This window comes from Candidimonas sp. SYP-B2681 (assembly GCF_003971065.1).
GTDB lineage: Bacteria > Pseudomonadota > Gammaproteobacteria > Burkholderiales > Burkholderiaceae_B > Pollutimonas.
This window is the reverse complement of the sequence record NZ_RYDV01000002.1, coordinates 228,428-585,769: the sequence shown is the minus strand read 5'-3', so window position 1 is coordinate 585,769 and position 357,342 is coordinate 228,428. Positions and strand designations below refer to the sequence as shown.

Here is a 357,342-nt window from a genome sequence, read left to right as displayed (position 1 = left end):
GGGCGCTCGCGGGCAGCTTGCCCTTAGGGACCCCTATCGGTTCTTTCTTCTGGTCTCGTGCCATGGCTTGTCTCCTTTAAGACAATCATAGACCCGAACACAAAATTTCCGACACTCTCGGTCACGCTGGCCCGCCCCCCGGCACCAGCACCCCCGAGACGGTTTAGCAACGACAACCCGATGCGTCATAAGCCGCCTCCCATTACTAGCAACTGTTATGCTAATGCCTGCCCTCCCATTTACCCCAGCAGTGAGTCTTAACATCATGTCTCGCAATACAGAATTATTCGAACGCGCCCTTCAGACCATACCAGGCGGTGTCAACTCCCCCGTCAGGGCATTTCGTTCAGTAGGTGGCTCTCCACGATTCATCACGCGTGCGCAGGGGCCCTATATGTGGGACGCCGACGATGTCCGCTACATAGACTATGTTGGATCCTGGGGCCCCGCCATTCTGGGGCATGCGCACCCCGACGTCATCCGGGCAGTGCAGGAAGCGGCAGTTGACGGTTTGTCGTTTGGCGCGCCGACAGAAGGCGAAATCGAGATTGCCGAAGCCATCGTCGCCCGCCTGCCTTCGATCGAGAAAGTCAGGCTTGTCAGTTCCGGCACCGAAGCCACCATGACCGCCATTCGTCTGGCGCGTGGCGCAACCGGCCGCTCGAAGATCATCAAATTCGAAGGCTGCTATCACGGCCATGCCGATAGCTTGCTGGTCAAGGCCGGCTCGGGCATGCTTACGTTTGGCAACCCTACATCGGCAGGCGTTCCCCCCGAGTTCATCAAGCACACCCTCGTGCTCGATTACAACAAGCTCGATGCCGTCGAAGCAGCATTCAAAGAATTCGGCTCTGAAATTGCCTGCATCATCGTCGAACCGATTGCCGGGAACATGAACCTTATCAAGCCTCTTCCCGGCTTCCTGGAAGGCCTGCGATCACTGTGTACGCAGTATGGCGCGCTGCTGATTTTTGACGAAGTCATGACGGGCTTCCGGGCGGGCCCGCAAGGTGTGCAAGGGCTGACAGGCGTTACACCTGACCTGACCACGCTGGCAAAAGTCATCGGCGGCGGAATGCCGGTCGGCGCATTTGGTGGGCGCGCCGACATCATGGAACATATCGCACCTATCGGCAATGTGTACCAGGCAGGCACCTTGTCAGGCAATCCGGTGGCTGTCGCCGCAGGTCTTGCGACCCTGAAACTGCTTGCTGAACCAGGCTTCTATGAGCGCTTATCAGCACAATCAGGGAAGCTTGCCAATGGGCTGGCCGAACGCGCGAAAGCCGCGGGCGTTCCGTTCTGCAGCGATCATGTTGGCGGCATGTTCGGCCTTTACTTCAGGGAATCGATTCCGACCACATTCGAAGAAGTGTCCACCTGCGACACCGAGCTTTTCAAGAAGTTCTTCCACGGCATGCTGATCAAGGGCGTGTACTTTGCGCCGTCGGCATTCGAAGCCGGATTCATTTCTTCTGCCCACACCGACGACGTGGTCCAGACGACACTGGACATCGCCGAAGGCGTCTTTGCCAAGCTTTAATGCGCTCGCTGTGTAGCGTTTGCAAGAAAACCCATCTTAATTCCCGCAACGTTCAAGATGTTGCGGGAACGACCGCGGTGACCTCGATTTCTACGCGCGCCCGTTGCTCGATCAAACCAGCCACTTCCACAGCCGTCATGGCGGGAAAGTGACGTCCCACGATTTCGCGATAATGGCGTCCCACGTCATGCAAGGCCGCGACATACTCTTGCTTGTCACATACATACCATGTCATGCGAGTAATATGTTGAGGTCCGGCGCCGCCTTCCTTCAGGATCGCGACAATGTTCTTTAAGGTCTGGCCCACTTGCTCGGCGAAGTCATCAGTTTCGAATTCCTGCTGTTCATTCCAGCCTACCTGACCTCCGACGAACAACAGGCGGCTGCCTACCGTCATTTCGATCATGGTGCCGTTGGCATAACCCCGCGGCGCCAGCCAAGCTGGCGGTTGCAATATATTCATTCCCACTTCCCCTGTTCGGCCCTTTGGCGCAATACGAACCGTTGCAGCTTGCCGGTTTCCGTGCGTGGCAAGCTATCGACAAACTCAATGCTTCGCGGATATTTATAAGGAGCGATGGCAGCCTTTACATGGTCTTGCAACGACTTGATCATGGCGGCATCAGATCGGTATCCGGATTTGATCACGATAAAGGCCTTGACTATGCTTCCGCGCATCTCATCCGGCTGACCTACTACACCACATTCAGCCACCGCTTCGTGCAATAGCAGTGCACCTTCTACTTCGGGGCCAGCGATGTTGTAGCCGGCCGATACAATCATGTCGTCGTTACGCGCCTGATAAAAAAGGTATCCATCGGCATCCATAGAGAATGTATCGCCGGGAAGATTCCAGCCGCGCTGCACAAATGCAAGCTGACGTTCGTCATCAAGATAACGACAGCCGGTTGGTCCCTTGACGGCCAACCTGCCCACAATGCCGGCCTCGACGGCTTGCAGATTCTCATCGACCACCTGCGCCACATACCCCGGAACGACCTTGCCAATCGCGCCGCGACGCACGCCGTCGCCTGCACTGGACACATACACATGGATCATTTCAGTACCGCCTATGCCATCGACCATTTCGATGCCTGTCGCCTTCTTCCATAATTGCCGGGTAGCGTCCGGCAAAGCCTCGCCGGCCGAAACCGAAGTTTTTAGCGACGCAAGCCGATAGTTATCGACCAGACCGGACATCTGCCGGTAAAACGTAGGCGCCGTGAAACTCATGGTCACGCCGAAGTCTTGAATGGTTTCGAGAAGTCCATCGGGCGTGAGTTTTTCAGCGAGCACCGCCGAAGCTCCCACACGTAGAGGAAAGCACAACAGGCCGCCCAATCCGAAAGTGAATGCCAAGGGCGGCGTACCGCACACGATATCATCGGCTTTCATTTGCAATATGTGCCGTGAAAACGTGTCGCACATGGCGAGCACATCGCGATGAAAATGCATGCAGCCCTTGGGCTTGCCGGTGGTGCCACTGGTGAATGCGATCAGACAGACATCGTCGGCAGACGTATTGCATGCCATAAAGTCGACGGGTTTAGTGGCGGCAAGGGCCTCGAGGCCTTCGGGAGCCTGGTCATGATAAAAGCGCACTTGCTTCAGTTGCGGACAATAACTGGCATGCCGGGGATCCCTGCAATACTCAATCTCGGCGGCTAAACGCTTGTCGCATAGAACCGCTTCGACTTCGGCCTTGTCGATTATCTGCTTTAGCTCGCTCGCACGCATTAAAGGCATTGTGGGCACGGTCACGAGTCCGGCCTTCACGGCCGCCAGCCACGAAGCCGCCATCATCATATTATTGGGCCCTCGTAACAGAATTCTGTTACCGGGCTGCAAACGCATATCTTCAACGAGGACGTGGGCAATGCGATTGACCTGTTCCATCAGGGCAAGGTAGGTCATGCTGCGCTTGCCCGAGCCGTCGCGCCAGTGCAATGCTGGACGTTTCGCCAGCCCGCCGTGCACCTGCGTATCGAGCAATACCACGGCGCAGTTCAACCGCGCCGGATACGCCACATCAGGGTTGCTATCGAGCAGCAAGTCGGGCCATTGGTCTGGCGGTGGAAGATGATCACGCGCGAACGTGTCGGTATGGGCAGATCGTTCCATGTTGTCTCCTTGTGCACGGCCAGGGAAAATCGTTAAGTGCTGCAACGTCAAGGGCTCTCGCCCTGCTTCAGCAGTTCCCTGCCGATAATGAGCTTCTGCACCTCGGTTGCGCCCTCATAGATGCGCAGGGCGCGAATCTCGCGGTAGAGCGTTTCGATGGGCGCCCCCGAGACCACCCCCGCCCCGCCAAACATTTGCAAAGCCCGGTCTATGATTCTTTGGGCTGATTCCGTTGCTGCCATCTTGGCCATGGCGGCAACACTGGTTGTGCGCATGCCCTTTACATCGCGCAGCCATGCCGCCCGATAGGTAAGGAGGGCGGCGGCGTCGATTTCGCATGCCATGTCACCCAGTGCAGCTTGCGTCAATTGAAGGTCAGCCAGGGTCTGGCCGAACATGCGCCGCGATTTGGCGCGCCCGAGTGCAAGTTCCAACGCATGACGGGCGAAGCCCAATGCTGCCGCAGCAACGGAAGCGCGAAAGATATCCAGCGTCATCATGGCGAGCTTAAATCCCTGGCCGGGCTGACCCAGTCGATGGGATGCAGCGACGCGGCAGTTATGAAAGCGCAGCGTCGCCAAGGGGTGCGGCGCGATGACATTGATACGCTCGGATATCGTCAGCCCGGGCGTATCGGAGTCGATGACAAATGCGCTGATGCCGCGGGCGCCCGGGGCCTCTCCGGTACGTGCGAAAACGCAGTAGAAGTCCGCGATACCACCGTTGGATATCCATGTCTTTTCGCCGTTCAGGACATAACCATCGCCATCGGCGCGGGCTTCACAGGACATCGCAGCCACATCGGAGCCCGCGTCCGCTTCAGAAAGAGCGAAAGCGGCGATGGCCTCACCGCTTGCTACACGAGGCAGATAGTTTTCGCGCAGTGCCTGGCTGCCGGCAAGCGAAATGGCGCCGCTGCCCAGGCCTTGCATGGCAAAAGCAAAATCGGCCAGTCCGTTATGCCGCGCCAGCGTCTCGCGAAGGATGCACACGCTGCGTGAGTCAATGTCAGCCCACCGCCCACCCCAGTTGCCGTTCGGTCCTTCGGGGACCGCGACGCTCAGCAGGCCGGCCTTTCCTAGCTCGATCACCAGGCGGCGGCACGCCGCATCGGTGTCGGAATGATCCATTGTCCCGATCATTTGGGTACACCAGATTTGCACTTGCGCAGCCAAATCGCGGTGGCGATCATCAAAGAAAGGCCAGTCAAGCCAGTCGGGAGCATTCATTCAGTCGCCCTCGAAGACCGGCTTCTGCCGGGCAACAAATGCATCGTAGGCCCTGCGAAAATCCTGCGTCTGCATGCAAATCGCCTGAGCCTGCGCTTCGGCTTCGATGGCTTCGTCAACGCCCATATTCCATTCCTGATGCAGCAGCTTCTTGGTAATGCCGTGCGCAAAAGTGGGACCGTTGGCCAATTGCCGCGCCAGTGTCTGCGCCGCCTGCAATACCAGGTCGGAAGCGTGCAAATTATTGAAGAACCCCCAGGCGAAGCCCTCTTGGGCCGTCATGGCGCGCCCGGTATAGAGCAGCTCCGACGCTCGCCCCTGCCCTATCATGCGCGGCAACAGCGTGCAGGCCCCCATATCGGCCCCGGCCAAGCCGACGCGCGTGAACAAAAAGGCAGTACGTGCCTGTTCGGTACCCAGGCGCATATCCGAGGCAAGAGCCATCATGGCGCCGGCTCCAGCACAAATGCCATGGACCGCCGCCACAATCGGCTGCGGACAGGCCCGCATGGACTTGACCAGATCGCCCGTCATACGAGTGAAGTCGAGCAGTTCCGGCATCGTCATTCGTGTGAGCGGTCCGATGATTTCATGGACGTCACCGCCCGAGCAAAAATTTGCCCCTGCTCCTGTCAGGACAATGCTTTTTATGTCAGTCGCGTACACCAACCCGCGGAACAGGTCTCGCAGTTCAGCATACGAATCGAAGGTCAAAGGATTCTTGCGCTCGGGACGGTTCAGGGTAATCGTTGCCACCTTGCTGTCGCCCGATACTTCCCAAAGAAAGTTGCTGGCCGTGTAGTTGGCATAAGAACGCTTGTGCTGCGCCATGCCCCGCACATCTTCTTTCATAGTTGTCTCCTGGTTAGTTGCGTTTTTAGCCCGCCATGACTTCCCCGCCGTCTACCGCAATAGCCTGTCCATTGATGGCTGACGCGCCGGGCGAGCACAGCCATGCCACGGTTTGAGCGACTTCGTCGGGCTGGACGAGTCTGCCTTGCGGATTGCGCCCGGCCAGTTGTGCACGAGCCTGTTCGGCAGGCTGGCCAGTTTTATTTACGATATTGGCGACGGCTTCATGAACGATATCGGTTTCAGTAAAGCCGGGGCATACCGCATTGATGGTCACCCCTTTCTTCGCGTTTTCAAGCGCCACGGCACGAGTCAAACCAATCACGCCATGCTTAGCGGCGCAATAGGCGCTGACGTAGGAATATCCGGTCAAGCCTGCAGTGCTTGCGACGTTGACCACACGTCCCCACTGGCGTTCCAGCATGTCCGGCAAGGCCGCCTGCATGCAATGAAATGTGCCACCGAGGTTCACCGCTAGCATTTGCTGCCAGCCAGCCTCATCGAGCTTGTCGAAGCGCTGGCTTACCGCCTGCCCGGCATTGTTCACCAAGACGTCGATAACACCAAAATGGGTACGGGCCTGCAAGAAGGCATGTTGCACATCGGCCTGAAGCGAAATATCGCCGGTGACAAAAGCGGCTTCGCCCTGGCCTGCCAGACTGGACAAGGCTTGCTGCAGAGATTCAGCACTACGCCCCAGCAATGTGACGCGCGCCCCCATGCCTAGCAGGCGGCGGGCAATCGCCAGACCAATTCCTCGGGAACCGCCGGTGACCAGTGCATGACGGCCGGCAAGGATGTGGTTCGCATTCATTTGGCTATCGGCTGCGCATACGCCGCCGCCCGTTCAAAGTTAGTTTCCAGCTGGCGCTTGGCAGGAAAGTATTGGCGTGGCCAATCGACTTCGGTAACGCCAATGCGGGCCGCTTCCCTGAGAGTCCAGGCTGCATCGGCCAGATGCGGCCGCGCCAAAGCGCAGAGGTCGGCCCTGCCCGACGCAATAATGCTGTTTACATGATCGGCTTCGAAGATGGCGCCGACCGCTATGGTCGGAATGTGTGCCTCGTTACGAATACGGTCCGAAAATGGCGTTTGATACATACGCCCATAGACGGGCTGTTCTGCTTTGCTGACCTGTCCGGAAGAGCAGTCAACCATATCGGCCCCTGCCGTCTTGAAACGCCGTGCGATTTCGACGGCATCGTCAGCGGTAATTCCGCCTTCGACCCAATCATGCGCCGAAATACGTACCGACATGGGGAGGTGGCTGGGCCATGCCTTTCGTACGGCACCGAAGACCTCAAGCGGATAACGCAGACGGTTCTGCAACGAACCACCAAACTCGTCGCGGCGCTGATTGGTTAATGGGGAGATAAAACTCGAAAGAAGATAACCATGAGCGCAATGCAGTTCCAGCCAGTCGAATCCGGCGCGCGCGGCTCGCTTGGCGGCTTCCGCGAATTCATCGCGCACGGTAATCATTTGCTCGCGGGTGATTGCTTGCGGCACTTGGGATACACCTTCGATATACGGCAATCCGGATGCCGACACAAGAGACCAGTTGCCGCCAGGCAATGGCATATCAGTACCCTCCCAACTGACGCGGGTTGAGCCTTTGCGGCCAGCGTGCCCCAACTGAACACCAATCTTGGCATCACTGTTCGAGTGGACAAAGTCGACGATACGTTTGAAGGCGCGCATCTGATCTTCGTTCCATAGCCCGGGACAACCCGGCGTAATCCGTGCCTCGGGGGAAACACACGTCATTTCCACCATAACGAGGCCGGCTCCGCCCATGGCTCGACCGCCAAGGTGCACTAAATGAAAATCCCCCACAAGCCCGTCGACGCAGGAGTACATAGCCATGGGCGACACCACAATGCGATTCTTCAGAGCTATGCTGCGCGCCTTGAACGGAGTCAGCATAGGTGGTGGCGGGGACTGATCATTGGCGTCGATGCCGGTTCGGCCGGCCATCCATCGCTCGTAGCCCTGAAGCCAGGCGGCGTCGCGCAGGCGCAGATTTTCGTGCGAGATGCGTTGTGAACGCGTCAATAAGGAATAAGCGAACTGTTCGGGCTCGAAGTGGGCGTACCGCGCAACATTCTCGAACCATTCAGTCGAGTTTCGGGCTGCGTTCTGAATCTTTAGGACCTCGACGCTACGAACGTCTTGATACTGGCGCAGCGCCAAAGTCAGGTCATTGCTGCAAGCCTCGATAGACCGATTCAGCTCGATCGCGTCTTCAAGAGCCAGCTTGGTACCCGAGCCTATGGAAAAATGCGCCGTATGAGCCGCATCGCCCATCAACACCACCGGCACCTTGCGGCTGCCATCGGCCGAAGACTGCTCGTGCACCCATGTTTCGCAAATCACCCTTGGGAAGCGGATCCAGATGGCTGAGCCGCGTAGATGCCCGGCGTTGGAAATCAAGGCATTACCGTTCAACCAAGGGGCAAACAATTTCTCGCAGAAGGCTATTCCTTCTTGCTGGCCCATGACATCGAGCCCAGCCGCTTTCCAAGTTTCGTCGCGCGTCTCGACAATGAAAGTCGACATGCCCGCTTCGTACTGATAAGCATGCGCCTGAAACCAGCCGTGTTCAGTCTGGACAAAGGCAAACGTAAAAGCACGGAAGGTTTGCCTGGTACCCAGCCAGACAAAACGGCATTGGCGGGTATCGATGTCGGGTTTATAGCTATCCGCATAGCGGCTTCGAATCCGGCTATTCAAACCGTCGGAGGCGATCACCAGGTCAGCCTGGTATTTTTCCGCAACAACCCGGTCATCTGTCACGTCGGTCTCGAAGACAAGGTCGACGCCCACTTGTTCACACCGCGCTTGCAAGATGTTCAGCAATTTCTTGCGACCGATTCCAATGAAGCCGTGTCCGCTACTGCGCACACTTCGACCGCTGTAGTGAATATCGATGTCATCCCAGTGATTGAAGGCAGCGATGATTTGGGCTGCTGAGACGGGGTCGGCCTGTTTTAGGTTTTCGAGGGTCGCGTCAGAAAATACCACGCCCCAGCCGAAGGTGTTGTAGGGCTGATTGCGTTCGACGACCGTTACGTTGTGCCGCGGATCGGCGAGCTTGATAAGCAAACCAAAATACAAGCCGGCCGGCCCTCCCCCTATGCACACGATCTTCATGGCTTGCCTCCGGATAGCTATTCTGGGACGCTACTTTTATTTGCTTTAAGCTTCAACTATATCGGCAAAGTAAACCACGAGCAAGAAAATTTTATCGGCATGCGCGCTGCTGCCGTTGATCGACGCAACCAGGGCCAATGGCTTAGCGCCAGGACGTGGATAGGCCGTAGATTGCCTGCAACACGCAAGTTCGAGACTGCCCTAACACTGCCCCTCGCCAATCGTCGTGGTCAGGGTAGAAGGCTGCTTTGTGTGCAGCTTTCATGGCCGCTACCTGCCCTGGTGCAGCAGCGGCATGGCGCGCAAGCCACCGGTCGCTGCGCAAAGCCAGGAAGACCTCGTCCATAGGCACGGTGCCATGCTCGAGAGCAAGGAAGGTAAGTTCCGGCACTTGTGCACATTCTTCCAGCAGGGCGCGCAACGCCGTCCCTTCGATGTCGACTGTGCTGGAATCGGGATCCACAACGGACACCACATCGGCACCCCACCACGCCCGCGCCCGTTGATAGTCAACGTCGCCCTTTTGGACGAAAATCTTTTCGGCGTGTCCGTATGGGCCTAAGCCGGTGTGATAGTCGATCCAGACAAGTCGATTGCGACTATTGCCGTACCGGGCCAGGATATCGCGCAAGGTCCGGTTGCTCCAGGATGGCTGACGCCCCCCATAGAAAAGCCCATCTGGGTGACTGTACTGCCCCAGCATCATGCCTTCCCTGTACGCCTGCCCACCCTCGGCTTCTATGAACGCGTCGATGGCGGCGACATTGTCAGGTCCTGGCGGCCAACTGTCGGGAATGAGCAAGGGGTGCAGCGTGCGATAGTGACGATTGTCAGGCAAAGGCCTGTCGAAATCGCGGAAATTCCGGTTTAGATCGACATTGTCTTCGTTTGTACGATGCCCCCAGGCGAAGCCGTATGGGTTCAACGCATGAATCAACAACACTCCTATTCCCGAAGCATGCGCCTTTTCGAGCAAGGCCCTATCATTCAGCAAGGCCACTTGGCATCCAGAGCCACAATACCCCTCCGCACCATGCGTGCCCGATGTGAGCACCAGCACGGAATGTGCATCTGAAAGGCCACAATAGGCAAGGTCGGTAGACAGAACGTCTCCGTCTGGCCCTAGGGCGACAGGATTCACATGTGCCTCAGTAACGCACTGATTCTGATTGGCGGCCGCAATGAAATTCGCCCGGGCCTCGGCATATGTGTCTGCGAAAAACGCCTTGAACATGCTGTGTCTCCGTTTCTATTTTTTATTTGTGCCTTTCCTGCATAACATCAAAGACGTCAGCAGACAGGGTCTTTACACTCCGGTCGATCTTGGCTGCAATGCGAATTTACCATCGCTATGTAATTGAAGATTAAAATATCTCCGTCGTTACTCTGGGTCTTACGATAACAAGCCATGAGCGAAACTCTCATTACTGCAACACTGCAAAATAATCCCGATCTGGAAAGCCGCGCTGTGCCGGAGGATCACCAAGACCTTCGGTTGTGGCTGCGCCTGCTGACATGCTGCAATCTGATAGAAAGTCAGATCCGCAGCCACCTTCGCACAGACTTCGAAAGCACTCTGCCCCGTTTCGACCTCATGGCTCAGTTGCAGAGAACTCCGGGCGGAATGAAGATGAGCGAGCTCTCGCGCCATATGATGGTGACTAACGGAAACATTACCGGCATTACCGACCAGCTCGAAAAGGAAGGTCTGGTCGAACGAATAAAGGTCGCCACCGACCGGCGCAGTTCGATAATACGGCTTACCGCCAAGGGTAAGCGCAGTTTCAGGAAAATGGCCAAGTCACACGAAGAATGGATACGTTCGATGTTTGCGGGGCTCTCCGAAAAAAATCGGGCTTCCCTGTTTGAAGCGCTGGGCGAGCTCAAGCAAATGACTCAGGTAAACCTGTCTGGCCGCGCATGACCATACCCGCTGCCCCACCCTGATAAAATTAGCAGCCGCGCCCTATCTGCATGTAGGTCGCGGCGCTTTGTTTTTTTCACCCTTACTGCTGAGAACCCGTTATGGCCGTCAATTTGTACATTCCACCGGAATCCAATATCTTTGCCGTAGCAGGCGTCGAGATCGGCACGGCCGAAGCCGGCATCCGCAAAGCGAACAGACGCGATCTGACGGTGTTCCGGCTCGCCGAAGGCAGCAGTGTGGCCGGTGTCTTTACTCTTAACCGCTTCAGGGCAGCGCCCGTTCAGGTATGTGAGGCCCATCTGACCGCTGCGCAAGGCATACGCGCATTGGTCATCAATACCGGCAACGCGAACGCCGGCACCGGGGAATCGGGACTACAGGCAGCCAATGACACGTGTGTGGCCTTGGCATCGCTGCTGGGCATCAAGCCAGTTCAGGTATTGCCTTTTTCCACTGGCGTAATCCTTGAGCCATTGCCGTTGCAGCGCCTGATCTCCGGACTGCCGCTGGCAATCGATAATCTGCAGGAAAATAACTGGTTCGCTGCTGCGCATAGCATCATGACGACCGACACGCAGCCAAAAATCGTGTCTCAACATGTGGCGCTGGGCGACAAAACCATTACGATCACCGGCATTAGCAAAGGCGCCGGCATGATACGCCCCAATATGGCGACAATGCTGGGCTATCTGGCCACCGATGCCGGCGTGGCCCCTTCGCTTCTTAAAGAAATGGCGCGCGACATCGCCAATCGGTCTTTTAATCGCATCACTGTTGACGGCGACACATCCACCAACGATTCCTTCATTGTCATTGCCACCGGGAAAAGCGGCCTCCACGTCGATTCAACCTCCGACCCGCTGTATGCACCTCTGTACGAAGCACTTGCCTGCGCCGCAACAGAATTGGCGCAGAAAATCGTGCGCGATGCCGAGGGTGCAACGAAGTTCATTACCGTTCAGGTCGAAGGGGCAAAAACCGGCGAGGAAGCACTGAAGGTTGCGTATGCTGTAGCGCACTCGCCCCTGGTCAAGACAGCTTTTTTTGCCTCCGACCCGAACTTGGGGCGCATCCTTTGCGCCGTCGGCTATGCGGGCATCGCCGACCTGGACGTAACGCGGACAAAACTATGGCTGGGCGACGTCTTGGTGGCCAGCCAAGGCGAACGGGATCCGAACTACCAAGAAGCTGACGGCCAGCGCGTCATGAAGGAAGCGGAAATTGTCGTTCGTATCGAGTTGGGGCGCGGTGACATCTCCGATACCGTGTACACCTGCGATTTTTCCCACGAGTACGTCAGCATCAATGCCGACTACCGGTCATAAAGAACAGCAGTCGCACGCGGGACCAGCCCGCAGCGCCACCGCGCGCGCGGCCTGCTTATCGCGGTAACTGGTTGACTTAACATGCTATTTCTGGGGTTCAAAGTTGACTTTTACGACCTCTTTACGCTAGAATCGTGTGCTTGGCATTTTGGCCAAGGCTTTTATTTAGGAATTCCCACATGTACGCGGTCATAAAAACCGGCGGCAAACAGTATCGTGTTGCTGCTGGTCAAAAACTAAAGATAGAACAGATACCGGCTGACATTGGGCAAGAAATTTCGCTAGACCAGGTTTTATCGGTTGGCGAAGGCGAACAATTAAAGATTGGTACGCCTTTAGTCGCTGGTGCCGTGGTTACAGCAACCGTTCTTGCGCAAGGCCGCCACGACAAGGTAAAGATTTTCAAGATGCGCCGTCGCAAGCACTACCAAAAGCGTCAAGGCCATCGTCAAAATTACACCGAACTTCGCATCGTAGCCATTACGGCCTAACGATAGCCTTAACGGATTTGTATAGCAGGAGCTAAACATGGCACAGAAAAAAGGCGGCGGCTCTACGCGTAACGGCCGCGACTCAGAATCGAAACGACTAGGTGTAAAAACCTACGGTGGCCAATTGATTTCGGCTGGTTCGATCATTATTCGTCAGCGCGGCACACAGTTTCACCCCGGAACAAACGTTGGTATCGGCAAAGACCACACCTTGTTCTCGCTGGTTGACGGCACGGTTAAATTCGCCATCAAGGGCGCACTTAACAAGCGTACCGTTTCGGTAATTGCGGCCGAATAATTTTCGGCACACAGACCCGCAAAAGCCCTGCCGTTAAGGTAGGGCTTTTTGTTTTAGAATACCCAGGCAGGCTCTGCTTGCCAGTGCTGCATCGGCACGCTACTTTCCCGCTATTTTTAAAAGTCACTCCAACATGAAATTCGTAGACGAAGCAACCATCGAAGTCATCGCCGGCAAAGGCGGCAATGGCGCCGCGAGCTTTCGCCGCGAAAAATTCATTCCCAGGGGTGGCCCGGATGGTGGTGATGGCGGGCGCGGTGGCAGCGTATACGCCATAGCCGACCGCAATATCAACACCCTCATCGATTATCGCTACGCTCGATTGCACCGCGGAAAAAATGGCGAAAACGGCCGCGGCTCTGATCAATACGGCGCAGCCGCTCCTGACATAATCCTTCGTGTACCCGTTGGCACCACCGTGTTCGACGCGGAAACCGGCGAACAGCTTTTTGATCTTGACCGTCACAACGAGCAGGTCACGCTTGCCGCCGGAGGCCATGGCGGACTGGGAAATCTGCATTTCAAGTCCAGTACCAACCGAGCGCCCAAGCAATCCACGCCTGGCCAAGAAGGCGAACAGCGCAAGTTACGGCTGGAACTCAAGGTCCTCGCCGACGTCGGGCTGCTGGGCATGCCCAATGCGGGCAAGTCCACCTTGATCAGCAAGGTATCCAACGCCCGTCCCAAAATCGCCGATTATCCCTTTACTACGCTGCATCCGAATCTTGGCGTGGTGCGCACCTCGCCCTCGCGCAGCTTTGTCATTGCCGATATTCCGGGCCTGATCGAAGGGGCCTCTGAAGGCGCCGGACTAGGGCACCTTTTCCTGCGTCATTTGACCCGTACCCGCGTCTTGCTACATCTGGTCGACGTCTCGTCACCCGACCCTGATACCGACGCCATAGAACAAGCCGCCGCCAACGCCCGCGCCATCGTCGAAGAACTGCGTCTTTACGACCAAGATCTTTACGAGAAGCCACGCTGGCTGATATTGAACAAGCTCGACATGATCGAGAATCCCGAAGAAGCCCAAGCGCGCTTATGCAAGCTGCTTGACTGGAATGGACCTGTATTCAGCATATCGGCCCTTAACGGCGAAGGCACGCAACAACTTATTTGGCGTCTGCAAGACTGGCTCGACGAAGAAAACCGCAAGACGCACGTAGAGCAAGACAAGGCAGACGGCAGCTACGTGGCTGAAGACCCCCGCTTCGATGCATCGCGCTCCGACGCAATACGTCCTGAAAATTCCTGATATCGCTTTACATGGCCGCCCTCAATCTTCCTTCGTCTGCTGTCGCGCAGGCTAAACGCCTGGTTGTCAAAGTAGGTTCTTCACTCGTCACCAATGAAGGCAAAGGCATCGACCTGTATGCCGTTGCACAATGGGCCGAGCAAATTGCCAGCCTCCACGCTCAAGGCAAGCAAATGGTTCTGGTGTCCAGTGGAGCGATTGCCGAAGGCATGGCGCGGTTGGGTTGGCCCAGGCGTCCTAATGCCATGCATGAACTGCAAGCGGCCGCGGCGGTGGGTCAAATGGGCTTGATCCAGGCTTACGAAGTGGCCTTCGCCAAACATGGCATTCGTACCGCACAGATACTGCTCACGCATGAGGATTTGGCGGACCGCCGGCGTTACCTGAACGCTCGCAGCACTCTGTATACGTTGCTTGGTCTGGGCGTAGTCCCGATCGTGAATGAAAATGACACCGTCGTCACGGATGAAATCAGGCTCGGCGATAACGACACCCTCGGTGCGCTGGTCACCAACCTGATCGAAGCCGAAGCCCTGATCATCCTGACCGATCAGCCCGGCTTGTACAGTGCCGATCCGCGCAAAAACCCGGATGCCCGGTTCATTGCCGTCGGGCAAGCGGGCGATCCGGCACTGGAAGCCATGGCAGGCGGCTCGGGCAGCAATATAGGCACCGGCGGTATGCTGACCAAAGTGCTGGCCGCGAAAAGGGCTGCCAATAGCGGCGGCCATACCATCATCGCTTCCGGACGTGAAAGCAACGTGCTGCTGCGCCTTTCAAGCGGCGAATCGATTGGCACCGAGCTTCGCGCCATTCTGCCCGTGCGATCGGCGCGGCAACGGTGGCTGGCAAATCATCTACGCTTGCGCGGTCGGGTCACGCTGGACAACGGCGCAGTACGGGCCATCACCCACGATCATAAAAGCCTGCTTGCCATTGGAGTCAGTGCTGTCGAGGGCGATTTTGAACGCGGCGATGTCGTCGCTTGTGTGGATCAGCACGGCGTCGAATGCGGCCGTGGACTCATTAATTACTCTGCTGCCGACACCCGACGGATCATGGGTGAACCCAGCAATAGAATTGGCCATATCCTGGGCAGCATGTCGGATGCCGAACTGATGCATCGGGATAATATGGTTTTTGTCCGCAGCGCCAGCGTGAATCCGACGGCAGGGTGACCAGACGTCGCCTCGTACGTCGGGGTCTACTTTTGTGCCGTGATGAACAATGTCTCTTTAACCTCTTCCATTACCACGCAGCTCTTGGTTTGCGTAACCCCGGGTAAACGCAAAAGAATGTCACCCAGCAAACTTCGGTACTGGCTGATCTCTTTTATTCTTGCCTTGACCAGGTAGTCGAAATCGCCCGACACCAGGTGGCATTCCTGTACCTGCGGTATGCAAAGAATCTCGCGTCGAAAATCATCGAATGTGCGATCTGATTTGCTGGACATAGAGATTTCGACAAAGACTAGCAGCCCGGCGTCCAGCGCAAGAGGCGACACCCTTGCATAGTAGCCGGTGATAACGCCATCGCGTTCCAGGCGTTTCACGCGTTCAATGCATGGCGTAACGGTAAGCCCTACCTTTTCCGCCAGGTCGGTCATGGACATTCGGCCGTCACGCTGCAGAAGGTCGAGAATATTCCTGTCAAGTTTATCCAAGGCGTATACAGGATTACGCTGAATTCTCACTGTGGATTCTCCCTAAATTCATCACGAATCGCCTTCTAAAAGTGGTCGAAAAGGCATGGTTCGGAGTTGCCAGCAATTATTGCTGAAAAACAGCTGAAACGCGCTCCAAACAGGAAAAATAACTGGAAACGTGGATTCTTTGAAGGAAAAGACTAAGGATAGTGGCCTAAGATCCTAAAGATCAACAAGGATCGCTGAAAAAAATGAAAATTGTAATTCTGGGCGCTGGGGTTATCGGCGTAAGCACGGCTTATTATTTAGCCAGGCATGGGCACGAAGTTCATGTCTTGGAGCGTCAGTCCGCTTCCGCCTTGGAAACCAGTTTCGGCAATGCCGGACAAATATCATACGGATATTCATCTCCGTGGGCCGCCCCCGGTGTCCCGCTGAAAGCCATCAAGTGGATGTTTGCCAAGCACCCGCCTTTATCCATGCGGCCGGACGGCACCTTATTTCAGCTGCAATGGATGTACCAGATGTGGCGAAACTGCACAGCCAGCCGGTATGCCACCAATAAGGAACGCCTGGTCCGATTATCAAGTTACAGCGGCGAGTGTTTGGCGCAGCTGCGCGAGAGCGTTGGCATTCAGTACGAAGGCCGCCAACAGGGCACCTTGCAAGTCTTTCGCGAGCAGCAACAACTCGACGCCGTAGCCCAGGACATTTCAGTTCTAAAAGAAGCGGGGATGAAATATGAACTGCTCGGCCGGCACGAGCTGTACAAGGCGGAGCCCGCCTTAATTCATAGCAAAGACAAGCTAGTTGGTGGCCTGCGCTTGCCCGACGACGAGACTGGCGATTGCCATATCTTTACAAGCCGCCTTACAGAAGAAGCCGTCAAGCTGGGGGTCCAGTTTCATTACGGCACGAACATACAGCAACTTCATATACGAGGCGGAGCGATTTCCGGCGTTCAGTGTGACAATCAGCTGATTCAGGGCGACGCCTATGTGGTGGCGTTGGGCTCGTACTCGACTAACCTGCTGAAGAATGTGGTGTCACTTCCGGTTTATCCCATGAAGGGCTATTCGATTACGGTGCCTATCGCTGACGAAAGCCGCGCCCCCGTATCAACACTGCTGGATGAAACGTACAAAATTGCCATTACCCGTTTCGAAAATCGGATCCGGGTCGGAGGCATGGCGGAAATTGCAGGCTTTGACTTAAGCCTGAACCCGAAGCGGCAAAGAACACTGGAAATGGTTGTCGATGACCTGTTTCCGGGTAGTCGCGCCAGCGGCGACGTGTCGTTCTGGACCGGCTTGCGTCCTAAAACCCCTGACAGCACGCCTATCATCGGTGGGACTCCGTACCGCAATTTATTCCTGAATACAGGACATGGGACGTTGGGCTGGACCATGGCCTGCGGTAGTGGCCAGCTTCTTGCCGACATCGTATCGGGCAAGCCGACCGCGATACGCAGTGACGACTTGTCGATAAGCCGTTATCAGGCGTAAGCATAAAGTAAATCAGAGCCTGGCCGCTACGGCGCGACTGGGCCGGTGAACATATAGCCCCAGTTGTGTACCGACCTAAGCGGCATGGAGAGCCCGTATTCCCGAAACTTGCGCCGCAAACGACTAACCATTACGCCCAGGCGGGCCTGATGGGTGACCGGTGAAGGGCGGTCATAGGATGCGTTAACCGCACTGATGAGCTTGCAATGCGAGGCACGCAAGTCGGGCTCGGCTAAAAGGGTCATAAGGAACGATCGCTCGCCGGTGGTGAGCGGGATACGCAAGCCTTGCGGGCCGCCCAGTATCCATCCATTATCGAGCAGGGCCCAGTTAGCATCAGTTGTCGATTGAACTGGCACAGTATGGACGTCGCCCGCATGGGCCTGCCTGCTGGAACGCCCCAGTAAACGGAAAACCGTCGCCAGCAATAACTCTGTAGAAGCATTACGCGGGCAGAAGGCGTCGGCGCCGCTTTCCAAGCTTTGAACAAGAACGGAATCGTCAAGGCAGCTGACCAAAGCAAGAATACGCGACGCCGGATAGAGCGCACGCAAGTATTTTGCAGCAAGGCAATTTTCGGCCAACGAACCAGAAAGCATTACAAACATCGTCGCGCCAGTTTGCCGGGAGCTCTTTCTAGCCAAGCTATAAAGCTTAAGCAGGTCGCCACAAGACAAGACGTCAAAGCCGTGAGACCGTAAACGCGTCGCGGTATCCTGCAGCCGGGCGCCGACATACGACGTTGCAAACAACAATATCAACGGGTTCGGCTTCATAACGCCACCATAAGGAAGAAACGTTACACCAGAGTCTACCGCCAGAACATCACGAACGTAATTACGGCAATTACCAACGTGATCGAATAAAGTCGTTCAATCACAAACGTGAACTCCTTTGCTGAACGCCTTCGTCAAACCAGAATATTACGCGGCCTGACCCAGAAAGCTCTGGGCGCCGCCTGCGGACTTTCGCAGAGCGCAATTGCGAATTATGAACTCGGAACACGCAAGGCGGCGAAGGACATCTTTGCATTGGCCCATGCCTTGGATGTCAATCCGATATGGCTGGCTAACGGCACCGGCCCACAAGAATCTATGGCTGCTCCGGTGCCAGCTCCAAGCACCAATGTATTGACCGAGGGCGGCCGACCCCGCACGATGATCCCGTGGCCGTTCCCTAATATTCCCCCCGAAGACTTTCTGTCGCTCTCAGATGCATCGCTTCAGCTGATCGAGAATGCGGTAAGAAGTCTGATGGCTTCCTTACGAAGCCGATAAACATTCGTTTTTTTTCTTGCCGTAAGACTTTATACTTATGGCATGCAGGGGTACTCGTTGAATCAACGGGTTGAGAAAAACCCTTCGTACCAGTACGGATAATGCCGATGCTGGGAGCATGCTCGTTGGATTATTGCACTGGATCATTCCCCATCCACGGGCTTATTCCCTATCGGCTCCATTTTTTATCTTGGAGCAAGTCTTGAACGCGAATCCCAAATTTACTGCCATTAGCGCAGAAGTCGACGCGGCGGCCATCGCCCCCCTTCCTCAATCTCGAAAAATCTATCACACCGGATCTCGACAGGATCTCCGTGTGCCATTTCGCGAAATCGCGCAAAGCGATACACCCACGATGTTTGGCGGCGAACACAACCCGCCCCTGGTGATATACGACACCAGCGGCCCATACACCGATCCTTCTATAAAAATCGACATTCGCAAGGGACTGCCGGCATTGCGCAGTGCCTGGATCCAGGAGCGCTGCGATACTGATGAGCTGTCAGGCCCAAGCAGCGACTATGGCCGGGCTCGGTTACACGATGCACGGCTTACTGCGATGCGCTTCGAATTACAGCGACCGCCGCGCCGCGCCAAGCCCGGCTTGAATGTCTCGCAAATGCATTACGCGCGGCGAGGCATCATCACGCCCGAAATGGAATTTGTGGCTATCCGCGAGAACCTCAGACGCGAACATTACGTAGAAATGCTGCGCGCCAGCGGGCCTGACGGCGAAATGCTGGCACAGCGCCTGTTACGCCAGCATCCTGGCCAATCGTTTGGTGCCTCGATACCGGATTCAATCACCCCAGAATTTGTACGCGACGAAATCGCGCGGGGTCGAGCCATACTCCCGGCCAATATAAATCACCCGGAAAGTGAACCCATGGTGATTGGCCGCAATTTCCTGGTAAAAATCAATGCCAATATCGGTAACTCTGCCTTAAGTTCCAGCATCAGCGAAGAAGTCGAGAAAATGACCTGGGCAATTCGCTGGGGCGGCGATACGGTCATGGATTTATCCACTGGCAAGAACATACACGAAACCCGAGAATGGATCCTACGCAACTCGCCTGTGCCGATTGGTACGGTTCCCATATATCAAGCGCTTGAAAAGGTAGACGGCAAGGCAGAAGACATGACATGGGAAATCTTCCGTGACACGTTAATCGAGCAAGCCGAGCAAGGCGTGGATTATTTCACCATCCATGCCGGCGTACGGTTGCCCTTCATACCGATGACAGCCAATCGAATGACAGGAATTGTGTCGCGTGGCGGCTCGATCCTGGCCAAGTGGTGCCTAGCTCACCATAAGGAAAGTTTTGTGTACGAGCACTTCGAAGACATCTGCGAAATCATGAAAGCCTACGATGTCAGCTTTTCGTTAGGCGACGGTTTACGTCCCGGATCTGGTTACGATGCCAATGATGAAGCCCAGTTTGCAGAATTGAAGACGTTGGGCGAACTGACACAAGTTGCATGGCAGCATGACGTACAGGTGATGGTCGAAGGCCCCGGGCACGTTCCCATGCATCTCATTAAAGAAAACATGGACATGCAGCTCAAACATTGTCACGAAGCACCTTTCTACACGTTGGGACCGCTGACCACCGATATCGCTCCTGGATACGATCACATCACCTCGGGGATAGGCGCTGCGCTGATCGGATGGTACGGGACGGCCATGCTGTGCTATGTGACCCCGAAAGAACACTTGGGGCTGCCCAATAAGAAAGACGTGAAGGACGGTATCATTACCTACAAGATTGCCGCCCATGCCGCCGATTTGGCCAAGGGCCATCCTGGCGCAGCCATACGCGACAATGCCCTGTCCAAGGCCAGGTTTGAGTTCCGATGGGATGATCAGTTCAATCTTGGCCTAGACCCGGACACTGCCAAGGATTTTCACGACGAGACGCTGCCCAAGGATTCCATGAAGGTAGCCCACTTCTGTTCGATGTGCGGGCCTCACTTCTGCAGTATGAAAATCACCCAGGACGTACGCGAGTATGCCCAACAGAAAGGCCTGGACACTCAGCATGCCCTGCAAACCGGCATGCAGGAAAAAGCCAATGAATTCAGGGAGAAAGGGGCCGATATTTATCAGAAACTCTGAAGATTCGCGACCGGAAACAGGCACGTAAATATTGAAGCCCGACATACCGCCCAAAAAAAACGCCCCGCAAGGGGCGCTTTACTACGGAGTGCGTGACACAGCTAGTCGAAACGTTACTTTTGAACTGCGTACAAATACAGTTCAACACGACGGTTCATGGAACGTCCTTCGGCCGTTGAGTTGTCGGCCACAGGGTTGCTAGGCCCGCGACCTTCAGCGCTCAGGTTGCCCGTCGGAACACCCTGCTGCGTCAGGTAGTTGGCAACAGCCCGGGCGCGATTGACGGATAGCGTCTGGTTAGTGGTTGCAGAACCGGTGCTATCGGTATAGCCGATTGATTTTGCGCGCAGTTCAGGGTGCTGTACCAAAGCGCGTGACACGCTGTCCAGTACCGGCAACAGAGCAGGCTTCAAGGCGTACTTGGAAGTGTCAAAGGAGACATTGCTAGGAATATTCACGCGCAGCGTACCGTCGGGCATTTCGGTGACGTCTACACCCAAATCGCGGGCGCCAGATTTTTCTACATCATTCTTAACGCCAGCCCAGTTATAACCCGCGATACCGCCAGCCACAGCACCTATGCCAGCGCCTATAGCGGCCGCCTTGCTGCTGTCGCCAATCAGTGCGCCAAGCCCTGCCCCGACAGCCGCTCCGGCACCAGCACCCACTGCTGTCTTGCCGCCCGTACCCATTTCATTAAGGTTCGCGCAGCCTGCCATCAAAGCAACAATCCCAACGCAAGACGCAATTCGACTCGCACGCATAGATATATTCATGTACTTCTCCTTATCCCAATGTTTAGCAATGTTATCTGCCGGTCACTATGCTAGCAGCGGTTACGGACCCGAGTGTTACATTTTGGTTCCGTAAGCCGCATACTTACATTCACTGACATTACTGCAAACAAAAAGACGGCGAGAGAAGCAACTTCGGACGTTTAGAAGAGTTTGGCGCCGGAAACCTTGACAATTTCCTTGTATTTGGCGAGGTCGTGTTTGACCAGTTCGCTAAACTGTTCGGACGTTGTGGGTTTGGCATCGGAGCCCATTGTCAGCAAATTCTTTCGAACCGCAGGATCCTGAAGTGCTTTTACATAAGCGGCATTCAGTTTGTCGACGACTGCCTTAGGCGTTCCGCCGGTAGTGAACACACCGAACCATGTACCAAGATCGAAGTCGGCTATGCCTTCTTGCTGCATGGTCGGAACGGCCGGCAATGCCGAAGATCGCTCGACTGTCGTCACGGCTATTGCCTTGACTTTACCGTCTGAAATTAACGGGGCTGCCGATGCAAGATTATCGAACATGAAATTAACCTGCCCTGCCAGCAAGGCAAGCTTGGCAGGGGACGCGCCAGCGTAAGGGACATGCACTGTCTTGATATCTGAGCGGACGTTCAGAAGTTCGCCTGCTAAATGACCGGCGCTACCATTGCCGCCTGAAGCGAAATTCAGCTGCTCAGGATGTGCCTTGGCATAGGCAACAAGATCGGGGACCGATTTAATGTTGTTTACCTTTGCAAACTCGTTATTAAGGATAAGAACGTTCGGCACAGAGGCCACCAAGGTTACTGGTTCAAAGCTTTTTACAGGGTCAAAGGGCAACTTTTCGTACAGCCAGGGATTGATGGCATTGATTGCCACCGCACCCATAACCAGCGTGTAGCCGTCGGGTTTTGCTTTTGCCGCAATGCTGGCGCCTATGTTGCCGCCGGCGCCGGGACGATTTTCCACAATGACCGTGCCAAGGTCTGGCTGCACTTTTTCAGCCAACAAACGGGCCATGCCATCGAGCGGTCCGCCGGGTGCGTAAGGTACGATAAACGTAAGCGGTTTCGACGGAAAATCGTCGGCAGCAGCAACGGGAGACGCCATGGCCATGGTCAGACAGGCGGCCAGAGCAACGCCCGGCAATGATTTAAATACAGACAACATAATCGGTAATGCCTCGTTATATATTATAAAAACTCATAACCGTACACTATTTTAAGGAGCATGTCAGCGCCGGTACGGTTTAGGGAACTACGCCCGGCTTAATGCAGGATCTGGCTTAGGAATAGCTTGGTGCGCTCGTTCTGAGGACTATCGAAGAAAGCATCTGGAGTATTTTCCTCGATGATTTCGCCTTGGTCCATGAATATTACGCGATCCGCCACTTTTCGGGCAAAGCCCATTTCGTGCGTTACGCATATCATGGTCATTCCGCTTTCTTCGGCAAGACCAACCATGACGTCGAGCACTTCTTTGACCATCTCGGGATCAAGCGCTGACGTAGGCTCGTCAAATAGCATGATCTTGGGGCTCATGCATAACGACCGCGCAATGGCGACGCGTTGCTGTTGGCCGCCGGACAGCTGGCCGGGATACTTGGCTGCCTGATCGGGTATACGCACGCGTGCGAGGTATTTCATGGCGGCGGCCTCGGCCTCGGCCTTGGACTTCTTCAGTACCCAGATCGGCCCGATTGTCAGGTTTTCCAGCACGGTCAGGTGCGGAAAAAGATTGAAGTGCTGGAACACCATACCCACATCGCGCCGAATGGCTTCGATTTGCTTCAGATTATTGGTGAGCTCTATACCGTCGACAGAAATCGTGCCTTTCTGATGCTCTTCCAGACGGTTAATACAGCGTATCAGGGTGGACTTGCCGGAACCCGAGGGCCCGCATACGACAATTCGCTCTCCCCGCCCCACATCGAGATTGATGTTGCGCAAGACATGGAACTGCCCAAACCACTTATTGACATTTTCTAGGCGAATAATGGCCTCAGACATGTCTGTACTCCCTTGTTTTAATCTGCGCCTGCATTTTTGCGCACTTCGTGTTGGTCAACGTTGATACCCCGTTCGCAAGTGTCGTTCAAGCGACTGGCTATAGCGGGAAATGGAAAAGCAGAAAATAAAATAGATGAACGCAATAAACAGGTAAGCTTCGGCGCTGAAGCCGCGCCAAGCGGCATCGGCGACAGCCGTCTTGGCCGCCTGAGTAAGGTCGAAAATACCAATAATTACCACCAGCGAAGTATCCTTGAACAGAGCGATGAATATCCCCACCAACGGGGGGATGACCACCTTCAGCGCCTGAGGCAATATGATCTTGCGCATCTGTTGCCAGTAACTAAGGCCCAGTGAATCGGCGCCTTCGTATTGACCCTTAGGTATCGCCTGCAAGCCACCGCGCACCGTCTCGGCGATATACGCTGCGGCAAACAGAATGATGGCGATCTGCGCGCGCAATAGCTTGTCGATACTGAAGCCTTCCGGTAGAAACAACGGAAGCATGACCGACGACATGAAGAGCAGGCTGATCAAGGGAACGCCTCGGATGAGCTCAATATAGACCACGCATAGGGCCTTTACCGCAGGCATGTTCGAGCGTCGACCGAGAGCAAGCAGCAATCCTAAGGGGAAAGCGAAAGCAATACCGAAAGTCGCCAGAATTAAGGTCAGCGGCAAGCCGCCCCATCTGTCGTTCTCGACGTAGCTAAGGCCGAACACACCGCCCCACATAAGGATTGCGACCAAAGTAAGCGAGGCCATCCAGAACAGTGGCAGGAAAGGCTTCCAGAACCAGCGCACGCAGCTGCAGACAATGACAGCGATCAGGACAATACTGGCCAGTAGGGGCCGCCACTGTTCGTCGAAGGGATAAATGCCGAAAAGGATCAGACGATGCTTTTCTACGATGAAAGCCCAGCATGCACCTCCGGAAGCGCGGCATTCCTGGGCGTTAGTGGCGTCGAAGTCGGCGCGGATAAACAGCCATTCGACCAGGGCTGGCACGACCATCAGCAATAGCCACGCCACCAGCACCGTTAACAAGGTATTTAACGGCGATGAAAAGAGGCTAGCCCGGAGCCAGGCAATGACACCGGCATGGACGGCGGGTGGCGGCAGAACCGCCGCCGTAGAGTGATTAGCGTCCATTTAGCGCTCCACCAGCGCAATGCGCGTGTTGTACCAGTTCATGAACACCGAGATCGACAAGCTGACCGTTAGGTAAGCCGCCATGATGATCAAAATGCCTTCAATAGCTTGCCCAGTCTGGTTCAAAGTAGTATTGACCACGGAAACGATGTCGGGGTAGCCGATAGCCACAGCGAGGGAACTATTTTTGGTTAAATTCAGGTACTGGCTTGTCATGGGGGGAATGATTACGCGCAACGCCTGAGGCAAAATCACGAGGCGCAAAGTACGCGCGCGAGACAAGCCTATAGCGCCTGCCGCTTCCCATTGCCCCTGATTCACCGACTGTATGCCCGACCGCACGACTTCAGCGACGAAGGCTGAGGTATACATGACGAGGCCCACGAGCAACGCAGTGAATTCCGGAGACATCGACACGCCGCCGATAAAGTTAAACCCTTTGAGTTCGGGAAGCTCTATCGTCAAAGCCGCGCCGCTTAGCCACCAGCCTGCCAAAGGCAGCACAATCAACAAGGCAAGTCCGACCCGGCCCAGCGGAAAAATGATCCCCGTTGCCTCTTGGCGTTTTTTAGCCCAGTGAGCGAGAAGCAGGATGCCAACAATCGCTAATGCCAGCCCGCCGGCTATCCAGTCGAGAGCGTCGCCATGTAGCGATGGCAGCTTAAGGCCTCGGTTTGAAATAAAGACACCAGCCACAGGATTCAAAGCATTCCGCGGCCCGGGCATACTTTCTGTGATGATGGCGTACCAGAAGAACAATTGCAGCAATAAGGGGATATTGCGCATGACTTCTATATAGGTACTGGCAACCCGGGACAGCAGCCAATTCTTGGAAAGACGCGCAATACCCAAAACGGTGCCGAACAGGGTGGCAAGAATAATACCGACAACCGACACGCGCAGGGTGTTGAGCAGACCCACCCAGATAGCACGGCCATAGGTATCGGCCGGCGTATACGGCACGGCGGATTCGCCAATGGCAAAGCCCGCTTCGCGGTGGAGAAAGTCGAAACCCGTGGAAATATTACGGACGGCGAGATTGTGAAGCGTATTGGAAACCAAATACCAGACTGCAAACCCCACGATGCCGAGTATCAGTACTTGATAAATCAGTCCTCGTACCGAGGGATCATGCCACGATAGGCGTCGCTTTGGCGACTGAGGCAAAGATGAATTTTTCGTCATAGAGATTAAATCGTTTGGGGACCCTGACGCAGCACTCCCCCTTTTCTGAAAAGCCGGGCCACGGCGGCCCGGCCTTCATGCAAAATACGACCAGACTTTCCTAGCGAACCGGCCAGCCGTACATCAAGCCGCCATCGCGCCATTGTGCATTGAGGCCACGTTGCAGTTTCATGGGCGACTCAGGACCGATATTACGCGCAAAAGACTCGCCGTAGTTTCCGACCTGCTTGATGATGTTATACGCCCATTTGCTGTCCAGTCCGAGCCCTTTGCCCATCTCGCCGGTCACGCCAAGAATGCGTTGGATGTTTGGATTCGGGCTTTTGAGCATTTCGTCGACATTCTTGGACGTGATGCCATACTCTTCGGCTTCGATCATGGTGTTAAGCGTCCAGCGCACAACCATGAACCAAGGGTCGTCACCCTGACGCACCATGGGACCCAGAGGTTCTTTGGAGAAATCCTCGGGCAGGATGACGTGTTCGTCGGGCTTGGACAATGTGGAACGCGTTGTGGCCAAGCCAGACTTATCGGTGGTGTAGGCATCGCAGCGGCCAGCCTCGTAAGAGCGCATGGCTTCGTCTGGATTGTTAATGACCACCGGCTTGAACTCGAGCTTGTTGGCGCGGAACCAGTCAGCCAGGTTTAGCTCGGTTGTGGTGCCGGGCTGAACACAAACAGCTGCTCCGCCGAGTTCCTTGGCGCTTTTGACGCCAAGACTGGCCTTGACCATGATGCCCTGGCTGTCGTAGTAATTGATACCAGGGGTCATCAGGCCCAAGGTGGTATCGCGAGTCATGGTGGCCGTTGTGTTACGTGTCAGCACATCGATTTCGCCGGACTGTAATGCAGTAAAACGCTGCTGCGTGGTTTGGGCAACGGCTTTATATTTTTTTGCATCGCCGAACATCATGGCGGCCACTGCTTTACAAAGATCAACGTCCAGACCGGTCCACTCGCCCTTGCTGTTGGCAATGGAAAAGCCCGGCAATCCGGTATGCATGCCGCATTGAACGAAGCCTTTTTTCTTGACGGCGTCAAGGGTTTCGCCGGCTTGCGCTGTGGCGGCAATAAAAAACAGCGATGCGCCAAGCGCGGCCGCTTTAAATAGTTTCATAGTGGGTCTCTTCTATAGATTGCAATGGATGAACACGGCATACAATCAGAGTTTATGCCGCCAGCGTTCGAATCGTAGCTGTTGGTATCCATTAAAAACATGAGGGATATCCCTTGCGAACCCAATGTATATTGGCCATACGCCCGTTTTATGACCTATCGGCTGCTGCCCCGAAATCCCGCTAAGCCTTTATTATTAGGGCCTTAAATCTTATGTCACTATGATCGAATTTCAGCACGTATTTAAATCGTACGGACGTGGGCGGAATATCCTGGCGGATATCAACTTTCGCGTCGAACCCGGCGAATTCATCTTTGTGTCCGGTCCTTCGGGCGCCGGCAAGTCCACCCTACTTAAGTTAATAGGCGGACTTGAACCACCCAGCCGCGGTACGGTGCATGTCAATGGGCATCGAATCGACAAGATGCCATCGCGGGCGCGCCCTTACCTGCGTCGTGCCGTGGGGGTCATTTTGCAAGATACCCATTTGCTGTATGACCGAAATGCCATTAATAATGTATTGCTGCCATTGGCAGTCGCAGGCCTGGAGACCCGGCTCGCGGGCACCCGGGCACGCGCAGCAATGGAGAAGGTCGGCCTCTCGGGCAAGGAAGACCTCAACCCCATTGAAATGTCGGGTGGCGAACAGCAACGGCTTGCCATCGCGCGCGCCATCGTCAACCGGCCCGCCATTTTGATTGCAGACGAGCCTACCGCCAACTTGGATCAGGTCAGTGCCCGACGCATCATGGAAGTGTTCCGAGACTTCAACCGGGTCGGGGTAACAACCTTGATTGCCTCCCACGATCAGGCATTGATGGCCTCGTACACCTCACGTACCTTGCATATCGACGCGGGGCGCTTTACTGACTTGCCCGGGGGAAAACAATGAGCCGCTGGTTGCGACAACACCGTTATGCCTGCCTGGTTGCCCTGCGCCGGCTTTGGTCACAGCCATTCTCTTCCTTGTCGAACATTCTGGTCATAAGCCTGAGCCTGGCGATCCCGATTATTGCCGCTTCGGTGCTGGTATCGGCGCAGCCGGTGGTCAGACAGATACCCGTGTCGCCGGAAGTCACCCTTTTCCTGGCCCCTGGGTCGGCACCTGAGAAGGCCACGCAGTTGGCCAAGACTGTGCAGGAAGATTACCGGAGCGATGTCCTGCGCGTACGCATCGTAGCCCGAGACCAAGCGATGAAAACACTGAAGGCAAATCCCGCTTGGGCAGATGCGCTATCGGTACTGTCCACTAACCCCTTGCCCGACGCGGTCGTTGTCACGTTGCCCGAAAGCCCCGAACTCTCCAGACAGGCCAGCTCTCTCGCCCAAGAATGGCGCCAACTGGAAAATGTTGACTCTGTGCAGCTGGACAGCGAATGGGTACGGCGGCTGGAGGCAATCCTGGGCTTTGTGCGTATCGGTCTTTGGCTATTGGCGGTAGGCGTCGCGCTGGTGGTTTTGGCGACGGTTTTCAACACCGTTCGCATGCAAGCGCTGACCCAACGCGAAGAAATCGGCGTAGCGCGATTGGTCGGTGCGACAGAATCGTTTGTACGACGCCCTTTCTTATATTTGGGTGCCCTGACCGGTATCATCGCCAGCTTGGTGGCAATTGCCTTTTCTGCCCTCGCTTTGAATCCATTGAATGCGGCGTTGGCGCGTCTGGCCAACAGCTACGGCACACAGGTGGTATTGCACCTTCCTGAAAGCCTCAGCCTATTGCTGGCGGTCGTGGTGGTTGCGATCTTGGCCGCCCTATCGGCCCGCTGGTCTGTTACCCGTAATACCCGCTTCTGATGGTCCTGAATTCCGCAGCGCAGTTGCCCTTTTTTGCCAGCCGGATTGTCAACTGGCAAAAGGACCACGGGCGTCACCATCTGCCGTGGCAAGGCACGCATGACCCCTATAAGATTTGGCTTTCAGAGATCATGCTGCAACAGACTCAGGTCGCCACAGTCATGGGCTATTACGAGCGGTTTTTATCGCGATTTCCCGATATCGCGTCGTTGGCGGCGGCAGAACAGGACGAAGTCATGCCCTATTGGGCTGGCCTGGGATACTACGCGCGTGCTCGCAACCTGCACCGCTGCGCGCGGCAGCTCGTCGCCGAATGGGAAGGAGCATTCCCGACATCGAGCGAACAAATAGCCACCTTGCCAGGCATCGGGCGCTCTACTGCTGCAGCTATCGCGGCGTTCTCCTATGGTGAACGTAGTCCCATCATGGACGGCAACGTCAAACGAGTCTTTACGCGTTACTTTGGAATTTACGGTATCAGCAGTCAACGGCTGACCGAACAAGTGTTATGGCAGACGGCTGGTGACGCCTTAGCGGCGGCAGATTCGTCGCTCGACATGGCTGCCTATACGCAAGGTTTAATGGATCTGGGGTCTGACTGCTGCACGCGCACAAGGCCCGATTGCGCCAGGTGCCCCTTGCAGGAATCATGTTATGCGCACGAACATTCCGTGCAGCATGAGCTTCCCACACCAAAACCCAAAAAGACGCCTCCGGAACGTGAGTGCACGATGTTGATTCTTCAGCAACACGAAAGCATCCTGCTTGAGCGGCAAGTATCGCCCGGCATATGGGGGGGCTTGTGGAGCCTGCCAAAATACGACGACGCCAGCGCACTGCATACTGCATGTAGTAATTGGGGTCAAAGCTACAAACGGTCGCAGAAGATGGCGGGCTTATTGCATGTGTTCAGCCACTTCAAACTACATATAGAGCCATGGTATGTGCAATGCGACGCCAGCTCTGTCGCGGAACCCGGGCCGCGACAGGCTTGGGTACCAATCGAACACCTTCCATCAACGGCTCTTCCTGCCCCCGTCAAGAAGATTCTTAGCGGCCTGTTTGATCTTTAGAAACGGCATGTCCGGCCGTACTCGAGCGGCTTATTGCCGGACGGGACGGTAGCGGCTGATGCTCATCAGTATGCCGCAAGCCGCGCCCAAGGTAAGTAAAGCCGTTCCACCATAGCTCATGAACGGCAAAGGAACACCTACTACGGGAAGAATGCCGGTCACCATGCCCACGTTCACGAAAACATAAATAAAGAACATCATGGACATGGAGCCGGCCAGTAAGCGGCCGAACTGCGTATGGGCGCGGGCAGCGATCGCCAAGCCTCGAACGACGAGCAAGGCATACAGAACCAGAAGCATGATGCCGCCATACAAGCCGAATTCTTCGGCGAATACCGCGAAAATGAAGTCGGTTGTGCGCTCTGGTATAAAGTCGAGATGTGATTGCGTGCCTAGCATATAGCCCTTGCCGTATACCCCGCCCGAACCTACTGCAATCATCGACTGTATCGTATGGAAGCCCTTCCCCAGAGGGTCTGAGCTGGGGTCAAGCAATGTGCAGACTCTGTACTTTTGATATTCATGCAGCACGACCCAATCGACATCTGGCCGGCAAATATGGCCCTCGAAGTAGACCAGAGTGCACACTCCTGCGACCACCAGCACCGCGATCGGAACCAGTAGCTTGAACGACAGGCCGCCGAAATAGATGACACAGAATCCGGACACGAAAACCAGCAGCGCAGTACCCAGATCGGGCTGCATCACAATAAGAGTAAAAGGAACCGCAAGCAATACACCAGCTACGAAGAAGTCCAGGATACGCAGACTGCCCTGGTTTCGATGAAAATACCAAGCCAACATCAGCGGTACCGAAATTTTCAACATTTCCGATGGCTGGATCCGGGCCACACCCAGGTTGAGCCATCGTGTAGCGCCTTTACTGGTTTCGCCAAAAAATTCCACGCCCAGCAGTAACACCACGCCGATTACGTAGAAATAGGGTGCTAGCCGCATCAGCGTAGGGGGTGGAATCATGGCCGCGATCCACATAAAAACAAATGCGATCATGAAGTTCCGCAATTGGTCGGCAAAACGCCAATCGGTTCCTCCGACAGCAGAATGCATGACCACGAGACCCAGGACCGCCATCAGGATCAACAATGCGAATAAGGGCCAGTCAAAGGCTGTCAGAGCCTTGATCGTCCACTGCACGACGCGCTTCATTGATCGCTCCGTGAGTTCACCCGCAGCCCGGATGACGACGGGAGCGGTACCGTGTCCGGTTCGGGCATGTCCTCTTCTTCAGTGGGTTCAGGAAGGTCTTCGGGCTGTGCGATGGCGTCCATGGATTCGCCACTGGCGCCCTCTTCTTCGCCTTCGATGGGAACAGGTTCGGGTCCGGCTACGGGAACAAGTTTTGCATACTGATCGCTTGCAAGCCGTTCTGCCGAGAGCCAGTAATCAAAGACCTTACGCGCCAGGGGAGCGGCAACGGTGGCTCCCCAGCCGCCATTTTCGACGATCAGGGCCACAGCAATCTGAGGATTTTCCATTGGTGCGTAAGCCATGAACAAGGCATGGTCCCGCAATCGTTCATCCACTGTCCCGGCATTATACTTTGCACCCTTCAAGCTATATACCTGCGCGGTCCCCGTCTTTCCGGCCGCTTGATATGGCGCTCCAACGAATGCCCGACGCGCAGTTCCTTTGCGCATTACATCAACCATAGCGTTGCGTATTACGTTGAGGTTTTCCGGTTTCAATGGGATGGTGTATGACGGCTTGGTCACGGTCCGAGTTGCGAGCCCGCTTTGGGGATTCTGAACCAGGCTGACCAAATGCGGTTTCATGTATACGCCATCGTTAGCCAGCACGGACGTCGCTTGTGCCAATTGAAGCAAGGTGAAGGAGTTATATCCCTGACCCACCGCCACAGAGACCGTTTCTCCTGCGTACCACCGCTGTTGTGCAGGTTTTTTATAGGCGAGGCGCTTCCATTCGGTCGAAGGCAAGACACCACGGCGCTCACCTTCGAGGTCGATGCCGGTAATTTGTCCGAAACCGAATTGCTTGCTAAAGTCATGCAAGGCGTTCACTCCAATTTCCGGCCCCAGCGAGAAAAAGTAGGTGTCCGACGACACCACAATCGCCCGGTGCAGATCCGTGGGCCCATACACCGCACCGCCGGCATTGCGAAAACGCTGGCCGCCAAACTCAAAGTAACCCGGGTCGGCGATTCGTTGTGTCGCGGTGCGTTTGCCCAGTTCCAAGGCGGCTAGGCCAACAAACGGCTTGTAAGTCGAGCCAATAGGATAGGTACCGTAAAGCGGCCGATTGATCAAAGGGTGATTAGGCGATTCGTTAAGCTTGCGCCAATTTTCAACATCAATGCCGTCGATAAAAAGATTAGGATCAAAGGATGGAGCTGACACAAACGCGAGCACATCGCCGGTTTTAGGCTCTATCGCCACCAGGGCTCCGCGCCGGCCGTCGAACTGCTTTTCCGCTTCTTTTTGCAAGCCGATATCGATGGAGAGTACCAGGTTGGCGCCAGGCACGGGATCAATTCGGCTCAGAGTCCGTACAGGGCGCCCCGAAGCGGTTACTTCGACCTCCTCTACCCCGGTTCGCCCGTGCAAGGCTTCTTCCCAGGTTTTCTCAATGCCTTTCTTCCCGATAGTGCTGCTGCCGCGGTAATTTCCCAGCTGGCCCTTTTCTTCCAGCATGGCAAGATCGCCTTCCGAAATTCTGCCCACATAGCCAAGTACGTGTGCGGCCGATTCGCCTTGAGGGTATTCGCGCACCCAGCGCGCGCTGAGTTCAACACCGGGAAATTTAAACGAATGGGCAGCGAACCAGCTTGCTTCAGTCTCGTTCAGATTGTTGCGCAACAACACCGGGGTGTACCGGCCATTCTGGTTAATGTGCTGGAAAAAGCGGCGTCGATCGTTGGGACTCAGGTAGACCAGTTGCCCGAGCGAGTCCAGCATTTTTTTCATGTCGGTGCCAATATTGGCCGGCACGACCGAAAGTGTGTAATCGCGATAGTTCCGGGCAAGCACCACACCATTACGATCGACGATTTCGCCCCGCCGCGGAGGTATCGGAACCACCGCGATGCGGTTCTGGTCAGCCCGCGCCGCCAGGCCTTCATATCGAACCACCTGCAGATACCAGAGCCGTCCGACCAGACCTCCAAAGAATAGTAAAGCCAAAACACCAGCAACCCACACGCGGATGAGGATGCGGCGCTTTTGATTATGGGTAGTTTTCTTGAACTCGAACATAGGAAACCAGTTGCGACGTAGCCTGCGCTACGCCGATCCGGACTCCGTTTCGTCCAGACGCCGCTGCGGCATATGCAGCAACACGTCGGCCAGCGGCCACAGCGCGGCCGTGAACAAGCCGGACCATAGCCAATGCCAGCCGGTCCATTCGCCGGCGAGCCAGGCGTGGCTTAGTCCCGCCACCCCCTCGGCGAGGATAATGATCGGCAGCATATGGATCGCCTGAACGATGGAATTAAATCGCTGTAACCTGCGACTCAGTTGGAGTGCACCGTAAGCCACCAGCGTATAAGTCAGCGCCTGTTCGCCGAGCAAACCGCCGTCATGAACATCCATCAAAAGTCCGAAACAAAACGCGACCAGCATGTTGATTCGGAGCGGCTCGTTCATACACCAGAACGCAATCACCAAAAGCAGCAGATCGGGTCCCGGTTGCCATAAGCGCCAAGGCAAAAGGGAAATAAGCCATACAAGCAAGAGCGTCACCCAAATGAATATAGGGCTGGACGGCCGCTTGAACGGCGAACTGTCGATAGGTTGGAGCGAACTCAGCGAGGAGCGTCCAGCCGTCGCTATTGGGCTGCTATTTTCCGGCTTGCGAACCATTCGGCAGCCCCTCTGTGTTGGTTTCCGGATCGGAGACATCGACGCGCAACACCAGGAAATGGCGGTGCCTCTCCGGGTGCGATAGCGGAGTAGCCACGGCCAGCGCGAAGCCTGAAGTCGGGTCCCGTTCAACGCGATCGACTTTCGCCACCGACAAACCAGCCGGAAACAAGCCACCGATGCCGCTGGTGACCAGAGTATCGCCAGGCTCAAGATCGACATCGGCCGTCAGATAGCGAACTTCGACCTTGCCCGATACGTTGCCACCGAAAGCGATAAGGCGCAGCCCGTTACGCAGCACCTGTACGGGTATCGACACCTTGTCATCCGTCAATAACGCCGCCTCGGAAGTAAACGGGGTAACACGGACGATCTGCCCAACGATCCCACCTTCGTCAATAATGGGCATGCCGGGGCGAATTCCGCTGGATGAGCCTTTATTAAACACAAGGTGATGGGAGAATGCATTGGGGGGCTCGTAAAACACTTCGACGGCCACCGACGGCTGGGTAACCAGGTCCGCCACATTAAGAAGGCGACGCAATTGCTCGTTTTCAGCGGCCAGCTGTGCTGCGTGCGTAGAAATCTGGGCCAGTTCAATGCGTTGCCGCTGCAGTGCTTCTTTTTCTGTTCGTGCCAACGCCGCCGCGTCAGTCCAACTGTTGAAATGTTCCACGGCGTCCCGGGGTGCAAGCATCAAGCGCTGGAAAGGATAGAGCACTACCGAGATGGCTTGCCTTGCGGGATCGAGGATGCGCCAGCGCGAGTCGACAATAAGCAGGCTCAATGCCAACACGACCAGCACGAACAGGCGAAACTCAGCGGTCGGACCGCGTTTGAATAGCCTGATCGTGCCATTGTCTTGCATGGAATTGTCGCGCTTGCGCCTTGAGCTGCCGAGCGCACACGAATGTGCATTTACCCGGCCTTTACGGAACCGAACTTAATCGTAAATGAAGACCGTCCCAAGACGCTCGAGGTGTTCGAGTGCCTCGCCGCAGCCGCGTACAACACATGTCAAAGGGTCATCTGCAACGACGACCGGAAGACCGGTCTCTTCCTGGAGTAGCCGGTCAAGGTCGCGTAGCAGCGCGCCCCCGCCTGTCAGGGCAATGCCCTTGTCGGTGATATCGGCCCCGAGTTCGGGCGGCGTCTGTTCGAGCGCGGTTTTAACCGCGGACACAATTTGATTGAGTGGGTCGGTAAGCGATTCAAGGATTTCGTTGGACGATACCGTAAAACTGCGTGGCACGCCTTCGGAGAGATTCCGCCCCTTGACCTCGATTTCGCGAATTTCAGAGCCCGGAAATGCAGAACCGATTTCTTTCTTGATAAGTTCGGCAGTCGGTTCGCCGATTAGCATGCCGTAATTTCGACGGATGTAATTAATAATGGACTCATCGAATTTGTCGCCGCCAACACGTACTGAGCCTTTGTAGACCATACCGCCTAGCGAAATGATGGCTACTTCGGTAGTACCGCCGCCGATGTCGACCACCATCGACCCGCTGGCGTCGGATACCGCAAGCCCAGCGCCGATAGCGGCCGCCATGGGCTCTTCGATAAGGTACACCTGGCTTGCACCGGCGCCCAGAGCAGATTCACGAATCGCACGGCGCTCGACCTGGGTGGAACCGCAGGGAACGCACACGATAATACGCGGACTGGGAGCGAACATGCTGCGCGGATGCACCATGCGGATGAATTGCTTGAGCATTTGCTCGGTAACAGTGAAATCGGCAATTACGCCGTCTTTCATGGGGCGGATGGCTTCGATGTTTCCGGGCACACGTCCCAGCATTTGCTTGGCTTCACGGCCTACCGCCTGGATAATTTTTTTGCCGTTTGGCCCGCCTTCATGGCGAATGGCCACGACCGAAGGTTCGTCAAGCACAATGCCCTTACCGCGAACGTAGATCAATGTGTTGGCCGTACCGAGATCGATCGCCATATCGGTGGAGAAATAACTACGCAGGAATCCGAACATGGGCGCTCAGTGAAATCAGAATTGAAAAAGTTTTAATTCAGAAAAGCTCTACCGCTAAAGCGGGAGCAATAAGTTGGCTGATGAATTAAACCAACAATGATAACTTATAATTCAATCTTGATAAGGTCAAATAACAGCATATTATGTTCTGTAACTTACCGCTCTCCGTAACCGTTGCAAGCGGAAACATTTCGGCCCGTATCCTTTACTACTTAAGACACTAATGGCAATTTCCCCGCAAGATGTGGCCCGTATCGCACGGCTCGCACGCATTGAACTCTCGTCTGAAGAAACGTTGCACGCCCAGAAAGATCTGGACGGAATGCTGAGCCTGATTCAGCAATTGCAAGCCGTCGACACTAGCGGTGTCGAGCCCATGGCTCATCCGCTTTCAGCGCATCAGGATATCATGTTGCGACTGCGTCCCGACGTCGCCACAACGACCAATACGGCCGTCCAACGCCAGGCATTGATGGCCAACTCCCCTGCCGAGGTTGATGGATTGTTCCTTGTGCCCACGGTTATCGAGTAATACATGTCACGTAATCTACTACACACCGAATTCGACAGCATTGCAGCGTTACGGAACGCCCTGCAAGGGCGCAAGGTTAGCGCCCGTGAAGTCGCCGTCAGCGCTCTCGACGCTGCACACGCGCATGCCGGCCTGAATGCCTTCCTGCAGATCGATCCTGAACTGACACTGGCCCAAGCCCAAGCCGCCGACAAACTCCTGGACGCCGGACAGGCCACGCCACTTACCGGCATACCCATCGCACACAAAGATGTATTCGTCACGCAGGGCTGGCGCACCACTGCTGCCAGCAAAATGCTTGGAAGCTACGTCAGTCCGTTCGACGCAACGGTGGTCGGGAAGCTATTGCAAGCGGGCACAGTCTCAATAGGCAAGCTCAATTGCGATGAATTTGCCATGGGCTCAGGGAACGAGAATTCCGCTTTCGGTCCTACTAAAAATCCCTGGGATCACTCAGCGGTGCCAGGCGGTTCTTCGGGTGGGTCAGCTGCCGCGGTCGCGGCGGGGCTGGTTTTGGCCGCCACAGGAACCGACACAGGGGGGTCTGTGCGCCAGCCAGCTGCATTGTGCGGCGTAAGCGGCATCAAGCCTACGTATGGCACGGTTTCCCGCTACGGCATGATCGCCTATGGTTCCAGCCTGGACCAGGCCGGCCCCATAGCTCGCCATGCCAGAGACCTGCTCGATCTGCTGGACACCATGAGCGGCTTTGATCCGCGCGACTCGACCAGCCTTGAAACGTGCGATGGCGCCCAGAATATTCCCGGTCGCATGCGGGCCGATTTCGAAGGCGCCATCAAGGTACAAAATGCATCCGGCGCCTTGCCGCTACAAGGTCTGCGCATAGGCGTTCCCACCGAATTTTTTAATGCTGGCCTGGCCAGCGACGTCGCCGATGCTGTAGAAGCTGCCCTGAAAATCTTTGAGTCGCTCGGCGCGGTCCGGGTCAGTATTTCGCTACCTCGCACGGAATTGTCCATACCGACCTATTACGTCATCGCTCCAGCCGAAGCCTCGAGCAATCTGTCGCGTTACGATGGCGTGCGCTATGGTCACCGGGCTGCCCAGTATCACGACTTGGCTGAAATGACCAGCCGCTCGCGCACTGAAGGCTTTGGCCCGGAAGTACTCAGGCGCATCATGGTGGGTACCTATGTGTTGTCCCACGGTTATTACGACGCCTATTATTTGCAGGCGCAACGCGTCAGGCGCATGATAGTCAATGACTTCCAGCAGGCGTTCACCAATCAGTGCGACGTCATCATGGGACCGGTCACGCCTACCGTGGCCAAGCACATTGGCGATAATCGCGAAGACCCGACCGCCGACTGGCTGGCCGACGTCTATACGCTGGGCGTGAGTCTGGCCGGCCTGCCTGCCATGTCAATCCCCTGCGGTTTTGGTAGTCCCGCACGCCCTTTGCCTATCGGCCTGCAAATTATCGGCAACTACTTCAATGAAGGGCAACTGTTGGCTATCGCCGACCGTTTCCAGCAAGTTACCGACTGGCACCAACGTAAACCAGGACAGCAATAATGGAATGGGAAATCGTCATCGGACTGGAAACGCATACACAGCTTTCCACCGAATCCAAGATCTTTTCTAACAGCAGTACGTGCTTCGGCGCTGCGCCCAACACTCAGGCCAATGAAGTCGACATGGCTCTCCCCGGAAGCCTGCCGGTCATGAACAAAGGCGCTGTCGAACGCGCCATCCAGTTCGGCCTTGCTGTGGGCGCCCATATCGCGCCGCGGTCAATTTTTGCCCGCAAAAATTACTTTTATCCCGACCTGCCAAAAAATTACCAAATCAGTCAGTTCGAGATTCCGGTGGTGCAAGGCGGCACGATTAGCTTTTTTGTCGGTGATGAAGAAAAAACGATCAACCTCACCCGCGCCCATCTTGAAGAAGATGCGGGCAAATCGCTGCACGAAAATTTCGTCGGCCCGCATGGTGAATCATCAACAGGCATTGACCTGAACCGGGCCGGAACTCCACTGCTCGAGATCGTCTCTGAACCCGAAATGCGCTCGGCCGCCGAGGCAGTTGCCTATGCGCGTGCCTTGCATGGGCTGGTTGTCTGGTTGGGCATTTGCGACGGCAACATGCAAGAGGGATCGTTCCGGATCGACGCCAACGTTTCAGTTCGCCCTAAAGGCCAAAAAGAACTTGGCACCCGCAGTGAAGTCAAGAATGTGAATTCATTCCGGTTTCTTGAACGCGCGATTCAGTATGAAGTTCGTCGTCAGATCGAACTGATCGAAGACGGGGGCAAAGTAGTCCAGGAAACACGCCTGTACGATTCCGAACGTGACGAAACCCGCAGCATGCGTAGCAAAGAAGACGCGCACGATTACCGTTATTTTCCCGATCCCGACCTTCCGCCTCTGGTAATTGCACCTGAATGGATAAGCCGCATACAAGACGCCATGCCCGAACTTCCTGCCCAGAAACGCCAGCGTTTCGAACAGGACCTAGGGCTCAGCGGCTACGATGCCGCGCAGCTGACGACCAGCCGAGCGATTTCTGTCTTTTTCGAAGAAGTGGCAAGCAAGCTGCCCCAGGGCCAGGCCAAACTAGCGGCTAACTGGGTGCTGGGCGAACTTTCGGCAGCACTTAATCGGGACGAAATCGAAATCGAGCAGAGCCCCATTCAGCCGCCTGCGCTTGCTGGCTTGGTCGCTCGAATCATCGACGGCACGATCTCCAACAAAATGGCGCGCGATGTCTTCACCGCGATGTGGGAGGGTGAACACGGCGGCGATCCCGATGCAATCATCGACGGGCGGGGCTTGAAGCAGATCAGCGATAGCGGCGCCATCGGCGCCATGATCGACGACGTTCTGGCTGCCCATCCTGCCATCGTCGAGGAGTTCCGAGCGGGTAAGCAGAAAGCCTTCAACTCTCTGGTTGGCCAAGTAATGAAGGCGGCCAAAGGCAAGGCGAATCCGCAACAGGTCAATGATTTGCTGAAGGAAAAGCTGGGTTAGGATTTATGAACGGGTCGTTTTAACGGCCCGTTTTTTCTTAGGCCCGATCGAAGATTGCGGTCGATAAACCTTGGTCCTAAAAGCCATTCGCCGCTCCGGGACTCGAATACGAAAAGATCGTCGCTTGCGCTCCTCAAACTTTTCTCCTTCGATCCCTGCGCGGCAAATGGCAATAGGATCCGAGTGAGCATCGACGTGGCCCAGCCTTACTACCTTATGTTCCGAGTACCATCGTAATTGCGCCGCGCCACGCCCACCGCCTACACGCCGTATTTAGCCCGATAAGCCGCGACGGCGTCCTTGTGTTCGGCCAGTTGTGGATCGTTTTCGAGCAGGCCCATGATATCTGCCAGCGAAGCGATACTGACTACCGGGATTCCGTAGGTATTGGCGACGTCTTGTACTGCGGAGTGGGCCGACAAGGCGTCATCGGCGCCCGCACGCTCCATGCGGTCCAGCGCAATCAGCACCGCGACAGGTTCGGCACCAGCGGCACGAATGATATCGACCGATTCCCTTACCGACGTGCCGGCTGTGATCACGTCGTCGATAATCACGACCTTGCCACGTAGCGGTGCGCCCACTAATACGCCGCCTTCGCCATGATCTTTTGCTTCCTTGCGGTTATAAGCAAACGGGACATCAAGACCATTCAGGCCGGGATGGTTAGCCAACGCGATGGATGTCGCCGTGGAAAGCGGAATTCCTTTATAAGCCGGGCCAAAGAGCATGTCGAAAGACACTCCGGAATCAACCAGGGCCTGCGCATAAAACTGCGCCAGGCGGCCCACCGACAAACCAGAATTGAACAAGCCAGCGTTGAAAAAATAAGGGCTTAACCGCCCCGACTTGACCTTGAACTGACCAAAACGCAATACGCCCTGGTCCAACGAAAAGCGCACGAAATCGGTGCGATAAGAAGATTCAACCATGATTCAGACACAGAAATGGGAAAAGCGACATTATCCGTCATTACGGTGATTCGCCTAAATTAACCGTTAGAAAATCGATAAAGCTTCTCACTTTCGGCGTTAGATATTTCCGGCTGATGTAAGTCGCGTAGAGTTCGTGTGGTGGCTGCTCATATTGGGGTAAGACCTGCAGCAGGCTTCCCGAGGCCAAATCCTCATCCACCAGCCACGCCGGCAAGAACCCGATACCGACTCCGGCCTTGACGGCATGGTACGAATAGGTGGAATCGTCAGATTTCATCAGCGGGTTCAACCGTATGGTGACTTTGCCTTTCGGCCCCTCGAATTCAAAGCCTTCGGTATTAAGGTAGCTGGGCAGAATAGCCCCGTAGTTATCCAGGTCGGCAAGTGATTTAGGAATGCCATAGCGGCTGAAATACTCGGGCGCGGCCACTAAATAAAACTGAATCCGGCAAATTCGACGCACGATGAGGTGAGGTGAAGGGTCGTGCGTCACGCGCAACGCCAAATCGTAGCCTTCCGCAGCCAGATCCACCTTCCGGTTGGAAAACCGCAGATCCAGCATCACGTCGGGATAGCGTTTCTGATAGGCCGCGAGCACCTTGACCACGCTCGGATTCGCGAACCATACCGGCGCAGTGACCTTCAGCGCTCCGCGTGGCGCTTCGACGCTACGCCCGATTGCGGCCGCTGCCAACTCCAGGGTTTCCAGTGCGGCGCGGCACTGCTCGAAATACAAGCCCCCGGCTTCGGTCAGGCTGACGCGCCGGCTTGTGCGGTTTAGCAAGCGGACGCCAAGTTCGCGTTCCAGGTGGGCCATGTGTTTACTGACCATTGGGGCCGACAGCGATAAGCGTTGAGCCGCGCCGACAAAGCTGCCCGCGGCGGCAATTTCGCAAAATACACGTAAGCTAAGAAGTGTGTCCATCGTTTCCTATTAGGAAATGAACTGATGATAATCCGATAGTATATTTCTTAAGGCTTATCTATTAAACTTTCTTGCGTTAGATCAAAGACTTTCAACACCACATTCAAACAGGAATCACCATGACCCCTTCGAGCGCAATCTGGACTCCACGCATACTTAGCATTTTGCGTATTGTCAGCGGATATTTGCTGATAGCACACGGCACCACGAAAATCCTCAGTATTCCGGCCACACAAATGTCCGGTGTACCTATCGCCTCCATGTACGGTGCATCGGGCCTCATCGAATTGATCTTCGGTGCCTTACTGGTAATCGGGCTGTTCACCCAGTTTGCCGCTTTTATCGCTTCAGGCTTTACCGCAGCCGCGTATTTTATTGGCCACGTTGCTCCTAAGGGCCACCTGCTGTCGCCCCTGTTGAATGGCGGCGAATTAGCAGTGCTGTTCTGCTTCGTATTCCTTTTCATTGCGTTCGCAGGCGGGGGTCCCTGGAGCGTTGACGCTTTGCGCAAGAAATCCGTCTAAGTCTGCCTGAATAAGTCCTTGATAACCCCGGCGCCTAACGCCGGGGGCTTTAGAAAGAAATCATGAAACTGCCTGTTTATTTTGTTTCCCACGGTGGCGGTCCCTGGCCGTATATTCCGCAGATGGAAGCCAGTAATGCAACGTTAGCCGCGTCCCTGGCCGACATTCCCAAACAAATAGGGAACAAACCCAAAGCCATTCTCATGGTGTCCGCACACTGGGAGACTCGTGGTTCGTTCACGGTAATGGCGAACCCCGCACCGGGCATGCTTTACGATTATTACGGCTTTCCCGAAAACACATACAACATCCAGTACCCAGCGCCGGGCTCCCCCGAGCTTGCCGCGCGCGTGCAACAGCTGCTGACTGAAGCAGGCTTGCCTGTCGGATCAGACGCGCAACGCGGGTTTGATCATGGCGCCTTTGTGCCTGCTTTTGTCATGTACCCGGCGGCCGACGTGCCTATGGTCCAGTTATCGATTGACGCGAACTACGACCCAAAGCTGCATCTCGCGCTGGGCCGGGCTCTTGCTCCCTTGCGCGACGAAGGCGTACTGATTGTCGGCAGTGGTCTTAGTTACCACAACCTGCGGCAAATCTACGGCGGCGGCGCCGCAGCGTCAGCACAGTTCGACGCCTGGCTTCAACAAGTCTTGCTGAACTCGCCCATTCACCAGCGCGACCAATTGCTTGAACAATGGGAGAGCGCACCCGCTGCGAGGCTGGCGCACCCCCGCGAAGATCATCTAATTCCGCTTATGGTTGCGGCAGGTGCCGCCGAAGGTGACTCCGCAAGCTGCGTTTATCATGAAAGTCAGGCATTTGCGGGAATTACGGCATCCAGCTTCCGGTTCGGGTAAAGTCTACGCTTTACCCGATTCAAGAGTCACACGATGCTACGCGTAATATCAGCCAATTTAAACGGCATTCGTTCGGCCGTCAGTAAAGGTTTCCTGGACTGGATGCCTACCCAGAATGCCGATTTTGTGTGCATGCAGGAACTGAAGGCCCAAGTCGACAACATGACGCTCGACATGTTGAACCCCGTGGGGTATTACGGCTACTTCCACTATGCCGAAAAGAAGGGCTATAGCGGCGTCGGAGTCTACGCTCGCACCCAGCCGCTTCAAGTTATCGAAGGCCTGGGCGTTCCCGAAATCGATGCTGAGGGCCGCTACCTGGAACTGGTATACGAGAACCTTTCGGTAATCTCGTTGTACTTGCCCTCTGGCTCCAGCGGTGAGCACCGTCAATCGGCCAAGTTCACCTTCATGGAGTGCTTTTTCCGCCATCTAATCGAACTTGCGAAATGCGGAAGGCAAGTCATCTTGTGTGGCGATTGGAATATCGCCCACAAGGAGATCGACCTGAAAAATTGGAAAGGAAATCTGAAAAACAGCGGCTTCCTTCCCGAAGAAAGGGCATGGCTCACGCGCGTTTTCGATGAACTCGGCTGGAGCGACGTCTATCGCAGACTATTTCCTGACGCCACCGGCGAAGCTTACACCTGGTGGAGCAACCGCGGGCAAGCTTGGGCAAAGAATGTGGGGTGGCGCATCGACTACCAGATCGCCACACCCGAAATCGCGGCTACGGCCAAAGAAGCTTCCGTTTATAAAGAGCAGCGCTTCAGCGATCACGCGCCACTGATCATCGATTACGACACCACGCTTTAGGCGATTGAAACGCCGACATCAATAAGCATAGGCTGATGTTCGGTCGCAGATTCGTTGAAAGCTTGAAACCATTTCTTGATCGCTGCGACCTGCTTTCGCTATTTTGTTGATGTCGGCCCTGGGTCGACTACTGATGCAGGCAAAGACATGCGGTCAAGCGCCTCGATAGCGGCGCCATGCATGGGGACGGATACGCCCTGCCGGCTCGTCGCAAGCGATATCTGTGCTGCCTGAGCACTACCCAAGACCGAATAGTCGTGGCCCTGTTCGAAAATATCGCGCGTCAGCGCGCCGACTTCGGCGTCGGAAAGCGTTGCGTCTGTCAGCAGAAGCGCGGCAGTCCCAATCGTTTGTATGTCGTGCTCCTGTCCGGGATACGTCCCTTTGGTGATTACGTACGGAAAATAGCCCCGTTTCTCGTCGGCAAGCTTAGATACCGCTTCTGTAGATAAGGGCAGCAAGCGCAAGGGCATGGACGTCAACGAAGCGCGAATACTGTCTGCCGGGGTGCCAATGACCTGAAATACCGCGTCGACCTCGTTGCGTTGCAGCGCAAGCAAGGCGGCGCCAAGGCCCAGTTCCTGCGCGGAGATATCGTCAAGCGTCAATCCGTGCGCCTCGAGCACACGCAGCGCAGTCGTACGCGAGGCCGAGCCGATTTCGCCGATGGCCACGCGGCTGGATCGCAAGTCGGCTATCGAGGCCCGCGTATCGTCGCCCCTGACCAATACATGCACAGGTTCGGGATATAGACTGGCAATGGCGCGCAACACGCTGTGCGGCCCCTGGCCTTCGAACGCTCCTGTGCCTTCGTAGGCGTCTAGTGCGGCGTCTCCTTGAGCCAGAGCCAGGGAAACTTTGCCCGAGCGCAGAAGCTGCAAGTTCTCTTCGCCGCCACGCGTAATCAAAGGCACACCCCGCGAATTTCGCTCAGTGAACAAGGCTTTTGCTACGCGCAGGTATTGCCCGTGCTCGGCCCCGGCCGCAATCGCGTACCCGTTCGCGAGCCTGACCAACCGGGCCTGTATGTTGTCCTGTGCAGTCGCCAATTCCTCTTGAATTGCGGCATGCTGTGCCGGAGACGAATCACGCGGGAAGGCGTCAACTACTTTGCGCAAGGCAGCCAAAATAGCCCCGATGCCTTCTGCGGAACCGGTGGCGAACCCTGGCGCCACCGGCGGCTGATAGCCGGCCGGCGCAACCGTCACCCAGCGCTGACCATCACGCCGATAGAGCGCCGTGCCGTGAGCGGTGATTACATCGCCGGCCTTGTTTCCTCCGGAGGTGATGCCAGACATGCCTTTCGGCCCCGCACCCAGACTGGAAACCAAGCCGGCCACGCCGGGAGCATTCCACGCGCTAAAGTCAATGTCCCGCTTGAGTTTGAGCGCGGCATCGAAGTAAATAATGCGCTGGTCTTCCGCTGCGGGAGCCCTGGTGTCTTTTTGTGATCCGCGCCGTTCAAGACTGACCAATTCGACGACATCTTTGGACAGTGCAAATTCAAGACGCTGTTCGATATCGGTACGCAGCGCATCTGTGTCGGGGCCCAAGCTGCAAGCTGACAGGAAAATCAGGAAGAGACAGGCAAATATAGAGCGCATGTTCAGCCTCCGACAAAGGGTATGGCCAGCATGCCCGTAAGAATAAAGGCGTTCATGATGTCTACAAAAAATGCACCTGCCAGCGGAGCGATGAGATAGCTGGTGGGCGCGGGGCCATGCTTGGCGGTAACTGCCTGCATATTGGCCATGGCGGTCGCCGTCGAGCCCATATTGAATCCGACAAAGGCTGCCGACGTAACCGCCGCTTCGTAATCACGGCCCATGAACCGGAAACATACCAGAACCACATACAGGAAGATGAACACGATCTGTACAAGAATGATCAGCACGAATGGACCGGCAGAAAGCGCAACATCGACCAGATTCAGAACCATCATGGTCATGACCAGGAACAATGAGAGGCATACGTTCGAAATGAGCTCCCCAGCGCGGTCATCGAAGCGTATTCCGATAAAGGGCAGAAGATTCCGGATGCTAATCCCGATCAGCATGCACCACAAGAATGCAGGAATAGTGATGGACCCACCTGAAAACTTGCTGGCAAGCCATTGGCCGGCGACTACTGCCGTGAAGATTCCGGCGAGCGCACCTACGGCTGCGACAGTGCTGATCGGAGCCACAGGCTGCGTCAACTCGCGCGTGACGGCGCTGTCTTCTGCCGCTGAACGCAATTTATAGCGGTTGATCAAGTATTGCGCGATGGGCCCTCCGATGACCCCTCCGACGACCAGCCCAATCGTAGCAACAGTCATGGTCAGGTCCATGACCATCTGAAGATTGTTCACTTCGGCGAAGCGGGCGGCGTAAGCGGCACCAGTTCCGTGGCCGCCGACAAGAGTTATCGACCCAGCTACAAGGCCGAAAATGGGATGCAGGTCGAGCACCTTGGCCAGACTGACTCCGATAAGGTTCTGGAGCACGATGTAAGGCAACAGCACAACCAGGAAGATCAGCAGGGCTTTACCGCCGCGCTTCAGCATACGTAAATCAGCGCAGAGGCCCACACCACTGAAGAACATCAGCAAGAAGATGGGTTTGATGGTGTGGTCGAAGGTGACTTCGAAGTCGATGGTGGCCGCCGCCACCGATGCGACTACGGCGAAGATCAGCCCGCCGGTAATGGGGTCTGGAATGTTATAGCGCGATAACACCCCGACCTTACGGTTGACCAGCGTCCCAACTAACAGCACTGCTATGGCTGCCAATAGCGAGCCCAGGGCGCTAAAACTCATGGTCATTCCATATTCAGAAGGTTGCGCTATTGTACGATGCTCGCCCCGGAGCGGAAAGTAAAGAGATCGCCCCACGCACCGACCATGCGCTGATTGAGATAAACTAGGGCTGACATATTCCGACACAATTATCAAGAAACCATGTCGCCCTCTCGTTTGCCGCTTATCGATGCCATGAAAGGTCTGGGATGCCTCGCCATCGTGTTCCACCATTTGGCGTTTTATGGGCCCATGTCGGATGTCGTGCATACCGCCGCACCAATTCTGATTGACTGGCTGTTTAACCATGCCCGTCTAGCCGTGCAAATATTCCTGGTTTTAGCGGGGTATCTCGTTGCGGCCCAAATAGCGCCTCAGGGACAAATCATCGATATTCCGTGGAGCTCTTTACTCTGGAAGCGCTACAAACGTCTGATCACGCCCTTTCTGTTTGCTGTGGCGATCACTATGCTCGTTACCGCTTTGGTACGTCCATGGTTTGAGCATGCATCCCTTTCTGCAGCTCCCAGCCTGCTGCAGCTATTGGCGCATGCACTCTTGCTGCACGACCTGCTGGGCATGGAAGCGTTGTCGGCGGGGGTTTGGTATGTCGCCGTCGATATGCAGTTATTTGCCGCAACGATGTTGCTGACGGCCCTGGCTACTTATGCCCCGGCGTCCTGGCGGCCCGGATTTCCCATTTTGATTATGGCGCTTGTGGCCGCATCGCTATGGGTAATCAACCGCGATACTTCCTTTGACGACTATGCCCCTTATTTTTTTGGCGCGTACGGCCTGGGCATGCTGTCTTACTGGGCCAGCCATAGTTCGTCGCGCAAGTCGCTGTTGATGAGCATAGTGCTATTAAGCGCGGTAGCGCTCTGGCTCCAATACCGCGACTCCGTTGCGGTGGTTTTCGCGATGGCGCTGTTGCTTAGCCTCGCTGGGCAGAAACAGTCACTGAAAGGCTGGCCGTGCTCGGGGTCGCTGATATGGCTTGGGCGCAGATCCTATTCTATCTTTCTAATTCACTTCGGTGTCTGCGTCGCTTTCAATGCTATCTGGCATGTGCTGTTTCCCTCTGGCATCCTGGAGAACACCCTGGGCATACTCGCGGCCGCAGGAGCATCCATTGCAGCAGGCGCGGTGCTGTTCAATTACGTAGAAAACAAGCGAGATGTATTAGCCCATAACGTAGCAACGATGAGCCTTGTGTTGATCATTACCGCAACCATGATATTTGAAGCCATGGCTGGTTAAGGGTCATCACGACGTGTGTCCGTCAGAGGTCGAGCACACCGCGATAACCTCGCCCGTGCCGTCGGACATTGGGATCCGCACTTCGTCTAGCGCCATGGCGCTGCTTACCACAATGAAGTCATGAAAATTCAGTGAGCTCGCACGGATGCGGACACTGATTTCACCAGCGCCGAGTCGATTGCCGATTTATCGCGCGCAGCAATTTCGAAAGCCGCTGACTGGACTTGAGCCCTAGGCGAAAGTAAAGTCTAACAATGGAAAGCAGTAATATGTGCAAACATCCATTCTAAATACCGGCGCCTTGCCCCAAGAGGCAATCGTTATGCTCTTGAATGCAGACCTCACTATTCGAACCGCGATTCATGCTGGACGTCAGAACTGGGTGGCGAGCCCTGCAAAAGGCGTCGAGCGCCGCATGCTTTTTCGTATCGGTGAAGAAAAAGCTCGGGCCACCTCAATCGTGCGATATGCGGCGCAAAGTCGCTTTCCCTGGCACATGCATCCTGGTGGCGAAGAGTTCATGGTGCTTGAAGGAGTCTTCCAAGACGAAGGTGGGGATTACCCCGCCGGATCTTATGTAAGAAATCCGCCCGGGACTCGTCACACACCGGCATCCGAGGCCGGCTGCGTCATCTTCGTCAAACTGTGGCAATTCCGACAGGACGATCTCGAACGGGTCATATATTTGCCTGGCAAGGATGATGCGCAGCAAAAAGGCGTTAACAAGGCGACTTCTATTGGCTTATTCAACAATACGCACGAGCATGTTGCTCTTAAATATTGGCCACCCGAAAGTCCTTTCCAAATTGAGAACCCCGAAGGCCTGGAGCTTCTGATTGTCTCCGGTTCGTTTACAGACGGCCAGGAGACCTTCGAACCGTTATCGTGGTTGAGGCTGCCACCAGGGATGAATTTAAACGCCCATGCGGAGTCCGGCGGATGCCAAGTATGGATGAAAGCCGGACCTTCGCTGCCCGATAATATTTGCGAATTCTGATGACGGCGCGGCCGCCACCGGGAAGACCCGGTGTAAAGCCGCTTAGAAGGACAACGTTCTTGCCGGAAAAGAGATCGAAATACCTAGGCTGTTACGTGCAAACGCGTTCCGACCGGCCCGGACACTGAGAGCTTCGGGATGGAATCCATGACGCTGGAAATGGCCTGAGCCTGGGAGTCAAGGACTTTGCGCAAAAGCACGTTTTGTTGTTCTCGGGCGGCATGAATCCCTTTCAGGCTTAACGCTGCGCCGACAGTGCTTTCAACGGACATATGCATAATCGATCCCAGAGACGTGGAGAAGGTTGATAGCATAGCGGGGGGCATGGGCCGCGTCAAACAAGTATGACGTATGATGCATTTGTACGGGCCAGAAAAGAGCCTTGGGCAACTGTAGAGCCACTCTTCAAAACCAAACTGGAGAGCTTGAATGCGCCATCGACTGCACTTTCAATTTGCTGCCCTGCCCCGGCTGCTTCTCGCGGCATGTGGCGACATTGCGAAGCTTCCAGAGCAGGCCGGTGTCGGTCCGCATCCCATCTTGCCGCCGCCCAACCCCAGGCGCTTGCCTACGGTGAACATTGCGCCCGCTATAGGATGGCCGCCAGGTGCGTCGCCAACGCCCGCCGAGGGCCTTGCCGTAGCAAGCTTTGCTTCGGAACTTGATCATCCACGTTGGCTCTATGTATTGCCTAACGGCGATGTCCTGGTCGCAGAGACCAATGCACCTCCTAAGCCGAACGACAATAAAGGCATCAAAAACTGGATAACCACACAAGTTATGAAGCAGGCCGGTGCAGGTGGCAAGAGTGCGAATCGCATCACCTTGCTGCGTGACGCCGATGGCGACGGCGTCGCAGAGGTCCGCAGCGCCTTCTTGCAAGACCTAAACTCGCCCTTTGGCATGGCACTGATCAGTGACGCTTTATACGTGGCCAATACCGATGTGCTTCTCCGCTTTCCGTATCGAACCGGAGACACCACCATAACGTCAGCGGGCGTGAAGGTGGTAGACCTGCCAGCCGGTACGATCAATCATCATTGGACCAAAAATGTGATAGCCAGCCGTGATGGCACACGCCTGTATGTAACCGTTGGGTCCAACAGCAACGTCGCCGAAAACGGCATGGAAAACGAGATTGATCGGGCGGCCATTCTGGAAGTCGATCCCGTCACCGGCCACACCCGTGTTTTTGCGACAGGCCTGCGCAACCCCAACGGTCTGGCCTGGCAGCCGCAAAGCGGCGCGCTATGGACGACGGTCAACGAACGCGACGAAATTGGCAGTGATTTGGTGCCGGACTATATGACTTCCGTCGAAGACGGCGGATTTTATGGCTGGCCTTTCAGCTACTATGGCCGGCATGTGGACACCAGGGTACAGCCGCAACGGCTCGATTTGGTAGATAAAGCACGAGTCCCCGATTATGCCTTGGGCGCGCATACCGCCTCGCTGGGATTGGCCTTCTATGAAGGAGACCTGCTGCCTAAACGATTCTGGAACGGGGCATTCATTGGCCAGCACGGCTCCTGGAACCGACGTCCTCACAGCGGGTACAAAGTCATGTTCGTGCCGTTCGAAAATGGCCGCCCAGCAGGTTCCCCCGTTGACATCCTGACAGGCTTTCTTAATGAATACGGTGAGGCGCTGGGGCGGCCAGTAGGCGTGGCCATTGACAGGACCGGCGCCTTGCTGGTCGCTGACGACGTTGGGAACATCATTTGGCGTGTCGTACCCGCCAAATAATCAGCGCGCTGTTTCTAGCCCATCTATCTCGGCACGCCGCATACGAAGCAAAATTAAGCCCGGGACAGCAATGAGTACAGTGATGACAAAAAAGCCCGGCCATCCTATGGATTCGACCAAAGGCGGCGTGAGCGGTCCAGCCAGATAAGTGCGCCCAACTGCCGACAGGGCGGACAACAAGGCAAACTGCGTGGCAGAGAACTCGTGCTTGCATAAAGCCATAAGCAACGCTACAAAAGCCGCCGTACCCAGGCCGCCGCAGAGGTTCTCGACGCCCACAACCAAGGCCATGGAATACACATGGGGCGGCGTCACGGCAAGCACCCAATATCCGAAGTTCGACACGGCTTGCAGCAAGCCAAACAACATTAAAGATCGGTACAGACCAAGGCGAGACATGAAGGCGCCGCCTGCCAGGGCTCCGATAATCGTCGCAGCCAAACCGAACACCTTATTGACTGCACCGACCTCGGTACCAGTGAATCCAGCACCGCGCAGCAAGAACGTCGTTGACAGCGCTCCGGCAAAGGCATCGCCGAGCTTGTACAAGACGATAAGCAACAATATGCTCAGCGCGCCAGGCCTCTTGAAGAACTCCAGTAGTGGTTCGACCACTGCGATCGCAAGCGATCTGGGCGCCCGTGCGACGACCTCGGGTTCAGGCGCAAGTACGGTGGCGACCGCGCACAGCGCCATCAAAGCGCCCATGACAAAATAGGTATTGCCCCACCCCAGCCACCGATCCGCCAGGACCAGCGCTAATCCTCCCGACACAATCATCGCGACACGATAACCCAGCACTTTTACCGCCGCGCCTGCGGCGCGCTCTTCTTTGCGTAGCACGTCGGTGCTGTAGGCGTCAAAAGCGATATCCTGCGTTGCTGATAAAAAGGCCACTATCACGGCGAGCAGGGCCAATATCATCAGATTATCGGATGGGGAATACAGACCCATGGCCGCGATGACGGCACCAAGAAGCAATTGCGTGAAAAATATCCAGCTACGGCGGCGCCCGAGGACCGGCGGGGCGTAGCGATCAACCAGCGGCGCCCATAGGAACTTGAGCGTGTACGCGGTGCCGATTAGCGTCAGAAAACCAATATTCTGGAGGGAAACACCCGACAGGGTTGCCCAAGCCTGTAATGTTCCGCCTGTCAACGCCAGCGGCAACCCGCTTGCAAAGCCCAGCACCAATAAGGGGATAACACGCGGGCTGGCATAAACACGGGTCAACGAAGCGATGATCGGGCCTCTTTCTTTTTAGTACGGTGATTCAAAGCGGTAAACGGCCAAAGTACTACGCCAACCGGGCAACATTTTAATTTCTTTATTACCATTGAATGTCGCCAGGTGCGTGATGCGCAAACTCAATGCCAGAGCAAGGTCCTCAAAATCCTTAAGCGTGCATAAGTGGATATTGGGAGTATCAAACCACTGATATGGCATCTCACCCGTCACCGGCATGCGTCCTGAAAGAATCGACCATCCATGAGGCCAATAGCCAAAGTTCGGAAACGACACAATACCAAATCGCGCCACCCGCGCCATTTCACGCAAGATATGCTCTGTGTGATGCATGGATTGGAGAGTCCGCGACAGCACAACCGTGTCGAACTGCTGGTCGTCAAATAAAGCCAGCCCTTCTTCCAGGTTCTGCTGTATGACCTGGACGCCCCGGCGAACCGAAGCGATGACGAGCTCATCGCTAAGTTCTACCCCCGCCCCAGTAACGTTCTTACTATTCTGCAAATAGGCAAGTAACGTTCCGTCGCCGCAGCCCAAATCCAGAACCCGGCTTTCGGGTTCGATCCAGCTTGCAATGCGTTTGAGGTCCGCGCGGACATGTTTGGGTGCTACGGTGGATCGGCTCACGCTAACACCCCCCTGATCTGACCGCGCTCCGGCAAGCCGAGCTTGGCGGCAATTCGGTCGTAATAGCCCTGCACCACCGCGTGATATCGAACATCGTCTAGCAGGAAAGCGTCATGACCATGAGGTGCGTCGATCTCTGCGTAAGTGACAGGACGCTTGTTCTTAAGCAAGGAGCGCACGATTTCACGTGACCTGGCTGGCGGAAAACGCCAGTCAGTGCTGAATGAAATCAACAAAAAATCAGCACTAACGTCGCGCAGGGCGCGGTCCAGGTCGCCGCCATGATTGCGGGCCGGATCGAAATAATCGAGTGCCCGCGTTATTAACAAATAGGTGTTCGCATCGAAGTAAGTGGAGAACTTCTCACCTTGATAGCGCAGGTAAGACTCCACTTCGAACTCTACGTCATAGCCGTAATGGAATTCGCCATTATCGGCCGGTGAGCGCTGCGTGCGGCCAAACTTCTCGGCCATGTCGTCGTCGGACAGATAGGTTATATGCCCCACCATGCGCGCCACCGACAAGCCGTGTCGGGGTACAACATTGTGGCAATAGTAATCGCCACCATGGAAGTCCGGATCACTGATAATGGAACGCCGCGCGACCTCGTTGAATCCGATATTTTGTGCCGACAGTCGAGGTGTGCTGGCAATAACAATGCAATGGCCGATACGATCGGGGCATGTAATGGCCCAGCTCAAGGCCTGCATGCCGCCAAGTGAACCACCCATCACAGCAGCCAGCTTCTGAATTCCGAAATGGTCGGCAAGACGAGCCTGGGCTTGCACCCAGTCTTCCACCGTAAGCATCGGAAAAGCGGCAGCCCAGCGATCATTGGTTTCTGGATTTATGCTGGCTGGCCCCGTCGACCCAAAACACGAGCCAATATTATTAACGCCAATCACGAAAAATCTATCGGTATCCACGGCCTTGCCAGGCCCAACCATATTGTCCCACCACCCAATGTCTTTCGGATTAGTGGCCGAAATGCCGGCCACATGATGGGAGGCATTCAGCGCATGGCAGATCAGCACGGCATTGCTGCGTTCAGCGTTCAGGCTGCCATAGGTTTCCACCGCCAACTCATAACAAGGCAGCACCTGGCCGCTGGTCAGGTGAAGGGGTTCGTTGAACGATATAAATTGGGGACTGACAATTCCGACAGATCCGGGCGGCACCGCGACGGTGGGGGCGGGCGATGAAGCTGTAGCGGCAATTGAAGAAGTATCAGGTACGGAAGTATCGGCCATAAGGACCTCTTTAGCTGGATTTATGAGGCGCCCGCAAGCAGATCAAGCAAATCGGCGCTATTACGAATATTGATTTTATCACCTGATGTCGACCTGTATCCAGACAGTGCCCGCGGGCGCTTTTATCCGGCCCCATTTACCTTCCAGACAATACTTGATACATTTGATGAAAAAATGTAATTAATATATGAATCAAATAGGAGGGGCGGCGCATGAAACCGCTAACAAGCCGCGAGCTGGCATGTCTACGCTGGGCGGCATTTGGTAAGACAAGTTGGGAGATGGGTGTAATTCTTGGGCTTACCGAAAGAACAATCAATTTCCATATTCACAATGCGTGCCGCAAGCTAGGCGTGCATGGACGCCAGGCAGCAATTACTGCGGCGCTGCAATCGGGTTTGCTGCCAGCCCTTACCGAGCCACCTGTATTCCGCTCAAAAACTCATCAGCTTCGGCCTGCGGAAATGTTGCCTGATCCGCGGTCACAATCGCCTCTACCAGCGCATGACTCGTGAGCCATACCCTGGCGCGCATGCGTATATCGCTCTGCCCAGACCGACCGTCAATCGCAAAAGCCTCACCTGATTCTGGAAGCTTCGCTGGAACCGTGGCACCGACATTACGATAAAGCGACGTCACTACAGCCGAAACAAACTCTTGCGCTTTTGCCGGATCTGACCGCAGAGCTTCGGGCAACGGAGCATAGGCTACCGCGAATACAACGTCGTCGACGCTGGCCGTAGTAAGCCCAAATCGTATCTCATGACCAGAAAAATTCAGGGGCCGCTCCTGCGTTATAGGCCTATCCGGGAAAAAGGCATGCACTGCGCCACCAGCCACCGAGATCTCCCTCCAGTTATAGCTGGGCGTGCAGGCCAGCAGCAGGCCCGATAACAATACTATTAGCGCAATACGTGTCAACTCCAACCCCTCAGGTAAAATCAGCTGCGATAAAGACTTCTAAAGATGCCCTGTAATGACTTCAACTAACCAACGCCTTGCTACGCTCGGTCAAAACCTGCCCGAGCTGAAAGGAATTTTGCGCGGTATCGAAAAAGAAGGGCTGCGCGTCGATGAACAGGGCACCTTGGCTAAAACGCCGCATCCGCCGGCGTTGGGCTCCGCTTTGACGAACTCCAGGATCACCACCGACTATTCCGAGTCGCTGCTCGAGCTTATTACAGGCACGCACGATTCTATAGAAAGCCTGCACGAAGAACTGGAAGTAACACACCGATTCGTCGCTCAACAGTTGCAGCATGAATTAGTATGGAACCAGTCCATGCCAGCCCTGTTGCCTTCGGAAGCCGATATCCCCGTAGCCTGGTATGGCACGTCTAATTCCGGCATGTTAAAGCATGTGTATCGGCGCGGGCTAGCCGAACGATATGGAAAAGCCATGCAGTGCATTGCCGGCGTTCATTATAATTTTTCATTGCCTGACACGTTCTGGGATCTTACCGGCATCACGGGAAATTCGCCCGAAGACCAGCGTTCTAAAGGCTATTTGGCCCTGATCCGCAACTTTACCCGGCATTCGTGGCTCCTGATGTACCTGTTTGGTGCATCGCCGGCTGTGTCGAAAAGCTTTATGCAACGCATTGATGAGCATTCTTTGCATGAATTCGACGCCGATACGCTGTACTTGCCTTACGCCACCAGCCTGCGCATGAGCGACCTGGGGTACCAGAACAAGGCGCAATCCGACTTGCAGCTTTGCTACAACGACCTGGAAACGTTCCTGACCCGCCTTTACGGCGCTGTCACCACCCCGTGGCCAGAATACGAAAAGATTGGCACTCACCGCAATGGCGAATGGATACAACTCAACACGAACATCCTGCAAATAGAGAACGAGTTTTATTCCAACATCCGTCCTAAACGCACTACGGGGCGAGGCGAACGGCCCGCAACGGCGCTTGCGGAACGAGGTGTGCAATATATTGAAGTGCGCTGCCTGGACATCGATCCCACTTCCCCCGTAGGTATTTCCACAGATACCAGTCGGTTCATGGATGCTTTCCTGCTGTTCTGTGCCGTTGAAGAAAGCGCTATGTTTCCTAATAACGGATATTGCCGCGATAGCCACGACAACTTTGGCTTAGTCGTCAAGGAAGGGCGCAAACCGGGTCTTGTGCTGGTGAAGCAGAACAAACCGATATCGTTGGCCGAATGGGGCAAAGAATTACTTCAGCGCCTGATACCCTATGCAGACCTGCTGGATACCGTGCATGGGGGCGACCATTACGCCCGGGCGATATCAGCACAAAACATCAAACTTCACGACAGCGACCAAACCCCTTCAGCGCAACTTCTACAACAGATGCGCGACGAAGGCTTAAGCCTGCACGACTACTCGCTGAAACAGAGCTCGCAGCATCGCGACGCTTTGCGTGCACAAAGCTTAAGCGCAAGCACCTTGGAACAGTACAAACAAATTGTCCATAGGTCGGTCACCGACCAGAAGCGACTGGAAGATAGTGATTCGGAAGACTTTTCCAGCTATGTAGCGCGCTTTCATGCGGCCCTTCGCCGCCCCTGATTGGCCCCAATAAATTCATAGAAGTGCAATGTAGCGCCCACCCCGGCCTTCCCATGGCCGGGGGTATATCCCTATAAAAATCTTCTTGTCCCGGCCTTGCCGAAACTGTTAGAATTTTTTGTGACCATACGGTCACATTTTTTATAACTCCGATTGCGTTGAGCAGAAAACCGGACTAAGGATATGACCACCGCCAAGAAAGTGTCGCGTCGCGAACAAACAGAGCGTCTGATACTCGACGCACTGGAATTGCAAATTCGCGAGAATGGCATGGCTGCGGTAGGAATCAATGCCATCGCAAAACGCGCAGGTGTCAGCAAGGAACTCATCTATCGTTATTTCGGCGGCATGTCCGGACTCATGCTTGCCTGGATGCAAGAACAGGATTTCTGGACCGGCCGCTCTGGTTTACTCAAGGACAACGAGTCAAGCCAACGCCCCCCTTCAGAATTAGTCATGTCCATGCTCAAGGCGCAAATCGAAGCGCTGGGAAGTAACGATACCCTTCGGGAAATTCGCCTGTGGGAACTTGTCGAGCGGAACGACTTGACGGCTCAGCTAGCCGATCGTAGAGAACGGGCAGCTCGTTCCTTCATAGACCGTATAGACGGCCTGACAGAAGAAGCCGATATTCCGGCGATAGTCAGCATTATGTTGGCGGGAGTGCTGTATATGAAGCTGCGCGCTAAAACTGAAAGCCACTTTCTGGGGGTTCCATTGCGAACCGATGAGGGATGGGCACGCTTATATGGTGCTTTGGAACATATTGGCCACGGATTTCCTCAAGCTCTACAGAATGTGCCACTAGCCGATTTAGAGAAACAACGAAAACCAAAAGGCTCCAGCACGAAAGCATAACAACGTATGACCTGAAAACCGATGACTGGATCGCTCGATTAAAACCGCTTTTACACCTTTACCACTCACTAGGGTCTATGACTCTCAAAGGATAAGCAATGCTACTCAAAAGCTCAAAGTTTGTTGTTGCAGCCATCGGAGCCGGTGTTCTGGCGACATCGGTCCAGGCATCCGATCTGGCCGGTACTCTCAAAAAGATCAACGAGTCTGGCAGTATTTCTTTAGGAGTGCGGGAAACATCTGTCCCGTTTAACTATCAAGACGATAAACAGGACTTTCACGGTTATTCGCTGGATCTATGCATGAAGGTCGTAGAACAAGTGCGCAAATCTTTGGCGCGCCCCGATATCAAGGTGATTCTTACTCCTACGACTGCAGCCACTCGGATCCCATTATTGGCAAATGGCACGACAGATATGCAATGCGATGGGGCTTCCAATACTGCTGAACGGCAAAAACAAGTCGCTTTTTCGCCTACCGTCTTCATTACCGGGAATCGGCTGCTGGCTAAAAAAACATCCAACATCAACAAGCTCGATGACATGCAAGGCAAGCCCATTGTTTCCATGTCGGGGACGACAAATATCAGACAAATTTCACAATTGAATGTGGAAAGAAAATTGGGTATGACAGTCGCCACGGCGACGGAACACAGCGAGGCCTTCTTGTTGGTCGAGACGGGACGCGCGGTTGCCTACGCGCAAGATGACATTCACTCCGCCGCCCTCATTGCCAGTTCAAAAAATCCTGAAGCGTATGCCATCTCACAAGAATCATTGTCGGTGGATCCATACGGACTCATGTTGCGCCGTGACGACCCACAATTCAAAGCAGCGGTAGATACGGCGATTACCGATGTATTTCGATCAGGAGAGATCGAAAAAATCTATTCGAAATGGTTTCTATCGCCGATCCCTCCCAAGGGTATCAACTTGAATTGGCCTATTTCGGATTACCTCCGGGCGGCAATAGCCAACCCCACCGACTCCCCAGACCCAGCGCACTACTTCGCCTTGGTAAATAAAGCCGGTTCACCGTCGAAATAGGTCGTACGCAGCAGTGCGCCTATCTCTCCTTTGTCGTCTATAGAGCGGAGGCATCCGTATATCCGCATGCTTCCGCTCGACCTCCGTCCAAAAAAGGACCAATGCGCGAAGCATTGGCTTCCAGGAATCACTAGTTGGATGAACAAACCATGAATTACAACTGGAACTGGGGAATATTCTGGGAACAGTCTCCGTACGGTCACGGCTCGGGAAACTATATAGACATGCTCTTACATGGGCTATATCTGACACTATTGACTTCAGCCATCGCCGCGATCATTGCTGTATCGATCGGCATAATCGTTGGAACCGCCCGTACTTTGCCCAGCCGCTGGCTAAGACGCGCAACGAATGCCTACATCGAGGTGTTCCGGAATATCCCTCTTCTGGTTCAATTTTTCTTGTGGTTTTTTGTTGTGCCCGAACTCCTGCCCGAAACAGTGGGCACATGGCTTAAAACGCTGCCGGATTCGCCCTTCCTGACGGCGATCGTGTGCCTGGGTTTCTTTCACTCGGTCCGAATTGCCATCATGCTTTCGTCGGGCATCAATTCGTTGCCGCCAGGCCAGAAGTTAGCGGGGAATGCGCTGGGTTTTACATTGCCACAGACTTATCGCTACGTACTGCTGCCGATGGCGTTCCGTATAGCGTTGCCGCCTTTAGGAAGCGAGTGTCTAAACATCATAAAAAACAGCGCGGTGGGCCTGACAATAGGGCTGCTCGAGCTTACCGCCAGCACGCGTGCAATGAGCGAATTTTCGTTCCAAACCTTTGAGGCGTTTACGGCAGCCACACTGATCTATCTGCTCATCAACGTGACGATTCTTATGTTCATGCGTTTGCTGGAAAAGCGCGTAGCCATACCCGGATTTAGCGGCAGCAAATCTGTTTCGCAAAGGAAAAACTGACATGCTGGGCGACCTGGATTTCAACGTCATTGAGCGGTCGTGGGTCTACCTATTCTCGACCGGGATGTCATTCACCCTTAAGCTGACCATCCTTGCCATGTCGGGCGGCATACTCCTGGGTACCTTACTGGCCATGATGCGACTATCGAGCAACTGGCTGATATCGGGAACGGCTTCCACCTATGTCAATACGATACGAGCCGTGCCACTCGTCCTGGTCATTTTCTGGTTCTATTTCCTCGTGCCATACATCGGCGCGTGGCTTATAGGATCCGATCAACCCGTCAGAGTCGGCGCATTCTCGTCCTCGCTAATCACTTTCGTTCTCTTCGAAGCGGCCTATTACTGCGAAATCATACGCGCCGGTATCCAGTCGATTCCTCAGGGGCAACACATGGCCGCAAAAGCCTTGGGAATGAATTCATTTCAATCCATGACGACTATTATTTTGCCCCAAGCCTTTAGGAACATGATGCCTGTTCTGTTAACCCAGACCATCATCCTTTTCCAGGATGTATCGTTGGTCTATGTCTTGTCGATCACTGACTTCGTCGGCGCGGCCAGCAAAATTGCACAAAGGGACGGGCGCATGGTTGAAATGTACTTGTTCGTTGCTCTGGTCTATTTTTCAATCAGCTTTGGCTTGTCCCTGATGGTGAAGCGGATGGAAAGACAAGCAGCGATTGCAACCTGAATGCCCACACTACATGAATTGAACCGCCATCGAGGACCCAATGATTGAAATGAAAAACGTTAGTAAGAGCTATGGAAATTTTCAGGTTCTGAGCGATTGTTCGACTCGCATCGAGAAAGGCGAAGTCGTGGTTGTGTGCGGCCCATCGGGATCGGGCAAATCGACCCTGATCAAAACCATCAATGGTCTCGAGCCCATTCAAAGCGGAGAAATCATTGTCGATGGAATTTCCGTAGCAGACCCCAAGACAAATCTGCCCGCGCTACGGTCTCGCATAGGAATGGTATTTCAAAGTTTTGAGCTCTTTCCCCATATGTCGGTCATAAAAAATATCACCCTGCCCCAAGTAAAAGTCTTGAAGCGAAGCTCGCTAGAGGCACAAGAGAGAGCGCTTAAGTATCTGGAACGTGTCGGCCTGCTTGCCCATAAGGATAAGTTTCCCAGCCAGCTATCAGGGGGACAGCAACAACGAGTGGCTATCGCCAGAGCGCTGTCGATGGATCCGCTTGCCATGCTATTTGACGAGCCCACTTCAGCTCTTGACCCCGAGATGATTACCGAAGTACTGGACGTTATGGTCGACCTGGCTCAGGAAGGAATGACGATGATCGTTGTCACGCACGAGATGGGCTTCGCCAGAAAGGTTGCAGACCGCGTGATCTTTATGGATATGGGCCACATTATCGAGGACTGCAGCAAGGACGAATTCTTTACTACTCAACGGTCGCAGCGCGCACAGAGCTTTTTGCAAAAAATCATTCACTAATAAATTACTTAACTGTTGACAGGAAAACCCCATGAGCCCGTGGAAGGCCGCTAACGTAGGCGATCACGTAAATACCATAGACACTCCCGCCCTGCTGCTAGACATGGATGCGTTCGAGCACAATCTGAACCGGATGATGAGCGCGCTCGATCGCCATGGGGTGCGGCTTAGACCACACGCAAAGAGCCATAAGTGCCCCCAGATCGCATTGCGGCAGATCGCACTGGGCGCTGTCGGAATATGCTGTCAGAAAGTCAGCGAAGCAGCGGTATTTGTCGAGGCAGGCGTCAATAACGTCTTAATAACCAACGAAATTGTCGGGCAAACAAAGCTAAAACACTTAATGGATCTGGCGGCGAAGGCACAAATTGGCGTGCTGGTAGACCACGCATCGCAAATTGATGCGCTAGCAAAGGCAGCGCATTTGCGTGGCGTAACGCTTGACGTATATGTAGAAGTAAACGTGGGTGCCAACCGCTGCGGAGTCTCTCCCGGTCTCGCGGCATATGAACTTGCCGAGCAGATTTCATCAACTGAAAACCTCAGGTTTGCCGGACTGCACTGCTATCAGGGTACGGCACAGCACATGCGCTTGCCTACGCAGCGCGCGCAAGCCATCGCCGCAGCGGCACAGGCGGCGCTAGACACCAGAACGCTTATCGAGGCGCGGGGAATACCAGTACAGACTATCACCGGCGCTGGCACCGGCACCTTCATGCTTGAACGCGATTCAGGCATCTACACGGAACTACAGGCCGGGTCGTACATTTTCATGGACAGCGATTACGGTCGCAATGAACTCTCGGAAAACGAGGTGAGCTTTCAGAACTCACTATTCGTTCTCACCACCGTAATGAGCCGTCCAAGCGAAGAACAGGCGATTGTGGACGCAGGCCTGAAAGCTTCGAGCGTCGACTCCGGCATGCCTATTGTCTGGCAGCGCGACGACCTCCAATACGTAAAAGCATCCGATGAGCACGGGGTGATCGCTACGCCCGACGGCGACTCTTTATCACTAGAGTCCCGCCTTATGTTGATTCCAGGCCACTGCGACCCCACCGTGAACCTGTACGACGACATTATTTGCGTCCGCGGCGAAGTCGTTGAAGCGGTCTGGCCGATTTCCGCACGTGGGGCATTGCTATAAGCAATGCCGCGACACCTCATCATCAAAAGTTTGCTTACCGATAAGACAAAATAACGTTAACTGGAGAGATCACATGATGGACCAGGTAGTTTATTTAAATGGGCAGTTCCTTCCATTATCCCAAGCCACCGTGCCTGTACTCGATCGCGGCTTCATTTTTGGCGATGGGGTCTACGATGTCATCCCCGTCTACCAGCGACAAATGTTCCGCGCCGAAGAACACATTGCTCGACTCGCCCGAAGCCTGTCATCGATCGGTATAGAAAACCCCTATTCGAACGACGAGTGGTTCCAGATAATAGAGCGGCTTATCGACGAATACGAAGCAGAAGATCAAATGGTTTATCTGCATGTCACCCGCGGCGTAGCGAATCGAGCTCATGCATTTCCGCTAAGCGTTAAGCCCACCGTATTCATTATGGTGAATCCCCTACCAACGCCCTCCAAAGAAGCCCGTGAACACGGAGTGGCTTGTGTGACGATGCAAGACGGCCGTTGGCTGCACTGCGATATTAAATCCATTTCGTTGCTGGGCAATGTTCTCGCCGCCCAAAATGCAGCGCAAAACGGCGCCGTCGAAACAATTCAGTTTCGCAATGGCGTGCTGACCGAGGCGTCGGCGGCGAACGTATGGATAATAAAGAATGGCGCTCTGCTCGGACCAAGAAAGGACAACCGCGTTCTTGAAGGTATCCGGTATGGTTTGTTTGAAGAACTATGCGAACGGCATCGCATCCCATTTCAGACACGAGATATTTTGAAAGACGAAGTTCTGAATGCGGACGAGGTGTTCCTTTCCTCCGCGGCCAAAGAAGTCCTGCCCGTTACCTCAATAGACGGAATGCCGGTAGCCAATGGGCGCCCGGGCCCGTTGTCAATGACGCTATATGGACTGTATCAAACCGAAAAGCAATTGGGCCGTCGCACAGAAAGTGTCCAACAGCCCAACATTGGGATCACGCATACGTAAATATCCGGAAGCATAGGTCGGCGCCTGCCTTGGTTTCACTGACCAGGGGCTCACAAAAAAAAAAACCCGCAAAGCGTTCAGCTATGCGGGTTTGGGGGTGTCATTCTGTTTTACAACGTCGCCATGCGACGCTCGAAACGTTGATCTGTGGCGCGCCCGACAGGAATCGAACCTGTATCTAAAGCTTCGGAGGCTCTTATTCTATCCATTGAAATACGGGCGCCGGGTCGACATTGTAGCGTGTTTAGGCAAGCTCTTTCTATTCCGCAAATTCATTTCTTTTTTCCAGCAGAAAAGTGAAGCAAATTTGAGAATCATCAACTTTCATGCACTTAAACGGCAGTCTCGTTATAATCCTTGCTTCAAGTGCCCGGGGCCTTACGCATACATGTGTACTTAGGCAATTTACAAAGCACATCCATACAGAATTCAGGCCTTCGCGCCTTCTGACCAGGAACACGCAGGATTCGATTATGAACAACACAGAAGAACACGTTGAAGCGACCATCGAGGATCACGAAGGCCTTATCAAGACGCCCAAGCAGCTGATCGTAACCGTAATCCTGGCCTTCATCGTGCCGATTCTGGTTATTCTCCTGCTGATCAAGCTGGTCATGACAACCTCCTTCATGGGCTCAGGTTCCGATGCTCAATCGGCCGAAGCAATTGCCACTCGCATCAAGCCAGTGGCCGGCTTTGCTCTTGTTGATGCCAATGCACCCAAAGTATTCAAGACGGGTCAGCAAGTGTTCGATACGACCTGTACCGCCTGCCATACTGCCGGCGTAGCAGGGGCTCACAAAATCGGCGATTCAGCGGCATGGGCCCCGTTTATCAAGAAGGGCTACGAGACGCTCGTCAAAAATGCAATTCATGGCCTGAACGCAATGCCTCCTAAAGGCGGCAACCCCGCTTTAAGCGACTTCGAAGTCGCACGTGCTGTCGTGTATATGGCGAACAAATCGGGCGCATCGTTCGAAGAACCTACCGAACCCGCTGGCGATAAAGCCGAAGCAGCTGCCAAGCCCGCTGCAACCGCTGCTGCTGCTCCAGCCCCTGCTCCTGCTGCCGCCCCTGCTGCCGCTCCAAAAGCTGAAGCGCCGAAGGCAGCAGCTGCAGCGCCTGCTGCCGCAGCACCGGCGGCAGCCCCCGCCGCGGACACGGCCTCTATTGATCCGGCTGGCGAGAAGCTCTATAAAGCGGTTTGCTTCGCCTGCCATGCCAGCGGCGTTGCGAACGCTCCCAAGTTCGGCGATAAGGCTGCATGGGCCAAATACGTCGCTACCGGTATGGACACCATGGTTCAGAATGCAATCCACGGCGTAGGTGCCATGCCACCACGTGGCGGCTCACAAGCCAGCGATGCTGAAATGAAAGCGGCTGTTCAATATATGGTGCAATCCGTTCAGTAAGAACTACGTTAGCCACAGAAAAACCGCCGAAATTGAACTGCACCCCAAAAGTTGGACACCCATCCAACCTTTGGGGTGTTTTTCATGACGAAGTATGACGAAAGCTTTAAACGATCTGTGGTTCAGGAGTATTTATCAGGCGTAGTGGGCTACAACAAGGTTGGGATCAAGCATGGCGTGAATAATGCGACCGTTCGCCAGTGGGTCGAGAGCTACCTCCAGCACGGTGGGGCCGGGCTACGCAAGAAGTTCAGTCACTATAGCGCTGAGTTCAAACGCTCAGTCTTGGAGCGTATGCAGCGAGAGCAGCTGTCCTATCGGCAGGTGGCAATCCTATTCGATTTGCGCGGTGGTGTCGGAGTCGTTTCGGCTTGGAAACGGCAGTATGATGAAGGCGGTCTGGCTGCTTTAAAACCCAAACCCCGAGGACGCGCCAAGAAGATGACAAGCCCTGAATCACCTAAGCCTGTGCCCACGCAAGCAACCGACACGCGGACATTGGAAGATCTACGAAAAGAGAACGAATACCTGCGCGCGGAGGTGGCGTACCTAAAAAAATTGGATGCCTTGGTTCGGGCCAAGCAGCAGGCGGCGCAGAAAAAACACAAGCCGTAACCGAATTGAGGCCTACCTACCCATTGGCGTGCTTGCTGAAGGCGGCAGGACTGTCGCGCAGCACGTTTTACTACCAAGCCAAAACGCAGCTGACCAGCGACAAGTATGCCGGACTCAAGGCCAGCATCCGTGCGGTCTACGAGCATCATAAGGGTCGCTATGGCTATCGGCGCGTCACTGCCCAGTTACGCAATGAAGGCATAACGATCAACCACAAGGCGGTCCAACGTCTGATGCAGGTGCTGGGACTCAAATCCCTCGCGCGGCCCAAGAAATACCGTTCCTATCGGGGCAACATCGATGCCTATGTGCCTAACGTGTTGCAGCGCCAGTTCCAGGCAGCGAAGCCACATCAGAAGTGGGTGACGGATGTGACCGAATTTAATGTTCAAGGCACCAAGCTCTATCTGTCACCCGTCATGGATCTGTACAACGGCGAGATCGTGGCCTATGAGATGCAGAGACGGCCACACTTTGCGCTGGTCAGTCAAATGCTCAAAAAGGCGCTATCCAAGCTCGGCCCTCAGGATAGGCCAACGCTGCATTCCGACCAAGGCTGGCAATACAAGATGCGGACATATCGAGGCCAGCTGGCTGCCCGTGGAGTGACACAAAGTATGTCGCGTAAGGGCAATTGCCTGGACAACGCCGCCATGGAAAGCTTCTTCGGTACCCTAAAATCTGAGTTCTTCTATCTGAATCGGTTCGAGAGCGTTGAGCAGCTACAGGCCGGCATCCGACACTACATCCATTACTATAATCACCAGCGCATCAAGCTTAAATTAAAAGGCCTGAGTCCGGTGCAATACCGAACTCAGGCCTTGAGCCCTTAGCTTCTAACTGTCCAACTTCATGGGGTCAGTTCAAATCCGGCGGTTTTTTTTGTCTCAAGCTAAACGCCATGGCCCGTACAAGGGGCCATGGCGCCCCGCGGGCTATCGTGCCACGCAAGCCGCTTCGGCGCGAAGCGACAACCCCAGTTGAACCCGCCGCTGCAGCCATGGACTAGGCCGATAACGCATGTCGCCGGTAGTCCGGTACAAGCAGCGCAGAATCTCTAGCACGTGCGCTCCTCCCAGCGAATCGCCCATCGATAACGGACCGCCCTTCGGGTACCCCAGGCCCAGAGATACGGCAAGATCGATGTCAGTCGGCGTAGCGATTGCCTGTTGGGCGATATCGCTTGCCACATTGACAATGGTGGCGACGACACGCTGCCCAACAAAACCGGCTGAATCGTCGATAATGGAAACAGGCGTGTTGTCGCTAGCGAACAAAGCGTGGGCGGCATCGCGCCATTTCGGCAGTGTCGCAACCGAACACATCAATACACGCCGTTTTCCTTGCTCGAGACCGAAGAAAGTATCCAGTGCCACGGTACGTTCACCATCCAGCAGATGCTCGCTTACAACGGTGGCTGTGTCCTCGCCATACGGCGTCACAACGATGAGCGCGTCCGCAGGCGGCGCTTCGGCCGCAATAATGGCTACGCCTAGGTCTTTTAACAGTGCGGCAGCCCGCTTGTGACCTACCGAATGGTAAGGCGCAAGCCAAACTTTTAGCCCCTGAGTGGGCTTAGGCACTTCAGGTTCCACGGGCACTTGCTTCTGACCTTCAGGGTAGGCATAGAAGCCTTGCCCAGTCTTGCGACCCAGCAGCTTGCCTGCACTGCGCACCGCAGTAATGGGCGAGGGTCGGAAGCGCGGTTCATCATAGAACTGTTGATAAATCGACTCCATCACTGCATGCGAGACATCCAAGCCAGTAAGATCCAGGAGTTCGAATGGCCCCATGCGGAAGCCAGCCTGTTCGCGCATGATGGCGTCGATCTGGTAAAAAGGCGCGACAGATTCCTGAGCCGTCTTCAACCCCTCGATATTCATACCCCGGCCTGCATGGTTCACGATAAATCCAGGCATGTCCTTGGCGCGTACGGGAGTGTGCCCCATGGCGCGGGCGAGAGCCATCAGCGCATCACCTGTAAGGGGATCGCTGCGCAGGCCATCTATTATTTCTACCACCTTCATCAATGGAACGGGGTTAAAGAAATGGAAACCAGCAACGCGCGAGGGATGTGTGCAGGCTTGTGCGATTGCGGTGATGGGCAGCGACGATGTGTTGGACGCCAGGATGCAGTCGGCCGACACAATACCTTCAAGTTGCCGAAACAGCTCGCATTTCACGTCCAGGCGTTCGACGACGGCCTCGATCACGAGATCGGCTTTGCTCAATGCCTGCACCTCAGTGCACGACTGCACTCGCTGAAGCGACTGTTTCGCCACGTCCTGAGGTATCTTGCCTTTAGCGGCAAGCTTGTCCCACATCTCGCTCAAGCTTGTCCGTGCTGCGGCAACCGCGTCCGCGTTCAGATCGAACAGCAAGACGTCAAATCCCGCCTGCGCTGCTATCTGGGCAATACCGCGCCCCATGGCTCCTGCGCCAACTATTCCTATTGTCTTGATGTCTTTCATTGTGTTAGCTCCTGGATTTCTTCGACTGACAGGCCCAGACGTTCTCGCAGAACCTGTTCGGTATGTTCGCCCAGCAAGGGCGCGGCATGATGATAGTTCACTGGACTATCGGAAAAACGCAAAGGGCTCGCCCCTACCGGAGCCCGGCCGGCGGAGCTGTGCGGCAAGTTCTGCAGCATGCCACGCGCTTTGACTTGCGGATTATCGTAGACCTGATCGATAGTATTGATGGGGCCCGCGGGGACCCCTGCCCGCTCCAGCGCCTCGAGCCAATAATCGCGCGCCTGGGTTTTCATGGCCGCTACCAACAAGGGGATTAAGGTCTCGCGGTTGATGACTCGATTCGAATTCGTCTTGAAGCGCACATCATCGGGTAGCGCCGGCCGGCCAATTACCTGGCAGTATGCCTTGAACTGGGTGTCGTTGCCGACCGCCACAATTAAATGCCCATCCGCCGCCGCAAACACTTGGTACGGCACCAGATTTTGATGCGCGTTTCCCGCGCGCTGAGGGGCAACACCTGTCGTCAGGTAATTCAGGTTCTGATTGGCCAGCATCGCAACCTGGCAGTCCAGCAGCGCCATGTCTATATGCTGGCCCAGCCCGCTGCGGGTGCGCTCGTGTAGCGCGGCAAGTATGCCCACCGTCGAATACATGCCCGTCATCAGGTCGGCCACCGCAACCCCCGCCTTCTGGGGGCCGCCGCCGTTCAAATCATCTCGCTCGCCTGTGATGCTCATAAGGCCGCCCATGCCCTGTATCATGAAATCGTAGCCCGGACGGCTCGCATAAGGTCCGGTCTGGCCGAAGCCCGTAATCGAGCAATAGATAAGCGCTGGGTTGATAGCTTTGATGCTTTCGTAGTCCAAGCCATACTTGAGTAAGCCGCCGACCTTGAAGTTCTCTACGAGAATGTCGCATTGCTTCGCTAATTCGCGTACCAGACCCGCACCGCGTTCCGTCGCAATATCGATGGCGACCGACTGCTTGTTGCGGTTGGCCGAGGCGTAATAAGCCGCTTCGGTCGTGTCCTTGCCATGGGAATCTTTTAAGTACGGAGGACCCCAGCCGCGCGTGTCGTCGCCTGCGCCGGGGCGTTCAATTTTAATGACCTCTGCCCCAAGGTCAGCCAAATTCTGGGTGCACCACGGACCCGCCAGTACGCGGGTAAGATCTAAAACACGTATTCCTGTGAGAGGAGCGGGACGTAGGGACATTTGACAGCCTGTTCGGCAAGTAAAAGCGCTATTTTGCCCCATCTTGCGCCGAAGTGCCGCTGCGCGACAAATGCATTTCATCTGGGGACCGCTCTCGTGCCGGATTAGGCAAAGAATTTGGGTTGCCGGCTGAACCAATAGCCGATAAGCTTAAAAAATATCCTCAAGCCCTCCCAATGATCAACGATGCGTTCACCGGAGCCCTGCTAATGATAGAAACGAAAGTCGAGGCCCACTGCACGACACTCACCATCAACCGGCCCGAACGCCGCAACGCCCTGACCACACTGATGTACCAGACGCTGGAAAAAGGCTTGCAGAAAGCACAGGCAGATCCTCATTGTCATGCCGTCATCCTGACCGGCACTCACGATTGCTTTACTGCCGGCAACGACCTGAGCGAGTTTCAAGGACACCGCAGCATGGTCGACAGCCCGGCCTTGTCTTTCTTGCGTACGTTGGCTAGCGTCGATGTACCGGTCATCGCTGCCGTTGAGGGCCACGCAATAGGTATAGGTGTCACGCTACTTCAGCATTGTGATTTCATATATGCCGGCGCCACCGCGCGGTTCAGCATGCCCTTCGTTTCGTTGGGACTTTGCCCAGAAGGCGGTTCAAGCACCATGCTCGCCAAAGCGGTCGGTCCACGGCGAGCCGCCGAATGGCTTTTGTTGGGCAAACCGTTTAGCGCGACCGAGGCTTGCGATAGTGGCTTCATTACGGCGGTCGCACCCGCGGGCCAGGCCCTCCAGCAAGCGCAGGCCACAGCCGATGCCTTGGGCAGACTACCGGCCGAGGCACTACGGATATCCAAAAAGATGCTGCGCGAACCGGCGCATGCCGAACTGATGGCCACTTTCGATTACGAGCGTTTAGTGTTTACCGAAAGGCTCAAATCCGATGAAGCACAAGCCGCATTTCAACGTTTCTTTGAAAGAAAGCCGCTTTGACAGGATTGTGTGGTTAATAAACGCCACTTCCATACCCCTATTGGGCCAAAAAGAATATATCAGGGTTTACCCTAGCTATATCTTAGGGTAAACCCTATAATTACTCATGTCAGCACACAGCTCTTTTATAGGTGAGTAATTATGTCGAATCTTTCTTACAACCAGTACAGCGGCCTCAGCGATTCCCTCGAGCGCGACCTGATGCGTGACGAGTTGAACAAGGGCGATACATTCTCGATCACCACCCTGGGCAAAACTATTTTCGCTGGCTTGCTACGCGGCGCAAGGTTTTTTTCCAGCTATATGGTTGACTTGACGCGTGCACTTGATGAAGCCCGCGCACAAGACGCAAGATTTTCGCGTTCGCAGTGGTAAGCAGCGCTTAATCGCATAAGCCGCTATAGTAAAAGCCTGCCGAGAAGGTAGGCTTTTTTATGCCCCCAATTTCTACCGTACGCTGGCAGGGCGTATGATCAGGATTTATTGAGCAGAGCCCGCAGCATGCCCAGTCGGTCTTTAGGCGTCAGCGCACGCGTGGCGGGGTCTTCTTCCATTTTGACGTCAGCCAGCCCCATTTCCTCGATGAATCGCGAGCACTCGCGCACGACATCTTCGCGAGCCCGGCGACGCTTCTTGCACCAGGTAAGGTGTAGGCTGCGCTGGGCACGAGTAATACCCACATACATCAGCCGACGCTCTTCCTGGATGCGCAGGGCCATCGCCTCGGCCGCCGTGGCAGGATCGGCATCGTCTTCGTCGCGTCCTAGATGGGGCAGCAGACCTTCTTCTACGCCAGCTAAATAAACATGCGGATATTCCAGCCCTTTGGATGCATGTAAGGTGGAAAGCTTGACCGCGTCAGGATCCTCGTCCTCGGAACGTTCGAGCATCGTGACCAAGGCCACGTGTTGCACTAATTGAACCAAGGTCAGATCATCCTCCGACGCCTTGCGCTTCAGCCACGATACCAGTTCCATTACATTGTTCCAACGAGTCTGGGCGGGCCGCTCTTCCAGTGTGTCATATAAAAAACGTTCGTACTGGATGACGTTCAGTAGGTCGTCCATTATCGTACCGGCCGAATCATCTCGCGCCCCATCCGCGCCGATATCATGCGGTGTTTCATCGCCAGCAAAAAGATTTCCGCTGCCGGGCATAACGCGTAGCACAGCCTCTTTGCGTCCGGCCCGCATCTGAATGCGCTGAATGAACGCCCCGAACACCTGCAACGGTTCGAGCTGCTTAGCGGCCAACCTTTCCGTGGTCCCTATCTCGAAGATCGCTTCAAACAAGGACAATTGCCGTTCCGCGGCAAACTGCCCCAACGACTGCAACGTCGCCTGGCCAATTCCGCGCCGCGGTGTCGTTACTGCCCTGATAAATGCGGGATCATCGTTATCGTTGGCGATAAGGCGCAGGTAAGCCAGAATGTCACGAATTTCAGGCTTTTCAAAAAAGCTCTGTCCGCCTGATATGGTGTAAGGAATTCTAAGATTGCGCAGCGCCTGTTCGAGCGCGCGGGCTTGATGATTGCTTCGGTAGAGCACAGCAAAATCCCGCCATTCGGCCTGACGTTCGAAGCGTGCCGCAGAAACGCGCACAGCAATCGACTCGGCCTCGGCCTCTTCGCTGTCCATCGGTGTAACCTGTATAGGTTCCCCCATCCCCAGGTCTGACCACAGTTTTTTGCCGAAAAGGTTCGGATTCTTGCTGATCACCTGGTTAGCGGCGGACAATATACGCTGCACCGAGCGATAGTTTTGCTCGAGCTTGATAATCTTCAAAGAGGGATAATCAGTCGTGAGCTTGGCGAGATTTTCGACTGTGGCGCCGCGCCAGGCATAAATGGCTTGATCATCATCGCCCACAGCCGTCAGCATTGCCCGGTCGCCGGTCAACCATTGCACAAGACGGTACTGGCAAACGTTCGTATCCTGGTATTCATCCACCAGCAGATAATGCACACGTGCCTGCCAGCGCTGTCTTACTTCGGCGTTATTTTCCATAAGCAAGGCAGGCAGTCGAATCAGGTCATCAAAGTCGACAGACTGGTAGGCGACCAGCGTAGCGCTATAGCTGCGGTAAATCTTTGCGGCTTCGACTTCACTGGGGCTGGATGCACTGCGATCGGCCGCATCGGGATCCATCAAGGCGTTTTTCCATAACGAGATATTTTGCTGTACCGCCCGCAAGCGAGCCTTGTCTGTGGTCGCTAAAAGTTCCTGGATAATTCCCAGCGCGTCATTGGAATCAAGTATCGAAAATTGGGGCTTCAGGCCGGCATGGGTAGCCTCTTCCCGAAGGAAACGCAATCCGAGCGAGTGAAACGTACTTACTGTAAGGCCTTTGGCGAGCTTGGGATCTACCAACAACTTAACCCGATCGTTCATTTCGCGCGCGGCTTTGTTGGTGAAGGTAAGGGCGACCACCTGCTTCGCCGAATAACCGCATTCTCTTAAGAGATACGCTATTTTCTGCGTGATGACCCGTGTTTTACCACTACCTGCCCCGGCCAAGACAAGGCACGGTCCGTCCAGGTACAGCACCGCTTGACGCTGCATGGCGTTCAGGTCGGATGCTACGGTATGACCGCGGGAAGAATTCAATACAAACCTTCTTAAATTTCCAGGGGATCGACTTCAAGGTTGTAACGCACGCGAAAACGCCGTGCGAGGTCTCCCAAAGCATATGACCAGACGGTTAAAAACGCCTGGAGCGCGGGCCGATTTGTACTTTCCACCAGTAACTGCGCACGTTCGATATTGGCGACCCGAACGACGCGCAGAGGTACAGGGTCGTATACGGTAATGGCAGACGCGGTAGTATAGTCATCGGGGTATTCTGCCGGAAGCCCGCGCGCGTGTTTCAAGAAATCAATCGCAATAGGCAGTTGCTTGGCCTCGGCCGTTAGAAGCGCCTGAAAAGCGTACGGTGGCAAACCTACTGCATCCCGCTCTGCCAGGCCATATTTCGCAAAGCCCGGATAATCATGCTTGATTAGCGCCTGGTATACCGCCTGTTCGGGGTAATCGGTCTGAATAATGACCTCGCCACCTCGCACGTGACGCCCGGCCCTTCCGGCCACCTGCATCAGCTGCGCGAATAGGCGTTCCGGAGCGCGAAAATCCTGTGCAAATAACATGGCATCGGCATTTAATACCCCTACCAGCCCCAGATTGGCGAAATCGTGCCCTTTGGCAACCATTTGGGTGCCCACGAGCAGGTCGACTTCACCCGCATGCACTTTGGCAAACAAAGCGGCGGCGCTGCCCTTCAAACGCGTACTATCGGCGTCTATCCGTGCAATGCGTGCCGTGGGGAAAAGTTCGGCTAAATGTTCTTCAACCCGTTGCGTCCCTCGCCCCATTGGTTTCAGGTCTTGGTCACCACAGTCAGGACAGGCATGCGGCACTCGGGCTTGGTACCCACAGTGATGGCATTGCAATTGGTTGCGCCTTGACCCGGCTCGATGCAACACCGTGTACGCCGTGCACCGGGGGCAACTGCTGACCCAAGCGCAAGAAGCACAATTAAGAACCGGTGAATAACCGCGGCGATTAAGAAAAATGAGGGATTGCTCACCGCGTTCCAGTCGCTCGCCCAGTGCTTTGACTAAATGGGGAGAGAACCCTTCTTGCATGGCGAGCCGCCGCGTATCGACCAGGCGGACCTTTGGCAACTCTACCTCGCGCGCGCGGCGTGCCAGCGTATAGCGCTGATAATGGCCGCGTTCGGCATGATTCCAGCTCTCGAGAGAAGGTGTTGCCGACCCAAGAACAACTGGGACATCGCGATCGCGCCCTCGCCAAACGGCGAGGTCCCGCGCTGAGTAACGCAAACCGTCTTGCTGCTTGTACGAGGAATCGTGTTCTTCGTCGACGATGATGAGACCAAGGTCCGGCATAGGAGCGAAAATGGCCAAGCGTGTTCCCAGCAAAATTCGCGCTTCACCCCGTTGAACCCGTAGCCAGGCCTGGAGACGTTCGCCATCCGCCAAGCCGCTGTGCATTACCGCCAGCGTGCCAGGGTCCCCGGTGCCAGCCAGCCGGGCACGCAGAGATTGCTCGAGCTGCGGTGTCAGGTTGATCTCGGGCACCATGAACAACACCTGACGGCCACGCGCCAAGGCGGCCTGCGCAGCGTGCAGGTAAACCTCGGTCTTGCCGCTGCCGGTAACGCCATACAAGAGCACTGTCTTATGCCCCTGTAAGGCAGCAATGCCTTTGGCTGCGCCGGACTGCTCGTCGTTCAGCATAGGAACGGAATCGGACTGGCAAGAAGCCGTTACTGGCGTTTTCCGCCGGTCTATGCGTTTTACTGGTCCGCCTGCAGAACGCTTCCCTTGGTACGCCAAGACTTTGCGCAAACCATGAGGCAATGCCGGCAACATGACTTCGCCGATGGGCCGCTGATAATAATTCGCGGCAAAAGAAGCCAGCCTTATCCAATCTGCTGGCATAGGCGGCGTATCATCCAGAAACTGATCAATGTCCTTGATCTGTTCAGGAGCCAGCGCAGGCCGTTGCGGAGTCGCCACCACAATACCAACCAGTTTGCGGCGACCAAAAGGAACGATTACACGGGAACCAATAGGCACTGGGCTTGTGGATCGATAATCGAACACATCTAGCAGCGGAACGTCGAGCGCCACTCGCAGCCAATAAGCAAGCAGCTCGTTCGTGCCTGGACCCGATGTGGGCGAGTGGTCGGCTACAGTGAGTTCTGACATTAATACTTCAAGTGAATTCTCGCTTAACGGCGTAAACGCAAGCGGCAAGCGGTTTTTGAGGGGTGGAGAGCAAGCCTGTGGATAACTTTGGGGAAAACTGCGACACAAGTCTTCAAAAGTCAACTGCGTGACAGGTAAAATTTATGAAAAAACGGTTCATAATTTAGTAAAGTCGATACGAAACAATGGCTTACGCCCCGAACTTCAAATGCAACTAAACTGTATGAACTGATTGCGCGTAGCACGTCGAATTGTGTACAACCCGAGTGCTACCTTAAAAATCAAGGGGTAATGCCCCTTGATTTCGTTCAGTTTTGATGCATTGCCCGGCTGTACGTATGAACTTCGTCGACCAGCACGGAGACCGCTTCGGGCGGCGTGAACCGCGATATTCCATGACCAAGGTTAAAAACATGCCCACCATTCTTCACTGGACCAAAGTCATCGATAACGCGCCTAGCCTCAGCCCGTATAGCGGCTTCACCGCCGAACAACGCCATAGGATCGAGGTTACCCTGCAACGCAACAGAATCCGCCGTGCGCTGACGAACATGCGCCAAATTGGCCGTCCAGTCTAGACCGACAGCGTCGCAGCCGATGCTGGCGATCTGTTCGATCCACTGAGCGCCGCCTTTGGTGAAGACGATGGCTGGGACTTTGCGGCCTTCGTGTTCGCGTATAAGACCCCGCATGACCTTATGCGTGTATGCCAGCGAGAACTCGTGGAAAAGCCCATCGGCTAGCACGCCACCCCAGCTGTCGAAAATCATGACCGCCTGGGCGCCGGCCTGGATCTGAGCATTCAGGTATTCAGTGGTTGCCTGTGCATTGATTTCGAGTATGCGGTGCAGAAGATCGGGGCGGCTGTAGAGCATCGTTTTGATTAGACGATAATCGCTGGATCCTTGGCCTTCAACCATATAGCATCCGACCGTCCAGGGGCTGCCCGCAAAGCCAATCAGGGGCACTTTGCCGTCGAGCTCTTTTCGGATCAGTGAAACGGCATCAAACACGTACTGCAATTTGGCCATATCAGGCACGACCAGTTTTTTAACATCGTCTTCGTGGCGAACGGGATGCGCAAATTTTGGGCCCTCGCCCGTCAGGAAATCCAGGCCCAGACCCATGGCGTGCGGAATGGTCAGGATGTCGGAAAACAAAATCGCCGCGTCAAGCTTGAAACGCAAAAGTGGCTGAAGCGTAACTTCACAGGCGTATTCACGATTTTGTGCCAAGGCGAGGAACGATCCCGCACGGGCCCTAGTTTCGTTGTACTCGGGCAAATAGCGCCCCGCTTGGCGCATAAGCCAAAGCGGGGTGTAAGGCACGGGCTCGCGCATCAATGAACGCAGGAAGATATCGTTTTTCAAAATAGGTGCAGTCACGGCAATCCTTAATCTAAGACCCCCGATTTTAACCGTCTCGGGGATGAGTGGGGGCGGGCTCGCAACGAAACGGCGCCGCATCGATTTCATGCTTGCGCATAAGAGCCCAAAACGCACGGCGGTGCTTCTGGGCGGCACGCGCTGCCATGGCAATATTGCCGGAATGACGGCCCAGTGCGGCAGTGATGTAGGCACGTTCGAACCGTTCTATTACCTTGCTTTTGGCAGTGCGAAATGATTCTTTGGAGGTGGCGCATCGCGACGCCGATGCGGCGGCGAAGGCATCCAGTTCAATTCCACTACGATCAAGAATAGTAGCGCATATGGTGTCCTGGTTGGCAGACCCGTGCTGGCCCTGATATTGTGCCACCGATTCGCCCAGCGCAGCGGATGCCATATCCAAGCCGCCATGATAACGCCTGTTGCCAAGCATTCGCTGAATACGCACGCGTAATTCTTCTGGACATACCGGGTCGCGAATGAAATCTGATAGCCCCAGGGCGTAGAGATCATTCAGCGCGGCCGCCTTCAGGTTGCGCACCAAAGCAAGAACCGGCGTTTGCAAGACGCCCTGAGCGGCGGAGAGCGCCGTGCGGGCCCATGCGAGGTTATGCTCTGCAACCGGAAGAAGACAGGCGTCAAAGCGTTTCAGACGCATCGAAGCGACTGCCAGCGTTGCCACAGAGTCGGGGTTGCGGGTGTCGGCAGCTTCCAGCCTGTGTAACTGCAGCCGGGTCGCACCGTGCGATTGCAACCACCGGTCGACCCAGTCTTCATTACACGTGGTACTTAGAACAGCACAATCCAGAAATTCTCTCATAGTGTCCTCCGAAAGCGTACGGCCTACAGGCAATCAGGCCATTCAGGTACGGCAAAATGCCACGAATCTATTGCATATCGAAACACTGAACGTGCGCCCACATGGCATTCAGCTCCGATAGTGCAAGAGTAAAGACTGGGCAGGGCGCCAGCAATTCGGAAAACTAAGAACTCGGGAAGTACTTAACTACTGTTCCACTTGGGAAAATCATTGACGATTGCTAACCTCGCCAAACGCAAGAAAGGCACCTTGACGGTGCCCTTCTTGCATTGAACACGCAGCCTAAGCCGCCTGTTTCTTTAGTGCGAACGTCGACCTTGGCTAAGCTTGCGTGCGGCAGCTGCTTGCGCAGCAAGCATGGCAAGTTCGGCTTCGACCACAGCGATATCAGCCTTGTCCTTGGTGTTGCGCAGGGCTTCTTCAGCGCGTTTGCGCGCTTCTATTGCCTTGGCTTCATCAAGATCTTCGGCTCGAATCGCGGTATCTGACAATACCGTAACCGTGCCCGGCTGGATCTCGAGGATACCGCCGGCGACGAAAATGTTTACCTCGGTGCCGTCGACCAGAACAACTTTGACCGTTCCGGGGCGAATGCGCGAAATAAGCGGTGTGTGGCCGGGCAAAATTCCCAGTTCACCCGACTCGCCAGGCAGTGTCACGAACTTCGCCTCACCGGTGAAGATCGATTCTTCTGCACTGACCACGTCAACATTCAAGTAGGCCATGTGTAATCCTTATTGGAGTTTCTTGGCTTTTTCGAAGGCTTCGTCGATAGAACCAACCATGTAGAAAGCCTGTTCGGGCAAGGCATCGCACTCGCCGTCAACAATCATTTTAAAGCCGCGCAGCGTTTCTGTCAGGGGAACGTACTTGCCTGGCGAGCCCGTGAAAACTTCAGCCACGTGGAAAGGCTGCGACAGGAAGCGCTGAATCTTACGAGCACGCGCGACCGCTTGTTTGTCTTCAGGAGACAGTTCGTCCATACCCAGAATAGCGATAATGTCGCGCAATTCTTTGTACCGTTGCAAGATTTGCTGCACATTTCGAGCGATCGCATAGTGCTCTTCACCCACGACTTGCGGATCAAGCTGACGGCTGCCGGAGTCGAGCGGGTCGACTGCGGGATAAATACCCAGGGCAGCGATATCACGCGACAACACGATAGTGGAATCCAAATGCTGGAAGGTTGTGGCAGGTGAAGGATCAGTCAAGTCATCGGCTGGAACATATACGGCTTGAATAGACGTAATGGAACCGGTCTTGGTGGAAGTGATGCGTTCCTGGAGCTTACCCATTTCTTCAGCCAGTGTAGGCTGATAACCCACGGCCGACGGCATACGACCCAGCAGAGCCGATACTTCGGTTCCCGCCAGAGTGTAACGGTAGATGTTATCAACGAAGAATAGGATGTCTCGGCCTTCGTCACGAAATTTCTCGGCCATGGTCAGGCCGGAAAGCGCAACACGCAGACGGTTACCGGGAGGCTCATTCATTTGACCGAAGACCATCGCCACTTTGGACTCGGACAGGTTATCAAGTTTGATAACGCCGGCTTCAGCCATTTCGTGATAGAAGTCATTACCTTCGCGAGTACGTTCGCCCACACCCGCAAACACCGACAAGCCACTATGTGCCTTAGCGATGTTATTGATGAGTTCGAGCATGTTCACTGTCTTGCCCACGCCGGCGCCGCCGAAGAGGCCAACCTTACCGCCTTTGGCAAATGGGCAGACCAGATCGATAACCTTGATGCCGGTTTCGAGCAATTCAACTGACGGGGAGAGCTCGTCGAATCTCGGAGCGTCCTGGTGGATGGCGCGCACTTCGTCGGCCAGGATAGGGCCGCGTTCGTCGATGGGCCGACCCAGTACGTCCATGATGCGACCCAGCGTACCCATACCAACCGGCACTGAAATAGGGGCACCCGAGTTGGCCACAGCCATACCACGACGCAAACCGTCGCTGGAACCCATGGCAATCGTACGCACCACGCCGTCGCCCAGTTGCTGCTGCACTTCGAATGTCAGACCGGCTTCGGCAAATGCCGAGCTTTCGTCGACAAGCTTTAGGGCGTCGTAAATTTTTGGAATGCTGTCGCGGGGGAACTGAATATCCACCACGGCGCCGATGCACTGAACGATGGTACCGTTGCTCATGTTTAGTCCTTGCTAAATATCTTTGACGGGATGCCTTTCTGTTTAATCTTAAACAGCGGCAGCGCCCCCCACGATTTCTGAAATTTCTTTGGTAATGGCAGCCTGGCGGGTCTTGTTATAGACCAGTTCCAGATCGCCAATGACTTTTTTGGCATTGTCGGATGCCGACTTCATGGCCACCATGCGAGCCGATTGCTCGGAGGCCATGTTTTCTGCGACAGCTTGATATACAAGGCCTTCTACGTAACGCATCAACAAGTCGTCAATCACGCTCTTTGAATCAGGTTCGTAGATGTAATCCCAGCCGTAAGTCGTCTTTGCGACACTTTTGCCGGGGACGGCAAATTCGCCTATCGCTTGGAAAGGATCTTCAAGACCACTAGGCAAAGGCAGAAGGCGGATGAAAACCGGATCTTGCTTCATGGTGTTAACGAAACGATTCGTTGCCATATAAATGGCGTCGATCTTGCCGTCGACGAAATCGTTGATCTGTACTTTGATTGCACCGATAAGGCGTGAAAGATTCGGGGTATCGCCCAGCTGAACCTCTTGGGAAACCAGATTTGAGCCAATACGTGTCAACACACCGGCACCCTTGCTACCCAATGCCGTCACCTGCACATTGATGCCCTGCTTGTCGAACTCTTTCAGACGAGCCAGCACCAGACGCATGATGTTTGTATTCAGACCACCGCACAAACCTTTGTCGGTACTGATCACCACTACACCCACTCCGCGCACGTTAGTGCGTTCATCCATATAGGGATGCGAGTAATCGGGATGTGCCTGCATTAAGTTGGCGGCAATATCCCGTACCCTGTTTGCATAGGGACGGCCTGCACGCATCCGCTCTTGCGCCTTGCGCATTTTGGACGCCGCAACCATCTCCATGGCTTTGGTGATCTTGCGCGTGTTTTGCACGCTCTTGATCTTGGTTCGAATTTCCTTAATTCCGGCCATCGCTTTTTCCTGAAAGGGCGTTATAGCAGGGCCGCTTGCGCAAGCCCCGCATTACGTATGGATACTGAAGACTATGCTTCATCACCCTCGCCAGTAAAACTTAAAAAGCACCGTGCTTTTTGAACTCTAGTATGGCTGCAACCAGTTCGGCTTCGTCGTCTTTGGACAGCTCTTTAGTGTCTTCGATACGCTGAATCATCCCTTCATTTTTTGACTTGAGGGACTCTTTGAGCGCTTTTTCAAAAGACAGAATCTGACCGACTTCTAGATCGTCGAGGTAACCGTTATTGACTGAGAACAGCGTAACGGCCAGTTCCCAGACCTGCAGTGGCTGATACTGAGGCTGCTTGAGCAGTTCAACCACGCGCTTGCCGCGTTCGAGCTGGCGGCGGGTGGCGTCGTCCAGGTCAGAGGCGAACTGAGCAAATGCGGCCAATTCGCGATACTGAGCCAAGTCGGTACGAATACCGCCGGACATTTTCTTGACCACTTTTGTTTGCGCCGCGCCACCAACTCGCGAAACCGAAATACCGGCGTTGATTGCGGGACGCACACCGGCGTTGAACAAGTCGGTTTCTAGGAAGATCTGGCCGTCAGTAATCGAAATCACGTTGGTTGGAACGAAGGCCGAAACGTCACCGGCCTGCGTTTCAATGATAGGCAGAGCTGTCAATGAACCTGTCTTGCCCTTAACCGCACCATTGGTGAACTTTTCAACATACTCTTCGTTGACACGCGCTGCACGCTCGAGCAAACGGGAGTGCAGATAGAACACGTCGCCTGGGTAGGCTTCACGGCCTGGAGGACGGCGCAACAGCAAAGATACCTGGCGATAAGCCCAAGCTTGTTTAGTCAGATCGTCGTATATGATCAGGGCATCTTCGCCACGATCACGGAAATACTCGCCCATGGTGCAGCCGGCATAGGCTGAAAGGTACTGCATCGCAGCCGATTCAGACGCTGCAGCGGAAACGATAATTGTATATTCGAGCGCGCCATGCTCTTCGAGCTTGCGCACCACGTTGTTGATCGTCGATGCTTTCTGGCCAATAGCAACGTACACGCAAGTAACGTTTTTGCCTTTTTGGCTGATGATGGTGTCGACGGCAACAGCGGTTTTACCGGTTTGACGGTCGCCAATGATCAGTTCGCGCTGACCACGGCCAATTGGCACCATGGCGTCAATTGCCTTAATACCGGTTTGCAGAGGCTGCGAAACCGACTTACGGGCAATAACGCCAGGGGCGACTTTTTCGATAATATCGGTGGCCTTGGCATTAACGGGGCCTTTGCCATCGATCGGGTTACCCAGCGCATCGACCACACGGCCGCGCAGCTCGGGGCCTACGGGCACTTCAAGAATACGGCCTGTAGTTTTAACCGGGTCGCCTTCTGACACACCGGTGTAATCGCCCAAAATAACAGCGCCAACAGAATCACGCTCTAGATTGAGCGCAAGACCGAACACATTATTTGGGAATTCAAGCATTTCGCCTTGCATCACGTCGGATAAACCGTGGATGCGGGTAATACCGTCGGTCACGGAAACAACCGTGCCTTGCGTACGTACATCGGTCGACGCGCCCAAGCCTTCGATGCGGCTCTTGAGCAGTTCGCTGATCTCTGACGGATTAAGTTGCATGTTCAGACTCCTGGAATCCTGTTATCTGGCTCGCTTCAGGCGGCCAGAGTATCGCGCATACGGGCCAACTGGGCCTGCACAGAAGTATCTAGTACTTGGTCGCCAACGATCACGCGCACACCACCGATGAGGCTAGTATCTACCGTGATGGCCGGCTTGAGTTTGAGGCCAAACTTCTTTTCCAGACCCGACACGAGCTTCTGTACCTGCTCGTCGCTTAGCGCAAAAGCACTGCTGATTTGAGCCAGCGCCGTACCTTCGTGTTGGTTTTTCAATATTTCAAACTGCTCGGCAATTTCCGGCAACACCAGTATACGGCGGTTGCTTACCAGCAGTTCGATGAAGTTTCGTGCCTGTTGCGAAAGCGGTGTTTTTATCAAACCCGCAAACAGCTCGATACGCTGAGCTGTATCAAGACGCGGGTCTGTCAGCGCATCGCGCACGTCTCCGAGGCTGGCCACATGAGCCAGCTCGGATACCAGACTTGACCATGACGCCAGGCCTGCCTGGTCGTCGCGGGCCGTTGCAAACAGCGCTTCGGCGTAGGGTCTAGCGATAGTCGAAAGTTCAGCCATGGCCTGCCTGCGTTTAGAGTTGAGCCTGGAGCTGATTTAACAGCTCGGCATGTGCCTGTGCGTCGACTTCTCGTTTGAGAATCTGTTCTGCACCCTTGACGGCAAGAATAGCGACATCGGCGCGCAAGCTTTCGCGAACACGCTGAACCTCTTGGGCAGCGTCTTGTTGAGCCTGGGCGATGATGCGTGCCTTCTCGGCCTCACCTTCACGACGAGCGTGGTCGATTAACACCGCAGCCTGTTTCTCGGCCTCGACCATACGAGCATGGTTTTCTGTTTTTGCAGAAGCCTCGATTAGGCTGATACGCGCCTGAGCCTGGGCCAAATCGGCCTTGCCCTTGTCGGCGGCCGCAAGGCCATCGGCAATTTTCTGACGGCGATCATCCATTGCTTTCGTGAGCGGAGGCCATACGAATTTCATCGTAAACCAGCCAAGCACGAAAAACACGATCATCTGAAAAAAGAGAGTCGCGTTTAAATTCACGGTCGTTTCCCTTTAATACCCATAATGCCACGTAGCGGCGCTACCTGACACTTGATGTCCATGCCGCAGACGGCCTATTTGGCGCCTGCGGCTGCTTAACCCGTCGAGACGGGCGGCAATGCTTACCCGACGAACGGGTTGGCGAATGCAAACAACATGGCGATACCAACACCGATCAGGAACGCAGCATCGATAAGACCGGCCAACAAGAACATTTTGGTCTGTAGAGCGTTCATCAGTTCAGGCTGACGAGCAGAAGCTTCCAAATATTTGCCCCCCATCAAAGCGATACCAATGCAGGCACCGAATGCGCCGAGACCAATAATAAGACCGCAAGCTAGAGCAACGAAAGCAACGTTGGTCATAACAACTCCTTGGTTAATAACCGTGTAATCAAAAAGTCAAAAGAAACTGCTTTTGCAAGAACACCTTGCACCCCGGCTGGGCGAAACTGCCCAAACCGAAAAATATTAATGGCCTTCGTGAGCCTGACCCACATACACGAGAGTCAACATCATGAAAATAAACGCCTGCAACAGCACGATAAGGATGTGGAAAATAGCCCACAACGATCCTGCCAGAACATGCCCAATACCCAAGCCTATGCTTGCACCATTAAATCCGGTCCATGCGCCACCCAACAAGGCGATCAACATGAAAATAAGCTCGCCGGCAAACATATTGCCGAACAACCGCATACCCAGGGAGACCGATTTGGCAGCGTATTCAATGCAGTTCAACAAGAAATTGAACGGCGCAAGGAACAAGGCACCAATGCCAGGGGCGTGAAAGGGAGCAGTAAATAATTCTTTGATGAAACCGCCAGGCTGCTTGATTTTCATGCCGTAATAGAACATCAAAAGCAGCACACCCAACGCCATGCCCATAGGCACGTTCAGGTCGGCCGTAGGCAGAATACGGTGGTAATAAAGGACGTCGTCATGTTCGGCACCCAAACCCGTCATGCGGAATATGGAAGCCAGAAAGTCGACCGGGATCAGATCGAGCGCGTTCATGAGGATGATCCACAAGAACACCGTCAGGGCCAATGGCGATACGAAACGACGCGATGCCGCATTAGGAACAATGCTTTTGGCCTGCTCTTCTACCATATCGACCAGCATTTCGATCGAAGCTTGAAAACGGCCCGGCACACCCGTAGTCACCATTTTTGCCGCACGCCACAACAGGAACACGACAACGAGACCCGTTAGAATGGCCCAAAATAGGGAATCGTAGTTAACGATACCGAAATCAGCTATGACGGACTGTTTTTCACCGGAACTATTCAGGTGCACCAAGTGGTGTTGAATGTACTCAGACTGAGGCGAAATATCTTGAGCGGCTGCCATCTGAAACCTTATCCTGTAAGCATATAACCGGAGCACAAGGCCCGTGAATTAATCTGTATTGCTACGGCAGCTTGCGAAACACGAGCAGCAGCACATAGCCCTTCAAAACGCACAACAACCCAAACAGCAAAGCGGGCCATACTACCCATTCGCGACCCAGCCATGCCACAAGAACCAGCACAGCCACTGCGGAACCAAGCTTCAATGCCTCACCGATAAAAAAGGTGAAGGGATTCGATTTTACCGGACCAAGCAGGCCAAGCAATAAACGCAGCGCGAATAGCGCGTTGGGTAAAAAATATGCAAGGGCGCCAATCAAGGCCGAAACGGCGGCTGCGCCTCCTGATACCAACCCTGAAACCAGCACTGCCACGCAAGCCATAATCGCCTGAGCCACAAGGGTACGAAGGATACCACTAGTAGCACGTCGATTTATTGCTGCACGTTCCTGCTCGGTAAGCACAAGGGGTGTCTCTGTTTCCATACCGACCTAGCCATCCGGTTGATTACAAGTCCCGCAAATGGCGGAGCGTGTAAGGGTTTTACCGAATGCGGCAAACTGCGAGAGTATAACTTTATTTTTTACCTGCGCGCAAATCAGTAGACAGAGGGTTTTATGTCCCCAGTACCGTCGACAACCTGCTTGAAGCATCGCGGCCAGAAAAAAATTCGGTCGCGATGCGGATGCTGCACGCTATTGATGCTTGAATTCGGGCTTTCGTTTTTCGACGAACGCTGCCATGCCCTCTTTTTGGTCGTCTGTTGCGAAAAGGGCATGGAAATTCCGGCGCTCGAACATAAGCGTCTCGTTAAGGGAACCCTCATATGCCATATTCACGCACTCTTTTGCCATGATGACCGAGGGCAAGGACATCGACGCGATGATTGTGGCGGCTTCAATGGCCTCGTCCAGTAAACGCTCGACCGGTACGACGCGCGACACCAGACCCGCCCGCTCGGCTTCTGCGGCATCCATCATGCGGGCCGTCAAAACAAGATCCATCGCTTTAGCTTTGCTTATCGCCCGCGGCAGGCGCTGTGTTCCGCCATAACCGGGAATGACACCCAATTTGATTTCCGGTTGGCCGAAACGGGCATTTTCAGCGGCGATAATAAAATCGCAAAGCATCGCGAGCTCACAGCCGCCGCCCAATGCATAGCCAGCCACAGCAGCGATAATGGGCTTGCGTATCCGCTTGAGCGCCTCCCAATTGCCGCCAAGATAATCTTGCTTGTAGACGTCCATGTATGACCAGCCTTGCATGGCCGCAATATCGGCTCCTGCGGCAAACGCCTTCTCATTTCCTGTGAGCACTATGGCGCCAATGTTTTCGTCAGCATCGAAGTCGGTCAAGGCCTTAAAAAGTTCATCAATAACTTCATTGCTGAGCGCGTTCAATGCCTTGGGCCTGTCTAACGTAAGCAAACCCACGCGACCACGTACCTCTATTTTTACCAATGGCGCATTCATGCCGTCTCCTTATTGCAAAGTAATATATAGGAATGAAAAAAGAACCGATACTTTATAGCGTAACGCCCTTCGATCCCGCCGGTCATCGGCTTAAGGTGCGCCTGACCATCCAGAATCCCGACCCCGATGGGCAGGAGCTATCCTTGCCCGCATGGATACCAGGCAGTTATCTTATTCGAGATTTCTCGCGGCAAGTGGAAACCATACAGGCCGAGAGTAACGGCAAACCGATTACCGTCGAGAAGCGCGGCAACCATTCCTGGTTTTGTGCGCCCTGTTCCGGTCCCCTCATTTTGGAATATTGCGTTTATGCGTGGGACCTTTCCGTGCGCGGCGCTCATGTCGACGAATCACACGCATTTTTCAACGGAACCAGCGTATTTTTAAGCGTTATCGGCCAAACAGACGAAACATGCCATGTAGAGTTCTGCCCACCGCCACATGCCAGCAACTGGAAGGTCTACACCAGCCTGCCGGAAGCACATCAGCACCCCGCTGCCGCTGCGCGCCATGGATTCGGGATGTATATCGCGCCCAATTACGACGCGCTTATTGACCACCCGGTCGAAATGGGTACCCCGCAAGTGGTTCAGTTCGAAGCCCACGGTGCCGTGCATGAAATGGTGTTTACGGGAGTCATTCCCCATCTGGATCTGGAGCGGATTGCATTCGACACCCAGCAAATCTGCGCCGCCCAGATCAAGTTCTTCGAGCCCGAAACCAAGAAGGTGCCGTTTCTGGATTCTTCCGACCGCTATGTCTTCATGACCATGGTGACGGGCGATGGCTATGGTGGGCTGGAACATCGTGCGTCGACCGCCTTGATGGCGTCGCGCCACGATCTTCCAGTCCTGAGCCAGGCCAATGCAGGCGAGGGTTATCAAACCTTTCTGGGATTGGTAAGCCATGAATATTTTCACACGTGGAACGTCAAGCGCATCAAACCAGAGCGCTTCGCTCCCTATAACCTTAGCCGGGAAAGCCATACTGAGTTGCTCTGGGTCTTTGAGGGCTTTACGTCGTATTACGACGACCTGATGTTGCTGCGTTCGGGCGTCATTGCCGAGAAAGATTACTTTCGCCTTATCGGCAAGGTGATCAGCAATGTGCACCGCACTCCTGGACGCTTCAAGCAAAGCATTGCGGAAAGCTCCCACGATGCATGGACACGGTACTACAAGCAGGACGAGAACTCGCCTAACGCCCTGGTGAGCTACTACACCAAAGGTTCATTGGTTGCGATGGGGATGGACATCACCATCCGGACAAAATCTGGCGGCGCTCGATCGCTCGACGATGTAATGCGGCTATTGTGGCAACGCTATGGCCGCGACTTCTATCGTGGCGCACCCAATGGGATACCTGAAGATGCCCTCCCCGCGCTGATTCAGGAAGCGACAGGCGTAGACGTCTCGGAATTCATTGAACGATATGTCCACGGCCGAGATGACGTACCGCTGGAAGCACTGCTTCGTTCGCAAGGAGTCTCCCTTTCATGGGCGCCCGCACCTGGCGTCACGTCGTTGGATGTCCGCCTGCGATCTGCTCACGGCGAAACTGCCCTGGCCACTGTATATGAAGGCGGCGCGGCCCATGCCGCGGGCCTGTCGGCGGGCGACATCCTGGTCGCTGTCAATGGATTGCGGGTCACTGACACAGCTTCCCTGGAGCGTTTACTGCGACCCTACCAACCGGGCGACGTGGTTATTGTGGGCGTATTCCGGCGCGATGAATTACGGGCCTACGATGTCACCCTTAGCGCCCCTGCGTTGACTGAGTGCGTGCTTGACTATCGTCAATAGCTGTCGGTAGGCCTGCACCATAGGCCGCCGCAGCCCGACATCCGCGAGCCATCAATAGCCCGCTTCGATTCTGGCTTGTATCGCCTTGGCTGCCGTAACGCCGTCGGCCAAGGCGGTGACCACGCAGGGATGTTGGCGTTGAGCCACTTCTCCTATGGCATAAACGCCCGGACAGCTGGTCTGAGCAGTTTGCATGTCGGTTGCGATAAAGCCCCGTGTACTGCGATGCAAGCCTAGCCCATCGGCGAAGCCAACACATGGCTCCCAACCATAGAACACCAATATCAGGTCGTATGGCTCGCCGTTGATGTTACGTTGGGCGGCAATGACCTCATAGCTGCCAGTAACGACACTGTCAGGTGGAACCTTGCGTACGAACTGCTGCTGTGCCTTGATGCTTCGAGCAAAAATACGCACGCTTTTCGCGCCATGCTCGAGAGCATAGATCGCATTTTCGAACGCATTATCGCCACCGCCCAAAACGGCGACACGCTTGCCGTGAAACTCCTGCGCGACGATATGAGCACCCGGCCCGACCAGTATTCCGGGCGGTAAAGTGGCAGCAGATGCATCGAGCTGTTGATTCGCATCGGCGTTTGCCTGGGCATCGGGCAACGATCGCGCCCGCACTCCGGTGGCCAGAACAATATGTCGGGTCCGCAAGGGGCCGTCCAAGCCGGACGCCGCCACGTCGAAGCCATACTCGGCAAGCTCGAGGCGATAAACCGGGCAGGAAAGCCTGACCGGCACCACCGCTTGGTGCAAGCTGACAGCCAGATTTTCGGCGACTTGGGGCCCGGTCATTCCGGGTAACGATGCATTCCACTCGTCCAGAAAGGGATGATCGAGACACAGCCCCCCCACTTGTCCACGGGCCTCCAGCAGCATGGCTGAAAAGCCCAGGCGAGCCAACCAGACTGCGCATGACACGCCGGCCGGACCACCACCGATAATCAGCGCATCGAACACGCGACCTTCTACATTCATGACTTCTCCGAAATAATGCCGTCTCCCAAAATCGCGGAGGCACTACAATTCCACCAATTCTACAAGGCCGACTTTATGCACACACGACGAATCTTCTTTAGCCAGCTTGCACTCGACGCACGGATTGGCATCCTGGAACACGAGTTGCGCGCGACTCAGCCGCTGCACATCGATGCCGAGTTCGACGTTGACATCGCTCAGGAAGTCCATGACCAGAACATCCAGACCGTTTTGGATTATCGGCTGCTGCGAAATTCCATTGTTGATGAATGTACGCATGCCCATGTCAACCTTCTTGAAACGCTGAGCGAGCGCGTCGTCGCCCGCATACTGAACGAATTTCCCGACGTGCACCGGGTTAAAATCCGTATTAGCAAACCGCTTGCCTTTTCCGACTGCAACGCCGTCGGCATCGAACTGCAACGCAGTCGCTGAACTTTTTTTTCAATTGCCATGCAAGCCGATACCCTAGCCCCCGATACCAGCGAACCCGATCTTAACGAGGTCGGGCGCCGCGCCCAAAAACAGCGCCTTAACGAAAATAAACTTACCAAACGCTTGATACGGGAAACAGGCCGTGCCATTAGCGACTTCAACATGATTGAAGATGGCGATAAAGTCATGGTGTGCCTGTCGGGCGGCAAGGATTCCTACAGCATGCTGGATATCCTTCTGACCTTAAAGCAGCGCGCGCCGATCAAGTTCGATATTATCGCAGTCAATCTCGATCAGAAACAGCCTGGCTTCCCTGACCACGTATTGCCTGAATACCTGAAATCGATAAACGTTCCTTTCCATATCGCAACACAAGACACCTATTCAATCGTCACCCGCGTGATCCCCGAAGGGAAAACCATGTGCTCACTTTGTTCGAGGCTGCGCCGGGGCATTCTGTATCGAGTGGCCAGCGAACTGGGTGCGACGAAAATTGCGCTCGGACACCATCGCGACGACATTCTGGGCACCTTTTTTCTGAACCTGTTTTACGGCGGTCGCATGAAAGCCATGCCGCCAAAGCTCATGTCGGATAACGGCGAGCACATTGTCATTCGGCCGTTGGCATATGTACCCGAAAAAGACTTAGTTGCGTACTCTCAGCTTAAGCAATTCCCGATCATCCCCTGCAACTTGTGCGGGTCGCAAGAGAATCTGAAACGCAAGGAAGTCGGGCGCATGATCGCCGAATGGGACAAAAAATTCCCGGGCCGTTCGTGGAACGTATTCGGCGCACTGTCGCGCGTCGTACCCACACATTTAATGGACACAACGCTATTCGACTTTGCCGGGCTGAAAATTACTGGAGAGCCCGATGAACAAGGCGACATCGCGTTCGACAGCGAAGACTACGAGACATCGGATCTGCCAGGTGATTTCAATATTGATAGCAGCGACAACGAAAGTAATGCCGAGACCACAGAGCCAGCTCGAAAAGTCGTCTTCATGACTGATTTACGAAAAATCTAGCCCTGCATGCCTTCCCAGTGGGGCCCCGGCACATGGATATCGAATAGTTCGAGCACGCGTGCAACGGTATGATCTACCATTTCGTCGAGGGATTGGGGTCGTAGATAAAACGCCGGCAGGGGCGGGAAAATGATCCCGCCCATTTCGGTTACCGCTGTCATGTTGCGCAAATGCGCCAAATTAAGCGGCGTTTCTCGAACCATCAGGACCAAGCGGCGCCGCTCTTTAAGGGTAACGTCGGCCGCACGAGTGATAAGGTTGTCAGACAGACCATGCGCCACGGCGGCCAAGGTCCGCATGGAACACGGCACTACCACCATACCTAGCGTTGAAAAACCGCCGCTGGCCAGCGTAGCGCCGACATCGCGAAAGCTGTACACCTTATCGGCAAGTGCATGGACATCCTGGCGTGAGATATCAAGTTCGTACTTGATATTCAGGACACCTGAAGGCGATATCACCAGATGCGATTCGACGTCGGGTACACCGCGCAAAGCCTGCAGCAGGCGTACCGCGTAAACAGCGCCTGTAGCGCCCGTAACCCCGACTACGAATCGCCGTTTGGCGATCACGCAAGTGCCCCGGCCTCTTTCAGTACCGTGGCAAGCTCGCCGTTTTCGTGCATTTCCGCAATGATGTCTGATCCGCCAATGAACTCGCCGGCGACATACAGTTGCGGAATCGTCGGCCAGTTTGAGTATTCTTTAATGCCTTGACGCACTAATTCATCATCAAGGACATTGACAGTGACCAGCTTGGTTACGCCCGACGCCTTCAGAATCTGAATAGCGCGACCGGAAAAGCCGCATTGTGGGAACTGGGCCGTGCCCTTCATGAACAGTACAACGGGGTTGGCCGTGACCGTTTCACGAATAAAATCTTGAACTTCGCTCATGATGCTCTCTTTTCCAGGAAAAAATTAATTATAAATACCGCCAGTCACGCGGTCGATACCTGCCAAATCCGGCAAACTGGCAATCTGTGTGAAACCCGACGACCGCAAAAGATCCTGGACTACCTGAGCCTGATCCCAGCCGTGCTCCATATAAAGCTCACCTTGTGGTGTAAGCCATTGGCCTGCCCCTTGAGCAATGGTTCGCAACGCCGATAGCCCGTCGGCACCATCGGTCAGAGCAGTTACGGGCTCGAAGCGCAGATCGCCCTCTTGCAAGTGGGAATCGCAAGCTGAAATATACGGCGGATTCGACACAATCAAATCAAAAAACTTATGACCAGATAGAGCATCGTACCAACTCCCCGAGAAAAACTCGACCCGGGCGCCTAAGCGAGCTGCATTTTGCCGTGCGACCGCCAAGGCATCGGGGCTCAGATCGGTAGCGACCACGGTAGCATGGGGGCATTCCAAGGCCAGTGATATGGCGATTGCGCCGCTTCCCGTACCCAAATCCAGCACACGCGGGGCCTTATGCGCTTTCAAGCTGGCCAGAGCCGTCTCGACCAGCAGTTCAGTCTCGGGTCGCGGAATCAACACAGCAGGCGACACATCGAAGTCGTGGCCCATAAATTCGCGGCGCCCTAGAATATAGGCCATTGGCGCACCCGCCAGGCGCTGCGCCTCGAGCGCACGGAATCGTGCGACCGTTTCAGACGATAAAGGATCCGTATCATGCGCGATGAGCCACGATCGCGGCACCTGCAGCACATGCTGCCATAGCATTTGCCTTTCGAGCCGCGGCAACTTGCTTGCCAGCGACACGCCGCGCAGTGTCTCCATAGCGCTAGTCTTGCCCCAGGGCAGCCAGTTGTTCGGCCTGATGCTCGGCGCGCAGCGCCCCCGTCAACTCGTCCAGATCGCCTTCCATAATCTGACCCAACTTATATAGCGTGAGATTGATGCGGTGGTCGGTGACCCGTCCTTGCGGATAATTGTAGGTGCGTATGCGTTCTGAACGATCGCCGGTGCCGACCAGGCTTTTACGCTGGGCGGCTTCTTTATTGTGCTGTTCTTGCTGTTGCTTGTCTTTCAAGCGCGCAGCCAGAACCTGCATGGCTTTGTCTTTATTCCGATGCTGTGACCGATCGTCCTGGCATTCCACTACCAGGCCGGTCGGCAAGTGGGTGATACGCACGGCGGAATCGGTCTTGTTGATGTGCTGGCCACCTGCGCCACTGGCGCGGTAAGTATCAATGCGCAGATCGGACGAATTGATCACAATATCGCTTTGCTCATCCGCCTCGGGCAAAACAGCCACGGTGCAGGCCGAGGTATGAATGCGCCCCTGCGTCTCCGTTTCGGGTACGCGTTGCACCCTATGCGCGCCGGATTCAAACTTCAGCTGGCCATAGACCCCATCGCCGTCCACCCGGGCAATGACTTCTTTATAGCCGCCTATTTCGGCAGGGCTCTCAGACATGAACTCGACCTTCCAGCCCTTATTTTCGGCGTAGCGGGTGTACATCCGCAACAAGTCGCCGGCGAACAGCGCGCTCTCATCGCCGCCGGTGCCGGCACGGATCTCTAGAAAGACGCTACGCGTATCGTCCGGGTCGCGCGGCAGCAGCAGTATTTGCAGGTCGACGGCAAGCTGTTCCAGCCTTTCTTTGCCGAGCTTGTATTCCTCTTCTGCCATGTCACGCATCTCGGGATCGCTCATCATCTCCTGAGCTGCCTGGATGTCGCCTTCAGTACCGCTATAAGCGGCAAATGCCGTCACAACGGGCTCGAGTTCGGCGCGCTCGCGAGTCATTTTGTGATAACTGTTCATATCGCTGGCAATTTCGGGCTCGGCCAGTAAAGCATCGACTTCAAACAAGCGGCGAGCAAGCTGCTCCAGCCGATTGCGTATGGAACTTTTCATAGGGGATAAAAAAACAGGGGAATGGACAGTTATAGAAAGCGGGCGCGGCAGTACGAACAGAGCGTCGCTAACGGCGACGTTCGGTACTGGGAAGCAACCGTGGCAGCAAGCTTAGTAACTGCTGGCGCTCGTCGCTTTCACTGCGATTCAATGCAGCCATGGGGCCGTGCAGATATTTCTGCGTAAGACCGTAAGCCAACTGTTCGAGGACAATTTCCGGATTATCACCCCGTGCCAGCATGCGGCGGGCACGGTCGAGTTCGATTTGGCGAACCTGATCGGCTGCCTGCTGAAAATCGATGATGGCAGGAACGATTTCCCGGTTGCCCATCCAGTGCATGAAGTTCTGCACCCGAGTTTCAATAATTGCCTCGGCCTGCACGACTGCGGCACGCCGAGCGTCAGTGCCAGACTGCACCATGCGCCCCAGATCGTCGACCGTATACAGATAAACATCGGCCAGTCGACCGATTTCGGTTTCGATATCGCGCGGCACCGCCAGGTCGACCATAACCATAGGGCGATGACGCCGCAAACGGGTAGCCCTTTCAACCATCCCTAATCCAAGGATGGGCAAGGAGCTTGCCGTACAGGAAACAATTACGTCGAATTCCGCCAGTTTGTCGGGAATTTCGGAAAGCTTCATGGTTTTGGCGACAAACCGAGAGGCGAGCAAATCGGCCCGTTCGAGTGTGCGATTCGCAACCACCATATGATGCGGATTCAATGCCGCAAAGTGCGTGGCACAGAGCTCGATCATTTCGCCCGCGCCGATGAATAGAACGCTGGCCTGAGAAAGGTCGCCAAAAACCCGTTCGGCAAGCCGCACGGCAGCAGCGGCCATGGACACCGAATGCGCCCCGATTGCCGTTTGCGAGCGGACTTCTTTGGCCACCGAAAACGTGCGCTGGAACAACTGATGCAATAGAGTGCCCAAGGCCCCTGCTTCGTTGGCGGCGCGTACCGCGTCTTTCATTTGCCCTAGAATTTGCGGCTCGCCCAACACCATGGAGTCCAGGCCGCTGGCTACACGGAATGCATGCCGGACTGCATCGTTTTGCTGATATTGATACAAGTGTGGCTGCAGGCTGCCCGCTTCGAGCCGATTGAAATCGGCAAGCCACGATGGCAAGTGCTCTGAAACCTGAGGGTCGGCCGCACAGTAGATCTCAGTGCGATTACAGGTGGACAGAATGGCGGCTTCTTTCACCGACTGACCAAATGTCGAACGCAGGCCGTCGAGCGCGGGCTTGAGTACGTCGAGCGGAAAGGACACGCGTTCCCTCACCGAAACGGGAGCAGAAACGTGATTCAGACCGAAAGTTAAAACATCGACAGACATGAGGAAAGAGCGCGCGCCAAGTACTTGAACCGACTCATTATAATCGCCCCCGCCGGTTTACTGAAATCTCGATTTGTTCCAGCGCAAAGATCAGGCAGAAATAGAAATAAGCGTGGTGCAAAGCACACATTCAAAATATGGTGTACTATTTCGCCTTCTCGACGTTGGCCTGGTAGCTCAGTCGGTAGAGCAGAGGATTGAAAATCCTTGTGTCGGCGGTTCGATTCCGTCCCAGGCCACCAACAGATTGTCAGTAGGATCAAACACTTAGCCCAGCCTAGACGCTGGGCTTTTTGTTTGGCCTGACACTTTTCTGTCAGTTCTATTGGTGGGCAGGGTGCGCTTAATTGCGTTGCAGGAGCCTATTTGTAACGGCTTCGTCGCTTTTCTGCGCTTTTTCCTACGATCGACTTGTGAGGTGCGCGAGCTCCGACGACGACTGAAAAACGATCTGCTCGCGCTCCCAATGTGGACCTCGCTGCCAAATTTTTCAACCAGAGAGTAACGCTACACGATATGATTGACCGCGTGGCCTGACGCTCGACGCCAAGACTTCTAATATTTGCTCTGATGGGGGTTGTTAAATGTCTCTCGTCTACAGGCATGCCCGAGCGCAGGATTTGGCGACGGCGGACGGCCTAGTCGTTGCCAGCATCAACGATCTTACCGCGCGCCATGGTTTTGGCCCGATGGCGGCCCCAAGTCCTCCCAACTTTCAGCTGTTCTCGCTTAAGGACGACCCTGACGGCCTCTGGATCGCGGAGGATGGCGACAACCTCTATGGTTTTTCCTGGAGTTGGGTGTGCGGGGATTTGTGGTTTCTCGCCCAATTATTCGTCGACCCGGCCCAACAGGGTCGTGGCATGGGAAACGAATTATTGAGACTGGGCTTTGAGCATGCCCGGAAATCTGGAGCGAATTACAAGGCGCTGATCACTTTCAGCTTCAACTGTGTCTCGCAGGGGCTCTACATACGGCATGGGCTTTTCCCCAAGATGCCGATTTATTTTTTCGACGCGACGCGGGAGCGGGTAACGGAAGGATTGCCGGAACCTCCGTTGCGTAGCGTCCCTCTTGACGACGATGCTGCGTCCATGGAGAGACTCGCTGAGATCGATTCGCGCGCAATCGGCATCCCGCGAAAGAAGCATCACCGCTACTTGCTCAATGACCCGGCGACCACAGGAGTTCTGCTCTACGCCGGCAGCGAATGTGTCGGCTACAGCTATATCGGTTCTAAAGGGCATATCGGACCCCTTGCAGTCAAGGAGGCTAACGTCCTTGGTGATGCCTTCATGACGGCTGTGACGATAGCGGCTGGCGGGTCCTCCGAGAAAATATCGGCGTTCCTACCTGGCAACTGCGAAAACGCACTGAGCCTGGCGGTCGACCACGGCATGCGCATCACCTTCCCGATGCTGCTGATGGCCTCGCCCGGATATGGAACTTGGACGCGATACCTGCCGCGCAATCCGGGCTTTATGTAATCGCAAGTCTCAGCTCCTGGGAAAAAACGGCCGTTTGCCAACTACTCACACCGACCCAAAGCGGAAATAACTGCGATAAGGGGTCTTGTATTGGCCGCGCCACGGAACATCTCTAATTAATCACCGAGCGTTCCCCTGCGAAGCAAAACTAAAAGCCCATATGGCGGTACGGTGACGACTGACATCGTGATATCGCCTGACAAAAAAAGCCAGCACCTTGCTCGCCGCGGTCAAAGAGCCGTGCTCGGTGTCATGCCGCGGGTACTGCAGCCTTTCTCGCGCGAGGCGTTTGGCGACTACATCTAGATGGATTTGTCCTGGAAGATCAGGACCTCTGCTCCGCCGTCTGCAAAGTTCGAAATATCCGCGGTAGCAGCCACGCCTGCCGGCCATGCCATACTGTGCGCAGAGCCTCCAGTGAGCCGAACGTCAAGTTCGCAACCAGATGGAACGCAGACTCCGTTTATTCGCGATCTTAAACATACGCCATCTTTTTCTATGGCGCTAACTCCACGTTGAGCTGCAGACTTTTATAGAGCCGCGATCCGTTAGCACTCGTCAGTCCCAAGCCAGACTAGGGTTTCCACCTATTTCCTCGCTTTTTTGCATATCACACTGATAAACTGGTCATATATGCGTGACGTGCCAGGTTACACGCGACCGCTACGCAGCTGCATTCCCATTGGGGTAGTGCCGCCGCTTAAACGGAGTCCAGACGGCCTCCCCTTCTTCCAGATAGGAGGCAGGCCATGTCGGATCGCAAGCTCCATCCCAATCATCACGTCACTTCTCCTTCCCTCCCCCTTAATTCCCCCTCACGGCGTCGCCTGCTGCAACTCGGCGGTACGGCCGGCTTGGCAGCCATTGGCGCGCCCTGGTTTCGCCTACGTGCGGCTCTTGCCGCCGACAAGACCCTGAAAATCTTGCAATGGAGCCACTTCGTCCCCGCCTATGACAAGTGGTTCGACGGTTTCGCACAGGCTTGGGGCCAGGCAAATGGCGTCCAGGTCATCGTTGACCACATCAACATTGGCGATCTGGTCACGACGACAACCTCTGAGTTGTCCGCGGGTTCCGGTCACGACATCATCGAGCTGGGCCCAGAGGCTGCACAGTTCACCCCCAACGTCATGGACATGGCCGACATTAATGAGCAGGCCGCCAAGCAGTTTGGCGAGGTCTTCGGAGTCATCCCACGCGTTTCGTACAACCCGGTCGTGAAGTCCTGGTATGCGTTCGCCCACGGCTGGACCATCGACTGCGGGGACTACCGTCGCTCAATGTGGCAAAAGGCGGGCATGGAGAATGGCCCCGATACCTGGCAACAATTGCTGGAGGTGGGTGAAAAAATCCGCAAGGAACAAGGTATTCAGGTCGGCATCGGCATGTCGCAAGAGCTCGACTCAAACATGGTTTCCCGCTCGATCCTGTGGTCTTGGGGAGCATCCGTGCAAGATGAAAACGACAACGTGATTCTGGGGCGCGGAGAAAACCGCAAGCGCGCTATCGACGCTGTGAAATATATGACCGACTTATACCATCGCACCATGACGCCAGCCGTCTTTGCCTGGAATGCCGCCTCGAACAACCAAGACTTGATCGCTGGCAAGGCCTCGTACATCGTAAACTCGATTTCGGCTTACCGCTCGGCGCAGCAGAGCAAGCCCGATATTGCCAGGGACGTGTTCTTTACCGGCCCTCTGGCGGGCCCGCGAGGAGATCGCTGGGCCAACGTACACGTCCTCTACAACTACATTATTCCGAAATTCGCCAAGGGCCGCGAAGATCTCGCCAAGCAGTTCATTCTGCACCTGACCGAAAACTACGACCAGGCCATGTACCACAGCCAGCTGTACAACTCGCCCAGCTATTTCGCTACCAAGATCCCCACGGGTGACCGGGGCTACCGAGCCGTCAAGGACGCGACCACCCTGAAGAACTTGAACGATGCCTGGTTTGCCCACGACCCATTCGTTCTCGAAGGCGAGGCCGAGGGCAAGCTGGCCGGCCTGACCACGGCGACGAGTTGGACGACAAATCTCGGACATCCAGGTTATTCCAACCCAGCTGTGGGCGAGATGTTCAACACCTTCATCCTGCCCAATATGATGGCCAAGGCAGCTCGCGGCGACCTGAGCGCCGAACAGGCGGTCGACCAGGCCGCCAAGCAGGCGGAACAGATTTACGCCCAATGGCGCGGCCGTGGTCTGATCGGCGGCACGAAGTCCTGAACTGAGGGATTCATGGCAAGCCTGAGTATCGAACATCTGAGTACGACTTTCGATCATGGTCGGGTGAAGGCCGTTGATGACGTCAGCCTGGACGTGCCTGATGGCGAATTCCTGGTGTTGCTCGGTGCCTCGGGTTCTGGCAAATCCACCTTGATGCGCACCATCGCCGGGCTCGAGCAGCCGAGCGGTGGCACCATCCATATCGATGGCAGGCTGGCCAATGAGGACCCGCCACGTAGACGCAATATCGCCATGGTCTTCCAGAGCTATGCGCTTTACCCTCACAAGACCGTGGCAAAGAACATCGCCTTCCCGCTTGAAGCCATTCGTCTGCCGACCAACCAGATCCATGAAAAAGTCATGTGGGCTGCTCAATTATTCGGTATCGATCGCCTGCTCCATCGCAGGCCGCGCGAACTGTCGGGCGGCGAGCGCCAACGCGTGGCCCTGGCCCGGGCGTTGGTACGAACGCCTAGCCTTTTCCTAATGGACGAACCCCTGTCCAACCTGGACGCGAAGCTGCGCTATTCGGCTCGCCGGGAGCTCAAGCGCCTGCACCAACAGATTGGCATCACCACCCTCTATGTCACTCACGACCAGGTCGAGGCCATGGGTCTGGGCCAGCGCGTCGCTGTCATGAATCACGGCAAGATCGAGCAATTGGGCACCCCGCACGAAATTTATCATGAACCCGCCAATACTTTCGTGGCGCAGTTCATGGGGTCACCGCCCATGAATCTGATCCCGGACGGTGACTGGCTGCTGGGCTTTCATGCCGAGGACGCTTGGCTGCCCGAGGGCGATATGCCTGCGCAGCACTACTCCCTGCCCCTCGAAATCCAGCAGATCGACTATCTGGGCGCCGACGCCCTGATCTACGGTGTGCTTGCTGCAAACCGCTCGGATGTGATTTTGAAGCTTCCCGAGCGCCGGGCGCATGGAATGGCCGTTGGTCAGTCCCGCAACTTCTGCGTACCCGATGCGCTGATGCGCCGCTTTGATTCGCGCACTGGCCTGCGTGCAAGGACCTAAGCGATGACCGACCACACTTTCAGCCTGAAGCAGCGCGACACGCTGCTGGCCATGGTCATGGTATTGCCCGCCGTTCTTTATATCGTATTTCTGCTGGGCATTCCCATCGTGCTGGCGCTCGTCTACAGCCTAAACGACGTCACAACGGGCAGCCCCGTGATGCGCTTTATCGGCATCGAGAACTTCACTGCATTGCTGGACACCCCGGACTTCCTGCGCGCCATACGCAATACTTTTGTCATTACCCTCTGCACCCTAATCGGGGTGTTAATTCTGGGCACCATTCAAGCCGAACTTCTGGCCCGCCCAACCCGGGCCAAATGGTTGATCCGATTTCTGATCCTGCTGCCGTGGACGGCGCCGGCCTCTTTGAGTGCGCTTGCCTGGCTCTGGATGCTGGACTCCACCTTTAGCCCGGTTGACTGGATTCTGCGCGGCATGGGGCTGCTTGGCCATCCCGGGGCCTTGTTCGGGGATTTCGACAACACCTTCTGGCTGGGCCGCAGCGGCTATGCCCTGTTTTCCATTATCCTGGTTAACGTCTGGCGACTACTTCCCCTGGGCACGGTAATTATCCTGGCTGGCCTGAACGGCGTCCCGCGCGATATTCTGGAACAAACCGAAATCGATGGCGCCGGCTATTTCAGACGCATGTTCGACGTCATTCTGCCCATGCTGATTCCCGTATTCGGCGTCACGATCCTGTTCACCTTCGTGTTCGTCTTTACAGACATTGTGACCGTTTTTATTCTGACGCGTGGAGGCCCTGCGAATGCGACTCAGGTCCTGCCGACATTGGCCTTTTTCACGGGCGTACAGGGCGGATCGCTGGGTCGCGGTGCAGCTACCGCGCTATTCCTTCTGCCGGTGTTGGCCGCTGTGTCGATTCTTATTTTGGCGCTCATCCGCCGCCGGGAGATTTGACCATGTGCGCGAAGGCTGCCACACATCCCGGCCGCAGGGCCGGCCTGTATCTGGCCACCGCTTTGTTCGTGGTGTTCTCGGCGCTGCCTTTTTACGTGATGCTCATCACGAGCTTCAAAACCCAGGGCGATATTTTTTCGCCTGCCACCAACCCCTTCTGGTTTTCCCGAGCGCCGACCATGGCGAACATCGAGCTGCTGTTTGGCCAGACTCAGTTCGTGCAATGGATGCTGAACACAGTGTGGGTTGGCCTGGCCGTCGTCGTCATCACTTTGGCGCTATCGGTGCCGGCAGCTTACGGCCTGGCACGCATTGCGGGCGGTTGGGGCGAGACCCTGGGAATCGTCATATTCCTTAGCTATCTGGTGCCGCCCACCCTGCTGTTCATCCCGTTCTCCAAGGTTATCGCCTTTCTGGGCCTGCAGAACTCGATGTGGGCGTTGATTGTCGCCTATCCGAGTTTCACCGTGCCGTTTTGCACTTGGCTGATGATGGGCTTCTTCAAGGGCATTCCGCGCGACATCGAAGAGCAGGCGATGATCGATGGCCACGGCCGCTTCGGTGCCTTCGTGCATGTCGTACTGCCGCTGGCCGTCCCCGGCCTGATGACGGTAGTCGTATTCGCCTTCACCTTGTCGACCAGCGAGTTCATCTATGCCCTGGCCTTCATCACGAACTCGGCCGACAAGACCATCAGCATTGCCGTACCGACCGAGCTGATTCGGGGCGACGTCTATCACTGGGGGCCACTGCTGGCGGGCGCATTGATCGCCAGCATACCGATCGCCGTACTGTATACGTTTTTCATCGATCATCTAGTCGCTGGCCTGACCGCCGTGGCGCGCGATTGATGCAACCGGTGAACACGCATGTCGCCCTTGCCACAGCACACCGCCTTCTCGCTTGCTCCACGACCGGTCCCGGCCGCTGTCGCAGCGGTGATCCGTGGTGGTGACATTCTATTGGTGCGCCGCGCTCATCAGCCCAATGCCGGCAAGTGGGCATTGCCAGGCGGCAAGATTAAGTTTGGCGAATCGATCGAAACCGCCGTCCTGCGGGAACTGTTTGAGGAAACGCTCGTTGTGGCTGAAGTGCGCCAGGTCTTCAACGCAGTCGATATCTTCGACAAGAACGAGGATGGAGCGCTGCGCCAGCACTTTATTTTGATCGCGGTGCTATGTCGGTGGGTTTCAGGAGAGCCGCAAGCGAGAGACGACGCGCTGGAAGCGCGCTGGTTTCCGGTAGCCGGCCTGGCATCGAGCAATCTGGTCTTGAGCGTCGGCGTGGCGCAGGTCGTACAGCAAGCGGTAGTGCTTGCTGTATGACCTGAGGTTTTGCCTGGAGCGTTTCCAGTTGGTTCAGCCGCATTAGCTGTTGGCCATGGCCACGGCGCTTTTCTCTTTGATCTCGTCCAGCGCCTTTACCAGAGTCGTCACCGTGCGGTCGATGTGGTGCAGTTTATCCAGGCCAAATAAGCCAATACGGAAGGTCTTGAAGTCTTGTGGCTCATCGCACTGAAGCGGCACGCCGGCCGCCGCTTGCAGGCCGACCTGCGCAAATTTTTTGGCCGACTGAATACCATCGTCGTCGGTGTAGCTCACCACGACGCTAGGTGACTCGAATCCGGTTGCCGCCACACTCTTGAAACCCTTCTCGCGCAACACCGCGCGCACTTTCTGGCCTAGCGCCTGCTGCTCCGTACGGACTTTCTCGAACCCATAGGCTTCTGTCTCTGCCATCACGTCGCGCAGGACAAGCAGAGAATCTGTGGGCATCGTGGCGTGGTAAGCGAAGCCGCCCTGCTCGTAGGTTTCCATGATTTGCAGCCACTTGCGCAGATCGCAGGCAAAAGAGGTGCTGGTGGTGGTTTCGATCGCCTTGCGAGCCGAGGCGCCAAGCATCACCAGGGCACAACAGGCCGATGAGGTCCAGCCCTTTTGCGGCGCGCTGATCAGGATATCGACGCCTATTGCCTGCATATCGACCCAGATTGTGCCGGACGCAATGCAATCCAATACGAAAAGCCCGCCTTCGGCATGCACCGCGTCGGCAACCTGGCGCATGTAGTCATCGGGCAACATGATGCCGGACGCCGTTTCCACATGAGCACCCAATACCAGATCCGGCTTGTGTTCCCGGATGGCCGCCACGACCTCGTCGATAGGCGCCGGCGCGAAAGGCGCTTGCTTACCTTCTTCCACGGGACGGGCCTTGAGGACGATGGTCTCGGCCGGAATGCTGCCCATGTCGAAAATCTGGCTCCAGCGGAAGCTGAACCAGCCGTTGCGAATCACGAGACATTTCTTTTTTGTCGCAAATTGCCGCGCGACGGCCTCCATGCCGAAGGTGCCGCTACCCGGAACCACAATCGCCGACTCGGCGTTATAGACCTGTTTCAGTGTTCTGGAGATATCTTTCATCGCGCCTTGAAAAACGCCAGACATATGGTTGACGGCACGATCGGTATACACGACCGAATACTCAAGCAGTCCATCAGGGTCGACCTCAGGCAGCAAGCCAGGCATAGTGTTCTCCAGAGAAAAAAGGAAGCCGGCCGCGGCATGGCCGGGTGAATATCAGAGTCCCCAAATGCGTTCCAATATTCTGGGCATTGCCAATCCAGCAGTTATCAATTGATTTTAGACAATTGCCGGCGCCATTGTAGTTTTGGATCTAATTGAAAACCCTTGTGTCGGCGGTTCGTCTCCGTGGCAGGCCGCCAAAATATCAGTCAATCAGCCCGTCTTCACAACCGGCTTCCTTGGTTTTTCAGACCCATCGAATTTATCGCCATTCGGGTTTAGGGGGCGTCCCAAGACGGGCTGTGCCGCCAGCACACGTTCGATAAAGTTTTGGACCGCCAGGGAAAGCTTGCCCTGCTTGCGGGTGATCAAACTCAGGTGCGTTTCGATTGCCGAATCTTTCAACGGCACCAGAACAGGTAGGCCGCTCAGCCCCATGCGCGTGAAACTGTGTGGCGCAAAGGCTATCCCCAGTCCAATGCGGAAGAGCTGATCATATAGAAAGAACAGAATGGGGGCGACTTCACCTATAGTCACACATCACAGCAGATATTGCTGAGCTGCTGTATTGACGACCCTCTCGATGTCGCCCCTCGCTTCCCATATCGGTGGCCCGGAACCTGCAGGGCGGGGTACGAAGGGATCTCCCCGAACTTCATGAATTAGGTGTTTTGATGGACATGAGTCCGTGGATCCTTCTTGCTTTGCTCGGCATCATGGCCTTTGCGACGTACTTTCAGACCGTCACCGGGTTCGGACTTTCGATTATCGTAATCGGGGTGACCAGCGGCTTGGACCTGGTCCCGTTATCGATGTCGGCGTCAGTAGTCAGCTTGGTGTCGCTGATGAACTGTGCACTTGCCTTGCCGCCCAAAAAGCTGTCGGAAGTGAATTGGCGAGTCACGTATGCAGTGTTGGTGGGCGCCATTCCGGCTAGCATAGCCGGCGTTGTGCTGCTGGATTACATGAGCAGCGGAGCGACGACGACGCTGCAACTGCTGCTCGGCGCGGTGATCATATTCAGCGGCGTGCAATGTGTATTGAAACCCGCCCCGCAGACGAAACAGTCCTCGCCAGGGCGATTTACCGTAAGTGGCGCCGTAGCCGGCGTATGTGGCGGAATATTCGGCATGCCGGGTCCGCCCATTATTTTTCTAATGTATCGCCAACCGTTTCAGATCACCACGATCCGCACCGTACTGCTCGTTGTGTTCTTGTTCATTTCGCTGACCCGAACGGTATACCTCGCAATTGACCAAGGCGTCGACCGCGAGGCATATCTGGCTGCTGGTCTGTCCTTGCCGTTGATCTCGGTCATGACCTGGCTTGGCCATCGTTTTCCGCCCCCCCTCAGCGCGAAGGCGATGCGTCGAGCGACCTTTGCGATGCTGGTGAGTATTGGAGTCAGCCTCGTGGTACCGGTATTGGTGTCAGATCAGGCGCCGGTACATCGCACATCGCATTGACTGATTTCATGCCCGCGGTGACTTGGCCAATGCGTTTGGCGGGTTTTCCGTTGGAATGTCTGCCCTGGTATCTGGCTCAACATGGTTGCGCTGATAAACGTCACCACCCATCGCCGCTATCTGCTGATCAATGAGCGCATCAAACGGCCTTAATATCGGGCTGAAGTCCTGGGCGGGCTCAAGGGCGGCCAAGGTACGGGCAATGGCTTCGATGGTCGAAACAGCAGCGGGCTCACGGGTTTTACGTACCCTATACCTGGATGGATCGCCCGCTGGCAGGCTTAGACGCGGCAATGTACTTAATAAGGGGTTGGCATACAAGATTTTCCGCGCCTTGCGCCATGTGCCATCGGGCACGATCAACAGCACTGACTCGCCGGGCGGATAGCAATCCAGCGGTTGGGGCGTCTGCGCCGAGTCACCGGGGAATAGTAAAAAAGCGGAAGATGATGCAGCCAAAATCGACGCTAACTGGGGGAAATGCTCTCCAACCAGCAAGTCGGCCCGCTGCAGACCCAGCACTGCCAGGCGCCCCGTATTAAGTGGATGACGATGTTCCTCTGGGTGTTGAAGAATCAGCACGCGCGTGCGATGCGCCACCATCGTGACGTAGGAACATACGCAATAGGATTCTGGCCGTAAGCATTGCTTACAGCGTAGCCGTGCTACGGTCTTTCGTTCGGGCATGGCGTCGAATAATGCAGTCAATAAACAAAGACAGTGAAGTTTACCGCGCTGTTAACCGCGATAAACCTGACCGTCGCGATCATCGATAGACCTGCCGTTTGCCCGCCATATAGTGTTGATCGGCATGATTCTCGAAGGCGGTGTTTTAGCAGGCTAGGCGTTTAACTCGCGACTATTGTGGAAACGTCGATTTCGTACATCTGCCGCTGATTCTCATGGACCGAATCAATACAAACCTTGGTGCCTTTACGATTCCAGCGCGGATGCAGGTCGCAGCGGTTTTCCTTCTTCAAATCGGGATCAGCGTAGAAACTGCCCAAATCGATTTTCCTGTTATCGACGATGTTGAATAGAAAAAGGATGCGCTCATTCGTGCCAGAGTCAGGATAGGTATCACTGAGCAGCCACTGCTTGTTCGTCGGCGAAAAGCTCATGTGACCATTCTCTGTCAACATGCCCTCGCCTACCACTGCTACCTCGCCCGCATCCCGGTCTTGGTATAGATGATAGTGAATAGATCCATCATTCGGTCCCCAAACGATGATCCGCTCGTCGTCGCACCAAAGCGGGTGGGAAATCTGGTATTCCGACTTTTCGTAGTCGAAGGTGCCAACGGCATCTGGATCAAAATCGTCTGCCAATTGAGGCAAGGGATGGTCCGAACACTCAAGCAAGCGCATGTCAGAACCATCCGGATTGATGGTGATCAGACGATGCAAGAAGCAGGTTTCATCCTCGACTCGTTCCGTCCAGCGGTGCAGGAACAGAATCCGCGACGATCCTGGATTGATCTCGATATGACTAACCCAATGTATTGCCTTATCCATCGACGCGCGATGATGATATTGCTTAAGCGCGTCATAGCTCACCAGTATTCGGTGAGCGCCGGTGTCTAAGTCCATGACTCGGATACCATCGCCGGCAGGACACGCGTCAAGCGTGAACGGCCCGCCATGCTCGCTGTATCCGATAGTCTCGTGCGTAATGTAAAGACGACGATAATCGACGCTCAGCGCAAATTTGCCGTTAGGCGCCACCACATAAATCGGCAAGGGCAGATCGCTAACTGCCCCGCTATGAATGTCGCGGATACGACTACCAAACCCGGGGTAGACCGCGTCGGCATCATTCGTGCGGACGTTGTAGATAATTTTCGAATCGGAGATGCCGTCCAGCCACTGGAGTTGCGCTCCCATCTGCCAGTTCCAGGCGCAAGTCGTGTCCACCACATGAAAAGCGTCGCTGTCTACCGTATCGAAGTAGCCAACCTCGGCCTCGAGTCCTGGGTGCAGCCGCGCATCCATCATGGGCACTTGAAGCGCCAGGACCCGCCGGTCGCCGCGGTCCCAAGTCGACTTATTGTAATAACCGAAAAAATGATGCTTGTCGCCGTCGCCAAAGCGACGGCTCGAAAGGTAAGGAGTCATACTAATTTCCATCACGATCCTACAGTGATCTTGGCGACACTGATAACGTTATCCCAGCGGGCTTTCTCTTTGTCGATATAAGCCTTGGCTTCGGCGGGCGAATTGCCCACGGGCGTCATCCCGAGCTTTTCCAAGCCCTTGCGAAAATCTGGATTGGCATAGATTTTCTGCAAGTCTTTATTGATTTTTTCCACCAACGCGTCCGGTACGTCTTTGCTTGCTACCAGCGTGGTGAAGGACATCACTTCCAACCCGGGCAAGCCCCCTTCTTTCGCCGTCGGCACATTGGGCAGCTGTGACTCGCGCGCGTCCCCGGTGATGGCCAGCGCTTTAAGCCTACCAGTCTGCACGTATGAAATGACGGTCGGAACGTTTTCGAACAATAGCTGGATCTGCTCACCCATGAGGTCGTTCAGTGCTGCCGAACTGCCTTTGTAGGGAACATGAACGATGGGCGCACCTGATTCCATTTTGTACAGCTCGCCAATCATGTGCACCGAAGAACCGACGCCGGCGGAACCGAAATGGATAGTACCGGGCTTGTCCTTAGCAAGTTTCGTCAGCTCGCTTAGCGAATTGGCGGGCAGATTGGGCGGCGCAACCACTACGTGCGGCATCTGGGCAACGATAGTGATGGGCTTGAGGTCTGTGCCGGGTTTATAACTAAGCGTGGGATACACACCGTAAGTGGCATGCAGTCCGATTGATCCAAGCAGCAATGTGTAGCCATTGGGGCCAGAGTCTGCGACGTATCGGCCGCCAATGTGCCCGCCGGCGCCGGGCTTGTTCTCCACCACGACCGATTGGTTGTAGAGCTTGCCCAGGTAATCGGCGATAAGCCGGCCCTGGATGTCGGAACTGCCGCCCGCCGTGAAGGGAACCACGATACGGATTGGCTTGGAGGGATAGTTCTCCTGCGCCATGGCGTGCGGCGCAACAGCGCAAAGAGAGACAGTGAGCGCTGCCAAATGGCTTGTCTTGAACCAGTTCGATGATAATTTCATGGGCTACCTTTCACGAGAGCATGAGGGAATATGTGATCCGGCCAAGACGCCACCGGATTCATCAAAGTGTAAGGAGGCTAGCCAATTCATGAAAATGCTATTTTTTATGCAGACTATGCAGAACTGATATACCCTTTACGCCTGACTCCTTGTTACCTACACAAATACGTATGAGCCGCCCTCTTAACTTTAAACAGGTCGAAGCGTTCCGGGCGGTCATGCTTACGGGCACAACTACCAGTGCGGCGCGCATGTTGCACACCACACAGCCATCCGTGAGCCGCCTGATCGGCCAAGTTCAATCTGCAACCGGCATCAGGCTATTCGATATAAAAAATGGCAGATTGAGGCCCACGGCGGAAGCGCATGAGCTTTTCGATACCGTCCAGCGACATTTCCTTGGACTGGAAAGCATCGAGACCAAAGTGGATGCGTTACGCCGGTCAGGCAACGGCACGCTGCGAATAGGGTGCACGCCGTCGCTGGGCCTGGGCGTCGTACCGGCGGCCATCAGCGAGTTTGCCTTGAAACATCCCGATATCAGGGTCAACATACAAACGCTGGGAAGCCATTATCTACGCGATGGCCTGCTACATGGCACATTCGATCTGGCGCTTAGCACGGTGGCTTTGGCTGACAGGTCATTTCATGAAGAGCGTGTTCATCAAAGCGGCGCCGTGTGCGTCACCAATCAAAACCACGTTTTGGCGAAAAAGAAAGAGATTCATGTGCAAGACCTGCATGGGACCTTGCTACTCACCCTGGACTCGGACGATGAGCTCGCAATCTCATTGCATAACCTGATGTCGCAGCATGGCGTCGAGGCGTCGGGTCAGATCGAAACCACCTATGCATCGACAATCTGCTCTATGGCGGCACGCACGAACGGCGTGGGCATCGTGAACGAATACGTTGCCGATGTCTTCGCAAGTCAATTAAACATACTTACTTTTCATCCACGGATCCCGGTGGATATGTATCTTGTCTTTCCACCCCAACGGGCTCCGTCCCGGCTGGCCGAAGTGTTTGCCGGGATGGTGCGCAAAATATTGGCAACGCCCTGATGAAAACAGAGCGCTTTTGCCGGATCGAACCTTCCCGGCCATACTGACTGCGGCCCGGCTCGCCGCTCTGCGACTTTAATTCGTACGAAAGGGATGCGCTTGCCGAAGGCATATAACAACAGAACAAGCGCAGCGGTGAGCGGCGCTCAGGCCGCCGTATTTTCACGCGGCTGGCTTTGTCCCTGTACTATTGAGTGCGAGCCGCGCCATGATTTGCGAAATGTGCGTCAAGCCTTGCGGAAAATTACCCAGCATCTGACAAGTTGCTGGGTCCGACTCCTCTGAAAATAGCCCAAGGTCATTGGCGCATTCGAGGGCGCGCCGATAGTAATCCCATGCCTGCTGTATGCGACCCTGGCGGGCCAGGCAGCTAACCAGCCAAAAAGTGCAAGGAATGAATACGCCCTCAGGCCCGCGCAAACCATCGGATGCTTCGTAACGCAACAACATACCGTTCTGATCGAGGCCCTGACAAATTGCCTGGGCGGTCCGAACCATGCGGGGGTCGTCGTAGGCGACAAAGCCCATACGTGGCAGCAGCAGTAAAGACGAGTCCAAAACGGGGCAGTCGTAAGCTTGAATAAACACGCCGTGCGTTTCGTCGTAGCCATGGTGCTCTATCGAGTTGCGAATCGCCGAGGCCTCTTGCCGCCATCGGTCGAGCGGCGCGTCAAATGCGCCGGCTTCGGCAAGCGTGATGCCATCCTGAAGCGCCAGCCAACACATCGCCTTGGAATGGACGTGATGGCGCGGGCCGCTACGAAGTTCCCAGATCCCGTGATCGGCATCCTTCCATTTTTCGCAAGCGGTGTTGACGACATCGATCAGAAAATCGCAATAATCCGCGTCAATTTCGTGACCACTTGCGTGCCACATAACGGCCAGTTCCATGATGTCGCCATAGGTGTCAAGCTGCTTCTGATCCGAGGCGGAATTGCCAATGCGAACCGGCCGCGACTGCCGGTAGCCGTCGAGCCAATGGAGCTCAACTTCGGTAAGCCGGCGTTTGCCGTCGACGCCGTACATGATCTGGAGTTGTTGGGCACTGCCTGCAGATGCCCGCAAGATGAAGGCGAGAAAGCGCTCCGCCTCGTCGCCGTACCCGACAGCGGATAGCGCTCGTACAGTAAAGACCGAGTCGCGCACCCAGCTGTAACGATAGTCCCAGTTGCGGGACTCCCCGATCCACTCAGGCAGCGACGTGGTGCACGCCGCGACGATTGCGCCGGTGCGTTCGAATGTCAATGCTTTCAATACTATCGCTGATCGCAAGCTGTGCGGGTCCAGGCAATGCGGCTCATTCATGCGCCCCGACCATCGCCGCCACCAATCTTGTGTGCATTGAAAACTCTTGTCCACTTCGGCTGCCAGGTTCGGTCGCGCATCCGCGCGCTCCACCCGTTCAGGCTCTTCGAAATTAATCGACAACCGGCGCCGTTCTCCCTCTTGGATCGTAAAGGCTGCCACCAGATCGTGTCGCTCGCACATGTCGAGGTCAAAGTCGGCGCGAATGATTAGCGCCTTATTACTGCCTATCGCGGTATAAAAACCCTGCCCTTTCTGCTGGATCATCGGCAGGATTTCACCAAAGTCAAAGCGTGGACAGACCGTCAGACGAATGGGTATGTGTCCCGATATCCCTTCCACGATTCGAATCATTTCGTACCGTGCCTGCTCTGCAGCCTGCGGATCCATCGCGAAATAGTCGATCAGCCGTGCCTCGCCGGTTTGGCACTGAAAAGTGGTCTCCAAAATCATCGTTTCAGGAAGATATCGCCGAGACGTCGTAAAAGTGACCTCGGCAGGCGCAATCGAACAAAAGCCCCCACGCTCCCAATCGAGCAGACGACCGAAACAGCTGTCCGAGTCGACCCGCGGCATACAACTCCAATCCACCGAGCCGCCGCGCGAGACCAGGGCCGTGCAATGACAATCGCTAATAAAGCCATAGTCGTCAATCGGGGGGTAAGGCGCGTCAGCTTGAGCCATCACATAGTCCCAAATAGACACTGCAAATAGTGGAAACTTACTGCGGCCCGGAATTTCTAACGATTCATACTATACAAGGTCAACTGATCAACGGCGTAGCGAAACAGCTCATTCCTTCAGGAAAAAATCTCATCCCGAGCGAAACAATATAAAAAACGCAAGACGCCTCCGAACGGATAGCACTTTATGTTCCCTGCATTAATACCGACGCAACTAGGCAAACATTCACTCAGCATGGTAAACACCTGAACCGCCTATCGAACTATATTCAGGAGCCTACATGTCGCTTTCCAGCCCTCGTGTTGACCATGTTCTTATCAATGTTGACGCAAGTCTAGATCAGGCAGCTGAACAGTACCGTCGCTTGGGCTTTACTCTTACGCCTCGCGGCCATCACTCCTTGGGATCAAGTAACCATCTAGCCGTACTCGATAACGATTATCTTGAGCTGTTGGGCTATGAACTTCAGAACGCCTCGCGCGCAGCCGGCTTATGGGGTAAGCACCAAGGCTTAGCCGGATTGGTCTTTAAAACCCAAGATGCCGACGCGCTATTTACTGAACTAAGCCAGCGTGGCGTAGCATTGCTGGGCGCGCCACAGGCTTTCCACCGACCCGTCGAATTGCCTGACGGCTCCTTGAAAGACGCTCGTTTTCGTATCTTGCATCTGGATCCAGTGACAGTGCCCAGTGGACGCATATTCTTTTGCCAGCACCTGGATCCAGACCTGGTCTGGCGCGCATCATGGCAGCAACATGCCAATGGCGCGCACAAAATAATTCGGGCAGTGATTGCTTCAAGCGATCCTGAGTCGGCTATTGATCTACTAGCACGCGTTTTTGGAGACGCTGCAGTGCAACGTATCGAAGGTGGAAGGCGCTTGAGGGCGGGGCAAGCCTCTATCGACTATCTGACGCTTGAGGCAGCGCGCGCGCAGTTCGGCAACGAGATAACACTGGGCGAAGACGGTTCAGATCGCAAGGTGGCACTGTCTTTGAAGACACGGTCAATTGCATCAGCAAAGCACGCTATGCTGGAAGGCGAAGTTCCTTTTGTCCAGCACGGAACCAAGGCAATATTGGTCTCCGCCAGCCAGACGTATGGCGTTTCCCTACTGTTTAGCGAGTAGATCGCGCGCATTTTAAGAGCGAGCGGGGTATCATGAAGCGACTATGCAGGACATCAGAATACCCCCATGCCTACCAAAGAAAACAACCCGCCCCAGCAGTCTTCCGCTTCCGCTTCCGCAAACGGCAGCAAGCATATTAATAGGCACATTAAAGCGACCCGTGGCAGGTCAGCCAGGCATCTTCTGACTGTCAAGCAATTGCAAGAAAGCATGGTGGTCGCACCACCGCCATCGATCAAGAATGCCACGATCGCGGGCGTGCAGGCTGCGCTGAGCATACTGATTGCGCTTGTCGTCACTCACCTGTCGCCATGGCCACATCTCGTGGCCTTTCCCGCTTTAGGCGCGTTGGCTGCCCTATTCGGGCGCTACGCATCCGTTCCGCGCCGTCGCCAAGTGGTGTTCATTTGCGGCATCTTATTGACGGCAGGCGTGCTTATCCCCTCATTAATATCCCTCGGCGGTGCAACGGCAGGCATGATGGTTCTGGTGCTGGCTTTATTCGCGGGGATCTACACAATTGCGGTATCGCACTGGCGCCTCGGTGGCCCCGGCGCAGTGATATTTGTTTTCGCTGTTGGTGCGGTGCTTGGCCCCGTCGATTCATGGAGCACGGTCCTTGAACGAACACTGGCCACCGGATGTGGAGCACTCGTGGCCTGGCTGGTTTGCATGCTTACCGATCGATGGCGCAGTCAGGCCGTGGTCATCGCCGGCCAATCGGGCAATAGGCCGCCGTTCAAGCATCAGTTAATCGCTGCCGGCCGCATCACAATTGGCGCGGCCCTTGCCGCACTGGTCGCCTATTGGGCCGGATGGCATTACCCGGCGTGGGCCGCCATCGGTGCAACGGCTGTCATGCAAGGAGGACATCTGCATATAACCATGAACCGTTCCTTGCAGCGTATGGCAGGGACGGTAGTGGGAGCCTGCATAGTTTGGGCCATCCTGGTGCAAGACCCGCCCTTCTGGGTACTGGTCGCCGCCATAGTGATATTCCAGTTCATTACCGAAATAATCATCGGCTACAACTATGCCCTGGGCCAGATTACGATAACCCCGATGGCGCTTCTTATGACTCATCTTGCAGCACCCGTGTCGGGTGGCAATATGCCGGTAGAACGCGTAGTGGACACGGTGGTCGGCGCGGCATTGGGTATCGGTCTAGCCGTCATTTTTTCGACCATGGACGATCGCGAATATTTGGCGAGGCGCCGCAAAAAAATTGAGGCCAGGCACTAAACGGCCAGCCAACGCCGTACGCCCTCGCCCGCCGCTCGCCCACTTGCGAAACTGGCAGTCAGCAGATAGCCGCCGGTCGGGGCTTCCCAGTCGAGCATTTCACCGGCGCAGAACACGCCCGGTAGACCGCGTAACATTAGATTTTCGTCCAAGTTGTCGAAGTGCACGCCACCGGCCGTACTGATAGCTTCGTCTAGCGGCCGCATACCGCGAAGGCGTATCGGCAGGCGTTTGATTGACTCGGCCAATACCTGCGGATTATCGAAGACCGACTTGGGCAGACATTCGCGCAACAGTGCCGCCTTGACGCCATTCAGGCCCAGCCGGCCATTCAGATGACTGGACCATGAGCGCGATCCGCGTGGCCACGTCACCTGAACCGAAACCTGTGCAAGGTCGCGCCCAGGCAGCAAATCGACAAATGCAGTCGCCTCGCCTTTTGCCAGCAAGGTGGTGCGCAAGTTTGCCGACCACGCGTAAACGAGCCCGCCCTCCAGACCATCAGACGTCACCATGCATTCACCCAAACGCATAGTCGATTCGCCTTGTGGCGCCATAGCGATCGATTTGAGCGGCTGACCGGCAAATCGATCTGCAAAATAAGAACTCCACTCGGCCACAAAACCGCAATTGGCGGGCAGCAAAGGGGATACCGACACGCCTTTCTCCTTGAGCAAGCGTTGCCAGGCGCCGTCTGAACCAAGCCGCGCCCAGCTTCCTCCACCCATGGCCAGCACGACCGCGTCAGCATTGCGGCTTACAGGTCCTTGCGGAGAGTCGAACCGCAACGCGCCGTCTTCGGTCCAGCCGCGCCAGATATGGCGAGCATGTAGCGTTATACCGCGGGCGCGCAGCCTTTGCAGCCAGGCCCTGAGTAACGGTGCCGCTTTCATTTCTTTAGGAAAAACACGGCCGGATGAACCCACAAATGTTTCTGCGCCGAGTTCGTCGGCCCACCGGCGCAGAGCCGCGGCATCGAAATGATCAAGCCACGAGGAGACCTGTGGCGCCGTTGAGCCGTACCGGGACTTGAACATGGCGTCCGGTTCGCTATGCGTCAAATTCAGGCCACCGCGCCCTGCCAGCAAGAATTTTCGGCCTACGGAAGGCATCGCGTCGTAGACATCGACGCGCATGCCTGCTGCGACGAGCGTCTCGGCGGCCATGAGCCCGGCCGGACCGCCGCCTATTACTGCTACGAAACTGGAAGACATTGATTGACAGGAAGAAGGGTCATAATGACCGAAAAAACGACGGTAGCATATTAACGTCCACTTTCGGCCAGGGCTTCGCTATCGCTTTGTGCAGCATCTGTATCAGATTGATACTGGTACGTAAGTAATTATCCCATTGCCACCCTACTGACTTCAACGTATTGCAAAGCGAGGTTGGGCGCTTGCACGCGACTATTGGACCCGGTACGCTGCATCAACATTACTCGCAGCAGTGGAGCACCACTATGAATTTTCGTCGCAACATTTCCCGTTTGGCTGTTATCGGCATCTTAGCCATTGCTGTATCGGGGCCTGCTATGGCAACTGACAGAAAGACAACCAACACGCTTCTGGGAGCTGGTTTAGGCGCCGCGGCCGGGGCCGTATTGTCACAAGGAGATCCGCTGCTAACGATAGGCGGCGCGGCGGCGGGCGGTATTCTAGGTAATGTGCTGACTGAAGATCGTCGGCAGCAGAAATGGAATCGTAGCGGCAATTATCAGCGTTCCGACCGTCGTTATGTCCAGCAACGTCACTACCGCGAACGAGATAATCGCCGACACCATCGTCACCGCTGACTGTGCGGCTTGTAATCAGCGGCACCGCCACAAACCATCAAGGCGCGAAATTCGCGCCTTGATGGTTTGTATGAGCAGCAGCGCTGTTGGCTGCAAACTACTGCATACTGATCTTTGCTGCCTTCACAACCTTTTCCCAACGAGCTAGTTCTTGCTTCGTATAGTCGCCCAGTTCAGCAGGTCCCATGAATTGCGCTTCTGCGCCCAAGGTTTGCGCTTTCTCACGGAAGGCCGGCGTTTTCATGATCTTCTCTACTTCGCTGGCGAGCTTGTTAACGATGTCGGTAGGAACGCCAGCTGGCCCGTAAATAGCGAACCACGATGAAACCAGCAGATCGGGATAGCCCGCTTCAGCCGCGGTTGGCACGTCAGGCAGGGTCGGAAGACGATTTTTTCCGGTTACCACCAAGGGCGTCAATTTGCCGGCGGCGATGTGCGGCAATAACGGTGGCGGAGTCGTCATGGTCATGTCCACCGATCCGCCCAGCAGGTCATTCATTGCCGGACCGGTCCCGTTATAGGGAATATGCATGAGCCGTGTCCCCGCCATTTGATTGAGGAGTTCGGTCGACACCTGCTGCAACGATCCCACCCCGGACGACGCATAATTCAACTTGCCGGGATCCTTCTTGTCGGCGTCGACAAGTTGCTTAAGCGTCTTGAAGGGCAAACTGGAGCGCACGACCAGCACTTGGGGCGCGGACAGGACATTAGCAATCGGTGTGAAATCTTTAACCGGATCCCAGTTCAGATTGGGAGTGATCAGCGGCGTAATGACCTGGTAGCCAGAATACTGCAAAAGCAGCGTGTAACCGTCTGGCTTCGAGCGGGTGACCATTTGCGCTGCGATGCTGCCTGCTCCGCCCGGCCGGTTTTCGACCACCACGCTCTGGCCCAATGCCTTTCCAAGCGGGTCGGCGATCATGCGGGCGGTAATATCAGTGGTTCCGCCCGGGGCAGCTGAAACAATCAGCTTGATGGGTCGGTTTGGGTACGCTCCTTCTTGTGCCGAAGCCGGTCCAGCATATACGGCAAGGCCAAGTACACAGGCCATTGCAGCCAGGGGTTGTTTTAATTTCTTGGTATGTATCAAAGCAGTCTCCTCGGGTTAAACAAATAAACGTCTTGGCGGGCGCGAACGCCCGCCAGTCAGAAAGCGATTTCCGCGGGCGCGGGGTGCAATTTCAAGCGGGGGCCCGCGGCAAGAAGTACCGGCGTGAAGTCGCGCTGTACCAATTGCGGCAATGTCGAAACAATCGCTAGCAGCCGATCCAGCGAGACGCCGGTTGCGACACCCATGCACTCAAACATGTGTACCAACTCTTCCGTATTGACATTTCCACTGGCCCCGGGCGCGTACGGACAGCCGCCCAGGCCTCCGGCAGCGGCATCGAATCTTGTGACACCGCTTTGCCAGGCTGCGACGGCATTTGCCAGCGCCATGCCACGCGTGTTGTGCAGATGTATGGTCAAGCCGGCTTGGGGTAGCGCATGCAATACTTCTTCGCATAACGACGCGACTTGGTTGGGATACGCCATGCCGGTGGTATCGCATAATGTAATTCCACGAGCCCCTGCATCGACAAACGTCGACGCCAGACGCATGACCTCGTCGACCGCGATGTCGCCTTCAAAGGGACAGCCAAACACCGTCGACAGCGACACGTTACACGGCACCCCTACTTTATTGGCCTGCTCGATGATTGCCAGCAATTGCGCCTGTGACGCTTCCCGGCTCATGCGCAGATTCGCGCGGTTGTGAGTTTCGCTGACCGACATCACCAAGTTCAATTCGTCCACACCCGATTCCAGAGCACGCTGCAATCCGCGCAAATTAGGCACGAGTGCGGTATAGATCACACCGGGCACCCGTACGATGCGCTGCATGACCGCTTCGGCATCGGCCAATGCCGGGATGGCCTTGGGCGAAGTAAAACTGCTGACTTCTATGCGGGCAAAACCACAGGCCGACAAGGCGTCGACGAAATCGACTTTGGCGTCGGTAGTTACCTGCGCGGCCTCGATCTGCAGTCCGTCGCGAGGGGCAACTTCATTGATTTCAATCTGCTCTGCGCCACGTTTCATGATATGACTCCTTTCTTGCCCAATATTTCCAGATGAGATGGATCCACTCCGGCCTCTTCGAGCACGGACGCGGTATGTTCGCCAAGCTGCGGCGCACGGTGCTGGATGGCACCCGGGTTCTCCGACAGCAACGGAACCACTCCAGGCATATCAACGTCGATTCCGCTTGCGCTACGGACCCGGGAGATGGCGTTACGCGCTTTATAGTGCGGGTCTTCCGCGATATCGCGCACGTTATAAATCCGCCCTGACGGCACATCGGCTTCTTTCATGGCCGCCAGCACGCTTTCGATATCACGGCTGGACGTCCATTCACCGATGGCGTTGTCTATCATTTGAACCTGAGCGACGCGGCCATCGTTATGCGCAAGGTCGGGATTGTCGGCAAGGTCGTCGCGACCGATGCGGCGCATGAATCGCTGGAAGATTCCATCGCCGTTGCCGGCTATCAATACGTACACGCCGCCGGCACACTGGTAGGCACTGGACGGCGCAATACCCGGCAACGATGCGCCTGCCGGTTCACGCACGGCGCCAAACACCGAGTACTCCGGCAGCAGGCTTTCCGTGAGGTTGAAAATACTCTCGTAAAGCGATGTATCGATGACTTGCCCCTGACCCCCGCGAGCGTCTCGCTGATACAGGGCTAAAAGCACACCAATGGCTCCGTGCAGTCCGGCGATCGTATCGCCCAAGGAAAGCCCGGCGCGTACGGGCGCGCGGCCCGGCTCGCCGTTAAGATAACGCAGCCCACCCATGGCCTCGGCTATCGCGGCAAAGCCGGGTTCCAGGCGTTTCGGTCCCGTTTGCCCATAGCCCGATACGCGCAGCATAATGAGACGGGGATTAAGTTCGTGCAGGGTCTCCCACGACAGTCCCCACTTTTCCATTGTGCCAGGCCGGAAGTTTTCGATCAGTACATCGGCTTGCGCGGCCAGCGTGCGTACCAGTTCCTGACCTTCTGGCTGTCGCATATCGATGCAAACCGATTCTTTACTGCGCGACTGTGCCTCCCACCAGACCGAGGTGCCTTCATGCAGCATCCTCCACTTGCGTAGCGGATCGCCCTGACCGGGTGGCTCGACCTTGATGACGCGGGCTCCGAAATCAGCCAGGGTCTTGGCAGCGAAGGGTCCCGCGATTAATTGGCCAAGTTCCAGGACCCGGATCCCGGCAAGAATTTGATGCGACATAAGCTATCCTTCAGCATGACTTAATTCACTCTGAGTATGCCACTCGATGGTATCCGACCGCCATGACTATTGCGGCAAGCCAGGTATCACGGAACACGAAGGGTCTTGCCTAAAACGTAAGCCTCAGCTGTCAGATGGCTGGCGCTGCAGATGGCCAAGCAACAGCCGGGCTGCCGCATTGAGAGCGTCTGGATCCCTTATGCCGATCAGGAGCTTGCGACGCGCCCAGGCGTCGGTCAGAGGAATCAGCGTAAATTGCATTGAACGCGCATGGGGCGCCGCTGCCAGCCTGGGCAAAATTCCAATACACTGCGTGGCGACGGCCATGCGGCAAATAGAGTCGAAACCTCGGACCTGGATGCGTAGTTTCAATGGCTTGCCCAGGCGCTCGCTCTCATCTTTAAGACGCATGGCAAGCGAGGTTTTTTCTGACAGGCCGATGTAATCATAGGACAGCGTCTCGGCGAAACTAATTTGCTGATAAATCGCAAGCGGATGATTGGGAGGCACCATCAGCACCAGATCGTCGTAGCGGTAAAGAGAGGTGATCAGCCCACCGCAATGCGTGCGGTCAGCAAAAATCCCCAAGTCAGCTTCGTTATCGATAACAGCCTTGACGATCCGCATGCTGTTCTCTTCCCTCATGCTGATTCGGATCGCTGGGTGAGCACGCATGAATGCGGCCAGGTCGTCGGCCAGAAACTGAGTGATCGCGGAAGTGTTGGCCGCCAAACGAACATGTCCTTTCACGCCGAAGGCATAATCGGATAAGGCGCTCGCCATCTGCTCCATTTCTTGAGCAACTCGAAGGGAATGATGCAAAAAAGCTTGACCTGCTTCGGTCAGCTCGACGCCAGTGGCATGGCGATACAGCAAAGATGTGCCCAGCGCCGCCTCGACATCTGAGATACGTTTGCTGGCAGCCCCCACCGCCATATGAGATTGCCTGGCTCCTGCCGAGATGCTGCCTTGACGAGCTACGGATATGAACAGCAAGAGCGTAACAAGATCGAATCGGGCAATGTTCATAGGGAAAAGGCGGTAGGCGCCAGCCAGGCTCGTAGCACTAATTTAAGGCGTCGAGTTTTTTCTTCAGGTCGGCCAATGGTAATGCACCATTGACGCGACTGCTGTCGGCGAACACAATTGCCGGAGTTCCCTGCACCATCATTTTCTTGCCAAGAGCCAGCACGGTTTCCACCGGAGTCTCGCATTGCGCTTCGGGCGGCGTCTTGCCCTCGAGCATCCACGCGCGCCATGTTGCGGCCTGGTCTTTTGCGCACCAGATATTGCGCGCCTTCACTTCCGAATCGGGCGACAGAATGGGCAACAGAAAGGTGTACACCGTGGTGTTATCAACCTGGCTCAACGTTTGATGCAGACGTTTGCAGTATCCGCAATTGGGATCCTCGAACACCGCCATCTTGCGTTTGCCATCGCCCTTTACCTGCTTGATGGCAAGTTCCAGCGGTAACGCATCAAACGACACTTGCGAAAGTTTCTCGAGGCGCTGCGCCGTCAGATCTTCGCGTGTCTTGGCATTTACCAAAGAGCCCTGCAATATATAGTCCACCTTGGCGTCGGTATACAACAGGTCCATACCGACCTGGATTTCAAAAAGATCCGGGAATGGAGTGGGACGAACATCAGCAATATCAATTCCGGGAAAGCGTTCAGCAAAACCTTTGCGTACGCTCTCGGTAGACACTACTTGCTTCGAAGCCGCAGCATCGCTTCCACGCGTCGACAACACTTGTGCCTGCCCCGCGCCGTTAATAAAAGGCAAACTGGCAAGCACGACAGTGGCTAGCAAACCCTGTAGAAAAAAACGCATAACTGCTCCTGATTAAGATTTGATCCCGAATGGAACGCTGGCTGTCGGTGCACAGCCGCTACCTTATTGGCCCGAAGCGCCCCCGATAAGTAAACGCTTGATAAACGGTAGATGGTCAGCGCACTGCATTCCGATATTACGTGCCCAGACAACGGGTGCCGCATGGGTTGAAAACAAGCGATGCAAACCATCGGTAGCCATGCGCATGGCCATGATGGGCTCGACTCTGGCGCGCCGATAACGATGCAGCACTCGCAGATCTCCCGCCTTTCGGTAGGGCTCTTTAGCAGACAGAACGCGCACCAGCTCTTCCACATCGGCCAAACCGAGATTAAGTCCCTGACCGGCGAGCGGATGGACTCGATGTGCGGCGTCGCTGACAAGTGCCACACCCGGAGCAACCATGTCGCTATGCTCGAGAAACAAGGGGAAAGCAAAAGCCGGACTACGTACCTTAAGCCGTCCAAGCCGTCCGCCGGTAGCCGCTTCCAACCGGACCTCGAGCGCGGTGTTGCGCTGAAGCTCGGGCATGGCCATGAGCTCGTTTGCCATGGGTTCTGACATGGACCACACCATAGAGACCTGGTGGCCGGCAGCCGTATCCGGCAAAGGCAACAGTGCCAGAATTGAGTCTCCGGTGAACCACTGCAGCGCGACGTTCTGATGGGGCAATTCAGCATCAAGATGCACTACCAAGCCCATATCGCCATAGGGTTTAGAGCCGTGACGAATGCCCGCAGCCCCCCGCACTTGCGACTGCGCCCCGTCGGCACCTACCAGCAAATCGGCTTTTAGTGCACGGCCACTATCGGTAAATACCATATTGGACTCGAGGCTCTGAAACCTTTCAGGGTGCCACGTAACGCCATAAATTTGGACCGCCTGTTGCAGCGCACGTTCAATTTCGCTGGATTCGACGATCCAGGCCAAGGCTGTCTGGGCGGCTTGCCAAGCGTGCAAGGTAAGCGTCCCGCTGGCATCGCCATAGATTTCCATGGTTTCTACCGGCGTGAGGCGACGCGAATCCATCATTTTCCATACCCCCAGCCGGCTTAAAAAGGCCTGACTGGCGGTCGAAATGGCATATACGCGTGGACAATAGAGATCGGGTTCGCCGCCGGTCGGGGCCACATGGGGGCCAATAAGCGCCACGTCAAAACCTGCCTTGACCAAACCCAGCGTAGCGGCCAAACCCGCAATCCCGCTGCCACAAACCAATATGGAATCTTTATTCATCTTGCAGAAGGAGCTCCCGCCTGTTTAGGCCACAACACCCACATCTCGCCGCCTTGCTTCATGCGTCCGGCAAGGGCGCCCGCCTCGTCGCCGAAGCCCCAGTAGAAGTCGGTCCGGGCAGCCCCCTTGATGGCCGCACCTGTATCTTGTGCAAAAACAAGGCGGTCAAGCGGTGTGCTGGAAGCCGGATAGTCGGTCGACAAGAATACCGGCGTACCCAAAGGCACGAAACTGGTATCGACGGCGATGGACCGTTGACCGATCAAAGGGATGCCATAAGCGCCCTTGGGGCCCAATTCTGGATCCTTCACCGGCTCTTCGTTGAAGAACACCATTGCAGGATTGGCATTGAGCATTTCCTGGATGCGACCAGGATTACGCTGCGCCCATGCCTTGATATTCTGCATCGAGGTCTGGGCCAGAGGCAGTTCGCCTTGTTTAGCCAGCCACTGCCCTATCGAGGCATACGGACGCCCATTATGGTCGGCATACGCCAGTCGTATGGTTTCCCCGTTATCGAGCAATGCACGGCCCGATCCCTGGATTTGCAAGAAGAAAGCCTCGACGGGATCGTTCACCCAGACAATAGCCGGCGGCTGGCGCTGTGCTGAGGCAGCGATTTCGGCACGGGTATCGTAAGGTATGACTCGCTTACCCGCTAATTTGCCGCGCACGCGCTTGCCGGCGAGCTCGGGATAAATGGCGCCTAAGTCTATGGTAAGCAGATCACTGGGGGCTGCGTATAAAGGCCACTGATAATCGCCTTGGCGTTTACGCGAGGCGCGAACCAAAGGCTCGTAGTAGCCGGTGACGGTGTCCTGTGCGGGTTTACCGGCCCCATCGAGCAGGCGCCAAGGCTGGAGCTGGCCTTCAAGAAATTGGCGAACGGCTGGCTGGCCGGCGGTATCCGCAGTAAGCCCGGACTGGACTGCTGCCGCACACACCGGCTGCCATGCCAAGGGGGTCGCGCGGGCTTGCATGGCAAGGGAGCCCGACACCGGCCGCATGAGTCCTTTGCAGTTATTGATAAAAGCTTTCCAGACGTGGTTCAGATCGTCGCTACGCCAGCCCGGTAGCGCCGTCCAGGACGACTTTTGGAATTTGCCCGCCAAAGCACGCGGAGTCGTGTCACGCAGAGATTCTAAGGGTGGTACAAGTAGTGGTTGTTCTGCAATATTTACGGGAGCTGTCGTTTCTGTTTCGGGAGAAGGTGGAACGGTACCGCAGGCTGCCAAAAGCGAAAGCAGCAGAGAGGACAGCAGGATTCTTTTCATAGAGTGACCAGGCTACGGATTAATGCAGTGTACGGGGCATCGCAAGGACAAACTCCTGGATTGGCACTTCGAACGGAATACCGTTTTCACCCACACAGTGATAGACCCCTCGCATGGTACCAACAGGTGTGGGCAAAGGACAGCCGCTGGTGTATTCGAACGTTTCGCCCGGGCTAAGCAAGGGTTGCTGCCCCACTACGCCCAGACCGCGGACTTCTTGAGTATGCTGCTCACCGTCAGTGATGATCCAGTGCCGGCTGATTACCTGTGCGGCGTGCTCGCCCTTATTGGTGATGCGCACGGTATAGGCGAACACAAACTGCTGTTCGTTAGGTTCGGACTGCTCGGGCAAATATTGCGGTGTAACGGTAACTGCTAGATCGTAAGGCTTCATGTTCAGGTTCCAAATTAAATAGTAGTTGCAGTATTTAAGTCAGCATTAACCTGCAATAATGGCATATTTGCTGCTTTGGTCTTCGCTAACAACTGATCTATTTCAATGCCATTTTCTCAACCTGTTCGTATTGCCCCCAGCCTCCTGGCTGCTGACTTCGCCCGCCTGGGCGAAGAAGTCAAAGATGTCGTCGCCGGGGGGGCCGACTGGATCCATTTCGACGTAATGGACAACCATTATGTGCCCAATCTGACAATGGGCCCCATGGTTTGTGCAGCCCTGAGGCCGCACACCAACGCCCCCATTGACGTACACCTTATGGTCGAACCCGTCGATGCCATTATCCCGCAATTTGCCAAGGCAGGCGCCAATATTATTACTTTCCACCCGGAAGCGTCACGGCATCCGGACCGTACACTTTCCTTGATCAGGGACCACGGCTGCAAGGCTGGCCTGGTTTTCAATCCCGCTACCTCGCTGGACTGGATGGATTACGTCATGGATAAACTGGACATCATCCTGCTCATGTCTGTCAACCCGGGGTTTGGCGGTCAAAGTTTCATACCCGGTACCTTGCCGAAGTTAAGGCAGGCGCGCCGCAAAATCGATGCGTGGATCCAGGCCGGAGGTCAGCCCATTGCGATAGAGGTCGATGGCGGAATTAACGTCAATAACATCGCCGAAGTACGGGCGGCCGGCGCCGACACATTTGTAGCGGGGTCCGCTATATTTAGTAAGCCCGATTATAAAACCGTCATCGATTCCTTACGTTCTGAAATAGTGCGGGGTGAATCAATTTCAGTGTAGCGAAGTGCCTTCACAAGGTCCGGCTATCGTTTTATTGCAGTCCGGGCCTTGTCTGCGCAAGTGGTACACCCAAAAGCGAACGCCGCTCGACAAAAAGCGAATTGCCTGGAATTTTTTTGGCTTCAGTCTTGGCTAAAGCGGCAAATTCGGCAATCTGGTGACTGGAATACGGCAACGCCATATTAACTTCCACGACGCCCAGGGAGATGCTGATCAGGCTATGAAAAACCTCGACTCCCTGGCGATTTTCGGTGATGTAGCCACCTTCGGCTAAATGGTCCGATTTGTACAGATGCGCCATTGACGCATTGAATTGATCCAGAATCTTTTGGCAGCGCTCGCGCCAATTCTCGCTTTTAAACACCACAATGAAATCGTCACCACCAATATGGCCGACAAAATCAATGCTGGAATCAATGTACTGGCGTAGCAGGCTTGCCGTTATCTGTATGGCTTCGTCTCCTTTGCGGTAGCTATACAGGTCGTTGAACGGCTTGAAGTGGTCAAGATCGCAATAGCACACAGCAAACGGTTCTTCGCTCAGCAACAGAGCTTCGATGTGTTCGTTAATGGGCACATTGCCCGGCAACTGGGTAAGCGGATTGGCATACCGGGCGGCATGGATCTGCATCTGCGTTATTTCGCGTATTAGATCGAAACCGGTTCCTACGCCTATGAACCGGCCTTGTTCGGTGATAATGAAACCGTCGGACAAATGGTGCGGATTAGCCTCGGTAAACAAATGTCCTAAATCTTGCAGGCTGGTCTTGTGGTCGACAATAAGTGGCAGATTCTCAATAAATTGATCGCAAGGCTTATTGCCATAAAGTTCACGGTGATAAGGGCGCGCCAAACGATCCAGCATTCGTAGCTTGTGAATCAGGCCCACGGGTGTACCCTCGCGCAGCACCGCCAGCACCTGCAGTTCGGGCTGCCTCTTGAAAATATCGTAGACATCATTGGTAAGGGTGTAATCAGCCACAGCAGGTACTGTTCGCAGAATCTTGCGCGCCGTGCCCATACCCTTATAAGACTCTGCAAACGGGCGCTTGGCAGAACGCTCTGGCGTCAGCAAGCGCTGAGTCTCCGAAGGTAATGCCGCTCCGGGCGTCAGGGACGGCCGTCCTAATAAATAACCCTGACCATATTGAATTCCCAGGCTGCGCACCGCATCGAGTTCGGCTTCAGTCTCGATTCCTTCGGCGATCACCGTCGATTTCGATTGTTGCGCGATTTCGCAAATGGAGCGAACGAACTGACGCTTGACCGCGTCATTGTCGATGCCTTGCACAAAATACTTATCTACCTTCACGTATTCGGGGCGAAGTTCGGACCAAAGACGCAGACTGGAGAACCCTTCACCAAGGTCGTCAATGGCGATTTGCAAGCCCAGTCCTCGGTAATCCGAAGCCGCCTGACGTAGCGATGAATAATCCGATGTTGCTTCGGATTCGGTAAGCTCAATAACTATGCCGTCCGGTGCGACCCCCACAATCTGGGGAGGCAACAACGACGAAACACTCATGTCGTCTGAATGCATCATCAGCGCGTCCGGACTCATATTCAAAAAAAGTTTTCCGGCCAGCCCCAACGAGACAAACTTATCGATATGTATTTTGCGACAGAGGCGTTCAAGCTCTATTGTGTGCCCGTGCGAACGGGCAACGCTGAACAGCCTGGTGGGGGCATGCAAGGGGGAATCGGACGGTCCCCGAATAAGACCTTCATAGCCGATGAACTTTCCGGAATGCAAATCTACTATAGGTTGATATAACGGAGTTAAGGTCTGGTCTTGCAAAACCTTGCGGAAACTTGCCAGCATTTGCACGCTCTCATTATGTTGCATCTCGTCAGACGAGCCTGCGACTCTACACTGTATCAGTGTTGCCATCATTTGCGTTGTATCAACCATTTTGGTGAACCGGAGGACCCCCTTGCCTTAATCGCTTTACCTTCATCTGACAGCGCCTTCGCCAAAACGATGCATCAGCAGCGATGAAGCTTGACAGCAGGAACACAGGCAAAGCTCACCACGAATCCAGAAATGAAAGACTTCGGCCCGGGACGATGTTACAGATTAACAGGGCGATGTTACAAAAAGGTGTCGACGACGCATGGACCTTGAAGTCCGGCATACAATCGATTCGCACCTTCACCTTCGTTTTTCGAGACCAATAATGGCTTTTGACGCTGTACTTCTGGACCTGGATGGCACCCTGCTCGATACCATACCTGACTTGGCCAATGCGGCCAATGCCATGCGGGACGAATTGGGCATGCCGCCCTTGGCGACTGAAGTGATTGCCACTTATGTTGGCAAGGGCACCGAAAACCTGGTGCACCGCAGTCTTTCCAATAATCCGAATGGCAATATTCCTGACGCCAATGAGCTTGCCGCTGGCCTGGAAATCTTTAACCGTCATTATCACGTGCTTAACGGCGACCTGGCGCAGCTGTACCCCGGAGCCCTCGATGGCCTGCAAGCGTTCCAAAAGGCCGGCCTTAAAATGGCGATTGTGACAAACAAACCGACTGAGTTCACGCTTCCCCTACTGAAGCGTACCGGTATTGACCGCTATTTCGACCATGTCGTTTGCGGCGACACGTGCATCGAAAAAAAACCTCATCCCATGCCAATGCTGCACGCCTGTCAATTGCTGCAAGTTAACCCAGAAAACGCGTTGGCCATCGGCGATTCGGTCAATGATGCGCTTGCCGCACGAGCTGCCAACATCGCCGTTCTGGCAGTTCCCTATGGCTATAACGAAGGAATGGACGTGCGGACTCTGGAAGTAGATGATATAGTGATGTCTATCAATGAAGCAGCCCAGTGGGCGCTACGAATCTAATCAAATAACAGAACCATGATCGCTACCACCTATTATTACGCTACGCCCTGCGCCAACTGGCGCTGGTGGCGTTTGTGTTCTGGGTAGCGGTAATCCACTCCCGGCATCAAAGACCTTATGGTCACGTGCCGTCAGCATTACTAAAAAGCGAAGCCCGGAACCGAATAATGGCCGGGCTTTCTTGATTTTTGTCCCGGCCTCTATGTAACCCCTCACAGAGACCACTATGACGGAAATCGAATTCAATGCTCTGGCAGCACAAGGCTATAACCGCATCCCCCTGATAGCGGAAACCTATGCAGACCTGGACACCCCTCTGGCGATCTATCTGAAGCTCGCACACAACGGCCCAGAAGGCGGCCGCTACAGTTGCCTGCTTGAATCGGTAGTGGGCGGGGAACGTTTCGGGCGATATTCCTTCATCGGCCTGCCTGCCAAAACCGTCATACGTTCCAGCGGCGCGACGACAGAAGTTCTGCGACTCGGCAAAGTGATTGAAACGCACGAAGGTGATCCTTTAGCGTTCATTGAGTCCTTCCAACAGCGCTTCAAGGTGGCCATACCGCCGGGAATGCCGCGCTTTGCAGGCGGCCTGGCCGGATACTTTGGTTACGACGCCGTGCGCAATATCGAACCTCGTCTTGGCCCCGCGGTAAAGCCTTTTCCAGCGGGACAAGACGAAGGCACGCCAGACATCATGCTGCTGCAAATCGACGAACTAGTCATTGTGGATAACCTCGCGGGCCGCACCTATCTGATGGTATACGCGGATCCGGAACAAGCCGAAAGCTATGCGTTGGCTAAACGTCGCCTGAAAGAATTGCGCGAGAAGCTGCGCGCTCCCGTGGTCATTCCCTACGCCTATGCCAGCATGCAAACCACTGCCCGACGTGATTTTGCCAAGAAAGACTATATCGAAGCGGTGCTAAAGGCAAAAGAATACATAGCCGCGGGCGACTTGATGCAAGTACAAATCGGGCAGGTCATCACCAAGCCTTATCGCGATTCCCCGCTTTCGCTCTACCGCTCTCTGCGCTCCTTGAATCCCTCTCCCTATATGTACTTCTGGAATTTCGATAACTTCCAGGTAGTAGGTTCTTCACCCGAAATTCTGGTTCGCCAGGAAATCGTCAATGAAGCCGGAAAGCAGAAAACCATGGTGACGATTCGCCCGCTGGCCGGAACGCGTAAACGCGGGGCCACGCCCGAAGAAGATGCTCAGTTAGCCGAAGAGCTTACCGCCGACCCTAAAGAGCGTGCCGAACATGTCATGCTTATCGACTTGGCGCGTAACGATGTCGGCCGCGTCGCCAAGACGGGGTCGGTGAAGGTAACCGACACCATGACCATCGAAAAATATTCCCACGTCATGCATCTGGTTTCGAACGTGTGCGGCGAACTGCACGACGGGATGAGCAATATGGATGTATTGCGCGCCGCCTTCCCCGCCGGGACCCTGACCGGCGCGCCCAAGGTGCGTGCGATGGAAATCATTGACGAACTCGAACCTGTACGTCGCGGCATCTATGGAGGTGCAGCTGGCTACCTCAGCTACGGTGGTGAAATGGACGTCGCCATTGCAATACGCACAGGCATCATCAAGGACGGCATGCTTTATGTTCAGGCTGCCGCTGGCATTGTGGCCGATTCCGACCCCGAAAAAGAATGGCAGGAAACCGAAGCCAAAGCGCGCGCCGTACTGCGGGCCGCCGAGCAGGTCCAGTTTGGCCTGGACGAACCCATTTAACGCTAAGCATCAACACAAGGAGAAAATCATGCTATTGATGCTTGATAATTACGACTCGTTTACTTATAACCTGGTCCAGTATTTTGGCGAACTCGGCGAACACGTGGAGGTCCGCCGCAACGACCAGATCAGCGTGGCTGATATCGTTGCGATGAAGCCAGAACGCATATGTGTGTCGCCAGGACCCTGCTCGCCAGCCGAAGCCGGCATTTCAGTCGAGTTGATCCAGCACTTTGCAGGTAAGGTCCCGCTGCTAGGCGTATGCCTGGGCCATCAGGCCATAGGCGCGGCCTACGGAGGCGATATTGTTCGCGCCCGCCAGATCATGCATGGCAAGGTGTCGGATATTACGCACACCGGCACAGACGTTTTCACCGGCCTGCCCTCTCCGTTTACCGTAACGCGCTACCACTCCCTGGCGGTAAAAAGAGATACGTTGCCCGATTGCCTGGAAGTCACCGCTGAAACCTCGGACGGCGAAATCATGGGCTTGCGTCACAAAACCTTGCCAGTGTATGGCGTTCAGTTCCATCCGGAATCCGTACTGAGCGAGCACGGCCATGCATTATTGAAGAATTTCCTGAATATTTAACGTAAAGGGATAGTAATGACCATTACACCTACTGAAGCGCTGTCACGTTGCATCGAGCACCGTGAAATCTTCCATGACGAGATGCTTCACCTGATGCGCATGCTGATGCGCGGCGAAGTATCACCGCAATTGGCCAGCGCTCTGATCATGGGCCTGCGAGTAAAAAAAGAAACCGTAGGTGAAATCACCGCAGCGGCCCAAGTGATGCGCGAATTCGCACTGCCCGTTCACACGACCGATCCGGACGATTTGCTCGACATGTGCGGCACGGGCGGCGATGGCTCCAACACCTTCAATATCTCGACCGCGGCAATGTTTGTAGCAGCATCCGCCGGTGTAAAAATTGCCAAACATGGCGGTCGCAGCGCCTCGTCATCGTCGGGCAGCGCCGACGTTCTGGAAGCGCTCGGGGTCAATATCACGCTACGCCCCGAGCAAGTCGCCGAAAGCATTTCACGTACCGGCATAGGATTCATGTTTGCACCGTCACACCACGGCGCCATGAAAAACGTAGCTGCCGTTCGCAAGGAATTGGGCGTCCGTACTATTTTCAATATTCTCGGCCCGCTGACCAACCCCGCCAATGCCGCCAACCAGCTGATGGGCGTGTTTCACTCCGATCTGGTTGGAATCCAGGTTCGCGTACTGCAACGCCTTGGCTCCAAACACGTACTGATCGTGCATGGTAAAGACGGTATGGACGAGGCATCGCTTGGGGCGTCGACGTTGGTGGGCGAGCTAAAAGACGGAGAGGTCCGTGAATACGAAATACACCCGGAAGACTTTGGCATGGCAATGGTGTCTAATCGGTCAATCAAGGTCAACAATCGGGAAGAATCAGCCAAACTGGTATTGGAAGCCCTTGATAATGTAGAGGGTCCCGCTCGCGATATTGTTGGGTTCAACGCAGGTTTGGCCATTTATGCCGGTAACAAGGCCAACAGTATCGAAGAAGGCCTGAAACTGGCGTTTGAGTCCTTGGCCAGCGGCGCGGCACGTGCCAAGCTTGACGAATTCACCACCTATACCCGGACGCTAACCGCATGAACGACATCCTTGCAAAAATACTGGCAACCAAAAAAGTCGAGATCGCCACAGCACGACAAATGCGGAGCGAATCCGATGTGCTGCGCGAAGCGAAAAGCCGCAAGGATCTCCGCGGTTTCGCGCGCGCCATTGAAGAAAAAATAGCCCAGGGCAAACCCGGGGTTATTGCAGAAATCAAGAAAGCGTCGCCGTCCCGGGGCATTATCCGGGAAAACTTCAATCCGGTCGAAATCGCTGCCTCGTATGCCGCTCACGGCGCAGCCTGCCTGTCAGTACTCACCGATGTCACGTTTTTCCAGGGCTCATACGATTATCTTCGCCAAGCCCGGGCCGCTTGCACGCTACCCGTTCTGCGCAAGGACTTCATGATCGATCCTTACCAAATCGTTCATGCCCGCGCGCTGGGTGCAGACTGCATCCTGCTGATTGTGGCGGCCCTTACGCCGCAGCAGCTACGCGAATTCGAGGGTGTAGCCACCGAACTAGGGATGGACGTACTGGTCGAGGTTCACGATCGCGCAGAGCTTGATATTGCGCTCGAACTGAACACACCGCTTTTGGGCATCAATAATCGCAACTTACGTAGCTTTGAAACGTCATTACAGACCACGCTCGATTTGCTGCCCGCCATTCCCGAAGGCAAACGCATCATCACTGAAAGCGGCATCTTGACTCCTGACGACGTCAAGCTCATGCGCGATCACCAGGTTGATGCATTCCTGGTGGGTGAAGCTTTCATGCGCGCGCCTGAACCGGGCGTCGCACTTCAGGAACTTTTCTTTAGCGCCTGATGGCGCGCCGTGACGTCCGTTTATGGCAAGCGGACATCACGGCATCCCGTCACTATCATTTGCGACCACGCCTATGTTTGATGCAGCCGAATCCGATCCCAGGCTTACAGCAGAACAAGCAAAGCCCCTCGAAGCCAAGCTGCGCACGGCACTTCTCAAAGCGCAGTACGCAAGACTGAAGAAGGCGGATCAGTCCTTGCTGATCGTCATTGCGGGAATAGACGGTGCGGGTAAGGGCGCCTCGATCAGCTTGCTGAACGAATGGATGGATGCGCGCCATATCCGCACGAGCGCCTTTGGCGAGCCCACGCTCGAGGAAAGGAAATTTCCTTTTTTTTGGCGCTACTGGCAGAAACTGCCCGCCGAAGGCAAGATCGGCATCGTCTTCGGGTCGTGGTACGAGCCCTTATTCAAGGAAGCGGGAAAAAAGAAACCTGACCCGGCCGCCATTCAAGAACATGCGCAGGTGGCACGTCAGTTCGAAACCATGCTTTCGCACGATGGCGTACAAATCATCAAGCTGTGGTATCACTTATCGCAAGAGGCGCAGGTACAGCGGACAGACAAGCTACTTTCCAACCCGGAAACGGCATGGCGAGTCCGCCCTGAAGATATCAAGGTAAGAAAAAAGTTCGCACGCCTGCGCGACGCCGGGGCTTTGGGAATCTCGCTTACTCATAGCGAACACGCTCCGTGGCAAGTCATACCCAGCGCCGACGAAGAAATGCGTTCGATATCGACCGGCCAGGCGGTTCTGGCGGCCTTGCGGCGCCCTGTGCGCGAACATATCGCCAAAGAACGCGGAACAGAGACCACCGAGGCGGCCGAAGCAGTAAGTGTCAACGCGTTGGCAATTTCGGGCCGCCTTCACTTAGCAGAGCCCCCGGCACCGCGGCTGCAGGAACTTGATTACCATGTGGCGCTGAACGACCATGATTACGACCAGCAGCTCGCCATGTGGCAAAGCCGCCTTGCCAAACTCACCCAAAGCAAGAAATTTGAAAAACTACCTTTAATACTGGTATTCGAGGGTCAGGACGCGGCGGGAAAAGGCGGCACCATTCGGCGCATTACCCATGCACTGGACGCCCGGCAGTTCCATGCCATTCCCATCTCTGCGCCGAGTCCGGAAGAATTGGCGCACCCTTATTTGTGGCGTTTCTGGCGCGACCTGCCCGGTCCCGGGAAAGTCACTATTTTCGACCGCTCATGGTATGGGCGCGTTTTGGTCGAGCGTGTGGAAAAACTGATCCAGCCTGCGCAATGGCAACGGGCCTACGCTGAAATTAACCACTTCGAGAGCCAGCTCCGCGACGGCGGTGCCCTGGTACTTAAGTTCTGGCTGGCGATCACCAAAGACGAACAACTGAAGCGGTTCCATGAACGGCAGTCCTCTACCTTCAAATCGTTCAAGATCACCCCCGACGACTGGCGCAACCGGAAGAAATGGGATGACTATACCCATGCGGCCAACGACATGTTCGCCCGCACCGATACTCCTCATTGCCCGTGGCATGTATTGTCGGCCAACGACAAACAGCATGCCCGCGTCGCCGTACTTGAAACCATTGTCAGTGCCTTGGATAAATCCCTATGACGTTGATTGCCGCTTGCCCGTTATGCGAGCACCCGGGTGGAGCCGTGCTGTGGCATAACGCCCACCTCAGAGTCATTGACGTTAATGATTCGTCGCACCCTGGCTTCACGCGCGTTGTATGGCGGGATCACGTCAGCGAAATGACGCAGCTGCAAGCCCGTCAGCGGAACGAACTCATGGAGGTAGTCTGGCAGGTTGAACAGGTACAACGCGACATATTGCTTCCGTCCAAAGTAAATATCGCGCAGCTGGGCAATATGGTGCCGCATTTGCATTGGCACCTGATTCCCAGATGGTCTAACGACAGCCATTTCCCGGAACCCATCTGGGCCGCCGCGCCGGTTCGGTCAGCGGACGAGCTTCATGCATGGCAGGCCCGGAAAGCTGAAATCGAATTCTTGTTGCCTCGCTACCGGTCAGAATTGACAGCGGCCCTGGCGCAGCTGCCTATAAGCGCGCCCCATGCCCGATAATCGGAGCGCCCAACGCACGCTGTTTGAGCGAGCCGACAATACCCTTATAGAGTTGCCAGAGGCGCAACTAGCGCGCCTGTCGCCGGCATGGCAACAAACACTGCAAACGTCGGGTAGCCTCGAAGCGCTACACGGCGTATCGGCTTTTCTGGCAAACAGGATTGCATGCGGCGCAGAAATTTATCCCAGATTTATCTTTCGGGCCCTTGAGTATGTGGAAGTGGACGCTGTCCGCGTCGTGATCCTTGGCCAGGATCCCTACCATGGACCTGGCCAAGCACAAGGCCTGGCGTTCTCGGTACCGAACACCTGCCCTTGCCCCCCGAGTCTGCGCAATATATTCAAGGAGCTCGCGCTCGAGTACCCCGACGCCCCACCGCGAAAAGAGCACTATCTGGGCGACTGGGCTAGCCAAGGGGTGCTGCTGTTGAATACCGCCCTGACGGTTGAGGCAAGCAGTCCCGGGTCCCATGCGAAGAAAGGTTGGGAGCTCATCACGAACGCCATCATCCGGCGCGTGGCTCAAACCCCTCAGCCCAAAGTATTCATGCTGTGGGGAGCCCATGCACAAAGCAAACAAGCCTTGCTGGCAGACAGTAAGGGAGGTCCGCTGAAGGTATTAAGCGCTAACCACCCATCGCCCTTATCGGCGCTACGCCCGCCCGTGCCATTCATTGGCTGCGGGCATTTTTCCCTAGCCAATGAATGGCTTGACCGACATCATCAAGCTCCGGTCGAATGGCTAAGAGCGGGGGCTTAGTCAATTCGCAGCTGTTTTGCAAAGATCACCATTGCTGCAGCACGTCGTGAAAACCAAAAAATATCGAATAATTTACGATCTGTTGCAAAGCAACAACGCTAGGGGTTTCCCCGGATAAGGAAATAGGGCTATACTTCTGGCACTGCATTAATCAATGCGTCGACATTTTCATACAGCATACGCTGTGTCATAGCAGTTGACTGACTTCTCAGCACCCATGTCGAACGCCATCGCTCCCTGACCCCCGAGCCTTTCGCTGCGTCTTCCAAGACACTACGCTGCACTTTAGGTTGATTCGGTCGGCACGATGCTCCAATCAACCAGCGCTTCGGGCTCACTTATCTGCCCGCGCTAGTGTATGCCGTTTTCACGGCAAAGGAACACGCATGTCTTTTGATACTTTAGGTCTTAATCCTTCCCTGTTGTCTGCCGTTCTGAAGGCTGGCTTTAACGAGCCAACTCCTGTTCAGGCAGCCGCCATTCCCAAGGCGCTGGCAGGTAGCGACCTGATGGTTTCCGCACAAACGGGTAGTGGTAAAACCGCCGCCTTCATGCTGCCGGCCCTGAACCGCATTTCTGAAATGGCGGCCACTAACAAGGGCACCGGCGTACAAGTGCTGGTGTTGACTCCAACCCGCGAACTCGCAATGCAAGTCGCCGAAGCGACTAAGCTTTACGGCGCACACCTTAAAGATCTGCGTATCGCCGTCGTCGTGGGCGGTATGCCTTACGGCGCGCAGCTCAAGCAGCTCTCCCGCCGCGTCGACGTGCTGGTTGCTACCCCCGGCCGCCTCATCGATCACCTGCAAGCCAAACGCGTCAATTTGTCGACCGTGCATACACTGGTGCTGGACGAAGCTGACCGCATGCTGGACATGGGCTTTATCGAAGACATCGAAACGATTGTAGGCAGCACACCGAAAGATCGCCAGACGCTATTATTCTCGGCCACTCTCGACGGCACGATCGCTCGCCTGGCCGCGAAGATGATGCACAATCCCGAGCAGATCCAACTGTCGAGCCAGAAAGAAAAGCATTCAAACATTACGCAAAGCTTGTTGTACGCCGACGATAACGGTCACAAAATGCGTTTGCTCGATCACGTGTTGCGCGATGCGAACATGGATCAGGCCATTGTTTTCACTTCGACCAAACGCGGTGCAGACGATCTGGCAGAACGCCTGTCCGATCAAGGCTTTGCAGCAGGCGCCTTGCATGGCGACATGAACCAGCGCCAACGCACCCGCACATTGGGTATGTTGCAAAAAGGCCAACTGCGCGTTCTAGTAGCCACCGATGTAGCGGCTCGCGGTATCGACGTACAAGGTATCAGCCATGCAGTGAACTACGACCTGCCTATGCAAGCCGAAGATTACGTTCACCGTATCGGTCGTACCGGCCGTGCCGGCCGTAGCGGTCTGGCCTTTACCCTGGCTACCCATTCAGAACGTCATAAAGTGCGTCGCATCGAACACTTCATTGGCCAGCCTATTCCTCCGCAAGAGATCGAAGGTCTTGAGCCCAAGAAAACAGCACGTCCTACTTACACCGACCGCAAGGGCAGTGGCAAAAGCTTCGCTCCTCGTGCCGGCTTCGGCGGCGGAAAGCCCAGCTATGCTCGCAAGCCCGGCGCCGATCGCGGCGGATTCGGCGACAAGCCAGCGTACGAAGGCAAGCCACGCTTTGGCGACAAGCCTGCTTACGAAGGTCGTCCTGCACGCCCATCGTCGTACGAAGGCCGTCCGTCCACCGACCGTGGCGCTGATAGCCGCAAGAGCTTTGGCGGCGAAGAACGCAGTGGTGGCTACAAGGGCCGCAGCGATTTCGCGAGCGCTGACGCACGTCCTGCACGTACCGAACGTCCTCGTACCGATCGGCCAGGTTTGAGCGATCGTCCTGCATTCAGCGATCGGCCTGCATTCAGCGATCGCCCTTCATTCGGCGACCGTCCTACACGCAGCGCGCGTCCCGACTTCGCTCATAAGGCTCCTGGCGCAAAGCCTGCCGCCCGTCCGGCAACACGCCCGGGCTTTGCTGGCAAGCCAACCTCGACCCGTGGCAAAAGCGCCGCTCGTCGTGACTTCGCTGCATAAGTAGTCACTGAAACACCGGGACTGTAGGGCTCAACCTCCTGCCCCACGAACCCCGCCTCGCGCGGGGTTTTTTTTGGCCATCACTCGCTACAATAGAAGATTGTCCTTGTATCGGTATCCAACAGGCGCCTCGTCAATCACATGAAACAACTTGTGCGCAAGCCCTTTTTCCTTGCCATGCTGCTCACCATCCCATTGTGGATAGTCTTCAGCAACTTTGTCGTTGCCATTATGGTGGCATTGTTTTCCGCATTTCTGGTGTCCATGTGCCATTCCCTGTACGTCGTGAACCGCGCGAATAAAAAACAACCGCCAACAGACTTGCCGCCGACCGACGAAACCTTATGACCATGCATCCCTCGTCCATTATTCCATCCGGACTCCCTGCTCTGGACGCCGACTCGTCGGCCCACGCGCAAGCGGTTTCCCATTACCTGATGCAGCAAATCCGGGCTTCTGATATTGATTTCATACCCTTCGACACGTGGATGGACATGGCGCTGTATGCCCCCGGCCTCGGTTATTATTCGGCTGGAAATACCAAGTTCGGATCGCACCTGCCTACGGGCGACTTCACCACGGCGCCCGAGCTCACACCCCTCTATGGCCGAACCCTTGCCCGGCAGGTTGCGCAGGTCCTGACTGAAAGCGAGTCTGTGACCGTGCTGGAATTTGGCGCTGGCTCGGGGGCTCTCGCCGCGGCCATTATTCCCGCCTTGCGCCAGATGGGTATTGAACCGGTTTATCAAATTCTTGAAGTGTCGGCCGATCTTCGGGCCAGGCAACAACAAGGGCTGGCCTCCCTGGGTGCCAATATAAGCTGGCTTACCGAATTTCCTGTCGAATTCTCCGGCTGTGTAGTCGCCAACGAAGTGCTCGACGCCATGCCGGTAACGTTGTTTCGCTGGAATGACGACGGCGAGCTTATGGAGCTAGGCGTACGGCTTGCCCAGGCATCGCAAAACCACGCCGTGGCGGTCGAGGCAGCAGACGGTACTAACGCCCCCTTGCCTTCATTCGAATTCGCTGAGCGTCGCGCCGACCCCGCTTTGCAGGGCCTGGTCTCCCAACGCATGCCCCCGCTACCCGGCTATCAGTCCGAAATCAATCGGCAGGCCGAAGCATGGATGACGCAAATGGGTTCGTGGCTGAAACGTGGCGCGGCCTTATTGATGGATTACGGTTTCCCGCAGCGTGAGTACTATCATCCTCAACGCCACGAGGGCACGCTGATGTGTCATTTTCGTCATCACGCCCATAGCCAGCCCCTGATTTACGCAGGGCTTCAGGACATCACCAGCCATGTCGACTTTACGGCAATGGCCGATGCCGCGCTAAGCGGGGGATTGCAAGTCCTGGGATATACATCGCAAGCACGTTTCCTGATAAATGCTGGCTTGCCCGATTTATTGACACAAACCGATGCCGTCACCAACCCGCAGACGATGTCCGCCGTACAGAAGCTGCTTTCCGAAGCTGAAATGGGTGAATTATTTAAGGTCCTCGCCGTGGGCCGCGGCGTCGACCAAGCACTTATGGGTTTTAACCGAGGTGATCGGCGCGACCGCTTATAATTCCGTCTTTAAATGGAACGTGCACGTTGTCGACTTCGCGTGCATTACAACCGTAATGTCTGCCCTTCGCCTTCGCGTTTACGTCTGATCTAGAAACGGAACAACGAAGCGCTGGCCAGGCTTTCCAATGCCTGCAAACGGGCATGGCGCAGTTCTTCCTTGATGCGGCCGGGTTCGCCTTGCAATGATTTTGCAATGGCGCCGGCATCGATCGAACGGATAGCGGCTACTCGCGCACGCCAGGCATTTTGATCCACCTTATGCACGCATTCTGCCGCGGCCAACAAAGCAAGAAAGCGTTCTGGCTTTCGCAGTGCATCGCAACGTTCCATCAGGCTCAAAGCCTTACTGGCTGCATCGCTGAGGTCGTCGGGCTCGAGTGCAGCATTCTCCAACACAACCGGCAAAAGCTTCGCATAGTCTTGGCAATCACCCGGCGCACGCACGTGCTGGCCTATGCTTTGCGGCTGCGCTGACAGCCGGCACAGAAGCGCAAAACGGCAAGCCAAACTTAAACCCGCCTGCGCGGCACAGGCCAATTCCTGGTTCTGCTGAGGGCTGAATTGCAAACCCGGCAGCACCCGGGGCAGAGCCCCGGTGGCTGCGAGTACCTCGAACATACGTCCCGGGGTATCCGTCATTAAACCTTTGGCCATTTCGCGCCAGACCCGCTCGGGAACCAAGGTATCCACCTCACCATCGTCGACCAGGCGACGCGCTAGCTGTTGCGTTTCCGGAGCGATCGAAAAGTCGGCAAACCGGGCAGCAAAGCGGGCCAGCCTGAGCAAGCGCACCGGATCTTCGACGAATGCCTGCCCAACATGCCGTAGCACCTTGTTGGCAATATCAGCACTGCCGTTCAACGGATCGATCAGGCGCCCATCTGGGGCCTGCGCGATCGCGTTGACGGTGAGATCGCGCCGCTGCAGATCGTCTTCGAGGCTGACATCGCTGCCCGTATAAAACGTGAAGCCTTTGTAGCCCCGCCCCGATTTACGCTCCGTACGAGCCAGGGCGTATTCCTCTTTGGTCTTTGGGTGCAGGAACACCGGGAAGTCGCCCCCGACAGGAATGAAGCCTCGCCTGGACATCTCTTCGGGTGTCGAGCCAACGACAACCCAATCGCGGTCGCCCGCGGGAAGACCGAGCAGAGTATCGCGGACAGCACCGCCGACGATATAGGCGTCAAGTCCGCGAACAGGGTCACTCATGGCAGTGTGATGCGCTTGACGGGTTCCGGCGACACCGTACCCAGACGTTCCTTGAGTGAATGCGGTCTACCTGTGAACATCATGGCGTAGTACGTTGCGTTGGACATCACGTTCTTGACGTATAAGCGGGTCTCCGTAAACGGGATGGTTTCGGCGAAGATAGCGCCTTCCACTGGAGCACCAAGTTTGGAGCGCCACTGAACAGGCCGCCCCGGGCCAGCGTTATAGCCTGCAGTGGCCAGCATTTGCGAGCCGTTCAAGTCGCTTAACACCATATTCAGATAATTGGTGCCCAATACGGTATTCGTGTCGAAATCATTGACCGATGACGGAGTGAAATCTTTCATGCCTATCTTCTTGGCTACCCATCGGGCCGTGGCTGGCATGAGCTGCATCAGCCCTGACGCACCCACGCGGGAACGCGCATCGGTAATGAAACGCGATTCCTGCCGGATCAGGCCATATACCCAGGCTGGGTCCAAATTGATCAGTCGCGCCTTTGCCGTGACCCTGCCTTCGAATGGTGCAATGAAACGCTGCGTAAAGTCGATTTCCTTTTCGGTGCGCAGCGACGTATTCACCACGCGATCATAAATACGTTCCTGGCGCGCCAGTTCGGCTGCCGCAAGCAATTGGCGATCGCTCATGCCTTGCAATGCAAAGTTCCATTCGGGCACTGCCTCGGGACGCCAACCCAGATCGAACAATTGAATGGCGCGTTGTAAACCGGCATTGGATTTAGCCTGTTGGAGCTCGGCCGCGGTTACCGGCGCAGGCGCCGGTGGCAAGGTTGGCGTCTTGCCAAGTTCCTCACTGGCCAGTTGGCCATAAAAGCTCAGTTCATTAGCGATAGACTCATAATGCTGCGTGGCCGCCTTTTTATTACCTTGGGCTTCAAGCGCCCGGGCATACCAATATACCCACACCGGCTCAGCGGCCTGGCTCGCCGACATTCTGCGGATAGATTTAGCTACCAACTCCCAGTCAATGACGGCTTGCCGCAATTCGGCCCGGACCTGCCAGGCATGGTTGTAATCGGTAAGGCGCGCATTGCCGGAACGTCGGTACCAGACCGCCGCATCTTGTTCAACATTCAATGCGGCTACCAGGCCAAACTGGCTCCAGACCCATTCAATATGCGACTTGGGCATAGCCTTGGCCCAATTGCTGTCTACATAGGCAGCGTTCTCGGAACGGCTCTTGCCATAGGCCAGCCGCGACAAGGCGATAGTGACGAGCTCGGTGTCGACACGATTCTTGGGCGCTGCGCGGTTGGTTAGCCATTTGCGCGGATCTTTCATGATGGCGGCATAGTGCACCATATCGGCCGCATCGAACATGACCGCGGCCAGGCGCTGGGCGTCGCCGGCCTTATTGGTTTCTAGCGTGGCGCGCAGTAGCGGTTCCAGTTCTTTCCAGCCAATGATCTTGCTGTTTTCAAGCTCATCCAGCATGCCCCAGCACGCGCGGTTAGGCTTGAATACCGCCATGGCATCAGCACTTTTCACACGCTGCCCAGTCATGTGCTGGGACATTACACGCGAGCAATCGACATTGGCGTTACTGTTTACCACCGGACCGAGCTTATTCACCAAGGCATAGTTCCCCGAGCGCGCGGCGGCAACAATCCAGTCAGCCTTGATTTTGTCAGCCAGATAGGCGTCTTGATTCACCTTCATGAACTGCTGCAACTGCGCATCGGGCACTGGGCTGGTGCTGTCTTGCAATTGCTGACGCAATAGCCAATAGTTGGCGTACGAACCCAGGACTGTATCGGTTTGCGCAAGCGGAACAAGGCTCTCAAGCCGAGTCCATTGCTTTTTCTGCATGGCATCACGGGCATCGAGCACAGCTTGGCGCGCCATAGGGGGAGTGTATAAAATGACGGTCGGGGCAACAGGGGCGACAGCCGGTTCGATTGAAAGCTCCAGGGCGCCTACGTACGGCGTATTTAACGCTACTGCTGGCGTTGCCGAGAGAACCGGTTGATCAGCACCCGCACAACCGGCCACGCCTATCGAAAGCGCGACCCAAAGACTGCAGCGCGAAGGCCGGCCAGTGGCCACAGCAGAAAAGTTCCGGATTTTCTGATACCGTTGCCTATTAGATGCCATCTTGTCTTGATCCCACATAATACCGCCCATGAATAACAACACACAGAATAACGCAGTCCCACTTCGCGTGCGACTAAAACAACTGCGAGCCGCACAAAGCCCAGCGGACCGCAGCCGCGGTGGGCTTTTGATTCGCGGCCGCCTATTCACTTGGCTGGCCACGAATCGCAGCAAACTACTGGACGCTGGCAAGCCCGTTCCGCGCAATATTGCCGCGTTCTGGTCCATGGAAGACGAACCGCAACTGCAACCCTTATTGCGCCAATGGGTGGAACAAGAGGGCTACCAGGTATCGCTACCCATCGTGGTTGGCCCAGATTCTCCGCTTGAGTTCAAGCTTTGGAAACCTGATGCACCCATGCAGGAAGGCGTCTACGGCATACAAGAACCCCTAGGCGATTCCGCCCCCCTGCCCGATATCATCCTTGTGCCTACCCTCGGCTACACCCGCCAAGGCGACCGCGTAGGTTACGGAAAAGGGTATTACGACCGTACCCTGGCGGCGTTTAAGGCACAGAAACACCCGTATACCAGCATAGGAATAGCCTGGGCTACGGGCGATTTATCAAATGAAAAGCATATCCCGGCTCCTCATGACGTAAAGCTCGACGCCATCCTGACCGACAAAGGATGGGCCGTTCCTGCTCCCTCTCTGGTATGAAACCACCACTACGGGCGTTATCAATCCAGACGTAACTGACGCCATATTGCCATCGTGACTTCGGCATTATTAAGGGTATAAAAATGCAGGCCTGGAGCGCCATTGTCCAGCAGATCTTGCGAGAGCCTGGAAATAACGTCCACGCCGAACGCCTTGATTGATGCCTTGTCGTCCCCGAAGTCTGCCAGGCGCAAACGTATCCATCGGGGAATTTCAGCACCGCACATATTGGAAAAGCGTGCCAGCTGGGCGTAGTTCGTGATCGGCATGATGCCCGGCACGATCGGGATATCGATTCCTTTCGCGCGGCTGCGTTCCACAAAATCGAAATACGCATCGGCGTTGAAGAAATATTGCGTAATAGCGCTATTGGCCCCAGCCCGCACCTTATTGACGAAGTGATCAAGATCGGCGGCCGCACTGGAAGCTTGCGGGTGCATTTCGGGATATCCAGCGACCTCGATGTGGAACCAGTCTCCGCTATGTTCCCGAATGAAGGCCACCAGATCGCTTGCATAATGCAGTTCGCCCTGATCGCCACCCATGCCGGAGGGCATATCACCACGCAGAGCCACTATGCGCTTGATACCCTGTTCGCGATAGGCATCCAGTATATCGGCCAGAATTGCTCGCGTCGCTCCGATGCACGACAAATGGGGCGCTGCGTCACACCCCAGGTTTTTCAACAACCGTACCGTGTCCGCCGTACCCGTGCGCGTAGAACCGCCCGCACCAAACGTTACGCTAACGTATGACGGATACAGGGCCAGCAGCTGCTTGGCCGACCGCAGGAGCTTTTCCTGCGCGGCGGTATCACGGGGAGGGAAGAATTCGAGGCTTATTGCTTTTTTGGGGCTCATCGGACCAACAGCCTGGATAGTAGCCCCGACACGATGCTGTAGATGAAGGCGCCCAACAGAGCCCACCAAAAACCGCTGACCTGAAAGCCCTTCAGCACTGAACCGGCAAACCAGAAGACCAGCGCATTGAGCACCAACAGGAAAAGCCCCAGCGTGACGATGGTAATGGGCAGCGTCAGCAAGACCAGCAGTGGCTTGACCAGCGTATTAAGCAGCCCCAACACCAGCGCGGCGATCAGTGCGGATCCGAATGAAGCCACGGTGATACCGGGCAGGATATAAGCGACCACCAACAAGGCGACGGCGTTCAATATCCAGACGAAAATAAGTTCCATAGTGTGACCTTTTTTATTCAGCCGTACTTAATAGCGGTAATGTTCAGGTTTGTACGGACCGGCAACGGGAACGTTGATGTAATCGGCCTGATCCTGACGCAGTTCGGTCAGGTGCACACCCAACTTTTTAAGGTGCAACCGAGCAACCTTCTCGTCCAGATGTTTGGGCAGCACATAAACCTGACCTTTTTCGTAGGCGTCGCCGCGCGTAAAGAGCTCAATCTGGGCGATGGTCTGATTGGTGAACGAAGCCGACATCACAAACGAAGGATGGCCCGTGGCGCAGCCCAGATTCACCAAGCGGCCCTTCGCCAAAAGAATAATACGCTTGCCGTCCGGGAAAATGACATGATCGACCTGGGGCTTGACCTCTTCCCATGTCAGGTCTTCGATAGAAGCGACATCGATTTCATTATCGAAGTGGCCAATGTTGCAAACGATGGCCTGGTCCTTCATGACATCCATGTGGGCACGCGTAATAACGTGATAATTGCCGGTGGCGGTTACGAAGATATCGGCTTTATCGGCGGCTTCATCGATGGTGACGACTTTGTACCCTTCCATTGAGGCTTGCAGGGCACAAATCGGGTCGACCTCGGTGACCCAGACTTGAGCGCGCAAAGCGGACAAGGCTTGTGCGCAACCTTTACCGACGTCGCCGAAACCGCAAACCACCGCGATCTTGCCCGCGATCATTACGTCGGTGGCTCGCTTGATACCGTCGACCAGCGATTCGCGGCAACCGTACAGATTATCGAATTTGGACTTGGTCACCGAGTCATTGACGTTGATGCCGGGAAATGCCAGCTCACCCTTTTTGGACATTTGGTATAGGCGGTGAACCCCCGTAGTGGTTTCTTCGGTCACGCCCTTGATCTCGGCCAGCCGTGTGGAATACCACTTGGGATCACGCGCCAGCTGAGCCTTTATCGAGGCAAACAACACCCTTTCTTCTTCGCTGGTGGGTTTATCCAGTACCGATAGATTTGTTTCAGCCTTGGCGCCAAGATGCAGCAGGACAGTCGCGTCGCCGCCGTCGTCGAGGATCATGTTGGCGTGCTGCCCATCTGGCCACTGGAAAATCTGATGGGTATATTGCCAGTAGTCTTCAAGGGTTTCACCCTTGATTGCGAATACGGGCGTACCGCTCGCGGCGATAGCGGCGGCGGCGTGGTCTTGCGTCGAAAAAATATTGCATGATGCCCAGCGAACTTCGGCACCCAATGCTTTGAGGGTTTCGATCAGGACGGCGGTCTGGATCGTCATGTGCAGACTGCCTGCAATACGCGCGCCTTTTAAAGGTTGCGAAGCAGAGAACTCTTCACGCGTGGACATCAGACCAGGCATTTCGGTTTCGGCGATCGCGATTTCTCTGCGACCCCAGCCGGCCAGGGCGATGTCGGCAACTTTGTAATCGGAGAATGTGATGTCAGTGACAGTGTTCATGGTTCTATTCCAATAAACCTGCACCAGCGTAAGCATCGCAACAACAGCTCATCTTCGCCTGTGCAAGGGATGATGAGCGCCGTTGGAACAAAAGACAGTCCTGAGCCTAGCGGGCGGAACTGTAAAGCCATTGGCTCCAGTCACGACCCCGTCGCAGCGCTCCTCAGGAAGCCAGGATTTTAACGTAAATAACTAAGCTTTGCGGCGCGGATACCCTTGCGCCTTGATACGCGTCCAAACCCGCAGTCTTTCACCTTCATCAAGAAACACCCAATTAGCCACTTCCATGGCAGTACGCCCACAGCCCCGGCATATGTCGTCGTACAGGGTCGAACAGATGGCCACACACGGGGAATCGGTGGGTGCAAGGCTGCGCATATTCAGGTCGTCGGTATGGGCGGCATTGTTACCCAGACTTTCACGATGCGCCTCGACAACCTCAAGGCGGCGCCTGGCCGTCTGGAAAGAAGTATCAGAATCGGAAGATGAATACGAATCAGGCATAAAGGTAATTCCTGCCGTCACGGGCCACACCGACCCGTTTCGGACTAGCAGCGATCAGGCCGCCTTCTTAAGGATTTGCACCTTGTCGGAGGCTTCCCAGGTGAACTCGGGCTCGGTACGACCGAAGTGCCCGTAAGCGGCGGTTTTTGCGTATATGGGGCGTAAAAGGTCCAGCATGTTGATGATCCCTTTTGGGCGCAGATCAAAGTTCTCACGTACGAGACGGGCGATTTGATCATCAGGTATTACGCCAGTGCCTTCAGTGTAAACCGTGATATTGATGGGCTCGGCCACCCCGATCGCGTAACTGACCTGTACCTGGCACTGACGCGCCAGCCCTGCTGCAACAATATTCTTGGCGACGTACCGCGCTGCGTATGCTGCGGAACGGTCCACCTTGGAGGGGTCTTTTCCAGAAAAAGCACCGCCGCCGTGGGGGCAGGCGCCACCGTACGTATCAACAATAATCTTGCGTCCCGTCAGCCCGCAGTCGCCTTGTGGCCCACCAATAATGAAGACCCCTGTGGGATTGATCATGAATTTGGTGGCCGGGGTAAGTAAGCCATCCGGGAAGCTCGGCTTGATAATATGTTCGATGACCGCTTCGCGGATATCGCTTTGCGAAACATCCGGAGCATGCTGGGTCGACAATACAACGGTATCGACCTCGACCGGCTTGCCGTTGACATAGCGGAACGTAACTTGCGATTTCGCGTCAGGACGCAACCAAGGCAAACGGCCATCTTTACGCAATTCGCTTTGCCGTTGCACCAGGCGGTGCGCGTACCAGATCGGAGCGGGCATGAGATCGGGTGTTTCGTCGCAGGCATAACCGAACATCAGGCCCTGGTCGCCAGCGCCCTGATTCAGAATTTCGTCTTCGGTTCGGTCGACACCCTTGGCGATATCGGGTGACTGTTTATCGTACGCCACTAGTACCGCACACCCCTTGTGATCGATACCGTATTCGGTATTGTCGTAGCCGATACGTTTGATGGTGTCACGCGCTATCTGGATATAGTCAACGTTGGCCGTGGTGGTGATTTCGCCAGCAAGAATCACCAGCCCTGTATTGCACAGCGTCTCGGCGGCAACGCGGGCGTTCGGGTCCTGGGTAAGGATGGCGTCGAGAATAGAATCGGAAATCTGGTCCGCGACTTTATCGGGATGGCCCTCGGAAACAGATTCGGATGTAAATAGAAAGTCGTTGTTTGCCACAGCGATGCGTCCTGTAAAGACACTGGTTGCCCAGCGGGAGGTTGAACGAAACGCGTTGCACCTCGGATGCCTGCGTAGCAGTAATGATCAGGGCGCGACGCTTTAGCGGTTTTTTTACACTTCGTTTTTGAAAACGGGGTGCGATCGCTCCGCAAGTTGTCGGTTAACTCAGCGATAAAAGGTATTTTAAGCGAAAATACTCCTGCGCACTTCTTCCCACTTTCACCGTAAGGGTTATAGCCAACTCATGCTCGTGGTTTTATTTCGATTTTTGGCTAAGCTGCCACTACCGGCTCTGCACGGCATTGGCAAGCTGGCCGGGTGCACTGTGTATGCCTGGCCGGGCCGGTATCGCAAGCGCTTGCAGACCAACGCCAGACAGGCGGGATACACCGACGCCGCCTTTGCACGGGCATCGGCCGGCCAGGCCGGTGCAATGATCCTCGAGACGCCTAAAGTCTGGCTGCAAAACGAAGAATGCCTGAAAATGGTGCGAAGCGATGACGACGCCGTCGTGCACGAGGCACTGGCCGAAAACCGCGGCATTCTGTATCTCACGCCGCATTTGGGATGCTTCGAGATCACGGCGCGCTATTTAATACAGCACGGCCCCATTACGGTCATGTTCCGGCCGCCCCGCCTGACCGGCCTTGGTCCGATCATGGAACAGGCGCGCAACACTTCCGGCTTGAATGCCGTACCCGCCAATATGCAAGGCGTGCGCGAATTCGTGCGCGCCCTTAAACGCGGCGAAGCGGTAGGCATGCTGCCCGACCAGGTGCCCGGCAGCGGCGACGGCGTTTGGGCGCCGTTTTTCAACAAGCCGGCCTACACCATGACCCTGGCCGGCAAACTGGCGCTCCAGACCGGCGTCGCGGTTATCCTTACCGCCGGCGAACGATTGTCGGCCGGAAAAGGGTGGCGCATTCACTATGTAAGGCTGGCCGAACCTCTTCCACGCGACCCACAAGCGCTGGCAACACACATTAACAGCGCCATGGAAACGTTGATCCGCCGGTTTCCCGAACAATATCTATGGAGCTATAACCGCTATAAAGTCCCGGCCGGCGCACCGCCTCGGCCGGCAGATACACCGTAATGAAGCTTAATAAATTATCCTTTCTTCGATCCCTTTTTTCTCACTTTGGCCGAAGCCCGGTGCGCAGCCGGCAGCGCTGGGCTCGTAGTCTCGCTTGGCTGGGCGTGCGCCTGATGCGCTCCCGTGCTCATATTGTGCGCACTAACCTGGCCCTTTGTTTCCCGGAACGCTCGCCCCAAGATAGGGAACGCTGGCTGCATCAGCACTTTTATCTATTGGCACAGTCAGTTGTCGATCGCGGACTATTCTGGTTCGGCCAGCCTTCGACCATACTTAACACCATACCGATCTCGGGACTCGAGCATCTTGAGCGCTTGCTCACTGCCAAACGCAAGATTATCTTGTTGGCACCGCACTTTATTGGGCTGGATGCCGCCGCCACGCGACTGACCATGTTCCTGCATGAATCAGCGACCATGTACACCCGGCAAAGCGATTCGGACGTCGATCAACTGGTACGCGAAGGCCGAGGCCGATTCAACCAAGTGCACCTTGTCAGCCGACACGACGGGGTCCGTGGGTTGATCAGGCATCTGCGCAACGGTATACCCGTTTACTACCTTCCCGACATGGATTTTGGTGTTACGGGCGCCGCCTTCTTGCCCTTCTTCAACATCCCCGCCGCCACGCTTTTGACTACAGCGCAAATCGCCAAGGCATGGGACGCCGCTGTCGTGCCCATTATCAGCCGCCTGGATCCCGAATCAGGCCAGTACAAGGTAAGCGTCCTTCCACCTTTGGAAGACTTTCCCGGCGAGCAAAGCCCTGAAAACGCCACAAAGCGCTTGAACCAGCTTATCGAGACATGGGTACGCATCGATCCACCGCAATACTATTGGGTGCACCGGCGCTTCAAAACCCGACCGCAGGGCCAAGAACGGTTCTATTAGCGCCTGCACCCTCATTCCGGCCTGAAAATACAGTGGACTTTGCGGACAAACGCAGTGTAATCCGCGATAATCTCACCATGATTTGGAACTTCGCAAAGATGCATGGCGCCGGCAACGATTTTGTTGTGCTCGATGGCGTGCGGCAATCCATCGCCATGACGCCTGAACGCGCTCGCGCCCTCGCAGACCGCCACTTTGGTGTCGGCGCCGATCAGTTGCTGCTGGTCGAAACGCCCTCCCATCCCGAAGCCGACTTTCGCTACCGGATATTTAATGCCGATGGCAGCGAAGTCGAGCACTGTGGCAACGGCGCGCGCTGCTTTGTTCGCTTCGTGCACGAGCAAGGCTTATCGGGGCGCAACCCCTTGCTTGCCGAAATCAGTACTGGCCTTATCTCCTTGACCCGCTCCGATTCCGGAGACGTATCGGTTGAAATGGGTCAGACCCGATTCGAACCTGACGCGGTAGCCTTCGACACTAATGGGCTGCAGTCGGCGCGCCTTGGCGACGATACTCTCTGGACCTTGCCGCTGCCAGGTCACGACGATGTCCAGCTTTCTCTCGTCGCGATTTCGAACCCCCATGCGGTTCAAGTGGTCGACGACATCCTGACCGCGCCGGTGCGCGAGGTCGGGCCATTGATTGAATCGCACCCGCGTTTCGCACAACGCGTCAACGCCGGATTCATGCAAGTCATCGATCGGCGCACCATCAAGCTGCGAGTTTACGAGCGTGGCGCAGGCGAGACCCTGGCCTGTGGCACTGGCGCCTGCGCCGCCGTCGTCGCCGGTATTCGCCGCGGGCTCCTGGATAGCCCTGTGCTGGTTCATACCCGAGGCGGCCCGCTTACCGTCTCATGGAACAACAATACCCTGCGCATGAGCGGCCCGGCCATCACGGTTTTCACCGGCCAGGTCGATATTGACGCACTTACCGACCAGTTCAATACCAAGGAAACACAACACCCATGACCGCAAGCAGCTTCTCCGCCGACGATATCGCAGCATTCCTGAAAGAGCGCCCCGAGTTTTTCCAGCAACATGCCGAATTGTTTGCAAATTTGCGTGTCCCTCATCCCAACGAAACCCGCGCCATTTCGCTAGGAGAGCGTCAGATCCTGACTCTGCGCGCCCGCAGCAAAGACCTGGAATGGAAGCTTTCGGGGCTGGTGCACAACGCCAGCGGAAACGAAAAAATCAGCAATACCCTGACCCGCTGGTGCTGTCGCATGCTGGCCGAGGACGACGCGCTGCAAATACCTGCACACATTGTGCGCAGCCTGGGCGACCTATTCGACCTTCCTACGATTGCATTGCGAGTCTGGGATCTGGCCAGGCTTGACGATAGCGAGTTCGCGCAAGACGTAAACGACTCGATACGAACCTATGCCCGCAACCTTACCAAACCTTACTGCGGCCCGCTACAAGATCAGGAAGCGGCGGCATGGTTGGGTACCTCGCCAGCTTCGCTTGCCATAATCGCCCTTCGCCCAACCGGCCATACTGAACCATTGGGGCTACTGGTACTCGGGTCCGACGACGCCGAGCGCTTCTCAAGCGATATGGGCACCGCCTTCCTGGACACCATCAACGAGCTCGCAAGTGCAAGCTTGCTGCGTTTGCAAAACCCCGTTCCACAAGAGCGGGCGTAGGCCATTTTATGCACGCCTTGCCTGCCGCGATGGAGCAATGGCTGCTTCACCTGCAAGCCAATCGCCGTTACTCCCCCCATACTTTGGCAGGATACCGGCAAGACCTTTGGCATTTGATTCAATGTCATCCCGAGACCACTCCGGACGACCTTACTGAGAGTCATATACGGCATGCCATTGCGCGTTTGCATAGCCAAGGCCTCCAACCACGCAGCTTGGCCCGTGCGCTGGCCGCCTGGCGCGGCTTCTACCAGTGGCGCGCGACGACAGGCGCGCTGGAATGCAATCCTGTTGCAGGCGTACGCGGCCCCAAGGCGGCTCGGGGTCTGCCCAAAGCACTATCGGTAGAACAAGCCCAAGTGTTGCTTGACCGCCCAAACCTGCCCGAACCCAATACTCCGATCGAATGCCGAGATCAAGCCATGTTCGAGATACTGTATTCCAGCGGCCTACGGCTGGCTGAGTTGGTGACGCTCGATTGGCGCTATAGCCGTCACGATCAATATCAATCGCAAAGCTGGATCCAGCTCGCAGAGCGCGAGGCCATCGTTAAAGGCAAAGGCAGCAAAACGCGAAGCGTGGCATTGGGCAGCAAAGCCATTGCCGCCACCGAGCGATGGCTTGCCATGCGAGACCAGTTGCTGCCAGCGCGCGCCGCGGATGACCCCGACACGACCGCGGCGCTCTTCTTGGGTGCACGCGGCAAACGCATCAGCCCCAGGGTGGTACAGCTTCAACTGAACAAACTGGCCACACTGGTGGGACTGCCGGTTCATGTCCACCCGCATAGTCTGCGCCATAGCTTTGCCACGCATATGTTGCAGTCCTCGCAAGACTTGCGCGCCGTACAAGAAATGCTGGGGCACGCCAATATATCGACGACCCAGATATATACAAGGCTGGATTTCCAGCATCTGGCGGCCGTCTACGATCAGGCCCATCCCCGCGCCAACCGTAAACGCTAAGGGAGTTTTCCGCCGCGTTTAGTCTGCGGGCGTCAACACATAAATCAGTTGACCGGCGTTCCAACTGAACATGCCCAAATAGGTGGAAGCCGGTTGATCGGGTGGTGCCAGCGCATCGGAATACAGGCTACCCCCTACTTTCGATCCGGTTTCACGGGCGATTTGGGTCACTAACCTGGAGTTTGTGGTGTTTTCCATAAACACTCCGGAAACCTTCTCTTTGCGCGCCCGGTCGATAATGTTTGCCACTTCGCTGGCCGAGGGCTCGGCTTGACTGGAAAGGCCAACAACCGAAATGAACCGTATGCCATAGGCCTCTGCAAAATAGCCGAACGCATCATGCGAGGTCAAGACCTTGCGCCGGTCCTGAGGAATACTTTCGAACGCCTGCTTTATTTCGGCATCCAGCTTTTCCATCCGGCCGATATAAATTTCGGCACGACTTTGGTAATAACCGCTACGGCGAGGATCAGCCAACGACAAGCCATCGGCTATGTTTTTCGCGTATTTCATGCCATTGCTCAGGCTTTGCCAAGCGTGAGGATCGATATCGCCGTGCCCGTGCTTATCATGAACATGATCGTGCTTGGCACTAGTCGTGTCAGGCTTGCCGGCGCTGCCCACCGCGATCTCGTCTTTTGTCTTGCCATCCCCCAAGCTGCGGAGCACCACCCCATCGGAGGCGAGGACCTGAGCTCCCTTGAATCCGGCGGCGTTGATCAAACGAGGCAGCCAGCCCTCGAAATCCAGACCGTTAATCACCAGGACCTGCGCCTGAGACAATGCTTTGACGTCCCGCGGAGTGGGCTCGAACGAATGCGCATCGCCGTTGGGCCCCACAATGGTGGTCAGAGAAACGTGCTCGCCGCCGATTTCCTTGACCATATCGCCGATGATCGAGAAACTGGCCACCACCCTCAGGGGTGGTTCTTCGGCAGCGGAAACCGTAGGCGACAACACCGCCAGAAAAGCCCCGCTCAGTAAAGCCAACACACTACGCCGTGACAATTTCACCGCCATTGCGGCGTTACGAACCTTTGACATTAAACGCGCTCCGAGATGTGGGATAAACCACGATGCCGGGCATGGGCCTGTTTTGCTGCTTGCAGAAGCCCGCCCAGAGGACCAAAGAACACAGAAAAGAAATACACCGCTCCGGCCGATAAAATGATCGAAGGCGAAGCCGGCACGTTGGCATAGTAAGAAAGCAGCAGGCCTGCATATGACGAAACACTACCTATAGCGGCCGCCAAAACCATTTGACTTCCGACCGAGCGGGCCCAGAATCGGGCAGCGGTCGCCGGCAGCATCATGATGCCCACCACCATAAGGGTCCCCAGCACCTGGAACCCCGCCACTAACGTCATGACCAGCAACACTAAGAAAGCGACATGAATCAATGAACCGGCCCTGCCTTCACCTCGCAGGAACAACGGATCAAGACATTCCACAACCAGCGGCCGCAGGATTATCGCGAGAATCAGCAGGGTCACCGTGGAGGTCGAGGTAACGAGCAATAACGAGGCGTCGTCCAGCCCTAATACCGTGCCAAATAACACATGAATCAAATCCATGTTTGAACCCCGCAAAGACACCAGCAGTACTCCCAGCCCAAGGGATACCAGGTAAAACGCCGCGAAACTGGCGTCTTCGCGTTGTGGGGTAAGACGCGCAACGGCGCCCGCCAGAAGCGCTACGACCAGACCTGTGATCATGCCCCCGATGGTCATTGCGCTAAGGGACAATCCCGCCGTCAAGAAACCTACCGCGACGCCGGGAAGAATGGCGTGCGCCATTGCGTCGCCCATGAGGCTCATGCGACGCAGAACCAGGAACACACCCAAAGGACCCGCGGCGAATGCCAATGCCAGAGCACCCGCCAGCGCGCGCCGCATGAAGCCGTAGTCTATAAATGGTCCCAATAGAAAATCAAAAAGCCACATCACAGATAGTCTCCTGCGCATAAGTGGCGAGCCAGATGCAGGTTTTCCGGCGTCAGGACTTCGCTGGTTGGACCCCACGCCACGGCCTGTCCGGCCATCAACAACGCTTCAGGAAAGCAGGCACGCACCATGTCAAGGTCATGCAGCACTGCTATGACAGTACGCCCCTCGCGATGCCACTCCTGTAATAGAGCCATCAAGTCTTCAGTCGTGTGGCGGTCTACTGCTGCAAAAGGTTCATCAAGCAAAAGCGTGGTCGCATCATGCAAAAGCAACCGTGCAAAAAGCGCTCGCTGCATTTGCCCACCCGACAAGGTACCAATAATACGGGGCCCGAAATCGGCAAGCCCGACCGTCGTTAGGGCCGCCTGCACGCGCTCGTGTTCCGATTTATCAAAACCCTTCCAGGCCCCCACTCGGCGCCATGCGCCCATGGCAACGAGGTCATAGGTGCTGATGGGAAAACTGCGGTCCAGCTCGCCAAGCTGCGGCAGACAGGCTATTTGGTGTCGGGAATTACCGGCGAGCCGGATCCGGCCCCGTAGAGGACTGACCAGACCCATTATTCCTTTGACAAGGGTAGACTTGCCAGCGCCGTTCGGTCCGACAATAGCGGTAAGCGAGCCTTGCGCAAAAGCACCGCTTACGTCGCGAACGGCCACACGGTCACGCCAACCTAACGAGACTTGGTCCAGTTCGATAACAGCGTGATTCATGGTCTGCGCCTTACCACCATGCCAGGGCCCAGCCAGTAAGCAACCACAGAAAAGCCACCGCAACCAATATGTGGGCCGCCCGGCGAATACATGACGCCAGCAAGGCGGAGCCACGGTAGGCGTTTGTTTGACGGGACGAAGCGAAAAGGGTTCGGCGCATGAATCCGCAAAATGAGTGAGTAAGGATGAAAGGCTGGTGTTATGTTATAACATACTGAAGACGCGTGCATAGTGCCGCCCGTAGATCTGTAAGATACGTCCCCAATGTGTTCCTCAAATCAGAGCGTCATGGTTGCCAAATATTCGACTTCACCGCCTGCCATTGCGGCAAAGCTACGTACCGCCGACTCGCTGTGCGCCGAGCGCGGCAAGCGGCTCACGCCCATACGGCGCAAGGTGCTCGAAATACTACTTGCCGAGCAACGCAGCGTGAAGGCATACGAGTTGCTGGAACTGATTCGTTCGGTTCAGCCTGGAGCCGCGCCACCGACCGTTTACCGCGCCCTGGATTTTTTAGTGGACGAAGGCTTGGTTCACCGCCTTGACGCCATTAATGCGTGGACCGCGTGCCTGGATGCAGCGGGTGAACCACACGACCTGCTGGTCGTTTGTACCCAATGCGGCGCGGTTGCCGAATTAAGCGATCCAGAGCTCAGCCGCCAGCTGGCGGGCAAGGTTGCTGCAGCCGGATTCGTGCTTTCCAGTCACGAGACTGAACTCAGGGCGCTATGCAATAAATGCCGGGGGCATAGCGCTAGCCATGGTCACGTACACGCACACAACGCCTGACCATCTCGCGGGTAGGCTTGCTTTTTTAGCGACTTATTTCAAGGGGATGCAAGTTTTCCACTCGGTGTTTGCTCTAAAGCGTATGCTGTGATGTAATCGCACGTTATGTTTTTTTTGCGCGGATTGAAATTTATGATATAGCCGCCATCTTATACGGCGTCATATAAATCAGACCCGCGCCATGCGAGGCCTACAATGAAACCCGCTATTAGCCCAGACAAAATGGTGCCGGTGACTATCCTTACCGGTTTCCTTGGGGCAGGCAAAACCACCCTGCTCAAACGAATCCTTTCCGAATACCACGGACGCCGGATTGCCGTCATCGAGAACGAGTTCGGGCCAGAAAGCATCGACAACGAGTTGCTCGTCCAGGACAGCGAAGAAGAGATCATCGAACTTAGCAACGGCTGCATCTGTTGCACGGTCCGAGGCGACCTGATGCGCACGCTTAACGACCTTCGCGTACGTCGCCAAGAGGGTCAGCTGTCGTTCGAACGGATCATTATCGAAACGACTGGCATGGCAAACCCCGGTCCTGTGTGCCAAACCTTCTTCATGGATGACGAGATCGCGGACTATTACCGTCTGGATGCCGTCATCACAGTGGTAGACGCCAAACACGGCATGGAAACGCTCGACAAGCAAGAGGAAGCGCAAAAGCAAGTGGGCTTTGCCGACCGTATCTTGATATCGAAAAAAGACTTGGTCAACGATGTCGACTATCAGTCCCTGCGCGCCCGCCTTGTACGAATTAATCCGCGTGCCTCGATTACTCCCGTCAATTTTGGCGAAACCGATCTGAAAGTACTGCTGGATATCAGCGGATTCAATCTGAATACCATACTGGACATCGATCCGGACTTTCTCGCAAACGAACACCCCGATGCAGCCCATGATCATGACCACGATCACAGTCACGATCACGACCATGACCACGAAGGCGACTGCAATGATCATTGCAGCCACCAACACCATGATCACCACGCTCCTCATAACGACGAGATCGGGGCTTTCGTATTTCGGTCCAAGAAAGCGTTCGATCCTGAACGGCTCGAAGAATTCTTGGGCGGCATAGTGCAGGTATACGGTCCCGATCTGCTGCGCTATAAGGGAATTCTGTACCTGAAGGGAATAAACCGCCGAATGCTTTTCCAGGGAGTGCACATGATGATGGGTGCAGAACCTGGCAAGCCTTGGCTATCCAGTGAAAAGCCTAATACCAAAATGGTGTTCATTGGCCGTAAACTTCCCCAAGAAATTTTTACTCGGGGCCTGGAACAATGTTTGGTTTGATAGTGAACCGGGTTGCGTAACAAGGACGCATCCACGGTTCCAAGCACCAACACGACAATAAAAGGACACACCATGGCAAGCAAATCAGCCGCCGCAAAGAGTCAGATCCACTTGCCAACAGAAGACGAACTTCTGGCAATGCCAGAGTCTGACTACATGAATGAAGCTCAATTGGCCTTTTTCCGGAATCGCCTGAAAGAGCTGGAACAAGAAATTCTTACCAACGCAGGAACGACAACTGAAAACCTGCGGGAAACTCAGTTTGTGCCGGATCCGGCCGATCGTGCAACGATCGAAGAAGAGCATGCGCTCGAACTGCGCACGCGCGACCGCGAACGCAAGTTACTCAAGAAGGTGCAGCAATCCATAACACGCATCGATGCAGGCGATTATGGCTGGTGCGAAGAAACCGGTGAACCCATCGGCATCCCACGCCTGCTGGCGCGTCCGACGGCAACATTATCCCTCGAAGCACAAGAACGGCGGGAAATGCGTCAGAAATTGTACGGCGATTAACTCGCCTGAAAAGCCTGGGCTTGTCGCCGTGGCGACGGCCCTGGCGTTGCCATGGACTTCCTCTTGAACTTTGGGTCATTGCCCCCAAGTAAACAGTTCAAAGGAAGGATCCATGGAACAATTTCACGCCACTACTATTATTTGTGTCCGCCGCGGCGATCAGGTCGCCTTGGGCGGCGATGGTCAGGTAACACTGGGCAACATCATCATCAAAGGTACAGCGCGCAAAATACGTCGCCTGTACAACGACAAGATTCTAGCGGGCTTCGCCGGCGCGACGGCCGATGCGTTCACATTGCAGGAACGTTTTGAGGCGAAGCTGGAAAAATACCAGGGCAACCTGATGCGCTCAGCGGTAGAACTTACCAAAGACTGGCGCACCGACCGTGTCCTGCGCCGCCTAGAAGCCATGCTGATCGTCGCCGACCGCGACCACACACTGGTCCTTACCGGAAACGGTGACGTCCTCGAGCCCGAACATGGCATCGCGGCCATCGGCTCGGGCGGTGCCTATGCGCAGTCCGCAGCCTTGGCCTTGCTTCAGAATACTGATATACCGCCCGCAGAGATCGTGAAAAAATCTCTGCAGATCGCGGGCGATCTGTGCATCTACACCAATCAGAACCACGTTGTCGAAACTCTGTGAAGAGTGCCCTGCGCTGCATGCGCATCGTTTTCGCATCCAACACATAGAGCAAATATGTCCTTTACCAACATGACACCCGGAGAAATCGTCTCCGAACTCGACAAGAACATTGTCGGCCAAAATCGCGCCAAGCGATCCGTGGCCGTTGCCTTGCGCAATCGCTGGCGGCGCCAACAAGTGCCCGAACCCTTGCGCAACGAAATCGTACCCAAGAATATTCTCATGATTGGCCCCACCGGCGTCGGTAAAACAGAAATTGCCCGACGATTGGCGAAACTCGCCAATGCGCCCTTCATCAAGATAGAAGCCACAAAATTTACGGAAGTTGGATATGTAGGCCGCGATGTCGACACCATTATTCGCGACCTGGTTGAAATTTCGGTAAAACAGACACGCGATGTGGAAATGCGCCGCGTCAGAACGCAAGCCGAAGATGCCGCTGAAGACCGCATCCTCGATGTACTCGTGTCGCCCCCTCGCAATGCGCAGGGCGAACCAGACCGCACAGAAAACAGCGCCCGCCAGACTTTTCGCAAACGGCTGCGGGAGGGTGCGATTGACGATCTGCAAATCGAAATTGAAGTTGCCCAGTCAGCGCCCCAAATGGAAATCATGGCCCCTCCTGGCATGGAGGAAATGACCGAGCAGTTGAAAGGCATGTTTGCAGGGCTAGGCCGCGACAAGAAAAAGACGCGCAAGATGTCGGTGAAAGAAGCCTTCAAGCTGCTCGCAGAAGAAGAAGCCGGTCGCCGTATCAACGAAGAAGACCTACGCACCGCCGCGGTGTTCAATGCCGAACAAAATGGCATCGTCTTCCTGGATGAAATCGACAAGATCGCGACCCGTCAGGAGCATCAGGGCGGAGACGTATCGCGCCAGGGTGTTCAACGCGACCTCCTTCCCCTGGTTGAAGGCACCACCGTGAATACGAAATACGGGGTGGTACGTACAGACCATATTTTATTTATCGCTTCCGGCGCGTTCCACCTGTCGCGGCCTTCCGATTTGATTCCCGAGCTGCAGGGACGCTTTCCCATTCGCGTCGAACTCGATTCACTGACCGCCGGCGATTTTGTACGTATTTTGTGTGACACAGATTCGTCACTGACCAAACAATACCGTGCCTTGCTGGCCACCGAAGAGGTCAAGCTCGACTTCACTGATGAAGGCATACAGCGTATGGCAGAACTGGCGTTCGACGTAAACGAGCGAACCGAAAACATCGGAGCTCGCCGCTTATACACAGTGATGGAAAAACTGCTCGAAGACTTGTCATTCGACGCGTCGGCCAGCAGTGGTCAAACCATTACTATTGACGCGGCCTACGTCAATGACAAGCTCGAAGAAGCGGCAAGCGATCAGGATCTTTCGCGCTACGTTCTGTAATTAGCAGCCGACGCCCGGAACGTTTAGTTCCTGGCGTCCGGTACCCGTTGCCCAAACTGGCTTCCTGTAAGAGCAACCAGGCAGCTACTTCGAAATACTAACGACCACATACTGGCCGGCTTCGCGCCGGGCGGTAAAGCTCACGCGGTCCCCAGGCTTTATATCCTTGAGCAATGCAGGGTCTATCTTGTAGACCAACGTCATGGCCGGTAATTGGAGCTCGGAGATGGCACCATGCTTGATGGTTATCTTGCCAGCCTCGATATCAATGCGGCGGACTTCGCCCGATGCAGTCCCTTCCTGGGCAACTGCACTGGTGGAATAAAAAGAGGTCAAGGCAAGTACGGCGGCCATGGCTTGTAATGCCCGCTGGTTTACGAACGGCATAAGCTAAACTCCACAAACAAATTACGCTTCAAGCATAGCACTGTGCGCGCATCCGGCTATAACCGGCAATGATCGGCAAACAATCAGGAGTCTCCTCATGGCAACGCGCCTCTCAGTAATTACGACCCGTACCGGCGACAAAGGCACGACAGGACTAGGCGATGGAAGCAGGGTAGACAAAGACTCCCCTCGAATCGCCGCCCTGGGCGAAGTCGATGAATTGAATAGCAATCTTGGCGTATTGCGCGCCGAGCCTCTGCCCCACGCCATCGATGTACTGCTGGGCCGGGTACAGAACGACCTTTTCGATATGGGTGCCGAACTTTGCATTCCAGGCCATACGGCAGTCAACAATGATCACGTCCTGTATTTGGACGAAGCGCTCGCCGAACACAATGCCAGGCTGGGCAGGCTTGAAGAATTCATTTTACCCGGAGGCACTCGTCCAGCTGCGCTCGCCCATGTCGCCCGCACCGTCTGTCGGCGCGCAGAACGCGCCGTCATTAGCTTGAACCGCAGCGAACCGGTCAATGCACCGGTTATCCAGTATCTGAACCGCTTATCCGACCTATGTTTTGTACTCGCCCGCGTGCTCAACGCCGACTCAAATAAACCTGACGTTTTGTGGGGCCGCTGAAATACAAACAGAAAACCGCCCCATTAGTCGGGACAGCATCTGTGTGATGGTCGTCGTACGATTGAACAGCTGCGCTCGATAACTGACCCGTGCTACGTTGCCCGGGCGTCATCTGAATGAATTTGCAGGGCCTCAAGAAAGCGGGACACCATGTTGTAGGTCGCGATCGTGGCAGTCAGCTCGACCAATTGACGCGGCTCGAAATGCGGTTTTACTGCCGCAAAAACTGCATCCGGCACTTGAACATGGCGTGTCATCGTATCTGTGTAGTTAAGCACCGCCCGTTCTTTGTCACTGAATAGCGACGAGGATTCCCATTGGCCGAGGTCGTCAAGCTGTGCTTGCGTCATGCCTTCTTTCAAGGCGATAGGCGCATGCTGATCGGCCTCGTAGGGCGCCCCGTTGATGATAGCGATACGCATGATCACCATTTCCCGTATGTCGCCCGCAAGCGAACTATGGTGACGAATACCGGTTAAGTGATTGAGCCAGCCCCGAGCTATTGGCGGACTTTGCAGCAGCATCTGGTAAAGGTGCAGTACGCTACCACGCTCGGCAACGATTTGGTCGACTAAAGGGCTGACTTCGGGGTGAGCCAGATCGGCGTACGGTAAACGGGCCATGTGGTGACTTCCTTGATTTAAGCAGGCAATACTTCAGTAACCGTGCTGACGAAGCGCGCGACGATTTCGCTGATATCAGCTTCTGTGCAAATAAAAGGCGGCGCAAGCAGGACATGGTCGCCTTGTACGCCATCAACCGTGCCGCCCATGGGATACATCATAAGGCCGTTGCGCATGCCTTGCTTCTTAAGCAGTACATGGGTTTTCTTTGCAGGGTCCAGCGTTGTTTTAGTGGACGTATCCTGAACAAACTCCACCCCGACAAATAACCCACGGCCCCGTATATCACCCACATTGGGGTGCCGAGCGAAAGCCACGCGCAATTCGGCGCGCAACTGCTCGCCCCGCGCCGACACGTTTTCCAACAAACGATCGCGTTCGATAAGCTGTTGAACCGCCAGGGCGGCGGCACAAGCAGTAGCATGACCCATATAGGTATGTCCGTGCTGGAAAAAACCAGTGCCAGCTACGATGGCATCGTAGATTCTGCTGCTGGCCATCATGGCCCCTATAGGCTGGTAACCGGCACCCAGCCCTTTTGCAATCGTGATGATATCCGGAACGACCCCGTCTTCAGCACATGCGAACAAATGTCCTGTACGACCCATGCCCGACATGACCTCATCCAGTATCAGTAGCACGCCGTGGCGATCGCATACCTGCCGTATACGCTGCAGGTAGGTCTTGACAGGCGCTACAGCGCCCACGGTCGCCCCCACAACCGTTTCTGCAACAAAGGCCGCAACATTCTCGGGACCTATTTCGACAATCTTCTGTTCGAGCTCTTGCGCCAGGCGCTCGGCATAGTGTTCTTCGGTTTCGCCTGGCAGTTGGTCACGATACGCGTAACACGGCGAAACGTGATGCGCGGGCACCAGCAAAGGCAGAAACGGTTCGCGCCGCCATGCATTACCGCCTATGGCCAGAGCGCCCAGGGTATTGCCATGATAACTTTGGCGTCGCGCGATAAATTGACTGCGCTTCGGCTGTCCAGTTTCAACAAAGTATTGACGAGCCAACTTCAGAGCGGCCTCTACGGCTTCTGACCCGCCCGACAAAAAATACACATGGTCAAGCCCATCCGGAGAACGCGCAGCAAGGAAATCGGCCAGATCCTCGGCCGCCTGCGTCGTGAAAAAAGACGAGTGTGCATAGGCCACTTTATCGAGCTGATCTTTGATTGCCTGTATTACGACGGGATGCCCATGCCCCAGGCACGAGACTGCTGCTCCGCCCGACGCGTCGATATAGCTTTTGCCATGCTGATCGAACAGTTCGATGCCTTGGCCGCGTATAGCAAGATCGAGATGTTGTTTTGGGTTACGCTGAAAGACGTGGGTCATGGGTGCCCTTGAATCGCTAAAAATTCAACAAATGTTCCAATATGATATACAAGACAACAACCAAATCAATATAATCACGTGCGCTTTCAGCTCGCCCCCGATTTATTCATTATTATTGTTGCTGTTATCACACGATGTGCGGAAGGCAATTTCCCCGCGTCGCACGCGAGGTCTGCCACTGGCTCTTCATGACATACCAATATAATCCCCCCCCCGATACGCTGGACGAGCTGGTCAAGCGCATACAACATGATTTCCCTGGCATGACCGCGCAGTTTCAGGTCGGCGCACGATACTTGATCGATTCGCCGGCAGAGATCCCAATATCTTCCATGCGCAAGATCGCCGCCCAAGCCGGCGTCCAGCCCGCCACACTGGTACGCCTGGCCCAATCGCTGGGATACGATGGGTGGAATTCGCTCAAAGACGTGTTCGCGCAAAGAATGAGACTGGCGCCCCGGCGTTATACAGAGCAGGCGCGAAAAGTAATACGAAGTAAGAACTCGCTCGATATCTTGGATAAAAACATAGCGGCACATGTCCGTAACATTAACCGGCTTACTGACCTGAACGCCGATCGCCTGCTGGCTGCGGTCGATCTACTGTCCAACGCAGCGCACGTGCACATTGCCGGGTTTCGGATCTCATTCGCATCCGCATTTACGTTCCAATATTTATACCGTTTGTTCCGCACGTCGGTAAGTGTCATGCGAGGCGATGCCGGCACATTGGAAATGGATTTGCGTTCTATAAAGAAAGACGATGCATTAGTTATCATTAGTTTTGCTCCCTATTCCAGGGAAGCGATTCAGGCCGCGAAGGCTGCTCGTCATGCGGGCTGCCCGGTGCTGGCCATTTGTGACAGCATCGTCGCACCCATCGCCCAAGATGCGGACTGCATCCTGGTTTTTTCAACTGAAACTCCCTCTTTCTTTCCCTCCAGTACTGCGGCGATTGCGCTGATTGAAATTCTAGTAGAACAGTTACTGGCTAAAGCGGGTAAACAGGCTGTTGCCGGCATTGAAAGCGCTGAAGAGCAGTTGCACCAGACCGGTGCGTATTATTTGAATACTAAATAGGGTTCTCATGCTGTCATTGATTGAACTGTCCGGAACTCCATTTCAGATCGGCCACGCACTGGGCCGATTCGGAGCACAAGCCGCCCATTCTTATCTGATATCTTCGTCGGCCTGGGACAGCGTAATGGTTTGGCGTAATACGAATGCTGCGCGTGTCATGCAAGCACTCGTCCAGCAGCACTTCCCACTTATTCATGAAGAACTGATGGGCCTGGCATCTGGTCTTGAGCTTCCGGCCGAGGATGTATTCTTGTGGAATTGCCGTGGCGATGTATGGTCGATGGCGGCCGATGGTTGCACCACCATCCAATTGCCATCGAGCAGCGGGCCGCGCATCAGCCACAACGAAGATGGCGATCCAGGCTTTGCCGGCTACTGTGGCATCGGAGAATTTACCCCTAACGAAGGCCCTCGCTTCGCGTCCTTTTTATACCCAGCTTCTATTCCGGGCCATACTTTCGCCGTGACAGAGCACGGCTTGGCGATGACGGTGAATAATTTACGCTCGCGTCGCGTAACAGTGGGTGTTCCGCGTATGGTTCTTACTCGTGCCATGCTGAATGAGTCAAGCTTGGATGACGCGGTGGAGCTGTTGAACAATACGCAGAGGTCTGGAGGTTTTCATCTTAGTTTGGCGCAACGCGGTGTCCTGGATCTGCTGAGTGTTGAGTTCAATGACATGGGAGTTTCAGTGCAAACGATTGAAGCGCCGTCTTTACATGCCAATCATGTTATCCATGACTCGATGTGCAATTTCCCGCAGGTGATTACGGAGTCGTCTTTGCATCGGCAGTTACGGGGAAGTTCCTTGCTACATGGGGGTTTGGCTGCTAGTCCTGCTGATATCGATCCTTTGGCTATTTTGGCGGATCAAGCGAACGATGAGTATCCGATTTATCGCGATTCGCCGGACGATACTGACGGCGAGAACACGATGGCTACCGCAGATATTCATGTCGGTGCGGATCAGGTGACCTGGCAAGTATACGAACGCCCGGGGCAATCGTCTCGGTTCAGTTTGATTGACGCGAGGTTGGTGTGATTTTGACGGGATGGGTTTCTTGGTTCGTTCCCTCCGCTCGTTTCGTTCGTTCCCTTCGCTCGTTTCGTTCGTTCCCTTCGCTCGTTTCGTTCGTTCGTTCGTTCTTAAGGAGGCGCAGGGGGCCAGGACAGGGCTGGCTCAAGATCGCTGCGGTTCCGGCTGAGCCGGAACTACCCGGGCCGTACAACACAATCGGGGCGGGCGTGAACTCGCCAACGCCAGTCCTGACGGACTGTGCTTTTGTTGGCTCAGACATGCACGCCCTTTATCCCCCGATTGCGCTGCACAGCCCGGCGCGCTCAACCTTTCGCCTACCCTGCCCTGGCCCCCTGCGCCTCATAAGTCAGTGCGTAGAGACGATCAGAAAATGGAAAAGCGGGCAATAGACGAAAGGTAGAGCGCGCCGGCGCTGCAAATCTCTACGGCGCTTAGCGGCAACCTTTTATTGCTTGTGGAGCGACGAGTCGGCTGTCAGTACACTACTTGCGGCCTTCAACATGGCGCGCGAAATTATTAAGAATTGCCTGCCATCCGGCCTGCTGCTGCTCAACGGAATGGGTTGATTCGGCGTCGAATGAAACCCTTACGCTGACGCCTTCGGGGTTTTCCGCGAATTCAATCGTAGCCGCGCGGTCCCCGAAGGAATATTCGATCAGGCGGTTCGGAACTACGTCGGTATAGGTGCCGGCAAAGTCAAATCCAAAGCTACCGTCCTTCGCCTCCATCCGGGATGAAAAAGCACCGCCCACTCGAAGATCAACACTGGCTTTGGTGGTGTGCCAGTCATCGGAGGCTGCATTCCATTGGACTATGTCGTCTGGCGTTGTGTAGGCGTGCCACACTCTTTCAATTGGCGCGCATATGGTTGTCTCGACGGTAATCTTTATATTCTTTTCCCCCGTTTCAATGCGACTCACGCTGTGGTCGCGCAGTAGCCTGGAAACTGCAATGTTGGTCTTGGCCCGCTAAGTTGCGTGTTGCCCCAATACGCGTTTGGGACGGTTACCCAGATCGCCGCAAAAGCGTCGCCGGTTATGCTTGTTTACCAATCCGGCCGAAATGAGTAAAGCTAAATCCTGCCTGATATTTAAGGCCATACCCCAGCATGCGATCAAAACCAATATGGGCGCACCAGATTAAGCCGATGGTTAATAAAAGCGGGATGGCAGACAATAAACCGACGATCAGGCAAACAACGGCGCCGATATACGAGTGCGCAAAATTATAGGCGGCCGCTCCAGCCTTTGGTCCCAATAGATAGCCTGAAAATGAAATATCGGGCAACAGAAAACAAATGGCAAAGATAGTCCAACCATGGTCTGCGAACTCGGAGTACGCAAGTGAGGCCGCAGCAAGGACTACTAATCCTTCAAGCCTGAGGATCAGGCGAACACCGCCTGTTACGTCGCCGGGCATTATTTTTCCTTTATGCATAACGCTTGGATGTCCGCCCGACGGAAGTATCAGGCCTGAGTGCTGGTCTGCCAAAAAACTGGGCTGAGAGGCACCGCGATGGCAGCGTCTCTTGGAACACGGTGGCAGCGAACAGATTACAGACAGAACATTCACGTCGCATTTTTAACCATCTTGGCGCGCCGGGTCAATTCTTTCGCGCTTGGCTTGGCCTAGCCGAGCGAGCCAAGCTGAATATCTCCAGCGGGAACATAGGTGCTCATTACCACCCCAGTTGTTGACACCTTGTAGGCGACGAGCCGCAGCGCACATGGCCTTGCACCATTTTCAAACAAGCGCTTTCCGCGGCCAAGAACTACCGGGTACGTCCATATGTTGTATTCGTCAATGAGGGCTTCGGCATGTAGGGTCTGAATCAGATTGCCGCTGCCAATGATTTGAAGGTCGTATCCGGGCTGAGCCTTAAGCATGGTTATGGCTGAAACGATGTCATCGCCGAGTATCGACGAATTGTTCCACTGCAATGACTTCAAAGTGCGGGACGCCACATGTTTTTTTGCCGCATTGAGTGTCTTCGCAATCGGATTATCCTCTGGTTGGTAAGGCCAATATGCCTCGAATATTTCGTAGGTTTTGCGACCGAGGATAAGCTCTCGATCTTTACCATCGAAACCCGAGGCAGAAAGATCCATGCCCGTGTCCGCGAACGCGAACCCGAACAGCCAACCACCTAACGTGAATTCTCCGCTTGGATCTTCGGCCGGTCCTCCTGGTGCCTGCATGACACCATCGAGTGATGTAAACGTAGACGCAATGAGTTTTCTCATAGAACTCTCCTACGGTAGATCGGTGCCCTACTGCGAACCGGGCTATATCAGCATCTTCACAAACTCAGCCACCTTCTCGCTAAGTTTCGCCAAGTCTTTCTGCAACGCCTCGAAGCTAGCGGTCTTCTCGTAAGTCGACTCGTCCATATATAGCGCCCGATTCACCTCGATTTGCAGACTATGCCGATTTTCCGCCGGGCGGCCTAAACGACCGATTAATGCTACTCCTTTGAATGGATCATTACGCGCCACCGTATACCCGTGCTCGAGCAAAAAATCCTCGACGATGCCCGTTAGTGTCGGATCGCAAGTTGTACCGTCGCGGTCGCCCAGCACGAAATCGGCCAATGGCTTATCGGCCTTCAATTCAAGAATTTCATACGAGTTGGACGGCATTGAGTGCAAATTCAAATGCCAAACGCCCCCAAAACGCTCATGCGCAAGCTCAATGTATCGGTTCAGCACGGCATGATAAGGCTCGTAGTACGTACCAATACGGTTTTCCACTTCGGCGACCCACAGCTTGCGGTCATAAATCGGCTGGTTGTGTACACGGCTCCATATCAATCCATAACCTAAACGACTCTTTTCAGTAGGGTGCAGTTCGGAAGCCCACGGTTCCGCAAGTATATTTGGATCGATATCGTCCACATCGCGATTCGGATCAATATACGTGCGCGGAAAATTAGCCGCTATCAAGGTTCCCCCTACAAAAGGAAGCGAACGCCAAAGCTCTTCCACGTAAGTATCTTCACCCGAACGCAATACTGACGTCGGCACGTAGTTTTGAAAATCTGCGGGGTAGATCACTCCACTATGCGGCGAATCGCACACCAAAGGTATAACAGTGCTCTTTGGGAGCGACAACACATACGGCTCAAACGATTCATCAGCAAATCTCATGTTTCCTCCGGGGGTCGAAATCATTCAAATGACACGCACTCTGATGCGGCCGCTTCCTTATATCCGGTATATCTCCGGCAAGTTCTGCACTTGCAACCGGTTTAAGCAGTGGACGTTCGACCTTGCAACGCGCCATGGCTTCCGGGCAACGCGGGTGAAAAGGGCAGCCCGGAGGCGGGTCGAGCGGCGAAGGCAGTTCGCCTTTTATTGGGTCGAACTGACGCTGATCCGTGCGCAACATTGGCAGCTCTTTGATCAGTGCCTGTGTGTAGGGGTGATTCGCGCGGCTGAAGATTGTTTCGGTGTCCGCAATTTCAACGATGCGCCCCAAATACATAATCGCGACGCGATCCGCAATATGGCTCACGACGCCCAGATTGTGGCTAATAAAAAAGTACGTCAACCCGAACTCGCGACGCAACTTGATAAAAAGGTTGAGCACCTGAGCCTGGATAGATACATCAAGTGCTGCGACGGCTTCATCGCACACAATTACTGCGGGCCTAAGGGCCAAAGCGCGTGCAATGCCTATGCGCTGACGCTGACCTCCAGAAAACTGATGGGGATACCGAAATCGGTAAACGGGATCAAGTCCCACCTTTTCCATCAGTTCGGCAACGTAGTCTTCTTTTCGTGCACGTTGCACAAGACCATGCACGACCGGGGCCTCGCCGATGATATCGATGACACGCATGCGAGGATTTAAGGATGAGAACGGGTCCTGAAAAATCATCTGGACACCAAGATCGTATTCGCGACGGGCTGCCGTATCTAGCAGGCTGACTTCTTTCCCGTTATAAAAGATCTGGCCGGATGTGGGCGGTAGAATTCCGGTCAGCATGCGACCGAGTGTGGACTTTCCACACCCCGACTCGCCCACTATGCCCATCACTTCTCCCGCAACGACATCGAGGTCCACACCGGCGACTGCCTGCACCGAGGCTGGCTTGCCTGCCCCTTTTAAAAGCCTTCCCAGGCGCACCAGGATGTCGGCGGGCTGGGTGTAATGCCGATGTACTCCGCTTAATCGCAAGATCACGCGCTCGTTCGGAGCGCTAGACGTTGCATCGGTTTGCGGCACAACACGCGTACCGCTATCGACAACGCTCATGCTTGCGCTCCTTTATGCCAACAGCTGACCCAATGGCCGGTTGCCACTTCTTCAAGCACAGGGTCAAGTTCACATTGGGCGGTGGCACGGTAGCACCGCGAGCGGAAAGGACAGCCTTGCGGAAGATTCAGTAAGGACGGCGTCGCACCAGGGATCTGGAACAGAGCTTGTCCTCGCGTTTGGATTGAAGGAATCGACGCCATCAGGCCATGGGAATAAGGATGTTGTGCGGCACCGATAATCACGCCCGTAGCTGCGGTTTCAACAATTCGACCGGCATACATGACGGCCAGCCTGTCTGCCAGGCCCGATACAATGGCCAAATCGTGAGTGATCCAGATCAAGGCTGTTCCGGTTTCGCGGCACAGCTTCTGCACCTCATACAGAATCTGGCCCTGTATGGTTACGTCGAGGGCAGTCGTGGGCTCATCGGCAATGATCAATTTTGGTGAGTTCAGCAGTGCAATGGCGATGGCAACACGCTGGCGCATGCCACCCGACAAGTGGTGCGGATAAACTTGCAAACGCTCTTCGGGAGATGGAATTCCAACCTTTCCCAGAACCTCGAGTGCGCGAGCTCGTGCCGCCTTGCGCGACACACGGTTATGGGCTTGCACTGCCTCTATCATTTGCGTGTCGATTCTGAGGACGGGATTCAAGGTCATGGAGGGATCCTGGAAAATCATCGCCATGTCACGACCCCGCAATCGGCGGTAGTCTTCCGTTGATAGGGTCTGCAAATCCTGCCCATCGAACAGAAGGCGATCGGCGCGCATGCGGCCGGGCTCGTCGACCAAGTTGAGCAATGAGAATCCGGTAATGCTTTTCCCGGACCCTGATTCACCCACCAGGCCTAGGATTTCACCTTGTCTAAGCTGCAAAGAAACGCCGTCCACTGCCTTGACTATGCCGGCTCGCGTGTGGAACCAGGTTTTCAGCCCCTGTACGTCCAGTAAAAGGGGAGTCGATACGGGCGTCGGCAATTGGCTCACAGGCTAACCCCCTGGATCTCATTGCGGGGATTGAGAATATCGCGCAAATGATCGCCCACCAAATTGATCGCCACAACGATGGCGGCCAGCGCAATACCGGGGAAAAACGAGATCCAATAATTGCCAGACAATAGAAACTCGAAGCCATTGGAAATCAACATGCCAAGCGAAGGCTCAGTAACCGGCACCCCTACTCCCAGGAATGACAAGGTGGCTTCCAGGGCGATCGCATGCGCCAGATCGATCGTGGCGATGACCATTAATGGTGGGATGCAGTTGGGAAAGACGTGGCGCCAAAGAATTCGGTGCCACGAAAGCGACATACATCGTGCTGCTTCGACATATTCTTTATTCCGCTCGACAATGGCGGCGGCACGGGCGGCGCGGGCGAAGTAGGCCCACTGTACGGCGATCAAGGCATAAATGACTTTGTCGACGCCTTTGCCCAATACCGCAAGGAGAATCAAGGCGACCAGAATGGCTGGAAATGACAGTTGGATATCGACGATGCGCATTAACAGGGCGTCGATACGCCCTCCGAAATAGGCCGAGACGAGTCCTACCGCGGTACCAATCAGAAAAGCGGCGGACACCGACACCGACCCCACAATCAAGCTGATACGCATGCCATACAAGATCGCCGAAAAAATATCGCGAGCCTGCCCGTCGGTACCGAGCCAATAGGTCATGCTGCCGTCGGCATTGACGCTACCCGGCGGCATTTTGGAATCCATGATGTCCAGAGTGCCGATGTCGAATGGATTCTGCGGCGCGATCCAGGGCGCAAAAATTGCCAGGATCAAAAAGATCACTAACAGTACAAGACCGAAAACGGCCATCTTGCTGGATAGAAACTGTGCAATAAAAACACGCCATAAGCTTTCGTGAGCCGTCTTGGCGGTCGCCGGAACCGTAATCGGTAATGCCGTCATGCGCCTCCCCCTAAACGCACTCGCGGATCCAGTATGGTGTAGGCAATATCGACCACCAGGTTCAAAAGCGCCAAAAACACCACGGTGAGCATTAAATACGCCACGACCACAGGACGGTCGAGTGTAATGATGGAGTCGATCAGCAGTTTGCCCATGCCTGGCCAGGAAAACACGGTTTCTGTCACGACGGCAAACGCGATGACTTGGCCGTATTCGAGTCCGCCTATGGTCACGATCGGTATCAGTATATTCTTGAGTAGATGGACTCCCAGTACACGCCCGTCGCTCAGGCCCTTGGCGCGGGCGTACTTGATGTAATCTTGCGGAAGGCATTCACGTGTTGCCGCGCGCGTTACCCGAATGATCAGGGCACACTTGGCTACTGCGATCGTAGCGGCAGGCAGGATAAGGCTTTGCAGGCCGTCCCAATTGAATATGCTTAACTGCACCGGCCCCACCCATTGAACCGTACCGCGCCCCCCGGCTGGGAACCAGCCGAGCATTACGGCGAAAAGCATGATCAACATAAGCCCCACCCAGAAATTGGGCAGGGAAAAACCCAGTACGGACCCGGTCATGATGGAGCGCGCCTTAATGGTGTGCGGCTTCAAACCCGCATAGATGCCCAAGGGAACCCCAATCAACATAGAGGACAACATGGCGAGCGTCGCGAGCTCGAGGGTGGCTGGCATACGCTCGAGAATAAGCCGCATCGCCGGTTCACCGGTCAGGAAGCTATTGCCGAAATCAAGCAGGGCTGCCTTGCCAAGAAAAATAAAATACTGGTGCCACAAAGGCAGGTGAAGTCCCAGGCTTTGCCGGATGAGGGCTCGTTGAGCATCGGTGGCCTCGGGGCTGGCGAGCATGGCCACCGGGTCACCGACCAGATACAAGCCGGCGAATACCAACGCCGACATCACCAATACAACCAGCACCGTCTGCAGCAAACGGCGAATAATGGTTAACAACACGAGAAAGCCGCTTACTTGGCTAGCGTCATGTATTGCGCTAACGTCATTTGATCAGTGCGGCCGCCATAGCGGATGTCTTTCTTCATGGCCCACACCGACAGCTCGAACTGCAAAGGCAAAATGCCAAAGTCCTCCATGACGATGCTGCCGGCTTGTTGCAGCATTTCGGAGCGTTTCGCATCGTCAAGTGTACGGGAGGCGTCGACGACAAGTTTGTCGAGTTCGGGGTTGGAGTATTTGCTCCAGTTGGTCGTGCCCAGCCCTAAAGCTGGATTTTTGGTGTGAACCAGCGCCAGAAGAGGGTTGAGCATTTCACCCGAACTGGCTGCCCACCCTGCCAAATAGGTGCTAAATGCGTAGCTATCACGTTTCTTGAAGAACACTGGCGGTGCCATGGTTTCGACGTTTGCCTTCACACCGATACGCGCCCACATGGAAGCGACCACCTGGGCAATACGCTGATCATTGGTGTAGCGGCCGGCGGGCGAACCCAACGATACGGTGAAGCCATCGGGGTAGCCCGCCGCAGTCAGCAGTTCTTTAGCCTTGGTGGCATCGGCCAAGGCCACTTTAGACAATTTCTCGGAGGTGCCGAAGCCTGGATAGGCCAGTAAATTACCGGCGGTTTGGGCCGCACCGCCCATGACGCGATCGACGATCGCTTTGCGATCGATTGCAAGAGACAATGCCTGGCGTACCCGTTTGTCGGCCAGGGGGTTCTTGTCGGATGTGCCCGTCATGCCTGGCGGCACTTCAGCCCCTTGATTCAGGGCTATATAAATGACACGCACTGATGGCGTTTCCTGCACATGAAGATTCTTGTCATTCTTCAGTTTCGGCAGATCATCGGTTGGTGGATCTTCGATAAGGTCAACGTCGCCCGCCAGAAGTGCGGCGACGCGCGCAGCCGAATTGGAAATAGGCCTGTAGACGACCTTGTCCCAGGCTGGCTTTTCTCCCCAATAGTGCTCATTGCGTTCGAAAATAATCTCGGCGCCCCGCTTCCAGGAAACAAATTTATAAGGGCCTGTGCCGACGAGACCGTCGCCGCGATTCAGCTCTACTGTGGTTTTACCTTCAGGTGCTGGTCCGGACGCGGCCTTCTTTGACATGATTGGAACCATGGACAAATTAGGCAAAAGGACTGGCGAAGGTCCTTTGGTGGTGATTTTGACGGTCAGTGGATCGGGGGCTTCCACCTTCTCGACGGAGCTTAGGTACAGACTGTAAGACGATGGGCTATTGGGCACCTTGGGAACCCGCGCATAGGTAAAGAGCACGTCTTCAGCGCTAAACGGTGACCCGTCGGCGAACTTCACATCGGGGCGCAGCTTGAAAGTCCAGACATTGCCATCGACCGTCCAGGATTCCGCCAGCGATGGCACCGGTTTAGCGTTCGCATCGGTGCGCACGATAGGGTCGAAAAGAGTTTCCGAAAGCTGTGTGTTGGGCGTAAGCGAATGGAATTGCGGATCCATGGAGCTTGGTTCGGAGCGCAAGGCGATAGTTAGGTCGCGCGCCAGTGCAATACTGGAGAGGCTCAGGAAACTGGCGGCCAGAGCCGACAATAGTATGGTTTTCCGGATTGACTTCATGTTTATGCTGCCCTTTTTATAAATACGTTATCCATTCCTAGATCGAACGCGCACGTTGTCGACTTCGCTAGCATTACGCCAGGAATGGCTGCGCTTCGCCTTCGCGCTCACGTTTGATCTAGAAACGGAATTAGATGGGTAGACCAATAAAACAAAGAAACAAAAAAAGCTCCATGCCTATGACATGGAGCCAGTGTATATAGCTGATCGGGTTTAAATATCGGTATTTTCCCGATGAAGTGCGCGTACCTGCCACTTAGAAATCCTGCAAGCAACGACCGAAATTCCTTGCACCGTGCTTATTGGGACGAACGCGCCATATATTCCACGGCCGCGCGCAAGGTTGCGTCGTCCGCCGACGACGCGCCGCGTGGGGGCATGGCGCCCTTGCCCTTGATAGCGATCTCCATCATTGAATCCATGCCGCGCGCGATCAGTGGGGCCCAGACCTGTTTGTTTCCGACTTTGGGCGCATTGGCCACGCCACTGCTGTGACAGGCTACGCAGGCGGTCTTGTAAAGCTTTTCGCCGGCGACAGCCAGAGTTGCATCAGCCCCGCCGGTGGCGAATGCTGCAGCTGGCGCCAATCCGGCTCCGAGGACCATGGCCACGGCTATGTGTGCGAACTTTGACATAGTTATCTCCGATTTAACTGGCGATCTACCGAAGGCAGACCGGTTGCTACGTTGCTTGGCTCTATTGGCTGCCGGGACCATCCCGGCAGCAATTGGTGACTGGTGATGCAACGAATCGACGGCTTCACGTCATCAGGCAGTGGTCGGACCGGGAGCCTTGACTTGTTTCATCAAGTCGTCGTTCCACTTACCTTCCACTACCACGTGACCTGCGGCGCCGAATTCGAACGCTTCAATCAGGTTGTGATTCAAGTAGGCATATACGCCTGGCTGCTTAAAGGTGTATAGCGCCGCACCAGCCGATCCGCCCCGTATGAACCACGTCTCCAGATCTCGTTCGGGTGGATTATCGAACTTGCCTGTTTCCCAGACCCAGTCGCCATGTCCGCCGATCAGGTGAGGACGCGTGTCGCGATTGGCCTGGGAGTGAATAAACAGAACGGTCTCGCCCACCTTGGCTTTCAAGGCGCCTTCGCCGGTCAGAGCCCCAACCTTGCCGTTAAAGACGACGTGGGAGGGAAGAAGCGTGCGCATGACTTCCATGGTATCCGTGTAGCTTTCTGCCAGCGTCTTGTAGTCTTTGTACTTGCCGTCGGCGTCTTTCGGGATATACAGATCGAACTCGCCAATGGTGTAAGCAGTGTCGTAGCGCAATGGATTGCCGACAGGATCTTTCAGACCGCCACGAGGCAACACCATCAAGGTCCCGCTCATGCCCGCCACAACGTGCCATGGCACCATCCCCTCCGGAGCGCAGTGATACACGAAGGTGCCAGCCCGATCGGCCTTGAAGCGCAAGGTAACTTGCTCGCCCGGGTTCACGTTGGTCAATTTGGCACCACCCAATGCTCCGGTGGCGCCGTGAAAGTCAACATTGTGAGGCATGGCGTTGGAAGCCAAATTCACTAGGGTAAGTTCCACGTAGTCGCCCGCGTTTACGACCATGGTCGGTCCTGGCAGGGAACCGTTGAACGTCATCGCCTGCAAGGTGGTGCCCTTGTCGTCAATCACCATTTTCTTTTCCACGATCTCCATGCGGAACTCCACAATCCTCGGAGCGCCGGTCACCACCTGTTCGTGCTTGTGCACCATCGGCGGCGCGACCAGGTCCACCTTGATGCGTTTGAGTTTGGCTATCTCAGGTTCCGACAAGAACTTGTCAGTCGCTGCAGGCTTGCCTTTCGCCAATGCCGGCGCTGCCATCGCAGCCGAACTGGCCATTGCGCCCAACCCTGCAGTTTTTAAAAATGAACGACGTTCCATGATGAAGCTCCGTTTACAGAAATGTTCGACTGGTTACGAACGACGACACGGCCGGTCAACGATCACGGAAAGCTTGCTTATTGATTTTTCAGGCTTTCCGATACCGGTACATTTAATCCATGTATCCATTTGATAACGGCAAAGGTGAACCCTCTTTGCGCTAGCGCAAGCTACTGACCACATTTATTCGGGTAACCCCTTAGAAGTCGTGAACCGTGGTTTATGGACACAGCGATTAGTAGGATCCATGCCCGGTCGCAATCCGCTCTGGCAAAAAATAGCGATGGTAGAATTCGGTTCCTGGTCGCCAGTATGGATTTGCGATGACTTCACATCTGAATCGGTCCCTAATCAAGAATCTTGATTTGTTCAAGTCATTGTCAGATTCTGCGCTAGACGCCATCCTGCAAACAGCACAAGTATCGCGCCTGCTCTCCGGCGCAGCGGTATTCCGCCAGGGCGAAGTCGCCGACCGTTTTTTTGTGCTGCTGCATGGTCACCTGAAGGTGGTTCAAGTGACACCCGATGGGGAACAGGTGGTAGTGCGATATGTGAATCCGGGCGATGTCTTCGGAATCGCGCGAGCCATGCGTCGGCCCCACTATCCTGCCTCAACGATTGCTGTGCAAGAAAGTTTGGCGCTAGGCTGGATGTCCTCGGAATGGGACCAATTCACGGCTACGAATCTGAATTTCGCATCCAACGCTCTGCACACCGTAGGTCAACGACTGCAAGACGCCCATGAGCGTATTCAGCAGCTTTCCACCGAGGAAGTCGAACAGCGCGTTGCACGCGCCATTCTGCGTCTGGTGGACCAATCAGGCCTGCAAACTAACGAAGGGATCGTCATTGATTTCCCCATTACGCGTCAGGACATTGCCGAAATGACCGGTACCACACTGCATACGGTCAGCCGACTATTGAGCGCCTGGAAAGACCGGGGCGTGGTCACAAGCGGCCGCAAACGAGTCGTGGTTTGCGCCATGGATGAGCTGATCCGCCTTGCCGAAGGCCGCGAAGCGCCAGCACCGAGCAAGCTTACAAACCGGATCGAGTCCGAATAAATCCGGCCCTATTGGCACACTGATGGGTCACGCGATCCCCAGCCAGGACCGCAGCGACGATATCAGGTTGGACCGTCGGCGTGGCGGGTCGCGAACGAGACGAAATCCTAAATTACTGGGCGGCACGCCTACCGAACAAGCCCCGCCTTTCGGGTCGCGAATAAAATCGGAAATATAGCTGCGGTGTTTGCCGGCCACGACACGGATGCCGCAATTTTCACTTCGCTTTGAGGTTGTCACACCATCTTGATCCATGGGCTGACGCGTATGACAGCTATCGGTCCAATCCCACACATTGCCCGCCATATCGGACAATCCGGTGGAATTTGTGCCAAAACTGTTGAACGGCTTGGGAGCCGCATCAGTCGTTGCCTTGCGCTGCGTTTCAAGCTTGTATTCGAAAAGCCAACGCTGGGCAGGATCACTGCCATCGGTGAGATTCGACACGACATCCTCTTTATATGCCGAGCCGGCTGCGTACACCCATTCGGCATAGGTGGGCAAACGGTAGTGATGCCGTGTGCGTGCTGATATCCATACGGCGTAAGCCCTTGCATCCCGCCAACTAATGCCCACCGCTGGCAGATCCGGCGCCACCATCGCCCTGTGCGGCTTGTCGAGTTGTTTGCACGCTCCCTCGTTAACGCATTCGGCATACTCGGCCTGACTCACCTGGCGTTTCATGATCTGGAAGTCGCTGTCGAATCGCATTTTACGTAGAGGCGGATTGACGGGATTGCCGCCGAGCAGGTAATCGCCTGCGGGGTAATAACTAAATTCCCCTGCTTCTATGGTGATCAGCGCGGTCTTATCCCGGCCTGGCGAAGCGTCGTATCCGAGCGCGATATATCCGGCCGTAGCGGCTACTACCATTCCGCCGATTGCCGACAGTTTGATCAAGGAGCGCATGGCTCACCTTTCACACATGCAGACCGGCCACCCGGTCTATACCCTTATTGAACGCTTTCTAATTGTTAGCCACTTCGTCGCAGCGCAAACTCGGGCACGATAAAAAATACCGTCGGACACGTCACGTTGGGAGCGAACGAATAAGGCGGCAAGGATTGCCGGCTGCCACGACACCCTGCGGCACATCGCGTGTCACGACGCTGCCGGCGGCAATCATGGATCCGGCACCGATCGTGACGCCCGGGCAAACAATGGCGCCGCCGCCAATCCAGACATCAGAGCCAATGCTCACCGACTTGCCGTACTCAAGCCCGAGCCGCCTTTCTGCTGCGCTTATGGGATGCGTTGCGGTGTACACCTGTACATTCGGGCCAAACAGCACATAATCGCCGATGGTTACTGGCGCCACGTCGAGGATGACGCAGTTGAAATTGATGAACACTTTTTTTCCCAGCGATATATTCGCGCCATAGTCGCAAAAGAATGGAGGCTGAATAAACGCATCGGTTTCTGCACCAAATAGTTCTATCAGGATTTCGCTGCGCGCCTGTTGTTCACCGCCACATCGATCATTAAGCCTTTGAAGCAATTGCCGCGCACGCTGCCGTTCAGCCATGAGTTGCACGTCTTCCGGATCATAAAGTTCACCCGCGAGCATTTTTTGTTTTTCAGTGAGCATAGAAAAGATTCCGATAAGTGTGGAAGCTGTTAGCGACCGCATTAGCCATATCAGTCACGTTAAAACGAAAAACCCCCATAAGCCAAAGACTTACGAGGGTATCGCGTACGACGCAAACGGTGAACTCGTAAAAAGCGACAGCGTTAGGCGCCGCTTTTGAACTAGGCCGCCTGGCGTTCTCAGGCAACGCCTGCCGCATGAGCTTGCTCATCGGCGTGATAGGACGAGCGCACCATGGCGCCAACCGCGGCGTGGGTAAAGCCCATCGCGTAGGCCTCGCGTTCGAGCATTGCGAAGATATCGGGATGTGGGTAGCGCAGGACCGGCAAGTGATGTGCAGAGGGCTGCAAATACTGACCTATCGTCAACATATCGACGTTATGGGCGCGCAGGTCGCGCATGACCTCGAGTATTTCTTCATCGGTCTCGCCCAGGCCCAGCATCAGGCCCGATTTGGTCGGCACATTGGGATGCAGAACCTTGAAATCAGCCAGCAGCTTCAACGAATGATGATAATCCGATCCCGGACGAGCCTGCTTGTATAAGCGAGGCACGGTTTCTAGGTTGTGATTCATTACATCAGGTGGGCCGTCGTTCAAAATACCCAAAGCGCGGTCCAGCCGGCCGCGAAAATCGGGCACCAGAACTTCGATGCGCGTGGACGGCGAAAGTTCGCGCACACTGCGTATACATTCGACAAAGTGGGCAGCACCCCCGTCGCGGAGATCGTCGCGATCGACAGAAGTGATTACAACGTAGGACAGCTTCATGGCTGCAATGCTACGCGCGAGATTTAAAGGCTCGTCGACGTCGAGCGGATCGGGGCGGCCGTGGCCCACGTCACAGAAGGGACAACGGCGCGTGCACTTATCGCCCATGATCATGAAGGTGGCAGTGCCCTTACCGAAGCATTCGCCAATATTCGGACACGAGGCCTCTTCGCAAACCGTATGAAGGTTGTGCTCGCGCAGAATACGTTTGATATCAAAAAAACGGGAACCCGGTGCCGCCGCTTTGACGCGGATCCATTCAGGTTTCTTGAGGCGCTCGGCGGGAACGACCTTGATGGGAATACGCGATGTCTTTTCACCCGACTTTTGCTTCTTCGTTGGGTCATAGGGGGCGGGACGTACAGTAGGTTTACGCTCTGCAGACGGGTCGGTAGATGTAGTCATACGGTTTCCTGCACCGAAGCGTATACGCTTCGGGCTCAAAAGTGGCGGCGTGCTTCACGCCATCCGCTATCGGGTGAAAGATCAATACGGGCGATGCCCCTGGCGAGGCCAGGCACGCATAAAGGCGTGGAACGGGGCTTATTTTAACGCGCACAGCTGGCGCCTGGCTAATGGCCCTGTTGGGTCAACGGCCTTTCCAGACCGGCTGGCGCTTTTGCGTAAACGCATCAATGCCTTCGCAAACGTCTTCAGCCATCATGTTCTGCGCCATTACCTGCCCCGCATAATCATAGGCGTCGCTAAGATTCATGCTGCGTTGACGATGATACATGGCCTTGCCAGTACGCACGGCAACAGCGCTCTTGGAACAGATTGCCTGCACCAACGCGTCGACCTCTCGATCAAGTTGATCACCCGGCACTGCACGGTTGATCAAGCCATTGGCCACGGCATCGGCGGCGCTGATGAACTGACCCGTCACCAGCATTTCAAATGCTTTCTTGGCCGGAACATTACGCGTTAGTGCCACCGCGGGCGTCGAGCAGAACAATCCGACGTTGATGCCCGAAACCGCGAATTTTGACGTGTCGGCGGCGATCGCCAGATCGCAAGTGGCCACGAGCTGGCAGCCGGCCGCCGTCGCGGTCCCCTGTACCCGGGCGATGACTGGAATGGGCAAGTTGACGATGCTTTGCATCACGCGGCCACATTGTGCGAACAATCGCTGATAGTAAGACTCGTCGCGATGCGCCATCATTTGCTTCAAGTCGTGGCCGGCGCAAAAAGCTTTCCCGGCTGCTGCCAGTACGACACAACGCAGCTGGTCGTCTTGCGCGCTGGCGTCAAGCTGGGCCTGCAGCGCTGTCAGCAATTCCTCGGACAGGGCATTGAACTGATTCGGGCGATTAAGTGTTAGCGTCAGAACGTCATCAACCCGGCTGGACAGCAGCACAGTGTCGTTTGTGGTCATGTCTTGTCTCCTGGCGTTTTTATGGGATTATTTGATTTATGGGCGGTTTGACACACAGAGCGATCGACGCCCCGCTGGCGCCGTAAGCATGTGTCGCAAAAGAGCTCGCCAGACGTGCGGCGAGCAATTCTCCGACTTGGGCCACGGTAGCCTCTATCCCGCAGTACCGCAAATCAATGGTTTGCAGCCCTTCGTAGCCACAGGGATTGATTCCTAGAAAAGGCGTCAGATCCATGTCGACATTCAAAGCGATGCCGTGATAGGCACATCCGTTACGAACCTTTATGCCCAATGCAGCAATCTTGGCCAGGTTTTCCGCAGGTGCAGCAGGCTCGTCGTCGCCGGCCGGCGACGACGAGCCTGAGGAGAATGCGCCGTGATCATCCAGCGGCACGTAGACTCCCGGCGCTCCAGGTTTAAGGCAAGCGCCATTGATCCCTACCGCGGCCAAGACCTCTATCGTTGCCCTTTCAATTAAGGCCACGTATTCTTTGACAAAAATCTTGAGACGGCGCAAATCAATCAGGCAATATGCCACCACTTGACCGGGACCATGGTAAGTAACCTGGCCACCTCGATCGCACTGCACCACCTGGATATCGCCCGGATTTAGAATATGACTGGCTTTGCCAGCCTGGCCTAGGGTATATACCGGCGGGTGTTCGACCAGCCAGATCTCATCCGCCGTGCCTGCATCACGGGCCTCGGTAAACTGCCGCATGGCCTCCCAGGCATCAAGATACGGTGTCTGGCCCGGCCACCATCTATGTTGAATCATGAACGCGGAATACGCCTACAAGACAAATGACACCATAGGATGCCCATGCAGCGCACGGTACAAGTCGTCAAGCTGCTGACGTGACGTGGCCCGCACGGTAAACGTAAGGCTTAAATAATTGCCGCCCTTGCTGGGCCTCATTTCGATGGTGACGGGATCCAGAGAGGGATCGAATTGCAACACAACATCGGTCAAGGTTTGCGCAAGATCCGGGTGCATCTTTCCCATGACTTTAATGGGAAAGTCGCTGGGATACTCGATAAGAGAGTCTTCGGGCGGAATAGTCATGGGCTGAATTTCAAAGTTCCGCAATGGCCTTATCGTAGCCTGCTCGCAGCCGCGTGTACACCGAACCCGGCTTACCCGTTCCTACAGGCTTGCCGTTGTAAACCGTAATGGGCAAAAGCTCTTTCGTGGCTGACGACAGCATAAGCTCGTCGGCGTTTTCGACTTCTTGCTGCGATATCGGGCGAGCGTCAAAATGGATGCCGGTATCGGCCGCAAGCTCTTCCAGCAGGCTATAACGAATGCCTTCGAGTATCAGGTTGCTGCGCGGCGGCCCGAGCAAGACACCGTCTTTGGCGGCCCATATATTGCACGAAGCGCCTTCGGATAAGTATCCGTCCCGAAACTGAACAACTTCGTCGACCCCGGCCTCGACTGCATATTGCTTGGCCAGCACATTGCCAAGCAATGAAACTGATTTGATCTCACAACGCAGCCAGCGGATGTCCGGCATACTGACCACGCTCAAACCCTGTTCGCGCGCAGCGGCACCCGGACGAACGAACGGAGTAATCATGCAAAACACGGTCGGCGGCGTATTCTTGGGGAACGCGTGATCCCGCTTGGCGACGCCCCGAGATACTTGGATATATACCATGCAATCGTTCAGGCCCGATCGCTTGATCAGATCCAGAACGAGCTCTTCCCAGTCCTTTCGTGCCAGACTCACCTTGATGTCGATGGCTGCGAGGCTGCGCTCAAGGCGCGCCAAATGGCTGTCCATGCGAAATGGCTTACCGTTATAGGCAGGAACCACGTCGTAGATACCATCACCAAAAATAAAGCCTCGGTCCAGCACTGAAACTTTCGCATCCCCCAAACGCAGGTAGTCGCCGTTCAGATAAACAATACTGTCGCAATCAACATCGGGAATCATCTTTTAAGCCTTATTATTCGAATAACAAAAGAATCTTATCGTAGACGCGTCCGAAAAAGCCCGCTTCCTGGACGTCTTCCAACACATACAGAGGCTCTTCGCGCAACACTTTACCGTCGAGCGAAAGCGAAACCGTGCCAACCTTCGCGCCTTTCTTCAGCGGAGCGATCAAAGGCTGGGTATATTGAGCGACCGGCTTGACCTGCGGCCCCTTGCCGCGAGGCACTGTGATCCAAGTGGGCTCGAGGCCGCCCAGGCCTACTGCCTCGGACTGGCCTTCCCAAACCCGAGCAGTGACCGCTGGCTGCGTATTGTCGAACAATTTGATGGTGTCAAAGTTCTGGAAGCTCCAGTTCAAGAGCTTCAGACTGTTTTCGGTTCGAGCTGAATCGCTGCTGGCACCGACAATAACCGACACGACACGCCGGCCATCGCGCAACGCCGTAGCAACCAGGCAGTATCCGGCAGACTGAGTGTGCCCCGTTTTAAGGCCATCGACCGTAGGGTCCGACCATAACAGGCGGTTACGATTATTCTGCTTGATCTTGTTATACGTGAATTCTTTTTGACTGTAGTAATGCAAATACTGGGGATGCTTTGCCACGAGGTTTTTGGCCAAAATAGCGAGATCCCGAACGGTGGTCAGATGGGTCGGATCTGGCAGGCCGGAGGAATTAACAAAGTGCGTATCACGCAAACCTTGCCTGGCCGCTTCTTCATTCATCAGCGCAGCAAATGCTGATTCGCTTCCGGCGACCGCCTCGGCCAAGGCGACCGTGGCATCATTGCCCGATTGAATAATCAACCCTTGGAGAAGATCATGGACCGACACTTGGGTGTTGGGCTTGACGAACATGCGCGAGCCCTCGGTCTTCCAGGCTTTCTCCGAAATATTGACGGTTTGTTCCAGCGTCAGCCGCTTGTTCTCGATGGCCTCGAAAACCAAATATGCCGTCATCATTTTCGTTAACGATGCTGGCTCGATTTTTTCATCGGGATTTTGCGAAGCAATGATCTGACCGCTATTGACGTCCAGCGTCAACCAGGCCCGGGCAGTAAGCGTAGGAACGGGCACGGAAGCCAATTCGCCGGCCGTAACAATGTTGGGTGCAGTAATTTCCGAGAAGGCGGCTGGAGCCGTCGCTGCGGCAGGCTCGACGGGCGCTTTGGCGGCATCTTGAGCAAAAGCGAAAAACGGGGAAACTGCCAGCGCCAGTCCGGCTAGAAAATGTGAAACAGGGGGGAATTGAAAGCTGAAATTTTTTGGTGTCATCGCCATATCGTAAAGAATATCCGCCGGTAAAACAAACGGCACAGAGGAGCTATTATAGGAGAGCCGTCTTGGAGTTACCGCAAATGACGAGCGGTTTCGCCTGCATAAACCGCAAGGAGATGAAACAATACATTATGGCAGATAACAAAGATCGGCCGGCACGCTAGACCGAGGCCAGACGCTGTTGGATCAATTGCCGCAAGGTGATCAGCTTACCGTGAAAAAAATGGCTGGCGTCCGGCACCACAACGACCGGCAAAGATCGGCTGCGGGCGAATTCCATGGCTTCGGATAAAGGCACAACCTCGTCCGCCTCGCCATGCACTAGAAAGGTATCGTCAGGAACCGTGATATCGCGGAACTTAAAGCGATTGACCGCTGATCCGGCAAGCAACAAGGCATCCGGTAGCTTGCCCGATTGCTCGAGCACTTCTGAATATAGTTGAGCGGCCACTGAGGTGCCAAACGAAAATCCCGCCAGAACCCACTTTCCGGCCGCTGCCTCGGGATACGCCGATTCAAACTGACGGACCAATTCCTTCATATCGGCCGTTTCGCCCACAGCACGATCGAACTCTCCAGCCGAGACGCCTACCCCGCGGAAGTTAGGGCGTACTGCGATCAGACCATGCTGCACGCAGGCACGCGCGATGGTCGTAACGATTTTATTATCACGTGCGCCGCCGTGTAGCGGGTGCGGATGAAGCACCAGCGCCCACCCACGTGCGGGCTCCATCGGCAGATCCAGCGCACAGTCGATGGCGCCAGCGAGGCCATCGAATGAAATCTTCTCGGTACGAGCAAGCATAATAGACACTTTGAGTTATAACGTAAGCCCGATCATTTTACGCTACGCACCATTGCAGATTAATGCCTACTGCCTCTTCTTCGCTTCTCCCCTCCCCCGACCTGCTTAAGGCGTCGCTGTCAATGGCGTTGCCCCACTTCAATCAGGTCACGTGGGTTGAAAGGACAGTGTCCACCAACTTCGATTTATTGACCAAGGCGCGTTCAAATAGCGGCCAGTTCGCGCGGCCCTGGCTGCTGGGTGCGCACCTGCAAGAGCAAGGTCGCGGCCGCGCGGGGCGCACCTGGCAAAATCGGTCTGGCGCAAATCTAATGTTTTCCTGCGCTTTCGATGTTTTCCTGCCGCCCCAACAATTGCCCACCTTGTCACCATTGGCCGGCCTTGCGGCTTGCGAAGCGCTGCGCGGGCTTATTAGTCCTTCATTACGAAACCAACTTTGCATGAAGTGGCCCAATGATGTGCAGTGGCTGACCGCCAAGCTCGCCGGGATCCTGGTAGAAGTCACACGCGCAGGAACGTCACGCTTGTCATCAGATCACCATGTCGCGATTATTGGAATGGGCATCAACCTATCCGACGCCCGGGCGCTCAGTCAATCGCTGAATCGACAAGTGGCCGATTGGGCCGAAATTGCGGGGTGCGACCCGCTCGCCGCCGCCGCCACTGCCACGGATATCGTCGCCCGTATCGCCAACGCCTGGTACACCAGCCTGAACGACGCGACCTCCCACGGCTTCAGCGAACTGCCTGAGCGATATGGAAAGGTGGATGTACTGGCGGGGCAACATATCAACGTGCTGGATGAGGGGCGTATCACCCACGCCGGCATTGCGAGTGGCGTCAATACACTGGGGCAATTACTGGTGCGCAATCACCATGGCGAAACCACAATCTCCGTCGGCGAAATTTCAGTGCGGGCTCAAAAGGACCCTCATCCATGATGCTACTGATTGACGCGGGCAATACCCGTATAAAGCTGGGTTGGCTTGATCCAATAAGCGGCCGCAGGGAAACCGACGTCTTCATCATGGCGCACAACGACCTGAGCCAATTGCCGACATGGCTTGATCAGCTCTGCCATGTGCCGATCGCTGCCATTGGCGTGAATGTGGCAGGCACGACAGTGGCTCAGCGAATCAACGACTTTTTCAAAAGCCACTACGCTTTCGAGATAAGATGGATCGTCAGTCAAGGCGAGGCAGCGGGCATACGCAACGGCTATGATGCTCCGTCGCAATTGGGCGCTGATCGGTGGCTGTCAATGATAGGGCTGGCGCAACACACCAACGACGCAGCAATATTAGCCAGCTTTGGCACTGCCACAACAATCGATACTTTGGGACCCAAGGCGGCCATACCAGGCGAGCCAGGTATACGGCAGTTCTACGGAGGGCTGATTTTCCCGGGCCCCGAGCTTATGCGCGCGTCGCTCGCCGCCGGCACGGCTAATTTACCCAAGGCAGATGGCACCACCGCGGCTTTCCCTACTCATACTCATCAAGCCATCTCCAGTGGAATCGCCGCAGCGCAAGCTGGCGCGCTGCTACGACAGTGGCGTGAAGGACTTTCCATGTTCGGAGGACCACCGCAGGTTTTCAGCACTGGCGGTGGATGGGGGGCCGTAGAGATCGAAGCGCAACGATTGCTAAACAGAGCGCAGACCGACCTTGGTCTCCCAGCGCAAGCAATACAGTGTCTGACGACGCCTGTATTGGACGGCCTCGCGCACCTGGCACCCAAGTTTCTTAATTGAGCTGGTTCGCACTTAAGGGCGCGTTCAAGGTTATGGCGTGCTGATTCCTTTCTGACAGTTGGCGCGGATCCCGGCCGCGCTCGCTAGGCGGCGTCCCAAAAAAACCCTGCCCGTAGGCGAGTACCGCTACGTTAGCCAGAACAACCAGCAAAAATATAAAACGCATGAGAAAGATGCCCTTGTCGTCGCGCGACCATTTTGAAGGATTTTTTATTCTGAAATCCAGCCCCAATATACCAAACCCATGCTGTGGCTTCGGCCAAGTTGCGTATTGCACGGTGTAAATGCTTCGGGCATGCTGCTTGCTCGATACCGGCTTTTCTCCATGGGAGATAGCGTATCATTTTACCGTTCTCTTGCATAAATCCAAAAAAGTTAGGACACATGAAACCAATTCGAAAAGCCGTTTTCCCCGTTGCAGGTCTTGGCACCCGTTTTTTGCCCGCCACTAAAGCCATGCCCAAAGAAATGCTGCCTATCGTTGATAAGCCCTTGATCCAATATGCTGTTGAAGAGGCGATCGCCGCAGGCATTACCGATTTGATTTTCATCACCGGCCGCAATAAGCGCGCCATCGAAGACCATTTTGATAGCGTGCCCGAACTCGAAGCCGACCTCGAGGCCAAGAACAAGATGGAGCTTCTAGAAACCGTACGCAACGTCATCCCATCGTACGTAAACTGCATCTATACCCGGCAGGCTGCGCCGCTGGGCCTCGGTCATGCCGTCTTGTGTGCCGCTCCCATCGTCGGCAACGAGCCCTTCGTTGTGCTGCTCGCCGATGATCTGATTGATGCGAACACCTCGGTCACGCAGCAACTTGTCGAAGCCGCGCACCAGCAAAACGGCAGTATCCTCGCCATACAAAACATAGATCGCCAGGACACCAATAAATACGGCATCATTACCGGCGAAGTCGTTAACGATAAAACCATGCGTCTGCGCGGTATTGTCGAAAAGCCCGACCCCGCCGCAGCCCCCTCAACCCTTGCTGTTGTTGGCCGCTATGTGCTGGAACCGGAAATCTTTGAACACCTGCGCCAGACCCAGGCCGGGGTCGGAGGAGAAATCCAGCTCACTGACGGTATTGCCAGCCTGCTCAAAGCCCGCGCTGTATTCGGCCTGCAATACGAAGGGATGCGTTACGACTGTGGGAGCAAAGCTGGCTTCTTCCAGGCCACTCTCGAACTTGGTCGAAAATACCACGGACTGTGATTATTCCGCCTCGGTATCGAATGTGGGCGCGAAGCGCAGCCAACGCAGCGTTAACCTGGCCACAAGACTAAAACCGGTCCAATCACATTCAAGTCCAAGGTGCAGCGGGCCGCGACCCGCTGCACCGACTTCAGTATTGACAACCCGACCGAAGAACTGAAATCAGTTTTTGACCTCGTTCAGCCCTGCCACCACTCGCGCAACAGCTCCGGCGTGCTTCTGAACCCAATGAGCGCCGGCCTCGCCCATACGGGTCAGCCGCTGCGGATCGCCAAGTAATTGCAAGGCGGTTTGGATGGCAACGTCGGCATTCGGCACGCGCATGGCAGCGCCTTCGCCGATGGCATCCAGAACAGCCTGCTCGAAATTACGCGTGTGAGGGCCTACCAGAACAGGAACGCCCGCCGCGCATGCTTCGATCAGGTTTTGGCCTCCAAGCGGCGCAAAACTGCCCGCGACGATCGCCACCTGTGCCGAAGCGTAATAGCGCGTCATTTCGCCTAGGCTATCCCCTAGCAGCACGGCCGCGTCACTGCAGGCCCGCAGCGCATTGGCCGTGCAGTCGCCCATCTCAATGAGCTGCGAACGCCTGACAAAAGCCAAACCCGCTTTCTTAAGGAGGTCGGCTGCGAGATCGAACCGCTCTGGGTGCCGGGGAATCAAGCAATACAGAGCCTGCTCGTCGATGTCGACGCCTTGCGCGTGCGCGCGCTTTACCTGGTGAGCGATGGCTTGAACAAAAATTTCGTCTTCACCTTCGCGAGTGCTGGCAATGACAATAATCTTGCGCGGCAAGCCCGCGGCGAACTGCCGGCCCCGCAGCACTTTATCGGGAGGCAAAGTGATATCGAACTTGAAGTTGCCCGACACCCGTACTCCCGACGCTCCGACCTGCTCGAGCCGCTGGGCGTCGCGCAAAGTCTGCGCATATACGGCGTCGAAACTAGCATAGGCCTGACGCATCACGCTGCCTGCGCGCAAAGTTTGACGTAAAGAATTATCAGAGAAACGAGCGCTGGCCAGCAGCATGGGGACCTGCGCATGACTCGCCGCGGCCAGCAAATTGGGCCATACCTCGCGTTCGATCAGGACACCAGCGCGGGGACGATAATGAGCCATGAACCTTCGCGTACTGCCCGGAAAATCGTAAGGTAGCCATTGTTGAACCAGACGGCCTTGCTGGATGGCCTGGGCAAATACGCGTTCACCTTCGGCACGCCCTGTGACGGTCATATGCGTCAGCAAAACGTTTTCACCTTGATCCAGTAACGCCTGTATGAAAGGCTGTGCCGCCCTAGTTTCACCGAGGCTAACGGCGTGAATCCACACGGGATTTTCGATGGGCTTGGATTCCGAGTAATGCCCAAAACGAGCGCCAGACCATACTTCCCAGTTGCCCCCGGCGCGACGGGCACGTATCGCCATCCAGGCTAGCAAGCCGGGTGACAATAATCGAATAAGAACGGTATAAAAGAATAAATTCAAAGATATACGCCGATGGCTGTAACGAGGACTGCCAAGTTGATGAGTCTAGCTGAAGCAGAACTACCGCGCCATTGGGTCAAAAACCGGTACAGCGACATTTAAACCGGGGCGTTGCCACCGGGTAAGTCGGTATGCGCCGACACATCGAAAGCAAGCGCCTGATCGACCGCACTTAATACGGTCTCGGCCGAGGGCGCATTACCACGTTCGCCTAAACTGGCCGTATAGGCTGGGCCCTCAAGCGGCGTACGCACAGGGGTCGATGCCTTGTATATACCAATGGTGGGCCGCCCCAGCCCGGCGGACAAGTGAGTCAGCCCGCTATCTAACCCCACCATGATGCGCGCACCGGCCAAAACCTTGGCGACGTCGGTCAAGCCCATGCGCGGCAACACTTCGCCGCGCGGATTACCCGCAACAAGCAATGCCGCCCTTTGCGTTTCGGAAGGGCTGCCGGATAATAGCTTCAGATCGAGGCCATGCTCGTGCAAGCGCCCGAACACTTTCCTCCAGTCGGCTTCGGGCCACAGCTTATCGTCGCGGCTGGCCGAGGGCATGATAACCGCATAAGGCCGTATTTCTACGCCTTCGGTGATGCGACCAAGCCCAAAATCAGGTTCACCTTCGTAAGCGTAGCCAAAAGCCGCCGCCGCGAGTTCCCGTTGCCGTTGCACCGCTGGCTGCCAGAAATTCACCGTGTGCTTTACATCGTAAAAGAATGAAGCCAAAGGCTCGCGCGCTGAGCGGCGATCTAAGCCGTGGCGTATCCCATGGGTTTGCCGCACGAGCCAGACAGATTTCATCAGAGCCTGCATATCAAGAACGATATCGTAATGGCGCGCATCCAGATTTTTTCGCAGGGCCACTCGGGCCGCACGCGTCTCGGGCGACCACCAGTGCTTGCGCCAACGGCGGTGCGCCACCGAGATGACCTCATGGACGGCCGGGTGCCATGCGGGAATCTCGGCAAAGCTCTCTTCTACTATCCAGTCGATTTGCGCGCCCGCGACGTGCCGTGCGATATCGGATATCGCTGGCAGCATATGCACCAGGTCGCCTAACGAAGACGTGCGGACAATAAGGATTTTTTTCGTCATGCGCCGATTATAAAGTCAACCGCCAAGCAACGATATCGCAGGCGGCGGTCAATGCCTGCGACTCGACGGCAAACTATTCAAGACCGTTTCCGTGCACGCCATTCCCAGGCTCCCAACGATATTCCACTGGCGCAAATAATGCCGATTCCCAGCCATGTAAGGGGATCTGGAAATTGACCCCATATTAGCCAGCCCAGTGTTGCGGCGCTGATTATTTGCAGGTAAATAAAGGGGGCCAGCATGGATGCTGGAGCATGCCGATAGGCCTGGATTTGCAGCAAGTGCCCTGCCGCTCCCCAAAATCCGGTCGAAATAAGTATGACCCAATGCCAGGGATCCAGAACCAAAAACAAAGGCCAGAGGCCCGGAAGAATGAAAGGCAATGCCAAGCTTAGGCAGACACTGCCCACCGCGCCGCTCCAGACCAATGTGGTGAACGGATCGTCCACTGCTACACGCCGAGTGGCAATGAACTGCGCTGCAAACAAAAAGGCCGTGAGCAGGCCGGACAACGTTCCCACTGGATCAAGACCACCGTCAGGTCGAATTATGATCAGCACACCCACGAAGCCGGCAGCCGCAGCCAACCATCGCGAAATCCGGGCCGCTTCCTTTAGAAGCCAGGGCGCGACAGACAGCATGATCAAAGGCGCCAGGAAGTTGATCGCCGTGGCTTCGGCCTGTGGCAAATAACGCAATGTATTGAAGAACGATAAGGTCGCCAGCAACATGACCGAACCGCGCAAGAGTTGTGCGCGCGGCCGCACGCTGCGCAACACCGCTACTCCACGTACCGGCAGAACCAGCACCAGGACCAGTAATAAGTGAACGACATAGCGCACCCAGCACAGCGCCAGCAACGACACACCTGCCGCCATCACCCACTTTCCGCTTGCGTCCAGAGTCGACAACGCGGCAGTTGAAGCCACGAGCAATAGAATTCCCGCAATGGGACGCGTAGCGCCATAAGCCAGAGGCGCCTGTAGCCCCGCCTTATGGAAATGAAGGCCCTTAGCCGATGCCTTTGCCGCGGCAATTCCCAAGTTGGAATCAGACCGTGGCATGACGGAACTCCTGAATAGCGCGCATAGCCGCTTAAATATGGGAAGCAAAATCGGGGTTCACTACATTGACCGGCCGATTGGCACAAAATGCCATAAGGTTGTCGAAAGCCGTACCTAGGTAAAGCTCGTAACTCTCGCGCTCGACGTATCCAATATGGGGAGTGCACAATACATTCGCGCGATTAAGTAAAGGATGCGTGGCACCCAGAACTGGTTCGTTTTCATAGACGTCGACGGCAGCAAAACCGGGTCGACCGGCATCAAGCGCATGGACCAAGGCCTTGGGCGCCACAAGCTCTGCGCGGCTCGTATTTACAAACAGCGCGGTTTTTTTCATCTGCGCAAGATCTGCCTGCGTCACGATGCCCTCGGTATCGGCGTTCAGCCGCAGATGAATCGACACAACATCGCTATCGGCAAAAAACTGGTCTCGCGATGGCGCTACATCGAAGCCATCGGCCTGAGCTCGTGCCATGGACTCGCTACGGCCCCACACCCAAACTTTCATACCAAACGCCCTGCCATAACCGGCGACCAATTTTCCGATGCGTCCATAGCTCCAGACTCCCAGTGTTTGACCGTGTAACTGATGGCCCAGAAAACCTTGCCAGGATCCGCCGTTAAGGCGGTTGACCTCGGCAACCAAATAGCGGCGGCTAGCCATGATGAGCGTCCAGGCAAGCTCCGCCGTGGCGGTAGGACCGCCGAATCCTTCAACGACAGCAATTCCACGCTCTGTGCAGGCAGCGAGATCAATATGGCCCGATACCTTTGCTGTTTGACTGATTACGCGTAGATCAGGCAACTTGTCGAGCAGTTCCGCAGTAATCTGAGTGCGTTCACGGATAAGTACCAGGGCCTCAGCGCCGGAGAAGCGCGCGGCCAGCTCATCGACGTTGGTCACGCTATCGTTGAAGATAGTTACTTTATGCCCTTCAAGTTTGGAAAAACTATCAAGATGCCGTACACAGTCTTGATAATCATCGGGTATAACGATATGCATAACAATCCTTTCACTCTTATTATTAAGCTATGACTACCTGGTATATCTTGCCTAATGGCAATATCAAACATACAAACGGGCTCGAGCTGCAGCCCGAGCTAGACTGGTTTCCCACTGCGGAAAGCATGGAAGTTTTCAGCGAACGCGGTCGCCAAAAAGGCCAATCAGAGGTGCAGATCATTAAGCACATGATGGACTTGGCCCGCGATTGTGAAAAGTGGGCACAAGACAATTTACGTTAGCAGGCTCAACCTTACAGCGCGACCAGGTCGGTTTTGAAACGTGCAGCCCGCTGGGCATATCCTTGCGCATTCTTCTGAAGATTCGCGACGTCGTCATCGCTGAGCGTGCGCACGACTTTGGCAGGAGAACCCAGAATTAACGAGCGTTCGGGGAACACCTTGCCTTCAGTAACCACCGCACCAGCGCCCACCAGACTATTTCTGCCTATCACAGCCCTGTTCAGCACTATTGCCTGAATTCCAATCAAGGCACCGTCTTCAATGGTGCAACCGTGCAACATAGCTTGGTGTCCAACCGTAACGTTGTTGCCTATGGTAAGGGGGCATCCAGGATCCGTATGTAGCACAGCACCCTCTTGCACGTTCGAGCCCTTACCCACCACGATCAATTCGTTATCGCCTCGGATGACAGCGCCCGACCAGATGCTGCTGTTTTCCTCCAGTGTTACGCGGCCAATGACGGTCGCTTCGGCGGCCACGTAAGCAGATTCATGAATAGAAGGTATGGCATCGCCTAAGCGGTAGCAGGTCATGGTTTATCTCCGTTGATGGATGGCTGAAAAAGATCGTAGCACAGGGTGACGCGCCGTACCGGGCTCAACAGATAGACCGGTAGCGCATAAGAAACTAACCTTTGGTTTCACAAATTAATGCAAGTTTGTTTCAGTTTACAACCGGCGCGTGTACCATGCGTTTTTACACTTTACCTGGTTTGCATGTGTCGAAACCCGCTATACATGTCATAAGCTTGCAAACAGCGCAGGATCGACGCGCATTCATGAAGGAGCAACTTGATCGTCTTCAGCTGTCCTATGAATTTTTCGACGCGATACACGGTAGTAAGCAACCCGACCACTATCTCTTTCAGAAATACAACGATAAAAAGCGAGCATCCCGCAGAGGGTTGAACGCTACGCTACGCCTTTCTCAACTGGGCTGTTTTGCCAGTCATTACCTCTTGTGGGAAAAGTGCTCAAAAACCGATACACCCATTATTGTCTTAGAAGACGACGCAATACTGCTGCCGCCCTTCATGTCGTTTTACAAAAATATGCAGCAATTTGCCAGCAGTCACGACCTCGTATGGCTGCAGCCCAGCCGTAAAGTCACGATTCAGTCAGGTCGCATCATCGGAGAAATCGGCCCTTTCACCGTGAAGAAATTCGCAAAGGGTTTTGCCGGGACGACCGGTTATATGATGACCCCGCAGGCGGCAAACACTTTGCTTGGGTATTGTTCAGAGTGGATTTATCCGGTCGACAACACCATGGATCGTTTTTACGACCACAAGATCGAAGCCATCGGTATCGAACCCGTGTGCGTGAACCAGGAAGATGATTTTGAATCGTTCATCAATGTGGCGGCCACTGACAACAAACGCACGCTTCGCGACTCTCTTCGCCGCGAGCTGGCCTCATTAAAAGACAATATCAGTCGAACCATACATAACGCTGCGTTCTATATAAAGTTAAGAACGCGTTGAAACATCCGCTGTGATGGTCGATTCAAGCGACGGGTTTACGCCAGACGGTAGCGAGCCAGTGTTGATGGACGCGTGCAAGCCCTGCGGGCCGATAGTAATGCTCCAGCTCGACGAAACCCGAGGCCGTCATCAGCCGACGCCAATTGTCCAGGTCGTGATATGCGCCGTAGCGGCCGGCACTCCACCCCTCTTGATTGCTACCGCGCGGATTCGAACTGAACAGGACTCCGTCTGGTTTCAAAGCATCGTGCAGTTGTCCCAACACGCGGGGCAAAACATCGGTCGGCACATGAAACAATGATGCATTCGCAAAAATACCGTCGAACCGGCTGACCGGCAAGTCCAGCGCCAGAAAGTCCTGGTGCAGCACTTCGCATCCCGTCGCGGCCCGAGCCATCGAAACAAAAGCTTCGGAACCGTCAAGCCCCGTCGCCACGTGCCCCAAACGGCTAAAAGACTTTAGATCGCGACCTGGCCCACAGCCGAAATCCAGAATGCGATACGGCGGCGTCGCGCTAATGTGCCGCAGCAAGGCGGCAATATTCTGGCTCACATCATGGTCACGCGTGCCGGCCTGGAAGCTTTCGGCGTGTTCATTGTAATAATCGAGTGTCGCTGCAGAAATCGCCTGCAAGTCCTTGACGTCATCTACCATGGCGAGTTCTCCGTAATCTGCTTGCTCATCCCATTCCTCGATCGAACGTGCACGCTGTCGACGTCGATTGCCTTGCGCCAGTAATGTCTGGCCCCGGCCGCAGCGCCCAGGTTCGATCCAGAAAGGAATTACGTATGCTGCCAGCCTTGCACGAATGCAGCAACCGGCTGGCGCTTGCCGCCGGACTTCTGTAGCTCGAGTAGACGCAAAACCCCATCGGCGGTAGCAATATCTATACCATGGGAACCAGAGCGAATCACTTGACCGGGTTCGGCGCGTAAGAAACCGGCTTCGCCTTGTACGGTATGTTGGCTGCCATCGCCATTTTCCGGCACCAGCGCCTGCGCGTTCCACACCTTTACAGGATCAGGCAGGCCTGGCAGCAAGATTGTCGACCCCGGAACGGGATCGAAAGCGCGGATCCGGCGTGCCAGAACGACCGCAGATTGACTGAAATCAAGCGGAGATTCCGCCTTGTCGAGTTTGGCGGCGTAGGTGACGCCACTTTCGGGCTGACGCTGTGAAACGAGCGTGCCCCTTTGTAGACCATCGAGTGCCTCAACAATGGCCTCAGCGCCCAATGCGGCCAGTTCGTCATGCAGTCTGGCAGCATTATGCTGCGCCGTAATGGGAACGGATTTGGTGAGCAACATTGCTCCGGTGTCCAAGCCCTCGTCCATCAGCATGATCGTGATGCCGGTTTGTTCATCGCCTGCTTCAATGGCCCGTTGAATAGGTGCGGCGCCGCGCCAGCGCGGCAGTAGGCTTGCGTGAATGTTGAAACAACCGTAGCTGGGTAATGACAACACCCACTGCGGCAGGATAAGTCCGTAAGCAGCGACGACCAGCAATTCGGGCGCAGCATCGAGTAAAGCCGACCTTGCGGCTTCGGCATCATCGGGATAGTTGCCGTCGAGCCGCAGACTGCGCGGCTGGCATACCGGGATATTGGCAGCGAGCGCCCTTTCCTTCACAGCACTGGGGGTTAGCTTAAGTCCGCGGCCCGACGGTCGGTCGGGCTGGGTCAGCACTAAAGGAACCTGGTGTCCTGCTGCAAGGATCGCGTCGAGAGCCAATCCGGCAAATTCAGGAGTGCCAGCAAATACAATACGCATAGTAAAGCCAATTCAGAGGTGGAACTGGCATGATACCAAGTGCAGGAAAAGCAGCATCAAGCCTTCATGGCTTCGCGCTCTTGTTTGCGCAGCCGCGTCTTGATGCGGTTTTGTTTCAATGATGACAGGTATTCGACAAACACTTTACCCATAAGGTGGTCGAGTTCGTGTTGGACGCACACGGCGAGAAGGCCTTCGGCGTCGAACTCGACGGTTTGTCCTTCCTGGTTCAGGGTTCGCACGCGAATGCGGGCGGCACGCTCGACCTCGTCGTAGATGCCGGGTACTGAAAGACAGCCCTCTTCATAAACCTGAGTCTCTTCACTTTTCCAAATGATTTCAGGATTGATGAGTACGCGCAAATCGTTGCTGTCTTCAGACACGTCGATCACAACCACCCGTTCGTGCACATCGACCTGCGTTGCCGCCAGACCCACACCGGGGGCGTCGTACATGGTTTCGGCCATGTCGCGAACAAGAGTACGGATGCGGTCGTCGACCGCCTGAACCGGCTTGGCAACTTTATGCAAGCGAGGGTCGGGGTATCGAAGAATAGGTAGCAAAGCCATGAAACTGATCCGAAAGTTCGTGTAAGTCTCTATGATAAAACAAATTTTGCCTTGACTATGACTTTTTGGTTCGCATCGCCCCCGAAAAGTGCCGCGCTATGCCACACTACCGCATGCACCTGACTTCATCCACCGAAGAGCTCAGCGCATGGATACGCCTGTCATTAGAACCGGGGCTGGGGCCAGCGCAGGCTCGCAGCCTGCTTGCCGCCATAGGGTTGCCACAGGATATCTACGCCCTGCCTGCCGCCGCGCTAAGCAAGTATCTGCCCGTCGAACTGGCTCGACAGTTACGTCAAGCCGCCAGCGACCACGTTCAGGCGGCAATCAACGATACCCTTCAATGGCTGCAGCATCCGGGCCATCACCTGATCACACTGGCCGATCCTGTTTATCCGCGCATGCTGCTCGATATCCACGATCCTCCCTTGCTGCTTTACGCCAACGGCAGCCTAGCTCATTTGGGCAAGCCGATCATATCTATCGTCGGTGCGCGTAGTGCCAGTGCCGGAGGTACGGACAATGCCAGGGCGTTTGCCCGCCACCTGGCAGAACAGGGCTGGTGCATTGCCAGCGGTCTGGCACTGGGCGTCGATTCCGCTGCGCACGAGGGGGCGTTAATGGCCGGGCCAGCGGGGGGCTCGACCATTGCGATCATGGCAACCGGCATAGACATTGTCTACCCTGCCCGAAATCGCGATCTTGCCCACCGCATCGCCCAGGAAGGCGTGTTGCTATCCGAATTCCCTCTCGGTACCCGGGCGCTTCCCTATCAATTTCCAAAACGCAACCGGCTGGTGGCAGGCATCGCGCGCGGAGTCCTGGTGGTCGAGGCAGCCAAACAAAGCGGCTCGTTGATCACAGCACGGTTGGCGTCCGAGATGGGTCGCGAGGTATTTGCCATTCCGGGCTCTATCCATTCGCCCTTGTCGCGCGGCTGCCATGCGCTCATTAGGCAAGGGGCAAAACTGGTTGAATCTGCCGAAGACATCCGCGAAGAGCTGGGTATCTCCGGAGCGCCGCTGGCGCCTGTTGCGGCCAAGGGACGGCCGGCACGCAAACAGCAAGGCGTAAGCGATTCCATCAGCCAATTGGTACTGGAAGCGCTGGGTTATGACCCGGTCCCACTCGATACATTACAACAACGTAGCCAGCTTGATGTCCCTCAGCTAACAGCACGTTTGCTCGAACTCGAGCTACAGGAAATTGTCGTTCGCCTAGAGGACGGACGCTTCCAGCGCCGTTAACGTTACTATTTACGCCATCAAGCATTACTTCTATGATGTGCCAATCCCTGCAACCTACCCGGGAATAATTCCATGTCTTTGCCAAGCAAAGTAAAAATCGTCGAGGTCTCGCCGCGCGACGGGCTGCAAAACGAAAAAGAATTCATTGACACGTCGATCAAAATCGAACTGGTCAATCGCCTATCACAAGCTGGATTTCCCAATATTGAAGCCGTGTCCTTTGTATCGCCCAAGTGGGTCCCGCAAATGGCTGACGGCGCGGAAGTCATGGCCGGCATCACGCGCTACCCAGATATTATTTATTCAGCGCTTACACCCAACTTGCGCGGCTTGGAAGCTGCCGTGGCGGCGGGCGTAGACGAGGTAGTGATTTTTGGCGCCGCTAGCGAAGCCTTCTCACAACGAAACATCAACTGCTCTATCGCCGAATCCATCGCCCGTTTTGAACCGGTTGCCGAGGCAGCCAAGGCTGCCGGACTACGTCTACGGGGCAGCATCAGCTGCGCGCTTGGCTGCCCTTACCAAGGCGAAACCCCCATTGAGTCTGTAGTGGATGTTGCTCGGCGCTATATGGCGCTCGGTTGCGACGAAATCGACGTAGCAGACACAATCGGTGTGGGTACCGCTGTCAGGGTAAAGCAGGTTATGCAGGCTGTCAGCCAGGTGGTCGACCCGACGCGCATATCCGGGCACTTCCACGACACCTATGGCCAAGCGCTAGCCAACATTCTGGCCGCTATGGAAACTGGAATTTCAATTTTCCACACGTCTGTGGCCGGACTGGGTGGCTGCCCCTACGCTAAAGGCGCAACCGGCAACATCGCGACCGAAGACGTCCTGTACATGTTGCGTGGGCTCGATATCGACACCGGCATAGACCTTGATGCCGTCGTCGACATCGGCCAGTGGATTTCCGGCCACATCGGCCATAAATCATCGAGTCGCGCCGGCAATGCCCTGGCCGCGCGCAAGGTTGCCTAGTGATTTTTTCTACACGACACCGGCCAAGCGAAGAAGAGCGTTCCGAGCTTTTCGAGGCCATCGGCCCGCTTCCACTGCGCGGAGTCGCCTGGCCGCGCTGGATCAAAATACTTGCCGTACTGATCCTTATCTGTATTGGGCTGCTGATACTTCAAACCGCTTCGGGCCCCGTCGGAAAAACGGTCAGTCCCCTGGTGGCCGCAAGCATCTTGCTATGCTTTATAGGCCTCATCGTCTTAGCGCGCTATATGCTGATTTCGGAAACGCGTATCACTCATCGTGGTATCGAGCAATCATGGATCAGTCACCGCGAAGTGGCGTGGGAAGACATTCAATTTGCAAAATTCATTCCTCTGGTGGCATCGAAGCGGCTGATCTGCTTTACCAGCAAAGGCAGGCCTGTGGTATTTCAGGCCGGTACCCGAGACATGCAGATAGCCTTCGCCCGTATTGCGTTGGTGTACCGCCGTAGCAAGTAGACGGTAATGTCTCTCTGCGCGTACACTTTGCCCTTGATCCTGTCAATATCAGGATTACCCGAGCAATACTGCTTAGGTTCTGTTAATTCGTACTGATACTTCTTTCAAGAGAATCAAATGTCTTTGTTGAAAAAAATGGGCGTCAGCGCCCTGGTCGCAGCGGCGTGTACAGCAATGGCCCCCAGTGTCGCCCATGCCGACGACACCTGGCCTTCCCGCCCCATTACCTTCGTTGTGCCGTACGCAGCAGGCGGTTTCGGTGATACGCGCATGCGCATGCTCGCACGCGAACTGGCCGAAGAACTCAAAGTCAGTGTTGTGGTCGAGAACAAGGCCGGTGCAGGCGGCGTTATTGGCACGGCGTATCTTGCCAAATCAAAGCCAGACGGCTACACAATAGGCAGCGGCAACTTGGCCCCCCTGTCGGTTAATCCGACCTTGATGCCGAAGAACGTACCTTACGATGTAAAGAAAGACATCGCCCCCATTATTCTGATTGAAGAAAGCCCACTTATTCTTAGCGTCAACAATCAGGTGCCGGTCAAAACTCTACAAGAGCTTATTGCGCTGGCCAAGAAAAATCCGGGTAAATATATGTTCGGTTCGTCGGGTGTGGGCGGTGCTCACCACTTGTCGGGCGAACTGTTTGCTTCCCAAGCGGGCATCAAGCTATCGCACGTCCCTTATAAAGGTGGTGCGCCAGCGGCAACCGACCTTATGGCAGGCCATATCGACATGATGTTCGAAATGGGCTATGCCGCCATGCCGGCAATTCAGGCCAAAAAGGTGCACCCTTTAGCGGTGACTAGCGCCAAGCGCTTGGCACTATTGCCCGACGTGCCCACCATGGCAGAATCTGGTTTGCCTGATTTCGAATCTTACAATTGGCAAGGCGTTATCGCCCCAGCTGGAACACCAGAACCCATAATTCAAAAACTTAACGTCGCCTTCAACGCTATTCTGAAAAAACCAGAAGTACAGAAAGCATTTGAAATTACTGGCGGTCAATCTTCAGGCGGCACTCCTGAAGACTTCGCAAAGTTTATCCAAAGCGAAACAGAAAAATGGGCCAAGGTCATTCAGTCGTCCAACATATCTGTTGAATAGGTCTTGTAGTTAGTGCAGCAGCATGTGGGTGCCCAAAAAGGGCACCCTTTTTTGCCTATCGAATGGGCAAGGCGTACATAAGGCCGCCGTCCGTCCATTGAGCGTTAAGGCCCCGCTCGATTTTCAGGGGACTGCCCATACCGACATTGCGTTCGAAGCTCTCACCGTAATTGCCCACCTGCTTGATGATGTTGTAGGCCCATTTCTCGTCTACACCCATGTTCTTGCCCGCGCCCGCGGTCACGCCCAGCAAGCGGGATATATTGGGATTGGTGCTTTTTAGCTGTTCATCAACATTCTGGGACGTGACCCCCAATTCTTCAGCGCCCACCATGGCGTGCAACGTCCATTTCACGATACCCAACCATTTATCGTCGCCCTGACGTACAAAGGGTCCCAATGGCTCTTTCGAGATAATCTCGGGCAGCACAACATAATCGTCCGGTTTTTCAAGCTTAGAGATGCGGATTGATGCGAGCCCCGAGGCATCGGTTGTAAAGACATCGCAACGGCCGGCAGCAAAAGCGTTGACCACCTCGTTGAATTGTTCCAGAACGACTGGCTTGTACTGGACTTTATGCGCGCGTGCCCAGTCGGCCATTGTGTTCTCGTTGGACGTACCCGTTTGCATGCAAACTGTCGCGCCACCAAGCTCTTTGGCGCTTTTCACACCAAGCGCCTTCGATACCAAGAAACCCTGCCCGTCGTAGAAATTAATGCCCGCGTGCACAGCGCCTAATGCTGTGTCGCGCTGCTGAGTGACGGTGGTATTGCGCGCCAGCAAATCAATCTCGCCCGATTGCAAAGCCGTGAAACGCTGCTGCGAATTGAGCGGGACCGCCTTGAACTTGCTGGCATCGCCAAATACCGCCGCGGCCACCGCACGGCAAACGTCGATATCGAGACCTTGCCACTCGCCCTTTGCATCTGGCGCAGAAAACCCTGCAAATCCGGTCGTCACACCACACTGTACGGCCCCGCGCTTCTTGACCACGTCAAGTGTATCGGCATGTGCGAGCGACATGCCAGCCAGCACGATAAGGGCACCTGCCGCGCAGCATTTAAGCCTGGTATTCCCCGTGGATGCCGCTAAAGACTTCCGGTGCGATTCGCCCGGACCATTTTTGAGTGTGCGCATAAGACTCCTCGTCTGGTGAATACGGACTATGATTTTTTTGCATGTTACTGCAATCGCCCGGCACAGGAACAGATAAGCTTATTCGTAACTTCGTATATCGTCGATCACTTTTCCGTCGTTAGGCAAGCTGCCCGGTTCCACCGGCTGAACTTCGGCCCGCAACTTGGTGAGTTCGCGTACGGAATCGGCCAACTTCCCGAGCAATTCGGGTGTGGGTGCCCGTAGCTCGACCATTAGAACCATTATGTCGCTGCCTACCTTGCCGTTGACGATCAACCGGGCCTTGTTCACTTCGGGGTGCCGCTTGATGACTTGGGCTATTTGGCCCGGATGCACGAACATGCCGCGCACTTTCGTAGTTTGATCGGCGCGCCCCATCCACCCTTTGATACGCAGATTTGTACGGCCGCAGGGCGATACGCCCGGCAATATCGCGGATAGATCTCCGGTGCCAAAGCGAACCAACGGATAATCCGGATTGAGCGTGGTGACGACGACCTCACCCACTTCGCCCTCGGGCAAAGGCTCGTTGCCCCCAGGCCTGACAATCTCAAGAATAATGTCTTCGTTCACCACCAAACCATCGCGAGCAGCGGTTTCATAGGCAATCATGCCGAGATCAGCACTGCCATACGCCTGATAGCCGGCAATTCCATGCTCGGAAAACCATGCGCACAACGAAGGCGGAAAGGCTTCGCCCGAAAACAAGGCACGCTTAATGGACGGCAGCTTCATACCCATTTCGATGGCTTTTTCGACGATGATCTTCAGGAAGCTTGGCGTCCCGGTATAGCCGGCCGGGGCCAAGTCGGCGATGGCCTGTACCTGCTGCTCGGTCTGACCTACACCACCCGGAAATACCGTACAGCCCAGCGCATGCGCAGCGGTCTCCATCATGGACCCCGCGGGCGTAAAGTGATACGAAAAACAGTTATGCACCAGCTCGCCGGGCCGGAAACCCGCAGCATACAGGGCCCGGGCAAACCCCCAGTAATCAGGGCGCTTGCTTTCAGGTTCGTAAATCGGGCCCGGTGAAGCAAACACACGTGCGGCCTCTCCCCAACCTATGGCAGAGAAGCCACCGAAAACTCGGCCGACGGCGGGCAGTTCTTGGCCTGCACCGCCCTGGCGCATGGCCAACTGCGCTTGCAGTAATTCGCTTTTACGAATCACGGGAATTTGCGCCAGATCGGACCTGGCACCGAATGCATCGAGGTCCAGACCCTGCAATTGCACTGCAATCGCGGGCGCCCGTTCACGAGCGCGTTTCAGAGCGGACGGCAGACGGGCCAGCAGAGTCTGCTCGCGTTCCGACGCTGAGACCCGCTCGCGTTCCTCGAAGTATGTCGTCATGATTTATGCCTTTAGGCGAGCCAGCGCTTGCGCCGTCGATAGAATTTATTGTCGCGGAAACTTTTTCTTTCGCCGCTTGATACGCCCAGGTAGAACTCTTTGACGTCTTCATTTTCGGCGAGGCCTTTCGCCTCGCCATCCATCATGACCCGCCCGTTCTCGAGGATGTAGCCATAATCGGCGTAGCGCAGTGCGATATTGGTGTTTTGTTCGGCCAGCAGAAAGCTTACGCCCTCGCGCTGGTTGAGATCGCGAACGATCTCGAAAATCTCTTCCACGATTTGCGGAGCAAGTCCCATTGAAGGCTCGTCGAGCAGGATCATATTGGGGTTTGCCATGAGGGCGCGGCCGATGGCCGTCATTTGCTGTTCGCCACCGGAGGTATATCCGGCCTGGCTGCCGCGCCGTTGCTTTAGTCTGGGGAAGTACTGATACACCTTGTCCAGCGATGCGTTCAGCTCGCCTCGACCCAGGTTACGCGTATAAGCCCCCGCAAGGAGGTTTTCTTCTATCGTCAGGTGAGCGAAACAATGGCGACCTTCCATAACCTGCACCACGCCGCGCTTGACCAGGTCGGCGGGCGTCAGCTTTTCGATGCGTTCGCCGCGATAGTCGATATTGCCTTTGGTGACATCGCCTCGTTCGGCTTTGAGAAGGTTGGATACCGCCCGCAAGGTAGTCGTCTTTCCGGCTCCGTTGGCCCCGAGCAATGCCACGATTTTCCCTTCGGGCACGCACAGCGATACACCCTTGAGCACCAGAATAACGTGGTTGTATATGACTTCGATCCCGTTCACGTTCAGGAGGATCTTTGGTGCGGCGGTTTCGATACTGGTATTCATGACATTTTCCCTGTAGTCAGTTCGGTCCGGCCGCTGTACGCAAGCAGCGGCCGGAAGCCTTACACCACTACTAGCCTTCGCACTTGCGAGGAGTGATCTTCTTTTCGCTGGCGTACTTGGCAGCCAGCTCTTTCACCAAGGGGTCTACGAACTTCTTGTCGGACTGATACCAGTCGGAAACGATGTTGAACTTTCCGCCGTCCCATTGGATGATGCGAGCCCAGTCGTCGCCCATGTGGTTGCTGCATGAGGTCTTGAGGGGGCGCATGAGCTTGTCAAAGCCCAGTTCCGCAAGGCGTTCTTTTGTAATGTTCAAGTTTTCAAAGCCCCACTGAACCTGCTCGCGAGTCATGTGCTTGCCCTTGCCATACTTTTCTTGGGCAGCGCGAATGGCTTCAACCTGCAACATCGAGATCATCATGCCGCGGGTATGGGCGATGGTTCCGACATATTTACCGTTGGTATCGGTGCCCTGTCCTTTATCGTACACATGCTTTTTAAGATCTTCGTGCACCCTGCCATGGTCGGCACTGTTGTGAATGGTGATGCCGTTGTATCCCTTGGCAACCTGACCTAGATCTTGGACATCGTTCTCGGAGCTGGCCCACCAGATTCCATACATCTTGTCGCGCGGATATCCTACGGCCTGCGCTTCGCGGATAGCCGTCGGTGTCATGATGCCCGCGCTCCAGAGCAGCAGGTAATCGGGCTTATTCTGCCGAATTTGCAGCCAGGTCGATTTTTGCTGAACGCCGGGGGCGGTAACGGGATACAGCTGCAAGTCGAAGCCGTTGGCCTTGGCGCGCGACTGCAACAAAGCGATGGGTTCTTTGCCATACGGTGAATCGTGATACACCAGAGCAATTTTTTTACCCTTTAGCTTGTCCTCGCCACCCACCTTTTTGGCGATGTCCTGGATCATGACATCCGCCGCGGTCCAGTAAGTGCCACCCAGTGGGAAGTTCCATTTGAAGACAGAGCCGTCGGCAGATTGCGAAAGGCCGTAACCCATGGTTTCGATGGATACGCCGTCAACAATGGCCTTGTCGGTCAGGGCAAAGGTGATGCCGGTAGACTGAGTATCGAAGCCCGACGCACCCCCATGCTTGTCCTTCAGACGTTCGTAACACTCAACACCGCGATCAGTGGCATATGCCGTTTCGCATTCTTCGTAGATGATCTTGACGCCATTGATGCCGCCGTCACGCTCGTTGACCAGTTTGAGGTAATCCATTTTGCCGTCGGCCCATGGAATGCCCAAAGGCGCAAATGAACCAGTGCGGTACGCCAGCAACGGTACGAATTGCTCTTCGGCCGCTGCCGCGGGCAGCGACGCTGTTGCCAGCGTGCCCGCTACAGCAAACATGGCCGCGGCCAATTTAAAGGAACGTTTCATCTCCAAGTCCTCCTGATGGTGTCTGTGTGCACCGTTTGTGATTCAGCGTGACCAAAATAGGCCAGCCGGGTTACTGATACTGCTATTTGTGCAAGTAATCTGGACCAATCAATCAATGCGGGAAGGGCCAGATGCGGAGCTTTTCCTTGCCTATGCTCCAGAGGCGTGCCAAACCGTGCGGTTCTACTATCAGGAAAAACACGATTAGCGCGCCAAACACCATGTGCTCTATGTGTGAGGCTGTGTCGATGGCCAAAGGCAAACCGAACATCTGAGGAACGTTCGTAAGGAAGACGGGCACGAGCACCATGAAGGCAGCGCCGAAGAAACTGCCCACGATTGAGCCAAGACCGCCAATGATGACGATGAACAGTAACTGCAGTGAACGTGTCAGGTCGAAAGCCAATGGCTCCCAGGAGCCCAGATGAATATAGGCCCACAGCGCCCCTGCTACGCCAATAATGAAGGAACTGACGGCAAAGGCAGTGAGTTTTGCGTACACCGGACGAATACCGATCACCGAGGCAGCCACGTCCATATCGCGTATGGCCATCCATTGCCGTCCGATAGCGCCACGCACCAGATTTTTTGCCAGCAGTGCAAAAACGGCCACAAAAACCAGCACGAAGAGATAGCGCTGGACCGGCGTCTGAACGGGAAGGCCGAAGGCTTCAAGGGCCGGCACTGACACGTTGCCCGAAGACGAGTAATTGGTAAAAAAGGGAATTCGTAGAAACGCCCAGTCGACAAAAAACTGCGCAGCGAGCGTCGTAACCGCCAGGTACAGACCGCGGATGCGTAAGCTTGGAACGCCAAAGATCACACCGACCAGCGTAGCGAACACACCGCCAAGCAGTATCTGGATGACCAGCGGCGTGGCGGGCATGCGGACACCGAAATTCCAGGCAGCATAGGCGCCCACCGCCATAAACGCGCCCGAGCCGATAGATATCTGACCGCAATAACCGACGAGAATATTCAGGCCGATGGCCGCCAGCGACAGGATCAGAAACGGTATCAGTATGGCCTGCAGGAAATAGTTCGAGGCAAAAAGCGGAACCAGCAGGAAGGCGACAAGCAACAGACCCAGAACGAAGATGCGGTCCTGACGGATCGGGAAGATTTGCTGATCGGCCCGATAAGTGCTTTTGAACTGACCATTTTCTCGATAAAACATAATGGATACTCGATCTTTTTTTCGTTAGATCATCAGACGCGGTCGATGATTTTTTCGCCAAACAAACCTTGCGGACGGAATAGCAGGAACACCAGAGCCAACACGTAAGCAAACCAGATCTCGATACCGCCACCCACAAAAGGCCCCAGATAGACCTCTGAGACCTTCTCGCCGACACCGATTATCAGGCCGCCAATAATGGCCCCTGGCACCGAAGTAAGCCCACCGAGAATAACGACAGGCAAGGCACGCAAGGCCGCGGTCGACAAGGTGAACTGCACCCCGAACTTGGAACCCCAAATAACGCCGGCCACCAGTGCGACGATGCCCGCCACCGTCCACACCACGACCCATATCCGGTTCAGCGGAATGCCGATCGATTGCGCCGCCTGGTGATCGTCGGCCACTGCCCGCAATGCGCGCCCGACAGCCGTATATTGAAAGAAGATAGCCAGGACCGCGACCAGAAGCGCCGATACAGCCGCCGCTGTCAGGTCTTCAAGGCTGATTAATACGCCCCCCTCGAAAATCGAATCCAGGATGAATACAGGATCCTTGGGCATGCCGACGTCAATTGAGTACACATTGCTGCCGAAGATGATTTGCCCCATTCCATCGAGGAAGTAGCTGATGCCTATGGTGGCCATAAGCAGGGTTGTGCCTTCCTGATTGACCAGATAGCGAAGCACCCAGCGCTCGATGACAATGGCGATGAGCCACATGAACAGCCCGCTGATAATGAAGGCCAGTATGTTTGCCAGAATAAGGCTTTCGATGCCCAGCCAATGTGGTATCCATTCAGAGAAGCGCGCCATGGAAAGGGCGGCGATGAGCACCATGGCGCCCTGGGCAAAGTTGAACACACCCGAGGCTTTGAATATCAGGACGAAACCGAGCGCCACCAGTGAATACAGCATGCCTGTCATGAGGCCGCCAAACAGGGTTTCCAGGAAAAATGCCATTTTCTGCCTTCCTTGTTAATGGCTAGCGCCAAGATAGGCGCGTATCACTTCGGGATTCTGCCGGACCTGATTGGGGTCGCCATCGCCGATTTTCTTGCCATAATCAAGGACGACCACGCGATCGGAGATGTCCATGACAACCCCCATATCGTGCTCGATCAACACGATCGTGGTGCCGTACTCTTCGTTAACGTCGAGAATGAAGCGGCTCATGTCCTGTTTTTCTTCGATGTTCATCCCCGCCATGGGTTCGTCAAGCAGGAGAATGCGAGGTTCCATGGCAAGCGCACGACCCAGGTCGACACGCTTCTGCAGCCCGTAAGGCAAGCGCCCTACGGGTGTCTTCCGGTGCGCCTGGATTTCAAGGAAATCAATGATGTTCTCAACGAACTCACGATTGGCGATTTCCTCGCGTTCTGCCGACCCAAAGCGGAAGGCTTGCGCCAGGATGCCACTGGTCATGCGCAGATTGCGACCGGTCATGATGTTATCCAGGACGCTCATGCCTTTGAACAAGGCCAGGTTCTGAAATGTCCGGGCGATTCCCATCTCTGCCGCACGGCGCGAGTTCATTTGCGAGAACTTGACGCCAGCCAAGGTGATTTCACCGTTCTGTGGGGTGTATACCCCGTTGATTACATTAAGCATCGAGCTTTTTCCGGCTCCGTTGGGGCCGATGATTGCGCGAATTTCGTGGGCTCGTACGTCGAAAGAAATATCGGTTAGTGCTTTGACGCCGCCAAAGGCGAGCGAAATATTCTTTAGGTCAAGAATCGTGTCGCCGATTCGTTGATCGCGGGCAGATTGACTCATTACGCAGCTTTCCTCGTGTTGCAGGGAAATACCTGGGCCTCGGCGATTTTCAGGTCGGCCGAAATCTTGCCCGTGCGGCCATCCTCGAATTTGACCTCGGTTTCGATGAACTGCTTAGACTTGCCCTTAAACAACGCATCAACCAAAACGGCATATTTCTGCGCGATAAAAGCACGTCGGACTTTTCGTGTACGGGTCAGTTCGTCGTCGTCGGGATCCAGTTCTTTATGCAGAATCAAAAAGCGCGAAACCTGCGAACCACATAACTTTGGATCGGCGGCCAGATCTGAATTGACGTCCTCGACACACTTGCGGATAAGCTCGTAGACTTCAGGCTTTTGCGCCAAGTCGGTATAACCAGCATAAGGAAGGCCCTGGCGCTCGGCCCAGTTGCCGACCGCTTCCAGGTCAATATTAATGAATGCGCACACTATGGTTTTGTCGGCACCAAAAGCCACGACTTCTTTAATGTACTGGAAGAATTTAAGCTTATTCTCGATGTATTTAGGCGCAAATAAACTTCCGTCGGCAAGTTTACCGACGTCTTTGGCGCGATCGATGATTTTCAGCTGACCGTCGGTATCAAGGTACCCAGCGTCGCCCGTGTGGTACCAGCCGTCGGCCGTATAAGATTCGGCAGTGGCCTCGGGGTTGCGGTAATACCCTTTGAAAAGGCCAGGACTCTTAACCTGAATTTCACCATTTTCCGCGACCCGGATCTCGACTCCTTTGACAGGAGGTCCGACTGTGTCGGCGCGCACATGCCCGTCAGACTGTACGCATACGAAGACCGAGGTCTCAGTGGAACCATATAGCTGCTTAAGGTTGATGCCGATCGAACGGTAGAACACAAATAGATCGGGGCCAATGGCTTCGCCGGCCGTATAGGCCACGCGCACCCGGCTCATACCAAGTGCATTGCGCAAGGGACCGTACACGAGTAGGTTCCCTATTGCATACATGAATCGGTCCAAGGCGCTGACTGACGAATCTTTATCGAGAATCCGGACACCGACTCGGCGAGCGAGCTCCATCAAGGAATGGAACAATTTGCGTTTGATGGCACTGGCATCTTCCATGCGTATCATTACGTGGGTCAACAAACCTTCTAGCACGCGAGGCGGCGCGAAGTAATATGTCGGGCCTATGTCGTGCATGTCGATGGAAACCGTTTCAGGCGATTCAGGGTGGTTGACCGTGAAGCCTGTAACCAGGAACTGCGTGTACGAAAACATGTTCTGCCCTATCCAGGCAGGCGGCAGGTACGCGAGGACCTCTTCGCGATCGGTGAGCTTTTCAAGTTCTTGAATGGCTAGGGCGCGGTCTATCAGCGCATGGTGCGTAAGGACCACGCCTTTCGGTTTGCCCGTGGTACCCGACGTGTAAAACATGGCGGCGGTGTCGTCAGGTTTTACAGCGGCGATGGCAGCATCGACATAACCAGGGTGGCTGGCTTCGTGCTCGCGACCAAGCTCGATTAACCGATTGAAGGCCAGAAGGTGCTCTTGTGTGTAATTGCGCAGGCCGCGCGGATCGTCGTATACGACATAGCGCAAGGAAGGACAGCTTTCGGAGACCTCAAGCATTTTATCGACCTGCTCCTGGTCTTCGACGACTGCCACCCGGATGTCGGCATCCTGAAATACATAAAGCATTTCGGCCGCAATGGCATCCTGGTACAGGGGTACCGGTATGGCGCCAATGCACTGTGCTGCCATCATGGACACGTAGAGACGGGGCCGGTTTTCGCCGACGACTGCCACGTGTTGACCCGCCACTACCCCCAGCGCTGCCAGTCCGCTGGCCAATTCTTGCACTTGTTGAGCAAGCTGCTTCCAGGTGATGGTTTGCCAGATGCCTAAGTCTTTCTCGCGCAGTGCCGGGCGGTCGCCGCGCACACGCGCATGCTGCAGTACCAAAGCCGGAAACGTACCCGGTCCGGCAGATATCCCTTGCGTAGGCGAATTTTGCGCCACGGTGTCTCCTTCAGCCAGTATCATGTCCCCTTTTGGGTCAGGGTCTTATGGTTATAGTTGGGCGGCCCGGAATGTGTCATAGGACTTTTCCGGGCTGCCCTGACTGTTAATTTTTTTATTCAGTCGGGTGTAAAGGTATAGCCTTGCATAACGTTCAACTGTCACGAATATGACATTCCAGCTTTTTCTAGGGTAATTCCTCATGAACCTGAAATACTCCCTGCAAGATGCCGCGGCATGGTTCGAGCTGTTGACGCCCGATCAGAAAGAGCGGGTACAACGAGACATTTCGGTGGCGCAGTACCCGGCCGCGGCGATGATCGAGCGCAAGGGCGAAAAGGCCTATGCGTGGATCGGTGTTCTGAACGGGCTGGTGAAAGTATCGGTGGGCACTTCTGATGGAAAGCTGGCTTCATTGACCGGTGTGCCATCTGGCGGCTGGATCGGCGAAGGCTCGTTGCTGAAAAGTGAGGCGCGTAAATACGATATCGTTGCCTTGCGGGAATCGGCTATCGCGCGATTGCCGGCGAAGACGTTCGATTTTCTACTGGATAGCAGTATTCCGTTCAACCGCTATTTGCTGCATCAGTTGAATGAGCGGGTGGCTCAATTTATAGGCAAAGCGGAGTACGACCGTCTGTTAGCCCCTGACGCACGGGTAGCGCGCTGCCTTGCTGAGTTGTTTAATCCGCTGCTGTACCCGGGGAAAAGCATGCGTCTGGATATTACCCAGGAAGAAATAGGCTACCTCGCCCGAATTTCGCGCCAGCGTACGAATCAGGCTTTACGTACGCTGGAGGAGGCAAATTTATTAAAGATCGAGTACGGGGCGGTGGAGGTTCTGGATCTGGAAGGTTTGAAGCAGTACGTTGTATGACTTTATCTGTTCAACGCGCCCGAGTTACGCCTGATTATGCTACGGGTCTGCGGATTTTGATATCAGGGTAGTTCTGGGGGTACCAGATTTTTGAGCCTATTGGGAAGCTAAGCCGGTACAGGGGGCCAGGAAGGGTCTGGCTCAAGATCGCTTCGGTCCAGCTTCGCCGGACTTCCCGGCCAATCGATCTGGCTCGGGGCGGGCCAGAACTCGCCATCGCCAGGCCTGAGGGCCTGTGCTTCTGGCTCAAACATGCTGGCCCTTTTTTCCCCGATCCAGACCGCTAGTCCGGCTCGCTCAACCTTTCGCCAAACCCTTCCTGGCCCCCTGCACCTGATAGCCCGATATATTGGGCGGCTGCTATAGCCTCATGCGGACGCGATATGGCCACTTTGGATATCATGTGTGGCATTAGACGCGCGATGTCGATACCTGGCTCTCAATACGCGACGCTGGCCCTCCAATCACACAGTCAGACCAACGGTTCGTTCTAACCTCTTCCAAATACCGGTATGCAGAGGTGTCTGGGGGCAGGGCTGGGCCGGCGAAGTATGCGCGCGCCGTGGCAGCGGTTCGGATCAGGGAGGCACGGCCGCGCCTGTTTGACCAGCACGCTTGCAGTCGGTCCAGTGGACCGACTGCGCTGGGAGTTCGCGGCCGCCCTGATCCGAATTGATGTCACGGTTGGCCCGGCACGGGACCGCGAAGCATTGAGCCGGTCCGGCCCTGCCCCCAGACACCGCTTCAGAACACGGGAAGACCACCAATCGAAGTGCCAGCCAGAACCAAGCAGTTCCCCTAGTGCACCAGCGTCACTTAAGGATTTGGAAAAATCTCAGCGAAGCGAAATCGCTCTTACCGCACCATTCCTGCGGCTGCAGTCTGGTTCGTCGCCGCGTCGATCAAAATGAACGCACCTGTAACGGTATGCTCGGTATAAGCGTCCAAGGCCAGCAAATCTCGCGACAACAACGTCACGTGACCGATATCGTTCATGTTTAGAACGCCGCTCGCCTCAACATACTGCAGCTCGTGAATATCGCGCCGTGAATGCACCGCCTTGATCTTTACTTGAGTAACTCTTGTCCCCTGCTTCAGCCAATACTGACGCAGCGGATTAAGGGCTTGCTGGTCCAGCCAGCAAAGTTCTGCTTCGAATTCCCGGGTTACTCGAAGATTGGCACCGGACTGGACAATAAGATCGCCGCGCGACACATCGATATCGCGATCCAGCACCACCACCACGCTATCGCCTGCAACCACGGAATCCACATCGCGATCGAACTGCACCAACCGAGCCACCTTCGCCGTCTCGCCCGCGGGCAGCACCTTGACCTCATCGCCGACACTCAGGCGGCCACCCGCCAGTCGCCCGGCATAGCCGCGGAAATCATTAACATTATGCCCGCCATGCCGTATGACCCACTGAACAAAAAACCGCGAAGCACCGGCGTCTTCCACCGTAACGGTAGGCAGCCCTTCCAGCAGCGTCAATAAGGGCGGGCCAGCGTACCAAGGGGTATGGGCAGAGCGCTCCACCACGTTGTCGCCCTTCAAGGCCGACATCGGAACGATATGGAACTCGCGGATTCCCAGTTTATCGGCGAGCGCCGCGTACGCAACGTGTATTTCCTCGAATACTTTGGGATCCCAAGCAACCAGATCCATCTTGTTCACCGCCACCACAATATGCTTGAGGCCAAGCAAGTGCGCCAGTGCGCTATGGCGCTTGGTTTGAGTCAGAAGCTGGCCATCGTGCACTCGGCTCGCATCGATCAGGATAATGGCCACTTCAGCCGTCGATGCGCCGGTGACCATATTGCGGGTGTATTGCTCGTGCCCAGGCGCATCCGCCACAATGAACTTCCGCAACGGCGTCGCAAAGTAACGATACGCGACATCAATGGTTATGCCCTGTTCACGCTCGGCTTCCAGGCCGTCGGTCAATAAAGACAGATCTATTTCGCTTGCGGCGACACGCTTGTACTTTGAGCGCTCAATTGACGCAAGTTGATCAGCGAATACGCCCTTGCTGTCATACAGCAAGCGCCCAATCAGGGTGGACTTGCCATCGTCGACCGATCCGGCGGTAATCAGACGCAGCACGCCGGTGTCAGCGGCCGAAGTCCAGGAATCATTGATTGCGTTCATCAGAAATACCCTTGCTTTTTCCGGCGCTCCATAGAAGCCTCGGAGGTTTGATCATCCATGCGGGTAGCACCGCGTTCAGTGATCGTCGAGATTGACGTCTCGGCGATAATCGCCTCAGGGCTATTCGCTAGCGATTCCACGGGGCAGGTGCATGAAATGTCGCCTACGGTGCGAAAACGAACGGTGACGGTTTCGGGCGACTCGTCACCCTTTGGTGGAGTGATCGGCGTCACGGGAACCAACAAGCCATTGCGCCTTAGTACTTGACGTTCATGCGCGTAGTAAATCGAAGGCAGGTCGAGCTTCTCGCGTGCGATATATTGCCAAACATCAAGCTCGGTCCAGTTCGAGATCGGAAAGACCCGCATGTTTTCACCTGGGTGCACTTTGGTGTTGAACAGATTCCAAAGCTCTGGACGCTGGGCCTTAGGGTCCCACTGGCCAAACTCGTTTCTGAACGAAAACACACGCTCTTTGGCCCGCGCTTTTTCCTCGTCGCGCCGCGCTCCACCAATGCAGGCGTCGAAACCAAGTTCTTCGATGGCTTCCAGAAGCGTTGTCGCTTGAGCAGCATTGCGCGAATCCGTTTCCCGCCGCAGTACCACGCTACCCCTGGCAATTGAGTCTTCTACCTTGCGGACAATTAATTTTTCTCCGAGTTTGCCGACGTGCCGGTCACGGAACTCGATGACTTCATCAAAGTTATGTCCGGTGTCGATGTGCATCAGCGGGAAAGGAAAGCCCGCTGGTCGAAATGCCTTCTCAGCCAGACGAAGCAGTACGACGGAATCTTTACCGCCTGAAAACAGAAGCACGGGCCGTTCGCATTCGGCAGCCACTTCGCGCAATATATAAATGGCCTCGGACTCCAACCAGTCCAAGTGCGTACGTGCATAGACTTGACCCATATTCTTACCCTTTCGATTCCTGAAGATTGCCGGCGTGCAAGCCGCACTCCTTCGATGATTTCTGTTCCCACCACCATCGGCCCGCGCGCAAATCCTCGCCTGCCCGAATTGCCCGGGTACAGGGCTCGCAACCGATTGATGGGTAGCCTTCATCGTGCAGGGGGTTATAGGGAATATCGAGCGCTCGCACCACAGACCACACCTGGCTTTCTGACCAGGCCGCCAGAGGGTTGTACTTCTGCAAGCCGAACACGGTGTCATATTCAGCATCTGCAAGCTCGCTGCGCGTAAGCGATTGCTCGCGTCGTTGTCCGGTTAGCCATGCCGAGTGACCTGCCAATGCACGACGCAGCGGTTCTACCTTGCGCAAGAAACAGCATGCTTTGCGCAGTTCGACACTTTCGTAAAATCCGAATTGGCCATGCTTGGTCACATGCTCGCTTACAGCCGCCTGATCAGGGCGCACGATTTCGACGGAAACGTCATAGCGTGCCTTGATCACGTCGACCATGTTTACGGTTTCGGGATGCAGGCGGCCTGTATCCAACGTAAATATATGAATCGGGAGCCTTGATTCGAATATTGCGTGCGAGAGAAGCATGTCTTCCACGCCGAACGAAGACGCGAACACGGCGTCGGGATGTTGATGGCTGATGTGTTGCAACCGTTCCTGTAACACGGCCCACAATTGTTGCGTGTCAGGATCAACAGAAGCTGAAGAAGAAAAAATAAGGTTCACGTCATACCCGTACGAGCTTAAGCCCTTGGCAAGGCTTGCTTTGCGCTGCTTGAACTCATTGGCGCTTTCGGCCGAGCTGTTCAGCTGACCGGACTAAAGGTGTAGTGTGGGCTCGAAGTGCGGACGTGGGAACGAACAAATAGTAGGGTATTTATATTGTTTAGCTATTTAGACTATTTCGCGGCGAGCCTCGCGCAGACTACGTTGCCATAAGCACTGCCACACCCGCAAAACGGTGTCCCCATTTAATTTTGTGGGAGAACAATTGGGGACGTAGTAAGCTTGCGGCACCTAAAATACAAATACCCGCCTTGTCGCGGGCTTTACAATTCGCTTCATTAATAACGATTGAGGTCGTAATCATGTCAGAACACCCTACGCATTCACTACCTTCTTACCTTGACTCACACGAGCTAGGGCCGTGGGGCGTATACCTTGAGCAGGTGGAGCGGGTCACGCCCTACCTGGGCAAATTGAGCAAATGGGTCGAAACCCTGAAACGTCCTAAACGTTCCTTGATCGTGGATGTTCCGGTCGAACTAGACAATGGCACAATTGCCCACTTCGAGGGCTATAGGGTGCAGCACAATACCTCTCGCGGTCCCGGCAAGGGCGGGGTCCGCTTCCATCAGGATGTCACGCTTTCCGAGGTTATGGCGCTGGCGGCCTGGATGTCGGTCAAGACGGCAGCCATCAATCTACCCTTCGGTGGCGCTAAAGGCGGCATCCGAATTGACCCACGCAAATACTCCAAGAGCGAGCTCGAGCGCATCACACGCCGCTACACCAGCGAAATCGGGGTCATCATAGGGCCTCACAGAGATATTCCTGCACCAGACGTCAATACCAATGCGCAGACCATGGCCTGGATGATGGATACCTATTCCATGAATCATGGCGCCACCACCACAGGCGTGGTCACAGGCAAGCCAGTGTCACTGGGCGGGAGCCTGGGGCGCGTCGAAGCTACCGGTCGCGGAGTCTACGTGGTGGGTTGCGAAGCAGCGCGCGAAAAAGGAATACCCATCGAGGGCGCACGGGTCATTATCCAAGGTTTCGGCAATGTGGGCGGCACAGCGGCACGCTTATTCTATGAAGCGGGCGCCAAGGTAATCGCCGTCCAGGACCATACTGGCTGCGTACACAATTCCAACGGATTGTCGGTTCTCGACCTCTTGCAGCATGTCGAAGAGCATGGTGGTGTAGCAGGGGCGTCTAACGCCGATAGCCTGTCATCCGCAGAATTCTGGGCACTGGAAACCGAGCTCTTGATTCCAGCGGCACTGGAAAGCCAAATCAACGAAAAAAATGCGAATTCAGTAAGGGCAAAAATCGTCATCGAAGGGGCGAACGGACCAACCACCCCTGAAGCCGACGACATCCTTACTTCGAACGGCACACTTATCGTGCCCGACGTGCTGGCCAATGCCGGCGGCGTGACGGTCAGTTACTTTGAATGGGTTCAGGACTTCTCCAGCTACTACTGGACCGAGCCGGAAATCAACCATCGTCTCGAAGCCATGATGCGTAGCGCGTATACATCCGTTGCCGCGGTAGCCAGCGAACATCAAGTAACGCAGCGCACCGCTGCGTTCATCACTGCCTGCACTCGCATCTTGGAATCAAGGGAAGTTCGGGGCCTGTACCCTTAACCGGGCACCAGCACCGCCACCGGCAGTTCAGCAAACACATCTGCCATGCGCAGCAGTCCATCTGAGGGGCACCGAATGTCGGTGCCCCTCAGTGCATCGTGCAGCTGCGCGCCGATATACCGACGCGGCAATACGACGCCGGTATTCCCCCAGAACAATGGATCTATCAGTGGAATTCCTTGGGTGTGATGACTGGACACCCCGGCATAGCATAAGCGGGGCACAAGAATAAACACACCGCGATCCTGCCAGGTGCGCAAGAAAGCTAATACATGATTGCTCCGCAGCCCGAGCACCGGCAAAGCGAAATAATCGCCCAGCGCGAATACGTCGATCTGATCGCGACGCAATTCTAATCCCCGGGAGACAACGGCCTGTTTGATATGACCGTTTTTCCAGTTGGCCACTAATGACGCGATGCTCTCATCGGCGTCGAGCGCCGCAACACGGGCCGCATAGTCCACCGGGCGCCGATTATCGGGATCGACAAGGCTGAAGTCCCAAAAGTCCGTGCCTTGATAAAAGTCGGGCACACCTGGGATGGCGATGCGAAGTACCGTTTGCGCCAGGCTGTTCACGGCTCCGGCCGGAGCGATTTGCCGCACGAATCCTGCGATATCCCTCGCAAGCTCATGGCAGGCCCCTCCTGGAAGCAAACCGTAGACGAAATCATTGCTGGCCTCCTCATAGGGCAAATTGGGTTCGAACCAGCTGGAACTGACTTTCGCTTCGCGCAAGGCTTTGGTTTGCCACTGCACGATCCGGTCGGCATAATTTTGCATGCCGTCGCTATTGTCAACGGATAAGTCCAGCGGCCAGGCGCCGACTAGCGTCTGGAAAAGCATATAGCGTTCACCGGCCTGCGCTGCAGTGATGGCTGGGGAAATTGGCAAGGGCCATTGCATCCAGCGCTGACTGAATGCTGTCCATAGGTACGGAATCTCGCTCAGTACGGCAAGCCGGGCCCGAACGTCTTCGCCGCGTTTATGGTCGTGCGTAGCTGTCGCCAGCATGGACCGCGGCGCCCAGGAGGCGCGCCAAAGATTACGATTATGAAAGGTCTCGGGCGTTATCGCCAAGACACTCGGATCAGAGCCCACCTCGTTACGCGAGATTAAACGCCCATAGCGATAAAAAACGGTATCTTCCAATGACTTGGCTGCCAGCGGTGGCGTCAGCTGCTGAAAACGCCGTATCGCTTCGCCCTGCCACTGCGAAGCCGAATTCGCCGTAGCAACATCTGTCACGACTCGCTCTCCACCCAACCACTGCTGCAACAACCCACATAGCACGGCATCGCTGCCGCTATCGCGATCCAGCCTGGTACGAACTTCCGCCATGACGCGGTCCAGGCAGAGGGCGTCCGCTTCGTGCCGGCCACTTACGCCTGCGTAGGTGCGATACACGGGAAACAAGATCAGGATCTTGTCGAGTACCCGGGCGATCGCCTCGCGCGTCCAGTCCCTGGTTGACGGGTTGACTCCGGCCAATTGTGAAAGAGCCTGTAGTAGGCCTTCGCGTTCGGCGACGAAATGACGTTGCAACATTAAACTACGGGCGTCATGGACAAGCGCCCTGGGCTGACGAAGGTCGCCGGTCAATGCCTCCCAATGTTCGGTCATGGCTGCCTCGGCGGCAGGGTCGTGCAACACCGCGGCCGCTTGGTCCATAAAATCGTAGCCGCTGGTGCCATCCACCCGCCAGCGATCATCCAGTGTTTCACCTTCAGCAAGAATTTTCTCGACCAGCAGCCATGGCTCGTTATCGCGAAGTGGGCCAGGGCGCAGGCCAGCAACCTTTTTTAGTGCTTCATATAACTGACTGCAATAGGCGATGGGTTCCGCGAGGCCATCGACATGATCAATACGCAGACCGTCTACCAGCCCTTCTGAAAAAAGACGTAGCGGCAAGGCATGTACAGCATCAAAAACCTCCTGCCGCTCTACCTTGACGCCGATAAGTTCACTGACTTCAAAAAAACGCCGCCAATTGATGCTGTCCGCAGCACAGCGCCACCATGTCAGCCGATAGTGCTGGCGCTCCAGCAATTCGTGCATACGACACTGTCCTTCGGGACTCGTGCTGTCGTGTTGGGCGAGCACTTCTGGAGGGTTCATGCCCTCGGTCGACAAGGAATCAGGCGCAACTGGAAAACGCGTACCGCAAGCATCAATCTGAAATGCCTGGCTTGCGTCGTCGAAGTACAGCTGCAGTTCGCCTCTGGCCAAACTGTGACCGTAATGGTCAGCCAGAAACGGAGCCAGCACCTTGCCAGCCAGGCCGGGCCGTGTCGATTGCCAGTCGATGTCGAACCATGATGCGTACGCGCTGTCCCTGCCGTTCTGCAGGACATCCCACCACCATGCATTGTCGGCGTGGGTAGCCATATGGTTAGGCACAATGTCAAGAATGATACCCATGCCGCGGGCGCGTAAGCCTTGGGCAAGCGCCCTCAACGCTGACTCACCCCCCAGTTCCGGGCTGACAATGGAATGATCGACAACATCGTACCCATGCATCGAGCCGGGTCTGGCCCGGGAGATCGGTGAGGTGTAAAAGTGACTGATCCCTAGTTTGGCGTAATAGGGTATTTGATCGCATGCGTCGTGCAAGGTGAAGCCGGCATGCAACTGCAAACGGGCCGTAGAGCACAGACTGCTCATGGTTTTCTCCGGGCACTTTGAATTGCCGCGACAGCCTGCCTTGCTCTCTGGTCGGTAAAGATCTCTTCGACACCGACAGGAAGACATTGAGTCCAGTTTGGATGTGTCACATCGGACCCGCTTTCGCTGCCAGGAAGATTAGGCTGGTCAATGGCTTGCAGCAGATCCTCTAGCGAAACCGCCAGCAGCGGCGCCGGGGTGCGGGCGACGAAGGAAAATATGGCATCACGCGGCGCCATGTCGGGTGGATCCGCCTCCCCCTCGGGAACGCATCCAGCTTCTTCCAATGCATGCCAAAGAGCCTTCTTGTCGTGCTGCCGTTCCTGCAGTTGCTGCGCGAACTCATCATCTGAAAGTTGCCCAAGGCGCCGGCGCCACTCCAGATCGCGGCCTGCCCACCATCCATGAATAGTGGGCAGGTCGTGAGTTGAGGGAGTTGCCATCGCGTAAGGCGACCATTGCGACGGGTCTACAAAAGGAGCCCTGGTTGGTGGGTCGATAGGCTTGGGCTCGGACTCAAGCTCGGCACCGGATTCGATATCGGGCGCCCGCGCAACTTGCGGGGCACGTTCGAACCAAAGCACGCTCATACCCAGGATTCCAGTGCGTTCGAGCTGCTCGTTGAAGCCCTCCGGCACAGTCCCCAAATTTTCGCCAACCACTATCGCCCTGTGGCGCCATGCTTCCAGAGCAATCAGCCGCAGCATATCGTTGAGAGGATATCGCAGGTAGACCCCATCGGAGGCCTCCGCCTCCGGGGGAATTAGCCACATGCGAGCCAGCCCCAGGATGTGGTCAATACGCACGCCGCCCGCGTGGGCGAGCGCGGCGCGTAGCGTCTCAATGAACGCCGAATAGCCGTTCTGATGCAAAGCCCGTGGAGAAAAGGCTGTCAATCCCCAGTTTTGGCCTTGGGGCTGATAAAGATCGGGCGGCGCACCAACCGACACTCCCCCCAGCATCTCCCCTTGCCTGCTCCAGGCATGGCTGCCACGCGGATCCGTACCGATCGCAAGGTCAGTGATCAGACCGGCCGACATGCCTGCGGCTCGAGCCCCACGCTGCGCATGCCGCAACCCGGCGTCCGCCAGCCACTGCAAAAACACATGAAAACTCACGTCTTCTTCATGTGCTGCCGCATAGGCCTTAACCGCAGTACCGCGAGGATCATGCAGCTCGGCTGGCCATTGCTGCCAGCCACATGACGGCCCGAGTTCGTCGCGATAATGATGATGCAAGGCTTCGTAGCATGCATGGCTTTCCAGTGCGTCGCCGCCTCGCCCCCGGAATTCTTCAAACTTATTAACCGTGTCGGCATGACTTTGTCGGCGAAAATCGTTAAATAAGGCTCGTAATAACCTTAAACGGCGTGGCACCACGCTCGTCCAGTCCACTCGCGCCGATCCAGCCGACGCCGCGTCATCAGAGGCATTGGATATCTGTGCAGCGGCGCGCCGGACGGCGTCTTCACCGAGGACAACAGAAGGTTCGATATACGCGACATTTAGGAACAAACGGCTTGATGGCGAATAAGGGCTGTAGCGTTGCGGGTCCGCGGTGAACATCGCGTGCACCGGGCTTATTGCCAGCGCGCTGGCGCCAGCGCGACCTGCGTGACGTGCCAAAGCGGTAAGGGTAGCGAAGTCGCCACCCTTTTCCCATCCGGGCCAGACAGACGCTGCCGTGCCCACGGCGGATGGCAAAGCAAGTCTTGATATGTCGTGGTCCGAACGGTATAGGCTATATACCTGTGCCGACACGCCCCACGCGCCCTGTCGCCGGTCTAATGAGGGACAACGCGGGGGGGCCACGGCAAGTGTCAATTGCCGATCGCCGATGGCCAATCGGTGGTATCCGATCTGGTCAATTCCTCGGATGCTCACCTTGCCAGATCCTGCCGCCCTTGCCCTGCCGATATACTGCTTGCCGCTTTCCAGCGTCAAGGTGTATATCGGCGAACCGATATAGGAGAAGGTCGGTGCCTGATTCACATTCACGACAAGCATGCCGCCTGTGTCCAACAGAGCTTCGTGGTCCAGGCGCCTATGGCTTTCGGCAAGTTGCGCACTGCTGTCGCAAGGTAGATCAAGAATATTGAGCATGCTGCGCAACACTGATTCTTCTACGTCGTGCGTCTCCCCATACACGTCTTGCCAAACCGGTACAAGTCCGACTTTCTCGGCCAACTGCAACAAACTCTGGCTAGTGCGTACGGACCCAATCACTGAACCTCCTTTCGATCGATGCCATTAACCGACTTTGTCAGGATGGCGGTTGTACTGGCCGAGGCCAGGGAACCGTTCAGCTGATTGCCCGAGCGTGGTTTGCTCTGAAAGATCACGTCTTCCGCTATAAATGTGACGTCTGGCGGCAGTACGATATTTTGCGGGGAGAAGTTGCAGTAAAGGCTCAGTAGACTGCCATCGCCCAATCGCCACCGCGCTACCACGCATAGAGGAGCCAGGATCTGCACGGAATCGCTGCGTGCTGCCGCAAGATTCGGCGTAATGAATTGATGACGCAGCCGAAGCAAACCACCATACCAACTGCGCCATTGGGATGCCTGTCGGTTTTGGGTATCGGTCTTTACCTTTGAATGATCCCAGGTTTTCTTGTCGTTGGGATCGGGGATTCGCTCGCGCGCCTGAGGATCAGAGAATTCGTCAAAACCGGCAAACTCTTTGCGCCGCCCCTCTCGCACCGCCTGTGCGAGTTCCGGATTCGTGAAACTGGTGAAGTACAAAAACGGCGACTTTGCACCAACTTCTTCCCCCATGAATAACAAAGGAATATGAGGAGTCAGCAGTTGCAAGGCAACGGCGGCATGCAAGGCGTCTGGATTCGAGCGGCACAAAGAGATCAGGCGCTCGCCCATTGCGCGATTGCCTATTTGGTCATGATTCTGCAGGAAAAACACAAAAGCGCAAGGCGGCAGATCCGCGCTAGGCTCACCCCGGGCGGCGCCGCCTCGCCACGGATTCGGCTCGCCCTGATACACAAAACCTTCTGACAAGACACGTGCCAGCTTGCCCGTTGGGTCGTCCTGATAAGACGTGTAGTAGCCTTGCGTTTCACCGGTAAGGATGTGATGGAGTACATGGTGAGCATCGTCGTTCCACTGAGCGTTGAATCCCTGACGCATCAAGCTCGCTGCGTTATTGTCATTCTCGAGCACCAGGTGGATATGTCGCTCCGGTTCTATGTGCTCCCGCACAAAGTTAGCCATTTCGGGCAACCAGTCAGGTTCTGAAATGGCATGAACTGCATCGAGCCGGAGTCCGTCGAATCGATACTCGCGCAACCAATATAAGGCGTTTTCGGCAAAAAATTGGCGGACAGGAACTTTACGAAAATCTATCGCTGGGCCCCAGGGAGTTTGCAAGTCATCACGAAAGAAATCCGGTGCATACGACGAGAGACAATTTCCGTCTGGTCCAAAATGGTTATAGACAACATCCAGGAAGACCATAAGGCCCATGCCATGGGCTGTATCGATCAATAACTTCAGTTCGTCGGGAGTGCCGTAAGCCCAATCGGGAGCATAAGGCAGCACCCCGTCGTAGCCCCAATTGCGCGTCCCAGGAAAATCGGCAAGGGGCATTAATTCGATAGCGGTGATGCCAAGGTCGGCCAGATCAGCTAGTTTTTCCTGAACACCACGAAAACCGCCGGTCAAACCGACATGTATTTCATATAGCACCGTCTCTGTCCAAGGGCGTCCACGCCATTCGGTATTGAGCCAAGCATAGGTGCACGGCCCCACTACTACGCTTGCGTCGTGTACGTCGCCATCTTGGAGACGTGACGCAGGATCGGGAATCTTTTGGTCAGGACCAGTGCGATACCAGTAACGCGAGCCCGGCGCACACACGCGGTGCAACTCGTAAAAACCATTCCCGACGGCGTCCATGGCTTCAGGCGCGGTCCCTTCCAGTTCCAGTTCGACTTGCGAAGCGCCAGGTGCCCAGAGTCGAAATCTGACTTGGCCATCCGCCTGCCGTACCGCACCAAAGGAATAATTAAATTCTTGGCTGACGGGAGGACGTGTCACGTGCCTGGACACATCAGAACGTACATTTCGCACCTTATTCTCCTTTAGGTCAGCTTGCCACGGCTTGGCCCATCAGCAAGACCAGCCCGTGTGCCGCTACCTTCACATGGTCGTCATGCACGGGAGCCGCCACCACATGGGCGTCGGCGGAGTTTAAAACGGCTACCCATGGGCAGGGCGATTCGGGTATGTGGAACTGAATATCGTCCGGACCACCATTTATCAGCAGCAAAGCGAGTTCGACCTTGCCATCAGTCGTCGTGCACGCCCGCCTGAATCCCAGCACGCGGCCTTCCGGATAATCCCAGGCCTCAGGGCTCATGAGCGAGCCATCAAGGTCATACCATGCCACTCGCGGCACCCCGGGCAGGACCTGATAGTTGCCGTCTTCAAACCGGGCCAACCGCAAGGACGGATGGGCTCGTCTAAGGGACGTCAGACGACCCACGAATGTGGTCAGATCGTGTCCGGCTGGACTGATAGCCTGCGACCAGTCCAGCCACGACAGCTCGTTATCCTGACAGTAGGCGTTGTTATTGCCCTCTTGGCTGTTGCCGAATTCGTCACCGGCGAGCAGCATGGGCGTGCCGTCGGAGAGCAAAACCGTGGCCAGCATCGAACGAAGTACTCGCTCCCGCAAGACAGTTATGGCGCGGTTGTTACTCGGGCCCTCGACACCCCAGTTATTGCTAAAGTTTTCGCTATGCCCATCGTTATTCTCATCGCCATTGGCCTCGTTATGCTTGTCGTTATAGCTGACGACATCGGCGGCTGTGAAGCCGTCATGCGCGGCCAGAAAGTTAATTGATGCCCAAGGCCTTCTGTGCCGGCCATCAAAAATCGCGGGCGATGCAACCAAACCGGCGGCCAGTTCGCCGCGCAAACCGGGGCCGCCTGCCCAGAACCGGCGAGTGTTATCGCGAAACTTGTCATTCCATTCTGCAAAGCCGGGCGGATGATTACCGAGATGGTATCCATCCGGTCCTGTGTCCCATGGCTCCGAGATCAGTTTAAGCCGCGAAAGAACCGGGTCTTGCAAAATAGCATCGAAGAAACCGGACCCAGGATCAAAGCCCGTGCCTTCCCGGCCTAACGTTACGCCCAAATCAAAACGGAAACCGTCAATATGGTAACTTTCGGCCCAATAGCGCAATGAGTCCATCACCATTTGCAAGACTCGCGGGTGAGAAAGATTTACTGTATTACCACAACCCGTGTCGTTGATGTAATAGCGTTCCTCCCCAGGGATCAGTCTGTAGTAACTGGCGTTATCCAGGCCACGCCACGATAAGGTCGGACCAAGTTCGTTGCCTTCCGCCGTATGGTTGTAAACCACATCCAGAATGACCTCTATCCCGGCGTCATGAAACTTGCGTATGGCCACGCGCAAGTCGTTGATCTTTCCGTTAGTCAAATATGCCGGTTCTGGCGCAAAAAACGCTAGCGTGTTGTAGCCCCAGTAATTGCGCAACCCGCGTTCCACAAGAAAATGATCTTGCAGAAAAGCGTGCACCGGCAAGAGCTCGATGGCAGTGACCCCCAGTTTATGCAGGTGATCGATGAACCGGGGGTGACTCAACGCCTGACTGGTGCCGCGCACTTCGTCCGGCACATCTTTGCGTCCCATGGAAACGCCTTTGAGGTGCGCTTCGTAAATGACGGTATCAGCCCATGGAGTACAAGGGCTGCCTGTTTTTCCCCAATTGAAGCTATCGCCGGTGACGATACACTTAGGCACGAGGGCGGCGGAATCCCGACGGTCTATGCTCAAATCCGCTTTCGGGTGCTGGACGCGATAGCCGAATACCGCGTCCGACCATCGCACGGAGCCAAGCAACTTGCGGGCATAAGGGTCTATTAATAGCTTTTGGGGATTGAAGCGATGGCCGTTGCCCGGGTCATAAGGGCCGTAGGCACGGTATCCATAGACCAAACCTGGCCCAGCATTTGGCAAATAGCCATGCCAAACCTCATCGGTGCACTCGGGTAGCGTGAACCGGCGGATCTCCCGGCGTGCGCTTGCGTCGAAGATGCAGAGCTCTATTTTACTGGCGTTCCCCGAAAATACCGCAAAATTCACGCCCAGGCCTTCATAAGTGGCCCCGAGCGGATATGGTAATCCCGGATCGAGCCGGTTGGGAAACGATAGACTCATATTGAGTATCCTTCTGGCGCGAGGATTACCGTGGCCAGTGGCGGCAACACGAGCAAAAGCGATTGCTCCCGTCCATGTTCAGGATGTGCTGTCGTGTCGGCCCCGCCCCCATTGCCGACGTTCGAACCTCCGTAAATTTCAGCATCGGTGTTGAGCAGTTCTTTCCAACGCCCGTGGATCGGAACCCCGATGCGGTAATCCGAACGCGGAACGGGGGTCATATTGCTCACAACCAATACGCATTGCCCTTGGTGCAGACGCAAGAACGCAAATACGCTGTTGGTGTGGTCGTCGCCTATCAGCCATTCGAATCCGGCCGGGTCTGTATCACTGCCAAACATGGCCGGCGTTGCCCGATACAGTTCGTTCAAATCGCGCACCAGTTTTTGAATGCCGCCATGGTGGACATCGTCGAGCGCCGCCCAATCCAGGTGAGCGTCATGATTCCATTCACGCTCCTGAGCGAGCTCGCCTCCCATGAAGAGCAACTTCTTGCCCGGATGGCCCCACATGAAGCCATAGTAGGCTCGCAGATTTGCAAAACGTTGCCAGCGATCGCCGGGCATTTTCTGCAGCAGAGAGCGCTTCCCGTGTACCACTTCGTCGTGTGACAAGGGCAGAATGAAGCGCTCCGAATAGGCGTACACCATACTGAAAGTCATGTCGTTATGATGGTAACGACGATGCACGGTTTCATGCTGCATGTACCGCAAGGTGTCGTGCATCCAGCCCATATTCCACTTGTACTGGAACCCCAGACCACCGGCCGACTCGGGCGCGGTGACTCCAGGCCACGCGGTAGACTCTTCCGCAATGATCACGGCTCCAGCGCTGCGCTCAGGAACGATTGAATTAAGCTGCTGCAGGAAATCAACCGCCTCGAGGTTCTCGCGGCCTCCATAGCGATTCGGGGTCCATTGCCCCGGTTCGCGGCTGTAATCCAGATACAGCATCGACGCCACGGCATCCACCCGAAGCCCATCGACGTGAAAGCGTTGCACCCACTCCAGGGCACTGCACAGCAAGAAATTGCGCACTTCATTGCGGCCCATGTTGTAGATGAGCGTATTCCAGTCCGGATGCAGGCCTTGCTGGGGATCCGCATGCTCGTACAGCGCCGTACCATCGAAATCTGCCAGGCCATGCAAGTCGGACGGGAAATGTGCTGGCACCCAGTCGAGAATCACGGAAAGCCCCGCCCCATGGCAGGCATCGATAAATTCCGCGAACTCGGTGGGCGAACCATAGCGGGCGGTAGGCGCATACATGCCCAGCGGCTGATAGCCCCAAGACCCGCCGAACGGGTGCTCCGTTATCGGCATCAACTCGATATGGGTGAAGCCCATTGCCGTTGCGTATTCAATCAAGCGCCTCCCCGATACTGCCCACCTGTTTCCCTCCCCACTCTCGTACATCCAGGAGCCGAAATGCACTTCGTAAATCGAAATGGGCGCGTCGGGCTGCTGTTTTTCACCGCGCGTTGCCATCCATTCGTCGTCGGTCCAAATGAACTCGTCCGGAACACTAATGACTGAAGCGGTTGCGGGCGGCATCTCGGTCTGCCGGGCTACGGGGTCTGCCTTCAGCGGCAACAAGTTCCCGTCGTGCGCAATCACTTCGAATTTGTAGCGGTCCCCGGGTCCTACGCCCGGAATGAAAGTTTCCCACACCCCGGCCTCGCGCCGTAGCCGCATCGGGTTTTGTCGACCGTCCCAGGAATTGAAGTCCCCCACTACCGCTACGCGACGCGCGTTGGGCGCCCAGACCGCGAAGCGGGTTCCTTGCACGCCGTTTACTTCCATCACATGAGCGCCAAGGCAATCGGCCAACTGCCAGTGCCGCCCTTCGGCAATCAAATGAAGATCAAGCTCGCCGAGCAAGGGCCCAAACGAATGGTCGCCTTCAATACCTCGCCCTTCAGGCTCATGGATTTCTGGATTGTCGATCATTGGGTATTCCCTTCATCTGTGTCCGCAAGCAGGCGTCGTGCGGCGCGAACCATACCCGCCAGTGGAATCGACATCCACTCCGGACGATGGGCTGCTTCGTAGCAAACTTCGTATGCCGCCTTCTCGAACAAAGCCAGGTCGAGCAAGGAATGTTCCCTTCTCGCAACTTCGGGATCTACCGCTACAGCGGCAGATTCTGCGTCGGAATTATCTGCCGATCCTCGCAGTGATTCTTCGGCGGCTGCATGATAAGCATCCAGAAAAGCGGTTGTGACGGTCAGGCTGAACCGCTCGAGCAGCACCTCAGTATGCTGTTGCACAGCCGCTAATCCCGGAATAGCCTGCGAATCTGGGATCGAACCCTCGTCAGTCGCTACCGTATCGGTACGAGTCGCCGGCTCGGAGACCGTATGCTGGGCAGACCGAAATGCCGCCCTCGCATAATCGAATGAGCGGATCAGGCCGGCGACATCCCGCCAAGGCGAACTCTTGCTGCGCCGCTCGCTCAAGGAGCGTACTGGTTCGCCCTCAAAATCGATGATATAGACATCACTCTGCGCGATAAGAACCTGACCGAGATGGAAGTCGCCATGAATACGGCTCAACGTGGTTTTCACTAATCGCTGTGCCCGTTTATCGATCGCGCGTGTCAGCGCGCTTTGATTGGAGCGGAGTTCTTCTAGATATGCGGCCGCCTGCTCAGACAGTACCGACTCGGATTCCTGGCACGCCTTGAGGGCATTGAGGAACATAGTGCGAATATCCTTGGCCCAGGCTCGGGCATGGCTGGTAGTAGCCACTTCTGGGGCGAAGTCCGGATCGTCGCTTGGGCGGGCGAGCAGGATATGAAGCTCAGCGAGTCGCCGCCCTATCGCCGCCGCCACTGCGGAATAGCCGCTAAGCTCCTCGGCATAATCGGCCGTGCTCTCTCCGATCAGTGCTGCATTTTCGAGCGTACGTTTCAGATAGTCCTGCGTCCAACTCCAGGCGTCTCCTTGATTGGCCACCCTCGCGTGCAACAACGCCAAAGTATGAGGTGTACCATCCGCATCGACCCGCAGCACTTCCCCTAATAGCGGTGCAGAGTTCGCATAGCCGGCGCGCGTAAGATGGCGCGTCATTTCTGCCTCGGGATGGACTCCAGGCACCACATGTCGAACAAGCTTCAAAATGGCGGCATCACCCAGGACCAATGAGCTGTTGGACTGCTCTCCGTGGAACCAATGTATGGTCATTTCGGCCGGCCATTCGACCTGCTGCAATCCCGGTTCGCCCTGGAAATGGAACATGGATCGTCCGCGTGCCGTCTCGAACGGCACCTCGCGATGATCCTTTAGATTTTCCAGAATCGCCAGGGCGAAATCCGGCACGGTGAAGGCATCGGTTGCTGTTCCGAGTTCCGATCCCCTGCGAACTCGTGCGAGCGCGTATTGCTGGGGCATGGCGGCCAATGGCTCGGTCCATAATAAGGCCAGCGGCAAGAAATAGCTGGCCGTTTCCTTGCCGAGATCCACTTCAAACTCTGCAAGGAACAAATCGGTTTGACCGGGCAATGGGACGATGTACACAATGTTCGACGATTTAATGCGACGATCGCCTGCAAACCAGCGCTGGCGCGCTAGATAAACCGGCAATACCTCATTGCAAAATATACGGCGCGAGCCTTCCATAAGCTGGTAGCCCGCCCGCCGTCGCACGACCAAAGTGGCGTATTCCGGCATTTGTTCCGGTCCGGTGACATGCCATGTGGGCGGCGCGGCGCTGGCGCTTAATTCAAACCAATAGAAACCATAAGGAGGCAAGGTCAATAAATAGGGCAGTTCTCCTATCGTAGGAAAGGGGGTGCCGCCTAGCAGCTCGACAGGCACTCGGCCCGACATCGTCTGCAACTCAAGCTCTACGGGTTGCGAAGCGTTAGAAAGATTAGCCACACAAAGCAACACGACGCCGTCATGTTCGCGCAGGTAGGCCAGGATTTTCCGATTCCCTGGAAATAGGAATCGAAGGGTGCCGCGTCCGAAAGCATGGGTTTGTTGCCGCTTGGCAAGCATGCGCCGAGTCCAGTTCAAAATCGAATGAGGGTCTCGCTGCTGCGCCTCTACATTAACGGCTTCGTAGCCGTACAAGGGGCCCATCAATACGGGCAGAATCAGGCGCTCGGGATCGGCGCGCGAAAATCCGCCGTTGCGGTCCGGTGTCCATTGCATGGGGGTTCTGACGCCATCACGGTCACCCAGGTGAATGTTATCGCCCATGCCCAGCTCATCGCCGTAGTAGAGTACCGGCGTCCCAGGCATCGATAGCAACAAACTATTCATCAGTTCGATACGGCGCCGATCGCGTTCCAACAGCGGTGCCAGACGGCGGCGTATACCGAGGTTGATCCGTGCTTGCCGGTCAGCGGCATACACCTGCCACAAATAATCGCGCTCGCTGCTCGTGACCATTTCAAGGGTCAATTCGTCATGATTACGCAGGAAGATGGCCCATTGGCAATTTTCCGGAATCTCTGGTGTTTGCTGCATGATATCGGTGATGGGAAAGCGATCGGCGCGGGCAATTGCCATATACATGCGCGGCATTAGCGGAAAATGAAACGACATATGGCATTCGTCGCCCTTGCCGAAATATTCTTGCGCGTCTTCCGGCCACTGGTTGGCTTCGGCCAGAAGCAGCCGATCCGGGTAGTCGCTGTCCATCACGGCGCGTATCTGTCGCAATACGGCGTGGGTTTCAGGCAGATTCTCGTTATTGGTGCCTTCCCTTTCGACCAGATATGGCACGGCATCCAGGCGCAAGCCATCCACTCCCATATCTAGCCAGAAGCGCATGACATTGATCACTTCCTTCAGCACCCGCGGGTTGTCGTAGTTCAGGTCGGGCTGATGCGAATAAAAGCGGTGCCAGAAATACGCACCGGCGACATTGTCCCAGGTCCAGTTGGATTTTTCGGTATCGCAGAAAATGATGCGGGTACCGGCATAGGCTTGGTCGCTATCCGACCATACGTAAAAATCACGAGCCGCCGAACCAGGTTTAGCGCGACGTGCCCGCTGAAACCATGCATGCTGGTCAGAGGTATGGTTTACCACCAGTTCGGTAATAACCCGCAAACCCCTGCGATGGGCTTCCCGTATGAATTTTTTTACGTCGCCAAGCGTTCCATAATCTTGATGAACGTCTCGATACTCGGCAATATCATAGCCATCGTCCAAACGCGGCGAAGGATAGAACGGCAAGAGCCAGATAGTATTGACGCCTAACTCCGCGATGTAATCGAGCCTGGAAATCAAGCCGGCGAAATCGCCTTTTCCGTCATTGTTCGCATCGAAAAACGACTTCACGTGTAACTGATAAATTACCGCGTCCTTGTACCACAATGGCTCGTTTTGCTGCGTTGTCGTTGCTTTTCCTGATTCGGCCATAGAATTCTCTTGCTGATCTGTCCATTGAGCGTGGTTACCTGGAATCGGCGATACGATAAGTGAGTCAGCCCTGACCAATCAGGCTCCACAATAAGAAGGGACGCTCCTGGGTCAGCGACACGTGGCGATACTTCCCCTGCAAGGTAAAGCGTCCCCCTTCAAATAGGTCCTGCATGACTATCGGCTTGCCTTCTGGCACTTCCCATTGCCACAAGGGCAGTTCCAGCGTCCCAGTCTGCGGCGCATGAGGATCCAGGCTTATCGCGACGAGCACGACGTTGTCACGCTCCGGTGTAGTCTTGGTGAAAAACAATATTTTTTCGTTGTCGACTGAGTGAAACCGTATACCGAGATGGCTCTGCAAAGCAGGATTGCTGCGCCTGATGTGATTCAACCTGGTAATCTCGGCCACGATATTGCCGGGTTCATTCCAATCCCATGATCGAATTTCATACTTCTCGGAATCCAGATACTCTTCTTTTCCGGGAACAGGCCGGCCTTCGCAAAGCTCGAAGCCGTTATACATTCCCCATAACCCGGAGGTCGTAGCGGCAAGCGCGGCACGGATCAAAAAGCCTGGCCTGCCCGATGTCTGCAGAAAATATGGATTGATGTCCGGCGTGTTCACAAAGAAATGCGGACGGAAAAAATCCGCCACGGGTGGCGTATTGAGTTCGGTCAAGTAGTCGGTTAGTTCTTGCTTGCCGTGACGCCACGTAAAGTAGGTATACGACTGAGAAAAGCCAATTTTGGCCAAGCGATACATCATCTTCGGTCGGGTGAAGGCTTCGGACAGAAACACCGTATAAGGATGCACGCCCTGCACTTCGGCAATCAGCCACTGCCAAAACGGCAATGGTTTGGTATGAGGATTGTCGACCCGAAATGTCTGCACACCCTGGTCCGCCCAAAATAGCACGATATCGCGCAAGGCTCTCCATAGCGCGGCTTGCTGCGGGGCGCTGGCCGAAGGACTATAAAAGTCGGGGTTAACGATATCTTCGTAGCGTTTAGGCGGGTTCTCAGCATAGCGCAACGATCCGTCCGCCCGCCAATCGAACCACTCGGGGCGATCGGTCAGCCATGGGTGGTCCGGCGAACACTGTATGGCGAAATCCATGGCGATTTCCAGGTCATTTTCACGCGCCGCGCGAACGAGGTCCCGGAATTCCTCAAGGGTGCCCAATTGCGGGTGCACCGCATCATGACCTCCGTCTGCCGAACCAATAGCATAGGGGCTGCCCGGGTCGTCAGGGCCGGCATTCAGCGAATTATTCTTGCCTTTGCGGTTGCGCGATCCAATAGGATGTATAGGCGGAAAATACAACACATCGAAACCCATGCAGCGTATGGCCGGTAGGCGGTCAATGACATCGGCAAAAGTGCCGTGGGCTCCGGGCACTGGGCTTTGGGAACGTGGAAACAACTCGTACCAGCTAGCATAACGCGCCTCACGGCGCTCGACGGTCAACGGATAAACCACGTCGCTGTTGGTTTCAAAAGGATGGTCATCGGCTGCCTTCATGGCGATGGCAAGCGTGTCATCCAGCATCGCGTGGATTTGTGTCGAGTCCGGAGGAGGGATGGAAATCGCCGACGAAATATCGTTAAGCAAGGAAGTCGGAATACGCCCTCGTCTTGATCGGGGCCGGTTCACCGGGCTCTGTGGATGCCCCACGGCATCCAGGGCCGATATCAGGGTATTTGCAGTGAAAGGCAAATCGTCTTTCGCGCGGTTTAGCGCAGTGCTGATCAAGATCCGCCCTTCTTCCATATCCAGAGATACATCCTGGTCGGCTTTCAATTTCTTCTGTAACCGCTCGCAATACGTGGCCCACACATCATGCCAAGCCCTGATACCGTAATAGTGGGGACCTAAGCGATCCGGCATGAAGGTAGCCTGCCAGCGGTCATTGGACAAATGTTTCATGGAAACGTGGTGCCATTTTGCTTCGTCTACGGCTCGCCATAGCAAGTCGACGGCGATCTTTTCATGACCATCCATCAACACATCCGCCTCGACCTGAACCGGCTCTCCTACGGCCCGCTTGACCGGAAAGCGTCCCTGCTCAACGGCTGGACCGACGTTTTCAATGGCCAGGCGTGGCGCGCGCAAGGCCGCGGTAATAGTCTTGCGCTGCTCTCCCGCCGAATGCGAACCTACCTTTACCAAAGCAGCAGGCACCGCTGCTACAAGGCAATGACCCGAAGGCGCAAGAACATCGGGCAGATCTTGCGCCACGACGTCGCTAACAACATAACTATGTGGCAAACGCGAACGCAAAGCCTGCCAATCGACAGACGCAGATTGCTGTGTGTCGGGATTGACAAGAAACAGACGGGCAGTGGAGCCGCCACGAAAAAGGGCTGTAACCTTCGCCAGCGGTCCCGAGAGCAATCGCAGCCGATGCTCCGAAGGGTGCTTTTTGCTTATCCAATTATTAGTGTCGATGATTGCCTGCACGCCAACGAGTGTCTCGTATCCCATCGGCACCAAAACGCCGTCACCTGTGAAAGCCGCAGTCCAGAGCCGGCGTCGCCCCTCTGCTTCGGTGAGTGTCTTCCATGAGGGCTGAGCATCAGCGCCATCCAGCCTTTCAACAGGAGCGATGGGCGGGGCCACAGCACGCAATCTGTCATGTTCTTCGACTAGCCAGGACGACCGATAGTCCCACCAGGGCGACGACAAGAACGTCGATTCGAACCCTGCTTCGGCAAGGCCGGCAATTTGCTGAGGTGTAAGGCCCGGAGTCCAAGCCAGGAAAAGGCATTCCGGGTCGTGAAGATGAACCTTCGCAATCAAGGACCGCCAGTTCCCTGAGGACCACTCGGCTGGAGAAAGACATCGAAATCCGGCGACTCCCGCTGTTGACCATTCTGCCAGTCGCTCAACCCACGAGTTCAGCAGTTCAGGAGTTGCCTCGCCCGGATCCAAGGTGGATCCTCGCGACCCGGCGTCCATCTCGCCGGGGCGGTCAGTCAATGGGCCACTTTTTGGATCAAATTGTGCATTATTCGTCCTGGCGAGCGCGGACCCAGCCACCGCATGATCCAGAACCAGATCGATCAAAAAAGAAAGCTTGTGCTGCTTGCATACTGTCCCGAGCGCTGCGAGGGTCGTCGTTATTGAGTCGGATGAGAGCCCAGACGCCACCTTACCGCCCACTTCTTGAAGCGCAGCACCAGCGGCGTGCTGTCGTGCACGCCATAAAAGCGGACTTAGCACACTATCAAAGCCCATACCCGCCGCGCGTTCACATACACTTTCCCACCACCTAACATGCGAACCGGCCGGCGCCAACTCCTCTTCTGAGGGAAGAGGAGACGCATAATAGATGCGGGGGAAGGAGTTCATGCGGCCGACGCCCTACGAGCCGCGACGGGCTCAAGATTCGCCCCCTCGCGGGTTGACTGTGAATGAACGTGCTTGGTGACCCCTGGTAGTGCCGAGGGTGCATGGACTTTGCCAGCACGGCCGGTCGACACGCTCCGCAGGCGCTCCGGAATGCGGTCGAGTGCGATGCTCGGACACAAGGATTGATAAGCACTCAGATATGCCGGGGCCGACTTGGCCCAACTAAAATCAGCCCTCATTGCATTTTGCTGCATCGCACGCCAGATTTCGGGGTGGGAACGCAACGTCAGGGCCCGGTCTATGGCTCTTGTCATATCTTCGGGCCGCTCGCCTTCAAACAATATGCCCGTCCCGGCGCGCATGACACCAGGAGTTTGATTCTTGCCGGGATCAATGATGGTATCCGCCATCCCACCGACCCTGGAAGCAATCGGGACAGTCCCGTAGCGCATGGAATACAGCGGTGTCAGGCCAAAGGGCTCGAAACGGCTGCCATGCAACAGCATATCGGCCCCAGCATGCAGCAAATGTGCCTGGCCCTCATCAAACCCAATATGAACCCCGCAACGGCCAGGATATCGCGCAGCCACCTCTTGCAAAGCCGCTTCCAGACGGTGATCGCCCTGGCCGATTATGCATACCTGTAGTTCCTGATGAGCATCAAGTGACGAAGGAATCGCACTAGCGGCCAGATCGGCCATTTTTTGCAGGGTAAGGCGGCTTCCCATTGCCATTACGGCGGTGTGCGGGTTCTCATGTAAGCCGAAAGTTCGCTGCAGCTGGCTTTTGCAAACAGCCTTGTTGGCTAGGTGCGCCGCGCTGAAATTGCATCCGCGCAAATAGCCATCGGCCTGCGGATTCCACAGCTTGGTGTCGATACCGTTAGGTATCGATATCAGATCGCTGCCACGTTGAGCGAGCACCCCCTCCAATCCGCAGCCAAATTTGGGCGTCAGTATCTCGCGTGCATAATTACTGCTGACCACCGTAATAAGATCTGCATACCGGATTCCAGCTTTCAGAAAATTGAGCTGCCCCCAGAATTCCATTCCTTCGCCAGTTCGATATTCAGGCGCTATGCCTAGGGTATCGGCAAGCGACATTGGGAATACCCCTTGAAAAGCAATGTTATGCAGGGTAAGCACAGTCTTGACGTCTTTGATCTGCATCTGACGCATTAATAAGGGCGTAAGTGCAGCATGCCAGTCATGGGCATGCACGATATGCGGCCGGGGCATACCCCCGATTCCCTGCGCCAACCTTGCCGCTACGTGCGCGAGCGCTGCAAAACGAATAGCGTTATCGGAATATTCGGCGCCGTCTGAGTCGACGTAATAGCCCGTCCGGTCATAGAGCGCGGCGTTACGCAATAAAAGTACCTGGACGCCCAGTTCGGGACAAAAAGCCTCGAGCAGATCGGCCTTCCCACCTGGAAGATCAGTCAGCGTAGCCACTTTTTCGATACGAACCAGATGAGCTTCAACCGAAGGATAGGCTGGCAGCAACAGCGTCATTTGGACCCCACTTTCTTTTACGGACAGGGCCAGTCCGCTTACCGCATCGCCCAATCCACCGGTTTTTGCCAGGGGGAAAGCTTCAGAGGTCACAGCCAAAATTCTCAGCGCCACAGTATTCTCCAATAACGGCCAGTCGGGCCTGCGTCCGAACCGACACCGTGACGCTTCATGCGCCAGGTGCTAAACGTACCGGCGCTATCGATCCACGTCACCCAGTCAAAAGTTCTAGTCCACGGGTACAGCAAGCCACGTGCCTATGCCCGCCCAATCGCACGCATCATGCATTTTCAGTGGCGTGGCGTTCGGAGCGCTGCGCGGCAGCATCCGCCAAGTCGAGAAGAGCCTGCATTTTCTCCACCGCAGGAGACAGCACTTTGCGATACCGCAGCGCGCGCGGCAGGCCCATCAGCATCTGGAGCATGGTGGGCCAAACAATGCCCCGTAGCCGGGCTTCACGCCACTGCACCTTAGTTTGATGTATCGCTGACCAGAATGGCCTGCGCATCCAAGCCACCCAAATAGCGTTTCGGATCAGTAGTCGCTCGCGGCCTCGGGAGTCGCGCAATAAGGAAGGAAAATGCCGCGTAATGACATCTTTAGCGTACACAATGTGCCATCCTTTTTCGACCAGATCGAAGGCCATCAGCGCCTCCTCCCCCCCTATGAAGAAAGGTGGCCAATACCCTCCCACGTCGCAAAACGCCTGCGTCCGTATCACGCATGCGCCAGCCATGAAGCCCAGCAACTGAGGTCCCGGCAACTGATCGCGTTCGAGCGGACTTTGCTCCATCGAAAGGCAAGTGGGATCGGGACGGCGCATGGCGCCAATTTGCACGCATGCGTTGACAACGGCAACTGTAGGCGTCTCGTCCAACATCTTTACGGCTCGTTCCAACGCTCCGGCTTCCCATACCGTGTCGTCGTCGCAAAATGCCACATAGGGGGTATGCGCATAGCCGACGCCGATATTACGAGCGGCCGCTCCGATATTTCGCTTGCTTCGTATCAACATCGTAGATGGGAAGCGCGCTGATATTGCCGCGGCGGTACCGTCTTCCGATCCATTATCGACAACGATGATCGGCCAGTACCCTGGCAGACGATGCAGACATTCCAATGTCCCAAGCACCTGCACTCGTCTGTTATGCGTTAACACGACAATCGATGCACGCGGTTGTAATGGTAATTCCATGTCGATCGCACTCCCCGAATAAACAATCGGAGAGAAAGCATTTAGCGTGCCCAGTGAATGGAGGAAAAATGCCGGCTAAATAAGCCAATTCGCCGCTAAAGCTTAGCGGCGGCGAACGCGATATAGGCTAACGATAGGACGATGAAGACTCATCGATGTCGCTGGCGGCTCCGTATTCCTCGAGACGGTTGTACAGCGTCTTGAGGCTGATGCCCAACATCTCCGCAGCGGCCTTTTTGACGCCTCCGCATTGTTTGAGCGTAGCCAGTATCAGCTGCTTGTTGGCGTCGGCAAGGGGGACACCTACTGGTACCAGAATTTCTGAACCCCAGCCGCCGGATCGGGATTCAAGCTCAAAGGAGTTAAAGTCGCCTTTGATTACCGTGTCGGCAAGAATATAGCTCCGATATACATAGTTACGAAGCTCTCGAATATTTCCCGGCCAGGAATATTCGCTCATGGCTTTAAGGGCCTCTGGAGCAAAGGCCTTATTTGTTCCACTTTCTTCGTTTAGCTGTCGCAAAAAGTGATCGGCCAGCAACAAGACATCTTCGTCACGGTCGCGCAACGGCGGTAATTCGAGCGGAAATACACTTAAACGGTGATAAAGGTCTTCGCGCAACGTACCGTTAGCTACGGCCTGCTCGGGATTGCGGTTGGTCGCGGCAATAACGCGAACGTCGGCGTCAATTTCCTGATTGGTTCCGACCCGCATGAAACGCCCAGTCTCCAGAACCCGTAGCAAGCGAACTTGCAGCTCCATGGACATCTCGGTGATTTCGTCAAGAAATAAGGTGCCGCCACTTGCGCGTTCGAAATAGCCCTTATGCTGACGATCGGCGCCGGTAAAGCTACCCTTTTCGTGCCCGAATAATTCACTTTCGATAAGATTCGGCGAGATCGCACCACAGTTAACGGGCATGAACGGCTTTTCGTGACGCGGGCTGGCCAAATGAATGGCCTCGGCTGCCAGTTCTTTGCCTGTGCCGCTCTCGCCGACTAACAACACGGTAGCCTGTGTCGGAGCAACCTTTTCGATATGCGCACATAATAGCTGGACTGCTCGCGACTGGCCTATCATTTTCTTAAAGCAGTTTGTTGCGCCCGGTAAAGGGTGCTTTTGCAACATGGCCTTAAGCTCGGACAGTATCCCGCGCAGTCGACGCAGACTTACCGGTTTCAGCAAATAGTCGACCGCACCACAGCGCAAGGCCTGAATCGCGCTATCGACAGTGGAGTAACCTGTTACGAAAACGACGTGCGTACCGGGAAGGGCAAGATCGTGCCAGAAATCTATGCCGTTACCATCGGGCAGTTGCATGTCCAAAAGCACCACGTCGGGCTTTTGCCTTTCAATTTGAATCCGCGCCTGCCGGATATCGCCTGCCTGGGCTACGGTGTACCCTTCCTCTATGGCTATTTCTGCGATCAGCTCGCGAATAGCGCTTTCGTCGTCGGTAATCAATAAATGCGGCATAGAAGTATCTTAAGTGAAATTAATTCCTTCGGGCGTTCAGCCGGATTTCAACGTGCTTTCGATACTGCGGCTGGCTTCAATTACCACCACTTTGTTGAATCATCGTACGCGGTTTCGACGAAACAAAGTGTGTATTTGCATCTCAATTGAAACAAGCTACGATTAGCTACCGCGTTCCATTATTTCGGTTTAGACTTTTTACATGATTTCATCGTCCAAATTTCTAGGCCGGTCGCCTGCCGCATTCGAGCTGGCGCGATCCATTGTGAAGGCGGCGCCCACCGAAGCCGGCGTCTTGATTGTAGGTGAAAGCGGCACTGGAAAAGAGGTAGTCGCACGCGCCGTGCATGATCGCAGCACCCGCCGCGATTTACCCTTCGTGGCCGTCAATTGCGGCGCCATTTCACCATCGCTTGCTGAAAGCGAATTGTTCGGTCACGAAAAAGGCAGTTTTACGGGCGCCTCAGCGACGACCATAGGATGTTTTGAGCGCGCCCATACTGGCACCCTCTTTCTTGATGAAATCACTGAAATGCCGCTGACCATGCAGGTGCAATTGCTGCGTGTGCTGGAATCGGGGCAGTATCATCGTGTGGGTGGTTCCGAATTGCGCAGCGTTAATGTACGCATCATTGCAGCGACCAACCGGGACCCTAAAGAATCTGTCTTGGCAGGTACTTTCCGGTCAGACCTTCTATACCGGTTAGCGGTGTTTCCTATACGCGTCCCGCCTTTACGCGAGCGTAAATCGGACATTGCTTATTTATCACAACGGTTCCTGGATGAACTGAACCAGCAGGAAAAGACCTCTAAAGTCTTTTCAGCTGAAACCTTGCAGAGGCTGGAAGATTACAACTGGCCGGGCAATATCCGCGAGCTGAAAAATAATATTACTCGCGCCTTCATTCTTGCCGAACAAACTATAGATATAACGCCTGCGACATCTTCTTTTCGAGCAGCTGCTCCTATGCTGAAGCAAGGCTACCTGAAGATACCGTTGGGAACGTCTTTGCTCAATGCCCAGCGAGCTATTATCCAAGCGACGCTTGATCATTATTCAGGCGACAAGCGTCGTACCGCACTGGCATTGGGTATTAGCGCGAAGACGCTCTACAACAGGCTCGAACGGCTCGAATAGCCTGCTTTGCCGCGCACGCTATCGATAGCGGAAGTGAAGGCACTTCTTACATCGCGTCGGTAATTTGTCCTGCTTTGGCGGGGAAAAAGACGGCGCTGTCCTACGGCAATTAAACAGTGACAATGGACTGCGCGGATGTTCCAAACTGGCTTGGAAGCTGTCAGACAAGGCACTACGCCACTTCAAACGATTCGATACAAAAGGTTTAGCCCGAGCTGCTGACCTGGCATAGATTTTGCGTCTGCTTGATCGTACCGCTTATCACCTATACGAATACACGCCAGGAGACATGAAGTGGGCCATATTGCTTATGAAATGCATACCCGTCAGCAAACCAGCCTGACGCCTCGTCTGCAGCAGTCGGTAAAACTGCTGCAGATGTCTACTTTGGACTTCACCCGAGAAGTAGCGGAAGCGATCGCCAATAATCCCTTTCTGGAAGAACCTGAAGAAACCACGAATTCAAACGTCACAGGCGACCATGAAGGAAGCACCGTGGACAGCGGACCCGCGATTCCGAATGACGTTAGCCTTGAGAAAGACTACGTTGACTCCGACGCACCTGGCGACAGCGCCTTGCCGGAGACCGAATATATCGCGTACAGCGCCGCCGATGCCCCGGCCTATTCAGGCGACTATCCAACTGCCAGAAATTCGGATCAACCCGACAGTGATATTGGCCAATGGGCGCGCAGTGCAAGCAGTCTTCGCGATTCCTTGTTGGCCGATCTGTGCAGCTATCAGCTCAGCGAACGGGAACGTTTTCTTACCGAATACATCATTGAAGCTTTGGACGACGACGGTTACTTGCGCGTTCCATTTGCGGATTTGGCCGATGAAAGCGAGTTGTCGCCACCAATTGCGGCGGGGGAATGGGAGATTGCGCTGCGCCTGGTCCAGCAATTGAGCACTCCCGGACTTGCCGCTCGCGATTTGGCTGAATGCCTGACGCTTCAGCTGAATGCCTTGCCCGACGGTACGCCGGGAAAAGGAATCGCTACCCGTATTGTTGCGGAAGCGCTCGACCGCTTGGGGCGCTGCGATTATTCGGGTCTGGCAAAGACACTCAGCTGCCCCGAAGAAGACATACAGCAGGCCTGCATGCTAATCCGAACCCTTGCACCCCGCCCTGGTGGGCGCTTCAAGTCGGTAGATCCGGCTTGCTACGTCATACCCGATGTCGTCGTGCGCAAGATAGGACGTCTGTGGGTGGCGACTTCCAATGACGATGCGACACCGAAAGCACGCCTTAACAGTGCCTACACTCAACTTTTTCGACAAGCTCGCTACAGTGAGCGGTCGCTCATGGCACAGGCGCTGCAAGAGGCGCGGTGGCTTATGCGTAGCCTTGAACAGCGTAGCAGCACCATCCACCGTGTAGCGCAGGCGATTGTGGCTCGCCAGCAAACGTTTTTCGATTATGGGGAAATTGCGTTACGTCCTTTAATGCTCAGCGAAATCGCCGATGAACTGGGCATGCACGAATCCACGATTTCACGCGCCACCAGCAACAAATACTTGGCCTCTCCACGGGGAATCTTTGAGTTCAAACGCTTTTTCTCGCGCGAGCTGGCGACCCAGTCGGGGGGGACATGTTCCGCTGTGGCCGTTCGAGCACTGATCCAGGAAATGATCGACGACGAAGATCCAATGGAACCTCTGTCCGATGTAGTCCTTGCTCGCAAGCTTGCCAAGGAAGGCGTGGTAGTGGCCCGCCGTACCGTGTCGAAATACCGCGCTCAAATCAAATGCCCGCCGGCTGAACTGCGGCGCAGGCCCGTGCATCCATAAATCGGCAACGACTTGCACGAAGTGTCCGGCTAAAATGGGCGCTTTCGCGATTGGGGGCAAGCCCGCCCCCGTGGAGCACTGGCTTTTTTATGAAACTCCCGAACATCGTCCTACTGGGAACGGGAGGCACTATCGCCTCCACCGCCAACAGCGCTACGGCGCTGACCGATTACGAAGTTACACAGGGGGTAGAGGCATTGCTGGATGCCGTCCCGGAAATTGCGGCATTGGCGAATATTCGATGCCATCAGTTATTCAATGTTGAAAGCCATGCAATCACGACCAAGATGCTTCTGAAGCTTGCTCGTCGAATTAACGACGAACTGGCCGACCCGTATGTGGACGGAGTGGTGGTAACACACGGCACCGACACGCTGGAAGAGACAGCATATTTTCTCAACTTGACAGTGAAAAGCGATAAACCCGTGGTGATTGTCGGGGCGATGCGACCGGGTTCCGCATTAAGCGCTGATGGACCGCTGAACTTGTATAACGCGGTCCTGCTGGCGGGCAAGACTCAAGCCGCAGGTCACGGAGTGCTAGTCATGCTGAACGACCAGATCGCATCGGCACGTTTTATCAGTAAATGCAGCACGACCCAGGTCGATGCTTTTCGGGCTTACGATCAGGGCTACATCGGCCAGGTCCATAGCGGAAGGGTGCATATCTTCCAGACACCGGCATTGCGCCATACCACCCGAACCGATTTCAACATGGCTGGCGTCAAGTCGCTACCGCGGGTCGACGTCATTTACGACCACCAGAATGCCGGCGTACATTTCTATGAAGCCTCCATCAAAGCCGGAGCGAATGGAATAGTGATCGCTGCAACAGGCAACGGCAGCCTGTCTCCACAAGTACGTAAAGGTGTGAAACTAGCCTTGAAGAACAAGCTGGTCTGCGTCATAGCCAGCCGGGTGGGTTCAGGTATCGTTTCGGCCAGCGATGCCGAAGGCCAAACGGGGCTTATTTCGAGCGGCTCGCTCAATCCCCAGAAGGCCAGGATACTGCTGATGTTGGCCCTGCATCAATCCAGCGATCGAGAAAAAATTCAGGCCTGTTTCGATCAGTACTGATCTACGCTGGTGCCTGGCTCACCGCGAGGCTGCGCGGACTTTCAAAGCGGCGCAACTGGCCACTGATAGGGTCGGTGAATTGAATGGCGCGCGCCAGTAGCTGTAACGGCCTGGTGAAATCGTCACTCTCTGCATAAGCCTTTAGCTGCGGGTAGAAGTTGTCGTTGCATATCGGAATACCCAGCGCGCTCATGTGCGCTCGCAGCTGATGCTTGCGGCCCGTTTGTGGGCGCAAGCGGTAATGTCCCAGCTGACCTGCTGTATGAATCAGTTCAATCCGCGTTTCGCTGTTTGCCTCGCCGCCTGTCTCGTGCATGGTGAAGGCGCCGGGCCTAGGCTGCAGGCAGCTGCGATACACAATAGGCAGTTCAAGATCGCCGCGCAGCGGAGCTATGGCTTCGTATTCCTTCTGCACATTGCGCGTCTGGAACAGAGTTTGGTAGGCGCCGCGGCGCTCCGGATCTGCACAAAATAGCAAGACACCGGCTGTGTCGCGGTCGAGTCGGTGAATGGGGCTTAACATTGGCAAGTTCAGCGAAGCCCGCAAGCGTGTCAGCGCCGTTTCCTGTAAGTAGCGCCCCCCTGGAATGCTCGCCAGGAAGTGCGGCTTGTCTACCGCCACAAGAAAGTCATCACGAAACAATACTGGTAATTCAAACGGAATGACGGGCTCTTCGGGAACCTCGCGATAATACCAAAGCCAGCGCAATGCTTGATAAGGGCTGTCAAGAGTCTGAGCAATGCCCGATTGGTCAACAATATCGCCGCGTATCAATCTGGCGCGAAGAACCTCAGGCGGAACATACTCGAAGCGCTCGGTCAGGAAATCGATCAGCAGAGCCCAGGGTCCAGCCGGCAAATGGACGCGGCTTGGTGCGACCCCGTTACGCAGGGGCAAGGGTGCGTCGCGAACGAACGTGATGCGTGTTGACTTTTTCAAGCGCTATGCCGCCCAATCAAGAATCACCTTGCCGCTTTGGCCGGAAAGCATGACGTCGAAACCCGCTCGGTAATCGTCAACGGAGTAGTGGTGGGTAATGACTGGACTGATGTCGAGCCCGCTTTGCAGCATGGCGACCATTTTGTACCAGGTCTCGAACATTTCGCGGCCATAAATGCCCTTGATTTCAAGTCCTTTGAAGATGATTTTGTTCCAGTCGATGCCGAATCCGGCAGGAAGAATCCCCAGCATGGCGATTTTGCCGCCGTGAGTCATTTCTTCCAGCATGGAGGTAAAGGCGCCCGGCGTACCAGACATTTCAAGCCCCACGTCGAAACCCTCGGTCATGCCTAATTCGTGCATAACGTCGGGCAACGCTTCGCGTTCCACATTGACGGTTCGTGTCGCACCCATTTTGGCGGCCAGGGCAAGGCGATAATCATTGACGTCGGTGATGACTACATTGCGTGCTCCGACATGGCGTGCGATGGCTGCAGCCATGGCTCCTATGGGCCCCGCGCCGGTAATCAGCACGTCTTCACCCACCAGGTTAAAGGTCAGTGCAGTATGAGTGGCATTCCCGAACGGATCAAAGATGGCAGCCAAATCGTCGGATACGTCATCGGGAATCTTGAACGCATTGAATGCCGGAATGACGAGATAATCGGCGAAAGCGCCCGGCCTATTGACGCCTACGCCCGAGGTGTTGCGGCAAAGATGGCGCCGGCCTGCGCGGCAATTACGGCAGAAACCGCAGGTAATATGGCCCTCGCCCGATACCCGGTCACCGGTTTTGAAACCGCTGACCTCCTGGCCGATCTCGACGATTTCGCCGACATATTCATGCCCGACCTGCATCGGAACGGGAATGGTCTTGCTGGCCCAGTCGTCCCACTTCCATATATGAATATCGGTGCCGCAAATGGCGGTCTTTCGGATCTTTATCAGGACGTCATTGTGACCGACCGAAGGCCGTTCCATATCGGTAAGGGCCAGACCGACAGCCGGTTCTAGTTTTGCTAGGGCGCGCATTTCGGGTTCCGGGAAGCATAAGTCATGATTATAAATCCTGAACTGAAAGCAGCTGACGATCAGGGTATGATTTGCATCCGCTGGCCGACCTTCTTGAATGCTTCGACGGCTTTGTCGATATGCTCGGCGCTATGGGCGGCACTCATTTGGGTCCGAATTCGTGCGCGTCCCTTGGGAACGACAGGATACGAGAAGCTGATAACGTAGATACCTTCATGCAGGAGCTCATCGGCGACACGCCCTGCCAATTGCGCATCGCCGAACATGACCGGAATAATTGGATGCTCGCCGTGCATCAATTCAAACCCGAGCTCCAACATTGCACTGCGGAACTGCCTGCCATTGGCATGCACTCGCCGGCGCAACTCTTTGCCCTCGTCACTTTGCAACAAGGTCAGAACCCGTAGAGATGCCGATACGATCGCCGGCGCGAGCGTATTGGAAAACAGATAGGGACGCGATCTTTGGCGCAACAACTCGACCACGGCAGCATCGGCGGCGACATAGCCCCCGGAAGCACCGCCCAGCGCCTTGCCTAGCGTGCCAGTGATTATATGTATACGGCCCTGGACGCCGCAGTATTCGGGCGTGCCACGTCCATTTTCGCCAATAAACCCTACGGCATGCGAGTCGTCGACCATGACCATGGCGTTGAATTCTTCAGCCAGATCACATATGGACTTCAGGTCTGCAATAATGCCATCCATGGAGAAAACGCCGTCAGTTGCAATGAGCTTGTAACGAGCCCCGGCCAAATCGGCGGCCTGCAATTGGGCTCGCAGATCGGCCATATCATTGTTGTTATAGCGGAAGCGCTTTGCCTTACACAAACGCACGCCATCAATAATGCTGGCATGATTAAGAGCATCGCTGATGACCGCATCGTTCTCGTCGAGCAAGGCCTCGAACAAGCCACCATTGGCGTCGAAGCAACTGGAGTACAGGATGGCATCTTGCATTTGGAGAAAGTCGGCCAAGGCATGTTCCAGCTTTTTATGACCCGTTTGCGTGCCGCAAATAAAACGCACGGACGACAAGCCAAACCCGGCATCATCAAGGCCGTGTTTGGCAGCATCGATCAGACGCTGATCGTTGGCCAAGCCAAGGTAATTATTGGCGCAAAAATTCAGGACATGCGATCCATCGGCAAGAACAATTTGTGCCGATTGCTGGCTTGCAACGACGCGCTCGGCCTTGTAGAAGCCACCAGCCCGCAACTGTTGAACCTGATGCTGTACATGATCAAGAAAGGAACTTTGCATACATCGCCCCCGCAGCAGTTGAAACAGGACCTATAGAACCCCTTTTGCCAATATACCGTAGAGCATCCGACCTTTATGCAAGGACCGGCGAGCGCGTGTCGAGGCCTTTCATACGGCGCCCTTGCCTTACCCACATGAAAGTCATTATCAGAAGCGCAGGAATATAAATCCAGAATTCGGATGGCCGGGACGGATTGGGAATTTTGACTTCCGCTACGTGCCAACCTTGTTCCCACCCCGCCCGGCGTGCCTGACTGCCGAAACGCACAGACGCAATTTGGACTTGGTCACCCAATGCCATCATGGTCAGCCCTGCAGCAGATAATCTTTGTAAAGCGGCCGCGTCGCCTGTGGCAGTGCTGCCCTCGGGCAGGCCTGGCAGTGGCACAGCCACCGTTTTCTGAAGCTCGTCGCCTTCAAGGTTCATACCGCTAATCACTACGATCATCCTGCCTTTGTCTGGCATATCGGCAGCGATCTTCAGCATTTGCGCCGCAGGACGAGTCTCATACTTGGGTGATAAATGGTTCATGAACCAGTCGGGCCTGAATAACATGAAGGTCACCAAGAGCAGAAGAAAAACCTCAGGCCAGCTGCATTTGATACGCATCCATTTCATGGTGGCAGCGGCAAACGTCAGGGACGCCAATGTCGCCCCCGCAACGACCAACACGAGTTCAGACCATCCCTCGACATCAATCAACAGCAACAGGGGATTGAAAACAAACATGAAAGGCAAAACTGCCGTACGCATGGCGTAGGTGACCCCCTTAATCCCGGTTTTGATGGGATCTTCGCCCGATATGGCTGCCGCCGCGAAAGTGGCCAGCCCTACCGGTGGGGTAATGTCGGCCATGATCCCGTAATAAAACACGAACATGTGCACGGCGATCAATGGAATCACAATACCGCTTTGTGCACCCAGTTCTACCACAACGGGAGCCATCAGGGTGGCCATGAGGATGTAGTTCGCCGTGGTGGGCATGCCAAGGCCAAGCACCAAACATACGGCAGCGGTAAAAAACAGCATGAACAACACATTGCCCATCGACACCATTTCGACGAATGCGGTCATGCGCAGACCAAGGCCAGTTAGCGTGATGGCACCGACGATCAACCCTGCAGTACCGCAAGCGATAGCGATACCCACCATGTTGCGAGCGCCTTCCTGCAAGCCATTTACGGTATCGGATAGTCCGACGCTGACGGCGGGCGCCACAGGCTTTTTGCGGAACCATGCGATCAAAGGCCTTTGCGTGACCATTTGCAGCACCATGGCAACGACTGCCCAGAATGCCGATAGCCCGGCCGACAGTTGCTCTACCGACAGACACCACACAAGAATGCCAATAGGGATCAGGAAGTACAGGCCAGAGCGTACGGTCGGCCACGTTTCCGGCCGCGTCGGATTAGTAATACTTATTTCGGTGGGAAGATCCGGATGGCTTGCTGATATGCGCAACAGCCATAAATACAATGCGACCAGCAAGCCGGTCAGTATCCACATTGCAGCAGCTCCGGCGACTGCCTGCACTCCCACACCTATCCAGTAAACCAGCCCCATGACGATCAGAGAGCCTGCGATCCCCATTCCCCAGCCCGCCAGCTTCTGTAGTAAGGTGCGCGGTTTTCCTGCGGACATCATGGGCTGTATGCCCAACTGCAAAGCCTCGAGGTGCACAATGTAGAACAAGGCGATATAGGAAATGCTGGCTGGCAGCAAGGCGTGTCGAATGATATCGGTATAGGGTATGCCGACATATTCGATCATCAGAAAGGCCGCCGCCCCCATGACTGGAGGCATCAGTTGCCCATTGACAGAAGATGCCGTTTCAATCGCGCCCGCTCGAATTCCGCCATATCCGGCTTTTTTCATCAGTGGAATGGTAAATATTCCACCCGTTACGACGTTAGCCACTGACGACGCCGAAACGATGCCATTGACGGCCGAGGATACGACAGCGACCTTGGCAGGCCCACCGCGCAAATGGCCGAGCATCGCAAACGACACCTGCATCATGTAGTTGCCTGCTCCGCAGCGGTCCAGCAGCGAGCCCAACAATACAAATATAAAAATGTAGGACACCGACACACCGAGTGCCACCCCGTAGACGCCCTCGGTGGTAAGCCACATGTGTGACACCATGCGCTCGAGCGACGCGCCGCGGTGCGACAGGGCATCGGGTAGCCAGGGCCCGAGGAATACGTACAAGATGAATATGGCGCCCAGAACCGCCATGGGTGCGCCCAGCGCGCGTCGTGTCACTTCCAGCAGCAACACCAGCCCGATCGCGGCGACCGTAACATCCATAGGCGTCGGAATACCGGGGCGTCCGGAAAGTTCTTTGTAGAACAGAAACAGGTAGGCTCCGCAGAAGCCGGCAACGAGCGCCAGCACCCAGTCGTACCAGGGCATGTAATCGCGTGGCGAGCTTTTCGTTGCAGGATAGGCAAGGTAGCCCAGAAACATCGCGACGCCAAGATGTATGGCACGCGCCTCAGTATCATTGAAAATGCCGAGGTTAAGCGCGAATGGCAGCGGCGACGCATACCAGAGTTGGAAAAACGACCAGAAGACTGCGCCTATAAAAAGGACACTGCCCGTAATCCCTCCGACCTTGCGGCCGCCACGGTCAACGTCGGCGACCAGTTGTTCAAGACTGGCATTATTTTGTTCAGGATTTACATTTGGCGCGGACGTGATCTGCATGCGTATTTCCATATGTTGTTGCTAACGGACGCCCACACTGGGCGTCCCTAATGCCTGTGCTAGCTTACAGCAGACCCTTTTCCTTGTAATACTTTTCTGCGCCGGGATGCAAGGGAGCCGACAGCCCGTTCTTGACCATGTCTTTGGCGTCCAGATGACCTAGTGCGGGATGCAGTTTCTTGAAATCTTCAAAGTTTTCAAAAACCGCCTTCACCACCAGGTAAACGGTCTGTTCAGGGACGTCGGCAGACGTAACGAACGTGGCCAACACGCCATAGGTATTGGTTTCTTGCGCGTTGTTGGGATACAGGCCGGCAGGAATCGCTACTTTGGCGTAATAAGGGAATTCAGAGACAAGCTTGTCAACCACCGGCCCCGTTAAAGAAACCAGTTTTGCGCCGCAAGTGGTGGTCGGATCTTGTATGTTGGCAGACGGATGACCAACACCATACAAAAAGCCGTCAATTTTGCCATCGCACAAAGCCGGCCCATGTTCGTCGGGACGCAGCTCGGACGCCAGCGAGAAATAGCTTAAATCAACGCCTTTGGTTTTAAGAAATTGCTCCATTGACGCGCGCGTTCCGGAGCCAGGATTTCCCACATTGAAACGCTTACCTTTGAAATCGTCAAAGGATTTGATATTGGACTCTTTGCGGGCTACGACAGTAAACGGTTCGGGATGAATCGAAAACACGGAGCGCAATTTCTTGTACTCGCCCGTATCTTTAAACTGCCCTGCACCGTTGTAGGCGTTATAGCCAACGTCGGACTGGACCACGCCCAGATCAAGCTCGCCGGCCTTGATGGTGTTGATATTAAATACCGAGCCGCCGGTCGATTCCACCGAGCATCGCACCCCATGTTGCGCACGATCTTTATTGACCAGCCGGCATATGGCGCCGCCCGCCGCGTAATACACGCCCGTCACCCCACCGGTGCCGATGCTGACAAACTTTTGCTGAGCCGCTGCCGGGATCGGAGCGGCCAACGCTGCAAACATTGCAGCTGCGCTTGCGGTCAAGGCGACCCGCTTGCTAAAAGGTGTTCTGAAAAATGTACGCATAAGACGTTCTCCTTGGGGGTCACTAAACACGTTGCCAGGGGCGGATTTGGCGCGGCGGGGTTTGATGAGTGATGGACGGTGGACGGCTATGTAAGCAGCAATGGCCGCGATAGATTAGCCTGTTGACTACGAGTGCACTTCAGCACCGCCGGGCTCGAAATGAACCGTTACAAGCAAGGCTAATATCCTACATCGGCGGCGCGTTATAAAAGCATTTTTTTCCTCGGGGTTTGCCCTGAGAAAACGACGACAGCTGTTGATTCCAATTCTGAATCGGCATGTGTAGCGCGGAATGCGTGGCGCCCCTTGACGAAGACGCGGCACGAATCTACCATGCAACAATTGTTCACAAATACGGGTGTTCGAACGAACGCCATGAGACGAGCGTCCTATGCAGTGCCGCCCAGCCAGAACAATTATTGCGGCGGTATGCCTGTCGCTTCTAGCTTGTTTGTGCATAAATGCCGCATTCGCACAGCAGCGTACGGTGCGCGTGGGCGTCATCGACAATCCTCCCAGAATCTTCAATGGCAATGACGGCAAACCTGCAGGGATCCTGGGCGAGTTGCTTGAGGCCATCGCCAAGGAACAGAACTGGCAATTGCAGGCCATACCATGCGATATGCAAAGCTGTCTTGATGCGCTCCAAACGGGGCATATAGATCTCTTGCCAGATCTCGCATACTCCGACGCGCGGGATCACCTCTATGATTTTCATCCGACGCCCGCCCTGCGCAGCTGGTCGCAAATCTACGAACGTCCCGATGGCTCAATAAAGTCGCTCTTTGATCTCGATGGAAAACGGATCAGCGCTGTCGCCGGCTCGCTGCAATACGAATATCTTGCTGCGCTTCCGTCCGATTTCGGAATCGTTCCCGACGTGCAGAGCGTGGGCACTCTGGAAGCCGGTTTCGACATGGTGGCCGATGGTGGTGCCGACGCCGCAGTGGCGAATCATTTCTTTGGCGGACGCCACGCCGCACAATATGGTCTCGTGGCCACGTCGCTTATCTTCCAGCCTTTGCGACTTTTCTATGCGACAAAAAAGGGCAGTAACGACGCGTTGCTATCAGGCATAGAACGTCATCTTAAAATCTGGCAGAACACTCCTGGCTCTGTCTACTATCAGGTCATCGAGCGTTGGGGTGCAGCGAAATCCACTAAATCAATACCGGTTTATTTTTGGTGGACTCTAGGCGCACTGGGCGGTTTATTAGCATTGTCCGTCCTGATGGCTTTGCTGCTAAAAGCCCAGGTTGCGCGCCAGACCCGACACATCAAAGCCAGCGAGACAATGCTCAACACCATACTCGACAGCGTTGACGCCTATATTTATATCAAGGATAAAAACCTGCGTTACGTGTACGGCAACCGCAAGTTATGCACTCTTTTCATGAGGACGCCACAAGGGGTGCTGGGCCGTTCGGATGCAGACTTCTTCAACGGCAAGAGTTGTGCTGCCATACGATTACATGACCTTCGCGTCATCGAAAAAGGTGAGCGTGTGGTCCAGGAAGAGTACAACGTTGCGGTCGATGGCAGCAACGTAGGGACTTTTCTTTCGATCAAGATACCGCTGCGAAACACGGAGGGCGAAGTGGAAGCGCTCTGCGGAATTTCCACTGACATCACCGAACACCGGGCCGCCCAACAAGAGGTCCAGCGGCTGGCCTTTTACGATGCCCTGACCGAGCTTCCAAACCGGCGCCTGCTTCTTGAGAATATCGACCGGGCGTTAAGCGTTGCAAAACTCGATTCACTTTACGGAGCACTGCTGTATATCGATTTGGACAATTTCAAGCGAATTAACGATGGACACGGCCACGACGTGGGCGACGCTGTCTTGCAAACGGTTGCCCAGCGTCTAAAGGACTGCGTCCAAATGGTGGACACCGTGGCACGTATAGGCGGCGATGAATTCGTTATTTTATTGGATTACGTAGGCCGGGACGCCGAAGAAGCCTTGCCAAACGCTAAGCGTGCCGCCGAAAAAGTGCGCACTGTCCTCGAGGAACCTATCGTCCTGGACCGACAAGACTACCTGGCCGGTGCAAGTATAGGGCTTACCTTGATCTGCCCGGAAAGTGCATCAACCGCTGACGTGATGCGCGAAGCCGATATGGCCATGTATTCGTCTAAGCAATCAGGCCGCAACCGGGTCGCCGTCTATGAAGCGAGCATGCACCATGAAGCCAGTGAGCGGCTTTTGCTGGAGTCCGATTTATCGCATGCCATCGGCACGGGGCAGTTCGAAATGCTGATTCAGCCACAATGGAATAGTGCTCAGCACGTGATAGGCGCTGAACTGCTGATGCGCTGGAACCACCCCGAGCGCGGCACCATTTCGCCTGATGTCTTTATACCCATTGCGGAACAGAGCGCGCTTATTCTGCGACTGGGCGACTGGGCAATGCAACAAGCTTGTGTGATTATTGAGCAGTTAAGAAGGGCTGGCGACCTCTACCCTGTATCCATCAATGTCAGCCCTCGCCAGTTTCGCAATACCGACTTCGTAGAGCGTGTGCAGGAAATCCTCGCCGAATACGGCACACCGGCTGACGGCCTGATCTTCGAGGTAACCGAAGGCGTACTGATAGAAGACATGCAAGCCACCATTGAACGGATGGCTCAACTTGCTTCCTTGGGGGTGCGTTTCTCGATCGACGACTTCGGTACGGGCTATTCCAGCCTTGCGTATCTTAAGCGCCTACCCTTGTACGAATTAAAGATAGACGAGAGTTTCATGCGCGACACTCCCGCAAACGCCGACGACACGGCGATAGTGAAGCTAATTCTCGCAGTGGCCAAGCAATTGCATTTGCAGGTCGTGGCAGAAGGAGTCGAGACACAGGAACAAGCCGATTTCCTGTTAAAGAACGGCTGCGATGCTGTACAAGGTTTCTTGTTTGCACGGCCCATGCCTGTCATGGACTGGTTAGACCGCAAAGCGGCCTGACCAGTCAGGCGCGTACGTATTTAAATGTGCCGACGGCTGTCGCCAGCAACTCGATATCGTCCAGCCACACCTCGGCGCGTGCAAAAAAAACGCTACGGCCCTTACGCACCAGAAACCCCTTTGCCACTAAGGTCGAGCCATCGCCGCTGCTAATGAAATTGGTGGTAAGCGATAAAGTCAGGCTGCGAAGAATAGGTTCACCGGGCGGCGAATACAAGCCGCAATAGCCGCAGACCGAATCGAGCAGCGTACAAATCACCCCGCCATGGATGCGGCCCGTGCGATTGCTTAGATCGTACGAGGTATCCAGGTGCATCTCGGCATAACCAGGCGACCATTCAGTCAAGGTTATGCCAAGGTGCTCGAGAAAAGGGTTATTAATGGGTATCGTGGTGATGCTTGTTGCGGTCATTTGAAGGCGGTAGGGGCAAGTAATCCGAATACTCAAGCATATACGACTTCAATACCGGACGACTTTGCCAATTTAAAAGCCTGGCTTTCCCGCCAATTTGCAGCGTTCTGGATTATTGCGGCACCCATTTATCGGCCAACTTGGCGTACTCGCCGCTGGCCTTGCCCAAGTGCAGCCATTGATCCACGAAAAGCTTGAACCGGATGTCGCCGCTTGGCAGCAAATAGCCCATTTCGGCGTATTGAAGGGGTTTGTCGGGATTGACTGCGCACAGGCGCGGATCGCGCTTACTTTGAACTTTGGCCTCGGCCGCTTCCGTGACGAAGACGTCGGCACGGCCCTCTGCCACCTCGTTGAAGATACCTATATTGTTTTCATGCAGCGTAATCTTCGCTTTGCTTAAATGCGTTTTTGCGAAGGTTTCGTTGCTGCCGCCCGGATTGTGAATGACACGTACTTCGGGTTTGTTGATGTCGGCAACGGACTGGAATTTCTCGACGTTCGAGCACAAGGTGATAGGCGTCTTGCCGTTAACCATATATGGTGAACTGAAATAGGCCTTTTTCTGCCGTTCCAGTGATACCGATATACCACCCGCGCCAATATCGCATTTCCCGGAAGTGAAATCGGCCATCAGATTAGACCAGCTCGTCTTCACGAATTCGACCTTGGCACCTAATGTTTTCGCGAGCGAATGCATCAGATCCACATCCAGCCCCTCATAGCTGCCGTCAGCATTGTGATAGCTGAATGGTCTGTAGTCGCCGGGCGTGCAGATCCGCAAAGTCTTGCTTTCAATCACTTTATCCAGCGTGCTTTGATTCGGAACGCTTGTTTGGGCGTTGACCAGTGCTGGTATACACAACAGGCTTGCAGCGAGAGCATGTTTCATGGGCGAAATCCTAATCAGGTTATAGATCAAGTCGAAGATCAATAGCCAAGAATTGTGGGCAGGCAAAGGCAGTCGAACAATACGTGTTTCCCCGCGGTCAATCAGATAGCTGCGGGGCACCCATCATTTGCTCGTCGGTCTCACTTGAGGCGACAAGCGCTGCGTCGCCTTGGTCAGCTGTCGCAGCAACAATAAGTTCAAGACGTTCATTTTCGAAATCCGCGTGCAAGGGCTCGAGCACTGGCATGGTCTTATTAGCTTTAGAGGACAGGTCGTTGAACCGCGCAACCTTACCGTGCAGGCCCTGCTGGCCCGCGACCGCGGTAACCGTATGGTTGTAATGCTTGCTGACGGTATCGAGGGTATCGCCCAGCTTTTTCAGGCGCTCGGCAACGACCACCACTTGATTATAGATTTCGCCAGCCCGAGCGCTGAGTTCATGCGCCTGCTCGTTGCTCCGTGCAACCATCCAGAGATTGGCCACGGTCTTCAATATCGGCATAAGCGTTGTGTGCGACACCATGATGACATTGCGCTGATAACCATAATCGAACAGGTCTTTATTGTGCTTCATTGCCTCAATGTAGGCTGGCTCGATCGGCATGAACATCAATACAAAACTCGGGCTGCGCATTCCCACCAGATTGCTATAGTCTTTCTTGCTGAGGTCATCGATATGGTTGCGTACGGCTTTTACGTGCCCGTCCAGAGACGCCTGCATCTCGGCTTCTGTCAAAGCAGCAATCGCATGATCGTAGTCCACCAGCGACACCTTACTATCGATCACCATGTGCTTGGCGTCCGGCAGTTTGATGACAAAATCGGGGTGGCGATTATTGCCTTGCCCATCTTTGAAGCGTGCCTGCGATTCATAATGATCGCCCGGTATCAGTCCAGCTAATTGCAAGGTGCGCTCCAACTGTACTTCGCCCCAGTTGCCGGTGGTTTTTTTGTCTCCTTTCAGCGCGGTAGCCAGCGTATTGGCTTCAGCGCTCATTTTTAATCCGATTTCCAAAACCCGCTTGATCTCGGATTCCAGCGAAACGTTGCCGCGCAGCGTTTCATCGTGAACCTGATTTACTCGCCGCTGGAAGCCATCGATCTGATCCCTGAATGGTTTCAACATGGCATCGAGCGAGCTTTGACTGGTTTGCGCGAACGTTTTGCCCTTTTCCTCCAGAATCTTGTTCGCCAGATTCTGAAACTCAACTTTTAGCTGCGTCCTGGACTCTTCGAAGGACACCTTCATTTCGCGAAAGCTGGCCAGCTTCTCGCCGTGTATCGCCTGCAGTTCGGTCAGTTCATTATGGAGCTGGGCCGCGCGGCGGGTTACGTTTTGAAAATCAGCCTCTTTGATGGCAAGATCGGCCCGCGCTTCATCGAAACGTTCGCGCAGGCTTTGCACTGCCGACTCGCTGCGCGCTAACTGCCGATCGAGGTGGCCCTTTTCGGCCGCCAACCCAGTGTTCAGGCTTTTGGACTGATCCAGCTCGGCACGTGTGGCCATCAGTTGTTCACCTCGCTGTGCGGCCACATATTGGACCGAGGCCAGCTCAGCACGCACTAAGGCCAGTACGCGCCGGTAATAAAGGGCAGCAACGGCAAGGCCTAGCAAGCCGGCCAGCGTCGCCAGCAAGAGGCTTGTTATTTCAGGGCTAAATTGATTCACGATTCCATCCTTTGAACATCTGTGCTGCCAAGCGGGAGCCAATACAAGCGACGCGGCGGTCAACTAAATAAACCGCACTCTTTAGCATGTATCATATGTCGTTATAAATTACATATCGACACCATTTACCTGTGCGTGTCGATACTCGGCGCTACTTTGCGCTGGCAGGTGTGCTCTAAAATTTATAAGAATTTGTCTTCCCGGCTACAGTAACCTCTGGACTGCATCATGCGCAAACTTATTACCTTAATGGCCGGTGTAGCGGCAGTAGGAACCTTTACTACCGCAGCAGCTATTACAGAATCATGGCCGCCGGCCAACAAGGCGGTACAAATTATCGTTCCTAGCCCGGGTGGCGGAGGTACAGGCGACACAATTGCCCGGCTAATCGCAGACCAGCTCAGCAAGAAGCTCGATGGCAATTTCATTATTGAGAATCATGCCGGCGCAAATGGCAACATTGGTGCTGGCATTGCCGCGGAAGCCGCCAACGACGGATCGAAACTGCTGTTTTCATGGGCGGGCACCCTGGCTGTCAGCCCCAGCCTTTACAAAAAGCTGCCGTTCGATCCACAAAAAAGTTTTGACGCGATCGGATCCATCGCTGAGGTCCCCAATATTCTTGTCGTCAACAACGACCTACCTGCAGGGAACCTCGCAGAGTTCACGGCCTACGTCAAAAAACACCCCGGAGTCGTCAATTTCGGTTCCACTGGTAACGGCAGCTCGATGCATCTGGCAGGCGAACTTTATATGGGTCAGACTGCGACCAACATGGTGCATGTTCCGTATAGTGCCCCTGGCCAAGCCACTACGAATCTTATTTCGGGCGAAATCCAGTCCATGTTTCAGCTGATTCCGGGTATTGTGGGCCAGGTCAAGTCCAATAAAGTCAGAGCCCTGGGCGTGATGTCGGCCCAGCGGTCCAGCGCTTTGCCGGACGTACCCACGATGACGGAACAAGGGTTTCCTGAACTATTGTCATCCACCTGGTTCGCGCTGCTGGCCCCTGCGGGCACTCCCAAAGATATTATCCACCGCGCCAATCAAGCGTTAAACGAAATCCTTCAAGACCCCGAGGTGAAACAGAAACTGGCCGGTATGGGGGCCAACGCGCTGGGCGGCACACCCGAAGATCTGGATAGCTTGTTAGCGTCGGAACTGAAAAAGTGGAACAAGGTAGTCCTTGACGCGAACATTCAGGCGCAATAGGAAACACGGCAGTAGCCTCGACGGCCCAAGCCACAATACAATTTATACGGACCGCACACTTTCTCAAGGAGGCTGCGATGCCTGAGACTATAGGATGGGTAGGGCTAGGAAAAATGGGTTTGCCTATGGCTCAACGCCTTTTGAATGCCGGCTATCCGCTGCATGTCTGGGCGCGCAATCCTGAGCAGACGCTCAGCCTGCGCAAGCAGGGGGCAAAAATTGCGACAGACCTGATCGAACTGGCCCATCGGGGCCAGATTATATGCACGATCCTTGGTGACACTCATGATGTAGAAAGTGTTTATCGCGGGATGGCTCCTGGCATACAGCCCGATACGGTGTTCATCGACATGACCACCGCCGCGCCACAGGTTGCCGCTCGCATAACGGCATTGGTTGCAGCCAAAAACGCCCACTTCATTGATGCACCCGTCACCGGCGGCGTCGCCGGTGCCGCCGCCGGGACATTAACCCACTTTGTCGGAGGAAATTCAGAAACGCTGCAACGCTGCGAAGCTTTTCTGGCTAATCTCGGACAGCGCTCTGTCTATTGCGGGCTAAGTGGCTCCGGATATCGAATGAAGCTCGTAAACCAGACCATCATTGCCGGCGTCTTTTTAGGCCTGGCGCAAGGTATCGCGCTAGCTCGCGCAAGCCATTTCGACCTGGAGCTGGTAACCGCTGCCCTGAACAAGGGAACTGCCTCGGGCATGCTTTTCAACTCGTATGCCGAACGTATGATGGAAGGTAGCGGCGACGTTACCTTCACGCTCGGTATGTTACGCAAAGATCTTCGCCTGGCGCAGGCTGAAGCGGAACTACAGCAAAAACAGTCGCTATTCCTGAAATTTGCTGTCCAGTGCCTGAATACCGCCTGCGAACGCTTTGGTCCGCAGGCCGGTGTTCAAATGTTAAGCCAGCTTGAACGGTAATTTTTGCGCACTATTCCGACGGGAAAACCGGTTCGCCCAAGTTCAACATAAGGCGGTTCGCCCAGGCAAAAATCGATGTAGCGTGAAGCAAGTCCAGTATTTCTGCCTTGTTCAGGCCCACGTCTTTCAACGCCTGGATGTCTGCCGGCCCAATATCGTCAGGGAATTCAGTCAGACGTATTGAAAATTGCGCAATGGCTTTCTGGCGTTCGGAGATACCCGCCGTACGAGGGTCGTCGAATACCTGTGCCACGGTTTCGTTTTGCTTGGCAAGCTGCTCGAAACGCTGCGCGTGAACCGATGCACAATACACGCAGCCATTGACACGCGACACCGTAAGCGCACCCAGTTCGCGATCTGCCCGGGCAAGGCCGCCAGGCGCATACATAATTGCGTTATAGGCCTCGGAGCGCTGCTTCAGTATGGCGGGCTGATGAGCCAACAATAAGTAGTAGTCGGATTCCTTGGCCTGTGGATGGCTCATTTCCAGCACTTCAATCTGATCGGGTGTTGCGGTGTCAACATTGACCACGTCAAGCCATGCCCTCCAGCCCAGCGTTTCGTTGGTAAAGCCCTTGTTTTTGATCAATGTGCTCATGTCTGGGACTCCAGTGCCTTCAGCGCTTGCAGTCCCGCTACAAGGCGAAGTTGATAGGATAAAAAAGCGATCAACTGCGCAAGCGTCACGATATCCGGCGTCGATACGCCAGCAAGCTGAAGGGCTTGAATTGCCGCCTGATCACCTTCGACCGGCTTTTCTATCAGTTTTTGTGTGAACACCAACAGTGCTTTCAGGCGTTCAGACTGTATCTGTTCAAGCTGATTTTCGCTGACGTGCTGAATCAAGGCCACGTCGACCTTGTTCTGGAGCAGTGCGCCGTAATAATGCTGCGCCAAGGCATGGGCCCGGGAGAGTACACATGCATAATAGGCCACAAGCAGCCGTTCTTGAATTGTTAGATTTCCTGCAGCAGGATCGAAAAACAGATCATAGCTACCTTGCGTAGCGGCCCGCACTTTTTCTCGGCCCTGGCGTATGGCATAGAGCCCATCCTCCGGCGTCAAACCGACCACACTGTCGATGAGGTCGGGGCCGGGCGAAGCATTCACAGTATCCATCAAACTTCCTTCATGCTACATAATAAAAATTTTGGCTTAATTCGCCACAACCCACTCGTCGCCGACCACTTCAGGTTCGTCAAAAGCCTGCAGCTCAGCAAAATGCTCACGAATATTCTCGACATAAAGCAGGCCAGAAATGCCCTTGGATAAACGGGCGGCCCCATCACTTATTGCCGGAATATCGCCCGATACTGTCCCATGGGTTAGCGTCGCAGGATAACAAAAACAATGTACTCGGGACAGGCCGGGCAAGGCGCCAGGGGTTTTTTCCTGAAACTCAAAGCTGGGTCCCAGGTCGGGAGAGTCCTGCAATTCTTGGTCGGCGCCCCCTTCGTCAGGGCGATAGCGGTCACCCCAAACGCGCAAATGGGGTGCAATCGTCGCATATTCAGGACGGTTGTTCCAATCGATCTTGAAGCCAGTAGAGAACAGCAAAAAATCAAACTCGAAGGTTTTTCGAGGTGTTTCTACGTGCAAAGCGTTCCCCTTATGGCTGACCCGCAAGATGGGAGCACCAAGACGGAAATGGGCGTTTGCATGCCGTGAAACACGCAGTACGCTGGCTCGTGGTGGCGGTACCTGCTGGACATTAATGTAATGGCGGATTCGCCATTTCCATTCGTCTGGCAAGTTTACGTAACCTTGCACGAAACCCGGATTGCCCGCGGCCTTGCTCTTGTTGATGCGAGGGATATCTTGGCGCCGGATCAGCAAATCTACGGTGGCAGCGCCGTTTTCAAGCGCCGTTCCAGCGCTGTCCATGGCCGAAGCACCCGCACCCACCACCCCAACTCGCAAGCCACGCAAGGTGGAATAGTCCATAGGGTCGGACGAATGCGCCCAATATTTGTGCGATATTCCGTCAACGACATCGGGCACGCTCGCCCCCCCCAGGCCCGCTCGACCGGTCGCCAAAACGACCCGCCTTGCATACACCGATTCTGTGCCAGATGGGGTGCTCAGTTGCAGTTCGACGTGATCGGGATAAGGGATGATGTTGGTGACGTGATGCTCGTTGCGGACATCGATATTCATGACTCTGCGGTACCAGCGCAGGTATTCCATCCAGTTCAAGCGCGGAATTTTGTCGAGCTCGGACCAGGCGGCCGTACCGAACTGGGCTTCGTACCAGGCACGGAAAGTCAAGGCTGGAAACCCTAATGCTGGCCCAGTAAGCTGCTTGGGCGAGCGCAACGTTTCCATGCGCGCGGTTGTGGCCCAGGGGCCTTCAAAGCCTTCCGGCGCCTCATCGAAAATCCGCGTGCGGACTCCAAGATTGCCCAGGGACGCGGCTGCGGCCAGTCCGGCCATCCCGCCACCGATAATGGCGACATCCAGCAGTTCGGCACCATTTACAGTGCCCCGCGGAACCCACGGCTTGGCCGGAAGATCCAGCCAAGCGATGTCCTGGGCCAATCGTTGCTCAAGTTCGGCCAGCCCCGCAGGCCCTGTAAGTGCTGTGCTCATCGTTATTACGTGACGTTATGCTCAAAAAATTGTCCGCATGCTGCAGGCGGACACACTGCAATCATTCTGGACCCGATGTGGCGACAGGTTCGAAAGGATCTTCAATGATGGGCAAACCGTTAGGTTCACCTGGAACGAATCGGGGAATACATTCAACGGCGTAGTCCCACATGGCTTCCACAAAACGCTGGCCTTCGGGATCCAATACCCTGTCGCGGTGGGTGACAACGCCCATCATATACGGGACATGGGTGTCTATCGGTCGGAACACAACGCCCTGAGGGACGAGGTCAGCAGCCGAAAATGGATCCACCAACGCTATCCCTACGCCCGCCCGTACCAACATCAGTCCGTTCAAATAGGTCGACGCTTCGATGTGGCGACGCATTTTGCTGCCCACCGAATTCTGCAGCAGGGCCGTCGACACACGATGGCGCAGTCCTGATTTGTTCGTCATGGTGATGACCGTATTATCACCCAATTCAGCTATTTTAACGGTGGCACAGCGAGCAAGAGGATGATCCTGCGGAAGTGCAACCGAACATGGCGCCTGACCGGACCATAGAAGCTGGCACCGCCCCAGATCCATAGGAAGTGTCGCCAGGCCAATGTCGGCCTGACCGTCGGCTACGGTGCGCACGACATCGACCGAATGCATGTTGGCGATGCTCATTTTGTCCTGGAACACCGGCGTGGTCCGTTCAAGTCGCCCAATCACGGCTGAAACGAGCGTCGAAGCAAGAGAAAATGTTGCGGCTATCCGTAAAGGCCGAGGGCGTCCGCGCGCGATTTCCCGCGTGCGCACATCGAGCTGCTGAAGGCCGGCCAGCACATTATGAACTTCTTCATAGAATTGCCGACCTTGGTCAGTAAGCGTGACCTGGGGCCGGGTCCGTGTAAATAAAGTAAAACCCAGTTCGTGTTCCAGGTCTTGCACCTGGCGGCTTACGACCGGCTGGGAACGGTCGAGCATCCGTGCGGCAGAGGTGACACTGCCTGCAGAATACACAGCGGCAAAGGCCTCTAGCTGGCGAATTTCCATGATGATTATGCGCTGTGAAATTAAGTGTTAAGTGAAGTCCTGTATGCGTAGTATACATTTTGACACTTTAACTATTCACTTGTCGCATAATAACCATAATGAAGAAATGGTTATTGGCCAGATTTTTTGACACCAAAACAATTTTCCAGCTTCGGGAAGCTTCCGTCACGCACATCGCTCGCGTACTGCTCGACAGCAGCACGAATGACCGCCCCTGCGTCAACATACTGACTTGCAAATTTAGGAATCCGAGCGCCGCTTAAGCCCAGAATGTCTTCCGTCACAAGAATTTGACCGTCGCAGGCAGGGGAAGCGCCTATACCTATCGTTGGTATGCCCAAGGTCTGGGTGATACGGCGTCCCACCGCCTCAGCGACGCCTTCAAGAACGATGCCAAAGGCGCCGGCACGCTCGTGCGCAAGAGCATCCTGCATTATCCTTTCGGCCGACTCCTCGTCCATACCCTGTGCTTTAAAGCCGCCCATCGTGTTCACGTATTGCGGCATAAGTCCGACGTGGGCCAAAACAGGAATACCGCGTTCGACCAGAAACCGCGTGGTATCCGCCAAGGCCGCCCCGCCCTCCATCTTGACGCCGTCGGCACCGCTGGCGGCCAGCATCCTCGCAGCGTTCGCAAATCCCTGCTGCGGCGACTCTTGATAGCTGCCGAACGGCATATCGACGATCACGCAAGCGTGGCTGGTCGAGCGCACGACGGCCGCGGCATGCATTGCCAGTTGATCGACGGTAATCGATAGTGTGTTGGGCAACGCATAGCCCACCATGGCGGTCGAATCGCCGATCAAAATCATATCGAGAGCGTCATCCAGCAAGCGTGCAAAGGGCGCCGTGTAGGCGGTTAATGCAGCGATCTTTTGCTGGCCTTTATACGCCCTGAGTTGAGGAACGCTAATTCGTTTGCCCTGACTATGTACACTCATTTTCTACTCCTGAAACCTGCGACGACAAGCGGGAAACCAAATGAAGCCTCCCCATACAGCAACGACCGTATAATCGATCAGAACATGTAAAAGAACAAACAGCCGGTTCAGCTTGACGAATTAGCTGCTTACGCTGGTTCTGCAATATGCCAGCCTCATTGTTCGGCCTACCCCGAGCATCCTTTTTTGGCAAAATCGTGACGCCCTCTGCACATCCCCAGGCAGACGACGTCGGCTTTTACTGCATCATGGAGATCAAAATATGCCTGCTACTCAGAATCTCGTATCGTTCCACGACGGCCGCAGCGCTCCACAACTAGGCCTTGGCGCTTGGCAGGTCGAAGATGGTATTGCGTCTTCCGTCGTAAAAACGGCGATCGATCTGGGTTACCGATCGATTGATACTGCGGCTATCTATGGCAATGAAGCCGGTGTAGGCCGCGGAATCGCTGAATCGGGTGTCAAGCGCGAAGATCTATTCGTTGCCACCAAGCTGTGGAATGACCGTCATGGTCACGATAGTACCAAAGCCGCCTTTGCAGAAAGCCTGGATAAACTTGGGCTGGAATATGTAGATCTGTATTTGATCCACTGGCCCGTACCTAAAGTAGACCGTTTCATAGACGCCTGGGAGAGCATGATACAACTAAGGGACGAGGGCTTGGCCAAGTCGATAGGTGTATGTAATTTTAACGTTAGCCACCTGGAAAAGCTGCTGGATGAAACCGGCGTATTGCCAGTAGTCAATCAGATAGAACTCCACCCACATTTCCAACAAGCCGAACTACGCGCCTTCCACGCGCAGCAAGACATTATCACCGAAGCGTGGAGCCCTTTGGGCCGCGGGCGCCTGTGGGACGACGCCACGCTGAACTCTATCGCTCACAAACATCAACGCACGGTGGCGCAGGTCATCATCCGATGGCATACGCAAATGGGTAATATGGTCATCCCCAAGTCTGTATCGCCCGACCGTATGCAGGAAAACCTGCAGGTGTTTGACTTCACCCTTACGGACGATGACATCTCGGCCATTGCAGCACTCGACCGTCCCGATGGCCGTTACGGTCCTGACCCTGAACTGTTTCACTTGCCGAAGGCGTTGTAGCCGTCAAGGGCAGCGTGACGGGCGGCATCAAAGTACGACTAAGCGTGCGCCGCCCGCCGCGCACCACGACTGAAAATGGCGGCTAGGGCTGGGGCCACGGCAAATATAGTAAATAGCGCGATCGCTGCCTGCTGAGCGCCTAGGGCCCCACCAGGTTGCATGAAGCCCGCAGCGTTGGTGACCATCCCGGCCAGGCTTGCGCCCATGGCCATGGCATATAGCTGCAAAGTCGTTATGGCAGAAGAGGCAATATTTTCCTGACCGGCTGGGGCCGACTTGAATACCCTTGTCAGCAAGTTTGGCCAGCAAAGGCCTACACCCAGCCCGACTCCTACCAAGGGAACGATCAGCCAGCTAAAACTGCCGGCGTCCTGGGAAAGACTGGTCAAAGGCATCATTACACCGAGCATCAGCAGCGATCCAGCAGAGATAATAGGCCCCGCCTGTATCAGCCGGTTCGACGTAGCGGGCGAGCGATTCGAGCTGATGAAAGATCCGAGCGTCCATCCGGCAGACATCAAGGCTGTCAGGTAACCGGCAATCAGAGGCGTCTTGCCGTGAATCAATTGCAAGAAATAAGGAATGTAGATTTCCGTCGTGACGCCTATGCTCAACAAACAAATGCAGGCGTACAGGCTTCCCAGAGCCGTATGAATCGAATAAGAACCCGTCGGAAATAATCGTGCCTCGCTGCGGTTATCGGCCTTGGCGACCAAGACGGTCATGAACAAGCCCACTGCAATACCCAGCAGATTCCAGTACCAGGAATCAGAAAGGCTGGCCACTGACACGACCAATACTGACAGAGCCAGGACCGAAATTTTGCCCAATGGTGCTTTAACCTGTTTATCACCGAGGCCTGCGACCGGAGCGACCTGCGTATGAACCAGCCAACTCAAGCCCGCTGCAATGGGCAACACAACCCAGAATGCCAGACGCCAATGCCCGGTTTGCGCAAAAATGCCACCAATAGCGGGACCCGCCAGCGTAGCGACCCCCCACATACTGGATACAAAAACCATGGCCAGGGGCCACAAGCGTTCTTCAAATACCAATCGTACCGATGAGTAGCTAAGACCCAACAGCAAGCCACCTCCGAGACCTTGCGCGGTACGCCCAGCCAGCATCCATGGCATGGATGGGGCGAGCGCACAGCCGACTGTACCAAGTACAAAGATGACGATCGCCATCAAAAAGGCGCGGCGAGCACCGAAGGAGTCCATGGCCTTGGGGGACAAGGCCGAACCCAAGATGGATGCCACTACAAAAAGAGTGGTATTCCACGCGTAATACTCCAGTCCGCCTATATCCTGAACGACCGACGGTAGTATTGTGGTAACAATGTAGACATTAACGGCATGTAGGGCTACGCCCCCTGCAAGCGCCACCGAGCGCAATCCGTTGCGGCCCCATAACAATTCGGACCACGATGCTGTCTGTTTATTCTGCATAAAACCAAATGATTTTTAAGACACCCTGATGGGCTGAAGATGGATACCGCACTGCGCCCGCTCCTAATAATGCGGCGGCTTCTCTTGTGCATACGTATCGGCACCGCCATCGTCTAATGTCTCGCCAAGTCGCTTGACCAAAGCGGTACACAGTGCGCGTAGCTCGTCGATCTGTTTTTGCTGGCCGTAAACAAGATCGCTGAGCTGTTGTGTCAGATCGTCCTGGCTGGTGACTTTTATTTCTAGTTCGATGATTCGTTTCTCAGTGTCCACTGGACCTCCTGCTTTAATAAGCCGCCATTTTAGTCGGCACCTGACTGCAATATGTCTAGCCCATCCAGATGATTCGTGCCAGCATTCCTACATAAGTAAAAACTTGAAAGGTTTTATATGTATCCATGTTCCGCAATCACGCCCCACCTGTATATGCTGGCTGGCTACCACCATTGGGCCAACGTACTGCTGCTGAAAGAAGTAGCATCCGTATCAGATGACGATTACTTTTCATCCGTTGGTCTCTACTTCGGCTCGATTCACGGCACGCTGAATCATATGCTTCTGGGCGACCGAAGTTGGCATGGTCGATTCGTGAACAAACCCGAAGCGTTTCTCAGCCTTGCGCAGGAAGTCGAGGCTGACAGACATGCACTGGCCGGCCAAATAATCGACAGACAGAATGTATGGCACACTCTTATTGACAGCACGTCCGATCAGGTTATGGCGGGCGAACTGCAATATAGAACCACCGCTAATGAACCGGCCACGACGCCCTGGATAGGCACGCTTATTCATGTGTTCAACCACGCCAGCCATCATCGGGGCCAGATCTCTGCCGCACTTACAGGCTTGGGCTATAACAGCCCCGAGATGGATTTGATCTACTTCCTGAGAACATAATACGTGAATAGGGCGCACTACCCGCATTAGTGCGCCGTGGTCCTATTCCTTATGCTGGCAGTAGACTCCGCAACACATATTGCATGATGCCGCCATGGCGGTAGTAGTCGGCCTCGCTTGGAGTGTCAATCCGTACCAGGGCGTCAAACTGCACGCTGCCGGCCCTGACCCGAACTGAGGACGGGCTGCGGCCATCGTTAAGCGCAGTGATTCCTTCGATACTGATGATTTCATCACCATTCAGCCCCAGCGTCTGTGCGTTATGGCCATCGGGATATTGCAATGGCAGCACGCCCATGCCCAATAAGTTGGAGCGATGAATCCGTTCATAAGATTCGGCAATGACGGCGCGGACACCGAGCAGAACCGTTCCCTTGGCGGCCCAGTCGCGCGACGAACCCGATCCATATTCCTTTCCGGCCAGTATCACCAACGGGACGCCGGCAGCCAAATAGGAGCGCGACGCCTCATAAATGGTCACGACGGGGGCGCTTTTCTGCGTGAAGTCGCGGGTGAAACCGCCCTCGGTACCCGGCGCCAATTGGTTGCGCAGCCTGACATTAGCAAACGTGCCGCGGATCATGACCTCGTGGTTTCCGCGGCGCGATCCATATGAATTGAAGTCGGTCGGAGTAACGCCGTGCTCAGTCAGGTAAGCAGCAGCCGGAGAATTGCGTGCGATAGACCCCGCTGGACTGATGTGATCCGTGGTTACCGAATCGCCCAACTTCGCCAATACGCGGGCGCCGCTGATGTCGGATACCGGCGCGGGAACGCGCGGCATGTTCTCGAAATAAGGCGGTTTACGAACGTAGGTAGAGGCAGGGACCCAATCGAAGATATCGCCTTGCGGCGTGGGCAGCCCTTGCCAACGCTCGTCGCCTGCGAATACGTCGGCGTAACCATTCTTGTACATGCTGGATGCTATCGATGACTCGACTACTTGGGCTACCTCGGCAGCAGAGGGCCAGATGTCTTTGAGGTAAACGGCCTGGCCGCTTTTATCCAGACCTAGCGCGTCGTTGAACAGGTCAATATCCATCGTACCGGCCAAGGCGTATGCCACCACCAATGGTGGAGACATCAGATAATTCATCTTGACCTCGGCATGAATTCTGCCTTCGAAGTTCCGGTTACCCGAAAGCACCGATACCACCGAGAGGTCGTGTCGGGCCACCGCTTGGCTGACTTCCGGAATCAAGGGACCCGAGTTACCAATACACGTGGTGCAACCATAGCCGACCAGATTGAAACCGAGCGCTTCAAGATAGGGAGTCAAACCCGCACGATCGTAATAGTCGGTGACCACCCTGGAGCCGGGGGCCAGGCTCGTCTTGACCCACGGCTTACGGCCAAGGCCGCGGTTGACTGCATTCTTGGCTAGCAGCGCCGCCGCAATCATCACGGTAGGGTTAGACGTGTTGGTACATGAGGTGATGGCGGCGATTACTACCGAGCCGTGGTCGATCTGGCCGCGCTGGCCATCTTCGAACGCGACAGAAACTGGCTCGCGGCGCCGCACTCCGCTGACCGGCGCATCAGCGACATGGTCGGTAGGCTGGGCGGACTTGCGCTCACGCTCATCGTCGGTGAATGCAGGTGGGTCGGATGCGGGGAACGACTCGGCCACCGCTTTATCGTACCCTTGTTGAGCTTGCGCGGGCTCGTGTACGAATGTGGATAAGGCGCCCCTAAATGCTTGCTTGGCGTCGGATAGAGAAATTCGGTCTTGAGGACGTTTCGGGCCGGCAATGGACGGCACGACCGTCGACAGGTCGAGTTCGAGGCGTTCGGAATAGCGCGGTTCGCGGTCGGAATCATGCCACAGCCCCTGTTCTTTGGCGTAGGCTTCAGCCAGGGCAATTTGTTCGGAGGAACGCCCGGTGAGCTCCATATAGCGTAGCGTGACATCATCAATGGGAAAAATGGCGATGGTCGAGCCATATTCGGGACTCATGTTGCCAATCGTGGCACGATTGGCAAGGGGCACGGCAGCGACTCCGGGACCATAGAACTCTACAAACTTTCCTACTACACCGTGCTGCCTCAGGCGTTCAGTGATGGTCAGCACCAGATCGGTCGCAGTCGCCCCTTCCGACAATGAGCCGGTAAGCTTGAACCCTACGACCCGAGGAATCAGCATGGAAATAGGCTGTCCCAACATGGCGGCTTCGGCTTCTATGCCGCCAACACCCCACGCAACAACGCCCAGGCCGTTGACCATGGGTGTGTGTGAGTCCGTGCCGACACAGGTATCGGGATAGGCGACGGTCGTGCCATTTGAGCTTTGCGTAAACACGACGCGGGAAAGATGTTCCAGATTAACCTGGTGCACAATACCCGTTCCCGGCGGCACAACCTTGAAGTCATCAAACGCATTCTGACCCCATCGCAGGAACTGGTAGCGTTCAATGTTGCGTTCGTATTCGATATCCACATTGCGCTCGAATGCGCCGCTGGACCCAAACACGTCAACGATCACTGAATGATCGATCACCAGTTCGACCGGCGCGAGCGGATTGATCCGGGTGGGATCGCCGCCCAGATCAAGCATGGCTTCCCGCATCGCCGCGAGATCCACAACCGCCGGCACACCAGTAAAGTCCTGCAAGACCACCCGTGCGGGTGTGAAGGCAATTTCACGGTTGGGCTCGGCATTCGCGTCCCAGCCGGCCAGGGCGCGGATATCGTCGGCGGTAATGTCGCCGCCGTCCTCGCTGCGCAGCAGATTTTCAAGCAGGATCTTAAGACTGTATGGCAAGCTGGCAACATCAAGGCCGGAACCCGTGACAGCATCCAGGCGGAAAATCTCATAAGGTTTGCCGTGCACGTCAAGCACGCTGCGGGCCCCGAAAGAATCAACACTAGCCATGGCGAAATCTCCTGTGATAGACAAACATCCGAACCGCGAATGGGTTTACGAATACCATATCATGGTAGAGGAAGTCTGGCAGCAGTGCTCTGCTTGCTCCACAATTTTATTGAATTCAGGCCTGTAAAGCCCAATCTCTTCACGGCTTCGCTTAGCGGGCTACGACCCTTGATGGTTGCTGCGCGGTTTCGCTATCGGCTGACGACGCCAGGTATCTCGCGCGTTGGCCGGCTAAACTTGCCTTTCAAATCGTCTACTCCTGATTGGAGTTTTGCGAGTCGCGCCAAATCTTGACGCTGCTCCGGAGAAAGGTCAAAACGAAAGGGAGTATCTTGCTTCGCATAGCAACCGCCGTGCCGGAAACAAATACTTTGCAGTCACCGAAAACCGAAAAAACTTCCTAGGTGGCCCGATTTTGCATTGATGGCATCGGCATGCTGCGAACCATATCGGCCAATTTTTGCGGCATCACTGGCTCACTAAAGTAAAAGCCCTGCATTTCATTGCAGCCGTTTGCTTTCAAGAACAAGGCCTGCTCGAGGGTTTCGACGCCCTCAGCCAGCACGCTTAGATCCAGCCCGTGGGCAAGCGCGATAATAGCTTTGGTAATGGCAGCGTCATTGAAGTCATGGGTGACATCACTTACAAAGGACCTGTCGATTTTCAATACATCGATAGGAAACCTTTTCAGGTAGCTTAGCGAAGAATAGCCCGTACCAAAATCATCGATTGAAAGCATGACGCCTAGCTTTTTCAGCGATGCCAGAGCCGAAATGGCGGCCTCTGTATCGTGCATGACCGTGCTTTCTGTAATTTCCAGTTCCAGCAACGCGGGGTCAAGCCCGGTTTCTTTCAACACATCGCTCACTAGCGCGGCAAGGCCGGCTTGTTGAAACTGGCGCGCCGAGAGGTTTACCGAGATTCGTAGTCGTGGAAGGCCCTGAATTTGCCACGAGAGCATCTGCGCGCACGCCTCCTTCAACACCCACATGCCAATCGCGCTGATACAGCCGTTCTCCTCGGCGATCGGTATGAACCGTGAAGGCGGAACCTGGCCCAGTACCGGGTGATGCCACCGTAACAAGGCTTCTACCCCAACGATGGTCCCGGTTCTGAAGTCTACTTTGGGCTGGTAGTGCAGCAAAAGCTCGTTGTTCGCCAGTGCCTGGCGCAGGGAGCTTTCAATCAAAGCCCGTTCGCGCAAACTGTTCTCCATGTCGCGCGTGTGGAATCGATACGAGTTGCGGGCATCTTTTTTCACACTGTTCATGGCCATGTGTGCTTTATGCAATAGCCCGTGTTCGGTCGTATCATCTTCCGGAAACATCGTGATGCCGATGCTGGCGCTCAGAAAAATTTCATGACCCTGGATATGAAATGGCTCTCGCAGCCGGTGCAACAGGCTTTCAGCAAGTAGCGCCGCCTGGTGACGATGCGGAATCTTGCTTTGTAAGATGATGAATTCGTCTCCTTCCTGACGAGCCAATGTGTCATCGCTGGACAATGCCGACGCCATGCGCACGACAAAAAGGCGGATCACCTGATCACCCACGCTATGGCCGAATGTGGCGTTCACCTTCTTGAAAAAATCAATATCCAGAAAGAATATGGCCAGCTTCGTGTTGGATCGGCCAGTTTGCGCAATAGCGTGGCGCAGCTTTTGCACGATCAAGCTCCGCTTGGGCAGACCGGTCATGGTGTCGTGCGTTAACTGCCGGAGCCGAAATCGCTCAGAACGATGTAGCCGCTCGTACGGCGCGCGCACAACTTGCAGAAAAAGCCAGTAGTACACGCATCCATATGCCACCAGCTCATAAATATGCCCTGCCAGGCCGGGCAAATCGTTCGCGGGCGAAAACTGCAGAAAAAACGCTTCACTCAGCGCCATCGCCGTCGCCGCAATGACTAGATATCCCACCTTTTGATCTTTATGCGCCCACCCACGCCTTAACATTACTAATGCAGCTGCCGAGCAGCCCGCTACTACTGCGTACTGGATACCTGTCAACACGGGTAACGGTAATGACTGGTCCGCAAGAGTAAAAGTTAGAATGTCCGTGCGATACAGCGCAATCCAGGCAGCCAGGATCACAATTGATACAGGAAGAATAAACGCCACATAGCGCAGCCGCGCGCTGATAAATTTTGTGTGTGGGAGGAAAGCGACCGTTAATAAGGCGGCGGCCCCTACAGCACGCGAGGCGATGCCAAAGTATATTAATTCAGCCTGGGTGCCAGACCTGCTCGCTATCGGCCCAATGGGAAGGGTAAGCAACTGGCATAGGTCAAGCAGCGCGATCGCTAGAAACGCGCCGGACAAAATAATAATATTGCGCGGCATCTTCCTATTGACGCTGTGCCATCCCAACGCAAATATCATCGACGCGATAACCACTTCGCACACTTCCAGGACAGTGTGGACTGATCCGTTAACATTGTCTCGCGCGAACACCTGCACGCTATCGTCGACTGACAACCATAGTAAAGGGCTTGCTAGCAGAATCACTACGCCGATCACGCGCCAACGAGATGTAGCCCGCTGACCGCCATCAGGTGATGCCGATAGTTGCCCCTCCGGTTTACTACTCATGTGGAAAGGCTGTGCAGGGACGCCCTTGCATCCTCGCCATGAAACATGATAAGTACGGGAACCAGTTCGCAAAGACTCATGAAACACCGCAACATTAATTACAAATAGAGGAGATATTCTCTAGAATTATGCAAAAGTAACATTAAGTAGCGGAAAAAACCTCATGTTTCCCTTTTTTTTTTGGTGTTTCTCTGAAAAATACGAGGATTAGGCGTCGGCGTATGCATGAGGCGCGTCAGCCTCACACCAGAAGCCGCTGACTAACTGTTCGGGGCGGGTCTGCGCGACAACCCTTGCAGCGACTGCCCATGCGTCCAACCGTACGCGCAATCCCGCATACACCCCATGTCCGCTACCAGGCTCGATTTTACCCGCCGCCGCCAAACCTTCGCCCGCTTTGATCGAGCCTTCAGCGACAATGTCAGATCCCGAAAGTATCCCCCATCCCGTTTCAATATGATTACCGGCAAGTACGGAGTCACCAGCCTGAATGCCGCTGGCCACGAGGATGTCATGGTCTGCTTTGACTCGGCCGCCAGCTTTAATGCCCTCGTCGCACTTGATGGATCCACCCGCTAAAATGCTCTGGTCGACCCGAATATTTCCATTAACCGAAATACCCTGCACGATGGAGACGTCCCACTTGGCTCGCAGATTACCGCCACATTCAAGGCGTGCCTGCGCTTCGATCCCCCACTCTGCGTGAATATCCCCGTCGGCCCGAATGTGCCCTCCGCTGATAATGCTAGCCCCGGCATGGATATTCTCGCCTGCCACAATATCAGTGCCCGCCTTGATTCCGCTGCCACAGCGTATGCTCTTGCCGGCACGTACGACCGTATCCACGTTGATATCCATGCGTACGACCAGCGTGCCGGCAAACACAATAGCGTTGGCGTCGACCGCGTCCACCGTTAATACCGCGTCGGTAGGGCCGAACTGATCCAGTAACCAATTCGCATCGTCGATCCGATTTTCGGCCACGAGCGCGTCCAGTATTTGCTGATAATCGCCGTGACCGTTCTGGTCGCGAAGGAACCAGCGGTAACCCGAGGTACACGGGTTCTTGGCTTTTACGAATTTTTTGGTAAGTTGCATAACGCTTAATCTTTAGAAGGGCCGGAGCGCGCGAGGCCCCGAAGTTTGACGTGTGCATGTAAAAAACGCCCGGCCCAAGGCCAGACGTGCCAACTACACAGATAAACGGAAACTTTGGACGGGCGCGAACGACCGCCCACGGCCTTAACCGGGTTTAGAGCGCGCGTACGCCGAGCGCAAAGCGACCTCCTGGGAACCCAGAAAAATCGTCCTGAAAAATCGAGGGGCTGCGGGCCGAACGGTACATTCAGCGAGCAACGGCATTTTCGCCATGTAATTCAACGTTCATTGCCACACAAGGGTGGCGCGTTTTGCAGTGAGCCTATTATAAGGTGCCCAAAGAAAGCGCGCAGCGGCTATGGCTCTATTGGAACCTCTGGCAAGGTGGCCATATCGATAACGAAGCGATACTTGACGTCGCCCTTTAGCATGCGTTCGTAGGCAATATTGATGTCCTGCATCGCGATCATCTCAATGTCGGACACAATGCCGTGTGTCGCGCAGAAGTCCAGCATTTCTTGCGTTTCCGCAATTCCGCCTATTAAAGAACCTGCCAATTTGCGGCGTTTGAAAATAAGATTGAAAACAGAAGGTGACGGATGAGGCTCAGCAGGCGCGCCCACCAGCGTCATGGTGCCATCCAGTTTAAGTAAGTCCAGAAAAGCGTCCAGGTTATGCGGAGCGGCCACGCAATTCAATATGAAGTCAAAGCTATTGGCATGCGCCGCCATTTCATTGGGGTTCTGGGAGATCACCACTTCGTTCGCACCCAACCGTAATGCATCCGCTTTCTTGGCCGGCGAAGTCGTAAACAGTACGACATGCGCGCCCATGGCATGGGCGAGCTTTACCGCCATGTGGCCCAAGCCGCCTAAACCCACCACCCCTACTTTCTGGCCTTTCCCTACCTTCCAGTGGCGCAAAGGCGAATACGTGGTAATGCCAGCACATAGTAGAGGCGCTACCGCAGCCAGATTATCGGTATGTGAGATACGCAACACAAACTTCTTGTTAACCACAATAGTGTCGGAATACCCACCGTAAGTATTCTCACCGCCGTGCACAGGTCCGTTATAGGTGCCGGTAAATCCTGGATCGCAGTATTGTTCGAAGCCAAGCTTGCATGGCTCACAACGTTGGCAACTATCCACCATGCAGCCCACGCCGGCAATATCACCTGGGCGGAAGTTCGTTACCTGGTCTCCGACGGCGGTGACTCGCCCAATAATCTCATGCCCCGGAACCGAAGGATAAAGCGTATTACCCCATTCGTTCCGCGCCGTATGCAAGTCGGAATGGCAAACCCCACAATAAAGGATCTCAATCTGAATATCGTCTGGGCCCGGGCTGCGGCGCGCAAATCGAAAAGGAATGAGGTCGTCAATCGCATTATGAGCGGCATAGCCGTTTGTATTGATCATGATTACATGTCTCCCGGCAGCAGGCGTGGCGCGGCGTAAGCACAAGATAGGTCAGATCGCCGCAAAATGTGTATTCTAGGCCGCCAAACCAGGGAAAATATTTCAAACTCTAAACGGCCACACCATACAAATAAATCGTTCTATTCTTCAGGTGAAGTAGGTATACGGCGCTTACCCACTGTTGAGTTCCGGATACCGACTGTTGCTCAAAACTTGATGGGCGCGTGCGACGAGGTTGATAAAATTTGATCAAGCCGCAGATAAAGGTCTGTCTATGTATGGACTATTCAAAAACCGAAAGGACGCCGGGCGCCAACTGGGCGTCGTCCTCGCTGAACGGTTTCGTGGACAAGACGATTTGCTGATCTTGGGCCTTCCACGTGGCGGAGTGCCGGTGGCCTACGAAGTGGCGGAAGCGCTCCATGCACCGCTGGACGTGATGATTGTCCGTAAACTTGGCGTGCCGCAACAGAAAGAATACGCGATGGGGGCCATTGCGAGCGGTGGCGTTTCAGTCATCGATCAAGATGTTGTGCGAGCAATGGGCATCAATCAGCAGGCGCTCGACGCGGTTGTTACCGCTGAACAACAGGAATTAATCCGTCGTGAAGAAAATTACCGCCCCGGCCAGCCTCCTTATACGTTGCGCAATAAAACGGTCGTTCTAGTCGATGACGGTATTGCTACAGGGTGCACCATGCGCGCCGCCATCGCGGCTGCTAAAAATTATGGCGCCTCAAAAATAATCGTGGCGGCACCTGTGGCCGCACCCGAAACGGTCCAGACCATTCAGCTGGAGGCCAACGAAGTCGTGTGTTTGGCCACTCCGCAAGTTTTTCGAGCGGTCGGTTTGTGGTATCAGAGTTTCCCGCAAACCTCCGACGAAGAAGTGATGGAATTACTGGCGAAAAAGACCGCTTAATGGCCTAGGGAATACGCCAAGAGAGCCCACAAAAATAGCGTCTTCCCCAGGAGAACGAGCACCGCGTGTTGTAAACCCCACAACTTAGTAACGAAAAGTAGCTTTTCCGTCTGGACATTGTCTGCGTATAGGATTACATTCCTGCATAGGTTTTCAAGTTCGTTGAAGTTAGCACAAACCAGTACCAGAACAACTGTACTTTTTTGCTCAAATCTCCACGCCTTGACAGTCTTTTGCAGAGCATGTCGCTCGTCTTTTTAGGGATCGCAAGAAATGGCAACAGAAACTGGTATTGTTAAATGGTTTAACAACGAAAAGGGCTTCGGCTTTATTACTCCTGAAGCCGGTGGCAAAGATCTATTTGCTCACCACACCGACATCGTCGGCACAGGCTACAAATCGCTCGAAGAAAACCAACGTGTTTCTTATGAAGCAGCTGAAGGCCAAAAAGGCCCACAAGCTAAGAACATCCAAGTTATCTAAGCATAACTGGTTGGTAAAAAGCCCGCTCTCGAGCGGGCTTTTTTTATCATGACTCTTCATCAAAAAAATTCCGCCTCTGCCCTGCACCCGCGCAATCGCCATCAGGGCCGCTATGATTTTGGTCTGTTAATCGAAAACAGCCCAGCTTTAGCCGCCTTTGTCATCTTGACTCCGAATGAAGAGCCAAGCATCGACTTCGCTGATGCGGCCTCGGTGAAGGCGTTAAACCGCGCCTTATTGAAAACCTTCTATGGCGTCGAGCAATGGGACATTCCTCCTAATTATCTGTGTCCGCCTATACCGGGCCGGGCCGATTATGTCCATAATTTGGCAGATTTACTGGCTGAAAGCCGCGGTGGCGTAATTCCCCATGGCCTGGCCGTGCGCATCCTGGATATCGGTGTGGGCGCCAATATCATTTACCCCCTTATTGGTCACGCTGAATACGGTTGGCAGTTCGTGGGATCGGATATCGATTTGCAGGCCCTGAACGCCGCAAAGTCCATTATCGACGCTAATACTGGCCTGGCGAGCGCCATCGCATTACGCCACCAAAAATCACATGAGCACATCTTCGCAGGGCTGTTATATGCCGATGAGCGCTTCGACCTGACCATGTGCAACCCACCTTTCCACGCGTCTGCCGAAGAAGCCGCAAGCAGCTCTCAGCGAAAATGGCGCGGCCTGGGAAAATCGCGGCCGCGGCACAAAGCACCGGCACTCAATTTCGGTGGTCAGAGCAACGAGTTGTGGTGCAATGGCGGCGAAGCGAGGTTCGTGCGCCGTTTGATTGAAGAAAGCGTGCAAGTGCGAAAGCAAATTTTGTGGTTCAGTACCCTGGTGTCCAAAGAGTCTAACCTGCCCGACGTCCTTTATCATCTAAGAAAAGTACGGGCTGCGGACGTACGTACTATCGACATGGCGCAAGGACAAAAGAAAAGTCGCTTCGTCGCCTGGACATTTCACGGCCTCGCGGCGCGGCGTGCCTGGGGACAATAGCGCCATTGGTTCAATGGCGCGCGATATCTCTGATCGACAGTTTACCAGTACGGCCTCGCGGCTCGCCCGACATTACATGTTCGCGAAAAAAACCGACTCCAAACACACGCGCCGGTATCGAGCGGATCAACCGAAAACGCAGGATGAATTTGGCCGCCCTGGGAAACGCGATCGGTCGACCATCGTCGGAGCTTGCCAGTGCGGGCGCAATAATACGCCGCTGCAAAAACACTTGGATTCCCTGAATGATTTTGGTCGGTAGCAGGCGGCGTTTTTGCACTGCGGCTAAGATTGCCTCGTCAGGTACACCGGGTGCAGTAAGCGCGGGCCCGAGAATATTCGCGGCGGCAACGGCGTCTTGTATCGCCAAATTGATCCCTACGCCACCGATAGGGGACATGGCGTGAGCCGCATCGCCGATTAATAGCAGTCCCGGTCGATGCCAGCGCAACAGGCGATCGACACGCACTTCTAACAATTTGACGTCATCCCAAGTCGCCAGCGCGCCGACGCGGTCCGCCAGAAAAGCAATACGTTGAGCAATTTGGGCTTGAAAAGCAGCAATGGGTTGCTGGTACCACCGGTCTGCTGCCCCTTTAGGAATGACCCGAGCGCACTGCCAGTAATCGTTGCGGTTCAACAGTGCGAAGAAATTTCCCTTGCCGGGCACCGCGTACGTACCCTCGGGATCACTACCCAGGCGCGGTAAGCGAAACCACAAGACGTCCATGGGCGCGCCCAAATTCTGAGACTGCAGCCCTGCGGCTTCACGCAGACATGATCCCCGACCGTCGCAGCCGATAACCAGGTCGGCATAAATTTGAAGGGGGCCTTCTACTGCATTGGCTGTGACTCCCACGACTTGGGCGCCGCCATCCGTGCGTATAAGCCCGGTGGCTTCACACCGCATGAGCAAAGTGAAATTGGAATAAGCCTGCGCCTCTTGGGCCAGCAGGTTCAAGAGATCCCATTGAGGGACCAGCGCGAGATAAGGATAAGGTTTCAAGCCGCGAAAGTCACCCACTGCATATATGCCGTCGGCAAAAATTCCTTCGATCGTTTCGACGCGACGTTGCGGCAAGGAATCAAAGCGTTGTTTCAGGCCGAGCTCGGCAAGGATTTCTAACGTAGATGGATGGACGGTATCACCGCGAAAATCACGCAAAAAATCGCCATGTTTTTCCAGCAATACAACCTTGATTCCCGCCCGGGCCAATTGCACAGCCAGCATCATTCCGGCGGGACCACCCCCGACAATGCAACACCGGGCAGAAAGCGTTCGTGACGTATTATTCATTGCGAAGGTTGTCCACAGCGCAAAGACCAATCCATAACGTTTACCGAGTTATTTTAGCCAAGTCTCATAGCTTGGCCAAGCTATGTTGCCATGCTCTCCCATGGGCATCTGACCCAAAAAAAACTACAATGGCGGGCTGAACTGAAAAGAGAACCAACGTGAGAAAAGTTGTACGCGGCAAATTGCACGGCATACGGGTAACGGGCGCCGACCTGAACTACCATGGCTCTATTACCCTGGACCCTGACCATTGCGAGGCGGCGGGCATACTGCCCATGGAATTCGTGGATATCTGGAATAAGAATTCCGGCGCTCGCATCAGCACTTATGTCATATATGGCGAGCGCGGTTCGCGATGCTGCATTTTAAACGGCGCTGCGGCGCGCACCTGCCAGCGCGGCGATGAAGTAATCATCTGCAATTCGGTGTACGTCACCGAACGCGAAATCGAAGATATCAAACCGTCCATCCTGACGTTCAACCCCGATAATTCAATTGACGAGCGCCTGGGCTACAGCGTATCGCGCGATGCGCAAGACCGCCTAAGCTTCGAGATTATCAAGTTCGACTAAGTTCGCGGACATACCAGCCATGACCCGCATTAACTGCGTATCGGTTCAAGAGCTCAGCCAGCAACACCTGGTCGCTGAGTACCGGGAGCTGCCACGTGTATTCAATCTGGCAAGAAAAGCGCTGGAGCGAAACGACATCCAACGGTCCGAAAGCTATACGCTGGGTAAAGGGCATCTGCTTTTCTTCTATACCCGGCTGGGTTACCTGGCGCGCCGCCATGCAGAATTGGTTGAGGAAATGCTTAGGCGCGGCTATAAACCTACATTTACTTCGCCTCTCAGGGACGCCCATTCCGACATCCCTGACATTCTTTGGGGTGAATGGACCCCCACCGAAGAAGCAATCGAGCTGAACCGGCAAAGAATTCTGGACCGCAGCAAGTCCTTATAGCCGTCGAATTTGATCGCAAGGCGCGGAGTGTTGAGCAGGGCCACATTCGATACAGTGCAGTATCTGACGATCACTACGGATAGAGCCATGAAAAAGCGCACTGCCCTACTCAATGACAAGGCAAGCCACATTGAACAAGACCCAAGGTGGCAAGCCGTTTTAGCACGCGATCCCGCATCCGACGGCAAATTTGTCTATGCGGTAAGAACCACCGGAGTCTATTGCCAGCCCAGCAGTCCAACCCGACGCCCCAAGCCCGCTAACGTGGAATTCTTCGATACCGCTGAAGCGGCAAGGAACGCCGGCTACCGGCCCAGCGCACGGGCTGCAGCTGATCGAATGACCGTCACAGCGCAGCATGCGAGCATCGTTTCCCAGGCATGCAGGCATATTGAATCAGCAGAGGCCATCCCCACCCTCAATGAGCTGGCTGCACTCGTCGGGCTAAGCCCATTTCACTTTCACCGCGTATTTACTTCAACGACAGGGCTCAGCCCCAGAAGCTATGCGCTTGCACACCGTGCAAGTAAGGTGCGCGCGCAGCTTGGACGCAACGACACGATTACCGATGCCATCTACGACGCTGGCTTTAATTCCAGCAGTCGTTTCTACGAAACATCGACTGCCATTCTAGGCATGCGTCCGACACAATTTCGCGCCGGCGGAGTCAATATCGACATTCGCTTCGCCGTAGGCGAATGCTCACTGGGCGCTATCCTGGTGGCGCAAAGCCACCAGGGTATATGCGCTATTTTGATGAGTGACAATCCCGACCAGTTGGCGCGCGACCTGCAGGATCAGTTCCCAAAGGCCAACCTCATCGGCGGCGATAGTGATTTCGAGCAATGGGTCGCAAAGGTGGTTGGTCTCATCGAAGCGCCGGCCCTGGGTTTGAGCTTGCCATTGGACGTTCAAGGCACAGCATTCCAAAAACGTGTATGGCAAGCATTACTTGCCATACCGGTAGGAGAAACGGCGTCTTATTCCCAGATCGCCGCACGTATCGGTATGCCGAAGGCGGTGCGAGCCGTCGCCAGTGCTTGCGCCGCAAACCATCTGGCAGTCGCCATTCCCTGCCACCGCGTCGTGCGCAGCGACGGCGCCCTTTCCGGCTATCGCTGGGGCGTGGAACGCAAACGCGAACTTCTCGAACGCGAGCGGAATCATTAACGCTTGAATGAGCTCTGCACAAGAAGGACACGGCAACGGGCTCGTACCAACACAAGGCGCAGCAGAATAATACAGATCGGCACGCCGGGAAATCTGGAGGCGACAATATGGCAATTTTCAGTGTTATAAGCTTGCATACGTCTTGCATAATCATGTAACAAATTAAAGAAAAGAGCACTATGAATGCGCCTAGCCCTATCAAAAGTGAGGTCGATTTCGACGCCGAAGGCAAGCATGTAGGTTTCCTGCGCTTGCCTCACTCAGTTCACCGGTCCGCCTACGGATGGCTTCCCATACCTGTTGCGTCGATTCGCCGAGGCGAGGGCCCCACGGTGCTGGTTATGGCGGGAAATCATGGCGACGAATATGAAGGGCAAATCATCGTTTCACGCCTGATCAGGGAAATCGAAAGCAATATGATCACCGGGCAGCTGATATTGCTGCCGATGGCCAATTTTCCCGCCGCGGAGGCCGGTCTGCGCACATCCCCTCTGGATGAGGGTAATTTGAATCGTAGTTTTCCTGGAAACCCTGCGGGCACACCAACGGAAGTTATCGCGCACTTCATCGAGAACACCTTGATTGCTCGATGCCAATATGTTGTCGACCTGCATTCCGGCGGAAGTTCTTTGCTCTATGACGGCGCTAACATGCTGGCACTTACACCAAGAGACGCCAATGAAGCAGAACGCGTAAAGGCATTACTTGCATCCTTTGGTTTACCGAAAGCCTTTCTTCATGCACCAAATCCCGTCACGCTGTCGTCCGCGGCACGCCGTCAAAATGCAATTTCCGTCGTCACGGAACTAGGCGGAGCGGGCATGGTGACACCGGCAATTCTTCGGCAGGCCAACCAGGGCTTGCTCCACTTACTTGGCTACGTTGGCGTATTGCAAGGAGCTCTGGTTCCCGTGCAAGCGCCATCCACGACCCGCCTTATGCACATCGACGCATCACGTCACTTTGTATATGCCCGAGAAGCGGGTCTGTTCGAACCGTGCGTAGAATTGGGCGCCTGCGTCGAAGCAGGAGATCTGGCTGCTCTGATTCACTTTCCGGCCAATCCTGAACGCACGCCGGAAAAAGTATTCTTTCCTGGCGACGGCAACGTTATATGCAAGCGGGTGTGTGCTCAGGTCCGAGCCGGCGACTGCCTGTTTCAGCTGGGAAGCGACGCACCACCTTTTGAAACTTAAAACCGAAGTACAACAACTATCCACCGGAGAGACTCAATTGAAACACCTGAATATCGTGAAGCACACAGTAATCGCCCTTGCAGCCCTCACGAGTACAAGCAGCGCTTTTGCTCAGGCCTACCCCAGCAAGACGATTACGATGATCGTGCCCTATACCGCAGGCGGCAGCGCCGACGCCATCGGACGCAATCTGGCGCTAGCCCTTGCGAAGCGGCTGAATACTTCGGTAGTCGTCGAAAATAAGCCTGGTGCAGGCGCCAGCTTGGGATCAGACCTGGTAGCCAAGTCAGCCCCCGATGGCTACACGATACTGCTGGCGTCAACCAGCGCGTTAACGATCTATCCGCATATCGCCAAAGCCAAGTACCAGCCCCTTGAAGATTTCATCCCTCTGGCAAGTGTAGCGATAGCACCCGTAGCTCTGGCCGGCACCAAGTCATTGCAAGCTCAGGATTTCAAGGCGCTGATCGCCGCAGCAAACTCAAAACCCGATTCGATTCGATATGGCACGCCAGGCATGGGAACCGTTGCTCATCTGGGAATGGAGATCCTCAGTGGCAACACAAACGCGAAGTTGTTGCATGTGCCCTATAAGGGCAACAGCCAGGCCTTGACCGACGCCATAGGCGGATCGTTCGAGCTTTTGGTCACCAATGCAGACGTCGTCTTGCCGCATGCCAAGACGGGCGCCCTGCGTCCGCTGGCAGTTATGGCGCCAACGCGTCTGGAAGCCTGGCCTCAAGTTCCGACTCTCGCAGAGCTGGGTTATCCCGACGCACAGTATTACTCGGATTTTGGACTGTTTCTTCCTGCTCGCACTCCGGCTGCGACCGTTGATACGCTGCTGAAAGCCATCAACGAATCGACTAGCCAGCCTGAGTTTGCAGAGTTTCTGCGCAATACCGCCAATCAGGCCGGAGTCGGAGCAGGCGCGGCATATGCGGAAAAAATTAAGCAGCAGTACGAGCGCAATGCCGGCGTAATCAAAAAAGCCAACATCGTCGCAAACTAAATCCAGTGCGTGGCAGCACGGTCCTGCAAGGTTATCTGCACCCTCTCTCTTTGGCACGCGAGTTGCCGGTCATGGGCTCCATATCCCTTTTCCCGGAGAATCCCATGGCAGCCAAAACCTTGCAGGATCTATTCGTTCATATGCTGTCCGACATTTACAGTGCCGAAAAACAGCTTACCAAGTCCCTGCCCAAAATGGCCAAGGCAGCGACTAATCCCGAGTTGTCGCAAGCTTTCAAGACACACTGGGAAGAAACCAATAACCAAGTTGCACGTATTGACGAAGTGGTCGAGATTTGCAGCCTGAAACTGAAACGTATGAAATGCGCGGCAATGGAAGGACTCATCGAAGAAGGAGATGAAGTCGTTCAAGAGATCGAAAAAGGACCCGTTCTGGATGCGGCCCTCATTGCCGCGGCTCAGAAGGTGGAACACTACGAGATTGCCAGCTACGGGACGTTATGTGTTTTCGGCAAACACCTTGGCCTCGATGAAGCAGTGCGCTTACTGAAGGAAACCTTGGCGGAAGAGAAAGTGACCGATGAAAAGCTGACCATGCTGGCCGAGAGCGAAACGAATCCAGAAGCGGCACGTCAGTGACTGAGGTGACCTGCATGCAGCTAGTGCGCCGTCTGCAGGTCCCATAACGAGCTGAAAAGCCCTCCGCTTAAGCGCAGGTCGGATGGAGAGGCGTCTTCGACGATCCTGCCATCGTTGAGCATGATGATGCGATCGAACGTGCTTAACGTCGACAATCGATGCGCTACTGCTATCACCGTGCGGCCGCGGATCAGATTCTCGAGCGCTAGCTGGACGTCGCGCTCTGAGCGGCTGTCCAGCGCCGCTGTGGCCTCGTCCAGGATCAAAATAGGCGAATTTTTCAAAAATGCGCGCGCAATCCCGATTCGCTGACGTTGGCCTCCCGAAAGCGTTGCGCCCCGCTCGCCGACAATGGTTTCGTAACCAGCGCTAAGTCCGCGGATGAATTCGTCGCAATGTGCACTTTTTGCAGCGGCAATCACCTCTTCTTCAGTAGCGCTAGGACGACCATATCGAATGTTTTCCATTACAGAGCGGCGAAAGAGGCTTATATCCTGAGGGACGACGGCGATGCCAGCGCGCAAGGCGTCTTGAGTGAAGTCCTCGACCCGCTTTCCATCGATGAGAATGCAGCCGTGCTGAACATCGTCCAGCCGCTGGATAAGGCTGAGCAACGTTGATTTGCCGCTACCCGAAGGGCCGGCCAGACCTACGCGTTGCCCCGTCGAGATTTTTAAATTCAAATGTTCAAAGATCGGAGGGCCATCTCCATAACGGTACGAGACATTTTTAAATTCGATAGAACCACGGGTAGGACTTGCCGGTAGTGCGTGCGCATGATCCTGCATTCCATGCGCCTGGCATATAGCACCCAGCATCTCGGAAATGACACCAAACTCTTGTGCGGTACCAACCAGTGCCATCGCAAGATCTCGCGAGCCATGCAGAATACGGAAGGTAAGAGCACTGACAAGTACGACATCGCCAGCGGTGAGCTGCCCCAGCCGCCAGGCACTGATCGCCCACGTTAGCATCGCTCCGGCCATAATCCATAGACATATGTCGTGTATAACGCGCGCCTTTTCCAGATACATCCAGCTTTTGCGCTGCGCCAGCGCCTCTACCCCGAACGCATCAGCCAGTCGGCTCCGCTCACGATGCCGTGCCGAAAATGCCTTGATGGCCCAAACATTCGAGACAGTATCGACTAGCTCGCCTCCTACTCGAGCGGCCTGTTGTCCATACGCTTGATGCAAGGACCTGCCCCGCACACCGAACGCAGTAATTATGCCGGCTACCACGGCAACGAATGCCACCAATGCAAGCGCCATCCTGTAATCGATGACAAGCAGAACCAATATCGTGCCGACAAAGTCCACGCAAGGCGGCAGAATGTTCCATGTGCATGTGCTATAGATAGCGCCCGCCGCCCCGGCCGTTGCCGTCACCCGGCTACCCAGCGACCCCGACAAGTGGTTATTAAAGTATCTCATCGGATGACCGATGAGATAGTCGAAAAGATCCGCGCGAATGTCTACACCAGTATCGATTATGGTGTGACAACCCAGCCAACCTGTGATGCGCCATAGAATGCTTTCAACGGCGACCAGGAGAATGAAAAGGAACAGCGGCGACCACACATCTGCTGACATGCGGTCTGTCGCTACCATGGCATCCACGATAAGTTTCATGCCGTACTGCACGGCTACAGCGCATAAAGCGGCACTGGCAACCAGAAACACCAAAACGCCGAAATGCCGGGGACGCAACCGAACATACTTCCACAAAAATGCCAGGGGGCTGCGTGGTAAGGACCGTATGGTCATGGCTTGCTCCGAATTGACCCCAGTGGGTTCTATGCCCGCATCAGGCCTCGACGCTTATCGACGCAGAAGCTTCTGGCATGCTTTCCGCGGCGGAAGCAAAGCGTTTCTGCTGAAGGGATAATTCCAGTGCCAGATCCTCATGTACGGGGCGCTCGCCCTCGTGATCGACCATTCCAAGAAGACCAGAATGGCAGTGGCGGTTATTGGCCCAACCAGGATAATCGGTGATCGGATACAGGCATATGCCGCCGACCGGTATCCCTGAGTCTCGCGCCGCGTGGACTTCATCACATACATAGCGGAGCCAAGGCGCGCGACGTACGCCTTCAGCCCCGGTTTCTGCCACAAACAAAGGCTTACGGTAGCGAGAGTACGTCTCGGCCAATATTTCTCGAAATGGTCGATACCGGTCGTCGGAGCGCTGGAGCGTGTCTCCGTTAAGCACCCATTGGTTGTCAGAGTAAAAATTCAAGCCCATGATGTCTGTACATTGTGGCCCGCCGCCCAACTCGGGCATTTGCGTTCCGGCCAGCATATCCCACGCCTCGAACTGCGAAGCGCATACCCTTTCGGCTTGTTTGCGATACCTGGGTGCTTTTGGCACCACATGAATTACAGGATCAATGTTGACGATCTGGGCGGTCGCGTCGACTTGGCGGATTGCATCTACCGCTGCAATCGCTGCACGCACAAGCTGGCACTTCAGTTCCATACCGCGGCGCCTCGTGGCAGGATTAAATAACCCAACATCCCCACCTGCCCATGCCCAGAATGAGATCTCGTTAATCGGGCAGTAGTATGAAATCACGTCAGTCTCATCACGCAACAGACGCGCAAACGCCGCCGCGAAACACGCGAAACGATCCACGAATTCCGGCTTCCAAATATCAATATGGTCAGGCCACCCATAATGACATAGGTCCCAGATAGGCTGTATCTCGTTCTCCCGGGCGGCCCTAACCATCGGGAGGACGCTGGACCAGTCGTACGACCCCCGGAATCGTTCAACCATATGCCACCTGACTCCGTCTCGCACTGCATGAATGCCATGGCGCCGAAGCGCAAGATAGTCCTGCTGGACATGGGTGCAGTGTCGAGTGGTGTGCAGTAAATCGAGTCGCCGTCCGTCGCGACGGCGGTGCGTTGAACATTCGAAGCCACCGAGAAAATAGCTTTGAAACAACTGCGTCATCGTCGACGGATCCCCGCTAAAAAGTGACCAATAAGGTAGCAGTCATTCAGGCCCCCTGCGCTTGCACCGACGGACTGGCGAAAGACTGCGATACAACAGCATAGCGTTCCTGCTTTTCCGCCGCAGCGATACGATCGTATACAGCCAGTGCCTGAGCGACCACCTGATCCATATTGTAGTAGCGATACGTAGCGAGCCTGCCCACGAAGGTAACATCAGGTGTACGGTCTGCCAGTCGCTGATACCTTTGGAAAAGCTCCGCATTTTCCGGGCGAGGTACTGGGTAATAAGGATCGCCCTCTGCCTGGGGGAACTCATAGGTCAGGCTCGTTTTCTCGTGCTGCTGGCCCGTCAGATGTTTGTATTCTGTAATCCTGGTGTAGGGCGTATTCTCGTCAGGATAGTTGACCACTCCCACCGGCTGGAACTGGACCTGATCATGGGTTACATGCCTAAAACGCAAGGATCGATAAGGCAATTTGCCAAAACGATGATTGAAGAACTCGTCGATAGGACCACAATAGATCAGGCGATCATAATCCACCGCATCACGTATTTCGTCGAACGAAACGCCCGTTGCAACACTGATGTTCGGGTGATCAAGCATTTTTTGAAAAAGCTGCGTGTATCCCGCCAACGGCATGCACTGAATCGAGTCGGTGAAGTACCGATCGTCTGTGGAAGTACGTGTTGGCACCCGTGCCGCGACTGATTTATCAAGCTCGGAGGGATCAAGGCCCCATTGCTTGCGGGTATAGCCCCTGAAAAATTTTTCGTATAGTTCGCGGCCAACCACACTGACGACGACATCTTCCGATGTCTTTATTTCGGGGACACATTCAGCGCGCCCAGCGAGGAAGATTTCGGCGGTCTCTTTAGTGAATTTTTCACCATAAAGCATAGACAGCGTCGTTAGATTGATGGGCATGGGGACCAACATCGAATCAACCTGTGCAAGCACACGATGCTGATAGGGACGCCACTCGGTAAAACGCGACAAGTACTGGAACACCTTATCCGAATTCGTATGGAAGATGTGTGGCCCATACTTGTGAACCAAAATGCCTTCCTCGTTGTAGTAGTCGAAAGCGTTGCCTCCAATATGAGGGCGGCGGTCCACGACCAGTACTTTTTTCCCCAATCCAGAAGCAAGCCTTTCCGCTAGAACACTACCTGCAAAACCGGCGCCAACAATAAGATAGTCGTACTTGTGTCCCCTTCCACCTGTACGAGAATTGATCTCCACGGCGCCGCTCCTTGCCAGGCGCGCGGCTGCTGAGCCGGTGTGGTGTAAAGATTCCTGCGCAGCCCTTTTTTTCGCAGAAATGGATTCGCGAGTTGGCGAAAGTTTTTCCATCTCGGCAAGCATCTCGGCCCACGTGCGATCCCACGAAATATCGCCTAAAAGTTTGTCGGCATCCCGGCATAGCGACGGCCGATCAGTATAGTTTTCCATAGCAGCTTGTGCGGCCTCTGCGAACTCCGAGGCCGTGGCGGCGATGCTGACAAGGGGCGTATGTCCGTAGCTTCGCACCACATCCGCTATAGGGGTGGAAACTACTGCGCGTCCACCTGCCAGGTATTCCGGTGTTTTGGTGGGACTAATAAAACGCGTAGACGCGTTCATTGCAAAAGGCATTAAGGCAACATCCCAGCCGGCCAGATACGCAGGCAATTCAGCGTACGTTTTACTTCCCATATAGTGGATATTGGGCCTTCTGGGCAGGCTTTCAGGATCGATTTTTACCACCGGCCCTACAAGAACCAGATGCCAGTCAGGTCGCAACTTTGCCAGCTCGTCCACCAAGTCTATATCTAGCCGCTCATCCAGCACACCGAAGAATCCGAGCCGCGGACGGGGAATATCTGCTTGATCCGAAGGCTCTGGTAATGCACGGCGTGCGTTCGCAAAATGCGCCACGTCGACACTGCTGGGGAATGCATGCACATTGGGGTGCAGTTGACGTTTCGCCTCGTAAAGACTATAGCCACCCGTGAAGACAACGTCGGCACGTGCAATGAGCTCACGCTCGCGTTCAAGAAGCTCGGGAGGCGCACCTTTGAAGGCGGACAGCTCGTCCATGCAGTCGTATACGATAAAGCGAGGACGCAAGTGCCGCGAATACGACAGGCTCATGGGCGTGTAATACCACAACACCATTTCGTTGCCGGCACGATGACCCAGAAATTCATCCAACAGTTTGCGCTGTTCATCGTCAACCTGCGACGTTGAATGCTTGCTGATATGCGGCACCAGGATTTGAACTCCGTGCGAATCCGCTTGGACACTCAACCGGGAGACCGGCTCGTCGGTAAAGACGGGCTCTTCGATATACAAGACATCGAAAGCCGCCGCCATACGCGACATCAGATGCTGCGGACGCTGATATACGAAATTCCAGCGCAGGTGCGAAAAGCAAATTACGACAGGACTTCCGCCGCCCCGTGGCGAGCGAGATTCGGTAGCTAGCATGTTTTTTCCTTGGAGGACTGCTGCGTAAGAGAGTCAACGCATTAATGCTTGCTTCCCTTGTGCAATTGTTGTTTCCTTTGCCGCTTTGCAAGCTGGGGCCCGGGCTGATGATGTACAGCGAAACAGGCCATACCGATCGCTTGCAATCAATGCAGTTTCAAGGACTGACTGCCCCAACCCGCTTCAGTCGCCCTTGAATTGCGACCTATACTGACGACTGTGTATCGTCCAGTGCCATACCTCCTTCTTCACCTAGTTCAGCACCCGTAACTGGATTCACATCTGGATCCGACCTGGTTCTTAAAGCCATGGCGTTGACTACGGTGACCTCGTCTGTGTCAAGCTCGACTGTCGCATCACCTTCGCCGGAATCGGCCGAATCATTCTGCTCACCTTCAGATACGTACTCGAAATTGTCATCGCTATTCCACGACCCGCGCATGTCGCCGGCGCCCTGCGACATGTTGAAATAGACGGACGCATAACGGGGATCGGGCGGTAATTTTCCAGGAGGGAAATTCGGGCTGATCGCGTACAGCGCTTTTTCGAACGATCGCAGGTGAGACACTTCGCGGGTCATCAAAAAACCCAGGGCTTCTTTTACACCCGGGTCGTCAGTAACGTTGATCAAGCGTTCGTAGATGATCTTGGCGCGCGCCTCGGCGGCAATATTCGAGCGCAGGTCGGCAGTGGGCTCGCCGATCGAATCAATATATCCGGCATTCCAAAGCTGACCTCCAGAATTAACCAGAGCCGGGCCTCCTCCGTATAACACTTGCGTGACATGGGAATCGTTACCCGCTCCTGTAATTGAGCGATAAATCTCCCCTTCCTCCTCGGTTGCCTCGGCTAGCCTGCCCTTGGCCCCCTTATTCAACATCGCGACAATAGTTCCAATAATCTCGAGATGGCTCAACTCTTCAGTGGCGATATCAAGCAACATGTCCTTGCGACCCGGGTCGTCCTCGCCAAGCGCCTGAGTGAAATAACGGCAAGCTGCCGCGAGCTCGCCTTGCGGTCCACCGAACTGCTCAAGCATCAAATTTGCCAATCCCGGATTCGTTTCATTGACTCTTACCGTGTATTGCAATCGTTTGTTGTGTACGAACATAAATAGCTCCTGAAAACGCATGGAAGACGACTAGCGCCTTTTAAGGCGGGCCCACCTTAATACGGCCCGCTAGGGTGATGCGGCTTGCCTGGTCTCCTTATAAGCAAGCTGCGTGCCGCAACGGACGTGGCCGCTTAAAGCCTTCGTCGCGGTTTTGTCGCCCCCCTCATTGCCGCCAACGCAACGGTAAGACCCATTCCCGCCCACATCAGACCTCTCCATCGCGTATTCAAATCGGTGTAAAGGCTGGACTGGTGCACGTGCCCCTTGGTATAGCTGTCTTGTTGGGGCCCATCGCCTGGCCCCCATAAGGCGTCATTACGAGGACTCGCCGGTTGATCGCTGCGCTGAGCCTTGATAAGGCTGGGTCCCAGATATTTGTCGGCCACTCCAGGCATACGTTGGCCAAGGGCGGAAATTGCTTTTGAAGCTGCGCCTACATAGACATCTCGTATGGGGTGTTCTGCCGCGTACAAGATGGCGTCCGCCACGGCCTTTGGGCTATAAATGGGAGGCGGCAATTGTGGCTCCACATCCAGATAATTCTTGGCGTGCTGTACGAACGCGGTGTCGATGGAAGCGGGCTTGATCAACGTGACCGATACGGGCGCGCCTTCGGCTTCAAGCTCCATGCGCAACGCATCAGTGAAACCCTTCACCGCATGTTTAGACGCCGAGTACATGCCTTGTAGCGGGATCGCGCGATCTGATACTTCGCTGCCAATGTTGATTAGCGCGCCGCCAGTTTGACGCAGATGGTGCAAGCTTGCCAATGATCCATAAACCACGCCCCAGAAGTTGGTTTCGAATAGTTGGCGCTGATCTTCTATCGCGACGTCCTCGATTTTGCCAAAAATAGATACGCCCGCATTATTGACCCAGGTTTCTATTCCGCCGTACGCAGCCATTCCCGCATCCAAGATCTTCTGATGATCCTCTTGTTTGCCCACGTCTGCCGGCACGGCAATGGCTTCGGCGCCTTGAGCTTTCAATTCTTCAACCAGACTATCCAGCGCAGCATGGTTACGTCCGGCGAGCACCAGCCTCGCACCGCGCCTGGCTGCCTCCCGCGCTGTAGCCAAGCCGATTCCGCTGGTGGCTCCGGTAATCACAATGACTTGCTGCTTAAGTGGTTTGAGAGAGACTTTCACGTCGACACCTCTGGAATAGTTATTCGGAATACTGCAATGAATGGTTTATCGCCTGATCGAGGATTCGGAACCCATTTCGCGCGTCAAGAACTGCTGGGTCACGGTCGCCAATCTTTCTTGAAGCCACTTCGCCATGGCCTCTTCTTGCGGCAAAATCATTTCACATACCCGTTTGGTTTCGTGGTCGCCTACGAGCTCAGCCGCGGCAATCAACGTTCGGTACGCTGCAATTTCCATATGTTCAAAGGTGTAGCTCGCCATCGCCGCCTTGACCACTTCGTCCGACGCGAACACCCCGCTAAACGCCTGCGCCATAGCTGTCGTCTTGCCCATAACGTCCTTAACCGTTGATGTGTCCTCGCCCAGGCGCTCGAGGCACTGGCCGACGAGCCTGGCCTGTTCACAAGTTTCTTCATAGTGCTGGCGCAGCTTGGCCTGAAGCTCGGGGTAATCATCGAGCCGATCTGCCGTCGAAGAAAGCATAGTTTCGGCTTGCTTCTCCATAGCATGTGCGTCTCGCAGCCAGTCCATCAGTTCCGATTGTGCTTCGTTCATGTCATTACTCCCATTTGCTAAAATAGATAAGGCTTGCCATATTGCTGCACGCTGCGAGCAGCAACTGCCGCTATAGCGGGACGCCAATGGACATTTTCGGCAAGTACGAACATCCAGCAATTGACGTACCGGAATGGACAAGCGGTCACTCCGCAACCGCGTGAAAAGTATGGGGAAAGCCCGGTTCACATACCCAATGAATACAAGTATGCTGGTGCGAAAAGAGTGTGCTCGAACCTCTTGCTTATCGAGCAAAGGACACAACATGCTGAACGATCCGCTCGTACAGATCCTCATGTACTTTATTCTGCCGCTCTGGGTACTCGCCGGCTTCGCGGACTGGGCTTGTCACCGCGCGACGAAGATTGAAACCACATCGGGGCTTAAAGAATCCTTACTGCACCTTCTGCAGTTCGCCGAAATAGGAGTCGCCTTATTGGCTGCGCTGTTTCTAAGCATCAATGCTGGAATCATTGCATTCGTGATCGCTGTATTTCTGCTTCATGAAGCCACCGCGTGGTGGGATATCAACTACGCAAGCAGCGCCCGCAAAATCGTTCCGGTCGAGCAACTTGTTCATAGCTTTCTTGAGATCATTCCTTTAATCGGAATCATCTGTGTGTCGGCCCTGCATTGGGGCCAGTTTTTGGCTTTGTTCGGCGCTGGATCCGAACAGGCACGGTTTACGCTTTCCTTGAAGCCTGAACCTTTACCCGCTGCTTATGTGGCTTCCTTAATGTTTGCAGTAGTGGTGCTCTTGGTCATTCCCTTTATCGAGGAAACCTTGCGCTGCCTGCGCGCGCGCCGAACCATGTGATGCCGCTACGTCGATATGTGTGAAACCCAGGCGCAGGATTTGCTACAGCGTTGATTCTGGCAACTTTACTGCGTACACCTGGGGGATCACCATGAATTTACGTACAGCAATCTTTAGCGCCCTTGCCTGCGGAACATTGGCCATGCCATTCGCACTTAGCGCCCAGCAGTCGACGACACCGGGGGCGACCATGCAAGCCGCCGCTGCTCAAAAAGTCTCGGGAGACGATAAGGACTTCCTTGAAGATGCGGCCCAATCCGGGCATGCCGAAATCGAAGGCAGCAAGCTTGCATTAAGAAAAACCGCCAATCCCGATATAAAGGCCTTCGCAGAACAAATGATCGCCGACCACACCAAGGTCGGTGACGAGTTGACTGCACTTGCGAAGCAGAAAGGGTATACGCCGCCTACTGAACCTTCCTTGGTTCAGGCAACTAAAATCAAAGCGATCAGCGTGATGGATGGCGACAGTTTCGATAAGAGCTACGCGAATCAGATCGGCGTGTCAGTTCATGAAGACGCGGTCGAGTTATTCCAGGAAACTGCTAATGAAGCAAAAGACCCGGACATCAAGGCTTTTGCGGCTAAGCACTTACCCGCGTTGCAACAGCATCTTGAATTGGCACGCGCGTTGAAGCAAAAAGTGGATCCGGGCAGTTAAAAGGCCCTTCAACCTCAGACATCTTGTCTGACATTTTTTATGTCTTACTCGTGAGGAAATGCCATGCAACACGATCACGACAACACAGCAGAACGCACAGCGGAGAAACATCGAGAAATCCAGGACCAACAAGATCGACGCGATGAAGCCAAATCCGACCAGAAAAGTTCGGATAAAGGTGGGCCGCAAACCGGAGCCCGCGAGCAGCCGACTCCGCCAATGCCGGCACAGAAGCTGGAAAAGCCAGGGCTCGAGCGCGATCTTGAACTAAAGCCACAATTTCTCGCGCCAGACTATAAAGGCAGCGGCAAGCTCGAAGGTATGGCGGCCATTATTACGGGGGGCGATTCAGGCATTGGACGCGCCGTGTCGGTTCTGTTCGCACGCGAAGGGGCCGATGTCGCCATTGTCTACCTTAACGAACATGAAGACGCCAAAGAAACCTGCCATCACGTTGAATCGGAGGGCAGACGATGCATATTAATTTCCGGGGACGTAAAAGACTCGGAGTTCTGCCGCTCAGCGGTAGAGCAAGCTGTGAACGCTTTCGGCAAGCTCGACATACTGGTGAATAATGCCGCTTTTCAAGAGCACGCTGACTCGTTGCTAGACCTTACGGACGAGCGCTTCGACGAAACCATGCGTACAAATATTTACGGATATTTTTACATGGCGCGCGCAGCACTACCGCATATGAAGGAAGGTTCGGCAATCATCAACAGTGGATCGGTGACCGGGCTTCGTGGTCAACCGCAATTGCTCGACTACTCGACCACGAAAGGCGCGATTCATGCCTTCACGATGTCGCTTGCGGCGAATCTGGCCGAAAAGGGGATTCGAGTCAATGCAGTGGCCCCTGGCCCAGTATGGACGCCATTGAATCCAGCCGACCAAACCCCTGAGAAAATCGAATCCTTCGGTAGCAAGACGGCACTGAAACGCCCTGCCCAACCCGAAGAATTGTCACCTGCGTACGTCTTCCTGGCGTCGCCTGTGTGTTCTAGTTTTATCACCGGGTTGGTCCTTCCCGTGACCGGAAGCCCTGGAAGTTAGAACGATGATTTTGTTAAGCAGCTCTTGGGTAGGAACGGGCTTGCACAACTGATCAGTAAAGCCCACCGCTTTAGCTTTCTGGCTATATCGATAGCCAGAAAGCGCAATCGCAGGAATGTTGGAATTTCGAGTGCCCTTTCGCAGCCTCATTAATAACTCATAACCATCCATGGTCGGCATACCCAGGTCCGAGACCAGTATGTCGAAATCCTGTTCGTACAATTGGGCAAGCGCATCTTGTCCATTCAACGCCGTAATCACCTGGGCGCCTTCCATTTCGCACAGCATACGTAGCATGTCCAGAATTTCGGCCGAATCGTCGACCAACAGTAAACGGATACCGTTCAGCATGCCAGTACATTCGGGTTCGGGCTTCTCGCCGTCCCCGGCACCTTCGCGGGCAATCGGTAACCAAAGACTGAACGTCGACCCCTGTCCCTCACCTGCCGAGGCTACCGCCACCCGTCCACCATGAGCCTCGGCCAATTGTGCCACCAGGGCCAAGCCTATTCCCAAGCCTTGTTGCTGATGCTTGCGGTGCTTGTGATCGACCTGCCCAAACATAGTGAAAACGCGCGCCAGAGAATCTGCAGGAATACCGATCCCGGTGTCTTGCACGTCTAGCCGAGCCTCATCCCCCTCGCGAGTCAGAGAAACCGTCACTGTTCCTCCTGACGGCGTAAATTTAATGGCATTGTTCAGCAAATTCCAGATGATCTGCTCGACCCGGGTTACATCGCCATTAACTATCAATGCGTCGCCATCAGCTTGGAGCCCTTGTGCATTCAACGTAATCTGGGCTTCCTTAGCCTGTGCCGCGACGGCTTCGCAAATAGCCTTAACCGAGGGAGCCAGCGCCATCGGTGCGCGTTCAAGCTTGAGCTTGCCGGTTTGCACGCGAGAGAGGTCGAGCAAATCTGCGATGATCTGCGATTGATTTCGCACCGATCGCCGCACGGCATCAATGGCGTTGGCGGCGCTGGCCGATCCGATGACTCCCGGTGTGCGAGCCAACAGATCCATATTCAACTGGATCAAGTTCAAAGGATGCCGGAGTTCGTGCGACATAATGGCGATGAATTCGTCCTTTAACACATTGGATGCCTTGGTTCGTTCCAGAGCCGACTGTTGCTCATGTTCGGCCAGACGCTTGTCGGTCAGATCGCGGGCAATTTTTGCATACCCGCGAAAATCGCCGTCGAGCATCGGATAAACCATACCACTGCAGAAAAAACGCGACCCATCCTTACGGATATGCCATCGCTCGTCTAGCGCATGGCCGTGCTCCTTTGCAGTTTTCAGTTCCTGTGCAGGGACTCCTTCAGCGCGGTCCTCCGGGGTGAAAAGGACATCGAGCGGCTGCCCTTCGATTTCGGCCTGCGTATAACCGAATATCAGTTCGGCGGCCTTGTTCCAGCTAGTAATGCGGCCGCTTTCGTCCATAGCGATGATGGCAAAATCCTTGGTGCTTTCCGCCACCAAGCGCAACCTTTCCAGACCTTCACGCAAACGGTCTTCAGCCACCCTGCGTTTGGTGATATCCACAAAATTTAATATTGCACCATCGATGCGGTCAGCCGTGGTCCGGTAGGGCAGTATTCGAGCCAAATACCAATGGTTATCGTTACTGCGAACCTCACGTTCGATAAGCCCCAAGGTGTTGAAGACTTCGGTAGCATCAGAAATCATCATCGGATAATCGAGCCGATGCGTAATATCCGTCAACGCCCGGCCCTTGTCGTCTGGGATAAGGCTGAACAAAGCAGCAGTCTTGGGTGTGAACCATTTAACGCGCATCGCCCGGTCCACGAAGATTGTGGCGATATCGCTCGATGAAATCAGGTTTTGAAGGTCATCGTTGATTTTTACGGTTTCCTCGACCTTCGCTTTCAGTTCGACGTTGACTGTGGTGAGCTCTTCGTTGATAGACTCCAGCTCTTCCTTGCTCGTTTCCAGTTCCTCGGTGGCTGATCGAAGCTCTTCATTGACCGCTTGGAATTCCTCGTTAGAGGCCTTTAATGCTTCAGTGGAACTGTCTGAATAATCTATGGTCTGTTGTAGTTGTGCTCTAAGGCAACGGAGCTCGTCTTCGAGCTTTTCGGTTTTGCTGTGTCGCGCCGAGCCGACGTCACTTTGGTCCGATATGGCTGTCTCGTCGAACATTACAAGAAGCAAGGCTTCAATGGACTCCTTATCGTTGAAAGGAGCCACAAGAATCTTTACCTCGAAACTTTGTCCATCGCGGTCGAAGGGCACGCCACGAGTCTCGCTGGGCCGCCCAGTTTTCATCGCTTCGAGCGCGGCCGCCCGCAAATCAAGGCGAAGTTCGGGAAATACCAGAAAAAGCACGTTATTAGATGGCTCACCACCCACATGCCTCAAGAAGCGCCCCGCCGGCTCGGACATGTGGACAATCCGAAAACCGGTGTCGACCAGAATTGTAGGCGGCCCGTATTTTTCAAGGGCGCGCTGATGAATTATGGAATAAGAGGCGGCTTTCTGGCTGGTAAATGTCTCTTGTGTGGAACGACGAGAAATAACCGCGATCGGCGTCAATCGATCTGTCAACGCCGGACGAATTGAACGCGAGAGCTTCGTGGCGCGATATATGCGGTTCTTTTTGTCAACTGTCGCGAACAACCCCTCGGCCGCATCTGGAGTTTCGGAAGTGCCGAGAAACAAGTAACCGCCCGGATGCAAAACCGAGTGCAAAAGATTGAGCACGTGCTTTTGCGCTTCGCGATCAAGGTAAATCAAGAGATTGCGGCAAGAAACCAGATGCAGCCGCGAGAAGGGTGGGTCCCTAAGAAGGTTATGCACAGCGAACAATACCTGATCACGAATGCGCTTAACGATCTGGAAACGCGATCCCTCCGTTTTGAAATAATGGCGCAGAAATACGGGTGGCACGTCCGTGACAATCGACTCGGGGTAGCGAGCCCGCCGCGCCACTGAAATGGCGATCTCGTCGACATCGGTCGCAAATATTTGGACTTTGGCAGGCGAAGCCTGAAGTTCAGCCTCAGCAGTTAGCACCATCGCGATCGAGTATGCCTCTTCGCCAGTGGAACACGCCGGAACCCACACTCGTATGTCTGGTGAGTCATTCTCGCGGGCTTGCTTGTAGATATCGGGAATTACATTTCGCTCGAGCGCTTCAAAGGCTTCACGGTCACGAAAAAAGTTTGTAACCCCTATTAACATGTCCCCAAGCAGCGCGGAAGTTTCGTCGACATCTTCTTTAAGAAGGCTCAAGTATTCGGACATATCGGCGACGCCGGTCACTTGCAAGCGCCGTTCGATCCGACGCAGTACAGTTGCCCGCTTATAGTGCTTGAAGTTGTGACCGGTTCGCACATATAACAGACGCAATACTTCTGCAAGGCTCGCAACCGCACTGTGCGCATCATCTTCCAAGGTAGGCTGCTCGCCAGACGCATAGCCTTCACTGTCCTTGGGGAGCTTGATACGCGATGCATTACGCCACAGGTCTAGTAACTTCTGGGGCATCTCGACCACGGGGAGCACAAAATCCACTACATTGCTCTCGATGGCGCTACGGGGCATGCCGTCGAATTCAGCGTCTTCGGGGAGTTGCGCCAGATTCACGCCGCCTTGTTCTTTTATACGCGCCATACCTAATGAACCGTCCGCTCCACTGCCGGACAGTACGATGGCAATCGCCCGCCCTTCGTGAGCGTCAGCCAAGGTCCGGAAGAAAATGTCGATTACGACCTGCTTTATATGCGAAGGCCCAACCGAAACTACCTCTAACTGGCCGTCGGCCATTTTCAAATTCACGGCAGGCGAAATTACATAGATATGATTTTTTTCAATGTTTACCGTCGAGTTGACCTGGACGGTTGGCAACTTAGTGGCTCGTTGAATAATTTGATCGACATGGCTTTCGTGTTTCGGAGACAAATGTACGACGACCACGAACGCCATTCCTGGATCGGCCGGCAAATGTTCAAAGAATCGGACAAGTGCTTGAATACCCCCGGCCGATGCGCCTATGCCGACTATCGGAAAATCAAGACTGGCGTGGGAGGCAGGATCAGAGCTTCCTGCAGGAGTCAACGTATTCTCGGAGCTCATGATATTGAACGACTACGGCTTTTGACCGGCTGCAATCGCTTATGAGTGGACCAATGCTTATTGTTGCACGGCTTGGCCGCCATTTGTAAATAAGCATGGCAGCGCTCGCGCGGGCAGCGCAGATTGGGCAAATCGCGATAGTAAAACAAGCCCAGCAAGGTCACAGATAGGCCGTGCTCGACATCGTTGGAGACAGAGGAAGATGAAGGAATATCGTCGTACCGTGCGACAATTCACTTTCTATCGTTACAAAGCCGCCGGATTGCCGCGCAAAACCGTATACCTGGCTTAAACCGAGGCCTTTCGCCGTGCCGCCCCGTTTGGTAGTAAACAGGGGCTCAAAAACTCGGGCTGCGATGTCTGGGCCTATGCCTACGCCCGAATCCGACACTGACACAACCAGGTAGTCGCCCGGCGCAATTCCAAGAGTTTGAGCGAAATCTTTGGTTATCCGTCGATGCAGCGTGGATATTGTCAGGACGCCACCGGTCACCATTGCTTCCCTGGCATTGATCGCCAAACTCAGGATCGCCGCCTTTAACTCCTGCGCGTCTGCCTTGCAGCTTTCGCCTATCGCGCCCGGAATCAGCCGGACTTCAATCGCTTCACCGACCGCATCGCGCAGTGGACGCTCCAGAGACAAAAGCAAATGGCCGATATTAACGGTTTCATTAGAATCCTCGCGCGGCGCGGCAAAAACCGATAGCTTATGATTCAATTGCGCGCCGCGGTCGACTCCGTCGCGAGCAGCAGTGAAGAAGCGCAAGGCTTTCGGACTGTGTTCGGCCTGCTCGTTTAGCATCTCGAGATTGGCATTGATGACCATCAGCAAATTGTTGTAGTCATGGGACAAGCGCCTGCAAAGTCGCCTGATGGCCTCCATTTTCTCGGTGTCTCGACGTCTGTCCTCAGACAGGCGCCACTCGGTAACGTCAATGACCTCGCCCGCCATTCGAACCGGCTTGCCGTCGGCATACGACGTATATCCTTTGACGTGCACCCAACGCAGTGCACCGTCGCCCACACGTCGTATGCGCTTTTCGAATTCGATGCTTCCGGTGGAACGTGCTTGCTCCAGTTCGTCACGCACTGAGGAGCGGTCTTCAGAGACAAACCGATTCAGCGCTGCATTTAATCGCCAGGAAAAGTACGAGCGTGTCTGCCCGAAGATTTCGTCGACTTCGGGGGAACAACGAATAGTGTCGCTCAGCAGGTCAATTTCCCACTGCCCAGTGATGAAAATCCGTGTTGGGAACGGATCACTACTGTGGACTAAAGTGTTATGAGCGGAATGTCGCATTTCACAGTAAGGTCTACAAGTGTTCGATTGAACCAGTTAGCAAATTTCGCTCCTGAAGCAAGATGGCGACGCCCATATAAACACTTATTGACGCTCGACGACCTGCGGGTTACACATTGAAAAGGTTCCTCCGGCAACAGACCGAATAGACCATATAAGAAACGTATTGCGCGCAAGCGCAATATCAACTGAAGAATTCAGGAGACAAAATGAGAATTTTAGTAAAGTGGTTCGCCCTTTTGCTGTGCATATCGCTGACCTCCATGCAGCCGGCCATGGCCGAGAACATTTCGATTGCCACCGGCGGAACCGGCGGAGTGTATTACCCGATTGGGGGTGGTATTGCTTCGATCCTCTCGAAAAAAGTGCCTGGCATGCAGGCTACGGCCGAAGTCACGGGCGGGTCCGTCGATAATCTAAAACTGATCGACGGCGACGCGTCGTATATTGGCATGACGATGTCCGATGCCGGACAGGACGCTTACAAGGGCGAGAATAAATTCAAAGGAAAAAAGGTACCTCTGCGTACCTTGATGATTATGTATCCCAACCGGATGCATGTCGTCACAGTTGAAGGCCGCGGAATCACCAAAATCAGCGATCTGAAAGGCAAGCATATCTCGACGGGTTCGCCAGGAAGCGCCACCGAAGTCATGGCATTTCGAGTCCTCGAGGCGGCAGGGCTTGATAAAGACAAAGACGTCAAGCGTGAACGTCTCAGTGTCGCCGAGTCGGTAAACGCGGTCAAAGACAATAAAATCGATGCCTTCTTCTGGGTGGGTGGCTTGCCGACCGCGGCGGTCACTGACCTTGCCAATACCCCGGGCACCAAGATCAAAATGATCGATCATGCTGATCTGGTCGCGGCCATGAACAAGACTTACGGCAAGCTTTATATCGAAGACACCATACCGAAGGCCACCTACCGCGGCATGGAGCAAGACAACAAGCAAGCCACTGTCATGAACCTTCTGGTTGCCAACGAAAAAATGGACGATAAAACAGCCTACAACATTGTCAAGACCATATTCGAAAGCCGCGACGACCTGATCGCAGTGCATAAAGATACTGCCGACTTCAAGCTAGAAAACCAGAAAGCGGCGGCGTCCCCGATTCCATTCCACCCTGGCGCCCTGAAATACTACGAAGAGCGCGGCATTAAAGTTAACTGATAGACCGCCTTCCCTCCCCAACCGCTTGCGGTTGGGGTTTTTCATTTGAAGCCCAGAACACAGCAAAGGCACAAAGATGCCCATTACCCTAAAGAGACAGCCAGAATGAGCCAAATTGCTCAACCGGACCAAGAGGTCACCGTAAGTGAAGAAGCCCTGCGCAAGGCCGAGAAATACATCGAGGAAGAAGAAGGCGCAGCTAACCGTCTAGGCGGCTGGTTGGGAATTTTCCTGTCGGCCGTGGCGATAATCATGTCGTTGTTTCACATGTATGCCGCATACGCCATCGTGCCAACCCAAATCCTAAGGCCAGTACACGTGGGATTTGTACTTTTCCTGTCATTCCTGATGTTTCCCATAAGCCGGCGGTTTCGCCATCGGATCATGTGGTGGGACTGGCTGGTAGCGCTATTGGCGATTGCAATCGTGGTCTATTCCATTATGGGAGGCGACGACTTCACCGACCGCAACACCTTGCCCAATGCCTGGGACATCTTCTTTGGCACGGCCCTGATTCTTCTTGTGCTCGAGGCAATGCGGCGCACAATCGGCTGGATCTTGCCGGTTATATCGATTTGCTTCCTGCTATATGCGTTCCTTGGGGCCTATTTACCGCAGCCCTGGACTCATAAAGGCTATGACATCGGACGTGTCGTAGGTTTCATGTACATGACGCTTGAGGGAATCTATGGCGTTGCTGTCGATGTTTCTTCCTCGCTGATCATTCTATTCACAATTTTCGGCGCCTTTCTGCAATTCTCTGGTGCGGGCAAGTTCTATATTGATTTTTCATTCTCGGCGATGGGTGGAAAACCTGCCGGCGCGGGTCGAACCGTCGTGTTGTCATCTTTTCTGCTCGGAGGCCCCTCCGGCTCGGGGGTTGCCACCACGGTCACCTTGGGTACAGTCGCCTGGCCCATGCTGGCCAAGGTGGGGTACGAGCGTAATGCAGCCGGCGGCTTGCTTGCAGCAGGAGGTCTAGGCGCCATAATATCGCCGCCGGTCATGGGCGCCGCGGCCTTTATCATTGCGGAATTTCTGAAAATTTCGTATCTGGACGTTCTGCTAATGGCGGTCATACCTACCGCTTTGTTTTATCTTGCGCTGTTCATGATGGTCGAAATCGACGTGCGCAAATACGGTATGGGCGACACGATCTTCAAGAAAGTCGACACCGTATGGAATCTCACCCGGCATTACTGGTTCCATTTTCTATCGCTGATATCCATCATCATATTCATGATGTGGGGCTTTTCTCCTGTGCTGTCCGTGTTCTGGGCCACAGTGGTGTCCTTTCTTACCAGTTTCCTGCGCCCTGACACCGCAATGATCTCTTATGATTTTTTTCGCCGCAAGGGATCTATGGCAACTCACTTCTTCCATTCCCCGCTAATCCAGGCACTACGCGCCGGCTCCGTGGGAATGCTGGGGGTGGGGGCGACCTGCGCCGGCGCCGGGATTATTGTCGGAGTGGTTACGCTTACGGGACTGGGCTTAAAGTTCAGCGGCATCGTTATTGACTATGCCGGAGGATCACTCTTGCTGACGGCCATCTATACCGCGCTGGTCGTATGGGTAATCGGGCTGGCGGTACCGGTTACCGCCTCGTATATTATTTGTGCGGTCATCACGGCGCCAGCTTTGATCAAGCTGGGGGTACCCGACTTCGCGGCGCACATGTTCATCTTCTATTACGCGGTTCTATCCGAAGTCTCGCCGCCCACCGCCTTGTCACCTTTTGCGGCCTCGGCGATCACCGGAGGGGACCCTTACAAAACGACCATGCAGTGCTGGAAGTACACCATACCCGCGTTCCTGGTGCCCTTCATCTTCGTTCTCGACCCCAGCGGACAAGGCCTGTTGCTGATGGGCTCGACCAAAGCCCTGGCCTCAGCCAACGTGTGGGAAATTGTTCGGGTCACGCTAACTGCGGCGACGGGAATTTTCGCCCTTGCCGTGGGTTTTCAGGGTTGGCTATTGGTCCGTGCGACAACTTTGGAACGCGTGCTATTGATCGTGGCTGGCTTTGCACTGGTATATCCCGGCCTGGTTTCAAATCTGACCGGCTTGGCGCTAGTGCTTATCGCGCTTGCCCTGCACTGGAGACATCGCTCGATGCCGCATCTGGCGGCATAATTTCGGGCGACGGTGGCTGGCAACTATTTGTGGCAGCCGCCGTCAACCTGCTTTATGCTCGCAGTTGCTTAGGCAGCAGCGCTGACAATTCTTTCTACCAATGTCTGCGGCGACGCACGGATGTATTCGCATGTTGCACGCGTCGGCATCGGATTTTTGTCGGCCCGCTCGCCTCCACTCTAAACTTCGTATTCCTCCTGAGGCGAAACGAGGTAATCAGGCAGCTTCTCACCATGGAGGCGGTGGCGTCGTTTCCCAAAATTTCATAGACTCACAGTTTCAAAGACTCACCTGTATTTTGATATTTTCTTGATGTTTCCTTGACATTAGCTTGTTGCCTGCAGCGCTAAGGTAATGGCAACAGCGAACGCAGCCGGACCACCGGCCATGGGGTTTTCCGAACAATATCGATTTCGTCTGTATAAAGGTGAAGTTCTATGAGCGCCCCGTCCAATAATAGGCAAGCTGATCTTCAGTCGCCTCGACAAACCCATTTGTCCGTCGTTGTTCCCGTCTACAACGAGCGTCCGGTGCTACCGCTACTGCTTGAAAGACTTCAACGAGTCCTGAGCTCGCTCGATATCAATTACGAGCTGGTGATGGTCGATGACGGAAGCCGCGATGGTAGCGGTGAGTATCTGGTCCACCTTGCCTTAGCCTCTTCGACGATAAAAACCATACGCCTATCCCGCAACTTCGGTAAAGAAGCGGCTTTGACGGCAGGCATTGTTGAGGCGTCCGGCGACGCCATCATTATTATCGACGCGGATTTGCAAGACCCTCCTGAACTGATTCCTGACATGCTGCAAGCTTGGCGGGATGGTGCTGAAGTCGTGTGCATGAAACGCCGTACGCGCGCTGGCGAGACAACGGCCAAGAGAATCAGTGCTCACTTATTCTACAGGTTGCTTAATCGCATTAGTGCCGTCGATATACCCGAAGATACGGGTGATTTCCGGCTGATGAGCCGGCAAGCCGTCGACGCAATGAACCTGCTTACCGAACGCAATCGCTACATGAAGGGACTTTTTGCCTGGATCGGACTGCCGACTACGATTATTGAATATGACCGCGCACCCCGTGCTGCCGGAAGCAGCAAATGGAATTATTTTGGGCTATCAAAGCTGGCATTTGAAGGAATAACTTCGTTTTCGGTCGCGCCGTTGCGCTTGACCATGGTGGCAGGTGTACTTACTGCCCTGGCCGGTATTTTATTTGGCTTATGGATAGTAGCGAAGACCTTGATGCTCGGCGAGCCGGTTCAAGGCTATCCGTCCATCATCGCGTTGATGACAATACTGGGCGGCGTGCAGCTGATTTCAATTGGCCTGGTGGGCGAATACGTGGGTAAAACCTATCTTGAAGCAAAACAGCGACCGGTCTACCTGATTCGTGACATCATCCAAAAACAGGCATCTGCGCGTCAATCGGGACAAGACGCCATCACCTCAATAAAAAAACGGAAGATTAATGCAGCATAAACGCCGTGCTTGGTGGTTTCTGGCCGCAGTTCTTTGCGCGCCCCTGTTGAGCATGGCTTTATTACCGCTGACCGATACCAGTGAGGCGCGGTATGCGGAAATGGCACGCATGATGGCCGAAAGCGGTGACTGGATTACGCCGTGGTTCGCGCCCGGCGTTCCGTTCTGGGGCAAGCCGCCACTGGCATTCTGGAGCCAGGCGCTGTCAGCCCGACTGTTGGGCATGAATGAATTCGCGCTGCGCCTGCCTTCATGGCTCGTCACTTTAGCGACGGTCGGTTTGATTTATTCATATGCTCAGGCCTGGCTGGGTGCATCGACGGCCAGGCTGGCCGCTATTGTTTATAGTTCTTGCGTCCTCGTCTTCATGATGTCCGGCGCTGTAATAACCGACCCATTCCTGGCTCTGGGCACGACCTTGTGCATGACAGGATGGGCCATGGCGGCGCGACGGCCTTCGTGGTTCTGGCGTTACAGCTTCTTTTTGGGGCTTGCGATCGGGCTGCTTGCCAAGGGACCCTTGATCGTAGTGCTGGCTTGCGGCGCCATTGTGCCGTGGCTGATCTTCTGCAAATCGGGGCGGCCATCGGTAAAGACCTTGCCATGGGCGAGCGGCTTTCTTCTTACCATGGCAATAAGCCTGCCCTGGTATGTCGCCGCAGAACTGAAAACCCCCGGCTTTCTGCACTACTTCTTCGTCGGGGAGCATTTCCTGCGCTTCGTCGACGCTGGCTGGAAGGGCGACTTGTATGGAACTGCCCATTCCACCGCCTACGGAACGATTTGGTACTACTGGCTTCAGGCCTCATTTCCGTGGGGATTGGTCGCGATTGGCTTACTTTTGTGCAATTTTGCCAGCGACCACGGCCGAAGTGAGCTCGGTTCAGCACTGCGCGACCCGAATACAAGTTATTTGCTGGCATGGTGCTTATTTACGCTGGTTTTCTTCACCGCGTCCGGAAATATCTTATGGACCTATGTATTGCCAACTTTGGGGGGGTTCAGCATTCTGCTTGCCCGCGCACTTCAACGTTTCTGGAACCAAAAAGGGACTACCACGGGTAAAATGCTGTGGTGTGCCGGTATCGCTCCTTGTGCAGCTGTGGTATTGGCTGTTCTGGCGGTCTTCAGGCCAGATCTGGTTAAATCAGAACGAGATCTGGTGAATTACGCTAAACAAAATTTGCCGCAGGATGAACATTTGGTGTTTTTAGAACACCGTCCATTCTCGGCACGTTTTTATTCACGCGGCACGGCCGCCCTTGTTCCGCGCGATCGGCTCATGGATACCATGGACGACAAGGATACGGTTTATATTGCGGTGCCTCGTGAACTTATCGACGACATCGTCGCGCAAATAAACAGGCCCGTAAAGAAACTCTTCGTAGACAAACGTTTTGTGCTGATCGCCGTTCCACCGGAACCCGCTGTGGGTATGGCGCCAAAAACCTATACCGGACCCAACTCGGGCCAGTCAGTTCGATGACTCTATTTCAAGATCGCATTTCCTTGTTAATTGTGGAGGATCACGTTGCCCTGGCGCAAAACCTGCTCGAATTTTTCGACGACCATCGCTATGTACTGGACTTCGCTTCCGACGGTCTAACGGCAATACACCTATTGGCGACCAATAGCTACGACGTTATTGTCCTTGACGTCATGCTTCCCGGTGTATCGGGTTTCGAGGTGTGTAGACGCCTTCGGCAGGATATGGCATGCACTACGCCAGTGATCATGATGACGGCGAAGGACCAGATTCAGGACAAAACCACCGGATTCTTGCAAGGCGCCGATGACTACCTTGTAAAACCCTTCGATTTACGCGAGCTTAAACTTCGCGTGGATGCCTTGCACAAACGCCAGTCCGGGGTTAAAGCGTCGCTACTGAGGGCACCGGGACTGAGCTTCGATCCGGGAACGCTTGAGGTGCACCTGGACGATCGCGGGACCATAGAATTGTCCGGCATTGCAGCTCGCATCTTTGAAGAACTGATAAAAGCGTATCCAGATTTCCTGTCGTACGAACACTTGCAAGATAAAGTCTGGGGGGAGCGCGAAGTGGATATGAACACCTTGCGTACCCATGTCTATGCCCTGCGCAAGCACCTTCAAGACAATTTTGGAATACCAATGATCAAGACGCTGCATGGCCGCGGTTATCGCCTGATGCCGCCACACTCCTTCGACCGATGAAATCCATTGCCAATCGAATACATCGCGCCATCTTCCTTGTTAGTCTAGTAAGCATGGCGGTAATGGTGCTCACCGTTTTGATGGTGAACGAAGACCTTGAGCGCACCATGCTACGAGTCGAATTTGTCGAGGAACAAGAATTTTTCCTGGCGCACCGTCCCGCAGATGAGATCACTCGATGGGAAACGTCCAACGCGTTTCTGCTCTACCAACCTTCCGAAAAGGGTCCTCCGGAAGACGTACCGAAAATTTTCCAGGGTTTGCCTATCGGGTACGCGGGTGAACTAGAGCATGGCGACCAGACCTATATGGTCCGAATCAGTCCCGTCGAAAGCGGCCATTTATACATTGCAAAGAATATTACCCACTTTGAAGACAGGGAAAAACTGTTTGAAGGTGCCCTGGCAGTAATTGTGCTGATCGTGCTTGGATTGAGCCTGCTTCTTGCCGTGTTCAATAGTCGGCGCATTGTAAAACCGCTACAGGGCCTCGCCGAAAGCATACAGTCGATTCCGGTGGGCCAGAAGATGCCGCGCTTGGCGCTCGATTATCAGGATAGCGAGCTGCGCAGCATCGCCGAGGCATTCAATGTCTTCCTGGGCGAGCTGGAAGCGTTTGTAAAGCGTGAGCACACTTTGCTAAGCCTGGCCAGCCACGAACTGCGGACCCCCATTGCGGTGGTGTCGGGCGCATTGGATATCGTTGAACAGCGAAATCAGCTTAATGAAGCTGACCGTGCCACCATCGCACGCATACGCCGCGCAACGTCCGAGATGGACGCCAACGTAAACATACTGCTGAAGCTCGCCAGGCGCGAAACCTCGCCGGAGGCAAAGCAGGCCGTTGCGTTGGTCACAGTCGTCCAACAAGCGATGGATGACCTTTCCTCCGACTATCAGGTCAAGACTCGCGTCACCCTCCAAGCCACAGCGCCAATTAATGTGTATGCCGACCCCGTCATGGTAAAGATGCTGCTGCGTAATGTCATTCAGAACGCGCTGCAGCATACGCTCAAGCGCATCACGGTCCGGCTTACGCCCGGGCTTATAGAAATAATCGACGAGGGTGAGGGGCTCACTGCGGAGCAGCAAAGCATCATCGCCGACAGGAAAAAGCCCTTCACCGATAATGCCCCCGTGGGCGGCTTGGGACTATATTTGGTCGCCCTGATCAGTGAACGTCTGGATTGGGGGCTACACATTGCTGAAAGCGGCCCAAAAGGAACGGTTATTCAAATTCATACCGGGTAACCGGTTCAGTTTGTGCCGGCCGGTATGCCAAGCCGCATGTATGCTACCCAAGACCTGAATCGCAGGCCGCGAGCTGACTGCGAAGATTGCCAACGGCGCATCCCCTAGTCTTTCATTGTTCCTTCATTCCGGCCGCTTCAACGACCGCGCCTAATCGAGCACGTTCGGCATCTACGAATTCAATAAAAGCCGCACGCGTTCCGCCTATGGGCTCGATACCCAGCGGCGTGAGACGATCCACGACCTCGGGCGATTTCATCGCTGCGTCAACTGCGGCTGCCAGCTTGTCAAGAATATCGGCCGGCACGCCGGCTGGCGCATGAATACCTGCCCAGTGCGCGATCTGCAGCTCCGGAAAGCCCTGTTCAACTGCGGTGGATAACTGAGGATAAGCAGCGATGCGGCGCACCCAGGTCGTGGCCAGAGGCTTAAACTTGCCACCCGGCGCAACGTGCGGCAAAGCAACGATACTGGCTTCCGATGTGCCAGCGACCTGCCCGCTCATTACCGCGACCACACCTTCAGAACCACTTTTATAGGGCACGGGCTCGAGCTTGGCTCCATATTTGGTATTCAACAGTTCCGCAACGAAATGCGGAGTACTGCCGGTTCCGGCCGTCGCAAAATACAGGCCTTGCCCCCTTTTAGAATCCTCGACAAGGTCCTTCAGGTTGTTGTATTTTGAATTTGCCGGCACAACGATTACCGAGGGTGCCAAGCCTATCATGACCACGGGCGTCAGGTCGCTGTCTTTGAAAGGCATTGACTTCTTGATCATGCTGTTTGATATCACGCCTGCGGCGCTAATCAGGAAGGTATAGCCATCGGGTGCGCTTTTAGCCACGAAGTTTGATCCCAGCGTGCCTCCAGCGCCCGGCTTGTTCTCTACGATAACGGGCTGCCCCAACTGCTTGGAGGCACCTTCGGCTGCGGCGCGCGCCATCAAATCATTGGCCCCGCCTGCGGAAAAGGGCACGATGAACCGGATGGGCCTCGATGGCCAGGTGTCGGCGACTGCGCCGCCAGCTAGCGCCATGCCGGCGAGAAACACGATAAGTTTGCGGGGAAAATGTATTGACATATCTTTCTCTTGGAATACTAGTTGTGGAAATGAATATATGGCCGGTATGTGTTAAAGCTGGTCGATCCCAACTTTGTACATTGTGCCTGACATGGCCGCTGCAAGGCGTGCCAAAATACCAGCATCAAGTATGCCGACACAGGCCGAAGTAACCACCGCTCTGGTTGACAACCAGAAAACAGGAACGCCCACGATATGCCTCGAATAGCTTTATTAGGATTTGGAAATATAGGCCGGACGATAGCGGCTAACTTACTGAAAAACTCAGACCCATCATATGAAATATCCGCGTTGATTCGCACCACGAATCGGCCTGTATCGGCGCTGGCCAATATTGCTTTTCATTTCGATATAGCGGACGTTCTCGCATGGCAGCCCGACCTTATTGTCGAGGCTGCAGGGCAAGCAGCTGTCTCTGAGTATGCTCCCGTATGCTTGGCCGAGGGTATTTCGTTCGTTGCGTCGTCGGTCGGCGCATTAGCCGACGACCACCTATTCAAAAAACTTGCCACACTCGCACATCGAAATAAATGTCGCCTGATCGTTCCTTCGGGGGCTGTCGGGGGCCTGGATTACCTGCAAAGCATAAAACGTTTCCCCGATGCGAAGATTACCTACGAATCCCGCAAGCCAGTTGCAGCATGGCTGCCCGAGCTTGAAGCATTGGGAATCAACGTTGCCGATATTGCGGAGCCCTTGGTATTATTTTCGGGGCCGGCGTCTGAAGCGGCGATCAAGTACCCGAAGAACTTAAATGTAGCCGCCACCCTGGCGCTTGCGGGCATCGGAATGATAAACACCAAGGTCGATGTGATTGTTGATCCGCAAGCTCGCGGTAACCAACATACCGTTCACGCTATCAGTGCTGCAGGCGAGTTTTCCATGTCGATACTCAATTCGCCCTCGCCCGACAACCCCAAAACGTCGTGGATCGTCGCCGAAAATATTGTTTCGACCGTCGGCCGCTACTTTTCACCATGCTGGATTGGCTAACTGCCAGCCTAACGGAATGCCTTGCCCGCCATGCGCAGGATATCGTCCAGTGCATTTCCATCGCCATTCAGGTCGAGCATAGCACCAAGCCCTGAAGAGCTGCCTGCAGACTGGCCCCCTAGCAAGCCACCGAGCAAGCCGCCAAGTCCGCCCCCGCTCGAAGACCCTTGCGAGTCGCCACCGGCCGCGCCCCGCTTTGCCATGAAGCCCGTCACCAGCATTGCCAGCATGGGCAACATCTTTTTCAGCAGGTCAGAGTCAAGTCCCGATTGTGAAGCGGCATTTTGCGCGACAGTACGGCTTACGTCCTTGGATCCGAAGATTTGTCCCAGCACGTCGTTGCCGCGATTTACATGAGTCGGTTCAGGCGACAGAACATCATCAAGCAGACCACTGCCGCCCAGTTGCCCCAGCAGACCGCCAAGACCGCCCATATCCCCAGTTCCGCCAGACTGCGGTCCGGTTTGGACCTGCTTTTTGAAACCGCCAATAATAGCTGGAAGCAATGCCTCGGCGCCGCTCGCCGCCTGGTCCTGGCTAATATTCAATTCATTCGCTATCGATTTGAGGCCGCCTATCTGTGCAAGAATTTCGGTAATTTGCATGACACGCTCCAGTGCAGGTTTAGCTCAGCCTTCGGCTGAACTATGTCTGAGCAATATAGCGCTGAGCAACCGTTTTAGCCAGAAAAGCATATCTCGACAACGGGTGGAGCTTCTTGTCACATTGGCTACACCCTGATTCCCACCCTATCCTTGATGTATGTCGCGATCACCGCTAGCAGTGCCGTCAAATCCGTTTGCAGCTGGTCAAAGCCACCATTGCGTTCACGTGTGATTTCGTCCATATAAACGGGACGGCGAACCTCAATCTGAAGACTATGTCGATTCAGCGCTGGCTGGCCGATTTGTGCAATCAGTTGGACGCCTTTGTACGGATCGTTACGCGCCACCGTATAACCTTTGCTGCGAAGCACGTCTTCAATCAGCTGCACGAACTCCGGCTCGCACGTTGTGCCATCACGATCGCCCAATACGAAGTCCGCCAACGGGCGATCGCTTTGCAATCCCAGCCGTTCGTAGGCGTCGTTGGGCATCGAATGCAGGTTCAAATGCCACAGCGCTGCAAACCGGTCGTAGCGTTCTTCGATGGCCTGGGCGATCGCATCGTGATACGGCCGGTAATAGTCATTAATGCGGCTGCGCACTTCTGCAATACCCAGCTTACGATCGTAGATAGGCGTGCGCGCATCAAGGCGAGTCCAGACCAGGCCTTTTCCCAGTCGGGTCTTCACAGTCGGCTCGAGCTGGTCGGGCCAAGTGCCATCAAGCGCTTCCGGATCCAAGTCCTGCAGCGTCCGGTTTGGGTCGATGTAAACACGGGGAAACGTAGCAGCGATAAGGGTGGCGCCGTGCTGCGGCGCCGCGGCCCACAGCTCGTCGACATGGGTGTCTTCCCCCTGACGCAGCAATTGTCGCGGCACGGCATATCTAAAGTCTTCGGGATATGCCGTGCCGCTATGCGGCGAATCGCAAACCAGCGGAATGACGGCACCTACAGGGTCCTTGCGGATGACCGGCGGGGTAAGTGCTTGTGTCATAATCAGTTTGCCTGGATGTTGGCGGCTTTCGCAACCTTCGCGTAGCGTATGAGTGCGGCATCAATATCTTTGGCAAACTCTTCAGGCGAGTTCGTCATCAGGGTACCGCCGGCTTTATGTGCACGTTCTTGGAATTCTGGATTGGCAGCGGCCTTGCGCACGGCCTGGTTCAGACGATCGATAATTTCCTTTGGTGTATTTGCCGGTGCCACCAGACCGAACCATCCGCCCGTACCCATTTCCGGGAAACCAAGTTCGGCATAGGTCGGTACATCAGGAAGCAAAGCCGACCGCTCTGCGCCCAATACCGCCAGGGGACGCAGACGGTTCGCCAACAGATGCGGCAAGGTCGAAGACAAGTTGTCGGTCAGCGCGTCGATCTGACCGGCAAGCGCGTCGTTCACAGCCGGTCCGGCACCGCGGTATGGCACGTGCAACATCTTGATGTCAGAAAGCATCATGAAGTTTTCGATGTTAGCGTGGCCTAGCGAGCCAATGCCCGGCGAAGCAAATGAATACTTCATCGGATCGGCTTTCGCCAGGGCGATGAATTCTTTCATGTCCTTGGCCGGCACTTTAGGGTTAACGGCAAACACGCTGGGGATGCCAAGCACATTGGAGATCGGTGCGAAATCCTTGACCGGATCGTATTTCAAACCCTTATAGATCGCAGGATTGGAACCGTGTGTGCTGACAGTAGCCATACCAATCGTATAGCCATCAGGCGTTGCCCGTGCAATCTGTTCTGCGCCAACAGCGCCGCCAGCGCCGCCCTTATTTTCAACCACAATGCTCTGGCCCAATTCGCGACCGACGTATTCGGCAATCAAGCGGCCCACCAGATCAGTCGACCCGCCCGTGGCGAACGGAACAATCATGCGAATGGAATGGTTGGGGTAATCGGCGGCGACGGCCGTGCCGGCACAGCCAATCAGAAAGGTAGCGGCGCCGGTAATGGTGCGGCGGACCAATTTCGCGGTAAATGATGCAGACATGAGTGGCTCCCGGAACTTAGTTAGTATTGATACTGGAGTATCTGTAATTTCACGCTGTCCAACAAACGACTAATTTTCACGCTAATATTACATTAGGTAATAGGTATCCCGCCTCGTTCACTCTTGCTGCAGGCTATGAAGATTCACTCCCCATCCATGTCTGAGCTCCATGCGTTTACCACGACGGCGCGGTTGGGTAGTTTCACCAAGGCGGCCGAGGCCCTTTGCGTGACCCAAGGCGCGGTCAGCCGGTCCATCGCCAGGCTTGAAGAGCACTTTGGCCAGCCACTGCTGGCGCGCGGCCCACAGGGCTTATCCCTCACCTGCGCCGGCCGGCGATTGGCGGACGCCACCGCCGCGCCTTTACTCGCAATAGAGTCCATTTCCGCCGAAATGCGCGCACCCGTTAGCCAGAATCGGCTCAGCCTGGCCGTGGTTCCTACACTGGCCAGTGTCTGGCTCGTACCGCGCCTGCCTCAATTTCATCTGCGTCATCCGGAAATCACCTTATCGTTTGCCGCTTACCGGCGCGATGAAGATTTTTCCGGCGCCCTGCCCCACGCCGCCATCCTGAGCGGCGTGCCCAGTCAGTGGCCCAACTGGCACTGTGATTATGTATTGGGCCGCGAGATGGTCGTAATCTGTCATCCTGATAGGCTTGGCGCGCGGCAAGCCGCCGGGCGGTGGAAAACTCCAGCAGAACTGCTGGACGAACCCTTGCTATACCACTCCAATGCTCCCGAGAACTGGCCACATTGGTTTAACACAGTGGGAATTCATGAAAAACCTCAACTCGGCACAGGACTGGACCAAGTGTCGATCATTGTTCGGGCGGTGATGGCCGACATGGGCGTCGCCGTTTTGCAGCGTAGCCTGATACTCGACGAGATCAATGCCGGGCGGGTCGTGGTGCCGTTCGATATTCCCGTATCGCTGGATCGCGGCTACGTCTTATGCTGCCCGCAACAACGAAAGGACCACCCCGCGCTTCGGGCGTTCCGTGAATGGCTGCTAGAGGCTGCGGCCGACGTTACGAAGACCGATTTTTAATATCGAAAATCCAAATTCGAGCTGGACTGCGCGTTGCCGAGACGACGCTTTTAAGCTAACCAGGACCTGGCGTTACACTGCCTATATCCATGAAGAAGGAGTCACACATGAACGCTTCCACCGAAACCGCTATTCTTGCTGGCGGATGCTTCTGGGGTATGCAAGACTTGCTGCGCCGCCACCCAGGCGTGATATCCACCGTCGTCGGCTATACGGGCGGCGACGTACCTAACGCCACGTATCGCAATCATGGAACCCATGCCGAGGCGATCCAGGTCGTATTTGACCCGGCTTTAATAAGTTACCGAGAGATCCTGGAATTTTTCTTTCAGATCCACGATCCCACGACCAAAAATCGTCAGGGCAACGATCTGGGCCCCAGCTACCGATCCGCCATCTTTTACAGCAATGAAGAGCAAAAGCGCGTCGCACTAGATACTATCGCCGACGTTGACGCTTCGGGTCTTTGGCCAGCAATGGTCGTGACAGAAGTCGCTGCGGCCGGTCCGTTCTGGGAGGCGGAACCGGAACATCAGGATTACCTGGAGCGCTACCCAAATGGTTATACCTGCCATTACGTACGGCCAGGTTGGAAGCTTCCTGTTCGATCCTCCGCCTGAGCGCCAGTCGTCAGTAACCTGGTCATCCTCTTATGCCTGCCAATACCTCGAACAGTTCGCCTGAAGAGATTTTGAGGCAACGCCTGCAATCTCTGCTGCAGCTCGATCCTCGCCTTACACAGGTGCACAATATTGCAGGACCCGTTTTGCCACGGATCAGTACACCGGGCTTTGCAGGACTGGCCCGCGTGGTTTGCGGTCAGCAGCTTTCGGTGGCAAGCGCGAGTGCCATCTGGAACCGCTTGGAAGCGCAATCCGGTGGCGTGACGCCCGAAAGTTTCCTGGCACTGGATGAAACCACGTTGCGAAGCGTTGGCCTTTCTCGCAGTAAACACCTGACGCTAAAAAATATGGCCCAAGTGGTTGTGTCGGGACATCTGGATTTTGCGGTTGTGCATGGCTTGCCAGCCGAAGAAGCAATCGCCAGACTTACCAAACACAAAGGCATTGGCCCTTGGACCGCCGAGATCTACCTGATGTTCTGCGCGGGCCATCCCGATATTTTTCCTGCCGGAGACCTGGCATTGCAGAAGGCAGTAGGCGAGGCCTTCGGAATCGACCCGTTCCCTGACCGCCGTGCGCTAATATCGATCGCCGCCGACTGGGCCCCACACCGCGCCACCGCTGCGCTGTTGTTTTGGCGCTTCTATGCTGCCAGGCGTAACCGCGAGGGTGTGGCCCTGTAGGGTCGTTGCGCAGGTCAGGGCCGACTGACGACGCCATATGCAACTTAGACCATTGCCCTTGGTCTTATGTTTTTCTACAACTAAAGGATAACGGCACGATGTCAATTCAAGGACTTTTACAGCAGCTACTCCAGTCAGGACAAAGCTTGGCTCAAGACGCAGGTTCCAAATTGAATACTTCTGGCCAAGGACTGGGCTCGACTCTGGGCGGTTTTGGCGGTGGCGCCCTGGCAGGCGGCGCCTTGGGGATGTTGCTAGGCAACAAGAAATTTCGCAAAATAGGCGGGAAAATCGGTGCCTATGGCGGAGCGGCCGCTTTGGGCGCCGTGGCATTAAAAGCCTATCAAGACTGGCAGGACAAAAACGCAGCCTTGCCATCGGCCGCAGATGGCTCTGCTCCTCCTCAAACACAGCCGCGTCAGCTACAAGCCGTTGCCGCCTTACCACTTCCCGAAATTGAATTGCAAAGCAGAGTGATTTTGTCGGCCATGATTGCCGCCGCCAAGGCTGACGGTCATATCGGAGCGGAGGAAAAACAGATCATTGATGCCGAGGTCGTTAAATTGACCAACGACAGCGCCGATGCCTTATGGTTTGAGTCCGAAATGGAGAAGCCCGCCAACCCCATGGAAATCGCAGCACTGGCGACAACGCCTGAACTGGGGGCCGAAATTTACCTTGCCAGCAAACTGGTCATCGACGAGGAAAGCTTCATGGAGCGCGCCTACCTTGACGAGCTTGCTCGTAACCTTAAGCTCGAACCCGGATTGAAGGCCGAGCTCGACTCAAAGCTTAAGAGTCTAGCGGGTTAACATGTTTGGCAATGCGGTAAGCGGGAAAGCTGTACAAGCGGTTTAAATCGAGTCTAAAGGATATTAATAAGTGAATAAAAACAAACGCAGTGCTGTAACCGTATTGTCAATCGGAGTCATGGCGTTCGCGCTGGCTGGATGCATGAAAGAGGAAGGCCCGGCAGAAAAGGCCGGCAAAGAAATCGACAAAACTCTGAGCCAGGCTGGTCAACAAATCCAGAAGGCGGGTGACAAGATTCAGGATGCTGCACGAGACGCGCAGCGGTAAATCTTCACGACGGAGGTGCGTCGCGACCGCGCCTCCGGGTACGTACTTTGCTGTAAACCGATCAAGCAAAGGTCGACGTTATAAAGACGCAGGCCTCCAGCGTAAGCATCACGAGCGAGATAATCACGTTAAGGACTTACGACCATGACCGACCAAAGGAAGGATATGAATCCCGGTGACGATGCAGAGCCGGGAACGCCGGGAACCGGGGAGGTCGCATGCCCCGAGTGCGGCGGGACGGGCAATATCAACGGAACTGAGTGCAAAAATTGCGGCGGCACTGGCAAGGTTATAAAAGGGGTAGGCGGAGCCTGATGCCCCCCGCCTCTACCCGCCCTACGGCCGCAATCAATGATTGGGCGGCTGGTCTGAATGCCCATCCGGTAAAACGTATCGGGCAAGCCGGAGCATCGGGCGAATAACGATCATTTGGTTCAGCAACTGGACTCCCCGGGTCTGGCTCCGCCATAGGCCATACACTCAATTAGAGCACTCGCTTTACATAACTAGCGCTGTCATCGCCTGATCAATGAGTGCGTAGCTACTACTCATATAAGAGCCCGACCGACCTTCATGAAAGGCCAGGTGGCTAAAAACTTCATTCGTTGCGCGCCATCGAGGTGCAATTAATGCCCCCCAATGGCGTGCAGCTACCTTCAAGCTTTGATGCCCTTTTCTGCCCACCTAAGAGGGACGCCCCGACTGAAAGTGGCACGGTCTTTGCGTATCGCATCTTCAAGCTACTTGAACGAATGGAATGGGAAACGTACCAATGTTCAAGCGTCTTGAATCGTGTTACACCGAATATCCACTTCTAAAAGGGGGTTACAAAGTGCGCAGAACACTCTCATTAGCAGCCATTGCCGTGGCTACCGTCAGCATGTCAGGCCTGCCTTCACCGGCTGTTGCAAAAGATGTCGTCAAGATCGCTTTCGTGGGTCCGCTTACGGGCGGCGTTTCAGCAATTGGCCTAGGCGGCCGCAATTCGGCAGACTTGGCCGTACGTCTGCGCAATGCCGACCCTGCTTCAAAATACAAGTATGAACTCGTGACCCAAGACGACGAATGCCGCCCCAATATCGGCGTTCAGGTCGCCACCAAAGTAGCAACAGATAACAAGATTATTGCCGGTGTCACACACTTTTGCTCAGCAGTCGCCATGGGCACCGTAGGCGTCTACAACCGGTTCAAGTTGCCGGTCGTGGTGTGGGGGGCGGTCGTACCCGAGATCACCTACGGCAATGACTTTAAAGAGATCCATCGTGTCAACGGTACGATGATCAACCAGAACGATATTGCCGCGAAATTTATGACCGACCAAGGCTACAAAACCTGGGCCATCATTCATGACACGACCGACTACGGCAAGGGCCACAACAAATATTTTACTGAGTACCTCAAAAAGTATGGCGGGGAAATCGTAGGAACTTTCGGCGTGACAGCCGATCAACAGGACTTTACGACCGAACTGACCAAAATCCGCGAACTCAAGCCTGATGTCGTCTACTTTGGCGGCTTGACGCCATTAGGGGTACGCATACGCACACAGATGAACAAACTGAACATTCCGGCTCAATTCGAAGGCACATCCGGGATCATGTCTGAAGCGTATATTCAGGGCGTGGGCAGGGATATGGCAGAAGGATCGCTGGCATTCATTGAAGGCGCTCCGCTGGAAAGGCTACCGGGCGGTCAGTTCTTTATCGAACAATACTCTAAGAACAAGTATGGCGAACCCGCCGAAGCTTACGGTCCATTCTCGTTTGCGGCTACCAACCTGATCATTGATGCAGTAGAGAAGGTCGGCCCAAACCGCAACAAAGTAAAAGATGTACTCAATGCGACCAACGACGTCGACACTATTATTGGCAAGGTGACTTTTGACGACCACCGTCAGAACATCGTGCCGCTGATTACCAAATACGTCGTGCAAGACGGCAAGTGGGTAATCTGGGAAGAAAGCGACTACGCAAAAGGCGCCAAGAAGTTGGCGGGCAGGTAATCGGGGTACGACACGGGGCGCGTTCTGACGTGCCCCGTGTCGTGTAATGGAGATCAAAATGAGTATTCTGGGTCAGTACATTTTCAACGGGCTGATGCTGGGCGTAATGTACGCAATGGTCGCCGTCGGATTCACGCTTTTTTTCGGCGTACTTGATGTAATCAAATTTTCCCATGGCGACACCCTGATGGTCGGTGCCTTTGCTGGCCTGGCTGCCTCGATCGGGATACTTCAGCTAGGCATCGGCTCACCCGCCATCCAGCTGGCGGCGATTATTCTATGCGCGTTGTGCGTCACCGCCTTGCTCGGCGCCGCTATCGCTAAATACCTGATACTGCCCTTGCGCAGTGCGCCCCCACTGAATACGCTGCTCGCCACGCTTATGCTGGGCACAGTCCTGCGCGAAGCGATCCGCTTGTTCTACCCGGACGGATCCAACCCCAAGCCCTTCCCCGCCCTGCTGCCCACCACGTCTCTGGAACTGGGGAGTTTTTCGCTGCGTGCCGACAATATGATTCTTCTCATTGCTGGAATCGCATCGATCGCGGGAGTGCATTTTCTGATAACTCGCACACGCCTAGGCATGGCTATCCGAGCTGTTGCGCAAGACAGCGAAACCGCCCGCCTGATGGGCATCAACTTCGAAGCCGTCGTATTGATCACGTTCGCCCTTGGTTCTGGCATGGCCGCGCTTGCGGGTGTCATGAACGGCCTGTACTACAACGAGATCAACTTCAACATTGGCTTGCTGATGGGGGTCATCGGCTTTGCGGCTGCCATCCTGGGCGGCCTCGGTAACATCTACGGGGCCATTCTCGGCGGCTTCTTATTCGCAGCGTTACAGGTATTGGGCAGCGCCGCGTTGCCAGCACTAATCCCCAATATACCCAGTGCCTACAAAGATGTATTCGCCTTTGCAGTAGTCATCATTCTGATGGCGTGGAAACCCACCGGCCTTATCGCCGAAAAATCCAGCGAACGAGTCTGACATAATGAAGCCCTCCATCCCTTCCAAACGCGAAAGCGCAGCATTACTGGCTTTTGCGGGCATTGTGCTCACCTTTTATCTTTGGCTGTTCCTTCATGCCGAGAGCCAACTGAATGTCGGTATTTTGCTCGCAGTCTGCGTGCTGGCACTCTTCGTGGCCCGCCGATTCCGGATCACGCAAGCCATTGAAGAAGCTGGTGCCCACCGACCCGGCCTGGCCCGGCTTTGGGCCGTAGGTGGCACACTTGCCCTGATTGCCGCATTCTATGAGTCGCACTTCATCCTTCTGATGATCTGCACCGTGCTCCTCTATACCACCGCTTGCCTGGGGCTGACGCTGCAATTCGGCTTTTCAGGGGTAGCGAATTTTGCCGGCGCGGCATTCTTCGGAATCGGAAGCTACACGACGGCCGTACTTTCAACACACACCAATACGCCCCATATCCTGGTCGTCATTGCCTCGGGTGTCATCGCCGCGTTAATAGGTTCGCTGCTGATTACGCCCGTGCTTCGTACGCGCGGCCACTATGCCGCGCTGGTAACCATCGCATTTGGCATCTTGTTCAAAACCTTTATCGAGGTCAACGATGTACTGGGCGGTCCCCAAGGTCTGCAGGTGCCCGGCATGGTCCTGTTTGGCTACGAATTCAACAGCGGATTCACCCTGTTCGGAGTCGAGATGTCGTTCTACGTAAGCTATGCCCTGCTCAGCCTGGGTATCTGCACTGGCGTATTCGTCATCGTTAAGGCCCTGGAACGTTCCTGGGTTGGACTTGCCATGGACGTAGTACGCACCGATGAAACTGCAGCCGCAACGTTCGGACTCAATATTGCCCGATGGAAGGTGATCGCGTTCATGCTGGGCAACTTCTTTGCCGGCGTCGCCGGCAGTGTCTATGGCATGATCACGGCCTTTGTTGCCCCCAACAACTTCACATTTGCCGACTCTTTGCTAATGTTGTCCATCGTGATCCTGGGCGGCTTGGGCAATGTGGTGGGCCTGGTGCCTGCTGCTTTGATCGTGCTGGTACTTCCGGAAAAGCTGCAGTTCATCCAGGAATACCGCTTCCTGCTCTATGCGGCATTAGTCATCGTCATCCTGCGGTTCCGTCCAGATGGGTTGTTACCCCGCAAGACACGCTTGTTCTTCAACAAGGAGACTGCACGATGAGCTCACAAGCCATGATACAAGTGCGCGATCTGACCATGCGCTTTGGAGGCCTGACGGCCCTGGACCATCTGAATATGGACATCCATGAGGGTGAGATTCTAGGCCTGCTCGGACCCAATGGGTCTGGCAAGACGACCTTCTTCAATGTGCTGACCGGCCTGTACCGCGCCAGCGAAGGCAGCATCCTTTACGAGGGCGAAGAGGTTACGGGCAAGACACCGCAAGAGGTCTATCGTTCCGGCGTCGCACGTACGTTCCAGCGTTCACGGCTCTCATTGCCGCTGACAGTATTCGATAACATTGTGATCGGCGACTATCAGCACATGCAGCATGGACTGGTGTTTAATCTGTTTCGCCGCAAGGCGTTTCGGGCAGAATACAACGCCTATGTCGAGAAAGTCACGGCACTGCTCAACATTTTCAGTCCACCGCTGGTGGCACGCCTGTTCGAGCCGGTTGAAACATTCACCATGATTGACCGACGTCGAATTGAAGTTTGCCGCGCGCTAATGAGTCAACCGCGTCTTCTACTGCTCGACGAGCCCTCAGCGGGCATGACACACGATGAAACCCACACGCTCATGAGCGACATCATGGATGTTCGCAAGAAGCTTCCTACGCTGTCTGTGGTGCTGATCGAACACGAAATGAATGTCATTGAACGCATTACCGATCGCTGCGTCGTCCTGAATTACGGCAGCAAGATTGCTGAAGGCACTTACGCTGAAATCACGGCAGATCCAGACGTCCAGACCGCCTACCTTGGGGAAGAAACCGTATGAATAGTCTACGTGTCGAATCGCTGACAACCGGATACGATAAAGTCAATGTGCTGCATGATGTCTCCATCGAGGTCGCCCCTGGTCAGATCACTTGCATACTCGGCTCCAACGGGGCAGGCAAAACTACGCTCATCCGTTCCATCCTGGGTCTGACACCTCCACGCCAAGGGCGCATCGTATGGGGCGATCGCGACCTGGCTGGCGAAAAAACCCACAAAATCATTGCTAGCGGCATTACCTGCATCCCCGAAGGCCGCAAGGTATTTCCGCGCATGACAGTGGCCGAAAATTTGGCACTGGGCGCCTATCTCGAGACCAATCCCACCAAGGTGCGCGACAACCTTGAAAAGGTCTATGAAACTTTCCCACGATTGAAAGAACGCGCCGCTCAATTGGCAGGCACCATGTCGGGAGGAGAGCAAGCCATGGTGTCCATAGGACGCGGCCTGATGGCCGATCCCGAACTTCTCATCATTGACGAGCCTTCGCTCGGGCTATCGCCGCTGTACGTCAAAGAAAACTTCAATGTAATCAAACGAATCAACGGCGCAGGGCTCACCGTTTTACTCATCGAGCAGAACGCCCGGCAAACATTGGCCATTGCGCACCATGGCTACGTGTTGTCGCAGGGCCGGATCGTGGCTCAGGGTACTGCACAAGATCTCAGCAACAACGACGAAGTACGCTCGGCGTATTTCGGCTAACACGGGACACGGTATGCCTCATTTTCTTGATCTTCCCGTGCGCACCTTAGTGGAACGCCTGACACGACGCGAAGTTAGCGTCGAAACAGTCGTCCAAGGCTACCTGGAGCGTATCCAGTCTGCTGACCCGCTGGTGCATGCATGGCAGCATGTCGATGCAGAACGCGCTCTTAACGAGGCGCGCGAGCGTGATAAGGAACTGCCTGGCCCGCTTTACGGCCTGCCCATCGGCGTGAAAGATCTCATCGATACAGCCGACATGCCCACCACTTACGGCTCTTTGCGCTATGCAGGCCACCGCCCGTCGCTTGATGCGGTATGTGTCGCAACAGCGCGCGAAGCCGGCGCGGTGGTCCTCGGGAAAACCGTGACCACCGAATTCGCCACCTTCCAGCCAGGTCCCACCAAAAATCCCCGCGCGTCGGCCGATCAGCCCCGGACCCCCGGGGGATCGTCAAGCGGCTCGGCGGCCGCCGTAGCGGCGGGCATGGCACCGTTGGCATTCGGCACCCAGACGGCCGGCTCCATTATTCGGCCCGCTGCTTACTGTGGCGTAATTGGATACAAGCCTACCTACGGAACCCTGTCGGTGGCAGGCATTAAGGCGCTCTCCCCCAGCCTGGACACATTGGGCGTCCTTGCACGCCACGTGGACGACGCCGCGTTTTTTGTCGGCCGACTCGCCCGTCTGGAACTGGATCCGCAACCCTTAGGACGCCTGCGCATTGGGGTCTGTCGGCAACCTCATGCGATTGAAGCCTCGACTGACAGCATTCGCGCTGTCGAAACGGCAGCGCGAATGCTCGAAAATCAGGGCGCACAGCTGCACGACATTGTCCTGCCTGAGGCCTGTGAAGGTTTGACTGCTGCCCAAATAGACATCATGGGTTACGAAGCAGCTGCCGCTTTTGCGCCCGAACTTAAGACGTCCCCGGATGGGTTTAGCGATGCCTTCAGGGCCTTTCTTTCTGCCGGTGCTCAAGTAAGCGATGCGCGCTATACCGCGGCGCAGTCACTTGCCCGCCAAGCCCGCATATCCCTCCATCATCTGTTCGATCAGGTCGACTTGATCGTGGCTCCAAGTGCTCCCGATATTGCTCCAGTCGGCCTGGCGGCAACTGGCGATCCTATTTTTAACAGACTCTGGACGCTGCTGGGCAACCCATGCGTCCATGTTCCCACCGGGATTGGGGAATGCGGCATGCCGACTGGCGCTACGCTAATTGGTCCGTGTCGGTCCGACGTGCTGGTACTGTCAGCTGCACATGCCCTTGAATCCGCTCTCGCGTGACTTCCACACCACCCAGGAAACCCCATGAATCAACATGACACACCGGTACCCGAACGCGCTCAGGATCATGTCAATGCCTCCCGCCTGCTCGACACAATCACCGCGCTGGCGGCCTTTGGTGGCCGCGACGACGGGGGTGTATCGCGCCAGACTTTAACCGACATTGATTTGGCTTCACGCCGCTACCTGATCGAGCAGGCCCGTGCACTGGGTTGCGACGTCAGCACAGATGAGTGCGCGAATCTCTTCTTTCGCCGTCCGGGCCGAAGCGATTTGCCACCCGTGCTGACGGGAAGCCATGCGGATACGCAACCTGTGGGAGGCAAACTAGACGGTGCCTATGGCGTTCTGGCCGGGCTCGAGGTCATTGCGGCGCTGAACGACGCAGGCATTGAAACACTAAGGCCGATCGAAGTCGTAGCATGGACCAATGAAGAAGGAAGCCGGTTTGGTCCCGGCGCCATGGGTTCGAGCGCTTTTGTCGATCCGACCCGCCTGGCAGAATATCGCCGTTCAATCGATGGCGACGGCATTAGTTTTGGCACGGCGCTGGACAAAGCCCTTGCAGCGACTGCCGATGTACAGCGCTCTCCGATGGCTCGTCCCATGGCCGCTTGCCTCGAACTGCATATTGAACAAGGTCCAATACTGGAAGCAGACGAAGTCCCGCTCGGCGTAGTCAACGGTATCCAAAGCGTACGCTGGTACCGAGTCGAATGCCGCGGCGTGATGGCTCACGCTGGTACTACGCCGATGGATCGGCGCAGCGACGCAATGGCCACCGCCCACCACATCGCCCAGCAGCTCTATTCCTTTGCCCAACAAGAAGCCTCAACCCAATTGCGACTTACCCTAGGACGCTGGGTCGTGGAGCCCAATTCAGTAAACACCATACCTGATCGAGTCGAGTTCACAGTGGACGTGCGCTGCGTAGACGAGTCAGTGCTCGACCGCTTTGAAACCATGCTGAACAGTGCCACAGCCGCTGCCGTCTCTGCCCCCGGGGCCGTCGCCCTTACCTGCTTCTTCCGCCGCGCCCCCACGCATTTCCCAGAAGAGATGAAAGAACTCGTACAACGCGCATGCAGCCGGGCCAGTGCCCAAGCCGGGCGCAAGCAACCGATCGCCTTAACCTCAGGCGCATTTCATGACGCCATGTATCTGGCTGATCATTGCCCAACCGGCATGATTTTTGTTCCAAGCAAGGGTGGCATCAGTCACAATGCATCTGAAGCCACCGCTCCGGAGGACTTAGTTCTCGGAGTGCAGGCGCTCGCCTACGCTGTGGCTGCCCTGGCGGATAGTTGACCGCCAACCTTGCCCAATACGTTCAAAGATTTTATGCCCCACAGTTCCGGACCCCCTACGACCTCTACCCTGAAGACAGCCACTACCAGCCTTGGCCTGCATTTGCGCCATGCTCGTCTGGTGGCGGGTTATACCCTGCGGCAACTGTCAGAACGTGCGGACTGCTCCGAAAGCTTGATCTCGAAGGTTGAACGAGGCGTAGCAATGCCGTCGCTTGCCATGCTACACCGCCTGGCAACCGCCCTTGACACCAATATCGGTGCGCTCACCAGTGAAGCACGGCCCAGCGGCGGGCCGATACTGCGCCAGGGCGAGCGCCCAGTGATTCGGGGTGGCAGCATTTCACTTGAACGTATTGGCCTGCCTGCTCCGGGCGCACTGCTGCAAGCCAACATCCATATTATCGCCCCCGGTGGGGCCAGCGATGGGCAAATCGTGCACACCGGAGAAGAAATCGGCTATGTACTGGAAGGTCATATCGAACTGCAGCTCGGCAATGAGAATTACACCCTGAACCCTGGCGACGCGTTCGTATTTTCGAGTCAGGTGCCCCATGGTTATCGAAATATCGGCGAAATCGCTGCGCGGGTATTGTGGGTCAACTCACCCGCCACGTATTGATCCGCGTGAACCCGATAAATGCACAGATTCGATCTCCAATTTCTTTGAACCGGCGTGCGGTGTATGTGCCCCCCAACGGGTAAATTTCAGCAACAGTAAGAATGTCGATTAATATTATCGCGCAGCCATCGCTCGCAGCGCGAGAAGCCAAGAATTCAATAGAGGTGTTCCATGTCGACAATTTCGAGACTCTGTATTAACGCTCTTCCCGTCGCCGCCTGTTTAGCAATGGCCTTTCCGGCGCACGCTGAAAAGAAGGCGCCGCTTCCCGAGCCAATGACGCTCGTCGTGGGCTATGCACCGGGCGGCGCAGCCGATACGGTCGCACGCGCGTATGCCGAGCAGTTGCGCAAGGACGGCGCTGGAACTGTTATTGTGGAAAACCGGCCTGGTGCTTCGGGCCGTATCGGTCTGAACTATGTTAAAGATTCGAAACCAGACGGTAGAACGATGTATCTGGTGCCTTCTCCGCTGCTGACCATATTTCCGCTCACGTATAAAGCCCCGGGCTACGACGCCCAAACCGATCTGCGCGCCGTCGCAACACTGGTTGATATCCCGACAGCCATTGCAACAGGCGCTTCACAGCCATTCGACGGCATGAAAGGCTATGTAGACTGGGCAAAGAAAAACCCCTCCGCCGTGACCAGTCTTGGCGTCGCCACACTGGGCAGCTCGGGTCACTTGGGAATACTCGCCGTCAATGAAAATCATAATATGAAGATCGAGCCGGTGGCGTACCGGGGCGCATCGCCTATGCTGATCGACGTTTCGAGCGGCGTCGTTTCCATCGGATGGGACGCTGTCGCCAGCATGATGCCCCTTTACCAAGCCAAGAAAATCAAATTCCTTGGGGTTAGCGGTACGAAACGACTCGATGCCCTGCCCGAGGTAAAGACACTTGCCGAACAGGGTTTTCCGGAATTCAAGGCGGCTACCAGTTTCTACGGCATCGTCGTGCCGGCCAAAACCCCCGACAACACGGTCAAGGGGCTTGAAGACGCATTTTTGAAGGCTTCAGAAGCACCTGAACTGCGCGAGCAACTTGCCGCGAAGGGCCTGGTGATGGCGCCCGCCAAAGGCGCTGATATGGCGCAACGCACGAGCGAAGAACTTGCTTCGTGGCGCCCCGTGGTGGAACGCACCGGTATCGTGATGGACTAAACCGGCACGATGATTCGAATAGCAACCACAGCGGCCTAGCGTTTGTCGTCAGAATACGGGTTGGACCGGGGTTCCTGTGGCGCTTTCAAAGATCGAGGCCAACCGTAAAAGCTCATCGTCGCTGCCATAACGGGTCACAAAGTGAATCCCCGTTGGCAGACCATCGCGAGCCAAGCCGCAGGGAAGTGTTATGGCGGGATGGCCCGTCATATTGAAGAGCATGGTCCAGGGATACCAGTGTGTGCGAATACCGTCGTACAGCTTGCCATCCATTTCAAATGGATCGAATAAGTCCGTATCCAGGGGCAGTGCTGTCCTGCTGATCGTTGGCATCACGAACAAGTCAGCGGTGTCGAAGACGCCCTGTATACGTTTGAAAAGGGTGCTGCGGACAAACATCGCCTCTTGGTAATCGACCGCACTGTACTCCCCTGCCGACATAATTTGCCGTCGAAAGGTCGCGCTGAACGTGTCGCCGTGCTGCTCGACCAAGGGCAGAAATCGAGAGCGCCACACCGTATGGTTGATTGTGCGCCAGATCGGTTCGATAATGAAGTCCTTAGCTTCGAAAGGCTCTAGCGTTGCGCCCAGACCTGCCAGGGTTTGCAGCGCCGCGTCGAAGGTCTGGCGCACATCGACCGACACATCGCGCCCCTCTGGGGCATAACAATAGCGCACGCGTTTGCCGCGCAAATCGCCCTGGTGACGAGCGGCCTCGGCGTAGTCTGCCCGCTTCAAGCCGATCGACCAAGGATCGAGCGCATAATCGCCGCTTATTACCTGCAACATCAGCCCGGTGTCGGCGACCGTTCGCGTCGTGGGGGTTACATAAGTTTGGTTGCCAAACAAGTCTTGCGCTTGGCTGTGCGGGACAACGCCGTTGCTCTGCTTGATGCCTACGACGCCATTGCAGGCGGCAGGGATACGGGTGGAGCCGCCACCGTCCGTCGCGATCGCCAACGGCGTAATCCCAGCCGCCGTCGCGACTGCTGCGCCGCCACTGGAGCCGCCACTGGTTCGCCTGGCGTCCCAAGCATTGCATGTCTGACCGAATAACGGCGAGCGGGTAAACGGCTGCGAACCGAACTCGGGCGTGGTGGTTTTACCGAGCAGGATGGCACCCTGGGCGTTCAGCCGCGCAACAGCGGGTGCGTCTTCCGTAGGAACGTTGTCTTTGTAGAGCACGGTGCCGAAAGTCGTTCGGACCCCTGCCGTATGAACGAGATCTTTTACCGTATAGGGAATGCCATGCAAACGACCCAACGGTGCGCCGGCCATAATGTCCTGCTCAGCCTGGCGCGCCTGTGCCATCGCCTGTTCACCGCATAAGGTGATGAAGCAGTTCAAGACAGGTTGAAGTTGTTCGGCGCGGTCCAAGCTAGCCTGCACCAGCTCCACAGGAGAAAGCTTCTTTGAACGGATCAGTGTGATCAACTCCGTTGCCGGGAGCTGGTGCAAGGCTGTCATGAGCGACTCTAGTCAGTGAACAGTGAAGGGATTATGCTTCAACCAAGGTCAAGCCCCCGTCAAAGCCCCACGGCATAACCATCTTTGCGATGGTCGGATGCAGCCAGATAACCACCGCCGTCCAACTTCATGGCCACCTGTGCGCAGCCAAACTCCAGATCAAAGCGCGGCGCGACGACCACTTCGTGGCCCCGCTCGCGCAAGCCTTGCACGGTCTCGGCCGGCATGTTCCACTCCACCCTGATCTGGCGATTGTCGTCGGCTACTCGCCAGCGCGGGGCGTCACATGCTGCTTGCGGGTTTTGGCCATAATCCCCGATGCGGCAGCTCATCTGCACGTGCCCCTGCGCTTGAATGGATCCGCCCATAACACCGAACGTGGCCAATGGCTGGTTCGCCTTCATGATAAATCCGGGAATAATGGTGTGGAAAGGGCGCTTTCCAGGGCCGACTTGGTTTGGATGACCTTGGCTAGTGCTAAAGCCACTGCCGCGGTTATGCAATGCGATTCCGGTACCCGGCACAACCACACCAGAGCCGAAGCCCTTAAAGTTGGACTGAATCAACGAGACCATCATGCCATTGCGGTCAGCGGCCGTCAGATAAACGGTTCCGCCCTGATGGGGCGCGCCTGCACCCGGGTACTGTGCCCGATAAGGATCAATCTGGCGTGCCCTGGCTTTAAGGTACGCCGGGTCGAGCAGCTGTTCCGTCATGTTCGGCGCCATGGCGTCGATATCGGCGACATAACTGTGTATGTCAGCAAAGGCGAGCTTCATGGCCTCGATCTGAGCGTGAATGCTTTCAGCAGAGTCAATCGCATACGAAGACACATCAAGCGTATTCAGCATGCCGAGCGCCATCAAGGCCCCGATACCTTGGCCGTTAGGGCCAATTTCCAAAACCTCGATATCCCGGTATTGCATGCGTATCGGCTGGACCCAATCTACCTGGTGCGCAGCCAGATCGGCTTCGGTAAGCAAGCCCCCGGTATTCCGCGCGTGGGCTGCGATCGCTGCAGCGAGTTCGCCTTGATAAAAGGCCGCCCCGCGAGTACGTGCGATTTTCTCCAGCGTGTCGCCCTGTCCGGGACAGCGGAACCGTTCACCCGGCAAGGGGGCCCGTCCATTGGGTGCAAAGGCGTCAAGAAATCCAGGTTGGCTGCCGAGCTCGTCAACTTGGGGCTGCCACTGTCGATGGACGGTAGGAGATACAAGATACCCGTCACGCGCATAGCGAAGTGCGGGTTCGAATAAATCTTCAAAGGGCAACAGACCGAAACGTTCCGAAAGAGCCAGCCAGCCGGCAACACCGCCCGGCGTTGTGACGCTATCCCAGCCGCGTAAAGGCATTTTCTCGAGCCCGGCAAAACGCTCTGGTACCCATCCTAGCGGTGCACGGCCGCTGGCGTTCAAGCCATGCATCTGCGAGCCGTCCCAAACCAGGGCAAACAGGTCGCCGCCGATTCCGTTCATGCACGGCTCCACGACGGTTAATGCGATGGCCGTAGCAAGCGCCGCATCAATAGCGTTCCCACCCCGCATCAACATCTGCAAACCCGCGGCGCTGCCGAGAGGCTGCGATGTGCTCACCACATTGTCGGCCAATACCGGCATGCGTTGGGAAGGATAGGGAAAGGACCAGTAATCAGAATCACACAAAGCCATGCTCATTCCATAAAACTTAAATGATAAAAATCAAAATGCGGGAAACCCTTGAAATTGGGTATCCCGCAAAGTGTTCAACCCGCCTTATTGAGGCTTGATGTTAGCCGTTTTCACCACACCGGCCCAGTAGCGATGTTCTTCGTTGATGGTTTCACCAAGCGCCTGGGCTGTCGCGTAGCGTAGCTCAGCCCCCTGCTTGGCAAGGCGGGCCTTCAACTCGGGTTCGGCCAGTACAGTCTCAAGCGTGGCCGAGAGTTTGGCGACAATCTCCGTTGGGACCTTCTTTGGTGCGAAAAGACCGAATACATTGTCCGCAACATAATGCTATATATATTGCCGTTTGGGATCTTTGGTTCCTTTCATTTCCTCTTGGCTAACAAGGACCTACCATCTCTTGCTGTACTAAAAAATAAGGCATGATCATATACACATAACCTGTCGTGGGGCATAATGAAAGCTCATGCCTGAACACCCTTACCCTTCCCTTGCGCTTGATGAGTAGACGTCTTCCCCCTCTGAATCCGTTGCGCGTCTTCGACGTCGTTGCGCGCACCGGTAGCCTCACCACTGCAGCGTCCGAAATGCATGTCACCCAATCGGCTGTTAGCCGACAGATTGCAGTGCTTGAGGAATACGTTGGTGCGGAATTATTCACACGGGGACGCCATGGTGTCGCCCTGACACGCAAAGGCCAGCTTTACGCCGGCCAGATCAAGCCCGCGTTCGATACCATTTCTGCAGCCACCGACAAGCTCATGAATGCGTCGACTCAAGGCGCCTTGCGGGTTCGCACCTATACGACGTTCGCTGGAAAATGGCTCGTGCCGCGACTACACGAATTCAAGCGACGCCACCCTGATATTGAAGTCAAGCTCTCAACCGCCGTTCCGGAGGTGGACTTTGATCGCGACCCGGTGGATGTGGCCATTCAATTTGGGGACGACAACTGGCCGCGTTTGCAAGCCGACTTGCTTTTTTTAGATGAAATCGAACCTATTTGTTCCCCAAGTTATTTGGAAGAAATTGGATTCGATTCCGGCCATCCCGAACGACTTCTGCAGCGCCAGCTACTGGAGTCGCATTATCGGCGGACAGACTGGACAGACTGGCTGTCCGGCACAGGGCTGTCCAAATGGGCACAGCATACTGAGCGTATGACATTTAGCACCTCACTGCTTACCTGGCAGGCCGCCATGGACGGCCTGGGCGTCGCGATTGGGCAAAGCGCTCTTCTGGCTACTGAACTCGAAACGGGCTTGATCGTTCGTCCTTTCAATAGACCCATGCAACGCAATAAAGGACATTTTCTCGTGCGTCCCAAAGTGCAACGAGAATCACGAAAAGTCATGGCTTTCCGCGACTGGCTGCTCGAGATTGTGCAGATCGGTCAACGGGCATAGCTAGTGTCCAGCCGGTTGAGCTTGCGCAGCATGGCCGGCCACTCCATGATTCCGAAGGGGCGCCGGGAGCCCGGCAAATAGTTTTTTTGCGTCGCTTCGATGACATCGTCCGGAACAGCGGAAAAGGGTTGATTGCAAGCTAATGCCAGCATTTGAGCCTTGCATACTTGCTCGAAACGATGCATCGCATTAAACGTTTCAGCAATCGTAGTGGTGGCAACCAGCAGGCCGTGATTGCGTAAGACCAAATAACTGCCATCGCCCATATCACGCAGCAGAGACGCCTTTTCGCTTTCATCGAGAACGACCCCCTGAAAGTCGTGATACCTCACATCAGCGAAGCGCATGGCAGTTTGCGTCAAAGGCAGCACGCCGCACGCCAAAGCAGACACGGCCATCCCCGCAGCGGTATGCGTATGTGCAATACAGCCAACATCCGGGCGGGCTGCATGGATCGCGCTGTGAATAACATATCCCGCACGATTGACGCCATACTTGAGCGATCCGAAGTCAGGCGAATAAAGAACATTGCCCTTCTCATCGATTTTTATGAGGGAAGATGCGGTGATCTCTTCATACAACATGCCGTAGGGATTAATGAGATACGCGTCCTCTCCGGGTACACGAGCCGATATATGATTTGCGGCCAGATCCGATATGCCGTAGAGATCGAACAAGCGATAGCACGCGGCGAGATCGACACGCACTTGCCATTCAGCGTCAGAAACGTTGCCTAGGAGAGAGGGGATTGGCAGCGTAAGCATGTTATTCATGAATGTCCCTCGATGAACAATTACAGTAATTAGTCGATGGCATTGATTAGCGGCATGCCACCGCGCCAGCACTCAAGATTGTTAAGAAAAATATCGCCCACCGCAGCATAATGGCCCAAAGTATGGCCTGCTGTATGCGGCGAGATAATGACATTCGGCATGTCCCACAAAGCCGAACTGGTGTCCAAAGGCTCATTGACTAGCACATCGAGATAGGCTTTACCTATTTGGCCGACTTGCAAAGCCTCAATAAGGTCTGCCTCGACAATGACTTCGCCGCGCGACACATTAATAACGCCTGCTTCTTTCGAAAGTAGATTTAACGTCTCGCGGTTTAACAACCCACGTGTCTGGTCTGTAAGCGGGCACGCCAGAAACACCCAGTCTGCCTTCGGAAGCATCGCGGTCAGACCCTCAAACGGCACGGTTTCATCCACCGATAAACAAGGGCTTCGGGAACGCCTGACGCCTACCACTTTCATATTTAGAGCCTTTAGCAAGCGCGCAATTTCCAGCCCGATAGGCCCCAGGCCCACGACAACAGCGGTCTGCCCCGCTAGATCCCTGGGTGCCCGCTGATTCAGTAACGGCTCCCATGCTTTGCGACGCTGAGCATCGAGCAGTTCGGGAAAACGCCTTGCCAGCAGCAGCATACCGGTGACAGCCATTTGGGCGACCGGAACGGCATTGGCGCCCGATGCTGTCGTCACGCTGACACCACGCTGTCGCATCTGGCCATAAATAGGACGGTCTGCGCCGGCAGCATGAGTTTGCAACCATTGCAAGCTCGGAGAACGTTCTATCATCTCGTAAAAGCGGACCAAGGAGCTTGCCAACTTCTGCTTTCCGGAATCAGCTGTCACGTCCCGGCTTAGAAAAGCGATATCCACATTGAAATTACCCATTGCATCCTTAGGAGCGTTCAGATCCATAAGGCGATATGGCACGCCTTGCAATGTTTTGCCAATACGTTCGCCGAACTCTTGCTGCGCTCGCTCGGAGAGCAGCAGCGTCAGAGGCGCGGATCGAAACTTGTCATTTTGCACTTCGACCTCCAGGTCATTCTGTTGATCTTGTAAGGCAGGCGTTCTGCCACCATGATTTATCTTCGTAGCACCAGGGCGTCGACTGCAAGCACCCCCTGTCCTTCTGGCATAACCATCAAAGGATTGACCTCGGCCTCGAGGATCGACGCATAGTCGCCCATGGCAAGTTGCGACAGTGACGAAACAGCCTGAGCCAACGCGTCCAGATCGCCGCGCTGTTTACCACGCAAACCGGACACGGTCTTAAGCAGCTTGACCTCGTCAATCATCTCGTAGGCCTCTTCTACGTTGACCGGGGCCAGTCTAATACTACGGTCGCGGGCGACTTCGGCCCAGATGCCACCTGCGGCCAACATGATAATGGGCCCGGCTTCAGCATCCACGCGGTAACCGACCAATACTTCGACCAGCCCTTTGCGCATGGGCTGAATCAACGCTTCATCACACACGACACCGGGAGCCCGTTCGGCCAGATTGCGACCCAAGGTGCCCAGCGCTTGTTCTAGTCCATGGTGATCGGCGACGCCTAAGACTACGCCTCCCACCTCAGTCTTATGGGGAATATGCGCTGAACACAACTTCACGACGACAGGATAGTCAAAAGGCAAGACCGGAGCGCTGGCGGATAACTTCGCCAGGACAACCGGCGCGTGCGGCACGCCGAGCGCCTCAAGGACCTGATATGCCTCAGCCTCGCTTAGCGCGTGCGCGCCTAAGCTAAATTCTCGGGCAGCTGGCTGTTGTCCTGGATAGCGACGCGCCAACACTGCGGCAATCGAATCAGCGCAGGACTCCGGCGATCGAAAGCAAGGCACTCCTGCCTCTGTCAATTGCGCCAAGGCGTCAGGCGCATCAGGCACCAGCATGGCCGCTAGAGGCTTGGATGCATTGGCGCTGTCGATGATCGGGCGAACCGCCAAATGCGGCTGGAAACGCGCAGACGAGCCGACCACCGCCAGCACCAAATCAAACTCTGGCGCCTCCAGCATGATGTCCAGCGTTTTTTTCATGATTTCATACTTGGTGCCCGCCAGAGTCAGGTCAAGGACTCGTCCTGGCGCGACAACAATACCCGCATCCGACAGCCGCTTCAGCGTCTGGGATGACGCGGGCTCGACAATCACGTCTCTTATTCCTAACTGGTCGACTGCCATCGCTGCACCGCCGCCTGTCGTCGTGACGACGCCGACCCGACGCGGGCGCGGACCTTGGGCTGCCAGCGGCATACGTCGGGCAAGCGGGAAGCTCTCGAGCAGTGCTTCAAGCACACCCACGCGGGCGATGCCCATGTCCTTCATAAAAGCATCGGCAATATCATCCTCACCCGCGATAGCTCCCGTATGGGTTGCAGCCATCTCCGCTGCGGCATCGGAGCGCCCCAGCTTATAGGCAATGACGGCCTTCCCCCTGCGCGCCGCCTCGAGCGCAAACCTGCGCAACGCATCGCCGTGCCGAAGGCTTTCCAAAAAAAGCAAATAACCCTCGATGGTTGGATCGTCCAGTGTCGACTGGCAGATCTCGCCAATGCTCAAGTCGCACTCGTTTCCTACGGATACAAGCCCAGCGAATCCCACGCCACGCGCCATTCCGCGCGATACCAACGCGCCGATCATACTGCCACTATGAGAGGCGACAAAGACTCGTCCCGAACGCAGCTCAGGTTCAGCAAAGGCCGCATTGGCAGTCAGCCGCAGCCCTGTTGTCGGATTGACGATCCCCAGGCTGCTAGGACCCAAAATACGAATGCCAGTATTCCTGGACAACTCGCGCAAAGCGGCTTCGCGAGCGGCCCCTTCGTCGCCCAACTCTGAAAACCCGCTGGCTAAAATGGTAACGACCTTGACACCCAGGCGAGCGCATTCTCGCACCGTATCCAACACGCTTTCTGTCGGCGTAAGGACAAAAACGTGTTCAGGCACTTGGGGCAATGCACTTAATTCGGGATAGGCCCGTTCCCCTTGAACCATCAAACGGTTAGGATTAATTGGGTAGACATTGCCCGCAAATCCGGCCTGGCGCAGATATGTCAAAGGCCTTCCGGCCGTCTTTGACGCATCGTCCGAAGCGCCAACCAGCGCAATGCTGTCCGGGTGCAACAGCACTCGGGCAAGCTCAGCACCCGAGGTCAAACTTTGGTTCATTTGATTCATTTTTCAATCCGACCGACTTACTTAGTAGTGCGCCTTCAATTCGAAGGTTCATTCTATTGAACCTGCAAATTGATCGACTTGATAAAAGATCTTCCGCGCTCAACTTCGTCAGCTATTTTTGAAGCGAACGCCTGGGGCTCGCTACCAATAACCTCTGCCCCCTGAGGCCCGAAGAATGGTATGGCGTCCGGCCCTGAAAGCGCCTTGGAGGCCGCTTCGTATAGCCTATCTACGATCGCCTTGGGGGTTCCGGCAGGCGCCAGCAATCCGTTCCATGACTCCATTTCCACTCCCTCGACCCCTGCCTCGCGCATGGTGGGAACATTCGGCAAAGCGGACAAACGGCGCACGGACGTTACCGCGAGCGGCTTGAGTTGCGGCGACTGAAGGTTGGTCATGGCGCTAAGCGCCGTCATGAAATAAAGATCCACTTGACCACCCATGAGATCCGCGATCGCTGCGCTCGCGCCCCGGTAAGGGACATGAAGCAGTTGAACACCCATTTTCGCTTGGAAAAGTTCTCCCGATAAATGGGGAACGCTGCCGACTCCCGACGACGCGAATGAAAGCTTCTCCGGTTCGTGCTTTGCCAGCGCAATCACGTCTTCGACGTTCTTCACCGGTACCTTGGCGCTCGCAATCAGCACAGCTGGCGAACTCATAATCTCTGTTATAGGCACAAAGCTCTTGATGGCGTCGTACTTCACATCTTTGTATAAGATATTATTCCACGTCAGTTGCGAGGCGGCCAGCAACAATGTATATCCATCCGGCTTTGCCGCAGCGACGTGCGCCGACGCCATGTTCGATCCCGCACCGGGCTTGTTTTCAACGATAAACGGTTGACCGAGAGATTCCTGCAGTTTGGTTGCCAACCAGCGTGCAGTCATATCCGTTGGTCCTCCTGGCTGATAGCCGATGACGATTTTTACCGGCTTGTTGGGGTAGCGGGTATCCGCGTCTTCCGCCAAGGCATGAACAGTTCCCAACATGGTTGCCGCGCCGGTTAGCACAGCCATAATTCTGACTTTCACTTTTTGTCTCCTCTTATTTGACGCCTACATAGGTGAAAAAACGTACTTCAGGCAGGCGGACGTTGCGAGAAATTGCGCTCGAAGACTCCTTCGGCTATACGATTCTTCAGCATTTCTATGGAACCGCCAGCGATCATCCACCCACGGATACGGCGCAGACAATACTCAACAATGGACTCCTGGCTATAGCCCATGCCGCCCATTACTTGCAGGGCTTCATTGGCTACGTCCCATCCCGCTTGATTGCAGGCCAGCTTGGCCAATGCTGTGCTTTGCGCACTAGGCAGTCCGTGTTCGCCTTCGAGCGCCGCCTTGTACAACATCAATTGGGCGGACTCAAGCTTGAGTTTCATCTCGGCGAACTTCCATTGGATCCCCTGGAACTCACATAAATCACGTCCAAATTGACGTCGTATCAATGCATGTTCCCGGGCGACGTTGAAACAATGACGGCCCAAGGCGAGTGAACGTGATGAATTGCCCAACCGCTCTACGTTGAATCCCGATATCTGTTTTTTGAATCCTCCCTCGGCCAGCAAAATGTTGGCAGCAGGAATACGGCAATCTTCAAAATACAGCTGGCACCAGGTTTCGCCGCTCATAAAGGCCGACGGTTGGCCAATGCCAAAGCCAGGCGTGCCACGCTCTATCAGTACTGAGCCAATACCATTTACTCCTGGACCAAAACGCACATAGACCAAGAACAGGTCGGCCTCCGGACTATGGGTAGAGAACACCTTGCTGCCATTGATGATCACTTCGTCACCGTCGATACGGGCCGATGTCGCCAACTGCGTCACGGCCGATCCCGCCTCCGGTTCGCTCATACCCAAGGCAATCAGTTTTCTACCGCCCAGCAAGTCGGGCAAGAATCTAGATTTTTGCTCAGCGGATGCATATTCGACAAATGTTCGGATGGGGCCGAAATTGCCCGCCTGAACAATATCCGCACTTTTTGGGCAAACCAGCGCAACCTCCTGGATAGCCAATATCGCATGCATCAACGAACCACCCTGGCCACCATCTTCTTCAGAAAATGCTATGCCCAGAAGGCCTTGCCGCGACAGCTGCTGCGCTACTGTCCAGGGAAATTGCGCCGAATGCGCACGTTCCAATGCATCCGTTGCCAGATTCGCCTGGGCAAAACGCCGGACGGAATCGGAAAAAGCCAAGTACTCTTCGTTTAACTCGAAGTTCATAAAGAATTTCCAATGTGACTATGCAAGATATGTTTCGTTTCGGCGTGCGAAAGCGCTGCCATGCAGGAACAGGTAACCTCAGTCGCCAAACGGAACCGTAATTTAAGTTTTTGCGGCATCTGAAGCTCCCTTATCGACGTAAGTAGCATCATCAACCAGGGCTCGCCGCTTGACCACTTCCTATTAGGCACTCTCCCATGAGATAAAGTCATACCTAGTTCGGGACGCTCCATAACTATGGCGTGGGAAACGATCCATAAAGTGTGATCACAAAAAATTCCCCGTGCCGATTTACAAGCAATATCGTTATTGACTCTATAACGAGTTCGGACGCGACGAGGTTAGGTGTGCTTTGTGCGGGCACGCACGCTATCGCCGACAACATGCTGAGCACATGGGACTTCGGCTAGCCCTCCTGGCCCTGCGACGCAAAGTTAGCGTTGCCCGGCTTTGCCTTCAGATAGACAACTAGCTCACTAACGGTCTTGATCGGCAAAAACATAGGGACAAGCGGCACAAAGCCATCTCGACCGATGGGGACAAAGTCCTTAAGGAGACTCACATTCTGTTCCTGATAAATCGCGGCGGCAATCGCCTGGCTTGGGGTTGCTTGGAGATACAACGTATAACCATCGGATTGCGCACGGTTTGTCTCAGCTTTTCAAAAAAAACCCTGCCCTACAGCGCGCGCCGAGGCATCGGTGGCTCCTGCCGCAGGGAACGAAATGATGATTTCTATCAGGGGTGGGCGGCGCTTGACCCGAATGCCATTACCAGACCACTGGCCAGAGCGACACCCCGGAGCGCCTGCTGAACCATTCAATACCGCTTGCGGGCTATAGGAACGTCACTTCTTTCTGATCTAATGACAGCCTTCGCTTAAGGCCTGTTTTGATGAAAAAAGTAAACTATGCGAGCCAGTCATCAGCTGGCCGGCTGGCATAGGTGCTTCAAGAAATCGATCCACCAAGTCACACGTCCTTATTTGATGCGTATTAATTCAATCATCTGTACCGGAACGAAAAGCTGCAATAGCCCAAGACTGCAGTCCAAACCGGGTAAGTATTGTGAAACATGGGCCCTAGCGCTATCGCTAACTTTTATATTTTCGCTGCATCGAAAAACTCCGTCGCCGTCACCGGACGACCAAGCAGATAGCCCTGCAAAGAGTCACAACCCAATTCGGTCAACAGATTCTGTTGTGACAAGGTTTCCACCCCCTCGGCAACGATATTCATCTTCAGAGCTTTACCCAGCCCCACAATCGCCGACACGATGGCGGCGTCTTCGGAGTTATGCACCAGGTCGCCAATAAACCCGCGGTCAATTTTCAGCTCGCTGGCTGGCAGTCGTTTCAGGTAAAGCAGGCTCGAGTATCCTGTGCCGAAATCGTCAATCGAGATTTTGACGCCCATGGCATCAAGTTGGTCCAAGATTGCCATGCTGGCCTCGACGTCGCGCATGGCCGTCGACTCGGTCACTTCAAGGATCAGCGCTTCAGCGGGCAGTTGATAGCGCTCGAGCGTGCGTCGAACGGTGCCGATAAGTGCCGAGTGCCGGAATTGAAGGGCCGACAAGTTGACGGCAATCGTCCAATTCGTCCTTCCCGCAACGTGCCATAGTTTAAGTTGCCGACACGCCTCATTGAGAACCCAGGTATCGATCGCGATGATTAACCCTGTCTTCTCGGCGGCCGGAATAAAGCGATCTGGCGGCACCATGCCATGTATGGGGTGCTGCCACCGTACCAGTGCTTCGGCACCTATCACTGCTCCATCCGGATCGTCGAATTTCGCTTGGTAATGCAAAACGAGTTCATTGCGTTCCACCGCAAGGCGCAGGTCATGAACAAGCTGCAAATGGTCCTCTGCGTTGACGTTCATCGACGGATCGAAGAACGAATACCCGTTACGTCCGGTGTCTTTGCTGTGATACATGGCGGCATCAGCATTAACCAGTAAAACATGTGAGTCCAAGCCGTTTTCGGGATAAATGGCGATGCCAAGACTTGTTGAAAGACGTAGCTCATATCCTTTTGCGGTAAATGGCTGCGCGATCATTTCGACGATATCGGCCGCTAGGGTCGCTAAATCGCTGGGCTCGCCGGTTTGCATCAGCACGACGAACTCGTCACCACCTAAGCGAGCAACGGTGTCTTCCGCGCGTATCCTGTTCTTGACCCGCTGTGCGACCTCGATCAGCAAAAGGTCACCAATGGCGTGACCATAGGCATCATTGACCGCTTTGAAACCATCGAGATCCATAAAAAGCAACGAAAACTTGGTTTGATTCCGCTTAGCGGCCTCTATCGACTGCTCGATTCGATCTTCTAGCAGCGCCCGGTTGGGCAATCCCGTGAGAGCATCATGTAAAGCCAGGCGTCTAAGCGACATATTCGCTTCAGTCAGTGATACGTTGAGCGCCCCGGTGCGCGACTCGAACCGGTTATCCAGTATGGAAATGATCAGCGCTATGGCTAGTACTGCGACGGTAACAAGAATAACCAGCAGCGATAGCCACGCGGTGTCCATCCCGAATCGTGCTGCTCCACAGACGCTGCCTACGGGGAACTGCGCCGCTGCCATGCCGCTGTAATGCATGCCGACAATGGCGCAACCCATTACGATGGCTGCGCCGAAACGTAATAACCGCAGGTGGGAGGACACACGTTGCAGTCGAAAAGTTATCCACAGCGCCGCGCCTGAGGCGACCATGGCGATCGCGATTGACAAGGCCAACCAGGCCCGGTTGTAGATGATCCCAGGCTGCATACGCATGGCTTCCATGCCCAAATAATGCATCGATGCAATGCCAGCACCCATAACGAAGGCGCCGCATAAAAGTCTTCGCGCCGTAAGCGTGCTTCGGCACGCAATCCATAATGCGAAAGCCGATGAAGCAATGGCGACAATTAGCGAAAGTAAAGTTATCCAGGGGTCGTAGGCAAGCTCAATCGGCAGGCGAAACGCCAGCATCCCAATGAAGTGCATGGACCAAATGCCCAGACCCATGGCAAACGAACCGCCAGCCCACCACCAATTAGACGCGTTGCCTTTAGCGATACTGATACGGCCGGCCATATCCAGCGCGGTGTAGGACGCCAGAATGGCGACCAGAAATGAGACGGCGACTAAGGAGTCGGAATAGTTACTATTTAGCATTTGCGTAGTCTATACGAACTACGAACGCTTATTTCTTGCACTAAGAGTAGACGCATTATTTACGCGAAATCTGCGCAATACGACCCGCTTCATGCCCGTGCTCGGAACCACTCGGCGGTGGCATCATCGGCGGCAAAAAAGGATTCAATGCGCAATTCATGCAAGGTCACGTCCCTGGGCGTACCGAGTGTAGCAATCGTGGTGAACAGATTCAGCTCAACGCCATCTTTGCGTAATTGCATTGGCAGGAAAGGCAAAGTATGTCGGTCCAGGTCGGGCGTTTCGACACACAGGCCGCCACCAGCCAACGCGAGCAATTCATCCAGTAACGCGGTCGCCTCGCTTCCAGGCCCATCGCTCAATGCTTCACGTTGAATCCAGTGCAGAAGGTCTGAACAGACGGTTTGCCAGTTGACCAAAAACTGGCGCAATCCGGTGGGGTCGAACATCATCTTGAGCACGTTGGCGGCACCGTCCTTGGAAAGATCATGGTCGGGCGGAACGTTTAGCAGCCACCGAATCAAACCGGAAGCAGAAGCATTGGCCATCTGAAGATTCCACAGCCGGTCGACCACCAGCGCTGGGTAGGGCAACTGCTGGGCCAACATGAAGTCCAGAGCCCTTCGGACTGGCGCCACCTCGGGGTCGGTTAGTTTGCGCTCGTGGTAGGCAGGCGCAAAACCGGCCGCAAGAAGCATGATGTTCCGTTGACGCAAAGGAACCTCGAGTGCCACTCCAAGCCTGAGGATAAGGTCCTTGCTAGGTTGAGAGCGCCCTTTCTCAAGAAAGCTTATATGGCGCTGGGAAATGGAGCTGATGTTCGAAAGCTGTAGCTGGCTATAGCCTCGCTTGCCCCGCCAGTATCGCAAAGCTGCCGCAAAGTCGCTGAAATACTGACGATGTGAGGTTGCAGTAGCTACACGCATTCAATTGACCTTTCTTATCGAACTAGAAAAATTCACTTTGCAAGGATAAAGACAACACAACAACCTGGTGGCCTGCCTTGCTGCGATATACATGCAGGCTCTAACTTGACCTCGGAGGTAATTGCGGGGGCCAGAGGCGTGACCGACACTGCAGCTTACCGTCGGATGAGAAACCTCTTAACCGACGCCTCCACCACCATGACAAGGAGTCAACCATGAGCGCATACGCAATCGGTCATTTGGAGCACGTCAACATGGGCACCGACATCGTCCAGTACCTTCAACAAATCGACGCGACGCTGGCACCGTTCGGCGGTCGCTTTCTAATACACGGGGATCCGATCGACGTCCTGGAAGGCAATTTAGAAGGCGACATTATCGTGATTGAGTTTCCCGACATTGGCGACGCGCGCCAATGGTACACGTCACCGGCCTACCGCGCGATCCTGCCACTACGTACTGCAAACTCAATAGGTACGGTCTTTTTGGTTCCTGGTGTGTCCGATGATCACATCGCCACAGATGTGTTGCGCCGACAATGACGCCTTGGAGCAACGGCTTACTCCTTAACGCAACATGAAAGACATGGCGGAAAAGCTATTCAACACGCGTAGCAATTCGTACATGCTTTCTGCTTGAAAGCTCAAGGTTGCATCATTGACCCGCGTGGTCGAAGGCAATTGGCAGAACAAGTCGGCTTGTCCCGGCGATTGCGTTGTAAGCTCACACGTAAACGGTGGCTTCGACAAAATGAAAGGTCGCAATTCCGGTACGTTGCTGACCGCCGCCAGTGCAGCTTCATATATTCGCTTGCATGCCAGCGCCGGTGACAGCGACAAGCACGAAGCATTGCCGTAAGCGCGTTTGGTCTCCACCGACATCGCCCCAGGAAATAGCGCACGGGTTTCTGCCAGAAACACATCATCTCCGGTTAACAGAGCGACAGATGCGTTGAGTTCCCCGGCCAAAGCACCATACAAACCGGCCTCGCCCAATTCCATGCCATTGACCTTCACTCGTCGAAACGCGAAGCTGTTAATCGTGTGAGCCAAGATGCCGGCCGTTTGTGCCTTGGAATGGTAGCCCACCATGAATACCGCATCGCATTGATGCTCAACTCCGGCCATCATCCCCAGATAACGAGGCTTGCCGGTCACCACTTGCGCACGTTCGTCCATCCGATCCAGCAAGAGATTGCGAAAGCTACCATGGGAATCGTTAACCAAGACCTCGTCTGCGCCGCCGTCGAAGGCGCCGCATATGGCGGCGTTAGCCTCGGCTGTCATCCACGCGCGTGCGCGTTCGTATTCGCCATTGCCGCTACGGGTCTGCTCGCTGTGAGTAACGCCCGCGATACCTTCTATATCGACCGAAACAAGAATTTTCACTGACCTTCCTTTTCGAAATATTCACGCCACTGCGGCAACACGTCGTTGATGGCCCAACGATGGTTGCCCATTCTGCCCCTCACCGACGTCGCTGCCCACAAGGCGTTGACGATAGCTTGTTCGGTGGCCTCGGCAGCAGTCTCGAATAGCGGATCGATTCGGGATTCGTGCAGCATGCTGGTTGCTGGCATGGCATTTTCAGCGATGGCCGGAATTTGGTAGGCGGTGGTAAATGCCAGGGCGATATCGCCACTGCCATGACCATACACCGAGCCCATGCGTGCCAGCCCCGCCGCTGCACGCTTCGATACCCTGTGCAGCTGGCGCGTGTCGAGCGGTGCATTCGTCGCCAGCAGGATGATGATGGAGCCTTTTTCGGGGATACCCGCCGCCGAGTCGGCAACCGCTTTTCGGTCGACGGACAAACCATTGGCGAGCAAGTATTGACCAACGAGCCGCCCTTTTACCGTCAGATTGGCCAAGCGTCCAAAGTTGGCCAGCACCAAGGCCCCCACCACGTATTGCTGTCCAGCCGACACGGTAGCCACGCGCGAGGCAGAGCCTATTCCGCCTTTCAGTGCGAAGCACGACATGCCGCGTCCTGCCCCGACCGACCCTTGCTCGAAGTGCTCTGTGGCGCTCTGGCATGCCTGAGCGTAGTCATTGGCAGACACGGCAAACGCCTGTATGTCGTTCAAATAGCCGTCGTTGCATTCGAATACTAGCGGATTGACCGTGGGCCAGTCGCGTCCTATAGCGGGATGCGCCGCGATCGCCTCACGGATCTGGGCCGTGGCCACTTCCCCCACCGAAAACGTATTCGTCAGGGCAATCGGCGTTTCCAGCACGCCTAGCTCTTGCACCTGAACCAAGCCCACGCTTTTGCCAAAGCCGTTGATGACGCTGACTGCGGCCGGTACCTGGAACAGGAACGGATCTTGTGCGTGCGGCTTGATGATCGTAACGCCCGTTTGCACATCGCCTTGAGACAACGTTGTATGACCTACCCTTACACCTGGCACGTCGCTAATCAAATTGCGCGGACCTGAGGGCAAAAGCCCCACCCGAGGCGCGTCAAACAAATAGTGCTGTGTCACTGTTTACCTTCTTAAACATGTTACTCAAGCGAAACGATCCAGGGGCGAAAAAACGGAAATGTAAGATCATCGGTCAATCTTGGGATCCAGCGCGTCGCGCAAGCCGTCACCCAATAGGTTAAAGGCAAGAACCGTTAGAAAAATGGCGAGCGCCGGGAAGATCGCTACATGCGGCGCAAGCAACATGTCGGATCGGGCATCGTTAAGCATGGCGCCCCATTCAGGCGTCGGCGGCTGGGCGCCCATACCTAAAAAAGACAGGCTCGCTGCGGTAATAATGGATGTGCCGATGCGCATAGTGCCGTACACAACGATAGGTGATATGGTGCCGGGCAGGATATGGCGAAAGATGATGATTGCGTCCGAGGCACCGATGCTGCGCATCGCTTCGATATAAGTCATATTCTTGATCGATAGCGTACTGCCGCGCACCAGGCGGGCAAACGCAGGTACGCTGAACACCGCCACGGCAATGATCACGTTAACCATACTGGACCCCAACACCGCTACCACACCAATGGCGAGCAAAATGCCCGGAAATGCCAACAGCACATCAGAAATGCGCATGATAATGCGTTCCCACCAACCTTCGTAATAGCCGGCAAGCAGGCCAAGCACCGTGCCAACCAGCGCCCCCAGCGCAACAGACACAAACCCAGCGGCCAAGGAAATGCGCGCCCCCATTACGACACGACTGAAGATATCGCGTCCCAAGGAATCGACACCAAACCAATGCTTCCATGACGGTGGATTGTTTAGCGCGTCGTAGTCAAAAAAGTTTTCTGCGTCAAAAGGCACTATCCAAGGCGCAAAAATGGCAAGGAGCACCAACGCCACCACGAATATGCCCGCCCACATCGCCAGACTCTGCTTGCGAAATTTGCGTCGGAATTCGCTGAACGGCGTGCGCGCCGGCGCATCGACTGCGACAATAGGAGCAGGGGTAAGCGTAGTTTGATTCATCGCTGGCACTACCTGTAGCGTATCGTCGGATTGATCATGCCATACAAGACATCAACAATCAGATTGATGAGAATAAACTCTAAAGAAAACAGCAGAATCAGCCCTTGAATCACGGGGTAGTCGCGCATATTGACGGAATCCACCAACAGCATCCCCACGCCTGGCCAGGCGAAAACGGTTTCCACCACAATCGAGCCACCCAACAGAAAACCGAACTGCAGTCCCATCATGGTGACCACCGGAATAAGCGCATTACGGAACGTGTGTTTGATGATGACGACACGCTCGGCCAAACCTTTGGCTCTTGCGGTACGCACGTAGTCCTCTTGCATAACTTCGACAAAAGCGGCACGGGTAAAGCGCGCCATGACAGCCGCCACACCCGCGCCCAAAGTAATCGAAGGGAGAATATAGTGCTTCCAGGTACCGGCCCCTACCGTCGGCAACCAGCCCAGCTCGACGGAGAATATTTGCATCAGCACCATGCCCAGGGCAAAGGCGGGAAACGAGATACCCGATACCGCGACCGTCATACCGACGCGATCCGGCAGGCGATTGCGCCACACGCCAGAAACGACCCCGATAATCAGGCCAAAGATTACCGACCACACCATGCTTGTGACAGTCAACAGCAAAGTTGGCATGAATCGATCGCCGATCTCGGCGGACACCGGCCGTTTGGTGCGTAATGAATGTCCCAGATCGCCATGAAGCAGCCGATCAAAATAGCGGACGAACTGCTGCGGCAAGGGCAGATCAAGACCCAATTCATGGCGGACCAATTGCACCGTGGTTTCGTCCGCCTCGGGTCCGGCGGCCAGCCGGGCCGGATCGCCAGGCAAAGCGTGGACGAACAGAAACACCACCATCGCCACGAGAACGAGGGTGGGAATCATCCCCAACAGCCTTTTCACAATGTAGGTAAACATTATTTATACATGTCTGGTGGCCGTCCCGTTAACATCGGCCGGCCGCCAGACATGGCGTCCTTATGTCTTATCGCTTTCGTTCAGCTCGATTGAAGCCATCATGCACTGATCCCGCCCACTATGCGTTGAAGGAATCAGCGCGATTCGAATGCCTATTCCTTTAGATCCAATTCCTTGAATTCGAAAGAGCCATCCGGCATCACGTTAAAGCCCGATACGTTCTTCGTATGCGCCGAAACCAGCTCGATGGTCACCAAGAATGCCCAAGGCGCGTCTTGCCTGATCTGCTCCTGGGCGGATGCATACAGCTCTGCCTTTTTACCGTCGTCTGTGGTTAGCAAGGCGTCGGCGATGTCCTTGTCGACCTTCTCATTCGAGTAGTAAGCCGTGTTGTTGAATACAGGTGGCCAACCGCTAGTCGCAAGCAGGGGACGCAAAGCCCAATCGGCCTCACCCGTCGAAGCTGACCAGCCCGCGTAGTACATGCGCACCGGCGCGGTCTTAGCATCTTTCACTTGCTGCACGCGCTGGACACGTTGACCTGACTCCAGAAGCTCGACTGAAGCCTTAATGCCGACCTGGGCCAATTGCTGTTGCAGGAACTGGACGGCCTTGGCGGCAGTCCCGTCGTTATAGGCCGACCACAAAGTCGTCGAGAAACCATCTGGGTAACCTGCTTCTTTCAGCAGCTCCTTGGCCTTCTTGGGATCATAGGGCCAAGGGTCCATTTTCTTGGCGAAGGCAACACCCTGCGGCACCACGCCTTGCGAAGGGAAGGCGTAGCCGGCATAAGCCACTTTGGCCAAGGCTTCCTTGTTAATCGCGTAATTGATCGCGTGGCGCACCTTGACGTTGTCAAACGGCTTGTGTTGGACATTCATGGAGATGTAGCGCGCAATGATCGAGGGTGCGGCCACGACATTCAGCTTTGGGTTTTTCTCTAGCAGTTTGGCTTGCTCATAGGGCAACGGGTATGCGATTTGCGCTTCACCGGTTTGCACTACGGCGGCTCGCGTGTTGTTGTCATTGACCGTGCGGAAGGTCAAGGTATCAACCTTGGGATAGCCTTTGTTCCAATAGCCGTCAAACTTCTTCACCTTCAGGTATTCGGCCGGCTTCCACTCTACAAATTCGAACGGACCCGTACCCACGGGATGGAAGGTAATGTCCTTGCCCCACTTCTTCAGCGCCGTGGGCGAAATCATCATGGCCGAGGGGTGAGCCAAGGCATTGATGAAGGCAGAAAAAGGTTCCTTCAGCGTGATCTTGACAGTCAACGGGTCCATCACTTCGATCTTGTCAATGCGGCTGAACTGGTTGTAGCGCGCCAGCGCGTTGCTGCGATCCAAGACCCGCTCCAAGTTGGCTTTGACCGCATCGGCGTTAAAGTCGGTCCCGTCCTGGAACTTGACTCCCTCACGTAACTTGATGAGGTATGACAAGCCATCGGCACTGGGGTCAGCGCTTTTAGCCAGCAGGGGCTGCACTTTCAAGTCTTTGTCGAATTGATAAAGCCCTTCGTAATAGCCTTTGCCCACCGCTTGCGACAGCGTTGAATTCGTGTTGTAGGGATCCAGCGAATCGAAGGTGATCTCCACCGCGATCGTGACATCTTTGGCCGCCATTGCTATGGGTGCGGCGAGTATGCCCCCTGCAATCAACGCAGCGATGATGGACGTTTTCGGAGTCAAAAATTTCATAAATGTGTCCTCCAGGATTTTTTTAATATGAAACACCAATTTGGTGCTGCGCTACGTAATGCCCCGCACTGACTTGAATAAGCGGGTGGACAACAGGTTCATCGCCCACATTCCGGATAGGACTGGGGATTTCGCCAGACAACAATTTGCGGTCCAGATGGCGCCGGGTAGGGTCGGCAATAGGTACGGCGGCTATCAGTTTCTTGGTATACGGGTGCTGAGGATTTTCGAAAATCGCACGGCGCGGGCCGATTTCCACGATCTGGCCCAAGTACATCACCGCCACTCGATGGCTGACGCGTTCCACCACTGCCATATCGTGCGAGATGAACAAGAAGGCAATACCCATTTCCTCCTGCAAATCGATGAGCAAATTCACGATTTGCGCCTGAATGGACACATCCAGCGCCGAAACGGATTCGTCGGCAATGACAACTTTAGGCTTCATGGCCAAAGCGCGCGCAATACAAATGCGCTGACGTTGTCCGCCGGAAAACTCGTGCGGATAGCGCTGGGCTGCATCGCTGGGCAAGCCGACCTTTTCCAGCAAATACGTCATCCGGTCCTGCGCCGCCCTGAACGACATGAGTTTGTGTATCAGCAACGGCTCGATGATGGAATAACCGACAGTCAGCCGCGGGTCCAGCGAGGCGTACGGATCCTGAAAGATAAACTGAATATTGCGACGCAAAAGCTGCAAGGCCGGGCCTTCAAGATGCCGTATCTGCCGGCCCTCGAACTCAATTTCACCGCTCTGGCTTTCGACCAGACGCAACAACGACCGTCCCGTCGTAGATTTACCGCAGCCGGATTCTCCGACCAGCCCCAGAGTTTCGCCCGGATATAAGTCAAAGCTGACCTTTTCAACAGCGTGCACGCGGCGCGTGACCCGACTGAATACCCCGGTACGGATGTCGAACCGAGTAGAGAGCCCCTGCACGCGCAGAATGGGGACTGCCTTGGCCACTAAGGGCCGATCCGTGGCCGCCGATATGTCGCCAGCCCCGGTACCAGCTGTTGGGGCGGCTACTGGCGACACGGCTTCGTTCAGCACCTTTGCGGGGGCGATGGTGGCGCCGGGGACCTCCGTAGTGGAAGCGGGAACCGAAAGAATTGGAAAGCGTTCAGGCTGGTCTGTACCTTGCATCGAGCCCAAGCGAGGTACCGCAGCCAGCAGCGCTTGCGTATAGACATGTTGCGGGCTGGCAAATATCTGCTCTGCTAGGCCTGACTCCACCTTCTCACCACGCAGCATGACGAGGACGCGATCGGCCACTTCAGCCACCACACCCATGTCGTGAGTAATAAAAATCACCCCCATATTCATCTCACGCTGCAGCTCACGAATCAGTTGAAGGATTTGGGCCTGTATCGTGACATCGAGCGCAGTCGTGGGCTCGTCGGCGATTAATAAGGCCGGCTTACAGGCTAGCGCCATCGCGATCATTACCCGTTGGCGCATGCCGCCCGACAACTGGTGCGGATAACGGCCCAACACATTCCTGGCGTCTGGAATACGCACTTGATCCAGCATCTGCAAGGCTTTTGCCAAGGCTTCGCGCTTACCTAGCCCCTGGTGCAAGCGGATAGATTCGGCGATTTGCTCACCGACGTTAAAGATGGGATTCAGGGACGTCATGGGCTCCTGAAAAATCATCGCCATATCGGCCCCGCGCAGACTGCGCAACTGAGATTCCTTGGCCTTGGCAAGGTCAAGCACCTGAGTATTGCGACGGCGCATGAGCATGCGTCCGTTATCGATTTGGCCACCGCCATATTCGACCAGGCGCATCAGAGCCAGAGAAGTCACCGATTTACCAGAACCGGATTCGCCCACTATCGCCAGGGTTTCGCCGCGGTCCACATGAAATGAAAGATGCTTGACCGCGTGGATCGTGCGCTCGTGGCCCTTGAAGGTGACACTCAGGTCGTCGACGTCCAGGACGCGGTTATCGTCCATCGTTTCAGTCATCTTACGAGCTTTTTGATCGCCGCCCGCAGGATTCAGCCGCGGAGGATCGCCTGCCCGTGCGCGCTCGATCGGGGCTTTAATTAAGCTCGGATCTGCACTTCCGTGAATAGGGCTTTGCAATGCCATTATCCGTCCTGACTTAACAACGCTTCTTCTGGCTTGTCGTGAATGGCGACAAAAGGCTGCTCCCCTACTTTGATATAGCCGCGATACATGCCTTCGGTGTTAAACGGCAGGCTTATGTTGCCTTCGGCATCGACGGCGATCAAGCCGCCGGCCCCGGCTATGGTGGGCAACTTGTCATAAACCACCGAATGGGTTGCCTCTTCCAACGTTCGACCTGCGTACTCCATCTGGGCCGATACGTCGTAGGCGGCGACCATCCGTATGAACATTTCGCCCGTCCCGGTGGTTGACACCGCGCAGCTGCGATTGTTTGCATAACAACCCGCGCCTATCATCGGTGCGTCGCCTACGCGACCAGGCTGTTTGTTAGTCATACCGCCCGTGGAAGTGGCCGCGGCCAAGTTACCGTGACTATCCAGTGCGACCGCGCCCACCGTGCCGAGCTTTTTGTCTTCGTCCAGAGGCGCGGCCGACAAAGACTGTGCATCGTGATCAAGTACCATTCCACCGCCCAGAGTGCGCTGGACGCGGTCCAGTTGCTCGCGGCGCGCCGTCGTCGAGAAGAAGGCGGGATCAACGCACTCCAGGCCCTGCTCACGCGCGAAGTCATCGGCGCCGGTTCCTACAAGGAATACGTGAGAACTGCGCTCCATCACCGCGCGGGCGGCCAGAATCGGGTTACGCACGGTTGTCACGTTGGCGATAGCGCCGCTTTGCAGCGTCTTGCCGTTCATGATCGATGCATCCAATTCATGCTTGCCGGCACTGGTGAATACGGCGCCATATCCCGCGTTAAACAAAGGGCATTCTTCGAGCAAGCGCACCGCTTCGGTCACGGCATCCAGGGCCGAGCCGCCAATGGCCAAAATTGCGCCCGCCTCGTTCAAAATCTGGCGTAATGCGTCTTCGTATTGCTGGCGGACCTCTGGCGTCGTTTCCGTGCGAGGGATGGCGCCAGCGCCACCATGAATTACCAATACAGGTTTGATCATCCGCTTTGTTCCTCGAGATCCATCTTGTCACCCCAGGTCGGTCATGGCATGACCCATTCGGTTTACAACGCCGCCGTGGTCAGTGAGTCTTTGGACCGGGGGGCCACCACCCTAGCTTGGATGCAGGTCAATTTACATCGAAATTAAGATCATGAAAAAAATATTTACCTAGGGGAAGTCACCTACTCTAGATCTGACTTTGAGTCGGCTCAATGGCAAATAGTCACATAGTCGTATCCGGATCCAACACATAAAGGTAATGGCGGAAACGATCATAATGATTGATGACGTCAGCCGCCACCTGATCGCTGTTATATCCATAAATATCGTAACCGCGCCCGCCCTTATTAAGAAAAACCTCTGCCCGATAAAAGCGCTTCTTTTCCCCTTCGCCCCGCGCTGCATCGGAAAGGGCAAACGCGGGTATGGGCTGGCTGATCATCCGCACTGCATAGGTGAAGTCTTCGGCTTCGTCGCCATGGTGGACAATAAGTTGCGCGCCATCGTCAAGGCGCACCACCTCTGCAGCAATGCCCCGTTTCTGCAGTTCCGATGCCACCAAATCAAAGGCCGCGATCACTTCCTTGGCAATGTAGTTATTAGCTCGCGTCTTGGTCGGATGGCTGACGATATGATTGAGGCGCTGCCTTAACGACAGGCCCCCTTGTGAGGTCATCAACGGCGCTGTCGGCAGGGTCCTGCTTTCCTGTATGGTGATTTCGTCGCGCAGTCCCTTCAAGATGCCGTAACACATGATCAGCATGAGAATACAAAACGGGAAGGCAGCGATAACGGCTGCGGCTTGTAAGGCCTCGAGGCCCCCGGCCAGTAGAAGGCAACCGGCGATGGCTCCGCAGGCAAGTGCCCAGAAAACACGCAGCCACAACGGAGGCTCTTCGTCCCCCTTGGATGTAATCATCGAAACCACCAGCGCCCCAGCGTCGGATGCCGTCACAAAATAGACGGCAACCAGCAAGCCCGTGATCCAGGCAAGCAACCGCGACCAAGGCATGAAATCGAAGACCGTGAACAAGGCGATCGGCATATTGCCTGCAACGGTCTGCGCGATCTGTCCGTTCGCCACGTGCACGTCGAGCCAGATGGCCAGGTCACCAAAAATAGTAAACCAGATAAAACTGAAGCCAGCCGGAGCGAAAAGAACCCCTAACAAGAACTGACGGATTGTTCTGCCGCGCGATATTCTTGCTATGAACATGCCGACAAATGGCGACCACGATATCCACCAGCCCCAATAGAAGATGGTCCAGTCCCCGACCCATTTGGTTGGCTCGTAGGCATAGACATGAAAAGTGCGGGCGACAAAGGTGTGTATATAGATGCCTATATTTTCGACCAGGGCTCCAAGCAGAAATCGGGTCGGACCAAGGATCACAATAAGCAACATCAATATGCCCGACACGATAATGATCAGCTCACTTAGGCGCCGGATACCGTTGTCCAGCCCCGTAGCGACCGTTATGGTGGCAAGCGCAGTAACGACCGCGATAAGTACGAGCTGCGTCAGAACATTTTGCGGCATATCGAACAGATAATTCATGCTGGCGTTCAATTGCGAAACGCCCAGTCCTAAAGAGGTTGCGAGCCCAGCCAAGGTGCCGACCACCGCGAAGATATCGATACAGTCACCCAAGGGGCCATGGATGCGATCGCCTACGATCGGATGAAAAGCGGACCGGATAGCCAGGGGCTGATTGCGCCTGTATCCGAAATAAGCCAGAGAAAGCCCTAACACCGCATAGATCGCCCATGCGTGCACGCCCCAATGAAAGAAGGTGATGCCCATAGCGTCGCGTGCCGCCTGCGCCGACCGGGGCACCGCGTCGGGAGGCTGTGCAAAATGCATGATGGGTTCTGCTACACCATAGAACACGATCCCGATGCCCATGCCCGCGCTAAATAGCATGGCGACCCAGGTGCCATATTTGTAATCGGGTACAGAGTCGTCAGGCCCCAGTTTCACCTTGCCCAAGGAGCTCATCGCCAGGCCCAGCAGGAAGATCACGAAGATCCCAACGGAAAGCATATAAAACCAGCCTGCTTCAGCAATGATCCAGGCGTTAGCGCCAGAAAAAATAGCAGCGGCCGATTGCGGCCATATTGAAGCGTAGACAATAAGGCCTAGCGCAATGACGGCGGAACCGATGAAGGTAACGGGTGCGATGCCAGTATCGTCGAGTCGCAAAATGATCACCTTTAGGCGAGGTTCTACAATTAAGTGCGCGCCCTTCTCATGCTGTGTCAGCAGAGACGTGCCGGCCGTTTGTCTTGAGCATAGCGTACTGACTTATTTTCACTGAAGTCGCGGTCCCGCGGCCGTTCATGCGGAAGCCTTAATTGCAACCGGACGTTTCTGAGCTAGGCGAAGATTCGGCCGAACTCCTACAACCCAACTGCCTAGGATAAATAGCCATTGTGCGCAAATCGCGTCGGAATAGCCGTGCTAGATTATTTACATTTGCACCAGAAGACGGCGCAAAGGATACAAAGGGTCATATTGCCCCGATTGCTCATTGTTAGGATCCGGCCTGGTACCAGTCCGCGCGGCATCCGCGCGTTACTTATCTGTCCCGACTCTTTATGAGGTAATTATGGCATCAGTATTCAGCAACTCATCTGCTCACGCCGCTGCATTTGGCGACGTCGTTGACATCTCCAAGAACGGAGCGGGCAAGGCATTCGGCGCCTCTCAACGCTCGAATAACCACAATAAAAATGATCAGGGAAACGGGCCTGGCAATGGAAATGGAAATGGGAACGGAAACGGAAACGGGAACGGTAACGGTAACGGTCTAGGAAACGGAAACGGCAATGGAAACGGAAACGGTCTAGGAAACGGTAATGGTTGGGGCAACGGTAACGGCCCCATCAACAAGAACCCAAACTTATTCGCGGCCGAATTGACCGATGCCAGTGGTACAGCAACCTTTGTGACAGCCTTTGGCAACATCCCTGTGCAATGGTCTGGCGACGGAGAGGCTTTGGCGCGTCGTCAGGGCGACAAACTCACGCTTAATCTGACAGGCGAGTTGTTATTGACCAGTCCCAATGGGCAAGAATTTTCCATCACTCCTTCGGACTTGCTGCGTTTGCGCGACGGCGCGGGCGAAACCGGCGAGCTGACACTGAAAGACATCCAACATGCTGCGGCACCGCTAATCGAATATATGGCAAAACGCGGCATAGACGTGACCGGCGCCAGCCTGAATGGCGAAACACTGAGCTTCGTTTTTGACATATCCGACGCAGCTCTGCCGCATAACATGTCGCTAAACGACGCCTTCACCAACAGCGTTATTGATCTGACGGTGGTAAGCCAGGTTATGAAGAATCTGGTCGTCGACCTTATCATGACAGAGGGCGCGATTGACTTGGGGACAAGTTTCCCGATAGGTCAGTTCGTGGACGAAGTGATTGTAGAGGGCGGCGGGACGCTGAAACTCGGTACCATTACGATCGATTCAGAGGGGTCTTCCACGTTTAACACCGCCACGTTGACCACCAGCGTCGATGCTGACATCGTGATTGACGCCGGTGCATCGAACCTACCCGGCTGGTCTGTCACTCTGGGTGATGGCGATGACAGCATCAGCCTGCGTGTCGATTCTGATGATGGAGTGATCGATTCCGGCGTTAGTACCGGCCGACAGATCGATTTGGGCGCTGGAAACAATGCGCTCTACCTGACAGGCAGCCTGGGAGTGACGATCGAGGCACAAAAAGGCGACAACTGGATTCAGTTTACAGAGGAAGTGTCCAACCTGGCGGATGTCAGCAGTGAAGCGGGCATTCGTGCCGGCGTCATCAATGTAAGGGACTTCAACACGGGCGACACACTGGCCTTTGGCGAACATGCCGACGGCGCAGATCCTCGCGAGCTTACCGGTCCGGTTCTTAAAGGTGAACAAGTCGATATCACCATGGACGCCGCTGCCAGCCTTCTGGTCAAGCTGCAAACCGCCGCCGCCAGTATCGAGGTGGATAGCTGGACAACCTTCCAGCATGAAGATGACACCTTCGTTTTTGTACAGAACGGTACAGGCGAGCTCGAAACGGGTGATGGATTGATCCAGTTAGTCGGCTACACAGGCGAGCTGAACAACAGCAACTTCGTTGTGCCTGCTGCTGCCTAAACGGCTAAAGCCTGGACGGTTGCCAGCGCGATCATCGGAGCCTGAGCGGCCAGATCTAAGCCCTTGGCTAACCACTCCAGGCTTTATGCCGTCATATCGAAAGCGAGCTCGCTGTCTTTGATGTTGGCACGGCTACGTATTTGATTCCACCTAAGCCATAAGGCGCCGCCGCATCTTACTTATATAGTGCGGAGCAAATTTTGCGCGGACTTTTGCACATGAAGCTCGCACAGCTTCTCTACCGCCTCGGGTTCGCCTGCGTCAATAGCGGCTACGATGGCCTCGAGCTCTTTTATGGTCTCATGCAAACGTCCGGCCTGCGCCATTGAAATACGACGAAGAATCGTTACTCGATTGTTCAGCTGTCGCAACATCGCCCCGGCGAATTCGTTATGGGCGCCTTCCACCAAGATCGCGTAAAACTCGTTCTTCAGCCGAAGAAGCCCCGGATGTTCGGGCTGATCCACATAGTCGGAAAGCTGCTTAACCTTACTTCTGAGGCTGGCCTTTTCTTCGGGGGTGGCGTTGGTGCAAAAGCTTGCGCCCACCAGCCCCTCCAGTTTTTGTCGGACGGCATAAATCTGCACCACCTCTTCTTTAGAAATGGCGGCGACCTCAGGCCCCTTGTGCGGAATGATGTTGATAAGGCCTTCGCTTTGCAGATGTTGCAGCGCTTCGCGCACGCAAGATCGGCTGACATCAAGCTGCTCGCACAATTCGCGCTCTATCAATTTCTGTCCGGGCACGAAAGCACCGCTCATGATGGCTTCGCGCATGGAATCCGCTGCGCGCTCCTTAAGCAGTGTCTGGGCCCGCGATACACGCATTGCACCCTCCATTGAGCCCTCCGTAATGTAGCTGCAATTGCGGAATATTGTCTGACAATAAGCCGCCAACAGCAAGTTTCTTTTATTTATGTACGCCGCGCTTCAGTATCCCGAGCGCATCTAAGGGTTAGTCATAGGTATGATTGTCTGACAATCATACGCTATTATTTTCTCTGCTTCGCTTGCGTCGAACAAACACTAAACAGATATTCACTCTTAAGGATTCTTAGCATGACACGCGAATACGCCCCAAAAAACCCTGAACTCTTCGAACAAGGGCTGGAAACACGCCGCGCCGTGCTCGGCACCGAATACGTCGACGCCTCCATCAAGAACGCGACGGACTTCAATATTGATATGCAGGAATTGGTCACCCAGTACTGCTGGGGCGACGTCTGGAATCGGCCTGGCCTCGACCGTAAAACGCGTTCTTTCCTGAACCTGGCGATGATCACCGCGCTGAACCGCCCCCATGAATTAAAGCTGCACGTCCGCGGCGCAATCAATAACGGTCTTACCAAGGACGAGATCAAGGAAGTTTTCCTGCAGGCTGGAATCTATTGCGGCGTGCCTGCGGCGATCGACTCTTTCCGTGTGGCCAGTGAAGTATTCAAAGAAATGAACATCTAACCAGGGGGGCCGAACATGAGCAAGATCGCTTTTATCGGCTTAGGCATGATGGGCGCCCCCATGGCTCATCTGCTACATCAGGCCGGCCACAGCCTCACTGTCAAGGACGCGAATCCCGCGGTAGTCGCGCAATTCCTGAGTGAGCACGCCGGTGCAACCGCAGCCAGCTCGGACGAGCAGATCGCCAGTAACGACTTCATTATCACCATGCTGCCAAGTTCCAGCATTGTGGATGTGGTGGTTGGACCTCTGTTGCCCCACCTGCGTTCTGGCACCACCATCATCGAAATGAGTTCGGCAGATCCCATGCAAACTCGTGAGCTAGCGGCCAAAGTCAACGCTACGGGTGCCGCTTTGATAGACGCCCCCGTGTCCGGCGGCGTCAAGAAGGCGGTCGATGGAAGCCTGGCCATCATGGTGGGCGGCGAAGAGGCCAATGTGAAGGCGTGCCTTCCCGTGTTAGAAAGCATGGGCTGGAACATTACCCATGTGGGGCGTGTGGCGTCCGGCCATGCGCTTAAGGCGTTGAACAACTACGTTTCCGCAGCGGCGCTAATTGCCACTGCAGAAGCGATTCATGCCGGCAAAGCCTTTGGCATAGACCCCATCACCATCGTCGATGTCATCCAGGCATCGACCGGCCGTAACAACACGACGGAGAACAAAGCGAAGCAATACATGCTGAACGGCGCTTTCAACTCGGGCTTCTCACTGGCTTTACAAGCTAAAGACGTAGGGATCGCCGCCGCGCTCGGGGAAGCGATGCAGGTCAACATGGAATTGGGTAAACACGTGGCCGCCCTGACCAGTGAAGCCTCTGAATCGCTAGGCCCTAAGGCGGATCACACGGAGCTGTACCGTTACGTACAAACTGACTAAACCCATAAGCCGGCCGTGATGGTAGTGCCCTACGCGCCGGGCATCGCCACCGCGCCGGCGCTCTATGACAATTTAAGCTTTAATGCACGCAGCGACCTGGAGCCTATCGCACTGACAGGTGACGTACCCATGATCCTGGTGCGCAACAAAAACTTCGCGCCTGCCACCGTGCCTGATTTAATCAAGCACATGAAGGAAAACCCCGGAAAGGTCAACTTATCGCACGCTGGCGTGGGCGCTACCTCGCACCTGTGCGCGCTGCTGTTTACCCAAACTGCTCAAGTCACAGCTACGATGGTGCCCTACCGTGGCACCGGCCCAGCCTTGCAGGATCTTGTAGCCGGCAACGTGGATCTTATATGCGACCAACCGGTGGCCACCGGCCCTCACATCCGGGCGGGCTCGCTCAAGCCTTACGCCCTGGCGACGGCCGATCGCATTCGCATCATGCCTGAAGTTCCTACCTTTAAAGAGCAGGGGCTGGACAATTTTGAACTCGCGGTCTGGCATGGCGTCTACGCGCCTAAAGATACGCCCAAAGCCATAATTGACCGGCTGAATAAGAGTATACGTAGCGCTTTTGCGGAGCCCGCTCTCATCAAGCGATTAAATGATATGGGCGTCGTGATCCCCGAAGGCGCACGGCTGGAGCCTAAGGCGCTGGGTGAACACTTGAAGGCGGATATCCAGCGTTGGGATCCTGTGATCAAGGCGTCGGGTGCGAAGGCGGGATAATTGATAAAGTGGGCAAGGATACTTAATTCCGGGACCGAGTCTTCTATAGGAGCAGGCCGTCCGAAGCGAGGCGGCCCTATGAGCATATGTGCACTCAATGCTGTTCAAGAAAGCCCGGTCTTCTCCTGGACCTGGGAATCGGCGACCTTTTGAACCAGCTTGGACAGCAGCCGGATCTGCGGTGTCCATTCTGCTAGGTCATCAAGGGGAACAACGGGGCGTGGCAGACGCTTAAAATCGAAACGGGACAGAATCGGCGATGTCAGTCCAGGGGCGTCCACATTCACTATTTGTTCTGAATCAAAAAATTCATCGAACGCCGCGCGGAAATGCCCGCGCGATTTCACGACGATGGTCCGCACCGAACCAATGTCGATCCCAAACATTTCGAAGAACGCTGGCTCGTGACATTGATGGCGATTGGTTATCACGACCACTTGCAGGCCATCTATTTGCAACAGCGCGGAGGGTCCCAGGTTAAAGCTACAACCCCCTAGTTGTCCCCTGCGTCCGACGCCTTTGCCGGAGTGCAGCTGAAGAACGGTAGCAGTGGCATCGAATGCCTCGGAATACACAGTTGTTTCCGCACGATTGAACCGGGCGGTAAACGAAGCTCCGGCGCCAAGGGCGTGAGCTTGGGCGCTTAGCTCCGGGTCCGTGACCACGCCCAGCGTTGCGTTTCTGACATTCTCTTTCAAAAACGCCTGCAGAATAAAGGGGGTGTTGCCTCGTCCGCCGCCGCCTGGGTTGTCCGCCACATCGGCCAATAGAACAGTGGGAAGTGCCGGATTGTCGCCTGCGGCCTTGGCCAATGCCACGGCTTGTTCCAGGGGCGTCAGCTCAGGTGTGAAGGCGGCGCGTCCCAGCCAGGCCGGAGTACTTAAGTCAATCGCGACCTGGCGTGCAAACTGGGCATCGTTGCGGGTCGAAACAATGACCGTCAAGCCGTTTTTAGGCGTGTCTCCGTAAGCGAATCCACCTACAACTGAAATATTGACGATTCGCGGATCGACCAGTGCTTCGGCGGCTTGAATCATGTCGGCATAGGGACCTGTCCCCGGCGCCGTCAGCAACTGAGTCGGCGGCGCGCAAATAGGCATGCGTACATGAGCGACGGTGACGAGCATACCTTGTAAGAGGTCCCTGAGTATGTCGGCCGCGTCTGCCCCGCGATCGGCCATATCGGTATGCGGATTGCGGCGATATGAGATGAGCGTGTCTACAGCGTCAACCATGCGATCGGACACATTTGCATGCAGGTCGACGGTCGCGACAATGGGCACCGCCGGGCCCACCACCGATCTGACCATCTCGAAGACCAGTCCGTCTGGGTCGTCTTCCGCGGTGGTGATGGCCGCGCCATGTTCGCAAATATAGACGGCATCCAGAGGCAAGGCGGAACGCAGGCCCCGCTCCATTTCGGCCAGTGTTTCTGCGAAGAAAGCATGATCGACGGGCCCGCCCGATTCTGCGTTGGCGAAAAGGATGGGCACCGGCGTCCATGCGCCATGGTGATCCATGCGCCGTATAAAGGCGGGGATCTCTGGCGTTATGGCGGGCGCCGGACTGCGGGCGTCCGCCAGCAGTTGTTCCCCGCCCAAGTAGGCGCGGCCGATGAAGTCGGCCCGTGTGGCCACGGGAGCAAAACGGTTCGACTCGATGGCAAAGCCTAGGATTGCAATTCTGGAGTTAGACATAGTCGCAGAATTCTCAGTTCTGTTTAGGGATGTTCGCAGTTTCAATGACTTGAGCCCATTTTTTCTGCTCGCTGGATATAAAGCGCACGAAGTCGTCGCGTGTGCCTGTGGCTGGTGATGCATTGGCATTGGCCAGAGCGGTGCGGATGCTTTCTGTCTTCATCACTTTTTCTAGTGCGGTGCTAAGCTGGTCAACAATGGGCTGCGGCGTCCCCTTCGGGAATAACAGGCCACCCCATGACACATTTTCGTAGCCTTTTAACCCCAGCTCGTCCAGAGTTGGCAAATTGGGATATTGGGGGATGCGCTCGCGACTGGTGATTGCCAACGCACGCAATTTTCCGCTTTGAACTAACGGCCAGGCCACCGATATATTGCTGAAGGTGTAGTCGAGCCGCCCGCCGGCCAAGTCTGTTAGTGATGCCGGATCGCCGTTATAAGGAATGAACAGCACATCGGCGCCCGTCATCTTCTTGAATAATTCGCCGCCCATGTGGCCGCTGCTGCCAATACCTGCTGCAGCATACGACAGCTGGCCGGGCTTCTTTTTGGCTAGTGCGATGAGCTCATCGACATTCTTGACGGGGGAATCGGCTCGAACTACCAGTACGTTATACGTCGAGAACATTTGACCGACAGGAATGAAGTCCCCTTGCGGATCGTAGGGGAGCTTCGTGAACAGACCTGGGTTAACAGCCAAAGTGTTGATATTTCCATAGCCCAGCGTATATCCGTCCGGCGCAGAACGGCTCAGCTGAGTCATGCCAATATTGCCGGAAGCGCCGGGGCGATTATTGATAATAAATGTGGCATTGGTAGCTTTTGCCAAATGATCCAACACAATGCGGCTTAATACGTCGGCCGATCCACCGGCGGCGGAGGCGACAATGACCGTGACTGGTTTTTGAGGCCACGCATCGTGCGCTGTCTGTGCGAACGAGGAAGTACCCCAGACTGCAGCAAAGGTGAATATGGCAGCTGTTTTAAAAGAGAGCGGGATGAGCTTACCAGTTTGGTTTAGCACGCCGAGCGGTTTACGCTGGTTGTGAAGCCTAGAACATGCTTTTTCACTGTTGACTGGACCAGATTCTGACGAGATGTGATTAGCAATTAATTGTTCGAATTTCATTTTGTCTCCGAAATTTGTCCGGGCATTGTTCACTGCTCAGTGCCAAGACTGCTATGTTGTGGCCAAGACTGACCGAATTTATTGTTGTGTTGATGAAATTTGTTCGCCCACAAGCGCTACGGCCTCTACTTCCACTTTGAGGCCGAAGTGCAATGGCCCTGTCGGAACCACGGCGCGTGCCGGGCGTGCATCGCCTGCCCACTTTGCGTAAAGGGTGTTGAATTCGGGCCAGTTTTCAACCGAATCAATGTAAACGCGTACCTGAACCAGGCGATCAATGCCGCTACCCGCGGCGATCAGTGTGGTTTCCAGATTCGTCAAAACTCGGGTGACCTGCACGTCGAACGCGGCATCGACTAGCCGGCTACCGTCCGGGGCGATGGGCAGCAATCCGGAGACAAACACGAAACCATTGGCTATTGTTGCGTGACTATAGTGACCACCAGGCGCCGCCATGCCTGCCGGAGCAAGCTTTTTCACGTCGGTTTTCATGTCACCAGCCATGGATACGCTCCCAGGTTGATATTTCCCCGTTTTCGGAAACGGCGTGATATTCAGGAAACTGTGCGCCGGTGGCGCAGGCGTGGTTGGGCAAAATTCGAAGCTGCGTGCCTACCGGAAACTGAGTTGCGATGTCCAGATCGGGTGTACCCTCGCGGGATAGAATGCCATGCTCCTGATTGGCGCCGCTAAGCAAATAGCCCGGCAAGATTTCGCCCTGTAGATTGCAAACCTGGCCGTAACCAAAATCCCGCTTTTGATTTTGTGTACCGCGGTCACGGCTCATGGCCATCCAGCCGGCGTCGACGATGGCCCAGCCCTTCTCGACCTGGTGACCGATCACGGTTGTCAGTACGCTTAGCGCAATATCGTTTGCAGTACAAACCCCCACGTTATGCATGACCAGATCAAAAAACACATAGACGCCAGCGCGTACCTCGGTCACGCCATCAAGCCGCTCGGCTGAAAGCGCGGTGGGTGTAGACCCTATGCTAACTACCGGGCATGGCAGGTGAGCTGCACGCAGCCGCTCGGCCGCATGGACGCAAGCGAGTCGTTCTTGTTCGGCCACAGCACAAAGCGCTTCCGGCGTGTCAAAGTCGTAACTAGACCCGGCATGCGTCATGACTCCGCCCAACACCATACCGCTGCCGTGCAGCGCACGACCTACCTCGAGCAGCGCGGGATCGTCGGGTTTGATGCCAGAGCGATGGCCGTCGCTATCGATTTCTATCCATACTTCGAATACTTCATCCTGCTCATTCCCGAAGGCCGCGATGGCCATTGCCGAAGCCACGCTATCCGTGATGATTTTCAGATTGCAGCCGCGTCGTCGCAACGCCAGCACTTGGGGCAACTTGCCGGGCGTCATTCCAACCGCGTAAAGGATATCGGTAATGCCGTCTGCATAGAACTGCGAAGCTTCTTTAAGCGTGGACACCGTTATTCCTTGCGCACCTGCAGCAAGCTGCGCGCAGGCCACCGGGGCGCATTTGCTTGTCTTCACGTGTGGCCGGAAGCGTACGCCAAACGCGTCCATGCGCTTTTGCATGCGCTCTATATTGTGCTGCATGCGGGGCAGGTCGATCAGCGCGGCGGGGGTGTCCAGGGTGGCCAGAGCGAGCAAAATAGTCTCCATTAGTATTGGGCGGGTCGAAAAACAGTATCCTGCACTGACTGTAGGCGCTTTAGTTGTAGCTGTGATTCAATAAAAACACATCAATCATTAAGCTAAATTGAATGATCCGCATCGAAGACCTGCAACTGGCGGTTGCCCTGGCGAAATCCCCGTCGCTTAGTGCGGCCGCGCGTACGCTGAATGTGACACCGTCAGCGCTATCTATGCGCCTGCGCAAATTGGAAGCGACTCTTGGCCTGGCACTTGCTACGCGTACCGCGCGGCGCCTGAGCCTGACACCCGAAGGAGAACGTTTTGCCCGCGAGGGGTCCGTGCTTCTGGCGCAGCTAGAGGCGCTGCCGGAATCTTTCCAGCGCGAAGATAGACGCCTGACAGGCACGCTGCGCGTTGTAGCGCCCTTTGGCTACGGGCGGCACCGCATCGCCCCCCTTATGGCTCGCTTTGGCAAGCTGCATCCTGGTCTTTGCTTGCAACTGGATCTGCGGGAAGCGCCCTGGCCTGACCGACAAGATGCCGACGTCGTAGTGCATATCGGGACAGTCCGCGATTCCTCTTGGGTGGCTCGTCCGCTGGCCCGCAACGAACGCTGGCTATGCGCCAGCCCTGCCTATCTGCGCCTTCGCGGCGTGCCGCATACCCCGCGTGACCTGCTTGCCCACGACTGCATCTGTATTCGGGAAAACGACGAAGATATGACGCTATGGTCCTTTCGGCGGGTGTCCGCTGATCTGAATGAGCGCACCGCCGCTCGGGAATCATTGCGTATCGAGCCGGCTTTTTTAACCAACGATGGCAGCACGGCCCGTTTTTGGGCCGAGCAGGATTTGGGCTTGGTATTGCGCTCCGAATGGGACGTAGCGGAATCGGTCACGCGAGGAACGTTAGTAAGGGTGTTGGAGCAATGGCGATTTGATAATGCGCCTGTGATGCTCCTCGTGCCGACGCGTAAAGGGCGCTCAGCACGCGTGCAGGCGCTTTTGCAGTTTTTGGAGGACACCTTGGGACGTGGATAGCTCCCGAAAAGGTCATTCGGGGCAATTACCATTTACGCTTCAAACGGTGAATAGCACTACGCTAGGCGCTAAACACAACGTCCGCTACGCTACAGCGGTGCAAACCTTCCCGTGGCGCGATCGCGGATGAACAGAAGTCCGGTCGCTACACCAAAGTATGCGCCATGGAGTTCCAGCGTACCCTTTTCAACCGCCTCGCGAACCGCCGGAAATGTCATCAGATTGTTCAGGCTATATTCAACGACACCCCACTCGAGCCGCTGTATCCAGCCTTCCCGGTCTTCCGTGGGTGGACCAACGCGCTCCGCCACCGGCGCAATCTGCGACATCCACTTGCCAATGAAATCGGGCTTCGTCAACGGAGCGGCATGGTTCGCGTAAGCCGCGACTCCCCCGCATTTAGCATGACCAAGCACCACGATGTGCTTAACCTTCAAAGCGTTGACCCCGAACTCGATGGCGGCACTGGTGCCGTGGAACGACGTTACGGCATCCGGCTCGCAGGGCGGAACCAGGTTGGCGATGTTGCGAATGACGAAAATCTCGCCAGGGTCAGCGTCGAAAATCGTTTCGGGTGCGACACGCGAGTCACCGCAGCCAATGACCATAATTTCTGGATGCTGCCCATTTTTGGCAAGCTCTTCATAGCGCTCACGTTCATGAGGCAGGCGACCCCCGAGAAACGAATGGTAGCCCTCCGTCAGCCTTGCTGGAAACATATTTACTTCCTCTTTATTTAATCCACCAGGATTTTACGCCTGTGTCGCCATGGCAGGATTGAATCCAGTTCAATTTAATCCCTAAATCGGAATGCGAGCAGCCGTGGTGACGGGCGAGCACGTCGACAAGATACTTGGCAGGCAAAGTTACACAGGGAGCGCGATCGCGCTTATGCGAACGACCGGGTCCCTATACGTTATTTTTCGAATTCGAGCGGGAAGGCCCGGTCGAGTGCCCAGGCACCAGCACCGTGACATCCATATGTACCCCTTCACTCACACGGGTCGGGGTCGTCGGGGCATGCCGGTGGCGCACTCCAGAGCGCTGCGGTCCCATTCGCCCAGATCAGCAGCCGCCCGGTACGTGCTTTCAAGAAAAGCGATCAAGGCGGCTTCAGGATCCTTCGAGCACCGTACCGCCTCGTAGGGAAGCACGAACTCCCCCAGGCTCGCATCAAAATAGGCCGCTTCAGGTTCTACTGCGGCGTCGGCAAAGCGTGGCGGCGCAGGG

Annotated in this window: 323 protein-coding genes, 2 tRNA genes, 2 pseudogenes and 3 riboswitches (1 of these 330 running past the window's edge); of the genes and pseudogenes, 138 read left to right on the top strand and 189 right to left on the bottom strand. The window is 55.3% G+C overall.

Features of this window, described 5'->3' with window-relative positions:
* Positions 1-265: 265 nt before the first annotated feature.
* Entirely contained in the window at positions 266-1,543 is a 1,278-nt protein-coding gene (hemL, locus tag EKL30_RS07330) for a glutamate-1-semialdehyde 2,1-aminomutase (protein WP_126706518.1), read from the top strand.
* 52 nt (positions 1,544-1,595) lie between these two features.
* Here hemL and EKL30_RS07325 read toward each other — a convergent pair whose 3' ends face one another.
* The 7 genes from EKL30_RS07325 to EKL30_RS07295 all read right to left on the bottom strand — a co-directional run bounded on the left by EKL30_RS07325 (position 1,596) and on the right by EKL30_RS07295 (position 10,132).
* Positions 1,596-2,006, bottom strand: a complete 411-nt coding sequence (locus EKL30_RS07325) for a RidA family protein (protein WP_126706517.1) — start codon at positions 2,004-2,006, stop codon at positions 1,596-1,598.
* Positions 2,003-3,664: an AMP-binding protein gene (locus EKL30_RS07320; RefSeq protein WP_126706516.1), complete on the bottom strand. Its 1,662-nt coding sequence runs from the start codon at positions 3,662-3,664 to the stop codon at positions 2,003-2,005. The genes EKL30_RS07325 and EKL30_RS07320 overlap by 4 nt, the downstream gene beginning before the upstream one ends.
* Positions 3,665-3,711: 47 nt before the next feature.
* Entirely contained in the window at positions 3,712-4,893 is a 1,182-nt protein-coding gene (locus tag EKL30_RS07315; RefSeq protein WP_126706515.1) for an acyl-CoA dehydrogenase family protein, read from the bottom strand.
* Positions 4,894-5,745, bottom strand: coding sequence for an enoyl-CoA hydratase family protein (locus EKL30_RS07310; RefSeq protein ID WP_126706514.1), 852 nt, complete (start codon positions 5,743-5,745; stop codon positions 4,894-4,896). It lies immediately after the preceding gene.
* A 25-nt stretch (positions 5,746-5,770) separates the two neighbouring features.
* Positions 5,771-6,559 carry an SDR family NAD(P)-dependent oxidoreductase gene (locus EKL30_RS07305; protein WP_126706513.1) on the bottom strand — a complete coding sequence of 263 codons (789 nt, stop codon included), beginning with the start codon at positions 6,557-6,559 and terminating at the stop codon, positions 5,771-5,773.
* Positions 6,556-8,898 (bottom strand): bifunctional salicylyl-CoA 5-hydroxylase/oxidoreductase, encoded by a 2,343-nt coding sequence (locus EKL30_RS07300; RefSeq protein ID WP_126706512.1) that lies wholly within the window; start codon positions 8,896-8,898, stop codon positions 6,556-6,558. Before EKL30_RS07300 ends, EKL30_RS07305 begins: the two co-directional genes overlap by 4 nt.
* A gap of 142 nt (positions 8,899-9,040) precedes the next feature.
* Positions 9,041-10,132 carry a M14 family metallopeptidase gene (locus tag EKL30_RS07295; RefSeq protein ID WP_126706511.1) on the bottom strand — a complete coding sequence of 364 codons (1,092 nt, stop codon included), beginning with the start codon at positions 10,130-10,132 and terminating at the stop codon, positions 9,041-9,043.
* Positions 10,133-10,333: 201 nt separating this feature from the next.
* Here EKL30_RS07295 and EKL30_RS07290 point away from each other — a divergent pair, with 201 nt between their 5' ends.
* The 6 genes from EKL30_RS07290 to proB all read left to right on the top strand — a co-directional run bounded on the left by EKL30_RS07290 (position 10,334) and on the right by proB (position 15,372).
* Positions 10,334-10,822, top strand: a complete 489-nt coding sequence (locus tag EKL30_RS07290) for a MarR family winged helix-turn-helix transcriptional regulator (protein WP_126706577.1) — start codon at positions 10,334-10,336, stop codon at positions 10,820-10,822.
* Positions 10,823-10,923: 101 nt separating this feature from the next.
* Positions 10,924-12,150, top strand: a complete 1,227-nt coding sequence (gene argJ, locus EKL30_RS07285; protein ID WP_126706510.1) for a bifunctional glutamate N-acetyltransferase/amino-acid acetyltransferase ArgJ — start codon at positions 10,924-10,926, stop codon at positions 12,148-12,150.
* Between the two features lie 179 nt (positions 12,151-12,329).
* Positions 12,330-12,641 (top strand): 50S ribosomal protein L21, encoded by a 312-nt coding sequence (gene rplU / locus EKL30_RS07280; RefSeq protein WP_126706509.1) that lies wholly within the window; start codon positions 12,330-12,332, stop codon positions 12,639-12,641.
* A 37-nt stretch (positions 12,642-12,678) separates the two neighbouring features.
* A complete protein-coding gene (rpmA, locus tag EKL30_RS07275; RefSeq protein WP_102068845.1) occupies positions 12,679-12,939 on the top strand; it encodes a 50S ribosomal protein L27 in 261 nt (86 codons plus the stop codon).
* 133 nt (positions 12,940-13,072) lie between these two features.
* On the top strand, positions 13,073-14,194 hold the full coding sequence (obgE, locus tag EKL30_RS07270) for a GTPase ObgE (RefSeq protein WP_126706508.1): 1,122 nt from the start codon (positions 13,073-13,075) through the stop codon (positions 14,192-14,194).
* Positions 14,195-14,205: 11 nt separating this feature from the next.
* Positions 14,206-15,372 carry a glutamate 5-kinase gene (proB, locus tag EKL30_RS07265; RefSeq protein ID WP_126706507.1) on the top strand — a complete coding sequence of 389 codons (1,167 nt, stop codon included), beginning with the start codon at positions 14,206-14,208 and terminating at the stop codon, positions 15,370-15,372.
* 26 nt (positions 15,373-15,398) lie between these two features.
* Here the strand turns inward: proB and EKL30_RS07260 are convergent, their stop codons facing one another.
* The gene (locus EKL30_RS07260) at positions 15,399-15,887 is read right to left on the bottom strand and encodes an Lrp/AsnC ligand binding domain-containing protein (RefSeq protein ID WP_126706506.1); all 489 of its coding nucleotides are present in this window, start codon (positions 15,885-15,887) and stop codon (positions 15,399-15,401) included.
* Between the two features lie 203 nt (positions 15,888-16,090).
* Between EKL30_RS07260 and EKL30_RS07255 the strand changes: the two genes are divergently transcribed.
* Entirely contained in the window at positions 16,091-17,344 is a 1,254-nt protein-coding gene (locus EKL30_RS07255) for a D-amino acid dehydrogenase (protein WP_126706505.1), read from the top strand.
* 26 nt (positions 17,345-17,370) lie between these two features.
* On the opposite strand, the gene EKL30_RS07250 is transcribed toward EKL30_RS07255, so the two are convergent.
* Positions 17,371-18,120: a hypothetical protein gene (locus tag EKL30_RS07250; protein ID WP_126706504.1), complete on the bottom strand. Its 750-nt coding sequence runs from the start codon at positions 18,118-18,120 to the stop codon at positions 17,371-17,373.
* Positions 18,121-18,228: 108 nt separating this feature from the next.
* On the opposite strand from EKL30_RS07250, the gene EKL30_RS07245 reads away from it, so the two are divergent.
* Together EKL30_RS07245 and thiC are read left to right on the top strand one after the other, a co-directional pair.
* On the top strand, positions 18,229-18,621 hold the full coding sequence (locus tag EKL30_RS07245; RefSeq protein ID WP_158618401.1) for a helix-turn-helix domain-containing protein: 393 nt from the start codon (positions 18,229-18,231) through the stop codon (positions 18,619-18,621).
* 36 nt (positions 18,622-18,657) lie between these two features.
* Positions 18,658-18,754, top strand: a riboswitch (TPP riboswitch).
* Between the two features lie 69 nt (positions 18,755-18,823).
* Positions 18,824-20,737 carry a phosphomethylpyrimidine synthase ThiC gene (gene thiC / locus EKL30_RS07240; RefSeq protein ID WP_126706502.1) on the top strand — a complete coding sequence of 638 codons (1,914 nt, stop codon included), beginning with the start codon at positions 18,824-18,826 and terminating at the stop codon, positions 20,735-20,737.
* Between the two features lie 113 nt (positions 20,738-20,850).
* Here the strand turns inward: thiC and EKL30_RS07235 are convergent, their stop codons facing one another.
* The 6 genes from EKL30_RS07235 to EKL30_RS07210 all read right to left on the bottom strand — a co-directional run bounded on the left by EKL30_RS07235 (position 20,851) and on the right by EKL30_RS07210 (position 26,963).
* Positions 20,851-21,513, bottom strand: a complete 663-nt coding sequence (locus tag EKL30_RS07235; RefSeq protein ID WP_126706501.1) for an OmpA family protein — start codon at positions 21,511-21,513, stop codon at positions 20,851-20,853.
* Between the two features lie 161 nt (positions 21,514-21,674).
* Entirely contained in the window at positions 21,675-22,670 is a 996-nt protein-coding gene (locus EKL30_RS07230; protein ID WP_126706500.1) for a tripartite tricarboxylate transporter substrate binding protein, read from the bottom strand.
* Between the two features lie 98 nt (positions 22,671-22,768).
* Positions 22,769-23,509 carry an amino acid ABC transporter ATP-binding protein gene (locus EKL30_RS07225; protein WP_126706499.1) on the bottom strand — a complete coding sequence of 247 codons (741 nt, stop codon included), beginning with the start codon at positions 23,507-23,509 and terminating at the stop codon, positions 22,769-22,771.
* 54 nt (positions 23,510-23,563) lie between these two features.
* Positions 23,564-24,661: an amino acid ABC transporter permease gene (locus EKL30_RS07220; RefSeq protein ID WP_126706498.1), complete on the bottom strand. Its 1,098-nt coding sequence runs from the start codon at positions 24,659-24,661 to the stop codon at positions 23,564-23,566.
* The gene (locus tag EKL30_RS07215) at positions 24,662-25,846 is read right to left on the bottom strand and encodes an amino acid ABC transporter permease (protein WP_126706497.1); all 1,185 of its coding nucleotides are present in this window, start codon (positions 25,844-25,846) and stop codon (positions 24,662-24,664) included.
* A 100-nt stretch (positions 25,847-25,946) separates the two neighbouring features.
* Positions 25,947-26,963: an amino acid ABC transporter substrate-binding protein gene (locus EKL30_RS07210; RefSeq protein ID WP_126706496.1), complete on the bottom strand. Its 1,017-nt coding sequence runs from the start codon at positions 26,961-26,963 to the stop codon at positions 25,947-25,949.
* A gap of 220 nt (positions 26,964-27,183) precedes the next feature.
* On the opposite strand from EKL30_RS07210, the gene EKL30_RS07205 reads away from it, so the two are divergent.
* Genes EKL30_RS07205 through mutY form a run of 3 tightly spaced genes read left to right on the top strand, consistent with a single transcriptional unit; the run spans position 27,184 to position 29,833 of the window.
* Entirely contained in the window at positions 27,184-27,855 is a 672-nt protein-coding gene (locus EKL30_RS07205) for a cell division ATP-binding protein FtsE (protein WP_126706495.1), read from the top strand.
* The gene (locus EKL30_RS07200; RefSeq protein WP_126706494.1) at positions 27,852-28,760 is read left to right on the top strand and encodes an ABC transporter permease; all 909 of its coding nucleotides are present in this window, start codon (positions 27,852-27,854) and stop codon (positions 28,758-28,760) included. The genes EKL30_RS07205 and EKL30_RS07200 overlap by 4 nt, the downstream gene beginning before the upstream one ends.
* Positions 28,760-29,833 (top strand): A/G-specific adenine glycosylase, encoded by a 1,074-nt coding sequence (gene mutY, locus EKL30_RS07195; protein ID WP_126706493.1) that lies wholly within the window; start codon positions 28,760-28,762, stop codon positions 29,831-29,833. The genes EKL30_RS07200 and mutY overlap by 1 nt, the downstream gene beginning before the upstream one ends.
* A gap of 30 nt (positions 29,834-29,863) precedes the next feature.
* On the opposite strand, the gene rodA is transcribed toward mutY, so the two are convergent.
* The 5 genes from rodA to EKL30_RS07170 all read right to left on the bottom strand — a co-directional run bounded on the left by rodA (position 29,864) and on the right by EKL30_RS07170 (position 35,656).
* Positions 29,864-31,000 carry a rod shape-determining protein RodA gene (gene rodA / locus EKL30_RS07190; protein WP_126706492.1) on the bottom strand — a complete coding sequence of 379 codons (1,137 nt, stop codon included), beginning with the start codon at positions 30,998-31,000 and terminating at the stop codon, positions 29,864-29,866.
* On the bottom strand, positions 30,997-33,063 hold the full coding sequence (gene mrdA, locus EKL30_RS07185) for a penicillin-binding protein 2 (protein ID WP_126706491.1): 2,067 nt from the start codon (positions 33,061-33,063) through the stop codon (positions 30,997-30,999). Before mrdA ends, rodA begins: the two co-directional genes overlap by 4 nt.
* A gap of 27 nt (positions 33,064-33,090) precedes the next feature.
* Positions 33,091-33,669: a rod shape-determining protein MreD gene (gene mreD, locus EKL30_RS07180; protein ID WP_126706490.1), complete on the bottom strand. Its 579-nt coding sequence runs from the start codon at positions 33,667-33,669 to the stop codon at positions 33,091-33,093.
* Positions 33,647-34,537 carry a rod shape-determining protein MreC gene (gene mreC / locus EKL30_RS07175; RefSeq protein ID WP_126706489.1) on the bottom strand — a complete coding sequence of 297 codons (891 nt, stop codon included), beginning with the start codon at positions 34,535-34,537 and terminating at the stop codon, positions 33,647-33,649. The genes mreD and mreC overlap by 23 nt, the downstream gene beginning before the upstream one ends.
* 75 nt (positions 34,538-34,612) lie before the next feature.
* The gene (locus EKL30_RS07170; protein ID WP_126706488.1) at positions 34,613-35,656 is read right to left on the bottom strand and encodes a rod shape-determining protein; all 1,044 of its coding nucleotides are present in this window, start codon (positions 35,654-35,656) and stop codon (positions 34,613-34,615) included.
* A 223-nt stretch (positions 35,657-35,879) separates the two neighbouring features.
* Between EKL30_RS07170 and gatC the strand changes: the two genes are divergently transcribed.
* From gatC to gatB, 3 genes are read left to right on the top strand one after another with little or no spacing between them, the layout of a single operon-like run.
* Positions 35,880-36,188, top strand: a complete 309-nt coding sequence (gatC, locus tag EKL30_RS07165) for an Asp-tRNA(Asn)/Glu-tRNA(Gln) amidotransferase subunit GatC (protein ID WP_126706487.1) — start codon at positions 35,880-35,882, stop codon at positions 36,186-36,188.
* Between the two features lie 3 nt (positions 36,189-36,191).
* Complete coding sequence (gatA, locus tag EKL30_RS07160; RefSeq protein ID WP_126706486.1) at positions 36,192-37,724, top strand: Asp-tRNA(Asn)/Glu-tRNA(Gln) amidotransferase subunit GatA; 1,533 nt, start codon at positions 36,192-36,194, stop codon at positions 37,722-37,724.
* Complete coding sequence (gatB, locus tag EKL30_RS07155; RefSeq protein ID WP_126706485.1) at positions 37,724-39,178, top strand: Asp-tRNA(Asn)/Glu-tRNA(Gln) amidotransferase subunit GatB; 1,455 nt, start codon at positions 37,724-37,726, stop codon at positions 39,176-39,178. Before gatA ends, gatB begins: the two co-directional genes overlap by 1 nt.
* 260 nt (positions 39,179-39,438) lie before the next feature.
* On the opposite strand, the gene pyrE is transcribed toward gatB, so the two are convergent.
* Positions 39,439-40,110, bottom strand: coding sequence for an orotate phosphoribosyltransferase (gene pyrE, locus EKL30_RS07150; protein ID WP_126706484.1), 672 nt, complete (start codon positions 40,108-40,110; stop codon positions 39,439-39,441).
* A 40-nt stretch (positions 40,111-40,150) separates the two neighbouring features.
* Positions 40,151-41,038 (bottom strand): LysR family transcriptional regulator, encoded by an 888-nt coding sequence (locus EKL30_RS07145; RefSeq protein WP_126706483.1) that lies wholly within the window; start codon positions 41,036-41,038, stop codon positions 40,151-40,153.
* Between the two features lie 119 nt (positions 41,039-41,157).
* Between EKL30_RS07145 and EKL30_RS07140 the strand changes: the two genes are divergently transcribed.
* The 3 genes from EKL30_RS07140 (at position 41,158) to EKL30_RS07130 (ending at position 43,238) form a co-directional block, all read left to right on the top strand.
* Positions 41,158-41,562, top strand: a complete 405-nt coding sequence (locus EKL30_RS07140; protein ID WP_126706482.1) for a DoxX family protein — start codon at positions 41,158-41,160, stop codon at positions 41,560-41,562.
* 62 nt (positions 41,563-41,624) lie between these two features.
* Positions 41,625-42,422: a class III extradiol ring-cleavage dioxygenase gene (locus EKL30_RS07135; protein WP_126706481.1), complete on the top strand. Its 798-nt coding sequence runs from the start codon at positions 41,625-41,627 to the stop codon at positions 42,420-42,422.
* Positions 42,423-42,455: 33 nt separating this feature from the next.
* Positions 42,456-43,238, top strand: coding sequence for an exodeoxyribonuclease III (locus EKL30_RS07130; RefSeq protein WP_126706480.1), 783 nt, complete (start codon positions 42,456-42,458; stop codon positions 43,236-43,238).
* A gap of 98 nt (positions 43,239-43,336) precedes the next feature.
* Here EKL30_RS07130 and EKL30_RS07125 read toward each other — a convergent pair whose 3' ends face one another.
* Together EKL30_RS07125 and gltS are read right to left on the bottom strand one after the other, a co-directional pair.
* Positions 43,337-44,842, bottom strand: a complete 1,506-nt coding sequence (locus EKL30_RS07125) for a TAXI family TRAP transporter solute-binding subunit (RefSeq protein ID WP_126706479.1) — start codon at positions 44,840-44,842, stop codon at positions 43,337-43,339.
* A 2-nt stretch (positions 44,843-44,844) separates the two neighbouring features.
* Positions 44,845-46,035 carry a sodium/glutamate symporter gene (gltS, locus tag EKL30_RS07120; RefSeq protein WP_126706478.1) on the bottom strand — a complete coding sequence of 397 codons (1,191 nt, stop codon included), beginning with the start codon at positions 46,033-46,035 and terminating at the stop codon, positions 44,845-44,847.
* A gap of 141 nt (positions 46,036-46,176) precedes the next feature.
* On the opposite strand from gltS, the gene EKL30_RS07115 reads away from it, so the two are divergent.
* Together EKL30_RS07115 and EKL30_RS07105 are read left to right on the top strand one after the other, a co-directional pair.
* Positions 46,177-47,274 carry an acyltransferase gene (locus EKL30_RS07115; RefSeq protein WP_126706477.1) on the top strand — a complete coding sequence of 366 codons (1,098 nt, stop codon included), beginning with the start codon at positions 46,177-46,179 and terminating at the stop codon, positions 47,272-47,274.
* A 271-nt stretch (positions 47,275-47,545) separates the two neighbouring features.
* Positions 47,546-48,271 carry a cupin domain-containing protein gene (locus EKL30_RS07105; protein ID WP_233582871.1) on the top strand — a complete coding sequence of 242 codons (726 nt, stop codon included), beginning with the start codon at positions 47,546-47,548 and terminating at the stop codon, positions 48,269-48,271.
* Between the two features lie 83 nt (positions 48,272-48,354).
* Here the strand turns inward: EKL30_RS07105 and EKL30_RS07100 are convergent, their stop codons facing one another.
* Positions 48,355-48,543, bottom strand: a complete 189-nt coding sequence (locus EKL30_RS07100; RefSeq protein WP_126706476.1) for a hypothetical protein — start codon at positions 48,541-48,543, stop codon at positions 48,355-48,357.
* Positions 48,544-48,700: 157 nt separating this feature from the next.
* Between EKL30_RS07100 and EKL30_RS07095 the strand changes: the two genes are divergently transcribed.
* Positions 48,701-50,017, top strand: coding sequence for a sorbosone dehydrogenase family protein (locus tag EKL30_RS07095; protein WP_126706475.1), 1,317 nt, complete (start codon positions 48,701-48,703; stop codon positions 50,015-50,017).
* On the opposite strand, the gene EKL30_RS07090 is transcribed toward EKL30_RS07095, so the two are convergent.
* From EKL30_RS07090 to EKL30_RS07080, 3 genes are all read right to left on the bottom strand, one after another.
* Entirely contained in the window at positions 50,018-51,250 is a 1,233-nt protein-coding gene (locus EKL30_RS07090) for a muropeptide transporter (RefSeq protein ID WP_126706474.1), read from the bottom strand.
* Positions 51,251-51,277: 27 nt separating this feature from the next.
* Positions 51,278-51,889, bottom strand: a complete 612-nt coding sequence (metW, locus tag EKL30_RS07085) for a methionine biosynthesis protein MetW (RefSeq protein WP_126706473.1) — start codon at positions 51,887-51,889, stop codon at positions 51,278-51,280.
* Positions 51,886-53,139 (bottom strand): homoserine O-acetyltransferase, encoded by a 1,254-nt coding sequence (locus EKL30_RS07080; protein ID WP_126706472.1) that lies wholly within the window; start codon positions 53,137-53,139, stop codon positions 51,886-51,888. Before EKL30_RS07080 ends, metW begins: the two co-directional genes overlap by 4 nt.
* A riboswitch (SAM riboswitch) is annotated at positions 53,129-53,207 on the bottom strand. (Overlaps the previous gene by 11 nt.)
* Before the next feature lie 144 nt (positions 53,208-53,351).
* Here EKL30_RS07080 and EKL30_RS07075 point away from each other — a divergent pair.
* Positions 53,352-53,654, top strand: coding sequence for a helix-turn-helix transcriptional regulator (locus EKL30_RS07075; RefSeq protein ID WP_126706471.1), 303 nt, complete (start codon positions 53,352-53,354; stop codon positions 53,652-53,654).
* On the opposite strand, the gene EKL30_RS18970 is transcribed toward EKL30_RS07075, so the two are convergent.
* On the bottom strand, positions 53,551-54,060 hold the full coding sequence (locus EKL30_RS18970; RefSeq protein WP_199748508.1) for a hypothetical protein: 510 nt from the start codon (positions 54,058-54,060) through the stop codon (positions 53,551-53,553). The genes EKL30_RS07075 and EKL30_RS18970 overlap by 104 nt on opposite strands.
* A gap of 55 nt (positions 54,061-54,115) precedes the next feature.
* Between EKL30_RS18970 and gshA the strand changes: the two genes are divergently transcribed.
* The 8 genes from gshA (at position 54,116) to EKL30_RS07035 (ending at position 62,070) form a co-directional block, all read left to right on the top strand.
* A complete protein-coding gene (gene gshA, locus EKL30_RS07070) occupies positions 54,116-55,681 on the top strand; it encodes a glutamate--cysteine ligase (protein WP_126706470.1) in 1,566 nt (521 codons plus the stop codon).
* 201 nt (positions 55,682-55,882) lie between these two features.
* Positions 55,883-56,539 (top strand): TetR/AcrR family transcriptional regulator, encoded by a 657-nt coding sequence (locus EKL30_RS07065; RefSeq protein ID WP_126706575.1) that lies wholly within the window; start codon positions 55,883-55,885, stop codon positions 56,537-56,539.
* 98 nt (positions 56,540-56,637) lie between these two features.
* Positions 56,638-57,585, top strand: a complete 948-nt coding sequence (locus tag EKL30_RS07060; RefSeq protein WP_126706469.1) for an amino acid ABC transporter substrate-binding protein — start codon at positions 56,638-56,640, stop codon at positions 57,583-57,585.
* A 149-nt stretch (positions 57,586-57,734) separates the two neighbouring features.
* Positions 57,735-58,493, top strand: a complete 759-nt coding sequence (locus EKL30_RS07055; RefSeq protein ID WP_126706468.1) for an amino acid ABC transporter permease — start codon at positions 57,735-57,737, stop codon at positions 58,491-58,493.
* Between the two features lies 1 nt (position 58,494).
* Positions 58,495-59,187, top strand: a complete 693-nt coding sequence (locus tag EKL30_RS07050) for an amino acid ABC transporter permease (RefSeq protein WP_126706467.1) — start codon at positions 58,495-58,497, stop codon at positions 59,185-59,187.
* 40 nt (positions 59,188-59,227) lie between these two features.
* A complete protein-coding gene (locus EKL30_RS07045) occupies positions 59,228-59,953 on the top strand; it encodes an amino acid ABC transporter ATP-binding protein (RefSeq protein WP_126706466.1) in 726 nt (241 codons plus the stop codon).
* Positions 59,954-59,984: 31 nt separating this feature from the next.
* Positions 59,985-61,100: a DSD1 family PLP-dependent enzyme gene (locus tag EKL30_RS07040; protein WP_126706465.1), complete on the top strand. Its 1,116-nt coding sequence runs from the start codon at positions 59,985-59,987 to the stop codon at positions 61,098-61,100.
* A 73-nt stretch (positions 61,101-61,173) separates the two neighbouring features.
* Positions 61,174-62,070, top strand: a complete 897-nt coding sequence (locus EKL30_RS07035) for a D-amino acid aminotransferase (protein ID WP_126706464.1) — start codon at positions 61,174-61,176, stop codon at positions 62,068-62,070.
* A 148-nt stretch (positions 62,071-62,218) separates the two neighbouring features.
* On the opposite strand, the gene EKL30_RS07030 is transcribed toward EKL30_RS07035, so the two are convergent.
* Positions 62,219-62,293 (bottom strand) — tRNA-Arg (locus EKL30_RS07030).
* A 250-nt stretch (positions 62,294-62,543) separates the two neighbouring features.
* Between EKL30_RS07030 and EKL30_RS07025 the strand changes: the two genes are divergently transcribed.
* Together EKL30_RS07025 and EKL30_RS07020 are read left to right on the top strand one after the other, a co-directional pair.
* On the top strand, positions 62,544-63,482 hold the full coding sequence (locus tag EKL30_RS07025; protein ID WP_126706463.1) for a cytochrome c5 family protein: 939 nt from the start codon (positions 62,544-62,546) through the stop codon (positions 63,480-63,482).
* A gap of 84 nt (positions 63,483-63,566) precedes the next feature.
* Positions 63,567-64,930 (top strand): IS3 family transposase gene (locus EKL30_RS07020; protein ID WP_126706462.1). Its coding sequence is split into 2 segments (ribosomal slippage): positions 63,567-64,044 and positions 64,044-64,930, totalling 1,365 coding nucleotides; the frame shifts between segments, so codons are not numbered across the junction.
* A 102-nt stretch (positions 64,931-65,032) separates the two neighbouring features.
* Here the strand turns inward: EKL30_RS07020 and EKL30_RS07015 are convergent.
* A complete protein-coding gene (locus tag EKL30_RS07015) occupies positions 65,033-66,568 on the bottom strand; it encodes a 3-hydroxyacyl-CoA dehydrogenase (protein WP_126706461.1) in 1,536 nt (511 codons plus the stop codon).
* Complete coding sequence (locus EKL30_RS07010; protein WP_126706460.1) at positions 66,565-67,785, bottom strand: CaiB/BaiF CoA-transferase family protein; 1,221 nt, start codon at positions 67,783-67,785, stop codon at positions 66,565-66,567. The genes EKL30_RS07015 and EKL30_RS07010 overlap by 4 nt, the downstream gene beginning before the upstream one ends.
* A gap of 209 nt (positions 67,786-67,994) precedes the next feature.
* Between EKL30_RS07010 and EKL30_RS07005 the strand changes: the two genes are divergently transcribed.
* Together EKL30_RS07005 and EKL30_RS07000 are read left to right on the top strand one after the other, a co-directional pair.
* A complete protein-coding gene (locus EKL30_RS07005) occupies positions 67,995-68,735 on the top strand; it encodes an enoyl-CoA hydratase-related protein (protein WP_370246231.1) in 741 nt (246 codons plus the stop codon).
* A gap of 141 nt (positions 68,736-68,876) precedes the next feature.
* Positions 68,877-69,110 (top strand): hypothetical protein, encoded by a 234-nt coding sequence (locus EKL30_RS07000; protein ID WP_126706459.1) that lies wholly within the window; start codon positions 68,877-68,879, stop codon positions 69,108-69,110.
* A gap of 98 nt (positions 69,111-69,208) precedes the next feature.
* On the opposite strand, the gene EKL30_RS06995 is transcribed toward EKL30_RS07000, so the two are convergent.
* The 14 genes from EKL30_RS06995 to EKL30_RS06930 form a co-directional block, all read right to left on the bottom strand.
* Positions 69,209-71,296 carry a UvrD-helicase domain-containing protein gene (locus EKL30_RS06995; RefSeq protein ID WP_126706573.1) on the bottom strand — a complete coding sequence of 696 codons (2,088 nt, stop codon included), beginning with the start codon at positions 71,294-71,296 and terminating at the stop codon, positions 69,209-69,211.
* A gap of 56 nt (positions 71,297-71,352) precedes the next feature.
* Entirely contained in the window at positions 71,353-73,392 is a 2,040-nt protein-coding gene (locus tag EKL30_RS06990; protein ID WP_233582893.1) for a primosomal protein N', read from the bottom strand.
* A gap of 380 nt (positions 73,393-73,772) precedes the next feature.
* Positions 73,773-74,849: a uroporphyrinogen decarboxylase gene (gene hemE, locus EKL30_RS06985; protein ID WP_126706457.1), complete on the bottom strand. Its 1,077-nt coding sequence runs from the start codon at positions 74,847-74,849 to the stop codon at positions 73,773-73,775.
* Between the two features lie 28 nt (positions 74,850-74,877).
* Positions 74,878-75,669: a hypothetical protein gene (locus tag EKL30_RS06980; RefSeq protein WP_126706456.1), complete on the bottom strand. Its 792-nt coding sequence runs from the start codon at positions 75,667-75,669 to the stop codon at positions 74,878-74,880.
* Between the two features lie 299 nt (positions 75,670-75,968).
* Positions 75,969-76,394: a F0F1 ATP synthase subunit epsilon gene (locus EKL30_RS06975; RefSeq protein WP_126706455.1), complete on the bottom strand. Its 426-nt coding sequence runs from the start codon at positions 76,392-76,394 to the stop codon at positions 75,969-75,971.
* Between the two features lie 9 nt (positions 76,395-76,403).
* Positions 76,404-77,825, bottom strand: coding sequence for a F0F1 ATP synthase subunit beta (gene atpD, locus EKL30_RS06970; protein ID WP_126706454.1), 1,422 nt, complete (start codon positions 77,823-77,825; stop codon positions 76,404-76,406).
* Between the two features lie 48 nt (positions 77,826-77,873).
* Positions 77,874-78,785: a F0F1 ATP synthase subunit gamma gene (gene atpG, locus EKL30_RS06965; RefSeq protein WP_126706453.1), complete on the bottom strand. Its 912-nt coding sequence runs from the start codon at positions 78,783-78,785 to the stop codon at positions 77,874-77,876.
* Positions 78,786-78,885: 100 nt separating this feature from the next.
* On the bottom strand, positions 78,886-80,427 hold the full coding sequence (atpA, locus tag EKL30_RS06960; RefSeq protein ID WP_126706452.1) for a F0F1 ATP synthase subunit alpha: 1,542 nt from the start codon (positions 80,425-80,427) through the stop codon (positions 78,886-78,888).
* A gap of 35 nt (positions 80,428-80,462) precedes the next feature.
* Complete coding sequence (locus tag EKL30_RS06955) at positions 80,463-81,002, bottom strand: F0F1 ATP synthase subunit delta (protein WP_126706451.1); 540 nt, start codon at positions 81,000-81,002, stop codon at positions 80,463-80,465.
* Positions 81,003-81,015: 13 nt separating this feature from the next.
* Positions 81,016-81,486, bottom strand: a complete 471-nt coding sequence (locus tag EKL30_RS06950; protein WP_126706450.1) for a F0F1 ATP synthase subunit B — start codon at positions 81,484-81,486, stop codon at positions 81,016-81,018.
* 122 nt (positions 81,487-81,608) lie between these two features.
* Complete coding sequence (gene atpE / locus EKL30_RS06945) at positions 81,609-81,851, bottom strand: F0F1 ATP synthase subunit C (RefSeq protein WP_073102520.1); 243 nt, start codon at positions 81,849-81,851, stop codon at positions 81,609-81,611.
* A 105-nt stretch (positions 81,852-81,956) separates the two neighbouring features.
* On the bottom strand, positions 81,957-82,838 hold the full coding sequence (atpB, locus tag EKL30_RS06940; RefSeq protein ID WP_126706449.1) for a F0F1 ATP synthase subunit A: 882 nt from the start codon (positions 82,836-82,838) through the stop codon (positions 81,957-81,959).
* A gap of 61 nt (positions 82,839-82,899) precedes the next feature.
* On the bottom strand, positions 82,900-83,322 hold the full coding sequence (locus EKL30_RS06935; protein ID WP_126706448.1) for an ATP synthase subunit I: 423 nt from the start codon (positions 83,320-83,322) through the stop codon (positions 82,900-82,902).
* A gap of 210 nt (positions 83,323-83,532) precedes the next feature.
* Complete coding sequence (locus tag EKL30_RS06930; protein ID WP_126706447.1) at positions 83,533-84,309, bottom strand: enoyl-CoA hydratase; 777 nt, start codon at positions 84,307-84,309, stop codon at positions 83,533-83,535.
* Between the two features lie 26 nt (positions 84,310-84,335).
* Here EKL30_RS06930 and EKL30_RS06925 point away from each other — a divergent pair, with 26 nt between their 5' ends.
* Complete coding sequence (locus EKL30_RS06925) at positions 84,336-86,111, top strand: M61 family metallopeptidase (protein WP_370246239.1); 1,776 nt, start codon at positions 84,336-84,338, stop codon at positions 86,109-86,111.
* A gap of 51 nt (positions 86,112-86,162) precedes the next feature.
* On the opposite strand, the gene EKL30_RS06920 is transcribed toward EKL30_RS06925, so the two are convergent.
* The gene (locus tag EKL30_RS06920; RefSeq protein WP_126706445.1) at positions 86,163-87,098 is read right to left on the bottom strand and encodes an NAD(P)/FAD-dependent oxidoreductase; all 936 of its coding nucleotides are present in this window, start codon (positions 87,096-87,098) and stop codon (positions 86,163-86,165) included.
* 75 nt (positions 87,099-87,173) lie between these two features.
* On the opposite strand from EKL30_RS06920, the gene folB reads away from it, so the two are divergent.
* Both folB and ttcA read left to right on the top strand, forming a co-directional pair.
* Positions 87,174-87,533, top strand: coding sequence for a dihydroneopterin aldolase (folB, locus tag EKL30_RS06915; RefSeq protein ID WP_126706444.1), 360 nt, complete (start codon positions 87,174-87,176; stop codon positions 87,531-87,533).
* Between the two features lie 18 nt (positions 87,534-87,551).
* Positions 87,552-88,562, top strand: a complete 1,011-nt coding sequence (gene ttcA / locus EKL30_RS06910; RefSeq protein WP_126706443.1) for a tRNA 2-thiocytidine(32) synthetase TtcA — start codon at positions 87,552-87,554, stop codon at positions 88,560-88,562.
* Here the strand turns inward: ttcA and EKL30_RS06905 are convergent.
* The 5 genes from EKL30_RS06905 to hemA all read right to left on the bottom strand — a co-directional run bounded on the left by EKL30_RS06905 (position 88,559) and on the right by hemA (position 92,723).
* Positions 88,559-89,134 (bottom strand): UbiX family flavin prenyltransferase, encoded by a 576-nt coding sequence (locus EKL30_RS06905; protein ID WP_126706442.1) that lies wholly within the window; start codon positions 89,132-89,134, stop codon positions 88,559-88,561. The two genes, ttcA and EKL30_RS06905, sit on opposite strands and share 4 nt — an antisense overlap.
* On the bottom strand, positions 89,131-89,457 hold the full coding sequence (gene grxD, locus EKL30_RS06900) for a Grx4 family monothiol glutaredoxin (RefSeq protein ID WP_126706441.1): 327 nt from the start codon (positions 89,455-89,457) through the stop codon (positions 89,131-89,133). Before grxD ends, EKL30_RS06905 begins: the two co-directional genes overlap by 4 nt.
* A gap of 24 nt (positions 89,458-89,481) precedes the next feature.
* Positions 89,482-90,297: a peptide chain release factor N(5)-glutamine methyltransferase gene (gene prmC / locus EKL30_RS06895; RefSeq protein ID WP_126706440.1), complete on the bottom strand. Its 816-nt coding sequence runs from the start codon at positions 90,295-90,297 to the stop codon at positions 89,482-89,484.
* Positions 90,298-90,301: 4 nt separating this feature from the next.
* A complete protein-coding gene (prfA, locus tag EKL30_RS06890) occupies positions 90,302-91,381 on the bottom strand; it encodes a peptide chain release factor 1 (protein ID WP_126706439.1) in 1,080 nt (359 codons plus the stop codon).
* A 67-nt stretch (positions 91,382-91,448) separates the two neighbouring features.
* Positions 91,449-92,723 (bottom strand): glutamyl-tRNA reductase, encoded by a 1,275-nt coding sequence (hemA, locus tag EKL30_RS06885; RefSeq protein ID WP_126706438.1) that lies wholly within the window; start codon positions 92,721-92,723, stop codon positions 91,449-91,451.
* Positions 92,724-92,889: 166 nt separating this feature from the next.
* Here hemA and EKL30_RS06880 point away from each other — a divergent pair.
* From EKL30_RS06880 to EKL30_RS06850, 8 genes are all read left to right on the top strand, one after another.
* Positions 92,890-92,965 (top strand) — tRNA-Phe (locus EKL30_RS06880).
* Positions 92,966-93,307: 342 nt separating this feature from the next.
* Positions 93,308-94,210 carry a GNAT family N-acetyltransferase gene (locus tag EKL30_RS06875; protein ID WP_126706437.1) on the top strand — a complete coding sequence of 301 codons (903 nt, stop codon included), beginning with the start codon at positions 93,308-93,310 and terminating at the stop codon, positions 94,208-94,210.
* Between the two features lie 171 nt (positions 94,211-94,381).
* Positions 94,382-94,516 carry a hypothetical protein gene (locus EKL30_RS19325; protein ID WP_255414668.1) on the top strand — a complete coding sequence of 45 codons (135 nt, stop codon included), beginning with the start codon at positions 94,382-94,384 and terminating at the stop codon, positions 94,514-94,516.
* A 443-nt stretch (positions 94,517-94,959) separates the two neighbouring features.
* Positions 94,960-96,441, top strand: coding sequence for an ABC transporter substrate-binding protein (locus tag EKL30_RS06870; RefSeq protein ID WP_126706436.1), 1,482 nt, complete (start codon positions 94,960-94,962; stop codon positions 96,439-96,441).
* A 12-nt stretch (positions 96,442-96,453) separates the two neighbouring features.
* The gene (locus EKL30_RS06865) at positions 96,454-97,473 is read left to right on the top strand and encodes an ABC transporter ATP-binding protein (protein WP_126706435.1); all 1,020 of its coding nucleotides are present in this window, start codon (positions 96,454-96,456) and stop codon (positions 97,471-97,473) included.
* A gap of 3 nt (positions 97,474-97,476) precedes the next feature.
* Complete coding sequence (locus EKL30_RS06860) at positions 97,477-98,397, top strand: carbohydrate ABC transporter permease (RefSeq protein ID WP_126706434.1); 921 nt, start codon at positions 97,477-97,479, stop codon at positions 98,395-98,397.
* A 2-nt stretch (positions 98,398-98,399) separates the two neighbouring features.
* The gene (locus EKL30_RS06855) at positions 98,400-99,248 is read left to right on the top strand and encodes a carbohydrate ABC transporter permease (RefSeq protein ID WP_126706433.1); all 849 of its coding nucleotides are present in this window, start codon (positions 98,400-98,402) and stop codon (positions 99,246-99,248) included.
* An 18-nt stretch (positions 99,249-99,266) separates the two neighbouring features.
* Positions 99,267-99,722 (top strand): NUDIX hydrolase, encoded by a 456-nt coding sequence (locus EKL30_RS06850; protein WP_126706432.1) that lies wholly within the window; start codon positions 99,267-99,269, stop codon positions 99,720-99,722.
* Positions 99,723-99,764: 42 nt separating this feature from the next.
* On the opposite strand, the gene EKL30_RS06845 is transcribed toward EKL30_RS06850, so the two are convergent.
* Complete coding sequence (locus tag EKL30_RS06845; RefSeq protein ID WP_126706431.1) at positions 99,765-100,922, bottom strand: aminotransferase class V-fold PLP-dependent enzyme; 1,158 nt, start codon at positions 100,920-100,922, stop codon at positions 99,765-99,767.
* A gap of 210 nt (positions 100,923-101,132) precedes the next feature.
* A complete protein-coding gene (locus EKL30_RS06840) occupies positions 101,133-101,456 on the bottom strand; it encodes a LysR family transcriptional regulator substrate-binding protein (RefSeq protein WP_126706430.1) in 324 nt (107 codons plus the stop codon).
* A 143-nt stretch (positions 101,457-101,599) separates the two neighbouring features.
* Here EKL30_RS06840 and EKL30_RS06835 point away from each other — a divergent pair, with 143 nt between their 5' ends.
* Positions 101,600-102,385, top strand: coding sequence for a sulfite exporter TauE/SafE family protein (locus EKL30_RS06835; protein ID WP_158618400.1), 786 nt, complete (start codon positions 101,600-101,602; stop codon positions 102,383-102,385).
* A gap of 6 nt (positions 102,386-102,391) precedes the next feature.
* Here EKL30_RS06835 and EKL30_RS06830 read toward each other — a convergent pair whose 3' ends face one another.
* From EKL30_RS06830 to EKL30_RS06820, 3 genes are all read right to left on the bottom strand, one after another.
* The gene (locus EKL30_RS06830; RefSeq protein ID WP_126706428.1) at positions 102,392-103,072 is read right to left on the bottom strand and encodes a tRNA-uridine aminocarboxypropyltransferase; all 681 of its coding nucleotides are present in this window, start codon (positions 103,070-103,072) and stop codon (positions 102,392-102,394) included.
* A gap of 161 nt (positions 103,073-103,233) precedes the next feature.
* Positions 103,234-104,499 (bottom strand): hypothetical protein, encoded by a 1,266-nt coding sequence (locus EKL30_RS06825; RefSeq protein WP_370246230.1) that lies wholly within the window; start codon positions 104,497-104,499, stop codon positions 103,234-103,236.
* Between the two features lie 11 nt (positions 104,500-104,510).
* Entirely contained in the window at positions 104,511-105,503 is a 993-nt protein-coding gene (locus EKL30_RS06820; protein ID WP_126706426.1) for a tripartite tricarboxylate transporter substrate binding protein, read from the bottom strand.
* Between the two features lie 170 nt (positions 105,504-105,673).
* On the opposite strand from EKL30_RS06820, the gene EKL30_RS06815 reads away from it, so the two are divergent.
* Complete coding sequence (locus EKL30_RS06815) at positions 105,674-106,567, top strand: LysR family transcriptional regulator (protein WP_126706425.1); 894 nt, start codon at positions 105,674-105,676, stop codon at positions 106,565-106,567.
* Positions 106,568-106,729: 162 nt separating this feature from the next.
* Here EKL30_RS06815 and EKL30_RS06810 read toward each other — a convergent pair whose 3' ends face one another.
* Positions 106,730-108,556 (bottom strand): glycoside hydrolase family 15 protein, encoded by a 1,827-nt coding sequence (locus tag EKL30_RS06810; RefSeq protein WP_126706424.1) that lies wholly within the window; start codon positions 108,554-108,556, stop codon positions 106,730-106,732.
* Between the two features lie 280 nt (positions 108,557-108,836).
* Here EKL30_RS06810 and EKL30_RS06805 point away from each other — a divergent pair, with 280 nt between their 5' ends.
* Together EKL30_RS06805 and EKL30_RS06800 are read left to right on the top strand one after the other, a co-directional pair.
* Complete coding sequence (locus EKL30_RS06805; protein ID WP_126706423.1) at positions 108,837-109,685, top strand: VOC family protein; 849 nt, start codon at positions 108,837-108,839, stop codon at positions 109,683-109,685.
* Positions 109,686-109,751: 66 nt separating this feature from the next.
* Positions 109,752-110,927: an FUSC family protein gene (locus EKL30_RS06800; protein ID WP_126706422.1), complete on the top strand. Its 1,176-nt coding sequence runs from the start codon at positions 109,752-109,754 to the stop codon at positions 110,925-110,927.
* Here EKL30_RS06800 and EKL30_RS06795 read toward each other — a convergent pair.
* Complete coding sequence (locus EKL30_RS06795) at positions 110,924-112,141, bottom strand: TIGR03862 family flavoprotein (protein WP_126706421.1); 1,218 nt, start codon at positions 112,139-112,141, stop codon at positions 110,924-110,926. The two genes, EKL30_RS06800 and EKL30_RS06795, sit on opposite strands and share 4 nt — an antisense overlap.
* A gap of 245 nt (positions 112,142-112,386) precedes the next feature.
* Here EKL30_RS06795 and EKL30_RS18965 point away from each other — a divergent pair, with 245 nt between their 5' ends.
* A complete protein-coding gene (locus EKL30_RS18965; protein WP_199748503.1) occupies positions 112,387-112,719 on the top strand; it encodes a hypothetical protein in 333 nt (110 codons plus the stop codon).
* A 97-nt stretch (positions 112,720-112,816) separates the two neighbouring features.
* Here the strand turns inward: EKL30_RS18965 and EKL30_RS06785 are convergent, their stop codons facing one another.
* The 8 genes from EKL30_RS06785 to apaG all read right to left on the bottom strand — a co-directional run bounded on the left by EKL30_RS06785 (position 112,817) and on the right by apaG (position 120,735).
* On the bottom strand, positions 112,817-113,773 hold the full coding sequence (locus tag EKL30_RS06785; protein ID WP_126706572.1) for a tripartite tricarboxylate transporter substrate binding protein: 957 nt from the start codon (positions 113,771-113,773) through the stop codon (positions 112,817-112,819).
* A gap of 95 nt (positions 113,774-113,868) precedes the next feature.
* Positions 113,869-114,804, bottom strand: coding sequence for a hydroxymethylglutaryl-CoA lyase (locus EKL30_RS06780; RefSeq protein WP_126706420.1), 936 nt, complete (start codon positions 114,802-114,804; stop codon positions 113,869-113,871).
* A complete protein-coding gene (locus tag EKL30_RS06775; RefSeq protein WP_126706419.1) occupies positions 114,801-115,997 on the bottom strand; it encodes a CaiB/BaiF CoA-transferase family protein in 1,197 nt (398 codons plus the stop codon). The genes EKL30_RS06780 and EKL30_RS06775 overlap by 4 nt, the downstream gene beginning before the upstream one ends.
* A 123-nt stretch (positions 115,998-116,120) precedes the next feature.
* Positions 116,121-117,026, bottom strand: coding sequence for a LysR substrate-binding domain-containing protein (locus EKL30_RS06770; protein ID WP_126706418.1), 906 nt, complete (start codon positions 117,024-117,026; stop codon positions 116,121-116,123).
* Between the two features lie 37 nt (positions 117,027-117,063).
* Positions 117,064-117,831, bottom strand: coding sequence for a DsbC family protein (locus EKL30_RS06765; RefSeq protein ID WP_126706417.1), 768 nt, complete (start codon positions 117,829-117,831; stop codon positions 117,064-117,066).
* Between the two features lie 63 nt (positions 117,832-117,894).
* Positions 117,895-119,067: a UbiH/UbiF family hydroxylase gene (locus EKL30_RS06760; protein ID WP_126706416.1), complete on the bottom strand. Its 1,173-nt coding sequence runs from the start codon at positions 119,065-119,067 to the stop codon at positions 117,895-117,897.
* Complete coding sequence (locus EKL30_RS06755) at positions 119,064-120,341, bottom strand: murein transglycosylase A (protein WP_126706415.1); 1,278 nt, start codon at positions 120,339-120,341, stop codon at positions 119,064-119,066. Before EKL30_RS06755 ends, EKL30_RS06760 begins: the two co-directional genes overlap by 4 nt.
* A gap of 19 nt (positions 120,342-120,360) precedes the next feature.
* Complete coding sequence (apaG, locus tag EKL30_RS06750; protein WP_126706414.1) at positions 120,361-120,735, bottom strand: Co2+/Mg2+ efflux protein ApaG; 375 nt, start codon at positions 120,733-120,735, stop codon at positions 120,361-120,363.
* Positions 120,736-120,840: 105 nt separating this feature from the next.
* Here apaG and rpe point away from each other — a divergent pair, with 105 nt between their 5' ends.
* Positions 120,841-121,542, top strand: a complete 702-nt coding sequence (gene rpe, locus EKL30_RS06745; protein WP_126706413.1) for a ribulose-phosphate 3-epimerase — start codon at positions 120,841-120,843, stop codon at positions 121,540-121,542.
* A 31-nt stretch (positions 121,543-121,573) separates the two neighbouring features.
* Here the strand turns inward: rpe and EKL30_RS06740 are convergent, their stop codons facing one another.
* On the bottom strand, positions 121,574-123,454 hold the full coding sequence (locus EKL30_RS06740) for a GGDEF domain-containing protein (RefSeq protein WP_233582868.1): 1,881 nt from the start codon (positions 123,452-123,454) through the stop codon (positions 121,574-121,576).
* A gap of 262 nt (positions 123,455-123,716) precedes the next feature.
* Here EKL30_RS06740 and EKL30_RS06735 point away from each other — a divergent pair, with 262 nt between their 5' ends.
* The 11 genes from EKL30_RS06735 (at position 123,717) to EKL30_RS06685 (ending at position 135,065) form a co-directional block, all read left to right on the top strand.
* The gene (locus EKL30_RS06735; RefSeq protein WP_126706570.1) at positions 123,717-124,391 is read left to right on the top strand and encodes a phosphoglycolate phosphatase; all 675 of its coding nucleotides are present in this window, start codon (positions 123,717-123,719) and stop codon (positions 124,389-124,391) included.
* A 226-nt stretch (positions 124,392-124,617) separates the two neighbouring features.
* Entirely contained in the window at positions 124,618-126,138 is a 1,521-nt protein-coding gene (gene trpE, locus EKL30_RS06730; protein WP_126706412.1) for an anthranilate synthase component I, read from the top strand.
* 28 nt (positions 126,139-126,166) lie between these two features.
* On the top strand, positions 126,167-126,730 hold the full coding sequence (locus EKL30_RS06725; RefSeq protein WP_126706411.1) for an aminodeoxychorismate/anthranilate synthase component II: 564 nt from the start codon (positions 126,167-126,169) through the stop codon (positions 126,728-126,730).
* 15 nt (positions 126,731-126,745) lie between these two features.
* On the top strand, positions 126,746-127,777 hold the full coding sequence (trpD, locus tag EKL30_RS06720; protein WP_126706410.1) for an anthranilate phosphoribosyltransferase: 1,032 nt from the start codon (positions 126,746-126,748) through the stop codon (positions 127,775-127,777).
* Entirely contained in the window at positions 127,774-128,568 is a 795-nt protein-coding gene (trpC, locus tag EKL30_RS06715) for an indole-3-glycerol phosphate synthase TrpC (protein WP_126706409.1), read from the top strand. The genes trpD and trpC overlap by 4 nt, the downstream gene beginning before the upstream one ends.
* 73 nt (positions 128,569-128,641) lie before the next feature.
* The gene (pap, locus tag EKL30_RS06710) at positions 128,642-130,165 is read left to right on the top strand and encodes a polyphosphate:AMP phosphotransferase (RefSeq protein ID WP_126706408.1); all 1,524 of its coding nucleotides are present in this window, start codon (positions 128,642-128,644) and stop codon (positions 130,163-130,165) included.
* Positions 130,162-130,638 (top strand): HIT family protein, encoded by a 477-nt coding sequence (locus EKL30_RS06705; RefSeq protein ID WP_126706407.1) that lies wholly within the window; start codon positions 130,162-130,164, stop codon positions 130,636-130,638. The genes pap and EKL30_RS06705 overlap by 4 nt, the downstream gene beginning before the upstream one ends.
* Positions 130,628-131,398 (top strand): uracil-DNA glycosylase, encoded by a 771-nt coding sequence (locus EKL30_RS06700; protein ID WP_126706406.1) that lies wholly within the window; start codon positions 130,628-130,630, stop codon positions 131,396-131,398. Before EKL30_RS06705 ends, EKL30_RS06700 begins: the two co-directional genes overlap by 11 nt.
* Before the next feature lie 386 nt (positions 131,399-131,784).
* A complete protein-coding gene (locus tag EKL30_RS06695; protein ID WP_126706405.1) occupies positions 131,785-133,491 on the top strand; it encodes a DEAD/DEAH box helicase in 1,707 nt (568 codons plus the stop codon).
* 141 nt (positions 133,492-133,632) lie between these two features.
* On the top strand, positions 133,633-133,839 hold the full coding sequence (locus tag EKL30_RS06690) for a hypothetical protein (protein ID WP_126706404.1): 207 nt from the start codon (positions 133,633-133,635) through the stop codon (positions 133,837-133,839).
* Positions 133,836-135,065 carry a class I SAM-dependent methyltransferase gene (locus tag EKL30_RS06685; protein WP_370246229.1) on the top strand — a complete coding sequence of 410 codons (1,230 nt, stop codon included), beginning with the start codon at positions 133,836-133,838 and terminating at the stop codon, positions 135,063-135,065. Before EKL30_RS06690 ends, EKL30_RS06685 begins: the two co-directional genes overlap by 4 nt.
* 89 nt (positions 135,066-135,154) lie before the next feature.
* On the opposite strand, the gene EKL30_RS06680 is transcribed toward EKL30_RS06685, so the two are convergent.
* Both EKL30_RS06680 and EKL30_RS06675 read right to left on the bottom strand, forming a co-directional pair.
* Complete coding sequence (locus tag EKL30_RS06680; protein WP_126706403.1) at positions 135,155-136,276, bottom strand: tRNA CCA-pyrophosphorylase; 1,122 nt, start codon at positions 136,274-136,276, stop codon at positions 135,155-135,157.
* Positions 136,273-138,390, bottom strand: a complete 2,118-nt coding sequence (locus EKL30_RS06675; protein ID WP_126706402.1) for a transglycosylase SLT domain-containing protein — start codon at positions 138,388-138,390, stop codon at positions 136,273-136,275. The genes EKL30_RS06680 and EKL30_RS06675 overlap by 4 nt, the downstream gene beginning before the upstream one ends.
* 28 nt (positions 138,391-138,418) lie before the next feature.
* Here EKL30_RS06675 and EKL30_RS06670 point away from each other — a divergent pair, with 28 nt between their 5' ends.
* Positions 138,419-139,051 carry a 5-formyltetrahydrofolate cyclo-ligase gene (locus EKL30_RS06670; protein WP_126706401.1) on the top strand — a complete coding sequence of 211 codons (633 nt, stop codon included), beginning with the start codon at positions 138,419-138,421 and terminating at the stop codon, positions 139,049-139,051.
* A gap of 20 nt (positions 139,052-139,071) precedes the next feature.
* Here the strand turns inward: EKL30_RS06670 and metF are convergent, their stop codons facing one another.
* The 5 genes from metF to metK form a co-directional block, all read right to left on the bottom strand.
* Positions 139,072-139,911, bottom strand: coding sequence for a methylenetetrahydrofolate reductase [NAD(P)H] (gene metF, locus EKL30_RS06665; protein ID WP_126706400.1), 840 nt, complete (start codon positions 139,909-139,911; stop codon positions 139,072-139,074).
* The gene (locus EKL30_RS06660; RefSeq protein ID WP_126706399.1) at positions 139,908-140,246 is read right to left on the bottom strand and encodes a phage holin family protein; all 339 of its coding nucleotides are present in this window, start codon (positions 140,244-140,246) and stop codon (positions 139,908-139,910) included. Before EKL30_RS06660 ends, metF begins: the two co-directional genes overlap by 4 nt.
* 27 nt (positions 140,247-140,273) lie before the next feature.
* Positions 140,274-141,692, bottom strand: coding sequence for an adenosylhomocysteinase (ahcY, locus tag EKL30_RS06655; protein ID WP_126706398.1), 1,419 nt, complete (start codon positions 141,690-141,692; stop codon positions 140,274-140,276).
* Positions 141,693-141,759: 67 nt separating this feature from the next.
* A riboswitch (S-adenosyl-L-homocysteine riboswitch) is annotated at positions 141,760-141,863 on the bottom strand.
* A 21-nt stretch (positions 141,864-141,884) separates the two neighbouring features.
* Complete coding sequence (locus tag EKL30_RS06650; RefSeq protein ID WP_126706568.1) at positions 141,885-142,070, bottom strand: DUF1289 domain-containing protein; 186 nt, start codon at positions 142,068-142,070, stop codon at positions 141,885-141,887.
* Positions 142,071-142,250: 180 nt separating this feature from the next.
* Complete coding sequence (gene metK, locus EKL30_RS06645) at positions 142,251-143,414, bottom strand: methionine adenosyltransferase (protein WP_126706397.1); 1,164 nt, start codon at positions 143,412-143,414, stop codon at positions 142,251-142,253.
* Between the two features lie 247 nt (positions 143,415-143,661).
* Here metK and EKL30_RS06640 point away from each other — a divergent pair, with 247 nt between their 5' ends.
* The 5 genes from EKL30_RS06640 to xerC are packed head-to-tail and all read left to right on the top strand — an operon-like array spanning position 143,662 to position 148,019.
* Complete coding sequence (locus EKL30_RS06640; RefSeq protein ID WP_126706396.1) at positions 143,662-144,513, top strand: lysophospholipid acyltransferase family protein; 852 nt, start codon at positions 143,662-143,664, stop codon at positions 144,511-144,513.
* Positions 144,513-145,403 (top strand): lysophospholipid acyltransferase family protein, encoded by an 891-nt coding sequence (locus EKL30_RS06635; RefSeq protein ID WP_126706395.1) that lies wholly within the window; start codon positions 144,513-144,515, stop codon positions 145,401-145,403. The genes EKL30_RS06640 and EKL30_RS06635 overlap by 1 nt, the downstream gene beginning before the upstream one ends.
* 59 nt (positions 145,404-145,462) lie before the next feature.
* Positions 145,463-146,374, top strand: coding sequence for a diaminopimelate epimerase (gene dapF, locus EKL30_RS06630; RefSeq protein ID WP_126706567.1), 912 nt, complete (start codon positions 145,463-145,465; stop codon positions 146,372-146,374).
* The gene (locus tag EKL30_RS06625; protein WP_126706394.1) at positions 146,371-147,054 is read left to right on the top strand and encodes a DUF484 family protein; all 684 of its coding nucleotides are present in this window, start codon (positions 146,371-146,373) and stop codon (positions 147,052-147,054) included. Before dapF ends, EKL30_RS06625 begins: the two co-directional genes overlap by 4 nt.
* A gap of 8 nt (positions 147,055-147,062) precedes the next feature.
* Positions 147,063-148,019: a tyrosine recombinase XerC gene (xerC, locus tag EKL30_RS06620; RefSeq protein ID WP_126706393.1), complete on the top strand. Its 957-nt coding sequence runs from the start codon at positions 147,063-147,065 to the stop codon at positions 148,017-148,019.
* Between the two features lie 18 nt (positions 148,020-148,037).
* Here xerC and EKL30_RS06615 read toward each other — a convergent pair whose 3' ends face one another.
* From EKL30_RS06615 to EKL30_RS06605, 3 genes are read right to left on the bottom strand one after another with little or no spacing between them, the layout of a single operon-like run.
* Positions 148,038-149,063, bottom strand: coding sequence for a metal ABC transporter substrate-binding protein (locus EKL30_RS06615; protein ID WP_126706392.1), 1,026 nt, complete (start codon positions 149,061-149,063; stop codon positions 148,038-148,040).
* Positions 149,063-149,962, bottom strand: a complete 900-nt coding sequence (locus tag EKL30_RS06610) for a metal ABC transporter permease (protein WP_126706566.1) — start codon at positions 149,960-149,962, stop codon at positions 149,063-149,065. The genes EKL30_RS06615 and EKL30_RS06610 overlap by 1 nt, the downstream gene beginning before the upstream one ends.
* Positions 149,962-150,678, bottom strand: coding sequence for a metal ABC transporter ATP-binding protein (locus tag EKL30_RS06605; protein ID WP_126706391.1), 717 nt, complete (start codon positions 150,676-150,678; stop codon positions 149,962-149,964). The genes EKL30_RS06610 and EKL30_RS06605 overlap by 1 nt, the downstream gene beginning before the upstream one ends.
* A gap of 288 nt (positions 150,679-150,966) precedes the next feature.
* Between EKL30_RS06605 and EKL30_RS06600 the strand changes: the two genes are divergently transcribed.
* The 5 genes from EKL30_RS06600 to hslU all read left to right on the top strand — a co-directional run bounded on the left by EKL30_RS06600 (position 150,967) and on the right by hslU (position 155,308).
* Positions 150,967-151,467, top strand: coding sequence for a Fur family transcriptional regulator (locus EKL30_RS06600; protein WP_126706390.1), 501 nt, complete (start codon positions 150,967-150,969; stop codon positions 151,465-151,467).
* A gap of 195 nt (positions 151,468-151,662) precedes the next feature.
* Positions 151,663-152,760: a GTP-binding protein gene (locus tag EKL30_RS06595; protein ID WP_126706389.1), complete on the top strand. Its 1,098-nt coding sequence runs from the start codon at positions 151,663-151,665 to the stop codon at positions 152,758-152,760.
* Positions 152,761-152,832: 72 nt separating this feature from the next.
* On the top strand, positions 152,833-153,276 hold the full coding sequence (dksA, locus tag EKL30_RS06590; protein WP_126706388.1) for an RNA polymerase-binding protein DksA: 444 nt from the start codon (positions 152,833-152,835) through the stop codon (positions 153,274-153,276).
* 112 nt (positions 153,277-153,388) lie between these two features.
* A complete protein-coding gene (gene hslV, locus EKL30_RS06585) occupies positions 153,389-153,922 on the top strand; it encodes an ATP-dependent protease subunit HslV (protein WP_126706387.1) in 534 nt (177 codons plus the stop codon).
* 54 nt (positions 153,923-153,976) lie between these two features.
* Positions 153,977-155,308 (top strand): ATP-dependent protease ATPase subunit HslU, encoded by a 1,332-nt coding sequence (hslU, locus tag EKL30_RS06580; RefSeq protein ID WP_126706386.1) that lies wholly within the window; start codon positions 153,977-153,979, stop codon positions 155,306-155,308.
* Between the two features lie 84 nt (positions 155,309-155,392).
* Here hslU and EKL30_RS06575 read toward each other — a convergent pair whose 3' ends face one another.
* A complete protein-coding gene (locus EKL30_RS06575) occupies positions 155,393-155,662 on the bottom strand; it encodes a copper-binding protein (protein ID WP_370246238.1) in 270 nt (89 codons plus the stop codon).
* Between the two features lie 130 nt (positions 155,663-155,792).
* Between EKL30_RS06575 and EKL30_RS06570 the strand changes: the two genes are divergently transcribed.
* A complete protein-coding gene (locus EKL30_RS06570) occupies positions 155,793-156,332 on the top strand; it encodes a cob(I)yrinic acid a,c-diamide adenosyltransferase (RefSeq protein ID WP_126706384.1) in 540 nt (179 codons plus the stop codon).
* 92 nt (positions 156,333-156,424) lie between these two features.
* On the opposite strand, the gene EKL30_RS06565 is transcribed toward EKL30_RS06570, so the two are convergent.
* Both EKL30_RS06565 and EKL30_RS06560 read right to left on the bottom strand, forming a co-directional pair.
* The gene (locus EKL30_RS06565; RefSeq protein ID WP_126706383.1) at positions 156,425-156,955 is read right to left on the bottom strand and encodes a carboxymuconolactone decarboxylase family protein; all 531 of its coding nucleotides are present in this window, start codon (positions 156,953-156,955) and stop codon (positions 156,425-156,427) included.
* Positions 156,956-156,972: 17 nt separating this feature from the next.
* Positions 156,973-158,298: an aspartate aminotransferase family protein gene (locus EKL30_RS06560; RefSeq protein WP_126706382.1), complete on the bottom strand. Its 1,326-nt coding sequence runs from the start codon at positions 158,296-158,298 to the stop codon at positions 156,973-156,975.
* Between the two features lie 188 nt (positions 158,299-158,486).
* Between EKL30_RS06560 and EKL30_RS06555 the strand changes: the two genes are divergently transcribed.
* Together EKL30_RS06555 and EKL30_RS06550 are read left to right on the top strand one after the other, a co-directional pair.
* Positions 158,487-159,377 carry a MurR/RpiR family transcriptional regulator gene (locus EKL30_RS06555; protein WP_126706381.1) on the top strand — a complete coding sequence of 297 codons (891 nt, stop codon included), beginning with the start codon at positions 158,487-158,489 and terminating at the stop codon, positions 159,375-159,377.
* A gap of 7 nt (positions 159,378-159,384) precedes the next feature.
* On the top strand, positions 159,385-160,419 hold the full coding sequence (locus tag EKL30_RS06550; protein ID WP_126706380.1) for a C45 family peptidase: 1,035 nt from the start codon (positions 159,385-159,387) through the stop codon (positions 160,417-160,419).
* Positions 160,420-160,898: 479 nt separating this feature from the next.
* Here EKL30_RS06550 and EKL30_RS06545 read toward each other — a convergent pair whose 3' ends face one another.
* The 11 genes from EKL30_RS06545 to nirK all read right to left on the bottom strand — a co-directional run bounded on the left by EKL30_RS06545 (position 160,899) and on the right by nirK (position 171,061).
* Positions 160,899-161,336, bottom strand: coding sequence for an SRPBCC family protein (locus tag EKL30_RS06545; protein WP_233582867.1), 438 nt, complete (start codon positions 161,334-161,336; stop codon positions 160,899-160,901).
* Positions 161,337-161,451: 115 nt separating this feature from the next.
* Positions 161,452-161,835 carry a DUF4260 domain-containing protein gene (locus EKL30_RS06540; RefSeq protein WP_126706379.1) on the bottom strand — a complete coding sequence of 128 codons (384 nt, stop codon included), beginning with the start codon at positions 161,833-161,835 and terminating at the stop codon, positions 161,452-161,454.
* 209 nt (positions 161,836-162,044) lie between these two features.
* Complete coding sequence (locus tag EKL30_RS06535) at positions 162,045-162,659, bottom strand: dihydrofolate reductase family protein (RefSeq protein WP_126706378.1); 615 nt, start codon at positions 162,657-162,659, stop codon at positions 162,045-162,047.
* Between the two features lie 42 nt (positions 162,660-162,701).
* Entirely contained in the window at positions 162,702-163,562 is an 861-nt protein-coding gene (locus EKL30_RS06530; RefSeq protein ID WP_126706377.1) for an N-formylglutamate amidohydrolase, read from the bottom strand.
* Positions 163,549-164,673, bottom strand: a complete 1,125-nt coding sequence (locus EKL30_RS06525; protein WP_126706376.1) for an ABC transporter ATP-binding protein — start codon at positions 164,671-164,673, stop codon at positions 163,549-163,551. The genes EKL30_RS06530 and EKL30_RS06525 overlap by 14 nt, the downstream gene beginning before the upstream one ends.
* Entirely contained in the window at positions 164,670-165,656 is a 987-nt protein-coding gene (locus EKL30_RS06520; protein ID WP_370246237.1) for an ABC transporter ATP-binding protein, read from the bottom strand. The genes EKL30_RS06525 and EKL30_RS06520 overlap by 4 nt, the downstream gene beginning before the upstream one ends.
* 5 nt (positions 165,657-165,661) lie before the next feature.
* Positions 165,662-166,597, bottom strand: a complete 936-nt coding sequence (locus tag EKL30_RS06515) for an ABC transporter permease (protein ID WP_126706374.1) — start codon at positions 166,595-166,597, stop codon at positions 165,662-165,664.
* Positions 166,594-167,568, bottom strand: a complete 975-nt coding sequence (locus EKL30_RS06510) for an ABC transporter permease (RefSeq protein WP_126706373.1) — start codon at positions 167,566-167,568, stop codon at positions 166,594-166,596. Before EKL30_RS06510 ends, EKL30_RS06515 begins: the two co-directional genes overlap by 4 nt.
* Before the next feature lie 11 nt (positions 167,569-167,579).
* Positions 167,580-169,163 (bottom strand): ABC transporter substrate-binding protein, encoded by a 1,584-nt coding sequence (locus tag EKL30_RS06505; RefSeq protein ID WP_126706372.1) that lies wholly within the window; start codon positions 169,161-169,163, stop codon positions 167,580-167,582.
* 299 nt (positions 169,164-169,462) lie between these two features.
* On the bottom strand, positions 169,463-169,798 hold the full coding sequence (locus EKL30_RS06500; protein ID WP_126706371.1) for a cytochrome c5 family protein: 336 nt from the start codon (positions 169,796-169,798) through the stop codon (positions 169,463-169,465).
* 132 nt (positions 169,799-169,930) lie between these two features.
* On the bottom strand, positions 169,931-171,061 hold the full coding sequence (gene nirK / locus EKL30_RS06495) for a copper-containing nitrite reductase (RefSeq protein ID WP_199748501.1): 1,131 nt from the start codon (positions 171,059-171,061) through the stop codon (positions 169,931-169,933).
* A gap of 323 nt (positions 171,062-171,384) precedes the next feature.
* Here nirK and EKL30_RS06490 point away from each other — a divergent pair, with 323 nt between their 5' ends.
* Entirely contained in the window at positions 171,385-172,125 is a 741-nt protein-coding gene (locus EKL30_RS06490; RefSeq protein WP_126706370.1) for a Crp/Fnr family transcriptional regulator, read from the top strand.
* 27 nt (positions 172,126-172,152) lie between these two features.
* On the opposite strand, the gene EKL30_RS06485 is transcribed toward EKL30_RS06490, so the two are convergent.
* From EKL30_RS06485 to EKL30_RS06445, 9 genes are all read right to left on the bottom strand, one after another.
* A complete protein-coding gene (locus EKL30_RS06485) occupies positions 172,153-173,034 on the bottom strand; it encodes an SUMF1/EgtB/PvdO family nonheme iron enzyme (protein ID WP_126706369.1) in 882 nt (293 codons plus the stop codon).
* 121 nt (positions 173,035-173,155) lie between these two features.
* Positions 173,156-173,713: a sugar O-acetyltransferase gene (locus EKL30_RS06480; RefSeq protein ID WP_126706368.1), complete on the bottom strand. Its 558-nt coding sequence runs from the start codon at positions 173,711-173,713 to the stop codon at positions 173,156-173,158.
* Between the two features lie 179 nt (positions 173,714-173,892).
* A complete protein-coding gene (gene lipA / locus EKL30_RS06475; protein WP_126706367.1) occupies positions 173,893-174,888 on the bottom strand; it encodes a lipoyl synthase in 996 nt (331 codons plus the stop codon).
* Positions 174,889-175,072: 184 nt separating this feature from the next.
* A complete protein-coding gene (locus EKL30_RS06470) occupies positions 175,073-175,858 on the bottom strand; it encodes an enoyl-CoA hydratase (protein WP_126706366.1) in 786 nt (261 codons plus the stop codon).
* A gap of 19 nt (positions 175,859-175,877) precedes the next feature.
* Positions 175,878-176,636: a lipoyl(octanoyl) transferase LipB gene (gene lipB, locus EKL30_RS06465; RefSeq protein ID WP_126706365.1), complete on the bottom strand. Its 759-nt coding sequence runs from the start codon at positions 176,634-176,636 to the stop codon at positions 175,878-175,880.
* Between the two features lie 15 nt (positions 176,637-176,651).
* A complete protein-coding gene (locus EKL30_RS06460) occupies positions 176,652-176,924 on the bottom strand; it encodes a DUF493 family protein (protein ID WP_233582865.1) in 273 nt (90 codons plus the stop codon).
* Between the two features lie 10 nt (positions 176,925-176,934).
* The gene (locus tag EKL30_RS06455; protein ID WP_126706364.1) at positions 176,935-177,798 is read right to left on the bottom strand and encodes a D-amino acid aminotransferase; all 864 of its coding nucleotides are present in this window, start codon (positions 177,796-177,798) and stop codon (positions 176,935-176,937) included.
* 13 nt (positions 177,799-177,811) lie between these two features.
* Positions 177,812-179,071: a D-alanyl-D-alanine carboxypeptidase family protein gene (locus EKL30_RS06450; protein WP_126706363.1), complete on the bottom strand. Its 1,260-nt coding sequence runs from the start codon at positions 179,069-179,071 to the stop codon at positions 177,812-177,814.
* A gap of 163 nt (positions 179,072-179,234) precedes the next feature.
* Complete coding sequence (locus EKL30_RS06445) at positions 179,235-179,879, bottom strand: alpha/beta hydrolase (RefSeq protein WP_126706362.1); 645 nt, start codon at positions 179,877-179,879, stop codon at positions 179,235-179,237.
* A 62-nt stretch (positions 179,880-179,941) separates the two neighbouring features.
* Between EKL30_RS06445 and EKL30_RS06440 the strand changes: the two genes are divergently transcribed.
* The gene (locus tag EKL30_RS06440) at positions 179,942-180,820 is read left to right on the top strand and encodes a biotin--[acetyl-CoA-carboxylase] ligase (protein ID WP_126706361.1); all 879 of its coding nucleotides are present in this window, start codon (positions 179,942-179,944) and stop codon (positions 180,818-180,820) included.
* Positions 180,817-181,632, top strand: a complete 816-nt coding sequence (locus EKL30_RS06435) for a type III pantothenate kinase (protein WP_126706360.1) — start codon at positions 180,817-180,819, stop codon at positions 181,630-181,632. The genes EKL30_RS06440 and EKL30_RS06435 overlap by 4 nt, the downstream gene beginning before the upstream one ends.
* On the opposite strand, the gene EKL30_RS18960 is transcribed toward EKL30_RS06435, so the two are convergent.
* Positions 181,625-181,798 (bottom strand): hypothetical protein, encoded by a 174-nt coding sequence (locus tag EKL30_RS18960; protein WP_199748500.1) that lies wholly within the window; start codon positions 181,796-181,798, stop codon positions 181,625-181,627. The two genes, EKL30_RS06435 and EKL30_RS18960, sit on opposite strands and share 8 nt — an antisense overlap.
* 218 nt (positions 181,799-182,016) lie before the next feature.
* Between EKL30_RS18960 and galU the strand changes: the two genes are divergently transcribed.
* Positions 182,017-182,847 (top strand): UTP--glucose-1-phosphate uridylyltransferase GalU, encoded by an 831-nt coding sequence (gene galU, locus EKL30_RS06430; RefSeq protein ID WP_126706359.1) that lies wholly within the window; start codon positions 182,017-182,019, stop codon positions 182,845-182,847.
* Positions 182,848-183,009: 162 nt separating this feature from the next.
* On the opposite strand, the gene EKL30_RS06425 is transcribed toward galU, so the two are convergent.
* From EKL30_RS06425 to EKL30_RS06410, 4 genes are all read right to left on the bottom strand, one after another.
* The gene (locus tag EKL30_RS06425) at positions 183,010-184,332 is read right to left on the bottom strand and encodes a 3-deoxy-D-manno-octulosonic acid transferase (RefSeq protein WP_126706358.1); all 1,323 of its coding nucleotides are present in this window, start codon (positions 184,330-184,332) and stop codon (positions 183,010-183,012) included.
* 98 nt (positions 184,333-184,430) lie between these two features.
* Positions 184,431-185,429 (bottom strand): lipopolysaccharide heptosyltransferase I, encoded by a 999-nt coding sequence (gene waaC, locus EKL30_RS06420; RefSeq protein WP_126706357.1) that lies wholly within the window; start codon positions 185,427-185,429, stop codon positions 184,431-184,433.
* A gap of 77 nt (positions 185,430-185,506) precedes the next feature.
* Positions 185,507-186,493: a DMT family transporter gene (locus tag EKL30_RS06415; RefSeq protein WP_126706356.1), complete on the bottom strand. Its 987-nt coding sequence runs from the start codon at positions 186,491-186,493 to the stop codon at positions 185,507-185,509.
* Positions 186,494-186,524: 31 nt separating this feature from the next.
* A complete protein-coding gene (locus tag EKL30_RS06410; protein WP_126706355.1) occupies positions 186,525-187,496 on the bottom strand; it encodes a D-2-hydroxyacid dehydrogenase family protein in 972 nt (323 codons plus the stop codon).
* Positions 187,497-187,525: 29 nt separating this feature from the next.
* On the opposite strand from EKL30_RS06410, the gene EKL30_RS06405 reads away from it, so the two are divergent.
* Complete coding sequence (locus EKL30_RS06405; protein WP_126706354.1) at positions 187,526-187,738, top strand: hypothetical protein; 213 nt, start codon at positions 187,526-187,528, stop codon at positions 187,736-187,738.
* Between the two features lie 11 nt (positions 187,739-187,749).
* Here the strand turns inward: EKL30_RS06405 and EKL30_RS06400 are convergent, their stop codons facing one another.
* A complete protein-coding gene (locus EKL30_RS06400; RefSeq protein ID WP_126706353.1) occupies positions 187,750-188,271 on the bottom strand; it encodes a gamma carbonic anhydrase family protein in 522 nt (173 codons plus the stop codon).
* A 101-nt stretch (positions 188,272-188,372) separates the two neighbouring features.
* Here EKL30_RS06400 and EKL30_RS06395 point away from each other — a divergent pair, with 101 nt between their 5' ends.
* Positions 188,373-189,221: a glycosyltransferase family 25 protein gene (locus EKL30_RS06395; RefSeq protein WP_126706352.1), complete on the top strand. Its 849-nt coding sequence runs from the start codon at positions 188,373-188,375 to the stop codon at positions 189,219-189,221.
* Positions 189,222-189,243: 22 nt separating this feature from the next.
* On the opposite strand, the gene EKL30_RS06390 is transcribed toward EKL30_RS06395, so the two are convergent.
* The 3 genes from EKL30_RS06390 to def all read right to left on the bottom strand — a co-directional run bounded on the left by EKL30_RS06390 (position 189,244) and on the right by def (position 191,560).
* Complete coding sequence (locus EKL30_RS06390; protein WP_126706351.1) at positions 189,244-189,876, bottom strand: class I SAM-dependent methyltransferase; 633 nt, start codon at positions 189,874-189,876, stop codon at positions 189,244-189,246.
* A 128-nt stretch (positions 189,877-190,004) separates the two neighbouring features.
* Positions 190,005-190,991, bottom strand: coding sequence for a methionyl-tRNA formyltransferase (gene fmt, locus EKL30_RS06385; protein ID WP_126706350.1), 987 nt, complete (start codon positions 190,989-190,991; stop codon positions 190,005-190,007).
* Positions 190,992-191,047: 56 nt separating this feature from the next.
* Positions 191,048-191,560 carry a peptide deformylase gene (def, locus tag EKL30_RS06380; RefSeq protein WP_126706349.1) on the bottom strand — a complete coding sequence of 171 codons (513 nt, stop codon included), beginning with the start codon at positions 191,558-191,560 and terminating at the stop codon, positions 191,048-191,050.
* A 113-nt stretch (positions 191,561-191,673) separates the two neighbouring features.
* Between def and dprA the strand changes: the two genes are divergently transcribed.
* From dprA to EKL30_RS06360, 4 genes are all read left to right on the top strand, one after another.
* On the top strand, positions 191,674-192,807 hold the full coding sequence (dprA, locus tag EKL30_RS06375) for a DNA-processing protein DprA (RefSeq protein ID WP_126706562.1): 1,134 nt from the start codon (positions 191,674-191,676) through the stop codon (positions 192,805-192,807).
* 72 nt (positions 192,808-192,879) lie between these two features.
* Positions 192,880-193,788: a hydroxymethylglutaryl-CoA lyase gene (locus tag EKL30_RS06370; RefSeq protein WP_126706348.1), complete on the top strand. Its 909-nt coding sequence runs from the start codon at positions 192,880-192,882 to the stop codon at positions 193,786-193,788.
* Positions 193,788-194,267: a hypothetical protein gene (locus EKL30_RS06365; protein WP_233582863.1), complete on the top strand. Its 480-nt coding sequence runs from the start codon at positions 193,788-193,790 to the stop codon at positions 194,265-194,267. The genes EKL30_RS06370 and EKL30_RS06365 overlap by 1 nt, the downstream gene beginning before the upstream one ends.
* Before the next feature lie 117 nt (positions 194,268-194,384).
* A complete protein-coding gene (locus EKL30_RS06360; RefSeq protein WP_126706347.1) occupies positions 194,385-195,374 on the top strand; it encodes a tripartite tricarboxylate transporter substrate binding protein in 990 nt (329 codons plus the stop codon).
* Between the two features lie 55 nt (positions 195,375-195,429).
* Here EKL30_RS06360 and EKL30_RS06355 read toward each other — a convergent pair whose 3' ends face one another.
* The 8 genes from EKL30_RS06355 to EKL30_RS06320 all read right to left on the bottom strand — a co-directional run bounded on the left by EKL30_RS06355 (position 195,430) and on the right by EKL30_RS06320 (position 205,055).
* A complete protein-coding gene (locus tag EKL30_RS06355; RefSeq protein ID WP_199748507.1) occupies positions 195,430-196,398 on the bottom strand; it encodes an amino acid ABC transporter substrate-binding protein in 969 nt (322 codons plus the stop codon).
* A 192-nt stretch (positions 196,399-196,590) separates the two neighbouring features.
* On the bottom strand, positions 196,591-197,865 hold the full coding sequence (locus tag EKL30_RS06350; protein WP_126706345.1) for a phenylacetate--CoA ligase family protein: 1,275 nt from the start codon (positions 197,863-197,865) through the stop codon (positions 196,591-196,593).
* A gap of 11 nt (positions 197,866-197,876) precedes the next feature.
* The gene (locus EKL30_RS06345; RefSeq protein ID WP_126706344.1) at positions 197,877-198,707 is read right to left on the bottom strand and encodes an ABC transporter ATP-binding protein; all 831 of its coding nucleotides are present in this window, start codon (positions 198,705-198,707) and stop codon (positions 197,877-197,879) included.
* A 70-nt stretch (positions 198,708-198,777) separates the two neighbouring features.
* Entirely contained in the window at positions 198,778-200,103 is a 1,326-nt protein-coding gene (locus tag EKL30_RS06340) for an ABC transporter substrate-binding protein (protein WP_199748499.1), read from the bottom strand.
* 112 nt (positions 200,104-200,215) lie between these two features.
* Positions 200,216-201,280, bottom strand: coding sequence for a branched-chain amino acid ABC transporter permease (locus tag EKL30_RS06335; protein WP_126706342.1), 1,065 nt, complete (start codon positions 201,278-201,280; stop codon positions 200,216-200,218).
* Between the two features lie 32 nt (positions 201,281-201,312).
* Positions 201,313-202,242 carry a branched-chain amino acid ABC transporter permease gene (locus EKL30_RS06330; protein WP_126706341.1) on the bottom strand — a complete coding sequence of 310 codons (930 nt, stop codon included), beginning with the start codon at positions 202,240-202,242 and terminating at the stop codon, positions 201,313-201,315.
* 15 nt (positions 202,243-202,257) lie between these two features.
* Positions 202,258-203,055 (bottom strand): ABC transporter ATP-binding protein, encoded by a 798-nt coding sequence (locus EKL30_RS06325; protein ID WP_126706340.1) that lies wholly within the window; start codon positions 203,053-203,055, stop codon positions 202,258-202,260.
* Positions 203,055-205,055: a long-chain fatty acid--CoA ligase gene (locus EKL30_RS06320; protein WP_126706339.1), complete on the bottom strand. Its 2,001-nt coding sequence runs from the start codon at positions 205,053-205,055 to the stop codon at positions 203,055-203,057. Before EKL30_RS06320 ends, EKL30_RS06325 begins: the two co-directional genes overlap by 1 nt.
* 178 nt (positions 205,056-205,233) lie before the next feature.
* Between EKL30_RS06320 and EKL30_RS06315 the strand changes: the two genes are divergently transcribed.
* On the top strand, positions 205,234-205,908 hold the full coding sequence (locus EKL30_RS06315) for a Crp/Fnr family transcriptional regulator (RefSeq protein WP_126706338.1): 675 nt from the start codon (positions 205,234-205,236) through the stop codon (positions 205,906-205,908).
* An 855-nt stretch (positions 205,909-206,763) separates the two neighbouring features.
* Here the strand turns inward: EKL30_RS06315 and EKL30_RS06310 are convergent.
* Genes EKL30_RS06310 through EKL30_RS06300 form a run of 3 tightly spaced genes read right to left on the bottom strand, consistent with a single transcriptional unit; the run spans position 206,764 to position 209,706 of the window.
* A complete protein-coding gene (locus EKL30_RS06310) occupies positions 206,764-208,059 on the bottom strand; it encodes a sulfate adenylyltransferase subunit 1 (protein WP_126706337.1) in 1,296 nt (431 codons plus the stop codon).
* Positions 208,059-208,967 (bottom strand): sulfate adenylyltransferase subunit CysD, encoded by a 909-nt coding sequence (gene cysD / locus EKL30_RS06305; RefSeq protein WP_126706336.1) that lies wholly within the window; start codon positions 208,965-208,967, stop codon positions 208,059-208,061. The genes EKL30_RS06310 and cysD overlap by 1 nt, the downstream gene beginning before the upstream one ends.
* Before the next feature lie 4 nt (positions 208,968-208,971).
* Positions 208,972-209,706: a phosphoadenylyl-sulfate reductase gene (locus EKL30_RS06300; RefSeq protein ID WP_370246228.1), complete on the bottom strand. Its 735-nt coding sequence runs from the start codon at positions 209,704-209,706 to the stop codon at positions 208,972-208,974.
* A 362-nt stretch (positions 209,707-210,068) separates the two neighbouring features.
* Here EKL30_RS06300 and EKL30_RS06295 point away from each other — a divergent pair, with 362 nt between their 5' ends.
* Positions 210,069-211,358, top strand: coding sequence for a Glu/Leu/Phe/Val dehydrogenase (locus EKL30_RS06295; protein WP_126706335.1), 1,290 nt, complete (start codon positions 210,069-210,071; stop codon positions 211,356-211,358).
* Here the strand turns inward: EKL30_RS06295 and treY are convergent.
* The 10 genes from treY to EKL30_RS06245 all read right to left on the bottom strand — a co-directional run bounded on the left by treY (position 211,355) and on the right by EKL30_RS06245 (position 233,142).
* Positions 211,355-214,021 carry a malto-oligosyltrehalose synthase gene (gene treY / locus EKL30_RS06290; protein WP_126706334.1) on the bottom strand — a complete coding sequence of 889 codons (2,667 nt, stop codon included), beginning with the start codon at positions 214,019-214,021 and terminating at the stop codon, positions 211,355-211,357. The genes EKL30_RS06295 and treY overlap by 4 nt on opposite strands.
* On the bottom strand, positions 214,018-216,246 hold the full coding sequence (gene malQ, locus EKL30_RS06285; RefSeq protein ID WP_126706333.1) for a 4-alpha-glucanotransferase: 2,229 nt from the start codon (positions 216,244-216,246) through the stop codon (positions 214,018-214,020). The genes treY and malQ overlap by 4 nt, the downstream gene beginning before the upstream one ends.
* On the bottom strand, positions 216,243-218,105 hold the full coding sequence (treZ, locus tag EKL30_RS06280; RefSeq protein WP_233582859.1) for a malto-oligosyltrehalose trehalohydrolase: 1,863 nt from the start codon (positions 218,103-218,105) through the stop codon (positions 216,243-216,245). Before treZ ends, malQ begins: the two co-directional genes overlap by 4 nt.
* Positions 218,106-218,121: 16 nt before the next feature.
* The gene (gene glgX / locus EKL30_RS06275) at positions 218,122-220,227 is read right to left on the bottom strand and encodes a glycogen debranching protein GlgX (RefSeq protein WP_126706332.1); all 2,106 of its coding nucleotides are present in this window, start codon (positions 220,225-220,227) and stop codon (positions 218,122-218,124) included.
* A complete protein-coding gene (gene glgB / locus EKL30_RS06270) occupies positions 220,224-222,176 on the bottom strand; it encodes a 1,4-alpha-glucan branching protein GlgB (protein ID WP_126706331.1) in 1,953 nt (650 codons plus the stop codon). Before glgB ends, glgX begins: the two co-directional genes overlap by 4 nt.
* Positions 222,173-225,601: a maltose alpha-D-glucosyltransferase gene (gene treS / locus EKL30_RS06265; protein ID WP_126706330.1), complete on the bottom strand. Its 3,429-nt coding sequence runs from the start codon at positions 225,599-225,601 to the stop codon at positions 222,173-222,175. Before treS ends, glgB begins: the two co-directional genes overlap by 4 nt.
* A 64-nt stretch (positions 225,602-225,665) precedes the next feature.
* Positions 225,666-228,956 carry an alpha-1,4-glucan--maltose-1-phosphate maltosyltransferase gene (locus tag EKL30_RS06260; RefSeq protein WP_233582857.1) on the bottom strand — a complete coding sequence of 1,097 codons (3,291 nt, stop codon included), beginning with the start codon at positions 228,954-228,956 and terminating at the stop codon, positions 225,666-225,668.
* Positions 228,953-230,584 (bottom strand): glycogen synthase GlgA, encoded by a 1,632-nt coding sequence (gene glgA, locus EKL30_RS06255; RefSeq protein WP_158618399.1) that lies wholly within the window; start codon positions 230,582-230,584, stop codon positions 228,953-228,955. Before glgA ends, EKL30_RS06260 begins: the two co-directional genes overlap by 4 nt.
* 166 nt (positions 230,585-230,750) lie before the next feature.
* On the bottom strand, positions 230,751-231,665 hold the full coding sequence (locus EKL30_RS06250; protein WP_126706328.1) for a glycosyltransferase family 2 protein: 915 nt from the start codon (positions 231,663-231,665) through the stop codon (positions 230,751-230,753).
* A 127-nt stretch (positions 231,666-231,792) separates the two neighbouring features.
* Complete coding sequence (locus EKL30_RS06245) at positions 231,793-233,142, bottom strand: sigma-54 dependent transcriptional regulator (RefSeq protein ID WP_126706327.1); 1,350 nt, start codon at positions 233,140-233,142, stop codon at positions 231,793-231,795.
* A gap of 202 nt (positions 233,143-233,344) precedes the next feature.
* Here EKL30_RS06245 and EKL30_RS06240 point away from each other — a divergent pair, with 202 nt between their 5' ends.
* The 3 genes from EKL30_RS06240 to EKL30_RS06230 all read left to right on the top strand — a co-directional run bounded on the left by EKL30_RS06240 (position 233,345) and on the right by EKL30_RS06230 (position 237,147).
* A complete protein-coding gene (locus EKL30_RS06240) occupies positions 233,345-234,280 on the top strand; it encodes a sigma-54-dependent Fis family transcriptional regulator (RefSeq protein ID WP_126706326.1) in 936 nt (311 codons plus the stop codon).
* Between the two features lie 315 nt (positions 234,281-234,595).
* Positions 234,596-236,071, top strand: a complete 1,476-nt coding sequence (locus EKL30_RS06235) for an RNA polymerase factor sigma-54 (protein ID WP_126706557.1) — start codon at positions 234,596-234,598, stop codon at positions 236,069-236,071.
* Between the two features lie 89 nt (positions 236,072-236,160).
* Positions 236,161-237,147, top strand: coding sequence for an asparaginase (locus EKL30_RS06230; RefSeq protein ID WP_126706325.1), 987 nt, complete (start codon positions 236,161-236,163; stop codon positions 237,145-237,147).
* A 1-nt stretch (position 237,148) separates the two neighbouring features.
* On the opposite strand, the gene EKL30_RS06225 is transcribed toward EKL30_RS06230, so the two are convergent.
* The 5 genes from EKL30_RS06225 to EKL30_RS06205 all read right to left on the bottom strand — a co-directional run bounded on the left by EKL30_RS06225 (position 237,149) and on the right by EKL30_RS06205 (position 244,154).
* On the bottom strand, positions 237,149-238,087 hold the full coding sequence (locus EKL30_RS06225; RefSeq protein ID WP_126706324.1) for a pseudouridine synthase: 939 nt from the start codon (positions 238,085-238,087) through the stop codon (positions 237,149-237,151).
* 3 nt (positions 238,088-238,090) lie between these two features.
* Positions 238,091-239,119, bottom strand: a complete 1,029-nt coding sequence (gene tdh, locus EKL30_RS06220) for an L-threonine 3-dehydrogenase (RefSeq protein WP_126706323.1) — start codon at positions 239,117-239,119, stop codon at positions 238,091-238,093.
* Positions 239,120-239,178: 59 nt separating this feature from the next.
* Positions 239,179-240,381: a glycine C-acetyltransferase gene (locus EKL30_RS06215; protein ID WP_126706322.1), complete on the bottom strand. Its 1,203-nt coding sequence runs from the start codon at positions 240,379-240,381 to the stop codon at positions 239,179-239,181.
* Between the two features lie 73 nt (positions 240,382-240,454).
* The gene (locus tag EKL30_RS06210; RefSeq protein ID WP_126706321.1) at positions 240,455-243,091 is read right to left on the bottom strand and encodes a TRAP transporter fused permease subunit; all 2,637 of its coding nucleotides are present in this window, start codon (positions 243,089-243,091) and stop codon (positions 240,455-240,457) included.
* A gap of 64 nt (positions 243,092-243,155) precedes the next feature.
* The gene (locus EKL30_RS06205; protein ID WP_126706320.1) at positions 243,156-244,154 is read right to left on the bottom strand and encodes a TAXI family TRAP transporter solute-binding subunit; all 999 of its coding nucleotides are present in this window, start codon (positions 244,152-244,154) and stop codon (positions 243,156-243,158) included.
* Between the two features lie 391 nt (positions 244,155-244,545).
* On the opposite strand from EKL30_RS06205, the gene EKL30_RS06200 reads away from it, so the two are divergent.
* Positions 244,546-247,110, top strand: a complete 2,565-nt coding sequence (locus tag EKL30_RS06200) for an EAL domain-containing protein (RefSeq protein ID WP_126706319.1) — start codon at positions 244,546-244,548, stop codon at positions 247,108-247,110.
* Between the two features lie 4 nt (positions 247,111-247,114).
* Here the strand turns inward: EKL30_RS06200 and EKL30_RS06195 are convergent, their stop codons facing one another.
* From EKL30_RS06195 to rmuC, 3 genes are all read right to left on the bottom strand, one after another.
* Positions 247,115-247,522, bottom strand: a complete 408-nt coding sequence (locus EKL30_RS06195; RefSeq protein ID WP_126706318.1) for a PaaI family thioesterase — start codon at positions 247,520-247,522, stop codon at positions 247,115-247,117.
* A 112-nt stretch (positions 247,523-247,634) separates the two neighbouring features.
* Positions 247,635-248,414 (bottom strand): transporter substrate-binding domain-containing protein, encoded by a 780-nt coding sequence (locus EKL30_RS06190; RefSeq protein WP_126706317.1) that lies wholly within the window; start codon positions 248,412-248,414, stop codon positions 247,635-247,637.
* Between the two features lie 97 nt (positions 248,415-248,511).
* Positions 248,512-250,083, bottom strand: coding sequence for a DNA recombination protein RmuC (rmuC, locus tag EKL30_RS06185; RefSeq protein WP_233582855.1), 1,572 nt, complete (start codon positions 250,081-250,083; stop codon positions 248,512-248,514).
* Positions 250,084-250,311: 228 nt separating this feature from the next.
* Between rmuC and EKL30_RS06180 the strand changes: the two genes are divergently transcribed.
* Positions 250,312-251,295 carry a tripartite tricarboxylate transporter substrate binding protein gene (locus tag EKL30_RS06180; protein WP_126706316.1) on the top strand — a complete coding sequence of 328 codons (984 nt, stop codon included), beginning with the start codon at positions 250,312-250,314 and terminating at the stop codon, positions 251,293-251,295.
* 77 nt (positions 251,296-251,372) lie between these two features.
* A complete protein-coding gene (locus EKL30_RS06175; protein ID WP_126706315.1) occupies positions 251,373-252,227 on the top strand; it encodes an NAD(P)-dependent oxidoreductase in 855 nt (284 codons plus the stop codon).
* Between the two features lie 10 nt (positions 252,228-252,237).
* Here EKL30_RS06175 and EKL30_RS06170 read toward each other — a convergent pair whose 3' ends face one another.
* The 5 genes from EKL30_RS06170 to panB all read right to left on the bottom strand — a co-directional run bounded on the left by EKL30_RS06170 (position 252,238) and on the right by panB (position 256,799).
* A complete protein-coding gene (locus tag EKL30_RS06170) occupies positions 252,238-252,825 on the bottom strand; it encodes a peroxidase-related enzyme (protein WP_126706314.1) in 588 nt (195 codons plus the stop codon).
* On the bottom strand, positions 252,822-253,346 hold the full coding sequence (locus EKL30_RS06165; RefSeq protein WP_126706313.1) for a CMD domain protein: 525 nt from the start codon (positions 253,344-253,346) through the stop codon (positions 252,822-252,824). Before EKL30_RS06165 ends, EKL30_RS06170 begins: the two co-directional genes overlap by 4 nt.
* Before the next feature lie 36 nt (positions 253,347-253,382).
* Positions 253,383-254,816 carry an FAD-dependent oxidoreductase gene (locus EKL30_RS06160; protein ID WP_126706312.1) on the bottom strand — a complete coding sequence of 478 codons (1,434 nt, stop codon included), beginning with the start codon at positions 254,814-254,816 and terminating at the stop codon, positions 253,383-253,385.
* A gap of 61 nt (positions 254,817-254,877) precedes the next feature.
* Positions 254,878-255,858, bottom strand: coding sequence for a LysR family transcriptional regulator (locus EKL30_RS06155; RefSeq protein ID WP_126706311.1), 981 nt, complete (start codon positions 255,856-255,858; stop codon positions 254,878-254,880).
* A 110-nt stretch (positions 255,859-255,968) separates the two neighbouring features.
* On the bottom strand, positions 255,969-256,799 hold the full coding sequence (panB, locus tag EKL30_RS06150) for a 3-methyl-2-oxobutanoate hydroxymethyltransferase (RefSeq protein WP_126706310.1): 831 nt from the start codon (positions 256,797-256,799) through the stop codon (positions 255,969-255,971).
* A gap of 262 nt (positions 256,800-257,061) precedes the next feature.
* On the opposite strand from panB, the gene EKL30_RS06145 reads away from it, so the two are divergent.
* Positions 257,062-257,907 carry an aldo/keto reductase gene (locus EKL30_RS06145; RefSeq protein WP_126706309.1) on the top strand — a complete coding sequence of 282 codons (846 nt, stop codon included), beginning with the start codon at positions 257,062-257,064 and terminating at the stop codon, positions 257,905-257,907.
* A 38-nt stretch (positions 257,908-257,945) separates the two neighbouring features.
* Here the strand turns inward: EKL30_RS06145 and EKL30_RS06140 are convergent, their stop codons facing one another.
* Together EKL30_RS06140 and EKL30_RS06135 are read right to left on the bottom strand one after the other, a co-directional pair.
* Entirely contained in the window at positions 257,946-259,358 is a 1,413-nt protein-coding gene (locus tag EKL30_RS06140) for an MFS transporter (protein WP_126706308.1), read from the bottom strand.
* 63 nt (positions 259,359-259,421) lie between these two features.
* Positions 259,422-259,631 (bottom strand): SlyX family protein, encoded by a 210-nt coding sequence (locus EKL30_RS06135; protein WP_126706307.1) that lies wholly within the window; start codon positions 259,629-259,631, stop codon positions 259,422-259,424.
* Positions 259,632-259,748: 117 nt separating this feature from the next.
* On the opposite strand from EKL30_RS06135, the gene EKL30_RS06130 reads away from it, so the two are divergent.
* Positions 259,749-260,255, top strand: a complete 507-nt coding sequence (locus EKL30_RS06130) for a DinB family protein (protein WP_199748498.1) — start codon at positions 259,749-259,751, stop codon at positions 260,253-260,255.
* Between the two features lie 49 nt (positions 260,256-260,304).
* On the opposite strand, the gene EKL30_RS06125 is transcribed toward EKL30_RS06130, so the two are convergent.
* From EKL30_RS06125 to EKL30_RS06105, 4 genes are all read right to left on the bottom strand, one after another.
* Positions 260,305-263,127: an aconitate hydratase gene (locus EKL30_RS06125; RefSeq protein WP_126706306.1), complete on the bottom strand. Its 2,823-nt coding sequence runs from the start codon at positions 263,125-263,127 to the stop codon at positions 260,305-260,307.
* Positions 263,128-263,527: 400 nt separating this feature from the next.
* On the bottom strand, positions 263,528-265,717 hold the full coding sequence (locus tag EKL30_RS06115; protein WP_126706305.1) for a bifunctional diguanylate cyclase/phosphodiesterase: 2,190 nt from the start codon (positions 265,715-265,717) through the stop codon (positions 263,528-263,530).
* A gap of 207 nt (positions 265,718-265,924) precedes the next feature.
* On the bottom strand, positions 265,925-266,815 hold the full coding sequence (locus EKL30_RS06110) for a hypothetical protein (RefSeq protein ID WP_126706304.1): 891 nt from the start codon (positions 266,813-266,815) through the stop codon (positions 265,925-265,927).
* Between the two features lie 356 nt (positions 266,816-267,171).
* Complete coding sequence (locus tag EKL30_RS06105; protein WP_126706303.1) at positions 267,172-268,236, bottom strand: NAD(P)-dependent alcohol dehydrogenase; 1,065 nt, start codon at positions 268,234-268,236, stop codon at positions 267,172-267,174.
* A 274-nt stretch (positions 268,237-268,510) separates the two neighbouring features.
* Between EKL30_RS06105 and EKL30_RS06100 the strand changes: the two genes are divergently transcribed.
* The 3 genes from EKL30_RS06100 (at position 268,511) to rlmF (ending at position 270,640) form a co-directional block, all read left to right on the top strand.
* Positions 268,511-269,158 (top strand): phosphoribosyltransferase, encoded by a 648-nt coding sequence (locus tag EKL30_RS06100; protein WP_126706302.1) that lies wholly within the window; start codon positions 268,511-268,513, stop codon positions 269,156-269,158.
* A gap of 273 nt (positions 269,159-269,431) precedes the next feature.
* Positions 269,432-269,641 carry a cold-shock protein gene (locus EKL30_RS06095; RefSeq protein ID WP_073102334.1) on the top strand — a complete coding sequence of 70 codons (210 nt, stop codon included), beginning with the start codon at positions 269,432-269,434 and terminating at the stop codon, positions 269,639-269,641.
* A gap of 48 nt (positions 269,642-269,689) precedes the next feature.
* On the top strand, positions 269,690-270,640 hold the full coding sequence (gene rlmF, locus EKL30_RS06090) for a 23S rRNA (adenine(1618)-N(6))-methyltransferase RlmF (protein ID WP_126706301.1): 951 nt from the start codon (positions 269,690-269,692) through the stop codon (positions 270,638-270,640).
* A gap of 10 nt (positions 270,641-270,650) precedes the next feature.
* Here the strand turns inward: rlmF and EKL30_RS06085 are convergent, their stop codons facing one another.
* Positions 270,651-271,937: an FAD-dependent oxidoreductase gene (locus EKL30_RS06085; protein WP_126706300.1), complete on the bottom strand. Its 1,287-nt coding sequence runs from the start codon at positions 271,935-271,937 to the stop codon at positions 270,651-270,653.
* Positions 271,938-272,095: 158 nt separating this feature from the next.
* Here EKL30_RS06085 and panD point away from each other — a divergent pair, with 158 nt between their 5' ends.
* The 6 genes from panD (at position 272,096) to EKL30_RS06055 (ending at position 276,877) form a co-directional block, all read left to right on the top strand.
* Positions 272,096-272,509: an aspartate 1-decarboxylase gene (gene panD, locus EKL30_RS06080; RefSeq protein ID WP_126706299.1), complete on the top strand. Its 414-nt coding sequence runs from the start codon at positions 272,096-272,098 to the stop codon at positions 272,507-272,509.
* A gap of 19 nt (positions 272,510-272,528) precedes the next feature.
* The gene (locus tag EKL30_RS06075; RefSeq protein WP_126706298.1) at positions 272,529-272,900 is read left to right on the top strand and encodes a pyrimidine dimer DNA glycosylase/endonuclease V; all 372 of its coding nucleotides are present in this window, start codon (positions 272,529-272,531) and stop codon (positions 272,898-272,900) included.
* A gap of 87 nt (positions 272,901-272,987) precedes the next feature.
* The gene (ada, locus tag EKL30_RS06070; RefSeq protein WP_126706297.1) at positions 272,988-274,070 is read left to right on the top strand and encodes a bifunctional DNA-binding transcriptional regulator/O6-methylguanine-DNA methyltransferase Ada; all 1,083 of its coding nucleotides are present in this window, start codon (positions 272,988-272,990) and stop codon (positions 274,068-274,070) included.
* 179 nt (positions 274,071-274,249) lie between these two features.
* Positions 274,250-275,266, top strand: a complete 1,017-nt coding sequence (locus EKL30_RS06065) for a succinylglutamate desuccinylase/aspartoacylase family protein (protein WP_126706296.1) — start codon at positions 274,250-274,252, stop codon at positions 275,264-275,266.
* Between the two features lie 37 nt (positions 275,267-275,303).
* Positions 275,304-276,278 carry a tripartite tricarboxylate transporter substrate binding protein gene (locus tag EKL30_RS06060; protein WP_233582853.1) on the top strand — a complete coding sequence of 325 codons (975 nt, stop codon included), beginning with the start codon at positions 275,304-275,306 and terminating at the stop codon, positions 276,276-276,278.
* Positions 276,279-276,382: 104 nt separating this feature from the next.
* Positions 276,383-276,877, top strand: a complete 495-nt coding sequence (locus EKL30_RS06055; RefSeq protein WP_126706295.1) for a ferritin-like domain-containing protein — start codon at positions 276,383-276,385, stop codon at positions 276,875-276,877.
* A 20-nt stretch (positions 276,878-276,897) separates the two neighbouring features.
* On the opposite strand, the gene EKL30_RS06050 is transcribed toward EKL30_RS06055, so the two are convergent.
* The 6 genes from EKL30_RS06050 to EKL30_RS06025 form a co-directional block, all read right to left on the bottom strand.
* Positions 276,898-278,643, bottom strand: coding sequence for an ABC transporter ATP-binding protein (locus EKL30_RS06050; protein ID WP_126706294.1), 1,746 nt, complete (start codon positions 278,641-278,643; stop codon positions 276,898-276,900).
* Between the two features lie 40 nt (positions 278,644-278,683).
* A complete protein-coding gene (locus EKL30_RS18955) occupies positions 278,684-279,355 on the bottom strand; it encodes a hypothetical protein (protein WP_199748497.1) in 672 nt (223 codons plus the stop codon).
* Between the two features lie 526 nt (positions 279,356-279,881).
* Positions 279,882-282,308 (bottom strand): UDP-galactopyranose mutase, encoded by a 2,427-nt coding sequence (glf, locus tag EKL30_RS19450; protein ID WP_199748496.1) that lies wholly within the window; start codon positions 282,306-282,308, stop codon positions 279,882-279,884.
* A gap of 205 nt (positions 282,309-282,513) precedes the next feature.
* Positions 282,514-283,419, bottom strand: coding sequence for a manganese catalase family protein (locus EKL30_RS06035; protein WP_126706292.1), 906 nt, complete (start codon positions 283,417-283,419; stop codon positions 282,514-282,516).
* A 134-nt stretch (positions 283,420-283,553) separates the two neighbouring features.
* Positions 283,554-284,570 (bottom strand): SDR family oxidoreductase, encoded by a 1,017-nt coding sequence (locus EKL30_RS06030; protein WP_126706291.1) that lies wholly within the window; start codon positions 284,568-284,570, stop codon positions 283,554-283,556.
* A 45-nt stretch (positions 284,571-284,615) separates the two neighbouring features.
* The gene (locus tag EKL30_RS06025) at positions 284,616-285,125 is read right to left on the bottom strand and encodes a ferritin-like domain-containing protein (RefSeq protein ID WP_126706290.1); all 510 of its coding nucleotides are present in this window, start codon (positions 285,123-285,125) and stop codon (positions 284,616-284,618) included.
* Between the two features lie 265 nt (positions 285,126-285,390).
* On the opposite strand from EKL30_RS06025, the gene EKL30_RS06020 reads away from it, so the two are divergent.
* The 3 genes from EKL30_RS06020 to EKL30_RS06010 all read left to right on the top strand — a co-directional run bounded on the left by EKL30_RS06020 (position 285,391) and on the right by EKL30_RS06010 (position 287,656).
* Complete coding sequence (locus EKL30_RS06020) at positions 285,391-285,942, top strand: diguanylate cyclase (RefSeq protein WP_126706289.1); 552 nt, start codon at positions 285,391-285,393, stop codon at positions 285,940-285,942.
* A 190-nt stretch (positions 285,943-286,132) separates the two neighbouring features.
* Positions 286,133-286,603, top strand: a complete 471-nt coding sequence (locus EKL30_RS06015; protein ID WP_233582851.1) for a DUF4142 domain-containing protein — start codon at positions 286,133-286,135, stop codon at positions 286,601-286,603.
* 63 nt (positions 286,604-286,666) lie between these two features.
* Entirely contained in the window at positions 286,667-287,656 is a 990-nt protein-coding gene (locus EKL30_RS06010; RefSeq protein WP_126706287.1) for an SDR family oxidoreductase, read from the top strand.
* Here the strand turns inward: EKL30_RS06010 and EKL30_RS06005 are convergent.
* Together EKL30_RS06005 and EKL30_RS06000 are read right to left on the bottom strand one after the other, a co-directional pair.
* The gene (locus EKL30_RS06005) at positions 287,567-291,754 is read right to left on the bottom strand and encodes a CheR family methyltransferase (protein WP_126706286.1); all 4,188 of its coding nucleotides are present in this window, start codon (positions 291,752-291,754) and stop codon (positions 287,567-287,569) included. The genes EKL30_RS06010 and EKL30_RS06005 overlap by 90 nt on opposite strands.
* Positions 291,755-291,914: 160 nt before the next feature.
* Positions 291,915-293,054 carry a PAS domain-containing hybrid sensor histidine kinase/response regulator gene (locus EKL30_RS06000; RefSeq protein WP_126706285.1) on the bottom strand — a complete coding sequence of 380 codons (1,140 nt, stop codon included), beginning with the start codon at positions 293,052-293,054 and terminating at the stop codon, positions 291,915-291,917.
* Between the two features lie 209 nt (positions 293,055-293,263).
* On the opposite strand from EKL30_RS06000, the gene EKL30_RS05995 reads away from it, so the two are divergent.
* From EKL30_RS05995 to EKL30_RS05970, 6 genes are all read left to right on the top strand, one after another.
* Positions 293,264-294,226, top strand: coding sequence for a TAXI family TRAP transporter solute-binding subunit (locus EKL30_RS05995; RefSeq protein WP_126706284.1), 963 nt, complete (start codon positions 293,264-293,266; stop codon positions 294,224-294,226).
* Between the two features lie 105 nt (positions 294,227-294,331).
* Entirely contained in the window at positions 294,332-296,362 is a 2,031-nt protein-coding gene (locus tag EKL30_RS05990) for a TRAP transporter permease (RefSeq protein WP_126706283.1), read from the top strand.
* Positions 296,363-296,799: 437 nt separating this feature from the next.
* Positions 296,800-297,843 (top strand): glycosyltransferase family 2 protein, encoded by a 1,044-nt coding sequence (locus tag EKL30_RS05985; protein WP_126706282.1) that lies wholly within the window; start codon positions 296,800-296,802, stop codon positions 297,841-297,843.
* Positions 297,833-299,329, top strand: a complete 1,497-nt coding sequence (locus EKL30_RS05980; protein WP_126706281.1) for a glycosyltransferase family 39 protein — start codon at positions 297,833-297,835, stop codon at positions 299,327-299,329. The genes EKL30_RS05985 and EKL30_RS05980 overlap by 11 nt, the downstream gene beginning before the upstream one ends.
* On the top strand, positions 299,326-300,036 hold the full coding sequence (locus tag EKL30_RS05975; protein WP_126706280.1) for a response regulator transcription factor: 711 nt from the start codon (positions 299,326-299,328) through the stop codon (positions 300,034-300,036). The genes EKL30_RS05980 and EKL30_RS05975 overlap by 4 nt, the downstream gene beginning before the upstream one ends.
* A 62-nt stretch (positions 300,037-300,098) precedes the next feature.
* Positions 300,099-301,286 carry a HAMP domain-containing sensor histidine kinase gene (locus tag EKL30_RS05970; RefSeq protein WP_233582849.1) on the top strand — a complete coding sequence of 396 codons (1,188 nt, stop codon included), beginning with the start codon at positions 300,099-300,101 and terminating at the stop codon, positions 301,284-301,286.
* A gap of 112 nt (positions 301,287-301,398) precedes the next feature.
* Here EKL30_RS05970 and EKL30_RS05965 read toward each other — a convergent pair whose 3' ends face one another.
* Entirely contained in the window at positions 301,399-302,367 is a 969-nt protein-coding gene (locus tag EKL30_RS05965) for a tripartite tricarboxylate transporter substrate binding protein (protein ID WP_126706279.1), read from the bottom strand.
* Between the two features lie 195 nt (positions 302,368-302,562).
* On the opposite strand from EKL30_RS05965, the gene EKL30_RS05960 reads away from it, so the two are divergent.
* Positions 302,563-303,360, top strand: a complete 798-nt coding sequence (locus EKL30_RS05960; RefSeq protein WP_126706278.1) for an aspartate dehydrogenase — start codon at positions 302,563-302,565, stop codon at positions 303,358-303,360.
* An 8-nt stretch (positions 303,361-303,368) separates the two neighbouring features.
* Here EKL30_RS05960 and EKL30_RS05955 read toward each other — a convergent pair whose 3' ends face one another.
* The 3 genes from EKL30_RS05955 to EKL30_RS05945 all read right to left on the bottom strand — a co-directional run bounded on the left by EKL30_RS05955 (position 303,369) and on the right by EKL30_RS05945 (position 305,955).
* Positions 303,369-303,965 carry a DUF937 domain-containing protein gene (locus EKL30_RS05955; RefSeq protein ID WP_126706277.1) on the bottom strand — a complete coding sequence of 199 codons (597 nt, stop codon included), beginning with the start codon at positions 303,963-303,965 and terminating at the stop codon, positions 303,369-303,371.
* Positions 303,966-304,090: 125 nt separating this feature from the next.
* A complete protein-coding gene (locus EKL30_RS05950) occupies positions 304,091-304,960 on the bottom strand; it encodes an N-formylglutamate amidohydrolase (protein WP_126706276.1) in 870 nt (289 codons plus the stop codon).
* A gap of 2 nt (positions 304,961-304,962) precedes the next feature.
* Complete coding sequence (locus EKL30_RS05945; RefSeq protein WP_126706275.1) at positions 304,963-305,955, bottom strand: tripartite tricarboxylate transporter substrate binding protein BugE; 993 nt, start codon at positions 305,953-305,955, stop codon at positions 304,963-304,965.
* Positions 305,956-306,090: 135 nt separating this feature from the next.
* Here EKL30_RS05945 and EKL30_RS05940 point away from each other — a divergent pair, with 135 nt between their 5' ends.
* From EKL30_RS05940 to EKL30_RS05875, 15 genes are all read left to right on the top strand, one after another.
* Positions 306,091-307,005 carry a LysR substrate-binding domain-containing protein gene (locus EKL30_RS05940; RefSeq protein ID WP_126706274.1) on the top strand — a complete coding sequence of 305 codons (915 nt, stop codon included), beginning with the start codon at positions 306,091-306,093 and terminating at the stop codon, positions 307,003-307,005.
* Between the two features lie 107 nt (positions 307,006-307,112).
* Positions 307,113-307,625 carry a peptide-methionine (S)-S-oxide reductase MsrA gene (msrA, locus tag EKL30_RS05935; protein WP_126706273.1) on the top strand — a complete coding sequence of 171 codons (513 nt, stop codon included), beginning with the start codon at positions 307,113-307,115 and terminating at the stop codon, positions 307,623-307,625.
* A 32-nt stretch (positions 307,626-307,657) separates the two neighbouring features.
* Positions 307,658-308,311, top strand: coding sequence for a DNA-3-methyladenine glycosylase (locus tag EKL30_RS05930; RefSeq protein WP_126706272.1), 654 nt, complete (start codon positions 307,658-307,660; stop codon positions 308,309-308,311).
* 98 nt (positions 308,312-308,409) lie between these two features.
* Positions 308,410-309,123 (top strand): tellurite resistance TerB family protein, encoded by a 714-nt coding sequence (locus tag EKL30_RS05925; RefSeq protein WP_126706271.1) that lies wholly within the window; start codon positions 308,410-308,412, stop codon positions 309,121-309,123.
* A gap of 70 nt (positions 309,124-309,193) precedes the next feature.
* Complete coding sequence (locus EKL30_RS05920) at positions 309,194-309,391, top strand: hypothetical protein (protein WP_126706270.1); 198 nt, start codon at positions 309,194-309,196, stop codon at positions 309,389-309,391.
* A 144-nt stretch (positions 309,392-309,535) separates the two neighbouring features.
* Positions 309,536-309,706 carry a hypothetical protein gene (locus EKL30_RS18950; RefSeq protein WP_199748495.1) on the top strand — a complete coding sequence of 57 codons (171 nt, stop codon included), beginning with the start codon at positions 309,536-309,538 and terminating at the stop codon, positions 309,704-309,706.
* Positions 309,707-310,271: 565 nt separating this feature from the next.
* Entirely contained in the window at positions 310,272-311,393 is a 1,122-nt protein-coding gene (locus tag EKL30_RS05915) for a branched-chain amino acid ABC transporter substrate-binding protein (protein ID WP_126706551.1), read from the top strand.
* Between the two features lie 58 nt (positions 311,394-311,451).
* Entirely contained in the window at positions 311,452-312,381 is a 930-nt protein-coding gene (locus EKL30_RS05910; RefSeq protein ID WP_126706269.1) for a branched-chain amino acid ABC transporter permease, read from the top strand.
* A gap of 4 nt (positions 312,382-312,385) precedes the next feature.
* Positions 312,386-313,552, top strand: a complete 1,167-nt coding sequence (locus EKL30_RS05905) for a branched-chain amino acid ABC transporter permease (RefSeq protein WP_126706268.1) — start codon at positions 312,386-312,388, stop codon at positions 313,550-313,552.
* Positions 313,549-314,334: an ABC transporter ATP-binding protein gene (locus EKL30_RS05900; protein WP_126706267.1), complete on the top strand. Its 786-nt coding sequence runs from the start codon at positions 313,549-313,551 to the stop codon at positions 314,332-314,334. The genes EKL30_RS05905 and EKL30_RS05900 overlap by 4 nt, the downstream gene beginning before the upstream one ends.
* A complete protein-coding gene (locus EKL30_RS05895; RefSeq protein WP_126706266.1) occupies positions 314,331-315,038 on the top strand; it encodes an ABC transporter ATP-binding protein in 708 nt (235 codons plus the stop codon). The genes EKL30_RS05900 and EKL30_RS05895 overlap by 4 nt, the downstream gene beginning before the upstream one ends.
* A 13-nt stretch (positions 315,039-315,051) precedes the next feature.
* A complete protein-coding gene (locus EKL30_RS05890; protein ID WP_126706265.1) occupies positions 315,052-316,329 on the top strand; it encodes an amidase in 1,278 nt (425 codons plus the stop codon).
* Positions 316,330-316,353: 24 nt separating this feature from the next.
* The gene (locus EKL30_RS05885; RefSeq protein WP_126706264.1) at positions 316,354-317,637 is read left to right on the top strand and encodes a M20 family metallo-hydrolase; all 1,284 of its coding nucleotides are present in this window, start codon (positions 316,354-316,356) and stop codon (positions 317,635-317,637) included.
* A gap of 33 nt (positions 317,638-317,670) precedes the next feature.
* Positions 317,671-318,258, top strand: a complete 588-nt coding sequence (locus EKL30_RS05880; protein WP_126706263.1) for a helix-turn-helix domain-containing protein — start codon at positions 317,671-317,673, stop codon at positions 318,256-318,258.
* Positions 318,259-318,429: 171 nt separating this feature from the next.
* The gene (locus tag EKL30_RS05875) at positions 318,430-319,422 is read left to right on the top strand and encodes a tripartite tricarboxylate transporter substrate binding protein (RefSeq protein WP_199748494.1); all 993 of its coding nucleotides are present in this window, start codon (positions 318,430-318,432) and stop codon (positions 319,420-319,422) included.
* 48 nt (positions 319,423-319,470) lie between these two features.
* Here the strand turns inward: EKL30_RS05875 and EKL30_RS05870 are convergent, their stop codons facing one another.
* The 3 genes and pseudogenes from EKL30_RS05870 to EKL30_RS19445 form a co-directional block, all read right to left on the bottom strand.
* The gene (locus EKL30_RS05870; protein ID WP_126706262.1) at positions 319,471-320,889 is read right to left on the bottom strand and encodes an amidase; all 1,419 of its coding nucleotides are present in this window, start codon (positions 320,887-320,889) and stop codon (positions 319,471-319,473) included.
* 59 nt (positions 320,890-320,948) lie between these two features.
* Positions 320,949-322,556, bottom strand: a complete 1,608-nt coding sequence (locus tag EKL30_RS05865; protein ID WP_126706261.1) for a gamma-glutamyltransferase family protein — start codon at positions 322,554-322,556, stop codon at positions 320,949-320,951.
* Between the two features lie 84 nt (positions 322,557-322,640).
* A pseudogene (locus EKL30_RS19445) lies at positions 322,641-322,856 on the bottom strand (tripartite tricarboxylate transporter substrate-binding protein); the annotation flags it as partial.
* A 194-nt stretch (positions 322,857-323,050) separates the two neighbouring features.
* On the opposite strand from EKL30_RS19445, the gene gcvA reads away from it, so the two are divergent.
* Entirely contained in the window at positions 323,051-323,956 is a 906-nt protein-coding gene (gcvA, locus tag EKL30_RS05855; RefSeq protein WP_126706260.1) for a transcriptional regulator GcvA, read from the top strand.
* Here the strand turns inward: gcvA and EKL30_RS05850 are convergent.
* The 8 genes and pseudogenes from EKL30_RS05850 to EKL30_RS05815 all read right to left on the bottom strand — a co-directional run bounded on the left by EKL30_RS05850 (position 323,944) and on the right by EKL30_RS05815 (position 334,245).
* Entirely contained in the window at positions 323,944-324,729 is a 786-nt protein-coding gene (locus tag EKL30_RS05850) for a class II aldolase/adducin family protein (RefSeq protein WP_370246225.1), read from the bottom strand. The two genes, gcvA and EKL30_RS05850, sit on opposite strands and share 13 nt — an antisense overlap.
* Positions 324,730-324,758: 29 nt before the next feature.
* Complete coding sequence (locus EKL30_RS05845; protein ID WP_126706259.1) at positions 324,759-325,775, bottom strand: D-2-hydroxyacid dehydrogenase; 1,017 nt, start codon at positions 325,773-325,775, stop codon at positions 324,759-324,761.
* A gap of 56 nt (positions 325,776-325,831) precedes the next feature.
* The gene (locus EKL30_RS05840) at positions 325,832-327,916 is read right to left on the bottom strand and encodes an acetate--CoA ligase family protein (RefSeq protein ID WP_126706547.1); all 2,085 of its coding nucleotides are present in this window, start codon (positions 327,914-327,916) and stop codon (positions 325,832-325,834) included.
* A 62-nt stretch (positions 327,917-327,978) separates the two neighbouring features.
* Positions 327,979-328,959, bottom strand: coding sequence for a tripartite tricarboxylate transporter substrate binding protein (locus EKL30_RS05835; RefSeq protein ID WP_126706258.1), 981 nt, complete (start codon positions 328,957-328,959; stop codon positions 327,979-327,981).
* 47 nt (positions 328,960-329,006) lie between these two features.
* Positions 329,007-330,158 (bottom strand): acyl-CoA dehydrogenase family protein, encoded by a 1,152-nt coding sequence (locus EKL30_RS05830; protein WP_126706257.1) that lies wholly within the window; start codon positions 330,156-330,158, stop codon positions 329,007-329,009.
* 406 nt (positions 330,159-330,564) lie between these two features.
* A pseudogene (locus EKL30_RS19440) lies at positions 330,565-330,795 on the bottom strand (tripartite tricarboxylate transporter substrate-binding protein); the annotation flags it as partial.
* Between the two features lie 463 nt (positions 330,796-331,258).
* Positions 331,259-333,319: a bifunctional diguanylate cyclase/phosphodiesterase gene (locus EKL30_RS05820; protein ID WP_126706255.1), complete on the bottom strand. Its 2,061-nt coding sequence runs from the start codon at positions 333,317-333,319 to the stop codon at positions 331,259-331,261.
* A gap of 89 nt (positions 333,320-333,408) precedes the next feature.
* Positions 333,409-334,245 (bottom strand): helix-turn-helix domain-containing protein, encoded by an 837-nt coding sequence (locus EKL30_RS05815; RefSeq protein ID WP_126706254.1) that lies wholly within the window; start codon positions 334,243-334,245, stop codon positions 333,409-333,411.
* 215 nt (positions 334,246-334,460) lie between these two features.
* Between EKL30_RS05815 and EKL30_RS05810 the strand changes: the two genes are divergently transcribed.
* The gene (locus tag EKL30_RS05810) at positions 334,461-334,787 is read left to right on the top strand and encodes a DUF1330 domain-containing protein (RefSeq protein ID WP_126706253.1); all 327 of its coding nucleotides are present in this window, start codon (positions 334,461-334,463) and stop codon (positions 334,785-334,787) included.
* Between the two features lie 24 nt (positions 334,788-334,811).
* Here the strand turns inward: EKL30_RS05810 and EKL30_RS05805 are convergent, their stop codons facing one another.
* The 8 genes from EKL30_RS05805 to EKL30_RS05770 form a co-directional block, all read right to left on the bottom strand.
* Positions 334,812-335,633 carry a M55 family metallopeptidase gene (locus EKL30_RS05805; RefSeq protein WP_126706252.1) on the bottom strand — a complete coding sequence of 274 codons (822 nt, stop codon included), beginning with the start codon at positions 335,631-335,633 and terminating at the stop codon, positions 334,812-334,814.
* A complete protein-coding gene (locus tag EKL30_RS05800; RefSeq protein ID WP_126706251.1) occupies positions 335,630-336,730 on the bottom strand; it encodes a P1 family peptidase in 1,101 nt (366 codons plus the stop codon). Before EKL30_RS05800 ends, EKL30_RS05805 begins: the two co-directional genes overlap by 4 nt.
* A 66-nt stretch (positions 336,731-336,796) precedes the next feature.
* Entirely contained in the window at positions 336,797-337,693 is an 897-nt protein-coding gene (gene gsiD, locus EKL30_RS05795) for a glutathione ABC transporter permease GsiD (protein ID WP_126706250.1), read from the bottom strand.
* Between the two features lie 8 nt (positions 337,694-337,701).
* Positions 337,702-338,622, bottom strand: a complete 921-nt coding sequence (gene gsiC / locus EKL30_RS05790) for a glutathione ABC transporter permease GsiC (protein WP_126706249.1) — start codon at positions 338,620-338,622, stop codon at positions 337,702-337,704.
* A 152-nt stretch (positions 338,623-338,774) separates the two neighbouring features.
* Positions 338,775-340,322, bottom strand: a complete 1,548-nt coding sequence (gene gsiB, locus EKL30_RS05785; RefSeq protein WP_126706248.1) for a glutathione ABC transporter substrate-binding protein GsiB — start codon at positions 340,320-340,322, stop codon at positions 338,775-338,777.
* A 22-nt stretch (positions 340,323-340,344) separates the two neighbouring features.
* Entirely contained in the window at positions 340,345-342,294 is a 1,950-nt protein-coding gene (locus tag EKL30_RS05780; protein ID WP_126706546.1) for a dipeptide ABC transporter ATP-binding protein, read from the bottom strand.
* A gap of 125 nt (positions 342,295-342,419) precedes the next feature.
* Complete coding sequence (locus tag EKL30_RS05775; RefSeq protein WP_126706247.1) at positions 342,420-343,412, bottom strand: isoaspartyl peptidase/L-asparaginase family protein; 993 nt, start codon at positions 343,410-343,412, stop codon at positions 342,420-342,422.
* 223 nt (positions 343,413-343,635) lie between these two features.
* A complete protein-coding gene (locus EKL30_RS05770) occupies positions 343,636-345,615 on the bottom strand; it encodes a BCCT family transporter (protein WP_199748493.1) in 1,980 nt (659 codons plus the stop codon).
* A gap of 406 nt (positions 345,616-346,021) precedes the next feature.
* Here EKL30_RS05770 and EKL30_RS05765 point away from each other — a divergent pair, with 406 nt between their 5' ends.
* On the top strand, positions 346,022-347,563 hold the full coding sequence (locus tag EKL30_RS05765) for a hypothetical protein (RefSeq protein WP_126706246.1): 1,542 nt from the start codon (positions 346,022-346,024) through the stop codon (positions 347,561-347,563).
* Between the two features lie 179 nt (positions 347,564-347,742).
* Here the strand turns inward: EKL30_RS05765 and EKL30_RS05760 are convergent, their stop codons facing one another.
* Positions 347,743-348,390: a GntR family transcriptional regulator gene (locus EKL30_RS05760; RefSeq protein ID WP_370246224.1), complete on the bottom strand. Its 648-nt coding sequence runs from the start codon at positions 348,388-348,390 to the stop codon at positions 347,743-347,745.
* A gap of 231 nt (positions 348,391-348,621) precedes the next feature.
* On the opposite strand from EKL30_RS05760, the gene EKL30_RS05755 reads away from it, so the two are divergent.
* Genes EKL30_RS05755 through EKL30_RS05745 form a run of 3 tightly spaced genes read left to right on the top strand, consistent with a single transcriptional unit; the run spans position 348,622 to position 350,634 of the window.
* Positions 348,622-349,020, top strand: a complete 399-nt coding sequence (locus EKL30_RS05755) for a carboxymuconolactone decarboxylase family protein (RefSeq protein ID WP_126706244.1) — start codon at positions 348,622-348,624, stop codon at positions 349,018-349,020.
* 15 nt (positions 349,021-349,035) lie between these two features.
* A complete protein-coding gene (locus EKL30_RS05750; RefSeq protein WP_126706243.1) occupies positions 349,036-349,899 on the top strand; it encodes an NAD(P)-dependent oxidoreductase in 864 nt (287 codons plus the stop codon).
* A gap of 18 nt (positions 349,900-349,917) precedes the next feature.
* A complete protein-coding gene (locus tag EKL30_RS05745) occupies positions 349,918-350,634 on the top strand; it encodes a tripartite tricarboxylate transporter substrate-binding protein (protein WP_126706242.1) in 717 nt (238 codons plus the stop codon).
* Between the two features lie 104 nt (positions 350,635-350,738).
* On the opposite strand, the gene EKL30_RS05740 is transcribed toward EKL30_RS05745, so the two are convergent.
* From EKL30_RS05740 to EKL30_RS05725, 4 genes are all read right to left on the bottom strand, one after another.
* Positions 350,739-352,331, bottom strand: coding sequence for a M81 family metallopeptidase (locus EKL30_RS05740; protein WP_126706241.1), 1,593 nt, complete (start codon positions 352,329-352,331; stop codon positions 350,739-350,741).
* A 13-nt stretch (positions 352,332-352,344) separates the two neighbouring features.
* Complete coding sequence (locus tag EKL30_RS05735) at positions 352,345-353,460, bottom strand: tripartite tricarboxylate transporter substrate binding protein (RefSeq protein ID WP_126706240.1); 1,116 nt, start codon at positions 353,458-353,460, stop codon at positions 352,345-352,347.
* Positions 353,461-353,538: 78 nt separating this feature from the next.
* On the bottom strand, positions 353,539-353,964 hold the full coding sequence (locus tag EKL30_RS05730) for a RidA family protein (RefSeq protein ID WP_126706239.1): 426 nt from the start codon (positions 353,962-353,964) through the stop codon (positions 353,539-353,541).
* Positions 353,954-355,099, bottom strand: a complete 1,146-nt coding sequence (locus EKL30_RS05725) for a DSD1 family PLP-dependent enzyme (protein WP_126706238.1) — start codon at positions 355,097-355,099, stop codon at positions 353,954-353,956. The genes EKL30_RS05730 and EKL30_RS05725 overlap by 11 nt, the downstream gene beginning before the upstream one ends.
* Before the next feature lie 101 nt (positions 355,100-355,200).
* On the opposite strand from EKL30_RS05725, the gene EKL30_RS05720 reads away from it, so the two are divergent.
* Entirely contained in the window at positions 355,201-356,112 is a 912-nt protein-coding gene (locus EKL30_RS05720; protein ID WP_126706237.1) for a LysR family transcriptional regulator, read from the top strand.
* Positions 356,113-356,201: 89 nt separating this feature from the next.
* Here EKL30_RS05720 and EKL30_RS05715 read toward each other — a convergent pair whose 3' ends face one another.
* Positions 356,202-356,831 carry a carbonic anhydrase gene (locus tag EKL30_RS05715; protein WP_126706236.1) on the bottom strand — a complete coding sequence of 210 codons (630 nt, stop codon included), beginning with the start codon at positions 356,829-356,831 and terminating at the stop codon, positions 356,202-356,204.
* Positions 356,832-357,107: 276 nt separating this feature from the next.
* Positions 357,108-357,342: the 3' portion of a DUF5996 family protein gene (locus EKL30_RS05710; RefSeq protein ID WP_126706235.1), read on the bottom strand. It continues 701 nt past the right edge of the window; only the last 235 of its 936 coding nucleotides appear in the window; its start codon lies off the right edge, out of view; it ends in the stop codon at positions 357,108-357,110.

Bases quoted from the DNA above. Each gene is read 5' to 3' on its own strand.
- EKL30_RS05965 (WP_126706279.1), bottom strand. From the start codon at position 302,367: ATGTCAATACATTTTCCCCGCAAACTTATCGTGTTTCTCGCCGGCATG.
- EKL30_RS06355 (WP_199748507.1), bottom strand. From the start codon at position 196,398: ATGTCGCTCGCACATGCCGATACACTTGACGTGGTCAAGAAGCGCGGG.
- treY (WP_126706334.1), bottom strand. From the start codon at position 214,021: ATGAGCAGTCTGTGCTCTACGGCCCGTTTGCAGTTGCATGCCGGCTTC.
- EKL30_RS05840 (WP_126706547.1), bottom strand. From the start codon at position 327,916: ATGAACCAAAGTTTGACCTCGGGTGCTGAGCTTGCCCGAGTGCTGTTG.
- prmC (WP_126706440.1), bottom strand. From the start codon at position 90,297: ATGGAGACACTGCGCGGCGTGTCGCTGGCAAGCAAGTTGCCGCGGCTC.
- apaG (WP_126706414.1), bottom strand. From the start codon at position 120,735: ATGAAGCCTTACGATCTAGCAGTTACCGTTACACCGCAATATTTGCCC.
- metF (WP_126706400.1), bottom strand. From the start codon at position 139,911: ATGAGCCCCAAAAAAGCAATAAGCCTCGAATTCTTCCCTCCCCGTGAT.
- EKL30_RS06445 (WP_126706362.1), bottom strand. From the start codon at position 179,879: ATGCTTGCTCGTACCGAGAAGATTTCATTCGATGGCCTCGCTGGCGCC.
- EKL30_RS06565 (WP_126706383.1), bottom strand. From the start codon at position 156,955: ATGGCCCGTTTACCGTACGCCGATCTGGCTCACCCCGAAGTCAGCCCT.
- EKL30_RS18950 (WP_199748495.1), top strand. From the start codon at position 309,536: ATGACCGACCAAAGGAAGGATATGAATCCCGGTGACGATGCAGAGCCG.
- EKL30_RS06170 (WP_126706314.1), bottom strand. From the start codon at position 252,825: ATGAGCACATTGATCAAAAACAAGGGCTTTACCAACGAAACGCTGGGC.
- EKL30_RS06075 (WP_126706298.1), top strand. From the start codon at position 272,529: ATGACCCGCATTAACTGCGTATCGGTTCAAGAGCTCAGCCAGCAACAC.
- EKL30_RS06760 (WP_126706416.1), bottom strand. From the start codon at position 119,067: ATGAATAAAGATTCCATATTGGTTTGTGGCAGCGGGATTGCGGGTTTG.
- tdh (WP_126706323.1), bottom strand. From the start codon at position 239,119: ATGCGCGCCCTAGCAAAACTAGAACCGGCTGTCGGTCTGGCCCTTACC.
- EKL30_RS05925 (WP_126706271.1), top strand. From the start codon at position 308,410: ATGTCAATTCAAGGACTTTTACAGCAGCTACTCCAGTCAGGACAAAGC.
- EKL30_RS07215 (WP_126706497.1), bottom strand. From the start codon at position 25,846: ATGACGAAAAATTCATCTTTGCCTCAGTCGCCAAAGCGACGCCTATCG.
- pyrE (WP_126706484.1), bottom strand. From the start codon at position 40,110: ATGGTTGAATCTTCTTATCGCACCGATTTCGTGCGCTTTTCGTTGGAC.
- EKL30_RS05960 (WP_126706278.1), top strand. From the start codon at position 302,563: ATGCCTCGAATAGCTTTATTAGGATTTGGAAATATAGGCCGGACGATA.
- EKL30_RS07080 (WP_126706472.1), bottom strand. From the start codon at position 53,139: ATGGCCGATACTTCCGTACCTGATACTTCTTCAATTGCCGCTACAGCT.
- EKL30_RS06980 (WP_126706456.1), bottom strand. From the start codon at position 75,669: ATGAGAGAATTTCTGGATTGTGCTGTTCTAAGTACCACGTGTAATGAA.
- EKL30_RS06480 (WP_126706368.1), bottom strand. From the start codon at position 173,713: ATGCTCACTGAAAAACAAAAAATGCTCGCGGGTGAACTTTATGATCCG.
- EKL30_RS06625 (WP_126706394.1), top strand. From the start codon at position 146,371: ATGACCGCAAGCAGCTTCTCCGCCGACGATATCGCAGCATTCCTGAAA.
- EKL30_RS06115 (WP_126706305.1), bottom strand. From the start codon at position 265,717: ATGAGTAGTAAACCGGAGGGGCAACTATCGGCATCACCTGATGGCGGT.
- gsiC (WP_126706249.1), bottom strand. From the start codon at position 338,622: ATGTTTACCTACATTGTGAAAAGGCTGTTGGGGATGATTCCCACCCTC.
- EKL30_RS05725 (WP_126706238.1), bottom strand. From the start codon at position 355,099: ATGGAGACTATTTTGCTCGCTCTGGCCACCCTGGACACCCCCGCCGCG.
- trpD (WP_126706410.1), top strand. From the start codon at position 126,746: ATGACCATTACACCTACTGAAGCGCTGTCACGTTGCATCGAGCACCGT.
- EKL30_RS06995 (WP_126706573.1), bottom strand. From the start codon at position 71,296: ATGCAGCGTCAAGCGGTGCTGTACCTGGACGGACCGTGCCTTGTCTTG.
- EKL30_RS06855 (WP_126706433.1), top strand. From the start codon at position 98,400: ATGTGCGCGAAGGCTGCCACACATCCCGGCCGCAGGGCCGGCCTGTAT.
- EKL30_RS07115 (WP_126706477.1), top strand. From the start codon at position 46,177: ATGTCGCCCTCTCGTTTGCCGCTTATCGATGCCATGAAAGGTCTGGGA.
- EKL30_RS05715 (WP_126706236.1), bottom strand. From the start codon at position 356,831: ATGTTTCCAGCAAGGCTGACGGAGGGCTACCATTCGTTTCTCGGGGGT.
- EKL30_RS07055 (WP_126706468.1), top strand. From the start codon at position 57,735: ATGAATTACAACTGGAACTGGGGAATATTCTGGGAACAGTCTCCGTAC.
- EKL30_RS05830 (WP_126706257.1), bottom strand. From the start codon at position 330,158: ATGAACTTCGAGTTAAACGAAGAGTACTTGGCTTTTTCCGATTCCGTC.
- EKL30_RS05760 (WP_370246224.1), bottom strand. From the start codon at position 348,390: ATGCGTGTATCGCGGGCCCAGACACTGCTTAAGGAGCGCGCAGCGGAT.
- EKL30_RS07130 (WP_126706480.1), top strand. From the start codon at position 42,456: ATGCTACGCGTAATATCAGCCAATTTAAACGGCATTCGTTCGGCCGTC.
- EKL30_RS06785 (WP_126706572.1), bottom strand. From the start codon at position 113,773: ATGGCCTGTGTACTTGGCCTTGCCGTATATGCTGGACCGGCTTCGGCA.
- EKL30_RS05750 (WP_126706243.1), top strand. From the start codon at position 349,036: ATGAGCAAGATCGCTTTTATCGGCTTAGGCATGATGGGCGCCCCCATG.
- EKL30_RS06020 (WP_126706289.1), top strand. From the start codon at position 285,391: ATGCTGAACGATCCGCTCGTACAGATCCTCATGTACTTTATTCTGCCG.
- EKL30_RS18955 (WP_199748497.1), bottom strand. From the start codon at position 279,355: ATGGAACTGAAGTGCCAGCTTGTGCGTGCAGCGATTGCAGCGGTAGAT.
- EKL30_RS05980 (WP_126706281.1), top strand. From the start codon at position 297,833: ATGCAGCATAAACGCCGTGCTTGGTGGTTTCTGGCCGCAGTTCTTTGC.
- hemA (WP_126706438.1), bottom strand. From the start codon at position 92,723: ATGTCTGTCGATGTTTTAACTTTCGGTCTGAATCACGTTTCTGCTCCC.
- galU (WP_126706359.1), top strand. From the start codon at position 182,017: ATGAAACCAATTCGAAAAGCCGTTTTCCCCGTTGCAGGTCTTGGCACC.
- EKL30_RS07010 (WP_126706460.1), bottom strand. From the start codon at position 67,785: ATGTCCCTACGTCCCGCTCCTCTCACAGGAATACGTGTTTTAGATCTT.
- EKL30_RS07045 (WP_126706466.1), top strand. From the start codon at position 59,228: ATGATTGAAATGAAAAACGTTAGTAAGAGCTATGGAAATTTTCAGGTT.
- EKL30_RS06535 (WP_126706378.1), bottom strand. From the start codon at position 162,659: ATGAGAAAACTCATTGCGTCTACGTTTACATCACTCGATGGTGTCATG.
- EKL30_RS06005 (WP_126706286.1), bottom strand. From the start codon at position 291,754: ATGAGCTCCGAGAATACGTTGACTCCTGCAGGAAGCTCTGATCCTGCC.
- EKL30_RS07220 (WP_126706498.1), bottom strand. From the start codon at position 24,661: ATGGACGCTAATCACTCTACGGCGGCGGTTCTGCCGCCACCCGCCGTC.
- ahcY (WP_126706398.1), bottom strand. From the start codon at position 141,692: ATGAACACTGTCACTGACATCACATTCTCCGATTACAAAGTTGCCGAC.
- EKL30_RS06870 (WP_126706436.1), top strand. From the start codon at position 94,960: ATGTCGGATCGCAAGCTCCATCCCAATCATCACGTCACTTCTCCTTCC.
- EKL30_RS06350 (WP_126706345.1), bottom strand. From the start codon at position 197,865: ATGACGACATACTTCGAGGAACGCGAGCGGGTCTCAGCGTCGGAACGC.
- EKL30_RS06700 (WP_126706406.1), top strand. From the start codon at position 130,628: ATGCCCGATAATCGGAGCGCCCAACGCACGCTGTTTGAGCGAGCCGAC.
- EKL30_RS07295 (WP_126706511.1), bottom strand. From the start codon at position 10,132: ATGTTCAAGGCGTTTTTCGCAGACACATATGCCGAGGCCCGGGCGAAT.
- EKL30_RS06470 (WP_126706366.1), bottom strand. From the start codon at position 175,858: ATGACCACAAACGACACTGTGCTGCTGTCCAGCCGGGTTGATGACGTT.
- EKL30_RS06065 (WP_126706296.1), top strand. From the start codon at position 274,250: ATGAATGCGCCTAGCCCTATCAAAAGTGAGGTCGATTTCGACGCCGAA.
- EKL30_RS07000 (WP_126706459.1), top strand. From the start codon at position 68,877: ATGTCGAATCTTTCTTACAACCAGTACAGCGGCCTCAGCGATTCCCTC.
- grxD (WP_126706441.1), bottom strand. From the start codon at position 89,457: ATGAGCGAAGTTCAAGATTTTATTCGTGAAACGGTCACGGCCAACCCC.
- EKL30_RS06250 (WP_126706328.1), bottom strand. From the start codon at position 231,665: ATGGAATTACCATTACAACCGCGTGCATCGATTGTCGTGTTAACGCAT.
- atpD (WP_126706454.1), bottom strand. From the start codon at position 77,825: ATGAGCAACGGTACCATCGTTCAGTGCATCGGCGCCGTGGTGGATATT.
- EKL30_RS06770 (WP_126706418.1), bottom strand. From the start codon at position 117,026: ATGAACATTGCCCGATTCGATCTTGTTACGCTCTTGCTGTTCATATCC.
- EKL30_RS06605 (WP_126706391.1), bottom strand. From the start codon at position 150,678: ATGAATCACGCTGTTATCGAACTGGACCAAGTCTCGTTAGGTTGGCGT.
- EKL30_RS18960 (WP_199748500.1), bottom strand. From the start codon at position 181,798: ATGCGTTTTATATTTTTGCTGGTTGTTCTGGCTAACGTAGCGGTACTC.
- EKL30_RS06875 (WP_126706437.1), top strand. From the start codon at position 93,308: ATGTCTCTCGTCTACAGGCATGCCCGAGCGCAGGATTTGGCGACGGCG.
- atpG (WP_126706453.1), bottom strand. From the start codon at position 78,785: ATGGCCGGAATTAAGGAAATTCGAACCAAGATCAAGAGCGTGCAAAAC.
- EKL30_RS07250 (WP_126706504.1), bottom strand. From the start codon at position 18,120: ATGAAGCCGAACCCGTTGATATTGTTGTTTGCAACGTCGTATGTCGGC.
- EKL30_RS05950 (WP_126706276.1), bottom strand. From the start codon at position 304,960: ATGACACAAGCACTTACCCCGCCGGTCATCCGCAAGGACCCTGTAGGT.
- EKL30_RS05970 (WP_233582849.1), top strand. From the start codon at position 300,099: ATGGTGCTCACCGTTTTGATGGTGAACGAAGACCTTGAGCGCACCATG.
- EKL30_RS06560 (WP_126706382.1), bottom strand. From the start codon at position 158,298: ATGACCCACGTCTTTCAGCGTAACCCAAAACAACATCTCGATCTTGCT.
- EKL30_RS06765 (WP_126706417.1), bottom strand. From the start codon at position 117,831: ATGCGTTTTTTTCTACAGGGTTTGCTAGCCACTGTCGTGCTTGCCAGT.
- EKL30_RS06815 (WP_126706425.1), top strand. From the start codon at position 105,674: ATGAGCCGCCCTCTTAACTTTAAACAGGTCGAAGCGTTCCGGGCGGTC.
- EKL30_RS07050 (WP_126706467.1), top strand. From the start codon at position 58,495: ATGCTGGGCGACCTGGATTTCAACGTCATTGAGCGGTCGTGGGTCTAC.
- EKL30_RS05915 (WP_126706551.1), top strand. From the start codon at position 310,272: ATGTCAGGCCTGCCTTCACCGGCTGTTGCAAAAGATGTCGTCAAGATC.
- EKL30_RS06335 (WP_126706342.1), bottom strand. From the start codon at position 201,280: ATGTTTTATCGAGAAAATGGTCAGTTCAAAAGCACTTATCGGGCCGAT.
- EKL30_RS06795 (WP_126706421.1), bottom strand. From the start codon at position 112,141: ATGTCTTCCAGTTTCGTAGCAGTAATAGGCGGCGGTCCGGCCGGGCTC.
- cysD (WP_126706336.1), bottom strand. From the start codon at position 208,967: ATGGGTCAAGTCTATGCACGTACGCACTTGGACTGGTTGGAGTCCGAG.
- EKL30_RS06690 (WP_126706404.1), top strand. From the start codon at position 133,633: ATGAAACAACTTGTGCGCAAGCCCTTTTTCCTTGCCATGCTGCTCACC.
- EKL30_RS06260 (WP_233582857.1), bottom strand. From the start codon at position 228,956: ATGAACTCCTTCCCCCGCATCTATTATGCGTCTCCTCTTCCCTCAGAA.
- EKL30_RS06575 (WP_370246238.1), bottom strand. From the start codon at position 155,662: ATGGCCGCCGTACTTGCCTTGACCTCTTTTTATTCCACCAGTGCAGTT.
- EKL30_RS05880 (WP_126706263.1), top strand. From the start codon at position 317,671: ATGCCCCACAGTTCCGGACCCCCTACGACCTCTACCCTGAAGACAGCC.
- EKL30_RS06935 (WP_126706448.1), bottom strand. From the start codon at position 83,322: ATGGAAACAGAGACACCCCTTGTGCTTACCGAGCAGGAACGTGCAGCA.
- EKL30_RS06085 (WP_126706300.1), bottom strand. From the start codon at position 271,937: ATGAATAATACGTCACGAACGCTTTCTGCCCGGTGTTGCATTGTCGGG.
- EKL30_RS06975 (WP_126706455.1), bottom strand. From the start codon at position 76,394: ATGGCCTACTTGAATGTTGACGTGGTCAGTGCAGAAGAATCGATCTTC.
- EKL30_RS07300 (WP_126706512.1), bottom strand. From the start codon at position 8,898: ATGAAGATCGTGTGCATAGGGGGAGGGCCGGCCGGCTTGTATTTTGGT.
- EKL30_RS05985 (WP_126706282.1), top strand. From the start codon at position 296,800: ATGAGCGCCCCGTCCAATAATAGGCAAGCTGATCTTCAGTCGCCTCGA.
- EKL30_RS07015 (WP_126706461.1), bottom strand. From the start codon at position 66,568: ATGAAAGACATCAAGACAATAGGAATAGTTGGCGCAGGAGCCATGGGG.
- EKL30_RS06055 (WP_126706295.1), top strand. From the start codon at position 276,383: ATGGCAGCCAAAACCTTGCAGGATCTATTCGTTCATATGCTGTCCGAC.
- EKL30_RS06195 (WP_126706318.1), bottom strand. From the start codon at position 247,522: ATGACCGCAACAAGCATCACCACGATACCCATTAATAACCCTTTTCTC.
- EKL30_RS06930 (WP_126706447.1), bottom strand. From the start codon at position 84,309: ATGAATGCGCCATTGGTAAAAATAGAGGTACGTGGTCGCGTGGGTTTG.
- ada (WP_126706297.1), top strand. From the start codon at position 272,988: ATGAAAAAGCGCACTGCCCTACTCAATGACAAGGCAAGCCACATTGAA.
- EKL30_RS05995 (WP_126706284.1), top strand. From the start codon at position 293,264: ATGAGAATTTTAGTAAAGTGGTTCGCCCTTTTGCTGTGCATATCGCTG.
- EKL30_RS06110 (WP_126706304.1), bottom strand. From the start codon at position 266,815: ATGCAACTTACCAAAAAATTCGTAAAAGCCAAGAACCCGTGTACCTCG.
- EKL30_RS06190 (WP_126706317.1), bottom strand. From the start codon at position 248,414: ATGAAACATGCTCTCGCTGCAAGCCTGTTGTGTATACCAGCACTGGTC.
- atpB (WP_126706449.1), bottom strand. From the start codon at position 82,838: ATGGCAGCCGCTCAAGATATTTCGCCTCAGTCTGAGTACATTCAACAC.
- EKL30_RS06500 (WP_126706371.1), bottom strand. From the start codon at position 169,798: ATGTCAAAGTTCGCACACATAGCCGTGGCCATGGTCCTCGGAGCCGGA.
- EKL30_RS06810 (WP_126706424.1), bottom strand. From the start codon at position 108,556: ATGGCTCAAGCTGACGCGCCTTACCCCCCGATTGACGACTATGGCTTT.
- EKL30_RS05730 (WP_126706239.1), bottom strand. From the start codon at position 353,964: ATGGCTGGTGACATGAAAACCGACGTGAAAAAGCTTGCTCCGGCAGGC.
- rpe (WP_126706413.1), top strand. From the start codon at position 120,841: ATGCCATTTTCTCAACCTGTTCGTATTGCCCCCAGCCTCCTGGCTGCT.
- EKL30_RS07095 (WP_126706475.1), top strand. From the start codon at position 48,701: ATGCGCCATCGACTGCACTTTCAATTTGCTGCCCTGCCCCGGCTGCTT.
- EKL30_RS06245 (WP_126706327.1), bottom strand. From the start codon at position 233,142: ATGCCGCATTTATTGATTACCGACGACGAAAGCGCTATTCGCGAGCTG.
- EKL30_RS06775 (WP_126706419.1), bottom strand. From the start codon at position 115,997: ATGTCGCATCAAATTCTTGCCGGGATCCGGGTCCTGGAACTTGGCCAA.
- EKL30_RS07145 (WP_126706483.1), bottom strand. From the start codon at position 41,038: ATGGACACACTTCTTAGCTTACGTGTATTTTGCGAAATTGCCGCCGCG.
- trpE (WP_126706412.1), top strand. From the start codon at position 124,618: ATGACGGAAATCGAATTCAATGCTCTGGCAGCACAAGGCTATAACCGC.
- EKL30_RS07100 (WP_126706476.1), bottom strand. From the start codon at position 48,543: ATGTCCGTTGAAAGCACTGTCGGCGCAGCGTTAAGCCTGAAAGGGATT.
- EKL30_RS06670 (WP_126706401.1), top strand. From the start codon at position 138,419: ATGAATAACAACACACAGAATAACGCAGTCCCACTTCGCGTGCGACTA.
- def (WP_126706349.1), bottom strand. From the start codon at position 191,560: ATGGCTTTGCTACCTATTCTTCGATACCCCGACCCTCGCTTGCATAAA.
- rpmA (WP_102068845.1), top strand. From the start codon at position 12,679: ATGGCACAGAAAAAAGGCGGCGGCTCTACGCGTAACGGCCGCGACTCA.
- folB (WP_126706444.1), top strand. From the start codon at position 87,174: ATGCACACACGACGAATCTTCTTTAGCCAGCTTGCACTCGACGCACGG.
- EKL30_RS07035 (WP_126706464.1), top strand. From the start codon at position 61,174: ATGATGGACCAGGTAGTTTATTTAAATGGGCAGTTCCTTCCATTATCC.
- EKL30_RS05775 (WP_126706247.1), bottom strand. From the start codon at position 343,412: ATGATCAAACCTGTATTGGTAATTCATGGTGGCGCTGGCGCCATCCCT.
- dksA (WP_126706388.1), top strand. From the start codon at position 152,833: ATGGCAAGCAAATCAGCCGCCGCAAAGAGTCAGATCCACTTGCCAACA.
- gatA (WP_126706486.1), top strand. From the start codon at position 36,192: ATGTCACGTAATCTACTACACACCGAATTCGACAGCATTGCAGCGTTA.
- EKL30_RS05930 (WP_126706272.1), top strand. From the start codon at position 307,658: ATGCCTGCCAATACCTCGAACAGTTCGCCTGAAGAGATTTTGAGGCAA.
- EKL30_RS06205 (WP_126706320.1), bottom strand. From the start codon at position 244,154: ATGCGTACATTTTTCAGAACACCTTTTAGCAAGCGGGTCGCCTTGACC.
- EKL30_RS06695 (WP_126706405.1), top strand. From the start codon at position 131,785: ATGTCTTTTGATACTTTAGGTCTTAATCCTTCCCTGTTGTCTGCCGTT.
- EKL30_RS07225 (WP_126706499.1), bottom strand. From the start codon at position 23,509: ATGTCTGAGGCCATTATTCGCCTAGAAAATGTCAATAAGTGGTTTGGG.
- EKL30_RS06330 (WP_126706341.1), bottom strand. From the start codon at position 202,242: ATGGCATTTTTCCTGGAAACCCTGTTTGGCGGCCTCATGACAGGCATG.
- EKL30_RS05765 (WP_126706246.1), top strand. From the start codon at position 346,022: ATGGCATCAGTATTCAGCAACTCATCTGCTCACGCCGCTGCATTTGGC.
- gatB (WP_126706485.1), top strand. From the start codon at position 37,724: ATGGAATGGGAAATCGTCATCGGACTGGAAACGCATACACAGCTTTCC.
- EKL30_RS06215 (WP_126706322.1), bottom strand. From the start codon at position 240,381: ATGCAAAGTTCCTTTCTTGATCATGTACAGCATCAGGTTCAACAGTTG.
- EKL30_RS06805 (WP_126706423.1), top strand. From the start codon at position 108,837: ATGTCGCTTTCCAGCCCTCGTGTTGACCATGTTCTTATCAATGTTGAC.
- EKL30_RS06160 (WP_126706312.1), bottom strand. From the start codon at position 254,816: ATGAGCACAGCACTTACAGGGCCTGCGGGGCTGGCCGAACTTGAGCAA.
- EKL30_RS06165 (WP_126706313.1), bottom strand. From the start codon at position 253,346: ATGGATACTGTGAATGCTTCGCCCGGCCCCGACCTCATCGACAGTGTG.
- EKL30_RS06035 (WP_126706292.1), bottom strand. From the start codon at position 283,419: ATGTTCGTACACAACAAACGATTGCAATACACGGTAAGAGTCAATGAA.
- rodA (WP_126706492.1), bottom strand. From the start codon at position 31,000: ATGAAGCGCGTCGTGCAGTGGACGATCAAGGCTCTGACAGCCTTTGAC.
- EKL30_RS05905 (WP_126706268.1), top strand. From the start codon at position 312,386: ATGAAGCCCTCCATCCCTTCCAAACGCGAAAGCGCAGCATTACTGGCT.
- EKL30_RS06610 (WP_126706566.1), bottom strand. From the start codon at position 149,962: ATGTGGCTTTTTGATTTTCTATTGGGACCATTTATAGACTACGGCTTC.
- EKL30_RS07310 (WP_126706514.1), bottom strand. From the start codon at position 5,745: ATGAAAGAAGATGTGCGGGGCATGGCGCAGCACAAGCGTTCTTATGCC.
- EKL30_RS06200 (WP_126706319.1), top strand. From the start codon at position 244,546: ATGCAGTGCCGCCCAGCCAGAACAATTATTGCGGCGGTATGCCTGTCG.
- gsiD (WP_126706250.1), bottom strand. From the start codon at position 337,693: ATGAATCAAACTACGCTTACCCCTGCTCCTATTGTCGCAGTCGATGCG.
- atpE (WP_073102520.1), bottom strand. From the start codon at position 81,851: ATGACCAACGTTGCTTTCGTTGCTCTAGCTTGCGGTCTTATTATTGGT.
- glf (WP_199748496.1), bottom strand. From the start codon at position 282,308: ATGCTAGCTACCGAATCTCGCTCGCCACGGGGCGGCGGAAGTCCTGTC.
- EKL30_RS06390 (WP_126706351.1), bottom strand. From the start codon at position 189,876: ATGGTAGATGACGTCAAGGACTTGCAGGCGATTTCTGCAGCGACACTC.
- EKL30_RS06635 (WP_126706395.1), top strand. From the start codon at position 144,513: ATGAAGCTTAATAAATTATCCTTTCTTCGATCCCTTTTTTCTCACTTT.
- EKL30_RS06435 (WP_126706360.1), top strand. From the start codon at position 180,817: ATGATGCTACTGATTGACGCGGGCAATACCCGTATAAAGCTGGGTTGG.
- EKL30_RS06850 (WP_126706432.1), top strand. From the start codon at position 99,267: ATGTCGCCCTTGCCACAGCACACCGCCTTCTCGCTTGCTCCACGACCG.
- EKL30_RS07040 (WP_126706465.1), top strand. From the start codon at position 59,985: ATGAGCCCGTGGAAGGCCGCTAACGTAGGCGATCACGTAAATACCATA.
- atpA (WP_126706452.1), bottom strand. From the start codon at position 80,427: ATGCAACTTAATCCGTCAGAGATCAGCGAACTGCTCAAGAGCCGCATC.
- EKL30_RS05955 (WP_126706277.1), bottom strand. From the start codon at position 303,965: ATGCAAATTACCGAAATTCTTGCACAGATAGGCGGCCTCAAATCGATA.
- panB (WP_126706310.1), bottom strand. From the start codon at position 256,799: ATGAGTGTACATAGTCAGGGCAAACGAATTAGCGTTCCTCAACTCAGG.
- EKL30_RS06025 (WP_126706290.1), bottom strand. From the start codon at position 285,125: ATGAACGAAGCACAATCGGAACTGATGGACTGGCTGCGAGACGCACAT.
- prfA (WP_126706439.1), bottom strand. From the start codon at position 91,381: ATGAAAAGTTCCATACGCAATCGGCTGGAGCAGCTTGCTCGCCGCTTG.
- EKL30_RS06540 (WP_126706379.1), bottom strand. From the start codon at position 161,835: ATGCCCGGCGACGTAACAGGCGGTGTTCGCCTGATCCTCAGGCTTGAA.
- gsiB (WP_126706248.1), bottom strand. From the start codon at position 340,322: ATGAAATTTTTGACTCCGAAAACGTCCATCATCGCTGCGTTGATTGCA.
- EKL30_RS06615 (WP_126706392.1), bottom strand. From the start codon at position 149,063: ATGTCAAAGGTTCGTAACGCCGCAATGGCGGTGAAATTGTCACGGCGT.
- msrA (WP_126706273.1), top strand. From the start codon at position 307,113: ATGAACGCTTCCACCGAAACCGCTATTCTTGCTGGCGGATGCTTCTGG.
- EKL30_RS06600 (WP_126706390.1), top strand. From the start codon at position 150,967: ATGGTTGCCAAATATTCGACTTCACCGCCTGCCATTGCGGCAAAGCTA.
- lipB (WP_126706365.1), bottom strand. From the start codon at position 176,636: ATGATTCAACATAGATGGTGGCCGGGCCAGACACCGTATCTTGATGCC.
- EKL30_RS07315 (WP_126706515.1), bottom strand. From the start codon at position 4,893: ATGAATGCTCCCGACTGGCTTGACTGGCCTTTCTTTGATGATCGCCAC.
- EKL30_RS06130 (WP_199748498.1), top strand. From the start codon at position 259,749: ATGTATCCATGTTCCGCAATCACGCCCCACCTGTATATGCTGGCTGGC.
- hemL (WP_126706518.1), top strand. From the start codon at position 266: ATGTCTCGCAATACAGAATTATTCGAACGCGCCCTTCAGACCATACCA.
- EKL30_RS06015 (WP_233582851.1), top strand. From the start codon at position 286,133: ATGCAAGCCGCCGCTGCTCAAAAAGTCTCGGGAGACGATAAGGACTTC.
- glgB (WP_126706331.1), bottom strand. From the start codon at position 222,176: ATGATCGACAATCCAGAAATCCATGAGCCTGAAGGGCGAGGTATTGAA.
- EKL30_RS05990 (WP_126706283.1), top strand. From the start codon at position 294,332: ATGAGCCAAATTGCTCAACCGGACCAAGAGGTCACCGTAAGTGAAGAA.
- EKL30_RS06460 (WP_233582865.1), bottom strand. From the start codon at position 176,924: ATGACTATTCCGCCCGAAGACTCTCTTATCGAGTATCCCAGCGACTTT.
- EKL30_RS06595 (WP_126706389.1), top strand. From the start codon at position 151,663: ATGAAACCCGCTATTAGCCCAGACAAAATGGTGCCGGTGACTATCCTT.
- EKL30_RS07075 (WP_126706471.1), top strand. From the start codon at position 53,352: ATGAAACCGCTAACAAGCCGCGAGCTGGCATGTCTACGCTGGGCGGCA.
- EKL30_RS05810 (WP_126706253.1), top strand. From the start codon at position 334,461: ATGAGCGCATACGCAATCGGTCATTTGGAGCACGTCAACATGGGCACC.
- EKL30_RS06550 (WP_126706380.1), top strand. From the start codon at position 159,385: ATGCTGTCATTGATTGAACTGTCCGGAACTCCATTTCAGATCGGCCAC.
- EKL30_RS06240 (WP_126706326.1), top strand. From the start codon at position 233,345: ATGATTTCATCGTCCAAATTTCTAGGCCGGTCGCCTGCCGCATTCGAG.
- EKL30_RS07125 (WP_126706479.1), bottom strand. From the start codon at position 44,842: ATGCGCTCTATATTTGCCTGTCTCTTCCTGATTTTCCTGTCAGCTTGC.
- EKL30_RS06230 (WP_126706325.1), top strand. From the start codon at position 236,161: ATGAAACTCCCGAACATCGTCCTACTGGGAACGGGAGGCACTATCGCC.
- EKL30_RS05740 (WP_126706241.1), bottom strand. From the start codon at position 352,331: ATGTCTAACTCCAGAATTGCAATCCTAGGCTTTGCCATCGAGTCGAAC.
- rlmF (WP_126706301.1), top strand. From the start codon at position 269,690: ATGACTCTTCATCAAAAAAATTCCGCCTCTGCCCTGCACCCGCGCAAT.
- EKL30_RS06555 (WP_126706381.1), top strand. From the start codon at position 158,487: ATGACATACCAATATAATCCCCCCCCCGATACGCTGGACGAGCTGGTC.
- EKL30_RS06340 (WP_199748499.1), bottom strand. From the start codon at position 200,103: ATGAAACGTTCCTTTAAATTGGCCGCGGCCATGTTTGCTGTAGCGGGC.
- EKL30_RS06505 (WP_126706372.1), bottom strand. From the start codon at position 169,163: ATGAAGTCAATCCGGAAAACCATACTATTGTCGGCTCTGGCCGCCAGT.
- EKL30_RS06705 (WP_126706407.1), top strand. From the start codon at position 130,162: ATGACGTTGATTGCCGCTTGCCCGTTATGCGAGCACCCGGGTGGAGCC.
- EKL30_RS07135 (WP_126706481.1), top strand. From the start codon at position 41,625: ATGAAACTGCCTGTTTATTTTGTTTCCCACGGTGGCGGTCCCTGGCCG.
- EKL30_RS06125 (WP_126706306.1), bottom strand. From the start codon at position 263,127: ATGGCTAGTGTTGATTCTTTCGGGGCCCGCAGCGTGCTTGACGTGCAC.
- EKL30_RS18965 (WP_199748503.1), top strand. From the start codon at position 112,387: ATGAATTTTCGTCGCAACATTTCCCGTTTGGCTGTTATCGGCATCTTA.
- EKL30_RS06405 (WP_126706354.1), top strand. From the start codon at position 187,526: ATGACTACCTGGTATATCTTGCCTAATGGCAATATCAAACATACAAAC.
- EKL30_RS07170 (WP_126706488.1), bottom strand. From the start codon at position 35,656: ATGTTCGGATTCCTGCGTAGTTATTTCTCCACCGATATGGCGATCGAT.
- EKL30_RS06640 (WP_126706396.1), top strand. From the start codon at position 143,662: ATGCTCGTGGTTTTATTTCGATTTTTGGCTAAGCTGCCACTACCGGCT.
- EKL30_RS06825 (WP_370246230.1), bottom strand. From the start codon at position 104,499: ATGACTCCTTACCTTTCGAGCCGTCGCTTTGGCGACGGCGACAAGCAT.
- EKL30_RS06100 (WP_126706302.1), top strand. From the start codon at position 268,511: ATGTATGGACTATTCAAAAACCGAAAGGACGCCGGGCGCCAACTGGGC.
- proB (WP_126706507.1), top strand. From the start codon at position 14,206: ATGGCCGCCCTCAATCTTCCTTCGTCTGCTGTCGCGCAGGCTAAACGC.
- EKL30_RS07235 (WP_126706501.1), bottom strand. From the start codon at position 21,513: ATGAATATATCTATGCGTGCGAGTCGAATTGCGTCTTGCGTTGGGATT.
- EKL30_RS07320 (WP_126706516.1), bottom strand. From the start codon at position 3,664: ATGGAACGATCTGCCCATACCGACACGTTCGCGCGTGATCATCTTCCA.
- EKL30_RS06660 (WP_126706399.1), bottom strand. From the start codon at position 140,246: ATGGAACTTATTTTCGTCTGGATATTGAACGCCGTCGCCTTGTTGGTG.
- EKL30_RS05865 (WP_126706261.1), bottom strand. From the start codon at position 322,556: ATGGCTTTGTGTGATTCTGATTACTGGTCCTTTCCCTATCCTTCCCAA.
- EKL30_RS06835 (WP_158618400.1), top strand. From the start codon at position 101,600: ATGAGTCCGTGGATCCTTCTTGCTTTGCTCGGCATCATGGCCTTTGCG.
- EKL30_RS06010 (WP_126706287.1), top strand. From the start codon at position 286,667: ATGCAACACGATCACGACAACACAGCAGAACGCACAGCGGAGAAACAT.
- EKL30_RS07255 (WP_126706505.1), top strand. From the start codon at position 16,091: ATGAAAATTGTAATTCTGGGCGCTGGGGTTATCGGCGTAAGCACGGCT.
- waaC (WP_126706357.1), bottom strand. From the start codon at position 185,429: ATGACGAAAAAAATCCTTATTGTCCGCACGTCTTCGTTAGGCGACCTG.
- EKL30_RS06780 (WP_126706420.1), bottom strand. From the start codon at position 114,804: ATGAAACGTGGCGCAGAGCAGATTGAAATCAATGAAGTTGCCCCTCGC.
- EKL30_RS06440 (WP_126706361.1), top strand. From the start codon at position 179,942: ATGCCTACTGCCTCTTCTTCGCTTCTCCCCTCCCCCGACCTGCTTAAG.
- EKL30_RS06345 (WP_126706344.1), bottom strand. From the start codon at position 198,707: ATGAATACCAGTATCGAAACCGCCGCACCAAAGATCCTCCTGAACGTG.
- EKL30_RS05820 (WP_126706255.1), bottom strand. From the start codon at position 333,319: ATGCTAAATAGTAACTATTCCGACTCCTTAGTCGCCGTCTCATTTCTG.
- EKL30_RS07230 (WP_126706500.1), bottom strand. From the start codon at position 22,670: ATGTTGTCTGTATTTAAATCATTGCCGGGCGTTGCTCTGGCCGCCTGT.
- EKL30_RS06570 (WP_126706384.1), top strand. From the start codon at position 155,793: ATGGCAACGCGCCTCTCAGTAATTACGACCCGTACCGGCGACAAAGGC.
- mrdA (WP_126706491.1), bottom strand. From the start codon at position 33,063: ATGTTCGAGTTCAAGAAAACTACCCATAATCAAAAGCGCCGCATCCTC.
- EKL30_RS07325 (WP_126706517.1), bottom strand. From the start codon at position 2,006: ATGAATATATTGCAACCGCCAGCTTGGCTGGCGCCGCGGGGTTATGCC.
- EKL30_RS06145 (WP_126706309.1), top strand. From the start codon at position 257,062: ATGCCTGCTACTCAGAATCTCGTATCGTTCCACGACGGCCGCAGCGCT.
- gshA (WP_126706470.1), top strand. From the start codon at position 54,116: ATGACTTCAACTAACCAACGCCTTGCTACGCTCGGTCAAAACCTGCCC.
- EKL30_RS05755 (WP_126706244.1), top strand. From the start codon at position 348,622: ATGACACGCGAATACGCCCCAAAAAACCCTGAACTCTTCGAACAAGGG.
- EKL30_RS06525 (WP_126706376.1), bottom strand. From the start codon at position 164,673: ATGAGCGTTGTCGATAGCGGTACGCGTGTTGTGCCGCAAACCGATGCA.
- EKL30_RS07140 (WP_126706482.1), top strand. From the start codon at position 41,158: ATGACCCCTTCGAGCGCAATCTGGACTCCACGCATACTTAGCATTTTG.
- EKL30_RS06360 (WP_126706347.1), top strand. From the start codon at position 194,385: ATGTCTTTGTTGAAAAAAATGGGCGTCAGCGCCCTGGTCGCAGCGGCG.
- mreD (WP_126706490.1), bottom strand. From the start codon at position 33,669: ATGGTTCGCAAGCCGGAAAATAGCAGCCCAATAGCGACGGCTGGACGC.
- EKL30_RS05900 (WP_126706267.1), top strand. From the start codon at position 313,549: ATGAGCTCACAAGCCATGATACAAGTGCGCGATCTGACCATGCGCTTT.
- EKL30_RS06295 (WP_126706335.1), top strand. From the start codon at position 210,069: ATGTCAGAACACCCTACGCATTCACTACCTTCTTACCTTGACTCACAC.
- EKL30_RS06845 (WP_126706431.1), bottom strand. From the start codon at position 100,922: ATGCCTGGCTTGCTGCCTGAGGTCGACCCTGATGGACTGCTTGAGTAT.
- EKL30_RS06140 (WP_126706308.1), bottom strand. From the start codon at position 259,358: ATGCAGAATAAACAGACAGCATCGTGGTCCGAATTGTTATGGGGCCGC.
- EKL30_RS06105 (WP_126706303.1), bottom strand. From the start codon at position 268,236: ATGATCAATACAAACGGCTATGCCGCTCATAATGCGATTGACGACCTC.
- EKL30_RS06180 (WP_126706316.1), top strand. From the start codon at position 250,312: ATGCGCAAACTTATTACCTTAATGGCCGGTGTAGCGGCAGTAGGAACC.
- EKL30_RS05940 (WP_126706274.1), top strand. From the start codon at position 306,091: ATGAAGATTCACTCCCCATCCATGTCTGAGCTCCATGCGTTTACCACG.
- dprA (WP_126706562.1), top strand. From the start codon at position 191,674: ATGCACCTGACTTCATCCACCGAAGAGCTCAGCGCATGGATACGCCTG.
- EKL30_RS06310 (WP_126706337.1), bottom strand. From the start codon at position 208,059: ATGAACGCAATCAATGATTCCTGGACTTCGGCCGCTGACACCGGCGTG.
- argJ (WP_126706510.1), top strand. From the start codon at position 10,924: ATGGCCGTCAATTTGTACATTCCACCGGAATCCAATATCTTTGCCGTA.
- EKL30_RS06455 (WP_126706364.1), bottom strand. From the start codon at position 177,798: ATGATTCCCGATGTTGATTGCGACAGTATTGTTTATCTGAACGGCGAC.
- EKL30_RS06920 (WP_126706445.1), bottom strand. From the start codon at position 87,098: ATGAATGTAGAAGGTCGCGTGTTCGATGCGCTGATTATCGGTGGTGGT.
- EKL30_RS06000 (WP_126706285.1), bottom strand. From the start codon at position 293,054: ATGCGACATTCCGCTCATAACACTTTAGTCCACAGTAGTGATCCGTTC.
- fmt (WP_126706350.1), bottom strand. From the start codon at position 190,991: ATGCGTATTGTATTTGCTGGCACTCCTGAATTTGCCGGATTGGCTCTC.
- EKL30_RS06830 (WP_126706428.1), bottom strand. From the start codon at position 103,072: ATGCCCGAACGAAAGACCGTAGCACGGCTACGCTGTAAGCAATGCTTA.
- EKL30_RS06175 (WP_126706315.1), top strand. From the start codon at position 251,373: ATGCCTGAGACTATAGGATGGGTAGGGCTAGGAAAAATGGGTTTGCCT.
- hslV (WP_126706387.1), top strand. From the start codon at position 153,389: ATGGAACAATTTCACGCCACTACTATTATTTGTGTCCGCCGCGGCGAT.
- EKL30_RS06050 (WP_126706294.1), bottom strand. From the start codon at position 278,643: ATGACCATACGGTCCTTACCACGCAGCCCCCTGGCATTTTTGTGGAAG.
- EKL30_RS06725 (WP_126706411.1), top strand. From the start codon at position 126,167: ATGCTATTGATGCTTGATAATTACGACTCGTTTACTTATAACCTGGTC.
- EKL30_RS06675 (WP_126706402.1), bottom strand. From the start codon at position 138,390: ATGGCATCTAATAGGCAACGGTATCAGAAAATCCGGAACTTTTCTGCT.
- EKL30_RS06490 (WP_126706370.1), top strand. From the start codon at position 171,385: ATGACTTCACATCTGAATCGGTCCCTAATCAAGAATCTTGATTTGTTC.
- EKL30_RS06860 (WP_126706434.1), top strand. From the start codon at position 97,477: ATGACCGACCACACTTTCAGCCTGAAGCAGCGCGACACGCTGCTGGCC.
- EKL30_RS05745 (WP_126706242.1), top strand. From the start codon at position 349,918: ATGGTAGTGCCCTACGCGCCGGGCATCGCCACCGCGCCGGCGCTCTAT.
- EKL30_RS07005 (WP_370246231.1), top strand. From the start codon at position 67,995: ATGATAGAAACGAAAGTCGAGGCCCACTGCACGACACTCACCATCAAC.
- EKL30_RS06320 (WP_126706339.1), bottom strand. From the start codon at position 205,055: ATGATACTGGCTGAAGGAGACACCGTGGCGCAAAATTCGCCTACGCAA.
- EKL30_RS05735 (WP_126706240.1), bottom strand. From the start codon at position 353,460: ATGAAATTCGAACAATTAATTGCTAATCACATCTCGTCAGAATCTGGT.
- EKL30_RS05910 (WP_126706269.1), top strand. From the start codon at position 311,452: ATGAGTATTCTGGGTCAGTACATTTTCAACGGGCTGATGCTGGGCGTA.
- xerC (WP_126706393.1), top strand. From the start codon at position 147,063: ATGCACGCCTTGCCTGCCGCGATGGAGCAATGGCTGCTTCACCTGCAA.
- EKL30_RS06755 (WP_126706415.1), bottom strand. From the start codon at position 120,341: ATGAAAAGAATCCTGCTGTCCTCTCTGCTGCTTTCGCTTTTGGCAGCC.
- EKL30_RS06955 (WP_126706451.1), bottom strand. From the start codon at position 81,002: ATGGCTGAACTTTCGACTATCGCTAGACCCTACGCCGAAGCGCTGTTT.
- EKL30_RS06450 (WP_126706363.1), bottom strand. From the start codon at position 179,071: ATGACACCAAAAAATTTCAGCTTTCAATTCCCCCCTGTTTCACATTTT.
- EKL30_RS06410 (WP_126706355.1), bottom strand. From the start codon at position 187,496: ATGCATATCGTTATACCCGATGATTATCAAGACTGTGTACGGCATCTT.
- gatC (WP_126706487.1), top strand. From the start codon at position 35,880: ATGGCAATTTCCCCGCAAGATGTGGCCCGTATCGCACGGCTCGCACGC.
- obgE (WP_126706508.1), top strand. From the start codon at position 13,073: ATGAAATTCGTAGACGAAGCAACCATCGAAGTCATCGCCGGCAAAGGC.
- EKL30_RS05720 (WP_126706237.1), top strand. From the start codon at position 355,201: ATGATCCGCATCGAAGACCTGCAACTGGCGGTTGCCCTGGCGAAATCC.
- pap (WP_126706408.1), top strand. From the start codon at position 128,642: ATGTTTGATGCAGCCGAATCCGATCCCAGGCTTACAGCAGAACAAGCA.
- rplU (WP_126706509.1), top strand. From the start codon at position 12,330: ATGTACGCGGTCATAAAAACCGGCGGCAAACAGTATCGTGTTGCTGCT.
- EKL30_RS05890 (WP_126706265.1), top strand. From the start codon at position 315,052: ATGCCTCATTTTCTTGATCTTCCCGTGCGCACCTTAGTGGAACGCCTG.
- EKL30_RS06315 (WP_126706338.1), top strand. From the start codon at position 205,234: ATGAACCTGAAATACTCCCTGCAAGATGCCGCGGCATGGTTCGAGCTG.
- EKL30_RS07060 (WP_126706469.1), top strand. From the start codon at position 56,638: ATGCTACTCAAAAGCTCAAAGTTTGTTGTTGCAGCCATCGGAGCCGGT.
- EKL30_RS05850 (WP_370246225.1), bottom strand. From the start codon at position 324,729: ATGAATAACATGCTTACGCTGCCAATCCCCTCTCTCCTAGGCAACGTT.
- EKL30_RS05895 (WP_126706266.1), top strand. From the start codon at position 314,331: ATGAATAGTCTACGTGTCGAATCGCTGACAACCGGATACGATAAAGTC.
- EKL30_RS07305 (WP_126706513.1), bottom strand. From the start codon at position 6,559: ATGAATGCGAACCACATCCTTGCCGGCCGTCATGCACTGGTCACCGGC.
- EKL30_RS06740 (WP_233582868.1), bottom strand. From the start codon at position 123,454: ATGGTTGATACAACGCAAATGATGGCAACACTGATACAGTGTAGAGTC.
- EKL30_RS06485 (WP_126706369.1), bottom strand. From the start codon at position 173,034: ATGCGCTCCTTGATCAAACTGTCGGCAATCGGCGGAATGGTAGTAGCC.
- ttcA (WP_126706443.1), top strand. From the start codon at position 87,552: ATGCAAGCCGATACCCTAGCCCCCGATACCAGCGAACCCGATCTTAAC.
- EKL30_RS05885 (WP_126706264.1), top strand. From the start codon at position 316,354: ATGAATCAACATGACACACCGGTACCCGAACGCGCTCAGGATCATGTC.
- EKL30_RS05815 (WP_126706254.1), bottom strand. From the start codon at position 334,245: ATGCGTGTAGCTACTGCAACCTCACATCGTCAGTATTTCAGCGACTTT.
- EKL30_RS06400 (WP_126706353.1), bottom strand. From the start codon at position 188,271: ATGACCTGCTACCGCTTAGGCGATGCCATACCTTCTATTCATGAATCT.
- EKL30_RS05870 (WP_126706262.1), bottom strand. From the start codon at position 320,889: ATGACAGCCTTGCACCAGCTCCCGGCAACGGAGTTGATCACACTGATC.
- EKL30_RS06210 (WP_126706321.1), bottom strand. From the start codon at position 243,091: ATGCAGATCACGTCCGCGCCAAATGTAAATCCTGAACAAAATAATGCC.
- mreC (WP_126706489.1), bottom strand. From the start codon at position 34,537: ATGCAAGACAATGGCACGATCAGGCTATTCAAACGCGGTCCGACCGCT.
- EKL30_RS06530 (WP_126706377.1), bottom strand. From the start codon at position 163,562: ATGAGATTTGCTGATGAATCGTTTGAGCCGTATGTGTTGTCGCTCCCA.
- EKL30_RS06680 (WP_126706403.1), bottom strand. From the start codon at position 136,276: ATGAGTGACCCTGTTCGCGGACTTGACGCCTATATCGTCGGCGGTGCT.
- nirK (WP_199748501.1), bottom strand. From the start codon at position 171,061: ATGGAACGTCGTTCATTTTTAAAAACTGCAGGGTTGGGCGCAATGGCC.
- EKL30_RS06235 (WP_126706557.1), top strand. From the start codon at position 234,596: ATGCATACCCGTCAGCAAACCAGCCTGACGCCTCGTCTGCAGCAGTCG.
- EKL30_RS06685 (WP_370246229.1), top strand. From the start codon at position 133,836: ATGACCATGCATCCCTCGTCCATTATTCCATCCGGACTCCCTGCTCTG.
- EKL30_RS05780 (WP_126706546.1), bottom strand. From the start codon at position 342,294: ATGACTGAAACGATGGACGATAACCGCGTCCTGGACGTCGACGACCTG.
- EKL30_RS06095 (WP_073102334.1), top strand. From the start codon at position 269,432: ATGGCAACAGAAACTGGTATTGTTAAATGGTTTAACAACGAAAAGGGC.
- treS (WP_126706330.1), bottom strand. From the start codon at position 225,601: ATGGCCGAATCAGGAAAAGCAACGACAACGCAGCAAAACGAGCCATTG.
- EKL30_RS06370 (WP_126706348.1), top strand. From the start codon at position 192,880: ATGTCTTTGCCAAGCAAAGTAAAAATCGTCGAGGTCTCGCCGCGCGAC.
- EKL30_RS05975 (WP_126706280.1), top strand. From the start codon at position 299,326: ATGACTCTATTTCAAGATCGCATTTCCTTGTTAATTGTGGAGGATCAC.
- EKL30_RS07025 (WP_126706463.1), top strand. From the start codon at position 62,544: ATGAACAACACAGAAGAACACGTTGAAGCGACCATCGAGGATCACGAA.
- trpC (WP_126706409.1), top strand. From the start codon at position 127,774: ATGAACGACATCCTTGCAAAAATACTGGCAACCAAAAAAGTCGAGATC.
- mutY (WP_126706493.1), top strand. From the start codon at position 28,760: ATGGTCCTGAATTCCGCAGCGCAGTTGCCCTTTTTTGCCAGCCGGATT.
- EKL30_RS06515 (WP_126706374.1), bottom strand. From the start codon at position 166,597: ATGACGGCATTACCGATTACGGTTCCGGCGACCGCCAAGACGGCTCAC.
- EKL30_RS05945 (WP_126706275.1), bottom strand. From the start codon at position 305,955: ATGTCTGCATCATTTACCGCGAAATTGGTCCGCCGCACCATTACCGGC.
- EKL30_RS05875 (WP_199748494.1), top strand. From the start codon at position 318,430: ATGTCGACAATTTCGAGACTCTGTATTAACGCTCTTCCCGTCGCCGCC.
- gcvA (WP_126706260.1), top strand. From the start codon at position 323,051: ATGAGTAGACGTCTTCCCCCTCTGAATCCGTTGCGCGTCTTCGACGTC.
- EKL30_RS06650 (WP_126706568.1), bottom strand. From the start codon at position 142,070: ATGCGCAGCCTTGCACCCACCGATTCCCCGTGTGTGGCCATCTGTTCG.
- hslU (WP_126706386.1), top strand. From the start codon at position 153,977: ATGTCCTTTACCAACATGACACCCGGAGAAATCGTCTCCGAACTCGAC.
- EKL30_RS06415 (WP_126706356.1), bottom strand. From the start codon at position 186,493: ATGCCACGGTCTGATTCCAACTTGGGAATTGCCGCGGCAAAGGCATCG.
- gltS (WP_126706478.1), bottom strand. From the start codon at position 46,035: ATGAGTTTTAGCGCCCTGGGCTCGCTATTGGCAGCCATAGCAGTGCTG.
- lipA (WP_126706367.1), bottom strand. From the start codon at position 174,888: ATGACTACATCTACCGACCCGTCTGCAGAGCGTAAACCTACTGTACGT.
- glgX (WP_126706332.1), bottom strand. From the start codon at position 220,227: ATGAGTCTATCGTTTCCCAACCGGCTCGATCCGGGATTACCATATCCG.
- EKL30_RS06325 (WP_126706340.1), bottom strand. From the start codon at position 203,055: ATGAGTCAATCTGCCCGCGATCAACGAATCGGCGACACGATTCTTGAC.
- EKL30_RS07210 (WP_126706496.1), bottom strand. From the start codon at position 26,963: ATGAAACTATTTAAAGCGGCCGCGCTTGGCGCATCGCTGTTTTTTATT.
- EKL30_RS06820 (WP_126706426.1), bottom strand. From the start codon at position 105,503: ATGAAATTATCATCGAACTGGTTCAAGACAAGCCATTTGGCAGCGCTC.
- EKL30_RS06865 (WP_126706435.1), top strand. From the start codon at position 96,454: ATGGCAAGCCTGAGTATCGAACATCTGAGTACGACTTTCGATCATGGT.
- EKL30_RS07200 (WP_126706494.1), top strand. From the start codon at position 27,852: ATGAGCCGCTGGTTGCGACAACACCGTTATGCCTGCCTGGTTGCCCTG.
- EKL30_RS06800 (WP_126706422.1), top strand. From the start codon at position 109,752: ATGCCTACCAAAGAAAACAACCCGCCCCAGCAGTCTTCCGCTTCCGCT.
- EKL30_RS06155 (WP_126706311.1), bottom strand. From the start codon at position 255,858: ATGGAAATTCGCCAGCTAGAGGCCTTTGCCGCTGTGTATTCTGCAGGC.
- EKL30_RS07205 (WP_126706495.1), top strand. From the start codon at position 27,184: ATGATCGAATTTCAGCACGTATTTAAATCGTACGGACGTGGGCGGAAT.